The organism is Phreatobacter oligotrophus, assembly GCF_003046185.1.
Taxonomy (GTDB): Bacteria; Pseudomonadota; Alphaproteobacteria; order Rhizobiales; family Phreatobacteraceae; genus Phreatobacter; species Phreatobacter oligotrophus.
Window position 1 is genome coordinate 110741 of record NZ_PZZL01000004.1, and the last position, 416388, is coordinate 527128.

Genomic DNA, 416388 nt, shown 5'->3' on the forward strand with positions numbered 1-416388 from the left:
GCATGGCTCAGCCCCTGCCCGCAGCCGGCAGGGCGGCGAGGAAGGCGTCAGCCTCGGCGCGCGCGGTGAAGGTGACCAGCCGCTGCCCCTCGCCAAGTCCGGCGAACCAGGTGAGGAGCCGCGGCCGCTGCGCCGCGCGATAGGTCCAGACATAGCGGTAGAAGGCGAGGTCGAAGCGCTCCGGACAACCCGGCGCCATCTCCGGCCGCACCTGGCCGCGTGAGCGCAGCGTCCGGCCGATCACGCCGGCGAGGCACGTGACCATGGGCAGGTCGAACCAGCACACCGTGTCGGCACGGGCGCGGCGGATGTCGCAGCCGTGGCTGATGTAGTTGCCGTCGATCACCCAGGCCTCGCCCTCTGCCGCCTCAACCACCCGGGCGGCAAACTCGGCCTTGTCGGGCTCCACCCAGCCGGGCTGCCAGAACAGGCCGTCGAGCGACAGGTAGGGCACACCGAGCCTTGCGGCCAGTGCCATGGCGAAGGTCGACTTGCCCGCGCCGGAACAGCCCATCACCAGCACCCGGCGCATGAGTCCGGATCGATCAGTGACCGAGGCGGGCAAGACGCGCCGACTTCAGCTTGGCGAAGTCGTCGCCGGCATGGTGCGAGGAGCGGGTCAGCGGGCTTGACGAGACCAGGAGGAAGCCCTTGGCCATGGCGATCGTCTCGTAGCCCTTGAACTCGTCGGGCGTGACGAAGCGCACGACCTCGTGGTGCTTGCGGGTCGGCTGCAGGTACTGGCCGATCGTCATGAAGTCGACGTCGGCGGAGCGCAGATCGTCCATCAGTTGCAGCACCTCGTTCCGCTCCTCGCCGAGGCCGACCATGATGCCGGACTTGGTGAAGATGGTGGGATCGAGCTCCTTCACCCGCTGCAGCAGGCGGATGGAGTGGAAGTAGCGCGCGCCGGGCCGCACCTTCAGGTACTTCGACGGCACGGTCTCGAGATTGTGGTTGAACACGTCGGGACGCGCCGCGACGACGATCTCCAGCGCGCCGTCCTTGCGCAAGAAGTCGGGGGTCAGCACCTCGATCGTCGTCTTCGGCGAGCGGCGGCGGATGGCGTTGATGACGTCGGCGAAATGCTGGGCGCCGCCATCGGCGAGGTCGTCACGGTCGACCGAGGTGATGACCACGTGCTCGAGGCCAAGCTTCTCCACGGCGATGGCGGTGTGCTCGGGCTCGTTGGGATCGAGGGCGCCCGGCATGCCCGTCTTGACGTTGCAGAAGGAGCAGGCGCGCGTGCAGGTGTCGCCCATGATCATGAAGGTCGCGTGCTTCTTCTCCCAGCACTCGCCGATATTCGGGCAGCCCGCCTCCTCGCAGACGGTAACGAGGCCGTTCTCCTTCACGATGCGGTGAGTTTCGCTCCATTTGGGCGAACCCGGCGCCTTCACGCGAATCCACTCCGGCTTGCGCTGGATCGGCTGGTCAGGCCGATGCGCCTTTTCCGGGTGCCGCGGGCGGTTGTCGCGCTTCAGCGTGTCGATGAGTGTCGCCATGCCCCTCATTAGGCAAGCGATGGCCCGGTTAGCAAGAGGATGGGGGCCTCAGGCGGCTGGAAGCAGCCAGATGCCCCAGCGATCCTCGACCTTGCGGCCTCCGGCCTCCACCACCAGCCGACCGATGGCCTCCTTCTGGCGGGCGCCGAAATGTTGGAAGACCACGGCCTTACGGGCATGGCGCCGCAGCGCCGCGAGGAAGGCGAGCTTGCGATCGCGGCAGATCCACGGGCGCCGCCAGGCAAGGTCGCCGAACGGACCCACATAGTAGAGGCACTCGCAGACGAGGAGCACATCCACCTGCGGGAGCGGCAGCGTCGAGGTCGGGTCCTGGTAGAGGCGGTTGAGGTCGTAGGGCACGAACGTGCCCGCGAGCTCGGCGCGGGCCCGGTCGAGCGCCACCTGGGAGAGGTCGCAGCCCGACAGGTCGCTCACGCCCAGCCGGGCCGCCACGCGCCCCAGCGTGTAGCCTTCGTAGACACTCACATCCCCAAGGCTGGCGCAGGAACCGACCTCGTCGCGGATCACGTCGGCGACGGCATCCATTCGCTCGTCGCCATAGTCCCGCATCCGGTAGAAATCAGGGCAGGCCGCGAAGACCCGGTCCAACACGCAGGCTTTGGGCCGGCCCAGGATCGTCCCGATCGCATAGCCGGCGCGCGCGCGCGCCACGCCCCAGGCAGACAGATCCGCCATGTGTCCCCCGCCCCTCCGCCCCCCTTCAGAGCGGTATGACGGTGGGGTATGGAGACGCGGGGTCCGGACGGAAATGCGTCAAGATGACGCTAGGTCATGCGGCTCGGGCCGGCGGCCGGAAATCCTCAATGAAGCGGATGAGGGTAGCGACGGCCGCGCCCATGTCCGGTGCAGTCGCCGATTCGAGCGGATTGTGGCTGATCCCGCCCTTGCAGCGGACGAAGAGCATGGCGAAGTCGGTGAGCCGCGCCATGGCCTGCCCGTCATGGCCGGCGCCGGAGACAAGACGTGGCGGGTTCAAACCCAGGCTCCCAGCGCCCGCCGCCAGCTGGTCCTGCAGCCAGGGGGCACAGGCTGCCGTCGGGCAGTCGTGATAGGTCTCGAAGGCCACGGCGCAGCCCCGCGCGGCGGCGAGCGCCTCGGCCTTGCGCAGGAACTGGTCGAGCGCCTTGTGGCGTGGCGCATCGGCAGCAGCCCGCAGGTCGAGCACGAACTCGACACGGTCGGGGATGACGTTGATCGCGCCGGGCTTCACGCCGATCTGGCCGACGGTCGCGACCATGGAGGCCTCTGGGTGGGCCTTCGCGATGGCCTCGGCCGCCAGCATCATCTCCGAGGCAGCCAGGAGGGCGTCCTGCCGGAGCCCCATCGGCACCGTGCCGGCATGGCCCGCCATGCCGGTGATGGTGACGCGGGTGCGGAACTGCCCGGCAATCGACGTGACGACGCCGAGGGGCACATCGGCATGTTCGAGGACCGGCCCCTGCTCGATATGCACCTCCACATAGGCGAGCGCCTCGTCGCGGCTCATCGCGGCAGCCGGAATCCCGGCCGGGTCGAGGCCATAGGCCTGCATGGCATCGCGCAGGCTGACGCCGTCGCGATCCCGGCCGTCGAGCCAGGACGGCTCGAAAGCGCCGGCAACCGCCGCGGACGACGACAGAACGGTGGGAAAGCGCACGCCCTCCTCGTCGCCGAAGGCCAGCACGTCGATGGCGAAGGGCATCCTCCGGCCGAGATCGCGGAAATGCTCGACGGCGAGGATGCCGCAGACGACGCCGAGCATGCCGTCGTACTTGCCGGCATTGATGACCGTGTCGATATGCGAGCCGATCAGCAGGCGCGGCACGGAATTGGCGCCGGCCTCCTCGCCGGCCATGGCGTAGTGCCCGCGCACCGTGCCGAGCGCGTCCTCGGCCGTCGTCATCCCGGCTTCCGCCATCCATTGCGCGACAAGATGGGCGGCCCGCTTGTGTTCCGGCGTGAGGAAGCGCCGCGTGAGGCGATCCGGCTCTTCCGAAATGGCGGCCAGTTCGTCGAGCATGGCCTCGGCGCGGCGGCCGAGGCGGTCGATATCGAGGGATGTCATCGGATATTCGCGAGATAGGCGCCGAGCGCGGCGCGATCCTGATCGGTCATGTTGGTAGCGTTGCCGAGCGGCATGGCCTTGGACTGGACGGACTGCTGTGCCACCCCGGCGGCAAAGCGTTTCAGGTCGGCGGCCGTCTCCAGCACCACGTTCTTCGGCGGCTCCTTGAAGCTCTCATGGGTCGGACGGCGGGCGTGGCAGGCGACGCAGTGGGTCGAGACGATCTGCAGCGCCTGCGCCTCCGTGACCTGCCCGGCGCCCGCGAGATTGAGCTGGGGCCGCTGCGACGTCACGAAGATCGCCAGCAGCAGCGACACCGCCGCCACCGGCACGGCCCAGCCATAGCTCTGCCAGGGGTCATGCGCCTCGTGGCGGTTCAGCGTGTGCTGCACCAGAGCGCCGGTGACGAGGATGAAGGCGACGACCAGCCAGGAATGGGGATGGGCGTAGAGCATCGGATAATGGTTCGAGACCATCATCAACAGGACGGGCAGCGTCAGGTAATTGTTGTGGGTCGAGCGGGTCTTGCCGATCTTCCCGTATTTCGGATCGGGCTTGCGGCCGGCGATGAGGTCGGCGACCACGATCCGCTGGTTGGGGATGATCACCAGGAAGACGTTCGCCGCCATGATCGTGCCGACGAAGACGCCGACATGGATGAAGGCGCCGCGGCCCGAAAAGACTTGGCTGAAGGCCCAGGCCGCCCCGACCACCATGAGGAAGACGATCAGCGCCAGCACCGGCGGATGGTTGGCCAGCGGCGACTTGCAGAGCGTGTCGTAGACGAGCCAGCCGATGACGATGGAAGCGAGCGAGAGCCCGATGGCCTGGGCCGGCGAGATGTCGGCCACCGCCGGATCGATGAGGAAACCGCGGGCGTTGAGATAGTACTGGGCGACGAGCAGCACGAAGCCGGAGACCCAGGTCAGATAGGCGGCCCAGCGGTGCCAGAGCAGGTCCGCCGGCAGGTTGTCGGGCGCCACCAGGTACTTCTGCACGTGGTAGAAGCCGCCCCCGTGCACCTCCCAGGCGACACCGTCGGCGCCCGCCGTCCCCGGTTGCTTCGCCTTCAGGCTGAAATCCAGCGACATGAAATAGAAGCTGGTGCCGATCCAGGTGATGCCGGCGGTGATGTGGAACCAGCGCGACAGCAGGTTGAACCAGTCGGTGGCGAGGGCGAGATCCATGGGCTTCCGGCGGGTGGCTTCAGGCGCTGGTCCGCCGGGCGGCGGCCTTGCTGTTGATGGAGCGGCCTTCGGCCAAGATCAAGCATTCCGCGACGACGGAGGCCGCGATCACCGCCGGCTCCTTGCCGGCAAGGCCCGGGATGCCGATCGGGCAGCGCAGCGACTGCCGCCTCTCGGACGATAGACCCATGTCGGACAGGCGGCTCATGAAGCGCGCCCGCTTGGTCGCCGAACCGATCACCCCGACATGCGGAAAGCGCCCTGATCTGAGCGCCGCCGCGACGAGCGCGAGGTCCAGCGCATGGCTATGGGTCATGACGAGGATCTGCGCCCCGTCGGCCAGCGAGGCGAGAGCCTCCTCGGCGCCCCCGGAGAGGCAGGTCACCGCACCGGGAATGGCGGACGGGAAGGCGCCGGGGCGCTCGTCATGCCAGACGACCCGGAAGGGCAGCGGCGCCAGCGCCAGGACGAGGGCGCGGCCGACATGGCCGGCGCCGAACAGGCCGATCTGCGGCAGGGCCTGCCCGAAGGTCTCGACGATCCCGCCGCGCGGTATCTCGGCCCCAGCGTCGAGAATGACGCGGCCGAACCCGTCCGCTCCGGGCGTGGTGAGCGTGCGGAACGGCCCCTGCCGCTCGGCCGCGGCAAGAGTGGCCACGTCGCCGGCATGGGCTGCGGTGAAGAGTTCGAAGCCGAGGGTGACATGCCCGCCGCAGCACTGGCCGAGATTGGGCCCCAGCGCCTGGTCGCGGGTCGCAGCCATCCGGTCGCGGCGGGCCAGCATGCGCTGCGCTTCGGCCAGCGCCTGCCATTCCAGCGTACCGCCGCCGATCGTCCCGTGAAACCGGCCATCGGGCCGGACGATCATCCGCGCACCCGCTTCCCGCGGCACCGACCCGCGCGTCGACAGCACGGTGACGAGGACGCAGGCGCCCTCCTCCGCCACCATGCCGGCGATGCGCGGCCAGACCTCCATCAGCCGGCGCTCCCTGTCTGCGCCATGCAGGCCCTGAGGATCGCTTCTGGTGTCGCCGGCGCATCCAGCGCGACGGCCTTGCCCGGCGCCAGCGCATGGACCGCGTCGGCAATGGCGCACCAGACCGAATTGGCCAGCATCAGGGGCGGCTCACCGATCGCCTTGGAGCGGTGGACCGTGTCCTCGCGGTTGGGATTGTCGAAGAAGGCGACGCGGAAGTCGGCGGGAACGTCGCGCGCGGTCGGGATCTTGTAGGTCGAGGGTGCATGAGTGCGCAGGCGCCCCTTCGCGTCGAAGACCAACTCCTCCATCGTCAGCCAGCCCAGTCCCTGGACGAAGCCGCCCTCGATCTGGCCGATGTCGATGGCCGGGTTCAGCGACCGGCCGGCGTCATGGAGGATGTCGACCCGGTCGAGGGTGAACTCGCCGGTCAGCGTGTCGATCGTCACCTCCGAGCAGGAGGCGCCATAGGCGAAGTAGAAGAATGGCCGGCCGGTCGCCTTCGGCCTGTCCCAGGTGATCTTCGGCGTCGCGTAGAAGCCCGCGGCCGAGAGATGGGTGCGGGCGAGATAGGCCTTCTTCACCACCTCTGGGAAGGACAGGCTCATCTCGCCCGACGAGACCCGGTCGTCGCGGAAGACGATGCTCGCCACCGGCACCTGCCAGTCACGGGCGATGAACTCCGCCAGCCGCTCGCGGATCTCGGCGGCCGCTTTCTTGGCCGCCATGCCGTTCATGTCGGTGCCCGACGAGGCGGCTGTCGGCGAGGTGTTCGGCACCTTGCCGGTATGGGTGGCGGTGATGCGGACGCGGTCGAGGCCGATGCCGAACTCGTCGGCGACGATCTGCGCCACCTTGACGAAGAGCCCCTGCCCCATCTCGGTGCCGCCATGGTTCAGGTGGACGGACCCGTCCTGATAGACATGGACCAGCGCGCCGGCCTGGTTGAGGAAGGTGGTGGTGAAGGAGATGCCAAACTTCACCGGCGTGAGGCTGAGACCTTTCTTGAGGAACCGCGAACCGGCATTGAAGGCGGTGATCTCCTGCCGGCGGGCGCGGTAGTCGGACGAGGCCTCAAGCTGGCGCATCAGCGCCTCCGCGACATTGTCCTCCACCGTCATGCCGTAGGGAGTGATGTTCCTCTCGCTCGTGCCGTAGAGATTGGCGTAGCGGATATCGAGTGGATCGCGGCCTGTCGCCCAGGCGATGTCGTCCATCAGCCGCTCGGCAAAGACCATGCCCTGCGGCCCGCCGAAGCCGCGGAACGCGGTGTTGGAGACCGTGTGGGTCTTCAGCCGCCGCGAGGCGATGTGCACCTGCGGATAGAAATAGGCATTGTCGGCGTGGAACATCGTCCGGTCGTTGATCGACGACGACAGGTCGTGGCTGTAGCCGCAGCGCCCCGCGAAGGCGACATCCACCGCCTCGATCCGGCCATCGGCGTCATGGGCGGCGCGATAAGTCACGAGGAAGTCGTGGCGCTTGCCGGTCATGGCAAAATCATCGTCGCGGTCGAGGCGCACCTTCGCCGGCCGGCCGGTGACCTTCGCCGCCAGCGCCGCCATGGCAGCCCAACCGCTGGCCTGGCTCTCCTTGCCGCCGAAGCCGCCGCCCATGCGGCGCACCACCACCTCCACCGCCGCGTCGGCAAGGCCGAGGACGCGGGCGACGACGTGCTGCACCTCGCTGGGGTGCTGGGTGGAGGAATGGATCGTGAGCGTCCCGTCCTCGCCGGGAACGGCGAGCGCCACCTGGCCCTCGAGGTAGAAATGCTCCTGGCCACCGATGCGCAGGGTGCCGGCAACCGTCGCAGGCGCGGCGGCGATCACTGCCTCGGGCTCGCCCCGGCGGAAGGCATAGGGCGGCATGATGTCGGCATCGGCCTTCAGGGCATCGGCGACATCGACCAGCGGCTTGTCCTCGGCCGTCTCGATGACTGCGCGCCGCACGGCACGCCGGGCCGCATCGCGCGTCTCGGCGACGACCGCAAAGACCGGCTGGCCGTGAAATTCGATGGAGGTCTCCACGAAAAGCGGATCGTCACCGGCGACCGGGCTGACGTCGTTCTTCGCCGGAATGTCGCTCACCGTCAGGACCGCGACGACGCCCGGTGCGGCGCGGACAGCCGACAGGTCGAGCCGCGTGATCCGGCCATGGGCAACGGGCGCGCCGCCAGGGACGACATGGAGCGTGCCCTCGGGCTCGAGGATGTCGTCGATATAGGGCGCATTGCCCTGAACGTGCCGGTCCGCCGCATCATGGCGGATCGGCTTGCGGACATGGCGCAGCATCTCCGTTTCGGGGTCAGGCCGCATGGGCGCCTCCCCTCAGCGGCGCGATCCGCGTGGACGACCGCTCACCCGCGGCGATCTCGGCAAGGGCCTTGCGGATGAGATTGCCGGCGACCGTCAGGCGATAGGCCGCCGAGGCGCGGTGGTCGTCGAGGGGTGTGAAATCCTCCGCCAGACGCGCAACGGCGGTTGCCACGGCGGCTTCGTCGGCGGGGGCGGCACCAACCAGCGCCGCCTCGACGGCCGTGGCGCGCTTCGGGATCCCCGCCATGCCGCCGAAGGCGATGCGGGCCGATGCGATACGACCGCCCTCCAGCGTCACCGCCAGCGCCACCATCACCGAGGAAATGTCCTGGTCGAAGCGCTTGGCGATCTTGAAGACCCGCAGATGCAGGCCCGCCGCCCGCTTCGGCACGATGATCCGCGTCAGCACCTCGCTGGGCTGACGATCCTGCCGGCCGTAGGCCAAGAAGAACCTTTCAATCGGCAACTGCCGGACAACGCCGGCCTTCTGCAGCTCGACCGTCGCGCCGAGCGCGATGAGGAGCGGCGGGGTATCGCCGATCGGCGAGCCGTTGGCCACGTTGCCGCCGATCGTGCCGGCGGCGCGCACCTGCGCCGAGCCGAGACGCTCCAGCAGCAGGGCGACGTCGGGATCGAAGGCGGACAGGGCCTGCCTCGCCTCCGCATAGGTCACGGCGGCGCCGATGGACAGGCTGTCGCCGTCATCAGCGAGCCGCCTCAGCTCCGTCACGCGGCCGGTATGGAGGATTTTCGGCAGGGTCCGGAGCTGCTTGGTAATCCAAAGGCCCACATCGGTGGCACCGCCGAGCAGTGTCGCATCGGGATGGGCCTCGGCCAGGGCGCAGAGCGCATCGAGGCTGGCGGGCGCGGCAAAGAACCCCTCGCCATCGGCCACGAACAGGTCCTTGTCGTCGCGCAGCCGCGCCAGCTGCGCCACGGTTTCGGCGGCGCGCGCCCTGAACCTGTCATTGGGCACGGCCAGGGCCGCCTCGGCCGCATCGACGATCGGCCGATAGCCAGTGCAGCGGCAGAGATTGCCGGAGATGCGCGAGAGCACGGCCTCGCGATCCGCGCCACCACCCTCCTGATGGAGCGTGAAGAGGCTCATCACGAAGCCGGGCGTGCAGAAGCCGCATTGCGAGCCGTGGTGGTCCACCAGCGCCTGCTGGACCGGATGGAGGCGGCCGCCGACTGCAAGATCCTCCACCGTCACCAGTTCGGCGCCATCGAGCTGGCCGAGCAGCAGGATGCAGGCATTGGCGGGCTCGTAGATCAGCCGCCCGCCCTTCACCCGGCCGAGCGCCACGGTGCAGGCGCCGCAATCGCCCTCGCCGCAGCCTTCCTTGGTGCCGGTGAGACGCTTCTGCAGCCTCAGCCAGTCGAGGACCGTCGTCATGGGCGGGACGGTGGCGATCTCAACCACCTGTCCGCGATGCAGGAAGCGGAGCGGACGCGTCGTCATGAGCCGCGATAGGTCGTGTAGCCGTAGGGCGAGAGCAGCAGCGGGATATGGTAGTGCTGGTCCAGCGCCGAGACGTTGAAGCGCAGCGTCACCACATCGAGGAAAGGCGGATCGGTCAGGGTGAAGCCCTTGGTACGGTGATAGGCCGCCACGTCATATTCGAGGCTGTAGGGGCCGGGACGGATCGTCGCCGGGGTCAGCAGCGGCGCCGGGGCGCGCCCGTCGGCATTGGTCTCGCCTTCAGCGACCAGGCGCCGTGCCTCGCCATCGATCTGGTAGAGCCGGTAGCGAATGCCCGCGGCGGGGCGGCCGGCAGCGGTGTCGAGCACATGGGTGGACAGGTGTCCGGGCATGGAAACTCCTCTCGTCCCTTTATTTTCAGCATGAAGAGCGCCGCTTTGCACCGCAAAAGAATGGCTGATGCGCAGCGCCGCATCGTATTTTTCCGGACGCTGTGTCGCAGGCGCGCCGCCTAGCATCGCTCACCCCCGCAGAGTCGCAGCATGACCAGCCTCACGCAGCCTCAGGCGTCCTTCGCGGACCTGTTCACCCCCAAACTCGTGACGGTCCTGAAAGAGGGCTATGGCGGCCGCGACCTGCGCACCGACGCGGTCGCCGGCCTCACCGTCGCCATCGTCGCCCTGCCGCTCTCCATGGCCATCGCCATCGCCTCCGGCGCGACGCCGGACAAGGGGCTCATCACCGCGATCGTCGGCGGCTTCCTGATCTCGGCGCTCGGCGGCTCGCGCTTCCAGATCGGCGGCCCGGCCGGGGCCTTCATCCCCCTCGTCGCCTCGACGATCGCCATCCACGGCTATGACGGACTGGTCATCGCCACCTTCATGGCCGGCATGATGCTCGTCGCCGTCGGCTTCCTCAGGCTTGGCACCTACATTAAATACATCCCCTACCCCGTCACGGTCGGCTTCACCGCCGGAATCGCCGTCATCATCGGCGTCAGCCAGATTCGCGACCTCCTCGGCCTCCGGCTCGGCGCTCCGGAGCCCGCGGAAATGCTCCACAAGCTGCCTGTCCTCTGGCAGGCCCTGCCGAGCTTCAACCCCGCGGCCCTGGCGCTCGCCGGCCTCTCCATCGCGGCCCTCGTCGCCCTCAAGCGCTGGCGGCCAACCTTGCCGGGCATGCTCATCGTCGTGGTGGCGGGCTCGGGCGCGGCGCTGCTCCTCAGCCTGCCGGTCGAGACGATCGGCTCGCGCTTCGGAACCCTGGCCTCCGGCATCGGCTACCAGGGCCTGCCCGGCGTCTCGCTCGCGCGCATCCGCGAGCTCATCGTGCCGGCCATCGCCATCGCCATGCTGGGCGGCATCGAATCGCTGCTCTCGGCAGTGGTCGCCGACGGCATGACCGGCCGGCGCCACCGGTCGAACTGCGAACTGGTGGCGCAAGGCGTCGCCAACATGGCCTCGGCCCTGTGCGGCGGCATTCCCGTCACCGGAACGATCGCCCGCACCGCGACCAATGTCCGCGCCGGCGCACGTGGACCGGTTGCCGGCATCTTCCACGCCCTGTTCCTGCTGGCCTTCCTGTCGGTCGCGGGCGGCCTCATGGCCTATGTGCCGCTGGCGGTGCTCGCGGCGGTCCTCGCCATCGTCGCCTGGAACATGGCGGAGAAGCGGGAATTCGCCTCGCTGCTGCGCGCCTCGCCGGGCGACGCGCTGGTGCTTCTCGCCGCCTTCCTGCTTACCGTCTTCGTGGACCTGACAGCCGGCATCGGCGTTGGCATTGTCCTCGGCTCGCTGCTCTTCATGCACCGCATGGCCGAGGCCATGGCGGTGGAGAGCAAGGTGCGCCTGCTCGACGAGGACATTGCCGATCGCGATGCCCCGGCTCCCGCCGATGCCGGCCGCGGCCGCGACCGCCGGATCGTCACCTACCGGCTGAGCGGCGCCTTCTTCTTCGGCGCGGCGGCGACCGTAGCATCGGTCTTCGACCGTATCGGCCAGCCGCCGGCGGTCTTCATCCTCGACGTCACCGACGTGCCCTTCCTCGACACGACCGGCGCCTACACGCTGGAGACCTTCGTTCACAAGCTGGAGCGCGCCGGCACCCATGTCGTCATCGCCGGGGCGCGCAACAGTGTGGCGAATGCCCTCGCCCATTTCGACCTGAAAGAACCGCGGCTGACCCTCGCGCGTAACCTTGATGCGGCAACCGCAGCGGCGGAGGCGCGCCTCGCCTTCTCGGGCGTCCCCTGAGGCTCCCCGGGATGCGAGGGCTCCGCCGCCATGCTAGGACGCCGGAAGCCACGGGACGGACGCCATGACCGAAACAGAGAGCCGCACCACCGAGACCATGAGCGCCGACGTCATCGTCGTCGGGGCCGGTCCCGCGGGCCTCTTCGCGGCGCTGGCGCTTCACAACGAGGGTTTCCGCCCCGTCGTTGTAGGACCGCTCCCCGAAGGCCGGCGCGACCACCGCACCTCGGCGCTGCTCGATGGCTCCGTGCTGGCCCTGAAGCGTCTCGGCGTCTGGCCGCATCTCGAGAGCAAGGCCGCGCCGCTCCGCGTCATGCGCCTGATCGACGCGACCGGCAGTCTCATCCGCGCGCCGATCTTCGAGGGCCGCGCCGGCGAGATCGGACTTGAGGCCTTCGGCTTCAACATCGCCAACGATGACATCACCGCGGCGCTTCTGGCGACCGTGCGCGAGCGCGGCATTGCCGTGATCGCCGAGCCGGTCACGGCGGTGACGATCGATGGCGGGGCCACCGTCACCACCGCCTCCGGTCGCCTCCTCTCGGCCCCGCTGGTGGCCGGCGCCGATGGCCGGCAGTCGCTCGTGCGCCAGAGCGCCGGGATCGATGCGGTCGCCTCGCGCTATCCGCAGACGGCGGTGACCGCCACCTTCGGCCATTCAAGGCCCCACGACGACGTGTCGACCGAGTTCCACACGCCGACCGGTCCCTTCACGCTGGTGCCCCTGCCGGGCGACCGGTCGAGCCTCGTCTGCGTCGTGACGCCCCGCGAGGCGGATCATCTGCTCGCCCTCGACGATGCCGCCTTCGCCCGCGAGATCGAGCGGCGGTCGGAGGCCATCCTCGGCAAGGTGACGCTGGAGCCCGGCCGCGGCCGCTACGACCTCTCCAGCATGACCCCGAAGAGCTTCGGCCTGCCCCATGCCGCGCTCATCGGCGAGGCAGCCCATGTCGTGCCGCCCATCGGCGCGCAGGGCCTGAACCTCGGCCTGCGCGACGGCGCAGCCCTCGCCGAATGCCTCGCCGCGGCCCGTCTGCGCGGCGAGCCCATCGGCAGCGCCAGCGCCATGGCGGATTACGACCGGGCGCGGCGCGCCGACATTGTCGGCCGGACGCTCGCCATCGACGTGCTGAACCGCTCGCTGCTGTCGTCGCTCATGCCCGTCCATGTCGCCCGCGGCGCCGGCCTCTGGGCCCTCGACCGCATCGGGCCGCTGCGCCGCGCCTTCATGCGCGAGGGACTGCAGCCGCAGGGCGCGCCGCGCCTGATGCGCGCCGATGACCGCGACGCCGCTTAAGGCGCGAAGAGGTTGATCGGCAGCAGGCCGTTCTTCACGAGATAGAGCACGCTGGTCAGCGTGCCGACCGAGACCAGCGTGCCGAGCAGGACGGCGTTCGAGGCCTGCTCGACATAGGTGTCATATTGCCGCGCGATGATGAAGACGTTGAGGGCCGGCGGCAGGCAGGCCATGAGCGCTGCGGCATAGACCCAGGACGGCTCGAAGGTCCCGAGGAAGGACAGGATCACCACCGCCAGCACCGGGTGGATGATCAGTTTGAGCGCGAGGACAGGTGAAATCGCCGCCGCCACCCGGCCGAGCGCCCGGAAGCTTTCCATGCGCAGGGCGACCGTCACGCCGAGCGTGAACAGCGCCACGGGTGCCGCCGCGTTCTGCAGGAAGCCGAGGAACCGGTCGAGCATCTCCGGCGGCTTGAACTGCAGGAAGGCGGCGATGACGCCGGCGACCGTCGCCAGAATGAAGGGGTGGGTGACGATCTTCACCACCACCTCGCCGATCACCGCCAGGATCGACCGCCGCTCCGTGCCGCCGAGCGCCATGAGCATCGGCACCAGCGAGAACAGCAGGATGTTGTCGAAGCAGAAGATCAGCGCGACGGGGGCGGCAGCATCCGCCCCGATGGTCGAGAAGGCGAGGCCAGGCCCCATATAGCCGATATTGCCATAGGCCGCGGCGACCCCGGCGACCGTCGCATGGCCGGTGTGTCCGCCCGAGCGCCAGGCCACATAGGCGAAGCCGAGCACGAAGACGGTGAAGGTGGCGAAGGTCGTGCCCACCACGAAGGGCACGTTGTTCAGCTTCTCGAGCGGCGTCTGCGCGAGGATGCGGAAGAACAGCGCCGGCAGCGCGATGTAGATGAGGAAGAAGTTCATCCAGCCGAGCCCGGCCTCGGGAATCGGCGTGCCTTTCCAGGCCTTGTAGCGCGCGGTGAAAAAACCGAGCGCGATCAGGCCGAAGAACGGCATGGCGAGATTGAGGACTTGCAGCATGATCGGGCCGGACCGCGGGACGGGCGACCGCTAAAGCGCGCGGCCCGTCAGGTCAACGTCCGCCGGAGCGATGCTCAGTGCAGGCCGCTGCGCTTGACGCGGTAATTGCCCTCGCCGTCCTTGTCGAAGACCTCGTCCACCTGCGGATGGCGGATCGGATCGCCACTCGTGTCCGGCAGCAGGTTCTGCTCCGACACATAGGCGATGTACTCGGTCACCTCGTTCTCGGCGAAGAGGTGGTAGAACGGCTGGTCCTTGGCCGGGCGCATCTCCACAGGGATCGATTCGTACCACTCGTCCGTGTTCGAGAAGGTCGGATCGACGTCGAAGATCACGCCCCGGAACGGATGGATCCGGTGCCGGACGACCTGTCCGATCTTGAACTTGGCTTGCCGGGGCTTGTCGATCACGCCGGTTGGCATCCCTTCGTGCGGTTGGGGCGCGGGACAAAAGCCCCAAGCGGCGGCCCTGTCAACGTCCTGTCACGAAGTCTTTACGGCCGGTCGCGCCGGTCAGATCGCATAGCGCGTGGCGTAGTCGGGATCCTTGGCGGCGACGATCCGGGCGAGATCGACGATGACCTTGGCCTGTTTCCAGGTCGCGTCGTCCTGCATCTTGCCGTCGATCATCACCGCGCCAGACCCGTCCGGCATGGCCGCGAGGATCTTGGCGGCGAAGGCCACTTCGTTCGGATCGGGGGAGAAGACCCGCTTGGCGATGTCGATCTGGCTCGGATGCAGCGTCCAGGCGCCGGCACAGCCCATGAGGAAGGCGTTGCGGAACTGCGTCTCGCAGGCGACCGGATCGGAGAAGTCGCCGAAGGGGCCGTAGAAGGCCTTGAGCCCGTTGGCGGCGCAGGCATCCACCATCTTGGCGATCGTGTAGTGCCAGAGGTCCTGCTGGAAGGCGGCGCGCGGCCCCTCCCCGCCCATGTCGGCCACCACCTTGTACTCAGGATGGCCGCCGCCGACGCGAGTCGTCTTCATCGCGCGCGAGGCCGCGAGATCCGCAGGTCCCAGGCTCATGCCGTGCATGCGCGGCGAGGCGCTGGCAATGGCCTCGACGTTCTTCACGCCCTCGGCCGTCTCCAGGATGGCATGGATCAGGATCGGCTTGGCCACCCGGTGCTTCGCCTCCAGCTGGGCGAGCAACTGGTCCAGGTAGTGGATGTCCCAGGGCCCCTCGACCTTCGGCAGCATGACCACGTCGAGCTTGTCGCCGATGGCGGCGACGATCTCGGTGAGGTCATCGAGGATCCACGGCGAGTTCAGCGCATTGACACGGGTCCAGACCCCGGTCGTCCCGAAGTCCGTCGCCTTCACCATCTCGATGAAGCCGGCGCGCGCGGCCTCCTTGGCGTCGAGCGGAATCGCGTCTTCCAGATTGCCGAGCACCACGTCGACGGTGCGCGCGAGGTCCGGCACCTTGGCGCGCACCTTTTCCAGATGCGGCGGTACGAAGTGGATCATCCGCTCCAGCCGCACGGGGAGCTCGCGATAGGGCTCCGGAGCGCCGATGGCGAGCGGCTTGTAGATGTTGCGCGGCAGCTTCATGGGATCACTCCTCGGCCGCCAGCGCTACAGGACATGGTTGCACCGCACAATTCCGTGGAACGGCGGATGGCCTGGATGAAAACAAAAAGGCGCGGGACAGGCCCGCGCCTTCGTCTTCTGCGAAGAGGCTGGATCAGCGCTGCGGCGGGGCCAGCGGCGCCATGCCGGCGGGAGCGCCGGGGATCGGGACGCCGGCCGGCGCGCCACCCGGGGCACCGCCCTGCTGGCGCTGCTGCTGCTCCTGAAGACGGCGCTGGGCCTCCTCGCCGCGACGCTGCAGCTCGGCGGCCAGACGGCGCTGCTGCTCCTCATAGGCCTTCGGGTCGACCGGCTCGCCGTCATAGGAGGCCTGGAAGCCCTGCAGCGACATGCCGAGCGAGATCGCCCGGTTGTTCATGTTCACCACCTGGATGCTCAGCTGGTTCGAGCGCTTCATGCGGTTGAGGAAATCCGGCTGGATCTCCATCTGGGCGAAGCAGGCATTGGGCAGGCAGACCTCGTAGCGCATGGCCTGCGGCTGGGGCTGGCCCTGGCCGCCCTCGAGCACGACGCGGATGCCCGGCTGCAGCGACATGCCCACCGGCACGGCGATGATGAGGCGCGGCTTCTCGCCCTCGAGGTCGCGGATCTGCACCGAGGCCAGCATCTGGCCGTTCTCGGCGCGGGTCTCCTGCACGACCATGCAGAGCTTCTTGGTGGTCGGCGGGGTGCGCTCGTCGACAGGCACCTGGTCGCAGAGCTTCACCCAGGGGGTCTGGACCGCCGCGAGGTTCTCAGCCGAATTGGCCGGGGCCTGGGCGGGAGCCTGGGCCGGCTGCTGCGCCGGCTGGGCGGGACGCTGCTGCTGCGCCGGCTGGGCCGGGCGCTGCTGCGGCTGCTGTTGCTGGGCGAAGGCCACCGCAGGCGCCATGAGCAGCGCGAGGCCTGCTCCGAGACGAACCGCGGACTTGGCGGAGAACGACATGAAAGGTCCTTTCGATCGTGTCCGGAGCGCGCGCCTGCAGCGGGTCGGACCTTGATGAGTCGGAGCGGTCGCGCTCTTTCGCCGTGGAACGTGGCGACATGGTGGCGCGGTCCTCGGAGGCGGTTGATAGCGGCTCGCCCTTGCGTTGAAAAGCCGGAATCACCATGCCGCATGCTAGGCTGCCGCGCAGTCTTCGCAGACGGGACCCATGCTGCATCGCCTCCTTGCCCTCGCCGCTCTCCTCCTCGTGCCGGCAACCGCCGCCGGCGCAGGCGACTTCGCGCGGCTGCCGGTGCGCGAGGCCATCGCCATGCATGGCGAGCCGGCGGGCCCCGCCGCCCTCGCCCATCGCCGCTACGTCAATCCCGATGCGCCGAAGGGCGGCCGCCTCGTCCTGGGGATCCAGGGCACCTTCGATACGCTGAACCCCTTCGTGGTGCGCGGCCTGCCGGTGCCGGGCGCGCGCTCCTATGTCTGGGAGACGCTGATGCAGCGCTCCTATGACGAGCCTTTCACGCTCTATCCGCAGGTCGCCGCCGGCCTGGAATTGCCGGATGACCGCGCCTGGGTGATCTTCCATATCGACCGCCGCGCCCGCTTCTCCGACGGCCGCCCCGTCACCGCCGAGGACGTGCGCTTCTCCTATGAGCTCCTGCGCGAGCGCGGCCGCCCGAACCACCGCACCTATTTCCGCAAAGTGACCCGGGTCGACCTGATCGACAGCCACACGATCCGCTTCGACCTTGCAGGGGCCGCCGACCGCGAGCTGCCGATGATCCTCGGGCTCATGCCGGTCCTGCCGCGCCACGCCGTCGATCCCGAGACCTTCGAGGAGACGACGCTGACGCCCCCGGTCGGCTCCGGCCCCTACACGATCGCCGAGGTGCGCGCCGGCGAGAGCGTGACGTTCCGCCGCGACCCCTCATGGTGGGGCGCCGACCTTCCCATCAACCGCGGCCTGCACAATGTCGACGAGGTCCGCTTCGACTTCTACCGGGACGGCAACACCCTGTTCGAAGCCTTCAAGAAGGGCCTCGTCGACGTCCGCGTCGAGACAGATCCCGGCCGCTGGGCCTCCGGCTACGATTTTCCGGCGGTGCGCGACGGACGCGTCGTCCGCGACACGATCCGCCAGGGCACGCCGAAGGGCATCCGCGGCCTCGTCATGAACACCCGCCGCGCCGTCTTCGAGGATGTGCGGGTGCGCGAGGCCCTCGGCCTGCTCTTCGACTTCGAATGGACCGACCGGACGCTCTATGCCGACGGTTTCGAGCGCAGCCAGTCGCTGTTCGAAGGCTCGGAGCTCTCGGCGCGCGGGCGACCGGCCGACGAGGCGGAACGGCGGCTGCTCGCCTCCGTTGGCGCGAGCATCCGCCCCGATATCCTCGAGGGGACCTATGAAGTGCCCGTCTCGGATGGCACGGGCGCCGACCGCGCCAGGCTGCGGCAGGCGCTGACCCTTCTCGGGCAGGTGGGCTACCGGCTCGACGGCGGCGTGCTGAAAGGCCGCGATGGCCAGCCGCTCGCCTTCGAGTTCCTCGTCGCCACCCGCGACCAGGAGCGCCTTGCCCTCACCTTCCAGCGATTCCTGCAGCGCGCGGGCATCCGCATGAGCGTCCGCAATGTCGACGCCGTGCAATATGACCGCCGCCTGCGCGACTTCGACTTCGACATGGTCGACTACCGCTGGTGGAATACCTCGCTCTCGCCGGGCAACGAACAAGCCTTCTATTGGGGCGTTTCCGCCGCTGCGACGCCGGGCAGCCGCAACCTGCCGGGCATCGCCGACCCGGCCGTCGACAGGCTCGTTGCCGCCATTGTCGAGGCCCGCACCCGCGGCGACCTGGTGACCGCTGCCCGCGCCCTCGACCGTGTCGTGACCGGGGGCTTCTACTGGGTGCCGCTCTTCCATCAGCCGGCGCAGTGGATCGCCCGCTGGAACCATGTGGGGACGCCTGCCGAATCATCTCTTTTCGGCTATCTCGTAGAGACATGGTGGCGTCGTGACGCCGGGGGGGCTGTCGGTCGGTGATACTGGGCAAGGGGCGCAAGGACGGGACGGCCGGGGTGGCGGGCCACGCCACGCTCGACGCCTTGTTGCGCCGCGCCGCCGAGATCCGCCCCCAGTCCCGCGCGCTCGCCGATGCCCCGAACCGCCCGCACCTGATCGGCGGCGAGTCGCGTCACTATTCATGGAGCGAGCTCGACGGCCTGGTCGATGCGCTGGCCGGCCGGCTGCGGCAGATGGGCCTGCCGACTGATGCGGTGGTCGCCACCCAGTTCGCCATGTCCTGCGACGCCGTGATCGCGCTGCTCGCTGTGCTGCGCGCCGGCTGCATCGCCGCCCCCCTGCCGCTCGGCTGGGGCCGCCGCGAGGTCTCGGCCCATCTCCAGCGCCTCGGCGCCCGCGCCGTCCTGACCGCTGGCCGCATCGGCCCGGTCGAGTCGGCCGACATCATGCGCTACGCTGCGGCCGAAACCTTCTCGGTGCGCTTCGTCATGTCGCTCGGCGGCCCCGTCCTCGACGGTGTGATCCCGCTCGACGACGTCATGATAGATCCGACCGTGGCCGACCGCGTCGAGATCGAGCGCTCCGGCAATCCGGCCGATCACGTCGCCATCGTCACGGCCGATGCCGTGGCCGAGGGGCACATCGCCGTCGCCCGCAGCCACAACGAGGTCGTGGCCGGTGGGCTCGCGGCCTATGTGGCCGGCGTGCCCGATGAGCATTCGGTCTTCGCTGGTGCCCTCGCCCCCGACGGCTTTGCCGGCATCGCCCTGCAGATCGTGCCCTGGCTGATGGCGGGCGGCACGCTTGTCGCCCATCCGCCGCTGGCCCCCCGCATCATCCGCGACCGCCTCGCGCCCGATGGCGTCACCCATGCGGTCCTGCCCGTCGCGCTCGGCGAATACGTTGTCGCCGCGCCGCTGGCCGAACGGCCGCAGCTGCGGCACCTCGCCTTGCTGGCGCGCCGGCCGGTCTCGGCAGAGAGCTTCGCCGCCGCAGCCGAGGATGGCCTTGCGGTCGATGTGTTCTACGGCATCGGCGAGACGGCGGTCGCCCGCGGGCTGCGCGGCGCCGGCGGCGCCATCACCCTCGGCCACGACACGCACACATCCGGCAGCGGCCAGTCGCCCGTGCTCATCGAGACGCGCGTCGGTCCGGATGGCGAACTTGCCCTGCGCGGCGCCATGGTGCCGGTCCATGCCTTCCCGCCGGGCGCCGAGAACGGCCAGCCGCCCTTCTGGTCCACCGACGCGTCAGGCTTCCGCGCCACAGGCATGCCCGCTGCCGCTGACAAGGCGACCCGCAGCATCGCCATCGGATCACGCGAGGCCGGTGTCGTCTCCATCGGCGGACGCCGTTTCGCCGAATCCGCCATTCGCGGCGCCTATGCCGAGGCGGGCGGCGAGATTGCTCCCGTGATCCGCCCGGATCGGTTGCTCGGCGAGCGTGTCGCCGGGATCGTCGGCGATGGCCGCGCCATTGTCGGGCTCGCGGCGCGGCTGGTGGAAAGCGGGCTCACGCCCCTCGCCATTCCCGGCGGCACACGCCAGACCGGACAGCTCCCCTTCGAGGACACCCGGCCCAAGGAGACCGCCATCAAGGATCCCGAGGGCATCCTCGATCCGCTCGGCGACGCGCATTCCGCGCTGGCGCAACTCTTGAGCGTGGCGCGGGCCGCCGCGGGGTACTAAACTGGCGGCTTTCCTCCGGGAGCCCGCCCATGGACGCCACCCCTGCCCCCACCCTGACGATCGATGTCGTATCGGACGTCGTCTGCCCCTGGTGCTTCGTCGGCAAGCGGCGGCTCGAAAAGGCGCTGGAACTGGTTCCGGACATTGCGGTCGACATCCGCTGGCGGCCCTACCAGCTGGCGCCCGACCTGCCCGCCGAGGGTGAGCCGCGCAAGGCCTATATGCTCAAGAAGTTCGGCGATCCCGAGCGCATCCGGCAGATCCACGAGCGGCTGACCGGCATCGGCGCCGATGAGGGCATCGCCTTCGACTTCGACGCCATCGAGGTGGCCCCCAACACGCTGAACGCCCATCGCATGATCCTCTGGGCCCGCGCCGGCGGCGCGCAGGGCGCGGTGGTCGAGGCGCTGTTCAAGGGATTCTTCGTCGAGGGGCGCAATCTCTCCGATCCCGCCGTGCTCGCCGAGATCGGCGCTGACGCCGGCCTCGACCCGGCGCTTCTTGCCGAGCTCTTCGCCAGCGATGCCGATATCGAGCGGACCGAGCGCGACATCGCCTCGGCGCAGAAGATCGGCATCACCGGCGTTCCCTTCTTCATCGTCGGCGGTCGCTATGGCATTGCCGGGGCCGAGGATCCGCAGACGATCGCCGGCGCGATCCGGCAGGCCGCCGCCGAGCAGGCACAGCCCGCGGCCGCGAGCTGAACAACCCGCCGCGCGGCCCGTTGCGGCGCGCCGCGCCAGCGGCTAAGGGCAGGTCATGGCACAGGGAACGACGCTCACTCATCTGGACGCCAGCGGCCAGGCCAACATGGTCGATGTCTCGGCAAAGCCGGCGACGGACCGGACCGCCGTGGCGACCGGCCGCGTGGTGATGAAGCCCGAGACCCTCGCCATCGTGCGGGCCGGCGATGCCAAGAAGGGCGACGTGCTCGGCACGGCCCGCCTCGCCGGCATCATGGCGGCGAAGCGCACTCATGAACTCATCCCGCTCTGCCACCCCCTGCTGCTGACCAAGGTCGCCGTGGACGTGGTGCTGGATGAATCCCTCCCCGGTGTCCACGTGACCGCAACGGTGAAGGTCTCCGGCCAGACCGGCGTCGAGATGGAGGCGCTGACCGCCGTCTCCGTCGCCTGCCTCACCGTCTACGACATGGTGAAGGCCGTCGACCGCGGCATGCGGATCGAGGCGGTGCAGCTTCTCGAAAAGACAGGCGGCGCCTCCGGCACGTTCCGGGCGGAGTGACCATGGCCGGCCTCCTCCCCGTCGAAGAGGCCCTGGCGCGCGTTCTCGACGGCGCATCACCCCTTCCCGAGGAATGGATCCCGGTGGGCGATTGCGACGGCCGCGTGCTGACCCGCGATCTCCTGGCGTCCCGCAGCCAGCCGCCGGACGACATGTCCGCCATGGACGGCTATGCCCTCCGCGCATCCGACCTGCCCGGCCGCCTGACGGTGATCGGCGAGGCCGCGGCTGGGCGGGCCTTCGGCGGCGAGGTCGGGACGGGACAAGCGGTGCGCATCTTCACCGGTGCACCGATTCCGCCCGGCGCCGACGCGGTCATCATGCAGGAGGACACCGCACGCGACGGCGACGCTGTGATCATCGACCGCACGGCACGACCCGGCCAGTTCATCCGCCGCCGCGGCCTCGACTTCACCGCAGGGGTCAGCGTCCTGCCCGCGGGCACTGTCATGAACCCGCGCAGCCTCGCCCTCGCCGCCGCCATGAACCACGCATCCGTGCCGGTCCACCGTCGGCCGCGGGTCGCGATCCTCTCGACCGGCGACGAACTGGTGGAGCCCGGCACCGCGCCGGGCCCGAACCAGATCGTCTCGTCCAATGCCCTTGCCATTGCCGCGATGGCGCGCCGTGCAGGCGCGGACGTGACCCATCTCGGCATTGCCCCCGACCGGCTCGATGCAACCCTCGCCCGGGTGCGCCTTGCCCGCAGCGAGGGCCATGACATCCTCGTCACCTCCGGCGGGGCATCGGTCGGCGAGTACGACCTCATGCGGGACGTGATCCGCCACGAGGGCGGGGAGCTCGGCTTCTGGAAGATCGCCATGCGCCCCGGCAAGCCGCTGATGATGGCCGATCTCGGCGAAACGCGGCTGCTCGGCCTGCCCGGCAACCCTGTCGCCTCCTTCGTCTGCGCGATGTTGTTCCTCGAACCGCTCATTGCCCGCCTCGCGGGACGTGCCGTCGACGGACCGGCGACCGAGGCCGCGATTCTCGGTTCTGACGTCCCAGCCAATGACCTGCGCGCCGATCACCTGCGTGCCCGCTTGACCACATCGGCGGACGGCCTCGTCGCCACGCCCTTCCCGGTCCAGGACTCCTCGATGATCCGCGTCCTCGCCGAAGCCGACGCGCTGATCCTGCGCCCGCCCCATGCGCCGGCGGCCCGCGCGGGCGAGCCCTGCCGCGTCGTCCGCCTGCCGCGCTAGGCCTTCACGAAATCTCAACGGTTGCAGAACACACATAGAACAGATAGTGATTGTTCATGGTCTGTTCGTTCGATTCGGGCCGGTGACACTCAGGGGCGGTATCCGATGCTGACGCGCAAGCAACACGAGCTTCTTCGCTTCATCCAGGAGCGGCTGAAGGAGACCGGGGTGCCCCCCTCCTTCGACGAGATGAAGGAAGCCCTCGACCTGAAGTCCAAATCCGGCATCCACCGGCTCATCACGGCGCTAGAGGAGCGCGGCTTCATTCGCCGCCTGCCGAACCGCGCCCGCGCCCTCGAGATCATCCGCCAGCCCGAGCAGTCGGCCGGTCCCGCCACCGCCCGCGGCAAGTTCTCGCCGAGCGTCATCGAAGGCTCGCTCGGCCGCTCCCGGCCGCAACCGGTTGATGACGACACGGTCATGCCGGTCGCCGTGCCGCTGATGGGCCGCATCGCCGCCGGCGTGCCGCGCGAGGCGGTGGAGCAGCGCATCTCGACGGTCTCGGTGCCGCCGGAGCTCATCTCCCGCGGCGAGCATTACGCCCTGGAGGTGCGGGGCGATTCGATGATCGAGGCCGGCATCCTCGAAGGGGACATCGCCCTGATCCGCAAGGGCGACACGGCCGAGACCGGCGACATCATCGTGGCGCTGATCGATGACGAGGAAGCGACGCTGAAGCGGCTGCGCAAGCGCGGCACCTCCATCGCCCTCGAAGCCGCCAATCCAGCCTACGAGACCCGCGTTCTCGGTCCCGACCGGGTGCGCATCCAGGGCAAGCTCGTCGGCCTCATCCGCCGCTACTGACGGCTCAGCGCGGCGGCTCTGCGTCGCCCTCCTCGGGCATGTCGGCCGCCGGAGGCGGTGCAGGCGCTTGGGGTAACGCCGCATGGGGCCCTTGCAGCACCGGCGGCATCGCTCCCTTGGGCGGCGCCCGGTGCCAGGGTCGCGTCCCGTATGTGAGGCGTGCTGTCTCCACCTGCCATGATCCGGCCTCGTGGCGCAGCCGAAGGGCGCCGGTCGAGGGGATCGCCGAAAGGTTCAGCACCACGGCGCCGCACCCGTGCGGAACCGCGAAGCGCGTCACCACCAGCCGCGCCTCGCGGCAATCATCGGCCAGTGCATCGGGATGAAGCGGCACGGCGATGCGGCCGCCGCCCGCCAGCGGCATGGCGCAGCCGAGGCCGTCGCACCGCACCCCCTGTTGCAGGCTCTCCTCCGCCGCATTGCGCCGGTCGCCCTCCGCCAGCAGCCAGCGCTGGACGGCGAACCGGCTGCCGCGCCGCGAGACGACCCGGAGCGTTCCGTCCGGCGCGCGGGCGGCGACCGTCGTGCCGTCGCCGTCGACAAGCGCGAGCGGCGGCTTGCCATGGGGAGCGGCCGCGAGGCCGGCCAGCACCAGCGGCGCCCCGATCCAGCGCAGCGGCGTCGACAGCGCCGCGACCAGCACCAGCCCCAGCGACAGGACCAGCAGCGCGGACGGCCGGGTCTCCGGCACGATCACCTTGCCGCCCGGCCAGGAGGCGACCCATTCGACGATCCGCACGAAGAGGTCGACGCCCAGCCCCGCCAGGGCCCAGACCGGCTTGTCCCAGCCGAAGGGCCAGAGCATCAGCGCCAGGATCTCCAGCGGCATGACGAAGAACTCGATGACCGGGGCGCCGAGGAGGTTCCCGGCAACGCCGTAGAGATGCACCGTGTTGAAGTGGTGCGCCGCGTAAGGGGTCGTCGCGAGTGAGGCGACGAAGGAACTGGTCGCAAGGCCCGCGACCCCATTCGTGACCATGAGCAGCATGCGGCCGATGCCGGCTGGGGCATCGGCATGCGCCTCGGCGAAGGGCCGCAGCGACACATAGCCGGCAATGAGCGCCAGCGTTGCGGCGAAGGACATCTGGAAGCTCGGGCCGAGAAGGCTTTCGGGCGCGACGAGCAGCACGGCGAGCGCGGCGATGGCGAGCGTGCGCAGCGTCAGCGCGCCGCGGTCGAGCATGACGCCGAGAAGGACCACGGCGATCATGATCCACGAGCGCTGCGTCGCGACTTCGGCGCCGGAAATCACGAGATAGATGGTCGCCACCACCAGGGCGACGAAGGCGGCCCAGGCCTTGGCGCGGTGCCGCAGGGCGATGGACGGCACGAGGGCGAGGCCACCGCGCACGATGCCGAAGATGAGGGCCGCCACCAGCGCCATGTGAAAGCCGGAGATCGACAGGATGTGATAGGTGCCGGCCGCGCGCATGGCCTCGTTCAGGCCTTCCGGGATGCCGTCGCGCTTACCCGTCACCAGAGCATCGGCAATGGCGCCGGACGCGCCGGGGATGGCCGAGCGGATGCGGTCGCTGATCGCCTGGCGCACCGCGTCGAGCCTTGCCCGGAGCATGACGCCGGAGGGCATCTCGCCCACCTCCCCCGCCCGGACCTGGCCGATGATGAACCCGGTGGCGCCGTAGCCGGCGAACCAGGCATCACGGCTGAAGTCATACTGGCCGGGGGCGGCGGGATCGGCCGGCGGGCGCAGCCGCACCGTCAACACCACCGCCTGACCGGTGGTGACCCCGGTCGCAGTCCGGCTGGTGACGCGGATGCGGTCCGGCGCCGGATCGGGCGCTGGCGTCAGGCTGCGGACCCGCAGCGTGAGCCGGTCGCCATTCTCCCGCCGCTCCACCGCCTCCACCCAGGCCGAGACGGTCAGCGACTGGGTCTCGGTTCGCAGCACGGGGTGGGCGACCCACGCAGTCCGTGTCGCCGCTGCCGCGAAACCGAGAGCGACCGCCGCAATCGCGGTCATGGCCAGCGCGGGCCCGTGATGCCGCCGCAGGACGATCGCCGCCGACGCTGTGGCGATAGCGAGCAGGATCGCCGCCGCAAGCGAGGGTTCATCGGGCGCGGCGAAGTACAACAGTATGCCAACGCTCATCGCCACGGGCAGGAACAGGAAGGCCCGCCCGCGCTCCAGCTCCAGCGCCCACCATCCCGACAGCCGCGCGCCGATCGCCTCAAGGCCGAGCCCGTGACGCGTGCCAGCCGCGGCACGCATGCCGGCGGCAATGGCGAGTGCCCTCGCGCGCGGCCTCACCGCCCACCTCCCGGCAGGGCGCTCACCGACGGGCCGGACGACGCGTGGCCGCTCACCACAGGGCGCTCCCCATTCCCGTGCCGGCATGCTAAGCCGACGCGCTTTCCGGCCAGAAGCCTAGTCGCGCCCGGCCCGCCCTGTCCTCTTCGGAAGAATCATGACCGTCGTCTCCCGTTTCGCCCCCTCCCCGACGGGCTTCCTGCACATCGGCGGTGCCCGCACCGCGCTGTTCAACTGGCTCTATGCCCGCAAGACCGGCGGCAAGATGCTGCTGCGCATCGAGGACACGGATCGCCAGCGCTCCACCACCGAAGCGATCGACGCCATCCTGGATGGCCTCGCCTGGCTCGGCCTTGCCTGGGACGACGAGACCATCTTCCAGTTCGCCCGCGCCGAGCGGCACGCCGAGGTCGCCCGCCAGCTCCTCGCCGCCGGCAAGGCCTATCATTGCTACGCGACCCCCGAGGAGCTCGAGGAGATGCGCGCCACCGCCATGAAGGAGGGCCGTCCGCCCCGCTATGACGGCCGCTGGCGCGACCGCGATCCCTCCGAGGCGCCGGCCGGCGTGAAGCCGGTGATCCGCCTGAAGGCCCGGCAGGATGGCGAGACGGTGGTCGAGGATCTCGTCCAGGGCCGCGTGGTGATCCCCAACAAGGACCTCGACGACCTCGTGCTGCTGCGCTCGGACGGCACGCCGACCTACATGCATGCCGTGGTCGTCGACGACCATGACATGGGCATCACCCACATCATCCGCGGCGTCGACCACCTCACCAATGCCGCCCGCCAGACCCAGATCTACGAGGCGCTCGGCTGGGTGGTGCCGGCCATGGCCCATATCCCGCTCATCCACGGGCCGGATGGCGCCAAGCTGTCGAAGCGCCACGGCGCCCTCGGCGTCGAGCAGTACCGGGCGCTCGGCTACCTGCCGGAGGCGCTGCGCAACTATCTCGTCCGCCTCGGCTGGAGCCATGGCGACCAGGAGATCTTCTCCACCGAGGAGATGGTCGAGGCCTTCGACCTCTCGTCCATCGGCCGCTCGCCGGCCCGCTTCGACTTCGCCAAGCTCGAGGCGATCAACGGCCACTACATCCGCCATGCCACCGACGACCGCCTGCTCGCCGCGATCGACGACATCCTGCCCCACATCGATGGCGGGCCGGCGCTGAAGGAGGCATTGACGCCCGCCCGGCGCGACCAGCTCCTCAAGGCCATGCCCGGCATCAAGGAGCGGGCGAAGACGGTGCTCGACCTCATCGACGGCGCCGGCTTCATCCTCGCCATGCGTCCGCTCACCGTCGACGACAAGGCGCGCGCCCTGCTCACCGACGACGCGCGCGGCCATCTCGCCGCGCTGCACACCCGCCTTGCCGCCTTGGCCGACTGGACGGCCGCGGCCGCCGATGCGGCGGTGCGGGCGGAGGCCGAGGCGCGCGGCGTGAAGCTCGGGGCCCTGGCCCAGCCGCTGCGGGCGGCGCTGACCGGCCGCACCACCTCCCCCGGCATCTTCGACGTGCTGGAGGTGCTGGGCCGCGAGGAAAGCCTTGCGCGCATCGCCGACCAGATGCGCGCCTGACCCCCGTCAGCGTGTCATTTCGTTATCCTACATAGGTCTGAGGGGCCGCCCTAAGGGTCCCCCCGCGCTTGCCGCGTTGCGGAAAAACGTCTATCCGGAACCAGGGGCGCGACGGGTGTTCCACACCTCGGGCGGGCGAATATAAAGAGTCTGGAAATTCAAGGGGTTGCCGATGTCCGCAAATGCCAAGACCGCGACATTGACCGTTGGGGACAAGACGGTCCAGCTGCCGGTCTCCGATGGAAGCGTCGGGCCGTCGACCGTCGACATCGGCAAGCTCTACGCCCAGACGGGCATGTTCACCTACGATCCCGGTTTCACCTCGACCGCGAGCTGCGAGAGCAAGATCACCTATATCGACGGTGACGAGGGCATCCTGCTTTATCGCGGCTTCCCGATCGAGCAGCTGGCCGAGCACGGTGACTTCCTCGAGACCTGCTACCTGCTGCTCTACGGGGACCTGCCGACCGCCGCCCAGAAGGCCGATTTCGACTACCGCGTCACGCACCACACCATGGTGCATGACCAGATGTCGCGCTTCTTCACCGGCTTCCGCCGCGACGCCCACCCGATGGCCGTCATGGTCGCCGCCGTCGGCGCGCTCTCGGCCTTCTACCACGACAGCATCGACATCGCTGACCCGCAGCAGCGGATGATCTCGTCGATCCGCCTCGTCGCGAAGCTCCCGACGCTCGCCGCCATGGCCTACAAGTACTCGATCGGCCAGCCCTTCGTGTACCCGCAGAACTCGCTCGACTACGCGTCGAACTTCCTGCGCATGTGCTTCTCCGTGCCGGCCGAGGAGTACAAGCCGAACCCGGTCCTCGCCCGCGCCATGGACCGCATCTTCATCCTGCACGCCGACCACGAGCAGAACGCCTCGACCTCGACGGTCCGCCTCGCTGGCTCGTCGGGCGCCAATCCCTTCGCCTGCATCGCCGCCGGCATCGCCTGCCTTTGGGGCCCCGCCCATGGCGGCGCCAACGAGGCGGCGCTGAAGATGCTCGGCGAGATCGGCCACGTCGAGAACATCCCGAAGTTCATCGCCAAGGCCAAGGACAAGAACGATCCTTTCCGCCTCATGGGCTTCGGCCACCGGGTCTACAAGAACTACGACCCGCGCGCGAAGATCATGCAGAAGACCTGCCACGAGGTCCTCGGCGAGCTCGGCATCAAGGACGACCCGCTGCTCGACGTCGCGGTGGAGCTGGAGCGCATCGCCCTGTCGGACAGCTACTTCGTCGAGAAGAAGCTCTACCCGAACATCGACTTCTATTCGGGCATCACCCTCAAGGCGATGGGCTTCCCGACCGACATGTTCACCGTCCTCTTCGCGCTCGCCCGCACCGTCGGCTGGATCGCGCAGTGGAAGGAGATGATCGAGGACCCGCAGCAGAAGATCGGCCGTCCGCGCCAGCTCTATACCGGCGAGACCCGCCGCGACTACGTGCCGATCTCGCGCCGCAAGTGAGATCGCCGCACGGCAAGGGTTTTGAAGGGGCGCTTCGGCGCCCCTTTTTCGTACGCGACCGGATGGATGAGGCGGTGCTGCAGCTCAGCCGCGGCGGGCGCGCCAGGTATCGAGCACGATGCGGGCGGCCTTCGTGCTCGGCTCCTCGCCGGCAAAGTCCATGACCGCGTCGAGGCGGGCGAAGGCATCGACCTGTGCCTGCCGCGCCGGCCCGTCCGGGATGATCCCCGCGAGAGCCGCCGCCACCACCTCCGGCGTGCCATGTTCCTGGATGAACTCCGGCACGACCTTCTCGGCCAGCACATGGTTCGCCAGCACCGCCGTATCGGTGGTGATGAGCCGGCGCGCGATCTGCGCCTCGAGCCAGCCGGTGCGATAGGTGACGACCTCCGGTACGCCGGAAACCGCCAGCTCCAGAGTCACCGTGCCGGAGCAGGCGAGCGCCGCCCGCGCCTGGCGGAAGGCGGCAAACTTCGCCGCCTCGCCATCGACGATGCGCGGCTTGACCGGCCAGCCCGCGACCTCCGCCGCGATCAGCGCGCGGTGATGGGGCACGGCCGGCAACACCCAGTCGATCGGGCCGAGCCTTGCCTCGACCCGCTGCAGCACATCGGCGAAGAGCGGCGAAAGCCGCGTGATCTCTCCCCTCCGGCTGCCCGGCAGCACCAGGACGAGCGGCGGCGGGGCCTCGCGGCGCGCCCGGTCGTCAGGCCCGGGGCGCAGATCGGTGAGGCGTTCGGAAATGGGATGGCCGACGAAGGTCGTCGTCGGGCCACCAAGACGCCGGTGCACCTCCGGCTCGAAGGGCAGCAGCGCAAGCAGATGGTCAACGAAGGGCCGCATCTCCGCCGCGCGCCCCGGCCGCCAGGCCCAGACGGTCGGGGAGACATAGAACACGATGGGAATCTCCGGGCGCTGCTTGCGCACCGCGCGCGCCACCCGGCGATTGAAGCCGGGGCAATCGACGAGGACCAGCACGTCGGGCGGCCGCGCCACGATCTCCGCCACGGTCTCGCGCACCCGGCGCAGGATGTTGGGGATGTGGGCGATGATCGAGGTGATGCCGAACAGGGCGATCTCGTTCATCGGAAAGCGCGAGACGAAGTCGCGCCGCTCCATGCGCGGGCCGCCGACGCCGCGAAAGCCGACCGGCCCACCATACTGGACCTTCAGCGCGTCCATGAGGTGAGCGCCGAGCTGGTCGCCCGATTCCTCGCCCGCGACGATGAACACGTCGAGCGGTCCGGTCGCCTCGCTCATGGCCCGGCCTCGGCACCGACGCCCAGCACGAAGACGCCGTGCCGGTCGGCGCGGCGCACCACCTCATCCATTTCCACGACCAGGGTGGAGCCGGCGACGACGGCGATCCCGCGCAGGCCCGCAGCGGCAGCCTTGTCGACGGTGGCAGGACCGATGGCCGGCATGTCGATGCGCCGGTCCTGCTGGGGCTTCGGCGCCTTCACGAGGATGCCGACGCCCTTGCCCCAGCGGATGCGGCCCGAGGCGACCATGGCGGCGCAGCGCTCCAGCATGCCGTCCGTTCCCTCGGCGCCCTCGACCGCCACGATGCGCCGCCGGCCGATGACGATGCCCTGCCCGACGTCATAGGGACCGAGCGCGGCAATGGCGGCGCGCGCCATGGCAATGTCGTCGCGGTCGTCCGCATCGGGCTCGGGCCCGGCGAGTCGCCCTTCCGGCATGACCAGCCCCGGCGCGACCTCATGGGCGCCGACCAGACGGAACCCCTCGCGCTCGAACAGGCGCGCGATGCCGCTCAGCAGGTGGTCGTCGCCTCCACGGTACAGGCGCAGCACCTCCGGCAGCGTCTTCAGAGCGCCGATATCGGGAAGCGTGGTCCAGAGATTCGGCCGCACCAGCGACCCGATGAGCACGAGATCCCGGCAGCCGGCGCGGCGGGCCTGTGCGCAGATCGCGCCGAACTGGCCGATGCCGACCCAGGCATGGGGATAGGCCTCGAGCTCCTTGCCGGCGATGCCCTTCAGCAGGATGGCGAAGACCGGCCGCCCCTGCGCCTCGGCCGCCCGCGCCAGGGCGAGCGGAAAGGCGCCTGCGCCGGCGATGATCCCGAGCGGCGTCGTCTCACTCATCGGCGGGCGCAGTGCCCGTGCCGGCGACGCGGGTCTTCTTCGGCGCTGCCATCATAATCGGCCGCTTCTCCTCCGCCGCGATGAAGGCGATGAGGCGGCCGGCAGCGGGATGGTCGGCATAGGCGGCGGTGGCATCGGCCACCCGCTCGGCAAAGGTCCCGGCCCCGTAGAACAGCGTCTCGTAACAGGCGCGCACCTGGCGGACATCGTCACGGCTGAGGCCGCGCCGCTTCATGCCGACAACGTTGAGGCCGATCAGCTCGCCCGACGTGCCATTGGCCCCGAAGGCCATGCCATAGGGAATGACGTCGTCCTTCACGCCGGTCACGCCCCCGACCATGGCGAAATCGCCGATGCGGGTGAACTGGTGGACGGCGCAGAGCCCGCCGAGGAAGACGAAATCGCCGACCTTCACATGGCCGCCAATGGTCGCGGCATTGGCGAAGATGACGTTGTTGCCGACCCGGCAGTCATGGGCGACATGGGCATAGGCCATGAGAAAGCAGCGGTCGCCGATCACCGTCGCGCCGCTCTTCGGCGTGCCGCGATTGACCGTCACGCTCTCGCGGATCACGCAATCCTCGCCGATGGCGGTCGTGGTCGGCTCGCCCATGTAGGAGAGGTCCTGCGGCGGCGTGCCGAGCGAGGCGAAGGGATGCACCACCGTGCGCGCGCCGATCGTGGTGATGCCGTCGATGTTGACGTGGCTGATGAGCTCGACGCCGTCACCGAGCGTCACATCGGCGCCGACCGTGCAAAAGGGACCGATCCGCACCCCCTGCCCCAGCCGGGAAGCGGGCGAGACATAGGCGAGCGGATGGACCTCGGTGGCGCGTGAGGACATCACGCGGCGTCCGCCAGCATGGCCGAGAGCTCGGCCTCGGCCACCAGCTTGCCGTCCACCATGGCCTCGCCCCGGTAGAACCAGATGTTCCGCTTCTTGGCGATCTTGGTCATGTGATACTCGATCCTGTCGCCGGGCGTGACGGGCTTGCGGAACTTCGCCTTGTCGATGGTCATGAAGAAGACCAGCTTGCCGGTGCCGCCCACCGAGGTCAGCGCCATGACGCCGCCGGTCTGGGCCATGCCCTCGATCATCAGGACGCCCGGCATGATCGGATTACCCGGGAAATGGCCCATGAACTGCGGCTCGTTGGCCGTCACGTTCTTGATGCCGATGCCGAACTCGTCGCCACGGATGTTGACGATCTTGTCGATGAGCAGGAACGGATAGCGGTGCGGCAGCACGCTGAGGATCTCGCGGATCCCGGCCGTATCGATGCTGGTCGTCGTCTCGGTCATCGGCTGGCTGCCTCCCCTCAGTCCTTCTCGCCGGTCCGTGCCCGGCCAAGCCGCTCCACCGCGGCGATCTCACGGAACCAGTCGCGCACCGGCTTGGCGGGCCTGCCGCCCCAGCGCGCGCCCTCCGGCACGTCGTCCTTGACGATGGAGGTCGCGGCGATCTGCGCCCCGCTGCCCACCGTCACATGGTTGTTCACGCCGACCTGACCGCCCAGCATGACGAAATCGCCGAGCCGCGCCGAACCGGACAGGCCCACCTGGCTGACGATGACGCAATGACGGCCGATCTCGACGTTGTGGGCGATCTGCACGAGATTGTCGATCTTGGTGCCCTCGCCGATCACCGTATCCAGCACATGGCCGCGGTCGACGGTCGAGTTGGCGCCGATCTCCACGTCGTCCTGGATGATGACCCGGCCGATCTGCGGCACCTTGGCGTGCTTCTGCCGGCCGAGCTCGAAGCCGAACCCGTCCTGGCCGACCCGCACGCCGGCGTGGAGGATGACCCGGTTGCCGAGCAGCGCATGGGTCAGCGACACATGCGGGCCAATGGCGCAGTCGCGACCGATGCGCACACCCGGTCCGATGACAGCCCCGGCGGCGAGCACCGTCCCGGAACCGATCTCCGCCTGGGGGCCGACGACCACGCCGGGATCGACCACGACGCCGCTTTCCAGCCGCGCGGTGGGATGGATCATGGCACCCGGCGAAATGCCTGTGGCGCCGAAGAGTGACTGTGGCTTCAGCGCCTGCGGATAGAGCCGCCGCGACACCGAGACGAAGGCGGCATGGGGGTGCGGCACGACGATCGCCGCGACCTCAGCCGGCACCAGATCGCGCTGGCGGGCATGCACGAGGCAGGCCGCCGACCGCGTCGTGGCGAGCTGTCCGGCATATTTCGGGTTGTCGAGGAAGGTCAGGCTGTCCGGTCCGGCATTGGACAGGGCCGCGACCGTGCGGATGACTCGCTCGCCGTCGCCGCCGACCCATTCGGCCTTCAGAAAAGCCGCGACCGAGGCGACGGTCATCGCCTCGGCCGGTATCAGGAACTGAGGTTCCGCCATGATGATCCCGCTCCGGGGACCGCAGCGCCCCGACAGACCGGGACGCCGACGGTCAGAAGCGCGTGCCGCCCGAGAAGCGGAAGGCCTGCGTCTGGTCGCCCCTCGCCTTGGACAGGACGAAGGAATAGTCGAAGCGGATCGGACCGAAGGGCGAGTTCCAGAGGAGGCCCATACCGACCGACGAGCGAACCTTGTGCTGGTCCGACCCCTGCAGGTTGACATCGAGGATGCCACCGCCGGTGTTGAAGGTGCGGATGCCGTTGTAGCCCCAGACCGAGCCGGCGTCGGCATAGAGAGCGCCGCGCATGCCGAAGTCCTTCGGCAGGAAGGTGATCGGGAAGGTCACCTCAGCCGAAGCACCCCAGTACATGGTGCCGCCGACCGCGTCAGGAATGCGGTTCAGACCGAGAGCAGCAGCAGCGGTGGACAGCGCGAAGTCGCGCGGACCGATGCCGGCCGTCTGGAAGCCGCGGACGAGCTCCGGACCCATGAAGAACTGGTCGATCGCGTCGAGGCGACCGCCGAGACCGCCGATATGGCCGGCCTGAACGCGCAGCATGCCGATCCAGTCGTTGGTCAGGTCGTGATAGTAGCGGCTCTCGAAGGTGGTGCGAACGAACTTCGCATCGCCACCGGCGCCCGCCACGTCCTGACGCAGCTCGGCATAGAGGCCCTGGCTCGGATTGATGGCGCGGTCGAGGTTCGAATAGACCAGCGAATAGCCGAACATCGAGATGAAGCGGTTCCGGCCGTTGATGGCGCGGATCGCCGAGGAAACTTCGCCATCATCCAAGCAGGTATAGGCGCGACCATTGCCCGTGGTGTTGATCGAGCCGTCAGCCGCCAGCGACGCCGGACCCACCAGGGTCAGGCCGGTCGCACGCGGATCACCCGCCTGATAGTAGGACACGTTGCCATTGGCATCCGTGTACTGGTTCATCTGGCCGAGGCCCGTGTAGCAGTTCACCTGGCTGTCAGCGACCGAGATGCGCTGAGCGATGGCGCTGTAGCGCAGCTGCACGGCGAACTGCTCGGTGATCGGGATGCCGAGGCGCAGGGTGCCGCCGTAGGAGCGCGACTCGTAGGGCTGCCAGCTCGACCGGTTGGTCTGGCGGTAGAACAGGTCAAAGCCGCCGGCGAGGCGGTAATCCATCAGGAAGGGCTCGGTGAACGAGAAGTTCACGCCCTTGGAGCGCTGGCCGAACGTGCCGCCGAGGCGGACGAACTGGCCGCGGCCGAGGAAGTTGCGCTCTTCCACCGAGGCCTCGGCGATGAAGCCGTCAGCGGTCGAGTAACCACCGGCGATGGAGAAGGCGCCCGTCGGCTGGTCCTGGACCTCGACGTTCACGATGACGCGGTCAGCCGCCGAGCCGGGCTCGGTGGTGATCTTCACGTCCTTGAAGTAGCCGAGGTTCTTCAGGCGTCGCTCGGCGCGGTCGACGAGCACGCGGTTGTAGGCATCGCCCTCCGCCATGTCGAACTCGCGGCGGATGACGCGGTCCTGGGTGCGGGTGTTGCCACGCACGTTGATGCGCTCGACGTAAACGCGCGGGCCCTCTTCCACCACGTAGACGAGGTTCACCGTCAGGGTCGAGGGGTCACGCTCGCCGCGCGGGCGGACGGACGCGAAGGCATAGCCGCGGCGGGCAACCTCGAGGGTCACATCCTCGAGCGACTTGTCGACCAGCTCGACATTGTAGACGGCGCCGGCCTGGGTCTTCACGGCGCCGCGCAGCGTGGCGCCGTCGACGTCGCGGATGTTGGACTGCACCTCGACCGAACCGACCCGGTACTGCGGGCCTTCCTCGATCTCGATGGTGATGGTGAAGGCGTTGGCGGCCTGGTCGAAATCGGCGCGGGCCGAGAGGACGCGCATGTCGACATAGCCGTTGCGCAGATACAGGCGGCGGATCGCCTCCTGGTCGGCATTGAGGCGGTCGGCGTCATAGACGTCGTTCGACTTCAGCCAGGAAAGGATGCCCGACTCGGCGGTCATCATCACGTCCAGCAGGCGCTGGCGGCCGAACGAGTTGTTGCCGACGAAATTGATGGCGCGGACGGAGGCCTTCTTGCCCTCGTTGATCTCGAAGACGAGATCGATGCGGCCGTTCGGCTGCTCGATGGTCTTCGGCGTGATCTCGACCTCGTAGCGGCCGGTGCGGCGATAGACGTCGTAGAGACGCTGGGTGTCGGACTGGACCGTGGCGCGCGAGAAGGTGCCGCGCGGCTTGGACTCGATCTCGCCCATGAGCTGGTCGGTCTTCAGGCGGCGGTTGCCCTCGAAGACGACGCGGTTGATGACCTCGTTCTCGGAGACCTGGACGACCAGGCGGCCGCCGGCGCGGCTCACGCGCACGTCACGGAACAGGCCCGTGGCGTACATCGCCTTGATGCCCTCGTCGACGCGCGCGGCGGTCAGCTCGCCGCCGGAGAAATAGGAGCGGATCGTGTCGGCCTCGATGCGGCGGTTACCCTGCACGACGATCGAGGCGGCAGACTGCGCATTCACTGCAGTGGAGAGGACGACACCGGAGGTCGCGGCCATCACCACGCCCACTGCGGTCATCGTTCCTGCGATCACGACCGTTCGGACCGTCCGAGCGAAAGAAGTCATGAATCACGCGCCTGTCTGTTGGGTATGTTGGTTTCACGCGAACGCGAACCACCCGTGGATCCCTCCCGGGCGGTTCGCTTGTAACCGGTTTGCCCAGAAGTGCAAACCGCCCCGGCGCCGCACCGCCGGTTTTTGAAAGTCCGTTGCCGGATCGCCACGCCCGCCCTCATCCGACGATGCCCCGGATGTCGTTCCAGGTGGCGAAGATCATCAGCATGAGGACCAGCGCCAAACCGAAGCGGAAAGCCATTTCCTGCGACTTTTCGCTCATCGGACGGCCGCGCACGGCCTCGATGGCGTAGAAGACCAGATGGCCGCCGTCGAGCATGGGAATCGGGAAGAGATTGAGCAGCCCGATGGAGACGGAGATGAGGGCAGCAAGACTCAGGAGCGCGACGAATCCGATCTGCGCCGCCTCGCCCGAAACCTGGGCGATTCTGATGGGGCCGCCGAGCTGATCGGCGCTCTGCGTGCCCATCACCACGCCGCCAAGATAGGCGAAGGTGCGGTCGATGACGAACCAGGTTTCCTTCACGCCCATCCAGGTGGCGGTGAAGGGATCGTAGTGGCGGATCTGGGTATCGCCGGGCTGGTTCGACCGGGAAATGCCGAGCCGGCCGATGCGGTGGGTGCCGCCGAACCGGTCCTTGAACTCGTAGATGGTCGGCACCGCCGTCAGCGTCTTGCGGTCGCCGCCGCGGTCGACAACGACGGCGAGCGAGGCGCCGGCGCTCGCCCCAACGATGCGCTGCATGTCGGAGAAGCTCTCGATTTCGCGGCCATTGATGGTCAGAACGAGGTCGCCGGGCTGGAAGCCGGCCTGTTCGGCGGCGCTGCCGGCGACGATCGTCTCGACACGCGGCGAGGTGATCGGCTTGCCGAAGATCGTGAAGACGCCGGCGAAAATGACGATGGCGAGGATGAAATTGGCGATGGGGCCGGCTGCGACAATGGCGGCACGCTGGCCGAGCGACTTGTGGAAGAAGCTCTGCGAGCGCTCATCCGCCGTCATGGCATTGGCGGTGTCGAAATCGGGCGTCGAGGCGGCGTCGGCGTCACCGTAGAACTTGACGTAGCCGCCGAGCGGAATGGCGCAGAGCTTCCAGCGGGTGCCGTGACGGTCGTTGAAGCCAACGAGTTCGCGGCCGAAACCGATCGAGAAGGCCTCGACCCTGACGCCGTTGCGCCGCGCCACCCAGAAATGGCCGAGTTCGTGGAAGAACACCACGATCGTCAGCACGAAGAGAAACGGAATGATGGTCCAGATCAGGGTCTGGCCCCATCCGCCGAGCGCGGCAGCAGCGTTCATCGATCTGTCCCATGGGCACGGGCCCGGATGCGTCCGGACTCATACCCTCCCGATTTTCAAGATGCCGCAGCGGGCGCGTTAAGCATAGTGGCGCGCGCCCGCTCTCTCGCGGCATGGTCAATCAACCATAAATCGTCCAATGTGGCCGGAGCGGGGCCGTCGCCCTCCGCCTCCAGAACCGCCTCCACTACCGCCGCAATGGCGCCGAAGCCGATGCGCCGGCTGAGGAAAGCCTCCACCGCCACCTCGTTGGCGGCGTTGAGCACCGTCGGCGCCCTTCCCCCCACCGTCATCGCCGCGATGGCGAGCCGAAGGCAGGGAAACCGCACAAGATCGGGCTCCTCGAAGGTCAGCGAGCCGATCTCCGCGAGGTTGAGCCGCTTCGAAGGGCCGTCGATCCGCTCGGGAAAACCGAGGCAATGGGCAATGGGCACCCGCATGTCGGCCGCGCCCAGCTGAGCGACAATCGACCCGTCGCGATAGGCGACCATGCCGTGAACGACCTGCTGGGGATGGACGACGGCCTTCAGCCGCTCGGCCGGCAGGCCGAACAGGTGGAATGCCTCGATGAGCTCGAGGCCCTTGTTCATGAGACCGGCCGAATCCACCGTCACCTTGGCGCCCATGGCGTAGTTCGGGTGCTTCAGTGCGTCCTCTGGCCGCGCCGCGGCGATGGCGGCGGCATTCCAGGTCCGGAACGGCCCGCCCGACGCGGTGATCCAGACCGTCTCGACATCCTCAAGACGGGAGCCGGCGAGGGCCTGGAAGACGGCGTTATGCTCGGAATCCATCGGCAGAATGGTGACGCCGCGGCGCTTAGCCGCGCCCATCACCATGTCACCGGCCGCCACCAGGCTCTCCTTGTTGGCGAGAGCGATCGCGGTCCCCTGCCCGATCGCCGCCAGGACCGGCTCGACGCCGGCCGCCCCGGTGATCGCGCCAACGACCAGATCGGCGGGACGCGCGGCCGCAGCAGCGACCGCGGCAGGCCCGGCCGCCGTCTCGATGCCGGAGCCGGCGAGCAGGTCCTTCAGACGGCCATAGGAGGCAGGATCGGCAACGACGGCGAGCCTTGCGCCATGCTCGCGGGCAATCGCCGCCAGCTTCTCGGCATCGCCATTGGCGGTCACCGCCTCGATGCGAAAGCGGTCGCGGTGGCGGTCGACAATGTCGAGCGTGCTGGTTCCGATGGAGCCGGTCGCCCCGAGCAACGTCAGAGCGCGCATGGACTTACCATAGCAGCAGGCCGGCGGCGGGATTGGCGGAGCCCCCGCGCGCAAGACCCAGCGCAGCTGCCGCAACCGCGGCGACGAGGAAGCCGTCGAGCCGGTCCATCACGCCGCCATGGCCGGGAATGATAGAGCCGGCATCCTTGGCGGCGAAGCGGCGCTTGACCGAGGATTCGAAGAGATCGCCGGCCTGGCTCAGGGCGGCAATGGCGAAGGTCGCCAGAGCAAGGCCGAGGGTCGGCTGGATACCGACGAAGCGCACCACCGCCAGCGCGATGGCCGTGCCGATGAGCGTGCCGCCGAGGAACCCGGACCAGGTCTTTTTCGGCGAAAGCTGCGGCCAGAGCTTCGGCCCGCCGATCGAGCGGCCGGCGAAATAGGCGGCGACATCCGTGCCCCAGACCACCGCGAAGAGCCACAAGATGGCGGCAAAGCCGAGGGCGTTGTCGTCGCGCAGGATCGTCGGGCCGAGGACCACCGCCGCGGCATAGACGAGCCCGGCGATCGCCCAGCGGCTGTGGCCGGCGGGACTGAGCCAGATGGCGACGAGCGTGCCCACCCCCAGCGCGATGAGCGCGAAGCCCGGATTGACGAAGGTCCGCTCGAAGGCAAGCGCCGCGACGAGGCAGGCTACCTCGCCCCAGTAAAGCGCCCGCGGCTGCTCCGGCAGGACCAGCCGGTTCCATTCGAGGAGCACGAGGCAGGCGCCGAGCAGCCAGAGCAGCGCGAAGGGCCAGTCGCCGAGCCAGGCGGTGAAGATGGCCACGGGAATGAGGATCAGCGCCGAGACGACGCGCTTCTTGAGATCCGGATCGGAGAAGGCCCCTGCGGGCTTCAGGTCTGGATCCATGTCAGCGGCCCGCGGCGAGGCCGCCATAGCGGCGCTCGCGGCGTCCATATTCGGCCAGCGCCTCCTCCAGCGCCTCCCGGCCGTAGTCGGGCCAGAGGACCGGCTGGAAGACGAGTTCGGCATAGGCTGCCTGCCACATCAGGAAGTTCGACAGGCGCATTTCGCCGGAGGTGCGGATGACGAGGTCGGGATCGGGGATGCCGGCGGTGTTGAGCCGCGCCTCGATGGCCTCGGGCGTGATGCTCTCCGGCGTGCGCTCGCCACGCGCGACCTCCTCGGCGAGCGCCCGGGCGGCGGCGGCGATTTCCTGGCGGGACCCGTAATTGAAGGCGACGATGAGCGTCTGGCCGAGGTTGCGGGCGGTGAGCGCCTCGGCCTCGACGAGAAGCGCACGAATGTCGGGATCGAGCGCCGTGCGGTCGCCGGCGATGCGCACGCGGACATTGGCCTCATGCAGTTCGGCGAGATCGTTGCGGATGAAGCGCTTGAGAAGGCCCATCAGGGCCGAGACCTCCGCCGGAGGCCGCGACCAGTTCTCCGAGGAGAAGGAATAGACCGTGACGATCTCGATGCCGATGTCGCGAGCCGCCTTCAGGGTGCGGCGCAGCGCCTCGACCCCGCGCCGATGACCCTCGACCCGCGGCAGGCCGCGCTGGGTCGCCCAGCGGCCGTTGCCGTCCATGATGATGGCGATATGGCGCGGCAGGGCGGCGGGCGCCGCTGCGGCCGCTACCCCGGTATCCTGCGCCAGTCCTTGTCGGTCCGCCATCGTCATGACCGGCCCGGGGCTCAAACCGTCATGATCTCTTTTTCCTTCTGGGCGACGAGCTGATCGACCTCGGCGATGTGCTTGTCGGTCTCCTTCTGGACCTGTTCGGAGGCGCGGACATGCTCGTCCTCGCTCATCGAATGGTCCTTCTCCTTCGCCTTCAGGATGTCCATGCCGTCGCGGCGGATGTGGCGGATCGCGATGCGGGCGCCCTCCGCATATTTGTGGGCGACCTTCACCATGTCCTTGCGGCGGTCCTGGGTCAGCTCCGGGATGCGCAGGCGGATGACCTGGCCCTCGGTTTGCGGGTTGAGGCCGAGGCTCGACTCGCGGATCGCCTTCTCGACAGGGCCCACCATGGACCGGTCCCAGACCTGCACCGACAGAAGGCGCGGCTCGGGCACGCTCACGGTCGCCACCTGGTTGATGTGCATGGTCTGGCCATAGGCCTCGACCTGGATCGGATCGAGCAGGTTCGGCGACGCGCGACCGGTGCGCAGCGTGCCGAGCTCGTGCTTGAACGACGCGATGGAGCTCTGCATCCGCCGCGTGATGTCGGCGAGGTCGAAAGTCGGGGACGCGGCCATGGGGTACGCCTCTTGGGTCTTGCGCGGGGTTCCGCGGGAAAGAAGGGTCGCCGTCAGGCGGTGACGAGGGTGCAGCGGGCGTCGCCGGCCAGCACCGAAGCCACGGCGCCAGGGGCGTCGAGGGAGAAGACGATTATCGGAAGTCGGTTCTCCCGGGCAAGCGCGAAGGCGGCCGTATCCATGACCTTGAGGTCGCGGGCGATGGCCTCGTCGGCGGTCAGCGCATCATAGCGCACGGCCGACGGATCCTTCTTGGGATCGGCGGAATAGATGCCGTCGACATTCGTGCCCTTGAGCACCACGTCGCAGCCGAGCTCGACGGCGCGCATGGTGGCGGTGGTGTCGGTGGTGAGCAGCGGTACGCCGATGCCGCCACCCAGGACGAGGATCCGCCCGGCGGCGATATGCGCCAGGGCATGGCGCACCGTGTAGACGTCGAGCGCCTCCGGCACCGGCTCGGCCGAAAGCGCCACGGCGGGATGGCCCAGCGCATTGATCTGGCCGGCAAGCGCGATCGCATTCATGACCGTCGCCAGACGGCCGATGGCGTCGGCATCGACACGGCCAAGGCCGATTCCGGCGATCTGCTTGCCGCGGAAGATGTTGCCGCCGCCGACCACCACGACGATCTCGGTGCCAGCCTTGGCCGCGGCGATGAGGTCCTCGGCCACGGCGCGGACGGTCTTCGGGTCGAAGCCGAACTCCTGGTCCCCCGCGAGCGCCTCGCCGGACACCTTGACCAGCGCGCGCCTGTAGCCTCGGCCGGCCATGGCGTCCTCCCGATTCGTTCAGCCCCGCGGGGCGGATGGTGGCAGCCCGTTTAGCGCAATGTCCCGGCGGCGCAAATGGCCGCCCCCGCTGGAGCGGTCGATGTCCCCTGCCCGTCCCCACCAATGGCCGATCTTGGCATCGTGCAGATACACGATCTACGCTTCGGTCCTGACGAGGAGGCCCGCATGACCACGACCCCTGCCACTGTCGCCATCGTCGGAGCCGGAGACTATATCGGCGCCGCCATCGCGAGGCGTTTCGCGGCGGGCGGCTACACGGTCGTCCTCGGCCGCCGCAATGGCGACAAGCTTGGCCCCCTGGTCGACCAGATTGCGGCAGCCGGCGGACGCGCCCTGGGGCGGTCGCTTGACGCCAGGCGCGAGGAGGAGGTCGCAGCCTTCCTCGATGCGGCCGATGCCGAGGCGCCGCTTGCCGCCTGCATCTTCAATGTCGGCGGCAATGTCCGCTTTCCCATCCGCGACACGACGGAGCGGGTCTTCCGCAAGGTCTGGGAGATGGCCTGCTATGCGGGCTTCCTCACCGGCCGTGAGGCCGCGCGCATCATGGTGCCGCGCGGATCCGGTTCGATCTTCTTCACCGGCGCGACCGCAAGCCTACGCGGCGGATCGGGCTTTGCCGCCTTCGCCAGCGCCAAGGCGGGCCTGCGCGCTGTCGCCCAGAGCATGGCGCGCGAGCTCGGACCCCAGAACATTCACGTGGCCCATCTCGTCATCGATGCCGGGGTCGATACCGCCTTCGTCCGTGATCTCCGCCGCCAGCGCGGCGGATCGGACGAGATCGCCCCGGACGAGCTGATGAACCCGGCTTCCATCGCCGAGACCTATTGGCAGCTTCACGCCCAGCCGCGCGATGCGTGGACCCACGAACTCGACATTCGGCCCTACAGGGAGACATGGTGATGCAGCCCATGACACAGGACGACGAGACCATGCCCCTGAGCGGCCCCAAGGTCGTCGAATTCCACTTCGATTTCGGCAGTCCGAACGCCTACTTCGCCCACAAGGTCCTGCCCGGCATCGTCGCGCGGACGGGGGCCAGCATCCGCTATGTGCCGGTGTTGCTGGGCGGGATCTTCAAGGCAACCAACAACCGCTCGCCCTTCGAGGCCTTCTCGGGCGTCAAGAACAAGCTCGCCTATGAGCGGCTGGAGATCGCCCGCTTCATCGCCAAGCACAAGCTCGACCGTTTCACGATGAACCCGTTCTTCCCCGTCAACACGCTGCTGCTGATGCGCGGCGCGGTGGCCATGGAGAAGGAGGGCAAGCTCGGCCCTTACGTTGAGGCCGGCTTCCACCACATGTGGGAGGAGCCGAAGAAGATGGACGACCCTGCGGTGTTCAAGGCAGCGCTCGACGCCTCGGGCTTCGACGGTGCCGCCATCCTCGAGGCGACGCAGGCGGCCGACGTGAAGGCGGGGCTCATGGCCAACACCGAGGCGTCGGTCGGCCGTGGCAGCTTCGGCGCGCCGACCTTCTTCGTCGGGCGCGAGATCTTCTTCGGCAAGGATCGGCTGCGCGACGTCGAGGACGCGCTCGCCGCCTGAGACACAAAAAAGGGGCGGTTGCCCGCCCCTTTTCCATCAATCGATGAGGTCCCGATCAGGACTTGAGGCCAGCCTGGGCGGCGACCTCGGCGGCGAAGTCGTTCTCCGCCTTCTCGATGCCCTCGCCCAGCGCGAAGCGGGTGAAGGCCGTGAGCTTGATCGGCGCGCCGACCTTGCCCTCGGCCTCCTTGAGGGCCTGGGCAACGGTCTTGCCGCCATCGTGGATGTAGAGCTGGTCGAGGAGGCAGACCTCCTTGGCGTAGGTCTTGATGCCCGACTCGACGATCTTGGCGATCACGTTCTCGGGCTTGCCGGCGTTCTTCTCGGCGAGAATCGCCTTCTCGCGGGCGACGACGGCCGGATCGAGGCCGGCGGCGTCGAGGGCGAGCGGGCTGGCGGCGGCGACATGCATCGCGACCATGCGGCCGAGGGCTGCGAGCTCGGCCTTGTCGCCGGTCGACTCGAGGGCGACCAGCACGCCGATCTTGCCGAGGCCCGGGTCGATGGCATTGTGGACGTAGCTGCCGACGACGCCGTCGGTGACCGACAGGACCGAGGCGCGGCGCAGCGACTGGTTCTCACCGATCGTGGCGATCGACGAGGCGATGGCATCGGCCACCGTGCCACCGGAGGTGGCGGGCGCGGCGAGGATCGCGTCGACATTGTCGCCGGTCTTCAGCGCCACATGGGCGATGAGCTTCACCAGGCCCTGGAAGTGGTCGTTGCGGGCGACGAAGTCGGTCTCCGAGTTGACCTCGACCACGGCGGCCTTGGTGCCCTCGGTGAAGATGCCGACGAGGCCCTCGGCGGCGACGCGGCCGGCCTTCTTGGCGGCCTTGGACAGGCCCTTCTTGCGCAGCAGGTCGACGGCCGCCTCGATGTCGCCGTTGGTCTCGTTCAGGGCCGACTTGCAGTCCATCATGCCTGCGCCGGTCATCTCGCGCAGTTCCTTGACCATCTGGGCGGTGATGTTCGCCATGGGTCCGTCCTCGAATTGAAAGTGGGGATGGGAAACGGCCGGTCCGCGGGAGCGAACCGGCCGGAACTCAAAAACCGATCCCTGCCCGACACGTCTTTCGTGTCAGGCAGATGACGGAATGGCCGATCAGGCGGCTTCGGCGTCGACCAGGGTCTTGGCCTGGTCGATCCAGCCCTGGACGCGGCCCGGCAGGCCGACGCTGTCGCCGATCTCGGCGGCGTCAGACGGCGTGAAGCCGGCGATCTGCCAGAAGTGGAAGATGCCGAGATCGTTGAGCTGCTTCTCGATGTCCGGCGACACGCCGGTCAGCTTGATGAGCTCGTCGGCCGGGCCACGCGGGCCGGCCAGACGCTCGACACCGGCGGGCGAGGCGGCCTGCGGCAGGTCCTCGATCATCGGCTTCTCGGAAGCGCCGAGGTCCATGCCCGACGAACCCTGGGCGCGGCCGATGCCGTCGATGGCGGCGCGGGCGATCAGGTCGCAGTAGAGGGTGATGGCGCGGCCGGCGTCGTCATTGCCCGGGATCGGATAGGTGATGCCGTCCGGATCGCAGTTGGTGTCGACGATGGCGACGACCGGGATGCCGAGGCGACGGGCCTCGAGGATGGCGATCGCTTCCTTGTTGGTGTCGATCACGAACATCAGGTCGGGAACGCCGCCCATGTCCTTGATGCCGCCGAGGGCGCGCTCGAGCTTGTCCTTCTCACGGGCGAGCGTGAGGGCTTCCTTCTTGGTGTAGCCGGCGCCGCCCGAGGCGAGGGCCTCGTCCAGCTTGCGCAGGCGCGAGATCGAGCCCGACACGGTCTTCCAGTTGGTCAGCGTGCCGCCGAGCCAGCGCGAGTTCACGTAGTACTGGGCGCACTGCTTGGCGCCGGCAGCGATCGACTCCTGCGCCTGGCGCTTGGTGCCGACGAAGAGGACGCGGCCGCCCTTGGCCACCGTGTCGGACACGGCGACGAGCGCGCGATGCAGCATCGGCACGGTCTGGGCGAGGTCGAGGATGTGGATGTTGTTGCGGACGCCGAAGATGTACTGGTTCATCTTCGGGTTCCAGCGATGGGCCTGATGGCCAAAGTGGCAGCCAGCTTCCAAAAGCTGACGCATGCTGAAATCGGGCAGCGCCATAAGTCTTCTCCGGTTGTGCCTCCGCGGACAATGGCCGACCCCGAACTGGGATCCGTCACCACCGGAGCGGCAAAGGACAATCGTCCTCAGCCGCGGGTCCGCGTGTGGAATGGCCGGGGCACTACACGATCAGGATGGGAAGCGCAAGCCGTGGGACGCGCTACGAGGTCTCACCAGCTTGCGCCCGAAGACTCCCCGGCCGAGCCTGCAAGGATGTATTGCCCGGTCGATCGCGCTCCGATGACCGACAGGAAAGCCCTGTGGACCGTCGAACGATCATGCGCCGCGTCACGAAAGTCTTGGGACTAGTGGCCGCGGGCCTGCTGGCGGCCGTAGGCGGGGCTGGCGCCTGGCTCTATCTCTTTCCCTCCGACGGCATTCTGTCCTCCACGTCGATCGCGGCCAAGATCGTCTGTTCCAACGTCTTCATGGCGCGACGCGATCCCGCGGACGTCATCGGCACAGATGTCGCGTTCATGCTGCCACGCGCGGCGCGCCACCTGACGATCCGGGTATCGACCTCTGAAAGCCGCGTCGATGCGACCTATCTCGGCCTGTTTGCCCGCCGGAGCGCGCTTCACGTGCCGGACCGCGGATGCACGCTTGCCGTTGACGGCAGAACGGCTCACAGCGCTCCTTTGCCGCCGTCGACCCCATCGGCAGCCCTCTGGCCGGCCGGCGACCGCGTCGAGCCGCCGACGAATGCCCGTCTGATGGCGGCTCTGAACGACACGGCGCTGCAGGGCCCAGGCATGCGCGCCATTGTCGTGGTGCATGAGGGACGCATCGTGGCGGAGACCTATGGCTCTGGGTTCGATGCGGGGACACCGCTGCTTGGCTGGTCGATGACGAAGACCGTCAATACGGTCCTTGCCGGGATGGCAATCGCCGACGGGCGCCTGTCGCTGGACCGACGGAACCTCTTCGCGAAGTGGTCCGGTGATGAGAGAGCGGACATTTCAGTTGCCGACCTTATGGCGATGACCACCGGTCTTGCGTGGAACGAAGACCAAGGGCCTGAACCGGATCCGGGCCTCATGGAATTCGTTGCGAAAGATGCCGCGGCATTCGCGCGGGATCGCAGGCTCGTCGCGCGCGCCGGCTCCCGTTTCAGTTACTCAAGTGGCGCATCCCTCCTCCTGTCGCGTGTCTGGCAGGACGCCGTTGGGTTGGAGGCATCCGATTACCCTCGCGCGAAACTGTTCCGTCCACTCGGCATGGCCAGTGCGGTTCTGGAGGCAGATCCAACCGGCACGTTCCTCGGCGATGCATTTCTCTATGCGACGGCGCGCGACTGGGCACGCTTCGCCGAGTTCTTGCGTCGCGGCGGCGAGTGGAACGGGCGCCAGCTCCTGCCGGCCGACTTCATCGACTACATGCGCTCGCCCGTTCTGCTCTCTGACGCGGGACGTGGCCCGGTCTATGGCCGCGGCAGTGTCTGGCTCGCGAGGGGACTGGGCTTTCGGCTGCCGGCGGACACCTATCTGATGCAGGGTCATCTGCGTCAGGTGATCGCGATCATCCCGTCTCGGAAGCTGGTCATCCTGCGCATGGGGCTGACCCGCGAGGATGTCGGCTACAGCACGGCCCGCCTGCTGACGGCCATCGTCGCGGCGCTTCCGGAAGCGCCCTGAGACGAGGAACGGCAACCGGGAATGCCGGCCAGCAGAGATGTGGCGCTCAGGCCACCTTCATCGCCTTGACCATCTCAGGCAGCGCCCCTGGCCGCTCGCACAGCACGCTCGCCCCGGCCTCTGTCAGTTCCTCCGCCCCGCCATAGCCCCAGGTGACGCCGATGGAGGCCATGCCGTGCCGGCGGGCTGCGAGGATGTCATGCTTGCGGTCGCCGATCATCACGCTGCGCGCCGGGTCGACGCCGCGCTCGGCGATGATCTTGGCGATGATGTCCGCCTTGTCGTCCAGGCTGCCGTCCAGCGCCGCGCCATAGATGCCGTCGAAGAAGCCGGCGAGACCGAAGCGCTCCAGGATCGGCACCGCATAGGGCTCGGGCTTGGCGGTGCAGACGAACATGCGCTCCGAAGCGCCGCGCAGGGCGCCGAGGGCCTCGATCATGCCGTCATAGACCGTGAGGTCATACATGCCGCCCGCCCCGTAATGAACACGGTAGCGGGCAAGAGCCGGCTCCGGATCGGCGCCCTCCCCCATCACCCGCGGAAAGGACAGGCGCAGCGCCGGGCCGATGATCCAGCCGAGGCTCTCGAAGGGCGGCGGCTCGTGGCCGAGGTCGACCAGCGCCTTGCGGAACGAGCCGATGATCCCCGGCGCGGGATCGGTCATGGTGCCGTCGAGGTCGATGAGCAGGGTCGGGCGCATCCGGCCGTCCTAGGGCGTCGCGCGGCCAGCGTCCACCCGCCCCGGCGCAGATGCGCCGCGCGGATCCCGGCGCGTGACAGCCTCCCCCGCCTCCGGCAGAAGGGCGGCAAGGGAGGATCTCCATGGCCCGCGTGATCTCCGTCAGCCTCGACCGCCGCCACCGCTTCTCCAAGGAGACGGTCGAGCGCATCCGCCTCATCGCCGGCGAGGGCGTCGAGGGCGACGCCCATCGCGGCGTCACGGTGAAGCACCGCTCCCGCGCCCGCTTCAACCCGACCCTGCCCAACCTGCGGCAGGTCCACCTCATCCATGCCGAACTCTTCGATGAACTGGCCGGCAAGGGCTTCACGGTGAAGCCCGGCGAGCTCGGCGAGAACGTCACGACCCGGGACATCGACCTGCTCGGCCTGCCGACCGGCGCGCGGCTCGCCATCGGCGGCACGCTGATCGAGCTCACCGGCCTGCGCAATCCCTGCATCCAGATGGACCGATTCCAGGACGGCCTGATGCAGGCGACGCTCGACCGCGACGCCGAAGGCAATCTCATCCGCTCGGCCGGTGTCATGGGGATCGTGCTGGAGGGCGGCGACATCGCCATCGGCGATTCCATCGCCGTGACGCTGCCCGAGGGCCCGCATCGTCCGCTGGAGAAGGTGTGAGCGCTGCTCCTCCCGCCCTCCCAAGGCCCGGCAATCTCGTCTAGAACGACGAACCATCCCATCAGCAGGAGAGCATCATGGGCGCACTCGACGGCAAGGTCGCCATCGTCACCGGCGCGGCGCGCGGCATCGGCAAGGCCATCGCCCAGCGCTTCGCGGCCGAGGGCGCCAGCGTGGTCCTCTCCGACATCGACGCCGTGGCCGGAAAGGCGACGGCCGACGAGATCGGCAAGACCGGCAAGACGGCCTTCGTGCCTTGCGATGTCGGCGATGCGGCCTCCGTCGCAGGCCTCGTCGAAGGCGCCCGCAAGGCCTTCGGCGGTGACATCGACGTGCTCATCAACAATGCCGGCATCGTCCATTCCTCCGATTTCCTCGACCTCGCCGAGGCCGATTTCGACAAGGTCCTGCGGGTGAACCTGAAGGGCTCCTTCCTCGTCGGCCAGGCCGTCGCGAAGCGCATGGTCGAGCAGGTGAAGGCCGGCAAGGCGCCGGGCACCATCGTCAACATGAGCTCGGTCAATGCCCGGCTCGCGATCATCAACCAGATCCCCTATTGCGTCTCGAAGGGCGGCGTCAGCCAACTGACCAATGTCATGGCCCTCGGCCTTTCCGAGCACGGCATCCGCGTCAATGCGATCGGCCCCGGCTCCATCGCCACCGAGATGCTGGCGAGCGTCAACACCGACAAGGCAGCCCGCCACCGGCTGTTCTCGCGCACGCCGCTGCGCCGCCTCGGCGATCCCGACGAGATCGCCAAGGTCGCGGTGTTCCTCGCCTCGGACGCTTCGAGCTACATCACCGGCCAGACCATCTATGCCGATGGCGGCCGCCTCGGCCTCAACTACACGGTGCCGGTGCAGGATTGAGCCCGGCCCTTCCGCCCGCCCTGCGCGCAGCTCTCGAGGACCTTGCCGGCCGCTTTCCGGGCAAGGACCTCGCGGCGGCCAGCCTGCGGCTGACGGAGGACTACAAGGCCGGCCGCGGCTCCCGCCTGCCCGCGCCGGTCGACGTGGCGGCTTATGCCATCGCCAGGATGCCGGCGACCTATGCCGCCTGCGCCAGCGCCCTCGCCGAGGCGCGGGAGCGCGTGGACGCGGCGCCGCGGACGCTGCTCGATATCGGCTGCGGTCCCGGCACGGCGGCCTGGGCGGTGACCGAGGCCTATCCGGACCTCGAGTCGGCCACTCTCGTCGACACGCATCCCGGCATGATGGCGCTCGGACGGGACCTTGCCCGCTCGGGTCCTCCGGCGCTCCTGGCCGCCGGCTGGCACCGCGGCGGCTTCGGCGAGGTCACCGCCGGGGCCGACATGGTGGTCGCGAGCTATGCCCTCAACGAGGTCGCGCCCGCCGAGGCGGCGCGGATCGCCAGGCGCCTCTTCAGCCTCGCCGGACAGGTGCTTATTCTCGTCGAACCGGGCACGCCGAAGGGCTTTTCCGGCCTCTCGGCGGCCCGGTCAGCCCTTGTCGACGCTGGCGCGCACATCGCCGCCCCCTGCCCCGGCGCAATCGCCTGCCCGGCCCTTGCCCCCGACTGGTGCCATTTTGCGGTGCGCCTGCCGCGGCTGCGCGCCCACAAGGCCGCCAAGGGCGCCGACGTGCCCTTCGAGGACGAGCCCTTCAGCTATCTCGTCGTGGCAAAGCCGGGCGTGACGATCATGCCGGCCCCGGCGCGCATCCTCAGGCCGCCGCGGGCCGACAAGGCCGGCACGGCCTTTTCCCTCTGCACCCCCACCGGCGCGCGGACAACAACCGTCCCGAGCCGCGATCGCGACGCCCATCGCTTGACGCGCAGGCTCGGCTGGGGTGATGCCTTCATGCTCAGCCCGGAGGATCCGCCATGATGCGCCTGCTCCCTGCCCTTCTCGCCCTCGCGGCCCTGTCCGCGCCCGCTCTCGCCCAGAACGAGAACCTCTCCTTCTCGCAGCGGATGAGCATCTACCGTGCCTGCAAGCCGGATCTCGATGCCAAGTGCCCCAATGCCGGAACCGATTCGGCGCGGGTCTCGGCCTGCCTGCGCACCAACCAGTCGCAGCTGTCGGAAGGCTGCGTCACCGCCATCCGCCAGGCTGGCGTGAGGTAGGGCCGGCACGAGCCGCCCGATCAGCACTGCCCTGCGCTGCCGGCAATTGACCCTGCGGGCGTCCCCGCCCCAATAGCGGGACACCGGGAGGGGACCGATGCTTGTGATGCCCTGGCTTTGGGCGGTCTTCACCGTCATCGCCGCCGCAGCCCAAACCGCGCGCAATGCCATGCAGCGCAGCCTGACCGAGCGCCTCGGCACGATCGGCGCGACCCATGTCCGCTTCCTCTACGGCCTGCCCTTCGCGCTGGTCTTCCTCGGCGTGGTGCACATGGCGGTCCCGGCGCCCGCACCGGCCGTCTCAGGCACCTTCCTTGTCTGGACCCTGTTCGGCGCGCTTTCCCAGATCGGCGCGACGGCGCTGATGCTGGCGGCGATGCGCGAGCGCTCCTTCGTCGTCACCACCGCCTACACCAAGACCGAACCGGTGCTCGTGGCGCTCTTCGGCGTCGTGCTGCTCGGCGACCATCTGAGCCTGACCGCCTGGCTCGCCATCCTCGTCGCCACATCGGGCATCCTGCTGATGTCGTGGAAACCGGGGACCGAGCAGTCGCTGCGCCCAGCCCTGCTTGGGCTCGTCTCGGCAGCGCTGTTCGGCATGGCGGCGGTCGGCTTTCGCGGCGGCATCCGCACGCTCGACACGCCGAGCTTCGTCATGGCCGCGACGACCACGCTCGCTGTCGGCCTCGCCATCCAGACGGCGGTGCTGACCGCCTATCTGGCGGTGACGGACAGGGCCGGGCTCCTGGCGATCCTCAAGGCCTGGCGCCCCTCGCTGGTCGCCGGCTTCCTCGGCGCCTTTGCCTCGCAGTTCTGGTTTCTCGCCTTCGCGCTGGAGACAGTGGCCAAGGTCCGCACCCTCGCCCTCGTCGAGGTGATCTTCGCCGGCCTCGTCTCGGGCGCGATCATCAAGCAGGCGACGAGCCCGCGCGACGGCCTCGCCATCGCGCTCATCGTGATCGGGGTGGCGATCCTGCTCAGCTTCGGCTGAGCGGGGACAGCCGCGTCAGGTGGCCCATCTTGCGGCCGTCGCGCTGGTCGCGCTTGCCGTAGAGGTGCAGCACCGCGCCCTCTTCCGCCGCGATCCGCCGCCAGTCCTCGACATCGGCGCCGATGAGATTGTGCATCACCGCGTCGGAATGGCGGAGCGTCGAGCCGAGCGGCAGGCCGGCAACCGCCCGCATGTGGTTCTCGAACTGCGAGCAATGACAGGCCGCTTCCGTCCAGTGGCCGGAATTGTGGACGCGCGGCGCCATCTCGTTGAGGAGCAGCCGGCCGTCCTCCGTCACGAAGAGCTCGACCGCCAGCACACCGACATAGTCGAGCTTCTGGGCGAGCACCGTGCCGACCAGCGCCGCCTTGGCGGCCAGCGACACGTCGATCAGGGCCGGCACTGTCGAGGTGCGCAGGATGCCGGCGCGATGGACGTTCTCCACCGGGTCGTAATGGCGGATCTCGCCGTCATGGCCGCGGACGATGAGGATCGAGATCTCGCGCTCGAAGGGCACGAAGGCCTCAAGAATGGCCGGCTGGTTGCCGATCGCTGCGAGCGCCTTGGCTGGATCGTCGCCCTCGCGCATCACCACCTGGCCCTTGCCGTCATAGCCGAAGCGGCGGGTCTTCAGCACCGCCGGCAGGCCGATCCGCTGCAGGGCCGCCTCGAGGTCCGCCACCGTGTCGATGGCGGCGAAATCCGGCACCTCGATGCCGCAATCGCGGGCGAAACTCTTCTCGATCACCCGGTCCTGCGACACGGTCAGCGCCATCGGACCGGGGCGAACCGGCAGCCGGCTCGACAGGAAGTCCGCGGCCTTGGCCGGCACGTTCTCGAACTCGTAGGTGACGATGTCGACGTCCTCGGCGAAGCGGGCGAGCGCCATCTCGTCGGAATAATCCGCCTCGGTGATGCGGCGGACCACGTCGAAGGCCGGGCTTTCCGGCTCCGGCGCATAGATCTGGCAGCGCAGGCCGAGCCGCGCGCCGGCAAGCGCCAGCATCCGCCCGAGCTGCCCGCCGCCGAGAATGCCGATGATCTGGTCGGGCCCGACCGAACGATCAGATGTCGTCACGGGGATGCTCCGCGATCGCCGCCGTCTGGCGGGCGCGATAGGCGTCGAGGCGTTCGGCGAGCGCCGGATCGTTCAGCGCCAGCACGGCGGCCGCCAGCAGCGCGGCATTGATCGCGCCGGGCTTGCCGATGGCGAGGGTGCCAACGGGAATGCCTCCGGGCATCTGGACAATGGAATGGAGCGAATCGACGCCCGACAGCGCCTTGCTCTCGACCGGCACGCCGAAGACCGGAAGAGGCGTGAGCGCCGCCGCCATGCCAGGCAGGTGGGCCGCGCCGCCGGCACCGGCGATGATGATCTTGAAGCCGTTGTCACGGGCCGACTTGGCGAAGCTGTAGAGCCGGTCAGGCGTGCGATGGGCCGAGACGATCCGCGCCTCGAAGCCGACGCCGAGCCCGTCGAGGATATCGGCGGCATGGCGCATGGTCGCCCAGTCGGACTGCGAACCCATGATGATGGCGACGGGCTTCATCCCGTTCGCGGCCGTTCCCGGCATCGACGCCTCCCCCGCGCGTCGGGGACCGACGGCATCCAGAAAGAAGCGCCGGAGAATAGGCAGAGCCGGTGCGGCGGGCAAGATGGCCCGGCTGCGACCTTGGTGGGGAGTTTTGAGCCCCTCGCGAACCCGCCTCAGGCGATGATGTCGGGGGTCAGGAGGTCTTCGAGATAGGCGATCCGGTCGCGAAGCACGAGCTTGCGCTTCTTCAGCCGCTGGATCTGCAGGCGGTCGGCCACCTGCATCCGCGCCAGGGCGTCGATGGCGGCGTCGAGATCGCGATGCTCCTGCCTCAGGCGATCCAGCTCGCTGAGGACTTCGCTCTCGTCGATTTCGCCGGATGCCATGATTGTGACCGCATGCTCTGCCGGCGGCCAGGGACCCTGTCGCCTCGCACCATTATGCCGCCCGGCAGCGTGGATCGGCAAGGCGGTGCCCGGCTCCGCCGGCCGTAACACAGCGTGATTTTACTTTGCCGTCGACAGGTCCACACTCCCCTCCCGTCCGATGCGTTTCGGACTTTTTCCGAGGCCGTCGGCGTTCTCTGTCAGAAGGAGGAGTGGATGAGCCTGCAGTCGCATCTCGCGGAACTCGTGAAGCGCCACGAAGCGCTCGACCGGGAACTGGCGGCCATTGTCGCCCGACCGTCGGCAGCGGATGAAGAAATTGCTGCGTTGAAGCGCCGGAAGCTGCTTCTCAAGGACCAGATCGAGCGTCTGAAGGGGTCCTCGGTCCACTGAGGCCAGCAGTCTGAAGAGGGAATTCGGATGGCGGGTCCGGCGCGTGTATCGCCGGGCCCGCCATTCTGTTTGGGCAGGCCGCTCAGCCCCACATGCGCCGGAACACGCCGTCCTTGATGACGACGAGGTGCATGAGCGCCGCGCCGATATGCACCAGCACCAGGGCGCTCATCAGCAACGCGCCGCCGAGATGGACCTTGTAGATCGCCGTGCAGGTCGCCTCCGCCCCCCGGAAGGGCAGCGTGACATCGATCGTCCAGAAAAGGTTGACCGGCCCGTAGCACATGGAGGTCGGCAGCCATCCGGTGAACGGAACGAGGAAGATCAGGAGGTAGAGCAGGTGGTGGACGGCGGCCGAGGCCGCGCGCTGGAACCGCGTCAGGCTCGCCTCGGGCGGCGGCGTCCCCTGCGAGACCTTGAGGGCCACGCGCGCGATCGCCAGCAGCAGCACGATGAGGCCGAAGGACTTGTGCCACTCGTAGAGGCTATCCTTCAGCGCGGGATTGGCGCCGGGATTGGGCGGATAGGGAATGCTCGCCATGAACAGCCCGACCGGCACGAGCCCGATGATGAGGGCCGCCGTGAGCCAGTGGACGATGCGATGCGGCGTGGAATAGACGTCTGACTGCGCCATGGCGACCTCCTGCCGGGGCCGCAATCATGGGCGGTTCGGAGGCGAAAGGGCAAGGGGCGAGGATCCCGACATCATCCGGTAACCTCCCAAGATCGGATGAGGAGACATCGGACCCAATTGCTGCCACGATGAAGTCAGACGATTTTTTAGGCTCGCCTGATCCAAAAGGGCGAGACGGTACATACATGGATCGTGTCGTCGGCCGAATGCACGGCCTGTCGCGAACCAGGGCATGAGAGGCCCAATCTGACAATGGTAACTTCCGGAATTCTCGGCAGCGACGCCGATATCGTCCGGGCCCAGGTCGAGCGGGCCATTTCCGAAATGCGGGCGAGCCGCCCCGTCGTCGTCCGGCGCGGTGACCGCGCGGTCATCGCCTTCGGCGTCGACGGTATCGACATCGCCTCTGCCGAAGCCGCTGCGGCGCTCGGCACGGCCATGCCGCATCTTCTGCTGCCCGCCGCCCGCCTGCGCCGCCTCGGCCTCGACCGCACCCAGCCGGCGCGCGTCGCCCTGCCGCAGATCGCCGCAGCGCGGATCGAAGCCCTCGCCCTGACGATCGAGTCGCGCATCGACGCGCCGGTCTCGCCCGTTGACGACATCGACGAGGCCGCCCTCGAGCTCGCGCGCCTCGCGCTGGTCGTGCCGGCCGTCGTCATGGTGCCCGTGCCGGCCGATGCCGTGCCCGCCCACGTGCTCTCCGTCGATGTTGACGGCGTGATGGCCTATCGCCGCCTCGAGGCGAAGGCGATCCGCATCGTCGGCCGCGCGCCGGTGCCGCTGGAAGGCGCGCCGGAGACCGAGTTCGTGGTGTTCCGCGGCGGCGAAGGCCTGCGCGATCAGGTCGCCATCGTCATCGGCAAGGTCGATCCGGCCAAGCCCGTGCCGGTGCGCCTGCACTCGGCCTGCCTCACCGGCGACCTCTTCGGCTCGCTGAAGTGCGATTGCGGCGACCAGCTGCGCGACACCGTGCAGTGGATGGCGCGCAATGGCGCCGGCATCCTGCTCTATCTCGATCAGGAAGGCCGCGGGAACGGCATCGCCAACAAGATGCGCGCCTATCGCCTGCAGTCGCAGGGCTGGGACACCTACGACGCCGACGAGGTCCTCGGCTTCGACCTCGACCAGCGCCGCTTCGACTTCGCTGCCGAGATGCTGAAGCAGCTCGGCATCCGCTCGATCGACGTGATGACCAACAATCCCGTCAAGATCGCCGCGATGACCGAGGCGGGCATCGAGGTCCATGCGGAGCGCCGCGTCATCGGCCGCGCCACCGACGAAAACGTGCGCTACCTGACCTCGAAGCGTGACCGCGCCGGCCACGCCATCGACGCCGACGCGCTGCTTGCGAGCCTGACCGCACGCAAGTGACCGTCGAGACCTGACGTCTCGAAGACTGGCGGCGCCGGGGAGGCTGGGCTAAGACCCTGTCTCACCCACCGGCGCCGTCCATGCCCCCTGCCCCGCCCGCGCCCTTCCGCCTCACCGCCGCCCTGCTGCTCTTCGCGGCCGGTTGGCTGGTCCTCGGCTGGCCCTGGCTCTCCGGCGCCGTGACGATCCCCTGGGACGCCAAGGCCCACTGGTACCCGCACCTCGTCTTCGCAGCTCGCGCCATCCATGGCGGCCTCGGCCTTGCCTGGACGCCCAACATCTTCGCGGGCTCGCCGGAAATCGCCGATCCGCAATCGGTACTGTTCATCGCGCCGTTGATTGCGGTCGCCGCGCTCCTGCCGCGCCCGGGCCTCCAGGCCATGGACATCGCCGTGTTCGCGATGCTCTTCGCCGGCGGCACGGGTGTCATCCTGCTCTTCCGCGACCGCGGCTGGCACTGGGGTGGCGCGGTCATTGCCGCACTCGCCTTCGCTTTCGGTGCGGCAGCGAGCTGGCGCATCCAGCATCTCAGCCAGGTTTTCTCGCTCTGCTGGTGGCCAATCGCCTGGTGGCTGCTGGGACGGGCGCTGGACCGCCGCTCCGTAACCTACGGGCTCGCGACCGGGCTTGTCGCCGGGCTCATGGTCCTCGGCCGCGACCAGGTGGCGATGCTCATTGCCTATCTCCTGGCCGCGACGGTGCTGGTCCACTGGCTCTCGGCCGAGCGCAAACTGCGAGCCTTCGCGGCGAGCCTGCCGCCGTTGATCGCCGCCACCCTGGTCGGCCTCGCGGTCGTCGCCATTCCCGTGCTCATGTCGGCCCTCTGGGGCGGAGAATCGAACCGCGTCGTCATCGACGAGATCGGCGCCGGCCGCGGCTCGCTCCACCCGGGATCGCTGCTCACCTGGGCCGTCGGCAATCTCTATGGCGCCGCCGGCCCGCTGGTGGAGCACTGGGGGCCGCCGAGCCCGACCTGGGGTGACACGGGCCTCTTCCTCGCCCGCAACATGGGCGTGCTCTATGCCGGCGCCTTGCCTCTGCTCCTCGTCCTCGGGCTTGTCCGCACCGGCGCCGCCTTCGACCGCGAGATCCGGTTCGTCACGATCGCGCTGGCGGTGATGCTCCTCTACGCCCTGGGCTGGTACACGCCGGCCTTTCGGGCCTTCTGGCACCTGCCCGGGGTCGATCTCTTCCGCCGTCCGGCCGATGCGGTCTTCGTCATCGGCGGCCTCTTTGCGATCCTCGCGGGCTATGGCGCGCACCGGCTCATCACCGGGTCGCTGGCGACCACCTGGCGGATCGAGGCCCTGCTGGCCGCCGCGCTCGTCACCGCCGCGAGCGGGCTCATCGTCGCCAAGGGCGCGCCGGCCTCGGCCTGGATGGCGCTCGCCATCGCCGCCGGCTCCATTGCCGCAAGCCTGCTTTTGCTGGGGCTCTCCCGCCGCCTTCCAGCGCTCGCGCTCGTCGCCCTGCTGGCGCTCGTCCTGACCGCGGACCTGCGCGTCACCAACGGCCCGAGCGAGTCCACGGCCCTGCCGCCTTCGAGCTACGCCAGTCTCACCCCCGGCGCGGACGATCCCGCGCTCGCGCTCATCCGTCGTCTCACCATCCGCGACGGCGAGCGGCGCGACCGCGTGGAGCTCATCGGGCTTGGCTATGAATGGCAGAACGCCGCGCTGTCGCACGACCTTGAGGATGTGCTTGGCTTCAATCCCGTACGGTCGGCGGCCTATGCCAATCTGGTCGGCGCCGAGGACATCGCGGCCCTGCCCGACCAGCGCCGCTTTCCCCCCGCCTTCCCGTCCTACCGGTCGGATCTCGCCAACATTCTCGGCCTGCGCTTCATCGTCACCCGCGGAGCCCTGAGCGCTGTCGACCGCCGCGCCAGGGAGGCCGATTTCCCGCTGGCCGGCACAGCGGGCGACATCTGCATCTACGAGAACCCGCGCGCCCTCCCCCGCGTCTGGATCGCGCCGACGGCCATGGAGACCCCTGCCGACCTCGCATCATCAGGCTTTCCGGCCGGCCTCGACCCGCGCCGCACCGTTCTGCTCGAAGGACCTGTGCCACGGGCCCGCTCCGCCGGCGGCACGGCGCGGATTCTCGCCTATGGCCATGACCGGGTGCAGATCGAGGCGCGGACCACCGAGGGCGGCATTCTCGTGCTCGCCGACGCCTGGCATCCCTGGTGGGTGGCGCGGATCAACGGCCGCGAGGCGCCGATCCGGCGCGCCTTCGGGCTGGTGCGCGCCGTGGAGGTGCCGGCGGGCCTCGCCGAGGTCACCTTCACCTTCGAGCCCCTGCAGGGACTTGTCCGGCAGATCCGCGAGCGCCTCGCCGCCCGCGGCCAGCCGCAGGCGCCGTAACGGCTCAGGCGCCGTAGACCTTCGCGCCCTTCGGCGTGACCAGCCCCTCGGCAAGGTCCTTCTCGACAGCCTTGCGGTCGCGCTTCACGGGATCGCCGATGCCGCCGCCGCCGGGCGTCATCACCACCAGACGGTCATCGGGCGGGATGAGCTGGAAGCCCTTGCCCTTCAGCACCTTGCCCGATTTCAGCGCCACCGCGCCGGCGGCGCCGTTCTTGCCGCCATCGCGGCCGCGCGGCGGATGGTCGATGCGGTCATAGGCCGCGAGCAGGTCGAAGGGCTTGCCGATGCGGCTGCCGACCTCGATGACCTGGCCGAGGCCGCCGCGGGTGGCGCCGGCGCCGCCGGAATCGACCCGGAACTCCTTGCGCCAGAAGATCAGCGGCGTGATGGACTCGGCGATCTCCACCGGCGTGCCCTTGACGCCTGAAGGGTAGGCGGTCGCCGACAGCCCGTCCTTCATCGGCCGCGCGCCGGTGCCGCCATTGGAGGTCACGGCCATCATGAACCCGTAATTGCCGAGGCCCGCCTCGTCTGTCTGGCCGCGCACGTTGAGGTTCCACAGGCATGACGTGCCCTCGGCCGGCACCCGCTCCGGGATCGCCTGGCGCAGCGCGCCGAACACGACGTCGGGCAGCATCTGGCCGATGATGTGGCGCGAGGCGACCGGCTTCGGCTTGAGCGCGTTGACGATCGTGTCCGGCGGCGCGGAGACCGTCAGCGGGCTCAGCGAGCCGGCATTGTTCGGGATCTCCTTGCCGACGATGCAGGCAAGGCCGAAGACAGTGTAGGCGGTGGTGTAGGCGAGCGGCACGTTGATGCCGCGCTTCGAGGCCGCACCCGTGCCGGTATAGTCCACATGGATGCCGGACTTGGTCACCTCGACGGTGCAGGCGAGCGTCACCGGCTCGTCGTAGCCGTCCACCGTCATGGTGTTGGACCACTTGCCCTTGGGCAGGCCGGCAATGGCCTCGAGCACCGCGGCCTTGGACCGCGACAGGATGTGCTTCGACAGCACGTCGAGGTCCTTCAGGCCGAACTCCTCCATCATCTCCGACAGGCGCTGGCAGCCGACATCGTTGCAGGCGGCCAGGGAATAGACGTCGCCCTCGGTGTCGATGGGCAGCCGCGTATTGGCGCGGATCATCGCCATCAGCGTCTCGTTGAGCTTGCCCTGGTCGGCGAGCTTCAGCAGCGGGATGTAGAGCCCCTCCATGAACACGTCCGTGCCGTCCGGCCCGAAGCCGATGCCGCCGATATCCATGATGTGGCTGGTGCAGGAGAAGAGGCCGACCAGCTTGCCGCGATGGAAGGCGGGCGTGGTCAGCACGAAGTCGTTGAGGTGACCGGTGCCCATCCACGGATCATTGGTCACGTAGATGTCGCCGGGCTTCATCGTCTCGACCGGGAAGGCCTTGATGAAGTGCTTGACGCTTTCGGCCATGGAATTGACGTGGCCGGGCGTGCCGGTCACCGCCTGGGCCAGCATGTTGCCCTCGCGGTCGAAGACGCCGGCGGAGAGGTCGCCTGCCTCGCGGACGATGGGCGAGAAGGCGGTGCGCAGCAGCACCTGCGCCTGTTCCTCGACCACCGCGATGAGGCGGTTCCACATGACCTGCAGTTCGATCTCGGTCAGCTTGGCCATGGGTCAGGCTCCCTTGGAGGGCGAGCGCTTGGCCGGGGCGGCCTTGCGGGCAGTGAGGACGAGGCCGAGACCGGCATCGATCGAGGCGTCGAAGCTCGCGGTGACGAAGGTGGACGTGCCGGCCTCGACGATGATGGCGGGGCCCTCGACGCTCGCGCCCGGCGCCATGGCGAGGCGGTCATACATCGGCACCTTCACGGTCTTGCGGGCTTTCGCGTCATAGACCGGCCGCGTGCCGATCGGCTTCGGCGCGGCGCGCTTCTTCGGTTTGGGCAGAACCGGCGGCCGAGCCGTGTCGGTGGTCACCAGCACGGCCCAGGACAGGATCTCGATGGCGGCGCCGGGAATATGGCGGGCGAAGAGCTGGCGATAGCCCGCCTCGAAGCTCTCGCGCATGGCCGCGAGGTCCTTCGTGGCCAGCGCCCGGTTGGGCAGCGACACGGCGATTTCGTGGCCCTGGCCGGCGTAGCGCATGAAGGCGGTGCGGGTCTCGGTCAGCTTGCGGGAGCCGGCGGCCGCCTTGGCGAGACCGGTTGCCTCGGCGCTCATCGACGCCAGCAGCGCATTCGCCTCCTTCAGGTCGAACCGGTCGAGCCGCATGAACTTCGAGTGGACAAGTTCATAGGCAGCCGGTGCGCGAAGGAACCCCACCGCCGAGCCGACGCCGGCATCGGCCGGCACGACGACGCGGGCGATGCCGAGCTTCTCGGCGAGGCGCGCGGCATGGAGCGGCGCGGCGCCGCCGAAGGCCACCATGGTGTGGTCGGCGACGACGACGCCGCGCTCCACCGAATGGACGCGGGCAGCGTTGGCCATGTTCTCGTCGACGATCTCGGCGACGCCATGGGCCGCCATGGCGGTGGAGAGTGAGAGCGGCTGGCCGACGCTGGCGTCAAGCGCCGCAACCGCCTTTTCCGGATAGAGCGTGATGGCGCCACCGGCGAAGCGCGCCGGCTCGATCTTGCCCAGCGCCACATCCGCATCCGTGACGGTCGGCAGCGCGCCGCCGCGGCCATAGCAGGCCGGGCCCGGCACCGAGGCCGCCGAATCCGGGCCGACCGTGATGCGCTTCAGGCTGTCGACGCGGGCGATGGAACCGCCGCCGGCGCCGATCTCCACCATCTCGATGACGGGAATGCGGACGGGCAGGCCCGAACCCTTCATGAAGCGCGACTGGCGGTCCACCTCGAAGGTGCGGGCCTTGTAGGGTGTCGCATCGTGGATCAGGCAGATCTTGGCGGTGGTGCCCCCCATGTCGAAGGAGAGAACCTTGGCCTCGCCCCGCTCGGCCGCGACGTGGGCGGCAAGGATCGCCCCGCCCGCCGGACCGGACTCGACGAGGCGGATGGGGAAGCGGGCGGCCGTCTCCAGCGTCGCCAGCGACCCGCCTGACGTCATGAGGTGGATGGGCTTCGCATAGCCCTCCGCCGCGAAGCGCGCCTTCAGCCGGCCGAGATAGCCGGCCATCAGCGGCTGGACATAGGCGTTCGCGACCGCCGTCGAGGTGCGCTCGTATTCGCGCATTTCCGGGCAGACCTCCGAGGACAGCGTCACGGCAATGCCAGGCGCTTCCTTCGCCAGGATCTCCCGCACCCGCTGCTCATGCGCGTCATTGGCATAGGAATGGATGAAGGCAACCGCGACCGCCTCGACCTTTTCGGCCTTCAGCTGCTTGGCGACCTTGGCGACGGCCGCCTCGTCGAGGTCGATCCAGACCTTGCCGGTCACGTCGATGCGCTCGGGAACGGTGTAGCGCAGCTGGCGCGGCACGAGCTGGCGCGGCTTGTCGATGAAGATGTCGTACTGGTCGTAGCGCCCCTCGTCGGCGATCTCGATCACGTCGCGAAAGCCGTCGGTCGCGATCAGCGCGGTCTTAGCGCCTTTGCGCTCGATCACCGCGTTGGTCGCGAGCGTCGTGCCGTGGACGAAGATGTCGAGGTCGGCGAAACCGATGCCGGCCTGCTTGAGCACGAGGCGCGTGCCCTCGACCACCGCCTCCTCCGGCGCATGCGGCGTCGTCAGGACCTTGGTGGTGAAGCGGGCCTCGCCACGCTCCAGCACAATGTCGGTGAAGGTGCCGCCGATGTCGGTTGCAAGGCGCGTGATGGTTCGCTGCTGGGCCATGGATGCCGGTCCGATCCCCTCTGCCGGCGGTCACAGCCCCGTTGCGTGACCGCCCTATCGACGCCGGAGTGCCGACGCCCTGGTTGTCGCATGGCACGGCACCTGCCGCGATCCCCAAGCGCGCCGGACCTGACATTCCGTGGGACTATTCCGCATGTCAACAATTCATCGACAATTCGTCTGCGAATTGGAGACATGCGTGCGCCGCACGGTCGGCGGGGATCGACCCGCGCGTGACCGGCTGTCACCATGGCCGGCGCAGAGGAGAGAGCCCATGGCCGCGACATCCACCCCGACCGTCGAATGGTCGAAGCTCACCGCGCCGGAACTGAAGGCCCTCGCCGCGCTGGAGGCGACCGTGCTCCTGCCGGTCGCCTCGACGGAACAGCACGGCCCCCATCTCGGCACCGGCGTCGACACGACGCTCTGCGGCGCGGTGTGCCGGATCGCTGCCGAGAAGGCGATGGCGCAACGGCCTGTGGTCGTCGCGCCGACGCTCTGGGTCGGCATGGCCGAGCACCACATGGCCCATGGCGGAACCTTCACCCTGGACATCCCGACCTATCGGGCCGTGCTGATCTGCCTCGTCCGCTCCGTCGCGCGTCATGGCTTCAAGCGGGTGCTGATCGTCAACGGCCATGGCGGCAACATGACCGCGCTCAATGCCTTCCTGCCCGACATCGAGCGCGAGACCGGGCTCGTGGTGGCGGCAACCACCTATTTCGAGCTGGCCCAGCCGGCCTTTGCGCCGATCCTCGAGGATCAGACAAGCGTCCTCCATGCCTGCGAGGCCGAGACGGCCATGATGATGGCGGTCGCGCCCGAGGCGGTGCGGGAGGACAAGCTCACCGAGGCCGTCGGACCGCATTTCGGCGATCCGCGGGCGGTGCTGGCGCCGCCCGCCCAGCGCTTCCGCTCGTTTGCCACCCTGACGGCCTCCGGCGTCCTCGGGGATGCCCGCAAGGCGACGCGCCAGAAGGGCGAGCGCCTGCTGGCTGCCGCCACCGACGCCCTCGCCGATCTCATCGCCCGCGGTGAACCCTGGGAGTGAGGCTCAGCGGATCTTCGCCAGCCACTTCTTGTCGAGCATGACATGGATGCCCTTGTTGCCGTTGACGACCTGCGTCACGCGCACATCGGCGACCAGCGACATCAGCGCGAAGGCCTCCTCGCGCTCCAGGCCCGACCGCGCGGACAGCAGGTCGATCATCGATCGCAGGGCGATCTGGACAGCCGTGTCGAGGTCGGGATCGAAGGCCATGGTGAGGACATGGGTCGGCGTCTCCGCCATCGGCCAGGCCAGGCTCATGTCGTCGCGGACGGTGAGCTTGAACGTGCCGATGAGGCCGGTCTCGACCGCGGTGATGCAGACCTCGCCATCGCCCTGGGCGCCATGGGCATCACCCACGGAGAAGTTCGCCCCGTCGACGAAGACCGGCAGGTAGAGCGTCGTGCCGGCCACGAGCTCCTTGTTGTCGAGATTGCCGCCGTTGCGGCGCGGCGGCAGCGTGTTGACGCGGCCCCATTCGGCCGGCGGGGCCACAGCCATCACGCCGAAGAACGGCCGGTCGAGCGACACTTCATGGCCCCAGGGGAGCTTCGCCACCTTCCGCGCGCGGTCGATGCGCGAGTGGAAGACGCGCTTCGCCTTGAAGTCGTCCGGCAGCGCGCCGACGAGGGGCGCCACGAAGGTGTAGCCCCAGTCGTAATGCAGTTCGATCGCCTCGATATCGACCTGCAGGACCTGGCCGGCCTTGGCCCCGGCGACCGCGACCGGACCGGTGCAGATATGGCCCGGCAGCGTCGGCCCGCCGAAACGGCGGTGGATGTCGAGGAGCCCTTGCGGATGGCCCCAGTCCGCCGGCGGCAGCATCTCCGGCCCGCCGGAGACGGTGGAGATGGTGATGCGCTCGCCTGAGGCGATGGTGGTGCGCGGGGCAAGCGTCGCGTCGAAATAGCCCCAATGGGCAGTGTCGGCGCCGGCGTCGAGGCGGTGGGTCATGGGCAAGGTCCTTCAGCTCCAAGCCTGAGTGTAGCGCGGCCGTGCCCCCTGCCTAGCCGCAGGCACTGCAGGACCCGCGATCAATTTCGCCGGCCCTGCATCCGATCGGGACGGTTTCGGCGTATGCTCGGTGAGAAGCGCAGGAGCCCCGCCATGCCGACCCGTCGCAGCCTCCTTTCCGCCGCAGCCGCCCTCCCCGTTCTCGCCAGCACGCGCCTTCCGGCCACCGCGCAGGGCGTCTCGACCGCCGCCAGCTCGTCCACGGCCTATGCCTTCTCACTCGAAGGCCTCGATGGGAAGACCATCCGCCTCTCCGACCATGCCGGCCGCGTGCTCATGGTGGTGAACACCGCGTCCTCCTGCGGCTTCACCCCCCAATTCGCCGATCTCCAGACGGTCTATGCGCGCTACCGCGAGCGCGGGCTCACCGTCATCGGCGTGCCCTCGGACGACTTCAACCAGGAACGCGGCACGGCCGCCGATATCGCGGCGGTCTGCCAGGGCATGTATGGCGTCGCCTTCCCGATGGCGGCCAAGCACCGGGTGACCGGCCGCGAGGCCCATCCGCTCTTTCGCTGGCTCGCCAGCCAGAAGCCGACGGACATTCCGACCTGGAACTTCCACAAGTTCATCATCGGCCGCTCCGGCCGCGTGGTCGGCGCCTTCCCGGCCCGCGTCCGCCCGACCGATCCGCGCATCATCGCGCTCATCGAGGCAGAGCTCGCAAGCGCCTGATATCTTTCGCAACGGCGCGAGACTCCTGTAAGGAGGATGGTGATGCTCATCACCACCTCCTCTGATCTCGCTGCCGTCTGCGCACGGCTCGCCAGGCACCCCTTCGTCACAGTCGACACGGAGTTCCTCCGCGAGACGACTTTCTGGCCGAAGCTCTGTGTCATCCAGCTCGCCAGCACCGACGAGGCCGTGGCGGTGGATGCGCTCGCGCCGGGCCTCGACCTCGGCCCCTTCTTCGACCTGATGATCGATCCGGCCGTGGTGAAGGTCTTCCACGCGGCGCGGCAGGACGTGGAAATCATCTGGCACCTGTCGAAGCGCATCCCGACGCCGCTCTTCGACAGCCAGGTCGCGGCCATGGTTCTCGGCTATGGCGACTCGATCTCCTACGACCAGCTTGTCCAGCGCACCAACGGAACGCAGCTCGACAAGACCAGCCGCTTCACCGACTGGTCGAAGCGTCCGCTGAGCACGGCGCAGATCGACTACGCCATCGCCGACGTCACCCATCTGCGCGACATCTACGTCAAGCTGACCGGGGAGCTCGAGAAGCGCGGCCGCACCGACTGGGTGGCCGAGGAAATGGGCGTGCTCACCTCGCCCGACACCTACCGGCAGGAGCCCGAGCGCGCCTGGGAGCGCTTCCGCAACCGCGTGCGCAAGCCGCGCGAGCTCGCCGTGCTGATGGAGGTTGCCGCCTGGCGCGAGCGCGAGGCCCAGGGCCGCAACGTGCCACGCTCGCGCGTGCTCAAGGACGATGCGCTCTTCGACATCGCGCTGACCGGGCCGAAAACGCCGGAAGCGCTCGGCGCCATGCGCTCGATCCCCAAGGGCTGGGAGCGCTCACGCGACGGCCTCGCCGTGGTCGAGGCGGTCAATGCCGGTCTTGCCCGCGATCCGCGCAGCCTGCCGCCCATCGAGAAGCACCGGCCGCAGACCCAGTCCCAGTCGGCGACGGTGGAACTGCTCAAGGTGCTGCTGAAGATGGTGGCGGAGAAGCACCATGTCGCCGCCAAGGTCGTCGCGACCTCCGACGACCTCGACCGTATCGCCGAGGACGACGAGGCCGATATCGGCGCCCTCAAGGGCTGGCGCCGGGAGATCTTCGGCGACAAGGCGCTCGCCCTGAAACACGGGCGCCTTGCGCTCGCCATCGAGCGCGGGCGGGTGACGACCGTCGAGCGCGCGCCCACCGTCGTCATCGCGGAGGCCTGAGCCGATGAGCCGTCAGGACCCTGCCCTCGCCAAGGCGCTGGATCTCCTCGACCGGTTCATCCTCTTCGACGGCCATAACGACCTGCCCTTCACCATCCGCCGCGCCGCGGATGGCGACGTGAAGGCCTATGGGCTCGATCGCGTCCACCAGGAGAGCGACACCGACATTCCCCGCCTGCGCGAGGGCCGCGTCGGCGCGCAGGTCTTCGCCGCCTTCGTCCCGACATCAGTGCCCGATCCCGGCCGCTTCACGCTGGAGCAGATCGCCATCGGTCTCGATATCGAGACCCTGCACCCCGATGTGTTCCGCCCCGCCCGCCGCGCCGCCGATATCGCGGCGGCCCGCCGCGCCGGCCGCATCGCCTCGGTCATCTCGGTGGAGAGCGCCGTCGGCCTTGGTGGCTCGCTATCGCCGCTCCGCGTCTGGTATGCCGCCGGCGTGCGCATCCTCACGCTCTGCCACAACGAGACCCTCGACTGGATCGATTCGGCCACCGACACGGCGCGCCACGGCGGCATCACCGCCTTCGGCCGCGCCGTCATCGCCGAGTGCAACCGCCTCGGCATGATCGTCGACCTCGCCCATGCCTCGCCCGCCGCCCAGAACGCCGTGCTCGACGTGACGACGGCCCCGGTCCTGTGGTCGCATTCCAATGCGGCGGCGCTCTGCCCGCATCCGCGCAATGTCACCGACGACGTGCTCGACCGGGTCAAGGCGAATGGCGGCGTGGTGATGGCGACCTTCGTGCCGAACTTCATCTCGCGGAAGAGCCACGAATGGATGTCGCCGCTGCAGGTGCACGGCAAGACGCCGCCCGGCGCCGACATCGATGCGGCCGTGGCGAAACGCGCGAACGAGGCGGGGCCCTGGCCGCGCGGGTCCATCGGCGAACTCTGCGACCACATCCAGTACATCGTCGGGCGCACCGGCCTCGCCCATATCGGCATCGGCTCGGATTTCTACGGCGGGCCGAATCCGCCTGACCTCGCCGACGCCTCGCGCTTCCCCCACCTCATCGCCGAACTGGTGCGGCGCGGCTGGTCGGACGCGGCGCTGAAGGGGCTGCTCTCCGGCAATGCGCTGCGTGTCTGGCGCAAGGTCGAGGCTGAGGCAAAGGCTCGGCGCAGCGGGGCGCCGGGGATCGCAAGGGTGGCCGCCGAGACGATCGGCCGGCCGCGCCGCAAGCCGGCGGGCTGACCCGCCGGCCCTGGGCCGCCCCGGTCAGTGCGCCATCAGCACCGGCACGGGCGAATACTGCAGCAGCGTCGTCGTCGTGCCGCCCAGCACCATCTGCCTCAAGCGAGAGTGGGCATAGGCACCCATGACGATCATCTGCGCACGGGTGTTCTGGGCGTGCTCGACGATCGTCTTGCCGACATTGCGGCTGTAGGGAAGGTTGGTCACCGTCACCTTCACCCCATGATGGGCCAGCATCGGAGCAAGGTCCGCGCCGGCCACAAGCTCATCGGCATGGCGGTCGCCGAGGACCGAGACGATCTCCACCTGCCCGGCCTTGTCGATGAAGTCCGAGGCCGAGCCGATGGCGCGGGCTGCGACCGCCGAGCCGTCCCAGGCGACGACGATGGAGTTCGAGGCGCGCGCCGGGTCGAAACCGTCGGGCGCGAGGATGGTGGGCCGTCCCGTCGAGAGCAGCAGGGTCTCGGCGAGTTCGGTGGCCCAGACATCGTCGGGGCGCGGGCGGCCGCAGACGCAGAAGTCGTGCAGCCGGCCGCGCTTGCCGATCCGCGCGAACAGCGGATCGATGGCGTCGGTGATGACCTCCACCGAGGCGGCGACGCCGGCCCGGGTGGCAGCACTGCGGACCTCCTGGCACACAGCGTCGGCCTTGTCGGTGCGGCCGTCATTCTCGTCGGCGACGATGGCCTGGACCTCGGCAACGCCGGAATAGACAACGACCGGCACCTTGATGGCGCCGACCACGACGGAGAGATGGGCGCCGTTCGAAGCCGCGAGCGAGACGGCGTAGTCGATCGCCCCCTGCGGCTTCGAGCCGTCACCGGCGATGAGAGCGAGCAGAACCGACTTGATCGACATGATGGGCTCCTTGTTCTGGACCGAACCGGCGAGACCTTCGCCCGTTCCCGATCATGCCGCCTTGAGGCGGATCAGACAAAGCCCCCTTGCGCCGGAGGGCGCGGCTCCCAACGGGAGCGGGCCCACCGGCATGGAGTCACCGCCTCACAGCGGGATGTTGTCGTGCTTCTTCCAGGGAATGTCGGCCGTCTTGTGCCGCAGCAGGGCGAGGGCCCGCGCGACGCGCCGCCGCGTCGAATGCGGCATGATCACCTCGTCGATATAGCCGCGCTCAGCCGCGACGAAGGGCGACAGGAAGCGCTCCTCGTATTCCTTGGTGCGTGCGGCGATCTTCTCAGGATCGTTCATATCGGCCCGGAAGATGATCTCCACCGCGCCCTTGGCGCCCATCACCGCGATCTGCGCCGTGGGCCAGGCATAGTTCACGTCGCCGCCGATATGCTTGGAGGCCATGACGTCATAGGCGCCGCCAAAGGCCTTGCGGGTGATGACGGTGACCAACGGCACGGTGCACTGGGTGAAGGCGAAGAGCAGCTTGGCGCCGTGCTTGATGAGGCCGCCATATTCCTGCGAGGTGCCGGGCAGGAAGCCCGGCACGTCGACAAAGGTGACGATCGGGATCGAGAAGGCGTCGCAGAACCGCACGAAGCGGGCCGCCTTGCGGCTGGCATCGCTGTCGAGCACGCCGGCCAGCACCATGGGCTGGTTGGCGACGATGCCGACGGTCCGGCCCTCCATGCGGGCAAAGCCGGTGATGATGTTCTGGGCGAACTTGCCCTGGATCTCGAAGAAGTCGCCCTCGTCGACGGTCTTCGCGATCAGCTCCTTCATGTCATAGGGCTTGTTCGGATTGTCCGGGACCAGCGTGTCCAGCGACATGTCGATGCGGTCGGGCTGGTCGAAGGACGGGATTTCCGGCACGCCCTCGGTGTTGTTGGACGGCAGGAAGTCGATCAGCCGGCGCATCTGCAGCAGCGCCTCGAGGTCGTTCTCGTAGGCCCCATCGGCGACCGACGACTTCACCGCATGGACAGAAGCGCCGCCCAGTTCCTCGGAGGTCACCACCTCGTTGGTGACCGTCTTCACGACGTCCGGACCGGTCACGAACATGTAGCTCGTGTCCTTGACCATGAAGATGAAGTCCGTCATCGCCGGCGAATAGACGTCGCCGCCGGCGCAGGGACCCATGATCAGCGAAATCTGCGGAATGACGCCCGAGGCGGTCACATTCCGCTTGAAGACTTCGCCATATCCACCGAGCGCATCGACACCTTCCTGGATTCGCGCGCCACCCGCATCGAACAGGCCGATGATCGGCGCACGCGCCTTCAGCGCCATGTCCTGGATCTTGGTCATCTTCGCGGCATGGGCGCCCGAGAGCGAGCCGCCGAACACCGTGAAGTCCTTGGAGAAGACGAAGACCGTGCGGCCGTTGACCGTGCCCCAGCCTGTGACGACGCCGTCGCCGGGGATGTGGCTCTTCTCCATGCCGAAATCCGCGCAGCGATGCTGCACGAACATGTCGAACTCCTCGAAGGAGCCCTTGTCGAGCAGCAGTTCGATGCGCTCGCGCGCCGTCAGCTTGCCGCGGGCATGCTGGGCGTCGATGCGCTTCTGACCGCCGCCGAGGCGGGCGTCGGCGCGACGCTGTTCCAGCTTCTCGAGCACGTCCTTCATGAACTCCCGGGGTGTGCCCCCGCCCCTCGCAGGCCTTGGTTGACCGCTGCGATAGCACGCAAGTTGTGCGCCAACCAATGAGACTGTCGGCGGATGCGGCGGCGCGTCAGGCGGCGATGGTGCGGCCCTGGTTGTATTTCCAGATGCCGACCGCGAGAGCCAGCGTCGTGACGCCGGCGACGAGGACGCTGAGCGGCGTCGCGCCGAGCTTCTCGAACCACTGGGTGTAGAAGTGGATGGCGCCGAAGACGGCGGCGAGGTTCAGCACCCAGGGCCGGTTCGCCCGCGCCGCCCAGATGCCGGCGCCGACGATGGCGACGAGCCAGGCAATGGAGAAGGTCCAGCTAGGAATGACCGGTGCCCAGCGCGACGTGGTCGACGGCTCGACGAACCAGGTCAGCCGGTCGCCCCAGAGCGAGCCGATCCAGAAACCGAAATTGACGAGCAGGAGCGCCGTGCGCGCCGCGACGATGGCGAGGCGCGACAGATCCGCCTTGAGCCACTTGGAGGCCTCGTAGGCGGCGATGGCGAGCCCTGAGAACAGCGCCACCGTCACCGCCGGCTGGCTGATCGCGAGGAAGTAGGTCGCGTGCATGTAGCCGGTCCTGGCCCCGATCGTCGCGGACAGCGCGAGAACGGCGAGGGCTATGAGCAGCCCCGAGCGCGCCACGACACCGGCGCCGACGAAGATCGCGGTCACCGCGAAGAGGGCCGGCACCGACCCCTTGGTGAGGAACATGACGCCGCCGGCGAGCAGCAGGGCGCCGGCCAGCAGCACGATCTGGGCGAGCACCGACCAGGCCTTCTCGCCCTTCAGCACGAAGCCGAGGCCGACGCTGCCGAGCAGCGCGCCGAGGACCACCGCCACCATGGGTTCCGGCACCAGCCCGAGCGCGCCGAGGGCAACGGCCACCACGCCGAAGCCGATCAGCATGTTCATGGCGAGGGAGCCGGTGCCTTCGGCCGCCAGTGCGATGAGGCGCTTGGCCTCATCGGGGGTGAGCCGCCCCTCCTCCACCAGCTTGCCGACGTCGAGCGTGATCTTCATGGCGCAACTCCCGGCCGGTCGGATGACCGGCGAGCATGGCGAAGGCATGGCGCCCCGCCGTTTCGCCGTCATGTCACAGACGGGCGAGCACCGTTGCCGCGGCGTCGAACTCGCGGCGGCGCTGGGCGCGGCGCTCGCTCGCCTCGGCGTCCTCGCCCCATTGCGAGATCTGGAAGTCCTCGTCGACATGGGCGGCCGTCCACACCGCATCACGGTCGCGGAAACCGTGGAGCAGCGCCAGGGCTAGGAGCGCCGAGCCCGTCAGGGTGGTCACGACATGCGTCGCGCCGATCCGCCAGCCGTCGCCGGCCGGAAGCGCCGCCGCAACGGCTGCAAGGGCGGGCGCGGGCTGCTCCACGAACATGACGCCCTGCGACAGGATCAGGCGGGCGCCGCGCTCGTCGCGGAACCAGGAGAGCACCGGGTCCCAGGCGGCCGCCTGCTGCTCGACGAGCCCCCGCGGCCCATCGGCGCGATAGCAGAGGAGATCCGAGCTCGCGAAGCGGATGATTTCGGTCGCAACCGGCGCCGGGTCAGGCAGGACGCCATCGATGATCGAATTGGCGATCCGGGTGATGGGCATGCGCAGCGGCTCGATGAACTCGTCCAGCGCGGCCCACTCGTCGGCGATGGCTTGGGCCAGTGGCTCGGTCGGAAAGGCGAGCGCGTTGCGGCCCGGCGTCTTCGCCGCGCGGCCATCGAGCAGCAGGCGGAAGCCCTCCTCCGACGGGCCGACCGACGCCTCCTTGTAGAAGCGCTTCGGATAGGTCGGCTTCATCGCCTGGCGCGCGGCCGCCACCGGGTCATAGGCGGCAGGATCCATGTCCCGCGCGAACCAGTCGTCGAAGATGCTCTTGCTCATGGGGGCGATGTAGAGGCTGGAGGCGGCGATTTCAAACCGGCGGCGCGACGAAGCGCAGGAAGACCTCGCGGGCATCGGGCATGGGGACGCCCCGCGGCTCGAAGACGTGGCGGGCGAGGAAAAAGCCGGTAAGGCGAAAGCCGGCCGCGACATCCCCGGGGCCGACATCCGTCTCGCCCCGCAGGAAGCCGGGCAGCGGCAGGAGCCGGTCCTTCCACGGCTCGCCCGCGGCGCGCGACACGGCGCGTCCCGATTTCGGCGAGACATAGACGAGGTCCTCGGTCGCACCGGTCGAGGCGCATTCCGACAGGTCGACGCCGAAACCGAGGAGCCGCAGCACCTCCAGCTCGAAGCGCACCAGCAGCGGCGCCGCCAGCTCGACCGCTGGCAGCGCGTCGGCGATGAGCTCGATCGCCTCATAGAGGCCCTCGTGGCCCTCCCGCTCCGGCATCAGCCGGGCAAGGGCAGCCAGGAGCGTGATCCCCGCGACACCCTCCCGGCTCTCCATCAGCCGCGCGGCGCGCGAGACCGAGGCCTCGATCGCATAGGTGCCGAGATGCTCGTCGAGCCGTGCAGACCACGCGGCATGGACGGTGTTGCCGGGCTGGATGACCGGCTGCTGGCGGCGGGAACGCCCGCCGCGCACGAGGCCGAGATGGCGGCCGTGATGGCGGGTGAAGAGTTCGAGGATGACGCTCGATTCCCCGTAGGAGCGGGCGCCGAGGACGATCCCGTCATCCACCCACTGCATCGGTCAGAAGTCGGAGAGCTTCAGGTCCGGCGAGTATTCCACGTCCTCGACCTCCTTGACGATGGCCTGGCCGCAGATGACCCGTCCCTGCGCCGCATCGAAGGTCAGGGTCGGATGACCGTAGAGCTGCCAGCCCTTGTTGATCGCCGCGGAGATGCGGTGACAGAAGGCGGAATCGTCAGGACCGGTGATGTAGCGATAGAGCGTGGTGGTCTTCTTCGGTCTCACGGACAGCATGGTTCACCTGCCTTTTGGATAGTCCAGCCCCATGCGCTCGTAGCGCTCGGGGTCGTCGCCCCAGTTCTCGCGCACCTTCACGAACAGGAACAGGTGCACCTTGGTCTCGAAGAGCTTGGAGAGCTCCTCGCGCGCGGCGGTCGAGATGCGCTTGATGCTGTCGCCGCCCTTGCCGAGCATGATCTTCCGCTGGCCCTCGCGCACCACGTAGATCGTCTGCTCGATGCGGATGGAGCCGTCCTTGCGCTCCTCGTAGGACTCGGTCTCCACCGTCGCGTCATAGGGCAACTCGTCGTGGAGCCGGTGATAGAGCTTCTCGCGGGTGATCTCGGCGGCGAGCATGCGCGCCGGCACGTCGGAAATCTCGTCTTCCGGGTAGTGCCAGGGTCCCGCGGGGAGCGCCGTGGCGAGATGGCGCTTCAGATCCATGACGCCGGAGCCGGTACTGGCCGAGATCATGAAGGTCTTCTCGAAGCGGGCGCGGCCATTGAGGTCGGTGGCAAGGTCGAGGAGCTTCGGCCGCTCGACAAGGTCGACCTTGTTGAGCACGAGGTCCTTGGGCTGGCGCACGTCGCCAAGCTTCTCCAGCATCGCCTCGACCGGCTCGTCGACGCCCTTCTTGGCATCCACCAGCACGATGACGCGGTCGGCATCCGCCGCCCCGCTCCAGGCGGCCGTGACCATGGCGCGGTCGAGCCGGCGGCGGGGCGCGAAGAGGCCGGGCGTGTCCACGAGGATGATCTGCGCGCCGCCTTCCATGGCGATGCCGCGCACCAGCGTCCGGGTCGTCTGCACCTTATGCGAGACGATGGTCACCTTGGCGCCGACGAGCGCATTCACCAGCGTCGACTTGCCGGCATTCGGGGCGCCGATGATGGCGACGAAGCCGCAGCGTGTGGTCTCGTCGGTCAAAGGCTGGCCTCCTCGTCGCGCGCGCCGCCCCAGACGCCCTCGCGCAGCAGCACGGCGGTCGCCGCGGCAATCTCGGCCTGGCGCTTCGCCGATCCCTCGCCGACACCGTCGGCAAGACCGGGAATGACGACAGCCATGGTGAAGACCGGCGCATGGTCCGGGCCGGTGCGGCTGAGGACCCGGTAGACCGGGGTGGCAAGGCCCCTGCCCTGCGCCCATTCCTGCAGCGCGCTCTTGGCGTCGCGGTGGTAGGCCGGCAGGGCGGTCAGCCGGTCGCTCCAGTTGCGGGCGACGAAGGCTTCCGCCGCCGGCCATCCCGCATCGAGATAGATCGCTCCGATCACCGCTTCGCAGAGATCGGCGAGAACGCCGCCGCGTTTCGCCACGGCCGTCTGGCTCTCGGAGGGCCCGACCTTCACGCCCTCGCCAAGCCCGAGGATCGCGGCGATCTCGGCGCAGGTCTCGGCTCGGACGAGGTCGGAGAGGCGGCGCGACAGCGCCCCCTCGTCCTCATCAGGCATGGCCCGGTAGAGCAGCGCCGCAACGGCGAGGCCGAGGACCCGGTCGCCGAGGAACTCGAGGCGCTGGTAGGAGCCGCTGCGCTTCTCGATCCCATTGACGGCGCTCGGATGGGTGAGCGCCCGGGCGAGCAGCGTGCGGTCGGCGAAGACGTGCCCGATCCGGGCCTCGATCTCCTCGAGGCTGGCGCGCTGTGCCTTCGCCTTGCGTCCCGGCGCCACCGTCGCGTTCACCTCACGAGGCTTCCGAAGCGGTTCCAGCGGATCGACCAGGGCCAGCGCCAGAAGGCCCAGGCGCGCTCGCCCTCCTCGATGGAGAAGAACAGGATCTGCGCCCGGCCGATCAGGTGGTCGAACGGGATCGGGCCGACCTGGCTGAGCACGCGGCTGTCGGTGGAATTGTCGCGGTTGTCGCCCATGACGAAGACATGGCCGGCCGGCACCTCATAGACGGGCGTGTTGTCGTAGAAGCCGTTCTCGTAGAGGTCGAGGGTCGTGTAGCTGACGCCGTTCGGGAGCGTCTCGCGGAAGCGGCGGGTGCGGACGGTGCGGCCGTCCTCGTTGTCCATGAAGTCCTCGATCCGCTCGCGCGGCACGGCGGTGCCGTTGATATGCACCTGGCCGTTGATCATCTGGATCCGATCGCCGGGAAGGCCGATGACGCGCTTGATGTAGTCGACGTCCGGTTCGCGCGGCAGGCGGAAGACGACGACGTCACCGCGGTTCGGCACCGACCCCATGATCCGGCCCTGGAAGAGGTCCGGCGAGAAGGGGAACGAGTATTTCGAATAGCCGTAGGAGAACTTCGAGACGAAGAGGTAGTCGCCGACGAGCAGCGTGTCCTTCATCGATCCCGAGGGGATGTTGAACGGCTGGAACAGGAACGTGCGGATCACGAAGGCGATGAGCAGTGCGTGGATCACCACGCGGACCGTCTCGCCCAGTCCGCCCTTGTTGTCATCGGCCACGCGCGTCGAACCTCATGTCGCAGGAGCCCGCCCTATAGCCCGCGGCGGGCCCCAAGCGCAACGACGACGGGGGTCAGCTGCAATTCGTGACCTGGTTGGCGCAGATGCCGCGCCACCAGCCGCGCTGCCCGCCGATCTCGACAAGCCCCCAGGAACCGGAGCAGGCAAGGAGCCGCTGGACGGGGTCGCCGGTCGAGATGGGGCTGTCCTGCCGCTGGACCGGCCGGGTGGCCGCCAGGGGGCTCGGCGCCTGGTGCAGGCGGCCCTCGGGCAGGCCGCCATTGGCCAGCGCCGCACCGACGAGCCGCGCCGACACCCAGCCCTCCCCGCGCGGGGCCTGAGGACGGCTGCGGGGATAGGGCTCGCCATAGGCAACGCCCGGCGCTGTCACGTCACGGACGAGGAACCAGCCGTTCTGGTAGCCCACGACCCTGAACTGGGAGCGGTACATCTCGACATCGGCGTCCGGGTTGGCGGGCTTCCAGGGCGGCGGAATCTTGCCGACCACCCGCGCCGTGCTGCTGGGCTCCGCCCGCATGTTCAGGCCCGACGGATCGGTGTCGATCGACCAGGCCCCGATCGAACAGGGCTCCGTGCCGGCGGGAAGCCGCGCCCGGGCAGCCTTGGCCTCATCGCTCTCCTGGACGAACTGTTCCCAGTCCTCGGAACTGCGGGCCAGCTGCGGCTCAACCATCCTGACCTCGCGGGCGGCGAGGCGGTCCCCCTCCAGCACCAGCGAGACCTCGACGCTGCGGCCGGGATCGAAGGCGCTGGCCGCGCGGGTGGGATCGTCAGCGCCGTCGCGGAAGAAGGTCATGGCGCCCCGCATGTCGAGGATCGACACCCGGCCCGGCGCGCCCGGCACCCATCCGGGACCAACGGCAGCGGCTGCCGCGGCAACCCAGGCATGGGCATCGATCCGCCGCGCGGCGTCGCCAGCGACGAGATAGGCGACGGGAACGCGCGGCCCGAGTTCGATCACCGTTCCCTCGTCACGGTCATAGACGAGGGTGTGAAAGGTCGGCTGGTCGCGATGCGCATCATAGCGCTCGAAGAAGCGGCCAAGGACCGTCGTGCCGGCAGCCGTCTGGCGGCTGACCTCGAACAGCACGACGTTCTGCTCGAGCTCGTCGCTGCCGCGCGTCTCGAACACCTTGGCCCGCGCGATCCGCAGGGTGCCCCCGGCAATGGGGAAGCTGGACTGGTCCACCGTCCGGCACACCAGCGGCCCAACCGGGCGGCCGGCATCGGCATGGTGGCGCCCGGCGATAAGGACGGGATCGGTGCGCCAGGCCGGTTCGGTCAGGGTGCAGGGCGGCAGGGGCCGCGCGTCCTGAGCCGCGGCCGGCAGGGAGGCCGTGGACAGCAGCGCGAGTGTCAGTGCGGCAGCGAAGCGGATGTGATGAACGGCACGGGCCATGGCGGTTTCCTCCCGCCCCGTCCTATCGGGCCGCCATGCTGCCCGCCGATCCCACCGCGATACCGGCTGTGTTTCAGTCCGTCAGAACTGGACTTCCTGCCGGTTGCGGATGGTCCGACCGGTTGTGTCCCGCAGCTCCGGCGCGATGATGGGCGGCGGCGTGCCGGGACCGGTCGGATCGCGCGCGACGTTGGAGCGCACCCGCGTCGGCTCACGGTTCCGGTCGACCGTCGTCGGGATGACGCCGGCCGACTGGCCGCTGACGATCGTGCCGCCCAAGGCATTGCCGCCGGTCGGGGCGCCGGTCGAGACGCGCGAGACATTGGTGAGGCTGGCGCTCTCCCGCGCCCCCGGCGCGGTGCGCATCCCCTCGGTCTCGAACCGGGTCGGCCCGGCGGTCGGCCGCACCGTGGTCCCCGGAGCCGGGGCTGCGGCAATGGCCGTCGTCCCGGTCGCCGGCAGCGGCGCCGACTGGACCTGCTGCACCGGAACCGGCTGGACAGCGGGAACCTGGGACGCCACGGGGGCGTCACCACCACCCATGCAGCCGGCCAGCGGGACGCTGGCGGCCAGCATGGCGACAAGGGCGAAACGGGAAATTCGGCGGGTCATGGATTGTCCGTCGGATCGCTCAGGCCGTGGGGGCGCTGGGCATCATGGCATAGGGCGGCTTCCAGCCCGGCAGCGCGGCGATCCGCTCGCGCCAGGCGTGGATGTTCGGATGCGAGGCGGCGAGGTCGTAGCCGGTTTCCTCGAGGGGATAGAACATGTAGCCGGCCAGCGACAGGTCGGCGATGGTCGGTGCGGACCCCACCATGAAGTCCCGTCCGGCAAGGTGCCGTTCGACGATGCCGAGAGCGCCGTCGACACGACCGCGGAAGAAGCCCAGCACCGCGGGATCAGCTGGCTTGCCGGACAGCGACAGCATGAAGCGGTGGGTGGCGAAATAGCTGGTGAACTTGTGATTGTCGAAGAGGATCCAGCGCAGGATCTCCAGTTCCTGGTCCTCGTCAGCCGGGCCGAACAGGCCGGTGCGCCGCGACAGATAGGTGAGGATCACGCCCGACTGGGTCAGGCGCTTGTCGCCATGTTCGAGGACCGGCACCTCACCCATCGGATTGACGTCCGAGCGCCAGGAGGGATCGCGCGTCGCTCCGCCGAAGAAGGGCACGAGCACCGGCTCCCAGTCCAGGCCGGCAGCCGACAGCATCAGGGCAACCTTGTAGGCATTGCCTGACTGGGCGAAGCAATGCAGGCGGTAGTCAGCCAAGGGATCCTCCGGAGGAGCGTTACGGCGCCGCATTCAACGGTGGCGCCGTGTCGAAAAGGAGGCGGCTCAGCGGTTGCGCTGGCGGCGTCCCTGCTGGCTCTCGCCCTGGTTCTGCGTCGCATGCGCGCCGAGGGCCGGATCCGGCGGAAGCGGCGGCGGCGTGGCATTGACCACGGGCGGCCCGGGGGGCGGCGGCGGCGCGGTCTGGGCGCAGGCGGCGAGGCCCACGGCTGCGGCGATGGTCAGGCCGCGGATGAACCAGGCGGTCATGGCTGTCTGTCTCCCTGCCAACGAAAGCCCTTTACCGGCGCGGGCGGGGTTTCGGCAAGTCGTCCGCAAAGCCGCAAGGCGGCGGCAACCTTAAGCAACTCTTAGGTGGCTGCCGTTACCATCCAGCACAGTTCGCGCGCATCGTCGGAGTGATTGATGGATATCGGCACAATCCTGGGGCTGGTTGGAGCCGTTGCCGTCATTGTCATCCTGATCATGATCGACGGCGGCAACTTCGCCCAGTACTACGACAAGCACGCGGTCATCGTGATTTTTGGCGGCGCCTTCGCCGCCACCCTGCTGCGCTATCCCCTCGGCGTGGTGATGCACGGCATCCCCATGGGCTTCAAGGCGGCGCTCGGCATGCGCTCGATCAGCCCGCGCCAGCTCGTCGAGGAGATCGCCAACATCGCCGACGTCGCCCGCAAGCAGGGCCCGACCGCGCTGGAAAAGCTCACCATCTCCGATCCGGTCCTTGCCCAGGGTGTCCGCTACATCGCCGATGGCTATGACGCCGACTTCATCCGCCAGACCATGGAGACCGACAAGGACAAGGTCTATGCGGAGCTCGACGAGGCGCAGAAGATCTATCGCTCCATCGGTGACTGCGCCCCGGCCTTCGGCATGATCGGCACGCTGCTGGGCATGGTGAACATGTTCGCCAACATGACCGACCCGTCCAAGCTCGGCCCCATCATGGCCATGGCGCTGATCGCGACCCTCTACGGCGCCGTCGTCGCCAACATGGTCTGCATGCCCATCGCCGACAAATGCCATCTCAAGATGGCCGAGGAGGATATCTGCCGGTCGATCATCATCGACGGCGTCATCCAGATCCGGAACCAGAAAAGTCCGCAGGTCGTGAAGGAGATGTTGCTCGCCTACCTGAACGAGCACGACCGCCACGAACTGGCCGAAGCGGCCTGAGGCGACCATGGCGAAGCGCAAGGCAGACGGTCACGCGGGTGGTCACGGCTGGTTCGTGACCTTCGCCGACCTCATGGGCCTGCTCATGTCTTTCTTCGTCGTGCTCGTCGCGACCTCGAACCAGGACGAGCGCAAGAAGCACATGATGACGGGCTCGTTTCGCGAGGCCTTCGGCACGACGAGCAACACCCAGCTCACCGGCATGATCGAGCTGCACGGCATCCCGACGCGGCCGTTCATCCAGAACCTCTCGGCCAATGCCGATTCGCCAACCGACCGTCCGGCCCCGCGCACCGACGAGCGCAACCCGGACGCGCTCTCGGCGCTCGCCGACCGCCGCATGGCGCTCGCTGCGGCCAGCCTCCGGCAGGCCCTTCAGGCCTTTCCCGAGATCGCCGAAATCTCCAAGAACATCATCATGGAAGAGCGCCCGGACGGTCTCGACCTGCAGATCGTCGACCAGGACGGCCGCGCCATGTTCCCGCCCGATGGCCGCGAGCCTTACGAGCGCACCCGCCGGCTGATCGCCGCCCTCGCGCCGGCGCTGCGCCAGCTGTCGAACCGCATCACCATCACCGGCCACACCTCGGGAAGCCGCGTGCTGGGTCGGCCCGGCTACGGTCCGTGGGACCTGACCGCCGACCGCGCCAATGCCGTGCGCATGGTGCTGGAGGACAATGGCTTGCCCTCCGATCGCATCTTCGCGGTCACCGGCAAGGGCGACACCGAGCCGATGTTCCCCGACGACCCCTATCTCGCGGCGAACCGGCGCGTTTCCATCCTCATCATGAAGGAATCGCCGGTCGCGCCGCGCTCCTTCCTCGGCAACTGATCAGCGCCAGCCGATCTCGCCGAGGAAGCCGTCGACCAGCGCGTTGAAGATCGCCGCGCGCTCGAAATAGACGGAATGGCCGGACACCGGCACCCGCACAAAGCGCCCCTTCGGGAAGGTGCCGGCAACGAGCTCGACGCCGCGCGGGCAGATCAGCAGGTCCTCCTCGCCACTGACGAACAGCACCGGACAGGTGATCCGCGCCGCATCCTCCGGCCGGCGCGTCCGCATGGCGCGGATGCGGTTGCCGATCTCCACCTTGTCGAGGCCGAGCGACAGCCGGTCGACCGCCTGGTAGAGCGCATGGAGGCCAGGCTGCTCCTCCGCCATGCGGGCACCCGCGGCGCGATGGATGCCGCGCTTGGCCAGCGCGTCGATGGCGGCGGGCGCGGCCTTGCGCCAGGCCGCGACACCCTCGTCGCCGAAATGGTCGTAGTCGAAGGAGCCTGACGTGCAGGCCATCACCAGACCCGCGACGCGGTCCGGGGCGGCGAGCGCCGTCTCGGCGCAGGTCCAGCCGCCCATCGACTGGCCGACGATCACCGCCTTGTCGATGCCGAGCTGGTCGAGCAGCGCCACGACATCGCCCGCATAGAGCTGCGGGTCAGGCACGCCCGAGGCGACCGTCGATGGCCAGAAACCGCGATGGGAGAAGGCGACGACACGGTGGCGCTCGGCAAAAACCGGCGCCGACTGCCACCAGCTCAGGTGATTGCCGCCAAGGCCATGGGCAAAGACCACCGCCGGTCCCTCCCCGCCCGTCTCGTAATGGATGACGGCGCCGTCGGGCCGCGTCAGGCGGCCGGCAGTGAGGGCGGGGATCGACGTGACCATGGCGGACTCCTTGGGGGTGCCAGAGCCTAGACCCGCCGCTTGACGAATTGGAAGCGCGGCCCGTGCAAGGCCACTCCCCCGCCCGCGCGCTAGGCGCGGGACGCGACGCAGGCCATGATCGCGCCAACGATAAAGGAGGATCCCATGGCTCTGGTCGATGCCGATCGGCTCAAGGCGCTCGTCGCCACCATCTTCGAGAAGGCGGGCTGCGATGCCGACGAGGCGCGGCGCATCGGCAACTACCTCACCGAGGCCAACCTGACCGGCCATGACAGCCACGGCGTCGCCCGCGTGCCGCGCTATGTGGACTGGCTGAAGGAGGGCCGGGTCGAGGCCGGCAAGAGCGTCACGGCGGTCGTCGACACGCCCGCCATCACCGTGCTCGACGGCCATTACGGATTCGGCCAGACGGTGGGCCCGCAGGCCGTGCGCATCGGCATCGAGAAGGCCAAGAAACATGGCCTCTCCGCCGTCGCCCTGCGCAAGGCCGGCCATCTCGGCCGCATCGGCGATTTCGCCGAAATGGCCGCGGCCGAGGGCCTCGTTTCCATCCATTTCGTCAATGTGGTCGGCTCGATCCTCGTCGCGCCCTATGGCGGCGTCGACAGGCGGCTTTCCACCGCGCCCTATTGTGTCGGCGTGCCGCGGCCGGGCGCCCCGCCGCTCCTGCTCGACTTCGCCACCTCGCTGGTGGCCGAGGGCAAGGTTCTCGTCGCCTCGCTCGGCGGCAAGCCGATCCCCGGCGATGCGCTGATCTCGCCGGACGGGACCAAGAGCAACGACCCCGCCGTGCTCTACGGGCCCTACCCCCAGGGCCCCGGCCCGCGCGACCCGATGAACGGGCCCGGCGCCATCCGCGCCTTCGGCGAGCACAAGGGCTCGGGCCTTGCCTTCATGTGCGAGATCCTCGGCGGCGCGCTGACCGGCGCCGGCGCCACGGGGCCGGACAAGCGTTTCTGCAACGGCATGATGTCCATCTACATCGACCCGAAGGTGGTCGATCCCGACGGCTTCTTCCCCGGCGAATGCGCGGACTACGTCGCCTATTACAAGAGCGCAAAGCCGGTGGAGCCCGGCGGCGAGGTGCTGGTGCCGGGCGAGGCGGAGACGCGCGCGCGGGCGAAGAAGCAGGCGGAGGGCGTGCCGCTCTCCGATGGCACCTGGGACGCCATCGCCGCCACCGCCGCGTCGCTGGGCATCGGCGACAACGTCATCAAGGCGGCGCTGCGCTGAGCCTCAGATCGCGCCGAAATCGCCACCGCGGCCCTTGCCGGACGCAAAGCGCCCGGCGCCTGCAATCCCCTCCTCCACCGCCATGGCGGCGGAGGTGCGCCATTCGTTCCGCAGAGCCTCCGGCATCGGCAGGTCCCACTGGGCGAGGGCGGACGAGCGGTCCGCCCTGAGGCACCCTTGCGGGAATCGCGCGATGTCATGGGCGAGCGCTTCCGCCGCCTCGCGCGACTGGCCATGCGGCACCACCCGGTCCGCCAATCCGATACGCAGGCACTCCTCCGCCTCGACCTTGCGGCCGGTGAGGATCAGGTCCATCGCCCTGCCCTGCCCGACGAGCCGCGGCAGGCGCACCGTGCCGCCGTCGATCAGCGGCACGCCCCAGCGCCGGCAGAAGACGCCCATATAGGCGTCCTCCTCCATCACCCTGAGGTCGCACCACAGGGCGATCTCCATGCCTCCTGCGACGGCCGGCCCGGCGATCGCGGCGATGACCGGCTTGGACAGGGAAAGGCGCGTCGGCCCCATGGGGCCTCGCGGCCAGTCGGCATCGCCCTCGGGAATGTCGAGGTCGCCGCCAAACGGCGTGCCGCCGGGAGCCTGGGCCGCGTGCTTGAGGTCGAACCCGGCGCAGAAGGCGCCGCCCGCGCCCCAGATGACACCGACGCTCGCCGTCTCATCCGCCTCGAAGGCGAGCAGCGCCTCGGTCAGCGCCACCGCCCCTTCCGGGTTCATGGCGTTGCGCGCGGCCGAGCGCGTGCGGATGAAGGTGACGACGGGGCCGGAGCGTTCGACGATCAGGTCGGTCATGACGGGGTCCTTCAGTCGACGATGCCGGGGCTGTCCACCACCATCATGGTGGCGGTCATCAGGGCGACGAGCTTCCGCTCGCCCTTGGTTTCGGCAAAGCACTCGCCGAGCGTCACCATGATCGTCTTGCCGGGACGAATGACCTTGCCGACGCCGAGGAACCGGTCGCCCTTGCCCGGCGACATCAGGTTCATCTTGAACTCCACCGTCAGCACGCCGGTGCCCTTCGGCATCAGGCTCATGGCGGCAAAGCCGCAGGCATTGTCGACGAGGGCGGTGAGCGCACCGGCATGGACGAAGCCGTGCTGCTGCAGGATATGCGGGGCGAAGGGCATGGCCATGGTAACCTCGCCGGGCGCCAGCGCCTCAAGTGTCACCCCGAGGGTCTGCATCAGCGGCTGCCGGGCGAAGCTGGCGCGTCCCCGCAACTCCCAGTCGGGATCGCGAGGCTGATGTGCGCTCCGGTGGGCAGCCATGCACAGGTCCTTCGTTACAAAGCCCTCGGACCATCGCAGACTGCGTCAAACCGCCACAAGCCATCCGGTCGGTTGAGGTCCCCCGTTGTTCCACCTGTATTTCCCCCGCTTCACCGAAGCCGCCTTCCGGGCCTCGGCCGTCTCCGCCACCACGGCGGTCGCCGCTTCCGTGACGATCGCCCACCGCATGATGCTGATGTCGGACCCGACGGCCTGGACGGCGGGAACCCACAGGGAAGCCCTGCGGATGGTGTCGGAGAAGCTCGACGCGATCACCGAGGGGAGCCTCGAGGCCGCCGCGGAGGCTGGCCGTCTGGCGCTGCGCGGCGCCACCGGCGCGCTCACCTCCGACGATGTTGCCCATGGCCTGCTCGCCATCGGCGTCGCCGCCACCAAGCCGGCAGTGCGCGCGGCCCGCGCCAATGCCACGCGGCTGAGCCGCCGCTGAGACTTTAGCTCAGGAGGTTCACCAGCCAGAGCGCCAGCGCCGGGAAGGCCACCACGAGGCCGAGCCGCAGCACGTCCGCCATCACGAAGGGGATGACGCCGCGATAGGTCGACAGGACCGGCACGTCACGGGCGATGGCGGAGATGACGAAGACGTTGAGCCCGATGGGCGGGGCGGTGAGGCCGATACCCACCACCATCAGCACGAGGATGCCGAACCAGATGGCGATGTCGTCGGGCATCATGCCGAGGTCGAGCGCCGTCACGATGGGGAAGAAGATCGGCAGCGTCAGAAGGATCATGGCGAGCTCGTCCATGACCCCGCCGAGGATGATGTAGAAGACCAAGAGGCCGACGATGACGCCATAGGGCGGCAGGCCGGACTGGGTGACAATCTCGGCGGCCAGCGTCGGCAGTTGCGACAGGGCGAGGAAGCCGTTGAACACCTCGGCGCCGAGCAGGATGATGAAGATCATCGCGGAGGTCTCGGCGGTCTGGATGAGCGACTCGCGGATCTCCGCCCAGCCGAGGCTGCGCTGCAAAATCCCCACCGCCAGCATGGCGATACAACCGACCGCAGCGCCTTCGGTCGGCGTGAAGATCCCGCCATAGATGCCACCGACGACGGTCACGGCGATGAGCATGACCGGCCAGACGCCCACCACCGCCCGCCAGCGCTCGGCCCAGCCGACCCGCTCCACGGCAGGGCCGGCCTTCGGATCGAGGCGGACCATGATGGCGATGACGATGCAGTAGAAGACGGCGGCCATCAGGCCGGGGATCAGCGCCGCCATGAACAGCTTGGCGATGTTCTGCTCGGTGGTGATGGCATAGACGACGAGGATGACCGAGGGCGGGATGAGGATGCCGAGCGTGCCGCCCACCGCGATCATGCCGGTGGCGAAGCCCTGGTCGTAGCCGTAGCGGCGGAACTCGGGGAGCGTCGCCCGCCCGAACGTGGCGGTGGTGGCGACCGACGAGCCGCAAATGGCGCCGAAGCCCGTGCAGGCGCCGATCAGCGCCATGCCGAGCCCGCCGCGACGATGGCCGAGGAAGCTCGCCGCCGCCCGGAACAGCGCCGTCGACAGGCCCGATTTCTCCGCCAGCGCCCCCATCAGCACGAAGAGCGGGATGACCGACAGCGTGTAGTTGGCGAAGAGGTGGTAGGGCGTCGTCTTCATGTAGTTGAGGAAGATCGGCACGCTGGTGAACCAGACATAGCCGAGCGACCCCGCCGTCAGCATGGCGAGCCCGATGGGCATGCGCAGGACGAGGAGGACCAGCATCCCGGCAAAGCCGAGAGCGGCGACGGCAGCTCCGCTCATGACGGCTCCTCCGACAGGCGCCTGGCCGAGACCAGGGTCACGCCCGCCAGCACGAAGGCCATGAGGCCGGTGGCGAGGATCGCCCAGCCGATGGGAATCGCGAGCACCATGGAACTGGTGCGCGAGGCGATGGCGTCGAGGCCGCCGACGATGAGCCGCCAGCCGATCAGCAGCGCGAAGGCGGCGTAAAGCACGTCCCAGAGCCGGTCGAGGCCGCGGTTGAACCATGCCGGCGTGCGCAGGGTGAAGGTGTCGACGAAGACATTGCCGCGCTTCAGCTGGCAGAGCGGCAGGAAGGCGAAGACCGCCACGGCGGTGGCGATCTGCACCATCTCGAAATCGCCCTTCACGCCGGACGTGAACAGCCAGCGCAACACGACGGAGGTGGTGACCATGGTGGCCGCCGCCAGCATGAACAGCCCGCCGAAAATGGCGAGCCCGCGCGCCACGCGATCGACCAGCGCGGGCGGCGGTGCCGCGCCGCCCGTCATGTCCCCGTCCCCCGCCACAGCGTCACGCCGCCATGTGCTTGGCGACGGCGGCGCGCACGTCGTCGACGATCTTCTGGCCGTCGAGGCCGCGATCCTTCACGGCGCGGATCCAGGCCTCCTCGACCGGCTTGGTCGCGGCCCGCCACTTGGCGGCCTCGTCCTCGGCGAGCACGGTGATGGTGTTGCGCGAGCGGCCCTTGACCATCTCGCTCACCGCCCGGCCGCGCTCGTCCCACATCTCGCCGGCCATGACGGCCGCGGGCATGCCGGAATTGTCGTCCATGACCTTCTTCAGGTCGGCGGGCAGGCCCTCGTACTTCGCCTTGTTCATCGCGAGGATGAAGGTCGCGGTGTAGAGGGTCGGCGATCCCGGGATCTCCGTGTGGTGGTTCACGAGCTCGTGCAGGCGGAGCGCCGGCACGACCTCCCACGGCACCACGGCGCCGTTGATGACGCCCTGCGCGAGAGCCTCCGGCACCTGCGGGATCGGCATGCCGATGGCGGTGGCGCCAAGCGCCCGCAGCGCCTCGCCCGCCTGGCGGGTCGGGAAGCGCAGCTTCAGGCCCTCGAGATCGGCCTGGGTGCGCACCTGCTTGTTGGAGTGGATGAGGCCGTGGTCATGCGCCCAGAGGCAGAGCGGCTGGACCTCGGAATATTCCTTGTAGAAATGCGTCGGCCCGAGCTCGGCCATGACCTTGGAATTGGTGACGCCGCGCTTGCCCCCGATGAAGGGCAGTTCCATGGCCTCGGTCGCCGGGAACCGGCCGGGCGTGTTGCCGGGAAGCGTCCAGACGATGTCGGCGACGCCGTCGCGGGCCTGGTCGAAGAGCTGGGGCGGCGCGCCGCCGAGCTGCATCGACGGGAAGATGTCGATCTTGATGCGGTTGCCCGAGGCCTCCTGCACCTTGCGCGACCAGGGCAGCAGAAAGCGCTGGTGGGCATTGGAGACCGGCGGCAGGAAGTGGTGCAGGCGCAGCGTCACCTGCGGGGCCTGGCCCCAGGCGACCCGCATCACAGCGGGGGTGGCGACAGCGGCGCCGATGGCGGTGAGGGCATGGCGACGCGTCAGCGTCAGGCGGCTGGATGTCATGGGCATTCCTCCTCAAATCGTCCCTGGAAGGCCTTGCGGCCGGCGCCTTGGCGGCGTCTTGGTCAATCAGTTGGGACGATAGCGACAGGCGTGCACCGCCCGCAACCGATTTGGTTGGATATCCAACTCAATCGGCCTTCGCAGGAATGCGGATGCCAGCGGGTCCGCCCTGGCCGTCACATGGTCGCGCCGATCTGCCACGGGACAAACTCGTTGTCGCCGTAGCCGAGCAGTTCCGACTTGGTCTTCTCGCCCGAGGCGGTCCTGAGGATCAGCTCGAAGATCGCCTGGCCCTTCTCCTCCAGCGACACGCCGTCGAGGACATCGCCGCAGTTGATGTCCATATCGTCGGTCATGCGGGCATAGATGTCGGAATTGGTGGCGAGCTTGATGGAGGGCGTCGGCTTGCAGCCATAGGCCGAGCCGCGGCCGGTGGTGAAGGTGAGCACGTTGCAGCCGCCGGCGACCTGCCCCGTCGCCGCGACGGGGTCGTAGCCGGGCGTGTCCATGTAGACAAAGCCATTGCGGTCGATCTTCTCGGCATAGTGATAGACGCCGCGCAGCGTCGTCGAACCGCCCTTGGCGGCAGCCCCCAGCGACTTCTCGAGGATGGTGGTGAGCCCGCCCGCCTTGTTGCCGGGCGAGGGATTGTTGTCCATCGAGCCCTCGTGCTTGGCGGTGTAGCCCTCCCACCAGTGGATGATGTCGACCAGCTTCTCGCCGACCGCCCGGCTTTCGGCCCGCCGCGTCAGCAGGTGCTCGGCGCCATAGATCTCCGGCGTCTCCGAGAGGACCGCCGTGCCGCCGTGGCGGACGAGAATGTCGACCGCCTTGCCGAGCGCCGGATTGGCGGTGATGCCCGAATAGCCGTCGGACCCGCCGCATTGCAGGGCGAGGCAGAGTTCGGAGGCCGGCAGCGTCTCGCGCTTGGCGGCATTGACCAGCGGCAGCATCTCGCGGATCCGCGCGACGCCGGCCTCGATGGTCTTCGCGGTGCCGCCGGTCTCCTGGATCGTCATGGTCTGGAAGCGCGGGCCGGGCGCGATGCCGTAGTCCTTCATCAGCCTCGGGATCTGGAAGACCTCGCAGCCAAGGCCGACCAGGAGCACCGCCGAGACATTGGGGTTGGTGGCATAGCCCCAGATGGTGCGCTCGAGGATCTCATAGCCAAGCCCCTCGCCCGCGAGGCCGCAGCCCGTGCCATGGACGAGCGGGATGACGCCGTCGACATTCGGGAATTCCGCCAGCATGCCCGACCGGTTCACCGCCTCCGCCATGAACCGCGCGACGGAGGCCGAGCAGTTCACCGAGGTGAGGATGGCGATGTAATTGCGCGTGCCGGCCCGGCCCTTTTCGCGCCGAAACCCCTGAAAGGTCGCGCGCTCGGCCAGCGGCAGCACATCCTCGGGGCGTGCATCCGCGGCAAAGGCGTAGTCGCGCTCGAAGGCGGCGAAGGCGCAGTTGTGGGTGTGGACCCAGTCGCCCGGCGCGATCGGCACCGAGGCAAAGCCGATGATCTGGCCATATTTGACGATGGGCTCGCCGACGGCGACGGGCTTCGTCGCCATCTTGTGGCCCTTCATGACCCGCGCCGCCGCCGTCACCCCGTCGACGCGCTTGCCGGCATCGATCATGTCGACCGCGACGACGACATTGTCCTCCGCGGCGAGGCGGATGAAGCGGGGTTGGGTGGTCATGGGGCGCTCCCGGCAGTGCGGCCCTTGGGGCCGTCATGGCCGGGGATCATGGCCTTTCAAAGGACCTAAGAAAAGGCCTGGACGCGCCGCCTCCCCTCACCGTTCAGCGGGAGCCAAGACCGCCCTTCTCGCGCACGAAGCGCGCCACCGCATCGACGCCGTCGCCGGTCTTGATGTTGGTGAAGACGAAGGGCCGCTGGCCCCGCATCTTCTTCGAGTCCCGGTCCATATTGTCGAGATTGGCGCCGACGAGCGGAGCAAGGTCCGTCTTGTTGATGACGAGGAGATCGGAACGGGTGATGCCCGGCCCGCCCTTGGACGGGATCTTCTCCCCCGCCGCCACGTCGATCACGTAGATGGTGATGTCGGCAAGCTCGGGCGAGAAGGTCGCCGCGAGGTTGTCGCCGCCCGATTCGATCAGGATCAGGTCGAGCTCAGGGAACTTCTGCCGCATCTCCGCCACCGCCGCGAGATTGATCGAGGCGTCCTCGCGGATGGCGGTGTGCGGGCAGCCGCCGGTCTCGACGCCCATGATGCGCTCGGTCGGAAGCGCGCCGGAGCGCATCAGATATTCGGCATCCCACTTGGTGTAGATGTCGTTGGTGATCGCAGCGATCTCGTAGTCCTGCCGCAGCGTCTTGCAGAGCGCATCCATCAGCGCCGTCTTGCCGGAGCCGACCGGTCCGCCAATGCCGACGCGAAGGGGGCCGTGGGGAGAGGGCATGGTCATGTCCTTGTTTGATGGCACGATCTGATCCGAAAACCGGTATCCACTTTTCGGGATCGTGCCTCAGCTCCTGAAAAGACGAGTGTACTGGGTTTCATGGCGCATGGACGCAAGGTCCGAGCGCAGCGCATGGCCGCCGATGGCATCGAGCGCGAGACTGCGGGCAACGCCCGCCGTTGCGCCGACGACAGGCTCCAGCGCCGCAAGCGCGCGCTGCCCGTCGGTCTGGCCGAGCGGCACGAGGCGAACGGCCGCGGAAATGAGATTGGCGGCCACTGCATGGAGAAAGGCATGCACGGCCGTCGCCTCGGCGATGCCATGGGCCGCAGTCGCGGCGCCGACGGCCACCGGATAGGCCACAGGCCCGTCCCAGGCGCCGCGGACGAGGGCGAGCGGCGCGGCCGGCCAGGCGGCTTCCGTTGCCGCCATGAAGGCATTGCCCTGCGCCGTGGTCTCCAGCCGCCGCTCCTTCGAGGGCTGGAAGGCGAGCGCCAGTTCCGCCACCGCGGCGAGGGCCGCAGCATCGCCCGCCGACACGGCGCGGTGGGCATGGGCGCAGAAGGTCGCGTCGGCCACGCCCGACCCCTCCTCCAGGACGACGGTGAGCCAGCCCACGAGGCTCTTGAGGTCGGTGATGTCGCCCGTCTCCACCGCCCATTCGAGGCCATGGGAATAGCTGAAGGCGCCCACCGGATAGGCGGGCGACATCCAGGCAAGCAGGCGATAGAGCGCCGCGGCGGCGGCCGTCTCAGCCATGCTTGTGGTCGTGGCCGTGGTGATGGCCATGACCATGGGCATGGTCGTGGTGGTCGTCGTGATGATGGTCATGGCCACAGCCGCAGGACTCGTCATGGACGTGGCCCGGGCTGGTCACCGCCAGCACGTCCCGCGGCTTGGGGGCATGGGAGTGCCCGTGATCGTGGGAATGACCATGATCGTGGGAATGGCCGTGATGATGATGGCCATGGGAATGGCCATGGTCATGCCCGTGGTCGTGCGCGTGCGAATGACCGTGACCGTGCGAATGACCATGGTCGTGGCCGGTCACCGGGCCGTAGCCATAGGCCCCGCCCTCCGGATCAAACGGCGCCTCGATGGCCACCACCCGCGCGCCGAGACCCCGCACCATGTCCTCGATCACGTGGTCGCGGCGGATCCTGAGGCGATTGCCCATGATCTGGGTGGGCAGGTGCCGGTTCCCGAGGTGCCAGGCGACGCGAACCATGTGGTTGGGATCGCTGGTGCGGATCTCTGCCAGCGGTTCGGCGGCGGCGACGACCAGCACGACGCGGCCGTCCTCGAGCTTCAGGCCGGCATCCGAGATAAGCGGTACGGCCTCGGCGAGGTCGAGCAGGAAGGCGGTGCCCTCGACGCCTTCCATCGCCATGCGGCGGCGATGGCGGTCGTCGTAATCGAGCACGACGCGGTCGATGACCGCGGTCTCGGGAAAGGATTTCGGCGGCAGGACGTCGGTGGCGCGGATCATGGCGCAGTTGTCCTGCATCCCGGCCGCCGTCGTCAACCATCCGGACTTGCGGCCAAAGCGCTGCAGGAGCAGCTTTCCACCGCGGGAGGATAGGCCATGCAGGACTTTCCCCAATCGATGAAGGCCTATGAGGCCTGGCTGAAGCAGGCGCTCGGCGGCGTGGTCGATCGTTCCGGCTTCACCCGCAAGCGCAAGAAGATGGCGGAGGGGCCCTTCCCCTTCCTGCGCGGCACCTATTGGCGCTACGCGGAGACCCTTCTCGTCGATTGCCCCGAGATCGCCAAAGCGCCGCCGATCCTCGCCGTCGGCGACATCCACGCGGAGAATTTCGGCACCTGGCGCGACGCCGAGGGTCGCCTCGTCTGGGGCGTCAACGATTTCGACGAGGCGGCGCGGATGCCCTATGCCGCCGATCTCGTGCGCCTCGCGACCAGCCTGGTCCTTGCCGGCCATGAGAGCACCCGCGGCGTGAAGACGGTCTGCCGTGCCCTGCTCGCGGGCTACCGCGAAGGCCTGGATGACCCGCAGCCCATCGTCATCGAGAGCGACTATGGCTGGCTGCGCAAGGCGGTGATGCGCAGGCGGGGCGAGCGCAAGGCCTTCTGGGAGAAGATTGCGGGGCTGCCTTCGGGCCGCCCGCCCGCCGGCTGGCGCGAGGCGCTCGCCGCCTCCATGCCCGAACCGCGCCTGCCCATGACAATCGGTCCGCGCCTTGCCGGAACCGGCAGCCTTGGCCGCCCGCGCTATGTGGCGGTTGCGACCTGGCGGGGTGGCCCGGTCGTCCGCGAGGCCAAGGCGCTCGTCCCCTCCGGCTGGTCCCTCGTCCACAAGCCGCGCGACACCACGCTGAATCTCAATACGATCGCCGGCGGCGCCTACCGGGCGCCCGACCCGCATTACGGCGAAACGAATGGCGTGCTGGTGCGCCGGCTCTCGCCCAACAACCGCAAGATCGAGGTGGAGACGGGCCTCGCGGTGATGCTCAGCCCGCGCCTCATCCACCTGATGGGGCGGGACCTCGCCGCCTGTCACGCGGGCGATACGGCCCGGACTGGCGCCGTTCGCAAACACGCGGCAACACTGGAGGTGGCGGTCCTCGCCGCCTGGGTCGAGGCGGCCAAGGCGCGGGTCATGGACGACCACGCCGCCTTCATGGCGGCGCTCGCCCGGCGTTCAAAGACGGCTCAGAAGAGGAAGTAGCGCTGCGCCATCGGCAATTCCTTTGCCGGCTCACAGGTCAGCAGCTCGCCGTCCGCCCGCACCTCGTAGGTCTCGGGATGGACCTCGATATGCGGCGTGGCGCTGTTGTGGATGAGGCTCTTCTTGGAGATGCCGCCGCGCACATTCTCGACGGGGAGCACGATGCGCTCCAGGCCGAGCTTCTCGTGCACGCCGCGCTCATAGGCCGCCTTGGAAACGAAGGTGACCGAGGAGGCCGTCATCGCCTTGCCGAAGGCACCGAACATCGGCCGGTAGTGCATGGGCTGCGGCGTCGGGATGGAGGCGTTCGGATCGCCCATGGGCGCCGCCGCAATCGTCCCACACTTGATGACCAGCGCCGGCTTCACGCCGAAGAACTTCGGCTCCCACAGGCAGAGATCGGCGAGCTTGCCGACCTCGATCGAGCCGATGTGCTTCGACAGGCCATGGGCGATGGCCGGGTTGATCGTGACCTTGGCGATGTAGCGCTTCACCCGGAAATTGTCGGCGCCGGTGCCGACATCCTCAGGCAGGGTGCCGCGCTGCACCTTCATCTTGTGGGCGGTCTGGAAGGTGCGGATGATCACCTCGCCGATGCGTCCCATGGCCTGGCTGTCGGACGCCATGATGGAGAGCGCGCCCATGTCGTGGAGGATGTCCTCCGCGGCGATCGTCTCCTTGCGGATGCGGCTCTCGGCGAAGGCGACGTCCTCGGGGATCGAGGGCGACAGGTGGTGGCAGACCATGAGCATGTCGAGGTGTTCCTCGATCGTGTTCACGGTGTAGGGCATGGTCGGATTGGTCGAGGACGGCAGCACGTTCTCGACCATGGCGACCTTGATGATGTCCGGCGCATGGCCGCCGCCCGCGCCCTCGGTGTGGAAGGCGTGGATGGTGCGGCCCTTCAGCGCCGCGATGGTGTCATCGACGAATCCGCTCTCGTTGAGCGTGTCGGTATGGATCATCACCTGGATGTCGTGGTCGTCGGCAACGCTCAGGCAATTGTCGATGGCCGCCGGCGTCGTGCCCCAGTCCTCGTGCAGCTTGAGGGCGCAGGCGCCCGCCTCGATCTGCTCGACGAGAGCATCGGGCAGCGCCGCATTGCCCTTGCCGGCAAAGGCGAGGTTCATCGGGAAGGCTTCCGCCGCCTGGAGCATCCGCGTGATGTGCCAGGGGCCGGGCGTGCAGGTGGTGGCCGTCGTGCCGGAGGCCGGGCCCGTGCCGCCGCCGAGCATGGTGGTGAGGCCCGCCATCAGCGCGTCGTCGATCTGCTGCGGGCAGATATAGTGGATGTGGGTGTCGATGCCGCCGGCGGTGAGGATCTTGCCCTCGCCGCCGATCGCCTCGGTGCCCGGCCCGATGATGATGTTGACGCCCGGCTGGACGTCGGGATTGCCGGCCTTGCCGATGGCGTGGATGCGGCCTTCCTTGAGGCCGACATCGGCCTTCACGATGCCCCAGTGGTCGATGATCAGGACATTGGTGATGACCGTGTCGACGGCCCCCGCCGCATTGGTGATCTGGCTCTGGCCCATGCCGTCGCGGATCACCTTGCCACCGCCGAACTTCACCTCCTCGCCATAGATCGTGAAGTCCTTCTCGACGGCGACGAAGAGCTCGGTATCGGCGAGGCGCACCCGGTCGCCGACCGTCGGCCCGAACATGTCGGCATAGGCGCCGCGGGTCATCCTGTAGGGCATGGAATTCTCCTGAAGGGACCGCTCAGAGCTTGCCCATGACGGATTGCCGGAAACCGTAGACGGTGCGCGCGCCCTGGTAGGGCACCAGCGTCACCTCACGGGTCTGGCCAGGTTCGAAGCGCACCGCCGTGCCCGGCGGGATGTCGAGGCGCATGCCCCTCGCCTTCTCGCGGTCGAAGGACAGGCCGGGGTTCGTCTCGAAGAAATGGTAGTGCGACCCGACCTGGACGGGCCGGTCGCCGGTGTTGGAGACGGTGAGGACGATCGAATTGAGCCCCTGGTTGAGCTCGATCGTGCCCTCGGCCGGGATGATCTCACCGGGTGTCATGGCGTAGCTCCGGCACAGCCCTGGGGCTTGAAGACGCGGGTGGTGGAGGCGGGAAAGCGGGCGAGCTTGGCGGCAGGCCGGATGGGCCGCCGCACCAGTTCCCCGCCACAGTTCGGGCAGGCCCCGCCGAGCTTCTGCGTCGCGCAATCGGCGCAGAAGGTGCACTCGAAGGTGCAGATCATCGCATGGGTCGTGTCCGGCGGCAGGTCGCGGTCACAACATTCGCAGTTCGGGCGAAGATCCAGCATGAGGGCCTCCCGGCGAGATCGCGTCAGAACAGGCGGACGGCGAGAACGACACCGGCGACGGCCGTCAGGCCGCCTGCCGCCCGCACCACCAGCGGCTGCGTCATCCGGCCGGCCATGACGGTGAGGCCGAGGCCCGCGCCGTGGAGCAGCACGGTCGCCAGCGTGAAGCCGCCGGCATAGGCAAGCCCCGAGGCCGCGGCCGGGATTTCCGTGCCATGGGCATGACCGTGGAACAGGCCGGCCAGCGCCGCGAGCCCCATGCCGACCGCAAGGCTCGGCCGCACCGCCAGGGCCGCGGCAAGACCGATGACGATGACCGAGGCGACGATCCCCTGCTCGACCAGCGGAATGGAAAGGCCCGCCATGCCGAGTGCGCCGCCCAGCACCATGGCGGCGACGAAGCTCGCCGGCCAAAGCCACATGGCGCGTCCACCGGCAAGGCCGGCCCACAGGCCGATGGCGACCATGGCCAGGAGGTGATCGAGGCCGCCGAGCGGATGCAGGAAGCCGGAGGCGAAGGCGTGGCTGTGCGGCAGGCCCGGATGGGCCTCCGCGACACCTGCGAAGGCGAGGACGGCGGGAAGTGCAAGAGCGATGGCGCGGCGCATGGCAGACCTCGTGGAGACAGGCATCAGCAGATAGGCATCAACGAATGGGATCATGGACGGTGACGAGCTTCGTCCCGTCCGGGAAGGTCGCCTCGACCTGGATGTCGTGGATCATCTCGGCGATGCCCGCCATCACCTGGTCGCGGCGCACCACATGGGCGCCGGCTTCCATGAGATCGGCGACCGAGCGGCCGTCGCGGGCGCCCTCGACGACGAAATCGGTGATCAGAGCGATGGCCTCGGGATAGTTGAGCTTGACGCCCCGCTCGAGCCGGCGGCGCGCCACCATGGCGGCCATGGCGACCAGCAGCTTGTCCTTTTCACGCGGCGAGAGATTCATCGGCCTTCCTCAGCAGGACCACACGCGCGGCAGGGGGCCGTGCAGGTGCTCCAGTATGTCCACAAGTCCGGTACGCATGGCAAAGGGGTCGCGGGCAAGCAGCCGCAGCGACAGCATGCCGTCGAAGCCGCTGACCCCCGCCTCCACGCCACGCTCGCAGAGAGCCTCGGTCCGTTCGCGCACGGTATCGACCCGCTGCTCCGCATCGGCAGCCACCAGAACGAGGCTCGCTGCGGCGATCGCGCCGGCGGCACAGGCCTTGGCATCGAGCCTCGCGGCGACCGCCCCGTCGAACCGGAGCCCCTCGGCATAGACGAGACGCCCGCCGCGGCGGATGCGCCAGCGGTCGAAGAGGCGGCCGGTGGCGACGCTCTCGCCGCGGGCGAGCCGTCCGAACACCACGCTCTCCACCGCGAGCACGGTTGAGTCGGCGGCCATGGTGATGTCGAGGCTGCGGTCGAGGGCCGAGCCGTCGAAGAGGATGGCCTCCTGCGGCAGCCAGGCCATAGAGGCGCCCTGCCCCACGCGGATCGCGGTCGAAAAGGTGCCGACGGCGCCGGAGGAGCGGTAGACCTTCTCGGCCGCCTGGCTGGTGACGACGGCGCGCGTGCCCTCGCCGGCATCGATGTCGAGCGTGAACCGGTCGCCGCCGGTGATGCCGCCCGCCGTGTTGATGACCACCGCCTCCAGCGGCGCTCCGGGCTCCACCCGCGGCATGCGGATGCGCAGGCCCGCCTCCTGGTAGCAGGTCATGACCGCTGTGCGGCCGTCACGCAGGGCGAAGCCGAGGCGACCCACGCCATGCGCCCGCTGCATCGTCGCGCCCGCGGACCGCCAGGCGAACACATCCCCCGCAGCCGCGGAGGCATGGTCGGCCAGCATCGACGGATCCCCCTTGGAGCACCGATCTTGAAGAGCGGCCCCGGCCCTCGCAAGCACAGAAAATGGGCAGATCGGGCATCGGCCTGAACAAAACTAAGGCCAGCCAGAATCACCGAAAAACAGCATGTTTTCTGTGGGAACTGGCAGGTGGTTACCGCGTATTAACCTCAGCCAGGGACGATCGTCGCGTCACGTGCATCGCATCCCCCCGGGAATCGTTTCCGTCCCGATGGCGCGGGTCCTCCCTCGCCGCGGCGGAAACCAGGAGACGACGATGATGCCACAGCCCGCCCTTGCCGATCCCGACCTCGCCCGCAGGCGAGCGGACATGGCCGATCCCATGGTGGCGGTCCTCGGGACCGATCGCGCCATCACTGATTCCGAAGCGCTGGCGTTGCTGCGCCGCCGCTACCCCCATGTCGCCCTGTGCGAGCGGGTCGCAGCCGTCGGCCGCTGGCGCCGCGGGTAAGGCTCAGGCCGGCGGCGGGGCCGAAGAGGCCTCTGCGGCGGACGCACGCTTCGCCTCTTCCTCCTCGCGGGCAAGGCGCCGGGCCTGCATCGCCACCGGCGCCAGCGAGACGAGATAGGCGATGGAGCCGACCGCCAGCACTTCCCAGGGATAGCTGAACAGCAGCGCCACCAGGGCGATGGCGATGACGAAGAGCGGCAGCACGCGTTCACGCGGGATTTGGGCGCCGAGCTTCTTGCCGGAAAAGACCGGGACCCGCGACACCATCAGCAGTGCGATGAGCACCGTATAGGCGGTCGCCACGATCGGCGGGCTGAGCAGGTTCGGCAGGCCGCTGCGCTCCAGATAGATCGGCAGCAGCAGCAGGATGGCCCCGGCCGGGATCGGCACGCCCGTGAAGTAGTTGGCCATCCAGGCCGGTGCGTTCGGATCCTCGATCTGCACATTGAAGCGGGCGAGGCGCAGGGCGCCGCAGATGGAGAAGACCAGCACCGCGATCCAGCCGATCGGGCCAGCCTGGTGCATGCCCCAGAGATAGAGGATCAGCGCCGGCCCTGCGCCGAAGCTGACGAAATCGGCGAGGCTGTCGAGCTCGGCGCCGAATTTTGACGTGCCCTTCATCAGCCGCGCGATCCGCCCGTCCATGGAATCGAGGATCGCCGCCAGCAGGACGAGATAGACCGCGAAGTCGAACTTCCCCTCCAGGGCCATGCGCATGGCGCTGAGGCCAGCGCACAGCGCCAGCAGCGTGATCAGGTTCGGGATCAGCAAGCGCAGCGGCACCGGCCGGAAGCGCCGGCGCGGCGGCTCGTTGTTGTCCGGGGTGAACGTCTGGAAAAGCGAGGCCATGCCGCCAGCCTAGTGCAAAGGGACCGCCGCGTCAGCCGATGCGGACGATGCGCTGCGGTTCGCTGGAGGTCATGTCGGCGAGCACGGTCTCGCCGGCAATGGCGCGCTGGCCTTCGGCGACCAACGGCTGCGCCCCTTCCGGGAAATAGACATCGACGCGCGAACCGAAGCGGATCATGCCGAAGCGCTCGCCGGTGGCGAGCGGCTGGCCCTCGCCAACCCACCAGACGATGCGGCGGGCGAGCAGGCCGGCGATCTGCACCACGCCGAACGTGCCATAGGCGGAGCGGATGACGACGCCGTTGCGCTCATTGTCCTCCGACGCCTTGTCGAGGTCGGCATTGATGAACTTGCCGGGGCGATAGGCGAGCTTCTCGATCGTGCCGCCGATCGGCGCGCGGTTCACGTGGCAGTCGAAGACCGACATGAAGATCGACACCCGCAGCATCGGTGCGGCCCCGAGGCCGAGCTCCGCCGGCGGAACGACGCGCTGGATCATCGAGACGCGGCCGTCGGCGGGCGAAATGACAAGGCCGTCACGCGCCGGCGTGACGCGCACGGGGTCGCGGAAGAAATAGATCACCCACACGGTCAGCGCGAGCATCGGCCAGGTGAGCCAAAGGCCCCACCAGGCGAAGACGAGCGTTGCCACGGCGGCGATGGCGATGAAGGGATAGCCCTCGCGATGGACGGGGACGAGAACCGTCGAACGGACGCTGTCGATGATGGACATGGGGTCTCCCCGGAACGGATATGCCGCCGCAGGGCGTCCCCGGCGGCGGCGAGAGGAATGGGTGTCGCGTCAGGCGGCCGGCGCTGAGGTGCTGCCGTCGTCCTCCGAGGCCGGATTCTCGGCGGCGCGCTTCTTCTCGATGCGGCCGACGATCAGGATGCCGATCTCGTAGAGCCCGATGAGCGGAATGGCCAGCGACAATTGGCTGATGACGTCCGGCGGCGTCAGGACCGCGGCGACGACGAAGGCAATGACGATGAAATAGCGACGCTTCTCGCGCAGAAATGTCGTGTCCACCACGCCGATCTGGCCCAATAGCGCGATGATCACCGGCAGCTGGAACGAGATGCCGAAGGCGAAGATCAGCGTCATGATGAGGCTGAGATAGTCCTCGACGCGGCCGAGATACTGGATGGCCGTAGCCGTATCGCTCGGCGCCTGCTGCATGCCGAGCGAGAAGAGCATCAGCGCCCGCATCACGAAGACCAGCACGAAGATGCCGCCGGTGAAGAAGCAGATCGGCGTCCAGATCAGATAGGGCCGGAACGCATCCTTCTCGTGGCTGTAGAGGCCGGGCGCGACAAACTTGTAGAACTGCACGGCGATCAGCGGGAAGGCGAGGAAAGCCCCGCCGAACATGCCGATCTTCAGCTGGGTGAAGAAATACTCCAGCGGCGCAGTGTAGATGAGCTTCACCTCGGTCCGCGGGATCTTCAGGTAATCGGCCGCCCATTCGTAGGGCAGCACGAGGATCTGGAAGATCTGCTTGGAGAAGATGAACGAGATGATGAAGCAGGCGATGAAGCCGAGCATGGCCTTGATCAGCCGCGAGCGCAGCTCGATCAGATGCTCGATGAGCGGCGCCTTGGAGGCCTCGATGGCCGCCTCGTCCGCCTTGATCCTGTCGTCGGACGTCGCGGTCATGCGTCGGTCTTCTTGGCGCCGGGCTCGCTGGCCGGCGGCGCGGGGGGCGTTGCAACGGCTTCAGCCGGCGCGGCGGGCGCCGGCATGGCCATGAAGCCGGACGGCGGGTCCACCGGCGCGGCGCCGATCACCGGCGATGCCGCCGGCGGTGCGGCCGAGGCGGGGGCCGGCGAGGCGAAAGCGGCAGGCGGGTCGGCAGGCTTGAACGCCGCCTGGATGGCGGCGGGATCGGCGGTGTAGCTCGGCGGCGCAGGGATGGCCTGCGCCAGCGGATCGGGCATGGTCGGTCCGATCGTGCCCGGTGCCGGCTGGCCCTTGAGCTCGTCGACGGTCGACTTGATCTGCTCGCGGGCATAGTCGATCGGGTTGAAGGTCGAGGTCGGCGTCGTGTTCACCGCCTCGGTGACGCTGTTGATCGACGACTTGACCTTGTCGACCTCGGCTTCCTGCAAAGCCTGGTTGAACTGGTACTGGAAGTCGGACGCCATGCGCCGCATCTTGGCGAGCGCCTGCCCGAGGCCACGAAGGACGCCGGGAAGCTCCTTCGGGCCGATGACGACCAGCGCCACCACGCCGATCAATGCGATTTCGCCCCAGCTCAGATCGAACATGGCCATTCACCGTGCGCGTGACGCGGGTTACCGGAACCGGTCCCCCGGCGCCGCGGACGCTGCTAAAGATGCGTCAGCCGACCTTCGGGGCCGGAGCCGGATTGTGGTCCGGAGCGGGGGCCGTCGGGGCAGGCTGCGGGGCGACGGGAGCCGGAGCAGGCTGCGGCGCGGTCGCCGGGGCAACCTGGTGGTCGATGGTCGAGGCAGGCGTCGTGACCGGCGGCGTCTCGGGCTTGTCCTCCTCGGCGAGGCCCTTCTTGAAGGCCTTGATGCCCTTGGCGGCGTCGCCCATGAACTCCGAGATCTTGCCGCGGCCGAACAGCAGCAGCACCACGATGGCGACCAGAATCCAGTGCCATGCGCTAAACGTACCCATCATCAACTCCTCAAGCCCTGTGGCGCCGACGTTTCCCCTGGGGTCCCGTGGCACTCAGCGTTCCGTGCGGCCCAGAACCGTCCGTTGGCTGCGAAACTATGCGCCGGGTGCGGCAAAAACAAGGACCTCAGCCGCGGTAACGTCGACACCAACGTCGCGCCCCGGGGCGAGCCCCTCGCCGGAGCGGACGCGCGCCTTGAGCGGCGCATCGAGCCCCTGCACCGCAATTTCGAGCAATTCCACCTCGCCGAGGAAGCGGCGAGAGACCAGACGGCCGGGAACGCACATGCCGGCGGGCTTCGGCGTGATCGATTGCGGCCGGATCGCGGCCACGGCGGAGGCCCCTTCCGCAAGTCCGGGCGCGGCGAAATATCCCACCGGCGTGACGAGCCGTCCGGCCCGCACGACGCCCGGGACCTCGTTGACGTCCGAGAAGAAGCGCGCCGTGTCGAGATCGGCCGGCGCGCGATACAGGTCGGAGGGCGTGCCGATCTGGGCGATGCGGCCGCTGCGGAGCAGCACGATCCGGTCGGCCATGCGCATGGCCTCTTCCGGATCATGGGTGACGACGATGCAGGTGGCGCGCGTCTCGCGCATCACCGCGAGCGTTTCGTCGCGGATCGCGTCGCGCAGGCGGCTGTCGAGCCCGGAAAAGGGCTCGTCCATCAGCAGGATGCCCGGCCGCGGCGCGATCGCGCGCGCGAGCGCCACGCGCTGCTGCTCGCCACCCGAGAGCGTGTGCGGATAGTCCTCGGCATGCTTGTCGAGCCCGACGCGGCTGAGCGCCAGGCGCGCCGCCTTCTCGGCCTCGGCCTTTGGCAGCGCCTTCAGGCCGAACATCACATTGGCGAGATTGGTGAGGTGGGGAAACAGCGCGAAATCCTGGAAGACCAGGCCGACCCCGCGCCGCTCCGGCGGAATGAACGCGTCGGGCCCCGCCACCTCGCGGCCGTCGATGGTGACCCGCCCCGACAAGGGCCTCTCGATGCCCGAGGCGATGCGCAGGAGCGTGGTCTTGCCGCATCCGGAGGGGCCGAGCAGGCAAACGACCTCGCCGGGCGCCACCGCCAGCGAGATGCCGTCCAACGCCCTCACCTTCCCATAGCCGTGCACCACGTCCTCGAAGGCGAGCGAGGCCGCGATCGACGTGCCGGCAGTGCCGCGGCGTCCCCACCGCGACACGGTCTCCATGAAGGAGTTGCTCATCGGCTCTCCTGGTCGGGGACCGGCGGCAGGCCGAAATCGAGCTCCGGCCCGTCGTCCGGCTCCTCATCGTCGCGCAGGCCGACATCATCGTTCGGAACCGGCACGCGGAAGTTCGGCGGCAGACGGCCGTCGAGCATGCCGGCGGCCTTGAGGTCGTCGAGGCCCGGCAGGTCGGCAATGGCGTCGAGGCCGAAATGGTCGAGGAAGGCGGGCGTGGTGCCGAAGGTCACGGGACGGCCGGGCACCTTGCGGCGGCCACGGATGCGCAGCCAGCCGGTCTCCAGCAGCAGGTCGATCGTACCCTTGGCGACCGTGACACCGCGGATCTCCTCGATCTCCGCCCGCGTCACCGGCTGGTGATAGGCGACGATGGCGAGGGTCTCGAGCGCGGCGCGCGACAGCTTGCGCTCCTCGGTCGTCTCCCGGTGCAGGAGGAAGGACAGGTCTTCGGCCGTGCGGAACGCCCATTTGCCGGCGACGCGCACCAGATTGACGCCGCGCGAGGCGTAGAAGGCCTGCAGCGTCATCAGGATGGATGTGAGATCGGCGCCGCGCGGCAGCCTTTCGGCGAGCGCCGCCTCATCCAGCGGCTCGGCGGCGGCGAAGAGCAAGGCCTCGACAATGCGCAACTGTTCGACCGGCCCGTCGACGATGCCGACGGGGGCCCCCAGTTTCAGCTGGGACGGTTCGGGACTGTCGCGCTCCTCGCCCATGGGCCGCTTCTATCACGTCCCCGGCGGGTTGGAAGGCGGCTCGCCGCGGCGCTTTCGCATCATCAGCGGGCCGAGCGGACGGTCCTGGTGGACCTCCAGCACGCCCTCGCGGACGAGTTCGAGGCTCGAGGCGAAACTCGAGGCGAGCACTGTCGCACGCTTGTCGGGGGTGACGAGGTAGTCGATCAGGAAGGCGTCGAGCGGCGTCCAGTCGAGTGTCGCGCCGATCAGCCGCTCGAGGATCTCGCGGGCCTCGGCGAGCGACCAGACCTTCCGGTGCTCCATCCGGACATGCGACAGCGCCGTCTTCTGCCGCTGCTGCGCATAGGCCGTGAGCAGGTCATAGAGCGTCGCGTCCCAACGCTTCGCCGCCAGCGCCACGATCGGCTCGGGATCGCCCCGGCCGAAGACGTCGCGGCCGAGCCTGTGGCGCGTCATCAGCTTGGAGGCCGCATCGCGCATGGCCTGGAGGCGCTGCAGGCGGAAGGCGAGAACCTCGGCGAGCTCCGTGCCGGTCGGCTCGTCGCCCTTGCCCGTCTCGGGGATCAGCAGGCGCGACTTGAGATAGGCGAGCCAGGCGGCCATGACGAGATAATCGGCCGCAAGCTCGAGGCGCATCTTCCGCGCCTCCTCGATGAAGCCGAGATACTGGTCGGCGAGCGCCAGGATGGAGATGCGCGACAGGTCGACCTTCTGGCTGCGCGCCAGCGCCAGCAACATGTCGAGCGGCCCCTCGAAACCGTCGACATCGACGACGAAGGCAGGCTCCGAGGCGCTGCGCTCCACCGCCCCCTCGAAGGGCAGGACATTGTCGCCGAAGCTCTGGGGAGGTCGCGCCATCACCTGATCCGCGCCGGCCCGGTGCCGGCTGGCCCCATCCTAGCCCAGGTCACACGCTCAGCGCATGGTCCGCGGCAAAAGCTGTGGACGACGCCGCGCTCGCGCGCGCGAGGACGTCGGTGAACCGCGCCAGCGCCTCGGCGCGGTCGAGAGGCTCCGGGGCGTGGCGGATCCTGGCGAGAGCGGCCCTGGCGCGGCGGGCGGCGAGCCCTGACAGCGCCCTCGCCTCCCCGGCGATGTCGCGCATCTCGTCGAGCTTGCCGTTGCAGTGGAGGACGACGTCGCAGCCGGCCCGGTACGAGGCGCGCGCCCGCTCGGCGAGGCTGCCCGCCAGCGCCTTCATCGACAGGTCGTCGGTCATGACAAGGCCGTCATAGCCGATGGCGCCGCGCACGATCTCGCGCATCACCCGGCGGGATGTCGTTGCCGGGCTCTTCGGATCGACGGCCGTGTAGACGACATGGGCCGTCATCGCGAGCGGCATGTCGGTGAGCGTCGCGAAGGGCAGGAAGTCGGAGGCGGCGAGCTCCTCGCGCAACGCCGTGACCACCGGCAGGTCGAAATGGCTGTCGGCCCCTGCCCGCCCATGCCCGGGAATGTGCTTCACCACCGGCAGCACACCGCCGGCGAGGAGCCCTTCGGCCATGGCGCGGCCGAACTGCGCCACGGCCGCCGGGTCGGTGGCGAAGGCGCGGTCGCCGATGACGTCATGGGCGCCGGCCACGGGCACGTCGAGAACCGGCGCGCAGTCCACCGTGATCCCGACATCCAGGAGATCGTGGGCCAGCAGCCGCCCGCCGAGCCGCGCCATCTCGCGGCCGACCAGCGGATCATTGGCGGCGATGCGGGAAAAGGCACGCGCGGCCGGGTATTTTGGCCAATGCGGGGCGGTGAGCCGCTGCACGCGCCCGCCCTCCTGGTCGACGAGCACCGGCGCATCGGCCCGGCCGACGGCCGTCCGGAAGTCGGAGGTCAGGCGGCGGATCTGGTCGGGGTCGGCGCAGTTGCGCCGGAAGAGGATCAGCCCCCAGGGATCGAGGTCACGAAAGAACGCGGCCTCTTCATGGGTCAGCTCCGTCCCGGCGCAGCCGAGGATGAGGGCCGTGGTGGCCATGCCCGGATCAGTTCAGGACGCAGGAACCACCGGAGCCGCGCAGCTGCTCGCAGAAGCTCTGCGCTTCGGACCGCGAGAAGGGACCGACGCGGACGCGATGCCAGGTGCCGCGACCGGGAATCTCCGCGGACCGGATATTGAGGCTCTGGCCCTGGAGCAGCGGGAAGCGGCGCTGGGCGGAGGCAAAGGCGGACCGCGCCTCGGCCTCGGACTGGTGCGAGGAAATCTGCACGAAGGTGCCTCCGGAGCCCGCAACGGCGGCCGGCGCCGGCGAAGCGGTGCTGGCGGCGCGGACCGAAGCGGTCTGCTGCGGCCCAAGGTCCAGCGGACGAGCGGCAACCGGCGCCGGCGGAGCGGCGCGGACCGGCTCGACCGAGGTGGTGGTGGTCGCGGCAGGCTCTGCCCGGGCGACGCGGATCGTCTGCACCGGACGCGGCGGCGGCATCGGCGTACCGGCCGAGGCGGGAGCGGCAGCCGGGCGGCTGTCGGCCGCGGCAAGGCGCGGCGGGGCGGCAGGCACGTTGGACACGGGAACGACCGAGAGCGAGGTCTCGGAGGGACGCGGCGCGGGCGCCGCCGACGGCGTCATGATGCTGCCATCCGGGCCGACCTGGACGGTGCGGACGCGGCGCGGCTCCTCGGCACGGGCCGCCGGAGCCGGGACCGGCGCAGGAGCGGCAACGGGAGCCGGCGCAGCGGCGACAGCCTGGCGGGCCGCCGCATCGGGCGACGGCACCAGCGGAATGATGCGGGCGGGAACCGGCGGCTCCTGCACCTGGGCGGCCTGCTCGCGGGCGCTGACCGGACGCTCCTCGCGCACAACGACGCGCTCGCCCTGGGCCACGCGGTCGGTCACCGGCTTGGGATCCTGGGCCTGCTGGGCCGCGACACGCACCGGCGACTGGTCGGCGCGGATGACGCGCGGTTCGCCACCGACGCCACCGCCGCCGGACATGGCGCGGTAGCCGTAGACACCGCCGCCGCCGAGAACGGCAAGACCAACGATCGCGGCGATGGCCGTGACGCCGGCGCGGCGGCGCCGCGGCGGAGCCTCGTCGACTTCGTCGGCATAGGCGTAGCGGCCATCGGAGGCAGCCGGCGCCGCCTGTGCGGGAGCAGCATAGGAGGACGGGGCGGCGGAGGCCTCCTGACGGGCGGCCTGCTGGCCCGGCCGCATCGCGTAGGCGGCAGCCCCGAGGGCGACAGCCGCACCGGCGCCGGCCGCCACATAGGCACCGGCGGGCATGCGCCCGTTCTCGTCCGACGCCGCGAAGGAGCGGCCGAATTCTTCGTGCAGGCGACGGTCGAGCTCGTCGTGGGCGGCCGCCTCGCCATGCCACAGCTCGTGCGAGCCGCGCAGCTCGTCGATGGGCTCCTCGGCATAGTCCTCGTCGGCCGCGGCCTCGCGATGCTTCGCCAGCTCCGCCTCGAGATCCTCCCAGTCGATGCCCTCTTCCGCCGCAACGCCGCGCAGCGGCATCGCCGGCAGGTCATAGGTCTCGTCAGCCTCGGCCTGCTCGTCGGCGGCCTCGGCCTCCGGCGCCTCAAAGACCGGCTCGGCGCGGGTCCGGGCGATCGACTTCAGGAGATCGGAATAGGTGTCGTCCTGCCCCATGATGCGGGCGAGGTCGGCAAGCGGATCACCGCCCTGACGGCCCACAGCGGCAGGCTCGCGATCGCGGGCGTCGCGGTCATAGGCGTCGTAATCGCGATAGCTACGCAGACTGGTCTCGTTGGCCATGGGCCCCGCCGTCGGTGGGCGCCGCTGGAACGCGCGGCGCGATCAACGCATTTCTTCGACGGCCTCGACACCGAGGATCGCAAGACCCGATCTGAGAACGGTCACGATACCCTGGACCAGCGCAAGGCGCGCCGCCGTCATTTGTCGATCATTTTCCATAATGAAGCGTAAATGCGACGAATCCTTCCCGCGATTCCACTGCGAATGGAAGTCGGACGCAAGCTCGTACAGGTAGAAGGCCACACGATGTGGCTCATGCGCCTGAGCCGCCGCCTCGATGAGCCGCGGATACTGGGCGATCCGCTGGATGATGGCGACTTCCCCCTGGTCGTCGAGGCGGTCCAGCGCCGCAGCCGAGAGCGCGGCGGCTCCGAGGTCCATGTCGGGCACCGCGGCCGCGGCGTTCCGCAGGATCGAGCGGCAGCGCGCATGGGCGTACTGGACGTAGAAGACCGGATTGTCCTTCGACTGCTCGACGACCTTGGCCAGGTCAAAATCGAGCGTCGCGTCGTTCTTGCGGTAGAGCATCATGAAGCGCACCGCATCGCGGCCGACCTCGTCCACCACCTCGCGCAGCGTGACGAAATCGCCCGAGCGCTTCGACATGCGCACCGGCTCGCCGTCGCGGAACAGCCGCACCAGCTGGACGAGCTTCACGTCGAGCGCCGCCTTGCCACCGGAGATCGCCTTCAGCGCCGCCTGCATGCGCTTCACATAGCCACCGTGGTCCGCACCCCAGACGTCGATCTGGTTGAGGAAGCCGCGATCGGCCTTGTCCTTGTGATAGGCGATGTCGGAGGCGAAATAGGTATAGGTGCCGTCCGACTTCATCAGCGGACGGTCGACATCGTCGCCAAAGGCGGTGGAGCGGAACAGGGTCTGCTCGCGCTCCTCCCAGTCGGCATCGTCGGCGCCCTTCGGCCGCTCCAGAACGCCCTCGTAGATGTTGCCCTGGGCGCGCAGCGCCTCGATGGAGGCGCGCACCTTGTCGACCGGCGCCTGCAGCGAGCGTTCCGAGAAGAACACGGAGTGGCTGACATTGAGGGCTTCGAGATCGCCGCGGATCTCCGACATCATCGCGTCGATGGCCGCATCGCGGCAGAGCGGCAGCCACTCGGCCTCCGGCGCCGTCATCAGGCGGTCGCCATAGGCGGCCTTCAGCGCCTCGCCGACCGGCTTCAGATAGTCGCCGGGATAGAGCCCCTCGGGAATGGTGATCGTCTCGCCATTGGCCTCGCGGTAGCGCAGATAGGCGGAGCGGCCGAGCACCTGCACCTGCGCGCCGGCATCGTTGATGTAATACTCGCGGGTGACGTCGTAGCCGGCGCGGTCGAGGAGATTGGCGAGCGCATCGCCGAACACCGCGCCGCGGCAATGGCCGACATGCATCGGGCCGGTCGGGTTCGCCGAGACATACTCGACATTGACCTTGGCGCCGCCGCCGATGGCGACCCGGCCGAAGGCCTCGCCCTGGGCCACGGCCGCGGACAGGATGCGCGGCCAGACCTCGGCCTTCACCGTGAGGTTGATGAAGCCGGGACCGGCAATGTCCACCTTGGCGACATCAGGCACGGCGGCGAGCCGCGCCGCGATCTTCTCGGCGAGGTCGCGCGGCTTCATGCCGGCGTCCTTCGACAGGACCATGGCCGCGTTGGTGGCGAGGTCGCCATGGGTCGGATCGCGCGGGGCTTCCACCACGACGCGGTCGAGCGCGGCTTCCGGCAGGACGATGCCGTCGGCGGCGAGCGCGGAGACCGCCGCACGCACGTGCTGGGTGAAGAGAGCGAAGATGTTCATGCCGATGACCTGATGGGAGGCGGTCGCCTCTAGCGCAGATCGGGGGTCTGGGCAAACAGGCGGCGATGTTCGTCGAGGGCATAGCGGTCGGTCATGCCGGCGATGTAGTCGGCGGCACGGCGGGCGCGACGGGCCTCATCGAGCAGTTCGACATCGGCAGACCATTGCGGCGGCATGGCGGTGGGGTGCTCGAAGAAGGCGGCGAAAAGGTCGCGCACCACGCCCGCCGCATCGCGCCGGATCGGCACGACCCGGGGGTGGCGGTAGACGTTGGCGAAGAGGAAGCGCTTGATCCCGTCATCATAGTCGCGGATCACCGACGAGAACTGCACCAGCGTGCGACCGGCGGCGCGGATGTCCTCCACCGAGGCCGGCGCCAGCGCGGCGATGGCCCGGCCCGCCTCGCCGATCACGTCCTCGACCAACCGGGTGATGACGCGCCGCGTCAGCTCGTTGATCTCGCGGCTCTTCTCGAGCATCGGATAGCGCCCGCGGATTTCGGCGAGGAACTCGGCGGCCAGCGGCACCTCCGCGGCAAGATCGTCGAGGGTGAAGAGCCCTGCCCTCAAGCCATCGTCGATATCGGCCGCGTCATAGGCGATGTCGTCGGCGATGGCGGCCGCCTGCGCCTCGGCGCTGGCGTGGGAGGCAAGGTCGAGCGGCTGGAGCGCGTCATATTCGAGGATCGCGACGGGAATGCCGTGTTTCGCGTAGCGCTCTGTCGGCTTGCCATCGGCGCCGATCAGCGGCCCGTTATGCTTGACCAGGCCCTCCAGCGTTTCCCAGCTGAGATTGAGCCCGTCGAAGCCGGCATAGCGGCGCTCCAGCCGCGTGACGATGCGGAGCGACTGGGCATTGTGGTCGAAGCCGCCATAGGGCCGCATGACCTCGTCGAGCGCGTCCTCGCCGGTATGGCCGAAGGGCGTGTGGCCGAGGTCGTGGGCCAGCGCCAGGGTCTCCGCGAGATCCTCGTCGAGACCGAGAGCACGGGCGAGCGAGCGGGCGATCTGCGCCACCTCGATCGTGTGGGTCAGGCGGGTGCGGTAATGGTCGCCTTCCGGAGCGACGAAGACCTGAGTCTTGTGCTTCAGACGGCGGAAGGCCGTGGCATGGACAATGCGGTCGCGGTCACGGTGGAATTCGGTGCGCGTCGGCGATGAGGGCTCGGCGACGAGCCGGCCTCGACTCCGCCGGGAATCGGAGGCGTAAGGGGCCAGCGGCGGATAAAAGTAGCTCGCGACGGCCATGCGGGTTCAGGTCCCCTGCCCGGCCTGCCCCAGCGCGTCATCGGCGGGTGATTGACCGGCACCAGGGGCGCACATACCTATGGGACAGGCGCGCCGCAAGGCTGCGCTTCCCTTCCATGTGTTTCCGGCCTTGAACCGGGGAGACATCTCATGACCACCGAGACGCTCGACACGCCCGTCACCGTCACTGACCGCGCCGCGGCGCGGATCACGAAAATCATGGCGACAGAGCCGCCCGGCACGATGCTGCGGATTTCCGTTGAAGGTGGCGGCTGCTCCGGCTTCCAGTACCGCTTCGACTTCACCACCGAGCGCAATGCCGACGACCTCGCCATCGAGAAGTCCGGCGCGACGGTCCTCGTGGACGAGGTGTCCCTGCCCTACATGGCCGGGACAGAGCTCGACTGGGTCGATGACCTCATCGGCTCGGCCTTCAAGCTCCGGAACCCCAATGCCGTCGCCAATTGCGGCTGCGGCACCAGCTTCTCGCTCTGATCGATCAGTAGAGCGTGGTGGCGACCCGGCCGGGCAGCGCCTGGTCATAGGCTTCCGCGTCGAAGCTCTCCTTGGCGCTCTTCAGCATCTGCCCCGGGCTCGGCAGCTCGCCGCGCGGCCGCTGCGCCGCCGGGTCCCACAGGCGCGAGCGGATCAGCGCGCGCGAACACTGGAAATAGACCGTCTCGATGCTGATCACGAGCCCGGAGACGGGAGCCTTGCCGTCGATGGCGGTGGGTCCGAGCAGCGCCGGATCGGTGGTGATGCGGCCGCGGCCATTGATCCGCAGCGTCTCGGCAACGCCCGGCACCATGACCAGCAACGCCACGCGCGGGTCACGCACGATGTTGAGCAGGCTGTCGATCCGGTTGTTCCCGCGCCGGTCGGGAATGAGGATCGTGCGCTCGTCGAGCACCCGGATGAAGCCCGGCGGATCGCCGCGCGGCGTCGCGTCGAGCCCTTCGGGGCCAGCGGTCGCCAGCACGCAGAAGGGCGAGGCCTTCACCAGCGCCCGGTAGGCGGGCGTCAGGTGGGGAACCTCCTTGGCGATCGAGGCTTCTCCCACCGGACCGTAGAGAGCCTTCAACGCCGCCTCGTCGTCGATCCACATGGCCCTCTCCGTCTCGCTGCTGCCGTCGCCGGGGGCGACCGCGGCCGAAGCTGGCGCTACAGTGCGCCGGCCGCAGAATCGCAGGACCCGTCATGATCGTCGCCACCTGGAACGTCAATTCGGTCAAGATCCGGGTGGAGAACACGCTCGCCTGGCTGAAGGAGCGCGATCCCGACATCGTTTGCCTGCAGGAGCTGAAATGCGTCGACGAGGCTTTCCCGCGGGAGGCCTTCGAGAGCGCCGGCTACAATGTCGCGACCCACGGCCAGAAGACCTATAACGGCGTCGCCATCCTCTCGAAGCTGCCGCTGGAGGATGTGACGCCCCGCCTGCCCGGCGACGAGGCCGACGAGCAGGCCCGCTACCTCGAGGCGGTCGTCTCGACGCCGAGCGGCGCGGTGCGCGTCGCCAGCCTCTACCTGCCCAACGGCAATCCGCTCGGCACCGAGAAGTTCAGCTACAAGCTCGCCTGGATGGACCGCCTCATCCGCCATGCCCGCGCGCGGCTGGCGCTGGAGGAGCCCTTCCTCCTCTGTGGCGACTACAACGTCATCCCCATGCCGGAGGACGCCAAGAACCCCAAGGACTGGGTGAATGACGCGCTGTTCCAGCCGGAATCGCGCGGCAAGCTGCGCGAACTCGCGGCCCTCGGCTTCACCGATGCGCTGCGCGCCTGTGACGATTCACCCGGCCTCTATTCGTTCTGGGACTATCAGGCCGGCGCCTGGCAGCGGAACAACGGCATCCGCATCGACCACCTGATGCTCTCGCCGCAGGCCACGGACCGGCTCGTCACCGCTGGCATCGACAAGCATGTGCGCGGCTGGGAAAAGCCGAGCGACCACGTGCCGGTCTGGTGCGAGATCCAGACCTAACGGCGCTCCACCCGCATCGGCATGCCACCCTCGGGACGCAGCGTCAGCCGCGTCGTCGGCATGGGCCTGTGGCCGGGAAGCGGCACGAAGCGCAAGGACCGGATGAGGGTCGCCAGGATCGCCACTGCCTCGATCTGGGCGAAGGCCGCGCCGATGCAGATGCGCGGGCCCGCGCCGAAGGGCAGATAGGCGCCGCGGTGGAGCTGTCGTGCCTTCTCGGGGGCAAAGCGGTCGGGATCGAAGGCCGCCGGATGGTCCCAGATGAGCTTGTGGCGGTGAACGGCGTAGACCGGAATGTAGACCGGCGTGCCCTTGGCGAGCTGCCTGTCGCCGAGCGTGACATCCTCCGCCGCGATGCGGGGAATGATCGGCGCCGGCGGATAGAGCCGCATGGCCTCCTGGATCACCTGCTTCGTATAGGCGAGCCCCTCGATATGGGCGGCCTCGACCGGCCCAGCCCCGACGACACGCTCCACCTCGTCGAGAAGCCGCGCCTCGACCGCCGGCGCGTGGCCGATGAGCCAGAGCGCCCAGGTCAGGGCCAACGCCGTGGTCTCGTGGCCGGCGACGACGAAGGTGAGGAGATTGTCCGCAAGCTCCGCATCGGTCATGGCGCGCCCGTCTTCCGGATCAGTCGCGGCGATCAGCGCGTCGAGAAGATCGGGGACGGGGCTCGGGGCGATTCGGCGCTCGGCGATCACCCGCGCCATCTCGGCGCGCAGGAAGCGGTTACCGGCCATGGCCCGCCGACGCCCCGGATAGGGCAGCCAGTCCGGCAGTCGCAGCGTCGTATAGGCGGCGATCCAGCCGACCGTGTCGAAATAGCGGGAGATTTCCTCGCCGAAACGCTTGGTGTCGAAGCGGGTGCGGCCTGACAGCATGGTCTCGACGATGACGTCGAAAGTCGTCTCCATCATCGCCTCGGCCATGTCGACCGTGTCGCCGGACGAGGCCCCGAGGCGGTCGACCGTGGTAATGGCGGAGGCGGTGAAGGCCGGCAGGAAGGACAGGATCGTTCCGTGCCGGAACGGCGGCGAGGCGGCGCGGCGCTGCCAGCGCCAGGCGGCGCCCTCGGCGGTGAAGATGGAGTCATCGCCCACCGCGGGGCCGATCGTGCGGCGGATGATCGGCGCCTTGGGGAAGGCGGCGGCTATGCCGACCAGCACCTCGTCGACCAGCGGCGGGTCCATGACGAAGAGCAGGCCACGCTTGCCGAAGGGCACTTCGAGGGTCTTCTCCTCGAACACTGCCTGAGGCCAGGTGGCGAGCGGATTGTCGACGAGGCGGCGCAGGAACCGGAGAAGCCCCAAGGGCTCCACCGGATGGCTCAGGACCTCGGGCGTGAACAGCGCGCCGTCCGCCGCCGTCATGCGCCCCCGCCCTTCATCGGCGAACGGTCTTGATCCAGGCCTCGACCATGCGCAAGGCCACGCCGCGCTCGTCGTCCGAGGCCTGACGCATGGCCTCCTCGTACATGTCGGCGATCCAGGTCTCGTTCTCGTTCGCCGATTCCTTGGCGAGCGTCAGGAACATGAGGCCACGCGGGGCGGCGCGCGGCACGTCGCGGCCGGTGAACAGCATGTGGCCGAGCACGGCCTGCGCCTGGTGGTGGCTCTTCTGCGCGGCGAGCTGCAGCCAGCGGGCGGCCTGGCGCGGATCGCGCTGGGTACCCTTGCCTTCCAGCATCATGCGGCCGAGCCGGAACTGGCCATCGGCATCGCCGAAGGTCGAGGCGGCATAGAAATAGAGCTCCACCGCCTTGGACGGGTCCGGACGCACATAGGTGTTCGGAATGCCCTCGACGAGGTAGTTGCCCATGGCCACGAAGGCCGAGGAAATGAAGCGCGCGTCGGGCGAGTTGGGACCCTCGTCGCGGCGGGTGATGGTGATCTGGCGGAAGGTCTCGAAGGCCTTGAGATCGGAGCGGGCGACGCCGTCGCCCTCCATGTACATGCGCCCCAGGCGCCAGGCGGAGGCGGCATGGCCGCCGCTCGCGGCATACTGGAGGGCCGATACGGCATCGTCGGTGCGGCCGTCGCGCAGCGCCCGGCCATAGGCGCGGAAGGCGTCGAGCGCCGAGCGCGCGTCGCCGGCCGGCTGGCCGTCGAAGGCAAGCGCCTGCGCCACCGGGAGAGCCCCGGTGAGCAGCGTCGCGGCAACGGCGACGCGCATCAGGCTGGAAAGCTCAGATATCCGCATAGACGTGCTTTTCCCCGGCACCGCCCGGATGGGTCACGGCACCGTCAACCGCAGGTCCGACCTGCTGGGCATATTTCCAGATGGCGCCCGCGCCGTACTCCGTCGGCTTCGGGCCAGTCCATTCCTTCTTACGCGCCCGCAATTCGGCGGCCGTAAGGCGAACCTTGAGCGTTCCCTTGACCGCATCGATCTCAATCATGTCACCGTCGCGCAAGAGCGCGATCGGGCCGCCGACCTGGGCCTCGGGGCCGACATGGCCGATGCAGAAACCGCGGGTGGCGCCGGAGAAGCGGCCATCGGTGATGAGGGCGACCTTGTCGCCCATGCCCTGGCCGTAGAGGGCCGCAGTCGTCGCCAGCATCTCGCGCATGCCGGGGCCACCCTTCGGGCCCTCGTAGCGGATGACGATGACCTCGCCCTCCCGGATGGTGCGGTCGGTGACGGCCTTGAAGCACTCCTCCTCGCGGTCGAAGCAGCGGGCCGGGCCCTTGAACTTCAGTTTCTTCATGCCCGCGACCTTCACGATCGCGCCCTCCGGGGCGAGGTTGCCCTTGAGGCCGACGACGCCGCCGGTCTTGGTGATGGGCTTGGAGGTCGGATAGACGACGTCCTGGTCGGGGTTCCAGCGCACCTTGGCGAGGTTCTCCGCCATGGTGCGGCCGGTGACGGTCATGCAGTCGCCATGCAGGAAGCCGCCGTCCAGCAGCGCCTTCATCAGCAGCGGGATGCCGCCGGCCTCGAACATGTCCTTGGCGACATACTTACCGCCCGGCTTCAGGTCGGCGATGTAGGGCGTGCGCTTGAAGATCTCGGCGACGTCGAACAGGTCGAACTTGATGCCGCATTCATGGGCCATGGCCGGCAGGTGGAGCGCGGCATTGGTCGAGCCGCCCGAGGCGGCGACAACGGTCGCGGCATTCTCCAGCGACTTGCGGGTGACGATGTCGCGCGGGCGGATGCCCCGGGCGATCAGCTCCATCACCTTCTCGCCGGCGGCGTAGCAGAAGGAATCGCGGATGTCGTAGGGAGCCGGGGCGCCGGCCGAGTAAGGCAGCGCGAGACCGATGGCCTCGGAGACGGTGGCCATGGTGTTGGCGGTGAACTGGGCGCCGCAGGCGCCGGCGGAGGGCGCGCCGACGCGCTCCAGTTCGTCGAGGTCCTCGTCGCTCATGGCGCCGACCGAGTGCTGACCGACGGCCTCGAAGAGATCCTGGACGGTGACCTGCTTGCCGCGGAACGTGCCGGGCAGGATCGAGCCGCCATAGATGAAGATCGACGGCACGTTGAGGCGGATCATCGCCATCATCATACCCGGCAGCGACTTGTCGCAGCCCGCAAGGCCGACCAGCGCGTCATAGGCGTGGCCGCGCATGGACAGTTCGACCGAGTCGGCGATGATCTCGCGGGAGGGGAGCGAGGACTTCATGCCGGCATGACCCATGGCGATGCCGTCGGTCACGGTGATGGTGCAGAACTCGCGGGGCGTGCCCTGGGCCGCCTCGACGCCCTTCTTCACCGCCTGCGCCTGGCGCATCAGCGCGATGTTGCAGGGCGCGGCCTCGTTCCAGCAGGTGGCCACGCCGACGAAGGGCTGGTGGATCTGCTTGGTGGTGAGACCCATCGCGTAGAGATAGGAGCGATGGGGAGCCCGGGACGGCCCCTCCGTCACGTGGCGGCTGGGCAGTTTGGACTTGTCGAACGTCATACCACTCACCGCGCCACCACCCCGAGGGACGACCGGCGACAGCGAGACGAACCATTCACGGCGAACGACCCGAAGACCATCAACACGGCGCCCAGAAAAACGTTCTCCATCGACGATGGAAAACAGACGTTTGTCCCGAAATTTCTGCGCTTCGGCCTGTGGCGGGATTGCGGCGAAAGATGGTGAACGACCCGTTCCGCTTCGAGCCGTTCCAGCCTGTTGCGGAAATGACACGAAAACACCGGCGGGCCATGGCCGCGCCGGTGCTCTCATGCGACAGGATATGGGACCGCCGGCTCAGCCCAGCGCGGTCAGCCGCAGCAAGGCCGTCTCGATGCTGGCCTTGCGCTCCACCGCCTCGGCGCGCTTCTCGTGCTGCTCGGCGATGACGTCTTCCGCCGCGCGGGCCATGAAGTTGGCGTTGTTCAGCTTGCCGTCGCAGCGCGCGATGTCGCCCTCGGCCTCCTTCAGCGCCTTGGCGAGGCGCGTCCGCTCGGCTGCGACGTCGATGAGGCCCGCCATGGGCAGGGCGAGGGTCTCGCCGCGCACCACCAGCTGGACCGAGCCGGCGGGCGCCTCACCGGCCGAGGAGATGCCGGAGAGCCTCGCAAGGCGGTTGAGCAAATCGCCATAACGGCCTGAGACAGCTGTCGTCTTGTCCGATGGCGCGATGAGCACAAGCGGCACCTGCGTCGCTGGAGCGACGTTCATCTCGGCCCGCACCGAGCGGATCGCGCTGATCGCATCCACCAGCCAGCCGATCTCGGCCTCCGCGTCCGGGTCGACGAGGCCATCGAGGGCCGGCCAGTCGGCGAGCGCCAGCACGCTCGCCCGCGCCGGGCCCGCCTCGCCCGTCACCGTCCAGAGCTCCTCGGTGATGAAGGGCATGAACGGGTGCAGGAGCTTCAGGATCTGGTCGAGCGTCCAGGCGGTCGCGGCGCGGACCTCGGCCTTGGCGGCCTCGTCCGTGCCGGTGAAGATGGGCTTGGCGAACTCCAGGAACCAGTCGCAGAAGATGTTCCAGACGAAGCGGTAGGCCGCGCCGGCCGCCTCGTTGTACTTGTAGGCCTCGATGGCCGCGGCGGTCTCGGCGACGGCCTTGGCCGTCTCGCCGACGATCCACTTGGCGAGCGTCGTCTTCACCGCCCTGGGGTCGAAGCCCTCGACACGGCGGCACTCGTTCATCTCGGCGAAGCGGGCGGCGTTCCACAGCTTGGTCGCGAAGTTGCGATAGCCCTCGACGCGCGAGCGGGCGAACTTCACGTCCGAGCCCTGGCTCGCCTGTGCCACGAGCGCGAAGCGCAGCGCATCGGCACCGAACTCGTCGATGAGGCCGAGCGGGTCGACGACATTGCCCAGCGTCTTCGACATCTTGCGGCCCTTGTCGTCGCGGACGAGGCCGTGGATGACCACGTCGGAGAAGGGCTTCTCCCCCATGAACTGGAGGCCCAGCATCATCATGCGGGCGACCCAGAAGAAGATGATGTCGAAGCCGGTGACGAGCGTCGCGGTCGGGTAGAAGCGCTTCAGCTCCGGCGTCTCATCCGGCCAGCCCAGCGTCGAGAAGGGCCACAGGCCCGAGGAGAACCAGGTGTCGAGCACGTCGGGGTCGCGGGTGAGCGGCACCCCTGCCCGGCCGAACTGCGCATCGGCCTGCGTCTGCGCCTCGGCCTCGCTGGCGGCAACGAAGATCGTGCCGTCTTCGGCATACCAGGCCGGGATCTGGTGGCCCCACCAGAGCTGGCGCGAGATGCACCAGGGCTGGATGTTCTCCAGCCAGCGGAAATAGTCGCCCGCGAAGCGCTCCGGCACGAAGCGCGTCTCGCCCTTGCGGACCGCCTCCAGCGCCGGCTTGGCCAGCGTTGCGGCATCCACATACCACTGCTCGGTCAGCCAGGGCTCGACCACCGCGCCGCCGCGCTGGGCATGCGGCACCATGTGGGTGTGCGGCTCGATCTTCTCGACGAGGCCGAGCGCCTCGAGGTCCGCGACGACCTTCTTGCGGGCCTCGAAACGCGGCAGGCCGCGATAGGCCTCCGGCGCGTTCTCGTTCACCACCGCCGAGGCGTCGAAGATGTTGATCAGCTCGAGGTTGTGGCGCTTGCCCACCTCGAAGTCGTTGAAGTCGTGGGCCGGGGTGATCTTCACCGCGCCCGACCCCTTCTCCGGATCGGAATAGGTGTCGCCGACAATGGGGATCTCGCGGCCGACCAGCGGCAGCACCACCATCTTGCCGATGAGGTGCTTGTAGCGCTCGTCGTCAGGATGCACGGCGACCGCCGTGTCGCCCAGCATGGTCTCGGGGCGCGTCGTCGCCACCGTGATGAACTGGGTCGGGTCGTCCTTCAGCGGATATTTGAAGTGCCAGAGGTTGCCCTTCACCTCGAGCGAATCCACCTCGAGGTCGGAGATCGCCGACTGGAACTCCGGATCCCAGTTCACCAGGCGCTTGTCGCGGTAGATGAGGCCCGCCTTGTGCAGGTCGACAAAGACCTTGATGACGGCCTTCGACAGGCCCTCGTCCATGGTGAAGCGCTCGCGCGACCAGTCGCAGGAGGCGCCCAGCCGCTTCAGCTGGTTGACGATGGTGCCGCCGCTCTCGGCCTTCCACTCCCAGACCTTCTCCAGGAACTTCTCGCGCCCGAGGTCGCGCATCTGGATCTGCTTCTCGGCGAGCTGCCGCGAGACGACGAGCTGCGTGGCGATGCCGGCATGGTCGGTGCCCGGTTGCCAGAGCACGTCGCGGCCGTTGAGGCGCCAGTAGCGGCACAGCACGTCCTGCAGCGTGTTGTTGAGCGCGTGGCCCATGTGCAGCGAGCCGGTGACGTTCGGCGGCGGGATGACGATGCAATAGGGATCGGCGCCGGCGCGATCCGGACGGCCGGCGCGGAAGGCCTCGGCGGCCTCCCAGGCGGCGGCGATGCGGGCCTCGATGTCCTTCGGCGAATAGGTCTTCTCGAGCATGGCGTCCGGCGGTCCGTGGCTGGGGAGCGCACCAAAGCCGCGCCGCGGCGCGGAAGTCAACATTTCTGCCATGCGAAGCCGTGACTTGCCGCAATGCGAAATCAGTCCACAAACACGGGGATGACGCCGGAAACCGCCGCCCCCGCTGCCGAAGACGCCATTCCGTGGCGCTCGCTCATGATCCTGGGGTCGGCGAGCTTCGCCTCGTCGGCGGCGTTGCGCTTCTGCGATCCCCTCCTGCCGAAGCTCGCCAACGCCTTCTCCACCACGCCGGGCGCGGCGGCGATCGTCGTGACGACCTATTCGGTGGCCTATGGCGGCTTCCAGCTCGTCACCGGCCCGCTCGGCGACCGCTACGGCAAGGTGCGCCTCGTCTCGCTCGGCGCCATTCTCTGCGGCCTTTTCACCATTGCCTGCGCCTTTGCCGTCAGCCTCGACCAGATCGCCATCCTGCGCCTGCTCGCCGGCCTCACCGGCGCAGCCATCATCCCCAACTGCCTCGCCTTCATCGGCGACACCATTCCGGCCTCCCAGCGGCAGGCGGTGCTGGCCCGCTACATGATCTTCATGAGCGCCGGGGCGGTGAGCGGCCAGGCCATCGGCGGCATCATCGCCGACGCCTTCGGCTGGCACGCGGTCTTCCTGATGGTCGGCGCCTTCCTGGTCATCGCCGGCACGGTGCTGACGCTGCAATTGCGCACCAATCCCGTCCTGTCGAAGCGCTCGGCCCTGCCGCAGGGCGGCCTTGCCGGCTCGTTCCGCCAGATCGCCGCCAGCGGCCGCACGCCAATGGGGCGGCTGGTGCTGGCCACCGTCTTCATGGAGGCGTGCTTCTACATCGGCGCCTTCACCTTCCTCGGCGCCTATCTGCGGTCCGAATTCGCGATCAGCTACACCGCCATCGGCGCGCTGACGGCGCTGAGCGCGCTGGGAGCCGTGATCTACTCCTCCGCCGCGCCGGCCCTGCTCGCCCGCTACACCCAGGCGACGCTCTTCGTCGGGGCCGCCCTCGCCTTCTCGGCCAGCTTCGCGCTTCTCGCCGTGGCGCCGGTCCTCGCTTTGGTGGCGATCGCCATCGTCATCGGCGGGGCGAGCTTCGCCCTCTTCCACAACGCCCTGCAGAATCTGGCGACGCAGATGAACCCGGAGGCGCGCGGAGCTTCCATCGCCACCTTCGCCTTCTGCTTCTTCGCGGGACAGACGGCCGGCGTCTTCGCCTCAAGCTTCGTCTACGACCACTGGGGTGCCGTTCCGCTCTTCGCGGGATCGGCGATCCTCATGCCCCTGCTGATCCTGTGGTTCCGCGGACGGCTGGCCGCCCTGCGATCGGCCTGACCGGCCTCAGCGGCCGGGGCCGCGCGACACGCGCTCGATCTCGGCCCGCACCAGCCGTTCCACCAGCTGCGGCAGGTTGTCGTCGAGCCAGGTCTTGAGCATCGGCCGGAGCATGTCCTTCAGCAGGTCCTCGATGGTGCGGTTCGACCCGACCATCATCGAGTTTGCGAGGGAGCCAAAGGCGGCACCGACAGCGGCATGGGCCTCGGCCGACAGCAGCGCAGGCGCCGGACCCGCCGGCGGCGCATAGCTCGGCGGGGGCGGCGGCGGAGCCGCATCGACGAAATCGAGATCAGCGCGCTGGGCGATCGGCTTGATCATGCCCATCCGCTCGGGAACGGCATCCGCCTTGCTGAGCTCGAGAATCTCGGGCTCCGGCGGCGGGGGCGGCGCGTCCTGTTTCGGCGGGGGCGGCGGCGGTGGCGGGGGAGCGGGCTCCTCCTCCATCGCGTCGAAGCCGGCGAGCAGAGCGTCGATGTCGTCTTGCGACTTCGGCGCTTCCTCGGCTGCGGGCGCGGGAGCGGGCGGCGGTGGAGGCGGCGGAGCGGCTGCCTTGGCGGCCGCCGGCTTGGCCGGTTCGTCATCGGCGATGATGCGGCGAATCGAAGCGAGGATCTCCTCCATCGACGGTTCGTTCGCCTTGGCCGTCTGTGACATCCCCGCCCTACCCTGACGTCGCACGCTCGGAAGCGAAGGGATCGGATCCGGCCATCGGCCGAATCGCTTCCGAATCAACTGTGACGACTATGCACTCTCGCACCCTGTGTGGCCAACCGAGAGGCCGGCGATCCACAGCAAACGCAGCCGCTTTTAGCGACCGTCCGGCGTGCGCAGACCGATCCACTGGTCGCGCACCTGGTTGTAGTGCTGGGTCGGGTCGAAGATCTCGGTCTGCAGCGCCAGACGCGGGGCATTGAGACGACCCATCGCCGAGAGCACCGAATAGGACAGCACGACCCGGTCCCGCTGGGCGCGGACGAGCGCCACGCGGGCCTCGGTGAGGTTCTGCTGGGCATTCAGCACGTCGATGATGGTGCGCTGGCCGACCTTGTACTCCTCGCGGATGCCGTTGACGGCGATCTCCTGCGAGCGAACCTGAACTTCGGCAGCCTGGATCTGCGCACGGGCGGCCTCGAGGGCGGCCCAGGACTGCATCACCGCCTGACGGACGCTGGCTGCGGCCGTCTCGATCTGGATGCGACGCTGGCCGTAGGTCTCCTTGGCCTGGCGGATCGTCGCAAAGTCGCGACCGCCATTGGCGAAGATCGGGATCGTCAGCGTGACGCCGAGCGAGGCGGTGAGCGACTGGCCGCTGGTCACGGCCTGTTCGGCGGCGCGGGTCACGGTGCCGCTGAGGCCGAGCGTCGGATAGAGCGCCGATTCCGCAATGCGGACCTGGAGCATCTGCGCATCCGCACCGTGGCGGGCGCCGATGATCGAGGGATGCTCGGTCTGTCCGGCGAGAATGGCCGAATCGAGCGTGCGCGGCAGCAGCCGCTCGACTGTGCGGGCCGGAACCAGGCGAGCGGGAAGCACACCCACCTGCTGCTGGTAGACGGCGCGGGCATTGGCGAGATCGGATTCGGCACCCGTCGCCGTGGCGATGGCCGCCTGGAGCGACGATTCGGCCAGCGCCACGTCGGTGCGGGTGACTTCGCCGACATTGAAGCGGTCACGGGTCGCGCGCAGCTGCTCCCGCAGGACCTCGACGTTGCGGCGGCGCAGTTCCAGCACCGCCTGTTCGCGCAGCACGTTCATGTGCGCGGTGGCGGCGGACAGCAGCACGGTCTGTTCGGTGTTGCGAAGGGTCTCCCGCGCCACCAGAACGTTCTGGTCGGCCTGGCGGACCGTGTTGGTGGTGCGATTGCCGTCATACAGCGTCTGCGTCACCGACAGGGTGGCCGCGCGGGGCTCCAGGCGCGACGTGCTCCGCGACCCGGCGACCGTCACCGGCACGCCGTTGGAATTGGTCCCGCGTGCACCCACGCTGGATTCCGAATACTGGCCTGCCGCGGTGATCGTCGCGCTGACCGACGGACGATAGCCCGACAGCGCGGCCGGCACGCCTTCATTGGCGACGCGAACGCCCGCACGGGCGGCATTGAGGTCGGGGTTGTTGCGATAGGTCTGGACGAGCGTCTGCTCGATGGACTGCGCCCGGGCGGGGGGAGCAGTCAGGGAAAGGGCGAGGATCGCGACGGAGACTGCCGCCGCGGAGCCGGCACGAGACCTCGTGGCTCCGGTCATGGACACACCTGCATTCTGGCGCCCCCCGGAGCGTCCGCCACGACTCCAGGGCAATTGATAACGTTGGTTAAAGGGATTGGGCGCGGGAGGGAACCCCCGCGGCGGCCTAGACCGACGTTACCCACCGTGGTGCAGCATGAAGGCCACACCCCTTGCGTCAGAAGACGAAACCGCGCGGCTTCTCGAAGCCCGGAAGCGGCGGGATGGCGGCATCGAAGGCCTGCCGGATGCTGATCTCGGCACCGATTCGGGTGTGGACGAGACACTTGGCCGCGCGGCCATGGCCGACCACCGCAACGAGGCGGCCGCCCTCGGCGAGCTGGTCGAGAAGGGCCGGCGGCACCTGCTCGACAGCGCCTTCCACCACGATCACGTCGAAGGGAGCCTTGGCGGCGGCGCCGCCGGTGAGCGGCCCTTCCACCACCGTGACATTGGCATCGCCGGCCAGCGTGCCGCGGGCGACGCCGACAAGCGCGCCGTCCTGTTCGAGAGCCACGACCTCGGCTGCGATTCGTCCCAGCACGGCGCTGGAATAACCGGTGGCAGCGCCGACATCGAGGACGCGGTCCTGCTCGCCGACAGCGGCGGTCTGGATCATGCGCGCCAGCACCATGGTCTCGATGAGATAGCGCGCGGGCTCACCGCCCAGCGAGATGTCGTCATCGAGATAGGCCAGGGCCTTCAGCGAGTCGGGGACAAAATCCTCGCGCGGCACGGCCATGAGCGCATTGACGATGCGCGTGTCGGTGACGTCGTTCACGCGGATCTGGGTATCGACCATGGTGCGGCGCGCGCGGGCGAAGTCCATCACGGGATCATCCTCGGATCGCGATCGGCACGGCGAGCCCGCCGCGCCAGTTCTGTTCCGTCTTTACCGGTTGCGACGCGAAAAAGGCAAGCTGTCGCACCGCCCGGCAACCGGCCCAGGCCGTCAACGCTATCCCGCTGCCGGGTTGCGCGCGGCGCGGTTGCGGGGTCGGTGGCTCCATGCTAGAGCCACCGCACTCCGCGCCGGCTCGTCCGGCGGACCCCCCGGATGGCCTCGTGGCGGAGTGGTTACGCAGAGGACTGCAAATCCTTGCACCCCGGTTCGATTCCGGGCGAGGCCTCCACCTTCCCCCTCCTTACGCGCGTTTCGGCGTCATCATCGCGTTGAGCTTCGGCCAGCGGCGGGCGATCGTGACCGTCATGCGGCGGCGCGACCGGCGCACGCGGGGGCTGTCGACCGACAGGATCACGAATCCCACCGGCAGCATCCAGATGCCGAGGACCGGCAGGACGCTGAACACGCCACCGGCCACGAAAGCCCAGCCGAGCGCCTGCCGGCGCAGCCGCGTGCGGGGCAAACGGTAGGAGCGCCCGAAGATCGTCGTGCGATACGGGGCTTTGGGCGAGGTCTCGGGAGAAGTCGCGGCGGTCATGGGCCAGTGATGGGGGCCAGCGGCCCGTCTTTCAACAGACCGTCGGTCGAAAAATGCGTTGCGCGACGATTGGCCCTTGGCAGGTGCGAAACACCTGTGCTATTCGCGCCGCTCTCACGACGAGCGTGATCCTCGGTAGCTCAGTGGTAGAGCAACCGGCTGTTAACCGGTTGGTCGCTGGTTCGAATCCGGCCCGGGGAGCCATTAACATCAAGGGGTTAGCCGAAACTGGCTAACCCCTTTTTGCTGTCCATCTGCGCGATATCTGCGAAGTCGGGGCTCGATACCGATTTGGCCGCCCCAGTGCCCCCTTCGAGAGAATCTCTCGCACAATGTCGGGCCGCGGATACGGCGTTTAGTCCGCGGACACTGCATAGGGTGGGATCGCAGCCCCGTCACCGGAACGAATGGACCGATGGCGGTCATTGAATCCGAACGCCGACGCCTTTCTCAAACGAGCGTGCTTGTCTTTCTTCAAGTCAGCTTCGATTACGCCGGTGCACCCGATAGCGCTGGCTTAGTGCACCCAATGGGCATTACCCATAATCCTTGGGCACTGATCTTTTCGGCCTCCGTGGCTTCCGGCCTAGGCCAGGGCTTTCGCCGCGCTGGCTCTTTTCGCTTGCTTGAGGCGGCTCTGATGGCGGCTTTTGCGGATCACTAACCGCCTCATGCAACGCGTCTTGGTCTCTCGAAATGGCCGCAGACACTTGGATGAAATTCATCGGCGTTGAGAGCAGGACCAGAAATGCCAACGCCGCAATGTTGGCAAGGACCACAAATAATGAGTAGGGTAAAAATGCCAACAGCGGCATGTTACCTGAAGACATGTAAATAGAAACCCCGATCGCCGAGTAGTGCATTAATAGAAAACTAAAAAATATTGCAAACATGAACGCCGAAACTAAAAAGAAAATCCGCCTCGCAGTTGGCGTTGTTTCAAAAAAATCATAGTTCCAGATGTTCATCTTTGAACGGAATATTTTGATAAAGAACTCGGAGAGACGGTCCGATGCCGTTGCGAATTCCGGGTCGCCACCGTGCGATCTTGCGTCCCGAATAGCATACTGATCCACAATGGCCGAATAGGCCTGCCAATTAACGAAGGAGATCGCAAAAAACACGAAAGAGACACTTGCCAATAAAGTTAACGCCTCCAAAGCAATGGGTATCTCGGAAATTTTCACGCCAAAAATTGGCGTCTGTAAGCGGCTTCCATTGATGAATAGCATTGCAAAAATGTCTAGCACGACGAACGATCGCATTAGATTGTCGCGTCGACGCTCCGCCTCAGAGAGGCGCAACAGAAACCTCTTGTACGCTTTCCTCGTCTTGAGGTCTGGATTGAGCGCAATTTCTCTCTCTACCGTAAACATAAATCGCACAATCGGCGATATTTTGATGGGCGACCTAACGAACGCGCCCGCCCCAGGCCCTTGGAACTCGCTGCCGGACATAGCCAATTTTCCGCTGATAAGTTGCGCGCATTCAGGCAGTATACCCTAGCGAGCAAGCAGGGGTAAAACTGTGCGCGCGATCTGCACAATTGTTCTCATGGCAATGGCAGCGTGGGGTAATCCGGGGTTTGCGCGAGACGCACCTTTGCCCGCTCCCGCGCATGACCACGGGCTCTGGCGCGTCCACCGCAGTTTTGATCGACTGACCGATACGGTCTCGTGCATGGTGATTCACGAGTTCAACGAGAACCTAGCTCTGACACGCAGAGGGCTGATCTTCTTCTACAGGCACAGGGGCGGCATCGCCGGTTATCGATATAGGTTGGACGAGGCGCCAGCGACCAATTTACGCATCCCTTCTCGGTTAGATCGACTGACCGATACACTGACATTTCAGGGCCGCAACTTGGATGCGATCCTAAGAGCCAAGCGACTGCGCGTGTCCGCGATCACTCTAGCCGGGGGTGAAAACTTCGACGACATTGACCTGAATGGATTGACCCGAGCCCGCGCCGATATGCTCAACGGTTGCAATGTGCGGTCGGGTATGCCGTTGCCAGAACCTAGGCCCGACGCCGTTGGTGGAAGTAACGAGCACCCGATCACTGAGATTTTTCGCGAAATATATGACATTCCCCTTCATGAAAGGCGATTTTGGCAGCCTAATAGCGTGCCGGTTGACGACGAACTTAGGGCGGTGCAATAGAATATCAAATCGATAGAGAATATTAACGAAGACTATTCTCTGGGCACCGGAACGCGAGCATATCTAATTCGCGACGAATTGGCTAAACCACCTTGTTGCGGTCGCCACTATTAACGATCTTGGTCGCGCAAGTCGAAATTCGCACCCCCGAAACGCAGACCGCGTTTCGAGGGTTTTGCTTTGGGCGGCCGTGGGGCACTCAACTCTGCCGAACCCGAACAATTTGCGGCCTGCGGTGAACCGGCCCTTCGCCCGCCCCGTAACCTCGCCATGCCGCAAGCGCCTGTCATCGTTTGGTTCCGCGACGACCTCCGCCTCTCCGACAATCCCGCCCTCTCGAAGGCCGCGGCGAGCGGTGGGCCGGTCATCTGCCTTTACATCCGCGAGGAGACCGGCACCGGCCAGCGCGCCATGGGGGCCGCCGCCGCATGGTGGCTCGCCCAGAGCCTCAGGGCGCTGGGGGCGGATCTGGAGAGGCTGGGGCAGCGGCTCATCCTGCGCAGCGGCAAGGCGGCCGAGGTCCTGGCCTCCGTGATCGCCGAGACCGGCGCGGGCTCGGTCGTCTGGAACCGCCGGTACGACGCCGGCGGAATCGCCACCGACAAGGCCATCAAGAGCGATCTGGCGGCCCGTGGAATCACCGCCGAGAGCTTCGGCGCCAATCTCCTGCGCGAGCCATGGGAGGTGAAATCGGCGGTCGGCGAGCCGATGAAGGTCTTCACCCCCTTCTGGCGGGCCCACCAGCGCCTCGGTCACATCCGCGCGCCGCTGCGGGTGCCGACGGCCCTCCCCGCCTTCGCCGGGCCCGTGGCCAGCGAGACCGTTGAGGAATGGGGGCTGGAGCCGACCCGGCCGAACTGGGCCGCGGGCTTCACCGATCACTGGACGCCGGGTGAAGCGGGTGCGCAGGCGCGCCTCAAGGCGTTCCTCGCGGGCAGTCTCGATGGCTATGCCGACGGCCGCGATCGGCCGGACCGCGCCTCGACCTCGCGGCTGTCGCCGCACCTGCGGTTCGGCGAGATCTCGCCGGTGCAGATCTGGCACCGGACCCACATGGTGGCCGGCATGGAGCCGGGCCGCGATGTCTCGAAGTTCCTCGCCGAAGTGGGCTGGCGCGAATTCGCCTACCACCTGCTCTTCCACTTCCCCCATCTGCCCGAAGCCAATTACCAGCACCGCTTCGATGCCTTCCCCTGGCGCGCTGATGCGCCGGCGCTGAAGGCCTGGCAGAAGGGGCTGACGGGCTATCCCATCGTCGATGCGGGCCTGCGCGAGCTCTGGCACACCGGCTGGATGCACAACCGCGTGCGCATGATCGTCGCATCCTTCCTGGTGAAGCACCTGCTCATCGACTGGCGCGCCGGCGAGGCCTGGTTCTGGGACACGCTGGTCGATGCGGATGTCGCCAACAATCCCGCGAGCTGGCAGTGGGTTGCCGGCTCAGGAGCTGACGCCGCCCCCTATTTCCGCATCTTCAATCCGATGCTGCAGGGCGAGAAGTTCGATCCGAAGGGCGACTATGTCCGCCGCTGGGTGCCGGAACTCGCCGGCCTCCCGGCCAAGGCGATCCACACGCCCTGGGAGGCGCCGCTCGCCATCTTGCACAAGGCCGGGGTGCGGCTGGGCGAGACCTATCCCAGGCCCATCGTGGACCACGACGCCGCGCGGGCGCGGGCGCTTGCCGCCTTCGCCACGATCCGCGAGCCGAGCGCCGCCTGACCTGCACATGTCCGGGAACCACCAGAGGCATTGATGGATTTCTCAACTCGCCTAGACTGCCACGAGCGCTGGAGGGTGACCTCGGCTCTGGAGCGTCACCCGGCGCGGCCCGGAACCGCAGGGACGGACCGCTCGGTCGCCGCGACCCCGAGCGCAATGTGGGGTCCGTCACACCCGGAGGCGCAGTCCCGATGAGCATCACCGACCAACGCCACTCCTTTGCCGACACGATCGAGGTCACGCGCGACACGCTGCGGCGAGCCACCGCCGGCCTGCCCTCGCTGCTGCGCCTCGCCCTCGGCTATCCCCTCGCGATCCGCTACGGCCAGCTCACCATGCGGCTGCCGGACGGGCGCCGCCTGCTCTTCCGCGGCACGGAGCCCGGTCCGCAGGCCGAGATGATCGTCAACGATTTCGGCTTCGCCCGCCGGCTCATCCTCGACGGCGACCTTGGTTTCGCCGAGGCCTTCATCCGCCGCGAATGGGATACGCCCGACCTGTCGGGCTTCCTCAATTTCTTCGCGGTCAACATGCACGCGGTGCGCAACCTCACGCGCTATAACCCGCTGGCGCGCCTGCTCCATCAGCTGCGGCACTGGCGCAACCGCAACACGCGCAGCCAGGCGCGGCGCAACATCGCCGCCCATTATGACCTCGGCAACGCCTTCTACCGGGCCTGGCTCGACCCGAGCATGACCTATTCCTCCGGGCTCTTCGTCACCGGAACGGAGACGCTGGAGGAGGCGCAGCTCGCCAAATATCGCCGTCTTGCCCGCGAGCTCGCGCTGAAGCCGGACGACCACGTGCTCGAAATCGGCTGCGGCTGGGGCGGCTTCGCCGAGGTCGCCGCCAGGGAGTTCGGCGCCAAGGTCACCGGCCTGACCCTGTCGCAGGAGCAGTTCGACTACGCCACCGAGCGCATGGCCCGTCTCGGCCTGTCCGACCGGGTCACCATCAAGCTGCAGGACTACCGCGACGAGACCGGCCGCTATGACGCCGTCGCCTCCATCGAGATGTTCGAGGCGGTGGGCAAGGAATTCTGGCCGACCTATTTCGACCGCATCGCCGCCTGCCTTGCCCCCGGCGGGCGGGCCGGCCTGCAGGTCATCACCATCGACGAGAGCTATTGGGAGGGCTACCAGCGCGAGATCGACTTCATCCGCGCCTATATCTTCCCCGGCGGGATGCTGCCGACGCCGACCCACATGCGCGACCTGCCGCGCGCCAGCGGGCTCACCCTCGACACCGACCTGTCCTTCGGCCGCGACTATGCCCGCACGCTCCACGACTGGGCCGACCGGTTCACTGCCTCCTGGCCGTCGCTGGCGCCGCTCGGCTTCGACGAGCGCTTCCAGCGCATGTGGCTCTACTACCTCTTCTATTGCGAGGCGGGCTTCAACACGGGCGGCATCGATGTGCGGCAGATGGTCTATCGCCGCACCTGACCGCGGGCATTGACGCTTGGCGGGGTTGAGCGCGGATCGGGCCTCGGATAGCGTCCGCGGTCCCATCCACGCGCACCCCGCCGCGAGCATGACCATTCATCCCAACGTCGTCGCTGCGATCGGCAACACGCCGCTCATCAAGCTTGAACGCGCCAGCGAGGCGACCGGCTGCACCATTCTCGGCAAGGCCGAGTTCATGAACCCGGGCCAGTCCGTGAAGGACCGGGCGGCGCTCTACCTCGTGCGCGACGCCATGGCCAAGGGCCTCGTCCGCTCCGGCGGCACGATCGTCGAGGGCACGGCGGGGAACACCGGAATCGGCCTTGCCATGGTCGGCCGCGCGCTCGGCCTCGATTGCATCATCGTCATCCCCGAGACCCAGTCGAAGGAGAAGAAGGACACGCTGCGCCAGCTCGGCGCGAGCCTCATCGAGGTTCCGGCGGCGCCCTATGCGAATCCGAACAATTTCGTCCGCGTCTCCGAACGCACGGCCGCGCGCCTCGCCGCCGAGAATCCGAACGGCGCCTTCTGGGCCAACCAGTTCGACAATGTCGCCAACCGCCAGTCCCATATCGAGACCACCGGCCCGGAGATCTGGCGGGATACCAATGGCAAGATCGATGGCTTCATCTGCGCCATCGGCTCAGGCGGCACGCTGGCCGGCATCGCCATGGCGCTGAAGGAGCGCTCGCAGGCCATCACCATCGGCCTTGCCGACCCGATGGGCGCGGCGATGTATTCCTGGTTCACCCACGGCAAGCTGGAGGCCAGCGGCTCCTCGATCACCGAGGGCATCGGCCAGGGCCGGGTGACGAAGAATATCGAGGGCGCCCCGGTCGACGTCGCCTTCCAGATCCCCGACGAGGAAGCCATTCCCGTCATGTTCGACCTGCTCGAGCACGAGGGGCTCTGCGTCGGACCGTCGAGCGGCATCAACGTGGCGGGCGCCATCCGCCTTGCCCGCCATCTCGGGCCTGGGCACACGGTCGTGACGATCCTCTGCGACTACGGCTTCCGCTACGCTTCGAAAATCTACGATCCGGCATTCCTGCGCAGCCGCGGCCTGCCGGTGCCCCATTGGCTGGAGCGCGCGCCCCAGCCGCTGATCGACCTCGTTCCGGTGAGCTGATGCCGACCCTCTTCCTGTTCCGCGACGACGCCTATCTCGTTGAATGCGAGGCGACCGTCACCGAGGTCACCGAGAAGGATGGCAACGTCGCCGTCGGCCTCGACCGGACCGTCTTCTATCCGACCGGCGGCGGCCAGCCCGGCGATGCCGGGATGATCCGGGTGGGCGATGTGGACATCCCCGTCGCGACGGCCGTCTATGGCGCGACGAAGAGCGACATCCTCCACGTCCTGGCGCCGGGCGCGACGCCGCCGGCCGTCGGCTCGACCGTGCTGGCGCGGATCGACTGGCCGACCCGCCACAAGCGGATGCGCATGCACACGGGCCTGCACCTTCTGTCCGTCGCCCTGCCCTATCCCGTGACGGGCGGCTCCATCGGCACGGACGAGAGCCGGCTCGACTTCGACATTCCCGAGGCCGGGCTCGACAAGGACGCGATCACGGCGAAGCTCAACGCGCTCATCGCCACCGACGCCGCCGTGACCGAGCGCTGGATCACCGATGCCGAGCTCGAAGCCAATCCGGGCCTGGTCAAGACCATGAGCGTCAAGCCGCCCATGGGCTCCGGCCGCGTGCGGCTGGTCGACATCGCCGGCCTCGACCTGCAGCCTTGCGGCGGCACGCATGTGCGCCGCACCGGCGAGATCGGCCCCATGGCGGTCTCGGCAATCGAGAAAAAAGGCAAGCAGAACCGGCGCGTGCGCGTCGTGTTCGCCTGAGGAGGACTGCCCGTGACCACCCTGCCCTCGCCCTGGCTGCGCTCCACCGACTGGCTGGCCGAGCATCTCGACTACCCCGACCTCGTCATCCTCGACGGCAGCTATTTCCTGCCGACCCAGAAGCGTGACGCCGATGCCGAGTTCCTCGAGGCGCACATTCCCGGCGCCCAGCGCTTCGACATCGATGTGGTCAAGGATCCCGATTCCGACCTGCCGCACATGATGCCGCCGGCAACGGTCTTCTCGGCCGCCTGCCGCAAGCTCGGCATCGGCGACGGCAAGTCGATCCTCATCTACGACGCACTCGGCCTGTTCTCGGCCCCCCGCGTCTGGTGGATGTTCCGGAGCTACGGCGCCGAACGCGTCTTCATCCTCGACGGTGGCCTGCCGAAGTGGATCGCCGAAGGCCGTCCCGTTGAGAGCGGCCCGGCGCGCAACCGCGAGCCCCGCCACTTCACGCCCCGCCGCAACCACGGCGCCGTCGCCGATCTCGGCGACGTCAAGAAGGCTCTCGCCGGCGGCAAGGTGCAGGTGGTCGACGCCCGGCCCGCCGACCGCTTCCGCGGTGAGGCGCCCGAGCCGCGCGCGGGCCTGCGCGGCGGCCACATGCCCGGCGCCCTCAACGTGCCCTCCTCGGCCCTCGTCGAGAACGGCCGGCTCGTCTCGCAGGAGCGCATCCGCGACGCCTTCACCTCCGCCGGCGTCGATCTCGACCGTCCCGTCATCACCAGCTGCGGCTCCGGCGTCTCGGCTGGCATCCTCTGGCTCGGCCTCGACGCCCTCGGCAAGCAGCCGGCGGGCCTCTATGACGGCTCCTGGAGCGAATGGGGCGGCCGCGAGGATTGCCCGGTGGTCACCGGGCCGGCCTGACCTCCACAGAACCTGTACCAACAAAAAAGGGCGCCGCGAGGCGCCCTTTCCGTATCCGGAGGACCAGAGGCCTCAGTGCAGGATCTGGCTGAGGAAGAGCTTGGTGCGCTCGTGCTGCGGGTTCGAGAAGAAGGCGTTCGGCTCGTTCATCTCGATGATCTGCCCGTAGTCCATGAAGATGACGCGGTTGGCGACCTGGCGGGCGAAGCCCATCTCGTGGGTGACGCAGAGCATGGTCATGCCCTCTTCGGCGAGGCCCACCATGGTGTCGAGCACCTCCTTGACCATTTCCGGATCGAGGGCCGAGGTCGGCTCGTCGAACAGCATGATCTTCGGGCTCATGCACAGCGCGCGGGCGATGGCGACGCGCTGCTGCTGGCCGCCCGAGAGCTGGCCGGGATACTTGTTGGCCTGCTCGGGGATGCGCACCCGCTTGAGGTAGTGCATCGCCACCTCCTCGGCCTCCTTCTTCGGCATCTTCTTCACCCAGATCGGGGCGAGCGTGCAATTCTCGAGGATGGTGAGGTGCGGGAAGAGGTTGAAGTGCTGGAACACCATGCCGACCTCGCGACGGATTTCGTCGATCTTCTTGAGGTCGTTGGTGAGCTCGATGCCGTCGACGACGATCTTGCCCTGCTGGTGCTCCTCCAGCCGGTTGATGCAGCGGATCATGGTCGACTTGCCGGAGCCCGACGGGCCGCAAATGACGATGCGCTCGCCGCGATGGACGGTCAGGTTGATGTCCTTCAGCACGTGGAACTCGCCGTACCACTTGTGCATGCCGGTGATGGACACCGCGACTTCGTTGGTGGTGGTCGGCATACGGGCCGCGGCCTGGCTGCTCATGCAGGACTCCTGTTGGAACGACGGAACGCGCGCTGTCAGCGGCGGCGACCGGTATTGAGACGATTTTCGACGAAGATCGAATAGCGTGACATGAAGTAGCAGAAGGCGAAGTAGATGATGCCGGCGAAGGCGAAGCCCGTGTAGAGGGTCACCGGGCTCGCCCATTGCGGGTCGGTGAAGCCGGCCCGCATGCCGCCGAGCAGGTCGAAGATCGCGACGATCGAGACCAGCGTCGTGTCCTTGAACAGGCCGATGAAGGCGTTGACGATGCCGGGAATGACCAGCTTCAGCGCCTGCGGCATGACGATGAGGCCCATCATCCGCGGATAGTTGAGGCCGAGCGCCATGGCACCCTCGAACTGGCCCTTGGGGATCGCCTGCAGGCCGCCGCGGATCGTCTCGGCCATGTAGGCGCCGGAGAAGATCGACACGCCGACCAGCACGCGCACCATGGCGTCGGGCGAGCGCTCCAGGAACAGCGGCAGCATGTAGGTGGCGAAGAACAGCACGGTGATGAGCGGCACGCCGCGCACCAGCTCGATGATTGCCACCGACAGGAAGCGGATGATCGGCATCTTCGAGCGACGGCCGAGCGCCAGGGCGACGCCGATGGGCAGCGCCGCCACGATGCCGACCGTGGCCACGACCAGTGTCACCAGGAGGCCGCCCCACTGGCGCGTCTCGACCACCGGCAGTTCCGGTACGGCGAACATGCCGGACCGCACGATCAGCAGCGCGGCCACGCCGGCCGCGAGAGCCCCGGCGCCATATTTCAACAGGAACTCGTTCGCCCCACCCTCGGCGCGGCTCATCAGGTAGGCGACGAGGAGGCTGATGCCGGCGAGAACAGCCAGCCAGCCCAGCACGACCAGCCAGGGATTGAGGATCGACCCGCCATAGAGAAGGTTGAACGCGAGGATCGGGAAGGCGCCGAAGAACAGCACCGCGTTCAGCGCCTTGTAGGGCACCGACGGGATCAGCAGCGGCGTAAGCAGCGCAATCGCGATGATGCCGGTGAGATCCACCCGCCAGCGATGCTCGACGGGATAGAACCCGTACATGAACTGGCCGAACTTCGCCCAGACGAAGGGCCAGCAGGCCCCGACCGACCGGCCGACCTTCTCGTCGAGGCAGGCGTCGCGGTCTGCGCCGGTCCACACCGCCCGGATGATCGTGAAATCGACGAAGGTCCAGACGAGCTTGTAGGCGATGTAGGCCCCGACCAGCGTCAGGAGCGCCTGGAGCGGGCTCGAAAGCAGGTTGGCGCGCACCCAGCCGATCGGGCCGACGAGGCTCGCCGGGGGCGGCAGCGGCTGGAGGATCTCGCCGCGGGTGAAGGAGGACGGGTTGGCGGTCGTGTTCTGCATCGTCATCGCGCGGACCTCAGCGTTCCACCAGCGCGATGCGCGAGTTGTACCAGTTCATGAAGACCGACGTGACGATGGAGATGGTGAGGTAGCAGGCCATCCACATGCCGATGATCTCCATCGCCTGGCCGGTCTGGTTGAGGATGGTACCGCCGACCGAGACCATGTCGGGATAGCCGATGCCCACCGCGAGCGAGGAGTTCTTGGTCAGGTTCAGGTACTGGCTTGTCAGCGGCGGGATGATCACCCGCAGCGCCTGCGGGATGACGATGAGATTGAGGATGCGGCCCTCGGCAAGGCCCAGCGAGCGGCCGGCCTCGGTCTGGCCATGGCTCACCGCCTGGATGCCGGCGCGGACGATCTCCCCGATGAAGGCCGCGGTATAGGCGACGAGAGCGAGCGTCAGGGCGACGAACTCGGGGATCAGGGTCATGCCGCCGGCGAGGTTGAAGCGGCCCTGCTGCGCGTAGTCGAAGGAAACCGGCATGCCCGCGGCGAGATAGGCCAGGATCGGCAGGCCGAGGATCAGGCCCGACATGGTCGCGAAGACCGGAAACTGCTGGCCGGTTTCGGCCTGGCGCTTCCTGGCCCAGCTGCGCACCAGGAAGGCGGCGATGATGCCGACGATCAGGGCGATGCCGATGACGCCGGATCCGGCCTCGAAGACCGGCTTCGGCACGGTGATTCCGCGCTGGTTGGCGAAGAACAGCCCAAAGAGCGAGTAGGAGTTGCGCGGGGTCGGCATGGCCGCGAGCACCGCGAGATACCAGAACAGGATCTGGAAGAGCAGCGGCAGGTTGCGGATGATCTCGACGTACCAGTAGGCGATCTTGGAAATCACCCAGTTCGGCGAGAGGCGCGCGACGCCCACGATGAAGCCGAGGATGGTGGCGAAGAAGATGCCGACGACGGCGACCAGCAGCGTGTTCAGCAGGCCGATGACGAAGGCCCGCCCGTAGGACATCGATTCCGCCCAGGGGATCAGGGTCTGCGAGATCCCGAAGCCAGCGGTCTTGTCGAGGAAGCCGAACCCGCCGGCAATGCGCTGGTTCGTCAGGTTCGTCACGGCATTGGACGCCGCCGAGTAGAACACGAACACCAGAAGGGCGAGCGCGATGCCCTGGAAGATGAGGCTCCGCACCTTTGGGTCGTTGAAGAACGCCACTTTGGGCGCACCGCCCCCGCGAGCCGGCAACGTGCCGTCCGTCATATCGCCATCCCCTGCTCTGGTCCGGTGCGTGCCCCCTCGATGGAGGGCGGTTGTCTGCACCGGGTGCCGTTCCGGATCGTGGACCCGGAACGGCGATGCTGTCCAGCGGTTATCGCTGATTATTTAGGCGCGCTCAACGGATGGGCGGAGCGTACTGCAGACCGCCCTTGTTCCACAGGGCGTTGAGGCCGCGCGAGATGCCGAGGCGGGTCGAGGGACCGATGTTGCGGTCGAAGACCTCGGCATAGTTGCCGACATGGCGGACGATGCGGACCACCCAGTCGCGGCTCAGGCCGAGGGCCTCGCCGAAATTGCCCTCGGTGCCGAGCGTGCGGCGGATCTCGGGGTTGGTGGACTGCAGCATCTGGTCGAGATTGGCCTTGGAGATGTTGAGCTCCTCGGCGGTGATCATCGCGTAGTGGGTCCACTTCACGATGTCGAACCACTGGTCGTCACCATGGCGAACGACCGGGCCGAGCGGCTCCTTCGAGATGATCTCGGGAAGCACCATGTGGTCGTCGGGCTTGGCGAGCTTCACGCGCTCGGCATAGAGGCCCGAAGCGTCGGTGGTGAACACGTCGCAGCGACCGGCATCATAGGCCTTGATGGTCTCGTCGGCGGTGGCGAACACGACCGGCTCGAACTTCAGGTTGTTGGTGCGGAAGAAGTCCGCGACGTTGAGCTCGGTGGTGGTGCCGGTCTGCACGCAGATCGAGGCGCCGGACAGCTCACGGGCGCTCTTCACGTTCAGCGACTTGCGGACCATGAAGCCCTGGCCGTCATAGTAGTTGATGCCAGCGAAGTTCAGGCCGAGCGCGGTGTCGCGCTGGATGGTCCAGGTCGAGTTGCGCGACAGCACGTCCACTTCGCCCGACTGCAGGGCGGTGAAGCGATCCTTCGCCGAGAGCGGCGAGAAGCGCACCTTGGTCGGGTCGTTGAAGATCGCCGCCGCGAGCGCGCGGCAGAAATCGACGTCGAGGCCGGTCCAGTTGCCGGCGCTGTCGGGCAGCGAGAAGCCGGCGAGGCCCTGGCTCACGCCACACTGGACGAAGCCCTTGTTCTGGATGTTGCGGAGAGTCGTCGACGGCGCCTGGGCCAGCGCGGCCGAGGCTCCGAGGCCCAGCGCGGCTCCGAGCGCGAGTGTCGATACGATTCGCTTCATGGTGACAGCCTTTCCCATTCTGGTTGTGGCTTGGTTTTTGTCCGTCGCGGGCCGCCCCCTCGGGCGCTGCCTCCCGGACCTGTTGCCCGGAAGACCCCGCATATCTGCATCACAGGCCATCTTGAAACGGGGGTCAAGGCCTTGACGAGCGAACGGAAGACCGCCGACAAGCCCGAGTCCCATCGCGAGGCGCAGCGCCGCCACGCTCCTTTCCTTCCCCAACGTCAGAGGCAGGCATGGCTGGCCCGTCCGATCCCAAGACCCTGTCCGAGCGCACCCGCCTGGTGCTCGGGGGCCGCCATCCCGCCGACCAGTATGGCTTCGTCAACACGCCGATCTATCGCGGTTCGACGGTGCTCTACCCGACCTACGAGGAGCTGAAGGCCCGCCGCCAGAAATACGTCTATGGCACCAAGGGCACGCCGACGACCAAGGCGCTGGAAGAAGCCTGGACCGACATTTCCGGCGCCGCGGGCACCGTGATCGTGCCGTCGGGCCTTGCCGCCATCGCCATCGCGCTGCAGTCCTGCCTCAAAGCCGGCGACCACATGCTGGTCACGGACTCGGTCTATCGCCCCACCCGCCAGTATGCCGACGGCGTGCTGAAGCGCTTCGGGGTGGAGACCACCTATTATGACCCGCTTATCGGCGCCGGCATCGCCGACCTGATCCGCCCCAACACCACGGTGGTCTTCACCGAGGCGCCGGGGTCCCAGTCCTTCGAGATGCAGGACATCCCGGCCATCGCGGAGGCCGCCCATGCCAAGGGCGCCCTGGTCGTGATGGACAATACCTGGGCGACGCCGCTCTATTTCCCGCCGCATGAGCGCGGCGTGGACATCGCCATCGAGGCCGGCACCAAATATCTCGGCGGCCATTCCGACCTGCTCATGGGCCTCGTCACCGCCAATGCGCGCGCCTATCCGGCCCTGCGCGAGACCTTCGACCTCACGGCGATCGGTGCTGGCCCCGAGGATTGCTTCCTCGCCCTGCGCGGCCTGCGCACCATGAAGCTGCGCCTCGATGAGGCCAACCGCCAGGGCATGGCCATGGCGGAGTGGCTCGCCGGCCGGCCCGAGGTGAAGACGGTCCTGCACCCGGCCTTCCCGTCCCATCCCGGCCACGCCATCTGGAAGCGCGACTTCAAGGGCGCCTCGGGCCTGTTCTCGGTGATCCTGCATCCCGCCAGCGAGAAGCAGCTCGCCGCCTTCCTCGACGGGCTGGAGCTCTTCGGCATGGGCTATTCCTGGGGCGGCTACGAGAGCCTCGTCGTGCCCTTCGACTGCGCGCCCTACCGCAGCGCCACGAGCTGGAACCCGGGCGGCCCGGCCCTGCGCTTCCAGATCGGCCTCGAGGATGTGAAGGACCTGCAGGCCGATCTCGCCGCCGGTTTCGAGCGGATGAAGGCCGCGGCCTGATCAGCCGCGCAGGCGCCGCCAGACCTGGGCGAGCGCCTGGCGCAGCCTGTGCCGGGGCATCGGCACGGGCGCCCGGTGCGGCAGGGGCGAGAAGACGAGACCGCGGCGCGCGAACCAGTCGCGCGTCATCACCGTGAACCACGCGCCCCACAGCGAACCGGCGACGATGTCGGTGAAATAGTGCGCATCCACCGCGACGCGGCTGAAGGCGACGATCACCGCCAGCACGATGAAGGTGTTGCGGAAGCGCGGGAACAGCGCGGCGAAGGACAGCGCGATGGCAAACGCCGTCTGCGAATGGCCCGAGGGGAAGCTCGCATAGGACGCCTGCCAGGTCGGAAACTGGAAGTGCAGCGCGCCGAACTCGTCGAAATAGCGCGGCCGCCCGCGGGCGATGATGCGCTTGACGATGGTGACGATCAGCCCCGAGCCGCCGACCGCGATGAAGACAAAGGCGAGCCGGGCGGCGAGCGCCAGCATGACCCTGTCGGCGAAGCGGCGCGCCGGCGTGACGACCGCCAGGATCACCAGCAGCAGAACGCCGCTCGGAATGAGCACCCAGGCGGACTTGCCGACATCGGTGACGAGCTCCCAGGCGAAGGCCCAGCCGCCGCGCGTCCAGGCCCGCACACCGATCACGACCGGGTCGATATAGACCATGCCCGCGATCACCAGCGCCAACCCGAGGGCCGCGGCGGCGAAACGCTCGGGCCAGCCGGGAAAGATCCGCAGCGCCGGCGAGGCGAGCGGGCGAACCGGGCGGAACAGGCGCTCCACCCCGGCCCGCAAAGCAAGGCCGAAATCGGTCAGGCGCTGACCGGCCGTCCGCGGCGGCTCCGCGGCACTTGGGTCGAAGGAAGTGGTCATGCCCCCTCCTCTAGGCCAAATCGCGCCGCCGGTCATCCGCACAGGACCAGACCTCTTGCCGCGGTGCACACATCGCGTGACCTCAGGCGCCGGACGGAGTATGGAGGCGCCTTTCCCGTTCCACCTCACGGCCAGCCATGCTCGGATATCTCGCCCTCGCCGGCTTCGTCGCCACCATTCCCGCCGCCAACTGGCTGATCGGCAATCTCGGCACGACCTGCGTGCCCAATGGCCCCTGCCTCATTCCCGTCGGCTTCGGCCTGATGGCGCCGAGCGGCGTGCTGATGATCGGCCTCGCCCTGGTGCTGCGCGACCTCGTCCAGCGCCGCCTCGGCCTCGTCTGGTCGCTCGCAGGCATCGTCGCCGGCGCAGCGCTGTCCTGGGCCGTCGCGGCCCCTGCCCTCGCCCTCGCCTCGGCCTGTGCCTTCCTGTTCTCGGAGCTCGCCGATACGGCGGTCTACACCCCGCTCGCCCGCAAGCGCCTCATTGCCGCCGTCTGGGCCTCGAGCCTCGTCGGCACGGTGATCGATTCCACGCTGTTCCTCTGGCTCGCCTTCGGATCGGTGCAGCTGCTCCCGGGCCTGGTCCTCGGCAAGATGTGGATGGTGGCGCTGGCGACCCTCGTCCTGTGGCTGATCCGCCGCCGCGAGACCTCCACGGCCACCGCGGCCTGAGCCCCTCCCTCCGTCGGCCCGGTTGACGGCCGGGCCACCGCGCCGGTCCCATGGCGGACAGGCGCCGGCAGCGCGCGACGGAGGACCGCCATGACCCAGATCTTTGACCTCTCCGGCCGTGTGGCCATCGTCACCGGCGGCAATGGCGGCATCGGGCTCGGGATGGCGGAGGCCCTGGTCGGTGCGGGATGCGCCGTCTCCATCTGGGGCCGCAACCGCGAGAAGACGGAAGCGGCGGTGTCGCGCCTGAAGGCGACCGGCGGCCAGGTCGAGGGCCGAACCTGCGATGTCACCGACCCCGCCTCCATCGAGGCGGCCTTCGCCGCGACCCTCGCCGCCCTCGGCCGGGTCGACGGCTTCTTCGCCAATGCCGGGGTCACCGGCGAGAGCAAGGGCCCCTTCGTCGATCGCGATTTCGGCGAATGGCAGCGGCTGATGACCGCCAATGTCGAGGGTGTCGCCCGCGGTTTCCAGCTCGCCGCCCGCCACATGGTGGCCCGTGCCAAGGCCGGTGATCCCTTTGGCCGCCTGGTCGCCACCTCCTCCGTCGCCTCCATCGAAGGCGCCGCCTACAACGAGCACTATGGCGCCTCGAAGGGCGCACTGAACGCCTTCGTGCGGGCCATTGCGGTCGAGCTCGCCCGCCACGGCATCACCGCCAACACCATCCTGCCGGGCTGGATCGAGACCGACATGACCGCCCGCGCCCTCGCCGACGAGAAATTCGTCAAGGCCGTCTCGCCGCGCATTCCGGTGCGGCGTTTCGGCACGCCGGCGGATTTCGGCGGCATGGCTGTCTTCCTGATGAGCCGGTCCTCGTCCTACATGACCGGGCAGACCCTCGTCATCGACGGCGGCTACAGCATCTTCTGACGGCAGGGCGGCGCGTCCCGCGGCGCGCATGGCCGCTGCTTGCTCGGGTGGGTTGCCAGGCCGGTGACGCGTGGTCACCTTTCGCCGGCCCGCAACCAGGACCCCCGCCATGGACGCAGCACATCCCGCCCCCCGCATCGACGAGGCCCGGCTCGACAAGCTCGCGGAAGTCGCCGTCAGGATCGGCCTTCGCCTGCGCAAGGGCCAGGATCTCCTGCTCACCGGCTCCGCCGCCTCGCTGCCGCTCGTCCGGCGCATCGCCCGCCATGCCTATGAGGCCGGCGCCAATCTGGTGACGCCCATCCTGTCCGACGAGGAACTGACCCTCACCCGCTTCCGCCACGCCCAGACCGAGAGCTTCGATCGCGCTCCCGAGTGGCTCTATCGCGGCATGGCCGAGGCTTTCGGCGACAACACCGCTAGGCTTGCCGTCGTCGGCGACAATCCGATGCTGCTGGCGAACGAGGACCCCGACAAGGTCGCCCGCGCCAACCGCGCGACCTCGCGCGCCTACCAGCCGGCGCTGGAGAAGATCGCGGGCTTCGACATCAACTGGAACATCGTCGCCTATCCCGGCACGGCCTGGGCCAAGCTCGTCTTTCCCGACCTCGACGAGGCGACGGCGGTGGCGCGGCTGGCGGATGCCATTTTCGCCGCCTCGCGCGTCGATCAGGACGATCCGGTCGCGGCGTGGGAAGCCCATAACGCGGCGCTCGCCCGCCGCACCGCCTGGCTCAACGACCGGCGCTTCGCCGCCCTGCATTTCACCGGCCCCGGCACCGATCTGACCGTCGGCCTCGCCGACGATCACCTCTGGGAAGGCGGCGCCTCCACCGCCAAGAACGGCATCACCTGCAATCCCAACATCCCGACGGAGGAGGTTTTCACCACGCCCCACGCGCGGAAGGTGAGCGGCCATGTTTCCAGCACCAAGCCGCTGTCCTACCAGGGCACGCTGATCGAGGAGATCCGGGTGAGGTTCGACGAAGGCAGGATCGTCGAGGCCCATGCGAGCCGCGGCGAGCAGGTCCTCGCCAAGGTGCTCGACACCGATGAGGGCGCCCGTCGCCTCGGCGAGGTGGCGCTGGTGCCGCATTCCTCGCCCATCTCGAAGAGCGGCATCCTCTTCTACAACACGCTCTTCGACGAAAATGCCTCCTGCCACATCGCGCTCGGCCAGTGCTACGCCAAATGCTTCGTCAACGGCACCAGCCTCACGCCCGATGAGATCGCCGCCAGGGGCGGCAATCGCTCGCTCATTCATATCGACTGGATGATCGGCTCGGGCGAGGTCGACATCGACGGCATCACGGCCAGCGGTGAGCGGGTTGCGGTGTTCCGTCGCGGCGAATGGGCCTGATCGGGCGGAACCATCCGGTCAACGGGTGGTTCGAGGGTCATTGCCGTCATGGCAACGAATCCTATTTGCCGTTAGAACCGGGGCACCCCCCGGACGAGGCCGATGGCGATGCCATCGCCGCCGGCCTCACCAGCCACTTTTCGTCAGGACCCGCATCATGCGCATCGTCGCCGCCACGGCACTGTCCGTCTCTCTCTTCGCCGCTGTCGCGGCATCGCCCCTCTTCGCCCAGTCCGCCGGCGACCCGGCTGCCGGCGAGCGCGTCTTCGCCCAGTGCCGCGCCTGCCATCAGGTCGGCGAGACCGCCCGCAACGGCGTCGGCCCCAACCTCAACGGCCTGTTCGGCCGCAAGGCCGGCTCGGTCGAGGGCTTCAACTATTCGCCGGCCTTCAAGACGCCTGCCGTGGCCGAGAAGGTCTGGTCGCCGGAGAACTTCGCCGTCTACATCCGCAATCCCCGCGAGGTGACGCCCGGCACCCGCATGGTCTTCGCCGGTATCCGCAGCGACAACCAGATCGCCGATCTGACCGCCTACCTCCGCCAGTTCGCGGCGGACGGCAAGCGCACCCAGTGATCGCGCCGGCGGGCGGGAGACCGCCTCGCCTCTGACATCGTCTCGCGGCGGCCCTCGGGCCGCCGCTGTCGTCTTCGCTTTGGAACCAGTTTCCCGCCACGTGGTTGATCCCGTTGGTTCGCAATGGTGAGCACGACATGGCCGCAATCGGGCTGGGCGCTTTCGAGGACGATGCACGCTTCCGCCTGCTCGTCTCGGCGATCACGGATTACGCCATCTACCTCCTCGAACCCGACGGCACGGTCGCCTCCTGGAACACCGGCGCCGAGCGGATGAAGGGCTATGCGGCCGATGACGTGATCGGCCGCCATTTCTCGCTGTTCTATAGTGCCGAGGACCGGGCAGCCGGCCTGCCGCAGGCAGCCCTCGCCACCGCTCTCTCCGAAGGCACCTTCACCGCCGAGGGCCTGCGACAGCGCCGGGACGGCACGCGCTTCCCCGTCCATGTCACGCTCCATCCGATCCGCGACGCCGACGGCGTGCATGTTGGCTTCGCCAAGATCACCCGCGACCTCACCCCACAGAGGCGCGCCGAGGAGGCCCTGCGCGAAAGCGAGCAGCAGTTCCGCCTGCTGGTCCAGGGCGTCGTCGACTACGCCATCTACCTGCTCGATCCGACGGGGCGCGTGGTCAACTGGAACGCCGGGGCCGAGCGCATCAAGGGCTACTCCGCCGACGAGATCGTCGGCCGGCACTTCTCCCTCTTCTATCCGCAGGACGACCGGCTTGCCGGCGCGCCGGACCGCAACCTGCGCCGGGCGCTGGACGAAGGCCGCTACGAGGAGGAAGGCTGGCGCGTCCGCAAGGACGGCTCGACCTTCTTCGCCGCCGTGGTCATCGACCCGATCCACGACTCGGCGGGCCGCCATATCGGCTTCGGCAAGGTGACCCGCGACATCACCGAGCGGCGCGAGAACCAGGCGCAGCTCGAGGCGGCCCGCGCCGACCTGTTCCAGGCTCAGAAGATGGAGGCCGTCGGCCAGCTCACCGGCGGGATGGCCCATGATTTCAACAATCTCCTCATGGTCATCAGCAGCAGCCTGGAGCTGCTCCGCCGCAGGCTCGACCCAGCGGACGCCGCCGCCGCTCGCCTTGTCGAGAACGCCTCGCGCGCCGCCGAGCGCGGCTCGTCCCTGACCTCCCGGATGCTGGCCTTCGCCCGCCGGCAGGACATGCAGCGCCGGCTGGTCGACCCCGGAACGCTGGTGCGTGGCATGGCCGAGCTCCTCAACCACTCGGTTGGCCCGAGCGTCACGGTGGAGATGCGCCTGCCGCTGCGCCTGCCCTCCATCATCGCCGACCCTCACCAGCTCGAATCCAGCATCCTCAACCTCGCGGTCAACGCACGCGACGCCATGCCCGCCGGCGGGACCATGGTCGTCTCGACCGAACCGCGCGTGCTGGAGGCCGGCAATGCCCATGGACTGCCGGCCGGCACCTATGTCGCCATGGCCGTCTCCGACACCGGCACAGGCATGGACGCGCAGACGCTCGCCCGGGCCGTGGACCCGTTCTTCACCACCAAGGGCGTCGGCAAGGGCTCCGGGCTCGGCCTCTCCATGGTCCATGGCTTTGCCGAACAGCTCGGCGGAATGCTGCTGCTTGCAAGCTCAACCGGCGCGGGCACGACAGCGACGATCCTGCTGCCGGTGGCCCAGGACACGCGGCTCGGCGGGAAGTCCCCACGCGGCGACCACGATGCACCTGCCGCCGCCAATGCCCTCAAGGTCCTCGCCGTCGATGATGACTATCTCGTGCTGATGAACGTCACGACCATGCTGGAGGATCTCGGCCACGAGGTGATCGAGGCGGGCTCTGCCGCCGACGCCCTCGCTGCCCTCGCCGACGGCAAGCCCATCGACCTCGTGATCACCGACCACGCCATGCCGAAGATGACCGGGGCGGAGATGATCGCCGCGCTGCGCGAGGACCATCCGGCCATGCCGATCATCCTCGCCTCCGGCTATGCCGACATTCCCGGCGGGCCCCCGCCCGGCGTCGTGCGGCTGTCCAAGCCCTTCAGCCAGGGCGCGCTCGCCGCCGCCATCAGCGAGGCCCTCGGCAAACAGGCGAGGGTTGAGTGGCGCTAGGCGGGTTGGAACCGGCCGTCGCGGGGCGGGTTGGCTCCGCACCGTGACCGGTCCATCCCGGACCGGCAGGCCCCAACAAGGAGGTCATGCCATGTTCGACAATCCCGGTGCCCTGCTGCCCATCTGGATCATCGGCGCCCCGCTGGTCGCCGCCACCATCGATCTCGCCAGGACGCCCCGCCCCTATCGCTGACGCGGTCAGGCCCTCGCGCGGGCGATCTCCGCCGCGAGGGTCTTGTCGGCGTTCCTGACGGCGGATGCCGGCATCCGCTGCACGTCGGTGACCTGCTGGCCATGGCCGCGGGCTTCCGTCACCAGCGTCCGGTCCTTCTGGACGAAACGGCCCCGCACCAGCGTGTGCACAGGAATGCCCGTCACGTCCTTGCCCTCGAAGGGCGTGACCTTGGCGCGCGAATGCAACGCGGCGGCGCGGATCGTCTCGGTGCGGGCGAGGTCCACCACCGCGATATCGGCATGGGCGCCGGCCGCGATGCGGCCCTTCACCGGCCAGAGGCCGAAGCGCTTCGCCGGGTTTTCGGCGGACCAGCGCACATAGTCCTCGACGCTCATGCGGCCCCTGGCCACCTCGTTGAGCATCAGCGGCATCTGCGTCTCGACGCCCGGGAAGCCGCAATCCGCCTCCCAGATCACCGCCTTGGTCTTCTCCTCCGGCGTATGCGGGGCATGGTCGGTCTCGACGAGGTCGACCGTCCCGTCCTTCAGCGCCGCCCAGATCGCCTCGGAATCGCTCGCCTCTCGCACCGGCGGATTGACCCGGATGACAGACCCGAGGGTCGCATAGTCGCGCGTGTCGAGGAGCAGGTAGCAGGGACAGGTGCCGCCGGTGATGTCGACGCCGCGGGCCTTGGCGTCCCGCAACGGCCCGAGTTCCAGGCCCGACGAGATGTGGAGCACGTGCAGCCGCGCGCCCGTCCATTCCGCCAGGATCGCCGCACGCGCCACCGCCTCGGCCGCGACGACCGCGGGCCGCGCCGCCACATGGGCGAGCGGGTCGTTGCGTCCCGCCTCCATCAGCCGCTTCTGGCGCCAGGCCATGATCGAGGCCGTCTCGGCATGGAGCGAGATGCGCAGGCCCGTGGGCGCGATGATCTCGAAGCCCTCGAGCATCGCCCCCGTCGAGGGCGACGGCAGGTTGCCGAAGGTGTTGCCCATGAAGCACTTGAAGGCGTTGACGCCGCCTTTGATCAGCCCCGGCAGCTCCGCGATGTTGTCCTCGGCGAGCAGGCCGTAGATGCCGTAGTCCACATAGGCCTTCTTCGCCGCGTCCTGCTTCTGCCGGAGCTCGACGATGGAGCGGGTCGGCGGATGGGTGTTCGGCATCTCGAAGACGGTGGTCGTGCCGCCCATGGCGGCGGCGGCCGTCCCGGTCTCCCAGTCTTCCTTGTGCGTGTAGCCCGGCTCGCGGAAATGGACATGGACGTCGATGGCGCCGGGAAGCACGTGCAGCCCGGTGGCATCGAGGCTCTCGCGGCCCGCCGGCAGGGTGCCGGGCGCGCCGACGGCCATGACCAGACCGTCCTTTACGGCGACATCGGCCTTCACCGAGGTTTCGCCGGAGACGACGGTGCCGCCATGGATGAGGAGATCGGGGGTGACGGTCATGGTCCGCTCCGTCACAGCATGGCCCAGCCGCCATCGACCGGCAGGTCGACGCCGGTGATCTGGCGGGCGGCATCCGAGGCGAGGAACAGGCAGGCATTGGCGACGTCGACATCGGTCGAGATGCGCCGCAGCGCATAGTCGGCCGCGTGGTGGGCCACCGCCTCCTCGTGGCTGATGCCGAGGCGCTTCGCCATTTCGGGGATGACCTTGGTGCGGAACCGGTCGCCCTCGATCATGCCGGGCGCGACGCAGTTGACGTTGATCCCATGCGGCCCGACCTCCAGCGCGAAGCTTTTGGTGATGCCACGCAGGCCCCACTTGGACGCGGAATAGGCCATGCGCCCTGCCCGCCCGCGCATGCCGAAGGTTCCGCCGACATTGACGATCTTGCCGTAGCGCTGGGCGATCATGATCGGCGTCACGGCGCGCATCGTGTTGAAGCAGCCGCGCATGTTGAGGTCGACGATCTCGTCGAACTCCTCCTCCGTCGTCTCCCAGCCGGTCTTGCCGACGGGCCCCGAGCCACCCGCCACATTGACGAGGATGTCGATGCGCCCGCCATAAGTGGACTGCGTCTTGGCGATCGCCGCATCGCAATCGGCCCCCTTGGTGATGTCGCAGGGGATGACGATGGCCTCGGCGCCCTTGGCCCTGACCTCGGCCGCCACCGGCTCGATGGCGGCGGTGTCGCGGCCAAGCAGGGCAAGGCGGCAGCCCTCGGCGGCGAAGAGCCGTGTGACCGCCGCGCCCATGCCCTTGGCCGGACCGGTGATGACCGCGACGCGGCCCGTCATGTTCATGTCCATGGAAGGCGCTTTCAGAGGATCTTGCGCAGGCGGGCGTCGGGTGCCGGCAGGAAGGCGTCGGTGAAGATCTCCTCCGGGCCGGGCTGGCGCGGCAGGGCATTGGCCTCGCGAACGATGCCGATGGAGCGGGCGAGCCGCTCGGGATCCGGCGCGCCATAGCCGAAGCGGGCGATCTCGGGATGGCCCATCTCGTCCTGCAGGGTGGCGATGAGGCGCTCCTTCTCGACGGCGCGATTGATCAGCGGCTCGCGCTTGGCGACCGAGGCGACCGCCGCGTCATAGTCCTTCAGCGTGTCGACGACGCCGCGGTCGAAGGCGGCGACGATGGCGCGCAGGGCGTCGGGCCGCTCGTTCACCAGCTTGCGGGAGACGATCAGGCAGTTGGAATAGAGGTCCATGCCGTGATCGCCGTAATTGATAAAGCGGAACTGCTTGTCCGGATCGATGCCGGCGGCCTTGGCGGAGAAGCGGATCGTGTTGACGAAGCCGAAGGCCCCGTCGACCTGGCCGCGCTGGAGCATCTGCTCGCGCAGGTTCGGCGCCATGTTGGTGATGGTCACCTTGGACGCGTCGATCCTGGTCAGGCGCGCGAAGGCCGGGAAGAGCTGCAGCGCGCCGTCATTGGCCGGACCGCCGATATTCTTGCCCTCGAGGTCCTTCGGCTCCTTGATCGGCCCATCCGCCTTCACCGCGATGGTGAAGGGCGGGCGGTTGAACATCATGTAGATGCCGATGGGCGTCGTCGGATCGGGGCCCGCCTTGCGGCCGGCGAGCGCGATGAGCGCGTTGATGTCGCCGAAGCCCATGTCATAGGTGCCGGAGCCCACCGCGCCGACCGCCGCGCCCGAGCCATTGCCCTGGTCGATGTCGATCTCGATGCCGGCCTGCCGGAGATAGCCGTTGTCCTGCGCGAGGAAGAACCAGCTCTGCGGCCCCTGGTAGCGCCAGTTCAGCACCATCCTGAGGCGGACCGGTGCGGTCTGGGCGATGGCCGGGGCGGCCGGCACGAAGGGAAGAAGGGTCGCGGCGGCAGCGCCACCGACGACGAACCTGCGGCTGAAGGTCTGGGACATGGCGGCCTCCGGGCTCGAAGCGGGATGGCGCACGCTAGTCACAGCCAGCGTTGCCGTCTTGTGCCGAGTTTTCTACAGTCCGCTGCCGAAACGGCATCGGTCAGCGCCAGGGGCACGACATGCGGCATCTCAAGGTCTGGCGCTATATCGACGAGGTCGCCCGCACCGGCTCCATCCGGCAAGCCGCAGAACGCCTCAACGTCACCGCCTCGGCCCTCAACCGCCGCCTCCAGGACGTGGAGAAGGAGCTCGGCACGCCGCTCTTCGACCGGTTGCCGCGCGGCGTGCGCCTCAATGCGGCCGGCGAACTCCTCATCCGCCATATCCGCGACCAGATCGCCGACACGAGCCGCGTCCGCTCGCAGATCGAGGACCTCTCGGGGTTTCGCCGCGGCAAGATCGCGCTGGCCTGCAGCCACGCCCTCGCCTACCGGCTGCTGCCCGAGGAAATCACCGCCTACCGCGCGGATTTCCCGCAGGTGCGCTTTGACGTGCGCATCCTCGGCCATGGCCAGGCGCTCGACGCGCTCACGGAGTTCGATGTCGACCTCGCCGTGGTCTTCCGGCCCTCGCCCTCGCCGGACTTTGCGGTCATCGCCGCGGCCGACCAGCCGCTGGTCGCGATCATGCGGCGCGACCACCCTCTGGCCGCGCGGCCCGTCCTGAGGCTGCGCGACTGCCTCGCCCACCCGCTGGCCCTGCCGGACGGCAATTATGGCGGCCGCCAGATGCTGGCTGAGGCCGCGGCCCGGCGGTCGCTGCCGGTGGAGCCGGCGATCGAATCCAATTCCTTCGAGTTCCTGCGCAACGTCGTGCTGCGCGAGGACGCCATCACCTTCCAGATCGCCGTCGGCGCGCCGCCGGCAGAGGGGGATGCCGACGGGCTGGTCTCGCGTCCCATCGACACCCGGGACGTGCCGCCGGGGCGCCTCGCCATCGGTCAGCTGCGCGGCCGGCCGCTCACCGTCGCCGCGGCCAAATTCGCGCAAAGGCTGGTGCAGCGGCTGGAAAGTGCAGCGCCTGCCGCGGCCCGCTGACCGTCAGGACCGGCCGCCATCCACCGACAGGATCTGCCCGCTGATCCAGGAGGCCTGGTCGCTGACCAGGAACAGTACGGCATGGGCAATGTCCTCTGGCGTGCCGAGGCGGCGGACATGGATGGATTCGACCAGCCGCTTCTGCCCATCCGGTCCATAGGCCTTCCACTGCCGTTCGGTAGCCGGGTTGGAGCGCACGAAGCCCGGCGCGACCGCGTTGCAGGTGATGCCGGAGGGACCGAGGTCCTGGCTGAGCTGCTTGGTGAGGCCGACCAGCGCGTGCTTCGCCGCCGTATAGGCCTGGATGCCGGTGAGGCTCGGGCGAAGGCCCGCGCCCGAGGCGATGTTGACGATGCGGCCATGGCCCGCCTTGGCCATGGGGCCGCTCGCCGCCTGCGCCAGCCAGAAGACACCGTCGACATTGGCCTCGAACAGGACGCGCCACTCGTCCTCGCTGACCTCGGCGATGGGCCGGCCCACCTGGCCGCGCACGCCGCCGGCGGCATTGACGAGAATGTCGATGCGGCCATGGGCGGCCACCACGTCGGCGATGGCGCGATGGGCGGCGGAGCGCTCCGAGACGTCAAGCACCCGCGCCGTGAACCCCTGCGACACCGCAAAGGCGCCGAGCCCGTCGCCATCCATGTCGGCCACGACGACCGTCGCCCCGGCGGCCCGCAACTCAAGGGCGATGGCCTTGCCGATCCCCTGCGCCGCCCCGGTGACGAAGGCGACGCGGCCGGTCAGGTCGATGCGCATGTGTCGATCAGCTTCTGGAAGGTCGAGAACGCCATGGGCTTCTCGCCGTCCTCGATGGCATGAATGAGGTCGACGAGCTTGGCGATGGCAGGCGTCGCGACACCGACCTCGGCCCCCAGCGTGGCGATCACGCCGATCTGCGGATCGACCTCGGTCTTGCGCTTCCGCACCGCGAGATCGCGCCAGATGCCCGAATGGGTCTTGGCGGTGTGGCGGTTGAACTCGGCGAGCGCGGCGATGGAGGCTGCTGAGCCCTCGGGCGGAGCGCCGGGCGCGAAAACCTCGGGGTCGAAGCCGTTGAAGCCGATGGGCACGACGCCCCGCGCCTTGGCGACCGCCATGACCTCGCGCCCCAGCCTGTCGAAGACGATGGTGCGCCTCGGATCCGCGAAATTCTCCGACATGGAGTCGTTGGTGAGCGCCGTGGCGAACAGCATCGCGCCATAGGCGAGCTTGCCCCAGAGATAGCCCCAGATGTTGTCGGTCAGCACGGCGTTCGGCTCGAAGATGGCAAGCCGCTGGTGCATCGCCCGGGTGCGCTCGCGGATCGAGCCGTCGATCTCGCCGACCACCACGGCGGCGCGGTTGCCGAACAGAATCTCGCCCGGCCCGTGCCAGTCCGCGCCAAAATTGACGAAGCAGCCCATGGTGCGGTCCTCGCCGACCGCGCGGGCGATGGTGAGCTCGTTGAGACCGTTCTGCGCCGAGAGCACATAGCCGTCGGCGGCAAGATGCGGTTTCAGCTGCGCGAGGGCCGCTTCCGTCGCCTGCGCCTTCACCGCCAGCACGATGATGTCGAAGGTCCCTCGCACCTCGGCCGGCGTCAGAGCCGGGACGACCTGCGTGAACTCCTCGACCGGACCGGTGATGGCGAGGCCGCGGGTCCGGCAGGCCTCGACATGCTCGGCCACCTGGTCGACCAGCACGACATCGAGCCCGGCGCGCTTCCAGTAGGCGCCGAGCGTGCCACCGATGGCGCCTGCGCCCCAGATCAGGATGGGTGATGCCGCCATCGGCCTTGTCCTCATGCGGAACGGCGGCGGCCCTGGAGCCGCCGCCGGATCAGGTCAGCGCGCCGGACGGATGTCCATGGCGAGCGTGTCCTCGTCGACGCGGGGGCTGAGCGTCACCTTGGCCTTGGCCATGGCCCAGGCGGAGGAGACCGCGACGATCGGCAGGCGCTGCTTGTCGGCATCGGCGGCCACTGCCGCATCCTCGAGCAGCTTGCGGCGCTTGGCCTCGTCCATCTCGATCGCCGCGTCCTGCAGCAGCTTGTCGACGGTCGGATTGGAATAGCCGAGCACGTTGAACGCACCCATGCGCCGCTCGCGGTCATTGGAATGGCTGAGCGAGGACAGGGTGTAATGCGCCTCGCCCGTCAGCGTGCCCCAGCCCGACATGGACATGGAGAGCTCGCCGCGGGTGCGGGCGGGGAAGAACACCGCCGCCGGCATGCCGTTCGGCTGGGCTTCGATGCCGACCGCCGCCAGCATCTGGGCGATGGCCGTGCCGACCTCGCGGTCACCGGGCAGGCGGTCGTTGGTGAAGGCGAAGGGCACGCGGAAACCGTTGGGATAGCCGGCCGCGGTGAGCAGGCGGCGCGCCTCGGCGGGATCGTGCCGCTGCGCCGGCATGGCCTTGTTGAAGCCGAAGATGGTCGAGGTGACCAGCTGGTTCACCGGCTTGCCGAGGCCTTCCATGGCGACCTCGGCGAGCGCCGGCCGGTCGATGGCAAGATCGATGGCCTGGCGGACCCGCAGGTCGCGCAGCGGATTGGCCGGCAGCGCCGAGCCGTCCTTGGCAGTGATGCCGTTGGCCCGCTCCCGCACGTCCATCTCGAGGTTGAACAGATAGACGGTGTCGACCGTCTGGACCGTCAGGCGGGCGTCACGGCGCAGCGTCGCCACGTCGGTCGCCGGAACGCGGGTGATGAGGTCGAGCTGGCCAGCCCGCAGCTGGGCGACGCGGGCGGCATCGTTCGGGATCTCGCGGCGGATGTGGCGCTCCCAGGGCTCCTTCTCGCCCCAGTATCCGTCGAAGCGGGCGAGAACCAGCTCGCCGCGCGGCTGCCACGACACATAGCGATAGGGGCCGGTGCCGACGGCAGCGCGCCCCGAGTTGAAGGCCTCGTTGGCGCTCTCGCGGGTGAGGCCCGCGGCGGCCTTCGACGAGACGATGAACAGGCGGATGAAATCGTTCGGCAGGTTCGGCGCCGGGCCGTCCGTGACGATATGGACGGTGTAGGGATCGATGATCCGCGTCTCCTTGACCCGGCGGACATAGATCGTCGTCGGGTTGGGGCCGGCCACCATCGGGATGCGCTCGATGGAGAACTTCACGTCATCGGCGGTGAAGTCCGAGCCGTCATGGAATTTCACGCCGCGGCGCAGCTTGAACTCCCAGGTGGTCGCGTCGATGGCGCGCCAGCTCTCGGCAAGGCGCGGCTCGAGCTCGAGGCCACGGCCGGACCAGACCAGCGTGTCAAAGACGTGCTTCAGCGCCTCGGCATGGGAGCCGGTGGCGGTGAAATGCGGGTCGATGGATTCGGGGCCGCTGCGGACGCCGATCGTCAGCGTCTGTGCGAGGGCCGCCGGCGTGCCGGCCGGCAGCACGGCGGCCATGCCCAGAAGGCCGAGCATGAGGGAACGGGTGAGAACACGCATGGGATCCTCCGGGTCAGGGCGCCCGCCCGGGCGGCCCGATGACGCCCATTCAAAAGGCGTGCACAGGAGCTAGTCAATACCTTGTGGAACCATCTTCTGCCGATATAATGGGCGTCACGGAGAAGGAAGTTCTACTTGGAACCATCTGCCGCCATCGACGCCATCGCCGAGCCGGAGGTCGCAGGGACGCAGCAGCGGCTCGACGCCTTCACCCATGCGCGCCTGTGGAAGAACCCCTGCGGTTTCGCCGCGCGCTTCAACTATCTGGCGTTGCGCTACAATCAGCCGCTCTACGGCTGGGTCGAGGAGCGCTTCGGCCTGGCCCGCCCGGAATTCGTCGTGCTGTACAGCCTCGGCATCATGGAGGGCGTCACGGCCTCCGAGATCGCCTCCTCCACCGCCTTCCCGAAGAACACGCTGAGCCGCGCGGTCAGCCGGCTCACGAAGCTCGGCCTCATCACCCGCGGCACCGACGCCTCCGACCGCCGCGCCCAGCCGCTGCAGCTGACGGCGGCCGGCCGCGCCCTGCTCGACGAGGCCATGCCGCGCTTCATCGCCTTCGAGGAGGCGATGCTGCAGCCCCTGTCGCTGATCGAGCGCGAGCAGCTCTCGACGCTCATGGCGAAGGTGGTGCTCGGCATGTTCCATGCAGGTGACGGGACGGAGTGAGGCTCGCCATGCGCATCGCCGAGATGAACTGGATGCAGGTCGAGGCCCATGTGCGGGGCGATGACCGCGCCGTGCTGCCCGTCGGCTCCACCGAGCAGCATGCGGGCCTGAGCCTTGCGGTGGACTCCATCCTCTCCGAGCGTGTGGCGGCGGAGGCGGCAGGCCCCCTCGCCGTCCCGGTCTTTCCCGTGGTGAGCTACGGCTTCACGCCGAGCTTCGTCGACTATCCCGGCACGGTGACGCTGCGCCTCTCGACCCTCTGCGCGCTCCTCACCGACATTCTCGACGGCATGGTGCGCTCCGGCTTCCGCCGCATCACCATCGTCAACGGCCATGGCGGCAATTCGCCGGCCCATGGCGCCATCCTCGAATGGCTCGACCGCAACCGCGGCTGCCAGGTGAAGTGGCACAATTGGTGGAACGCGCCCAAAACCTTCGCCAAGGTCCAGGCCATCGATCCCGTCGCCTCGCATGCCTCGTGGATGGAGAACTTCCCCTGGACGCGGCTGCCCAATGTGGCATCCCCCGCCCACCAGAAGCCGATGATGGACCTTGCTCGGTTCCAGCAGCTCGATCCCGGCGCCAAGAAGGCGCTGCTCGGCGACGGCAATTATGGCGGCCTCTACCAGCGCCCCGACGAGGACATGCTCGCCATCTGGGACGTAGCGGTGGAGGAGACCCGCGCCCTCATCGCCGACGGCTGGGCCTGACATGCTCGGCTATATCATCCAGCGCCTGTTGCAGGCCGTGGTGGTCATGCTGGTGATCTCGGCCCTGGTCTTCTGCGGCGTCTATGCGGTGGGCAATCCCATCGACGTGCTGCTCTCGCCCGATGCCACCCAGCAGATCCGCGAGGAAGCGATCCGCCTCTACGGTCTCGACCAGCCGCTCTGGCGGCAATATCTCGACTTCCTCGGACGGCTGATCCAGGGCGATTTCGGCCGCTCCTTCGTCTTCGGCTCGCCGGTCCTGCCGCTGATCCTATCGCGCCTGCCGGCGACGCTGGAACTGACCCTCGTCGCCGTCGTCGGCGCAACGCTGATCGGCGTGCCGCTTGGCATGTATGCCGGCTACAGGCCCGACAGCCTCGCCGCCCGCGCCATCATGGGCGTGTCGATCCTCGGCTTCTCCGTGCCGACCTTCTGGATCGGCCTCGTCCTCATCTTCGTCTTCGCGGTGCAGCTCGGCGTGCTGCCCGCCGGCCAGCGCGGCGAGACGCGCGAGCTCTTCGGCGTCTCCTGGAGCGTGCTCACCGCCAATGGCTGGCAGCACCTGTTCCTGCCCGCCCTCAATCTCGCCCTGTTCAAGTTCGCGATGATGGTGCGCCTCGCCCGCGCCGGCACCCGCGAGATCATGCTGACCGACACGGTGAAGTTCGCCCGCGCCGCCGGCGAGAGCGAGGCGACGATCCTGCGGCGCCACGTGCTGCGCCTCATCGCCATCCCCATCGTGACCGTCTTCGGCCTCGAATTCGGCTCGACCCTTGCCTTCGCCGTCGTCACCGAGACGATCTTCTCCTGGCCCGGGGTCGGCAAGCTCATCATCGATTCCATCAACACGCTCGATCGCCCGGTGATGGTCGCCTACCTCATGCTGGTCGCCTTCTTCTTCATCGTCATCAACCTGCTGATCGACATCGCCTATGTCGCGCTCGACCCGCGGCTGCGGCTGAGGAAGGCGTCATGAGCGCCTCCCCGCTCCGCCAGTTCTGGGACGAGTTCCGCGTCAACCGCGTCGCCGTGGTGGCGCTCGGCCTCGTCGTCGCGATCGTGCTGGTTTCGCTCATCGCCCCGTGGATCACGCCGCAGAACCCCTATGACATGGCGGGCCTGCGCCTATCCGACGCCCGCCGCCCGCCGGGCTATGTCAGCCCAGGCACCGGCATCACCCATTGGCTTGGGACGGACGGCCAGGGCCGCGACGTGCTCTCGGCCATCCTTTATGGCCTGCGCGTCTCCATCGAGATCGGCCTCTCCGCCGGCATCATCGCCTTCACGCTGGGGGCGACGCTCGGCACCTTCGCCGCTTATCTCGGCGGCCGTGTCGAGGCGCTGATCATGCGCTTCATCGACCTGCAGCTATCCTTCCCAGCCATCCTGCTGGCCCTGGTGCTGGCGGCTCTGCTCGGCCAGGGCAAATGGCAGCTCGTCGCAGCCCTGGTCACCGCGCAATACGCCTACTTTGCCCGCACCGCCCATGGCGCCGCCTCGGCCGAGCGGTCGAAGGAGTACGTGGAGGCCGCGCTCTCCACGCCGCTGAAGGCGCATGTGGTGGTGCTCCGCCACATCCTGCCGAACTGCCTGCCGCCGCTGATCGTGGTGGCCACCGTCCAGATCGCCAATTCCATCGCGCTGGAGGCGACGCTGTCCTTCCTCGGCCTCGGCCTACCCGTCAGCGAGCCATCCCTCGGCATGCTCATCGCCAACGGCTTCCAGTACCTGCTCTCCGGCCGCTACTGGATCTCCATCTATCCCGGCATCGCGCTCATCGTGCTCATCGCCTCCATCAACCTCGTCGGCGACCAGGTGCGCGACCAGCTGAACCCGAGGCTCCGGCGATGACCGAGCCGCTGCTCGCCGTCCGCGGCCTCACCACCGAATTCCCGACACGCGCCGGCGTCGTGGGCGCCGTGCGCGAGGTCTCCTTCGACGTCAATGCCGGCGAGATCGTCGGCCTCGTCGGCGAATCCGGCTCAGGAAAAAGTGTCACCGGCTTCTCCATCCTCGGCCTGATCGACCCGCCCGGCCGCATCGCCAGCGGCTCGGTGAAGCTCGCGGGGCGCGAGCTCGTGGGCATGGCCCCGCGGGATCTTCGGGCCGTGCGCGGCCGGGAGATCGCCATGGTCTTCCAGGACCCGGCGGCGACTCTCAACCCCGTCCTGCGCATCGGGGACCAGATGGCGCTGGCCATCCACGCCCATGAACGGGTCAGCGAAGCCGCGGCCCGCGCCCGCGTCGCGGAGGTCCTCACCCTCGTCGGCATTCCGGACGCCGCCCGCAGGCTCGACGCCTATCCGCACCAGTTCTCCGGCGGCATGCGCCAGCGCGTCGCCATCGCCACGGCCCTCCTCAACCGGCCGAAGCTCATCATCTGCGACGAGCCCACCACCGCGCTCGACGTCTCGGTGCAGGCGCAGATCCTCACCGAGATGCGCGCGCTCGCCCGCGACACCGGCACCGCCATGGTCTGGATCAGCCACGACCTCGCGACCGTCTCCGCCCTCGCCTCGCGCATCCTCGTCATGTATGCGGGCCGCGTCATCGAGCAGGGGCCGATCCGCTCGGTGCTGTCGGAGCCGCGCCATCCCTACACGGCCGGGCTCCTCGCCTCCCTGCCCGCAAGATCCGAGGCGGGCGCCGACCTGCCGCAGATCCCGGGCGCGCCGCCCTCCATGCTCGCCCTGCCCAAGGGCTGCGCCTTCGCCCCGCGCTGCGGCTTTGCCTCGCCCGCCTGCGAGGCCGATCCCGATCCGACGCTCGCCGCCGACCGGCTGTGGCGTTGCCATCATCCGCAGGGGATCGCGGCATGACCGGCCCCATCGTCCGCGTCGACAACGTCTCCCGCCGCTTCGCCCCGAGCCTCTCGCTCGGCGAGCGGATTGCCGGCTTCTTCGGCGCGCCCGTCGACGACCGCACCGTCCATGCCGTGGACTGCGTCTCGCTCGCCATCGCGCCGGGCGAGGTACTCGGCCTCGTCGGCGAATCCGGCTGCGGCAAGTCCACCCTCGGCCGCGTCATCGCCGGCATCCACCCGCCGAGCGAGGGTGAGTGCTACATCCACGACGCCCCCGTCATGGGCGGCGCCAAGCGGCGCGTGAAGACCACCACGCGGGTCCAGATGATCTTCCAGGACCCCTTCGGCTCGCTCGACCCGCGTGTCCGCGTCGGCGACACCATCGCCGAGGGGCCGATCGCCCATGGCTTCATCCGCCGCGCCGAGGCCAAGGCCGAGGTCGGCCGCTGGCTGACGGCCGTTGGTCTGCCGGCCGATGCGGCTGATCGCTTCCCCCACCAGTTCTCGGGCGGGCAGCGGCAGCGCATCGCCATCGCGCGCGCGCTCGCGATGCGCCCGGACATCCTCGTCTGCGACGAGCCGGTGGCCTCGCTCGACGTCTCGATCCAGGCGCAGATCGTCAACCTGTTCCTGAAGCTCCGCCGCGAGCTGAACCTGACCATGCTGTTCATCAGCCATGATCTCGGCGTCGTCCGGCACATCTGCGACCGCGTCGCCATCATGTATCTCGGCCGGATCGTCGAGGTCGGCCCGACCGCGGCCATCTACGACAATCCCGCCCATCCCTATACCCGGGCGCTGCTCGACAGCGTGCCGAAGCTCGTCACCGAGGGCGACGACCTCGTCGCCTTCCGGCCGATCGAGGGGGAATTGCCCTCGCCGCTCAGCCCGCCGCCCGGCTGCCATTTCCACCTGCGCTGCCCGCGCGCCGACGAGACCTGCCGCTCGGTCGTGCCGGCCCTACGCGACCTCGCCGACGGCCGCCGCACGGCCTGCCACCATCCGCTGACCCAGCCCGGGGAGAGTGCCTAATGACCGCGCAGCAAGAACCCTGGCAGTGGGACGAGGCCGAGTGGCGGCGCCGCGTGGCCCAAGTCCGCGCCGGACGCTTGCTGAAGCCGGCTGCGTGGCCCGGCGGGGCGCGCTGCGCCGTCGCCCTCTCCTTCGATTCCGACCACGAGACCAACGAACTGCGCGACGGCGGCAATTCCATCGGCCGGATGTCGTGGGGCCAATACGGCACCCGCAAGGGCGTGCCGCGCATCCTCTCGCTCCTGGCGAAGGAAAGCGTGCCGGCGACCTTCTTCGTGCCGGCGGTGACCGCCCTCCTCCACCCCGACGAGCAGCGCCGCGTCGTGGCCGAGGGCCATGAGATCGGCCTCCATGGCTGGATCCACGAGCTGAACTCGGTCCTGCCCGAACCCATCGAGCGCGACCTGCATTTCCGCGCCGCCGACGCGCTCGAAAAGATCACCGGCGTGCGGGCCGTCGGCATGCGCACACCGTCCTGGGACTTCTCGCCCGCGACGCTGAAGATCCAGCGCGAGCTCGGGCTCCTCTACGATTCCTCGCTGATGGCCGACGACGACCCCTATGAACTGGTCGAGGCGGGCGAACCCACCGGCATCGTCGAACTGCCCGTCGAATGGATCCGCGACGACGCGCCCTATTTCAACATGGACCGGTTCAAGGGGCTGCGGCCGCACACCCCGCCACCCGCCGTGCTCGAGATCTTCATCCGCGAGTTTGACCGGGCGCATGAGGAGGGTGGGCTCTTCCTCCTCACCATGCATCCGCATGTCATCGGCTATCGCTCCCGCATCTTCATCGTCGAGGAGCTGATCCGCCACATGAAGGCGAAGGGTGGCTGCTGGTTCGCCACGCATGCCGACGTGGCCCGCGCCTGCGCCGCGGGCCTCAAGGCCTGAGCGCGGGCCCTCAGCCCACCGGAACGGTGGCCTTCATCGACGGCCGCTCGGAGAAGCGGGCATACCAGTCGGCGAGCGCCGTATTGCCGTCGCGCCAGGCGATGTCGGGGAAGCGGAAGTCGAGATAACCGAGCGAGACCGCGACCGCGATCGTGCCGATGTCGACCTTGGCCTCGAGATGCGGCAGCCATGACGAGGAGAAATTGGCGACCGTCGTGCGGATCTTGGTGATCTGGCCGGCATGCCAGTCGGCCCAGCGCAGCGCCTCAGGGCGCGCGACGCTCTCGTAGCGGGCGAGCAGCGCCGCATCGAGCATTTCGTCGGCCGCCGACTGCAGCACCAGGGCCGGCCAGCGGGCAGCGCCGGCCGGGAACAGCGCCGGGGCCGAACCGATGGCGTCGAGATATTCGCAGATGACCCGGCTATCATAGATCGCCGCACCGTCATCGCCGATCAGCGTCGGCACCTTGCCGGTCGGGTTGTGCGCCTTGATCGTGGCGTCCTGGTTGATGGGATGGGCGGCGGCGGGAAGCTTGTCGATCTGCCCGTCGATGCCGCGCTCGATGGCGCAGACCATGACCTTGCGGACGAAAGGCGAGGCGGGGGAGAAGAACAGCTTCACGGCGCAGATCCCGGAGAGACGGCTGGGCGGCCCGACGGGACCGCGGGGGGCCAAGATGGCGCATCGCGGCGATGCCCGGAAGCCCGGGGCGCTGCAGGCCCCCTCCGCCGAAGGACGGGGGCGGCGGCCCGCCGTCAGGCCCCGCTCTTGCCTGTGATGGGCACAACCCACGTGGCTTTGCCTCCCGGCATCGCTGCGTCCATCATCGCGCGCCGCCCCTGCCCTCCGGATTCCCCATGCCCGCCTCGCTCATTCGCAGCCACACGCTCATGACCGGTGTCGCCGACCGCTTCACCTGCGAGACCATCGACGGCGGCGGGGTCCTGCAGGAGGACGGTGTGATCACCGCCATCGGCAGCTTCGCCGAGCTCTCCGCCCGTCACCCGACCGTGCCGGTCATCGGCACGGGGCGCGAGGTGGTGCTGCCGGGCTTCGTCAATGCCCACCACCATGTCGGCCTGACACCGGTCCAGCTCGGCTCGCCCGACATGCCGCTGGAGCTCTGGTTCATCACCCGCATGGTGATCCGCAACCTCGATCTCTACCTCGACACGCTCTACTCGGCCTTCGAGATGGTCGGCTCGGGCGTGACGACCGTCCAGCATATCCAGAGCCTTCTGCCCGGCACCGCAACGGAGGTCGAGGCCAAGATCGGCGAGGTCATCCGCGCCTACGAGGCCATCGGCATGCGGGTCTCCTATTGCTACGGCGTCCGCGACCAGAACCGGCTCGTCTACCAGGCGGATGCGGACCTCATCGCCAGCCTGCCGGCGGAGCTGCAGGACCCGATGAAGCGCTATTTCGACCGCTTCCGCATGAACCTCGACGAGACGATGGGCCTGTTCGAGAGCCTGCACGCCCGCCACCAGGGCAAGCGGCGGGTGAAGATCCAGCTGGCGCCGGCGAACCTCCACTGGTGCTCCGACACCGCATTAGGGCGGCTTGCGGAGACCTCGGAGCGCTTTGCCGCGCCGATGCACATGCACCTGGTCGAGACCGCCTACCAGAAGGAATATGCTGCTCGACGCGGCGGCGGCACGGCCGTCGACTACCTCGGCCGCTTCGGCCTGGTGAACGAGCGCCTGACCATCGGCCACGGCGTCTGGCTTTCCGAGCCCGACATCGACCGTCTCGCCGAGGCCGGCTCCTGCATCTGCCACAACTGCTCCTCGAATTTCCGCCTGCGCTCGGGCCTTGCCCCGCTCAACGCCTTCGAGGCCCGGGGTCTCACCACCGCCATCGGCATCGACGAGGCCGGCATCAACGACGACCGCGACATGCTGCAGGAGTTGCGCATGGTGCTGCGCGCCCACCGCGTTCCCGGCATGGTCGAGGCCGACGTCCCCACCATCCCGCAGGTCCTGCGCATGGCGACCGTGGGCGGCGCCGCGACGACGCCCTACGGCGAGACCATTGGCCGGCTGGAGGTCGGCAAGGCGGCCGATCTCGTCCTCCACGACCACCAGGCCATCGCCTGGCCCTATCTCGACGCGGAAACCTCGGCGGTGGATGCGCTGGTCCAGCGGGCCAAGCCCTCCGGCGTGAAGGCGGTGATGTGCGACGGGGAGATCCTCTATGCCGACGGCCGTTTCACCCGCGTCGACCGCGACGCGGCGCTGAAAGCGCTGCACGATGATCTGTCCAAGGCCCTGTCGCATGACGAGATGGAGCGGCGGCACCTCTCCAAGGCGCTGCTGCCGCATGTCCGGCGCTTCTATGCCGGCTATATCGACCCGGCCCGGCACGAGCCCTTCTATCGCGGCAGTTCGCGCGTCTGAGGGCCACGGCCTCGCCGCGCCGACCCCGCCGGTTGTGCAAGCCTCGCCCCTCTGGGGCTTGACCGACGAATTTCACTTGCAAGGCGTGGAGATTATCCGTCTCCCACCTCTCGACAAAGTGAAAGCCGCCCTCTCCGTTACGGGTTGTTTCGTAGGCCGCTCCACAGTGGAATCCTTCCAACGAAGAGGCCGTCACGGCCCGACGCGAACGAAGGGAGACGGCGGTGGCGAAACTCAACATCAATGGCCAGGTGGTCGAGGTCACGGCGGCGGATGACACGCCGCTGCTCTGGGCAATTCGGGACCATGTCGGGCTTACCGGTACCAAGTACGGCTGCGGCATCGCGGCCTGCGGCGCCTGCACGGTCCACATTGACGGCCAGGCGGTGCGCTCCTGCTCCATGCCGCTGAGCGCCGTCTCGCCCGACCAGAAGATCGTCACCATCGAGGGCCTGTCGCCCAACGGCATGCACCCGATCCAGGTCGCCTGGCGCGATCTCGACGTTCCCCAGTGCGGCTATTGCCAGTCCGGCATGATCATGGCCGCTGCCGCCCTTCTGGCGGAGAAGCCGAACCCGACGGACGAGGACATCGACAATGCGATGACCAACATCTGCCGGTGCGGCACCTACAACCGCGTGCGCGCCGGCATCAAGCAGGCCGCTGCGAACCGCCAGGGCTGAGGGAGGACGTCATGACGCTCATCGAGACCACCACGACCTCCCGTCGCGCCGTCCTCAAGGCCGCCGCCGGCCTCACCGTCGGCTTCTACCTGCCGACCGGCGCTATCGCCCAGCAGCCGGCACCCGCAGCGACGCCCGAAATCAACGCCTGGGTGGTCATTCGCCCGGATGACACCGTCGTTCTGCGCATGGCCCGCTCCGAGATGGGCCAGGGCACGCGCACCGGCCTCTGCCAGATGATCGCCGAGGAGCTGCACTGCGACTGGTCGAAGATAGTCACCGAATATGTGACGCCCGGCCAGTCGCTGGCACGCAACCGCGCCTGGGGCGCCTTCCTCACAGCCGGCAGCCAGGGCATCCGCCAGAGCCACGACTATGTCCGCCGCGGCGGCGCTGCCGCCCGCATCATGCTGATCCAGGCCGCGGCCGAGGCCTGGGGCGTGCCCGCAGCCGAGTGCACGGCCAAGGACAGCGTCATCACCCATGCCGCTTCCGGCCGCTCGGTGCGCTACGGCCAGGTGGCCGCCGCTGCCGCGCGTCTGACGCCGCCCGCCAACGTGACGCTGAAGGACCCCAAGGACTGGACGGTCATCGGCAAGTCGGTGAAGCGCCTCGACACCGCCGCCAAGACCACCGGCGCGCTCGTCTATGGCTCGGACCTGAAGATGCCGGGCATGCTGGTCGCGGTCCCCAAGGAATGCCCCGTCTTCGGCGGCAAGGTCGCCTCCTTCGATGCGTCGAAGGTCTCGTCCATGCCGGGCGTGCGCCATGTCCTGAAGGTCGCCGACACCGCCGTGGCGGTCGTTGCCGACACGTTCTGGCAGGCCAAGACCGCCCTGGACGCCCTGCCCGTCACCTGGGACTACGGCCCGAACCGCGCCGTCTCCTCCCAGACCATCGAGGCGCAGCTCCGCGAGGGTCTCGACGCCGCGGAAGCCTTCGTCGGCAACACCAATGGTGATGCCCGCGCGGCCATTGCCAGCGCCGCCCGCAAGGTGGAGGCGGTCTACGCCTATCCCTTCCAGAACCACGCGCCGATGGAGCCGATGAACGCCACGGTGCTTTGGACCCCCACGCGCTGCGACGTCTGGTGCCCGACCCAGAACGGCGAGGCGGCGCTGGCCGCCACCGCCCAGGCCGCGGGCCTGCCGCAGACCGCCTGCGACGTCCATCGCGTCGATCTCGGGGGCGGCTTCGGCCGGCGCACCACCCATGACTGGCTTATCCAGGCCGTCAACATCGCCAAGCAGGTTCCCGGCGTGCCGATCAAGACGCAGTGGACCCGCGAGGAGGACATGGTCCAGGGGCGCTATCACCCCGTGACCATGGCCAAGATGACCGGCGGCCTCGACGCGCAGGGCAACCTCGTCGGCCTGCACATGCGCATCTCCGGCCAGTCGATCCTGTCCTATGTCTTCCCCACCGCCCTGCAGAACGGCCGCGATCCCGTGCAGTTCCAGGGGCTCAATGCCGGCGGCAACGACAGCCAGATCGGCTATTCGTTCCCGAACCTGCTCATCGACCACGCCATGCGGAACACCCACGTGCCCCCGCATTTCTGGCGCGGCGTGAACCACAACCAGAACGCCATCTACCTTGAGTGCTTCCTCGACGAGCTCGCCCATGCGGCGGGCCAGGATCCCCTCGCCTTCCGCCGCAAGCTGATGGGCAACCATCCACGCCATCTCGCGGTGCTGAATGCGGTCGCCGAGAAGATCGGCTGGGACAAGCCCGCGCCGGCCGGTGTCCATCGCGGCATCGCCCAGCAGATGGGCTTCGGCAGCTATGTCGCCGCCGCCGCCGAGGTCTCGGTCGATGCCCAGGGCAAACTCAAGGTCCATCGCATCGTCGCGGCAACCGATTGCGGCGTCGCGGTCAATCCGCGGCAGATCGAGATGCAGGTCGAGGGATCCTTCGTCTATGGCCTCTCGGCGCTGCTCTACGGCGCCTGCACGGTGAAGGACGGCCAGATCGTCGAGACCAATTTCGACAGCTACAACGTGCTGCGCATGGACGAGATGCCACCGGTCGAGACCATCGTCATGCCCTCCGGCGGCTTCTGGGGTGGTGTCGGCGAGCCGACGATCATGGTGGCGGCGCCCGCCGTGCTGAACGGCATCTTCGCCGCCACCGGCAAGCGCATCCGCTCCGTGCCGCTGAAGGACCAGGACCTCCGGCGCGCGTGAGGCAGGCCCTCGCCGCGCTGCTGCTCGCCCTCGCCGCGGCTCCCGCTGCGGCGCAGGTCGCGCCCTTCGTTGTCACCGGCGACGCCGTCGAGGCACCGCTGGACGGCCTTGCGGGCGATGCCGGGCGCGGCGCGCGCATCGTCCGTAACCGGGAGACGGCCAATTGCCTGATCTGCCACACGATTCCGGACCCGCGCGAGACCTTCATGGGCGAGGTCGGCCCGCCACTGGCCGGCGTGGCCCTACGGCTGACACCCGGCCAGATGCGCCTCAGGCTCATCGACCCGACGCGGATCAACGGGGCGGCGGTCATGCCGGCCTATCACCGCACCGCCGACCTCCTGCGCGTCGATCCGCGCTTCGAGGGCCGGCCGGTCTTGACCGCGCAGGAGATCGAGGACGTCGTGGCCTATCTCGCGACGCTGAAGGAGTGATGGGATGACCCGACCCGATCGGCGATCCGGTCTCACGCGCCGCGCGGCCCTCGCCGCCAGCGCCGCCGCCCTTTTGCCGGCAACGACCACAGCGAGGGCCCAGACCGCACCGCGCGAGACCATGGCATCGGTCGAACGCGCCGTCCTCGCCGGCCGCACGCCGCTTGCCGCCGGCGTCACGCTGGACATGCCGACGCTGTCGGAAAACGGCAATTCCGTCGACCTGACGATCCGGATCGACAGCCCGATGAGCGGCGAGGACCATGTCACCGCCATCCATGTCCTGGCCGAGAAGAACCCGTTTCCGCGCGTTGCGACCTTCCGCATCGGCCTGCGGGCCGGCCGCGCCGAGGTCGGCACGCGCATCCGCCTCGCTGAGACCCAGACCATCGTCGTCCTCACCGAGACCAGCCGCGGCACGGTGCATCGCGGCGCCCGCGAGGTCATCGTCATCCTCGGCGCCTGCGTGGACGGAGGCTGAGCCATGGCCGGAGCCTCCATTCCCGCCCGTATCACCATGCCCGCCGAGGCCCGCCGCGGCGAGATCATCGAGATCCGCGTCCTCGTGCGCCACGCCATGGACCGCGCCATCGACGCGCCCGGCCTCACCCCCGTGCCGCGCAAGATCATCCACACGCTGCGCGTCACCTATGACGGCGCCGAGATCCTCCACATGGATCTCTCGCCGGGCATTGCCGCCAACCCCTATGTCGCCTTCACCACCGTCGCGACGACGACGGGCGAGGTCGTCTTCGAATGGCTGGAGGACGGCGGCGCGGTCTATGAGCGCCGGCAGATGCTGACGGTGACATGAGGCGCCTGGTCGTCCTTGGCCTCGCCTTGGCGGCGTCGGCGATCCCGGCGTTGGCCGGCGAGGTCCGCGCCCCCGCGAGCCTTCTCTCACCGGACCTCCGGGCGCTGCAGGACGATCCCTCGCGCCATCCCGGCTGGCTATGGGTCGATGGCGGCGAGGCGCTGTGGCGGGAAGCCCCCCGCTCCGGCCGCCCGTCCTGCCAGAGCTGCCACGGCCCGATCGACGGCATGCGCGGCGTCGCCGCCCGCTATCCGGCCGTCGCCAGCGACGGCGCGCTGCTCAACCTCGAAACCCGCATCGAGCGCTGCCGCACCGACAATCAGCAGGCCCCTGCCTTCGGCTACGAGAGCGAGGCGCTGCTCTCGCTCACCGCCGCCATCGCCCTGCGCTCGCGCGGGCTGCCGGTGGCTGTCGAGACGGACGGGGCTGCGGCGCCCCATGTTGAAGCCGGCCGGCGGTTCTACGAGACCCGGCAGGGCCAGCTCAATCTCTCCTGCGGCCAGTGCCACGACGAGAATGTCGGCCGGCGGCTGCGCGGTGACGTCATTTCCAGCGGGGTCGGCACCGGCTACCCGGCCTATCGCCTCGAATGGAACACGCTGGGCTCGCTCCACCGGCGACTGCGCGCCTGTTCCCTTGGCGTCCGGGCGACGCAGCTGCCCTATGGCGCCTATGACTATGTCGCGCTCGAGCTCTACCTCGCCGCCCGCGCCCGCGGTCTTCCCGTCGAGAGCCCCGGCATCCGCCGCTAGAGCGCGAGATCGAGGGCGTGGCCGTCGAAGATGCGGTCGCGCGAGCCCTTGAGGTGCAGCGCCATCAGCGCCCTCGCCCGCTCCGCGTCACGGCTGCGGATGGCGTCGTGGATCGCCGCATGTTCGGCATAGACCCCTTCGAGCGAGCCCTTCGGCCGGAACAGCGTGGTGCCATGCATCTTCATGCCGACGCTGATGTGGTCCTTCAGCGCCAGCAGCGAGGACACGTGGTAGTGGTTGTTGCTCGCCTCGGCGATCGCGAGATGGAAGGCGAAATCGGCATCCTCGCGGTGATGCTGGGCGCGCGTCGCGGATTTCATCGCCTCCAGCGCCTCGCCGATACGGCCGAGCGCCGCCGCGTTCCAGCGCAGCGCGGCCCAATAGGTGTGTTCCGGCTCCAGCGCCAGGCGAAACTCGTAGCAGCGCTGCACATCGGCAATGGTCGAGACCGGCGAGAAGGCGAGATTGGCGCCGGGCGCCTCGGCGGAAGCCGCCTGGGCGGTCACGAAAGTTCCGGAGCCGCGGCGCGACGAAACAAGGCCCGCCTCCCGCAGCAATCGCAACGCCTCGCGCACGATCGGTCGCGACACGACATAGGCCGCCGCGAGGTCGTTCTCGCTCGGCAAGCGGCCACCGGCGGGAAACTCACCGCCCGTGATCCGCGCCTGAAGCCCGGCGAACACGCGCTCGACCAGGGGCGTCGGAGCGGCAACCTGCGGCGAGTCATCAATGTCGGTCATGCAGCCCCCAAGATGGACAGGCAGCACCCTAGCGCAAAGCTGTAAAGTTGTAAAGTTGTCAGGCGTTCATCAATTCTCATAAACGAGAATTTCAATTTAACCTTCTGTTATTGCGACATTTTCTGGCGTGAAATCCAGCGATCAGCCAAGCCCTGTCAGGCCTGAAGTTGACACATTGAAACAAGTATGACTTCTACGGGCCTGACAAGCAGAGGCCGGCCAAGCAAGGTCGCGCCACGGGAGCAGCGCCCAGTCCGCGTGACGCCGGCCCGAGGGGTCCGGGCCGTGCCGCTCCGACGCACAGGAGGCGCATGCCATGACCGCCCAGCCCCGTCCGACCGGCCCCTTCGTCGCCATTGTCACGCCCTTCGACGCCCAGGAGGCAGTGGCGGAGGCGGCGCTGCGCCGTCAGGTCGCCCGGCAGGCCAAGGCGGGCAACGGCGTCTTCTGCGGCGGTACGAACGGCGAGTTCTACACCCTCTCCTTCGCCGAGAAGGTGCGGGTCGCCGAGATCTGCGTGGAGGCGGCTGCCGGAACGACGGGCGTGCTGGCCCATATCGGTGAGATCTCGACCCACCAGACGATCGCGCTGGGCAAGGCGATCCAGCGCCTCGGCGTCAAGGCCGTCTCGGCCATCACGCCCTCCTTCATCGCCTGCTCGCAAGACGAGCTCGAGGGCCATTACCGCCGTGTCGCCGATGCCCTCGACGTGCCGGTCTACCTCTACAACATCCCCGCGCGCACCGGGAACACGATCGCGCCCGAGACCGCGGCGCGCCTCGCCGGCCATCCGAATATCGTCGGCATCAAGGACAGCGAGGGCTCCAAGGCGAGCCTCGACGGTTTCCTCGCCGTCGCCGCAGGCCGCGACGATTTCGACGTGCTGGTCGGCCCGGATTCCCTGGTGCTCCATGGCCTGCAGAACGGCGCGGCGGGGAGCATTTCCGGCCTCGGCAATGTCGCGCCGCTGACCCTCAACGGCATCTGGACGGCCTTCACCGCGGGCGACCACGCAGCGGCCACGGCCCATCAGGAGCGGTTCAGCGCCCTTCGCGCGACGCTCTACGCCCACGGTTTCCCGCCGACCATGGTGAAATGCGCGCTGCGCGCCGTGATGCCCGATGTCGGCCCGAGCCGCGGCCCAGCCAGCGTGACGGCCGAGGTCGAGGCCAAGGTGGCCGAGATCGCCCGCTCCTTCGCCGAAGCGACGGCCTGACCCATGGCCGGACCGCGCCACGCCCTGGTCACCGGCACCAGTTCCGGCATCGGCGCGGCGGTCGCGGCGCGCCTGCTCGCCGAGGGCTGGAGGGTCACCGGCGTTGCACGGCGCCCCGTGACCATGGCCTCGCCGCACTATGCGCATGTCGCCTGCGACCTCTCGGATGCCGCCGCGCGGCGTGAGCTCGTCGCAAGCCTCCCGGCGGCCACGGCTTTCGTCCATGCGGCCGGCATCCTCGCGACCGGCGGCCTCGACGCCCTCGATGCCGAGCGCGGCCGCGCCATGTGGGACCTCCACGTCGCCGCGGCGGAAGAGATTGCCGGTGCCCTCGCACCCCGGATGCCCGAGGGCGGCCGCATCGTCCTGATCGGCAGCCGCACCTGGACCGGCTCGCCGCAACGCAGCCAGTATGCCGCGACCAAGGGGGCGCTGGTCGCCATGGCGCGGTCCTGGGCCGCCGAACTGGTGGCGCGCGGCATCACCGTCAATGTCGTCGCGCCCGCTGCGACCGAAACGCCCATGCTCGGCGATCCCGGCCGCAGCGGCGTGCCGCCGCGCGTGCCGCCGATGGGCCGCCTGATCCGCCCGGATGAGGTCGCTGCCGCCGTCACCTTCCTGATGTCGCGGGATGCCGACGCCATCACCGGACAGGTTCTGACCATCTGCGGCGGAGCCTCGCTGTGACGGCCCTCGCCCGCGATGCCGTGCCGGAACCCCGCGCCGCCTTTGCCGCGATCCGGATGATCGCCGATGACATGACCGGCGCGCTCGACACCGCCGCCGCCTTTGCCGGCCTGGCATCGCCCCTGCGCGTCGGAATTGCCGTGCAGGACAGCCGTTCGCTTGTTCTCGACATTGGCACCCGCGAGCGCGCCCGTAAGGACGCGGCGACCGCAGCGCAGGCCGCCGCGGCGCTGCTCGCCCCCGCCCCGGGCCGGCTTTCCTTCTTCAAGGTCGACAGCCTGCTGCGCGGCCATGCCGGTGCCGAGCTCGCCGCCGTCCTCGCAACGACCCGCTTCGACCGCGTCATCATCGCCCCGGCCCTTCCCGAACAGGGCCGCCGCACCCGTTCCGGTCGGCAGGTCTGGATCCAGGGCGGAACCTGGACGCCGACTGGCGAGGATCTGGGCGCAGCTCTCGCGGCAGCCGGACATCCCGTGGCGCGCCTCGGTTCCGCGAACCTGCCGGACCGCGGCATCAGCCTCTTCGATGCGGAAACGCCTGCACACCTCGACCGCATCGTCGCCAATGTCCTTGCCGCCGGCGGCAGCCTGCTCTGGGTCGGCTCGGCGGGCCTCGCGCGGGCTCTCGCCCGGACCGTGGTCGGCGCGCCCTGCCCCGATCTGCGGTGGGAGGGACCGCTCCTCGGGCTCATCGGCACCGATCATGCGGTCACAGCCGCCCAGCTCGAGGCCGTGGCGTCCCTCCGGCGGGAGGCCACCGATAGCGCCGGCATCATCGCGCTGCTCGCCCAGTCCGACGCGGCCTTCGTCACCACCGCCCTGCCCGCCGGCACGCCGCGCCCAGCCGCCCGCGCCACCATCGCCGCGCGGTTCGCCAGCCTGGTCGCCGCCGTGCCGCAGCCGGCCACGCTGCTCGTCAGCGGCGGCGAAACCCTGCGCGCGCTGCTGCCGGCGCTGGACGCCACCGGCCTCGATGTGCTCGGCGAGCTGCAGCCGGGCATCGCCCTCTCGCGCCTCACCGAGGGGCGCTGGCGGGGCACAACAGTCATCTCCAAATCCGGCGCCTTCGGCGAACCCGGCCTCTTCGCCGATCTCGCCGCCCGCGCCTCGTCCGCTCCGACATCCGCCGGAAAGATCCCGTCATGATACCCCATCTCGCGATCACCATGGGCGACCCCGCCGGCATCGGCCCGGAGATCATCGTGCGCGCCGTGCAGCTGCTGGCGCCCCGTCTCGCGGCCGGCGAGCTCAAGCTTCTCGTCACCGGTGACGTTCCGGCCCTGCGCAAGGCGGAGGCGCTTTTCGGCGCCGCCGCGATCCCCGAGGTCGCCGAGGGCGATGCCTGGCCGGCGGCCGCCATCCTCCAGGCCGGCGATCCCGGCGGGCCCATCGTCACCGGCGAGGTCGGCGCCCCCGGCGGGCGGATGGCCTATCTCGCCATCGAGAAGGCCGTGAGCCTCGCCATGGCCGGGCGGATCCAGGGTCTTGTCACCGCGCCGCTCAACAAGGAGGCGCTGAACCTTGCCGGCTATCATTATGCCGGCCACACCGAGCTGCTCGCCGAGCTCACAGGCGTGCGGGGCTCGGTCATGATGCTCGCCCATGGCACGATGAATGTCAGCCACGTCACCACCCACGTGGCGCTCGAGGACGTGCCGAAGCGCATCACGCCGGAGCGCATCCGCCGCGTCATCGATCTCACCAACGACGCCATGAAGCGGCTCGGCAAGGCGCGCCCGAAGATCGCCGTGGCCGCCCTGAACCCCCATGCCGGCGAAGGGGGCCTGTTCGGCCGGCAGGATATCGACATCTCCATGCCGACCATCGCCGCAGCGGTTGCCGACGGCCTCGACGTGGTGGGGCCCGTCCCCGGCGACACCGTCTTCGTGAAGCTGCGCGCCGGCCAGTACGACGCCGTCGTCGCCATGTATCACGATCAGGGGCATATCCCCGTCAAGCTGCTGGGATTCAAGGTCAATCCCGACACGGGCACATGGGAAGGCCTGTCAGGCGTCAACATCACGCTCGGCCTGCCGATCATCCGCACCTCGGTCGACCATGGCACCGCCTTCGACATCGCCGGTAAGGGCGTCGCCTCGGAGACGAGCCTGATCGAGGCCATCGAATATGCCGAACGGCTCGCAGCTGCGTGAGATCCCGATGAACACCTTCGCCACCCCCATCGACCTTGTTCGCCCGCCGCTGATCGCCTTCGGGGCCGGCACCGTCGCCCGCCTGGCGCAATGGGCGCGCGAGCAGGGCTATGCGCGGCCCTTCGTGCTCGCCTCGAGCTTCCATGCGAAGCGGCTGGAGGGGCTCGGCCTTGGCGAGGTCGCGGCCTTCACCGATGTGGTGGCGGAGCCCGACGTCCCGAACTTCGAGGCGGCGCTGGCCGCCGCCCAGCGCCATCGGCCGGACCTCGTCATCGGCTTCGGCGGCGGCAGCGTCATGGACGTGGCAAAGCTCGTCGCGGCCCTGCTCGGCGGCGAACAGGCGCTCGCCGACGTCGTCGGCCCGGACAAGGTGGCTGGCCGCAGCGTCGGGCTCGCCCAGGTCGCGACCACGGCCGGCACAGGCAGCGAGGTCGGCACGCGCGCCCTCGTCACCGATCCAGTCTCCCGCAACAAATGGGCGGTGCAGAGCCGCCACCTGCTCGCCGACATCGCCATCGTCGACCCGGCGCTGATGGTGACCGTGCCGGCCCAGGTGACCGCCGAGACCGGCATCGACGCCATGGCCCATTGCGTCGAGGCCTTCACCAACATCAAGGCCCATCCGATCATCGATGCCTATGCGATCGAGGGCACGCGGCTTGTCGGCCGCTATCTTGCCCGCGCCGTCGCCGATGGCGGTGACCTGGAGGCGCGCGGCGGCATGGCCCTGGCCTCGCTCTATGGCGGCATCTGCCTCGGCCCGGTCAACACCGCCGGCGGCCATGCCATCGCCTATCCGCTCGGCACGCGGCACCACATTCCCCACGGCGCGGCCAATGCGGTGATCTTCCCGCATGTCCTCGCCTACAACGCCCCGGCCGTGCCCGCGAAGACTGCGCTGGTGCTGGAAGCCCTCGGTCTGCCGGCCTCCGATGATCCGGCGACGGTACTCGCACACACCAGCGGCTTCTGCGCCCGGCTCGGCATCGAGATGCGCATGGGGCCGCGCGGCGTGCCGGAAAGCGATCTCCCGGCCATGGCGGAGGAGGCCTTCGCCATCAAGCGGCTCATCGACAACAATCCGCGGCCGCTCTCCAGCGAGGCCATCCTCGCCATGTACCGCGCAGCCTTCTGAGGAGCCGGCGATGACCCTGGAGACAACCCCCCTCGTCCTCGACGGCATCCTGAAGCCCCGCGACGGCCTTGACGGCCAGTCCGAGGCGTTCATCCCCTCGCCCTGCCCGCAGAACCACGCCGCGAACCTGCTGACGCTCGGCGACGGCAGCCTGGCCTGCGTCTGGTTCGGCGGCACCCAGGAGGGCATGGCCGACATTTCCGTCCACATGGCGCGGCTGGAGCCAGGCGCATCGCGCTGGAGCGAGGCGGTGAAGCTCGCCGACGACGCCACGCGGTCCGAGCAGAACCCGATCCTGTTCCAGGCGGCCTCCGGTGACCTCTGGCTACTCTACACGTCGCAGAAGTCGGGCAATCAGGACACGGCGGTCGTGCGCCGCCGCCGCTCCAGCGACGACGGGCGGACCTGGTCGGATCCCGAGACGATGATCGGTGATGCCGGCACCTTCGTGCGCCAGCCGCTGATGCGCCGCGCCGATGGCGCCATCCTCCTGCCGGCCTGGCTCTGTCGCACCGTGCCGGGCGTCAAATGGGTCGGCGATGACGATGTCAGCGTCGTGCGCATCTCCCGCGATGAGGGCAAGACTTGGTCGAGCACCGAGGTGCCGGGCAGCCTCGGCTGCGTCCATATGAGCATTGTCGAGGCGGGAGCCGGCGAGCTCCTCGCCCTCTACCGCTCACGCTGGGCGGACTTCATCCATGCCTCGCGCTCGACGGATGGCGGCGCGACCTGGTCGGCCCCGGTGCGGACGGAGCTGCCGAACAACAACTCGTCGATCCAGGCGAGCCGCCTCGCCGATGGCCGGATCGCCCTCGTCTACAATCATTCGAGCGCGGCGAACGCCGCCGAGCGCCGCCTCTCGCTCTATGACGAGATCGAGGACGAGGAGGACGGCGTCGCGCCCCCCGCCGACCACGTGCCGCCGGCCCGCACAGCCTTCTGGGGCGCGCCGCGCGCCCCGCTCATGCTCGCCATCTCATCGGATGGCGGCAGGACATGGCCGGATCGCCGCCTCATCGAGGACGGCGACGGCTATTGCATGACCAACAACTCCACCGACAAGCGCAACCGCGAACTGTCCTATCCCTCCGTCCACCAGTCCCCCGACGGGGCCATCCACGTCGCCTTCACCTACCACCGCCAGGCGATCAAGCATGTCCGGCTCGCCCCGCCCGTCTGAGGCGGGACAGGGCCGGCCAGACGCGACTTCAAAGACCTTAAGAGAAGCACCTAGGGAGCCCATCATGACCCTGCGCAGGCGCACCTTCCTCATGACATCCATGGCGGCGCTCGCCGCCCCGTCCCTCATCACCAATGCCGGCGCCCAGTCCGGCTGGCCGCAGCGCGGCCGGACCCTCAAGATGATCGTGCCCTGGCCGGCGGGCGCCGCCAACGATGCCCTCGGCCGCCTGATCGCCGATCGCCTGCAGCAGAAATTCGGTGTCGCCGCCGTTACCGAGAACCGCGTCGGCGGTGCGGGCCTTCTCGGCACCCGGGCGGTCGTCCAGGCCGATCCGGATGGCTACACGCTGCTGGCCAGCGCCTTCAACACCGCGGTCATGCCGCTGGTGCTCAAGGCAGCATCCGACTTCAATCCGGAGACGGATCTCGAGGTGCTCGGCCGCACGGCGGTCGCCCCGCTGGTCTGCGTGATGAGCGCGTCGCTGCCGCAGAAGACCCTGGCGGAGGTGATCGCCGCCGCCAAGGCCGAACCCTCCAAGTGGAACTTCGCCATCTCGTCGCTGGGATCGGCCGGCCACCTCGCCACCATCGACTTCCTGCGCCGCGCCGGCGTGAACATCCAGATGGTGCCCTATCGCGGCACCCAGCCCGCCCTGCAAGACATCATGGGCGGCAACGTCCAGCTGCTCATCGATCCGAGCTTCGCGCTCCTGCCCGCCGCGCTCGACGGCACCCGAGTCAGGGCGCTGGGCATCGCCACCAAGGAGCGCTCGGTGCTGGCGCCCTCGGTGCCGACCATGGCGGAGGCGGGCATGCCCGGCTTCGAGTTCCAGTCCTGGTATGGCATCTGGGCGCCGAAGAACCTGCCGGCCGACATCGCCGACCAGATCAGCGCCTTGATCCAGGAGACCATGTCCGATCCGGAGGTGGTGCAGCGGCTCCGCGCCACGCTGATCGAGCCGATCTCGGAAAGCCGCGAGGCGACGAAGGCCTTCATCCGCAGCGATATCGCCCGGGCGACGGAGCTGCTGCGTCTGGTGAACTTCCAGCCGAGCTGAGGCCGAGGCCTCATTACGCAGGGACGACCCGCGATGTCGTGATCGCGGCTCGTCCGCATTTGGCATCGGGCTTGCGGCGGGGGGCCACCTCCCCCGCCCAGAAAGCCCGTACCCATGGATCGACGCCTCTTCACCGCCGGATTGACGAGTTTCGCGGCAGCCGGACTGCCCAGCCTTGCGTCACCGCGCATCGCCTCCGCGCAGAGTCTGCAGGCCGGGCGGCCGATCAAGCTGGTGGTCCCCTTCCCCGCCGGCGGCTCCACCGACGTCATCGGCCGCATCATGGCCGAGGGGCTGGCGACGCGGCTGGCAACGCCCGTGGTCATCGAGAACAAGCCGGGCGCCGGCGGCACGATCGGCGCCGCCCAGGTCGCGAAGGCCGCGCCCGATGGCCATGAGCTTCTGATCGCCTCGGTGGCGATTTCGACCAACCACCACATCTTCCGCAACCTGTCCTTTGACCCGGTGAAGGACCTCGCGCCGGTGAGCTTCGTCGCGACGGTGCCCAACGCGCTCCTGGTCGGCCCGCACATGGCGGCGCGCTCGACTGCCGACCTCATCGCCGCGGCAAAGGCGGCGCCGGGCAAGATCACCTATGGCTCCGCCGGCATCGGCACCTCGGCCCATCTTGCGGCAGAGCTCTTCTGCCAGGCGACGGGCGTCACCATGACCCACGTGCCCTATCGCGGCACCGGGCCGGCGCTGAACGATCTCGTCGGCGGCCGGCTGGACGTGATGTTTGACATCCTCACGGCCGCCATCGCCCAGGTGAAGGCCGGCACGGTCCGCGCCCTGGGCGTGACGACGCTCCAGCCCAATCCGCTCCTGCCGGGCGTGCCGCCTGTCGCCGAAACCGTCGCCGGCTTCGAGGTCACGACCTGGAATGGCGTCTTCGCCCCGGCCGCGACGCCGCCTGCCACCATCGAGCGGATCTCGTCGGCCATCGCAGCCGTCATGGCCGAACCGGAGGTGAAGAACCGCCTGTCGGAGCTCTCGGTGGAGGCGCGCGGCACGCCGCCGGCCGACCTCGCGGCGCTGCTCGCCGCCGAATCCGAGAAATGGGGCCGGCTGGTGCGCGTCGCCAATATCCGCTCGGGCGACTAGCGGGAGCTCATCCACCTTCCCGAACGTGAAAGGCCGTTGCCTCCACCGCATTGGCCTTGCTAAGTCACGGCCAACGATCAACGCCCCGCATGAAGGGCGATCGAGGGAGGATGAGCCGATGATGACGATGTCGCGCGCCCGTGTTCTGGCGCTTGGGGCCGCCCTGGCCCTCACCGCGGCCCTGCCGGGATCGGCGCAGGAACGCGTCAAGCTGATCAACGTGGTCGAGCTGTCGGGCGCGGGCGCCACCGCCGGCACCCAGTGGCGCAACGGCATCGACCTTGCGGTCGCCGACATCAATGCGCGCGGCGGCATCCTCGGCCGGCAGATCGACATCGTCCATTACGATACCCAGACCAACCCCGGGAACACCCGCGCCGCCGTGCAGCGCGCCATCGACGAGGGCACCTACGCGGTCCTCGGCCCGGTCTTCTCCGGTCCGATCGGCGCCTCGATGCAGATCGCCCAGCGCGCCGAGATCGCGCAGATCGTCGGCGGCGAGGCCGCCGGCCTCACCCGCCAGGGCAACCCCTTCCTGTTCCGCACTTCGCTCAGCCAGGCCGCGGCCATGCCGAAGCTCGCGACCTATCTGAAGGACACGGTGAAGGCGAACCGGATCGCCATCGTCTGGGTCAACAACGACTTCGGCAAGGGCGGCCGCGACGCCATGCTGCCCGAGCTGCAGCGCCGCGGCATCCAGGTGGCGCTCGACGTCTCCACCGAGCAGGGCCAGGCCGATTTCACCGCTGACGCCATCCGCATCCGCAACGCCAATGTCGACGCCGTCTTCGTCTATCTGAACGAGGACGAGAGCGCCCGCTTCCTGCTCGCCGCCCGCCAGCAGAACGTCAACAAGCCGATGATCGGCGAGACCACCCTGCTCGGCGCCCGCGTCATCCAGCTCGCCGGCGAGGCGGCCAACGGCGCCCGCGGCCATGTCGGCCTGTCCATCGACGCGCCGGTGCCGGCCTTCCAGGATTTCGGCCGCCGCTACCAGGCGCGCTTCAACATCGCCTCCGACCATAACGGCCTGAAGGGCTACATGGCCGTCCACATGATCAAGTGGGCGACCGAGCGCATGGGCCGCTTCGACCGCAAGGGCGTCGCCGACACCCTGCGGGGGGCCACCATCACCCCGCAGATGGAGCCGGGCATCCTCATCACCACCAAGATCGAGGCGAACGGCGACCTGGACCGCGAGAGCTTCCTCGCCGAGGTCGAGAATGGCCAGCAGGTCATCAAGGCCACCCTGCCGATGATCAACCCCTGAGGCGCGCCGCACCGGCGCCCCTCTCGCAGAATCCAGGACGGACGCCGGCATGGCCGAACTCGTCGCATACATCGTGGCAGGGCTTGCCACCGGCGCCATCTATGCGCTGGCGGCGATCGGCTTCACGCTGGTCTGGCAGACCTCGCAGACCATCAACTTCGCCCAGGGCGAATATGTGATGCTGCCGGCCATCCTGATCCTCGCCGGCGTCGCGTTCCTCGGCCTGCCCATCTGGGCGGCCGCGGTCCTCGGCGCGGCTCTGTTCGTCGTGGTCTTCGGCCTCGGCTTCAAGCTGGCCGTGGTCGATCCGATGATCCGCCACGGCGTCCTGCCGCTCGCCATCGCGACCATGGCGCTCGCCATCATCATGAAGGAGAGCGCCAAGGACTTCTTCTCCTCCGAGGCCCAGACCTTCCCCTCGCCCTTCCCCGCGGGCGCGGTCGACGTGCTCGGCGTGTCGCTCTCGCTCCAGCACATCGCCATCATCGCCGTGGCCTTCGTCGCCATCGGCGCCCTTCAATGGTTCGTCACCGCGACGCGCACCGGCCGGCAGATGCAGGCGACCGCGCAGAACCCGGGCGTTGCGCTGATCCTTGGCATTCCGGTCGCGCGCATGGTCATGCTGACCTTCGCCATCAATGCTGGCCTTGCCGTCCTCGCCTCGGTGCTGATCTCGCCGATCTACCTCGCCAAGTTCTCGAACGGCGACGTCATCGGCCTCTTCGCCTTCATCGCCGCCATTGTCGGCGGCTTCAACCAGGTGCGCGGGGCGCTTGCCGGCGGGCTCATCGTGGGCGTCGTCGACAGCCTCGCGGCCGCCTACATCTCCTCCTCCTACCGGCTCGCCGTGCCGCTGGTGCTGCTGGTGGTGATCATCCTCGTGAAGCCGGAAGGCCTGTTCGGCCGCCGCGAGGAGCGCCGGGTATGAGCGAGACGGCAGCCCCCCCCGTGCCGGCCAAGGCGTCGGGCCTTGGCGGTGGCCTCCTCGGCCGTCTCGACGGCGTGCTCCTGACGCTGCTCGCCGGCGCGGCGGTCCTCTGGTTCCTCCCCGTCGGCATGGGCCGCTACGGCACCTATGTCCTGACGCTGTGGCTGGTCACCGCCATCGCCGTGATGGGCCTGAACCTCACCCTCGGCATTGCCGGGCTGAAATCGCTGGCGCAGGGCGCCTTCATGGGGATCGGCGCCTATATCACCGCCATTCTCGGCACGAAGCTCGGCATCGACTGGTACACCTGCTTCGCCCTCTCGGGCCTCGCCTGCTTCGCCCTCGGCCTGCTCCTCGGCTTTCCGGCACTCAGGGTGAAGGCCCATTACCTCGCCTTCGTCACCCTCGCCTTCTCGACGCTGGTCTGGCTGGTGCTGCGCAACGAGCAATGGCTGACCGGCGGCACCTTCGGCATCTCGAACATCGCCCGGCCGACCCTCTTCGGCCTGCGCACCGATGGGGCGCTGGCCTTCCACCGCTTCGTCGTGGTGGTGACGCTGATCCTCGCCCTCGCCCTCTGGTGGCTCGTCCGCAGCCCCTGGGGCCGCGCGTTCCTTGCGCTTCGCGAGAACCCGATCCGCGCGGCCTCCCTCGGCATCGACATCCGCGCCTACACCCTGCTCGCCTTCGCCATCGGCTCGGCCTATGGCGGCTTCGCCGGCGCGCTCTATGCCCCGCTGGTCGAGTTCATCGACCCGACGCCCTTCGCCCTCTCCGCCTCCTTCATGCTGCTGCTGATGGTGGTGGCCGGCGGCTCGGGCTACCAGCTCGGTCCCTTCCTCGGCGCGCTGCTTGCCGTGGCGCTGCCCGAATGGCTGCGCTTCACCGGCGGGCTCTATCTCATCGTCTTCGGCATCGTCGTGCTGCTGCTGCTCATCGTCTGCCCGACCGGCATCCTCGGACTCCTCGACCGCGGCTGGGCGAGCCTGAAGGCGCGGTTTGTCACCGCCGACGGGAGCCGCCCGTGACCCGCCCCGTCCTCGAGGTCTCCGGCCTCGCCAAGCATTTCGGCGGCGTCGTCGCCGTCGACGGCGTCTCCTTCACGGTGAACGAGGGCGAGATCCTCGGCATCATCGGGCCGAACGGCTGCGGCAAGTCCACGCTGTTCAACTGCATCCTCGGCCAGCTCACCCCCAGCGCCGGCACGGTGCGCCTCGACGGGACGGACGTGACAGGCGCCACGCCCGAGGCGATGAACCGGCGGGGCGTGTCGCGCACCTTCCAGCTGCTCCAGGTCTTCCCTGAACTCAGCGTGCGCGAGAACCTGATCCTCGCCGGACAGGAACATCGCGGCTCGATGGTCTCGCGGCTCTTCGGTCCGGGCGATGCCGGCCTCACCAATGAGGCTGACCGCATGGCGGAGGTCTTCCGCCTGGGACACCTGACCAGGGCCAAGGCCGGCGGCCTCTCCTATGGCCAGCAGAAGCTGCTGGACGCCGCCATGGCCTTCATGGCCGGGCCGCGCCTCGTCCTGCTGGACGAGCCGGCGGGCGGGGTGAACCTTACCATGCTCGCCGATCTCAAGGAGCGGCTGCGGGTCATGAATGCCGAGCACGGCGCGACCTTCGTCGTGATCGAGCACAACATGGACTTCGTCATGAGCCTGTGCACGCGGGTCATCGTGATGGTCGAGGGCAAGGTGCTGATGAGCGGCACGCCGGCCGAAGTGCGCGCCGACCCGGCCGTGCTCGACGCCTATCTCGGCCATTGAGGACGCGGCGATGAGCGACACGATCCTCGACCTTGACGGCGTTGTTGGCGGCTATGGCCGCATCACCATCCTCAACGGCTGCTCGTTCCAGGTCCGCCGCGGCACGCTGACGACCATCATCGGCCCGAACGGCGCCGGCAAGTCGACCGTGTTCAAGGCGATCTTCGGCCTGATCCGCCCGACCGCCGGCCGCATCCGCTTCGCCGGCACCGACATTACCGGCTGGACGCCGCGCCGCCTGATCGAGGCCGGCATCGTCTACGTGCCGCAGGGCCGCAACATTTTCCCCGAGCTCTCGGTGCGCCACAATCTCGAGCTCGGCGCGGTGGCCGCAGGCCCCGCCATCACCGACGTTCCCGCGCGCATCGAGCGCGCCCTCGACCGCTTTCCGATCCTGCGCCAGAAGGCCGACCAGCAGGCCTCGACCCTCTCCGGCGGCCAGCAGAAGCAGCTGGAGATCATGCGCGGGCTGCTTCTGGACCCCAAGCTGATCCTGATCGACGAGCCGTCCATCGGCCTCTCGCCGCTCATGGTGCAGGAGACCTTCGCCATCCTCACCGACCTGCGCGACAAGGGCGTCACCATCCTCATGGTCGAGCAGAACGCCCGCTCGGCGCTGCATATCTCGGACGAGGCGCTGGTGCTGGAACTCGGCCGCACGCGGATGCAGGGTCCGGCGGCCGAGATCCTCGCCGATCCCCGCGTCGGCCAGCTCTTCCTCGGTGGCGGCCTCGCGTACGACGCCGCCTGACCCCCGGCCGCCGCGACGGGCGAGCGCAACGGCTCAGAAGCTGAGCCGCGCCTGGCGGATCACCTCGGCCCAGGTTTCCGCCTCGCGCGCCATGAAGGCCTTGGCATCGAGGGTTGGCGAGGCCGCGACCGCCCCGATCGTCGTCAGCCGGTCGACCAGCGCCGTATCCGCCAGCACCTCGCCGAGTGCCTGCTGCAGCCGGGTCACGACCTCCGGCGGCGTGCGGGCGGGCGTCATGAGCACGATCCAGGCCGACACGTCGAAGGGCGCGACGCCCTGTTCCTGCACCGTGGGCACGTCCTTGAGCAGCGGCGCCCGCTCGGCCGTGGTCATACCGAGGGCCCGCAGCTGGCCACTCTCGATCTGGCCCGCCACCGCCGCGAGGGTCGCGAAGGTGAGGTCGAGCGAGCCGTTGAGCAGGTCGGTGATCGCCGGGCCCTCGCCGCGATAGGGCACGTGCTGCATCTTCGCCCCGGTCTTCAGGGCCAAGAGCTCGCCCGCGAGATGGGCCACCGTGCCGACGCCGCCGGAGGCATAGTTCAGGACGCCGCGGGAATGGCTGGCCGGCAGGAGATCGGCCATGCCCCGCAGCGGCGATTGCGGCCGGACGACCGCCACGAAGGGGAGCTTGGCCATGAGCCCCACCGGTACGAGGTCGCGCTGCCAGTCATAGGGCAAGGAGGGCCGCACGGCGGCGTTGATGACGAGCGTGGTCGGCGCCGCAAGCAGGGTATGCCCGTCGGGCGTCGCCGAGGTCACGGCCTGCGTGCCGAGCACCGTCCCGCCTCCACCGCGGTTTTCCACCACCATGCGGTCCTTCAGGGCCCGCCCCAGCGCGTCGGCGAAGAGCCGCGAGACGGTGTCCACCCCGCCGCCCGCGGCGAAGGTCACGACCAGGGTCACCGGACGGCTGGGATAGGCGGCCTGGCCGAAAGCCGGCGCGAGACCCGCTGCTGCGAGCGCGGCCGGGCCCGCGAGGGCGGCACGGCGGGTGAACGGAGCAGAGGTCATGGGCGACACCTTCACGGGCGCTGGGGAGCGGATCGATCGTCGCCGAGCCATATCCCCCCGGGGCCGCCGCGCAAAGAGGCCCGAACGGGGCCGGGCCTTATAGGATGGCCACTCAGCCGGCGCGTCGGTAGTGCATGGCGACGACGCCATTGCGGAACGGCCGCGAGGCGATCAGCTCCAACCGGCGGGTGCCGGGTAGCCCGCGCTCGTAGAGCCGCGGTCCGTGGCCGGCGATCCGGGGATGGACGAGGACCTGGTAGGCGTCGATGAGGTCCAGACGGTCGAGGGCGGCGGCCAGCTGGCCGCTGCCCAGCAGCACGCCCGCGGGCGTCGCATGCTTCAGCCGCTGCACACCGGACTGGAGGTCGGCGCCGACAGCGTGACTGTTGGTCCAGGGGAACGCCGTCCGCGTCCTCGACACGACGTATTTGGGCTTTGCCTCCAGCTTGACGGCCCAGTCGCGCATCGCCGGCACGGCGTCGACCTCGCCCCGGGCCACGGCAGGCCAATGGCTCTCCATCATCTCGTAGGTGACGCGGCCCCAGAGCATGGCGCCGGCCTCGTCCATGAGGCGCGTGAAAAAGGCGTGTGTCTCGTCATCCACGATGCCTTCGGTGTGGTCGACACATCCGTCGAGCGTGACATTGATGGCGAAGGTCAGGAGGCCCATGGTCGAAAGCCTAGGCCACTCGCGGGCAAGGGCGGAGGTATTCGCCCCCCTGCCCCGGACCGGCCAGAGCGGCTGGTGCGAGACCCACAGGCTGGGTAATCCTGTGGTCGGCCCCGGCGTCCGATCCTGTGCCCGCCTGCCATGGAGCAGCCCATGTCCGCCATCGCCCCGCCTCCGGCCGGCCGTTTCGCCCTCCTCGACCAGAAGGCTGTGGCTTGGGGCCAGTCGCTCGACGCGGCGCTCGCCGAGGAGATGCGCCAGCGCGGCACCCGCCGGCTCTTCATTGTGACCACCCGGTCGCTGGGCCAGCGCGCAGCGACCCTTGCCAAGGCGCAGCATGGCCTCGAGGCCGTCGAGATCGAGGATGCCATCCCCGCCCATACGCCCATGCCCTCGGTTTTCGCCCTGGCGCAGCGGCTGGCGTCCTTCCGCCCGGACCTCATCCTCGCCCTTGGCGGTGGAAGCGTGATCGATGCGGTAAAGATCGCCGGCCTCGTCCGGGCCGAAGGGATCGTCGACCGCGACGCGCTCATCGCCCGGTCCATGCAGAAGGGTGGCCTGCCCTCCACGGCCCGCGATCCACAACGCTACATCGCCGCGCCGACGACCCTGTCCGGGGCCGAATTCGGGACCATCGGCGGATCGGTGGATCCGCAGACGCGGATCAAGTTCGGCTTCGCCGCCCCGTGGTTTCCCGCCGAGACGGTGATCTTCGATCCGGCTCTCGGCCAGGCGACGCCCGAGGGGTTGTGGCTGTCCAGCGGCGTGCGGGCGGTCGACCATGCGGTCGAGGCCATCCTGTCGCCGGACGCCAACCCCTTTATCGACGGCTGCGCCCTGCATGCGCTGCGGCTGCTCGGCACGAGCCTCAGGGCCACCAAGGCCGACCCCGCTGATCTGCACGCCCGGCAGGAAGGCCAGTTCGGCGTCTGGCTCGCATCGCAAAGCGTCGGCCGCGTGCGCTATGGGGCGAGCCACGGGATCGGCCATCAGCTTGGCGCCGTCGCGGGCGTAGCCCATGGCCACACATCCTGCGTGATGCTGCCGGCGGTCATCGCCTGGAACGCCGGCCATGTCGGCGGCCGGGACCGGCTCGTCCATGAGGCGGTGGATGCGAGTGCCCCGGACGCCGCGACGGCCGTGGCGCGGCTGATTGCCGATGTCGGCCAGCCCCGGCGCCTTTCGGATGTGGGCGTCCACGAGGACCAGTTCGAGCGCATTGCGGAGCTAGCGATGAGCAATCCCTTCGTGAAGGCGAACCCCCGGCCGATCAGCTCCCCCGCGGATGTGGTGGCGATCCTGCGCCTCGCGGCCTGACGGCCCCCGCGGAAACGGCCGCCGACAACGATCGAACGCCGACGCTGCGATCCGCGGGCTGGGAAGTCCGGCCGCCACCTCCCGTCGTTCGTCCAGGAACGCTGCCCGCGTTCCACCCATACGGTAGCCCGGTAAGCCACGGAGACCCCGCGGCCGTCCGTTATTCACATCTAGATACTGCAAGTCTTGGCACGACCGGTTTTCACGGGCTAATGGGAGTCCTGAGCGGGTGATGATCGAATCAGTGCCGGGCGCTCCACAGACGTTCGCTCTCCTCTCTGCCAAGCACCCGGTGAGATCATGGCGCATGCTCCCCAACCGCCAGACGAGGAACGGCGGCTGAGCGCCCTGCGGGCCCTCGATGTTCTGGACACCCCCCCGGAGGCCGAGTTCGACGCCCTGGTGCAAGCCGCATCCATGGTGTGCGGCACCCCGATCTCGCTGGTCAGCCTGATCGACTCCGAGCGCCAGTGGATCAAGGCGAATGTTGGGCTGCCTGGCCTGACCGAAACACCGCGCGAGGTGGCGTTCTGTGCCCATGCGATCCTGCAGGACGACATCCTGGAAATCCGCGATGCGACGGCTGACGATCGCTTTGTCGACAATCCCCTGGTCACCTCGGACCCGAACATTCGCTTCTACGCCGGCGCGACGCTGAAGCTCAGCGACGGCACCCATGCCGGCACGCTCTGCGTCATCGATCGCAAGCCGGGCCGCCTGGACGACAGACAACGGCAGATCCTGTCGCATCTCGCCAAGGCCGCCGCGGTTCTCCTCGAGGGGCGCCGCGCCCTCCACGCGGAGCGCCGGTTGCGCGAGGAGTTCGCCCTGGCGACGCGCGACCTTGCGGTCAGCGAGGAGCGCTTCAGGACCCTGAGCGAGGCATCGCCCCTGGGCGTGTTTGCCACCGACCCTCACGGCCTGTGCCTCTACAACAACAGCCGCTGGCAAGAGATTTACGGCCTGAGCCTTGAGGAGAGCCTAGGGGATGGCTGGTCGTCGACGATCCATCCGGAGGACCGTGAGGCGGTCTTTTCGGAGTGGCAGCGGTCCGCAGAGGCCGGCCAAGACTTCGACATGGAGTTCCGCATCAAGCGACCGGCCGGCCCGGTGCGCTACGTGCGGGCCCAGTCACGCCCCAGCCGCGATCAGGACGGAACCATCACAGGCCATATCGGGTCCGTGGAGGATGTGACGGAGGCGCGCGCAACCCGGGAGCGCCTGGTCGCAGAACAGATCCGCCTGGCCAGCATCATCGAAGGCACGGGCGTCGGCACGTGGGAATGGAACGTCCAGACCGGTGAAGCACGCTTCAACGAACGCTGGGCGGAGATCGTCGGGTGGTCGCTCGCAGAACTGGGACCGACCTCAATCCAGACGTGGCTGGACCTCGGCCATCCTGAAGACCTGCAGAGGTCGGAGGAGCTGCTGGAGAGGCATTTCGCGGGCGAAAGCCCCCTCTATGAGTGCGAGGCGCGGATGCGCCACCGGGAGGGCCATTGGGTCTGGGTCCTCGACCGCGGTCGCGTGCTCACCCGCACACCTGACGGGCAGCCGGAATGGATGTTCGGCACCCACCTCGACATCACCGAGCGCAAGTGGCGGGACGAGGCCCTGCGCAAGAGCGAAGCCCTCCTGAACCGCACCGGCGAAGTGGCCGGCGTCGGGGGATGGGAGCTCGACCTCGAAACCGGCGGCTTGATGTGGACCGCCCAGACGCGCGCCATCCACGGTGTCGCGCCGGAGTATCAACCGACCCTCGATAGCGCGATCCACTTCTATGAGCCCGCTGCGCGCGCCGTCATCACGGCAGCCGTCGAGCGGGCGATCGCAACCGGTGACGGATGGGATCTGGAACTGCCCCTCGTGCGGGCCGACGGCCAACGGATCTGGGTGCGCGCTGTCGGCAATGCTGACTTTGCCGGCGACAAGCCGGTGAGGTTGTGGGGCGCCTTCCAGGACATCACCGCGCAGCACAGGCTCATCAGCGAGATGACCTACCACGCCCGTCATGACGCCCTGACCGGCCTCATCAATCGCAGCGAGTTCGAGGCGCGGCTCCGACAACTGGTCGACCGCACGCTCAACAGCGATCGCACCCACGCGCTGATGTATCTCGACCTCGATCAGTTCAAGCTGATCAACGATTCTTGTGGGCATTCGGTGGGCGACGAGGTCCTGAAGCAGGTCGGGCGGTTGCTCGGCGATTGCATCGGCAAGGACGACATCCTGGCGCGGCTGGGAGGTGACGAGTTCGGGATCGTCCTGACATCCCGCACGATCGACGAAGCCCAGCGCATCGCCGAGATGATTTGCCTGCGCATGGAGGACTTCCGCTTCGTCGACAAGGGACGCCGCTACCGGATCGGTGCCAGCATCGGCCTGGTGGCAATCGATGCCCGGTCCGGAACCATCGAAGCCCTGATGCAGGCCGCCGATCTCTCCTGCTACGCGGCGAAGGACGCCGGACGCAATCGCGTCCACGTCTGGTCCGACGCTGACGAACCCGTCCAGACGCGTCAGGGCGAAATGCAGTGGGCATCGAGGATCGAGCGGGCCCTTGATGAGGGGTGTTTCGTCCTCCATGCCCAGCGGATCTACCCCCTCGCAGCCGGCGAAAGCGGTTTGCGCGCCGAGGTTCTGCTGCGCATGCGGGCGGCCGATGGCAGCCTTGTCATGCCCGGGGCCTTCCTCCCGGCGGCCGAGCGCTATCACCTGGCATCGCGGATCGATGCCTGGGTGCTGAAGGCCGTGATCGCCGCTCTCCGGACAAGCGACCATCTCGCGGGCATTGCCAGCATCAGCGTCAACCTGTCAGGCCAGTCGGTCGGCGACAGGACATTCCATGGCCAGGCCATCAACCTGCTGATGGAGGCAGGGCCTGCGCTGTGCCGGCTGTTGTGCCTGGAAATCACCGAAACGGCCGCGGTGACCAACCTCACCGATGCCCGCGACTTCATCAGGCGGGCCAAGGAGCTCGGCGTCAGCGTCGCGCTCGATGATTTCGGCGCCGGCGCCTCGTCGTTCGGATACCTCAAGCGCTTGCCCGTGGACGTCATCAAGATCGACGGGCAGTTCATCCAGAACCTGGGAACCGAACCGCTGGACGAGGCCGCCGTGCGCTGCTTCATCGATGTTGCGCAGGTGATGGGGGTGCAAACGGTCGCGGAGTTCGTCGACGATGACCGTGTTGCAGCCATTGTCAGACAGATGGGCGTCGATTTTGCGCAAGGCTTCCACCTGCACAAACCTGAATGTTTGACGGCGCTGCTGAACGGCCTGGGTCATCCAGACCCGCGGTGAATCGGGGCGGCCCCGAGGATTTCTCCGCAGGGCCCGATCGGTCCGTTGCCGATCACTCCGCGAGTTGCACCTGCTTTCTGGCGACGCCGATCGAGCTGGGCAGCGGGACGTCGGCCGCATCATGGCGGCTGGTCTCTCGCATCGCCTCCTGCGGCAAGACATGCGTTCCCGCCGCGCTGTCGAGCCGTGAGGCCTCGCCGATGATCAGGATGACGGGGGCGCCCTCAGGCAAGGTCGCAAGCCTCTCCGCGATGGTAGCCGCCGTTCCGCTGATGCGGGCCTCGTTGTCGCGGGTCGCCCAGGCGACCGCAACAGCCGGCGTCTCGGGCGAGAGGCCGTTGACCATGGCAGCGTCAGTGAAGGCGCGCGCCGTCCGCCGCGGCATGTAGACGACGGTGGTGACGGTCGGATCGGCCACCGCGCACCAGCGGATGCTGGCCGGCAGCCGCCCGTCGCGGCCATGGCCGGTGATGAACTGCAGCCGCTGGGCATGGGCGCGGTCGGTCAGCGACAGGCCCAGCGAGGCGGCCGCTCCTTGGGCCGAGGTGATGCCAGGCACGATGGTGACGGGAATGCCGGCCTCGCGGCAGGCGGCGATCTCCTCGCCCGCGCGCCCGAAAATGCCGGGATCGCCGCTCTTGAGGCGCACCACCGTCTTGCCCTCGCGGGCGAGGCTCACCAGCAGGTCGTTGATGTCCTCCTGCAGCACGGACGGCCCGTGGCCGATCTTGCCGACGGCAACGCGGCGCACCTCGCGGCGGGCAAGTTCGAGGATGGCGGGGGCAACGAGATTGTCGTGGAGAATGACATCGGCCGATTGCAGCGCTCGCAGCGCCTTGAGCGTCAAGAGGTCCGGATCGCCCGGCCCGGCGCCGACCAGCAGCACGCGGCCGGCCGGCGGCGCGGCATCGAGTCGGTCGAGACCGGCGAGCAGCTCGTCGCGGTCGGCATCGGTCGGCGCCCGGCCAGCATCGGCGAGGGCCCGGTCGGTGAAGAGCTGCCAGAAAGCGCGGCGCACGGCAAAGCTCGCCTCGCGCGCCTGCACGGCGGGCCGCCAGTCACGCGCGGCCTCGGCCCAGGCCTTGAGGCTGCGCGGCAGGAGCGACTCGATCCGGGCGCGGATCGCCTGCCCGAAGACGGGCGCGGCACCATCGGTGGAGATGGCGACGATGAGCGGCGAGCGGTTCACCAGCGCGCCGAACTGGGCATCGCAATAGGCTGGCCGGTCGATGACGTTGACCACCGCGCCCGCGGCATGGCCGGCGGCGACGAAAGCCTCGGCCTCCTCGTCGCTCTCGGCCTCGGCAACCACGAGGGCTGCGCCCGTAAGATCCTCGGGCGTCCAGGCGCGCGCGTGCAGCGTGATCGCCAGATCGCCCCGCTCCGCCAGCGGCCGGAAGCGGCCGGCGGCATGGGGCGAGAAGACGTGAAGGTCAGCGCCGGTGGAGCCAAGCAGCTCGGCCTTCCAGACAGCCCCCTCCCCGTCGCCGGCGAGCACGACGCGGCGTCCTCCGAGCTTGTGAAAGAGCGGCAGGGTGGCGAGCGCGCCGATCCGCGGCGGCTCGGTGGGACGCGGAACGGCGGGCGTGCTCATGAGGGCCTCGCGGCTTCGATGCGGGCCGCCTCGGCGCGCGGCGGCGCCGGCTCGCGGCGGATGGGCACGAGCAGCCAGAGCGCGGCGAGCGCGACGAGCACGAGCTTGAAGATCGTGTCCGCGTGGCGCAGGACCAAGGGGCGCCGCTCCTCGCTCATATGCCGCCCCCGTTCTCGACCAACGGGTCGCGCCGACGGTTCCAGCGCCCCCAGAGGCTGCGATGCAGGTGGCGCAGGAGCGGACGGGCCAGCGCATCGGCGGCGGCGGCGGCCGCGGCATAGCCGGGATGGCCGGTCAGCACGCCGACGACGACGCCGAGCAGCAGGGCGCTGCCGAGCCGCCATGTGGTGGCAGGGACGAGATTGCGCCGCCAGTCGCCGCCATAGGTGCGCACCATCGCCTGTTCGAAGCTGTGGCTGACCAACTGGAGCCGCGGGCGCTGCGCCGAGGCCGCCTCGCCGAGCACCGTGCCCATGGCCGCGGTCTCATGGGTGACCTTGTCGACGAGGATGAAGGCGCCGAGGGCCGGCAGGGTCGCGTAAGGGGCGACCGCCAGCGGCCGGTCGAGGCGCAGGCGCACCACGGCGAGTTCGTTGGTCTCGACCTGGGAGCGCTCGCGCTCGGCATAGGTGGCGATGTCGATACCGTGGACGACCGTCTCCACCGTGGCATTGGCCGAGGCCGTGCCGAGGCGCAGGAGATAGGTGGCGCCAGGGGCCAGCGCCGCCTGGCCGGTGACGAGCACCTTGGCCTCGAGGCTGGTGCGCACCCGCACGGCCGGCTGCGCCGCGCCCGCCGCCACGATCACGTCGCCGCGGGAGACATCGATCTCGCGGTCGAGCACGAGGGTGACCGCTGTCCCAGCGCCGGCGCGCGGCAGGTCGCCGTCGAAGGTCACGATGCGGGTGACGTGGGCCGGCTGGCGCGCCGGCCAGACCTCGACCGCATCGCCGGGAGCCACGGTGCCGGCGGCGATGGTGCCGGAAAAGCCGCGGAAGGTGGCGTCGGGACGGTTCACCCACTGCACCGGCAGGGCGAGGCTGCGCGCGCGGCTGGCGCTGTCGACGCCGACGGCCTCCAGCCAGCCGATCAGCGTCGGGCCGTCATACCAGGGGGTGCGCGCCGACAGGGTCGCGACATTGTCGCCATCGCGGGCCGAGAGCGGGATCACCGTGATGCTGTCGAAGGCAAGGCCGGCGATGGCCGAGCGAAACGCCATCTCGATGGCGCGGATGCGACCCTCGTCGCACCCGACGAGGTCGATCTTGTTGATGGCGACGACGAGATGCCGGACGCCGACGAAAGCGGCGATGAGGGCGTGGCGGCGCGTCTGCGGCAGCACGCCCTTGCCCGCATCGATGAGGATGATGGCGAGATCGGCGGTCGAGGCGCCGGTCGCCATGTTGCGGGTGTACTGCTCGTGACCCGGCGTGTCGGCGACGATGAAGGCGCGCCGAGCGGTGGAGAAATAGCGATAGGCGACGTCGATGGTGATGCCCTGCTCGCGTTCGGCCTGCAGCCCGTCGAGCAGCAGCGAATAGTCGAGGCCGCGATCGGCCCGGCCGATGCGGGCGCTGTCGGCCTCGAGCGTCGCGATGACATCGTCGGGAATGGCGCCCGCCTCGTAGAGCAGGCGGCCAAGCAGGGTCGACTTGCCGTCATCGACCGAACCGCAGGTGATGAAGCGCAGCAGCGAACGGCTAGCGGGTGCGGCATCATTGGCCGCGGCCGGCAGCGGCGCGGCGGTTTCGGCAGCGAGGGCGCCCATCAGAAGTAACCCTCCTGCTTCTTCAGCTCCATAGAGCCCGCGCTGTCGAAGTCGATCAGGCGGCCCTGGCGCTCGGAGGAGCGCGAGGCGCGCATCTCCGCAATGATCTCGGGAACGGTGGTCGCGGTGCTCTCGACCGCGCCGGTCAGCGGGTAGCAGCCCAGCGTCCGGAAGCGGACCATGCGGTGCTGCACGACCTCACCGGGCAGCAGCGGCATGCGCTCGTCGTCGCGCATGATCCACGTGCCATCGCGCCAGAGCACCGGGCGCTCGGCGGCGAAATAGAGCGGCACGACGGGGATCTGCTCGCGTTCGATATAGGCCCAGACGTCAAGCTCGGTCCAATTGGAGAGCGGGAAGACGCGGAAGCTCTCGCCGGGCTTCTTCAGGGTGTTGAAGAGCTGCCAGGGCTCGGGCCGCTGGCTTTTCGGGTCCCAGCGGTGGTCGCGGGTGCGCACGGAGAAGACGCGCTCCTTGGCGCGGCTCTTCTCCTCGTCGCGGCGGGCGCCGCCGAAGGCGACATCATAGCGGCCGGCGTCGAGCGCCTGCTTGAGCGCCACGGTTTTCATCACGTCGGTATGGATGCGCGAACCGGAATCGATGGGGTTGACGCCGGCGGCGACGCCCTCGCGGTTCACATGCACGATGAGGTCGAGGTTGAGCCTCGCCGCGAGATCGTCGCGGAAGCGGCCCATCTCCTGGAATTCCCAGAGCGTGTCGACATGCAGCAGCGGAAACGGCAGCCGCCCCGGATAGACCGCCTTGCGGGCGAGGTGCAGGAGAACCGAGGAATCCTTGCCGATGGAATAGAGCAGCACCGGCCGTTCGCAGGTCGCGAGCGTCTCGCGGATGATGCCGATGGCCTCGGCCTCCAGCCGGTCGAGATGGGAGGGGCTGGTCATGCCGGGATCTCCTGGGCGGGTGCAGCGCGGACGAGACGGCCATCCGCCGTCACGTGCAGTCCGCATTCGCCGCCGGCTTCCGCCTCCCACCACCAGCGGCCTGCCCGCTCCGGCTCGCCGGGTGCGACGGCGCGGGTGCAGGGCGCACAGCCGATGGACAGAAAGCCCCGCGCATGGAGGGCATTGCGCGGAACATCGTGGCGATCGGCAAAGGCCACGGCCTCGGCGCGGCTCCAGGCGGCGAGCGGGCTCACCTTGAGGAGGCCGCGGGCCTCGTCGCGCGACCAGGGCGAGACCTCGGCGCGGGCACCGGACTGGTCGGCGCGCAGGCCCGTCACCCAGGCCGAGGCCCCGGCGAGCAGGCGGCCGAGGGGCAGGACCTTGCGCGTGTCGCAGCAGGCCTTGCGGGCGGCGACGCTCCCGTAGAAGCCATTGACGCCCTGGGCGGCGAGCAGTGCCGACAGGCCGTCGGCATCGGGATGGGCCGAGCGGATGCGCAGGCCATAGCGCGCCTCGGTGCGCGCCCAGACCTCGTAGGTCTCGGCGAAAAGCCGGCCCGTATCGATCGACGCGATGTCGATGGCGAGGCCCGCTTCGGCGATGAGGTGGGTGATCACCTGATCCTCGAGGCCGAAGCTCGTGGTGAAGACGATGCGGCCGTCGATGGCCGCGCGCGCCGCCGCGAGGATGGCAGCAGGGTCCCGCGGATCGACCTCGGGGAAGCGGTCGAGAAGAGCGGCGCTCATGACGCCGCCCCCTGCCCCGCCCGCAAGGCCCGGCGGCGCTCGAGGATGCTGGCACCGGCGCCATAGCCGGTCTGGTAGGTCGCGCCATAAGAGGCAAGCGCGGCACGCCACTGCGCCTCCGGCTGGCGGGCGGCGATGGCGTCCGGCACCTCGACCTCATCGAAGCCGCAGGCGACGAGATGGGTGAACTGGTCGGCGATGACCGGCCCGACCGCCCTCACCGCGCCCTTGAAGCCGGCCTCGCGCAGCTGGCGGGCGAGGCTGAAGGCCCGGCCGTCGTTAAAGGCCGGGAAGGCGATGGCGACGAGGTCCAACTGGCCGAGGAAGGCGCCGAGATCAGCCGCGCGCACCGTGTTCGCCACCTCGACGCCGATACGCTGGGCGTTGGAGCGGCTGGCGATCACGGCCGGGAGGTCGGCAAGGCCGACGAGAACGGCATCGCCGGTTGCCGGCTCACCGGCGGCGATGCGGATCCACGGGTCAGCGCGATAACCGTTGGCATCAAGCAGCGGCATGGGCGGCCTCCGCAGGCTGGGAGGCCAGGAAGCCCGCCTTGAAGGGCTCGATGCCGAGCCGGCGCACGGCTTCGGCGAAGGTCTCGCCGTCGTGCCGGTGGGCCAGATAGACCGCCACGAGCCGCTCGATGGCGTCGGGCACCTCGGCGGCGGTGATGCCGGGGCCGAGCAGCTGGCCAATGGCGGCGTTCTCGGTGGCATCGCCGCCGAGCGTCACCTGGTAGCTCTCCTGGCCGGACTTCTCGAGGCCGAGAATGCCGATATGGCCGACATGGTGATGGCCACAGGCATTAATGCAGCCGGAGATCTTGATGCCGAGCTCGCCGATCTCGCGCTGGCGATCCGCCGAACCGAAGCGGCGGGAAATGGCCTGTGCGATGGGGATGGAGCGGGCGGTGGCGAGCGCGCAGTAGTCGAGGCCCGGGCAGGCGATGATGTCGGTGATGAGACCGGCATTGGCCTCGGCAAGGCCGGCCGCGACGAGGCCCGTCCACAGGGCGTGGAGCTCGTCCTGGCGCACATGCGGCAGGATGAGGTTCTGGTGGTGGGAAACGCGGATCTCGCCGAAGGAATGGGCATCGGCGAGGTCGGCGACGGTGCGCATCTGGTCGCTCGTGGCATCACCCGGCACGCCGCCCACCGGCTTCAGCGACACCGTGACGGCCGCATAGCCGGGCTGGCGGTGCGGGAAGGTGTTGGTCTCGACCCAGCGGTCGAAGGCGGCATTGCGGGCGCGGTCGGCGGCGAGCCGCTGGCTCGTCTCCGGCAGCGACACGAAGGCCGGCGGGGCGAAATAGGCCTCGATGCGGGCGACCTCTTCCGGGTCGGCGGCGATCGCGGCGGGATCGAGCGCTGCGAACTCCGCCTCGACGCGGGCACGGAACTCCTCGATGCCGATCTCGTGGACGAGGATCTTGACCCGCGCCTTGTACTTGTTGTCGCGCCGTCCCTCGAGATTGTAGACGCGCATCAGCGACTGCAGATAGGCGAGCAGATGCGCCTTGGGCAGGAAGTCGCGCACCAGCTTGCCGATCATCGGGGTACGGCCAAGGCCACCGCCGACAAAGAGGCGGTAGCCCACCTCGCCGCTGACGGGATGGCGGACCACCTGGATGCCGATGTCATGGGCGCGGATGGCCGCGCGGTCGCGCGCAGCGCCGGTCACCGCGATCTTGAACTTGCGCGGCAGGTAATCGAACTCGGGATGCATGGTCGACCACTGCCGGATCAGCTCGGCGGTGGGACGGGGATCCTCCACCTCATCGGCTGCGGCGCCGGCGAAATGGTCGGCGGTAGTGTTGCGGATGCAATTGCCGGAGGTCTGGATGCAGTGCATCCCGACATCGGCCAGCAGGTCGAGGATGTCGGGGATGTCGCGCAGCTTCGGCCAGTTGAACTGCAGGTTCTGCCGCGTGGTGAAATGGCCATAGCCGCGGTCGTAGCGCTCGCCGATCAGCGCGAGCTGACGGAGCTGCACGGACGACAGCGTGCCGTAGGGAATGGCGATCCGCAGCATGTAGGCGTGGAGCTGCAGGTAGACGCCGTTCTTCAGGCGCAGCGGCTTGAACTCGTCCTCGGTCAGAGAACCGTCGATGCGGCGCGCGACCTGGCCGCGGAACTGGGCCACGCGCTCGCGAACGAAGGCCTCGTCGAACTGGTCGTAGCGGTACATCAGGCCCTCCCGCGCAGATGAGCGAAGGCGGCCTGCTTGCCGAGGTCGGGGCGGATGGACGGCCCGGCGATCTTGAACCGCTCGCGGAAATGGTTGGGGACAGGCAGGCCATCCTCGCGCAGCGCCACGTCGACCAGATAGGCGTCGACCACGGCCCCGCGCGCCAGCGCCTCCGCGGCGACCTGCTGCAGCCTTTCCGCCGCAGCCACGTCACGGGCGACGAGAGCCTGAGCCGGATCGATCGACCAGCCCTGCTCGGTCCAGAAGACCACATCGCCATCGAGCAGATCGTTGGCGAGCAGAATGGCGGGGAGGAGAATTTTTTGCTTTGCGGGGGCCATGGTCGGGTCTGCGGCGTGTCCGGGGCCTGGAACTACGCCTGAATGTCGATATGAGACAACGGCTTAGAAGATATGCGCGTGAAATAAGAACCAGCTTCGGCGAAGCCTGCGCGAGGGAGACTCTTCTTCCCTTCCAGCCGCGCCGCGGAGATGAGAATCCTCCTGCCGCGCGACGTCCGAACTGGCCCAAAGAGGGAGATTCTTCTCCGATTTGTCACGATTAGCCGCCCGTCGGGAACGGTTCATCCCCGTCGCGGCGCGGCGCGAGGCCGATCGAGGGCGCCCGGAGAGGCGATGAGGGAGAGTGGTTTGCCCCGCACGAGTGCGTGAGAGGAATTTTCCTTTACTACGGCCTTATCTGCGGAAACGCGGATCTTTTTTCTCTTTTCTGCCCAAATCCCGGTTGATCATGGGACCGCTTTGTCATGCTCTTGAAGGCAGAAACGTCATTCGGAGGCCCCATGACCCGCCACGTCCCCGCCCTGTCGCGACGAGCCCTCCTCGCCTATGGCGCCGGCGCTGCCGGCACCGCCGCCCTCATCGGCGCGTCGCGCCCGGTTCGCGCCCAGGCCCCCGTCACCCTCGTCAACGTCTCCTATGATCCGACGCGCGAACTCTACCGCTTCCTCAACGAGGCCTTCGCCAGGCACTGGCGCGAGAAGACCGGCCAGCAGGTGACGATCCGGACCTCGCATGGCGGTTCGGGACGCCAGGCGCGCTCGGTCATCGACGGGCTTGAGGCCGATGTCGTCACGCTGGCTCTCGGCGGCGACATCGACGCGATCGTGGAGAACGGCGGCAAGATCGCGCCGAACTGGCAGAGCCGCCTGCCGAACAACGCCTCGCCCTACACCTCGACCATCGTTCTGCTGGTGCGCAAGGGCAATCCGAAGCGCATCCGCGACTGGGACGACCTCGTCAAACCCGGCATCAGCGTCATCACGCCGAACCCCAAGACCTCCGGCGGCGCCCGCTGGAACTATCTGGCGGCCTGGGCCTACGAGCTCGCGCGCAGCAATGGCGACGCGGCGAAGGCCAAGGACTTCATCGCCGCCCTCTTCAAGAACGTCCCCGTCCTCGACACCGGCGCGCGCGGGGCCACCACCACCTTCGTCCAGCGCAATCTCGGCGACGTGCTGATCGCCTGGGAGAACGAGGCCTATTTGTCGGTGCAGGAATTTGGCGCCGACAAGTTCGACATCATCACGCCCTCGCTCTCCATCCTCGCCGAGCCGCCGGTGGCCGTGGTCGACCAGGTGGTCGACAAGCGCGGCACGCGCGCCGTGGCCCAGGCCTATCTCGAGTTCCTCTACACCCCCGAGGCGCAGAAGATCATCGCGCGGAACTTCTACCGGCCGATCAACCCCGAGGCGGCCGATCCGGCCGACATCGCGCGGTTCCCGCAGCTGAAGCTCGTCACCATCGACCAGCAGTTCGGCGGCTGGGGCAAGGCGCACAAGGAGCACTTCGCCGACGGGGCGAGCTTCGACCAGATCTACCGCCCCGGCGCCGCGACGCGATGACGGCCGCCGCCCTTCCTGCCCTGGGGCTGCCGCGACGCAGGCCGAGCGCCCTGCCCGGCTTCGGGCCGACGCTCGGCTTCGCGCTCGCCTATCTCTCGCTGATCGTGCTGATCCCGCTCTCCGTGCTGGTCTGGCGCGCCTCGGGGCTTGGCGTCAGCGGGCTGGTGGCCGTGGCCGCCTCGCCGCGGGTGCGCGCGGCGCTTGAGACGAGCTTCTACCTGTCGCTGGCGGCGGCCGCGCTGAACGCGGTCGCCGGCCTCGTCGTCGCCTGGGTCCTCACCCGCTACCGCTTTCCCGGGCGCGCCATCCTCGACGCCATGGTCGACCTGCCCTTCGCCCTGCCGACGGCGGTTGCCGGCATCGCGCTCGCCGCCATCTACGCCACCAATGGCTGGGTCGGCGCGCTGGTGAACGACCTCTTCGGCATCCGCATCGCCTTCACGCCCTCCGGCATCTTCGTGGCGCTGGTCTTCATCGGCCTGCCCTTCGTGGTGAGGACCGTGCAGCCGGTCCTGGCGGATCTCGACCGGGAGGTGGAGGAGGCTTCCGCGACGCTCGGGGCGAGCCGCGCCCAGACCATCCTCCGCGTGATCCTGCCGGCGCTGGTCCCGGCCGTGCTGACGGGCTTCGCCCTCGCCTTCGCCCGCGCGGTCGGCGAATATGGCTCGGTGATCTTCATCGCCGGCAACATGCCCTTCGTCTCGGAGATCGCGCCGCTGCTGATCATCGTGCAGCTGGAGGAGTTCAACTATGTCGGCGCCACCGCCATCGCCGTGGTGATGCTGGCCATCTCCTTCACCAGCCTCCTCGCCATCAATCTCGTGCAGGCCTGGTGCCTGAGGCGCTACGGCCATGTCTGACGCGCCCAACGCCGGCTTCCGGTCGCCGCTCCAGGAGCCCGCGCCCGTCCGCTGGCTGCTCATCCTCCTGGCGGTCGCTTTCCTCGCCCTCGTCGTGCTGCTGCCGCTGGCGGCGGTCTTCGCCGAGGCACTGCGCAAGGGTCCCCAGGCGGCGCTCGCCGCCTTCGATGATGAGGCCACCTGGTCGGCGGTGACGCTGACGCTCACCGTCGCGGCCATCACCGTGCCGGCCAATCTCGTCTTCGGCGTCGCCGCCGCCTGGGCCATCGCCAAGTTCGAGTTTCCGGGCAAGAGCCTGCTCATCACGCTCATCGACCTGCCCTTCTCGGTCTCTCCGGTGGTCTCGGGCCTGGTCTTCGTGCTGGTCTTCGGCAGCCACGGCCTGCTCGGACCGTATCTCTCGGCCTGGGACATCAAGATCATCTTCGCCCTGCCGGGCATCGTGCTGGCGACGACCTTCGTGACGCTGCCCTTCATTGCCCGCGAACTCATTCCGCTCATGCAGGAACAGGGCACGGCCGAGGAGGAAGCGGCGCTCACCCTTGGCGCCTCGGGGCTCAAGGCCTTCCTCACCGTGACGCTGCCGAACATCCGCTGGGCCCTGCTCTACGGGGTCCTGCTCTGCAACGCCCGCGCCATGGGCGAGTTCGGCGCCGTCGCCGTCGTCTCAGGCCATATCCGCGGCCTGACCAACACCATGCCGCTCCATGTGGAGATCCTCTACAATGAGTACAATTTCGTTGGCGCCTTCGCGGTTGCCACCCTCCTCGCCCTCCTCGCGCTGGTCACGCTCGGTGCAAAGTCCCTCCTCGAATGGCGATACGGCGACGCGCTCGCCGGCAAGGGCCGACACTGAGACGGCCGCCACGGCCATCGCCGTCCGCGGCGTCGCCAAGGATTTCGGCGGGTCGAAGGCGCTGGACGGCATCGACCTCGACATCCGCCCGGGCGAACTTCTGGCGCTGCTAGGACCCTCGGGTTCCGGCAAGACGACGCTGCTGCGGGCCATTGCGGGCCTCGAACCCCTGACCGCCGGCTCGGTCCATTTCGGCGGCGAGGACGCGACGGGCTTGCGCGTGCAGGACCGCAAGGTCGGCTTCGTCTTCCAACACTATGCCCTGTTCCGCCATATGAGCGTCGCCGACAACATCGCCTATGGCCTGACCGTCCGCCCGCGAGCCCTGCGTCCGCCGCGCGACGAGATCCGCCGGCGCGTCGAGGAGCTCCTCGAGCTCGTCCAGCTGCCCGGCATCGGCAAGCGCTTTCCCGGCCAGCTCTCCGGCGGCCAGCGCCAGCGCGTGGCGCTCGCCCGGGCCCTTGCCGTGGAGCCGCGGGTGCTGCTTCTCGACGAGCCCTTCGGCGCGCTCGACGCCCAGGTGCGCAAGGACCTCAGGCGCTGGCTGCGTGACATCCACCAGCGTACCGGCCACACCACGGTTTTCGTGACCCACGATCAGGAGGAGGCCGTCGAGCTTGCCGACCGCGTCGCCATCCTCAATCGCGGCCGTCTGGAACAGCTGGGATCACCCGACGACATCCTCGACCGCCCGGCCAATGCCTTCGTCGCCGGCTTCGTCGGCCAGGCCGTAAGGCTCGATGTGACGGTGGCGGACGGTTTCATCCGCGCCGGCGGGATCGCGCTCGGACCGGCCCCGGCCGGAGCGTCCGGCGGCCCGGCCGCGCTCTTCCTGCGCAGCAGCGACGTCGATGTGGTCGCCCCGGGAGCCGGGACGGCGACCGGCACGGTCACCGCCATCACCCGGGCCTCGGCCAGCCGCCGCCTGGAGATCCGGCTCGCCGACGATCTGCCGCCGGTCGAGGCCGATGTGGGACTGGACGTTCCCGTGGCGCGCGGCGACACCGTGGCGCTGAGGATCCGGACCGGGCGGCTGTTTGCGCTCCCCTCGACCTGACGGGAGCGCAGCGTTGGGCGCTCCCACCGGGAGCGCCCTCCGAGACTTGGGATCAGGCGCCGCGCTTGACGGTGTAGGTCGGCATTTCCATGCAGTCCTTGCCGCCCCATCCTGCGGCGCTGGCCTCGTCGAACACCGCAAGCGCAGCCCCGGCGACGGGCAGCTGGTATCCCTTGGAGCCGGCCTCGGCGATCATGGTGCGCAGGTCCTTGCGCATGCCGTCGCAATCGAAGAACCCGGGGCCGAGCGCCTTGCCGCCGAGCGCCTCGGCCACGGTCGCGCCCCGGGCCTTCAGGACATTCGGGGCACCCGAGGTCTCCTGGAAGATCTCGATCATCTTGGCACGGTCGATGGGGAGATGTTCACACAGGGCGAAGGCCTCCCCGAGCGCTTGCCAATAGACCGCGAGCGGCAGGTTGATGGCGAGCTTGAAGCTGGAGCCGGCGCCGACCTCGCCCACATGGTCGAAGCGGCGGCACAGCGCCTCGAGAACCGGCCGCGCCCGCTCGACCGCCGCGGCGTCACCGCCGGCAAAGCCGATGAGCTGGCCCTTGAGGGCAGGCCCGACCGTGCCGCCCACCGGGCATTCGACGAAGGCCGCACCGGCCGCGGCGACATCCCGCGCGAGGGCCTGCTCCGTCTGCGGGCGGACCGTGCTCATCTCGATGAAGAGCTTGCCCGCGACGGCGCCTGAGAGCAGGCCGTCGCGGCCGCGATAGACGGTCTCGATCGCCTCGGCATCGGTGAGGATCGTGATGATCACGTCGCAGAGGCTCGAAAGGGCTGCCGGCGATGCGGCCACCGTCGCACCCCGGACCCTCAGCGGCTCGCATTTCTCGGCGCTGCGATTCCACACCACCACGCTCGCGCCGGTCTCGATGAGGCGCTGCGCCATGGCGGCGCCCATCCGGCCAAGCCCGGCCACTCCGATCGTCGGCATTCATCCACCCTCGTATCCGGATGCCTTCCGCGGCCTTGCGGCCGCCGTCTGGCACCTCTGATTGTCCTGTCGCGCAAACCTGCGTCGGACGGCGCAGCCTGAGGCCGCGGCATCCGCGCTGATCTGTCCTGCCCAGTGTGCAAAAGACGCGGCTTCAAGACCAGCCGCTTTCGTGATTGGCTGGGGTCAAGCTCCGGGACAGGAGCTGAAAATCAGGGAGGATGCCATGCGCCTTGACCGGCGGAGCTTTGTCGCGAGTGCGTTGATGTCTGTGGCAGCGGCAGGGACCGCCGCCGGACAGACGAGCTACCCCAACCGCGCCGTGAGGGTGATCGTCCCCTTCCCCGCCGGTGGCACGACGGATCTTCTGGCGCGCCTGGTGAGCGAGCGGCTGCAATCCTACTGGGGCCAGCCCTTCGTCGTGGAGAATGTCGGCGGCGCCGGCGGATCGCTTGGCGCGGACCGCGTCGCCAAGGCGGCCCCCGACGGCTACACGCTGCTGTTCCACAACCTGACCTTCTCGACGACCAGCGTGTCGCTGGAGATCGCCGGGCGCGCGACCCACGACATGTTCCGCGATTTCCGTCCCGTGTCGCTCGCAGCACATGTGCCGATGATCGTGCTCGGCCGGGCCAACAGCCCTCCCGGCACCCTCGCCGACTTCGTGACCGCGGCCCGCCAGTCCGGCGACCCGGCGCTCTACGGGTCAACCGGCCCCGGCAGCGTCATGAATTTCGCCATGGAGGTGTTCAAGCGGGATTCCGGGCTGAAGCTGGACCACGTGCCCTTCCGCGGGGCAGCGCCACTCCTCCAGGAGCTCGTGGCCGGACGCCTGCACCTTGGCGGCGACCAGTTGTCCACCTCGCTGGAGTTCATCCGCTCGGGGGCCGTCCGGCCGCTGGCGACGCTCTCGACCACCCGGCCCACCGCGCTGCCGGATGTTCCGACCGTTCGCGAACTGGGCTTCCCCAACATGGAAATGCAGGGCTGGAACGGCTTCTTCGTGCCGGCCGCGACCCCGGACGACATCGTCGACAAGCTGGAGGCCGGCGTGAAGCGTGCGATGCAGGAACCGGACCTGCGTGCGCGCCTGCAGTCGCTCGGCGCGGACCCCATCGGCTCGACCCCGGCGGAGTTCCTGACGGTCCTGCGCCGCCAGGTCGACGGCGTCCGCCCGCTCATCGCGGAACTGAAGCTGGTGGTGCAGTAACCGCCGCCCCCGACCGGCCGCCGCGGCCGAGGACCGGCCGCGGACCTGCCACTGTCGATACCGTCAGAAGCTCTCGCCGGCATAGCGATCGACGAGGAAATCGATGAAGGTCAGGATCTTCGCCTGGGGCCGCGCCGCCGGCGCATAGACCGCGGAGATGGTCAGTTCGCGGGTCCGGTACTGGCCGAGCAGCCGCATCAGGCGGCCCGCCCGGATCTCCGGTGCGACGATGAAGGCCGGTTGCTGGATGATGCCCTGCCCCGCAATGGCGGCAGCAAGCAGCGCATCGCCGTTGTTGCAGACGAGGTTCCCCCGCGGCTCGACCTTCGTCACCACGCCCGCGGCATCGACCAGCGGCCAGGTGCTGGTCTCCGCGCTATAGGCGTAGCGCAGGCAGTTGTGCTGCCCGAGGTCCGCCGGGACCAGCGGCAGCCCATGGGCGGCGATATAGGAAGGCGCGGCGCAGATGATCGTCCGGGAGGTGGCAAGCCGCGTCGCCCGGACCGGCGAGCCGCCCTCGGCCGTGATGCGGATGGCGAGATCGAACCCTTCGTCGGCCAGGTGAACCTGCCGGTCGCTGAGCACGACGTCGAACAGCACGCGGGGATAGAGAGCGGCGAAGGCCGGCAGCAGCGGCATCACATGCCGCGAGCCGAAGGACACCGGCGCGCTGATCCGCAAGGTGCCGCTGATGCTGTCGCCCGGCGCCGACGAGGCACTCGTGAGGTCGCGATAGCGGTCGACCAGGCTGCGCGCCTCGGCGAGAAATCGGGCGCCCGCTTCCGTCAGCGTCTGCCGGCGGGTCGTCCGGTAGAGCAGCTGGGTTCCCACCCGCCCCTCGATCTGCCGGACAAGCCGGCTGACCGCCATGCGCGACAGGCCGAGAGCATCGGCTGCGGCGGCCTGGCTGCCGAGGTCCACGGTGCGCACGAAGGCTTCGAGTTCGGCCAGACGATCCATGCTAGATTGTATCTCATACGGATATAATTTATCAATCGGCTGTGGTTTGTGTCTCACAGCGTTTCGCAGGATATCGCCGGGACCATCCCACGGAGACGCCTCGTGACCCGCCCAACGCCCTCTGCCCCCGACCGCCGCCGCCTGCTCGGCTATGCCGTCAGCGCCCCCGTCCTCCTCGCTGCCGCGCGGCTGAAGGCGGATCCGGTGCCGCTGCGGCCCGCTCCCGATGTCGAGACCCGCAGCCTCGACGAGATCCACCGTGCGGCCCTCGCCGAGGGCGGCAAGCTCGTCGTCTATGCCGGCGGTGACATTCCCAATGCCTATGCCGGTGTCGAACGCGCCTTCATGGCCCGTTTCCCCGGCATGTCGATCAAGATCGTCACGGATCTGAGCAAGTATCACGATGCCCGCATCGACCTTCAGCTCGCCCGCGGGCGGCTGGAAGCCGACGTCGCCGTGCTGCAGACGCTGCAGGATTTCGACCGGTGGAAGGACGAGGGCCAGCTGCTGGCCTACAAGCCGCTCGATTGGGATGCGATCGCGCCCGGCTACAAGGACCCGGACGGCGCCTTTGCCGGCATCGGCGTCATCGCCTTCAGCAACAGCTACAATCCCGCGATGATCGGGGAGAACGAGGCGCCGCGCGATGCCGTCGATTATCTCGATCCCCGGCTCAAGGGCCGGATCGTGCTCACCTATCCCCATGACGATGACGCCGTGCTCTACCAGTTCGACCGCATCGTGCAGGCCCATGGCTGGGACTACATGGAACGGCTGATGCGCCAGGATGTGCTGTGGATCCGCGGCACGGTGCCGGCTCGCATCGCCGTCAACGAGGGCAAGCGCGCCGTCACCTTCACGGCCTCCGGCACCTTCGCACCGCCCGCCAATGCCCCGTCGCGGTTCATCCTGCCGCGCAACGACGTCTTCCTGTCCTGGCCGCAGACCGGTGCGATCTTCAGGGAAGCCCGCCACAAAGAGGCCGCGCGCCTCTATGTGAGCTGGATGGCCTCGCGTGACGCGACCGTCTCCCGCACGACCCAGTGGTCGGTGCGGCGCGACGTGCCGGCCGCCGGCAATGTCGGGCCGATCGGCAATTTCAACACCGACCCGCTGCGGTTCCGCGTCTTCATGAAGGACCGGACGCGCGTCGAGCGCCTCAAGACCCAGTTCGAGCACTTCATCGGACCGGCCGAGGGCCCGAACCCCACCGGCACCAAGGGTGTCTACGTCGCAGAGGCCTGATGGCCCTGGCGCCGGTTGCATCGCCGCGGACCAGACCTCACTCTGGACGCCCGCCATGCCGCCGGCGCATCGTGACCCCTTCCGCGCATCGATCACCGAGGACCCTGCGATGCTGTTCCGCAAGCCGCCATCCCTCCCGCTGCGCGCCGAGGCGGTCGACCCAAGCCGGCGGGATTTCCTCGCCATGGCCTGCGCCTGCTGCGCCATGGCGGCCCTGCCGGCGGATCCTGCCAAAGCCCAGTCGGCCGCCGTGCAGCGGCACCTCGCGGCGGCGCGGGCCGCGGCGGGCGATGATCTTCTTTCCTATCTGCGCCTGTCGGAGATCGTCGCTCCGACGCCCGGGGCCCGTCCGATGTCGCCGGATGAACTGATGCGCCTGCCGGCCCCGCCCCCCGGCAAGGCTTTCGACAACCTGTTCTTCGTCGGCAGCCGCTGGGTCAGCGCCTGGGCGCTCGTGACTTCCGACGGCATCATCCTCATCGATGCCATGGACAATGACGACGAGGCCGAACACATCATCGATGCCGGCATGCGGCGCCTGGGGCTCGACCCGGCCGCGATCAAGATGGTGATCGTCACTCATGGCCATGGCGACCATTATGGCGGCGTCGGCTATCTCAAGCGCCGCTACGCGCCGCGGATCGTCGCCTCATCCCTCGACTGGACCATGATGGAGACCCAGCTCGAGTTCGACCGGCCCGACTGGGGCCGGCCGCCGCAGCGCGACATGGCGGTCGAGGACGGCAGCGTCCTGCGCCTGGGCGACACCAGCGTCGCCGTCATCCTCACCCCCGGCCACACCATGGGCACCATCTCGCTGGCCTTCGACGTGCGCGATGGCGCCCGCACCCACCGCGCCCTGCTCTGGGGCGGCACCGCCTTCAACTTCGGCCGCCGCCCTGATCGCCTCGTCAGGCTCCAGGCCTATATCGACGGCACCGCGCGCGTGCGCGACCGCGCCGGGCGCGAGGGCATGGATGTCTTCATCTCGAACCATCCGATCTACGACGAGGCGGTCGACAAGCTGGGGCGCATGGGAGACGGCCGCCCCAACCCCTTCGTGATCGGCACGGCCGCGACGCAGAGGGCCCTCACGGTCATGCATGAATGCGCCCTCGCCACGATGGAAGTGTGGAAGGGCTGACGCTCCACGCCTCCCGATGGGCGCTGGCCGCCACGGCCGGATGCGCGCGTCCGGTCGCCTCTCGTGCTAGAGTTGCTCGATCCCGGACGCCCGGACGACGCGCTTCCAGCGCTCGATCTCGCCGACGACGAAGGCCTTCATGCCCTCCGGCGTCGAGCCCTCGGGCTTCACGCCGAGGAAACCGAGCTGCTCGCGCACCTGCGCCGACAGCAGCGCCTTGTTGATGGCGCCCTCGAGCCGGGCGATGACCGGTGCGGGGGTCGCGGCCGGCGCCGCGATGCCGATCCATGAGCGAACCTCGAAGCCCGGCAGCGTGGTTGCGATCGGCACCACCTCAGGCAGCGCCGGCCAGGGCTCGCGGCTGGTCACGCCGAGGCCGCGGATCGTCCCGGCCCGGATCGCCGCGCCGGTGACGGTGATGGAATCAACCATCAGGTCGATGCGGCCGGACATCAGGTCGCTGAGGGGCTGCATGCCGCCGCGATAGGGAACATGCGTCAGCTTGATGCCGGCCGTCTCGGCGAAGAGCTCACCGGCGAGGTGCTGCGTCGATCCGAATCCCACGGACGAGAAGGTCAGCTTGCCGGGCTCGCGCCTTGCCGCCTCCACAAGCTGGGCGATCGACTGGATCGGGCTGTCGGCCCGGGCTGCGATGACGAAGGGAAAGGTTGCCACCAGCGAGGCGAAGGCAAAATCATCGACCGGATTGAAGCGCAGGCTCTTGTAGAGGGCCGCCGAAACGGCATGGCCGCCGGTGAGCAGGATGATCGTGTGGCCATCGGGCGTGGCGCGGGCGACCTGCTCGGAGGCCAGATTGCCGCCGGCCCCCGGCTTGGCCTCGACCACCACCTGCTCGCCAAGATCCTGGGAGAGCGCGTTGGCGACGACGCGCGAGATGGAGTCGGCGTTACCGCCGGCGCCGAAACCGTGCATGAGCATCACGGGACGCCGCGGCCAGGCCTGGGCCGAGGCCATCCGGGGCAGGAGGCCGGTGGAGAGAAGGGCGGCCACGGCCGCGCGGCGTGTAGGCATCGGGGGCTCCTTGGATGCGTGACGGTCGGGAGCGTCTTGGCGCGCTCTCGTCTTGATGTGCGGCGCCCTGGCGCAGCGGAGTCTCAGGTCGGCGCGAAGGCGCGTTCGATCCGATCCCAGCAATCCGGATAGGCGCCGTCCATGAGGTCGAGGCTGGAGGCATAGGCGGTGGGGCTGAGCGGAAAGCGCGTCTCGAACATGAAGGCCATGGTCCCCGACAGCTTCTCCGGATGCAGCGGCTTGTTGGATGCCTTCTCGAAGGCCTCGGCATCGGGGCCGTGGGCGATCAGCGCATTGTGCAGGCTCATCCCCCCCGGCACGAAGCCACCGGGCTTGGCGTCATAGACGCCATAGATCAGGCCCATGAACTCGCTCATGACGTTCATGTGGTACCAGGGCGGGCGGAACGAGTTCTCCATCACGATCCAGCGTTCGGGAAAGATGACGAAGTCGACATTGGCCGTTCCCGGCGTGTCGGAGGCCGAGGTGAGGACGGTGTAGATCGACGGATCGGGATGGTCGAAGAGGATCGACCCCACCGGCGAGAAGCGGCGCAGATCGTACTTCACCGGTGCGAAATTGCCGTGCCACGCCACGACATCCAGCGGCGACTGCGGCAGGTCGGTCACGTAGAGCTTCCCCAGCGCCTTGACGAACATGCGACAGGGCCGCTCCTTGTCCTCGAAGGCAGCCACCGGAGCGAGGAAATCGCGGGGATTGGCGAGGCAATTGGCGCCGATCGGGCCGCGCTCGGGCAGGGTCAGGTAGGAGCCGTAATTCTCGCAGACATAGCCGCGCGCCGGGCCGTTGGGCAGGTCGACCTTGAACTTCATCCCCTTCGGAACGATGACGATCTCGCCGGGCGCCGCATCGAGAATGCCGCATTCGGTGAACACCCGGATGCTGTTCTCCTGCGGCACGAGCAGCATCTCGCCGTCGCAATTGTAGAAATAGTCGTCGCCCATGGACTGGTTGGCCACATAGACGTGGCTTGCCATGCCGGCCTGCATATGGACGTCGCCGCCGGTGCAGATGGTACGCAGGCCCGACAGGAAGGTGCAGGGCTCGCTGGGGATGGCGATGGGATGCCAGCGCATCTGGGCGATGGGCAGCGAACTCTCATCGCGGCAGGGCGCCGTGCGGATCAGGCCATGGTCGACCTGCCGGAAGCCGCGACCATGTTTCACCGAGGGCCGGATCCGGTAGAACCAGGTCCGCTTGTTGGCGTGGCGCGGAGCGGTGAAGGCCGAGCCGGACAATTGCTCCGCATAGAGGCCCTGCGGCGCCTTCTGCGGCGAGTTGCGCATGATCGGCAGGGCGCCCTCGACCGCCTCGGTGGCGAAGGAATTCTCGAAGCCGGTCATGTAGGCGATGGAGCCGTCGCGCGGCGACAGGACCGCCTCGCTCGGCGCGAAGGTGGGAACGGCGTTCACGGCTGTCTCTCCTCTGTCTGGGGCGGCGTCGGCGCTAGAGATGGCGCCCGTTGTCGACGACGATGGCGCTGCCGGTCGTCAGGCGCAGATGCGTGATGGCGGCGAGGATCGCGAGGGCGACGTCGTCGGCCTCCGTCACGATCTTCAGCGGCGTGCTGGCGGCCTGCTTCTCGACAGTCTCGCGGCCGCGGCCCGGCACGAAATCGGTCGCCACCGCCGCCGGCGCGACGGAGATGACCCGCGTTTCCGGGGCCAGAACACGGGCCAGGGACAGGCTCATCGTGTCGAGCGCGCCCTTGGAGGCGCAGTAGGCGATGGAACTGCCGAGCCCCGTCGTTCCCGACAGCGACGACACGTTGATCACGACGGAATCGCCGCTCGCCCGCAGCAGCGGGGCAAAGGCGCGGATCGTCGCGAAGGGGCCGCGGACATTGGTCAGCAGGATCCGGTCGAAGGTCGCATCGTCGAGGGCGTCGAGGTCGGCATGCGGGACGGCGCGGGTCACGCCGGCGGAATTGACCAGCACGTCGACCTTGCCGAAGGCCGCGCGCACGGCCTCGGCGGCGGCGACGATGGCGGCGCTGTCCTCCATCGGCAGATGCAGGGCGACATGGCCCTGGCCGGGCAGCTGGGCGATGAGCGCCTCGGCGCGCTGCTGGCCCGCATTGTAGCCGACCACGACCGTGGCCCCGGCCGCGGCGAGCCGCTGGACGGTGGCGGCCCCAATGCCGCTGCTGCCGCCGGTCACCACCGCGATCCGTCCGCGGAGCGGATATTCGCCCTGCCCGCCCTGTCGCAAGCTGCTCACTGCGTCTCTCCCTGATCGTTCCGGTGACCCGGCTTCGCGGCTCATGGCCCTTGTGGCGTCAGTCTACAGGTTTCGCCGGGATCCCTCTGTCCCAAGCGATGGGGACATGGTCGTCAGGTGCCGACCGGCAGCGCCGGTAGGACCGTGCCCCGACAGGTGCCGAAGCCGAGAGAGGCAAAGCCGGGCTTCTCGCATCGTCCCGTGAGGGACAGCTCGTCTCCATCCTCGAGGAAACGGCGGCTGTCGCCATTGGCCAGTGTTTTCGGCTCGCTGCCGCCCCGGGTGATCTCGAGCAGGCTGCCGAGGGAATCCGGACCATCGCCGGAAATGGTTCCGGTGCCATAGAGGTCGCCGGCCTCCAGGCTGCAGCCATTGCTCGTCTGGTGCGCGACCATCTGCGCCGGCGTCCAGTAGAGCCCCGCCGCGGAGGCCGTGCCGAGACGCTCGGCGGGATGGCCGGCGGCGGCCATGGCAGCCGTCCGCAGCCAGGCGGACAGGGTGATGTCGAGGCCCCCCATGGCCTGGTCCGCGGGGTCGAGCAGGTAGGGAAGCGGCGCCGGGTCATCCGCCGCCCTGGCGGCGGCCGGCACGCGAAACGGCTTCAGCGCCTCGGCTGTCACGATCCATGGCGACACCGAGGTCGCGAAGCTCTTGCCGAGAAACGGTCCGAGCGGCTGGTATTCCCACGCCTGGATGTCGCGGGCGGACCAGTCGTTAAGGAGGCAGAAGCCGAAAATATGCTGCCACGCCGCGTCGATGGTGACGGTCTCGCCGACCGCGGTGCCTCCGCCGAGGAAGATGCCGAGCTCCATCTCGTAGTCGAGCCGCAGGCTAGGGCCGAATGACGGCGTCTCCTCACCCTCCCGGCGCCTCTGACCATTCGGGCGGCGGATGTCGGCGCCATCCGCCCTGATGGTCGAGGCCCGCCCGTTATAGGCGATCGGCACGTGCTTGTAGTTCGGCAGGAGCGGCGCATTCGGCCGGAACAGGCGCCCCGCATTGGTCGCATGCTGGATCGAGGCGAAGAAGTCGATGAAGCCGCCGGGACGGACGGGCAGCCGCATCTCGGCATCGGCCATGCTGAACAGGAAGGGCTCGAGCGCGGACTGGTGCGGCGATCCCGCCTCCAGGCGTTGGACCAGAGCGCGGCGCAAAGCCCTCCACGCCGACGGCTGAAGCGCCATCAGCGGCCCGAGCGACGGCGCGGTCAGCACCGTGACGGCGGAATCGACCTCGTCGGCCAGCTGCGTCGCGATTGCCGCGAGATCCAGGATGCGGTCGCCGATGGCGACCCCGATGCGGAACTCGGCAGCGCCTTTCGGCCGGAACACGCCGAGGGGAAGGTTCTGCAGCGGGAAATCGGTCCGGGGATCATGGGCGGAGGCAACCCAGCTGCGGCGTTCGGGAGCATGGGTCTCATCAATGGGGCTGTCGGTCACGACGCTCTCGGGGTGCTTCGGAAACGCCCGGCAGTGTCGCACCGGAAGGCTCCCGGCGCTGTCACAGCGGCTGGGGACAAGGGCGGGGGCCAGCGCGTGGCGGCCGGCGGGCCATCACATCATCAGGCGGCGCATCAGCTCATTCTGCGAGGAGATGCCGAGCCGGGCATAGGCGCGCTTGCGATAGGTCAGGACGGTGTTCAGGCCAATACCGAGACGCAGCCCGATGCCCTCCGATGTCACCCCTTGCGCGATCAGGGCGCAGACCTGTCGCTCGCGCTCGGTCAGGCCCGGTTCGAGCCGTTGGATGCGCGCGTCGAGATTGTCATCAACGCCGCGCGAACCCTCGGCCGAGACCGCCTCGTCGTGCCGCCACAGCAAGGCCATCAGCAGATCGGCCATCTGCCCGAGCCGGGCGACGTCCTCCTGCCGGAAATCGTCATCCCGCGCGCGATAGACGCTGAGGCGCATCGTCCGGCCGTTGCGCTTCTCCGCGACCGACAGCCGGTGGTCGAGGTTGATCTCGGCGTAGCATTCCCGGCGATAGTCGCCCTTCTCCACATCGGCAGCGTCGATATCGACGATGATGCGGCCATCCCGCGCCGCGGGACCGGCCAGCAGCCGGGTGACGGGATCGTTGTTCCAGTGCCGGCGGATGTAGCGGTCGGCGACCGTCCGGGCCACGCGGCGGGGCCCAAGGTTCTCCGCCAGGACGGTCTGGATGGTCCCGCAGTGGGTCGTGGCGAAGGCGGTGACATGGTCCGTGCCGAGGGCCGACCGCGCGAAAGTCAGGAATTGCGACCCGAAATCGCTGTGGCCGATATGGGCGATGAGCCCGGCACATCCGGGATCCTGCGTGCCGAACCGTCCCCCGTCATAGACCTGCATCGGACATCTCCCGCCCCATGGCGCGTCGTCAACGAACGCTCCAAGCGTTTGCATTCTTGTTTGCATGCAAACTCGCATGCGTGTTACGGAGGTGTCAATGAAGGGAGATGTCCGAGGTGCGTTCGCTATCGGTCACGACGCCAGGCGCCGCCGCGCTGCCGCCGCAACGCCGGTCAGGAGAGGTGTTCGATCGCGTCCGGCAGGCGATCATTGCGGGCGAGTTGCGTCCCAATGAGCCGCTGATCGAGGCCGATATCGCCGAACGCCTCGGTGTCAGCCGTACGCCGGTGCGCGAGAGCCTGCAGAGGCTGGCGGCCGCCGGGTTGATCGTCCCGCGCAAGCGTGGCTGGGCGGTTCGGGAGTTCTCGCTTGAGGACCTCACCCTGAATGCGGAGGTTCGCGCCGCGCTGGAGGGCTTCGCCGCGGGATTGGCGGCCCAACGCGCCACGGCCGACGACCTCGCGCAGCTGTTCGCCATCCATGCGGAGCGTCTGGCGCTGGATCCGCAGGACGAGAAGGCCCGCGTGCGCACCAACCGGGCCTTCCACGACGCGGTCATCGCCGCGGCCCGCAATCCGAAGCTGGTCGACGCGATCGACGCGACGGGCCTGTTCTACTTCAACGGCGACGTGGTGCGCATGTCGTCGGCCGAGCAGATGGCGCAGGGCAATGCCGACCATGCCCTGATCCTCGAGGCCCTGGCGGCAAGGGACGCGACCGCGGCGGAGCGCCATATGCGGGCCCATATCGAACGGACGACGCGGATCATCCGCAGCCGCTGACGATCATGCGCTCGTCCCAGACCGGCGCCGACGCCAGGCTAGCGCGTCACATAGCCATGAGGGGCTGCCGCAGCCTCCACGGCATGGAGCAGCGCCCCGGCAAAGGACCGGTACACCGCGATCTCCACGGCCTCGGCTGCGTCGGCGCGCCAGACCAGCATCGACAGATGCGCCGCATAGGTGGCAGCCGCCGCGCCGGGACCAAACGCGCTCGGATGCAGGTCGATCGGCAGAACGGCCGAAAGAGCCTCACGCCAGGCCGGACCGGACACACGCAGAATGGCGCGCGATCCGGTAAGGTCGGTGACCGGACCATCCAAAGCCTGGAGATCCAGCATGGCGCCAGGGTCGCCGACCACCAGCGTCTGGTCCGGCTGGGTCGTGACATAGGTGGCGTTCCCCCGCCGGACCGCGCCGAAAGGCGCCGGGGCCGCGAGCACGACAGAGGCCAGTCCGCGCAGGGAGACGTCTTCGATCACCAATCCGCCCTGCCCCGGCCGGCCGTGGACACCCGGTGTGATCAGGGCAGCGAATGGACTGCGCGGCAGCAGCGGCGCGGAGGCTTCGACACTAACCACGGGCGCGCCCCCCTTCCGGATCGACAAAGACCGGGTGGACGACGTCGCACAGGACATCGCCGCCGCGGACAGGATCGAAGGCGCGGACCGTCTCGCCGATGCGCGTCCGCCCTCCCCTCATCAGCGCCAGCGCGATGGAGGAGGACAGCGTCGGCGAGAAGCAGGCGGAGGTGACATAGCCCTGGTCGGCCTCGATCGAGGGCGCCACGTCCGGCGGCAGCAGGTGCGAGCCAGCCCGCAGGGTCGCCGCCGGGTCCTTCGGCTTCAGTCCAACGAGGCCGGGCCGCATGGGATCGACCAACGCCGGGCGACCGGCAAGGGCCCGGCCGATGAAGTCCTTGCCCTTGGCCATCATGCCGCCAAGGCCCAGGTCACCGGCCGTCGTCTGCCCGTTGATCTCGCCGCCGCCCACATGGCCCTTCTCGATGCGCAGGACGCCGAGAGCCTCGGTGCCATAGGGGGTCAGGCCGAAGGGGGCCCCGGCCTCCATCAGCCGCTCCATGAAGGCATGGCCAAGATCGGCGGGAACGCCGATCTCGTAGGCGCGCTCGCCGGAAAAGGACATGCGGTAGAGCCGCACCGGGACCCCGAAGATCACCGTCTCCAGCATGCTCATATGCGGCATGGCCGCGTCCGAGACGTCGGTCCCCGGCGCGATGGACGCCAGGAGGTCACGCGAGCGCGGCCCGGCGATCGACATCTGCGCCCAGCGATCGGTGACCGACAGGAACGACACGTCGAGGTCCGGCCTGTGCACCTGGTGGCAGAATTCCAGATGCTGCATCACCTTGCCGGCATTGGCCGTCGTCGTGGTGATGAAGAACCTGTCCTCGGCAAGGCGCGCCACCACGCCATCATCCATCACGAAGCCGTCTTCGCGCAGCATCAGCCCATAGCGGAGGCGGCCAGGCTTCAGGCTCGACATCGTGTTGGCGTAGACGAAATCGAGCAGGGCGGCCGCGCCCGGCCCCACGGCCTCGATCTTGCCGAGGGTCGAGACATCGCAGACACCGACGCCAGCGCGCACGGCCAACGCTTCCCGGTCAACGGAATCGCGCCAGCCCTTCTCGCCAGGCCGCGCATACCATTCGGCGCGCAGCCAGGGGCCGACCTCCACGAAGCTCGCCCCGTTGGCGCAGGCCCAATCATGGAGCGGGGTCGTCCGCGTCGGGCGGAAATGCCGGCCCCGATGGCTGCCGGCGATGGCGCCGATCGCCACCGGCGTATAGGGCGGACGGAACACCGTCGTGCCGGTCTGGGCGATGGTGCGCGCGGTCGCCTCCGCCAGCACGGCGAGACCGGCGACGCTCGATGTCTTGCCCTGGTCCGTCGCCATGCCCATGGTCGTGTAGCGCTTGGCATGTTCGACCGACCGGAACCCCTCCCGCGCGGCGAGCGCCACATCGTCAGCCGTCACGTCGTGCTGGAAGTCGAGATAGGCCTTCTTGCCGGGAACCGCGAAGAAGGCGGCAAGCCCGCCCGCTTCGCGCTCGGTCTTCGGCAGCGGCAGATTGGGCGAGGGGTAACCGAGATCCCCCAGGGCGGCCGCAGCCGCCTCGGCGCCGGAGCTCAGGCATTCGCCGAGCGTGAAGGCGCCCCTCGCCGCACCGGCGGCGGACAGCCCCGGCGGCAGCGCATCGGGCACGAAGGCCGCCCTGCTCTCGTCCCAGCGCGGCTTGTGGCCGAGATGCGCCGTCAGATGGAGCGTCGGATTCCAGCCGCCCGATACGGCCAGCAGGTCGCAGTCGACGCGGTGGCTCTTTCCCGAGGCATCCACGAGGTCAGCCGCCTGGAGGCCGAGATAGCCATGGGTGCCGGTCACCCGGCCGCCGGCGAGGACGCGCGTGGAACCGGCCGGGATGAGCGCCCGGACGGCATCGGGCACATCGGGACGCACGTCGACCACGGCCTCAAGACTGATGCCCGCGGCCAGTGCATCGCGCGCCGTGCGCCAGCCGTCATCGGTGGCGGTGAACAGCACCATCCGCCGCCCCGGCGCCACCGCATAGCGATTGAGATAGACCCGCACCGCCGCCGCGGACATCACGCCCGGCCGGTCGTTGCCCGGAAAGGCGATCGGCCGCTCGATGGCGCCGGCCGCGAGGATCGTGCGCTTCGCCACGATCTGCCAATAGCGCTGGCGCGGCTCGAACGGGTCCGGCTCGGGCTTGTGGTCGGCCACCCGCTCAAGCGCGGAATGAACACCATGGTCGAACAGGCCGAACACGGTGGTGCGCGTGAGCAGGGTGACATTGTCGAGAGCCGCCAGTTCGTCGGCCATGCTCCGGACCCATTCGCTGCCGGGGCGCCCGTCGAGGCGCTCGGTCTCGCAGTTCAGCCGGCCGCCGAGGATTGGCTCCTCCTCGCAGAGCACGACCCGCGCTCCGGCCCGCCCCGCGGCCAGCGCCGCGATCAGGCCGGTGGCTCCACCGCCGACGATGAGGACATCGCAGAACAGCCGCCGCCGCTCGTAGCTGTCGGGATCCGGCGCCTCAGCCGCCCGCCCGAGGCCGGCGGCGCGGCGGATCAGCGGTTCATAGACCTTCTCCCAGAAGGAGGCGGGCCACATGAAGGTCTTGTAGTAGAAGCCGGCAGCGAAGACCGGCGACAGCAGCGAGTTCACCGCCATCGCGTCGAACTTGAGCGAAGGCCAGCGGTTCTGGCTCGCCGCCTCCAGCCCGTCGAACAGCTCGATCTGCGTCGCGCGCGTGTTGGGTTCGCGCCTTGCCCCTGTCCGCAATTCCATCAGGGCGTTCGGCTCTTCCGAGCCGGCGCCCCAGACGCCGCGGGGCCGGTGGTGCTTGAACGAGCGCCCCATCAGGCGCACGCCGCTTGCGAGAAGCGCGGAGGCGAGCGAGTCGCCCTGGAAGCCCTGGTAGCTACGCCCATCGAACCGGAAAGCGACGGGCCGCTCCCGGTCAATGAGGCCGCCGGCGGCCAGTCGATTGGGGGCGCCCGCGGTCATGGTGCGCTCCTGGCCGGTTCGGCGGCCGCGACGAGATGATTGCGGGTATCGCGCGTCACCACCAGCCAGCGGCGGCAGCCATAGACGTGCTGCCAATGCTCGCGCACCGTCCCGGCGGGGTTGTCCCGCAGGTGCTGGTAGTCAACGAAAGCGGATAGCGGTGCCTCGGCCGGCGGACGTGGCCCCGGCACGAGACCGACGGAGACGAACTCCTCCGAGCCGCGTTCGCCGCAGAAGGGACAAGGGATCCTCATCGCGTCCTCAATGCAGGTTCGCCTGGGCGCCGGCGCCCTTCTCGTCGATGACATGGCCGGTCGCGAAGCGGTCCAGCCGGAAGCCGGCATTCAGCGCATGCGGCTCGCCCTTGGCGATGGTCCAGGCGAAGCACCAGCCTGACGCCGGAGTGGCCTTGAACCCGCCATAGCACCAGCCGCAGTTGAGGAAGAGCCCGGATATCGGGGTCGTGCCGATGATCGGCGACCCGTCCATGGACATGTCCATCACGCCACCCCACTGCCGCAGGTAGCGCAGGCGCGAGAACGACGGGAACAGCGCCATGGCGCATTCCATGACGTCCTCGACGATCGGCAGCGACCCGCGCTGGGCGTAGGACGCATAGCCGTCGATATCGCCGCCGAAGACGAGGCCGCCCTTGTCGGACTGGCTGATGTAGAAGTGCCCGGCGCCGAAGGTCACGACCTGGTCCAGCACCGGCTTGACGCCTTCCGAGACGAAGGCCTGCAGCACATGGCTCTCAAGGGGCAGGCGCAGGCCGGCCATTTCCGCCACCCGCGAGGAATGCCCGGCCGCGGCCAGAGCCACCCGGCGCGCCCCGATGAAGCCCCGCGTCGTCTCCACGCCCTTGACGGCGCCGTTCTCGACGCGGATCCCGATCACCTCGCAGTTCTGGAGGAGATCCACGCCGCGCTGGTCGGCGGCACGGGCATAGCCCCAGGCGACCGCATCGTGGCGCACGGTGCCGCCGCGCCGCTGCAGAAGCCCGGCCTTCACGGGGAAGCGCGCATCGTCCATCGCCAGGAGCGGGACCATGGCCCGGATCTCCTCGCGGGTCAGGAGGTCGGCATCCGCCCCGGCGATCCGCATGGCGTTGCCGCGGCGGGCATAGGCGTCGCGCTGGGCGTCGGTATGGGCAAGGTTCAGCACGCCGCGCTGGCTCACCATGGCGTTGTAGTTGATGTCCTGCTCCAGCCCCTCCCACAGCTTCAGCGACCATTCGTAGAAGCGGGTGTTGTCGGGCAGCAGGTAGTTGGAGCGGATGATCGTCGTGTTGCGGCCGACATTGCCCGAGCCGAGATAGCCCTTCTCGACCACCGCGACGTCGGTGATCCCGTGCTCCTTGGCGAGGTAATAGGCCGTCGCCAGGCCATGACCGCCCCCGCCGACGACGATCGTGTCGTAATGGGCCTTGGGCTCCGGCTCTCGCCAGACCGGCTTCCAGCCCCGGTTGCCCGAGAGCGCGTTCTTCAGCAGCGCGAAAGCGGAATAGGACATCGGGCCGGTTGCTTTCCGGGCGTCGGTTGACTTGACCCGGACCTTGCCATGAGGATCGCTGCCGACATGTCCTCAGCCGACACGACCATGCCTAATCGCGACATCGTATCGGGCCCTCCCGATCCGCGAGCGGCCCCGCGCGCCGTGGTGCAAGGCCGCGTCCCGGTCCCCGCCGGCTCACGTGACACGCCGCGACGCATCGGCTTCCTGCTGGCGCCGGATTTCGCGATGATCGCCTATTCCTGCGCGATGGAACCCTACCGCGCCGCCAACGCCCTGGCGGGCCGCACGCTCTACACCTGGAAGCACGTCTCGCCCGACGGCCGCCCCGCCCTCGCCTCCAACGGCCTCGCCATCGTGCCGGACCAAGGGCTCGAGGGCCCGCTCGACGTGGACGACCTGTTCGTCTGCGCGGGCGGCAATCCGACCCTGTTCGACGATCAGGCAACGCTGGCGTGGCTGCGCGCCCAGGCCCATCGCGGCATCCGGATCGGCGGCGTCTCGGGCGGCCCCTACCTTCTCGCCCGCGCCGGGCTCCTTTCCGGCTACCGGTGCACCCTTCACTGGGAGTACGACCCGGCCCTGCGCGAGGAATTCCCGAACCTCGACATCACGCGCAACCTGTTCGAGATCGATCGGAACCGCTGCACCTCCTCGGGCGGGACGGCCGCACTCGACATGATGGCCGCGCTCATCGCGGCGGAATACGGGCGGCCGCTGGCGCGCGCCGTCAGCGAATGGTTCCTGCACACGACGATCCGCCAGTCCGCGGCGCCCCAGCGCATGAGCCTGCGCGAGCGCTACGACATCGCCAATCCCGCCGTGCTGGCGGCGCTCGAGCGGATGGAGGCGGCCCTCGAGGAGCCCCTCGCCCGCGAGGCGCTGGCCGAGACAGCCGGTGTCTCCTTGCGACAGCTCGAACGCCTGTTCCGCGCGCATCTCGGCCGCACCTTGCGCGAGCACTACCTCGACCTCCGGCTCGACCGGGCGCGCAACCTCGTCACCCAGACGGCCCTGCCGATCATCGAGGTGGCCTTCGCCTGCGGCTTCGTCTCGGCGCCGCATTTCTCGCGCGCCTATCGTGCGCGGTTCGGATTGCCACCCACGCGGGAGCGGCGGCGGGCGTGAAAGCCGTCGCGAGCCGCCTGTGCGGGACGGCGCATCGTGGGGAAGCAGCGACCCGTCGCCCCGGGACAAGAATAGGTCGCGCCTGAGCATGTCGCCGCCATCGACACGGCGATGATCGTGATGTGCGCGGCCCGCCTTCTGGCGCCCGCTCCTGCCAGCCGGGAGTTATCCGATGCGTCTCATCGCCGCCTCACGCCGCCTCGCCCTGGGCGCCCTTGTCTGTCTCGGCCTCGCCCTGCCCTCCAGCCTGCCAGCCGCGGCGCAAGGCGCGCCAGCCGGCGAGAGCACCCTCGCCAAGATCATGCGGGAGGGCGTTCTTCGCGTCGGGGTTCGCGCCGACTACCGCCCCTGGGGGTTCCGCAATCCGGCCGGCGAGTTCGTCGGGCTGGAGATCGAGATGGCGCGGGACGTCGCCCGCACGCTGGGCGTCCGCGCCGAGTTCACGCCGGTCATCGCCGCCAATCGCATGCAGTTCCTGGCCCAGGGCCAGATCGATCTGATGATTGCGACCATGTCCGACGTCGCCGACCGCCGCCGTGTCGTCGGCATCGTCCATCCGAACTACTACTCGTCGGGCTTCAACATCCTGATGCCGCGATCGGTCAACGTGACCGACTGGAACCAGCTGCGGGGCCGGCAGCTCTGCGCTATCCAGGGCGCCTGGTACAATCGCCCCGCCACCGAGCGCTTCGGCGTCGAGATCGTGGCGTTCACCGGCATCGCCGAAGTGGAGACGGCCCTGGAGCAGCGCCGCTGCCTCGGCTGGATCTATGACGACAACCTCATCGCCGTCATGCTCGCGAGCGACCGCTGGAAGGACTATCACCAGCCCCTCGCCTCGCAGAACGACACGCCCTGGGGCCTCGCCGTGCGGCTGGCCGACCTCGAAGGGCCCTTCGGCCGCTTCATGTCCGGCATGGTCGCTCACTGGCACCGCTCGGGCGCCCTCCTTCGCTGGGAGAAGGAGGCAGGTATCGCCCAGAGCCCGTTCCTGAAGCGGATGAACGAGGCCCTCAGGGACCATATCGCCAACTGAGCGGCGCCCGGATGCGGCGCCCCACGTGATGGACCTCGTCGCCGGCTTCTTCCGCGATCTGAATGCCACGACGGGGTGGAACTTCTCGATCTTCCACGACCCGTTCGACATGCGGCGGTTCGGGTCTGCCTTCCTCGTCACGGTCCAGCTCGCCGTCCTGTCGGTCGTCTTCTCGCTGGTCATCGGGATTGCCGGCGCCTTCGCCCAATCCCTGCGCTTCGCGCCGCTGCGCTGGCTGGTGAACGGCTACATCGCCTTCTTCCGCAACACCCCGCCGCTCGTGCAGATGTATTTCTTCTTCTTCGCGCTCGGCTCCATCACTCCGAGCGTGCGCGACGACATCGGCATGGAGACGCCCCTCGTCTCGAATTTCACCTGGGCCCTGGTCGCCCTCTCGTTCTTTGCCGGCGCCTTCAACGTCGAGATTTTTCGCTCGGGCATCGAGGCCATCCCGCGCTCCACCATCGAGGCGGCCGAAAGCCTCGGCTATTCGAAGGCGCGCGCCTATGTCCACATCGTGCTGCCGCTGGCCTTCCGCGTCTGCCTGCCCTCGCTGAACAACAACCTTGTCAACCTCATCAAGACGACGACGCTCGCCTACGCCATCGGCGTGCCGGAAATGCTCTATGTGGCCAACCAGATCTGGTCCGACACGCTCAATGTCGTGGAGATGATGAACGTCCTGCTGATCCTCTATATCGGCCTGGTCAGCCTGCTCGTCTTCATGATGCGGCGCTGGGAGGAGGCGATGCGCATGCCGGGCTACGGCTCATGAGGCGCCCCCTCGCCGACAACGCCGCCTTTCCGGTGCTGCTGCCGCCGGCGGCCCGCGTTGCCCGCCGCCTCGAGGAGGAGCGACGCTACGCCCTGCCGGTGGTCCGGCTGGACGGGCGGACCATGCTCGTCCTCGCCGCGCTCCTCTGCCTCTGGGCCGGCGTCGCGGAGGCGCAGGCGCTGGCGTCAGGCCAGGAGAGCGTCCTCGCCACTATCTTCAAATGGACGCCGCTCATCTCGCGCGGCTTCGCGCTCAATGTCGCCATCTCCCTGATCGCTATGGGGCTGGGCACGATGCTCGGCCTGTTCCTCGGCCTCGCGCAGATCTCGCTCCTGCCGCCGGTGCGCGCCGGGTCCTGGGCGCTGACGCAGTTCTTCCGCAACGCGCCCTGGCTGGTGCTGCTGTTCTACTGCATCTTCGTCCTGCCCTTCCGCGTCACCGTGTTCGGGCAGACCTTCGACGTGCCGAACTGGCTGCGCGCAACGATCGGGCTCACCCTGCCCGTCATGGCCAATGTCTCGGAAATCGTGCGTGGCGCGGTGCAGTCCATCCCGCGCGGCCAATGGGAGGCGGCGGAGAGCCTCGGCTACCGGCGCGGCCAGACGCTGCGCGAGATCATCCTGCCGCAATGCCTCAAGCGGATGGCGCCGCCCTGGATGAACCTCTACGCCATCCTCGTCATGTCGACGCCGCTGGCCTCGGTGGTCGGCGTCGAGGAGGCGATGACCCTGACGCGCGGCGCGCTCAATGCCGAGCGGCGCGGCGATCTGCTCATCCCCATGTACGGCGCGCTTCTCCTTGCCTTCTTCGTCTATTGCTGGCCGATCGCCCGCGCCACCCAGGCCCTCGAGCGCCGCTGGCAGGTGACCACATGACCGCGCCGCTCATCCGCATCGAGGGCCTGAGGAAGCGCTTCGGCGCCAACGAGGTGCTGAAGGGCGTCTCGTTCGAGGTCGCACGCGGCGAGGCCATCTGCATCATCGGACCGTCGGGGTCGGGCAAGTCGACCATCCTGCGCTGCATCAACGCGCTGGTGCCGTTCGAGGCCGGTTCGATCCATGTCGGGGAGACCGATGTCGGCGATCCCCGGCTCGACAAGATCGCCTTGCGCCGGCGTGTCGGCATGGTCTTCCAGCAGTACAATCTCTTCCCCCACCGCACCGCCCTGCAAAACGTCATGATGGCGCCGATCCAGGTGCTGAAGCAGGACCGCCGCGAGGTGGAGGCCCGCGCCCGCGCGCTGATGGCGAAGGTGCGGCTGGAGGGCAAGGAGGACGCGTATCCCGGCGAATTGTCCGGCGGCCAGCAGCAGCGCGTCGCCATCGCCCGCTCGCTGTGCATGCAGCCCGAGGTGATGCTTTTCGACGAGGTGACAGCCGCCCTCGACCCGGAGACGGTGAAGGAGGTCCTGGTCACCATCCGCGACCTCGTCGAGGAGGGCATGACCTGCCTGCTCGTCACCCATGAGATGGCCTTCGCGCGCGACGTCGCCGACCATGTCTATTTCACGGATTCCGGCGTCATCGTCGAACATGGCGCGCCGGACGCGCTGTTCACCGCCCCGCGCCACGAGCGCACCCGCGCCTTCCTGGAGCGGGTGCTGTAGCGCGGATCTTGGGCGGGCGGCGCGACGGCGCCGCCCTGCACGGGCTGTGAGACGTCAGCTCCGGCCCCAGCCCTGCGTCGAGTAGCGGAACTGGTCGAGGGTGTTCTCGGCGACGCGGAACCACAGGTTCTGGTCGTCGTGGAAGGTCTTCCAGGCCGTGTAGATGCGGGCGAAATCGGGGTTCTGCGTGGCCAGCTCGTCGCACTGGGCAACGGTCGCCCGATAGCAGGCCTCGAGCACCGGCCGCGGGAAGGCGCGCAGCTGCACGCCGGAGGCGACCAGTCGCTTCAGCGCGTCCGGATTGCGACGGTCATAGGTGGCCATCATCTGCATCACCTGCTCGTTGGCCGCGGCCTCGAAGGCGGCCTGGAACGGCTTCGGCAATTCGGCCCATTTGGCGGCATTCACGTAGGAGGTGATCTGCGCCGCCCCGTCGAACCAGCCCGGCGTGTAGTAGAAGCGCGCCACCCGGCCGAAGCCGAGCTTCTCGTCATCATAGGGGCCGATCCACTCCGCCGCGTCGATCGTGCCGCGCTCCAGCGAGGGATAGATGTCGCCCGCCGGGATCTGCTGCGGCACGGCGCCGAGACGGCGAAAGATCGAGCCGCCGAGTCCGCCGATGCGGATCTTCAGGCCCTGCAGATCCTCGACGGTGTTGATCTCCTTGCGATACCAGCCGCCCATCTGCACGCCGACATTGCCGACCGGGAAAGGCACGATGTTCGACTTGCCGAACAGCTCGCGCATCATCGCCGCGCCGCCGCCATCCACCATCCAGGCTTGCTGCTGCCGGGTGTTCAGGCCGAAGGGCAGCCCGCCATCGAAGGCGTAGGCCGAGTTCTTGCCGAAGAAATAGGACGACAGGGTATGGCCCATCTCTACCGTGCCGTTGCTCACCGCGTCGAACACGGCCAGGGGCGGCACGATCTCGCCGCCGGCGAAGACCTGGATCTGGAAACGGCCCTCGGTGATCTGGCTCACCCTTTCGCCGAGTGCGGCGGCCGATCCGTAGATCGTATCGAGGCTTTTCGGCCAGCTCGTCGCCATGCGCCAGCGCACCTGGGCCGTCTGGCCGAGGGCGGGAGCGGCGAGCGTTGCGGCGCCGGCGACGGCGGCGCCCTTCAGGAACATGCGACGTGACATTGGCTGGCTTCCCTTCGGGTTCTGGAAGAAGGCCCGCCCGGCGGGCGGACCCACGCAAGCGGCCAGGCTCAGCCCCGGCTCTCTTTCGTCATGCTCATGAAGCAATGGACGTAATCCATCGCATGACCGTCCGGCGTCGCGGCGACCTCCGCCTCATAGGCCCCGTAGAAGGCGTCGACGATCGCGGCGCGCTCCGGTGCAGGGCGGGCAGGGTCGAGCGCGCCGGCGAAGACCGTCTCCGACCAGGAGCGCAGCGTCGGCACATAGGCGCGCGCAAAGGCGGCCGCGTCGCCGTGGCGCTCGAAATCCTTCGCATAGGGGCAGCGGGTCACGTGGGTTGAGACGTGGTCGAGCCGGAGCCCCGCCTTGGCCGCCTGTGAGGCCGGGTTCTTCAGCGGCGCGGCGAATTCCTCGGCCGTCCGGTAGAACTGCTGGAAGGTGGCGGCACGATACTCCGCCTCCCCGATGCGGCCCGCGGTCCACAGGGCCCGCCAGTGCTTGGCGAAGGTGTCGAACATGTTCACGCCGCCGGTATTGCCGAGATAGCGGCCCTGCCCGTCGACACAGAAATTGGCGACCACCAGCTTGCCGCCGGGCTTCAGTTCACGGGCGCGCGCGGCGAGGATCGTCTCCCAGTCCTCGGCCGCCTGCGCTTGGAAGGCGACGCGCTCGGCGGCATTTGCCCCCACCGCCTGCACATGGTCGGCGATGGGGCCCGGCTTTTTCGACAGCCAGTGCATGGCGGTGGCGGAGAAACCGAGATCGAGCGTCGCATCAGGAAAGAGCTGGCGGTAGAAGCTGGTGCCGACGCCGGAAATGTAGAGTTCGGGGGTCGCGGCCAGCGGCGTCTTGGTCGCATCGCCAAGCAGCCCCTGGGTCAGGCGGAACAGCGCCGAAAAGTCGTTGTGCGGCAGGTCCGTGTAGCCGATGGCGATCTGCCGGTTTGGCGCCCTGCTCCGGACCAGCCCGACGACCCGCCGCATCAGGTCAAGCGAGGTGCCGCCGTCGGCTGCGCCGTAATCGGCCAGGGCAAAGGCGCCCGCACCCGTCTCGACCGGCAGGGCGGCGATCGCCTCGGCGACGAGGTCGCCGGCCTTGTCGATGACCGTCTTCGCGCCCGCTGTATTGGCGGAGTAGTAGCCGGCGCCACGCATCGAGATGGCAGAGGTGGCGCTGGACATGGTACTTCCCCTTCGTTGCGCTAGTCGTTGTCTTGGAGCCCCGCGCCGGCGCCCGCGAGGCGCGAGCGGTCGGATGGCGGAACGGCCGTGAGCCAGGCGAGGGCCTCGAGCTGGGCCAGCACGGCGGCATCCGGGAGACCTGGTTCGCGGGCCGGCATGAACCCGGCCAATGGTCCGGCAATGGGCTCGGCCAGCAGATCGACCGGTCCCTCATGGTCCAGGCTCGGGCCTGTCGCCATGGCGATCCGCCCGTCGGCAACGACCAGCTCGGCCTCAGGCCAGGAAAAGCGCAGCGGCCTGAAGGCCGCCGCCGCCATGGCTGCGACAAAGGCGGGAAAGCCGAGGCCCCGTTCCTGTACTGACCCGAGCGGTGGCGCATCCGCAAGCCGCGCGCCAGCAAGCGCAGGACGTGGATTGGTCGACAGTCCGACCACGGCGCTGGCCCAGGGACGGCCCGCCGCAGCGAGGCGGCGCGCCGCGCGTCCGACATCCTCTGCGAGGCCCCAGGACAGCCCTGCCCCCCTTGCGGCCTTCGCAGCGAGCGTTTCCACCTCGTTGAGCGAAAGCCCGTCCATCCCTACGATCCCGTCGCAAGTTCGTCGGGATGGGGATAGCCGGCAAACAGCGAGATGCGCAGCCAGCGGTCGGATCGCGGATCGAACCGCGAGGCGCCGAAGAAGGCGAGCTTGGCGCGCAGGAGATCGACCGGCCGCATGGCCGCGCTGACCAGGTTGTCGCGCACCTCGCTGTAGGGATGCACGGCTGCGATGAAGGCGCGCCGGGCGGCGTGGCGCCAATCGGGATGGCGCATCAGGAAATGGGCAAGGCTCTCGGCCGGATCGGCTTCGGCCAGGGCCCGGCGGAAGGCCACCATGTCGCGGGCGACCGCCAAGGGCTGCTCCAGCTCGGCCCCGTCCTCGTCCGCGCGCTCGCCGAGGCGCGGCTCAAGCTTTTCCTGCGACACGTACCAGAACCGTGCGGTTGCCTCGGGCGCGGCGAAATCGAACCGGTCGGTCCAGCCATAGGCTGCGTCGACGAGGGCGGCCATGGCGCCAAGGCTGATGGTCCCGTCGATCCGCCACGACGGCTCCTCCTCGGCGTCCATGGTCTCGGCAAGGTCGTCGATGAGATCGCCATGGGGCTCGAGAATGAGCGCGGCAAGGGCTTCCTGGCCCTCCAGGGTCAGTTCGCTTTCGCCGAACAGGAACAAGCGGTTCCAGGGATCATCGCCCGCCGCCAGCAGGTGCGGCGCGCGGGAGGCGACCAGCGCCAGTTCATCGGCGAGGACCGCCACCCGCGGCGCCTGGACCGGATCCTCGGTGCGCCAGCGACGGACATCCTCGCGCATCGCGGCCAAGGCTGAGAGGAAGCCGGCAACACGGTCTGCGGTCGTCCCACGAAGCGCGCGGACCCGCGCCAGCGCCGTCTCGCGTGCGAAGTGCCAGCGATGGACGAGGAGCGGATGGCGGACCAGGAAAGGCGCCATGCCGAGCCCGGTCGAATTGCCGACGCCCAGCGCCCGCCGCATCGTCGGGTCGAGCCTTGCGGCGCGGCCCGGCGCTCGCTGCTCGGCCACATGCTCCGCGAGCCGCACGGTGAAGGCCCGCGTCAGCCACACCGACAGCATCTCGGCACGAAACGGCCCGGCGAATTCCGGGCGCCCGGCGATCCTGTCGCGATCGGCAATGCCGAACTTGCCGTTGCCGTAGACGGCCGTGGTCCGCATCAGATAGCCGACGCTTTCCACGAGTTCCGGGTCCGGCTGGCGGCCCTCTGCGAGGCGCTCGACGACATGCTCGAACAGCCGGACGCTCTTGTTCGCCCGTGACAGGATGAGGTCTTTTGGCGTGAACCGCCCCGCCTCCTGGCGCGGAACATTCGCCTCCAGGCGGGCGATCTCGGCGCTGTCAGGTTCGCCGTCATAGAGCACGTAGCTCGTATCCCAGGCCGTGGCGATCACGCGGTCCGTGCGATCGGCATCGGCGAGCGGGGTGGAGAAGCAGACCTGCGTGTAGCGGCGCTCGGGCGTATCGATGGCGAGAAGAGCGCGCCCGTGCCCGGCGGCATCAAGGTCCCAGAGCGGAATGGAGAAGCGCCATTGCTCCCGCGAGGCCCGGCGCAACATCGCGCGCAGGAAGGACAGTCGGGTCGGATGGGCGGCGCCCAGCCGCTCGAGCCGCATCACCTGGTCAGGCGCGCGCAAGGCCAGCGCGTGGGACGCCGAGGCGGCGGGACTGTCCAACCCTGTGGCAGCCGTCCTCATGCGGCGGGCCCTTTCGCCAGCCGGTCGAGGGTCACCCTGAGGGCCGCATCGACCGCGATCCCCTCGGCATCATGCCGGGCCCGCGCGGCCTTCTTGCGGGCGCCCGGCAGCCTGCCTCCGGTCTCCGCGCCAAGCGCTTCCGCCAGCGCCACGATGCGGTCACCGAAGACGCCGCCGGAGGTCGCAGCCGGATCGATGGCGAAGAAGAACTGGCCGGTCGCGGGCGGCCCGCCGACGGGCCCGGAAAAGGGGCTCGCATCCTTGCCGAGGGTCGCCCCCGCAAGGCAGGCCGCGAAGACCTCGGTCAGCACGGCCGCGCCCACCCCCTTGTAGCCTCCGGACGGCGCCATCGTGCCTTTCAATGCCTCCGCAGCATCGGTGGTCGGCAGGCCCTGGGCGTCGAAGGCCCAGCCTTCCGGGATCGGCTCGCCGGCTTTGGCCCGCTTCACGACCTCGCTCTTCGCCACCACGCTGGCGCTCTGGTCGATGACGAACAGGGCGCCCCCTGCCCCGTCCGGAACGGCAAGCGCCCAGGGATTGGTGCCCACCACCGGCTTGCGCCCACCCGCCGGCGCGATCGAGGCCGGCGCATTGGTGAAGCCAAGGCCCACGAAGCCCGCAGCGGCGATGGCCTCCACGTGATGGCCGAGGATGCCGCAATTGTAGGAGCGCCGCACCGCCATGCCGGCGAGGCCAACCTCGCGCGCCGCGTCCAGAAGCACGGGCAAGCCCGCCGCAATGGCGGCATGGGCGAAGCCGTTGCCGGCATCGACCGTCACGCTCGCCGCCTTGGCCCGGGTGACGGTCGGCACGGCCGTGCCGATCACCTTGCCGCAGGTGAGATGCTCGCAATAGATCGGCAGGTACATGAGGCCGTGCGAGCGGATGCCGTCGCGTTCGGCGGCGGCAATCGCCGCGGCCAGCGGAATGGCCTGCTCGGCGCTCGCCCCATGCGCCCTCAGCGCAGCGACGGCCGCGGCCGTGATGGCATCCGGCGACAGGCGGTCGTCTGCGGAGAGCGTCGTCATCATGTCCTGCCAGGTGTGAGGGCCGCCTCGAGAAAGCGCCGCCAATTGCCGCCCATGATCCCCGCGACCTCGCCCTCCGCAAAACCGACCGCCGCCAGGGCTTCGGCGATCGCAGGAAAATCACGGTTGGAGGCAAACCAGGACAGCGGCCTTGGAAAGACCGGCGGGCCATTGGGGTTGGCGGCGGTCGTGAAGGTCCACCGCCCGTCGCGCATCCAGGCAACCGCCGCGTCGGGACGGCCCTGGCAGAGATCCGACCCAAGGCCGATCCGGGCCACGCCGATCTGCTCGGCAAGGCGGGCGACCATCGCGGCGAAATCCGCGATGCTGCAATCGGACCCATCCTTGACGTGATGGGGATAGAGCGACAGGCCGAGAAGCCCGTCATGGGCGCGCAGGGCGGCGATCACCCGGTCCGACGCGTTGCGGGCCGTGTCGCGGAACCATCGCGGATTGGCATGGCTGACCGTGACCGGCCGCTTGGAGGCTTCGATCGTCTCGACAGCTGTGCGCTCGCCGGCATGGGACAGGTCGATGGCCATGCCGACGCGGTTCATCTCCCGCACAACCTCGCGGCCGAAGCGCGTGAGACCGCTATCCTCGCTCTCCTGCCAGCCGGCGCCGAGCAGCGACTGGTTGTTGTAGGTGATCTGCATGAACGAGAGGCCGAGGTCCGACAGGGCCTCGACCAGCCCCAGGTCCGCCTCGATCACCGAGGGGTTCTGCGCCCCCAGAATGACCGCGACCTTTCCCGAGGCGACAGACGCCTCAAGATCGGCGGGCCGACGGGCTCTTGCGATCAGATCGCCATGCAGCGCAAACAGCCGGTTCCACTCGACGATCCGGTCGACGGTTTCACGGAAATTCTCGTGATATGCGATCGTTGCATGGACGCCCGATAGTCCACCGGTCCTCATGTCGAGGAAAATGTCACGCGACCAAGCGCAATACTGCGGCCCGTCAAACCAGTAAGGCCGAACATTGATCGACACCGGCCTGCGATCCTTTCCGGAAGGATATGGCGTCTCGCGGACTTCAGCTGCAAAATAGCCTGCGTCCTCAAACATCATCAGGGATAGGCTTTCGCCCTCATGCCGCCATGCGACCAAGGCTTGCCCTCACGCGACAGCGCGCCCGAAAGCGTCTGGTTCTCGGACTGGAGCGGGGGCGCAGAACGCCGCTCGACAGGCGCATGCTGCCGAACGCAGTGGATTTCGCGCTGGACCTTGATCCCACCCCGCCCCACCGCTTCATTCGCGAACCGGCACAGTTCATGCTGCATGTCTGGAGAAAGGCGGAGGGCGTTACGAGCCACACCGCCTTCATCGACGACCATCCGGCGCCTTGACGGGGCTGTGCGGCCCAGGGGAGACGGGACCATGAGGAGCCACGCGTGACGTTCCGCCAGACCATCGGCCAGCGGACCCATCTGTTCCGCGACCTGAAGGACCTCATGGCCAAGGCGACGCCGCTGCGCTCCGGCGACCAGCTCGCCGGCATTGCCGCGACCTCCGCCGAGGAAATGGTCGCGGCGCGCATGGTGCTCGCCGACCAGCCGCTGAAGCTGTTCCTGGCCGAGCCCCTCGTCCCCTATGAGACCGACGAGGTGACCCGCCTGATCCTCGATCGCCATGACGCAGCGGCCTTCGCACCCATCGCGCATCTCACCGTCGGCGGCTTTCGCGACTGGCTCCTCTCCGATGCGGCGACCACCGAGCGCCTCGCAGCGCTCGCCCCCGGCGTCACGCCGGAAATGGCGGCGGCCGTCTCCAAGGTCATGCGCAACCAGGACCTCATCGCGGTCGCGCGCAAGTGCCGGGTGGTGACGCGGTTCCGCAACACGATCGGCCTGCCCGGCACCATGGCGGTCCGGCTCCAGCCGAACCACCCGACCGATGATGCCCGCGGCATCGCCGCCTCCATCGCCGACGGCCTGCTGCACGGCGCGGGGGATGCCACCATCGGCATCAACCCGGCCTCGGACAGCCTGCCCGTGCTCGGCGACCTGTTGAAGCTGCTGGACGAGCTCATCGCCCGCTTCGACATCCCGACCCAAGGCTGCGTGCTGACCCACGTCACCTCCTCGATCCAGCTGATCGAGCGCGGCGCACCGGTGGACCTCGTGTTCCAGTCGATTGCCGGCACGCAGGACGCCAACACCTCCTTCGGCATCGACCTCGCCGTGCTGCAGGAGGGGCTGGAGGCCGGCCGTTCGCTGAAGCGCGGCACGCTCGGCGACAACGTCATGTATTTCGAGACCGGCCAGGGTTCGGCACTCTCGGCCGGCGCCCATCACGGCGTCGACCAGCAGACGCTGGAGGCCCGCGCCTACGCCGTCGCCCGCGCCTACCAGCCGCTGCTGGTCAACACCGTCGTCGGCTTCATCGGCCCGGAATATCTCTATGACGGCAAGCAGATCATCCGCGCCGGCCTCGAGGACCATTTTTGCGGCAAGCTCATGGGCGTGCCGCTCGGCTGCGACGTCTGCTACACCAACCATGCCGAGGCCGACCAGGACGACATGGACACGCTGCTGACGCTGCTCGGCGCGGCCGGCGTCAGCTACATCATGGGCGTGCCCGGCGCGGATGACGTGATGCTGAACTACCAGTCCACCTCGTTCCATGACCAGCTCTACATCCGCGACGTGCTCGGCCTGAAACGCGCCCCGGAATTCGAGGCCTGGCTGCAGGCGCAAGGCATTACCGGGCCGGACAGCCGCCTGCTGCCGCAGGGCGGCGCGCCGCTCCTCGCCCACCTGACGGGGCTTGCCGCATGAGCCGCGGAATCTGGCAGGAGCTTGCCGCCCTCACCCCGGCCCGCATCGGCCTCGGGCGGACCGGTTCGGCCCAGACGACGGCGGAGACGCTGCGCTTTGCCCTTGCGCACGCCACGGCGCGGGACGCGGTGCACACGCCCTTCGATGCCGACAAGGTCGCATCGGAGATCGCCGCCCTCGGCCTTGCGACGCTTGTCGCCGAGAGCGCTGCGGACAGTCGCCAGACCTATCTCCTCAGGCCGGACCTCGGCCGGCGGCTCTCCGCCGACAGCCGCGACCGCATCGTTGCCCTTGCCGCCGATCCCGTCGACCTCGCCCTGGTCGTCGGCGACGGCCTGTCGTCGAGCGCGGTGCATGCCCACGCTTGCGCGATGGTGGCGGCGCTCCTCCCGCATGTCCGTCGCGAGGGGTGGTCGCTCGCGCCAGTCGTGGTGGCGCGACAGGCGCGCGTGGCGCTCGGTGACGAGATCGGCGAGATCCTCGGCGCGAGGCTGGTGCTGATGCTGATCGGCGAGCGGCCCGGGCTCTCCACTCCCGACAGCCTCGGGATCTACCTCACCCATGCGCCGCGCATCGGCCGCAACGACGGCGAGCGCAACTGCATCTCCAACATCCATGGCGCGGGCCTTTCTCCGGACATCGCCGCCTTCAAGGCCGCCTGGCTGATGCGGGAGGCCCTCGCCCGCCGCCTCACCGGCGTCGCCCTGAAGGACGAGAGCGACGGCGCCCTAAACCACACCGCGCGCGGCGCAATAGGCTGAGGCAGGACGGCAGCCGAGGAGCGGCCGGGCAAGACCGTCAATGTCCGCTGAAAGCCGGTCGTCGCGGGTCGCTATTGCGGCGCGAAGCGGACGCGTCCCCAAGGATCGCCTGCCGGCAAGGCCACGACGCCGGCGACGTCGGCCGGCCTCAGCCGCCTCCCCGCACGATGTGACCAGAGATGCGAGAGATGCGACACACCGGCCCGCATGGCGGCGGGCCGGTGTTCTATCTTCCGCTCTCAGCCCCGCGGACGCAGCAGCGGGCACTGGCTCTGGGCGGCGGGCACGAAGGCCTGCTCGCCGGGCACGCGCGAGACGATCTTCAGGAGATCATCCGGCCCCTGCATCTCGCCCGGCGCCTTGGCCACGGCGAAGAGCACCTCGCGCATGAGGCGGCCATCGGCACGGATGCGGGCACCGCGGGTGAAGACGTCCTCCACCGGCATCTCCCGCATCTTGGCGAGCACTGCCGCCGTGTCGGTCGTTCCCGCCGCCTGCACGGCGCGAAGGAAGTGGCGCACCGCGCTGTAGACATTGGCTTGCGGGTCGGTCGGCATCCGGCCGCCCGCCTGCTGGCGGAAGCGGTCAGCGAAGGCGCGGGTCTGGTCGTTCTCGCCCCAGTAGTAGGAGAGCACGACCGGCATGCCCTGCGTCGCCTGGCTGCCCACCGCCTGGATATCCACCGTCGTCATGGAGAAGGGCACGTAGCGCTGGCCCCCGGCGCGGATGCCGAACTCATCGGCCTGCTTGACGGAGTTGATCATGTCGGAGCCGCCACCGATGAAGCCGATGTTCTTGGCGCCCGAGGCCTGCGCGCGCAACAGGAAGGAGGAGAAGTCGGCCGTGCCGAGCGGGAAACGCACCGCACCCAGCACCTTGCCGCCTGCCGCCTCGATCATCCGCGACGCATCGGCCTCGATGCTGTGGCCGGCAGCATAGTCCACGGTCAGGAAGTACCAGGAATTGCCGCCGGTCTCGTGCGACCCCTTCACCGTGAGGTTGGAGACCACATAGCCGTCATTGGCCCATTGCATGCCGTGGGTGGAACACTGGGCGCCGCCAATGAGGCCTGAGGAGGCCATGGAGACGACGAGCAGTCGGTCCTTGTCCTGCGCCACCTTCTGCACGGCGAGCGCGACGCCGGACGAATAGATGTCGAAGATCGCCCGGACGTTCTGCACGTCGTACCATTCGCGGGCGATGGAGGAGCCGAGGTCCGGCTTGTGCTGGTGGTCGGCCGACAGCACCTCGACCGGGCGACCGAGGATCGTGCCGCCGAGCTCCTGCACCGCCATGCGCGCGGCAGCGACCGAGCCGGTGCCGGTGATGGACGAGTATGGCCCGCCCTGGTCGTTGAGGATGCCGATACGGATGGGCCCCGTGTCCTGGGCCAGAGCCGGACCGACTGAGAGGGCCGCAAGCGCGAGCGCTGCGAAGGCGCCGGACCGCCAGCAGCGGGCCTTGCGATGGGATGGGCTGGTGATGCGGCTGCTCATGTTTCCTCCTCGCCGGTCCTCGCCGGCCCTTCGTGATGTGGGACGCCGGCTTATCCGCCGGTCGCATGTCAGGGTCAGAGCAGCGCCTTGAGCTGCTCCTTCTTCACCTTGCCGGTCTCCGTCATGGGCAGGCCGTCGACGAAACGCAGTTCGGGGCGCTTGTAGGAGGACATCATCGTCTCCACCCAGGCGCGGAAGGCCTGCTGGCCCGCGCTGTCCCGCTGCTCCTCAGGCAACCAGACGAAGGCCACCGGCACCTCGCCCTTGGCCTCGTCCGGCCGGCCGATGACGCCCGAGCCCAGGATGCCGGGATACTGGCCGAGGATCGCCTCGAGTTCCCCGGGGAAGACGCTCATCCCGTTGACCTTGAGCATTTCCTTGCGGCGACCGAGGAAGTGCAGGATGCCGTCCTCGTCGTAGACGCCGATGTCGCCGGTATGGAACCATCCGTTGCGGAACACCTCGGCGTTGGTGTCGGGCCGGTTCCAGTAGCCCTTGAACAAAGAGGGCGAGCGGATGCAGATCTCGCCCTCCTCGCCGAGGGCTTTGAGCGCACCCGTCTCGAAGTCGCAGATCTTGAACTCCGTGCCCGGCACGGGAAAGCCGACGAAGACCGGCTGCGAGTTGAGGTCGAAATCGTCGGCGTCGAGGCCGTAATTCATCGTGTCGCAGGTGTGGGTCTCGGTCATGCCCCAGGCGACCTCGCGGATGGTCGAGCCGGTGACCTCCCGCCAGCGCCGGCGCAGGTCCGGATTGAGCTTCTTCACGAAGGAGATGCCGCCGGTGCGCTCGAGGCTCGTGAGGTCGTAGCGGGGCCGGTCCGGATGGTCGAGGATCTCCACGGCCCCATCGACGAGGAAGCTCGCATGGGTGACCCTGTAGCGGTCGATCGCCGCCATGGCGGCCACCGGGTCCCAGCGGTTGAGGAGCACGCAGGTGCAGCCGGCGAAGATCGGGAAGATGACGCCGAACACCTCGCCCGCCACCCAGAAGACCGGCAGGTAGCACAGATAGCTCGAGTCCTTGGTCGTCCCCAGCGAGAACGGCACCGTGGTCGCGGCCGTGTAGACCATGTCGCCCTGGGTATGGATGCAGCCCTTGGGCATGCCGGTCGTGCCGCCGGTATAGTTGAGCGCGGCGACGTCGTCGGGCGTGACAGGCTCGGGGGCGGTGAACGGGCCCGCAAAGGCGGCCAGCGCCGGCATGAGGTCGATGGTGCCGGCCGGCACCCGCTTCGGCACGGACAGGGAGGCCGGGGCGGGAATACCGGGTGAGGCGGGCGCCGCCTCGATCAGCGAGGTGACGATGACGTGCTTCACGCTCGTCTTCGGCAGCACCTCGGCCACCGTCTCGTAGAGCTGGTCGAGGGCGACGATGACGGTCGCGCCGGTGTCGTTGAGCTCGTAGAGCAGCTCGGGCGCCTTGAACATCGGGTTCACCGGCACGTGGACGGCGCCCAGCTTCAGGATCCCGTAGAAGACGATGAGGAATTGCGGGCAGTTCGACAGGAAGACCGCGACACGGTCGCCTTTGCCGACGCCGAGCGACCGGAGATGGTGGGCGAAGGCGTCGCTCCGGGCGTGAAGCTCGGCGAAGCTCGTCATGGCGCCATAGAAGTTGATGGCTGTCTTGTCCGGCTGGATCGCCGCCCAGCGCGCCAGATGGTCCGTCAGTAGCACAGGTCCGAAGGGATAGAGCGGCTCACGTGGCAGCTCCGCCGGCCATCGCCGCCTTTGCACGGCAGCCACCATGGCGAGGTAATCGCGCTCCTCCACGCCCATCCTCCCTGACATCGTTCTTGTCGTTGAGGATCAGGCTGACGCCGCGGGAGGCGAAAATCAATAAGTTTATCGATTGTTGGACGGCGACTGGCATCGGCCACCCGGGGGATGGCGATGCGAGGCGTCACGCCTCGACCGGCACCCGTGCCGCAGGGCGGGCCAGGAGGCCGGCGAAGATCACGTCGACGATCGTATCGGCGAAGGAGCGCACACGCTCGGGATCGGTCAGGTCGACGCCATAGAGGTCCTCTACCACCGCGTGCAGGGCGAAGCTCAGCGAGGCGGCGGAGGTGATGGCGTTGGTGACGTCATGGATCGGCCGTCGCGGGATCGCGCCGGCATCCATGGCCTCGCGCAGCGCCTGGTCGAAGACGCCGAAGCCGGGCCTGAGATAGGTCTCGACCAACCATTTCAGCCGCGGCGTCGGCGTCGTTCCCTCCTGGACGACGATGCGGACATAGTCGGGGTTCTCGGCATTGGCCTCGACGAGGCGGCGGATGAGGGCTTTCAGTTTCTCGACCGGATCGAGCCCGATGAGGTCGCGCGCCTGCGCCCGGAACAACCGTCCGCGGCGGTGCATGAGCCGCGCCATGGCCTCTTCCCATAGCTTCGACTTGGAGCCGAAATGGTAGTGGACCATGGACTGGGTGACGCCGGCAGCTTCCGCGATCTGGCCCGTGGTCACCGCGTCGAACCCATGGCGGGCGAAGAGCACGATGCTGGCGTCGAGCAGTTGCTCGCGCGTCTGGTCACGGCTCTCCCGTTCGACATTCTTCGGCCGGCCCGGTGCGCGGCGCCGCGCCTGTATCGCCGTTTGCGTGCCGTCCTTCACCCTGGCCTTCATCGCCTGATCACCGCCCGCGCCATCGTGCGCCCTTGCCCGTCATGCTATCAGCCGGACGGCAGAGCTCAATAATTATTTGGTCTATTGATTTCATTGCCTGCCCCGTCATGATGACCCCTGCCCCGCCCCTGGCGGAGAAGCGAAACGCGCCCCTCGACGGGCCGGTGGGAGGAAGCGACCATGACGGCGGGCCGGGTTCCCGATCGCGACACCTGCGTGCTGCGCAACCTCGTCGACCGCCACGCGGCGGCGACGCCGGACAAGCCTTTCGCCGTGACGCCCGAAGGCGCCACCATCACCTATGCGGGCTTGCGGGCCCGCGTCCGCGCCATGGCCGGCGCGCTCCAGCGGCTCGGCGTGGCGCAAGGCGACCACGTCCTCGTCTGGCTGCCGAATGGCCTCGATGGCCTCGTGACCTGGTTCGCCATCAACTATGCCGGCGCGGTCTATGTGCCGATCAACACCGCCTATCGCGGCGGGATCCTCGAACATGTCGTGCGCAATTCCGGCGCCCGGCTGATGATCGCCCACGGCCAGCTTGCCGGCCGCCTCGCCGAGATCGCGACCGCAGCGCTCACCCGCGTCGTCGTCGCGGCAGGCGACAGGCCAGCGCTCCCCGGCCTTGAGGTTCTCGGCGCCGAGGCTCTCGCGGGCGACGGCGCGGTCGCCGACCTCGACCGGCCGGTCGAGCCCTGGGACACCCAGTCGATCATCTACACCTCGGGCACGACCGGTCCGTCCAAGGGCGTGCTCTCGTCCTATGCCCATCTCCACGCCATGGGCACGTCGCTGGCGGCCGACCGCGAGGGCCGCTCCTTCATCGGTCCCGACGACCGCTTCATGGTCAACCTGCCGATGTTCCATGTCGGCGGCACCGCGCCGACCTATGCGATGCTGGTCGCGGGCGGCTCCATCGCGCTGCTCGAGGCCTTCGACACCGCCAGCTTCTGGCGGACCGTGGAGGCGACGCAGACCACCGTCGTGATCCTTCTCGGCGTCATGGCCTCGTTCCTCGTGAAGGAGCCTGTGCGCCCGGGCGAGCGCCAGACGCCGCTGCGCAACGCCATCGTCATCCCCTTCGCGGCGGAGGGCATCACCTTCCGCGAGCGCTTCGGCGTCACGACCCGCACCCTCTTCAACATGAGCGAAGTGTCCTGCCCGCTCATCGCCGATGAGAACCCGACTGTCGTCGCCACCTGCGGTAAGCCGCGCCGGGGCGTGCAGCTCCGCCTCGTCGATGCCCACGATGTCGAGGTGGCGCAGGGCGAGATCGGCGAGCTTGTCATCCGCACCGACCAGCCCTGGGCGCTGAACCATGGCTACAACGGCAACCCGGAAGCCACCGCCAGCGCCTGGCGCAACGGCTGGTTCCACACGGGCGATGCCTTCCGCGTCGATGGCGACGGCAATTACTTCTTCGTCGACCGGTTCAAGGACGCCATCCGCCGGCGGGGCGAGAATGTCTCCTCCTTCGAGGTGGAGCTGGAGGTCTGCGCCCATCCTGCGGTTCGCGAGGCGGCGGCCGTCGCCGTCCCCAGCGAATTCGGCGAGGACGAGATCCTCGTCGCCCTGTCGCTCGCCGAGGGGCACACGCTCGATCCCGCCGACCTCATCGCGTTCCTGCGGCCCCGCATGGCGCATTTCATGGTGCCGCGCTACGTGCGCATCCTCGACGACCTGCCGAAGACGCCGACGCGCAAGGTCGAGAAATATCTCGTCCGCCAATCCGGCATCACGCCCGACACCTGGGACCGCGAGAAGGCCGGCATCGCCGTCCGCCGCGAGAAACTCTCGGGCTGAATGCCCTCCCCGTCATGGGAAACCCGCCGATGTTCAAACATGTCCTCATCGCCAACCGCGGCGAAGTCGCGATCCGCATTGCCAGGGCCCTTGCCGAACTCGGCGTTGCGTCGCTTGCGGTCCATGGCGCGGACGATGCTGACTGCCTGCACGTGACGCGGGCCGATGCCGCGGTCGCACTGCCCGGCCGTGGCGCGGCGGCCTATCTCGACGGCGATGCGATCATCGCCGTGGCGAAGGCAGAGGGCTGCGACGCCATCCATCCGGGCTACGGCTTCCTGTCCGAGAATGCCGGTTTCGCGAGGGCCTGCGCCGCCGCGGGCCTCACCTTCATCGGCCCGAAGCCCGAGACCCTCGCGCTGTTCGGCGACAAGGCGGCGGCGCGTCGCCTCGCGGCCGAGGTCGGCGTACCGCTCGCCGCCGGCACCACCGGCATCACCACCCTGGCCGAGGCCGAGGCCTTCATGGCGGGGCTCGGCGGCCGCCCAGTCATGGTCAAGGCGCTCGCCGGCGGCGGCGGGCGCGGCATGCGGGTCGTCGAGCATCGTGAGGCGCTGGCCGAGGCTTTCGCCCGCGCGGCGTCGGAGGCCATGGCGAGCTTCGGCGCCGACGGTCTCTATGTCGAGGAACTCATCCGCCCGGCCCGCCATGTCGAGGTGCAGATCCTCGGCGATGTCGCGGGCGCCGTGCGCCATCTCCACGAGCGCGAATGCAGCCTCCAGCGCCGCCACCAGAAGCTCGTCGAGATCGCTCCCGCACCGGGCCTCGATCCATCCCTGCGCGACCGCATCCTCGACGCGGCCGTGACGTTGGCCCGCGCCGGCGGCGTCACCACGCTGACCACCATGGAATTCCTCATCGACGAGGCGGCGGACCGCTTCGTCTTCATGGAGGCCAATCCGCGCCTGCAGGTCGAGCACACCGTCACCGAAGAGGTGACCGGCATCGACCTGGTGAAGACGCAGGTTCGCCTCGCCGCCGGCGCGACGCTTGCCGACCTCGGCCTTGCCGGCGCGCCCCCTGCCCCGCGCGGCACCGCCGTACAGGTGCGCGTCAACATGGAGCGGATGGCGGCGGACGGCAGCGCCACGCCGACCGGCGGAACGCTCCTCGCCTTCGACCCGCCGGGCGGTCCCGGCATCCGCGTCGAGACCTATGGGCGCAGCGGCTACCGCACCTCCACCGGCTACGATTCCCTTCTGGCCAAGGTGATTACCCATGCGCCGGACGGCGGCTGGCCGGAGGCTGCCGCGCGCTGCGCCCGGGCGCTGAGCGAGTTCCGCATCGACGGCGTCGAGACCAACATCGCGGTGCTCCAGGCGCTCCTCGCCGATCCGGAGGTTCTCGCCGGGCGCGCCGATACCACCTTCGTCGAGCGCCATGCCGCAAGCCTCGTCGCCGCGCCGCGCGTCACCCGCTTCGCCGCCGCCTCCACCAGCGCCATGGCCGCCAGGGCCGTGGCCACCGGTCCTGCCGGAACCGAACCGGTCATTGCGCCGATGAGTGGCCGCATCGTCTCCGTCGACGTCGCCGAGGGCGAGGCGGTTGCCGTCGGCCGGCAGGTCGCCGTCATCGAGGCGATGAAGATGGAGCATGTGGTGCTGGCTGACCGCGCCGGTTTCGTGCGTGGTCTTGGCCTGGCCGCGGGTGATCAGGCCGATGCCGGCGATCCGCTCCTCTTCATCGAACCTGCTGACATCGCCACGGAAGGCCTCGGCGACGCGGGTGTGGAACAGGCCGGCACGATCCGCGCCGACCTCGCCGAGGTCCTCGACCTCCACGACGCGCTCCAGGACCACCGTAGGCCCAAGGCCGTCGCCCGCCGCCGCAAGACCGGCCAGCGCACGGCGCGCGAGAACATCGCCGACCTCTGCGACCCCGGCAGCTTCATCGAATATGGCGCCCTCGCCCTCGCCGCGCAGCGCCGCCGCCGCAGCCTGGAGGAATTGCGCGAGATGAGCCCCGCCGACGGCCTCATCTGCGGCCTCGGCACGGTCAATGCCGGCCTGTTCGGCGAGGAAGGCGGGCGCTGCATGGCGATGACCTACGACTACACGGTCTTCGCGGGCACCCAGGGCTTCATGAACCACAAGAAGATGGACCGCATGTTCCGCCTCGCCGAGGAACAGCGCCTGCCCATCTTGGTCTTCGCCGAAGGCGGCGGCGGACGGCCCGGCGAGACGGACTATATGGGCGTCGCCGGTCTCGACGTGCCGACGTTCCGGATGCTCGCCGGCCATAGCGGCCGGGCCCCGACCGTCGCCATTGTCTCGGGCCGTTGCTTCGCCGGCAATGCGGCGGTCGCCGGCTGCTGCGACGTCATCATCGCGACGGAAAACGCCAATCTCGGCATGGGCGGTCCGGCCATGATCGAGGGCGGCGGCCTCGGCGTGTTTTCGCCCGAGGAGGTCGGCCCGGTCGGCGTCCAGGAGCCGAACGGCGTCATCGACATCCTTGTCGCCGACGAGGCTGAGGCGGTCGCGGCCGCCAAGCGCTACCTTGCCTATTTCCAGGGGCCGCTGACGGAGTGGTCCGCGGCCGACCAGGAGCGCCTGCGCCGCACCATCCCGGAGAACCGCCTGCGCGCCTATGACGTGCGCGCGGTGATCGATCTCCTCTGCGACGAAGGCTCGGTGCTGGAACTGCGCCCCCGCCACGGCATCGGCATGATCACCGCGCTGGTGCGCATCGCCGGCAAGCCGATGGGCCTCATCGCCAACAATCCCCGCCATCTCGGCGGCGCCATCGATGCGGAGGCCGCAGAGAAGGGCGCGCGGTTCATGGATCTCTGCGAGACCTATGGCCTGCCGATCCTCTCCCTCTGCGACACGCCGGGCTTCATGGTTGGCCCGCCGGCCGAGGAGACGGCGCTGGTGCGCCGCGTCTCCCGCATGTTCCTCTCCGGCGCGGCGCTCACGGTGCCGCTGATGACCGTGGTCCTGCGCAAGGGTTATGGCCTCGGAGCCCAAGCCATGGCGGCGGGCTCCTTCCAGGCGCCGGTCTTCATCGTCTCCTGGCCGACCGGCGAGTTCGGCGGCATGGGCCTCGAAGGCGCCGTGCGCCTCGCCTACCGCAACGAATTGGCCGCCATCGCGGACCCCGCCGAGCGCGAGGCGACCTATCGCCGGCACGTCGATGCGCTCTACGAGAAGGGCAAGGCCACCAGCATGGCCGCCTTCCTCGAAATCGACGCCGTCATCGACCCAGCCGAGACCCGCCACTGGATCCTCAGGGCGCTGGCCTCGGCCGCGCCCGCGGCCCGGCCGGAGGGGAAGCGCCGCCCCTTCGTGCCGCCGCGGTGAACGGGAGGGTCCAGCGCGATCCCGGATTTCGCCTGTCACCATCCACCGCCATGACGCGGGGTCGGTATCAGGCGATCAGCCACGCGGGTCGATGAAACGCGCCAGAACCGGCCTTGTTGCGGAGTGCGGACGACGATCCGTTTGCGCTTGCCAGAGTGACGTGTCCCGGGCACGGGACCTCTGGTGCGTCCGAAGGGGTCGATCGATCTTGGGCGTCGGTCGCAGTCCCAGGACGATCACCGCCTGCCGGCCGCGCCGGACGTTGGTCAGAATCGTCCGGTCCATCGGCCGCCACCGTCAGCGCCCGTTGACTCCTCCCCTAAGCCCACGTCTGTACCGGCGCTGGGTCAGCGTCGGGCGCAACCCGATCCGCGAACGGCTCAAGTATTTGGCTTTCTTGGAAGAAAGATCTGGCGCTCCCTACGGGATTCGAACCCGTGTACCCAACGTGAAAGGCTGGTGTCCTAGGCCTCTAGACGAAGGGAGCGAACCGCTCGGCGGCGGGGCGGGTTATAGGGGCGTTCCCCGCCGCCATCAAGCGCCTCGCCGATAATTCAGCTCGGCTTGATCTGGTTGTCGCGGACGACCTCACCCCAGATCCGCATCTGGCTCTCGAAGAAGGCCCTGAACTCCGCCGGACCGGTGGTCATCAGCTTCACCTGCTGGGTCTCGGTCAGCTGCTTTTCCGCCGCCGGGTCGCGGAAGGCGGCGGTCAGGGCGGCATGGAATCGCTGGACCACCGGGGCGGGGGTGCCGGCCGGCGCGAAGACACCCCACCAGGCATCCGCCTCGAAGCCGGGAAAGCCGCTCTCGGCAACGGTCGGCACGTTGGCGAGCGCCGTGGCGCGCTGCGCGCCGGTCTGCGCCAGCGGGCGCAGGGTGCCGGCCTGAAGATGGGTCGCCAGCAAGGCCACCGAGCCGATGGCGATCGGCACGTGGCCGCCAATGGCATCGTTGATGAGCGGCCCGCCGCCCCGATAGGGGATATGGGCGAAATTGGTGCCAGCGCGCTTGGCCAGCAGGGTCATCGCGAGATGGCCGAGGCTGCCATTGCCGATCGTGCCATAGGGCACGCCCCCTGCCCGGTCCTTGCCGGACTGGATGATGTCGGCGAGGCTGCGGAACGGCTGTTGCGGATGGGTCGCGACCACCATCGGCGCGGTGCCGATGAGCATGACCGGGTCCAGGTCCTTCTGCGAATCGAAGGGCATGGAGGGCAGCAGCGACGGGTTCACCGCATGGGTGTCGAAGACGAAGAGCCAGGTCAGGCCGTCGGGGGCCGCCTTGGCCACCGCATTGGCGCCGACGCTGCCGCCCGCACCCGGCCTGTTCTCGATGATGACGGTCTGGCCGAGCCCACGCTCCAGCAGCGGCTGGGCGAGGCGGGCAAGGGCATCCGCGGAGCCCCCGGGCGGAAATGGCACAACGATGCGCACAGTGCCCGTGGCGGTCTGGGCGCGCACAAGGCCCGGCGCGGCGGGCACCGCAAGGGCTGCGGCGCTACCCGCGGCCAGAAGGCCGCGGCGGCTGATGACGATCATGGCGTTCTCCCGGTCGGCGGCAGGAGCGTCGGGGCCCCTGCCCTTCGGGAAGTATAGGGCACCCTCAGGGAATGCGAAGGACCCAGCCGGGCTGGATGAGGTCCGGATTGACGATCGGCGGGTTGTTCGCCGCGACGATCTTCGGATAGTCGGCGCCCTTGCCGTAATGCTGCTCGGCGATCTTCCAGAGCGTGTCGCCCTTCTTCACTGTGTACATCTTGGCCGGCGGGGTCTCGGCGGTGACGATCAGCTTGCTGGTGTCGACCTGCTCCACGCCCACCGTGTTGCCAAGGGCGAGGATGATGCGCTCGGCCTCCTCCTGCGACTTCACCTCGCCCGCGAGCTGGACCGTGTTGCCGCTGGAATCGATCTGGATCTTGGACGTGTCGAAGCCGTGGCTCGCCACCTCCTGGGTCAGCGCCGGGGCCGGCGCCGCCTGCGCCTCGCTGCCGCCCATCAGCTTCTTGCCGACGCCCTTCACGAAATCGAAGAATCCCATGGTCCGCTCCTCCTGCCGCACGGCGCTCTCGTCGCCGGGAAACCCCAGCCTAGACGCGTGACTTGCACATGACCAGCCGCCACCTGCCGCAACGTCACATCCCCTGCCCATCGCAGCGCACCATGACAGGCTGTGGACAACTCGGTGGCGGCCTCCACATCCCCGTTGCCGGCAACGCATCCTCACGTTGCAATCATCGCAGTCGGCACCGCCGATTCCTCGTCTCCAGTTGCGTCATGGGTTCGCCATCATGGGTTTGGCGTCTGCGGATTTCGCCGCATCGGACGGTCATGCGCAGAACGAAGGGCTGGTGGCCCTCGTCCTCTGGCGGCTGCGCGATCCGGCATGGCGGCCCTCGTTCCGCGACCTGATGGAGGACGCGCGAACCTGCATCGGTCCGTCCATGGAACCGGCCAGCGTTCTTGGCGCATTGCGGGAAGCGCTTGCCGTTGATGGCAGTCTTGCGACGCGGGCGACGACGCTGGCCCTCGAGGCGCGCGAGATCATGGCCCGCGACATGGCGGACAGGCCTGCTCTCAACCGGCGCGGGGCGACGCGGCCCACCGGCCGCCGGTCCAGCTGGCATAGCTTTGCGCCGCTGTTCCTGGGCACCTGACCTCAGACGGTCGGCGGCACCGCCGCGTCGAGAATGCGGAACTGCACCCGCTCCTGGCCCTGCCAGCGGTTGATCGAGGCCGTCCCGGCAAGGTGCAAAGGCTTGCCGCGATGGGCGGTGAGCATGGCGCCGAGCGGCTGGCCGGCCGCGCGGAAGGCCATGGCCTCGACCTGCCGCCCGTCGCCGCTGCGCAACCGCGCCCGCATATGGGTGCCCGACAGCTCGTCGACATGGGCGATGACATGGGCCGGCAGCGCCAGCACCGGCTCGGGATTGCCGCTGCCGAAGGGTCCGGCGCGGTCGATGGTCGCCACGAGGTCGTGGGTCAGGGCACCGGCGGTGGTCGCGGCATCGACCAGCAGTGCCTCGTCGCGCCGCGCCTTCTCGACGGCGTTGCCCAGCGTCTCTTCGAGATAGGCCCGGAATTCGGCGAGCTGCCCGCGCTCCACCGTAATGCCGGCAGCCATGGCGTGGCCGCCGCCCTTGGCGAGGATGCCCGCCGCCACGGCCTTGCGCACGGCCGCGCCGAGGTCGACGCCGGCGATCGAGCGCCCGGAGCCGGTTCCGGTATCGCCCGTGAAGGCCACCGCAAAGGCCGGACGCTTGAAGCGCTCCTTCAGCCGCGAGGCGACGAGGCCGACAACGCCGGCATGCCAGCCATTGCCGGCCGTGACGATGACGGAGGCGCCCTCCTCATCAGGACCGAGCGAGGCCAGGGCCTCGGCCTCGGCTTCGGCGACGGTGCCCATCTCGACCACCTGCCGCTCGCGGTTGAGCCGGTCGAGATCGGCGGCGATGCGCCCGGCCTCCAGCGTGTCGTCGGTGATGAGCAGGCGCAGGCCCAGCGCCGCATCGCCGATGCGGCCGCCCGCATTGATGCGGGGACCGAGCAGGAAGCCGAGATGATAGGGCGCGGGCGGCCCATCGAGCCGCGCGACGTCCATGAGGGCACGCAGGCCGGCATTCTCCCGCCGGCGCATCACGGCGAGGCCGCGCGCGACGAAAGCCCGGTTGAGGCCGGTGAGTGGCACCACGTCGGCCACCGTCCCGAGCGCCACCAGATCGACGTACCGCATGAGGTCCGGCTCGGGGCGGGCGGTCGTCCAGAAGCCCTTGCCGCGCAGGTGCCGGTTGAGCGCCACGACCAGCATGAAGGTGACGCCCGCCGCACAGAGCTGCCCAAGCCCCGAGAGGTCGTCGAGCCGGTTGGGGTTCACCACCGCCTCCACCGAGGGCAGCACCTCGTCGGCCTGGTGGTGGTCGCAGACCACGACATCGAGGCCGAGGCGCGCGGCCTCGCCCAGCACCTGATGACTGGTGGTGCCGCAGTCGAGGGTCACGAGCAGCGTGGCGCCGCGCCCGGCGAGCGTCTTCAGCGCCTCGGTATTGGGGCCATAGCCCTCGAAGATGCGGTCGGGAATATGGACGAAGGGGTCGAGGCCCGCGGCCCGCAGGAACAGCGTCAGCACGGCCGAGGAGGTCGCGCCATCGACGTCATAGTCGCCGAAGATCGCCACCTGCTCGCCGTCGATGACCGCCTTGGCGAGGCGCTCCACCGCCCGGTCCATGTCGGTGAGGACCGACGGGTCGGGCATGGCCTCGCGGATGGTCGGCTCGAGGAAGGCATCCACCGTCTCGGGCGCGACGCCTCGCCCTGCGAGGATGCGCGAGAGGATGTCGGGCAAGCCGTGCTGCTGCGTGATGGCAAGGGCCTGGGCCCGCGCCACGTCGTCGAGGCGATCGCGCCAGGCGCGGCCAAGGGCCGACCGTTCAACTCCGAGGAACAGCCGGCGCCTCTCCATGGCGTCAGTCGAGGTGGAACTTCTCGAGCTGCCGGTGCTCGCCGAGAATGCGGCGCACAGTGCCGGTGGTCGAGCGATAGACGATGGTCTCGGTGGTGATCATGTCGGGGCCGAAGAAGACGCCCTTCAGGAGCGCGCCGTCGGTGACGCCAGTCGCCGCGACGATGACGTCGCCGGAGGCCATCTCCTCCATGGCGTACTTCTTGTTCGGATCCTTCACGCCCATCTTGCGGGCGCGCTCCACCTTGGCCTCGGTGTCGAGGATCAGGCGGCCCTGCATCTGGCCGCCGACGCAGCGCAGCGCCGCCGCGGCGAGCACGCCCTCGGGGGCGCCGCCGATGCCGAGATAGATGTCGATGCCGGTCTCGGCGACGCTCGCCGTGTGGATGACGCCGGCCACGTCACCATCGGTGATGAGGCGGATGGCGGCGCCGGTCGAGCGCACGGCCTCGATCAGCTTGGCGTGGCGCGGCCGGTCCATGATCAGCGCGGTGATCTCGTTGGGCTTCACGCCCTTGGCCTTGGCGATGGCGTGGATGTTGTCGACCGGCGAGGCGTCGAGATCGACGACGCCCTTGGGATAGCCCGGGCCGACGGCGATCTTGTCCATGTAGACGTCGGGGGCGTTCAGCAGCGAGCCGTGCTCGGCCATGGCGATGACGGCGATGGAGCCGGGCATGTCCTTGGCGCAGAGGGTGGTGCCCTCCAGCGGGTCCAGGGCGATGTCAACCTTCGGGCCCTTCTTGGTGCCGACTTCCTCGCCGATATAGAGCATCGGCGCCTCGTCGCGCTCGCCCTCGCCGATCACCACCGTGCCGTCGATGGGCAGCTTGTTCAGCTCGCGGCGCATGGCGTCCACGGCGGCCTGGTCAGCGGCCTTCTCGTTGCCGCGGCCGCGCAGCCGGGCCGAGGCCACGGCGGCACGCTCGGTGACGCGGACGAGCTCCATCGAGAGAACGCGCTCGATGATGAGGTTTTTCGGAATGGAAAGCCCGTGCTCGGCCATATGACGTCCCCGTGAGAGTCTTTTCTATTGACTGCGGAAGCGCGGGTTCAGTCGCGCTCGATGCGGATAACCTGCGGCGCGCCGATCAGGATACCATCGGAATCCATGGCCTTGAGGGCCCGCCGCACAGCGGCTTCGGTCGTCGCATAGGTGATGAGGACCACCGGCGCCGGCGCGGCGGCGGCGGCCGGGTCGGTGCCGCCGCGCACCGGTCCGGTGCGACGCTGCACGATCGATTCCAGCGAGATGTTGTTCTGCGCCATCCGCGAGGCGATCCGCGCGGCAGTGCCGGGGCGATCGACCACCTCGAGGCGGATGTAGTAGCCGCCCTCGTGGCGGGTCATCGGCGCGCGGCTCGGCTTGGTCAGGGCCGCGACCGGGCGGATGAAGGGCGCGGTGCGATGGCCGCGGGCGACATCGACGATATCGGCAATGACGGCCGACGCAGTGGCGTCGCCACCGGCACCGGGGCCGACCAGGGTCAGATCCACGGCATCGGCATCGATCGCGACGGCATTGAGCACGCCGTTCACCTGGGCGATGGCGGCATCCTTCGGCACGAAGGTCGGGTGGACGCGCTGCTCGACGCCGTCGGCCGTGCGCTGGGCGACACCCAGCAGCTTGACCCGGTAGCCGAGTTCCTCGGCCATGCGCAGGTCCACCGGCTTGATCGACCGGATGCCCTCGATGGAGATGCCCTTGGTGTCGACCAGCGTGCCGAAGGCGAGGCTGGTGAGCAGCGAGAGCTTGTGGGCGGTATCGAAGCCGTCGACGTCGAAAGTCGGGTCGGCTTCGGCATAGCCGAGCTTCTGCGCATCCTTCAGGCAGTCCTCGAAGGCGATGCCCTCCTCCGCCATGCGGGTGAGGATGTAGTTGCAGGTGCCGTTGAGGATGCCGTAGACGCGCTCGATCGTATTGCCGAGCAGGCTCTCGCGCAGCGTCTTGATGACGGGGATGCCGCCGGCGACGGCCGCCTCGAAATTGAGGGCAACGCCCTTGGCCTCGGCCTTGCGGGCCAGCGCCGGGCCATGGGCGGCAAGCAGGGCCTTGTTGGCGGTGACCACGGCCTTGCCCTTGGACAAGGCCATCTCGACGGCCTCCCGCGCCGGACCCTCGGCGCCGCCCACCAGTTCGACAAAGACATCAATGTCCGGATCCGCGGCGAGGCTCACCGGGTCGGCGGCCCAGCGCACGCCCGACAGGTCGATGCCGCGGTCCTTGCGCCTCGAGCGGGCGGTGACGGCCGTGACGCGGATCGGGCGGCCGGCAGCCTCCGCCAACCGGTTGTCGCGCTTGGCGATGAGCCGGACCACCGAGGCCCCGACCGTGCCGAGGCCGGCAATGCCGACTTTCAAGACGTCCTGCATGGGTGATCGATCCGCAATGCCGCGACGAGAGCGCCGCGCCGGGCTTGTGCCCGATTTGACCGGTCAAGGCAAGGAATGGCGGCTCATCGCCGGCGGGATCACGGTGGACGAGCGGGATCCCGTCAGTCGACGGTCGCACCGATGCTGCGGGCGACCACATAGAGCCCGACGACGACGATCACGCCTGCGAGCACGGTGCCGAGGGCGCCCTTGCGGCCGGCGAGCAAGCGACCCAAGGCGCCGCCGCCCATCCCGCCCAGGACGCCCCCGAGGACGAAGATGCCCGCGATACGCCAGTCGATCAGGCCGGACATGGCATAGCTGGTGGCGGTCGCGGCGCCGAAGGCGGTCACGGCAATGAGCGAGGTGCCGATGGCGAAGGGCAGCGACATGCCGGTCGCCACCATCAGGGCCGGCACGATGAGGAAGCCTCCACCGATCCCGAAGAAGCCGCTGAGCAGCCCGACGCCGAGGCCGCCCGCGATGAGGGCCGGCAGGAGGTGCCGCGCCGAGGCCCGGTTAAGCCGCACCGCCGGATCGCCCTCGGCCTTGCGCTTCAGGAACATGGCGATACCGACCATGATCATCAGCGCGCCGAACAGCGCCAGAAGCTGGGCGCCATCGACCGCCTTGGCCGCCATCGAACCCGCGAAAGCGCCGACGACACCGGCGGCGGCAAAGGTCAGGCCGCAGCGCCATTTCACCGTGCCGGCACGCCAGTGCCCCATGAGATTGGCCAGGGCGCTCGCGGCAACCGCGAGCGCGCTGGTGCCGATGGCGACATGGGTCGAGGAGACGCCGACGCCATAGACGAGCAGCGGCACGGCCAGCACCGATCCCCCACCACCGACGAGGCCGAGGATCGCGCCGACGAGGGCCCCGGACAGGCCCGAGAGCAGATCGTTCGGCATGAGCGGCCCCTTCGGTTGGCGGCTGGATCTCAGGCGCTGGCCGAGGTCAGGGCCGGGCGATTCCAGGGGGCGAGCGAGAGAATGCGGGCCATGGCGCAGGTTCCCGTCACACCGGCGAAGGCAAGGCCCGCCCCGACAAAGCCTGGAACGGCGAGGAAACCGGGATGGATGAGAACGCCAAGCGCCGTGCCAACGGCCACCAGCGTTCCCGCCACGATCTGCACCTGGCGCATGATCTCGATGGGCTGCTTCACGTCCCTGACAATGGGAAGCCCCGCGTCGCGCCAGGCCTCGATACCGCCGTCGAGCACATAGACCTTCGCCCCCGGCACGGTGGCCGCGAGACGCTGGGCATTGACACTCGTCCGGTTGCCGCTGCGGCAGTGGAAGATGACGGCGCCGCTCGCCTTCGGCGGATCACGCTCGATGGCGGACAGCGCATGGTGGCTGGCCAGCGGAACATGCTCGCGGCGCCATTCATCCATCTCGCGGATATCGACCAGGATCGCGCCGTGGGACAGCATGGCGAAGGCTTCGGCGGGGGCAATGTGCTTGATGGTCATGGGAATGGTCCTCGGCGTAGGGGGTCAGGCCTTTTGGCAGTGCAGGCGATAGAGTTCGGCCATGAGCTCGCGGATGCGGGGATCGACGATGCGGTACCAGAGCGTCTGGCTCTCCCGGCGAAAGGCGAGGATGCCCTCGTCGCGCATCTTGGCGAGGTGCTGGGACAGCGCGGACTGGCTGATGCCGATCCGGCTGACGAGCGTCCCGACATTGGTTTCCTCCCGCTCCATCAGGACGCAGAGGATCTGCAGGCGCCGCTCATTGGCGAGGGCGCGCAGGACATCGGCGACTTCCAGCGCATTGGCTTCGAAAGCCGCGGGATCGACCGCTTCAAGACCCGAGTTCATTGGTCATCTCTAATTTAGCTGTTGCTTATTTAGATGTTCCGAATATATCTGTCAACAGCGACACGCTGAACGGAGCACGCCATGCCGTCCGACCGCACGCCCCACATTCACTCGTTCTTCGACGAGGCAACCTTCACGGTCAGCCACCTGGTGGCCGATCCGGTGACCCGCGAGGCCGCCGTGATCGATCCGGTGCTCGACTACGATCAGAACGCGGGCGAGGTCGACACCCGCTCGGTCGATGCGATCCTCGGCAAGGCCGCCGCCGAGGGCTACCGGATCGTCTGGACGCTCGAGACCCACGCCCATGCCGACCATCTGTCCGGTTCGCCCCTCATCAAGGCGAAGACCGGCGCGAAGATCGGGATCGGCGAGCACATCAAGGATGTGCAGCGCATCTTCCGCCCTGTCTTCAACGCCACGGACCTGAAGACGGACGGCAGTGATTTCGATCACCTGTTCAGGGATGGCGAGACCTTCGCCATCGGCGAGCTCACGGGATCGATCCTGCACACGCCAGGCCACACGCCGGCCGACATCGTCTACCGGATCGAGGACGCAGCCTTCGTCGGCGACACCCTGTTCATGCCGGACTTCGGCACCGCCCGTGCCGACTTCCCCGGCGGTGATGCCCGCACCCTCTATCGGTCGATCCAGAAGGTGCTGTCGCTGCCGCCCGAGACTCGCCTGTTCCTCTGCCACGACTACAAGGCGCCGGGTCGCGACCACTATGCCTGGGAGACGACGGTGGCCGAACAGCGCGCGGCCAATGTCCATGTCCGGGACGGAACGGATGAGGGCGAATTTGTCGCCATGCGCGAGGCGCGCGACGCCAAGCTGGCCGTGCCGCGCCTTCTGCTGCCCTCGATCCAGGTCAACATCCGGGCCGGCCGCTTCCCTCAGGCGGAGGCCAATGGCGTTCGCTACCTGCTGATCCCGGTGAAGGTCAGGACCAAGGACGCTGAAGCGGCCACGGCGGCGTGACAGACGGCCGTAGCGGCCTTCCGGTCAGTCCAGGAGATGGTCGATGCCGCGCACAAGGCCGGTGATCTCGCCGACCTTGCGCGCCGCCAGCAGCGTGCCGCCGACGTAAGGAGCGGCTGACGAGCCGGCATCGTGGCGGATGGTGAGCCGCTCGTCCGGCAGGCCGAAGATCGCCTCGGCCGACAGGACGAAGGACGGCATCCGCACCGAATGGACCTGCACGGCGATGCCGCCGGCATTGACGGCGCCGCCGCGCGTCTCGCGGATGCCGCCCAGCTCATCGACCGGCTTGGAGGTCGGCGCGAGGCGGACCTTCGACAGGATCTCGCCGAGCTCGCGGCCCGTCCCTGAGGGCGTGTCGGGCTTCTTGGCGGAGGCGTAGTCGATGATCTCGACATCGGGCACGTGGCGCGCCGCCATGGTGGCGAAGCGCTTCAGCAGCGAGGCGGTGATCGAGAAATTGCCCGCGGCAATGACGCCCCGGCCCGCCGCCTTCGCGGCGGCGTCGATCTCCGCATAGTCGTCGGCGCCAAGGCCGGAGGTGCCGACGACCACGTGGCGACCGGCCGCGAGGGCCTCGAGGGCATGGCCCTTCACCACATGCGGCTTGGTATAGTCGATGACGACATCGCTCGGCACCGCGAGCGCCTCGGCGAGCGAGGCGGAGACCGCGACGCCGAGGGCCGGCACACCGGCAACCTCCCCCGCATCCCGGCCTGCGGCGGAGCGGGAAACCGCCCCTGCCAGCGCGAGATCGGGGGCTGCGGCGACGGCCTTGATCAGTTCACGGCCAACCCAGCCGGAGGCGCCGGCGACGACGATGCGCAGCATGGCGCTCTCCCTATGCTTCGAAGTCAGCTGAGCGAGGTCAGCGCCCTGCGGCGGCGATGGGGATGACGTTGTGCAGCGTCGTGGAGGCCCCATCGAAGAAACGCTTCACGTTGCGCGCCGCCTGGCGAATGCGCTGCTCGTTCTCGACGACGGCGATGCGCACATAATCGTCGCCATGCTCGCCGAAGCCGATGCCGGGCGCCACAGCGACTTCGGCCTTCTCGACCAGGAGCTTGGCGAATTCGAGCGAGCCAAGCGGCTTGAACGGCTCCGGGATCGGCACCCAGGCGAACATGGATGCCTCGGGCGCCGGGATCTCCCAGCCGGCATTGCGGAAGCTCTCGACGAGGGCGTCGCGGCGCTTGCGATAGGTGGCGCGCATCTCGCGGATGCAGTCATCCGGGCCGTTGAGCGCCGCGGTGGCCGCGACCTGCACCGGCGTATAGGCGCCATAGTCGAGATAGCTCTTCACCCGGGCGAGCGCCGCGCAGAGCCGCTCGTTGCCGACCGCAAAGCCCATGCGCCAGCCGGCCATGGAGAAGGTCTTGGACATGGAGGTGAACTCCACCGCCACGTCGAAGGCGCCCGGCACCTGCAGGATCGACGGCGGCGGCTTGGCCTCGTCGAAATAGACCTCGGCATAGGCGAGGTCGGACAGGACGATGAGGTCGTGCTTCTTCGCGAAGCGGACGAGCTCGGCATAGAAGTCGAGATCGGCGACCTGCGCGGTCGGGTTGGACGGATAGCAGGTCACCACCGCAATCGGCTTGGGGATGGAGTGCTGCATCGCGCGCTCCATGGCCCGGAAATACTCCTCGTCCGCCGTCGCCGGCACCGAGCGGATGACGCCGCCGGCCATCAGGAAGCCGAAGGCATGGATCGGATAGCTCGGATTGGGGCAAAGCACGACATCGCCCGGCGCGGTGATCGCCTGGGCCATGTTGGCGAAGCCCTCCTTCGAGCCCAGCGTCGCGATGACCTGGGTGTCCGGATCGAGCTTCACGCCGAAACGGCGCTCGTAATAGGCGGCCTGGGCGCGGCGCAGGCCGGGAATGCCCTTGGAGGCGGAATAACGATCGGTGCGCGGCTTGCCGATCGTCTCCTTCAGCTTCTCGATCACGTGATCGGGAGCCGGAAGATCGGGATTGCCCATGCCGAGGTCGATGATGTCGACGCCCTTGGCCCGGGCGGCGGCCTTCACCTTGTTCACCTGCTCGAAGACGTAAGGCGGCAGCCGGCGGATGCGGTGGAACTGGCTCTGGGTCATCGTCGTCGCTCGTGCGGCGGGCCTGCCGCAGGGGATCAGCCTCGTATCACATTGCAATACGGCAAGGGAACGGGAGGTGGTGGACCCGCCTCCCCTCTTTCGTCCTAGTCCTCGCTGCCGCGCTCGGCCGGGTCGATGGCCGGGCGGGCACCGGTGCCGGGACCGCGCACGCGGCCCTGGCTGCGGATGCGCTCCTCCATGGCGGAGGCGGCCCCGCCGCGGGCGGCCTCCAGCTGGCGGCGGCGCTCGGCCGCCTGGGCGGGGGTGAGGAGTTCGGGCGTCTCAGAGGAGCGGGCCGGCGGCGCGACCGTCGGCGGCGGCGGCAGGCGGTTGATCAGCGTGGCGGCGCCATAGCCGCTGGTGCGGATCGGCGCCGGCGACCACAAGCCGCCACCGGCGACCGGCGGCAGGGGCGTTGCCCGCGACGGTCCGTAGGGCGAGGGATAGCCGTCATTGCCGTGCTGGCAGCCGGCAAGCCCGAGGGCCGCTGCAGCGAGCACCAGCGCGGCGGACAGCCGGCGCCGGGCGCGCGGGAGATCACGGGCCGGCCGCTTGGCCTGATCCATCACTGCCTGTTCGGTGAATGCCATGTCCGTCTCCGGGTGGGGCCACACATCTTTCGCTTGGCGGCCTCCGCTTCGCCTTCCTAATATGCTCTCATCAAAAAGTGGACCGATTTCGTCACGGCGAAACGGCGTGGGTCGGAGGGACGGTCATGGCGAGACGCGATTCGGACAAGCCGGCCGCCGCGAAGGCCCCCGCCAAGGCGCGGACCAGCAGTGGAAAAGCCGCCGCGAAAGAGCTGAAACGGGAGAAAAAGGCTGCGGCGAAGGCAGCTGACGCCCCGAAGCCCGTCGCCAAGCGCTCTGCCAAAAGCCCTGCCAAGATCGCTGTGACGGCGCCGCCGAGGGCGGTCGCCACTCCGCCGGCCAAGGCGGCTTCGACGAAAGCGGCCAAGCCTGCCGCGAAAACCTCAGCCAAGCCTCCTGTGACGTCGACGGCCAAGTCCAAGGCCAAGTCCGTATCCAAGTCGGCGCCCAAGCCCTCCGCCAAGGTCGCCAGTCAGCCGGCCGCCAAGGCCGCGGTGAAGGAGGCGACGAAAGCCGCGCCCCCCAAACCGACGCCTCCCAAGCCCGTGCCCGGCAAACCGCCGATCCTCCGGGTGGTGGCGTCGGCCACGCCCTCGCCGGCCAGCAAGCCCAAGGCCCCTGCCCGCGCGCCGCTCTCCGTCCAGTTGGCCGAAGACCGCACCCCGCCCGAGGCCCCCAAGCCGGCGCCCCTCATGCCGCCGCCGGTGATGATGAACCCGCCGGTCGCGAAGATCGCCGCGCCCAAACCCGCGGACGCCAAACCTGCGGACGCCAAGCCTGCGGAGAGCAAGGCAGGCCCCGCCTCCGATACCGCCGATGATCCCTTCAAGCTGCAGGCCCTGGATGTCGAGCGGCTGGCCGGGAACATTGCCCGCATGGTGGAGCTCGGCGGCAAGGCCCTGGCCGCCTATCTCAAGCCGCGCGAAACCGGAGAGCACCCGACGGATTCGCCCGAGGGGGTCGCCGAGGTCACCAAGACCCTCGGCCATGTCGCGGAATTCTGGCTCAAGGACCCGTCCCGCGCCGTCGCCGCGCAGACCGAGATCGTCACCCGCTACATGGACCTCTGGTCGAAGTCGCTGAAGGCCATGGCTGGCGAGCCGGTGGAGCCCGCGGTGAAGCCCGACCCGCGGGACGCCCGGTTCAAGGACCCGCAATGGGAGAAGAACCCGTTCTTCGACTTCCTGAAGCAGTTCTACCTCGTCACGACCAGCCTCGCCGACAAGTTCGTCAACGAGGCCGAGCTCGACGAGCACCTCAAGCACAAGGCGGCCTTCTACGCCAAGCAGATCGCCAACGCGCTGTCGCCCTCCAACTTCGTCGTCACCAATCCCGAACTGCTGCGCGAGACGATCTCGTCCAATGCCGAGAACCTGGTGCGCGGCATGAAGATGTTCGCCGAGGATATCGAGCGCGGCGGCGGCGACCTGAAGATCCGCCAGTCCGACGACAGCCAGTTTGCGCTGGGCGTCAACCTCGCCATGACGCCCGGCAAGGTGGTCTTCGAGAACGACCTGATCCAGCTGATCCAGTACGAGCCGACCACGCCGAGCGTCGGCAAGATCCCGCTGGTCATCGTGCCGCCCTGGATCAACAAGTTCTACATCCTCGACCTCACCCAGGAGAAAAGCTTCATCCGCTGGGCGGTGTCGCAAGGCCTCACGGTCTTCGTGGTCTCCTGGGTCAATCCGGACCAGCGCCACGCCCACAAGAGCTTCGACGACTACATGCTGGAGGGCCCGCTCGCCGCCTTCCGCGTCGCCGGCGAGATCACCGGCGAGGAGAAGGTCCACGCCATCGGCTACTGCGTCGGTGGCACGCTGCTCGCCGTCGCCCTCGCCTACATGGCGGCGCGCGACATCGACCTCGTGGAGACCGCGACCTTCTTCACCACCCAGGTCGACTTCACCTATGCCGGCGACCTCAAGGTCTTCGTCGACGAGGAGCAGATCCAGACGCTTGAGAAGCGCATGGCCCAGACCGGCTATCTTGAGGGCAAGCAGATGGCCAACGCCTTCAACATGCTGCGCTCGAACGACCTGATCTGGAGCTATTTCGTCAACAACTACATGAAGGGCAAGCAGCCGATGCCCTTCGACCTGCTCTACTGGAACGCCGATTCCCCGCGCATGCCGGCGGCGAACCATTCCTTCTACCTGCGCCACTGCTACCTGCAGAACGACCTCAGCCAGGGCCGCATGGTGGTCGCCGGCGAGACGCTGGACCTCAAGAAGGTGACCGTGCCGGTCTACAATCTCGCCGCGCGCGAGGACCACATCGCGCCCGCCCGCTCGGTCTTCCTCGGCTCGCAGAGCTTCGGGGGTCCGGTCGATTATGTCATGGCGGGGTCGGGCCACATTGCGGGCGTCGTTAATCCGCCAGAGAAGAAGAAATATCAGTTCTGGACAGGCGGCCGCCCCGAGGGCGCCTTCGAGGACTGGGTGGCCAAGGCCGAGGAGCACCCCGGCTCCTGGTGGCCGCACTGGCGCGAATGGATCCGCAGCCATGACGGCGAGGAGGTCCCCGCCCGCCGCCCCGGCTCCAATGCCCATCCGCCCATCGAGGACGCGCCCGGGCGCTATGTGAAAGTGAAGGACTGACAGTGCGTATTCCCGTCGACGAGCGCGCCCCGCTCGCCTCCTACCCCTTCCTCACCGTGCATCCCGTCCGCTACGGCGACCTCGACCCCAACAACCACGTCAACAACGCGGTGATCGGCACCTATCTGGAGATCGGCCGCACCGAGTTCTTCGATCGCGAGGGCATCCGGCTGACCGCGGAAGGGCGCGGCATCTCGCTGGTGCATGTGGAGATCGAGTTCCACCGGGAGATCCTCTATCCCGGCTCGGTGCAGATCGTTTCCGGCATCCGCCGCGTTGGTGCGTCGTCGCTCACCTTCGACCAGGCGGTCTTCGTCGACGGCGTGCGCCACGTCTCCGGCTCCTCGACCACCGCGCAGGTGGACAAGACGACCGGGCGCTCGACGCCCTGGAACGACGTCCAGCGCGCCAAGTTCGCCCGGCTGATGATGCCCTGACGGTGGTGGGCCGGCCTTGCCGCCGGCCCACGTCGCTTACGGGAACAGCGCGATCTGCTCGAGCCCCATCGTCTCGGGGAAGCCGAGGACGAGGTTCATGTTCTGCAGCGCCTGGCCAGCGGAGCCCTTCACCAGGTTGTCCAGCGTCGAGATGATGATGGCCCTGCCGGGAATGCGGTCGGGGAAGACGCCGATCTGCACATAGTTCGAGCCGCGGACATTCTGCGTCTGCGGCACCACGCCCTTCGGCGCCACATGGACGAAGGGCTCGTCCTTGTAGGCATCGGCGAGCGCCTGGCGCAGGTCATCGGCGGTGGCGCCGTTCAGCTTCACATAGGAGGTGCAGAGCTCGCCGCGCGCCATCGGGATGAGGTGGGGCGTGAAGTTGATGGTGACCTTGCCCCCGACGGCGACGCCGATCTCCTGCTCGATCTCCGGAGCGTGGCGATGCTTGCCGATGGAATAGGGCGACAGCCCCTCCCCGGCCTCCGAGAACAGCGTGTTCTGCTTGAGCCCGCGCCCGGCCCCCGTCACGCCCGACTTGGCATCGACGATGATGTCATCGGCGTGGATGAGGCCGGCCTTGGCCACCGGCACCAGCGCGAGCAGGGTCGCGGTCGGGTAGCAGCCCGGGCAGGCCACGAGCCGCGCCTTGGTGATGTCGTCGCGGTAGAGCTCGGTGAGGCCGTAGACCGCCTCCTTCTGCAGCTCCGGCGCCTGATGCTCGTGGCCATACCACTCGGCATAGGTCGCCCCGTCGCGCAGCCGGAAATCGGCGGACATGTCGAGGATCTTGATCTTGGGATTGGCCTTCAGCACCGCTGCGGTGATCTCCTGCGTCGTGCCGTGCGGCAAGCCGCAGAACACCGCATCGAGGCCGCTCCAGTCGACGCTCTCCCAGGTCACTAGCTTCGGCAGGTCCAGCATGAAGAAATGCGGGAAGACGTCGGCCATGGACTTGCCGGCATGGGTGTTGGCGGTCAGCGCGGTGATCTCGACATGCGGATGGCGCGCGGCGAGGCGGACGGCGTCGGCGCCGGTGTAACCGGACGCGCCGAGGATCGCGATTTTGGCCTTGGTCGCCATGGCAGTCTCCGCAGGGTGCGAGAAGTCGGGTCAGGATGTCGGATACAAAAAAGCCGCGCTGGGAGCGCGGCGATCGGGTCGATCAGCAAGCCACACGGCCGCACGCGCTCATCGCTGGATGAGGATACGGCGTCGGCGGGTGGTCACGGTGCTGAACATGCGCAGCTAAATGCTATCGGCGCATGACGCTGTCAAGACATGGGGGCTCTACCGGTTCTTGCCCGGCACCCACAGGACATCCGCCTTGCCCTTGTTGTTGAGATAGCGGGCGGCGACGAAGAGGAAGTCCGACAGGCGGTTCACATATTCCAGCGCCGGCCGTGACACCTCCTCGCCCGGGCGGCGGACGAGGTCGACCATGATGCGCTCGGCGCGCCGGGCCATGGTGCGGGCGAGGTGCAGATAGGCCGAGGCCGGGCTGCCGCCGGGCAGGATGAAGCTCTTCAGCGGATCGAGCTCGGCATTAAGCTGGTCGATCTCGGCCTCGATGCGCTTCACCTGCGCCTCGACGATGCGCAGCGGCTCATAGCCCAGGTCCTCGCCGAGATCGGGCGTGGCGAGGTCCGCACCGAGGTCGAACATGTCGTTCTGGATGCGCATGAGCATGGCGTCCACGACCGGGTCGGTGGCCGTGTGCAGACGGGCAATCCCGATGGCGGAATTGGCCTCGTCGATGCAGCCATAGGCCTCGACCCGCAGGTCCGACTTCAGGCGCCGCGGGCCGGCCGCGAGGCCCGTCGTGCCGTCGTCGCCGGTCTTGGTGTAGATCTTGTTGAGCTTGACCATGGATCGCTGTTCCGACGGCGGTCAGCCGCCATTGGCCTTCACATAGATGGCGATCACGATCACGACAATGGCCACGAATTGCAGCCCGACGCGCCAGCGCATCAGCTTCTGGGATGTGTTGGGGCTGCCGCCGCGCATCATGTTGATGAGGCCCATGACGAGGACGATGGCGACCGCCCCGACGGCGACGGGCACGAGCAGGTTGATCGGCATGGATGGCCCTTCCGTCAGCTGTTGAGGCGCCAGATGGCGATGTTCAGCACCGTCGCGAAACTCACCCAGGCAAGATAGGGGATCAGCAGCAGGGACGCCACGCGATCCTTGCTCCAGGCGAAGACGATGTTGCCGAGGATGGCGAGCCACATGGCGACGATGACGATCGCCGCGGCGCCCATCGCCTGGCCGTAGAAGAACACCCAGGACCACGCCGCGTTGAGCGCGAGTTGAACGCCGTAGAGCGCGATGGCTGGCTCCTTGTCCTCGGCAGGGGACAGGACGAGCCGGGCGCCGGACACCGCGATCATGATGTAGAGCACCGTCCAGACCGGCCCGAAGAGCCAGTTCGGCGGATTGAACGACGGCTTGACCAGGGTCGGGTACCAGCCGGACAGGCCGTAGGAATTGGCGATGCCGCCGGTGGCCGCCACGGCGAAGCAGAGCACCAGGAAGGCTCCGTAGACGGCCACGGTGCCGGCGACCGATCGGGACATGTTCACGCTGCTTGTTCCTGTCATGGCTTGCCTGTACGGACGAGGAACGCGATGAGATCAATGCCGTTCCGGTCCCTGCAGGGCCTACCTGCATGACGGCATGGCATTTCCGGGACGGCAGGCATAGACCCCTGTCGGCGTTTCCGTTCCGTTCGCGTCCATCGCGCCCTGTGCCATGATGGCGAAACTGATTCGCGGCCGCCCGGCGGCCCGGGAGATTCCACCACGATGGACAATTCCAGCGACCTGTTCGGAGGACCGAAGGCCCCCGCCGAGACGCCGCCCAAGGCGGCCGCTCCGCGCGCCCGTCCCGAACCCGCGCGCCAGAAGGCCGCCGGCACGCCCGGCGAACAGGGCTATTCCGCCTCCGACATCGAGGTCCTCGAGGGCCTCGAGCCGGTGCGCCGCCGCCCCGGCATGTATATTGGCGGCACCGACGAGAAGGCCCTGCATCACCTGTTCGCCGAGGTGATCGACAATTCCATGGACGAGGCGGTGGCCGGCCACGCCACCTGGATCGAGGTCGAGCTCTTTGCCGACGGCTCGCTCGCCGTGACCGACAATGGCCGCGGCATCCCCGTCGACCCGCACCCGAAATTCCCCGGCAAGTCGGCCCTCGAAGTGATCATGTGCACGCTCCATGCGGGCGGCAAGTTCGACTCCAAGGTCTACGAGACCTCGGGCGGCCTGCACGGCGTCGGCGTCTCGGTGGTCAACGCCCTCTCCGTCTCGCTGGAGGTGGAGGTCGCGCGCGGCCAGATGCTCTACCGCCAGCGCTTCTCGCGCGGCATCCCGCAGACGGGCCTCGAAGAGCTCGGCCGCATCAACAACCGCCGCGGCACCAAGGTGCGGTTCTCCCCCGATCCCGAGATCTTCAAGGAGACCCACACGTTCAAGCCGGCGCGCCTGTTCAAGATGGCGCGCTCCAAGGCCTATCTCTTCGGCGGCGTGGAGATCCGCTGGTCCTGCGATCCCGAGCTGGTGAAGGGCACGGACACGCCGGAAAAGGCCGTGCTGCGCTTTCCCGGTGGCCTCAAGGACTATCTCGGCGCGACGCTGGAGGGCGCGACGCGCGTCCATCCCGACATTTTCGGCGGCAAGCTCGACAAGCAGGGCCACGGATCGGTGGAATGGGCAATCGGCTGGGTCGGCGACCAGGACGGCTTCGTCTCCTCCTACTGCAACACGATCCCGACCCCCGAGGGCGGCACGCACGAGCAGGGCCTGCGCTTTGCCCTGCTGCGCGGCCTGAAGGACCATGCCGAGCGCACTGGCAACAAGCGCGCGGCGCAGGTCACCGCCGATGACGTGCTGGCCGGCTGCTGCGTCATGCTGTCGGTCTTCATCCGCGAGCCGGAATTCCAGGGCCAGACCAAGGACAAGCTGGCCACGACCGAAGCCTCGCGCATCGTCGAGAACGCCATCCGCGATCCCTTCGACCACTGGCTCGCCGGCAACCCCAACCAGGCCAACCGGCTGCTGGAATGGGTGGTGGAGCGGGCCGAGGAGCGCCTGCGCCGCCGCGCCGAGAAGGACGTCAGCCGCAAGACCGCCGTTCGCAAGCTCCGCCTGCCCGGCAAGCTCTCCGACTGCTCCAACACCTCGGCCGCGGGCTCGGAGATCTTCATCGTCGAGGGCGACTCGGCCGGCGGCTCCGCCAAGCAGGCCCGCGACCGCCAGACCCAGGCGGTGCTGCCGCTGCGCGGCAAGATCCTCAACGTCGCCTCGGCCGGACGCGACAAGCTCGCCCAGAACCAGCAGCTGTCCGACCTGATCCAGGCGCTCGGCTGCGGCACGGGCACACACTACCGCGACGACGACCTGCGCTACGAGCGGGTCATCATCATGACCGATGCCGACGTCGACGGCGCCCATATCGCCAGCCTGCTCATCACCTTCTTCTACCGGCAGATGCCGCGGCTGATCGACAATGGCCACCTCTACCTCGCGGTGCCGCCGCTCTATCGCCTGACCCAGGGCGGCAAGACGCTCTATGCCCGCGACGATGCCCACAAGGACGAACTCCTGCGCAGCGCCTTTAAGGGCAACCAGAAGGTCGAGATCGGCCGCTTCAAGGGCCTCGGCGAGATGATGCCGCAGCAGTTGAAGGAAACGACCATGGACAAGAAGGTCCGCACCCTTCTCAGGGTGCAGGTCGTGCCCGAGGAGCGCCCGGAGACCTCCGACAGCGTCGAGCGGCTCATGGGCGTGAAGGCCGAGCCGCGTTTCGCCTTCATCCAGGAGCGGGCGGAATTCGCCGAGGAGCTGGACATCTGATGCGGTGCCTCGCGCCGGTCAGCCGGCGGTTCGCAGGCATCGCGCTGGTGCTGGCGGCGCTGGCCGCGCCCGCCCTCGCCCAGTCGGATGCCGGCCGCGCCCTGTCCTCGCTCTCGCCCGACGTGCTCTTCGTCCGCGCCACCGGACCATGGGTCTCCGGCGAGCGGCAGGGCACCTCGCGGATCGTGCTGCTGCGCACCCCCTCCCCCGACGGCGCGCAGCGCCTCTATGTGCAGTGGCTGGCGGTGGTCGATCCCTCGACGGGCCGCACCGGCACGGTCGCAACGGAAGAAATCCCCGAGGTCTTCGACTGGCGCGTCGGCATGGAGGATTACCGGGTCGAACCGGACGGCGCCGGATCCCGCGTTCAGATCGACGGTCGGGTTCTCGGCTCAGGCCAGCCGCGGCGCTACCTGCTGACCATCGGCCCGCCGGGCGAGGTCACCTTCGGCGCACTGCGCTAGGGCGAGCCCGTCACGCCGCGAGCCAGCGCTCCAGCGCGGCATTCACCGCCTCCGGCCGCTCCAGCGTCGAGAGATGGCCGCAATCCGGCACGACCACGAGCTCGGAGCCGCGAATGGCCTCGGCCATGTCCTCGGACATGAAGCGGGGGGTGAGCGCATCGTCTTCGCCGACCAGGATCAACGTCGGGCAGCGGATGGCGCTAAGGCTCGCCTCGTAGGACGGCCGCGCCATGATCGCCTTCTGCTGCCGGATGAAGCGGGCGGGCCCGGTCTTGTCCGACATGGTCCTCACGATCGCCTCCAGCGCCGTGTCGCCGAGCCGCCGGATATGGACGATGCGCGGCCAGAGCACGTTGTGGATGTCGTCGAAACGGCCGGTCTGGGCCATCTTGATGGCGGCCTCGCGGATCTCGGTATCGCCGAGGACATCCTGGCTGGCGCGGGTGTCGAGAAGGGCGAGCTTGGCCACGCGCTGCGGCGCCTGGCGCATCACCTCCAGCGCCACATAGCCGCCCATCGACAGGCCGATCAGCGCGAATTTCGGCGGGGCGCTGGCCAGCAGCCGGTGGGCGATCTCGGCAATGGTCTCGTCGCTGGCGTGGTCGGCGACCGTCACCGGATGCGCATCGCGGAAATGGGCGATCTGCGGCGCGAAGAGATCGGCGGTGCAGTTGAGGCCGGGAACGAAGACCAGCGGCAGGCCACGGGGCGCGTCAGGCGAGGCAGCAATCGGCATGGTCCCATCCTTCACCATGCGCACCGAATCCCGCCAATCCCATGCGCGCCATGCGTTTGGCACAGGGTCCTTTCGTTGACAATCGGCCAATCGGGACTATGTTGCAGCGCATCGACCCGGGCAGGAATCCGCCGCCCGCTTCGATCATTCGTCCGTTCGGCCTCGTGGGTTCTAGGGGCCGTCATGCGCGAAGACGCTTCGCGCCGAACGCCTCGAGACACAGTCGCAAGACCCCACCAGCCAACAAGGACACTCCCTTTCCATGCCCTTTTCCGAACTCGGCCTGAGCGCCAAGGTGCAAGCCGCCGTGGCCTCGGCCGGCTATACCGAACCCACCCCGATCCAGGCCCAGGCCATCCCCCATGTCCTGGCCCGCCGCGATGTCCTCGGCATCGCCCAGACCGGCACCGGCAAGACCGCCGCCTTCACCCTGCCGATGCTGACCATGCTGGAGGAAGGCCGCGCCCGCGCCCGCATGCCGCGCACGCTCATCCTGGAGCCGACGCGCGAGCTCGCCGCCCAGGTCGAGGACAACTTCGTCAAGTATGGCGTCAACCACAAGCTGAGCGTCGCCCTGCTCATCGGCGGCGTCTCCTTCGGTGACCAGGACGCCAAGCTCACCCGCGGCGTCGACGTGCTGATCGCCACCCCCGGCCGCCTGCTCGACCATTTCGAGCGCGGACGCCTGCTGCTCACCGGCGTCGAGCTCCTCGTCATCGACGAGGCCGACCGCATGCTCGACATGGGCTTCATCCCGGACATCGAGCGCATCTGCAAGATGGTGCCCTTCACCCGCCAGACGCTGTTCTTCACGGCGACCATGCCGCCGGAAATCCAGCGCATCACCGAGCAGTTCCTGCACAACCCCATCAAGATCGAGGTCGCCCGCCAGAACTCCACGGCGACCACCATCACCCAGCGCCTCGTGCGGTCCGGCAAGAAGGACTTCGAGAAGCGCGAGACCCTGCGCAGCCTCGTCCGCGGCGCGGAGAACCTGAAGAACGCCATCATCTTCTGCAATCGCAAGAGCGAGGTGGCGACCCTCTACAAGTCGCTGCAGAAGCACGAATTCTCGGTCGCCGCCCTGCATGGCGACATGGACCAGAGCGCGCGCACGGCAGCGCTTGCCGCCTTCCGCGACGGCCGGATCCAGCTTCTCGTCGCCTCCGACGTCGCCGCCCGCGGCCTCGATATCCCCGACGTCAGCCACGTCTTCAACTACGACACGCCGCACCATGCGGAGGATTATGTCCATCGCATCGGCCGCACCGGCCGCGCCGGACGCCTCGGCACCGCCATCACCATCGTGACGCCCGAGGACGGCAAGCTCGTCAGCGCCATCGAGAAGCTGATCGGCCAGTCGATCGAATGGGGCTCCGACCCGGTCACCGAGGAGGAGGCCAGCGAGGCCCGCCGGGAGCGGCGCGCCGGCGGCGGTCGTGGCGAGCGGTCGGGCCGCGGTGGCCGTGGTGGCGAGGAGCGCGGCGGCCGGAAGGGCCGCGGTGACCGTTCCGAGCCGCGCGAGGCCCGCGAGCCGCGCGAGGCACGCGAGCCCCGTGAAGCACGCGAGCCGCGCGAGATCCGCGAATCGCGCGAGCCCGCGCCGCGCGTCGAGCGCCCTGCCCGTTCGGCCGAAGCGCCCCGCGCGCGCGGCTCCGAACGCCCGGCTGGCCGCCCCCCGGCTCACGAGGAGGCGGATATGTCCCACCTCCCGCAATTCCTGCTGCGGCCCGTCACCTATCGCGCGAAATGACGCTGCGTAAGGTAGAATTTTTACGTGCCATAAAGCATTAACGGTCTAGCCTCCGGACGACTGACACGCGCGGCCTTCACCGGCCGCGCTGGCCACGCCCAGGATCGGCAGCCTGATGGACAATCGCGACGACATCGAACGCAGTTACGCCTTCGGCGATCTTGCCTTCTCGCAGATCAAGGGACGCGGTTTGGCCGCGGTCCCGCGGAACTACGAGGTCTGGTACTGCTACGCCTCGGGCTATCACACCGAACTCTCGGATGCGGTGAACGCCGTCCTGTCCCAGAACGGCAGCATCTCCCAGGACCACCTCGACTCAATCTTCGAGAACTATCTCTCGCAGGCGCGGATGGGCGAGAAGATCGACGTGGTCGGTGGCCGCGTGCTCGATGAGATCGAGCACGTCATGACGATGATCGACTCAGCTGCCGGCCAGGCCAACGCCTATGGCAACGATCTCGCCGGCGCCTCGGCGCGCCTTGCCTCCATGGGCTCGCCGGAAGGCGTCAGGACCATTATCGAGAACCTCGTCCGCTCGACCCGCGAGATCGAGGCGAACAACAAGGCGCTGGAGCAGCGCCTCAAGGCCTCCCGCAGCGAGATCAAGCTGCTGCAGGAGAACCTCGACGCGGTGCGGACGGAATCGCTGACCGATCCCCTCACCTCGCTCGGCAATCGCAAGTACTACGACCAGTCGATCGCCAAGGCAGTGGCCCTCGCCAACAAGGCCGAGACGCCGCTGAGCCTGCTGGTCAGCGACATCGACCATTTCAAGAAGTTCAACGACACGTTCGGCCACCTCACCGGCGACCAGGTGCTGCGTCTCGTCGCGCTGTCGGTGAAGCAGAACGTCAAGGGCCAGGATCTCGCCTGCCGCTATGGCGGCGAGGAATTCGCCATCATCCTCCCCGACACGACGCTGCGCGCCGCCGTCACGGTCGCCGAGCATATCCGCCGGGCCGTCATGACCAAGGAGCTCATCAAGCGCTCCACCAACGAGAATCTCGGCCGCATCACCATCTCGCTGGGGGTCGCGACCTTCCGGCCCGGCGACACGGTGGCGAGCCTCTACGACCGCGCCGATCGCTGCCTTTATGCGGCCAAGCGCAACGGCCGCAATCGCGTCGTCTGCGAGACCGATCCGGAAGCCGAACTCAAGGTGGCGTGAGCGCCTTCCGGCGTCGCGCCGGTTTCGGCCTGGCCTCGCTCCGCAGCGCCGCGGCGAAGGCGATGCCCGCCCAGTGGCGCAGCTCATCCTCGTCGTCGAAACAGGCCTCCGGCATGCGCCGGTAGCTGCTGACCGTCGTCTCGCCGCGCTTGGTCGCGTAGGTGAAGGGCTTGGCGCCGGCCGCGTCGAAGAGCGGCGCGCTGGTGGCATCCGATTTCAGGTACAGGCCGTCGCGGATGGCCAGCGCAAAGACCACGCCGTCGCGATAGATGCCGTGGCCGGAAAACATCCGCCTCAGGGTGACGCGGGCAAAGGGAGCGAAGAGATCGACCAGGTAATCCGGGTCGAAGGCGCTCATCTCAGGCCGTGCCCAGCGCCTCGGGACGCGCCGGGGTCAGCGCGATGGATTCGCCGCAGCCGCAGGCCGAGGTCTGGTTCGGATTGTTGAAGACGAAGCGCGCGGACAGCTTGTCGGTGACGTAGTCCATCTCGGTGCCGAGGAGATAGAGCACCGCCTTGGCATCGATGAAGACGCGCACGCCGCGATCCTCGACGATCTCGTCGAACTTTCCGGGCTCGTCGACGAATTCCATCGTGTACTCCATGCCGGCACAGCCACCCTTGGTGACCCCGACGCGGAGACCCGCACTGTCCTTGCCGGACGCGAGGACAAGATCCCTCACCCGGTCGGCGGCGGCTTCAGTGAGCCGCATGGCCTGCATCTTCGGCATCTGCATCTCCGAAACCGCGCGGATTCAAGGTCCGGCGTTCAAAGCATCGCTTACAGATATAGAGACTGCGACGAACGGGTTAAAGCCCCGTCACACCGCGGCCCGTCACCACATGTTGAGGGCGACACGGGCCTCGTCCGACATGCGGCTCTGGTCCCAGGGCGGGTCGAAGGTAAGAGTGACCTTCACCTCCGAAATGCCCGGCACGCTCGCCACCGCATTCTCCACCATGCCCGGCAGTTCGGCAGCCGAGGGGCAGGACGGCGAGGTCAGCGTCATGTCGATCGCGACCTTGCGGGAATCGTCGATGTCGACGCGGTAGATCAGTCCGAGCTCGTAGATGTCGGACGGGATCTCGGGGTCATAGACCGACTTCATGGCCGCGACGATGTCGTCGGTCAGGCGGTCCAGTTCCTCCGGCGGGATGGCGGCAGTGTCGCCACCGACGGTGGTGTTGAGGGGCTGGCTCTCGTCCATCGGGTTCAAGGTCCGTGGCATCGGGGGCGAGGCGGAACCGCCTCACCCGAACAGAGATTGGGCCTTGAGAAGGGCTTCCGCAAGGCGGTCGACCTCTTCGGTGGTGTTGTAGAGGCCGAAGGAGGCACGACAGGTGGAGGTCACACCATATCGCTGGAGAAGCGGCTGGGCGCAATGGGTCCCGGCGCGCACCGCCACCCCATAGCGGTCGACGACCGTGGCGACGTCATGGGCATGGGCTCCCTTCATCTCGAAGGAGACGATGGCGCCCTTGTCCCGCGCATGGCCGAAGATCTTGAGCGAGTTGATGGCGCCGAGCCGCTCATGCGCGTAGCGGACGAGGCTGTCCTCATGCGCGCGGATCGCCGGGCGCCCGATGGACTGCATGTAGTCCAGCGCCGCGCCGAGGCCGATGGCCTGGACGATGGCGGGGGTGCCCGCCTCGAAACGGTGCGGCGGATCGTTGTAGGTGACGCCCTCGGTGGTGACGACCGAGATCATCTCGCCGCCGCCATTATAGGGCGGCATGCGCTCGAGATGCTCGCGCTTGCCATAGAGCACGCCGATGCCGGTCGGCCCGTAGACCTTGTGGCCGGTGAAGACATAGAAGTCCGCGTCGATGTCCTGGACGTCCACGTCCATGTGGACGGCGGCCTGCGAGCCGTCGACCAGCACCGGAATGCCGCGGGCATGGGCCAGGCGGATGCATTCCTTGATCGGCACGACGGTGCCGAGGGCGTTGGACATGTGGGTCAGCGCCACCATCTTCACGCGCGGCCCGAGCAGCTTCTCGAACTCCTCGATGAGGAAATTGCCGTCCTCGTCGATCGGCGCCCAGACGAGCTTCGCCCCGCGCCGCTCCCGATGGAAATGCCAGGGCACGATGTTGGAGTGGTGCTCCATGATCGAGAGCACGATCTCGTCGCCCTCCCCGATCACCAGTCCGCCGAAGGAGGCTGCCGCGAGGTTGATCGCCTCCGAGGCATTGCGGGTGAAGATGATCTGATCGACCGAAGGGGCGTTGAGGAAGGCGCGCACGCTCTCGCGCGCCGCCTCATAGGCCTCGGTGGCGGCATTGGCGAGGTAATGCAGCCCGCGATGGACGTTGGCGTATTCGCTCTCATAGGCCCGGGTGATCCGGTCGATCACCTGCCGCGGCTTCTGGGCCGAGGCGGCATTGTCGAGGAAGACGAGGTCCTTGCCGTAGGGCTTCAGGCTCAGCGCCGGGAAGTCCTTGCGGATAACGTCAACGTCATAGCCGCCGCCGGCGACAGCCGGGTGGGTACCAGCGGGGCTCATGTCCGGGCTCATGCGTCAGGTCCTCGCCAGCATCCAGTCGGTGACCGAGGCGAAGAGGGCCGCGCGCAGCTCCTCCACCGCCTCGCCGAGACCCTCGTCGCCGAAATCCTCGATCGCCTCGCGGGCGAAGGCCTCGACCAGCAGCGCCTCGGCTTCCTTGGCGGGAATGCCGCGGGCGTTCAGGTAGAACATCAGGTCCTCGTCGAGCCGGCCGCAGGTGCAGCCATGGGCGCAGGCCACGTCGTCGGCGAAGATCTCCAGCTCCGGCTTGTTGTCCATGGCCGGCCCCTCGGCCAGCATGATGGTCTGGCTCATCATCCGGCCATCGGTCTTCTGCGCGATGGGCTGGACGATGATCTTGCCCTGGAACACGCCATGGGCCTCGCCGTCGAGCACGTGCTTGAAGGTCTCGCGGCTCTCGCAGTTCGGCACGGCATGGTCCATGACCAGCGTCGTGTCGGCATGCTGGCGCCCCTTGAGCAGCGTCACGCCGCGCAGTGTGGCGCGGGCATGTTCGCCGGAGAAGCGCACGAAGAGCTGGTTGCGCGCGACGGAGGCGCCCGAGGTCAGGGTCAGCGTGTCGAAATGCGCCTCGGCGCCGATGTCGGCTTCAAGGGTCGAGAGGTGCAGCGCGTCCGCGCCCTCGAGCTGGCGGCGGCCATGCTCCAGCCGCGCACCGTCGCGGATGATCGCCTGGACGACCACGTTCTTCTGGTACTCGGTGCCGGCAGGGCCGACATGAGTCTCGACGAGGCCGGCCGTGGCGCCGGCGCCGACGATCACCACGACGCGGGCATTGGTCAGCTTCGCCGCGCCATCCGAGGTCAGGAAGACCAGATCCAGCGCATGGCCGACCGTGGTGCCCGGCGCGATCTCGATGAGGAGACCGTCGGTGAGGAAGGCGTTGTTGAGCGCGAAGGCGGTGTTCTCGCGCGTCGCCGGCTGGCCGGCGAGCAGCGTCTGCAGCTCGGACCGGCGGACCAGGGCCTCGGCAAGGCCGGAGACGGTGACGCCCTCGGGGAGCGGGCCGCCATCGGCGAGGTCGGGGGCGTAATGGCCGTCGACGAGGACGATCCGGCTGCCGCCGACGCGCGGCAGGCGGCCAACGGCGACCTTCGCGGCGAGCAGCGCCGAGGCGTCAGGGGCGCCTGCGAGCGGCTTCGCCTCGCGCATCATCGTGCGCAGGTCAGTGTACTTCCAGGCCTCGACGCGGCGATGCGGCAGGCCGGTCGCCTCGAAACGGGCGAAACCGTCGATGCGCAGGCTCTCCAGCGCGGCAGCGGCGGGGCCGGCGTCGCGCAGGGCGCCGAACGCGCCGATCAGCGCCTGTTCGGCCGGGGTTCGGATAGGGGTCACGGCGTTCATGTCGGCCTCACGCGGCCTTGCCGACGATGTCGGCATAGCCCTTGGCCTCGAGCTCAAGGGCGAGCTCCGGGCCACCGGTGGTGATGATACGACCGCCCGAGAGGACATGGACCACGTCCGGCTTGATGTAGTCGAGCAGGCGCTGGTAGTGCGTGATGACCACGAAGGAGCGGTCGGGCGAGCGCATGGCGTTGACGCCGTCGGCGACGATCTTCAGCGCGTCGATGTCGAGGCCGGAATCGGTCTCGTCGAGGATGGCGACCTTCGGCTGGAGCAGCGCCATCTGCAGGATCTCGTTGCGCTTCTTCTCGCCGCCCGAGAAGCCGACATTGACCGAGCGCTTCAGCATGTCCGGCGAGATGCCGAGCTCCTTGGCCTTGCCGTTGACCAGCTTGATGAACTCCGGCGTGGAGATCTCATCGAGGCCGTTCTTCTTGCGCTGGGCGTTGATGGCGGCCTTGAGGAAGGTCATCTGGCCGACGCCGGGGATCTCGATCGGATACTGGAAGGCCAGGAACAGGCCCTTGGCGGCGCGCTCGTCGGCGGCCAGCTCCAGGATGTTCTCGCCGTCCAGCAGCGCCTCGCCGCCGGTCACCTCATAGTCCTCGCGCCCGGCGAGGACATAGGACAGCGTCGACTTGCCCGAGCCGTTCGGGCCCATGATGGCGGCGACCTGGCCCTTCTCGATGGTGAGGTTCAGGCCATTGAGGATCTGCTTGTCCTCGTCGGCGAGCTTGGCGGTGAGGTTCTTGATCTCGAGCAGCGACATGACGTGTGGTCCTAAAGGTCAGGGGCCGCGCCGGGCGCGGCGGAATGGGGATGGGGGCGGCCGGCGGATCAGCCGACCGAGCCTTCCAGCGAAATGGCAATGAGCTTCTGGGCCTCCACCATGAACTCCATCGGGAGCTGCTGGAGGACGTCCTTGACGAAGCCGTTGACGATGAGGGCGATGGCCTCTTCCTGCGTCAGCCCGCGCTGCATGCAGTAGAACATCTGGTCCTCGGAGACCTTCGAGGTGGTGGCCTCGTGCTCGAAGACCGCCGAGGCCGTCTTGCTCTCGATATAGGGCACGGTGTGCGCGCCGCACTTGTCGCCGATGAGCAGCGAGTCGCAGTTGGTGAAGTTCTTGGCGTTGGTCGCCCGGCGATGGGCCGAGACGAGGCCGCGATAGGTGTTCTGCGAACGGCCGGCCGAGATGCCCTTCGAGATGATGCGCGACCGGGTGTTCTTGCCCAGATGGATCATCTTGGTGCCGGAATCGACCTGCTGGGCCCCGTTCGACACGGCGATCGAGTAGAACTCGCCCTGGCTCTCGTCGCCGCGCAGAATGCAGCTCGGATATTTCCAGGTGATGGCCGAGCCGGTCTCGACCTGCGTCCAGGAGATTTTCGAGCGGGCGCCGCGGCAGTCGCCGCGCTTGGTGACGAAGTTGTAGATGCCGCCCTTGCCCTCGGAATCGCCGGGGTACCAGTTCTGGACGGTCGAGTACTTGATCTCCGCGTCGTCGAGGGCGACGAGCTCGACCACGGCAGCGTGGAGCTGGTTCTCGTCGCGCATCGGCGCGGTGCAGCCTTCGAGGTAGCTCACATAGGAGCCCTTGTCGGCGATGATCAGCGTGCGCTCGAACTGGCCGGTCTTCTGCTCGTTGATGCGGAAATAGGTCGACAGCTCCATCGGGCAGCGCACGCCCGGCGGGATGTAGACGAACGAGCCATCCGAGAAGACGGCCGAATTGAGCGTGGCGTAGTAGTTGTCGGTGGTCGGGACGACCGAGCCGATATACTGCTTCACCAGATCCGGGTGCTCGTGCAGGGCCTCGGAGATCGAGCAGAAGATGACGCCCGACTTGCGCAGCTCCTCCTTGAAGGTGGTCACCACCGACACGGAATCGAAGACGGCGTCGACGGCGATCCGCTTCTCCGGGGCGATGCCCGCCAGAATCTCCTGCTCGCGCAGGGGGATGCCGAGCTTCTTGTAGGTCTCCAGGATCGCCGGATCGATCTCGTCGAGCGAGTTCGGCGCCGGGTTCGATTTCGGCGCGGCGTAATAATACATGTCCTGGAAGTCGATCTGCGGATAGTCGACCCGCGCCCAGTCGGGCTCGCGCATGGTCAGCCAGCGCCGATAGGCGTCGAGGCGCCATTCCAGCATCCAGGCCGGCTCGTTCTTGCGCGCCGAGATGTAGCGGACGATGTCCTCGGACAGCCCCTTGGGCGCCAGCTCCATCTCGATGTCGGTGCTGAAGCCGTACTTGTACTGGTCGACGTCGATCGCTTTGACCTGATCGACGGTCTCCTGAACCGCAGGCATCCTCTTCTCCTTGTCCTCGCGGCTTCAAGGGCCGCAGGTTGGTTGGGGTCAGGCGGCGCGCGCCGCCCCGGTCTTCACATGGGCGGCATAGGCCGCAAGAAAACGGTCGATGTCGGCCGGTGTCGTGGTCCAGCCGAGGCTGATGCGCAAGGCCGAACGGGCCTCGCGCGGCGAAATGCCCATCGCTGCCAGCACGTGGCTGGGCGCCACCTTGCCGGAGGAACAGGCCGAACCGGTGGACACGGCGATGCCGGCAAGGTCGAGCGCGATGGTCAGCGTTTCTCCCTCGCGGCCGGGATGAAGGGTGAGGCTGGTGTTCGGCAGGCGGTCAGCGCCCGCGCCGATCACGCGGATGTCGGCAACAACAGCGGCAAGGCCGGCCTCCAGACGGTCGCGCAGGGCGCCAAGGCGGGCGCCCTCCCCGGCTTCCGTTGCAACCGCCCGTGCCGCCGCACCGAAGCCGGCGATTCCGGCGAGGTTCTCGGTGCCGGCGCGCCGCCGGCCCTCCTGGCCGCCTCCCCGCACCAGTGGCGCAAACGCGACGGCTTCGGACGCCGTGACGATGGCGCCGACACCCGCGGGGCCACCGATCTTGTGGGCGGAGACGAAGAGGGCGTCGCAGCCGATGTCCGCCATCGACAGCGGGATCTTGCCGAGAGCCTGGACCGCATCAACCACCAGCGCCGCGCCATGGGCGCGACAGAGCGCGGCAACCTCGGCCAGGGGCTGGATGACGCCGGTCTCGTTGTTGGCCGCCATCAGCGCGACAAGCGCCGGACCGCCCTCGGCGAGAAGCGCACCGAGCCGGGCGAGGTCGGCGACACCCGCTTCGGTCACTGGGCACACCGTCACCGACTCGGGCGCGAAGCGGCCACCGGCCAGCACGCAGGAATGTTCAATGGCCGAGACGATGAGGCGCGCGAAGGGCCCCTTGGCAGTAACGCCGGACAAGTCAGGAGACAGCACCGTCGCCGCTGCCTCGCTGCCGCCGGAGGTGAAGGTGACGCAGCGCGGGTCGGCGCCGACGAGGGCCGCGACCGACTGCCGCGCCTCCTCGATCAGGCGCCGGGCGGCCCGCCCCTCGGCATGGACCGCCGAGGCATTGCCCCCCGCCGTCATGGCCGCGACCATAGCCGTGCGCGCTTCCGGACGAAGCGGCGTCGTGGCATTATGGTCGAGGTAGACGCGGGTCATCGGGGAAATTGGCCCTGTCGGAAAGTCTTGGCATCGCAAGCCGGGTTCGTGCTATAGGCGCGGCCCGACGTCGCTTTCGCCGTCCCGCTGCGGAGCCGGCAAGCACGTTTAGAATAATTCTAAAATCTAGAGCCGCCTCGCCGCCCTGTCAAGGACGGGACCATCATCAAAGTGACTTTTTACCGTCAAGTTTGATGTCGTGAAGGGGGCCATGACGAGGATTTCCGATGCCTGAAGTTATCTTCAACGGTCCGGCAGGCCGGATCGAGGGTCGATATCATCCCGCCAAGGTCCGTTCCGCCCCCATTGGCATCGTGCTTCATCCGCACCCGCAGTTCGGCGGGACGATGAACAACCAGATCGTCTACAACTGCTACTATCAGTTCGTGAACCGTGGCTTCTCGGTGCTGCGCTTCAATTTCCGCGGCGTCGGCCGCAGCCAGGGCGCGTTCGACCATGGCGTGGGCGAACTCTCCGATGCCGCCGCGGCGCTCGACTATGCCCAGGCCATCAATCCGGAAGCGCGCACCTGCTGGATCGCCGGCTTCTCTTTCGGCGCCTGGATCGGCATGCAGCTTCTCATGCGCCGTCCCGAGGTCGAGGGCTTCATCTCCATCGCCCCGCCCGCCAACCTCTACGACTTCTCGTTCCTCGCCCCCTGCCCCTCCTCCGGTCTCATCGTCCATGGCGACAAGGACGCGGTGGTGCCGCTGACCTCGGTCCAGGGCCTGGTCGAGAAGCTGAAGACCCAGAAGGGCATCGTCATCGAGCAGCAGGTCGTGCCCGGTGCGAACCACTTCTTCGAGAACGCCATCGACCCGCTGATGGAGGTCGTCGGCAACTATCTCGACAAGCGCCTGGGGAAACAGGACGCTGCGGAGTGACGCGGCGCTTGCGGGGTCGTCCGACTCCGCTTAAAGCCCGGGGCTTATGACGCAAGACCCTTCGTCCTTCGTGCTGAAGCGCCGGCACCTGCTCGGGATCGAGGGGCTTTCCCCCCAGGAAATCACCGGCCTTCTCGATCTCGCCGAGGAATTCGTCACCCTCAACCGGCAGATCGAGAAGAAGCGCACCAGCCTTCGCGGCCGCACCCAGATCAACCTCTTCTTCGAGGCCTCGACACGGACCCAGTCCTCGTTCGAGCTCGCCGGCAAGCGCCTCGGCGCCGACGTCATGAACATGTCGGTCGCCCAGTCCTCCATCAAGAAGGGCGAGACGCTGATCGACACGGCGCTGACCCTCAACGCCATGCACCCGGATATCCTGGTGATGCGCCATGCCGCCTCCGGCGCGGTCGAGCTCCTGTCGAAGAAGGTCGACTGCTCGGTCGTCAATGCCGGCGACGGCACCCATGAGCACCCGACCCAGGCTTTGCTCGACGCGCTGACCATCCGCCGCAACAAGGGCCGCATCGAGCGCCTGACGGTCGCCATCTGTGGCGACATCCTGCATTCGCGCGTCGCCCGGTCGAACATCATCCTGCTCAACCAGATGCAGGCACGGGTGCGCGCCATCGGCCCCTCGACGCTGCTGCCCGCCGCTGCCGAGCGCCTCGGCGTCGAGGTCTTCCGCGACATGAAGGAAGGCCTCAAGGACGTTGATATCGTCATGATGCTGCGCCTCCAGCGCGAGCGCATGAACGGCTCCTTCGTGCCCTCGGTGCAGGAGTACTTCCATTATTACGGGCTCGACGAGGCCAAGCTGCGCTACGCCAAGCCTGACGCGCTGGTGATGCATCCCGGCCCGATGAACCGCGGCGTCGAGATCTCGACGGCGGTGGCGGACGGCGCCCAGTCGCTCATCCGCGAGCAGGTCGAGATGGGCGTCGCCGTGCGCATGGCGGTGCTCGAGGCGCTCGCCCGCAACCTGCCGCACGCGTGAGGGCCGCCATGACCACGAGTTCGCGCCCCCTCCTCCTCGCCGACGCCCTGCTCGTCGATCCGGCCGCCGGCACCGAGACCCGCGGCGGGCTGCTGATCCGCGACGGGGTCATCGCCGACACCGGCCCCCACCTGACCGCTGCCAGCGTCGGCCCGGACGTCGAGGTCCTCGCCTGCGGCGGCAAGGTGCTGGCCCCAGGCCTCGTCGACATGCGCTGCTTCGTCGGCGAGCCCGGCTACGAGTATCGCGAGACCATCGCCTCCGGCACCGCTGCGGCTGCGGCGGGCGGCGTCACCACCATCGTCTGCCAGCCGGCGACCGATCCGGTCATGGACGATCCCGCCATCGTCGACTTCCTGCTGCGCCGCGCCCGCGACACCGGCATCGTCCACGTCCATCCCATGGCGGCGATCACCAAGAAGCTCGCCGGGCGCGAGATGACCGAGTTCGGCCTCTTGCAGGAGGCCGGCGCGGTCGCCTTCACCGACGGCGCCCGCTCGGTCACCGACGCGCTCGTCATGCGCCGCGCCATGACCTATGCGCGCGATTTCGACGCGCTCATCGTCCATCACACCGAGGATCCGGCCCTGGTCGGCGAAGGCGTGATGAACGAGGGCGAGTTCTCCTCCCGCCTCGGGCTCGGCGGCATCCCGGTCGAGGCCGAGACCATCATGCTCGAGCGCGACATGCGCCTGGTGAAGCTCACCGGCGCCCGCTACCACGCTGCCTCCATCACCTGCCGCGACAGCCTCGCCATCATAGCCCGGGCGAAGACGGAAGGCCTGCCGGTGACCGCCTCGGTGACGATCAACCACCTGACGCTCAACGAGAACGACATCGGCAGCTATCGCACCTTCTGCAAGATGTCGCCGCCGCTGCGCACCGAGGATGATCGCCTGGCGCTGGCCGATGCGGTGGCCGACGGCACCATCGACTGCATCGTCTCCGACCACGATCCGCAGGACGTCGAGACCAAGCGCCTGCCCTTCGCCGAGGCCCATCCCGGCGCCGTCGGCGTCGAGACGATGCTGCCGGCGGCCCTGCGCCTCGTCCATGCGGGCCTCGTTTCCCTCCCCGCCCTGTTCCGCGCGCTGTCGACCGCGCCCGCGGCGCTGCTTGGCCTGCCCGGCGGGTCGCTGGCGGTGGGCGAGCCGGCCGACCTTGTCCTCGTCGAGATCGACGAACCCTGGGTCCTCAACCGCGACACGCTGCGCTCTAAGTGCAAGAACTCGCCCTTCGACGAGGCGCGGCTCACCGGGCGCGTGGCTGCCACCTTCGTCGCGGGACGGAAGGTCTTTTCGCTGTCCGCCTGACGGCGGATGCAATTTCTGGCTGCAACCCATGGCCATTTCGCGCTGACCTTTGCTAGCGTGATGGCCGATCCGCGGTGACGACCATGCTCGAAACGGCCCCGCTCGTTCTCATCGGCGCCCTCGCCCTCGGCTACCTGCTGGGCTCGATCCCCTTCGGCCTGGTGCTGACGCGCAGCGCCGGGCTCGGCGACATCCGCGCCATCGGCTCCGGCAATATCGGCGCGACCAATGTCCTGCGCACCGGCAACAAGAAGCTGGCGGCCGCGACCCTGCTCCTCGATGGCCTCAAGGGCACGGTCGCCGTGCTGCTGGCGGCCTGGTTCGGCCCGGTTGCGGCGCTCGCCGCCGGCATCGGCGCCTTCATCGGCCATGTCTTCCCGATCTGGCTCGGCTTCAAGGGCGGCAAGGGCGTCGCCACCTTCCTCGGCGTGCTGCTCGCCATCCACTGGCCGGCCTTCCTCGTATTTGCCGGCCTCTGGCTCGCCGTCGCCTATGCCTTCCGCTATTCCTCGCTCGCGGCCCTCGTGGCGAGTGCCGCAACGCCCGTCGTGCTGCTGCTCATGGGCCGCGGCTGGCCGACCGTCATCGTCTTCGCCGGCCTTGCCGCCCTGCTCATCGCCAAGCACCACCAGAACATCGCCAAGCTCCTCGCCGGCACGGAGAGCCGGATCGGGGAGAAGAGCGCGGCGCCGCCTGCATGATGGGAGGGGGCGACGATCTCTTCGCCCGCCCCACCGCGGCGATCCGCCTGACGGACCGCCAGCGACTCGACTGGCTTCGCCTCTCCCGCTCCGACAATGTCGGACCGCGCACCTTCCGCGAGCTGTTGAACCTCTACGGCAGCGCCGCCGCTGCGCTGGACGCCCTGCCGGAACTTGCCCAGCGCGGCGGCAGCCGCTCCATCCGCATCGCGACCCTCGCCGAAGCCGAGCGCGAGATGGAGCGGGCCCGGGCCTTCGGCGTCAGCTTCGTCGCCCTTGGCGAGCGTGACTATCCCGACCGATTGCGCCGGACGGCCTCTGCCCCGCCGCTGGTGGCGCTGCGCGGCGACCTCGCCTGCCTGCAGCGGCCGATGGTCGCCATCGTCGGCTCGCGCAACGCTTCCATCGCCGGGATCAAGATAGCCGCGATCCTCGCCCGTGGCCTCGGTGAAGCTGGCATGACCGTCGTCTCCGGACTGGCCCGCGGCATCGATGCCGCAGCCCACGAGGCCTCCGCCGCGACCGGCACCGTCGCCGTGCTCGCCGGCGGCCACGACCAGATCTACCCGCCAGAGAACGAACCGCTGCTCGACCTGTTGCTCCCGGCCGGCGCCGCGATCAGCGAGATGCCCATGGGACATGAGCCCCGCGCCCGCGACTTTCCCCGCCGGAACCGCATCATCGCCGGGCTGTCGCTGGGGGTCGTGGTGGTGGAAGCGGCCGAGAAGTCCGGCTCGCTCATCACCGCGCGCATGGCGCTGGAAGAAAACCGCGAGGTCTTCGCGGTCCCCGGCTCGCCGCTCGATCCACGCGCCGGCGGCACCAACCGGCTGCTGAAGCAAGGGGCGACGCTGGTCTCCGAGGTCGATGACATCCTCGCCGTCATCCAGCCCATCCTGTCGCGGCCACCGCCGGAGGACTCCCTCGAGGAAGAGGAGGAAGCCATGGACGGTGCCGACCCCGGCGACAACGGCCGCAGCCGCATCCTCTCGCTGCTCGGCCCTGTCCCTGTCACCCTCGACGATATCGTCCGCGCCTCGGGGCTGCCGGTGGCCGCGGTCCGGGTTGCCCTGCTGGAACTCGACCTTGCCGGGCGGCTGCATCGCGACCCGGCCGGTCGCATCAGCCTGCGCTAGGCGGGACCCTCCCCGTCCGGCGGCGCAGCAGGCGCGCCTGCTCCTCCGCCTCCATGCGGGCCATGTCGGCGAGATAGGCGAGCGTCCTGAACTCGCCGAGCCGGGCGAGCTCGACCATGTCACCGGCGAGACGGGCGATCTGCAAGGCGAGGTCGGCACGGCCTTCGCCAGGCGGCCGCCCCGCAAGGCGCGGTCGTCGTGCAGTTTTCGAAGGCTCACGCCGCGCTGCGCCCACCACATCCTCTCCCCTGCCGGCCGAGGGCGCCGACAACGCAACAACGGTATGTATAAACTTATGGTTGTGTCAACGCATGATGCAAGTTAAACGTGCCAAAGGGCGGCATTTGACTTGCAGCGGCCTTGTGCCCATGTTCCGGCCGGCTTTCGGCAGCGCATCATCGCAGCGCCGACATCATCCAAAGGGCACTGCCGCGTGGGCGTGAACGTCGTCATCGTCGAGTCGCCAGCCAAGGCCAAGACGATCAACAAATATCTGGGGTCGGGCTACGAGGTCGTGGCCTCCTTCGGCCATGTTCGCGACCTGCCGCCGAAAGACGGTTCGGTGGACCCCGATGCCGACTTCGCCATGCTGTGGGAATCTGACGGCCGCGGCGCCAAGCGCATCGCCGAGATCGCCAAGCTGGTGAAGGGCGCGGACAAGCTCATCCTTGCCACCGACCCCGACCGCGAGGGCGAAGCCATTTCCTGGCACCTGCTGGAGGCCCTGCGCGACAAGCGCGTGCTGAAGGACATGCCGGTCGAGCGCGTCACCTTCAACGCCATCACCAAGCAGGCGGTGCAGCAGGCCATGGCGCAGCCGCGCCAGATCGATTCCGCGCTGGTCGAGGCCTATCTCGCCCGCCGCGCCCTCGACTATCTCGTCGGCTTCCGCCTTTCGCCGGTGCTGTGGCGCAAGCTGCCGGGCGCCCGCTCGGCCGGCCGCGTCCAGTCGGTGGCCCTGCGCCTCGTCTGCGAGCGCGAGTCCGAGATCGAGCGCTTCCGCAAGAAGGAATACTGGTCCCTCGTCGCGACGCTGGCGACGCCGCGCGGCGAGACCTTCGAGGCCCGCCTCGTCGGCGCCGATGGCCAGAAGATCCAGCGCCTCGATGTCGGCACCGAGGCCGAGGCCCGCGCCTTCGAGAAGGCGCTCGCCGAGGCCCATTTCGCCGTCACCTCGGTGGAGGCGAAGCCCGCCCGCCGCCACCCCTACGCGCCCTTCACCACCTCGACCCTGCAGCAGGAGGCGAGCCGCAAGCTCGGCTTCGCGCCGAACCGCACCATGCAGGTGGCCCAGCGCCTCTATGAAGGCGTCGATATCGGCGGCGAGACGGTCGGCCTCATCACCTATATGCGAACCGACGGCGTCGATGTGGCGCCTGAGGCGGTCTCGGCCATCCGCGACCTCATCGGCAAGGATTACGGCGCCCGCTACGTGCCGGGCGCGCCGCGCAAATACACCGCCAAGCAGAAGAACGCCCAGGAGGCCCACGAGGCCATCCGCCCGACCGATGTCCGCCGCCACCCGCGCGACGTCGCCAAGGTCCTGGAGCCCGAACAGGCCCGCCTCTACGATCTCATCTGGAAGCGCACCGTCGCCTCGCAGATGGAGAGCGCCGAACTGGAGCGCACCACGGTCGACATCGACGCCACCGTCGGCGGCCTCGGCGCGTCGCTCGGCCGCCGGCTGGAGCTGCGCGCCACCGGCCAGGTCGTGAAGTTCGACGGCTTCCTCGCCCTCTATACCGAGGACCGCGACGACGACGGCGAGGACGAGGACGGCAAGCGCCTGCCCGCCATGACGGTCGGCGAGAAGCTCGCCCGCAAGTCCATCGCCACGACCCAGCACTTCACAGAGCCGCCGCCGCGCTATTCCGAGGCGAGCCTCGTCAAGCGCATGGAAGAGCTCGGCATCGGCCGCCCGTCCACCTATGCCGCGACGCTGCAGACCCTGCAGGACCGCGAATATGTGCGCATCGAGAAGAAGCGCCTCGTCCCCGAGGACAAGGGCCGCCTTGTCATCGCCTTCCTGGAGAACTTCTTCGAGCGCTATGTCGAGTACGGCTTCACCGCGGCGCTGGAGGAGCGGCTCGACCTCGTCTCCAACCACGAACTCGACTGGAAGGCGCTGCTGCGCGACTTCTGGCGCGATTTCGCCGCGGCTCTCGACGAGACCAAGGAACTGCGCGTCTCCGACGTGCTGGCCGCGCTGAACGACAGCCTTGGCCCCCACATCTTCCCCGACAAGGGCGATGGCTCGAACCCGCGAGTCTGCCCGAGCTGTGGCTCCGGCATGCTGTCGCTGAAGCTCGGCAAGTTCGGCGCCTTCATCGGCTGCTCCAACTATCCAGAATGCCGCTTCACCCGCCAGCTCTCCGCTCCGTCCGGCGACGGCGAGACGGACGGCCCGGCGGGCGCCGGCGCCGACGGCACGCGCCGCCTCGGCACCGATCCGGCGACCGGCCTCGAAGTCACCGTCCGCGACGGCCGCTTCGGTCCCTATGTCCAGCTTGGCGAGGGCGAGAAGCCGAAACGCACCTCGCTGCCCAAGGGCATGTCGCCCGGAGGCCTCGACCTCGACCGGGCCGTGGCCCTGCTCGAACTGCCGAAGGAAGTGGCCAAGCACCCCGAGAGCGGCGAGGCGATCCTGGTCGGCATCGGCCGCTATGGCCCCTACGTCCAGCATGGCCGCACCTATGCGAACCTCGAGAAGGACGACGACGTGCTGGCGATCGGCGCCAACCGCGCCATCGACCTCGTCATCGCCAAGGAAAGCGGCGCGAAGTCGCGCTTCGGCCGCGGCGCAGCCCCCGCTGGCCGCGAGATCGGCGAGCATCCGACCCTCGGCGGCCCCGTGACCGTCATGGCCGGCCGCTATGGGCCCTACGTGAAGCACGGCTCGGTCAACGCCACCCTGCCGAAGGGCAAGGATCCCGCCGGCCTGACCATGGAAGAGGCCGTGGCGCTGATCGCCGCCCGCGCCGAGACCGCCGGGTCGGGCAAGAAGCCGGTCCGCGGCAAGGCCGCACCGAAGGCGAAGGCAGCCGCCAAGGAGAAGGCTCCCGCCAAGGCCAAGGCCGCCGGCAAGGCCAAGGCGGCTGCAAAGCCCAAGGCGGCCAAGCCCAAGGATTGAGGGTGCTTCCGCCGCCACGGGCGTTCCGTCCCGGCGGCGGATCGGCTAGTCTGACGCACCGGTGTGACCGCGCCGGCCAGACCCGGATGCCCTTTGCCCCGCCGATCCAAGACTGACGCCCCGCCCCGCATGCCCTCCCGCGAGGAGGTCCTGGCCTTCATCGCCAGCCAGACAGGCCGGGTCGGAAAACGCGAGATTTCCCGCCATTTCGGCCTCCACGGCGCCGACAAGGTGGCGCTGAAGCACCTCCTCAAGGACATCGTCGACGAGGGCCTGGTGGCCAAGGGCCGCGGCAAGCTGGTCAAGCACGGCGCCCTGCCCCAGGTCGTGGTGGTCGACGTCATCACCCGCGATGCCGATGGCGACCTCGTCGGCACGCCGGCGGAATGGGACGAGGAGGAGCACGGTCCGGCGCCCTCCATCCTCATCGCCCTGCCCCACCGGCCCCGCCCCGGCGATCCCATTCCCGGCCTCGGCGACCGCGCCCTGGTTCGTCTGTCCGATGGCGGCGGGCCGAGCGACGATCCCCGCCCCGTCGGGCGGGTGATGAAGATCCTCGACCGCGGCCGCGCCCGCACCATCGGTGTCTTCCGCGCCGTCCCCGGCCATGGCGGCCGGCTGCTGCCCATCGACAAGAAGAATGTCGGCCGCGAACTCGCCATCCCCGAGGAAGCCATCGGCGAGGCCCGCGATGGCGACCTGGTTGCCGTCGACATCGTCCGCACCTCCCGCTTCGGCCCGCCGGTGGCGCGGGTGCGCGAGCGGCTGGGCAACCTCAAGTCGGAACGGGCGGTCTCGCTCATCGCGCTGGAGGTCCACGGCATCCCGCACGTCTTCCGTGCGGACACGCTGGCCGAGGCCGAGCGCGCCGAGCCGGTCGGCCTTGGCCGCCGCGAGGACTGGCGCAAGCTCCCCCTCGTCACCATCGATCCGCCGGACGCCAAGGACCACGACGACGCCGTCCATGCCGAGCCGGACACCTCCGGCGACAATCCCGGCGGCTTCATCCTCACCATCGCCATCGCCGACGTCGCGGCTTACGTGCGGCCGGGCACGGCGCTGGACCGCGAGGCGGCGGTGCGTGGCAATTCCGTCTATTTCCCCGACCGCGTCGTGCCGATGCTGCCCGAGCGCATCTCCAACGACCTGTGCTCGCTGCGCCCGCGCGAGGACCGGCCGGCCATGGCCTGCCGCGTCGTGATCCGCGCCGATGGGCGGCGGAAGTCGCATTCCTTCCACCGCATCATGATGCGGTCCGCCGCCAAGCTCGCCTATGCGCAGGCCCAGGCCGCCATCGACGGGCACACCGACGAGACGACAGAGATGCTGCTGGAGCCGGTGCTGAAGCCGCTCTGGGAGGCCTATGCGGCGCTGAAGCGCGCCCGCGACGACCGCGAGCCGCTCGACCTCGACCTGCCAGAGCGCAAGATTCTCCTGAAACCCGACGGCACGGTGGACCGCGTGGTGGTGCCGCAGCGGCTCGATGCCCACCGGCTGATCGAGGAGATGATGATCCTCGCCAATGTCTGCGCCGCCGAGACGCTGGAGAAGCACCGCACGCCCTGCATGTACCGGATCCATGACGCGCCGAGCATGGAAAAGCTCATGACGCTCAAGGAGTTCCTGAAGAGCGTTGACATCTCCCTGCCCAAGGCGGCGCTGCTGCGGCCCTCCCATTTCAACCAGATCCTCTCCCGCGCCGCGGAGGGCGACAGTGCGGCGGTGGTGAACCAGGTCGTGCTGCGCTCGCAGTCCCAGGCCGAATATTCGCCGGAGAATATCGGCCATTTCGGCCTCGCTCTGCGCCGCTACGCCCATTTCACCTCGCCGATCCGCCGCTATGCCGACCTCATCGTCCATCGCGGCCTGATCAAGGCCCTCGGCCTCGGCCAGGACGGCCTGACGGACGGACAGGCATCCGCCCTGGCCGAGATCGGCGCCGAGATTTCCGCAGCCGAGCGCCGCGCCATGGCGGCCGAGCGGGAGACCATCGACCGGCTGATCGCCGCGCACCTTTCCGAGCGCGTAGGCGACATCTTCGCCGGCCGCATCGCCGGCCTCACCCGCTCCGGCCTCTTCGTGAAGCTCGACGAGACCGGCGCCGACGGATTCGTGCCGGCGGCCACCATCGGCGGTGACTACTACCGTTTCGACGAGGGCCTCCAGGCCCTTGTCGGCACCCGCACCGGCGAGAGCTGGCGCCTTGGCGATCCCGTCACGGTGCGCCTCGTCGAGGCGGCGCCGGTGGCCGGAGCCCTGCGTTTCGAACTGATGAGCGATGGCCGCAGCGATCTTGTGGGATCGCGTCCATCGGCGCACAAGGGCCGCCGGCGCGACGACGGCTTCACCAATGGCCGCCGCGCCCGTCCAGGCGACAAGCCCGCCAAGCCCCCGTGGAAGAAGAAAGGACGCCGATGACCGTCCAGATCCTCACCGCCCCGCCGGCCGTCGAACCGGCCCGTCCCACCCGCGACCTGTGGACCGCCGTGCGCCGCGGCCTGATGTGCCGCTGCCCAGCCTGCGGCGAGGGCCGTCTCTTCACCTCCTACCTGAAGGTCGCGCCCTCCTGCGAGCGCTGCGGCGAGGAAATGCACCATCACCGCGCCGACGACGCGCCGCCCTACCTGACCATCATGGTGGTCGGCCATGTCATCGTGCCGATGCTGATGTGGCTGGAGCTCGCCTATGAGCCGGCGCTGTGGATCCACTTCGTCCTCTGGCTGCCGCTCACCCTCGCCATGTCCCTCCTTTTGCTGCCTCCCCTCAAGGGCGTCGTCGTGGGATACCAGTGGGCCATGCGCATGCATGGCTTCGACGAACTGAGCGACGAATACCAGCAGGGACGGACGACGTGACAGACAAGGGGACCGCTCTCGCCGAGCGCCTGACCAAGACCGAGCGCGAGCAGCGCTGGGCCAACCAGAAGCCGGTGGACGCGGCGACGCTGATCCTCATCGACCGTTCGGGCAAGAAGCCCAAGGTGCTGATGGGCAAGCGCCGCGACGACCTGAAGTTCATGCCCGGCAAGTTCGTCTTCCCCGGCGGCCGCCGCGATCCCGACGACCGCGCCATGCCGGTCTTCGGCGCCCTCAGCGATCTCATCCAGGCGCGCCTGATGGCCAGGGTCCAGCGTCCGTCCATGTCGCGCGCCCGCTCCCTGGCGCTTACCGCCATCCGCGAGACCTGCGAGGAAACGGGACTCATGCTCGGCACCCGCGAGGCCGGCAAGCCGGAGACCGTGCCGAAGGGCTGGGAAGCCTTTGCCGAGCACGGCATCTTCCCGAACCTCGAATCCCTGCATTTCGTCGCCCGGGCCATCACCCCTCCGCGGCGGCCTAAGCGTTTCGACACCCGCTTCTTCGCCTGCGATGCCGACCATGTCATGCACAAGATCGAAGGCGTCGTCGGCCCCCATGCCGAGCTGACCGAGCTCAAGTGGCTGACCCTCGAGGAGGCCCTGCACGAGGACCTGCCGACCATCACCACCGTGGTGCTCGAGGAGCTCGGCGACCGCATCGCCAAGGGCTTCTCGCCGCTCCTGCCGGTGCCCTTCTATTTCATGGTCCGGAAGGAATTCCGCCGCGAGATCATCGATTGAGCGTCACCGGCTCGTGATTTGAGGCAGGCCAAAGCGGCAGCCTAGAAGGTTCGACAGGGAAGAGCGGCCCATTGCCGCGACGGGGACTTCTCATGATCAAGCCTTGGCTGCTGCGCCTCCATCGCTGGCTGACGCTCGCCTTCGCCGTGCCGCTGGCGGCGATCGTCCTGTCCGGCCTCGTGCTGTCGGTCGAGCCGGCGGCGCAGGTGGTGGCGGCCCAGCCGGGCAGCCTGACGGCGGACAGGGTCATTGCCCTCCTCGCCCAGCACGATCCCGAGGGCAAGGCGCGGTCCCTCTCCTACCGCGCCTATGAGAACCGCCTGTCCATCGGCGGCGTGCGCCCCGACGATACGATCGATGTCGACACGGTCACCGGCCGCGAGCTGACCGAGGACGGCACGCTCTCGAACCTCTTCTATTATTCCCGCGTCCTCCACGAGGCGCTGCTTCTGGACCTCGGCTGGCTCGTCCAGCTCTCGACCGGCGCCATGATCGTGCTGATGCTCCTCGGCATCGCCATGGGCTGGCCCCGCTTCGCCAACACCGTGTCCGGCTGGCACAAGGGCGTCGCCTGGGTCCTGCTGCCCCTCCTCGTCCTCAGCCCCCTCACCGGCCTGTTCCTCGCCTGGGGGATCAGCTTCACCAGCCCGCCGCCTGCGGGCCCCCGCGGGGCTCCGGTTCCCATGGTCGAGGCGGTCCGCAAGCTCGGCGAGGCCCATGACCTGTCGAACCTCGTCTGGATCCGCGGCCGCGGCGGGCGGCTCCTCGCCCGCATCGTCGAGGGCGGTGAGTTCCGCGTCTATGCCGTCGGCGAGCAAGGCCTCACCGCAACCTCGCGCAACTGGGTGCGGCTCTTCCACGAGGGCAATTTCGCCGGCATCTGGTCGGCGCTGATGAATGTCGTCATCTCGCTGGCTCTGGCCGGCCTGATGGTGACCGGGCTGGTCATCTGGGCGCGCCGGCGCTTCCGCAAGCGCCGTCCGAGACCGGCGCGGACGATGGCACCGGCGGTCACAACGGGCTGATCACCAGCCTGCGCGCTTGTCATCGGGGCGTCTTCCCTCCATGGGAGGCGTCCCCTCGAAAGCGCCCCATGAGCATCGCCCAGCCCCACGCCGACCAGTTCTCCCGCCCGCAGGTCCTGTCGCTCGCCGCGGCGATCTCCTGCGTGGTGACGGTTGGCATCGGCCTGTCGCTGTCCATCCCGCTCTTGTCCTTCGCCCTCGACGCCAAGGGCGCCTCCCGCACCCTCATCGGCCTCAACACCGCCATGCCCGGCGCGGCGACCCTGGTCTGTGCGCCGTTCATCTCCGGCTGGGCCCGCCGCTTCGGCATGGCGCAGACGCTGGCCGCAGCGATCCTGGTGGCGGCGGTGAGCCTGCTTGCCTTCAATGCCGTGACGCCGATCTGGGCCTGGTTTCCCATCCGCTTCGCCCTCGGGGCGGCGCTGACGGTCCTCTTCGTCCTCTCGGAATACTGGATCAACGCGGCCGCGCCCGAGAAGCGCCGCGGCCTCGTCCTCGGGGTCTATGCCACCGCCCTCTCGCTCGGCTTCGCTCTCGGCCCGCTGGTCCTCGGCCTGCTCGGCACCACCGGCTGGGCGCCCTATCTGGCGGGGGCTGCGATCCTGCTCCTGTCCGGCATCCCCATCGCGATCGCCGGCGGCCGCGCCCCACCGATCGAGGACAAGCCCAGCGCCGGGTTCCTGTCCTTCTTCTGGCTCGTGCCCTCGGCGACCCTCGCCGCCCTCGTCTTTGGCGCGGCGGAGACCTCGTCCATCGCGCTGCTGCCGCTCTACGGCACGGCGATCGGGCTTGAGACCTCGGCGGCCATCGGCCTGGTCTCCGCCTTCGTGCTCGGCAACGTGCTCTTCCAGATCCCGATGGGGATCATCGCCGACCGCACGGACCGCCGCCTCGTCCTGCTCTTCTGCGGCATGTCCGGCGTCATCGGCATGGGCGCCCTAACCCTCTGCACCCTGCCGCCCGCCGGCATCTACATCCTGCTGATGATCCTCGGCGGCCTCGTCGCCGGCCTCTACACGGTCGGCCTTGCCCATCTCGGCAGCCGCTTCCGGGGCGCTGATCTTGCGCAGGCCAACGCCGCATTCGTCGTCTTCTATTCGGTCGGGCTCATCATCGGCCCGCCGCTCGGCGGGGCCGGCATGGACCTCTGGCCGCCGCATGGCCTGCCAGCGACGCTGGCGGCCATGTTCTTGATCTATGTCGCCGTCGTCACTGCGCGCATGGCCCGCCGCGGCTGACACAAGGTCGCGGGCGGCCGTCAGGCGGCGTGGGCGAGGTCGCGCTCCTCCGCCGCCAGATGGGCTTCCACCCGCGCGATGAAGGCGTCGAGGCCCTCGGGCTTGACGAGCTCGGCTGCCGGGCGCGCGGCCAGAGCGGCGATGCCGGCATGGCCGAGATTGCCCGCCGACCCCTTGAGCTGGTGCAGGAGGCCGCCCAGCGCGGCGACGTCGCCGGCAGCTCCCGCGAGGCGGATATCGGCGAGTTGCCGGCGCGATTCCGCAACGAACAGGGCGATCAGCTCGCGCGATGCCTCGGGGCCGATCTCGTCGAACAGGGCCCGCCGCGCCGAATGATCGATGCCGCCGGAGGTCGAGGCCGTCGCGGCTGCCGCAGGGGTAGGCCGGGCGAGATCGCCGAAGGCCCGCTCCAGCTTCTCGCGCGTCACCGGCTTGGCCAGGAACTCGTCCATGCCGGCATCGAGGCAGGCCTGGCGGTCCGAGGCGAAGGCGTTGGCGGTTAGGCCGATGATGGCCGTGTCGCGGTTGGGGCCGTTGCCGGCGCGCAGCGCCCGCGTCGTCTGGGTTCCGTCCATCACCGGCATCTGCATGTCCATGACGATGACGTCGAAGGGCGTGCGGGCGCAGAGGTCCAGCGCGATGCCGCCATGTTCGGCAACCGTCACGTCGTGGCCCATGGCGGTGAGCAGCAGGGTCGCCACCTGCTGGTTCACCGGGTTGTCCTCGACGATGAGGACCTTCAGGCGCGAGGGAAGCTGGCTGCGCGTCGCGCGCTCCACCGCGGGGGCGGCCTCGGCAACCTCGCGGGCCGGCACGTCGAACCAGAAGATGGACCCCTTGCCGAGGTCGCTCTCCACGCCGATCTCGCCGCCCATGGCCTCCACAATGCGCTTGCAGATGGCGAGGCCGAGGCCCGTGCCGCCAAACCGCCGGGTGATCGAGGCATCGACCTGCGAGAATTCCTTGAACAGCCGGTCGCGGGTGTCCTGCGAGATGCCGATGCCGGAGTCGACAACCGAGAAACGCAGTGCCGGCCGGCCGCTGGCCATGAGGCGCGTCGCGACCGAGACCACCACGCCGCCGGTGAGCGTGAACTTCACGGCATTGCCGACGAGGTTGATGAGCACCTGTCGGATGCGCGTGCCGTCCGCCTCGATATGGTCGGGCACGTCATCGGCGACCACGAGGTCGACGCTGAGCCCCTTCTCCGTCGCGCGCGGGCCGAGCATCTCCTTCACCGAGGTGGCGAGGCCGCGCACATCCACCGCCGAGCGCTCTAGCGTGACAGCGCCGGAATCCAACTTGGAATAGTCCAGCACGTCGTTGACGATATCGAGCAGCGCCTCGCCGCAGCCGGTAATGGTCTTCAAGTAGCCCCGCTGCTCGGCCGAGAGTTCGGTGGCATCGAGGATCGAGGACATGCCGATGATGCCGTTGAGCGGCGTGCGGATCTCGTGGCTCATGGTGGCGAGGAAGGCGGTGCGGACCTGCGAGGCCTTCTCGGCCGTGTCGCGGGCATCGCGCAGGGCCTGCTCGGACCGCCGGCGCTCCGTGACGTCGGTGTAGGTCTGGACGAAACCGCCACCGGGCAGGTGCCGGGTGCAGATCTCCAGCACGACGCCGTCACGGCGCCGGTGCTCGCGCACGGACAGGAGGTCCGGATCGGCCTCCACACCACCGTGGATGTCGACGACGATCTCTTCTCCCACCCGCTTCTCGTGGGCGAGCAACTGCGTCAGCTGGAAGCCGGCCCGGGTGAAGGTCTCCGGCAGGCCGAGAAGGGTCAGGGCGTTCTGGTTGACGACCGCGACCTGGCCCTGGGCGTCCACCATGAGGATGCCCTGGGCCATGTTGTTGAGCGTGAGGTCCAGTTCGCGCGTCGCGGCCTTGGCGGCAGCCCGGCTGCGCGTCAGCTGCGCCAGGGCCTCGCCGAAGCGCCGCCAATAGGCGATGCCCAGCAGGATGACCGCGAGCACGCCGACCGACAGGCCCGTGGCCAGCAGGCGCGTCTGGGCCTTGAGTTCAAGCCGCCGGGTCCGGGCATCGATGTCGTCGACGCGCACCACGACGATCAGCGGCCAGTCCGACACGGCCCGATAGGCGGTGACCCGGTCCGTCTCGGCGCCCTCGCCGTTCTCCGTCCATTGGTCGCGCGACAGGGCACGGCGCAGGCCCGTCATGTCACCGAACGGCGCGCCGAGCGTCTCCCGCGACAGGCCGGCCATGGCGCGCACCGCTCCGTCGCGTCCGACGACGGTGATGCCGCCGCCCTTGCCGAGGTCGATCTGTTCGTAGAAGCGCGAGAGATAGTAGGGGTCGAGCGAGGCGACGAGCACGCCGCGGAACGTGCCGTTCTCGTCGGTGATGCGGCGCGTCAGCTGGATCGACCAGCGCCCCGAGGCCCGGCCGAGGACCGGCTTGCTGATGAACAGCGTGTCGCTGGTGGAATCGACATGGACGCGGAAATGCTCGCGGTCGCTGAGGTCGACCCGCGGCGTCGCGCCGGCGGTGGTGGTCGATTCCATCCGCCCATCGGGGCCGATGATGGTGAACTGCAGCGCCAGGTCCTTGAAGCTGTACTGGTTCTTCACCCAGGCGCCGAGGTCGAAGCGAGCGGGATCGCGCAGGTAATCCTGGCGGATGAACTTGATAGTGTTGTCGGTTTCGGTGATCGCGCCGCGGATATGCTCCTGGAACAGACGCGCATAGTTCTGGGCGGTCTGCGTCGCGATGCGCTGGGCAAAGGCCCGCTCCTGCCGGATGTCGGCTTCGACGGCCGTCCAGATCAGCGCGATGACGGCGAGACCAAGGAAGGTGGCCAGCAGGATGATGTGGCGCACCGAGCGTTGGGCGCTGACCTGGAAATGTGCCATGGCGGGAAGATCCTGTAGCCGATGTCCCGCGGACGCTCTCACGCGCCCCCTTCCGATGCGTAAATTTTGCGCGCATCTGGCCGCATCTTGCTGATGGCACTAACGAACTCTTGTCAGCCCCCCACCTCCTGCAGCGGCATTGGATGAGCACTTCGTTCACTCGGGCCGTTTAGTCTGCTTGTGCTGGAGGCTCGTCGGCCGCATGGTTGGACGGCAACGTGGAATCGCGCCCATGACCGTGATGATCGTCGACGATGCGGAGACGAACCTGCTCGTCGTCAAATCCCTGGTCGATGCCTGCGGAATTGCCGGGGCGACGACCTTCAAGAGCCCGATCGAGGCCCTCGACCAACTCGACACCCTCAAGCCAGCGCTCATCCTCGTCGACTACATGATGCCGGAGCTCGACGGCATCGCCTTCATCCGCGAGGTCCGGGCCCGCTCCCATTTCAACGACACGCCGGTGGTCATGGTGACGACCAGCGACCAGCGTTCGGTGCGCCTGGAAGCGCTCTATGCCGGGGCGACCGATTTCATCCTCAAGCCCATCGATCCCGCCGAGTTCAAGGCCCGCGTGCGCAATCTCATGCAGCTCGCCGAGGCGCAGACCAAGCTGAAGGACCAGGCCGCCTGGCTGTCGCAGGAGGTCCACAAGGCGCTCGAGGTCGCGCGCGGACGCGAGGCCGAAATCGTCACCCGCCTCCCCCGCGCCGCCGAATTGCGCGATCCCGAGACGGGCCAGCACCTCGAGCGCATGTCCCGCTATTCCGAGAAGATCGCCCGCGCCATGGGCCTCGACAACGAGTTCTGCGAGCGGCTGCGCATTGCCGCGCCCATGCACGACATCGGCAAGATCGGCATTCCCGACTCCATCCTGCTGAAGGAAGGACCGCTCACGCCCGCCGAGCGGCAGGAGATGCAGAAGCACGCCCAGCGCGGCGGCGAGATCCTCGAACGCTCGACCTCCGAGCTGATCCGCCTCGCCGGCGAGATCGCCATCTCCCACCATGAGCGCTGGGACGGCTCGGGCTATCCGTTTCGGCTGTCCGGCGAGGAGATCCCGCTGGCCGGCCGCATCACCGCCCTGGCCGACGTCTTCGATGCCCTGACCTCGGTGCGCCCCTACAAGGCCGCGTGGACGCCGGACGAGGCGCGGTCCTATATCCTCGCCGAGCGCGGCCGCCATTTCGACCCGGCCTGCGTCGACGCCATGATGACGGCCTGGGACGACATCCTCGCCATCCACGCCGAACGCGCCGACCTGGTGCTGGCCGACTGAGATCTGCTGACAACCTGCTGACACGATCTGGCAACAAGATGGCTACAGTGGCGGCATGGAGGATGACCCATGGCCCAGTCTGCAGCATCGACATTGATCGCCATCGACGAGGAAGTGGAAGCCGTGCTCGCGGAGTTCGACGGTGACCCGCGCCGCGCCATCCGTGCCCTGCTCGACGACATCGCCGCGCTGGCGGAGGACCAGCCCGCGCCGCTCTTCGACATGATCGGCTTCGGCGCTTCGGCCGACACCACCGACCGCGATTGAGGCGTCAGGCTGGCCCCGCCCGTGTCGATCCATCCGACAGGGCGGGTGGCGCGGCCGGCGCCTCCTCGGTGCCCGGATCGGCGCGGTCCCTGATGGTGTCGAGCGGGATCTGCCGCTCGTCGTGCTGGCCGGGCGGCGGCAAGCCGTGGTCGACATCGGCCTGAGCCGGGCCAGGAGCCTCGTCGGCACCGGGCTGGCCGGGACGCCGGGCCGGATCCTCCGGCTCGCCGGTGCTTCGAGTTGAGAGCGACGTCACCGCTCGCCCTCGGGCTTGTCGGCCCAGTCCTTGCCGAGGTCCTCGGGCGCCTCGGGCGCTGGCATGTCGGGCCGCGGCGTCAGCGGCACGGCCTCCGCCGGCCCACCGGGCGCGGCCTCGGGCGCGTCACGGACGGCCTCGACCGTGCCGTCAGACGCCACCAGGAAATTGATCTCTGCGGGGTCTACAAGGGCCATGGCGGCACCTCCTCACGGAGGCAACGCCATCGATGGCCGCGCTGTTCCCGGGCGAGCCGCCGCGGCGGCCGCCCTCACTCCACCGTGACGCTCTTGGCGAGGTTGCGCGGCTGGTCCACGTCCGTGCCCATCTCCACCGCCGTGTGATAGGCGATGAGCTGGATCGGCACCGAATAGACGATCGGCGCAATGGTCGCCGGCACGTCCGGCATGACGATGGTGGCCACCGTCTCGACCTCGGCATGCTCGGCGCCCTTCTCGTCGGTGACGAGGATGATCTGGCCGCCGCGCGCCGCCACTTCCTGCATGTTCGAGACGGTCTTCTCGTACACCTTGTCGAAGGGCGCGATGACGATGACCGGCATGGTCTCGTCGATGAGCGCAATGGGCCCGTGCTTCAGCTCGCCAGCCGCATAGCCCTCGGCATGGATGTAGGAGAGCTCCTTGAGCTTCAGCGCGCCTTCCATGGCGATGGGATAGGAGGTGCCGCGGCCGAGATAGAGCACGTCGCGCGCCTTCGACAGGCCCTTGGCGATGCTGGCAATGTGGTCTTCCTGCTTCAGCGCCTCGTTCATGTAGCGCGGCGCCTCCATCATGGCGCGGACCAGCGCATCCTCGTCGGCCCCCGAGATGAAGCCGCGGGCCTTGCCGGCAGCGATGGCGAGCGAGGCCAGGACGGCAAGCTGGCAGGTAAAGGCCTTGGTCGAGGCGACGCCGATCTCAGGGCCCGCCAGCGTCGGCATGACGATGTGGCTCTCACGGGCGATGGTCGAGGTCGGCACGTTGACGACCGCGAGGACGTGCTGGCCGTTCTCCTTGGCGTAGCGGAGCGAGGCGAGCGTATCGGCCGTCTCGCCGGACTGGGAGACAACGATCATCAGTCCGCCCGGCACCATCGGCGTCTCGCGGTAGCGGAACTCCGAGGCGATATCGATGTCGACCTGGATGCGGGCGAAGCGCTCGAACCAGTATTTGGCGGTGAGGCCCGCGAGATAGGCGGTGCCGCAGGCTGCAATCGAGATGCGCGGCAGCGCCGCCCAGTCGAACGGAAGCTCGGCCGGCAGGCGCACCTTGCCATTGGCCATGTCGAGATAATGAGCGGTCGTCCGGGCGACGACCTCCGGCTGCTCGTAGATTTCCTTGAGCATGAAGTGCTTGTGGTTGCCCTTGTCGACCAGGAAGGCGGTGGCCGACGAGCGGATCACCGGCCGCTGCACCACATGGCCGGCCTCGTCGCGGATCTCCACGGAGTTGCGGTCGAGGATCGCCCAGTCGCCCTCTTCGAGATAGGCGACAGCGGAGGTGAAGGGGGCGAGCGCGATGGCGTCGGAGCCGAGATACATCTCGCCATCGCCATAGCCGACGGCCAGCGGCGAGCCCTTGCGGGCGCCGATCAGGAGGTTGTCATTGCCCTCGAAGACGAAGGCGAGCGCGAAGGCGCCGCGCAGCCGCGGCAGCGCCGCGCCGACCGCCTCGACCGGGCTCTTGCCGGCCTTCATCTCCTGGCCGACGAGGTGGGCGACGGTCTCGCTGTCGGTCTGGGTCGAGAAGACGACACCCTTGGCCTCGAGCTCATGCCGCAGCTCGCGGAAATTCTCGATGATGCCGTTGTGCACGACGGCGACGCCGTCCGAGGCATGCGGATGGGCGTTGGTCTCGGTCGGGGCGCCATGCGTCGCCCAGCGGGTATGGCCGATGCCGATCGTGCCGTGGAGCGGCGCCTTGGCGAGGGCCGCCTCGAGGTTCTTCAGCTTGCCCTCGGCGCGGCAGCGGGTGAGCACGCCATTTTCCAGCGTCGCGACACCGGCGGAGTCATAGCCGCGATATTCGAGACGCTTGAGGCTGTCGACGAGCTGGCCCGCGACGGGCTCCTTGCCGAGAATGCCGATGATCCCGCACATGAAGGTCTGCTCCAAATCGGTCGTGGCGGGCACAGGTCCCGTCCGAATCCGGCCCTTGATAGGCCGAAACACCCCAAGGCGGGTTTAACGGCGGCGGCATCGCAGTGCGAAATGAATTGCTGTGACGTTGTGAGACAGGGTGGCGGGAGGCGACCCTCCGCCCGTCGACGCGGGCCGGTCGGTCTGCAGAGCCTCCGCCGTCATGCCCGCCCTTGTGGCGGGCATCCACGACTTGACCACTGACCTTCGAGGAATTCGTGGATGCCCGGGCCAGGCCCGGGCATGACGGACAGGGCGGAGATTGCCCGACGGCGACGTGTCGAACGCTGCCGCCATGATGAGGGGGATGTGCGTGGCGGGAAGACGTCAGCGGGACCACTTCGCGTCTTCCCCCGAGGTGCAGGTCTCTCCCTCCCTCATCCTGAGGTGCGAGCGACAGCGAGCCTCGAAGGACGCACTTGGGTCGTGCAACCCACGGCCCTCACCCCTTCCCCTTTTCCTTCGCCTTGCGGGCCGCGCGGCGCTCCTTGTTCAGGCGGATGCGCTCCGCCCCTCGCCCGGGAAGGGCTGCCTGCTTCGCCCGGCCGAAGACCAGCGCCCCGTCCTTGGCGTCGAGCGTGATGGTCGAGCCTGCCGCGACCAGCACTTCGTCGCCGATGGTCAGCGGCGCGACGAGCGTCGAATTCGACCCGACGAACACGTCCCGGCCGATGACGGTCGGATGCTTGTCCGCCCCATCGAAATTGCAGGTAATCGTGCCGGCGCCAATGTTCGTGCCCTCGCCGATGGTGGCATCGCCAAGATAGGCGAGGTGGTTGGCCTCGGCCTTCGCAGCGATGGTCGTGCGGTTCACCTCGACGAAATTGCCGATATGGACCTTCTCGCCGATGCGGCTCTTCGGCCGGATGCGCGCGAATGGGCCGATGATCGCGCCCGGGGCGACCGCGCAGCCCGCCAGATGCGAATAGGCGCGGATCGTCACGTCGTCGGCGATGGTGACGCCGGGCCCGAAGACCACATGCGGCTCCAGCATCACGTCACGGCCGAGCACCGTGTCATAGGCGAGGAAGACCGTCTCGGGCGCGACCATGGTGACGCCGCCGCGCATCGCCGCGACCCGCAGGCGCCCCTGGGCGATGGCCTCGACCTCGGCGAGCTGGACCCGGTCATTGACCCCCCTCACCTCCTCCTCGGGCGCCAGCACCACGGCCGTCGCAAGGCCCGCGGCGCGGGCCAGCGCCACGGCGTCGGTGAGGTAGTACTCGCCCTTGGCATTGGCATTGCCGATGCGCTCCAGCAGCGCGAGCGCCCCGGCGCCGCGCAGCGCCATCAGGCCACCGTTGCAGAGCGTGATGGCGCGCTGGGCCTCGCTCGCATCCTTCTCCTCGACGATGGCGGCGAGCGCGCCGCCTTCCATCACGAGCCGGCCATAGCCGAAGGCATCGGCGGCCTCGAAGCCGAGGACGGCGACCGCCGCACCATCGGCCAGCGCCGCCCGGAGGCGCGCGAAGGTCGCGGGCGTCACCAGCGGCGTATCGCCGAAGGCGACGATGACGTCATCGAAGCCGCGGGCGATGACCTCGCGGGCGTGGAGCACCGCATGGGCGGTGCCGAGCCGGTCGCGCTGCACGTGGATCGAGGCGTCGGGAACATGCCGGCGCACCTCGGCGGCGACATCCTCACGGTCCGGACCCATGATGACGGAGGCTGCCGTGCCGCCGGCGGCGGCAACGGCGCGCAGCACGTGGCCGACCATGGACAGGCCGGCAATCTCGTGCAGGACCTTCGGCCGGGCCGACTTCATCCGCGTGCCCTCGCCGGCGGCAAGGACGATGGAGAGGCAGGTGCGCTCGGTCATGGGTCGGGTCCGATTCGGGCAGGCAGCGACAGTCTAGCCGATGCCGGCGGCGGGCCTCAGCCGAGACCCTTGGCCAGCCGGTCGAAGGCGATGAGGGTCTTGAGCAGGCCCTCCATCTGCTTCAGCGGCACCATGTTGGGGCCGTCGGAAGGCGCCTTGTCGGGATCAGGATGGGTCTCGATGAAGAGGCCGGCAACGCCGACCGCCACCGCCGCGCGGGCGAGCACGGGGACGAATTCGCGCTGGCCGCCCGAGGAGGAGCCCTTGCCGCCGGGCTGCTGCACCGAATGGGTGGCGTCGAAGATGACCGGCGCGCCGGTGGTCTCGGCCATGATCGGCAGCGCCCGCATGTCGGAGACGAGCGTGTTGTAGCCGAAGGAGACGCCGCGCTCGGTGACCATGACGCCGGGATTGCCGGCCTCGCGGATCTTCGCGGCGACATTGGCCATGTCCCAGGGCGCCAGGAACTGGCCCTTCTTGACGTTGACGGCGCGGCCGGTCTTGGCCGCGGCGACGAGCAGGTCGGTCTGGCGGCAGAGGAAGGCCGGGATCTGCAGCACGTCGACGACTTCCGCCACCGGCGCGCAATGCTCGATCTCGTGGATGTCGGTGATGACGGGCAGGCCGAGCCGCTCCTTCACCTCGGCGAAGACCGGCATGGCGGCCTTCAGGCCGATGCCGCGCGACGACTTGCCGGAGGTGCGGTTCGCCTTGTCGAAGGAGGACTTGTAGACGAGGCCGATGCCGAGCCGCGCCGTGATCTCCTTCAGCGCGCTCGCCACTTCGAGGGCATGGTCGCGGCTTTCCATGGCGCAGGGGCCGGCGATCAGCGCGAGCGGCAGCCGGTTGCCGAAGCGCACGCCGCCGACCTCGACGGTCGCCTGTTCGAGAGCTGCCATCACGGGCCTGATCCTTCGCTGAGCCGCCGGGGCGGCCGGGCCGCGGTTCTCGCAGACGCCGGGCCTGCGATCAACCCGTGAGCCCTAGCCGACAATGGCGTGGGGCACGAAGGCCGAGCGGTTGCCGGTGACGAGGCCCTTGTCCTCGCGGATGCCGATGCCGGCGGGCTCGGTATCGACGATCCAGGAGCCGATGACGGGGCGCATGCCGTCGAAGACGACCTCGGGGGCCAGCGCCTGCACGACCCGCGGCAGGTCGGCGTAAGGGCCTTCCGGAGCCGAGACCGTCACGCCGCCGCGGCGGATCTCTACATTCGCGCCCTCGCGCGACAGGATGGGCTTGGCCACATAGTCTCGGCCGAGGCGCGAGGCGTCCGGATCATCCTCGAAATAGGCTTCGAGCAGGTTGGGATGGCCGGGCGCGAGCTTCCACAGTTCGGGCAGGATGGCCTTGGTCGAGAGCAGCATCTTCCACGGCGGCTCGACCCAGAGCGTCGTCGACCGCGGTAGGTTGGCGCCGAACTGCTCACGGACCAGCCATTCCCATGGATAGAGCTTGAAGATGGCCGCGATGGTCCGGTCCTGCTCGTCGACGAAGCGCCCGTCGCCGTCGAGGCCGATATCGGCGATGTCGATGAGCTGCACCGCCTGCCCGGCCTCGGCCGCGCATTCCGCGAGATACTCGACGGTCTTGCGATCCTCGGTCTCGCTGGAGAAGGCGGTCATGTGCAGCGTGCCCATCCGCTTCATGGCGCGGAAGCGGGCGATGATCTTGTCGTGCAGGCTGTTGAACTGGTCGGCATCGGCGGGGAGCGCGCCCGCCTTGATGCGGTCCTCCAGCCAGAGCCACTGGAACACCGCCGCCTCGTAGAGCGCGGTGGGCGTATCGGCGTTGAACTCCAGCAGCTTGGCCGGCCCGGTCCCACCATAGATGAAATCGAAGCGGCCATAGAGGCTCGGATCGCTGCGCGCCCAGCTGTCGGCGATCCACTGCCAGTGGGTCGAGGGGATGCCGAGGCGCTTGAGATAGGCCTCGTCGCGCACCGCGCGGCCCACGAGCTCGCCGCAAAGCGCGACGACCTCGGAGGTCGCCTCCTCGACATCGTTCTCGATCTCGGCGAGGGTGAACTGATAGGCCGCGCGCTCGTCCCAATAGCGTTCGCCATCGGGATGGGCGTAGTCGAAGCCATATTCGGTGGCGAGGTCGCGCCAGTGCGGGCGCTCCTGCATGGCGACGCGGCGCATCGTCAGCTCCCCCGGCTCGACATGCTGCTGGCGGTCGTGCCGAAACCGCCGCGCGACACCGAGGTCTGCGATGCCGTCGAACTTGGCGTCGAGGAGGATGAACCGCCGCCCCAGTAGAAGCCCGATCGCGACGAGGACGACGAGGACGACGAGCGCGCAGGGCATGCATTGGGCTGGAACGGCAGGCCGCCCATCACCTGGTAGCCGCCGCCGGTCATCTCGCGCAGCGGCTGGATGCGCCAGCTGCTGGTCTCGTTGACGCGGCTGAGGCCGACGACGCTCGCCCCGCCGGCAAAGGCGGCGATGCAATTGGCGCCCGGCGCCAGCGCCTGGCACTGGGCCACGCTGGTCGCGACATGCTGCGTGGTGCAGGGCCGGTTGGCGAGGCCGAAGCCGTTGGTGGCGGCAAAGGTGCCGGTGCCGAGGAGCGCCATGGTGCCGATGCCGACCGGCGTCAGCAGGACCGAGCGCTTGCGGGTGGAGGTGTCGTCCTCGCTCATGGCGCGCCTCAGGTCGACATGGCCGCCGCGGCGATCTGGCCGGCGGCGATGCTCAGCGCGGCGAAGATAATGGCGGGACCGACCTCGCCATTGCTGATGCGGTCGTTGAGGTTGGGGAAGACCAGCTTGATGAGCAGGTAGACGGCGATCTGGATGACCAGCGACACCATCGCCCAGAGCGCATTGTCGACGATGGAGAGCGAATGCTCGACCGAGCTCGCCAGCGGCTGGGCGAAGCCGAGGATGCTGCCCCCCAGCGCGATGGCGGCGGCGATGTTGCCGGCGCGGATGAGCTTCAGCTCATCATGGCGCGTGACGGCGGTGTAGATGGCGATGTAGGCGACGAGATAGCCGATCGCGAGGACGAAATGCGCGATGAAGGCGGGGAAGCCGGACAGATAGTCGGCGATGCTCATCGACACGCGTCCCCTCCCCTCGAGACATCGGCGCTAGCGGCCGAAGACCGGCACCAGACGCTCCGGCGGGCCGGCCTTCAGGCAAAAGCCCGTGGCGCGCGGCACGAATCCCGTGGCGCCTGCCGCCCGTTGGCAGGAACCATAGCGGTCCTCGCATTGCTCGCGCATGTCGAAGACCGGTCCGGATTGTAACAATTGGCGATCGGCCTCGGCGAGGAGCGAGGCGCAACGCTGCCGCGGCAGGCCGGCGGCGATACAGGCGTCAACGCTGCGATGGACGGTCGCCCCGGCGCATTCGCCGCCGGTGAGCACCACCCAGCCGATGAGCCCGGCAGCGGCCGCGAAGACCAGGGTCCCGGCTACCGCGACCAGCCGCATCACACCAGCCGCGACTGCGCCTTGGCCGCCTCGATGAAGGAGCGGAACAGCGGATGCGGCTCGAAGGGCCGGCTCTTCAGCTCGGGGTGATACTGCACACCGATGAACCAGGGATGGTCGGGATATTCGATCGTCTCGGGCAGGACGCCGTCCGGCGACAGGCCGGTAAAGACCAGGCCCTTGTCCTCGAGCCGCTTGCGGTAGTCGAGATTGACCTCGTAGCGGTGGCGGTGGCGCTCGGAGATGATGTCGGAGCGGTAGATCGAGGCGATCTTCGAATCCGGCTTCAGATGGGCGGTATAGGCGCCAAGCCGCATCGTGCCGCCGAGATCGCTCGCCGCCGTGCGCTTCTGCAGCTCGTTGCCCTTCAGCCATTCGGTGAGGAGGCCCACCACCGGCTCGGGCGTCGGGCCGAATTCCGTCGAATTGGCATTGGGGACGCCGGCGAGGTTCCGCGCCGCCTCGATCACCGCCATCTGCATGCCGAAGCAGATGCCGAAATAGGGCACCTTGCGCTCGCGGGCGAAGCGCGCCGCGCGGATCTTGCCCTCCGCACCGCGCTGGCCGAAGCCGCCGGGCACGAGGATGCCGTGGACGTCCTGGAGATAGGGCGAAGGATCCTCGTGCTCGAAGACCTCGCTCTCGATCCATTCGAGATTGACCTTGACCTTGTTGGCCATGCCGCCATGGGCCAGCGCCTCGATCAGCGACTTGTAGGCGTCCTTCAGGCCCGTGTACTTGCCGACAATGGCGATGTTGACCTCGCCCTCGGGGTTGTGGACGCGGGAGGAGACATCCGCCCAGCGGCGCATGTCGGGCTCGCCCTTCGCCTCGATGCCGAAGGCGCGCAGCACCTCATCGTCGAGCCCGGCCTGGTGATAGGCCATGGGAACGTCGTAGATGGAACCGGCATCGCGCGCCTCGACCACGGCGGAGGGGCGCACGTTGCAGAACAGCGCGAGCTTCTTGCGCTCGCCTTCGGGGATCGGCCGGTCGCAGCGGCAGAGCAGGATGTCCGGCGCGATGCCGATGGAGCGCAGCTCCTGCACCGAGTGCTGCGTCGGCTTGGTCTTCAGTTCCCCCGCCGAGGCGATGTAGGGCAGCAGCGTCAGGTGGACGAAGATGCTGTCGCCCTTCGGCAGTTCGTTGCCGAGCTGGCGGATGGCCTCGAAGAAGGGCAGGCCCTCGATGTCGCCGACCGTGCCGCCGATCTCGACCAGGACGAAGTCGTATCCCTCGTTGCCGGTGCGGACGAAGTCCTTGATGGCGTCGGTGACGTGGGGGATGACCTGGATCGTCGCGCCGAGATAGTCGCCGCGCCGCTCCTTGGTGATGATGTCGAGATAGATGCGCCCGGTCGTGATGTTGTCGGCGCGCGAGCAGGGCCTGCCGGTGAAGCGCTCGTAATGGCCGAGGTCGAGGTCGGTCTCGGCGCCGTCGTCGGTGACGAAAACCTCGCCGTGCTGGGTCGGGCTCATCGTGCCCGGATCGACGTTGAGATAGGGATCGAGCTTGCGCAGGCGGACCGTGTAGCCGCGCGCCTGCAGGAGCGCTCCGAGGGCGGCAGAAGCCAGGCCCTTGCCGAGGGACGAGACCACGCCGCCGGTGATGAAGATGTACCGCGTCATGGGACCCCTTCCTTAAGGCGCGCCGGGCGATTCGGGTAGCGAGGTCCGCGGCGCCCGGACACTGTCCCCACAAAAAGACGAGGGCCGGTCGCCCGGCCCTCCTGGATGCCCGTGATTGGAGGGGTCCCGCCGCCTTGGCAAGGACCTCGACCCCTGACGGAAAAGTCGTCCCCGGTTTTCTGATCGCTCAGGGGCGCGGGGCGGGAGCGGCCGGCGAGGCGGGAGCCGCGGGCGGCTGCGACAGGCCGCGAAGGCCCTCGAGCATGCCGGTGCCACCCTGGCCGCCGGACTGCGGCACGGAGGGAGCGGCCGGCGAGGCCGGGGCTGCGGGAACCGCAGGAGCGGCCGGGGCCGAGGTCGCCGGGCGATCGAGCAGCGAGCGGGGCCCGCGGGCCTGCGTCGCCAGCAGGGCCAGCACGATGGAGGTGAAGAAGAAGGCCGCGGCGAGGATGGCCGTGGCGCGCGTCAGCACGTTGGCCGTGCCGCGCGACGACATGAAGTTGCCGCCGCCGCCCATCCCGAGGCCGCCGCCCTCCGATCGCTGGAGCAGGACCACGACGATCAGCGCAAGCACGATCATCAGATGAATGACGAGGATGACGGACTGCATGGCCGCGGAACGGTCCCTGGCTCGAAAGAATGGGGGTCTCTACACGATCGGGCGGGCCTTGCCTACCCCGCGCCCCGCCGCAGCATATGGGGGTGCGACGGCGCGTCAGCCAGCCTCGTCGTCGTCGGGATGCGGGGCGCCCGCCATGACGCCCGGTCCGAGCTGCCAGAAGATCGTCGCCGAGAGGCAGGTGATGAGGCCGATGGTGAGGAAGGTGGCCCGGAAGGCGGTGAGCGCGCCGGCGGGAACGATCGGCCCGAAATGCGCGGTATAGGCGCCAAGCAGCGCGCCGGCGACCGTCACGCCAAGGCTCATGGAGAGCATCTGCACCATCGAGAACAGGCTGTTGCCGCTCCCCGCCCCTGCCCGGTCGAGGTCGCGTAGGGTGACGGTGTTCATGGCGGTGAACTGGAAGGAATTGACGGCGCCGTAGCAGCCGAGCAGCAGCAGCATGGCCGGCAGCGGCAGGCTCGGCGTCGCGGCGAAGGTGGCCTGCAGCGCGCCGAGGACCAGCGTGTTGGTGACCAGGAAGCGGCGGTAGCCGTAGCGGGTGATGAGCCGCGTCACCACGCGCTTTGCCGTCATCGCCATGGCGGCGACCGGCAGCATCATCATGCCGGCCTCGGCGGGGGTGCGGCCAAGGCCGACCTGCAGCAGCAGCGGGATGAGGAAGGGCATGGCGCCCGAGCCGATGCGGGCGAAGAGATTGCCGAGCAGCCCGACCGTGTAGGTGTGGATCTGGAACAGCGACAGGGGAAAGAGCGGCGCGGGATGGCGGCGCGCATGCAGCCCGTATCCGGTGATGAGCGCAAAGGCGACGAGGAGGAGGACCAGCACCGTCGCCCGCTCGAAGCCGAGATCGGTCACCCCGTCGAGCGAGAAGGACAGTGCCACCATGCCGACCGAGAGCATGAGATAGCCGACCATGTCAAAGCGGCCGATGGCGGGGTCGCGGCTGTCGGGCAGGAACATCAGGGTGGCGATCACCCCGGCGATTCCGACAGGGAGGTTGATGAGGAAGATCCAGTGCCAGGAGGCCGCCTGGACCAGCCAGCCACCCAGCGTCGGGCCGATCAGCGGGCCGATGAGGCCGGGGATGGCGACGAAGCTCATGGCGGGTAGGAACTGGTCGCGCGACACGCTCTTCAGCACCACCAGCCGGCCGACGGGCAGCAGCATGGCACCGCCCGCCCCCTGGACGATGCGGGAGACGATGAGCTGCGACAGCGTGGTGGAGAAGGCGCAGGCGACCGAGCCGGCGGTGAAGAGCACGATGGCGGCGAGGAACACCTGCCGCGTGCCGAAGCGGTCGGCGAGCCAGCCCGAGGCCGGGATCAGCATGGCCATGGTGAGCGAATAGGCGATCACCACGGAGTGCATGCTCAGGGGGCTCTCGCCCAGCGCCTTCGCCATGGACGGCAGCGCCGTGTTGACGATGGTCGAGTCGAGCGTCTGCATGAAGAAGCCGACGGCAACGATCCAGAGCAGGATCCTGAACCGCCGATCGCCGCCGGCCTCACTCATGCGATATCCCTCACTTGTAGGCCGCGGCGATGGCGAGGAAGTCCGCCGCCTTGAGGCTCGCGCCGCCGACCAGTGCGCCGTCGACGTTCGGCACGCTCATCAGCTCCTTGGCGTTCGAGGGCTTCACCGAGCCGCCATAGAGAATGCGGATGCCGGCGGCCTGCTTGCCATGGCGGGAGACGAGCTTCCTGCGGATGAGGGCATGGACCTCCGCCACATCGGCGGTGGTCGGCGTCAGGCCCGTGCCGATGGCCCAGACCGGCTCATAGGCGACGACCACGGTCTCGGGCGTCGCGCCCTCGGGAATCGAGCGGGCGACCTGCCGGCCGACCACGGCGAGGGTCTTGCCGGCCTCGCGCTCGGCCTGAGTCTCGCCGACGCAGATGATGGCGACGAGCCCGGCGCGATGCGCGGCGGCGGCCTTCTCGGCGACGAGCGCATCTGTCTCGCGGAAATATTGCCGGCGCTCGGAATGGCCGAGGATGACGGCGGTCGCGCCGGCATCCGCCAGCATCTCGGCGGAAATTTCGCCCGTATAGGCGCCGGAGGCGGCGGTATGGCAATCCTGCCCGCCGATGGCGATGCGGCTGCCGAGGGCCGCGGCGGCGGCGGTGAACAGCAGCGGCGCGGGCGGGCAGATCATCAGGTCGACCTTGGCCCGGAGGGCGGCGTCATAGCCCTCCCCCATCGCGACCAGCTCCTTCAGGGCGGAGCGGGTGCCGTTCATCTTCCAGTTGCCGGCGACGAGCGGGCGCAGGGCCATGGAAATCTCCTTGCGTGGGGCCAAGATGGTTCGGCCCGCCCCCTAGCAGAACCGCTACGCGCGTGCCACCAGCCATGCTTGCCGGGCAGGTGCGCCATCACTATGCTCCGCCGACTTTTTTAGGCCCCTCGCGGCACCGCGCCGCCCGTTGGAGATCCGCCCGGCATGCTGACCGGCCTTCGCACCGCCTTCGAGAAGGGTATCCTTCGCATCGTCCTCATCGTGCTGATGGGCGTCCTCGTGCTGTCCTTCGCCGTCTGGGGCATCGGCGACATCTTCCGCGGGGGCACGCAGACGACGGTCGCGAGCGTCGGCGGCACGCAGATCTCGGTCCAGACCTTCCAGACCGCCTACAATCGCGAGGTGCAGAATCTCGGCCGCATGATCGGCCGCGGCATCACGCCAGACCAGGCGCGCCAGTTCGGCATCGACCAGCGCGTGCTCAACCAGCTCGTCACCGAGGCGACCCTCGACGAGCGCGGCCGCCAGCTCGGCCTCGGCATCGACGACGACACGATCCGCAACCGCATCGTCACCACCCCCGCCTTCCGCGGCCCGACCGGCCAGTTCGACCGCAACGCCTTCGCCGAGGCGCTGCGCCAGAGCGGCTTCACCGAGCAGACCTATGTCGACGCCGAGCGCCGCGTCGCCCTGCGCCAGCAGATCGCCGGCGCCGTCTCCGACAAGATGACCTCGCCGCAGATCCTCATCGACGCGATGACGCGCTACCAGAACGAGACGCGCCAGGCGCAGTTCGTCGTCATCGGCGCGCGCGAGGCCGGCGACGTGCCGGCCCCGGACGCGGCGGCGCTCCAGTCCTATTTCGACGCCAACAAGCAGCTCTTCCGCGCCCCCGAATACCGCAAGCTCGTGGTGGTGACGCTGTCGCCCCAGGACCAGATCGGCTTCATGCAGGTGCCGGAAGCGCAGATCGCCGAGGAGGTCGCCCGCCTGCGCGAGACCGCGGAGAAGCGCACCATCCAGCAGCTGACCTTCCCCTCCGTCGAGGAGGCCGAGGCCGCGGCCAAGCGTGTCGCCGAGGGCCTTTCCTTCGAGGACCTCGCCAAGGAGCGCGGCGTCTCCGAGGCCGACCTGACGCTCGGCAGTCTCGCCCGCAACAACATTGCCGACCCGGCCGTGCGCGACGCCGCCTTCGCCCTTGCCGAGGGCGCGGTCTCCGCCCCGGTCCGCGGCCGCTTCGGCATCGTCCTCCTGCGCGCCGCCAAGGTCGAGCCCTTCAACGCGGCCCAGGCCGCGGAACAGGCGCGGATGACCATCGCCACGACCATGGCCCGCAATGCCGTCAACGACCTGCATGACCGCATCGAGAAGGAGCGCTCCAGCGGCCTTCCCCTCGCCGACATCGCCGCCAAGGTCGGCGTGCCGGTGACCACGGTCGATGCCGTCGACCAGCAGGGCCGCGATCCCCAGGAGGTCCAGCTGAACCTCCCCGGCGCCTCGGACTTCCTCGCGCCCGCCTTCCGCGCCGAGGTCGGTCTCGAGAACGAGCCGGTCAACAACCGCGAGACGGGCCTGTGGGCCTGGTTCGAGGTCTCCTCGGTCACGCCGGCCCGCGACCGCACCCTCGACGAGGTGCGCCCGCAGGTCGAGGCGCGCTGGCGCGAGGATGAGGTGAAGGTCCGCATCGGCCGGGCCGCCGACCAGATGGCGACCGCCATCCGCGGCGGCAAGACGCTGGCCGAGGTCGCCCAGCCGCTGAACCTCGAGGTCCGCACCACGCCGGTGCTCAAGCGCTCGTCCACCGACGGCGTCTGGGGCTCGGCCGCCGTGCAGATGCTCTTCGTCACGGGCAAGGGGCAGGCCGGCACCGTCACCGCCGCCGATGGCCTCGACCGCCTCGTCTTCGTAACGACGGAGATCGTCCTGCCGCCGGATGCGACGCTCGACACCCGCACCCGCGACCAGCTCTCCCAGTCCATCGAGGACGACGTCCTCGGCCAGTACATCGCCCGCCTGCAGCGCGATTTCGGCTCCACCGTCAACCGCACGCTCCTCAACCGGGCGGTCGGCGGCACCACCGAGACCCGCTGAAGGTCGCCGGAGGCCGTCATGCAGATCGAGCCGGCCTTCGAGGCCTTCGCCCCCCTCCACGATGCGGGCAAGCCGCAGGTGGTGTGGACGACGCTCGTCTCCGATCTCGAGACGCCGGTCTCCGCCTATCTGAAGATCGCCGGGGCCAAGACCAACGCCTTCCTGCTCGAATCCGTCGAGGGCGGCGCCATCAAGGGCCGCTATTCCGTGCTCGGCATGGAGCCGGACCTCATCTGGCGCTGCCGCGACGGCGTCGCCGAGGTGAACCGCCGACCCGGGGCCGATCGCAACGCCTTTGCCCCCCTGCCCGCCGCCCCGCTCGACGAGCTGCGCCAGCTCCTCGCCGACAGCCGCATCGACATGCCGGAAAGCCTGCCGCCCATGGCTGCCGGCGTCTTCGGCTATCTCGGCTACGACATGGTCCGGCAGATGGAGCAGCTGCCCCATGTCGGCCCCGACCCGCTCGGGCTTCCCGATGCGCTGTTCATCCGCCCGACCGTCGTCCTTGTCTTCGATGCGGTAAAGGACCAGATCACGGTGGTGACGCCGGTCCGCCCTCAGGCCGGCACCTCCGCCAAGCAGGCCTATGACCGCGCGGTGAACCGGCTCGGCACCGTCATCGACGCGCTCGACAGCCCGCTCGACAAGCAGACGCCCCTGCCCGACCACGCCGAGATCATGGCTGGCCTCGTGTCCAACACTTCGCCGGCCGATTACTCCGCGATGGTGGACCGGGCGAAGGACTACATCGCCGCCGGCGACATCTTCCAGGTCGTGCTGTCGCAGCGCTTCTCGACGCCCTTCACCCTGCCGCCCTTCTCGCTCTACCGCGCGCTGCGCCGGGTGAACCCCTCGCCGTTCCTCTATTATCTCGCCTTCGAGGGCTTCTCGGTCGCCGGTTCCTCGCCGGAGATCCTGGTGCGGGTCCGGGACGGCAAGGTGACGATTCGCCCGATCGCCGGCACCCGGCCGCGCGGCGCGACGCCCGCCGAGGACAAGCGCCTCGGCGAGGAACTGCTCGCCGACCCCAAGGAGCTCTCCGAGCACCTCATGCTGCTCGACCTCGGCCGCAACGATGTCGGCCGCGTTGCCAAGATCGGCACGGTCTCGGTCACCGACCGCTTCTTCCTCGAGCACTATTCCCACGTCATGCACATCGTCTCGAATGTCGAGGGCGAGCTCGATCCGAAGCACGACCTGATCGATGCGATGATGGCGGGCTTTCCCGCCGGCACGGTCTCCGGCGCGCCGAAGGTTCGGGCCATGCAGATCATCGACGAGCTCGAGAAGGAAAAGCGCGGCCTCTATGCCGGCTGCGTCGGCTATTTCTCCGCCACCGGCGCCATGGACACCTGCATCGTGCTGCGCACGGCGGTGGTCAAGGACGGGCAGATGTTCGTCCAGGCCGGCGCCGGCATCGTCGCCGACAGCGTCAACGCCTCGGAACAGGCCGAGTGCGTCAACAAGGCCAAGGCGCTGGTCCATGCCGCCGACGTGGCGGTGAAGACCGCGCGGGTCGGGAGGGGCCAGTGAAGATCACCCTCATCGACAATTACGACAGCTTCACCTGGAACCTCGTCCACTATATCGGCGGCCAGGACCTCGGCGGCGGCCAGCGCCCGGAGGTCGAGGTCATCCGCAACGACAAGACGACGGCCGATGCGGTGATCGCCGGAGATCCCGACGCCATCGTGCTCTCGCCCGGCCCCTGCTCGCCCAACGAGGCCGGCATCTGCCTCGAGCTCATCGACAAGGCCTCGGCCACCATCCCCATCTTCGGCGTCTGCCTCGGCCACCAGGCCATGGGCCAGGCCTTCGGCGGCCAGGTGGTGCGTGCGCCCAAGCCCATGCACGGCAAGATGTCGACCATCGCCCACAAGGGCCGCAGCGTCTTCCGCGGCATCAACGGGCCGTTCCAGGCGACGCGCTATCACTCGCTCACCGTCGACCGCGACACCTGGCCGACCGACCTCGAGATCACCGCCGAATCCGAGGACGGCGTCATCCAGGGCCTGATGCACCGGACGCGGCCCGTCCATGGCGTGCAGTTCCACCCCGAGAGCATCGCCTCGGAGCACGGCCATCGCATGATCGCCACCTTTCTCGACCTCGCGGCCGCATGGAACCGCAGCCAGGGACGCCGCTGATGGACAGTTTCAAGACCCTGATCGCCAAGGTCGGCACCGGCGCGGCGCTTTCCCGCGACGAGGCGACCTCGGCCTTCGACCAGATCATGTCGGGCAATGCCACGCCCTCGCAGATCGGCGGCTTCCTCATGGCCCTGCGCGTGCGCGGCGAGACCGTCGACGAGATCACCGCGGCGGTCGCCACCATGCGCGCCAAGATGGTGCGGGTGGATGCCCCCGCCGATGCGGTGGACGTGGTGGGCACCGGCGGCGATGCCTCCCACTCCCTCAACATTTCCACCTGCGCCGCCTTCATCGTGGCGGGCGCCGGCGTGCCGGTGGCCAAGCACGGCAACCGCGCCCTCTCCTCGCGGTCCGGCGCTGCCGACTGCCTGATGGCGCTCGGCGTGAAGATCGACCTTGCCCCCGAGGGCATCTCCCGCTGCATCCGCGAAGCCGGCATCGGCTTCATGTTCGCCCCCGCCCACCATCCCGCCATGAAGCATGTCGGTCCCACCCGCGTGGAGCTCGGCACCCGCACCATCTTCAACCTGCTCGGGCCGCTGTCGAACCCGGCCGGCGTCAAGCGCCAGATGGTCGGCGTCTTCGCAGGGCAATGGGTGGAGCCGCTTGCCGCCGTGCTCGCCAATCTCGGCTCGTCCCACGCCTGGGTGGTCCATGGCTCCGACGGCCTCGACGAGGTGACCGGCACCGGCCCCAGCGCCGTCGCCGAGCTGAAGGGCGGCGAGATCCGCACCTTCACCGTTCGCCCGGAGGATGTCGGCCTCGGCCTCTGCCGGCCCGAGGACCTGAAGGGCGGCGATGCCGCCCACAACGCCATGCAGCTGCGCGCGGTGCTGACCGGCGCCCGCAACGCCTATCGCGACGTGGCCGCCCTTAACGCTGCCGCAGCCTTGGTGGTGAGCGGCAAGGCCGCGACCCTGCCCGAGGGCTATGCCATGGCCACCGCTGCCATCGACAGCGGCGCCGCCGCCAGGCGCCTCGACCAGCTCGTCGCCGTCTCCGCCGCCGCCTGAGGACCCCGCCATGGCCGACATCCTCAAGGCGATCGAGACCTACAAGCGCGAGGAGATCGCCGCCGCGAAGCTCCTCAAGCCCTTCTGGGTGGTGGATGCCGAGGCGCGCTCGGCCGATCCGGTGCGCCCCTTCGCCGGCGCCATCGCCGCCGCCCATGCGGCCGGCCGCACCGCGCTGATCGCCGAGATCAAGAAGGCGAGCCCGTCGAAGGGCCTGATCCGCCCGGATTTCGATCCGCCCGCCCTGGCGAAGGCCTATGAGGCCGGCGGCGCCACCTGCCTGTCCGTCCTCACCGATGGCCCGTCCTTCCAGGGGGCTCCCGAATTCCTCACTGCCGCCCGCCAGGCCTGCGCGCTCCCGGCCCTGCGCAAGGACTTCATGCACGACCCCTATCAGGTGGCCGAGGCCCGCGCCTGGGGCGCCGACTGCATCCTCGTCATCATGGCCTCCGTCGATGACGTGCTGGCCGGCGAACTCGTCTCCGCCGCCACCGACTACGGCATGGACGCGCTGATCGAGGTCCACGACGATGCCGAACTGGACCGGGCGCTCGCCCTGCCCTCCCGCCTCATCGGCATCAACAACCGCGACCTGCGCAGCTTCGAGGTCTCGCTCGCGACCTCCGAGCGCCTTGCCCCGCGCATCCCGTCCGACCGCGTCGTCGTCGGCGAAAGCGGTATCTTCACACCCGCCGATGTCGCCCGTCTCGCGGCCGTGGGCATCCGGACTCTGCTCGTCGGCGAGAGCCTGATGCGCCAGGATGACGTTTCGTCAGCAACGCGGGCCCTTCTGACGTAACGCAAGGTTTCCGCAGCCGAGGTTCCCCAGCGCCTGCGAGAGAAAACGGGGGCGACAGGGTTAAGGCCCGGTAACCCGCTCGGGCCAAACACTTGAACAATTGATTCGCGTGCGATTCCGAATGCTTATGCGATGACCCCCTAGGTTACCCCCGGTCGCAGATCAGGGGTCGCCCCATGTGGAACATCATCTCTCGCTTCAGGCGTGATCGACGCGGCGCCCTCGCGGTGGTCTTCGCGGTGGCGCTCTATCCCGTCGTCATGATGATCTGTGCGGCGGTCGATCTCAGCCGCATGAGCCAGCAGCAGGCGCGCCTGCAGGCAGCCCTCGACGCCGCCGCCCTCTTCGTCGCGCGCCTCGTCGCCGACGGCAAGGCGCCGAGCGACCTGTCCGCCGCGGCCCGTCAGTTCGTGCTCGGCAACATCAATCCGTCCGAGCTGCTCAACGTCCAGATCGTCGCCACCAAGGACGACACCAATGTGCGCGTCAGCGGCACCGGCAATCTCAACGCCATGATCCCGGGCCTGTTGACCCAGTCCGACCTGACCATCAAGGGCACGGCGGGCGCGACCTGGCGCACCAAGAAGATCGACATGGTCCTGGTGCTCGACAACACCGGCTCCATGGGCAGTTCCGGCAAGATGACGGCGCTGAAGACGGCCGCCAAGAACCTCATCGACACCATGTCCACCGTGTCGAACCGGCCGGATGCCGTCCGCATCGGCATCGTCCCCTTCGACACCCAGGTGCGCATCGGCACGGGCTACCGGAACGAGAGCTGGCTCACCTATGCCGGCACCAGCATCACCGCCAGCACCTGGACGGGCTGCGTCACCGACCGCGACCAGAGCCACGATGTCGCCGACACGACGCCGACCACGGCCGATGCGGCGACGCTGTTCCGCGCGCGCAACTGCACGACCTCGACGCTCGCCGCTCTGATGCCGCTGACCACCGACTGGACGGCGCTGAAGACCCGCATCGACGCGATGCAGCCCTCTGGCAACACCAACGTCACGATCGGCCTTGTCTGGGGGTTCCACATGCTGACCCCCAACCTGCCGCTCACCGAGGCGCGCACACTCGCCACCGAGCCGGACCTCGAGCGGATCATCATCCTGCTCACCGACGGCGACAACACGCAGAACCGCTGGACGACGACCGGCTCGTCCATCGATGCGCGCACCGATCTTGCCTGCGCCAACACCAAGGCGAACGGCATCCGCCTCTACACGGTCCGCGTCATCGACGGCAACGAGGCCCTGCTGCGCCGCTGCGCCTCCGCCACGACGATGTACTACAACGTCTCGACCGCGGCCGAGCTCGTGCCGGTCTTCCAACGCATCGCCGCCGAGATCGGCCAGCTGCGCCTGACCCAGTAAGGCCGGCGCCGCCCCCACCCGCCTGGCGGCAAACAAAAAGGCCCGGTGCGCGCACCGGGCCTTCGCATCTCCGACAGGGTCGGAACAGTCACTTCGCCGGGGCGAACTTGCCGAAAGCGGCCTCGTAGGGCTTGAAGACCTCCTTCATGAGGTCCTGGTAGAGTTCGCCGATCTTGGTGGCGCGGGCCACGGCAGCCTCGTAGCTGGCCTTGGCATAGTCCGACTGGACCTCGATCGCCTTGTCGAGCGACTTCACGGCGGCGATCTTCTCGATCGTGGCCGAACCGTCCTCGAAGGCCTTCTTCGAGTAGTCGACCATCTCGGCGGCGATCGCCTGGTAGCCCTTGGTGAGAGCGGTCATGGCCTTCACGGCATTGTCGACGCCGTCCTTGCCGAGCTTCTGCACGTCTTCGAAATTCTGGGCCATGGCCGTTCTCCTCGCGTGGGATGAGGTGGAAGAGCGCCACGGGGGGCGTCGCCGTCCGACCTGCACGGTATCTAGGCATTATGTTGCACTGCGTCAATTAACTCTTTTGCACCGCACCATCATCCTTTGGACGGATCAGCGGCCCCCGCCGGCATGCATCACCGCCGGAGCGAATCGCCGCTTAACTTCCTGGCAACCCCAAACGCTTACCGTGTTTGTCAACGGCCGCCGGGTCCCGGTGGTCGCAGTGCCGAGTTCGGCTGCGTATCGCCGCGTGTGGTGTCGCGTAGCCGGCGGTCCTTCGGGACCGCCGGTCCGTGAAATCCGGTCGGAAGCAGCCCATCCCGGCACGAGGGACGGCGGCGACCGGATGCCAGAAGGCCCCGGAACCGCAAGCAGGCGAGTTCAGGGGTGGCGTAATGGCGACGATCAACGGCGCCGGCCAGGCGGTGAAGAACCGTTCGGCCATGGGTCTGGTGGCAGGGTTCGCGGCAGCGGTCGCGGTCCTGGCGATGACACTGGCGGCACCGACCAGCGCCGAGGCGCGCCAGCGCCGCTATGCCGGCTACGCACCGGCCTATTCCGCCATCGTCATCGATGCCAAGACCGGCCAGACGCTGCATGCCGAGGCGCCCGACGCCCATCGTTTCCCGGCTTCCGTCACCAAGGTGATGACCCTCTATCTGCTGTTCGAGCAGATCGAGGCCGGCCGCTTCACCCTGCAATCGCCGCTGCGCGTCTCGGCCGAGGCCGCGGCCCAGCCGCCGTCCAAGATCGGCGTGCGCGCCGGCTCGACCATCACCGTCGAGGAGGCGATCCGCGCCCTCGTCACCAAGTCGGCCAACGACGTCGCGGTGGTGATCGCCGAGAACATTTCCGGCACCGAGGAGGCCTTCGGCCAGCTCATGACCAGGCGCGCCCGCGCCATCGGCATGAGCCGCACCACCTTTCGCAACGCCTCCGGCCTGCCCGACGCCGAGCAGATGACCACGGCCCGCGACCTCGCCACCCTCGGCCGCGCCATCCAGGATCACTTCCCGCGCTACTGGCGCTACTTCCAGACCTATTCCTTCGCCTATCGCGGCGTGAACCACCGCAACCACAACCGCCTGCTCGGCCGCGTCGAGGGCGTGGACGGCATCAAGACCGGCTACACCCGCGCCTCCGGCTTCAACCTGCTGACCTCGGCCCGCCGCGGCGACCGCCAGATCGTCGCCGTCGTGATGGGCGGCCGCACCGGCGGCGCCCGCGACGCCCGCATGCGCCAGCTGGTCGAGACCGTCTTCCCGCGCGCCTATGCCGGCGCCCGCACCGCCCCGGTCATCGCCCGCGCCGCCGATCCAGCGCCGCGCCAGCCGCAGCGCATCGCGGTGGCGGCCCAGGTCGCCGTCCCCGGCCGCGGCCAGCCGGTCGCCGCCCCTGCCCCGATCACCCCGATGGCGGCTGCCGTCATCACCGCCGGCCAGACCCGCGGTGGCGCCTCCACCGGCGCCTCGGCCGCAGCCCCGGTCACCGCCAGCGCCCAGCCGCATCGCCAGGTCATCCAGGCCGAGACCGCTCCGCCGCCGGCCGCCGCCGCCATGCTCGCCACCGCCGCATCGCGTCCCGCGCCTGCCCCGGCGCCGGCTCCGGCGGTCGCGCCCGGCAATCCGAACCCGCGCCCCGGCGTCCTCGGCACCATCAGCAATTCGCAGCTCACCACCGCCTCGGTCTCGCCGCGTCCGGTGCAGATGGCCTCGCCCGGCACCGCCCCGGTGGCCGAAGCCGCCCCGCGCCGCCGCGGCGAATGGTCGATCCAGCTCGGCGCCTTCCCCACCGAAAGCGCCGCCCAGGAGACGCTGCAGGAGGCCCGCGAGGCCACCGGCCGCCAGCTCGGCTCGGCTGATCCCTACACCGAGAAGGTCGAGGCCCGCGGCATGACGCTGGTGCGCGCCCGCTTCGCCGGCTTCGACCGGTCCGCGGCGGACGCCGCCTGCCGCGCCCTGAAGTCGAAGGACTTCGACTGCATCCCCGTCCGTAACTGACGGTCCGTCCCTCAACCCGGTTGTGTTCTGCGTATCAGGAGGTCCGGCGATGGCGATCCAGGAGGGTGTCCTTGGCCTGGTTGACGCGGGAGGCGAGCCACGTCGATCCGCCCTGGTCGGGGTGCAGCTTCTTCATCAGCGCGCGATGGGCGCCGCGGATGGCCTCCTCGTTCGCCCCGGGCTGAAGGCCAAGGATCTGGTAGGCCTCCTCCTCGGTCATCGCGCTCGAAGCCGCAGGGCCGCCCTGCCGCGGACCCGCATCGCCCTGAGCGTGTTCACGCCAGCGGGGCTCCCGGCGGTCAAGATAAGCCTCGAGTAGCTGCGCGCTCTCCCCGTCGATCTCGGCGAAGGCCTGGATCAGCCTGGGGATGGGAATCTGCTCCAGCGGCTGGCCAGCGAGCGACCCGGCGATGAAGCGACCGGTCATCTGCCCCGTGTCGATATCGAGCTCCATGTCGATGAAGCGCGAGCGCACCGACGAGGTCTGCCGCGGCGTCTTCTGCCCCGCCTGCCCCCAGCCGCCGAGCATCCCCTGCCCCGGGATGTAGCCGAGGAGCGAGGCGCCCGCGAGGAAGGCCGGCAGGGCCAGCTCCCACTGGCCGCGGGTGAGCAGGAACAGGCCGAAGGCGATGACGGCCGCACCGCCCACCTTCTTCATCTGCGCCGACAGCCATTTCGGATTGGCGCCGAGGATCTGGTTCAGCGCGCCGGAAAAAACGATGAGGGCGATGACCCCTGCGATGAAATAGGTCATGCGTCGTCAGCTCATCTGGCCGAGAAGGAGCTGCGCGCCGCGCGAGCCCTTGGCGGCATCGGCGAGCGCCAGCCGCCCGCCCGAGGCAAAGGCCGCGACCGCCCGCAAGAGCTCGGCGAGCTGGGCCGCCGCGCCGGGATCGAAGCGGGCGAAAGCGCCGCGCGTCAACCGTGCGATCTCGCGATAGGCCCGCTCGGCGACCGGATCGCCACCCTCGAGGAAGAGGAAGACCGGGACATTGGCCATGGCGAGCCGCCCGGCCTTGGCGCAGAGGTCGTCGAGGCTCTCCTCCATGGCATCGCCGACATAGACGACGGCATGGATGCGCCGCTCGGCGGCCTCGTCGGCGGCATGGGACAGCACCCGGCCGATCTGCGTCTGGCCGCCGATGCAGGTGACCTTGCCCATCAGCGACTTGAGCTTGGCGGCATCCGCCACCCAGCCGGAGGAGCGGCATTCGCCCATGCCGCGGAAGAACACGAGCTGGATGTCGAGCGTGCCGACGCGGGCGGCTTCGGTGAACATCTGGCCCTGGATTTCCTGCGCCATGCCCCAGGTCGGCTCGCGGCTCGCGGTGGCGTCGAGCGCGAAGATGAGGCGTCCGCGCTCGCCCGCGACCTTCGGCGGTCCGACGGCCGCAGCCGTCTTGAGGAAGGCGGAGATCGCGGCGCTGCCCGAACTGGACACGGCGCCACCGGCGCCCGTTCGCGCCACACTGCCCGTGGTTCCCTGAGGATTCTTCGTGGTCATGGCGCTGAATGTGGCTGACACGGCGTCGATTGCAAGCCGCAGCGCAGCCGGCCTAGGCCAGTGCGGCCATTGCCCCTGCCGAAGGCTGCGCTACCTTGCGGAAGCTTCAGGGAGAATGCCATGTCCGGGATCGATCGCCGCCTCATGCTGTCCGGGGGGCTCGTCGCCCTCACCGGCCCCGCCCTTGCCCAGAACCCCCATGCCGGACATGCCGGCCACGCGCCCCACCAGCCCCATCGCGACGGCCAGTTCGAGCGGCTGAACGCGCCGGGCCGCGTCGACATTCCCGACATCCATCACCAGCAGGCCTATACGACCAGCCCCGCGCCCATGGCTGCCAATCCCGGCCGCTGGACGCCGCGGGCGCCGCTCCCCATTCCGCGCACCGAGATGGCCTGGGCAGTCGGCCGCGAGGGGCGCATGCATCTCGTCGGCGGCTATGCCGAGCAGCGCGTCGACCGGCCCTACCATCACATCTACGACCCCGCCTCCAATGCCTGGATCACCGCCGCCGAGGTGCCGCGCGGGGCGAACCATGTCGGCGTCGCCGTCTCCGGGCAGCGGCTCTACGCCATTGGCGGCTTCATCGAGCAGAACCGCACGCCCCATGCCGAGTGCTTCGTCTGGGGCGCCGAGGGGGACCGCTGGACCGCCATCCGTCCCCTGCCCGAGGCCTGCGGCGCCATCGCCTGCATCAATGTCGGCGACCGCATCCATGCCATCGGCGGCGCCATCGGCAATACGTTCGAGACGCGCAAGTCCATCGACTGGCACCTGGTCTACGACCCGAAGGATGAACGCTGGACGAAGCTCGCGCCCATGCCGCTCGGCCGCGACCATGTCGGCATCGTCAACGTCAACGGCACGATCCACATCATCGGCGGGCGCGTCGATAGCTTCCACACCAACTCGGTGCTCCACCACACCTACGACGCGGCGGCCGACAAATGGACCGCGCGCAACCACATGCCAACCCCGCGCTCCGGCCACGGCGCGGTGCTCTATCGTGGCAAGATCTTCTGCATGGGCGGCGAGGGCTGGAACCGCGTCTACGGCCAGAACGAGGCCTATGATCCGGTCGCCGACCGCTGGGAGGCCTATGCGCCGATGCTCACGCCGCGCCACGGCATGGGCGCGGTCGCCATCGGCGATGCGATCTATGTCGCCGGCGGCGGCCCGCAGATGGGCGGCGGCGTGAAGAGCGCCATCCATGAGGCGTTTTCACTGGCGTGAGGTGGGCTGGAGGCACGGATCACGCCTCCGTCAGTCCCCCGCACAATGCCCTCTCCGCGTCATGCCCGGCCTTGTGCCGGGCATCCACGACTTGAACGCCGCCGATGGAAGGGAAGTCGTGGATGCCCGGGCTGAACCCGGGCATGACGGCAGAGGAAACGGAACAAGCGCGTTTTCCCCGCACCTTCAGAGACTTGTCGCCTCATCCGGACTCATTTTCACAACGGGGCCAGACAGCGCCTTCCTGCTGAATCAGTCTCTGAAGAACCGGAATCACCGTCTCAGCAGCGCCGCCCAACCGATTCATCCGACTCGCTATTCCGGCGACAGAACCTTCAGGCCGACGATCCCCGCGACGATGAGGCCGATACAGGCGAGCCGCAGCGCGCTGGCGCTGTCGCCGAGCAGCACGATGCCGAGCACGACCGTCCCGACGGTCCCGATTCCCGTCCAGACCGCATAGGCCGTGCCGACCGGCAGGGTATTGAGGGACAGGCCCAGGAGGCCGATGGAGATGACGAGGCTGAGCAGCGTGAAGGCCGTGGGCAGAGGCTTCGTGAAGCCCTCTGTGTACTTGAGGCCGATGGCCCAGCCGACCTCGAACAGGCCGGCGACAACCAGGTAGATCCAGGCCATGGCGGCCCTCCGTCATGGCGAGGTCGTCCTCGCGAAAGTCTGGGATGAGCGGGGTCGTCCCCGCGGTCCTCATGTGGGAGCGGTGGCGACCCGAGGCAAGGCTTGGTCCGAAGAGCCGGGCGATGTCCCTCGGGACAGAACGCAGCGCCGCCTCACCTCTCCCCGGCGGGGAGAGGTCGACGAGCGCAGCGAGGCGGGAGAGGGGGAGCCTTCGCGGAAACGAACAGCCCCCTCTCCCGGCCTTCGGCCGACCTCTCCCCGCCGGGGAGAGGTGGAGCGCGGCGGGTCACTCGACCATCAACGCGCCGGGAACCATCCTCTTCGCGTCATGGCCGGGCTTGTCCCGGCTATCGACGACTTGACCAGGCGGCTTCGGAGAAGAATGCGCAGACCCCCTGCACAACACCCGGCATGACGGATGGGGTTACAGAAGCGCCAGTCGGCGCCCCCTGCCCCCTCACATCCCCGCGATGCGCGCCACCGCATCCGCCGGGCTGAGCAGCTCGCGCTCGCCGGTCGACCGGAACTTCAGCTCCACCTTGCCCTCGGCAAGGCCACGCGGGCCGACCATCACCTGATAGGGAATGCCGATCAGGTCGGCCGTGGCGAACTTGGCGCCCGGCCGGTCGTCGCGATCGTCATAGAGCACGTCGATGCCGCGGGTGGCGAAGGCGCGGTAAAGCTCCTCGCAGGCCGCGTCGCAGGTGCTGTCGCCCTGCTTGAGGTTCATCAGCGATACGGTGAAGGGCGCGACCGCCGCCGGCCAGCGGATGCCGGCCTCGTCGTGGCAAGCCTCGATGATCGCCGCGACCACGCGGGTCGGGCCGATGCCGTAGGAGCCCATATGCACCGGCACCGGCTTGCCATCGGGGCCCTGCACAGTCGCCGCCATGGGGTCGGAATACTTGGTGCCGAAATAGAAGATGTGGCCGACCTCGATGCCGCGGGCCGAGACGCGCGAGGCCTCGGGGATGGCCTCGTAGGCCGCCGTCTCGTGCATCTCGTCGGTGGCGGCATAGAGCGAGGTCCACTTCGCGACCGTCGCCTTCATGCCCTCGACATCGTCGAAATCGGTGTCGGCCGGCGGCACCGCGAAGTCGAGATAGTCCTTGTGGCAATAGACCTGGCTCTCGCCGGTGTCGGCGAGGATGATGAACTCGTGGGAGAGATCGCCGCCGATCGGGCCGGTATCGGCGCGCATCGGGATCGACTTGAGGCCGAGCCGGTCGAAGGTGCGCAGATAGGCGACGAACATCTTGTTGTAGGCGTGGACCGCGCCAGCCTTGTCGAGATCGAAGGAATAGGCGTCCTTCATCAGGAATTCGCGCGAGCGCATGGTGCCGAAGCGCGGCCGCACCTCATCGCGGAACTTCCATTGCAGGTGATAGAGGTTCAGCGGCAGGTCCTTGTAGCTCTTCACATAGGCCCGGAAGATCTCGGTGATCATCTCCTCGTTGGTCGGGCCGAAGAGCATCTCGCGATCGTGCCGATCCTTGATGCGCAGCATCTCTTTGCCATAGGCGTCATAGCGGCCGCTCTCGCGCCACAGGTCCGCAGACTGGATGGTCGGCATGAGCAGCTCGATGGCGCCGGAGCGGTTCTGCTCCTCGCGGATGACCTGCTGCACCTTGTTGAGGACGCGAAGGCCCAGCGGCAGCCAGGCATAGATGCCGGCGCTCTCCTGGCGGACCATGCCGGCGCGCAGCATGAGGCGGTGGGAGACGATTTCGGCTTCCTTCGGCGTCTCGCGCAGGATCGGCAGGAAATAGCGGGACAGACGCATCGAAGACCTCGAAGGCGGATGAAGGGCGGCGCCGGAGCGGGGCCGGCGCGGGAGGCGGGAATTGACCCTCTTTTGCGCCGGGACGCAAGCCGGGACGGGCCGCCGGGCCACCTTCCCTCGCGTTCGTTCGCCGGAAAAAGGAAAGGCGGGATCGATGATCCCGCCTCTACCAGGGTATTCTAGTGAGGATCGGCGTCGCGTTCGATCGCGCCTGCCGTCCCCTTTTTATATCCCGTGACGTCGGTTCTCCCGAACCTTCGCCCCGGGGGGTCTTCCTCCCAAGACCTGAGCCGTTAGACCTTCGAGCGTTGAAACGCAGAGGCCTCTTTCTTGCAGCCAAGGGAGGCTAGAACACGAAAATTGGTTTGTCACCAAGTTGTGCATGCCATGGCGAAAAAAAGTGCATGGCGGATCATCCGGGAGAATACGGATCTCCCCTTGCGCAGCGCCGCGCGCCGCTCCGTCACATCGGCGTCAGTTGAGGAAAGCCCGCGGGATCAGCGGGATATCGTCCAGCGTGATGAGGCCGAGCGTGTAGTTCGCGTAGTAGAGGGCGAAGACGATCGAGGCGACGACCGTGGTCATGATGACCTTGTTGAGCATCGCCGTGCGCTGCGGCGCGCCAGGATCGCTCCCCGGCACCACATCGCCCGCCTCGTGCTGCGATCGGACCCCGAAGGGCAGCACGGCGAAGAGCACGAGCCACCAGATGATGAAATAGATGGCGGCGGCGGCGGCGATGCTCATGCCTGCTCGAGCTCCACGAGGGTGCCGTTGAAGTCCTTGGGGTGGAGGAAGAGCACCGGCTTGTCATGGGCGCCGATCTTCGGCTCGCCATCGCCCAGGATTCGGGCGCCCTGAGCCTTCAGGTGGTCGCGGGCGGCGATGATGTCGTCGACCTCGTAGCAGACGTGGTGGATGCCGCCGTCCGGGTTCTTGTCGAGGAACTTAGCGATCGGGCTGTCGGCCCCGAGCGGCTGCAGGAACTCGATCTTGGTGTTCGGCAGCTCGACGAAGACGACGGTGACGCCATGGGCCGGCTGCGCCACCGGCGCGGTGACCTTGGCCCCCAGCGTGTCGCGATAGAGGGCGCTCGCCTTCTCAAGGTCACGGACGGCAATGGCGACGTGGTTCAGGCGTCCGATCATCGAAAAGCTCCTTCGCGGCAGCGACGGATCCCGGCTCCCGTCGCCCCGGTTCTATACCGTCACCACCAGCACGTGGCACGTCGGCTTTTTGCCCCACCGTCCGTTCAGCGTGCCGCGGATGGCGCGGGTGACGCTTTCGGCGACGGCGTCGGGATCGCGCCGGCGGGCCTTGGGCAGGCCCTCCACGCAGTCGATCACCGTCTCCTCGACGAGCTCGCCGAGATCGTCGCCCATGGCGTCCTTCTCCGGTACGCCCGCCATGTCCAACTGGATGTCGCCGACGACCTGGCCACGCTCATCCATGGCGATGGCGACCGAGACGATGCCGGCGAAGGCCAGCCGCCGCCGCTCCGGCACGGTGCGCGCCGCCTCTTCCTCAAGGATCGTGCCGTCCTTGAACAGGCGCTGCGCCGTCACTGTGTCCACCACGTCGGGTTCGCCGGGCGCGAGGCGGATGACGTCGCCGTCATTGGCGAGCAGCACCTCCTTCACGCCCATGCGCCGGGCGAGCGCCGCATGCTCGGCCATGTGATAGGGCTCGCCATGGACGGGGATGGCGATCTGCGGCCGCACCCAGTTGTACATCTGCTCCATCTCGCCGCGGCGGGGATGGCCGGAGACATGCACCAGCGCGTCGCGGTCGGTGATGATCTTCACGCCCTGCTTCACCAGCGCGTTGATGATGCCGCCCACCGCCTTCTCGTTGCCGGGAATGGTGCGCGAGGAGAAGATGACGGTGTCGCCGGGGGTGAGCGTCACCTCCGGATGGTCGTCATTGGCGATGCGGGCGAGCGCGGCCCGCGGCTCGCCCTGGCTGCCGGTGAGCACCGCCACGACCTTGTCGCGCGGCAGGTAGCCATAGGATTCGACGCTGACGAAAGGCGGGATGCCGTCGAGCATCCCCTGCTCGCGGGCGATCGACATGACGCGCTCCATGGCGCGGCCGACCAGCACGACCTGGCGGTCGCAGCGCATCGCGGCCTCCGCCACCGAGCGGACGCGGGCGGCATTGGAGGCGAAGGTGGTCACCGCCACCCTGCCCTTCGCGCCGCGGATGATCTGCTCGAGCTCCGCCGCAACCTCCCGCTCCGACGGCGAGACGCCATCGCGAATGGCATTGGTGGAATCGCCGATCATGGCGAGCACGCCCTCATCGCCGAGCGCCCGGAACCGCGCCTCGTCGGTCTTGTCGCCAAGGACCGGGGTCGGGTCGATCTTCCAGTCGCCGGTATGGACGACGAGGCCGAGCGGCGAGCGGATGGCGAGCGAGGTGGATTCGGGGATGGAATGGGCCACCGCGATCATCTCGAAGGAGAACGGCCCCACCTCGATCACCTGGCCCGGACCGATGATGTGGATCGGCATCTTCGGTGCGCCGGGCTCGTTCAGCTTCTTCGCCTCGAGCATCGCCGCGGCGAAGGGCGTCAGGTAGACGGGACAGCCGAGCCGCGGCCAGAGATCCGCCACCGCGCCGATATGGTCCTCGTGGGCGTGGGTGATGATGAGCGCGCGCAGGCGCTTGTTCTCCCGCGCGATGAAGCCGGGATCCGGCATCACGAGGTCGATGCCCGGCAGGTCGGGCCCGGCGAAGGCGACACCGCAATCGACGGCGATCCAGTCCTTCTTGGCCGGCGAGCCGAAGCCGTAGAGCGAGAAGTTCATGCCGATCTCGCCGACGCCCCCGAGGGGGCAGAAGACGAACTCCTCGGCGGGTCCGGTGGTGGAGCGCTTGGCCATGGTCAGTGCATCAGTCCGGCGAGGGCGGGAGAGACGTCGCCGACGGTGATCGTCTCGCGGCCGTCCGGCGTGTCGAGGAGGAGGCGTCCGTCGCGGTCGAGGCCGACGAATACGCCTTCGATGCGGCGCTCGTCGGTCTTCACCACCAGCGGGCCACCGAGATTGTGGGCGCGGGCGAGCCAGCCGGCGCGGATGGCGTCGAACCCGTCGCCGCGCCGCCAGATGGCGAGCGCCGTCACCATGGAGCGGGAGAGCGCCGCAAAGACCTGGTCACGGCCGACGGCGATGCCGGCGCTGGCCAGGCTCGTCGTCGGATAGGGCGTGTCGGTGGGGTGATGGGCGACGTTGACGCCGATGCCGATGGCGACCTGCGTCGTCGTCCCGCGCGTGGTCGCCTCGATCAGCGTTCCCGAGACCTTGGCGCCGTCGAGCAGCGCGTCGTTCGGCCATTTCACCTTGAAGCGATATTCGAGGTCCGGCGCGAGGTTCAGGAGGGCGTCGTCCAGAGCGAGCGCCGCGACGAAGCAGAGCTGGGCGATCCGCTGGGTCGGCGCCGGGTCGGTCAGCAGCAGGGTCGCGAAGAGATTGCCCTCGAAGCCCGTCCAGGAGCGGCCGAGACGCCCCTTCCCCGCCACCTGCCGGTCGGCGACATACCAGGTGGGCCCAAGGTCACCGGCCGCGCCGCGCGCCAGCGCCTCGGCATTGGTGGAACCGATCTCGGCGAGATGAACAAGACGGAAGCCGGCCGCCGTGGCGGTGTCGGAGAGTGTTGGCAATGTGATCCTGCGTCGGTGGGGCGAACGAAGCGTCCGCAATGCGGCGGGGCAATCTGGCACCCGGCGGTATCAGGCAGTCCTATAAGCGGCGAAAGGCCGGGACAAGCCCGGCCTTTGCGATACGTGGCACCAGCGCGGCCGGATCGCCCGGCGCGGGGTCTCAGAACAGCGACCGCGCCGCGGCCGCCGCGGCCGCGACGAGCGGCGCCGGATAGAAGACGAAGAGCAGGTTGAACAGCGCCGAGGCGACGAGAACCGCCTTCAGCTCGACGCGCATGGGGGCGAAGGCCGGGGCCGGCTCGTCGAAATACATGATCTTGACGATGCGCAGGTAGTAGAAGCACCCGACCACGCTCGACAGCACGCCGATCACCGCAAGGACGTAGAGCTTGGCCTCGATGGCGGCCGAGAAGACGTACCACTTGGCGAAGAAGCCGGCGAGCGGCGGGATGCCGGCGAGCGAGAACAGGAGCGCCGCCAGCGCCGCCGCCATCAGCGGATTGGTGCGGGAGAGGCCCGCGAGATCCTCGATCGTCTCCACCGGCTCGTCGCCGCGCCGCATGGCGATGATGCAGGCGAAGGTGCCGAGCGTCATGATCATGTAGATGGCGATATAGGCGGCAACGCCCTGCACGCCCGCCGCCGTGCCCGCCGAGAGGCCGACAAGCGCGAAGCCCATATGGCCGATGGAGGAGTAGGCCATCAGGCGCTTGATGTTGCTCTGGCCGATGGCGGCGAAGGCGCCGAGGATCATCGAGCCGACCGAGACGAAGACGACGATCTGCTGCCACTGGTGCGTCGCACCGGGAAAGCCGGTGGTCAGCGCCCGCGCGAAGATGGCGATGGCGGCGACCTTCGGGGCGGCGGCGAAGAAGGCCGTCACCGGCGAGGGCGCGCCCTCATAGACGTCCGGCGTCCACATGTGGAACGGCACCGCCGAGACCTTGAAGGCCATGCCGGCAATGAGGAAGACGAGGCCGAAGACGAGGCCGAGGCCGATCGGGCCGCCCTTCAGCGCGGCAGCGATGCCGGTGAAGGAGACCGTGCCGGTGAAGCCGTAGATCAGCGAGCAGCCATAGAGCAGCATGCCGGAGGAGAGCGCGCCGAGGACGAAGTACTTGAGGCCGGCTTCCGTCGAGCGGGCATTGTCGCGGTGGATCGAGGCGATGACGTAGAGCGCCAGCGACATGAGCTCGAGGCCCATATAGAGCGCGATCAGGTCGCCGGCCGAGATCAGCACGCCCATGCCGGTGGTCGACAGGAGGATGAGGATCGGGAACTCGAACTTCTCGATCTTCTCGCGGGCGAGGAAATCCTGCGACAGGATGAGGGCCACCGCCGCGCCGAGGAAGGCCAGGACCTTCATGAAGCGGGCGAAGGCGTCGAGCACGAAGGAGCCGTTGAAGGCGGTGCGCGGCGCGGAGCCCAGCGCCAGCACGGCGATGGCGGCGGCGACCAGCAGCACGACCGCGCCCCAGGTGACGGTGCGGGCCGAGCGGTCGCCGGTGAAGACGCCGTACATCAGGAGGGCCATGGCGCCGAGCGCCAGGATCAGCTCGGGGATGAGCGGCGCGAGGGTGAGGACCGGAGCGTTCATGATCGCTGTTCCCTCAGCGCGACTGCGCGGCGACCGCACGGCCGGCCGTCGCATTCGCCTGTTTGTAGGATTCGACGAGCGCGTTCACCGCCACCTCGGAGGTGGCGAGGATCGGCCGCGGATAGACGCCGAAGAAGATGGTGAGCACCACCAGCGGCACGAGGATGGTCAGCTCGCGCTTGTCGACGTCGGTGATGGTCTTGAGCGAGGGCTTGGTCATCTCGCCCCAGATCACCTGGCGGTAGAGCCAGAGCGCATAGCCCGCCGAGAGGATGACGCCGGTGGCGGCAAGGAAGGTCACCGTTGTCGAGGCCTTGAAGGTCCCCATGAGGGTGAGGAACTCGCCGACGAAGCCCGATGTGCCGGGCAGGCCGACATTGGCCATGGTGAAGACCATGAAGATGACCGCGTAGATCGGCATCCGGTTCACCAGGCCGCCATAGGCCGCGATCTCGCGGGTGTGCATGCGGTCATAGACGACGCCGACGCAGAGGAAGAGCGCGCCAGAGACGATGCCGTGAGAGATCATCTGGAAGACGGCGCCCTGGATGCCCTCGGCATTGCCGGCGAAGATGCCCATGGTCACGAAGCCCATATGGGCGACGGAGGAATAGGCGATCAGCTTCTTGATGTCCTCCTGCATCATCGCCACCAGCGAGGTGTAGATGATGGCGACCACCGACAGGGCGAAGACGATCGGCGCGAAGAAGGCGCTCGCCTCCGGGAACATCGGCAGCGAGAAGCGCAGGAAGCCGTAGCCGCCCATCTTCAGGAGCACGCCCGCGAGGATCACGGAGCCGGCGGTCGGCGCCTCGACGTGGGCATCGGGAAGCCAGGTGTGCACCGGCCACATCGGCATCTTCACAGCGAAGGAGGCGAAGAAGGCGAGCCATAGCCAGAACTGCATGTCGCGCGAGAACAGCTTCGGCCCGGTCTTCAGCAGCTCGGCAATGTCCGAGGTCCCGGCCGTCCAGATCATCGCCATGATGGCGAGGAGCATGAGCAGCGAACCGGCGAGCGTGTAGAGGAAGAACTTGAACGAGGCGTAGATGCGGCGCTTGCCGCCCCAGATGCCGATGATGAGGAACATCGGGATCAGGCCGGCCTCGAAGAACAGGTAGAAGAGGACGATGTCGAGGGCGCAGAAGACGCCGATCATCAGCGTCTCGAGCACCAGGAAGGCCACCATGTACTCCTTCACCCGCTTCTCGATGGAGACCCACGAGGCGAGGATGCAGAAGGGCATGAGGAAGGTCGTCAGGATGACGAGCGGCAGAGAGATGCCGTCGACGCCCATGCGGTAGCTGATGACGCCGCCGAGCCAGGCCGCCTTCTCGACGAACTGGAACTCGGCCGTGGCCGGATTGAACTGCCAGACCGGGATCAGCGACAGGCCGAAGGTCACGATGGTCGCGAAGAGTGCGATCATCCGGATGTTGCGGCGGGCATTCTCGTCGTCGCCGCGCACCATGAGGACCAGCGCCGCACCGAGCAGCGGCAGGAAGGTGATGATGGAGAGGATCGGGGCGTTGGACATCAGTGCGCTCCTCCGACGCCGCCGGAGAACATGAACCAGGTGGCGAGGGCCGCGACCCCGATCAGCATGGCGAAGGCATAGTGGTAGAGGTAGCCGGTCTGCAGGCGCACCACCCCGCGGGTGATGTCGACGACGCGGGCGGCGATGCCGTCGGGGCCGAAGCCGTCGATGAGCCAGCCGTCACCCTTCTTCCAGAAGAAGCGGCCGAGCCAACGGGCGGGCCGGACGAAGATCCGGTCGTAGAGCTCGTCGAAGTACCACTTGTTGAGCAGGAACTGGTAGAGCCCCTGGTGCTCGCGGGCGAGCTGCACCGGCACGTCGGGCCGCTTGATGTACATGTACCAGGCGAGCGCGAAGCCCAGCGCCATCATCACGAAGGGCGTCCAGGGCACCCAGCCCGGCACGTCGTGGAAGGCGTGGATGATGTGGTTCTCCGGCCGCATGAAGATGGAGTCGCGGAAGAAGCCCTTGATGCCGTCCTCGTAGGTGAACTTCTTGGCGAAGACGACGCCGGAGAAGACCGCGCCGACGGCGAGCGCGCCGAGCGGGATCAGCATGACCAGCGGGCTCTCATGCGGCTGGTGGGCATGGCCGTGGCCATGGTCGTCATGGGCGTGGTCATCATGCGCCGCGTGGGCGGCATGATCGTCATGGGCATGACCGTGATCGGCATGGGCCCAGCGCGGCTCGCCATGGAAGGTCTTGAAGATGAGGCGCCAGGAATAGAACGAGGTCATCAGCGCCGCGATCACCGTCATGAAGAAGGCATAGGGCCCCATGGCGCCGTGGGCGGCATAGGCGACCTCGATGATCGCGTCCTTCGAGTGATAGCCGGCGAAGCCGATATGGAGGAACGGCAGGCCGAAGCCGGTCAGCGCCAGCGTGCCGATGACCATCATCGCATAGGTGAACTTGATGTGGCCGGCGAGGCCGCCCATGCGGCGGATGTCCTGCTCGTGGTGCATCGCGTGGATGACCGAGCCGGCGCCGAGGAACAGGAGCGCCTTGAAGAAGGCGTGGGTGAAGAGGTGGAAGATGCCGACCGAATAGGCCCCTGCCCCCAGCGCCACGAACATGTAGCCGAGCTGCGAGCAGGTCGAATAGGCAATGACGCGCTTGATGTCGTTCTGGACGAGGCCGACGGTCGCGGCGAAGAAGGCGGTCGTCGCGCCGAAGAACATGACCACCTGCAGGGCGATCGGGGCATATTCGAAGACCGGCGACAGGCGCGCCACCATGAAGACGCCGGCGGTGACCATGGTCGCCGCGTGGATGAGGGCGGAGACCGGCGTCGGGCCCTCCATGGCGTCAGGCAGCCAGGTGTGGAGCAGGAACTGCGCCGACTTGCCCATGGCGCCCATGAAGAGCAGCAGGCAGACGACGGTGAGCGCGTCGACCTTGTAGCCGAGGAACTCCATGGTCTTGCCGGCAAGGCCCTGGGCCGCGCCGAACACCGCCTCGAAGCCGATCGAGCCGGTCAGCGTGTAGAGGCCAAAAATGCCGAGCAGGAAGCCGAAGTCACCGACGCGGTTGACGATGAAGGCCTTCATCGCCGCGGCATTGGCCGAGGGCTTCTTGTACCAGAAGCCGATCAGCAGATAGGAGGCGACGCCCACGCCCTCCCAGCCGAAGAACATCTGCAGCAGGTCGTTCGCCGTCACCAGCATGAGCATGGCGAAGGTGAAGAGCGACAGATAGGCGAAGAAGCGCGGCCGATCCGGATCCTCGTGCATGTAGCCGATGGAATAGAGGTGCACGAGGAAGGAGACCGAGTTCACCACCACCAGCATGACGGCGGTGAGCGTGTCGATGCGCAGCGTCCAGTTGACGTTGAGCGAGCCGGCCGAGATCCAGCGGAACAGCTCGATGGTCGTGGACTGGCCGGCATAGCCGACCTGGTAGAAGGCGACCCAGGACAGCAGCGCGGCGATGCCGAGCAGGCCCGTGGTGACGATCTCGGAGGCGCGCGAGCCGATGGCGCGGCCGAAGAGCCCGGCGATCAGGAAGCCCGCGAGGGGAAGGAAGACGATGGCCTGATACATGGACCTGTCAGCCCTTCATCATGTTGACGTCTTCGACCGCGATCGAGCCGCGGTTGCGGAAGAAGACGACGAGGATCGCAAGGCCGATGGCGGCTTCCGCCGCCGCCACGGTCAGCACCAAGAGCGCGAAGACCTGGCCGACGAGATCGCCCATATGGGTGGAGAAGGCCACGAGGTTGATGTTCACCGCGAGCAGGATGAGCTCGACCGACATCAGGATGACGATGATGTTCTTCCGGTTGAGGAAGATGCCGAGCATCCCCAGCGTGAACAGGATCGCCGCCACCGAGAGGTAGTGGGAAAGGCCGATGGTCGCCATGGATCAGACCCCCTCGCCCGTCTTCACCTTGACGACGGCGATGGCCGTCTCAGGCGTGCGGGCCGCCTGGGCGCCCGGGTCCTGCCGCTTCACGCCGGCCTTGTGGCTGAGCGTGAGGACGATGGCGCCGATCATGGCGACCAGCAGGACGAGGCCCGAAAGCTGGAAGAAATAGACGTACTTTGTGTAGAGCACCTGCCCCAGCGCCTCGGCATTGGTGATGCCGCCGGGGATGGGCGCGGTGATGGTCTTCGGCGCCGACCCGCCGATGGTCCAGGCGCCGATGACCATGAAGAGCTCGGCGAGCACGACGAGGCCGATGAGCACGCCGACGGGCAGGTACTGCAGGAAGCCCTGGCGGAGCTCGACGAAGTCGACGTCGAGCATCATCACCACGAAGAGGAAGAGCACCGCGACCGCGCCGACATAGACGACGACCAGGATCATCGCCAGGAACTCCGCCCCCATCAGCACGAAGAGGCCGGAGGCGTTGACGAAGGCGAGGATCAGGAACAGCACGGAGTGCACGGGATTGCGCGCCGCGATGACCATGAAGGCCGACGCCACCAGAACGGCGGCGAAGAGGTAGAAGAAGAGACCGGCGAGCATCTGCCCCTGTGCCCCGTTCGTTGCGAGGGCGCGCTTGTTGAAGACTCGGGGGAGCCCTGCGCGCGCCTCTCTTAAAGTCCTGTTTGGAGGGCGTCCAGACGGCGAACCGCCTGCCCGTCCCCCGCTGGCGTCACCTGTAGGGCGCGTCCTTCTTGAGGCTGTCGGCGATCTCGCGTTCCCAGCGGTCGCCATTGGCCAGAAGCCGTGCCTTGTCGTAGTAGAGCTCCTCGCGGGTCTCCACCGAGAATTCGAAATTCGGGCCTTCCACGATGGCGTCCACCGGGCAGGCCTCCTGGCAGAAGCCGCAATAGATGCACTTCACCATGTCGATGTCGTAGCGGGTGGTGCGGCGCGTGCCGTCGTTGCGGCGCGGGCCGGCCTCGATGGTGATGGCCTGGGCCGGGCAGATCGCCTCGCAGAGCTTGCAGGCGATGCAGCGCTCCTCGCCGTTGGGATAGCGGCGCAGCGCGTGCTCGCCCCGGAAGCGCGGCGAGATCTGGCCCTTCTCGAAGGGATAGTTGATCGTCGCCTTCGGCTTGAAGAAATAGCGCATCGACAGGAAGAACGCCGAGACGAACTCCGTCAGGAACAGGGCTTTGGCCGCGCGGTCGAGCTTGAACGTCGACGCCATGGACCTCTTCTCCTCAAATGCCCCAGCCGCTGAGCGTGCGGCCGAGCCAGTAACCCAGGCCCGCAAAGGCGGGCACGATGACGACCATCAGGATCCGCTGCGCCAGCACGATCCGGCGCTCGTAGTCCTGGTGCTCGGCGGGTGTCGCCGAGCGGTTGGTTTCCCTCAGCTTCCGGACCAACAGACCCGAGACGATCCGGTAGTCCACCCAGCCGATAGCGGCGCCCACCAGGGCACCGAGGAGCGCGGCAGGATTGGCCAGCCCCTCCATGGCGGGCCCCTTACGGCGCCCAGCCGGTGAGCTGCAGCACGCTCGCGACCACCACGACCATCACCAGCGAGATCGGCAGGAACACCTTCCAGCCCAGCCGCATGAGCTGGTCGTAGCGGTAGCGGGGCACGAAGGCCTTCACCATCGCGAACATGAAGAAGACGAGGCTGACCTTGAGCACGAACCAGATCACGCCCGGCACCCAGGTGAAGGGCGCGAAGGGGAACGGCGGCAGCCAGCCCCCGAGGAACAGGATCACGGTGAGCGAGCACATGGTCATGATCGCCACGTACTCGGCCAGCATGAACATCATGTAGGGGGTGGAGGAATACTCCACCATGAAGCCGGCCACGAGCTCCGACTCCGCTTCCGGGAGGTCGAAGGGCGGACGGTTCGTCTCGGCGAGCGCCGAGATGAAGAAGATGACGAAGACCGGGAACAGCGGCAGCCAGAACCAGCCGAACAGGCCGATGCCCTTGTCCTGCGCCTTGACAATGTCGGAGAGGTTCAGCGAGCCGACGCAGAGCAGCACGCAGATGATGACGAAGCCGATGGAGACCTCATAGGACACCATCTGCGCCGCCGAGCGCAGGGCGCCGAGGAACGGGTACTTCGAGTTCGACGCCCAGCCGCCCATGATCACGCCATAGACGCCCAGCGACGACACCGCGAAGATGAAGAGGATGCCGACATTGAGGTCGGCCACCGCCCAGCCATCGGCGATCGGGATGACCGCCCAGGCGGCAAGCGCCAGGATCACCGAGACGAAGGGGGCGAGCAGGAAGACGCCCTTGTTGGCGCCGGCCGGCACCACCGGCTCCTTGAAGACGAACTTCAGGAGGTCGGCGAAGCTCTGCAGCAGGCCGAAGGGTCCGACGACGTTCGGGCCGCGGCGCAGCTGCACCGCCGCCCAGATCTTGCGATCGGCGAGCAGGATGAAGGCGACGAAGACAAGGAGGCCCATCATCAGAGCCAGGCTCTGGATGGCGATGATGATGAGCGGCCAGATGAAGGTCCAGAATTCGGTCATGGCCGTGCCTTACTCCGCCGCCTGCTGATGCGCGCCCTTGGCGATGGCCGAGCATTCGGCCAGCGTCGCCGAGGCACGGGCGATCGGGTTGGTCATGTAGAAATCCGCGATTGCCGAGGTGAAGGGCTGCGCCTCCACCTTGCCGCCGCGGGCCGCCAGCGCGCCGATGGCCGCGCTATCCGCCGCCGGCAGGGAGCCGACACGCAGCGTGTGGGGGAAGTCCTTGGCCATGGCGGCGCGCAGCTGGGCGAGCGAGTCATAGGGCAGCTTGACGCCGAGCACGTCGGACAGGGCGCGCAGGATGGCCCAGTCCTCCTTGGCATCGCCCGGCGGGAAGCCGGCGCGGTTGACCACCTGGATGCGGCCTTCCGTGTTGGCGGTGAGGCCGGCCTTCTCGGTGTAGGTCGCGGCCGGCAGGATGACGTCGGCGCGGTGCGCGCCGCGGTCGCCATGGGTGCCGATGTAGACGACGAAGGGACCGTCCGAGATGGCGATCTCGTCGGCGCCGAGGCTGAACAGCACGTCCACGCCGCCGGCCGCCATGGCCGCGGCATCGAGGCCGCCCTCGCCCGGCACGAGGCCAAGATCGAGCGCGCCGACGCGGGAGGCGGCGGTGTGCAGCACGGCAAAGCCGTTCCAGCCCTCGGCGATGCCGCCGAAGGCGGTCGCGGCATGGGCGGCGAGCGACAGGATGGCCGCGCCGTCGGCACGGGTCAGAGCCCCCTGCCCAACGATGACCAGCGGCTTCTTGGCGCCCTTCAGCACCTCGGCGAAGGAATGCTTGCCGGCGACGACGTCTGAGAGCGTCTCCGGACCGGCGCCGAGATAGTCATAGGTGTAGGTGAGGTCGACGACCTCGCCGATGACGCCGATCTTGAGGCCGCCCATGCGCCAGCGCTTGCGGATGCGCGCATTGACGATCGGCGCCTCGCGGCGGGGATTGGTGCCGACGAGAAGGATGGCATCGGCCTCCTCGATGGCGGCGATGCCGGGATTGAAGAGGTAGGAAGAGCGGCCGAGCGCCGGATCGAGCTTCGCCCCATCCTGCCGTCCGTCGATGCTCGTGGAGCCGAGGGCGGTGACGAGGCCCTTCAGCGCGTACATTTCCTCGAGCGTGGCGAGATCGCCGGCGATGGCGCCGATCTTGGCCGGGGCCGTCGCCTTCACCTTGGCGGCGATGGCATTGAAGGCCTCGGGCCAGGTGGCGGGCTTGAGGCGGCCATTCTCGCGGATATAGGGCTGGTCGAGGCGCTGGGTGCGCAGGCCATCGGCGACGTGGCGGGTCTTGTCGGAGATCCACTCCTCGTTGACCGCCTCGTTGAGGCGGGGAAGCACGCGCATGACCTCGCGGCCGCGGGTGTCGACGCGGATCGCCGAGCCGACCGCGTCCATCATGTCGGTGGATTCGGTCTTCAGCAGTTCCCAGGGCCGGGCGTTGAAGGCGAAGGGCTTGGAGGTCAGCGCGCCGACCGGGCAGAGGTCGACCACGTTGCCCTGCAGCTCCGAGGTCATGGCCTGCTCGAGATAGGTGGTGATCTCGGCATCCTCGCCGCGGCCGATGAGGCCGAGCTCGGAAATGCCGGCGACCTCAGTGGTGAAGCGGACGCAGCGCGTGCAGTGGATGCAGCGCGTCATCACGGTCTTCACCAGCGGGCCGATATACTTGTCCTCGACCGCGCGCTTGTTCTCGGCATAGCGCGACTTGTCGACGCCATAGGCCATGGCCTGGTCCTGCAGGTCGCACTCGCCGCCCTGGTCGCAGATCGGGCAATCCAGCGGGTGGTTGATGAGCAGGAACTCCATCACACCCTCGCGCGCCTTCTTCACCAGCGGCGTCTTGGTGTTGATGACCGGCGGCTCGCCATTCGGGCCGGGACGCAGGTCACGGACGTTCTGGGCGCAAGAGGCGATCGGCTTCGGCGAGCCCTTCACCTCGACGAGGCACATGCGGCAATTGCCGGCGATCGACAGCCGCTCGTGGTAGCAGAAGCGCGGAATCTCGGCGCCCGCCGCCTCGCACGCCTGCATCAGCGTGTACTCGGCCGGTACCTCGATCTCCTGCCCGTCGACGATCACCTTCGCCATCGGCTCATTCCATCCGGTCTTCGCCGGAACAGCCCCTTGGGGCGCCCCGGCATCGTCTCGCGGCGGCTCGCGCCGCCTGGGGTTCGGCCGCCGGACCCAAGGGCCCGGCGGAATGGGTCAGTCCTTGCCGGTCTTGCCGTCCGGCTTGTCCTGGATCGACAGCTTGGGCAGGGAAATGCCCTTGGCCGTCGACGTGCTCTTGATTGTCATCGGTTTGGCCGCGCTGGGGACAACTTTCGTCGTCTTCGCGGCGGGAGCCGAGGCCTTGACCTTTGAAGCCGCGGGGCTTTTCGCCTTCGCGGCCGGCGCGGTGGCCGTCTCGGTTGTCACCGCCTTGGACGTCGCGACCTTGGGCGTCGCAGCCTTGGACGCGGGCTTCGGCGCGGCCACCACAGGCTTCTCGTCGACGGGCGGCTTCACGGCGCCAGCCTTCGGCAGCGGCGCGACATCCTTCGGCGACACGGCCTTGGCCGATTTCGGCTTCGGCGGGGAACCGCCGGGGGTGGACGGCTTCGGCGGAATGCCGGTCGGCTTCGCGGGGGCGGGCTTCGCCGCCTCGACCGGCTCCGGATTGGACACGACGAGGCGCGGCGCCGGAGCCTTGGTGCGGGCCGCACCGGCCACGGCTTCGTTGGCCGAGACCGAGAAGGCCCGGGCGAAGGCCATGCCAAGGCCCCAGGCCGCGACGAAGCCGCTCATCATCACCGTCGTCGGCAGAACCATGGCCGCCATGGCAGGCCCGGCGAGAGCCTCCAGCCCGGCCTTGTCCTGCGATGCACTCACATCCTTGGCGGCAGCGCTCATGGCCGGCCCTCCATCATGGTTGCGACGATGCACTGGGCCTTGTCCGGACGGGGTCCCCGGGTCTGGGTGTGAAGCTTGTCCGCCCGGCCGTACGCCAGCCGGCCGCCAGGGGCAGCCGGAGCGTCACAGCGATGGGCGGGGCGGAAGGTCATGGCGTCAGCGACCCGCCAGCTGCGTCTCGGCCTGGGCCTTCAGCTCGGCGAGCGAGCGATTGCCGGCGGCGACGTCATCGGGGGTGAGCAGCACCGGGCAGCGCGGGCCGCCGCGGTCGAGCAGGAAGCGACGCTCGGTGACGACGGTGCGCGGGCCGGCGCGGTCGGTGGTCAGCACCACCTGCACCCGGCGACCCGGCTTGTGCGGACCGCAGACGGCGGCGAGCGCCGGGGTGGTCTCGGGGATCTCGCGCTCCAGCACGATGGTGCGGGCATTGGGCGAGGTGCCGGCCGTGCCGCGGGCGGCGGCGCGGGCGATGATGGCCTGGCGGACATAGTCCGGCGACGTGTTGATCGTCACCCGCAGCTCCGCCGTGCCGGTGGGCTGGGGTGGCGGCGCCGCCGTGACGCAGCCACCGAGGGCAAGACCTGCGAGGACGAGGAGGCCGGACCGGGTCATGGTGTCACTCCGCCGCGATGCGCACGGGCTCGCCGTGCGGGTTGGCCGAATAGGCGTCGATCTTCTTCTCGATCTCATGACGGAAGTGCCGGATGAGACCCTGGACCGGCCAGGCCGCGGCATCGCCGAGCGCGCAGATCGTGTGGCCTTCCACCTGCCCCGCCACTTCGAGGAGCATGTCGATCTCCTTCTTCTGGGCGCGGCCCTCCGACATGCGCGACAGCACGCGCCACATCCACCCCGTGCCCTCGCGGCACGGCGTGCACTGGCCGCAGCTCTCGTGCTTGTAGAAGTAGGAAATGCGGGTGATGGCCTTCACCACGTCCGTCGACTTGTCGAGGACGATGACGGCCGCCGTGCCGAGGCCGGACTTCAGGCCGCGCAGCGTGTCGAAATCCATCGCCGCGTCCCAGATCTGCTCGGCCGGCACCAGCGGCACCGAGGAGCCGCCGGGGATCACGGCAAGGAGGTTGTCCTTGCCGCCGCGGATGCCACCGCAATGCTTCTCGACGAGCTCGGAGAACGGCACCGACATGGCCTCCTCGAAGGTCGCCGGCTTGTTCACATGGCCGGAGACGCAGAAGAGCTTGGTGCCGACATTGTTGGGCTTGCCGAAGGACGAGAACCAGGCGGCGCCGCGCCGCAGGATGGTCGGCGTCACCGCGATCGACTCGACGTTGTTGACCGTCGTCGGGCAGCCATAGAGGCCCATGTTCGCCGGGAACGGCGGCTTCAGCCGCGGCTGGCCCTTCTTGCCCTCGAGGCTTTCGAGCAGCGCCGTCTCCTCGCCGCAGATATAGGCGCCGGCGCCGTGGTGGACGTAGAGGTCGAAGTCCCAGCCGTTCTTGTTGCCCTTGCCGAGCAGGCCGGCGTCATAGCACTCGTCGATGGCGCGCTGCAGCGCCTCGCGCTCGCGGATGAACTCGCCGCGCACATAGATGTAGCCGACATGCGCGCCCATGGCGCAGCCGGCGATCAGGCAGCCCTCGACGAGGGTGTGCGGGTCGTTGCGCAGGATCTCGCGATCCTTGCAGGTGCCCGGCTCCGACTCGTCGGCATTGACGACGAGGTAGTGCGGACGGCCGTCCGACTGCTTCGGCATGAACGACCATTTCAGGCCGGTCGGGAAGCCGGCGCCGCCGCGGCCGCGCAGCCCCGAATCCTTGATCTGTTGGATGATCCAGTCGCGGCCTTGGTCGATGAAGCCTTTGGTCCCGTCCCAGTGCCCGCGCGCCATGGCGCCTTTCAGGCTCTTGTCGTGGAAGCCGTAGATGTTGGTGAAGATGCGGTCCTTGTCGGCGAGCATCAGATCACTCCTTGGCCGACGGCCCACCGGCCGCCAGTGACTTCGCCTGCGCCGTCCATTCCTCGCGGTCGATCCGGCCGGGGAAGGCGAGATAGGTGCCCACCCAGCGGATTTCCTCGCGCGTCCATGCGGCGATCTGGTCGAAATGGAAGATGCCGAGGGCGTGGAGCTTGCCCTCGTTCACCGGGCCGATGCCCTTGATGCGCTGCAGCTTGTCGGCGGCGTTCGCGCGGGCGCTGGCGAGGCCCTGCGGACGGGTGCCGACCGCATCGGCCTTCTGCTCAGGCGTCGCGTCGGCGGCGAGCGTCGCGAGTTTCGCCTTGATCTCGGCCTCTTCCTTGGCGGCCAGGGCAAGGGCCTCGGCGGAGGGTCCGGCCTCGACGGGGGCCGGAGCCGGCGCCGCCTTGGGCTTCTCGGCCAAAGCCGTGCCGGCGGGGCCGGCGGCATTGAACGGCAGGTCGCGCAGGGTCAGCGCCCCGCCCTCGGGCTCGGAGCCATGCCGGCCGTTCTGGGGGCCGGGCGGCGGCGTCTCGCCACGGGCGAATGCGTCGAGGATCTTCTCCAGCGATTCCGGCGTCAGATCCTCATAGGTGTCGGAGAAGACCTGGATCATCGGCGCATTCACGCAGGCGCCGGCGCATTCGACCTCTTCCCACGAGAAGTCGCCATCCTCGGAGAGATGGAAGGGCTCGTGATGGATGCGGCTCTTGCAGACCTTGATGAGCGCCTCGGCGCCGCGGAGCATGCAGGGCGTGGTGCCGCAAACCTGGATATGCGCCTTCTTCCCAACGGGTTGCAGCTGGAACATCGTGTAGAAGGTCGCGACCTCGAACACCCGGATGTAGGGCATGTCCAGCATGTCGGCGATGTACTCGATGGCCGCCTTGGGCAGCCAGTAGGCATGCTGCTCCTGCGCCCGCCACAGGAGCGGGATCACGGCCGAAGCTTTTCGCTCCGCCGGGTACTTGGCGATGGTCTGCTGCGCCCAGGCCAGGTTCTCGGCCGTGAAGGCGAAGGAGGCCGGCTGGACCTCGTCTGGCGCCAGTCTGCGAACGCTCACCGGTCAACCTCTCCGAACACGATGTCGATGGAGCCGAGGATGGCGGAGACGTCCGCCAGCATGTGGCCCTTGCACAGGAAGTCCATGGCCTGGAGATGCGCGAAGCCTGGAGCGCGGATCTTGCAGCGATAGGGCTTGTTGGTGCCGTCGGCGACGAGATAGACGCCGAACTCGCCCTTCGGCGCCTCGACAGCCGCATAGACCTCGCCGGCCGGCACGTGGAAGCCTTCCGTGTAGAGCTTGAAGTGGTGGATGAGCGCCTCCATCGAGCGCTTCATCTCGCCCCGCTTCGGCGGCACCACCTTGTTGTCCTTGGTCGAGACCGGACCCGGCGTCTCGCGCAGCAGCTTGCAGCACTGCCGCATGATCTTCACGGACTGGCGCATCTCCTCCATGCGGATGAGATAGCGGTCGTAGCAGTCCCCGTTCTTGCCGATCGGAATGTCGAAATCGAGCTCGGCATAGCACTCGTAGGGCTGCGACTTGCGCAGGTCCCACGGCGCGCCGGAGCCGCGCACCATCACGCCCGAGAAGCCCCAGGCCCAGCACTCGTCCAGGGTGACGACGCCGATATCGACGTTGCGCTGCTTGAAGATGCGGTTCGGGGTCAGCAGCGCGTCGAGGTCGTCGACTACCTTGAGGAAGGGGTCGCACCAGGCCTCGATGTCGTTGATGAGCTCGGGCGGCAGGTCCTGGTGGACGCCGCCGACGCGGAAATAGGCCGCGTGCATGCGCGAGCCCGAGGCGCGCTCATAGAACATCATCAGCTTCTCGCGCTCCTCGAACCCCCACAGCGGCGGGGTCAGCGCGCCGACGTCCATGGCCTGGGTCGTCACGTTGAGGAGGTGGGAGAGGATGCGGCCGATCTCGCAGTAGAGCACGCGAATGAGCTGGCCGCGGCGCGGCACCTCGATGCCGAGCAGGCGCTCGGCGGCGAGGCAGAAGGCGTGCTCCTGGTTCATCGGCGCGACATAGTCGAGCCGGTCGAAATAGGGGATCGCCTGGAGATAGGTCTTGGTCTCGATCAGCTTCTCGGTGCCGCGATGCAGGAGGCCGATATGCGGATCGCAGCGCTCGACCACCTCGCCGTCGAGTTCCATGACGAGGCGGAGCACGCCGTGGGCCGCCGGATGCTGCGGGCCCCAGTTGAAGGTGAAATTGCGGATCTCGGCTTCGGCCATGGTCAGTTCGCCTTGGCTTTCTCGTCACCGGGCAGCACGTAGTCCGTGCCTTCCCAGGGGGAGAGGAAATCGAACTGCCGGAACTCCTGCGCCAGGCGCACCGGCTCGTAGACGACGCGCTTCTCGGCATCGTCGTAGCGGACCTCGACGAAACCGGAGGTCGGGAAGTCCTTGCGCAGCGGATGGCCGTCGAAACCGTAATCGGTCAGCAGGCGGCGCAGGTCGGGATGGCCGGTGAAGAGCACGCCGTAGAGGTCGTAGGTCTCGCGCTCGAACCACAGCGCGCCCGGGAACACATCAGTGGCGGAGGCGACCGGCGTCTTCTCGTCCGTCTGGATCTTGATGCGGATGCGGCGGTTCATCTTCGGCGACATCAGGTGGTAGACCACGTCGAAGCGCTTGGCGCGCCCCGGATAATCCACGCCGCAGATGTCGATGATGTTGCGGAACAGGCAGCCCGCATCATCCCTGAGGTGCGTGAGGATGCGGATGATCTCGCCCGCTTCCGCCTCCAGCGTCAGTTCGCCATAGGCGACGGCCGCGCTGGTGACGGCGCCGGGCAGCGCCGCCTTGATCGTTTCGCCGAGCTCTTCAAGCGACATGATGTCCCCTCACCGCTCGATCGTGCCGGTGCGCCGGATCTTCTTCTGCAGCAGCAGCACGCCGTAGAGCAGCGCCTCGGCCGTGGGCGGGCAGCCCGGCACGTAGATGTCGACCGGGACCACCCGGTCGCAGCCGCGCACCACCGCATAGGAATAGTGGTAGTAGCCGCCGCCATTGGCGCAGGAGCCCATGGAGATGACGTAGCGCGGCTCCGGCATCTGGTCGTAGACCTTGCGCAGGGCCGGGGCCATCTTGTTGGTCAGCGTGCCGGCGACGATCATCACGTCGGACTGGCGCGGCGAGGCGCGCGGGGCGAAGCCGAAGCGCTCGACGTCATAACGCGGCATGGAGAGCTGCATCATCTCGACCGCGCAGCAGGCGAGGCCGAAGGTCATCCACATCAGCGAGCCGGTGCGCGCCCAGTTGATGAGATCGTCCGTCGCCGTGACGATGAAGCCCTTGTCGGCGAGTTCGTTGTTGATGCCGGTGAAGAACGGATCGGCGGCGCCCAGCGGGCGGCCGTCGGCACCGACGAGGCCCTTGGGGGCCGGAGCGACGAGCGGATCGCCGCGATCGAGAGCGGTGGCCATGGTCAGAACCTCAATCCCACTCCAGGGCGCCCTTCTTCCATTCGTAGACGAAACCGATCGTCAGCACGCCGAGGAAGGCCATCATGGACCAGAAGCCGAAGACACCGACCTCTCGGAACGCCACCGCCCAGGGGAACAGGAAGGCGACCTCGAGGTCGAAGATGATGAACAGGATCGCGACGAGATAGAACCGCACGTCGAACTTCATGCGGGCATCGTCGAAGGCGTTGAAGCCGCACTCATAGGCCGACAGCTTCTCGGTGTCGGGCCGCGAGAAGGCGACGAGGAAGGGCGCGACGAGGAGACCGATGCCGATGACGCCGGCCAGGGCGATGAAGATCACCAACGGCAAATAGTCGCTCAGGAGAGCGTGGGTCGCAGCCTGCATTGCAGGGCCTCCTTCGTGGCCGACCCCGGGCCTTGAGTCCCCGCCGGAGCCGACATCGAGGATGCCTTACTCCCTCCCCTGTTGCGGTGCAAGCAGCGGGCAGACCTTCGAGAGTCGCATTCCCTGGAAACGTTATGAAAATGGGTTCGGGCGACGGAGATTCACTGCCGTCGCCCGATCACATAAGGACTTTTGCTGGTGTTTGGCGCCTGATTCGCCGGCTGCCGCCTTTTGGCGGACAGCCCCTTCGCGCATCCGTGCCCGTCAGTAGCGGGCGACGACGGCGGCCGTCTCGCCACCGAACTTCCAGGACAGGCCAAGCCGCGCCCGGCCGCTCTCCACCCGGTAGCGCAGCGGCGCGATGACGTCGCGCGTCGTGCCGAAGCTGTGGATGTATTCGGCGCGCAGGCTGAGGTTCGGGGTGAGCAGGGTCTCGACGCCGCCACCGAGCTGGAAGCCGTGGGTGACGTCGCTGGCGTTGAACACCGGCGAGCTCAGCTTCACGTGGGTGAAGCCGTAGCCGGCCGAGACATAGGGCATGACCGAGCCGCCAAGCACGTAGCCGAGGCGGGCCCGCACGCCGACATCCCAGTCGCCAGCCAGCGAGGCGTTGAACAGGCCGGTGTTCAGCGACGTCTTCGCCGCCGACAGGCTCGCATCGGCCTCGACGCCGAGCACCACTGAGGTGCCGGCGAACTGGTGGTCATAGCCGGCGAGGATTCCCCCGAAGAGGCCCTGGGCGCCAAGGCCGCGCAGGCTGAACAGGCCCGGCACGCTCAGGGTCGTGTTGGCGAGGGCGTAGCCGCCCTGGACGCCGATGTGGAAACCGCTCCAATTGCCCCGCCGCGGCGCCGCGAAGGCAGCCTGCTGCGAGCCGCCGAGACCAAAGCGATAGGTCACGCCCGCCCGCGCCGTGCCGACCTGCGGGCGCAGCGAGAGGCCGGGAATGGGGTTCAGGGCATTGGTGAAGGTGTGGACATATTCGGCATGGGCGAACCAGTTGCCGGCGATCCGCGTCTCGACGCCGCCGCCGACCTGCCAGCCATTGGTGGTGAGGCCGAGCGAATTGCCCGCGACGGAGACGCTCGCATGGCCCTGGCTCCAGCCGGCGGTCGCATAGACCATCGTCTCCGGCGTCAGCAGGTAGCCCGCACGCCCCCTCACCGCCCAGCGGCGGTCGGCTGAAATCTTGGCGGTCTGGCCGAGGAGACCGAGGGTCGTGTCGATCCGCGACAGGTCGCCCTCGATGAGCGCGCCGATGACGAAGCGCTGGGCCACCTGCCAATCTGCGCCGATCTTGCCGCCGATCAGCCAGCCATTGGCGCCGACGCCAGAGAAGCTGGCGAAGCCAGGGACCGAGATGGTCGTGTTGGAGAAGCCGTGGCCGGCATGCAGGCCGCCATAGAGCGCGGTCCAGGAGAAGCCTTCGGCCACGACGGTGGCGGCAACCGGTGAACGCGGCATGCCGAGATCGGCGGCCTGGACCTGCCCAAGGGCAAGCATGGAACATAGGACCGAAGAGGCGGTGACGAAACGCATGATACACCCATCCCTGAGTATTCTTATTGGTGCCGACAGCACTGTTGCGGCCGGCAATACACCACAGGGATGCCTGAGAATCCATGGGATTCCCACAGCATAGTTACGTGACGCAATGTTGCTGCATATGGCGCCCGATTTACGTCATCTGAATACCGTAGGACGCTGCGTCATCCACAGTGGTGTGACATTGTTGACGCAAGGGCAGCCCGAACCACAGCCAGTCCCGGGGACTTGATGGCGAGCAGACGCAAGGCCCGAGGGGACCCAACGCTGATGGCGATGTGGAGAAGGGGCGCTCCCGACGGAGCGAATGGCGCGGGCGACGGGGCTCGAACCCGCGACCTCCGGCGTGACAGGCCGGCACTCTAACCAACTGAGCTACGCCCGCGCGCTGCTCGGCGCGCTGTGACGTGCGCCGGTCGAGGCCGCGGGAATTACGGGACCCTCACCGGCCTGTCAAGGCGCTTTGTGGAGATGGTCCAAAACCCCTCCCCGGTGGCTCCATGCCAGCCTCTCCCGCATAGCCCCCAAGCCCATAAGGCACGGGCCATTGCAGCCTTTGTTAACTCTCAACGCGTGTACTGGGGGCGGGATACAAGGCGCGCCAATGCGCCGGACGGGAATGACGCTCAATGACTTTCAAATCTCTCTTTCAGCTGCGCAGCATCGGCGCGAAACTCACCCTGTCGGTCACCGCGACGGCTCTCGTGGCGGCAGGCGTTGTCGGCGCTGCCAGCTACTTCCAGCAGGACGCCCTCTCCGATCAGGCGATCGAATCGGCTCTGGTGCAGCGTTACGAGGCCGTGGTCGCCGCGATGGCCGAACAGGGGCAGCGCGCAGAGGCCGCCTCCCGCGCCCTCGCCAATGACCCTCGCGTCACCGCAGCCTTCGCCAGCGGGGATCGCCAGGCTCTTCTGACAGCGATGAAGGACCTCGGCGAACCCTTCCGCACCGGCCTCGGCCTTGGCCTGATCTCCTTCCAGAGGGCTGATGGCACCGCCTTCGCCCGCGTGCATGCGCCGGATGCCTTCGGCGACAACGTGCTCGCCCGCCGCAACACCATCCGCAGCGCCGTCTCCTCCGGCTCGGTGGTGACCGGCATCGAGCCCGGCCGCGACAATGTCTCGATCTTCGCCGTGACGCCGGTGCGCGCCGGCGGCCAGATCGTCGGCGTGACCGATGTCGGCGCAGCGCTCGGTGTCCCCTTCCTCAACGACCTGAAGCGCCGCTTCAAGGTCGATATCGCCATGCACCTTGTTCAGGACGGCAAGCTGAACTCGCTTGGCGCCACCTTCGCCGAGAAGACGCTGCTGGATGTCGCTGTCCACCAGGGCGCCATGCAGCGCACCAGCCAGTGGGCCGAATCCACCATCGGCGGGCGCCCTGTCGCCGTCCTCGCTGGCCCGCTGCGCAATTTCTCCGGCCAGCCCATCGGCACGCTAGAGGTCGCCGTCGACACCACCGCCTTCGTCGGCGCCCGCAACACCGCCATGCTGATCCTGCTGGGCGTGCTGATCGCTGTCGCCGCCGCCGGCACGCTGATCGCGATGCTGCTGACCCGCCACCTCGGCAAGCCCATCCGTGAGCTCAACGACACCATGACCGCGCTGGCGAGCGGCACCCATGACGTCGCGGTTCCCTCGACCGCCCGCCAGGACGAGATCGGCGACATGGCCCGCTCGGTCGAGGTCTTCCGCGAGAATGCCGTCGCCCGCGCCCGCCTCGAAAGCGAGACCGAGGCCGAGGCCCGCGCCCGCCAGGAACGCCAGGCCCGCATCGACGCGCTGATCCGCGACTTCTCCGGGTCGATCGGCGAGGTTCTCGCCGGCGTCGGCGACAATGCCGGCCGCATGGAGGAGACCGCCCGCACCCTCACCGGGATCGCCGCCGCCGCCTCGCAGCAGGCGGGCCAGGCCTCCGGCGCCTCGCGCCAGGCCTCCGACAATGTGCAGTCGGTGGCCGCCGCCTCAGAGGAACTCTCCGCCTCGATCAACGAGATCGCGAGCCAGATCGGCCAGACCAACACCGTGGTCGAGCGCGCGAGCACGGAGGCGCAAGGGGCGAGCCAGCGTGTCCGCGTCCTCGCCGACGCTGCCGGCCGCATTGGCGAGGTCCTGAACCTCATCCGCGCCATCGCCGAACAGACAAACCTCCTCGCCCTCAACGCAACCATCGAGGCGGCTCGTGCCGGCGAGGCCGGACGCGGCTTCGCCGTCGTCGCCTCCGAGGTGAAGTCGCTGGCCGGCCAGACCGCCAAGGCGACGGAGGAGATCGCCGCCCAGATCGGCGCGGTGCAGGAGGAGACGGCGACCGCGGTCACCTCGATCGAAGCCATCGCCGAGACCATGCAGGAGGTGGCGCGCTATGCCTCCGCGGTAGCCGCCGCCATCGAGCAGCAGCGCTCGGCCACCGGCGAGATCTCGCAGAACGTCCAGGCGGCCGCGACCGGCACGGCCCATGTCGTCGACAACATCACCGGCGTGACGGAAGCCTCGGCAGAGACCAATGTTTCGGCGACGGCGGTGCTGGATGCGGCGCGCAGCCTCTCCGGGCAGTCGCAGGCGCTCTCCCGCTCCATCGAGACCTTCCTGTCGGCGGTCCGCGCCGCCTGACGCCCCGACGCGACCGAACACGACGAGGCCCGCCCACCGGCGGGCCTTTGTCGTTCAGACGGTTCGTCATTCAGGAGGGCGGCCGTGCCGGCATCAGCCAGGCGAAGGTCATGGGCGCCGCGATCATCGTCAGGAAGACGCGGATGATGTGGAAGGCGGCGACGAAAGCGACCTCGGCATGAAGCGCGACGGCGATGAGCGCCATCTCCGTCAGGCCGCCGGGTGAATAGGCGAGCAGCAGGGTGACCGCGGGAAAGCCTGAGAGTTGCGACACGACGAGCGCGAAGGCCGTCATCCAGGCCATCAGGATGAGCGTCGAGCCGACCGACAGCGCCAGGACCCGCCAGACCACATGGCTCGCCGTGCCGGCGAATCGGCAGCCGACGGCGACGCCGAGCACCAGCTGGGCGGCATTGACGATCTCGAAGGGCGGCTTGAAGTCCGACAGGCCGGTGACGTGGATCGCCGCGCTGACGATCATGCAGCCGAGCAGGGTCTTGGCCGGCAGCCGCAGCACATGCCCGAGGAAGGCCCCGGCGAAGCCGCAGACGACGAGCAGCGCCTCGGCCGCCAGCGGGGCATCGAACATCGACACGCCCGTCACCGGCCGGTCCAGGCGGATCCCTTGCGTGAACTGGATGATGAAGGGCAGCGTCATCACCACCATGAGGATGCGCGCCGAATGGACGAGGGCGATGATGCGGGCATCCCCTCCCCGCTCCTCGCCATAGATCACCATCTCGACGAGGCCGCCGGGCATGCCGCAGAAGAAGGCGGTGACGCGGTCATAGCCGCCGACGCGCCGATAGTACCAGACGACCGAGGTGCCGCAGGCCGTCATGAACAGGACGAGGCCGGCGAGCGGCACGATCCATTGCGGCACTTGGCCGATGATGGCGGGGGAGAACCCGGAGCCCAGCATGACGCCGATGATCGCCGACATGGGCGAGCGGATGACGCCGGGCGCGGCGACCGGCACCCGCACGAGCGCGGCGATGGTGCAGAAGGTCATGGCCCCGAGCATCCAGGGCAGCGGCAGCCTGAGCTTGTAGAAGAGCGCGCCGCCAATGATGCCGAGCGCCAGCGCGAGGGCGAAGCGGCGATAGGGGAAGACCGAAGGCGCGAACTGGGCGATCCCGCTGCGCAATTCGGCAAGCCAACTCGTCACGTCACGCCACCCCCTCGCCTCGTCCGGCCCAGCCGCGCATAGCATGGCCGCCGATCGGCGAAAGGCGCAAAAATACGGTGTCAGGGCAAGGATGCGGCAGGCGCGGGGCGGATGGGCCTGCAGGCCGGGCGATGGTGGGCAGTGACGGGCTCGAACCGCCGACATCCTGCGTGTAAAGCAGGCGCTCTACCAACTGAGCTAACCGCCCTCGCCGTGTCCGCATGTAGACCGCCATCGGCCGTCAAACAAGGGTCGGACGCGGCGGTGCTGTGAAAGCGAAAGCGCCGCCGGACCCATGTCCGACGGCGCTTTGCATGAAAGCGTCACTCCAATCAGGAGTTGACGGCGTCCTTCAGGCCCTTGCCGGCCGAAAACTTCGGGGCCTTCGAGGCCTTGATCTGCACGGGCTTGCCGGTGCGCGGGTCGCGGCCCTCGCGGGCAGCGCGCTTGGTCACCGAGAAGGCGCCGAAACCGACCAGCTTCACGTCGCCGCCGGCCTTCAGCGTGGCGGTGATCGCGTCGAACGTGGCATCCACTGCAGCACCCGCCTGCGCCTTGGTGAGGCTGGCGGCTTCGGCGACCGCGGCGATCAGTTCGTTCTTGGTCACGGGCTGTTCTCCTTCAGTTTGCGCCGATCCGGGAATACGCGATTCCGTCGCCGACGGGCGTCTCGTTTGCCGCGCCACAAGCGCGAAAGCAAGGAAAATGCTGGCTTTGCGCGCCCGGTGTGGACGATTTTGGGGCCTTTCAACAGAAAACCCCGGGCAACAAGGCCCGGGGTTTGGAATGGTTCCAGAAAAAGGCGTCAGTGAGCGACGACGGCCGCCGGATCCTCGTCGGCCCTGCGGGCGGCGAGAGGCTCGGCCTCCTCGTCCCACTGGACCGGTTCCGGCTGGCGGATGAGGGCGTGCTTGAGCACCTCGTCCATCCGCGAGACCGGCACGATTTCCAGACCGTTCTTCACGTTGTCCGGAATCTCCGCGAGGTCCTTGGCGTTCTCCTCGGGGATGAGGACCTTCTTGAGGCCGCCGCGCAGTGCCGCGAGCAGCTTCTCCTTCAGGCCGCCGATGGGCAGAACCCGGCCGCGCAGGGTGACCTCGCCGGTCATGGCGATGTCCTTGCGGATCGGGATCCCGGTCATCACCGACACCATGGCGGTGGCCATGGCGATGCCGGCGGAGGGACCGTCCTTCGGGGTGGCGCCCTCCGGCACGTGAACGTGCACGTCGCGCTTGTCGAAGAGCGGCGGCTTGATGCCGAAATCGAGGGCCCGCGACCGCACATAGGAGGCGGCGGCCGAGATCGATTCCTTCATCACGTCCTTGAGGTTGCCGGTGACGGTCATGCGGCCCTTGCCGGGCATCATGACGGCCTCGATGGTGAGCAGCTCGCCGCCGACCTCGGTCCAGGCGAGGCCCGTGACGGCGCCGACCTGGTCCTCGGTCTCCGCCATGCCATAGCGATAGCGCGGCACGCCGAGATATTCCTCGACCACCTTCGGGGTCACCTTGATGGTCTTCTTCTTGGTCAGCGTCAGGTCCTTCACGCCCTTGCGGACGAGGTTGGAGACCTCGCGCTCGAGGTTGCGGACGCCGGCCTCCCGCGTGTAGCGGCGGACCACCAGCATCAGCGCCTCGTCGGTGATCGACCAGTCCTTCGCCGTCAGGCCATGCTTGGCAATGGCATTCGGGATCAGGTGGTTCTTGGCGATCTCGCGCTTCTCGTCCTCGGTGTAGCCGGCGATGCGGATCGTCTCCATGCGGTCGAGCAGCGCCGGCGGGATGTTGAGCGTGTTCGCCGTCGTCACGAACATCACGTTCGACAGGTCGAAATCGACCTCGAGGTAATGGTCGTTGAACGTCGTGTTCTGCTCGGGATCCAGCACCTCGAGGAGCGCCGCGGAGGGATCGCCGCGGAAGTCCTGGCCCATCTTGTCGATCTCATCGAGCAGGAAGAGCGGGTTGGCCGTCTTCGCCTTCTTCATCGACTGGATGATCTTACCCGGCATGGAGCCGATATAGGTGCGCCGGTGGCCGCGGATCTCGGCCTCGTCACGCACGCCGCCGAGCGAGATGCGCACGAACTCGCGCCCCGTCGCCTTGGCGATGGACTTGCCGAGCGAGGTCTTGCCGACGCCGGGCGGGCCGACGAGGCAGAGGATCGGGCCGGTGAGCTTGTTGGCGCGCTGCTGCACCGCCAGGTACTCGACGATGCGGTCCTTGACCTTGCCGAGGCCGAAATGGTCGGCATCGAGGATCGCCTGGGCGCCGGGCAGGTCCTTCTTGATCTTCGACTTCTTGCCCCAGGGCAGGGACAGCAGCCAGTCGAGATAGTTGCGGACCACCGTGGCCTCGGCCGACATCGGCGACATCTGGCGCAGCTTCTTCAGCTCGTGATTGGCCTTGTCGCGGGCCTCCTTCGAGAGCTTGGTGCGCTTGATCTTCTCCTCGAGCTCGGCGAGTTCGTCCCGTCCGTCCTCGTCGCCGAGTTCCTTCTGGATCGCCTTCATCTGCTCGTTGAGGTAGTACTCGCGCTGGGTCTTCTCCATCTGCCGCTTGACGCGGGTGCGGATCTTCTTCTCGACCTGCAGCACCGAGATCTCGCTCTCCATCAGGCCGAGCGCCTTCTCGAGGCGCTTGGCGACGTCGATCGTCTCCAGCACCGCCTGCTTGTCGGAAATCTTCACCGCCAGATGCGATGCCACTGTATCGGCGAGCTTCGAGGGCTCCTCGATCTGGCTGACCACCGAGACGATCTCGGGCGAGACCTTCTTGTTGAGCTTCACATAACCTTCGAACTCGGTGACCACCGAGCGGGCAAGCGCCTGGACCTGCACCTTGTCGCCGATCTCGTCGGCAACGGCGCTGGCCTCGGCCTCATAGAACTCCTCGCGGCCGGAATAGGCGCCGATACGGGCGCGCGACACGCCCTCGACCAGCACCTTCACGGTGCCGTCGGGCAGCTTCAGGAGCTGCAGCACCGAGGCGAGCGTGCCGATCTCGTAGATCGCGTCCGGCTCCGGATCATCGTCCTGCGCCTTCTTCTGGGTGGCGAGCAGGATGTGCGTCTCGGCGCGCATGACCTCTTCCAGCGCGCGGATGGACTTCTCGCGGCCGACGAAGAGCGGGACGATCATGTGGGGGAAGACCACGATGTCGCGGAGCGGCAGAACGGGGAAGGTTTTCACCTCGCCGGGGTTGAGGGGCGGACGCTTCTTGGCATCGCTCATGATTCACTCGTCCTTTCGTCGACACGCCGCGAAGCGGCCCGTGAAGGCCCGCGCCGACGGCGGCGCTCGGATGATCCGGGAAAGGGGTCACGCAACGGAGGCGCGGGGGCGGCGGCGGGATTGAGGCCCGCCCGGAAGCTCTGGCGGCTTCCTTCGGAGGTCTCGAGGCGCTTGGCCGACCTCGGGCGGAACTCCTGCCCCGGGGTCTGTCGGTCACCATTAGGTGGCGGTGCACACCCCGGGTGTCAAGGAGCGCCGGGGATAGGTCGGACGGCGGGCGGAACCATCGGCAGGAATGCCACATTCGCTGGTGGCGCGGCCTTGCCGCAATGCAAAAGGGCGGGCCGAAGCCCGCCCCTCAAATGCTGCGCGAGGACGAGAATCAGGCGCTCTGCGCCTTCTCCTTCTCGGCATAGATGTAGAGCGGCCGGGCCTTGCCCTGCACGACCTCCTCGGAGATGACCACCTCCTCGACGCCTTCGAGGCCCGGCAGGTCATACATCGTGTCGAGCAGGATGCCCTCCATGATGGAGCGCAGGCCGCGCGCGCCGGTCTTGCGCTCGATGGCCTTGCGGGACACCGCGCCGAGCGCGTCCTCGTGGAAGGTCAGGTCGACGTTCTCCATCTCGAACAGGCGCTGGTACTGCTTCACGAGCGCGTTCTTCGGCTCGGTGAGGATCTTCTTCAGCGCGGTCTCGTCGAGGTCCTCAAGCGTCGCCAGCACAGGCAGACGGCCGACGAACTCGGGGATGAGGCCGTACTTCAGCAGGTCCTCGGGCTCCACCTCGCGGAAGATCTCGCCGGTGCGGCGCTCTTCCGGGGCGCGAACCTTGGCGCCGAAGCCGATCGAGGTCCCCTGCCCCTTCTGCGAGATGATCTTCTCGAGGCCGGCAAAGGCGCCGCCGCAGATAAAGAGGATGTTGGAGGTGTCGACCTGCAGGAACTCCTGCTGGGGATGCTTGCGGCCGCCCTGCGGCGGCACGGAGGCGACCGTGCCCTCCATGATCTTCAGCAGGGCCTGCTGCACGCCCTCGCCCGACACGTCGCGGGTGATGGACGGGTTGTCGGACTTGCGGGAGATCTTGTCGATCTCGTCGATGTAGACGATGCCGCGCTGCGCCCGCTCGACATTGTAGTCGGAGGCCTGGAGCAGCTTGAGGATGATGTTCTCGACGTCCTCGCCGACATAGCCGGCCTCGGTGAGGGTCGTCGCGTCGGCCATGGTGAAGGGCACGTCGAGGATGCGGGCCAGCGTCTGGGCGAGCAGCGTCTTGCCGGAACCGGTCGGGCCGATCAGCAGGATGTTCGACTTCGACAGCTCGACGTCGTTGTGCTTCGTCGCGTGGTTGAGCCGCTTGTAGTGGTTATGGACGGCCACGGAGAGGACGCGCTTGGCGTGGAACTGGCCGATGACATAGTCGTCCAGGACCTTGCAGATCTCCTTCGGCGTCGGGATGCCGTCCTTGGACTTGACCAGCGAGGACTTCGATTCCTCGCGGATGATGTCCATGCACAGCTCGACGCATTCGTCGCAGATGAACACGGTGGGTCCGGCGATCAGCTTGCGGACCTCGTGCTGGCTCTTGCCGCAGAACGAACAATAGAGCGTGTTCTTCGCGTCGGTGCCGGCCTTGCTCATCATCTCTCTCCAACGCGACCCTGACCTTGCGACCCGGATCGTCTGACGCGAGGCCCCTTGCGGACCCTCTCGATGTCTCGGCCCCCCGGCTCGCCGATTGGCTCTTAGCCAAACATGGTGCGACCCACGGGATCAAGAAAGGATTAACGCTATTTCGTCACGTGCGTTTCATCTAGGGCCCGCACGTGCCCGTGGATCAGTCTATGCAAGGCCCGGGCCGCCGATGGTGTCCCAAAAGCGACACCGGGCCATCAGGCGCCGGTCACCCGGCGCGCCGCGGCAAGGCTCACGCCTTGGCCTCGGCCTCCTCGGAACGCTTCTCGATGACCTCGTCGATGAGGCCGAACTCCTTGGCCTTCTCGGCGGACATGAAGTTGTCGCGCTCGAGCGCCTCCTCGATCTCCTTCAGCGTCCGGCCGGTGTGCCGCACGTAGACCTCGTTGAGGCGACGCTTCAGCTCCTTGACCTCTTCCGCATGGATGAGGATGTCGGTGACCTGGCCGCGATAGCCGCCCGAGGGCTGGTGCACCATGATGCGCGAATGCGGCAGGGCAAAGCGGTTGCCCTTGGCGCCGGCGGTGAGCAGCAGCGAGCCCATCGAGGCGGCCTGGCCCATGCAGAGCGTGGTGACCGGCGGCTTGATGAACTGCATCGTGTCGTAGATCGACATGCCCGCCGTGACGACGCCGCCCGGCGAGTTGATGTACATGTTGATCTCCTTCTTCGGGTTCTCCGACTCGAGGAACAGGAGCTGGGCGACGATCAGCGTCGCCATGCCGTCCTCGACGGGGCCCGAGAGGAAGATGATGCGCTCCTTCAGGAGGCGCGAATAGATGTCGTAGGAACGCTCGCCCCGGTTGGTCTGTTCGACCACCATGGGGACCAGGTAGTTCATCAGCGTGTCGTGCGGGTCTCTCATCGTCTCTGGTCCTTTGGGGTCGCGAGCGGGGCGCAGCTTTCCCCGAATCTCTTTGACGACATCCTAACGGCAATGCGCATTCGCCGTGAAACCGCGACCCTCGTGATGAAGATGGCGGAAACGAGAAGGGCCGCACGCGGCGGCCCTCCCCTCACAGGAACGTGTCCGTCGCAGCCCGTCAGGCGGCGTCCTCGTCGTCGTTGTCCTTGAAGAGCTCGTCCTTGGAGACGGTCTTCTCGGTGACGTCGGCGAGTTCGAGAATGTAGTCCACGACCTTCTCCTCGAAGATCGGAGCGCGGAGCGAGGCAAGCGCCTGGGGGGTCTTGCGGTAGTAGTCCCAGACCTGCTGCTCCTGACCGGGGAACTGGCGCGCCCGCTCGACCACGGCGCGCGAGACTTCCTCGTCGCTGACCTTGATCTGGGCCTTCTCACCGATTTCCGCAAGGACCAGGCCGAGGCGCACGCGGCGCTCGGCAATGGCGCGATACTCGGCCTTCGCCTTCTCCTCGGTGGTGTCCTCGTCGGCAAAGGTCTTGCCGCGGGACTCCAGGTCCTGCGTGACCTGGCGCCACACGCTGTCGAACTCCTGGTCGACCAGCGTCTGCGGCAGGTCGAAGGAATGACGCTCGTCCAGCGCATCGAGGAGCGAGCGCTTCAGCTTGCGGCGCGAGGCGGCGGTGTACTCGCTCTTCAGGCGGTCGGAGACGGCCGCCTTCAGCTTGGCGAGATCCTCGAAGCCCACCATCTTGGCGAACTCCTCGTCGATCGCCCGCTCGCCGGGCTTCTCGATGGTCTTCACCGTGACGGCGAACTCGGCGTCCTTGCCCGCGAGATTGGCGGCCATGTAGTTGGTCGGGAACTTCACCTTGACCAGCTTCTCCTCGCCGACCTTGACGCCGACCAGCTGGTCCTCGAAGCCGGGGATGAAGGAGTTGGAGCCGAGCTCCAGCGGAATCTCGTCGGCCGAGCCGCCCTCGAACTTCTCGCCGTCGATCGTGCCGACGAAGCCGATGGTGAGGCGGTCGCCGTTCTCGGCGGCAGCGCCCTCGGCCTTCGGCTCGTAGGGGCGGTTCTGCTTGGCCATTGTCTCCAGCATGTCCTGGATGTCGGCCTCGGCCGGCTCGACGACCGGCTTCTCGACCTTGATGCCCTTGAAATCGGCGAGCTGGATGGTCGGCAGCACCTCGAAGGCGACGGTGTAGTCGAGATCGGCCTTGCCCTCGAAGACGGCCTGCGCCTCCTCCTGGGCCTCCGGCAGCTTCACCGCCGGCTCCTGGGCCAGCTTGAAGCTGTTGTCGTTGATGATCTTCTGGTTGGCCTCGCCGACGACGGCCTCGATGGTCTCGGCCAGCACGGCGCGGCCATAGAGCTTCTTGAGGTGGGCGGTCGGCACCTTGCCGGGGCGGAAGCCGTTGATGCTGACGCGGCCCTTCAGGTCGTCGAGACGGGCATCGGCCCGGGCGGCGAGGTCGGCAACCGGAACCACGACGCGAAATTCGCGCTTGAGACCTTCGGACAGGGTGGCGGTCACCTGCATGGCGTCGTTTCTTTCGTGTTCGTGATCGGCGCGGCCGGCAAGATGGTGCGGGCGGAGGGACTTGAACCCCCACGACTTTCGCCACGGGAACCTAAATCCCGCGTGTCTACCAATTCCACCACGCCCGCCGAGGGCCGCTCGAAAAATGTTCCTCGTCCCGCCGGATGCTGGGCACCCGCCAGGCGCGGCTGCATAGCATCGGCTTCCGGCGATTGCATCAAGAAAATGACGGTGGGCACGCGGGCGGCCTGTGCCACGGCACGCGGCTGAAACGGCGGCCGGCGAGGCTAAGCGGGAACGGGCCGCCGATCGGGCAGCCCGGTTCGCGCCGCGCGGTCTGCCCGCGGGTCCGGTCCGGCTTGGCAGCCCGGCCGTGCCGTGTCATGCCGCCCGTCGGCCATCCCCCGAAGGAGCACCAATGTCCGCATCCCGCCTGTCCCGCCGCCGTTTCGGCGCGCTCGGCCTTGCCGGGCTCGGTGCGGCAGCCCTTGGCGCGGCGGGACAGGGGGCCGGTCCGTTCGGATCGGGGCGGGTCCTCGCCAACACCGCTCCGGTGAGGCTTCCCCTCCTGCGGCTCACCGCCGCAGCGGGCCATGTGAGCCTTGCGGCCGACCAGCCGGCGACGCCGATCCTCGGCTATGACGGCGCCGTGCCCGGCCCGGTCCTGCGGCTGCGCCGCGGCGAGACGGCCGACATTGTTCTCCGCAACGATCTCGCCGAGCCGACAGGGCTGCACCTGGCGGGGTGGCGGATGCCGCGTGAGCCCGCGCCGCTCGCGCCGGGCGCCGAGCGCAGCGAAAGGTTCGCCTTCCCCGAGGCCGGCACCCTGCTCTATCGCCCCCTGCTCCTCAGCGGCGAGGCGCAGCTGCGCCAGGGCCTTGCCGGGCTTCTCCTCGTCGACGAGGCGACCCCGCCGCTCCATGATCGTGAAGTGCCGCTCGTCCTCGCCGAAGCCCCCGGTGGCATCATGCTGGTCAACGGCCGCGGCGGGCCGGACCTCACCGTCCGACCCGGCGAAAGGCTCTGGCTGCGGATCGCCAATGCCACCGCCAACCGCGTGCTCCGGTTCGCGCTGCCTGACCAGACCCTCACCCTGATCGCCCTCGACAGCCAGCCCTGCGAGCCCTTCCCGCTCGACGGCGGCCGGCTCGTCCTCGGGCCGGGCCAGCGTGCCGAGCTGATCTGGGACGTCACAGGGGCCGGACCGGTCCTGCCGCTGCAGATCGCCCGGTTCGGCGGGCCGACGCTCTCGGCCGACATTCCGCTCGCGGGCCCGCCGCTCCGCGACGCGCCCTTGCCACCGCCACGCCCCCTGCCCCCCAACGCGGTGCCGCAGGCCATGGACTTCCGCCGGGCCCTGCGCTGGGACTGGACGATCGGCGGCACCGCCGAGGTCCCGACGCTTGCCGGCCGGGAGGACCGCGCGGTGCCCGCGACGCCCGCCTTCCGCGCCCGCATCGGCAGCGTCGTCGTCGTAACCATCCGCAACGATGCGCCGGTGCTGCACGCGCTCCACCTGCAGGGCCAGGCGGCGCGCCTGCTCGATGGGCTCGACGACGGCTGGAAGCCCTACTTCCTCGATACGGTGCTGGTCGCGCCCGGCATGACGGTCCGCCTCGCCTTCGTCACCGAACAGACCGGGCGGCTACTGGTCACCAGCCAGCCGATCAATGCCGACGGTGGCCCCGTCGCCATCGCTTATGACGTGACCTGAGCCGCAACGACCCGATCATTCCTCATCGTCCGGTGGCGCCGAGAGTGCCGCGACGAGGGGCGGAAGGACGCGCGGCAAGGCCTCGGGCAGATCCTCGGCGATCAGGCCCATCCCGGCCTGGTTCCCCGCGTCCCCATGCAGCCAGACCGCTGCGCTGGCCGCCTCGAAGGCCGGCATCCCCTGGGCGAGCAGACCCGTCACCATGCCGGCGAGCACGTCGCCGGAGCCGGCTGTGGCGAGCCAGGGCGGGGCATTGGCGGCGATGGAGGCGAGGCCGTCCGGCGTCGCAACGATCGTGTCGGGCCCTTTCAGGATGACGATGGCGCCGGATCGCTGCGCCGCGGACCGGGCGGCCGCGAGCCGTACCCCCTCCTCCACCGCACCGAAAAGCCGGCCGAACTCGCCGGCATGGGGGGTGAGGACCACAGGCCGTTCCGGCCAGGCGCGGATGCCGGCGAAGAGCGCATCCGGCGCCTCGGCGAAGGCGGTGAGCCCGTCGGCATCGATGACCGTGGCGGCGCCGCACGCCAGCGCCTCGGCGACGAGCGCCCGCGTCGCCTCGCCGGTGCCGAGCGCCGGTCCGAGGCAGACCGCATTGCGCCGCCGGTCGGCGAGGATGCTCGCGAGGCCGGCAGGCCCCTCCATCCGCTCCAGCATGATGGCGGTGAGATGCGCGGCGTTGACGGCGAGCGCCTCGGGGGGCGAGGCCAGCGTCACCAGCCCCGCTCCCGCCCGGAGCGCCCCCCGCGCGGCCAGTCGGGCCGCACCCGTGCGCGTCATGCCACCAGAGACGACCACCGCATGGCCGCGGTGATACTTGTGCCCATCAAGTTGCGGCATGGGAAAAGCATCGCCCCAGAGCGCCGGCTCATTGGCGAAATCGGTCGGCCGGATCCTGTCCAGCACCGCAGCGTCGATGCCGATATCCGCAACCCGCAGCGTCCCACACAGCGTCCGGCCGGGCATGAGCAGGTGCCCCGGTTTGCGGCGAAAGAAGGTGACGGTCTCGTCGGCGCGGATCGCCGCGCCCCGCACCGCGCCGGTCGCCCCGTCGACGCCCGAGGGAATGTCGGCGGCGATGACCCGGCACGGATGGGCGTTGACGGCGGCGATGACCTCCGCGGTCAACCGGTCGATCGGGCGCGACAGGCCGGCGCCATAGAGTGCGTCGATGACAACGGCGACGCGGCCATGATCCCAGCGCGCCAGCGGCACTGGCGCCCGCCCCCAGGCCTCGGCGGCCTCGACCGCATCAGCGGCGCGCGGGTCTGGCGGGCTGTCGGCCGCAACCGTGATCCGGAACCCGCGGTCGCGTAGGACGCGCGCGGCAACATAGCCGTCGCCGCCATTGTTACCGGGGCCGCAGAGCACCACCACCGCCGCGCCGAGCGGCGTGGTCCGCGCCACCGCATCGGCGATGGCGATGCCGGCCCGCTGCATCAGCACCCGCCCCGCCGTGCCTCCGGCGATGGTGAGCCGGTCGGCCTCGGCCATCGCGGCGGGTGACAGGAGGGCGGCGTGGTGACGCATGGGCTCCACTGTCGGCAGAGGAACGGCGCGGGTCAATTGCGCGCGCCGGACCGGGGGCAGGCCGCATTGCTTATTTTTTCATCATCGATAGGGAGTGACGCTCCTCCCGATCAGGACCTTCCGCGCCGCGATTGCCTTTTGGATGTGCAACATGCACAACCATTCGCCAGACTGGCGATCGACCACCCGGCCAACGCGTGACCATCTCGCGGCTTCGCGTTGATTTCGCGGGAAAATCACCGGATCGGCACTCTGGCACGTCTCCTGCTAGCCCGCGAAACGGTCCGGGGCGGGAGCCACAATCCGGCCGTCGGACCACAGGAGCAGGATCGGAATGAAGAAGATCGAGGCGATCATCAAGCCATTCAAGCTCGACGAAGTGAAGGAAGCGCTGCAGGAAGTGGGTCTTCAGGGCATCACGGTCACCGAGGCGAAGGGCTTCGGCCGCCAGAAGGGTCACACCGAGCTCTACCGGGGCGCCGAGTACGTCGTCGATTTCCTTCCCAAGGTGAAGATTGAGATCGTCATGCCGGACGACATGGTGGAGAAGGCGATCGACGCCATCCGCCGCGCCGCCCAGACCGGCCGCATCGGCGACGGCAAGATATTCGTGTCGACCATCGAGGAAGCCATCCGCATCCGCACGGGTGAGTCCGGCCTCGACGCCATCTGAGTTTGAATTCGGCGGGTGGCACCCGCCGCATGCCAACGTGCAAACCAAGAGGAAGCACAATGACGACTGCCAAGGATGTCCTGAAAATGATCAAGGAGAACGACGTGAAGTACGTCGATCTCCGCTTCACCGACCCGCGTGGCAAGTGGCAGCACGTCACCTTCGACATCACCATGATCGACGAGGACATCTTCGCCGAGGGCACGATGTTCGACGGTTCGTCCATCGCCGGCTGGAAGGCGATCAACGAGTCGGACATGCTCCTGATGCTCGACCCGTCGACCGCGCAGATCGATCCGTTCTTCGCCGAGACGACCATGTCGATCGTCTGCGACATTCTCGAGCCCTCGACCGGCGAGCCCTACAACCGCGATCCGCGCGGCATCGCCAAGAAGGCCGAGGCCTATCTGAAGTCGACCAAGATCGGTGACACCATCTTCGTCGGCCCCGAGGCCGAGTTCTTCGTGTTCGACGACGTGAAGTTCGCCGCCGAGCCCTACCACACCGGCTTCAAGGTCGACTCCTCGGAGCTGCCGACCAACTCCTACACCGACTACGAGGGCGGCAATCTCGGCCACCGCGTTCGCGTGAAGGGCGGCTACTTCCCCGTTCCCCCGATCGACAGCCTGCAGGACATGCGCGGCGAGATGCTCGCCTCCATGGCCAAGATGGGCGTGAAGGTCGAGAAGCATCACCATGAGGTCGCTTCCGCCCAGCACGAGCTCGGCATGAAGTTCGACACGCTGACGCACATGGCCGACCAGATGCAGATCTACAAGTACTGCATCCATCAGGTCGCCAACATCTACGGCAAGACCGCCACCTTCATGCCGAAGCCGGTCTATGGCGACAACGGCTCGGGCATGCACGTGCACCAGTCGATCTGGAAGGGCGGCAAGCCGCTGTTCGCCGGCAACAAGTATGCCGACCTCAGCCAGGAGTGCCTCTGGTACATCGGCGGCATCATCAAGCACGCCAAGGCGCTGAACGCCTTCACCAACCCGTCGACCAATTCCTACAAGCGTCTGGTCCCGGGCTACGAGGCTCCGGTTCTGCTGGCCTATTCCGCCCGCAACCGCTCGGCGTCCTGCCGTATTCCGTGGACGGCCAACCCGAAGGCCAAGCGCGTCGAGGTTCGCTTCCCCGACCCGACCGCCAACCCGTACCTGGCCTTCGCCGCCATGCTGATGGCCGGCCTCGACGGCATCACCAACAAGATCGATCCGGGCGCTGCCATGGACAAGGATCTCTATGACCTCCCGCCGAAGGAGCTCAAGAAGATCCCGACCGTCTGCGGCTCGCTGCGCGAGGCTCTCCAGGCCCTCGACAAGGACCGCGCCTTCCTCAAGGCCGGCGGCGTCTTCAACGACGACTTCATCGACAGCTACATCGAACTGAAGATGGGCGAGGTCATGCGCTTCGAGATGACCCCGCACCCGGTCGAGTACGACATGTACTACTCGGTCTGATCCGGTCGGGCGGGCCTTGCGCCCGCCCCTCCCCGGCTTCCCTCGCGAAGCCCGATCAGCCGATCACGATCTTCCTCCCACCGCGCGCTGATGCGCGGTCACCTTCCCAACGGGCGCCCTCGGGCGCCCGTTTTCTTTTAGCAGCGCGCCCGCGACAACCACAGGCAGGGGAAGGGAACACGCCCCCGGACGCGAAGCCATACCAGGGTAGTGCCATAATGTCGCAACACGGGAAGTGATTTTTTCTACAACCATTATCAGTTCATTAGGCCACACGGTGCCTTCTGGTCGCGCATTGATAGGAGAATTCACCAAGCCGCGCGCCTGAGAGGTCTGATGTCACTGGGTTCCTTCCGCATCACCACCAAGATCCTGACCATTGCGATCGCTCTCAACATGGCCCTGGTCGGGGTTGGCGCGATCGGCGTGATGTCGCTGCGCCAGTTGTCGGCCGACAGTGCCGCCGCCGCCGATATCGTCCGCGTCGTGGTCGCCTCTCCGCGCATCAACCAGAACCTCGTTGCGATCAACCGCGCCGAATTCGCAATCGCCGCCAACCCCTCCCCCGACTTCATCCGCGAGGTCGCCGGAGAGATCGCGCGCGAGGCCGATCAGGCACGTGAGCGCTTTGGCGTGATCCGCACTCTGCCGGTTCCCGCCATCCAGGAGGCCGTCCGCAAGGCCGAGGAGGCCTTCGCTGCCGCAAAGGCCCGCAGCGACGCGACCATCGCCTTCGCCAGCACGGTGCGCGGCGCAGCGACCCTTGAGCAGCGCGAGCGGCTGGCGGCCCTGGCGCTCGCCAGCAAGGAGAGCTCCAGCACGGCGCGCAGCCTGCTCGTCGAGACCACCAACATGATCCTCGCCCATTCCCAGGGCATTGTCGGCGAGGTCCGCGCAACAGCCGATGCCCGCACGACGCTCCTTGCCATCATCATCGCCGCCGCGATCGTCGCCGGCATCGCCCTGGCGCTGCTGATCGGCCAGGTCGGGATTTCCCGCCCCATCGGCCGCCTCAACGCCGTTCTCGGCGAATTGGCCAAGGGCAATTATCAGGTCGCCGCCTATGGCGCCGACCGCAAGGACGAGGTCGGCGACATCGCCCGCGCGGCCGAGACCTTCCGCGCCAACGGCATGGAAACCGAGCGTCTGCGCGCCGAGCAGGAGGCTGCCAAGGCCGCCGAGGCGGAGAAGCAGAGGGCGATGATGCACGAGCTCGCCGACCGCTTCGAGACCGCCGTCGGCGGCATCGTCGACATGGTCTCGGCCGCCGCGACCGAGATGCAGGCGACGGCCACCCAGCTCTCCGCCTCCGCCCAGGAGGCCTCCGCCCAGTCGACCTCGGTGGCGAGCGCGGCGGAGGAAGCCGGCGCCAACGTCACCGCGGTGGCAGGCTCGGCCGAGGAGCTTGGCGCGTCCGTCCAGGAGATCGGCCGCCAGGTCGAACAATCCGCCGGGCTCGCCCGCAGCGCTGTCGACGAGGCCGATGCCACCCGTTCCATCGTGGCGGAGCTGACGGACGGCGCCGCCCGCATTGGCGCCATCGTCGAGATGATCTCGACCATCGCCGCGCAGACCAACCTCCTCGCCCTCAACGCCACCATCGAGGCGGCCAGGGCCGGCGAAGCCGGCAAGGGCTTCGCGGTGGTTGCCGCGGAGGTGAAGGGTCTTGCCTCGCAGACCGCCAAGGCCACCAGCGAAATCGGCGCCCAGATCGTCGCCATCCAGCAAACGACCGGCAAGGCCGTCCAGGCCATTGCCGGGATCACCGCGAGCATCGGCTCCATCCACCAGGCGACCTCCTCCATCGCCTCGGCGGTGGAACAGCAGGGCTCGGCCACCCGCGAGATCGTCGCCTCGGTCAGCCAGGCCTCCACCGGCACGAACGAGGTCTCTGCGGCGATCACCTCGGTGGCGCAGGCGGCCGCAGAGACCGGTCACGGCGCAAGCCAGGTGCTCACCGCCTCGTCAGACCTCGCACGCCAGGCCGAGCGCCTGTCCGCCGAGGTCCGGCAGTTCCTGGCGACCGTCCGGGCGGCCTGACGCGTCTTCCAAAATCGGCGGGGGCCGCCTCGGGCGTCCTCGCCGGCCCGGCGAGCGACCATCGCCAAAGAGCGACAGTGAGCTGGGCCGAATCTTGCCTGCGGAACCGGGTGCACCGAAAGTCCGCAGACGAGTCCGCCATGCATGCTCTTCATCGCCTTGCCGCCTGCCTCCTTTGCCTAGCCCCGACATGGGCCAGCGCCGACAGCCTGGTCATTGAACGGCAGATCCCCCTGTCCGCGGCGCTCACCGGCGCCCGCGCCGCCATCGAGACATGCCTTGGCCAGAACTACCGGATCGCCGTGACCATCGCCGACCGCGCGGGCAATGTCCGCGTCACGCTCCGGGCGGATGGCGCCAACCCCCATCTCCTCGAAGGCGCCGCCCGCAAGGCCTATACGGCGGCCATGCTGCGCATCCCGACCACCCAGATGGGCCAGGTCATCGCCCGCAATCCCGGCGCTGCCGCCCTGATGGATTTCGATCGCATGACGCCGCTGGGCGGCGGCCTGCCCATCCGGATGGGCGATGACGTGGTCGGTGGGATCGGCGTTGCCGGCGTGCCCGTTGGCGGGGCGGGCGGCGCTGGCGATGAGGGCTGCGCCCAGGCCGGGCTCGCGGCCCTTGCCGCAGCGATCACGCCGTGATGCCCGCGGCTCGGCCGGCCGCCATGGGCTGATGACGGCGGGTGAGGCTTCACGCCCAGCCTGTTGTCAGAGGATGAGGAAGGCTCCGGCCAGCGCCATGGTGACGGCCCAGGCGCCGATCCGCCCCAGTGTCCAGGCAGAATCGGTCTCGTCACCGGGCAGGACGAGGCTCGTCTCCTCCGGATCGATGCAACCGAGGGCGAGGCCCGCGCGCTCGGCGGCGCGCATCAGCTTCGCCATGTCCTGTTCGATCGTGACCAGTCCCAATACGCGGTCCATGACGCAACTCCGGAACGCCTCGCTCTACGCCGGCACGACCATGGACCCGCAGATGTAAACGAGGCCTTTGCGCGGGACGGGCCGCCCCCCATGCGCGCGGCGCATTGCACGCAGCTGTGACTTTTGGGTCGCAGGTGACGTAGGGTCGTGTCACCGGACGGTCACATGGGCGCGCTTCAACTCGCCCACGCCGAAGGAGACAGCCATGAGCCAGGACATCCGCAACACATCCCAGCGCGCCGAAGACGCCGAGGACCGCGGCAGCAGCCCGGCGACCGGCCCGACCCTCGGCGACATCGTCGCCGCCCGCTTCGGCCGGCGCGACCTGATGAAGGGCCTGCTCGGCGTCGGCGCCATCTCGGCGACGCTCGGACCGGCGGCCCTGGCCTCCGGCACCGCCGCGGCCCAGGGCGCGGCATCCGCCTTTGCCTTCCGCGAGCTCGACTCGACCCCGACCGACCGCGCCGAGGTCGCCGAGGGCTACAATGCCGAGGTGCTGATCCGCTGGGGCGATGCCGTCCTCGCCGATGCGCCGGCCTTCGCGCCGACCACCCAGACCGCCGCCGCCCAGGCGCGCCAGTTCGGCTATAACAACGACTATCTCGGCTATTTTCCCGTGCCGGGCGCGGCGAACCCCTCGGCCCACGGCCTGCTCTGCGTCAATCACGAATATACCAACGAGGAGCTGATGTTCCCCGGCCTCGGCCGCCAGGACGCCGGGGGCCCGCTCGGCCGCGAGAAGGCCTTCGCCGGGATGACGAAGGAGCTCGCCGCGGTCGAGATGATGGCCCATGGCGGCTCGGTCCTGGAGGTCCGCCGCACGGGCGAGCGCTGGCAGGTGGTCGCCGGCTCGCGCTATGCCCGCCGCATCACCGCCGAGACGCCGATGGAGATCACCGGACCCGCCGCCGGCCATTCGCGCCTGCAGACGAGCGCTGACCCGACGGGCCGCCGGGTCCTCGGCATGCTCAACAACTGCGCCGGCGGCCGCACGCCCTGGGGCACCTGGCTGTCCTGCGAGGAGAACATCAACGGCTACTTCTCCGGCCGCCTCGCCGAGGGCCATGCCGAGACTGCCAACTACCGCCGCATGGGCATTCCCGGCCGGTGGATGAACTGGGGCGACTACGAGCCCCGCTTCGACCTGTCCAAGGAGCCGAACGAGCCGAACCGCTTCGGCTGGGTGGTCGAGATCGATCCCTTCGACCCGACGTCGACGCCGAAGAAGCGCACGGCGCTTGGCCGCTTCAAGCACGAGGGCGCCGCCGGCATCACATCCCGGGATGGGCGCTACGTCCTCTATTCCGGCGACGACGAACGCTACGACTACGTCTATCGCTTCGTCACCGAGGGCCGCGTCTCCGGCGATCGCGCCCGTGACATGAACCTCCTCGATTCCGGCACGCTGTCGGTCGCCCGCTACAATGCCGACGGCACGGGCGACTGGCTGCCGCTGGTCTTCGGCGAGGGGCCCCTCATCCCCGCGAACGGCTTCCACTCGCAGGCCGACGTGGTGATCGAGGCGCGCCGCGCCTCGGACCTGCTCGGCGCCACCCGCATGGACCGTCCGGAGGATGTCGAGGCCAATCCGCGGACCGACAAGGTCTATGTCATGCTCACCAACAACAACCGCCGCAAGGCGGACGAGGTGAACCCGGCCAATCCCCGCGCGGACAACCGCTTCGGCCACATCGTCGAGATGCTGCCCGATGGACGCGACCACGCCGCCCCGCGCTTCACCTGGGACATCCTGGTGCGCTGCGGCGACCCCTCCATCGCGACCGTCGGTTCAACCTTCAACAGCCGCACGACCAAGGACGGCTGGTTCGGCATGCCCGACAACTGCGCCATCGACGCCGACGGGCGCCTGTGGGTCGCCACCGACGGCAACTTCCCCAACCGCACCGGCCGCAACGACGGCGTTTGGGCGATGGAAACGGAGGGCGAGCGTCGCGGCACCTCCAAGCTCTTCTTCAAGTGCCCCTTCGGCGCCGAGCTCTGCGGGCCAGAGTTCACCCCCGATGGCGAGACCTTCTTCGTGGCGCTCCAGCATCCCGGCGAGACCGACCCGGAAGATCCGAACGCCGCGCCGGCCACCTACGAGAACCCGGCGACCCGCTGGCCGGACTTCTCGCCCGACATGCCGCCGCGTCCCGCGATCGTCGCCATCACCCGCAAGGGCGGCGGCAAGATCGGCAGCTGAGGATCACGGCGCGAGGTCGAGGAGCATCCGCGTCAGGATGCCCTCGGGATCGCGCATCGTGTCGAGGATGGAGAAATGGTCGGCGCCAGCCGCGGGCACCAGCGGTCCCGGTGCCCCGGCCCTCTGGCGGCTCGCATGGAAGGCGTGGGAATTCGCCACCAGCGCCGGCAGTTCCCGGTCGCCATAGGTGATGCCGAGAGGCTTCATCACGGACGGCCGGCGCAGCGGCGACAGGTCCGAGATCTCGTCGGCTGTGAGGCGCAGGTTCTCGTTGAGATAGGTGCCGGCGAGCGGCGCCAGTTCGAATATCCCTGAGATGGCAAGGCCCGCCGTCACCGCCTCGTGGCTCAGCGCTATGGCCGCGAGATGGCCGCCGGCCGACCAGCCCGCGACGATCAGCGGCCCGGCAATGCCGTGGCGCGCGCCGTCCGCGGCCAGCAGGTCCAGCGCCGCGCTGCATTCGGCGACGATGCTCGCAAGGCTCGCCTCCGGCGCCAGCGTGTAGCCGGGCATGGCGACCGACCAGCCATGGGCCATGACGCCCTCGCCGAGGACGGCGAACATCTCGCGGCGGTTCCGCATCCAGTAGCCGCCGTGGAAATAGACGAGGCAGGGCGCGCCCGCCTCGCGCGCGGGATAGAGGTCCACCTTCTGCCGCTCCCCCGGACCGAAGGGCACGTCCATGGTCGCGGCAAAGCGCTCGCGGATGACGGCGGATTCGGCCGTCCAGCGGGTGAAGGTGTCAGACCAGCTCGGCACCGCCTGGCCGTTGTTGTAGGCGGCATCGCGCAGAGCCTGGGGAACGGGACTGACGTCGATCGGCATGGCAGATCTCCTCGGGGCCATCACTGTGCCATGCTAGTCCCTCAGCACCAGCCTCGCGGGCGCGGGTCATCCCCGCAGCGCTGCGCTGACGCTATAACGAAAAAGCCGGGCGCGAGGCCCGGCTTTTCCTGTGTCTTTCGATCGCTCCGAAACGGATCAGCGCTTCGAGAACTGGAAGGAGCGGCGAGCCTTGGCCCGGCCGTACTTCTTGCGCTCGACCACGCGGCTGTCGCGGGTGAGGAAGCCTTCCTTCTTCAGGGCGCCGCGCAGCTCCGGCTCGTAGTAGGTGAGCGCCTTGGAGATGCCATGGCGCACCGCGCCGGCCTGGCCGGAGAGGCCGCCGCCGGCCACCGTGACGACGATGTCGTACTGGGTGTCACGGCCGACGAGCACCAGCGGCTGCTTCAGCAGCATGCGCAGCACCGGGCGGGCGAAATAGACGTCGAGGGCACGATCGTTGACCGTGATCTTGCCCGAGCCGGGCTTCACCCAGACGCGGGCGACCGCGTCCTTGCGCTTGCCGGTGGCATAGGCGCGGCCCTGCTTGTCGAGCTTCTGGACGTGACGCGGGGCTTCCGAGCCACCGGTCTTCAGGGCGCTGAGGCCCTCGAGGGACGAAACGGTCTCAGCCATTGTCAGGCCCTCACGTTCTTCGAGTTCATCGCGCCGACATCGAGGGCGACGGGCGTCTGGGCCTCGTGCGGGTGCTTGTCACCGCCATAGACGCGCAGGTTCGACATCTGCTTGCGGCCGAGCGGACCGCGCGGGATCATGCGCTCCACGGCCTTCTCGACGATGCGCTCCGGGAAACGGCCGTCGCGGATGGTCTTGGCCATGCGCTCCTTGATGCCGCCCGGATAGCCGGTGTGATGGTAGTAGGCCTTCTGGTCCCACTTGCGGCCGGTGAAAACCACCTTGTCCGCATTGATGACGATGACATTGTCGCCGCAATCGACATGGGGGGTGTAGGTGGCCTTGTGCTTGCCGCGCAGGCGCATCGCCACGATCGTCGCAAGGCGGCCCACAACCAGGCCCTTCGCGTCGATCAGAACCCACTTCTTGTCGACCTCGGCGGGCTTCGCCACATAGGTCTTCATGATCGTGTCTTCCGGAAAAGAGAAATCGGAAGCGGCGAGCGGCAGGCCGTTCGACGCGTCGGCAGGGCTATAGAAGAGCGCCCCGCCGCCGTCAATGTCATGATGCCACAAAAACAGTCTAAAAATCAGGGGCTTATAAAATAGGTATTTTGATACCTGTATTTTCGCCGCTGTTTTTCAATCACTTGGGCGTCGCGCGCACCTCACGGCCGCTTCGGGATCTCCAGGCCGCGCTGCACCGCCGGACGGGCAAGGCAGCGCTCCAGCCAGGCCGGCACCGCCTTGAGCTCGCCATAGGCGACGAGATCGCCCGCGCCGTAGAAGCCGACGAGGTTGCGCACCCAGCCCAGCAGCGACATGTCGGCGATCGTGTAGTCATCGCCCATGATGAAGGCGCGGTCGGCAAGGCGCGTCTCCAGCACGCGGATGAGGCGGTGGGATTCGGCGCGGTAGCGCTCCAGCGGCCGCTTGTCCTCCCATTCGCGGCCCGCGAATTTGTGGAAGAAGCCGAGCTGGCCGAACATCGGGCCGACCGCCGCCATCTGGAAGAAGACCCACTGGATGGTCTCGATACGGGCGACCGGATCGGCGGGCAGGAACTTCCCCGTCTTCTCGGCGAGGTAGAGGAGGATCGCGCCGCTCTCGAACAGCCCGATCGGCTTGCCGCCGGGCCCGTTGGGATCGATGATCGCGGGGATTTTGCCGTTGGGGTTGAGCGACAGGAATTCCGGCCCCCAGGTCTCGTTCTGGCCGATATTGATCGTGTGCGGCTCGTAAGCGAGCCCGGTCTCCTCCAGCATGATCGACACTTTCACGCCGTTCGGAGTGGGGAGCGAATAGAGCTGGATGCGGTCGGGATGGGCCGCCGGCCAGCGGCGGGTGATGGGGAAGGCGGACAGATCGGACATGAGGGCTCCTCGGCGCCGTCAACGTGACGGCTCGCCACAGATGGGCGGTGAACCTCGCCGATCAACCGCGTCCTGCCAAGCGGCCCGTGACGCTCCCGGCGATGTGATGGCGCGCCGATCGGCCGCTCGGCCCAGTTGAGCCCTTGCGCAGGCCGGCGCAGGCTGACCGTCAGAGCCGGGCAAACCGGCCGATCGTCCCGAGGAAACGCCCCAAGGATGCCACCAATGCCCATGGTGACCCCGCCCACCGGCCATGTCGGCCCCTTTGCCGGCCTCGATGTGCCCTGGCTCCTCGCCATGCGGGCCGAACGGCGGGGAGACCACCCCTTCATCGTCTGGACCCCGTTCGAGCGGCCGGCTGTCACCCTCACCTACCGGGCCTTCCACGGCCGCGTCGGGGCGCTGGCCGCCGGCCTCGCCCGCCGCGGGATCAAGCCGGGTGAGTTCGTGCTGATCCACCTCGACAATTGCCTGGAGGCGCTGCTCGCCTGGTATGCCTGCGTCGAGTTGGGCGCCATCGCGGTCACCACCAACACCCGTTCCGCCGGGCCGGAGATCGCCTATTTCGCGGAGCATTGCGGGGCGGTCGCCGCCATCACCCAGCCGGCCTATGCCGATAGCGTCGCCGCCAACTGCCAGGCCCTGCGTTGGCTCGCGGTGACCGACAATGACAGCGGCGAGCCGGCCCTGGGCGCCCGGGTCCCGGAGAAGGCCGAGCGCTTCGACGCCCTCTTCGCCGACGCGGCAGACCGGCCGGTGCGCCCGCGCGATCCCCTCTGGCCCTGCTCGGTCCAGTACACGTCCGGCACGACGGCGCGGCCGAAGGCGGTGCTCTGGACCCATGCCAACGCGCTCTGGGGCGCCAAGGTCAACGCGGCCCACGAGGACCTGAGGCCGGAGGACGTGCACCTCGTCCACCTGCCGCTCTTCCACACCAATGCGCTGGCCTATTCCGTTCTGGCGAGCCTCTGGGTGGGAGCGACAGCCGTCATCATGCCGCGCTTCTCGGCGAGCCGCTTCTGGGCGATTGCCGCCGAGCACCGCTGCACCTGGACCTCCGTCGTGCCCTTCTGCACCCGCGCCCTGATGGAGCGCGACATCCCGAAGAGCCACACGTTCCGGCTCTGGGGCAGCGCCGTCTGCGAGCCGCCGACCGACGCCATCTTCGGCGTGAAGACCATCGGCTGGTGGGGCATGACCGAGACCATCACCCACGGCATCATCGGCGAGGTCACCCAGCCGAACATCCCCATGGCCATCGGCCGCGCCGCGCCGGAATACGAGATCCGCGTACTGGACGACGACGGCCGCGCCACCCAGGTCGGCGGCACGGGCCACCTGCGCATCCGCGGCATTCCCGGCCTGACGCTCTTCAAGGAATATCTCTTCAACGCCAAGGCCATGGCCGAGAGTTTTGATTCAGACGGTTATTTCATCACCGGCGACCGGGTGAAGCTGCTGGAGAACGGCTTCATCCGCTTCGGCGACCGCGACAAGGACATGCTGAAGGTCGGCGGCGAGAATGTCGCGGCCTCCGAGATCGAGCAGGTCATCGTGCAGGTCCAGGGCGTCCGCGAGGTGGCGGTGGTGGCGAAGAAGCACCCGATGCTGGACGAGGTGCCCGTCGTCTTCGTCATTCCGCAGGCGGATGCCGCGCCCGACCTTCCCGACCGCATCATCACCGCCTGCCGGTCAGCCCTCGCCGACTTCAAGGTGCCGCGCGAGGTGCATCTGGTGGACGACATGCCGCGCTCGACGCTGGAGAAGATTGCCAAGGCGGAGCTGAGGAAGCGGCTCGAGGCGTGAGGCCGGCTGGTTCGTCGTCCGTCAATGCCCCACCCGCACCCTCCCCGCGCTCCGCGCAGGGAGGGGACTTCGACGTCCTGCCAAACGGCCACGGTTGTGCCTGGCCCAACCGAGACGCGACTGGCGCGAGGTCATGGTCCCCCTCCCCGCGTCAGCGGGGAGGGTAAGGGTGGGGCATCGGACTCACTGCGCCCGCCGCTCACCGCTCCGGCGGGATCGAATAGGTGCCGGTGGCATGGGCGACGAGATCGTCCCCCTCGCGCTCCGACCAGATCGCGACCTCGCCCACGGCCAGCCGCTTGCCGAGCTTGATCAGCCGGCATTCGGCGACGAGGTCGCGCTGCGCGGGTTTCTTCAGGAAGTTGATGTTGAGGTTGGTCGTGACCGCGAGCGCGACCGGCCCGATCGAGGCAAGGATCGCCACATAGAGCCCGGTATCGGCCAGCGTCATCATGGTCGGTCCCGAGATCGTGCCGCCCGGACGCAACTGGCGGGGATCGTACCGGCAGCGCATCCGCGCGAATTTCGGCCCCACCGCTTCGACCATGAAGGTCTTGCCCGGCCCGAAGACCTGCGGGAACTCGGTGGCGAGAAAGGCCTCCATCTCGGTCACGGTCATGCGGGCGGCGGCGTGGCTGGACATGGCGGGCTGAAGCGCTTCCGGGGGACGGACCGCCCTTCGGCGGCCTTGCGGGTGCGACGATAGCGGGCCAAGGTCGCGCCCGCTCCTCTTGCAAAAGGCGGATGCCGCTTGTCTGACGCTCCCTCGCCCGCCCCCACCATCGCCGCGCCGATCCTCCGTCGCGCGGATGCGAACGGCATCGCCACGCTGACCCTCGATGACCCGTCGAGCCGCAACGCCCTGTCCGAGCGGATGCTGGCGAGCCTCTCCGACACCCTCGCCGCCATCGCCGCGGACCGCAGCATCCGCGCCGTCGTGCTCACCGCTGTCGGCCCCTGCTTCTCTTCCGGCCATCACCTCAAGGAGATGAGCGCCCGAAGAGCCGATCCCGACCGGGGCCGCGCCTATTTCGCCGACATCCTCGGCCGCTGCTCCGCCATGATGCAGCAGATCGTCGCCCTGCCGCAGCCCGTCATCGCCGCGGTCCAGGGCCTTGCCACCGCTGCCGGCTGCCAGCTCGTCGCCACCTGCGACCTCGCCGTCGCCTCATCCGAGGCGCGGTTCTGCACGCCCGGCGTCCATATCGGCCTGTTCTGCTCGACGCCGATGGTGGCGCTGTCGCGCAACCTCAGCCGCAAGCATGCCATGGAGATGCTGCTGCTGGGCGACGCCATCCCCGCCGACGAGGCTTTCCGCATGGGCCTCGTCAACCGCGTCGTGCCGGCCGGCACCGAGCTTGCCGAGGCGACGGCGCTGGCCGCCCGCATCGCCGCCAAGTCGACGCTGACGGTGAAGGTCGGCAAGCGCGCCTTCTCCGAGCAGCTGGAAATGGGCCTTTCCGACGCCTATGCGCATGCCAGCGCCGTGATGGTTGAGAACATGCTCGCCCGCGACGCCGAGGAGGGCATTGCCGCCACCCTCGAGAAGCGCCAGCCGCGATGGGAAGACCGGTGAACCACGACAGCTATTCCGACGCCACGATCCGCACCATCCTGTCGGACGTGAAGATCATCGCCATGGTCGGCGCCTCCGCCAATGCGGTGCGCCCCTCCTATTTCGTGCTGAAATACCTTCTCGACCGCGGCTACCGCGTCCACCCCGTCAATCCCGGCCTTGCCGGCCAGGAGATCCTCGGCTGCCGCGTGTACGCGAACCTCGCCGACATCCCCGAGCCCGTGGACATGGTCGACATCTTCCGCAATGCCGAGGCCGCCGCGGCCATCGTCGAGGAGGCCATCGCCCTCCCGCAGCGCCCGAAGGTCATCTGGATGCAGCTCGGCGTGCGCAACGATGCTGCCGCGGCCCGCGCGGAGGAGGCCGGCATGACCGTGGTGATGAACCGCTGCCCCAAGATCGAGCTCGGGCGTCTGTCCTCCGAGATCGCCTGGATGGGGGTCAATTCCCGCACCATCTCGGCGAAGCGCGCCCCGCAGCTGAAGGCCGGCAAGTTCCAGAAGCTCGGGCTCCGGACCACCTTCCAGCGCGACTGAAGCGGGCTGACGCGGCGCGCGGCGCCGACGGAACAGGGCCGCTGTCACGGCCCCGAAATAGAAAATCCTGTTTCATTGACCCGTCAGATGGCGGCGCGATAGACAGAAATTCTACGAAATGCCGGCGAATGGCCGGTCAGGAGGAAACATCATGGCTGATCGCGCCCCCGGCTTTGCCACCCTCGCCGTCCATGCCGGCGCCCAGCCCGATCCGACCACCGGCGCGCGGGCGACGCCGATCTACCAGACGACCTCCTTCGTCTTCGACGATGTCGACCATGCCGCCTCGCTCTTCGGCCTGCAGGCCTTCGGCAACATCTACACCCGTATCGGCAACCCCACGAACGCGGTGCTCGAGGAACGCGTCGCGGCGCTCGAGGGCGGCACGGCGGCGCTCGGCGTTGCCTCCGGCCATGCGGCCGAATTCCTCGTCTTCCACGCCCTGCTGCAGCCCGGCGACGAGTTCGTCGCCTCGAAGAAGCTCTATGGCGGCTCGATCAACCAGTTCAACCACTCCTACAAGAGCTTCGACTGGCGCGTCGTCTGGGCCGATCAGGACGACCTCGCGGCCTTCGAGGCGGCGGTGACGCCGAAGACCAAGGCGATCTTCATCGAGAGCATCGCCAACCCCGCCGGCAACATCACGGACATCGCCGGCATCTCGGCCATCGCCAAGCGCCACGGCATCCCGCTGATCGTCGACAACACGCTGGCGACGCCCTACCTCATCCGCCCCTTCGAGCACGGCGCCGACATCGTCGTGCATTCCGCCACCAAGTTCCTCGGCGGCCACGGCAATTCCATCGGCGGCGTGATCGTTGATGGCGGCTCCTTCGACTGGGTGAAGTCCGGCCGCTATCCCTTCCTGACCTCGCCCCGCCCCGAATATGGCGGCATCGTCCTGGCCGAGACCTTCGGCAATTTCGCCTTCGCCATCGCCGTGCGCGTCCTGGGCCTGCGTGACCTCGGGCCGGCGCTCTCGCCCTTCAACGCCTTCCAGATCCTCACCGGCATCGAGACCCTGCCGCTGCGCATGGAGCGGCACTCGGCCAATGCGCTGAAGGTGGCGGAATTCCTCTCCACCCACCCGAAGGTCGCCTGGGTCTCCTATCCGGGCCTTCCCGGTGACAAGGGCCATGCGCTCGCCAAGAAGTACACGCCGAAAGGCGCCGGCGCGGTCTTCACCTTCGGACTCAAGGGCGGCTACGAGGCAGGCGTGAAGCTGGTCTCGGAAGTGGCGCTCTTCTCCCACCTCGCCAATGTCGGCGACACCCGCTCGCTCATCATCCACCCGGCTTCGACCACCCACCGCCAGCTCTCCGACGAGCAGAAGACGGTGGCAGGTGCAGGACCGGAGGTGGTGCGCCTCTCGGTCGGCATCGAGGATGTCGCGGACATCATCGCCGATCTGGAAAAGGCGCTGGCGGCGGTCTGAGGCCGTCTGGCCCCCTGACGCGCCATCGCGGCATGGTCATGCCCGCCCTTGTGGCGGGCATCCACGACTTGACCACCGACGTCTGAGAAGTCGTGGATGCCCGGGCCAAGCCCGGGCATGACGGAGAGGTGAATGCTGTCCGATAGCGGTGGGCCCGAGCCCCGCCCTACTCCGCCGGAACGGCCCGCCCGGCCGGCACGGCCTCGATCCGCGGCGCGCGGGTCAGCGCGAAAACATGCGACAGCGCATGCCCCAGCACCAGCACGGCGAAGCCCTGGTGCAGGAGGCCGGCCCAGAGCGGCACGACGAGCACCAGCGTCACCACGCCGATCACCGCCTGCGCCGTCACCAGGCCCAGCAGCACCGTCGCGCCCTTGGCATAGGCCGTGCCGCGCGCCGAGAGCATGTGCCAGACCGCCAGCGCCAGCAAGCCATAGGCGACCAGGCGGTGGTTGAACTGCACGAGGGCGAGCGAGTCGATGAAGGCCTCGCCGATGGTCGCCTTGTCGAACAGAACGGCCATGGGCGGGATCAGCGCGCCATCCATCAGCGGCCAGTCGTTGAAGCGCATGCCCGCTTTGTTGCCGGCGACCAGCGCGCCGAGGGCGATCTGGAGGGCCAGCACGCAGAGCACGGCGATGCCGCCGCGCCGCACGATGTCGGGCACCGGTTCGCGCCGCCGCTCCGGCATGAGCCTCAGCGCCGTCCAGACGAGCAGCGCGAAGATCAGGCAGGCCAGCGACAGGTGGAACATCAGCTTCAGCGGCGCGACATAGACCATGCCTGGCTTGAGGCCCGAGGCCACCATCAGCCAGCCGACGAAGCCCTGAAGCGCCATGAGCAGGCCGATGCCGAAGGTGCCGGCGGCGAGCCGCGCCGACATGAAGCCGCGCGCCGCGAAGAAGATCCACGGCAGCAGCATGGCCGCACCGACCAGGCGACCAAGGAAACGATGGCCCCATTCCCACCAGTAGATGAACTGGAAGTCGCCGAGGCTCATGCCCTTGTTGATGGCCTGGTATTGAGGGCTCGCCCGGTACTTGTCGAATTCCAGCGCCCAGTCGGCCGCCGACAGCGGCGGGATGGAGCCCGTCACCGGCTTCCATTCGGTGATCGACAGACCGGAATCGGTCAGCCGCGTCGCGCCGCCCACCACCACCATGCAGAAGACCAGCGCGGCCACGCAGAGCAGCCAGATGCGCACGGCGCGGTGCGTGTCGGGAGCGGTCGAAACGGTCGCGGGCGCCGTCATGCGGCGATCCTCCGGCTTGTGATCCTTCGTAAGGGCGAGATATAGCCCTGCCCCACCGCCCGGCAAGGCGGCAACCGGACCCGGTCATCACGCATGCGTCAGCGCACCCGCAAGCTCTTCGGCACGATCCTCCTCCTGGTCTGGGTGACCTTCTACGCCCTGATCGTGATGGCGATCATGCACAATGCCGTCCGCCGCTTCGGCCCCATCGGCGAGCCACTCTTCTATGCCGCGGCCGGAATCGCCTGGATCCCGGTGGCCATGCTGGTCATCTGGTGGATGGGTCGTCCCGACCCCGAGGAGGATGAGGCCTGATGGCCCGCCCGCAGGTCGTCCGCACCGTCGCGGACCTGCGCACCCTCGTCGCCGGCTGGCGCGCCGAGGGTCTGCGCGTCGGCCTGGTGCCCACCATGGGCGCGCTCCATGCCGGCCATGTCTCGCTGGTCGAGACGGCCCGGCGCTCCGCCGACCGCGTCATCGTGTCGATCTTCGTCAATCCGACGCAGTTCGCACCCAATGAGGATTTCGCAAAATATCCCCGTACTTTCCAGTATGATCTTGATGTCCTGTCTGAAGTCGGGACGGAGGCTGTCTATGCGCCCGAGGTCCCGACCATGTACCCGCCGGGCGCCGCCACGACCGTCAGCCTGACCGGACCGGCGACGGCGGGCCTCGAGGATGTCTCCCGCCCCTTCCACTTCCCGGGGGTCGCGACCATCGTCGCCAAGCTGCTGATCCAGGCGGGGCCGGATGTCGCGGTCTTCGGCGAGAAGGATTTCCAGCAGCTCGCCGTCATCCGCCGCATGGCGGCGGACCTCGACCTGCCGGTGGAAATCATCGGCGGCGCGACGGTGCGCGATGCCGACGGCCTCGCCCTCTCCTCCCGCAACCGCTACCTCTCGGCGGAGGAGCGCACTACGGCCCCGGTCCTGCACCGGACCATGCTCGGCGTAGCGAAGGCGCTGGGAGACGGCCTGTCGCCCGCTGAAGCGCTCGCCGAGGGCCGCGCCGCCATCACCGCCGCCGGCTTCGACCTCGACTATCTGGAGCTCAGGGCCGCCGACGACCTCGGGGACCCGCGTCCCGGCGTGCCCTGGCGGTTGCTGGTGGCAGCAAGGCTCGGCGCGACGCGGCTCATCGACAATATCGCGGTCTGAGGGTCAGAGCAGGCCGAGCTCGGCCAGTTCCTTCGCGAGTTCGGGCGGCAGGTCCTTGGTCGCGCCCGACGACAGGTCGGCCGGCGCGTCCTTCGGATCGAGATAGCGCCAGCCCTGGAACGGACCCTTGCGGCGAGGCTGTACCCGGTGGATCACCGGCTCAAGGACCAGGTCACAGCGGGAAACCCCTTCCCCGTCTGTGAAAGGGCGAATCTCGATGAGCCGTTGGCGGCACTGGATGACCCCCTTGATCACCCAGTAGAGCGACCCCTCGCCGACGATCTCGTCGCCGCGCTTCGGCTGCATCCGCGTCGTGTGGATCTGCTCGCCGAAGGTCTTGATGCGCCAGTCCACCCATTCCTGGAGGTCTTCGACCGAGTCGGCGCCGACGCAGAGCTTGATGAGGTGGAGGGTCATGCCCCCCTATCTAGCGCGGCCACCCGCCGCCCCCAAGGGCCGAACCCTTAGCGGTTGGGGACAAGCGGTGCCGGACGCAGGCCGAGCGCCATGCAGAGGTCCGTGCGCCAGAACGGCCCGTCCCGGCGGGCCGCGATGACGACGCGCTGGGTGACCTGCAGGGGAATGCCGCAGGCGGCGGAGCTGGCGGGGGTCAGCAGGGTCAGCGAGGTGACGTCCGGGCCCTTTTCGAGGCGGGTGACGTCGATGGTGGCCTGCAACTGGCCGCGGGCGAGCGTGACCACGGCCACCGTGCCCTCGAAGACGATGTCGGCGCGCTGGACGATCTCGGCCCGGGAGAAATTGAAGCACTGGCAGGCGGCGGCCGGGGTGGCGGCGAGGAGGGTCAGCGCCAGGGCGAGCAGCCGCAGTCCACCCCTCCCCGGCGGGGAGAGGTCGATGCGAGCCCTGGCGAGCATCGGGAAAGGGGGAGATGAGTGAGGGTGATGGGCCCCCTCTCCCGGCGCTGCGCGCCGACCTCTCCCCGCCGGGGAGAGGTGGAAGGAAGCGCCTGCGAGAAAGGCCCTCACGCCGCCTGGTCCTGCGCCGCCTCGATGGCCGCGACGGGCGCGCCCTCGGCGACCTGCTCGCCAGCCGTGACCGAGACCGAGGTCACGACGCCGTCGCTCGGCGCCAGCAACGTGTGCTCCATCTTCATCGCCTCGATGACCGCGACCCGGTCGCCCTTGGCGACCTGCTGGCCCGGCTCGACGAAGACCTGCACGACCTTGCCATGCATCGGGGCTTTCACCGACCCGCCGCCGTCGAGATGGTCGAGATCGACGTCGAGCGGGTCGAAGGCGCGAACTTCGGTCTGCCGGCCGTTGCGGATGACGAAGATGGCATCGGCAGAGGGCACCAACGCTACGTCGCGAGGATAGTTTCGCAGGTCGTTATCAAGCAGAAATGTCTCCAGAAAGCCTAGGTATCCCTTATACCAAGGCGACATTTCGGCCGTCTGCCCGGCGACCTCGGCGACTGGAAAGCCTCTTGGAAACGTTAGTCGAGCAGAGTGAAGCTCCCCATCAACTACGACCGGGACGTTCTGATGGCGCGGGGAATCAGACAGGCGAAAGGCGTCCGCTGACATAACGCTCCACGGTGAATAGCCGTCTCGGTGCTGCTGTTCGGCCCTCCAGGCATGCTTCATCTGGCGCTGAACAATACCCAACACCCCCACCGCCGCCGCTTTCGCATCCATCGGCTGCGGGACGGCCCCCAGCACCTCGACATTCCGGTCGATGAACCCCGTGTCGAAATCGCCGGCCCGGAACCCCTCGGCCTCGGTCAGCGCCGTGAGGAACGTCACGTTGGTCCGCGGACCCGCCACCACCGTCCCCGCCAGCGCCTGACCCAGCCGATCCAGCGCCTCGTCGCGCGTCGCGCCACGGGCGATCACCTTGGCGATCATCGGGTCGTAATAGGGCGAGACCTCCGCCCCCTCCTCGACGCCGGTGTCGATGCGCACGCCCTCCGCGGCCCCGAATTCCAGCGCATGGAGCGTGCCGGTCGAGGGCAGGAAGCCCTTTTCCGGGTCCTCGGCATAGAGCCGCGCCTCGACCGCGTGGCCGTGGATGGCAAGGTTCTCTTGGGAGAGCGGCAGCGGCTCGCCGGCGGCGACCCTCAGCTGCCATTCCACGAGGTCCTGCCCCGTGATCGCCTCGGTCACGGGATGCTCGACCTGCAGGCGGGTGTTCATCTCCATGAACCAGAACTTGGTGGGATCGAGGCCGTTGGACCCGTCGGCGATGAACTCCACCGTTCCCGCGCCGACATAGCCGACCGCCCTCGCCGCCTCGACCGCGGCGCGGCCCATGGCCTCGCGCATGGCGGCGGGCATGCCCGGGGCCGGGGCTTCCTCGATCACCTTCTGGTGGCGGCGCTGCAGCGAGCAGTCACGCTCGAACAGGTGGACGACGTTGCCCTGCGTGTCGCCGAAGACCTGGATCTCGATATGCCGGGGCGAGAGCACGTATTTCTCGATCAGCACCCGCGGATCGCCGAAGGCGCCCTGCGCCTCGCGCTGCGCCGAGGCCAGCGCCTCGTCGAAATCCATGGCCTTGTCGACGCGCTTCATGCCCTTGCCGCCGCCGCCGGCGACCGCCTTGATGAGCACGGGATAGCCGACCTCGTAGGCCTTCTCCTTCAGGAATTTCGGGTCCTGGTTGGCGCCGTGATAGCCGGGCACGACCGGCACGCCGGCCTTCTGCATCAGGGCTTTCGCGCCATCCTTGAGGCCCATGGCGCGGATGGCGGTGGCCGGGGGCCCGACGAAGACGATGCCGGCCTCGGCGCAGGCCTCGGCGAATTCGGCGCGCTCGGACAGGAAGCCGTAGCCGGGATGGATGGCCTCCGCCCCCGACTGCTTCGCCACCGCGATGATCTTGTCGATGACGAGATAGCTCTCGCGCGCCGCGGCAGGCCCGATCGGATAGGCCTCGTCCGCCATGCGCACATGCATTGCCCCGGCATCCGCCTCGGAATAGACGGCGATGGTGCGCAGCCCCAGCCGCTTGGCGGTCTTCATGACGCGGACGGCGATCTCGCCGCGATTGGCGATGAGGACGGAGGAGAACATGCACGCCTCGGCTGGACTGCGGGGTGCCGACTTTACCCTGTTCGCCCATCGATTCCAGCGGTCCGAAGGGGCGAGCGCCGCGCATGGCCTCCCTTCCCCGTCCCGCCTTGCACCTGCCACCAAGCGGCGTGACAAGGGTTGCGCCCCTGCCGGAGCCGCATGCCATGACCGACCTCGCCGACCTCTCCGCCGCCGCCCTCTCCCGCGCCTTCCGGGCGAAGCGGCTCTCGCCGGTGGAGGTGACCCGCGCCGTCCTCGCCCGCATCGAGGCCTCGGAGCCCGCCCTCAACGCCATGTACATCGTCTCGGCCGAGAGCGCCCTGAAGGCAGCGAAGGCCGCCGAGCGTCGCTGGGCCAAGGGCAAGCCCCTTTCCCGCCTCGACGGCGTGCCGGTGACGGTGAAGGAGAATATCGGCACGGCCGGCGACCCCGCCCCCATCGGCGTGCCCATTGCCGACATGACGCCGCGGGCGGAGGACACGCCCGTCCCCGCACGCCTGCGCGAGGCCGGCTGCGTCATCCTCGGCAAGACCACCATGCCGGACTACGGCATGATGTCCTCGGGCCTCTCCTCGCTCCACGGCGTCACCCGCAACCCCTGGGACCTCACGAAGAACCCCGCTGGCTCGTCGTCCGGCGCCGGCGCGGCGGCCGCTGCCGGCTACGGCCCGCTCCATATCGGCACCGATATCGGCGGCTCGATCCGCCTGCCCGCCGCCCATTGCGGCCTGTTCGGGCTGAAACCCTCCTATGGCCGGGTGCCGATCCACCCGCCCTACCCCGGCCGCGTCGCCGGCCCGATGACCCGCACGGTCGAGGACGGCGCGCTGCTGATGGAGGTCATCGCCCGGCCCGATCCGCGCGATTTTGCGAGCCTGCCCCCCGGCCCGGCCGACTTTGCCCGGGGCCTGAAAGGCCTGCCGCTCAAGGGCCTGCGCATCGGCGTCTTCACGGCCATGCAGGCGGGCCTGCCCGCCGATCCCGCCATCATCCGGGCGGTGAAGGCGGCGGCCAAGGCGCTCGCCGCCGAGGGCGCCGTCGTCACGCCCATCGAGGGTTATCTCACCCACGACATGCTGGACGGCATCTGCCGCTTCTTCGAGGCCCGCTCCTATGGGGACGTCGCCAAGCTCAAGGCGGCCGAGAAGAAGCAGATCCTGCCCTACATCGTGGAATGGGCGACCTGGCGCGCCCGCAAGTTTACCGGCGAGGATGTGATGAGCGGCTTCCTCGCCATGCAGGCCATGCGCGAGGCGGCGACCAGAGCCATCCAGCCCTTCGATTTCCTGCTCTCGCCCTGCACCTGCCCAGTGAACTATGCCGCCGAGGCCCATTCGCCCACCGACGATCCGCACCGCGCGCTGGACCACATCCCCTTCACCGTGGCCCAGAACTTCTCCGAGCAGCCGGCGGCGAGCGTCAACTGGGGCTATGACCGCAAGGGCTTCCCCATCGGCGTGCAGGTGACCGGCCATCGTTTCGATGACCGCGGGGTGATGCGGCTCTGCGCGGCGCTGGAGGGGCTGCGTCCGGAGCAGCGGGCCTGGCCGGTGGTGGGGTGAGCGGGGGATCGGCGCCTCAGATCATGCGCCACCCTTGGTCGTCATGCCCGGGCCTGTCCCGGGCATCCACGACTTGACCACGGCCCATCGGTGAAGTCGTGGATGCCCGGCACAAGGCCGGGCATGACCCGAAGAGGGCGGTATCCGTCCGCAGCGCGCTCAAATCGGCGCCACGCCCACCGTCATCCCGCCGCAGACATACAGCACCTGCCCGGTCACGAAGCCCGCGCCATCCGACAGGAAGAAATCGGCGGCATGGGCGATGTCCTCGGGCTGGCCGAGCCGCTGGACCGGCACGCCGCGGATGATCGCCTGGGTGCGCGGCGAATTGTGCGGGTTCGCGCTCTTGAACAGCTCTGTCTCGATAGGCCCCGGCCCGATGGCGTTCACGGTGATGCCGTGGGGGGCGAGCTCCAGCGCCCAGGTGCGGGTGAGGCCGATCACCCCCGCCTTGGTGGCCGAATAGGCGGTGCGCAGCTCCTTACCGAGCGCGGCGCGGCTGGAAATGGTGACGATCCGCCCCCTGCCCGCTCCCCTCATTGCCGGCAGCACCGCTTGCGCGGCGAGGATGCAGGCGCGCAGGTTGATCGCCACCACCTTGTCGAAATCCTCCATCGTCGTCTCCTCCAGCGAGGCGGGAGCGGCGATGCCGGCATTGTTGACGAGCCAGAGGATGGCGTTCTCGGCGGTGATGGCGGCAAGCGCGGCCTGCGTCGCGGGAAGGTCGGTCAGGTCGCAGGCGACGTGACGGGCGGGCGAACCGGCCGCGGGCGGCTCGCGATCAAGGCTGACGACAGGAATGCCGCGCGCGGCGAGCCGCTGGACGATGGCCGCGCCGATGCCGCGCGAGCCGCCGGTCACCAGGGCGGCGGGAGGAAGGGTATCGGTCATGCGTTTCATCCCCGTGATCGGCCGTTAGCGGCGCTTATCGGGGTGAGACTAGACGGGTCGGAGCGCATCAGGCGAGCGGTTGGACTGCATGACGCAAGTGCGTCCTTCGAGGCTCGCTAAAGCTCGCACCTCAGGATGAGGGAGGTGGAGCGTGGCATCAGCCTCCCTTCGCGACGAGTCGTTCGCGCGCGTCTCCCTTGATGCAGGTCTCTCCCCTCCTCATCCTGAGGTGCTCGCCTGAAGGGCGAGCCTCGAAGGACGCAGTTGCGTCGTGCAAGGATCTGCCGAACCGCAGCAATTACATCCTAAACACGCCGAACTTCGTCTCTGGCACCGGCGCATTGAGACACGCGCTCAGCGCCAGCGACAGCACCCGCCGTGTCTCGCTCGGCAGGATGATGCCGTCGTCCCAGAGCCGGGCCGTCGCGTAATAGGGATGGCCCTCGGCCTCGTAATTCGCCCGGATCGGGGCCTTGAAGGCCTCTTCCTCCTCGGCGCTCCAGTCCCTCCCCTCGGCCTCGAAATTCTCGCGCTTCACCGTCGCCAGCACGCTCGCCGCCTGCTCGCCGCCCATCACCGAAATGCGCGAATTCGGCCAGGTGAAGAGGAAGCGCGGCGAATAGGCCCGCCCGCACATGCCGTAATTGCCGGCGCCATAGCTGCCGCCCACCAGCAGGGTGATCTTCGGTACCTGCGCGCAGGCGACCGCGGTGACGAGCTTGGCGCCATCCTTGGCGATGCCGCCGGCCTCGAACTGCCGGCCCACCATGAACCCCGTGATGTTCTGCAGGAACAGGAGCGGGATGCGCCGCTGGCAGCACAGCTCGATGAAATGCGCGCCCTTCATGGCGCTTTCCGAGAACAGGATGCCATTGTTGGCGATGATGCCGACGGGCATGCCGTGCAGCCGCGCAAAGCCCGTCACCAGCGTCGTGCCGTAGAGCGCCTTGAACTCGTCGAACTCGGACCCGTCCACCAGCCGGGCGATGACCTCGCGGATATCATACTGGGTCTTGAGATTGGTCGGGACCAGCGCCTCGAGTTCGGCCGGGTCGTGCTTCGGCTCGCGCGGCTCGGCCAGCGCGATGTCGACGGTCTTCACCGAGTTGACGTTGGCGACGATGCGCCGGGCAATGGCCAGCGCATGGGTGTCGTCAACGGCATAGTGATCGGCAACGCCGGACTGCCGCGCATGGACGTCGGCGCCGCCGAGATCCTCCGCCGTGACGATCTCGCCGGTCGCGGCGCGCACAAGCGGCGGGCCGCCGAGGAAGATCGTGCCCTGGCGGCGGACGATCACCGTCTCGTCCGACATGGCCGGCACATAGGCGCCGCCCGCCGTGCAGGAGCCCATGACCACCGCGATCTGCGGGATGCGCGCGGCGGAGAGATTGGCCTGGTTGTAGAAGATGCGGCCGAAATGCTCGCGGTCGGGGAAGACCTCGGTCTGGTGCGGCAGGTTGGCGCCGCCGGAATCGACGAGATAGACGCAGGGCAGCCGGTTCTGCAGCGCGATTTCCTGGGCGCGCAGATGCTTCTTCACCGTCATCGGGTAGTAGGTGCCGCCCTTGATGGTGGAATCATTGGCGACGATCATCACCTCGCGGCCCTCGACCCGGCCGATGCCGGTGATGACGCCAGCCCCATGGATGGGCTCGCCATACATGCCGTTCGCGGCGAGCTGGGAGAGTTCGAGGAAGGGCGAGCCGGGGTCGAGGAGGCCCATCACCCGGTCGCGCGGCAGGAGCTTGCCGCGGGCGACGTGGCGCTGCCGGCTCTTCTCATTGCCGCCGAGGGCGGCTTCCGCGCGCTTCGCCTGGAGGTCCTCGGCGAGAGCCCGCCAGGCCTCGGCATTGGCGCGGGCCTCGGGGGCGGCGGGATTGAAGGCACTCTTCAGGATGGCCAAGGCTGAAACGCTCCGGCGGATCTGTCGGGGCGCCTTGGTTAGCGCGGCAGGGCCTGCCTGTCATCCGGGCGGAGCGGCGGAGGCACCGCCGCAGCTCAGGGGCCGACGGGCTCCATATGCGCGGCACGGATGAGCGCCGCCGCCTCAGGGCTGCGCATCAGCGCCAGGAAGGCCCGCGCCGCCTCGCCCTCGCGCGCCGTGGCCGACAGGCCGGCCGAATAGGTCGTGGTCAGCTGGATCTCGGCGGGGAGCGACCCGATCATGCGTACGCCGGGCACCGGCATGATCTCGCTGATCTGGTGGAAGACCACGTCCGCCTCGCCCCGAACCACGCGCTCGGCGACGTAACCGCCCATTTGCGGCCGGGCCCGCGCCGCCAGTTCGTCCTTCAGGCCGAGGCGCTCGGCCAGTTGGACGAAATAGGTGCCGCTGGTGCCGCCGCTGGCCGGATCGACATAGGCGATGCCCTTGGAAGCGAGGATCAGACGGCGAATGTCGTCGACGGTGGCGATGGGCGGCACAGGCGCGCCCTCCTTGATGCCGATGCCGATGCCGGTGCGCGCCAGGTCATAGCGCGTTCCCGGCACGACCTTGCCGCCCGTCACGAGCGCGTCGATGACGACCGGCGTCGCGACGATGACGTCCGCCGCCTCCCCCGCCTCGACGCGGCGGCGCACGCCACCCGCCGTGTCGGCGACGAGGGTGATGCGATGGCCGCTGCGGGCCTGGAACAGGTCAGCAATCCGCTGCGACACCTCCTTCGAGGCGCCGGTCACCATGACCGTGAGGTCGGCGGCCATGGCGCTGGCCGGCAGGAGGCCGAGACAGGCGCTGGCGGCGATGGCCAGGATGGTGCGGCGGATGGTGAAACGGTGCGACATGGCGGGGCTCCCTGTCCTCATCATGGAACCGCGAGCGGCGGCGACAAGATAGGGGAATGCGGGGGCCACCGCCGCTCAGGTCACGTCGTCGCTGTCGGCGAGGCGCCAGGGCTCGATGAGGCCTGCCTCCATCCAGTCCTTCCAGGCGGGAAGAGCCATGATCGCGTCCATGTAGGCGCGCGCCTCCGGCGGCACCGGCACCGCATAGCAATGGAAGCGCGAGACGACCGGCGCATACATGGCATCGGCTCCCGAAAAGGCGCCGTAGAGGAACGGGCCGCCGGCCCCGAAACGCGCCCGCGCCTCCGTCCAGCCGGCGACGATCCGGGCGACATTGGCCTCGACCTCGGGGCCGAGGACGATCGGATGCGGCACCCGCCGGACATTCATCGGGCAGCGGTTGCGCAGGGCCTGGAAGCCCGAATGCATCTCGCTGGCGATGGAGCGGGAATGGGCGCGGGCGGCGGGATCGGCCGGCCAGACGCCGCGATCCGGGAAACGATCGGCGATGTATTCGATGATCGACAGGCTCTCCCAGACGACGATATCGCCGTCGATCAGCGCCGGCACCTTGCCGCCCGGCGAGAGCTTCCGAATGGCCTCGGCCGATCCCTCCCGGTAGAGCGGGATCAGCTCCTCATCGAACGGGATGCCGAGGACCTTCAACAGGATCCACGGCCGGAACGACCACGACGAATAGGCCTTGTTGCCGATGACGAGCTTCATGACGGGCCTCCCGGGGAAGAGAGGCCATCATGGAAGGCCAGCGAGGATCGATCCAGCCAAGCTTCGTGATCGTCTCATGCGCGGCGCTGATGAATCGATCAGGCCTTCGGCTTCGGCGCCCACTCCTCCACCGGCCCGCCGGTCTTCTTCCAGGCGCCGAACCCGCCCTCCACATGGGCGACAGGCTTCAGGCCCATGTCCTGGGCCGTCTTGGCCGCGAGCGCCGAGCGCAGGCCGCCGGCGCAGAAGAACACGAAGGTCTTGTCTTCCTGGAAGACCGGCTTGGCATAGGGGCTTTCCGGGTCGATCCAGAACTCCAGCATGCCGCGCGTGCAGTGGAAGGCGCCGGGCACCTTGCCGTCGCGCTCCAGCTCGCGCGGGTCGCGAATGTCGACGAACACCACGTCGTCGCGGCCATGGAGGGCCTTGGCCTCCTCGATGGTCAGCGTCTTCACCTCGGCATTGGCCTGGTCGATGAGCGCCTTGTAGCCCCGCGTGATGGTCTGCGGCATGCGATCCTCCTGTAGCGGGTCGAGCCTAGCACCATCCGCCGCCTCTTCGACACCCGCCGGACGGCGGACGACTCGACGCCGCCCCGCCCGCCTTGCTACGCCTGTCCCATGCTTGATCTCACGCTCTTCGACGCTTTCGCCTTCGCCTATTTCGTCGCGGCCTGGGGCACCTATGCCTGGCTGGTGGAAATCTGGAGCGGCGGCAGGACCGGCCTCACCGCCTCCATGGCCATCTACCGGAAGCGCTGGATGGAGGAGATGACGGTGCGCCCGAACCGCATCGTCGACACCCAGATCAACATGACGCTGCAGCAGGGCTCATCCTTCTTCGCCTCGACCTCGCTGCTCGCGGTTGGCGCCTGCCTCGGCCTGCTCAACGCCTCGGACCGGGCGGTGGAGGTGGTGCAGACCCTGTCCTTCGGCCATGCCGGCACGCGCCAGCTCTGGGAGATCAAGCTCGCGGGCCTCACCGTCGTCTTCGTCTATGCCTTCTTCAAGTTTGGCTGGGCCTACCGGCTGTTCAACTACTGCGCCATCCTGATCGGTGCGACGCCCGAGGGCGACCGCCGCACCTCCGACGAGGCCAAAGCCATGGCCGAGCGCGCGGCGAGGATGAACACCATCGCCGCCGCCCATTTCAATCGCGGGCAGCGCGCCTTCTTCTTCGCGCTCGGCTATCTCGGCTGGTTCGCGGGGCCGGTGGTCTTCATCGTCGCGACGACGGCCGTCTTCGCCGTGCTCTATCGCCGGCAGTTCCACTCCGAGAGCCGGCAAGCGGTGATCTAGCGCATCACCCCGCCAAGTGGGTCCCGGTTGGCGGACCCGGATGATGCGCCCACATCAGCGCTAGCTCCTGCGCCGCGGATCCGGGTGCCCGTCGAGGCGCATCTGGAAGAGGAAATAGGTCGGCGAGCAATAGCCGAGCCCGGCGACGCGGCCGACATCGGGCAGGTCCGACGGCAAGGCCTGGCACATGAAGTCCTCGCGGCAGAGGCGCTCGGCCGAGCAGGTCGCGCGCATGCCGCGGACGATGGAGCCGCCGAGGCAGCTGGCGAAATCGTTGGTGGCGACGCAGATGTCGAAGGCGCGGCCGCCGGCAAAGCCGCAGATCTCGTTCGGCGGCGTCTGGCCCGGCCGGAAACCCACGAAGCGCCGGTCATTCTCGTCACACTGGCGATAGGCGAGGCCCGCCGGCGCACCGCCCACCGGCGGCCGGCAGGTATGGTCGCGCGCATTGATGCGGGTGGCTCGGCTGTTCACCTGCCCCGTGACGGCGAAGCGGTCGAGCCAGGGACGGATCGGATCCGTGGCGATCCGCCCGGTGAGGCAAGCCTGGCCGGAGAACTCGTCGCGCTTGTCGTTGAGCACGCACTGGCCAAAGGACACGCCCAGCGCCGCATTCTCCGCGAGCTCCTGGCAGGTGGCGCGGCCCTCGCAGGTAAAGCCCGCCGCCACATGGCGGCGCTGGCTGTCCGGCAAGCAGGCCTGGCCGAGCCCTGCCCGCTGGAAGGCGGGCACGCCCTCCCCGCCCCAGCGCGCCAGCGGGCTGAGCGGCAGGGGCCGGTAGCGGTTCGGCTGGTGATCGGCGGCGACCGCCTCTGCATAGGCGGCGCGGCGCGCCCGCTCGGCATGGAGATGCGGCGAGTAGCCGACGAGGACGCGGTTCACCGGCGACGCATCGGGGGCATCCTCGCCGATGAGATGGAAGCCGGCCGTGGCGCCGGACTGGTGGCAGCCCTGACAGGTCCCGGCATCGAGGCGCTCGATGAAGCCCGCGGGGCTCGCCGCCGTCGTCATGCCGGCGAAGGCAAGGCCTGAGAAGGCGGCGCCATCCCGCCCGAACACCTGCGAGAACGGTCGGTTGGCGAGCCGGGCCGAGCCATAGGTCGAGAAGGAGATGGCCTTGGTGGCAAGGAACCGTTCGGGCACCAGCACCACGCCGCGGTCGACCTCACCCGCCCGCTCGCCGAGGAACCGGGCGAGGTCGTCGCGCAGGGCCGCGTCGGCCTTGAGCCGCGCCGCGTCGGGCGTGTTTTCGAGCGGTTTTTCGGTGACGCCCGTGTCGGTGACGCCGAAGACGCGCATCAGATAGGCCGCCTGGCCACCGAAGGTCGTCTCCTGGCCTGAGGGGAAGCGGACCACCTGCGCATTGATCTCGACCTGCTTCGGCCGGCCGGTCGCGCCCGCCAGCACGGTGGTGGCGAGCCAGGTGGCGCGGGCCTCCGGCGTTGCAAGATCGGCCGGGACCAGCGTCGCGCGGGCAAGGGCCGCGCAGCCCCCATCGCCCGGCCTGAGGTCATGGACGACATTGACCGAGAAGGGCATGCGCGAGGCATAGGTGCGGCCGGCCCGCTGGAAGCGGTAACCGAGCCGATAGACGAGCCGCACCTCGCCGCAGGTCTCCGCCTGCCGGGAGGGTTCGGCGAAATCGCGCCGGTCGAGCCGCAGGACCACGCCGACGAGCCCGAACCGCGCCGTCGGAGCGCTCATCCAGGCGGTTTCGAAGATGCGGCCGACATTGCCGTCGGTGATCTCGTAGAGCTTGCGCCCGCTCGCCTCCATGTCGCGGCGGAGCCCGGCGACATCGGCGATGACGGTGGCGGTAAGCTGGCGATAGGACGCGCTGGCGCCGTGCAGCGCCTCGTTGCTCGCGGCATCGGGCCTGCCGAAGGCGGCGCCGAAGCCGAAGCCGCGCCGCTCCAGAAGGCCGAGGGTCGCCGGCTCCAGCGTGTCGAGGAAGGGCCGCCCGGCCGTCATGCCGGCGCCGCCGGCAGCGGCTGCAGCCGGGGTGGAGACGGCAAGGCTCGGGGCGGCCATGGCCATGGCGAGGACGACGGCGGAAAGCGGGCGCAGAATCGGCATGGCGGCAGGATGCCCATGACAGGTTTCCGCCGCGTGGCGGCTGTGCCTCGACGGCGTTGCCGCGCTGGTGCATGAGAGGGCCATGAGCGCCCCCGATTCAGACCTCGAAGCCGCCATCCTGACGCTCGCCGCGGCGCGCGGGCCGGACAAATCCATCTGCCCGTCGGAAGCGGCGAAACAGGTGGGCACCGATCGCGGCATCGACTGGCACAGCCTGATGCAGCCGGTCCGCCGCACCGCCGTGCGGCTGGCCATGGAGGGACGGCTCATCATCCTGCGCAAGGGCAAGCCAGTGGACCCCGCCGACTTTCGCGGCGTCTATCGCCTCACCGTTCCCCGCCAGGACTGATGCCTCAAGGGCTAGGAAACAGCGCGTCCGTGCGCCCGCCGACCCGATAGGCGAGCAGGCCGACCCACTCGCGCGCCATGCGATCGGTGAGGTCGAGACCGCGGCTCATCGGCAGGATCGGGCGGGTGAGCTCGCGATCCGTGCCGCGCGTCTCGAAATCGGTGGGATAGGCGATGACCGGCCAGCCGGCCTGCCGGAAGATGCCGACCGAGCGCGGCATGTGCCAGGCGGAGGTGACGAGCAGCCAGCGTTCACCCGGTTGCGGCTTCACCAGGGCCTTGGAGAGCACGGCATTCTCGTAGGTGTTGCGGCTCTCCCGCTCCAGCGTCAGGCGCTCCGGCGCAAGGCCGAGCTGGCGGAACAGGGCAAGGGCCGCACCGGCCTCGTCCAGGCCGCTGGTGCGGAAGACTTCCGCCGATCCGCCGGTAAAGACGATCCGCGCGTCGGGGAAGCGACGGGCGAGCGCGACGGCCTCGGTCATCCGTCCCGGCGCGGCGCCGATCGTCGGCTGTCCCCGCGCGGCAGTGGTGAGCTGGTCCATGGAGCCGCCGAGCACGATGATGCCGGTCGGCGCCGCCATGTCCGCGGGCGGCGAGGGGAAGCGATCCTCCAGGGGCCGGGCGAGCCACAAACCAAGCGGAGCGATACCGCAGAGAAGGAGCCCCAGCGCACCGAGGACAACCAGCCGGCGCCCTCCCCGCGACCATCGGGTGAAGAGCAGCAGCGCGCCGACGACGAGGATGGCGGTGAGCAGGTTCGACGGCGCCGCGAACCACCAGAGCAACTTCGACAGGTAGAAGAAGAGGTGGTTCGCCAGGCTCATGCCGTCTTCTGGAACAGCTCGCGGCCGATCAGCATGCGGCGGATCTCAGATGTGCCCGCGCCGATCTCGTAGAGCTTGGCGTCGCGCAGCAGGCGGCCGGTGGGATAGTCGTTGATGTAGCCGTTGCCGCCGAGCAGCTGGATCGCGTCCAGCGCCATCTTCGTGGCGTTCTCCGCGGCATAGAGGATGGCGCCGGCGGCATCCTCGCGGGTGGTCTGGCCGCGGTCGCAGGCCTTGGCCACGGCATAGACATAGGCGCGGGCGGCATTCATCGACACATACATGTCGGCGAGCTTGCCCTGGACGAGCTGGAACTCGCCGATGGCCTGACCGAACTGCTTGCGCTCGTGGACATAGGGCATGACCACGTCCATGCAGGCCTGCATGATGCCGAGCGGGCCGGCCGCCAGCACGGCGCGCTCGTAGTCGAGGCCGCTCATCAGCACGTTGACGCCGCGGCCGACCTCGCCGAGCACGTTCTCCTCCGGCACCTCGCAATCCTCGAAGACGAGCTCGCCGGTGTGGGAACCGCGCATGCCAAGCTTGTCGAGCTTCTGGGCGCAGGAGAACCCCTTGAAGCCCTTCTCGATGAGGAAGGCGGTCATGCCGCGGGCGCCCGCCGCCGGATCGGTCTTGGCATAGACGACGAGCACGTCGGCATCGGGACCATTGGTGATCCACATCTTCGTGCCGTTGAGCACGTAGCGGTCACCCTTCTTCTCCGCCCGCAGCTTCATCGAGACGACGTCAGAGCCGGCGCCGGGCTCGGACATGGCGAGCGCGCCGACATGCTGGCCGCTGATCAGCTTCGGCAGGTAGCGCCGCTTCTGCGCCTCCGAGCCGTTCTTGCGGATCTGGTTGACGCAGAGGTTCGAATGGGCGCCGTAGGACAGGCCGACCGAGGCCGAGGCGCGCGAGATCTCCTCCACCGCGATGCAGTGCTCAAGATAGCCAAGGCCCGACCCACCATAGTCCTCCTCCACCGTGATGCCGAGCAGGCCGAGCCCGCCCATCTTCTCCCAGAGGTCCATCGGGAACTGGTCGGTGCGGTCGATCTCCGCGGCGCGCGGGGCGATCTCCTCCTGCGAGAAGGCGAAAACCGTGTCGCGCAGCATGTCGGCGGTCTCGCCGAGATCGAAGTCGAAGGGGCGCGGCGCGTTCCTCAGCATGGGGGCATCCTTCAGGTGCGGCCCTTCGTCCGGGGCCGGGCCATGGTTATAGAAGCGGCCGGAACCCATGTCATGATCGCCGAGAGGCAGGGTGAAGCGATGACGCAGCAGAACGGGGCGAGCGACTATGCCGAGCGGCCGAACCGCTGGCCGCTTCCGCCGGTCATTTTCGGCCTGTCGCTGGCCCTCGGCTTCGGGCTCGACAGCCTGGCGCGGGTGGCGCTGCCCGCCCCCGGCATCGCCAAGCTCCTCGGCGCGCTGGCGCTCGGCGCCGGGCTGGCGCTCGTGCTGTGGTCGACCTCGACGCTGTCGCGCGCCCGCACGGCGATCCTGCCGCATCACCCCGCGACGCGGCTGGTGACATCAGGCCCCTTCGCCTGGAGCCGCAACCCCATCTATCTCGGCGAACTCTGCCTCATCGCCGGCTTCGGCGGGGTGGAGGGATCGCTCGCCTATCTCATCGCCGCAGCCGTCTTCGTGATGGCCATGACCCATTTCGCCATCCGTCGCGAGGAGGCCCACCTCGCCGCGCGGTTCGGGGCTGAGTGGGAGGCTTACGCGGCGCGCGTGAGGCGATGGGTGTAAGGCGGTTGGTGCATCGCTTGCGATCTGGCAGGTGAACCGCAGTCCGTCATGCCCGGGCTTGGCCCGGGCATCCACGACTTGAACACGACGCTTGAGGGCCAGAATTCGTGGATGCCCGGCACAAGGCCGGGCATGACGGGCTCAGGGTCCCGCGGCAGGACCATTCGGGCTTCTTGTCTCGGATGACTGTCAGAACCGCGGCCGGGAGGCCGGCACGGGCGCGCTGGTCATGGCCGGTGTCTCGGCGGTCGGGACGGCCGCCGCCGGAACGTTGGTCGTCGCGGCCGGAACCTGCTGGGCTTGCGTCTCCGCCGCCGCCACCGTCACGGCCGGCGCAGCCGGAGCCTGGGGCGCGGGAGCCGAGGCCACCGCCGTCGCACCATGGTGGTGATGCCGATGGCGGAAGCCGGTCTGGGCCAGCTGCTGCCACTGGTGGTGCGAGCCGGCGAAGACGTTGCGGTCCACCGGCGTGGAAATGCCGGCGACACGGCCGGTGGCGGTGATCTGCCAGAAGGCCCAGCGGCGGCCGGGATAGCGCTCGTGCGGCACGGCCGCGACCGATCTCACCCAGAACGGGTATTCGGCGAACTCGCCGTTGGCGAGCACCTCGCGATGGAACTTGATGTCGGCATAGATGATCGGCTTTTTGCCGTAATGGCGTTCCATGGCGTGCAGGAATTCCCGCATCTTCGCCTGGGCCAGCGGCACCGGAACGCGGCGCGGGCAGGTCGGCGACTGGAAATTCCATTCCACGTCGAGCACCGGGGGCAGCGCATCCGGCTCCACCGGCACATTGCGCTTGAACCACTCGATCTGCTCGGCCATGGGCCGGCACCAATAGGTGAAATGGTAGGCGCCGCGCGGGATGCCCGCCCGGCGCGCGCCTTCCCAATTCTCGCGGAAACGGCTGTCGAGCAGGTCGCCGCCTTCCGTCGCCTTGATGAAGGCGAAGGACACGCCGGCCGCCCTCACCTGCTGCCAGTCGATCGTGCCCTGGTACTTCGACACGTCGATGCCATGCACGGGATGGGCGTGATGGCCCACCGTATGCGTGATGGTCGGGAAGGGATGGTCGCCCGTCGCCGCAGCCGAGACCTCGGCCGTCGGCACGCTGCCGCAGCCGGCGAGCTGGAGCCCCAGCAGGGTCACGGCGGCGATGAAAAGCGGGCGTCGCGTCATGGTTACGGCTCTGGCGGGAAAATGCGGCCGCGCTGCGGCGGCCGCCTCAGGACCCTTATGCTTTACGGCCGGTTTCTTTTTCGTAGCGCGCCTTGGTCTCGGCATTCGGCGGATAAAGGCCCGGCAGCGGCAGGCCCTTCTCGACCTCGCCCATCAGCCAGCCCTCGAGGTGCTCCTGCGCCTCGGCGGCCTCCAGCACGGCATCCACCATGTCCTGGGGAATGAGGACGGCGCCGTCGCCATCGCAGACCACGATGTCATTCGGGAAGACGGCGACGCCGCCGCAGCCGATCGGCTCCTGCCAGTTGATGAAGGTGAGCGCCGCGACCGAGGCCGGGGCGGCCGCGCCCGAGCACCAGACCGGCAGGCCGGTGCCGCGCACGCCGTCGGCGTCACGGACGACGCCGTCCGTCACCAGCGCCGCAACGCCGCGCTTCGCCATGCGGGCGCAGAGGATGTCGCCGAAAATGCCGGCATCCTTCGAGCCCATGGCATCGACCACGGCGATCACGCCCTCGGGCATGGCCTCGATGGCGCCGCGGGTGGAGATCGGGTTCGACCAGCTCGCGGGGGTGGCGAGATCCTCGCGCGCGGGGACGAAGCGCAGGGTGAAGGCGCGGCCGACCGTGCGCTTGCCGGCATGGGAGAAGGGCGCGGTGCCCGCCATCCAGATCTTCCGGAGACCCTTCTTGAGGAGCACCGTCGTCAGGGTCGCGGTGGTGATGGTCTCGAGCTTGGCCTTGACGGCGGGATCGAGCGGCAGGACGGCGGTCATGGAGGGTCTCTGGGGTGAGGGTTCGAGGGCACGGAAACTGCCCCACCCCGGCCCGCCTGTCGAGCGTCGCGGCCATGCGTTCGTGAGCCACGACACATTCGCTGCGCCGGCAGGCCGACGAGCGGCCCTGGCCTCAGCCCGCAGCGGCCAGATCACGCGGCGGCGCAGCGGCCGCGGCATAGCGCCGCTCGAACTCAGCCACTGTCATCGGGCGCGCCAGATGATAACCCTGCATGAGCCCGCAACCGGCAGCGCGCAGGAAACGCGCCTGTTCGGCGGTCTCGACGCCCTCGGCGACGACCTTCAGCCCGAGGGCCCGTCCCAGATTGACGACGCAGTGGAGAATGGTCGCCGCCTCGACGCCGCTATCGAGGTCGGCAACAAAGCTGCGGTCGACCTTGAGGGCGTCGAGGTTGAAGCGCCGGAGATAGCTGAGCGAGGAAAAGCCCGTGCCGAAATCGTCGAGGGCGATCTTCACCCCGAGTGCGCGCAACTCGTGCGTCACGGCGCGGGCATGCTCGGCGTCCTCGATCATGACGCTCTCGGTGATCTCCAGCACGAGGCGGTCCGCCGGCAAGCCGCTGTCGGCCAGCGCAGCCTTCACCTGGGCGACGAAATCACCGCGCCGGAACTGGATCGGCGAGACGTTGACCGAGACGAACAGCTCCTCCCAGCGCGCCGCAGCCCGGCAAGCAAGGCCCAGGATGTTCGCCCCCAGGCGGTGGATCAGGCCGCAGCTCTCCGCCAGGGCCACGAATTCAGCCGGCCCCACCCGGCCGCGATAGGGATGGTTCCAGCGGGCCAGCGCCTCGACGCCCTTCATGGTGACGCCGTCGGACCCGAAGATCGGCTGCAGGTCGATGTCGATCTCGCCATTGATCAGCGCGCCGCGCAGCTCCCGTTCCTGATAGCGGCGCTGGGATTCGTCGCGGTCCATGTCGGGGTGGAACGCCACGGCGCAGTTCTTGCCGCGCGCCTTGGCGAGATAGAGCGCCCGGTCGGCGCGCCGCATCATGTCGTCACGCACCGTGCCGCGCTCCTGCGTGGCGCAAAAGCCGATGGAGGCCCCGACCGACAGGGTGTGTCCATCGAGGGCGATGGGCTTGCGGACCTCGGTGATGATCAGCCGGCAGGCGGCCGCGATGTCGGTGGCCTCCGGCGCCCCCTCGATCAGCACGGCGAATTCGTCGCCGCCAAGCCGCCCGATGGCGACGTCCGGCCCGCAGACGAAGCGCAGGCGCCGCGCCACCTCCGCCAGCACCGCGTCACCGGCGTGATGCCCGTAGGTGTCGTTGATCTCCTTGAACAGGTCGAGATCGAGCAGCAGCAGCGTCACGCCGCCGCGGCGCTCGATGCTATCGAGCGAGGTCTCGAAGGTGCGGCAGAAGGCAGCGCGATCGGCGAGGCCGGTGAGGGCATCGATGCCCATGGGCAGGAGGAACCGGGAACCGGCGATGACATCGCGCTGGGACAGCCGCAGCCGCAGCAGCAGCCCGAGCGTGAGGAGGGTGCCTGCGACCACCCAGGCGCTGATCTGACCAACCCAGGAGCCATGGGATCCCATCACCAGCCGGACGGGCGTCCAGGCATGGACGGCGAGCATCAGAGCAGCCGCGGCGATCGAAACGACGCCAAATCCGACCGCCCAGACTTGACCGCTCAAGGCGGCATCGGCGCGGCGCTTGACTGACAATGACATTCCGGATCCCCGGCGGGCACGCAATACACTGGCGGCCAACCTATACGGGCAAGCTTTAATATTGTGTTGGCACGCCCCGGCGCCCGTTTTGCCACATGAATTGCATGTAGAAAAACGATGAGCCGGCTCTTTTTACGTACCGTAATGCAACCTACAACTTAAACCACCAGGTTGCGATGGTGAGAAAACTCAGGAAACCCGTCACGTCCGTGACAGTCGTGACGAAGGGCCCCGATGAAATCGCCGGATCGACGCGCAACCGGTCGAGCAGCAGCGGGATGAGCACGCCGCCGAGCGAGCCCGCGACGAGGTTGCAGACGAGAGCCAGGCCGATCACCACGCCGATATTGGCGTTGGTGAACCAGAAGCTGGCCACCGTGCCGGTGATGATGGCGAAGGCGATGCCGTTGATGAAGCCGACGGAGACCTCGCGCCGGACGATGCGCCAGGCGTTACGGGGACCGAGTTCGCGCGTGGCGAGGGCGCGCACCGCGACCGTCATGGTCTGGGTGGCGGCATTGCCGCCCTGGCTCGCCACGATCGGCGCGAGGACGGCGAGCGCCACCATCTCCGCCAGCTGGACCTCAAAGGATTTCAGCACGGTCGTCGCCAGGAAGGCGGTGATCAGGTTGATGAACAGCCAGCGGAAGCGGCCCTTGGCCGTGGTCCAGACGCTGTCGGAGATTTCCTCGTCCGCCTTGACGCCGCCGAGCTGCTTGATGTCGGCATCCGCCTCCTCCTCGATGACGTCGACGATGTCGTCGACGGTCAGGACGCCGACGAGGCGATTGCCCTCGTCCACCACCGGGGCGGAGAGCAGGTTGTAGCGTTCGAACATGAACGCCACGTCCTCCTGGTCCTCGCTCGCCGTGACCGTGCGCGTCTCCTCCTCGAGGATGTCGGTGACCGCCACGGGGCGCTGGGTGCGCAGGAGCCGGTCGAGGCGGACATGGCCCTGGAGGTGATAGCCGGGATCCACCACGAAGATTTCGGTGAAGTCGTCCGGCAGATCCGCGGACTCCCGCAGATGGTCGATCACCTGCCCCACCGTCCAGAAGGGCGGGACGGCGATGAACTCGTCCTTCATGCGCCGGCCGGCCGAGCCCTCCGGATAGTCGAAGGCGCGGCGCAGCGCGAAGCGGTCGCTGGCCGGCAGCTTGTCGAGGATCTCGCTCCGCTCCTCCTCGTCGAGATCCTCGAGGATCGCGACGGCGTCGTCGGTCTCGAGCTCGGCGATGCCCTCGGCGACCTGCTCGGGCTCCATCTCCTCGAGGATCTCGACGCGGATGGTCTCGTCGACCTCGGTCAGTGCGGTGAAATCGAAATCCGCCCCGAGCAACTCGACGAGGCGATTGCGGTCGTCCGGGTCGAGCTGGGCGAGCAGCGCGCCGACATCGGCCTCGTGGGCATCGGAAACAAGCGTCTTCAGGCTCTCGGCATCGGCCTCGCCGAGCATGCCGCAGACGATGTCGACGACCTCGGGCAGCAGCTCCCCATCGTCATCGCGCCAGTCGCGGTCGCGCCATTCGAGTGCACGGGCGAGAGGCGGCTGGGTCTCGACCATGGCGGGCCTCCCGGCGATGCGCGACGAACCATAAGGGAACGAACGTTCTTGGATGCGGCGCAGCGATTTGGCAAGCCGGTGCGGGCTAGCATGGCGCCGCCTGAATCACCGGGATACCAGCCCACATGACCCTCCTCCGGCCCTCACGCCGCCTGATCCTCGGCTCGGCCCTCGCGACGGCCCTGCCCGCCCTCGCCCGGGCGGCCTGCGGCCCGGATGTGCTTGGAACGGCCCGGGTGTTGCCGGTGCGGACCACCGGCGCGCTGAGGGTCGGTCGCAAGAGCTATCCCGCGACCCTGCCGCTCGCGCCGGGCGAGGTCGTCCTGACCTTCGATGACGGCCCCCATCCCGGCACGACCGAGCCGATCCTCGACACCCTTGCCCGCGAATGCGTCAAGGCGACCTTCTTCATGATCGGACGCCAGGCGGAAGCCCACCCTGCCCTCGCCCGCCGCGTGCTGGCGGCCGGGCACACGGTCGGCCACCATTCCAACACCCATCCGATGACGCTGGCGCAGCTGCCGCAGGCCGCGGCCGAGGCGGATATCGAGGCCGGCTTCCGCGCCGTCGACACGGCGCTCTATGGCTCCTATGCGGGCCGGCCGCGCACCCCCTTCTTCCGCTTTCCGGGCTTCGGCGACTCCGCCGCCCTCAACCAGGGCCTTGCCGCCCGCGACATCGGCATTTTCGGCGCCGACCTCTGGGCCAGCGACTGGAACGAGATGGCGCCCGACCAGCAGCTCGGCCTGGTCATGCGCCGCCTCGCCCAGAGCCGCGGCGGCATCCTGCTCTTCCATGACACCCGTCCGCAGACCGCGGCCATGCTGCCGGCCTGCCTGAGGGCCATGAAGGCCGCTGGCTACCGGATCGTCCACATCGTGCCCGCCTGATGCGAAAAGCCCCGGCGCGGTGGCCGGGGCTTCGCTGATGTCGAAGGGTTCAGGCGGCTCAGCCCTTGCGCTCGATGTTCCACATGACGGGGAAGCCGAAGTCGATCACCCCGGCAAGCTCGCTGCGCCACACGGCCGGGCTCTGGAACTGGCCGGCAATGGGGAAGGTCGCATTTTCCAGCGCGAACTTCTGCAGCTGCTCGGCCAGCGCCCGGCGCTTGGCCGGATCGCTCTCGGCCTCGAACTGCTCGATCACCGGCTTCATCGGATCGACGCAATAGCCCCAGGGCTGGTTGCCGGTGCAGTTGAAGCCAACGCCGAGATTGGACAGCGGGTCGGACATGTCGAAGCCGGTATAGACCACCGGGATGACGCTCCAGCCGCCCTGGTCCAGCGGGTTCTTCTGCACCCAGCGCTGGGCGATGGCCGACCATTCCAGCCCCTGGACGTCGAGGTTGAAGCCGGCCTGCTTCATCCGGTCGATGAGCACGCTGCCGAAGGGGTTCAGCAGCGGGCTGTCGAGCGGATGCAGGAGGACGATCTTCTCGTTCTTGTAGCCGCCCTCGGCGAGCAGCGCCTTGGCCTTGGCGATGCTGGTCTGGGCGATCTCGGCGCTGCCCCCGGTGTTCTCGTAAGGGGCGCCGCACATGAACATGGAGGTGCAGTCCGGCTTGCCGAGTTCGCCGCCGAAGCCGGCGCCGGCCAGCACCTCGCCGCGATCAAGGCACTGCTGGATGGCCCGGCGGACGAAGACATTGTCCATCGGCGCCTGGAAGTGGTTGATCGACACCGCATACATGAGGTTCGCGCGGCCGGTCGCCTGGGCGAAGGTGAGGTTGCGGTCCCGGCGCATCCGCGGGATCAGGTCCACCGGCGCATATTCGAGATAGTCCACCTCGCCGCGGGTGAGTGCCGCATAGCGCAGCGCAATGTCCGGCATGGTCAGCATCTCGACACGGGCGATCTTCGCCACCTTGCCGCCGGCGAGGCCATCGGCCGGCTCGTTGCGCGGCACATACTGGTCGAACTTGCGGAAGGTGGCGCGGTCACCCGGCACCCATTCGCTGCGCTGGAAGACGTAGGGGCCGGAGCCGACGATCTCGGAGACCTGCTGGGTCGGCGGCGTCGCATTGGCGATGCGGGCCGGCATGATCATCGGCACGTGGACCGAGGGCTTGCCGAGCGCGTCGAGCACGCCGCCGAAGGGCCGCTTCAGCTTCAGGGTGAAGCCATCCTCGCCATTGGCGACGAGCTCGCCGGTGGCCGCCATCAGACGGCGGCCGATGGAGTCGCGGTTGCCCCAGCGCTTCAGCGAGGCGATGACGTCCTCGGAGGTGACCTTGGCGCCGTCGTGGAAGCGCAGGCCCGCACGCAGCTTGAAGGTCCAGGTGAGCCGGTCGGCGCTGATCTCCCAGCCCTCCAGCATCTGCGGCTTGTACTCACCCTTCCCATCGAGCGAGACGAGCGTGTCGAAGACCATGTAGCCGAAATTGCGCGTCACGAAGGACGGGCTGGCGATCGGGTCGAGGTTCTGCAGGCCGACATTGACGACGAAGCGCAGCGGCCTCTCGGCGCCCTGGCCGAAGCCGATGCGGGGGGCGGCGATGAGCGCGGCGGCAGCGGCAAGGCCCTGGCGGCGGGTGATGCGCATGGGAGGCTCCTCGGCGGTCGGCGGCGGATGACGGTGCCGGCGCGGGCCGACAGTCCTGCCCCGACAGGACGAGAGTAGGAAAAACCATTCCCTTGAGGCATGCGAAGTTGGAAAGACCGATGCGCGTTTGCGAACCGGCCGCATTGGCTGGCAATACGGTTAGCTCAACCGCTAGACGCGGCCGGCAGGACCGGAGTGTCGCGATGGTTGTGTGTCAGGCCGCCTGGCCGTTGAGGCTTTCCAGCGTCTCGGCGAGAACCCCGATGCGCTCCCGGCTGGTGCCGAGCAGCGCGGAGATCTCGGACGAGGAGGTGGCCGAGCGCGAGGCGAGCGTCTTCACCTCCTGCGCCACCACGGCGAAGCCCTTGCCCGCCTCCCCGGCCCGCGCCGCCTCGATGGTGGCGTTGAGCGCGAGGAGGTTCGTCTGCTTGGCGATGGCCTCGATGGCGACCGTGATCGCGCCGATCTGGTCGGCCGAGGCCAGAACTTCCGCCAGCGCCTGGTTGGTCTGCTCCATGGCGCGCCGGCGGTTGGTGATGTCGCTGGCGCACATCAGCACCCGCTCCGGGCGCCCCTCGATGTCGTTGAGCACCGAGAAGACCGCGTCGAGCCAGAGCATGTCGGGGCCGCGACCCGGCCAGCCCATGTCGCGCCGGACCGTCTCGCCCGCCAGCAGCCGCTGGCGGTCCCCCTCGGCGAGAAGGTTGCGCAACTCGACCGCGGCTCCCGTGGTGACGCCGCGTCCCTCCAGGAAACGGTTGGCGAGCGTCAGTCGCCCGTCCGCCACGGACCATTCGGCGATGGCATTGGTGGTGCTGATGGAGTCGATCTGGGCGGTCTTGGCCAGCGCGGCCTGCTTGGTGGCCGTGATGTCGGCCTGGATGGAGACGTAGCGCTCGAGAACGCCCGAGGCCGAGAAGACCGGGTTGATGGCAAGCGAGATCCAATAGGGACGCTTGTCCTTGTGATAGTTCAGGATCTCGCAATAGAACGGCTCTCGCCGGCCCAGGTGTTCGCCGATGGCGGCCCTGGTCGCCGGATCCGTGCCCGGTCCCTGCAAGAAGTCGCCGGGCTTCCGGCCCTTCACCTCCGCCGCCGTGAAACCGGTGGTGCGCACAAAACCGGGATTCACATATTCGATCCGGCCATTGGCGTCGGTGATGATGACGGAATTGGCGGTCTCGTTGGCCACCAGCGACAGGGTGGCGAAGGCCTCGCGGCGCTCGACCTCGGCGGTGATGTCGGAGGCGAACTTGACCACCTTCACCGGCTTGCCATCGGGGCCGAAGACCGGATTGTAGGTTGCCTGCAGCCAGATGCGCTGGCCATCGCGGCCACGCCGGCCGAACTCGCCGGACCGGAATTCTCCACGGCCCAGCGCCGCCCAGAACGCGGCGTACTCCGCACTTGCCGCCTCGTCCGGGTCGACGAACAGGCGGTGGTGGCGGCCGACGATGTCGTCGAGGCGATAGCCGACACAGGCGAGGAAATTGGCGTTGGCGTTGAGGATCGTGCCGTCGGGCGCGAACTCGATGACCGCCTGCGACCGGTCGATGGCCTTCAGCTTGCCGGCGGCATCGGCGCCCCGCATCTTGTCGGCGGTGATGTCGGAGGCGAACTTGACGATCTTCAGCGGCCGTCCGGCCGGGTCGAGGATCGGATTGTAGGTCGCCTGCAGCCAGATTTCACGACCGCCCTTGGCGACGCGCTGGAACTCGCCGGCGCGATATTCGCCGCGGCCGAGCGCCTGCCAGAAGGCGCGATAATCGGCGCCTTCGGCGATGGCGGGCGGCACGAACATGCGGTGGTGGCGGCCGATGAACTCCTCCGGCGCATAGCCAACGGTCGCCGCGAAATTGGCGTTGGCGGCGAGGATGGTGCCGTCGAGGGCGAATTCGATCACCGCCTGCGAGCGGTCGAGAGCGATGATCTTGCCGGTATCGTCGGCCCGGGCGAGCTTCTGGGCGGTAATATCGGAGGCGAACTTGACGACGCGCACCACCTTGCCGCGCCAGTTGCGGATGGGCGTGTAGGTCGCCTGGATCCAGACGTCGCGGCCGTCCTTGGCGATCCTGCGGAACTCCGCCTGCTGAAACGTGCCGGCGGCAAGGCTCGCCCAGAAGCTGCGATAGGCCTCGGTGCCGCGCTCGGCGGGATCCACGAAGATCTGATGGTGCTGACCACGGATGTCCGCGAGCCGATAGCCCATCACCGAGAGGAAATTGGCATTGGCGTCAAGGATCGTCCCGTCCGGACGGAAGACGATCACGGCCTGGGACTTGTCGATCGCCCCCAGCCAGGCGCGACGCGTGGAAAAGAACATACGGCACTCCCGCGACTGTCCGGCAGCGACTTTCCCAAGCGTCAGTTGTGGATTGGTAAAGTGGTCGGTTCAGAGGCCGAGGCAGAATGTCGCAAAAGCGGCTGCGTCAATGCAGCGCGCGGACCGCGAGATAGCCGGGGGCCAGCCAGACGAGCGCCCAGAGCAGCGAGGAGAACCAGTTGGCCACCTGGAACCGCACGGGGCCCATGGCCATGACGCCCGCCATCATCGGCACGATACCGCGCAGGGGGCCGATGAACTTCGCCGCGAAAAGGCCGAGCGCGCCCCAGGCGTGCACGAAGCGCTGGCCGCGCGCCACCAGGTCGGGATAGCGACCGAGGGGCCAGAGCTGCGTCGCCCGGTCCTTGAATACGTAGCCGACCGCATAGGACGCCCATTCGCCGAGCGCGGCACCGATCGTCGCCGCGGCCACCACCGCCCAGGGGTTGGCGTCGCCAAGGCCGACCAGCGCCCCGATGCCCATGAGGATCACCGAGGCCGGGATGAACAGCGACAGGAAGACGATCGACTCCGCGAAGGAGATGAGGCCCACCACCGGTACGATCAGGATGGCGTGCTGGCGGGTGAGAGCCTCGAGGTCGGCGATAAACGTCGAAAGGGCCAAGTCCGCGACTCCGGAGTAAAGGCTGCCGGGGCCGACAGCGGGCCGGGTCGAGCGGTTTGGGCACCCGCCTCGGCCGACCTCAGGTGAAAGCCTGACCGAAGCCCATGTCATCCGCAAGGCGAACGATCGTCGTCCACTGCGGTCTAGCGCCGCACCACCGTACCACGGCAGCCCCCGATAGGATCGAGCGCCCCATCGGGGGCAGGCTTGGGGCCGTCGCAGCGGATCAGGCGCTCGCCTTCACCGCTCCGACGACGCGCGCCCGCACCCGCAGGGCGTTGCCCGGCAGGTAGGCGATGGGCATGTCCTCGACATCGATGGTCTCGATCGTGGCGCGGTCGGCGCCGGCGGCCACCGCCCGGTCGGCGGCAATGACCTGCGCGGAGCGGATCGCCTCGTCGCGGGCGAGGTCGCGGAAAATCTGGTCGCATTCGCCGGAGACCTGGGCGATCGCCGCTCCCACCGCATTGGCGCAATCGCCGTGCTTCACCCGGATGACCTGCGACACGCCCTCGATCTGGTCCGGGATCAGGAAGGCCCCTCCCCCCACCGCGATGAGCGGCACGTCGCCAGCTTCCGTCTTCATCCGGTCGACGGATTCGGCGACCATCCGGGCGGCCTCGGCGAAGACGCGCGCGCAGGTCCCGGCGTCGAGATGGGCGACCCTGGCGCGGTCGCCGATGGGAAGGATGCCGGCCGCGATGGCAATGTCGCTCGTCGTGAGCTGCGCGCCGCCGAAGGCGATGGCGTCCTGCGGCAGGCGGTAGCCGACCGATACCGGGCCGATGCCGAGCGGGTCGAGCCTGACATGGCTGCCGCCGCCAAGGCCGAAGGAGAAGAGATCCGGCATGCGGAAGAGCGTGCGCACGCCGCCGACCTCGACCACCGAATTGGCCTCGCGCGGGAAGCCGGCGCGCAACTGGCCGATATCCGTGGTGGTGCCGCCGACATCGGCGACCATCGCGTCATCGATGCCCGAGAGATAGGCCGCCCCGCGCATGGAATTGGTCGCGCCCGAGGCGAAGGAATAGACCGGCAGCTTCATGGCGAGGTGCGCCTCGGCCACCGTGCCGTCGTTCTGGGTGATGAAGAGCGGCGCGGCGATGCCGCTCTCGCGGATCGCCTGCTCGAAGGCGGCGATCGTGTCGCGCGCAAGATCGGTCAGGGCGGCATTGAGGAGCCCGGCATTCTCGCGTTCGAGGAGGCCGATGCGGCCGAGGTCCGACGAGATGGTGATGACCGCTTGCGGGTGCTCGGCGGCGATGATGCCGGCCGCCTCCTTCTCATGCGAGGGGTCCAGCGGCGAGAAGACGGAGGAAATGGCCACCGCAATGATGCCCTTGGCGCGCATCTCGCGGGCCGCGGCAGCCACCGCCGCGCGGTCGAGCGGCATGAAGGGCCGACCGTCATATTCATGGCCGCCCTCGACCATCCAGACACCGCCACGCACCAGCTCGGCGAGGTCGGCCGGCCAGTCGCAGAAGGGCGGCAGCGAGGCGCCCGACGGCAGGCCGAGCCGCAGCGCGCCGACGCGCGACAGGTGGCGGCGCTGGACGACGGCGTTGATGAAATGGGTCGTGCCGATCATCACCGCGTCGATGCGCTTGCCGGCAAGGACGCCCGTCGCGGCAAGGCGCGACAGGGCCTCCAGGATGCCGCCGGTCACGTCGGCGCTGGTCGGCGCCTTGACGGCGCCCGCCACCGCGCCGTCCTCGATCAGGACGGCATCCGTATTGGTGCCGCCGACGTCGATGCCGATCCGTCTCATGCGAAAACACTCTTGAAGTCGATGTCGTAGTTGAAGGCGCGCGGGCCGACATGCTGGAGGCCCTTCGGCGTCAGGAAGACCTCCGCCGTCGGCAGGGCGATGACCGTGACGCGCTGGCCGTAGCGGATGGTCTCGGTGCCGATGGCCTCGCCCGTGACCGTGTCGAGCACGCAGATGAGGTCGGGCGACATGGCGAGCGGCTCGCCGTCCTGCCAGGCGACGATCCACTCGTTCTGGAAGGCGACCTCGAGTTGGCTGCCCTTCCAGCCATCGACGCCGTCGAACCGGGTGCGGCCGCGCAGGAAGCCTTCCGTGGCGCGGCGCTCCACGTCCATGACCTTGCCGCGATAGAGCACCTTGCCGGGTTCGACCGAAAGGATGGCCTCGATCGGGTCCTCGTGGCGGCGCTGCGCCTCGCGCACAGCGCTGCCGATGGCGATGGCCTTGGTGGTGGTGCGAGGGATGCACCACTGCTTCACCTCGGCGCCGGTGCGCGGCGCCTTGCAGGTCGATGCGATGGAGCCGTATTCGACGCAGATCTTGCGGCTGACCCGCTCCATCCACTTCCAGGTCGGCACGGTCTGGACGACGGCTTCGAGGCCGCGGCAGTCCACGGTCGAGAGCGGATAGGGCTTGAGGTCGCCGACGGCGACCGAGGTCATCTGCGCCTCCGGATAGGCGCGGCCCATCATGTCGGCGTCGATCACCGGGCGGCCGAGATGGGCGGCGGCCATGAGCGGCTGGATGGAGTTCCCGCCGCCGATCTCCAAGGCCATGATGCCGCGGAAGCGGATGCCGGTATGGTCCTCCATCAGGCTGACGGCGCGGGCGATGGTCCGGCTGTCGGTGAGCCGCTCCTGGCCAACCAGCGGCGCGCCCATGTTGGAGACCGCTGCGACCCAGTCGTCGTCGGCGAGGTCGCCGGGCTGCATGAGCTGCACGCGGAAGCCCTCGGCATAGAGCCGCCGCATGTTGAGCAGGCCCAGATAGGGGCTGCCGCCGCCTCCCGTGCCAAGGATCCAGGCGCCGACGGCGAGGGACTCGATGTCGTCGAGAGTGATGTCGCGAAGCTCTGTCATGGGATCAACGGCAGGGAACGGTGGGCCAGGACGGCGAAAAAGGGCTCATGCCAGCATCTCGTTCATGACGCGGGCGGTGGCGGTGATGCCGAGGAGGGTCGGAACGCCGAGGATGGGCTTCACGGCGGCCTTCAGCGCCTCGTCGTAGCTCATGCAGTCCATGGCCACGAGGTCGGGGGCCTGGGCCTTCAGCCGGCGGGCCGCCTCGGCAGCCTCGGCCGGTGTCGCGCTCGGGCGCAGCGCCTCGCCGACCACCTCGAGGCCCGGCCGGCGCCATTTGGCGGTGAGCTTCTCGACCTGCTCGGGCAGCGGCACCAGCAGGCCGAGCCGGCCCTGCGGCAGGAGGGCGGCGGACAGGCCGTTGAGCACGCGCGAGGGGAAGATGACGCCCTCGTCCCCGGCAAGGGGCGGAAAGTCGCCGGTGCAGGCGAAGACGATGGTGTCGCAGCCGTCCTCGCGCAGCAGCCGGAGCGTCTCCGGCGCGCGCTCGATCACATGGGCCTTGGAGATGCGGACATCCGTGCCGCCGCGCAGGCGCGTGTAGAGCGTGTCGGCCCCGCTGAGCGGTGGACGCGCCGCGATGGCCTCGTCCGGCAGTCCGTCGAGGCAGCCGCGCAGCACCACCTCGGCGCCCTGCGGCGCGTAACGGGCGAAGAGCGCGGCGATGTCATCGCGCGGGGCCTGGCCGATGGTGGCGATGCCGATGCGGCGCGCCATGGATGCTCTCCCTGCCCCGGTGGTCATGCGTCCAGCACCACGGCGTCCGCGGCGTCCCAGCCGAGCGACAGGCGCTCGCCAATGGTGCGCGGCGGGCGTCCCGCGGGATTGTTCTCCTTGGCCAGCAGGCTCCGGCCATCGTCCAGCGCGATGCGGTAGAGCGTCTGCCCGCCGAGGAAGCTCGCGGTCTCGATCTTTCCCGCGAGCGGCCCCTCCCCCAGGCGGATCCGCTCCGGCCGGAGAGCGAGGGCGCGGCCGTCGGGCTGGTCGATGAGATTGATGTCGCCGATGAAGTCGGCGACGAAGCGGGTCCGCGGGCGGTCATAGATGTCGCCGGGCGTGCCGACCTGCTCGATCCGCCCCTCGTTCATCACCGCGATCCGGTCGCTCATGGCGAGCGCCTCCTCCTGGTCGTGGGTGACGAAGACGAGGGTGACGCCGAGCTCCTTCTGCAGCTGCTTCAGCTCGACCTGCATCTGGTGGCGCAGCTTGCGGTCGAGGGCGCCGAGCGGCTCGTCGCAAAGCAGGACCGGCGGGCGGATGACGATGGCGCGCGCCAGCGCCACCCGCTGCTGCTGCCCGCCCGAGAGCTGGCCGGGGCGGCGATCCTCGAAACCGGTCAGCGCCACCATGGCGAGCGCCGCCCTCACCCGCTCCTCGATCTCGGCGCGCGGCACCTTCCGCATCCTGAGGCCGAAGGCGACGTTCTCGGCAACGGTCCGGTGGGGGAAGAGCGCGTAGGACTGAAAGACCATGCCCATGTTGCGCTTGTGGACCGCAAGATCCGTGACGTCGGTGTCGCCGACGACGATGCGGCCCTCGTCGGCCGTCTCGAAGCCGGCGATCATGCGCAGCGTGGTGGTCTTGCCGCAGCCCGAAGGGCCGAGCAGCGAGAAGAACTCGCCGGGCTTCACGTCCAGCGCAATCGCATCCACCGCGCGATGGCGGCCGTCATAGCTCTTGGTGAGACCTTCGAGCCGGACGGCCGCGGGATTGGAGGCCGAAGCGATCATCGGCCCCTCAGGATGCGCTGCACGCGGGTGTCGATGTCATCCTTGCGGGCGTTGTACCACTTCCAGTCCATCTGGATGAGCTGGGCCACCTTGGCGGGGGTGTTGAAGAGCTTGGCGTCATACTTGGCGTCGAGCTGCACCTTGGTGTTGGAGGGCGAGTACCAGACCGCCTCGGCAAGCTTCTTCTGCACGTCCGGGCGCAGCATGTAGTCGACATAGGCATAGGCGAGCTCCTTCACCCGCGAGCCCGGCGTCACCGCCAGCACCTGTTCGAGCGCGGGCACGCCCTCGGAGGGGATGGCGAAGTCCACCGGCTCGTTGGAGCCGTCGTAGCGGTAGACGCCGCTGTCATGGATGACGCCCATGGAGACCTCGGCGGAGAGGAGCGCCTTCTCCATCTGGCCGGTGAAGTCGAAGAGCTTGATCGGCCTCAGCGCCTCCAGCGCCTTGTAGGCGGCGTCGAGGTCGTCATAGCCGCGACCATAGATCTTGCCGAGCAGCATGAGATGCGCCTGGCCGAGGCTATTGACCGGGATGAGGTAGCCGCCGCGCTGGCCGGCGAGCTTCGGATCGGCGAGGTCCTTCCACGAGGTCGGCCTGGCGAGGCCCTTGTCGGTGCGGAAGCCGAGGCCGATGGCGGAGGTGAAGATCGAGACGCCGACCATCTTGTCGCTGATGGCGTAAGGGTAGACGTCCTTGAGGTTGGGGACGTTGCGCACGTCCATCTTCGGCTCGACGAGGCCCTCCTCCAGCGCCTTCCACTGCTCGTTCGAATTGGCGTGGAGCACGTCGTAGATCGGATTGTTGCGCGGGCTCGCCTGCAGCTTCGGCAGGAAGGGGAAGGCCTGGTCGGCCTGGACCGAGCACTTGAACTCGCGCTCGAAGGCCGGGAGCAGGTCGCCCTTCATGATCTCGCCCCACTTGCCGCCCCAGGTCGTGATCTTGAGCGTCGGGGTCTGCGCGCGAAGGACGGTCGGGCTCGCCAGGGCCGCCACGGCGCCGGCCTGGAGGAGGATGCGTCGGCTCACTGTCATCGTCATCGGACACCTCTGGTGGTTGGCCCTCTTGTGGCGGGGCTTGGATCGGATCGGCTGCGTTTCAGAGCTTCACGTAAGTCTTGAGGCCGATGGTCTTCTCCAGGAGGACCACGACCAGGATGGCCATGAGGATCGAGACCATCGAGGCGGCCGCAATGGCGCCGTCGAGGTCGAATTTCATGTAGTTGAACAGCACGACCGGCAGCGTCTCCCCCTTGGGCAGGACGAGAAAGAGCGAGATCGGGAACTGGTCGAAGGAGACGATGAAGGCGAAGATGCCGCCGGCGACGACGCCCGGCTGGATGAGCGGCAGCGTCACCTCGAAGAAGACGCGCAAGGGGCCCGCGCCATGGACGGCGGCCGCCTCCTCGATGCGCCGGTCGAAATTGTGCAGGACGGCGAGCGTCGTGCGCAGCACATAGGGCACGGCGACCAGGGTGTGCCCCATGATGAGGCCCCAGACCGGCCGGCCGATGTCGAGCAGCAGGTAGAGCTGGAAGAGGGCGAGGCCGGTGAGGATCGCCGGCAGCATCAGCGGCGACATGAAACAGGCGGTGAGGATGCGGGCGCCGGGAATGTTGCCGCGGGCGAGGCCCAGCGCGCAGAGGCCGCCGATCAGCATGGACAGGATGAGCACCGCCACCGCGACCTGCAGGCTCAGCCACAGCGCATTCATGAATTCCGGGCTGGTGAAGAACTTGTCGAACCAGCGCAGCGTCACGCCCACCGGCGGGAAGGAGATGTAGGGCGTCGGGTTGAGCGCGAAGACGCCGATGATGGCGATGGGCGTAAGCAGGAAGGCGACGATGGCGCCGTTGAGCGTCAGGTAGGCGGCCCGGCCGGGATCGAAGCGGCGGCGGCTCATGCCATCTTCTCCCCTCCGGCGAAGCGCCCCAGCACGTTGTTGTAGGCCACCACGATGACCAGCGAGACGGCGAGCAGGACCACGCCGAGGGCTCCCGCGAAGCCCAGATTGAAGCTCGCGCCGACCTGTTGGTAGATCAGCATGGGCAGGGTCAGGACGTCCGTGCCGCCCATCAGGAAGGGCGTGACATAGGCGCTGATCGACAGCGCGAAGACCAGCAGCGAGCCGGCGAGGATGCCGGGCAAGGACAGCGGCAGCGTGACTTCGAGGAAGGCCTGGAAACGGTTGGCGCCGAGATTGCGGGCAGCCTGTTCGAGCCGCTCGTCGATGCGGCCGATGACGCCGGTGAGCGTCAGCACCATGAAGGGCACGTAGATGTGCACCAGCGCGAGAATGGTGCCGAACTCGTTGTACATGAGCGGCAGCGGCTCGCTGATGACGCCCCAGCCCATGAGGGTGGCGTTGATGACCCCGCGATCCTGCAGCAGCGTCATCCAGGCGAAGGTCCGCACGACGATTCCGGTGAGCATCGGCGCGATCACCGCCATCAGCAGCAGGGCGTGGCCGACCCGCGAGTGGATGCGCGCCATCAGATGGGCCAGCGGATAGCCGAGCAGCAGGGCGGCCAGCGTGGTGATGGCGCCGATCCTCAGCGTTGCAACCAGCGCCTCGAAATAGAGGGAATCCCCGATGAGCCGCTCGTAATGGCGCGTGGTGAAGCTGACATTGGGGTTGTTGGCGGGATTGCCCGACAGGAACGACAGCAGCGCCATGGTGGCGAAGGGGATGACGAAGAAGACGACGAAGAGCAGCACGGCCGGCCCGATCGCCCAGGCGACCGGAGACATGGCGGGACGGCGGCGCGGGCTAGCCAAGGGCGGCCTCCTTCGACGACCGCTCACGGTGCAAGGGGAATGCCTGGAGGCCACCCGGCGAGAGAGAGGCGGCCATGTCCTGGAGCATGGCCGCAAGGCGCGCCCGCCCGCCCTTGTCCACCTGCGCCACGGCGAAGGCGATGTAGGGCGCCAGCGCCGGGCGCCCGTCCCGGCCGGGAATGGCGATCGACACGCCGGCAAGGCCCGGCAGGGCCTCGTCGCTCGACTCCTCCCAGCCCCGGAGACGCGCCCTGTCCACGCGCGCCATGAGCTCCTCGAGGGAGGGCGGCGCATTGGGGCGGAGCCCTGACGGATAGGGCGTGAAGCGGCGCTCCACCTCCTCGCGCGGCAGGAGGCCGAGCAGCATCCGGCCGGTCGAATTGGCCGCCGCGGGACCGCGCGTACCGGGCGGCGTCACCACCCGCAGCGGATGGGTGCCGGGCCGGCTGCGCAGGACCACGATGTCGGCCCCGTCGAGGATGGAAATGCCGGTGGAGAAGCCCGTCTCGCGGGTGATCTCCTGCAGCGCCTGGTCCACCGCCTCGAGCATCGGATCGCCGGAAGCGAAGGAGCGGCCGAGCTCGAGCATGAGAAGGCCGACCCGGTAGCGGCGCGTCGGCTCGTCCCGCTCGAGCAGGCCATGCCCCGCCATGTCCTTGAGAAGCCGCGACGTCGTGCTCTTCGGCCAGCCCATGGCAGCGGACAGTTCACCCACCGCGGCGCTGGCATGGCCACGCTTGAACCAGTGGAGGACTCGGGCGGCGTTGGCGAGGCTCACGGAAGTTCCACTATTTGGAACACTGTCTTGCTATCACGAACAGTAGGTGACGAGGCTCCGACCCTGTCAAGCCTGCGCATCCTGAAGCCGGCGCATGGGCGCACTCCCGTCCGTGCAAGGGTCATTTCGCAGGCAGAATCCCGATCGCCCCGCGCGCGCGATTCCTGATCTCCAACAGGTCGCGCCCGCGCATTCGCGACCATCCTGCCTCGGGAACGCACCGGATTGCCCAATCAATGGGCTTGCCCAAAGAATGGGGGATTGCAGGATCGGAGCCTCATCGGGCGAAGCCGGTCGGCCGCGGGGCCGTCCCGGCATCCCGATCGCGATGCGAGGTCGTCATGTTCAGCGTGCTGCGGACCGCGGCTGGCCCGACCGGGCCCCTTGGGTGGGCCCGCATGCGCCGCGCTGGGACAGGGCCCGCGGCATGAGCGCCCCCGCAAGCCCGGCCGCCCTTCCCGACATTTCCGGCTACACGCTGGTGGCGGAGCGCCACTGGGGCCGCTGGGTGGCGGTGGCCATCATCGTCCTGCTGCTCGCCGCCCTCGCCCGCGCCTTCGCGGTCGGCCAGATCGAGTGGACCTTCGTCGGCCAGTTCCTCACCGCGAAGTCCATCCTCGACGGCCTCGTCAACACCATCCTCATGACCATCGGCGCCATGACGCTGGGCATCACGCTCGGCATCGTCACGGCGGTGATGCGCATGTCGCCGAACCCGGTGCTGAAGGGCGTCGCCATGGGCTACGCCTGGCTCTTCCGCGGCACGCCGGTGATCCTGCAGCTGCTGCTCTGGTTCAACCTGGCGCTGATCTTCCCGACGCTCGGCATTCCCGGGCTCTTCTCGGTGCGCACCGTCGACGTGATGACGCCGGCCGTCGCGGCCCTCCTCGGCCTCGGCATCAACCAGGGCGCCTATACCTCCGAGGTGATGCGCGCCGGCATGCTCTCCGTCGATGTCGGCCAGTACGAGGCGGCGAAATCCATCGGCATGACGCGCCTCCTGGCGCTCCGCCGCATCGTCTTCCCGCAGGCCATGCGGGTCATCATCCCGCCGCTCGGTAACGAGTTCATCGGCATGGTGAAGCTGACCTCGCTGGCGAGCGTCATCCAGTTCTCCGAGATCCTGCACAACGCCCAGAACATCTACTACGCCAACTCGCGGGTCATCGAGCTGCTGATTGTCGCCGCCGTCTGGTATCTGGTCGTGGTCTCGGTGCTCACGCCCATCCAGATGCTGCTGGAGCGCCATTTCGGCCGCGGCGCGGGGACGGGACGATGACGCGCGACATCTCCATCCGTCCCATTGTCTCGATCGTCGACGTCCACAAGAGCTTCGGCACCTTCAAGGCGGTGGACGGCGTCTCCCTCGACGTCTTCCCCGGCGAGGTCGTCTGCATCATCGGCGCCTCGGGCTCGGGCAAGACGACGCTGCTCCGCTGCATCAACCAGCTCGTGCAGGTGGACAGCGGCGCCATCTGGGTCGACGGCGAACTTGCCGGCCTTCGCATCGACGGCACCCGCCTCCACCGGCTGCCGGAGGCCGAGATCGCCCGCCAGCGCCTCGCCACCGGCATGGTGTTCCAGCGCTTCAACCTGTTCCCGCATCTGACTGCGCTCGAGAACATCATAGAGGGTCCGGTCCAGGTGCTCGGCCGCCCCCGCCGCGAGGCGATCGCCGAGGCCGAGGCCCTCCTGAAGCGGGTCGGTCTGGCGGAAAAGGCGGGGGCCTATCCGACGAACCTGTCGGGCGGCCAGCAGCAGCGCGTCGCCATCGCCCGCGCTCTCGCGATGAAGCCGAAGCTTATGCTCTTCGACGAGCCGACCTCGGCGCTCGATCCGGAACTGGTCGGCGAGGTCCTCGCGGTGATGCGCGAGCTCGCCGCCAGCGGCATGACCATGATCGTCGTCACCCACGAACTCGGCTTTGCCCGCGAGGTCGCCGACCGCGTCGTCTTCATGGACCACGGCGCCATCGTCGAGATGGGCCCGCCCGACCAGGTGCTCGGCCAGCCGAGGGAAGCGCGCACCAGCGCCTTCATCGCGGCGGTGCTGGCATGAGCGCCGCCACTCGCCCCTTTTCGCCGCCCGCAGCCGGAGCCCGCCCATGCTGAAACGCCTGATGCTCACCGCCGCGCTCTGCCTCGCCGCCGGCACGGCGATCGCCCAGGAGCTCCCCGCCGCCATCAAGCAGCGCGGGACGCTGATCGCCGCCGTCATCCCGAACTACCCGCCGCTGGAGATGAAGAACCCGCAGACGGGCGAGCTGACCGGCTTCGACATCGAGCTCGGCAATGCCATCGCCGCGAAGCTCGGCATCCGGATGCAGTGGCAGGAGACGAGCTTCGAGCAGATGCTCTCCGCCGTCCGCACCGGCCGCGTCGACATCATCCTCTCCGGCATGAGCGACCTGCCCTCGCGCCACGAGACCGCGACCTTCATCAACTACATCCGGTCCGGCACGCAGTTCTTCACCCAGCATTCCCGCGCCGCGGAGTTCCCGACCCGCGAGTCGCTCTGCGGCAAGGCGGTCGGCGCCTCGCGCCGCACCTCGCTCCCCACCGAGATCAAGGCCTTCTCGGATGCCGAATGCGTCGCGAAAGGCCGGCCCGAGATCCGCATCGTCGGCACCGAGGGTTCGGCCGATGCCCGCACCCAGCTCCGCCAGGGCCGCATCGACGCCGCCATGCAGGGCTCGGAAACCCTGCCCTACATCATGGGCCTCGAGCCCAACACCTACGCCCTGATCGGCGAGCCCACCCGCTACACGCTCATGGGCATCGCCACGGCGCGCGAGGCCGAGGACCTGCGCCAGGCCATTGTCGGCGCGCTCAAGGGCCTTATCGCCGACGGCACCTACCGGCAGCTTCTCGTGAAATGGCAGCTGCAGCCGTCCGAACTCACGGAGATCACCATCAATGCCGGTCGCTAGCCTCGACGCCCTGCCGCTCCTGCCCGCCAACCGGGCGCCGCTCTCGCCGGTCTATCCCTGGCCGAACGGCAACAAGGCGGCGGTCTTCCTGTCCTTCGACGTCGATGCCGAATCCGCCTGGACCGCGAAGGACCCGAACCATTACGAGCGCCTCGTCACCATGTCCTATGGCGGCTTCGAGGCCCGCGTCGGCATCCCGAAGCTCCTGGAAATGCTGCGCCAGCAGGAGCTGAAGGCAACCTTCTTCATCACCGGCTGGGCCATCGAGGCGCACACCGCCGCCTGCGAGGCGATCCTCAAGGACGGCCATGAGATCGGCCATCACGGCTTCCACCACCTGATGCCCGACCCCGGCGCGCCGCATATCGTCGAGGAGATGGACAAGGGCCTCGACAGCCTGAAGCGGCGCCTCGGCGTGGTGCCGGTCGGCTACCGCGCGCCGCTCGGCGAAAGCTGCGAGGAACTCCGCGTGCTTCTGAAGAAGCACGGCTTTCTCTATTCGTCATCCTGGCGCGACGACGTCCGTCCCTATCGCCAGGTCCTCGCCGACGGCACGCCGGGCGTCATCGAGCTGCCGGCGACAATGACCTTCGACGACTGGATGTACGGCCTCACCCACCGCTACTCGCCGCGGCCGCTCTTTCCCCGCGAGCACGTCCTGTCGATCTGGAACGACGAGCTGGCGGAGACCCGCGAATGGGGCGGCCTCATCACCACCGTCCTCCATCCGCAGGTCTCGGGCCGGCCGATGCGACTCAAGCTGCTTCGCGAGTTCCTCGAACACGTGAAGAGCTATGGCGACGTATGGATCGCCACCGGCGCCGAGATCGCCGGCCATTTCGCCGCCTGCGAGGCGGCCGACGCCAAGGCGGCGTGAGCGAACGGGAAGCGGGCCGCGTCGCTGCGACCGGCCCGCATGCAGTCGTCAACACCGGGGGACCCGAGCCATGAGCATCCGCACCAGCCTTCTCGCCGCCGGCCTGGCGCTGGCGGCCACCGCGGCCGCCGCCCAGCAGCCGATCCCCCTCCCCGATGCCATCAGGTCGGCCGGCGTCGTCCGCATCGGCATCGAGGCCACCTATCCGCCCATGGCCTACAAGGACCCGGCCACCAACGAGCGGCGGGGCTTCAATGTCGACCTCGTCACGGAGATCGCCCGGGTGCTGGGCCTGCGGATCCAGTGGGAGGAGATGGCCTTCGCGCAGCTGATCCCGGCGCTCACCACCAACCGGATCGACTTCTCGGGCTCGTCCATGACCGACCTGCCCTCGCGGCGCGACCGGCTGTCCTTCGTCGACTATGTCTCCACCGGCCCGCAGATCTTCGCCATGACCGCCCAGTCAGGTGACATCAACCAGCCGACCGACCTCTGCGGCAAGGCCATCGCGACCCCGCGGACGACGGCCTATTTCCCGACCCTCCAGGCCTGGAGCCAGGCGAACTGCGTGGCGCAGGGCCGGCCCGCCATCACCGTGGTGGGGACCGAGGGCGCCACCGCGACCCGCACCGACCTGCGGCAGAACCGCGTCCAGGCGGCGGTCCTCGGCGCGGAATATGTCGTCTATCTCGGCCAGCAGGAGCCCGGCGCCATCAAGGCCATCGGCACACCCATCGGCCGCAACCTGTCCGGCCTCGCCTTTCCGAAAGAGTCGACCGTGCTGCGCGATGCGGTGGCCGCCGCCCTCGACCGGCTCATCGCCGACGGCACCTACATGGCGCTCCTGAAGAAGCACGGCCTGGAGGCCCAGGCCCTCGCCCGCGCCGAGATCGACGCCGGCCAGCCCTGATCGCCCGCGCGCTGAACACACGCCTAGGGCGTTGCCGCAAACCCCGCCTCCAGGGTCGTTCGGGCGGCCCGGCGGGGTGTCCGCTGCAGCGCCTCCGCCTCCCCGGCGAGGATGGCGAGCAAGGTGCGCTCGGCGGCGGTGAGACGAGGCGCGAGGTCGGCGGAGTGCCGCATTCGCCCGCCGCGGCGGAACAGCAATCCCGCCTCGTGGGCGGATAGGACCTTCGGATGCACATAGGAGGCGCGGCAGACGGCCGGCGTATTGCCGAGCCGCTGCGCCACGGCCCGCACGGCGCTCGCCTGCTGGCGGCGACGGTGGCGCTCGTTGTCCGCCGGGGGCGCCAGCGACAGCGCGAGCGTGCACAGGACGCTTCCGCCCCACGTGCGGAACTCCTTGGCGCTCACCGGCTCGCCCGCGACCTCCCGGAGATAGGCATTCACGTCCTCCGAGGAGATGGTCCGCGGCACGCCATCGGCATCGCGATACTGGAAGAGGTGCTGGCCCGGCAGGTCCTGGCAGCGCTTCACCACCTGTCCGACCCGCCTGTCGGCAACAGCGAGGCTCCAGTCCTTGCCGCTCTTGCCGGTGAAGGTGAAGCGCACCGTCTCGCCCCGCACGCACACGTGGCGGCTGCGCAGGGTGGACAGCCCGAAGCTGCCATTGGTCCGCGCATATGTCTCGTTGCCGATGCGGATGAGCGTGCGGTCGAGCAAATAGACCACCGTCGCCAGCACCTTCTCGCGGGTCAGGCCGGGACGGTCGAGGTCGCGCAGGATCTGGCGGCGCAGGCGCGGCAGTACCTTGGCGAAGGCGGTCAGCCGATCGAACTTCTCGGCCTCGCGATGGGCGCGAAAATCCGCGTGGTAGATGTATTGGCGCCGGCCCTTCTCGTCGCGGCCGACGGCCTGGATGTGGCCGCGCGGATCGGGCGCGATCCACACGTCCCGCCAGGCCGGCGGGATGACCAGAGCTCGGATGCGCTCCAGCATGGCGGGATCGGTGAGGCGGCGACCCCTGGCGTCCCGATAGGCGAAGCCGCGGCCATGGCGCTGGCGGGAGAAACCCGGCGCAGCCGTGTCGGCGAAAACAATATGGCTCATGGAGAAAGGTCCCGCAGCGGGTGTCGCGCCTTGCAGCGGAAAGAACCGGCTGCCGTTGCGGCGGGTTCCGCGGAACGGCCCCCGTCCCTGTGATGGAACGGCCCGGAGCGGCGCCGCGTTTCTGCTGCGACCAATCCACAGCCGAGGAACGACCATGGACGCACGCGACAGGCTCATCATCGCTCTCGCCGCCCAGCTCCGCGCCGAGCGGGAGACGCGGCGCACCTTCGCCGACGCGGTGCGCGGCGGGCTCTCCCGCGAGGTGCTGACGGCCATCCTCGAGGACCCGGTGCCGGCCATCACCCAGATCGACCTTGCGGCGGCGGATGCGGCCGCGGCCGCCTCGCGGCCAACCATCTTCCGCGCCGCCTGATGGCGAGGGCGGGCGCTGCGGGTAAGCTCGCGCCCTACAGGGCGAAGCGCGACTTTGCGAAGACGGCGGAGCCCTCCGGCACCAAGGCGGGCAAGGCACCGAAAACGGCACAGGGCGGAGTTTTCGTCGTCCACAAGCACGCCGCCCGCCGCCTCCACTACGACCTGCGGCTGGAGCATGACGGCGTGCTGTGGAGCTGGGCGGTGACGCGAGGGCCCAGCCTCGACCCCGACGACAAGCGCCTCGCCGTCCATGTCGAGGATCACCCGCTGGATTATGGACACTTCGAGGGGACGATCCCGAAGGGCGAATATGGTGCCGGTTCCGTCATCGTCTGGGACCGGGGCACGTGGAGACCCGATGGCGATCCCGCCCGCGGCATGGCAAAGGGCCATCTGTCCTTCGCGCTGGACGGCGCGAAGCTGAAGGGCGCCTGGCACCTCGTGCGCCTCAAACGCAGGCCGGGCGATGCCAAGGACAACTGGCTGCTGATCAAGGTGAAGGACGGCGAGGCCTCCGACCGCGACATCCTCGCGGAGGAACCAGCCTCGGTCGATAGCGGCCGGACCATCGAGGACATCGAAAAGGGCGTCGTGCCGAAGCGCCCGGCGGCATCGCCCGCCAAGGCCAGACCCGCAAGATCCGCACGCAAGACGAGGTCGGCCAAGGCAGCCCCACTGGCGTTCATCCCGCCCTGCCTCGCCTCGCTGCGCGCCGAGCCGCCCGAAGGCGCGGACTGGGTCCACGAGGTGAAGTTCGACGGCTACCGCGTCCAGGCCCTGGTGGAGGGCGGCACCGCCCGCCTCCTGACCCGCACCGGGCTCGACTGGACGGCGCGGTTCGGCACCACGCTCGCCAAGGCCGTGGCCGCCCTGCCCTACGACGACGCCATCATCGACGGCGAGATCGTCGCGCTGGACGCGTCCGGCGTCTCCTCCTTCGCCGCGTTGCAGGAGGCCCTGTCGGAGGGCAAGCGGCAGGATCTCGTGCTCTACGCCTTCGACCTCCTGCGCCTCGACGGCGAGGACCTCGCCGCAGAGCCGCTGCTCGCCCGCAAGGAGCGGCTCCATCACCTGATCGGTGACAGCACCGGCGGGCCCTTGCGCTACAGCGAGCATTTCGAGGCGGCCGGCGACATCATGCTCGCCCATGCCTGCCGCATGGGGCTCGAAGGCGTCATCTCCAAGCGCGCCGACGCGCCCTATCGCAGCGGGCGCAGCGGCGACTGGCTGAAGGCCAAATGCACCCGCTCGCAGGAATTCGCCATTCTCGGCTACCTGCCCTCGACCGCCCGGCGCGACGGCATCGGCTCGCTCGTCGTCGGCTTTCGCGAGGGCGGCGAATGGCGTCATGCCGGCCGGGTCGGCACCGGCTACACCGCGGCCATCGCCCGCGACCTCAAGCGCAAGCTCGATCCGCTGAAGGCCAAGCATGCCCCCTTCACCGGCAAGGCGGCGCGGGACCGGCAGGTGGTCTGGGTCGAGCCGGTGCTCGCCGCCGAGGTGGAGTATCGCACCTGGACGGCGGACGGCCTGCTGCGCCAGGCTGCGTTCAAGGGGCTGCGTGAGGACAAGCCTGCCACCGAGATCGTGCGGGAGGTGCCTGTGGCCAAGGCGGGCAAGCCGAAGGACCGGAGCACCAGGGCGCCCCCCAGCCCCAGGATCGCGCGCTCCAGCCTTTCGCTCTCCAATCCCGACAAGGTGCTCTGGCCTGATGCAGGCCTCACCAAGGCCGGCCTCCTCGCCCATTACGAGAGCGTCTTCCACCGCATGGCGCCGCTGGTCCTGAACCGGCCGCTGAGCCTCCTGCGCGCCCCCGACGGCATCGCCCGTCACAGCTTCTTCCAGAAGAACGCCTCGCCCGGCATGGGCGAAGCTGTCCACGTGCTGAAAGCGCGCAAGAGCGAGGGCCTGCTCTTTGTCGAGGACATCGACGGCATTGCCGCGCTCGTCCAGCTCGGGGTGGTGGAGATCCACACCTGGGGATCGACCATCGACGCCGTCGAGACACCCGACCAAGTGATCTTCGACCTGGATCCCGGTGAGGGCGTCGGGCTGGAGGCGGTGCGGCGCGGCGCCCTCGCGGTGCGCGACCATCTCGCCGCAATCGGCCTGGCGAGCTTCCCGAAACTCTCCGGCGGCAAGGGCTTCCACGTCACCGTGCCGCTGGTGCCGAAGGCCGGATGGGACGAGGTGAAGACCTTCGCCCGCGACTTCGCCCGCGCCATGGCGGCGACAGAACCCAAGGCCTACACGGCGACGCTCGCCAAGAAGGCGCGGCGCGGCAAGATCTTCATTGACTATCTGCGCAATGGGCGTGGCGCGACAGCAGTCTGCGCCTACTCGACCAGAGCCCGCACAGGCGCGCCGTTCGCGGCGCCCGTCTCCTGGGCGGATGTCGAGGACGGGATCGCCCCCAACGCCTTCACGGTCGGGATGGCATTGCCGGCCACGGACCCCTGGACCGGCTTCAGGGACGCCGCGCAGCCGCTCAAAACCGGCTGAGCTAGCTCTTCTTGCCCTTGGCCGGCGACCTCGCCTTGGCACCGCCTCTCGTCTTGGCCCCGCCTTTCGCCTTGGACCGTGCGCGGGGCTTGGGCGTGTCCGTGGCGCGGGCTGTCCTGGCCCCTCCCCTTGCCGAGGGCCCCTCATCCGGCGATCCCGACTTCGACGATCCGCCGGAGGAGCCGAGGCTCTTCCTCAAGGCGGCGAAGAGATCGACGACGTTGTCGCCGCCCTTCTCCTCGGCCGCAGCGCTCTTCTTCGTCCGCCGCGCCTTCTTGGAGGCGATGAGCTTGAGAAGCTCGTTCTGCACCGGGTCCTGGACGAGCTTAGGGCTCCATTTGCGCGTCCGGTCGTCGATCATGGCCCTGGCATGGGCAAGCACCTTCGCGGCGGGCTTCACAGCCGCGATCCCCTCGAAATAGGCGTCCTTGCCGCGCACCTCGTCGCCATAGCGCAGCGTCCAGACGATGATGCCCTTGCCCCGCGGCTCCAGCATCACCGCGCGCTCGCGGCGATAGAGCACGAGGCGCGAGATGCCGACGACCTTCGAGGCGGCCATGGCCTCGCGGATGACCACGAAAGCCTCCTCTCCCACCGTATCGTTCGGCACGAGGAAATGCGGCTTGTCGAGATAGATCCAGGGGATGGTCCGCCGCGGCACGAAACGGTCGATGTCGATGGTGCGGGTGGTGTCGAGTGCGACATCGTCCAGCTCCTCGTCCTCGAGGATCACGACCTTGTCTTCGCCCTGGGCATAGCCCCGCGCCTGATCGTCATCCGCCACGGGCTTGCCGGTCTCGGCATCGACATAGCGGCTCTCGACGCGGTTGCCGGTCGCCCGGTTGACGGTGTGGAAGCGCAACTTCTCGCTCGCCGTCGTCGCCGGGCTCATCGCCACCGGGCAAGTGACGAGCGACAGCTTCAGATAGCCCTTCCAGAACGACCTGTCGGCCATGGCGCCCTCCTCCAAACCCTCGCCATCAATGCGGGGCGCGACACCAGGGTTCCGGAACAGCGCGGCATGCCCTGCGTTCCCCGGCTTTGGAGGACTGGCGATGGCGGGCGCGCGGGCGAACTGGAAGGGCTTCCTGACCATCGGCGAGATCGCCTGTCCCGTGGCGCTCTATACGGCCGCCTCGACCAGCGAGCGCATCGCCTTTCACATGATCAACCGGAAAACCGGCAACCGCGTCCATCGCATCTTTGTCGATCCCCAGACGGGAAAGGAGGTGGACCGGGCCGACCAGGTGAAGGGCTATGCGCTCGACGACAGCCGCTTCGTGATGCTGGAGCCGGACGAGATCGCCAAGGCGGTCCCGGACAGCGACAAGCGGCTGGCCGTGGACGGCTTCATCCCCTGCGACCAGGTCGACACGCTCTATTTCGACCGGCCCTACTACCTCACCCCCGCCGACAAGGGCGGCCTCGAGGCCTTTTCGGTGATCCGCGATGCCATGCAGGCCGCCTCCGTCGCGGCGCTCGCCCGCGCCGTGCTGTTCCGCCGGGTGCGATCGCTGCTGATCCGGCCGGACGCGCGGGGCCTCATCGCCCACACGCTGAACTACGACTACGAGGTGCGCGCCGCGGGCGAGGCCTTCGAGGACCTGCCCGACATCCGGATCCAGAAGAACATGCTGGAGCTCGCGAGGCACATCGTCGAGACCAAGAAGGGCGAATTCGACCCCGCTGGCTTCGACGATCGCTACGAGGCGGCCGTGGCGGACCTCGTCCGGGCGAAGCTTGCCGGCAAGCCGCTGAAGCGCGCGGCGAAGAAGGCTCCTGCCCCCGTCATCGATCTCATGGCGGCACTGCGGGAAAGCGCCGGGCTCGTGGCGGGAACGGGCACCGCCGGGCCGAAGCGCAAGACTGCGCCGCGCAAGTCCGGCACGAAACGGGCGGCCTGACAGATAGGAACGGGGCTTCCGGCCCCGGGTTCTTCAGGTCCTTTCACACGGAGGACCATCCATGAAGATCCCGCTCGTTCTGGCGGCCCTGACGCTCGGTGCCGCATCGGCGCTGGCCCAGACCACCCCGGCCCAGACCCCTGCGCAGACTGCACCCGCTCCGACCGCGCCCGCGCAGAACGCCCCCTCCGCCACCAATCCGGCAAACCGCAACGGCCAGACCGGCAATGCCGAGACCCGCCGCGCGGTGAATTCCGCGGCGCTGGAGAACGGCGCCAACAGCTTCACCGAGGGCCAGGCGACCGAACGGCTGCGCGAGGCAGGCATCTCCAACGTCACCGGCCTCACCAAGGACGACAACGGCATCTGGCGTGGCCGTGGCCAGTGGCAGGGCCGATCGGTGGAGGTCGGTCTCGACTTCCGCGGCAACATCCAGGCGCGCTGAAGGAGCTGATCGCCATGACCCATTCCGTCACCGCCATTTTCGACACCTATGAGGCGGCCTCCCGTGCCGTCGAACGCGTCCGCCGCGAAGGCATCCAGGATCGCGACATCTCCGTCATGTCCAACGACACCACCGCCGACCGCTCGCGCTACGGCGACTATGCCCACGAGAGCGAAGGCGCCAGCGGCGCCGCCACCGGCGCCGGCATGGGCGCGATCGCCGGCGGCGCAGCCGGCCTTCTCGCCGGCGCGGGCCTTCTCGCCATTCCGGGCCTTGGCCCGGTGGTCGCGGCCGGCTGGCTGGCTGCGACGCTGGTCGGCGCTGGCGCCGGCACGGCGGCAGGCGGCCTGGTCGGCGCCCTGGTCGGGGCCGGCCTGCCCGAGGACGAGGCCCATGGCTATGCCGAGGGCCTGCGCCGCGGCGGCACGGTCGTGACCGTCCGTGTCGAGGACCGCGATGCCGCCAATGTCCGCCGGGCGCTCAACGAGGGCTCCTACGACGTTGCCGCCCGGTCCCAGGCCTGGCGCAACGAAGGCTGGGAAGGCCGCACCTCGTTCTGACGCTTGAACCATGCATGGCGCCCGCCGGACGGCTCACGCCCTCCGGCGGGCCTTGTCGTTGGGGAGAGAGGGTGTCCGAGACGTCAGCTGGTCGGCTCGAAGGAGGCGGAGGCGAACAGCTCCGCGTCGAATTCGGCGAAGCGCATGAGCGCCGGCAGGTCGGGCAGCACCATCTGGCCCTTTTGCCAGCTGATCAGCCGCAGCGCCCGCAATCCCTGCACCGCCCGGTTGGCGTGGACGGCGGAGATGCCGAGGATGTCGGCCAGTTCGTACTGGACGATGGGGAAATCGAAACCCTTGTCGTCGGCAAGCCCGACCGCCCGCAGCCGCACCGTCAGTTCGCAGATGAGATGGGCGAGGCGCCGCGAGGCCGATCGGCGCCCCATCGACACGATCCAGGCCCGCTGCAACAGGCCTTCCATCGCCAGCGTGTACCAGATGTGCCGGTTGACCACGGCGAAGCGCTCGGCGGCATCGGCGAGCGCGGCATGGGGGATATAGGCGACACGGCAATAGGTGAGCGCGACGATGTCCTGGTCGGGGCGCGGCAGCGCCATGCCATAGACATCCATGATGTCGCCCGGCACGCGCACGCTGGTATATTGCCGCCCGGCATGGGTGAACTGCGAGCCGGCGGCGAAGCCCTCCACCAGAAGGGCGCAATGGCTGGGATGATCCTGCTGTTCGATGATCGGCTTGCCGCGCTCGAACCTGCGCGTCGCCGAGGGCAGCGCCAGAATGGCGCGCTGCGCCGCCTCGCTCAGCGGCCCGTTGCGCGCGATCGCGGTCAGCAGGATGTCATCCCGCTTGGCTTCGATGTGTTTCCTCGTCTCCACGGTGTTGCGCCCCGCAACCGGTTCTTGGGTGCCCCTCCAACGTCGCGGCCATGTCGCAGTTCCCGCCTGTCCTTGCGGAACGCTCGGGCCGAGGGGGCGGCATCATGACGGTACTGGCGGAAGGCGACCTGATGGGGGACGCAGTGGCCGTGGCGGCGCGGCTCATCGGGGCTTTGTTCAGCCTCGACGGCGTCGGCGGCATCATCGTCGAGACCGAAGCCTATTGTCGGGACGATCCGGCATCCCACAGCTTCCGCGGACCGGGCAGGTCCAACGCGACCATGTTCGGCCCGGCCGGCGCCATCTACGTCTACCGCTCCTACGGCCTGCACTGGTGCGCCAACATCGTGACGGAGCCGGGCGCCGCGGTGCTCATCCGCGCCCTGGAGCCGACGATGGGTATGACCGTCATGGCGGAGCGGCGACGCACCGGTGAGCCTCGCCTTCTGTGTTCCGGCCCCGGTCGCCTCACCGAGGCTCTCGGCATCACCGGTGCGCATGACGGCGCGAGCATCCTCGCCCCTCCGTTCCGGCTCGACCTCCCGCAGGCGCGCGCGACGATCCAGACCGGACCGCGCATCGGCATCAGCCGCGCCGTCGATCGGCCCTGGCGCTTCGGCCTTGCCGGAAGCCGCTTCCTCAGCCGCCCCTTTCCCCGTGAAAGGAACTGAAGGCCGGCGCCGGGATTGTCGGGCTGTGGGGTGGCGGCAGCCGGACATCCGCGCGCGGCGCCAAAATGCGCGAATCAGATGACGCCATGAACTCGCAGGGTCAACAGTACCGATGGCCCGGCATCGCTACGCTTTGGAGCGTGATAAAGGTCCACGCCCCATGCATTCGTGGCTCATGCGTCCAAAATAATTTCGCCTTCTAACTCTTGTTATTGTGGACGACGTCGGACCTGCGACGGTCGCGCCATGACCCGTACAACAACACGACATGATTGGCTTGGTACGTTGCTGGTCGGACGAGATCCCGCACCCAAGCTGCAAGTCGGCGAGTGGGTTCAGGTTCGGTCGGGCGGAAAGCCGATGCGGCTGATGCGGATCGAGGAGAACGGCGATGCCGTCTGCCAGCTCGGCGAGCGAATCTTCACGATCCCAGAGCCGCTCTTGCGCCCCTTGGGGGAAAAGCCCCTGCGGCGCGGGCGCAAGCCCGGCGTCAGCCCGCAGAAGCGCAGCAACGACGCGCCATCCGACCGGGACTGACCCCGCACAATCTGTTTCATCAGCGGCCGCGTGACGCCCATCGTGGCGGGCAACGCCTGAGCTGTATCCTGTTTGGGCTCGGCCTTGGCGGTGGTCCACGGTGACCGCGAGCACCGTTGATCCGCGGCCAGCGCCATGAGCCCTGCAAAACCCGAAAATACTGGGAATCTTCAGGTGGGATGGTGGGGGAAGCAGGAGTGCGAATATCGCAGCTTGCCAATGGCTTATGTCGATGGTGCGAGCGTTAAAGTACCTTTGAACCGCTTGAAGAACTTTTTCTGACGCTCTTACCGCGGCCCCCGGCCATCGGACTGTTCAGGGTGGCTGGGCAACCAGATGCCGGCTGTCCAACACACCCTTTTTTGCCGAGCCAACTCAAACGTGAATGCTGCTTCGGCGACACGAAACGAGTTCATCTAGCCCAATCGTTCGACGTCACGTTCTGGGCCGAGGCTGTGTGGAAACCCGCGCTGTGATATCCTTTGACAGCTGGTTCGGAGGTGCCGGATGGGACGTTTTGTCGAGGCGTCTGATCGCCACCAGCCTTCGCTTCTACCTCCATGCCTCGAAGATTATGTCGGCCCGGACAATCCGGTTCGGGTGATCGACGCCTTCGTGGATGAGCTTGATCTGGGAGCGCTAGGCTTCACGCGCGTCCATCCTGCGGCGACGGGACGGCCGGGTTACGCGCCCGGCATGATGCTGAAGCTCTACATCTATGGCTACGTGCACCAACTGACGTCGAGCCGGAAACTGGAGCGGGAAGCGGGCCGCAATGTCGAGCTGATGTGGCTGACGGGGAAGCTGGCTCCCGACTTCAAAACGATCGCGGACTTCCGGCACAACAATGCGCTCGCGATCAAGCAGGCGTGCCAGAGGTTCATCGCGGTCTGTCGAGCACTTGGCCTTGTCGGCGGCAGTGTCGTTGCAATCGATGGGTCGAAGTTCCGGGCTGTGAACACCCATGAGAGGAACTTCACAAAGGCTAAGCTCGCCCGCCGCAAGGCGCATGTGGAAGAGAGCATCGAGCAATACATGGCGGACCTCGATGCTGCGGATCGGGCAGATGCGGCTCCGCCTGCTGCCAAGATGGAGCGCCTGAAGGAGCGGCTCGCCTTGCTGCGCGGTCGCCTCGTTGAACTGGAGGAGATCGGCCGGCAGCTTGAGACCGCTCCTGACGGCCAGCTCTCACTCACCGACGCGGACGCCCGTGCCATGGCGACGGCCAACGATCGCCGCGGTGTGGTGGGGTACAACATGCAAACGGCCGTGGACGCCCGGCATCATCTGGTGGTCGCACATGAACTGACCAACAAGGGGAGCGACCGCTCGCAGTTGCTGCCGATGGCCACTGCGGCCAAGATCGAGACAGAGGCTGAAAGCCTAACGGTGCTCGCCGACCGCGGTTACTACGAGGGCTGGCAACTACGCGCCTGCGACGAGGCAGGCATCACGGCACTGGTGCCGAAACCTGACACCTCACCAGCTCGCGCCCGCGGGCTGTGGGCGAAGGACGACTTCACCTACCGGCCCGATACCGACACGTATCGTTGCCCTATGGGCGAGGAGTTGCCGAACCGCTTCTCCCGGGAAGAGGACGGGAAGATCTTGCACTTCTACTTCAACCAAAAAGCCTGCCAAGGCTGCTCATC

Annotated in this window: 394 protein-coding genes and 6 tRNA genes (1 of these 400 running past the window's edge); 154 read left to right on the top strand and 246 right to left on the bottom strand. The window is 68.7% G+C overall.

What is annotated here, in order from left to right:
* From C8P69_RS10315 to uraH, 10 genes are all read right to left on the bottom strand, one after another.
* Positions 1–4, bottom strand: partial view of a type II toxin-antitoxin system RatA family toxin gene (locus C8P69_RS10315; protein WP_108176787.1) — the 5' end (the start) only. Its footprint begins 470 nt before the window's first position; only the first 4 of its 474 coding nucleotides appear in the window; its start codon is at positions 2–4; the stop codon falls past the left edge of the window.
* Between the two features lie 3 nt (positions 5–7).
* Complete coding sequence (locus tag C8P69_RS10320) at positions 8–532, bottom strand: P-loop NTPase family protein (RefSeq protein ID WP_108176789.1); 525 nt, start codon at positions 530–532, stop codon at positions 8–10.
* Positions 533–545: 13 nt separating this feature from the next.
* The gene (lipA, locus tag C8P69_RS10325; protein ID WP_108176791.1) at positions 546–1505 is read right to left on the bottom strand and encodes a lipoyl synthase; all 960 of its coding nucleotides are present in this window, start codon (positions 1503–1505) and stop codon (positions 546–548) included.
* A gap of 48 nt (positions 1506–1553) precedes the next feature.
* Positions 1554–2201: a class I SAM-dependent methyltransferase gene (locus tag C8P69_RS10330; RefSeq protein ID WP_108176793.1), complete on the bottom strand. Its 648-nt coding sequence runs from the start codon at positions 2199–2201 to the stop codon at positions 1554–1556.
* A gap of 94 nt (positions 2202–2295) precedes the next feature.
* Positions 2296–3570, bottom strand: a complete 1275-nt coding sequence (locus tag C8P69_RS10335) for an allantoate amidohydrolase (RefSeq protein WP_108176795.1) — start codon at positions 3568–3570, stop codon at positions 2296–2298.
* Positions 3567–4757 (bottom strand): urate hydroxylase PuuD, encoded by a 1191-nt coding sequence (locus C8P69_RS10340; RefSeq protein WP_108176797.1) that lies wholly within the window; start codon positions 4755–4757, stop codon positions 3567–3569. Before C8P69_RS10340 ends, C8P69_RS10335 begins: the two co-directional genes overlap by 4 nt.
* Positions 4758–4776: 19 nt before the next feature.
* Positions 4777–5733: a xanthine dehydrogenase accessory protein XdhC gene (gene xdhC / locus C8P69_RS10345; RefSeq protein WP_108176799.1), complete on the bottom strand. Its 957-nt coding sequence runs from the start codon at positions 5731–5733 to the stop codon at positions 4777–4779.
* Positions 5733–8048 (bottom strand): xanthine dehydrogenase molybdopterin binding subunit, encoded by a 2316-nt coding sequence (gene xdhB, locus C8P69_RS10350; RefSeq protein ID WP_108176801.1) that lies wholly within the window; start codon positions 8046–8048, stop codon positions 5733–5735. The genes xdhC and xdhB overlap by 1 nt, the downstream gene beginning before the upstream one ends.
* The gene (xdhA, locus tag C8P69_RS10355) at positions 8038–9510 is read right to left on the bottom strand and encodes a xanthine dehydrogenase small subunit (RefSeq protein ID WP_108176803.1); all 1473 of its coding nucleotides are present in this window, start codon (positions 9508–9510) and stop codon (positions 8038–8040) included. The genes xdhB and xdhA overlap by 11 nt, the downstream gene beginning before the upstream one ends.
* Positions 9507–9863 (bottom strand): hydroxyisourate hydrolase, encoded by a 357-nt coding sequence (uraH, locus tag C8P69_RS10360; RefSeq protein ID WP_108176805.1) that lies wholly within the window; start codon positions 9861–9863, stop codon positions 9507–9509. Before uraH ends, xdhA begins: the two co-directional genes overlap by 4 nt.
* Before the next feature lie 150 nt (positions 9864–10013).
* Between uraH and C8P69_RS10365 the strand changes: the two genes are divergently transcribed.
* Both C8P69_RS10365 and C8P69_RS10370 read left to right on the top strand, forming a co-directional pair.
* Complete coding sequence (locus C8P69_RS10365; protein ID WP_108176807.1) at positions 10014–11723, top strand: SulP family inorganic anion transporter; 1710 nt, start codon at positions 10014–10016, stop codon at positions 11721–11723.
* A gap of 64 nt (positions 11724–11787) precedes the next feature.
* Positions 11788–13020 carry a UbiH/UbiF family hydroxylase gene (locus tag C8P69_RS10370; protein ID WP_108176809.1) on the top strand — a complete coding sequence of 411 codons (1233 nt, stop codon included), beginning with the start codon at positions 11788–11790 and terminating at the stop codon, positions 13018–13020.
* Here the strand turns inward: C8P69_RS10370 and C8P69_RS10375 are convergent.
* The 4 genes from C8P69_RS10375 to C8P69_RS10390 form a co-directional block, all read right to left on the bottom strand.
* On the bottom strand, positions 13017–14012 hold the full coding sequence (locus C8P69_RS10375) for an AEC family transporter (protein WP_108176811.1): 996 nt from the start codon (positions 14010–14012) through the stop codon (positions 13017–13019). The genes C8P69_RS10370 and C8P69_RS10375 overlap by 4 nt on opposite strands.
* 74 nt (positions 14013–14086) lie before the next feature.
* On the bottom strand, positions 14087–14422 hold the full coding sequence (hspQ, locus tag C8P69_RS10380) for a heat shock protein HspQ (RefSeq protein WP_245901977.1): 336 nt from the start codon (positions 14420–14422) through the stop codon (positions 14087–14089).
* Between the two features lie 102 nt (positions 14423–14524).
* On the bottom strand, positions 14525–15565 hold the full coding sequence (locus C8P69_RS10385; protein WP_108176815.1) for an HpcH/HpaI aldolase/citrate lyase family protein: 1041 nt from the start codon (positions 15563–15565) through the stop codon (positions 14525–14527).
* Positions 15566–15698: 133 nt separating this feature from the next.
* A complete protein-coding gene (locus C8P69_RS10390) occupies positions 15699–16529 on the bottom strand; it encodes an invasion associated locus B family protein (protein WP_108176817.1) in 831 nt (276 codons plus the stop codon).
* 208 nt (positions 16530–16737) lie between these two features.
* On the opposite strand from C8P69_RS10390, the gene C8P69_RS10395 reads away from it, so the two are divergent.
* From C8P69_RS10395 to lexA, 6 genes are all read left to right on the top strand, one after another.
* Positions 16738–18561 (top strand): extracellular solute-binding protein, encoded by a 1824-nt coding sequence (locus C8P69_RS10395; protein ID WP_108176819.1) that lies wholly within the window; start codon positions 16738–16740, stop codon positions 18559–18561.
* Positions 18562–18596: 35 nt separating this feature from the next.
* The gene (locus C8P69_RS10400; RefSeq protein WP_170118203.1) at positions 18597–20228 is read left to right on the top strand and encodes an AMP-binding protein; all 1632 of its coding nucleotides are present in this window, start codon (positions 18597–18599) and stop codon (positions 20226–20228) included.
* A gap of 29 nt (positions 20229–20257) precedes the next feature.
* Positions 20258–20932, top strand: coding sequence for a DsbA family oxidoreductase (locus C8P69_RS10405; protein ID WP_108176823.1), 675 nt, complete (start codon positions 20258–20260; stop codon positions 20930–20932).
* Positions 20933–20987: 55 nt separating this feature from the next.
* Positions 20988–21473, top strand: coding sequence for a cyclic pyranopterin monophosphate synthase MoaC (gene moaC, locus C8P69_RS10410; RefSeq protein WP_108176825.1), 486 nt, complete (start codon positions 20988–20990; stop codon positions 21471–21473).
* 2 nt (positions 21474–21475) lie between these two features.
* Complete coding sequence (locus C8P69_RS10415; RefSeq protein WP_108176827.1) at positions 21476–22678, top strand: molybdopterin molybdotransferase MoeA; 1203 nt, start codon at positions 21476–21478, stop codon at positions 22676–22678.
* A 105-nt stretch (positions 22679–22783) separates the two neighbouring features.
* Entirely contained in the window at positions 22784–23482 is a 699-nt protein-coding gene (lexA, locus tag C8P69_RS10420; RefSeq protein WP_108176829.1) for a transcriptional repressor LexA, read from the top strand.
* Between the two features lie 4 nt (positions 23483–23486).
* On the opposite strand, the gene C8P69_RS10425 is transcribed toward lexA, so the two are convergent.
* Positions 23487–25751: a ComEC/Rec2 family competence protein gene (locus tag C8P69_RS10425; RefSeq protein WP_170118204.1), complete on the bottom strand. Its 2265-nt coding sequence runs from the start codon at positions 25749–25751 to the stop codon at positions 23487–23489.
* Between the two features lie 157 nt (positions 25752–25908).
* Between C8P69_RS10425 and gltX the strand changes: the two genes are divergently transcribed.
* Together gltX and gltA are read left to right on the top strand one after the other, a co-directional pair.
* Positions 25909–27327, top strand: a complete 1419-nt coding sequence (gene gltX / locus C8P69_RS10430) for a glutamate--tRNA ligase (RefSeq protein WP_108176833.1) — start codon at positions 25909–25911, stop codon at positions 27325–27327.
* 172 nt (positions 27328–27499) lie between these two features.
* Positions 27500–28798: a citrate synthase gene (gene gltA, locus C8P69_RS10435; protein WP_108176835.1), complete on the top strand. Its 1299-nt coding sequence runs from the start codon at positions 27500–27502 to the stop codon at positions 28796–28798.
* 84 nt (positions 28799–28882) lie between these two features.
* Here gltA and lpxB read toward each other — a convergent pair whose 3' ends face one another.
* From lpxB to pyrH, 12 genes are all read right to left on the bottom strand, one after another.
* Positions 28883–30058, bottom strand: a complete 1176-nt coding sequence (lpxB, locus tag C8P69_RS10440) for a lipid-A-disaccharide synthase (protein ID WP_108176837.1) — start codon at positions 30056–30058, stop codon at positions 28883–28885.
* Positions 30055–30906 carry an LpxI family protein gene (locus tag C8P69_RS10445; RefSeq protein ID WP_108176839.1) on the bottom strand — a complete coding sequence of 284 codons (852 nt, stop codon included), beginning with the start codon at positions 30904–30906 and terminating at the stop codon, positions 30055–30057. Before C8P69_RS10445 ends, lpxB begins: the two co-directional genes overlap by 4 nt.
* Positions 30899–31750 (bottom strand): acyl-ACP--UDP-N-acetylglucosamine O-acyltransferase, encoded by an 852-nt coding sequence (gene lpxA, locus C8P69_RS10450; protein ID WP_108176841.1) that lies wholly within the window; start codon positions 31748–31750, stop codon positions 30899–30901. The genes C8P69_RS10445 and lpxA overlap by 8 nt, the downstream gene beginning before the upstream one ends.
* The gene (fabZ, locus tag C8P69_RS10455; protein ID WP_108176843.1) at positions 31750–32208 is read right to left on the bottom strand and encodes a 3-hydroxyacyl-ACP dehydratase FabZ; all 459 of its coding nucleotides are present in this window, start codon (positions 32206–32208) and stop codon (positions 31750–31752) included. Before fabZ ends, lpxA begins: the two co-directional genes overlap by 1 nt.
* Positions 32209–32225: 17 nt before the next feature.
* Positions 32226–33272 (bottom strand): UDP-3-O-(3-hydroxymyristoyl)glucosamine N-acyltransferase, encoded by a 1047-nt coding sequence (gene lpxD, locus C8P69_RS10460; RefSeq protein ID WP_108176845.1) that lies wholly within the window; start codon positions 33270–33272, stop codon positions 32226–32228.
* Between the two features lie 52 nt (positions 33273–33324).
* Positions 33325–35838, bottom strand: coding sequence for an outer membrane protein assembly factor BamA (bamA, locus tag C8P69_RS10465; RefSeq protein ID WP_245901978.1), 2514 nt, complete (start codon positions 35836–35838; stop codon positions 33325–33327).
* 214 nt (positions 35839–36052) lie between these two features.
* Positions 36053–37195, bottom strand: coding sequence for an RIP metalloprotease RseP (rseP, locus tag C8P69_RS10470; protein WP_108176849.1), 1143 nt, complete (start codon positions 37193–37195; stop codon positions 36053–36055).
* 56 nt (positions 37196–37251) lie between these two features.
* Positions 37252–38421, bottom strand: a complete 1170-nt coding sequence (gene dxr / locus C8P69_RS10475; protein ID WP_108176851.1) for a 1-deoxy-D-xylulose-5-phosphate reductoisomerase — start codon at positions 38419–38421, stop codon at positions 37252–37254.
* Positions 38422–38425: 4 nt separating this feature from the next.
* Positions 38426–39274, bottom strand: a complete 849-nt coding sequence (locus C8P69_RS10480; protein ID WP_170118205.1) for a phosphatidate cytidylyltransferase — start codon at positions 39272–39274, stop codon at positions 38426–38428.
* A gap of 1 nt (position 39275) precedes the next feature.
* Positions 39276–40043 carry an isoprenyl transferase gene (locus tag C8P69_RS10485; protein ID WP_273510731.1) on the bottom strand — a complete coding sequence of 256 codons (768 nt, stop codon included), beginning with the start codon at positions 40041–40043 and terminating at the stop codon, positions 39276–39278.
* A 20-nt stretch (positions 40044–40063) separates the two neighbouring features.
* Positions 40064–40630, bottom strand: coding sequence for a ribosome recycling factor (gene frr, locus C8P69_RS10490; protein ID WP_108176857.1), 567 nt, complete (start codon positions 40628–40630; stop codon positions 40064–40066).
* Between the two features lie 53 nt (positions 40631–40683).
* The gene (gene pyrH / locus C8P69_RS10495) at positions 40684–41400 is read right to left on the bottom strand and encodes a UMP kinase (protein WP_108176859.1); all 717 of its coding nucleotides are present in this window, start codon (positions 41398–41400) and stop codon (positions 40684–40686) included.
* 186 nt (positions 41401–41586) lie between these two features.
* Between pyrH and C8P69_RS10500 the strand changes: the two genes are divergently transcribed.
* Positions 41587–42321 carry an SDR family NAD(P)-dependent oxidoreductase gene (locus C8P69_RS10500; RefSeq protein ID WP_108177487.1) on the top strand — a complete coding sequence of 245 codons (735 nt, stop codon included), beginning with the start codon at positions 41587–41589 and terminating at the stop codon, positions 42319–42321.
* Positions 42321–42965: a 2-hydroxychromene-2-carboxylate isomerase gene (locus C8P69_RS10505; protein WP_245901979.1), complete on the top strand. Its 645-nt coding sequence runs from the start codon at positions 42321–42323 to the stop codon at positions 42963–42965. The genes C8P69_RS10500 and C8P69_RS10505 overlap by 1 nt, the downstream gene beginning before the upstream one ends.
* Before the next feature lie 55 nt (positions 42966–43020).
* Here the strand turns inward: C8P69_RS10505 and tsf are convergent, their stop codons facing one another.
* Complete coding sequence (gene tsf, locus C8P69_RS10510) at positions 43021–43944, bottom strand: translation elongation factor Ts (RefSeq protein WP_108176861.1); 924 nt, start codon at positions 43942–43944, stop codon at positions 43021–43023.
* Between the two features lie 126 nt (positions 43945–44070).
* A complete protein-coding gene (locus tag C8P69_RS10515; RefSeq protein WP_108176863.1) occupies positions 44071–45069 on the bottom strand; it encodes a 30S ribosomal protein S2 in 999 nt (332 codons plus the stop codon).
* 278 nt (positions 45070–45347) lie between these two features.
* On the opposite strand from C8P69_RS10515, the gene C8P69_RS10520 reads away from it, so the two are divergent.
* Entirely contained in the window at positions 45348–46703 is a 1356-nt protein-coding gene (locus C8P69_RS10520; protein ID WP_170118206.1) for a serine hydrolase domain-containing protein, read from the top strand.
* Between the two features lie 46 nt (positions 46704–46749).
* On the opposite strand, the gene C8P69_RS10525 is transcribed toward C8P69_RS10520, so the two are convergent.
* A complete protein-coding gene (locus C8P69_RS10525; protein WP_108176867.1) occupies positions 46750–47403 on the bottom strand; it encodes an HAD hydrolase-like protein in 654 nt (217 codons plus the stop codon).
* Between the two features lie 122 nt (positions 47404–47525).
* Between C8P69_RS10525 and C8P69_RS10530 the strand changes: the two genes are divergently transcribed.
* From C8P69_RS10530 to C8P69_RS10550, 5 genes are all read left to right on the top strand, one after another.
* Positions 47526–48062, top strand: coding sequence for an MOSC domain-containing protein (locus C8P69_RS10530; RefSeq protein ID WP_108176869.1), 537 nt, complete (start codon positions 47526–47528; stop codon positions 48060–48062).
* Positions 48063–48139: 77 nt separating this feature from the next.
* Positions 48140–48931 carry an SDR family NAD(P)-dependent oxidoreductase gene (locus tag C8P69_RS10535; protein WP_108176871.1) on the top strand — a complete coding sequence of 264 codons (792 nt, stop codon included), beginning with the start codon at positions 48140–48142 and terminating at the stop codon, positions 48929–48931.
* Positions 48928–49908, top strand: coding sequence for a small ribosomal subunit Rsm22 family protein (locus tag C8P69_RS10540; protein ID WP_108176872.1), 981 nt, complete (start codon positions 48928–48930; stop codon positions 49906–49908). Before C8P69_RS10535 ends, C8P69_RS10540 begins: the two co-directional genes overlap by 4 nt.
* Positions 49905–50147: a cysteine rich repeat-containing protein gene (locus C8P69_RS10545; RefSeq protein ID WP_108176874.1), complete on the top strand. Its 243-nt coding sequence runs from the start codon at positions 49905–49907 to the stop codon at positions 50145–50147. Before C8P69_RS10540 ends, C8P69_RS10545 begins: the two co-directional genes overlap by 4 nt.
* 97 nt (positions 50148–50244) lie before the next feature.
* Positions 50245–51138 carry a DMT family transporter gene (locus tag C8P69_RS10550; RefSeq protein ID WP_108176876.1) on the top strand — a complete coding sequence of 298 codons (894 nt, stop codon included), beginning with the start codon at positions 50245–50247 and terminating at the stop codon, positions 51136–51138.
* On the opposite strand, the gene C8P69_RS10555 is transcribed toward C8P69_RS10550, so the two are convergent.
* The 3 genes from C8P69_RS10555 to C8P69_RS10565 form a co-directional block, all read right to left on the bottom strand.
* On the bottom strand, positions 51125–52216 hold the full coding sequence (locus C8P69_RS10555; RefSeq protein ID WP_108176878.1) for a 5-(carboxyamino)imidazole ribonucleotide synthase: 1092 nt from the start codon (positions 52214–52216) through the stop codon (positions 51125–51127). The two genes, C8P69_RS10550 and C8P69_RS10555, sit on opposite strands and share 14 nt — an antisense overlap.
* The gene (gene purE, locus C8P69_RS10560; RefSeq protein ID WP_245901980.1) at positions 52203–52712 is read right to left on the bottom strand and encodes a 5-(carboxyamino)imidazole ribonucleotide mutase; all 510 of its coding nucleotides are present in this window, start codon (positions 52710–52712) and stop codon (positions 52203–52205) included. The genes C8P69_RS10555 and purE overlap by 14 nt, the downstream gene beginning before the upstream one ends.
* Positions 52713–52846: 134 nt before the next feature.
* Positions 52847–53059 (bottom strand): YdcH family protein, encoded by a 213-nt coding sequence (locus C8P69_RS10565; RefSeq protein ID WP_108176880.1) that lies wholly within the window; start codon positions 53057–53059, stop codon positions 52847–52849.
* Between the two features lie 216 nt (positions 53060–53275).
* On the opposite strand from C8P69_RS10565, the gene C8P69_RS10570 reads away from it, so the two are divergent.
* On the top strand, positions 53276–53452 hold the full coding sequence (locus tag C8P69_RS10570; protein WP_108176882.1) for a YdcH family protein: 177 nt from the start codon (positions 53276–53278) through the stop codon (positions 53450–53452).
* Positions 53453–53534: 82 nt separating this feature from the next.
* Here C8P69_RS10570 and C8P69_RS10575 read toward each other — a convergent pair whose 3' ends face one another.
* Positions 53535–54086, bottom strand: coding sequence for a cytochrome b (locus tag C8P69_RS10575; RefSeq protein ID WP_108176884.1), 552 nt, complete (start codon positions 54084–54086; stop codon positions 53535–53537).
* Positions 54087–54338: 252 nt separating this feature from the next.
* On the opposite strand from C8P69_RS10575, the gene ribA reads away from it, so the two are divergent.
* Entirely contained in the window at positions 54339–55457 is a 1119-nt protein-coding gene (ribA, locus tag C8P69_RS10580) for a GTP cyclohydrolase II RibA (protein WP_108176886.1), read from the top strand.
* An 80-nt stretch (positions 55458–55537) separates the two neighbouring features.
* Positions 55538–57823, top strand: a complete 2286-nt coding sequence (locus C8P69_RS10585) for a hypothetical protein (RefSeq protein ID WP_108176888.1) — start codon at positions 55538–55540, stop codon at positions 57821–57823.
* 4 nt (positions 57824–57827) lie between these two features.
* Here C8P69_RS10585 and C8P69_RS10590 read toward each other — a convergent pair whose 3' ends face one another.
* Both C8P69_RS10590 and C8P69_RS10595 read right to left on the bottom strand, forming a co-directional pair.
* Positions 57828–59468, bottom strand: a complete 1641-nt coding sequence (locus tag C8P69_RS10590; protein WP_108176890.1) for a hydantoinase B/oxoprolinase family protein — start codon at positions 59466–59468, stop codon at positions 57828–57830.
* A gap of 3 nt (positions 59469–59471) precedes the next feature.
* Positions 59472–61592: a hydantoinase/oxoprolinase family protein gene (locus tag C8P69_RS10595; RefSeq protein WP_108176892.1), complete on the bottom strand. Its 2121-nt coding sequence runs from the start codon at positions 61590–61592 to the stop codon at positions 59472–59474.
* Positions 61593–61866: 274 nt separating this feature from the next.
* On the opposite strand from C8P69_RS10595, the gene C8P69_RS10600 reads away from it, so the two are divergent.
* Positions 61867–62643, top strand: coding sequence for a creatininase family protein (locus C8P69_RS10600; RefSeq protein WP_108176894.1), 777 nt, complete (start codon positions 61867–61869; stop codon positions 62641–62643).
* A 3-nt stretch (positions 62644–62646) separates the two neighbouring features.
* On the opposite strand, the gene C8P69_RS10605 is transcribed toward C8P69_RS10600, so the two are convergent.
* Entirely contained in the window at positions 62647–63594 is a 948-nt protein-coding gene (locus tag C8P69_RS10605; protein WP_108176896.1) for an acetamidase/formamidase family protein, read from the bottom strand.
* A gap of 153 nt (positions 63595–63747) precedes the next feature.
* On the opposite strand from C8P69_RS10605, the gene C8P69_RS10610 reads away from it, so the two are divergent.
* The 3 genes from C8P69_RS10610 to C8P69_RS10620 are packed head-to-tail and all read left to right on the top strand — an operon-like array spanning position 63748 to position 66742.
* Entirely contained in the window at positions 63748–64329 is a 582-nt protein-coding gene (locus C8P69_RS10610) for a glutathione peroxidase (protein WP_108176898.1), read from the top strand.
* A gap of 42 nt (positions 64330–64371) precedes the next feature.
* On the top strand, positions 64372–65544 hold the full coding sequence (rnd, locus tag C8P69_RS10615; RefSeq protein ID WP_425440755.1) for a ribonuclease D: 1173 nt from the start codon (positions 64372–64374) through the stop codon (positions 65542–65544).
* 4 nt (positions 65545–65548) lie between these two features.
* Positions 65549–66742 (top strand): dipeptidase, encoded by a 1194-nt coding sequence (locus C8P69_RS10620; RefSeq protein ID WP_108176900.1) that lies wholly within the window; start codon positions 65549–65551, stop codon positions 66740–66742.
* Positions 66743–66766: 24 nt separating this feature from the next.
* On the opposite strand, the gene C8P69_RS10625 is transcribed toward C8P69_RS10620, so the two are convergent.
* From C8P69_RS10625 to C8P69_RS10685, 13 genes are all read right to left on the bottom strand, one after another.
* Complete coding sequence (locus tag C8P69_RS10625; protein WP_108176902.1) at positions 66767–67600, bottom strand: universal stress protein; 834 nt, start codon at positions 67598–67600, stop codon at positions 66767–66769.
* Between the two features lie 144 nt (positions 67601–67744).
* Positions 67745–69277, bottom strand: a complete 1533-nt coding sequence (locus tag C8P69_RS10630) for an acyl-CoA carboxylase subunit beta (protein WP_108176904.1) — start codon at positions 69275–69277, stop codon at positions 67745–67747.
* Positions 69278–69383: 106 nt separating this feature from the next.
* Positions 69384–70325 (bottom strand): hypothetical protein, encoded by a 942-nt coding sequence (locus C8P69_RS10635; protein ID WP_108176906.1) that lies wholly within the window; start codon positions 70323–70325, stop codon positions 69384–69386.
* A gap of 73 nt (positions 70326–70398) precedes the next feature.
* On the bottom strand, positions 70399–71187 hold the full coding sequence (locus C8P69_RS10640; protein WP_245901981.1) for an ATP12 family chaperone protein: 789 nt from the start codon (positions 71185–71187) through the stop codon (positions 70399–70401).
* Positions 71188–71218: 31 nt separating this feature from the next.
* On the bottom strand, positions 71219–71938 hold the full coding sequence (gene recO / locus C8P69_RS10645) for a DNA repair protein RecO (protein WP_108176908.1): 720 nt from the start codon (positions 71936–71938) through the stop codon (positions 71219–71221).
* Between the two features lie 3 nt (positions 71939–71941).
* Positions 71942–72175, bottom strand: a complete 234-nt coding sequence (locus C8P69_RS10650; RefSeq protein ID WP_108176910.1) for a DUF1737 domain-containing protein — start codon at positions 72173–72175, stop codon at positions 71942–71944.
* A 3-nt stretch (positions 72176–72178) separates the two neighbouring features.
* Entirely contained in the window at positions 72179–73087 is a 909-nt protein-coding gene (era, locus tag C8P69_RS10655; RefSeq protein ID WP_245901982.1) for a GTPase Era, read from the bottom strand.
* On the bottom strand, positions 73084–73839 hold the full coding sequence (gene rnc / locus C8P69_RS10660) for a ribonuclease III (protein WP_245901983.1): 756 nt from the start codon (positions 73837–73839) through the stop codon (positions 73084–73086). Before rnc ends, era begins: the two co-directional genes overlap by 4 nt.
* Positions 73836–74573 carry a signal peptidase I gene (gene lepB, locus C8P69_RS10665; protein WP_108176912.1) on the bottom strand — a complete coding sequence of 246 codons (738 nt, stop codon included), beginning with the start codon at positions 74571–74573 and terminating at the stop codon, positions 73836–73838. The genes rnc and lepB overlap by 4 nt, the downstream gene beginning before the upstream one ends.
* A 73-nt stretch (positions 74574–74646) precedes the next feature.
* On the bottom strand, positions 74647–75993 hold the full coding sequence (locus C8P69_RS10670) for an SH3 domain-containing protein (protein ID WP_108176914.1): 1347 nt from the start codon (positions 75991–75993) through the stop codon (positions 74647–74649).
* An 81-nt stretch (positions 75994–76074) separates the two neighbouring features.
* Positions 76075–76605 (bottom strand): hypothetical protein, encoded by a 531-nt coding sequence (locus C8P69_RS10675; protein WP_108176916.1) that lies wholly within the window; start codon positions 76603–76605, stop codon positions 76075–76077.
* A gap of 19 nt (positions 76606–76624) precedes the next feature.
* On the bottom strand, positions 76625–77263 hold the full coding sequence (locus tag C8P69_RS10680) for a glutathione S-transferase family protein (protein WP_108176918.1): 639 nt from the start codon (positions 77261–77263) through the stop codon (positions 76625–76627).
* 66 nt (positions 77264–77329) lie between these two features.
* Positions 77330–77533 (bottom strand): hypothetical protein, encoded by a 204-nt coding sequence (locus C8P69_RS10685; RefSeq protein ID WP_108176920.1) that lies wholly within the window; start codon positions 77531–77533, stop codon positions 77330–77332.
* Between the two features lie 156 nt (positions 77534–77689).
* On the opposite strand from C8P69_RS10685, the gene C8P69_RS10690 reads away from it, so the two are divergent.
* Complete coding sequence (locus C8P69_RS10690) at positions 77690–78460, top strand: motility protein A (RefSeq protein ID WP_108176922.1); 771 nt, start codon at positions 77690–77692, stop codon at positions 78458–78460.
* Positions 78461–78467: 7 nt separating this feature from the next.
* Positions 78468–79292, top strand: coding sequence for an OmpA/MotB family protein (locus C8P69_RS10695; protein ID WP_108176924.1), 825 nt, complete (start codon positions 78468–78470; stop codon positions 79290–79292).
* On the opposite strand, the gene C8P69_RS10700 is transcribed toward C8P69_RS10695, so the two are convergent.
* Complete coding sequence (locus C8P69_RS10700) at positions 79293–80126, bottom strand: alpha/beta fold hydrolase (protein WP_108176926.1); 834 nt, start codon at positions 80124–80126, stop codon at positions 79293–79295. It lies immediately after the preceding gene.
* 144 nt (positions 80127–80270) lie between these two features.
* Between C8P69_RS10700 and C8P69_RS10705 the strand changes: the two genes are divergently transcribed.
* Positions 80271–81359 carry a malate/lactate/ureidoglycolate dehydrogenase gene (locus C8P69_RS10705; protein WP_108176928.1) on the top strand — a complete coding sequence of 363 codons (1089 nt, stop codon included), beginning with the start codon at positions 80271–80273 and terminating at the stop codon, positions 81357–81359.
* 3 nt (positions 81360–81362) lie between these two features.
* On the opposite strand, the gene C8P69_RS10710 is transcribed toward C8P69_RS10705, so the two are convergent.
* Both C8P69_RS10710 and C8P69_RS10715 read right to left on the bottom strand, forming a co-directional pair.
* Positions 81363–82166 (bottom strand): crotonase/enoyl-CoA hydratase family protein, encoded by an 804-nt coding sequence (locus C8P69_RS10710; protein ID WP_108176929.1) that lies wholly within the window; start codon positions 82164–82166, stop codon positions 81363–81365.
* A gap of 11 nt (positions 82167–82177) precedes the next feature.
* Complete coding sequence (locus C8P69_RS10715; protein WP_108176931.1) at positions 82178–82642, bottom strand: PaaI family thioesterase; 465 nt, start codon at positions 82640–82642, stop codon at positions 82178–82180.
* Positions 82643–82727: 85 nt separating this feature from the next.
* On the opposite strand from C8P69_RS10715, the gene C8P69_RS10720 reads away from it, so the two are divergent.
* Positions 82728–83090 (top strand): hypothetical protein, encoded by a 363-nt coding sequence (locus C8P69_RS10720; RefSeq protein ID WP_108176933.1) that lies wholly within the window; start codon positions 82728–82730, stop codon positions 83088–83090.
* A gap of 4 nt (positions 83091–83094) precedes the next feature.
* Here the strand turns inward: C8P69_RS10720 and C8P69_RS10725 are convergent, their stop codons facing one another.
* The 7 genes from C8P69_RS10725 to C8P69_RS10755 all read right to left on the bottom strand — a co-directional run bounded on the left by C8P69_RS10725 (position 83095) and on the right by C8P69_RS10755 (position 89905).
* Positions 83095–84414, bottom strand: coding sequence for a TRAP transporter large permease (locus C8P69_RS10725; protein ID WP_108176935.1), 1320 nt, complete (start codon positions 84412–84414; stop codon positions 83095–83097).
* Entirely contained in the window at positions 84411–84905 is a 495-nt protein-coding gene (locus C8P69_RS10730) for a TRAP transporter small permease (RefSeq protein WP_108176937.1), read from the bottom strand. Before C8P69_RS10730 ends, C8P69_RS10725 begins: the two co-directional genes overlap by 4 nt.
* Positions 84906–84927: 22 nt before the next feature.
* Entirely contained in the window at positions 84928–85995 is a 1068-nt protein-coding gene (locus C8P69_RS10735; RefSeq protein WP_108176939.1) for a TRAP transporter substrate-binding protein, read from the bottom strand.
* A gap of 176 nt (positions 85996–86171) precedes the next feature.
* Positions 86172–87692: a UxaA family hydrolase gene (locus tag C8P69_RS10740; RefSeq protein ID WP_108176941.1), complete on the bottom strand. Its 1521-nt coding sequence runs from the start codon at positions 87690–87692 to the stop codon at positions 86172–86174.
* A gap of 103 nt (positions 87693–87795) precedes the next feature.
* On the bottom strand, positions 87796–88416 hold the full coding sequence (gene ureG / locus C8P69_RS10745; protein WP_108176943.1) for an urease accessory protein UreG: 621 nt from the start codon (positions 88414–88416) through the stop codon (positions 87796–87798).
* Positions 88417–88482: 66 nt separating this feature from the next.
* Complete coding sequence (locus C8P69_RS10750; protein ID WP_245901984.1) at positions 88483–89247, bottom strand: urease accessory protein UreF; 765 nt, start codon at positions 89245–89247, stop codon at positions 88483–88485.
* Positions 89168–89905: an urease accessory protein UreE gene (locus tag C8P69_RS10755; protein ID WP_108177501.1), complete on the bottom strand. Its 738-nt coding sequence runs from the start codon at positions 89903–89905 to the stop codon at positions 89168–89170. Before C8P69_RS10755 ends, C8P69_RS10750 begins: the two co-directional genes overlap by 80 nt.
* A gap of 96 nt (positions 89906–90001) precedes the next feature.
* Here C8P69_RS10755 and C8P69_RS10760 point away from each other — a divergent pair, with 96 nt between their 5' ends.
* Positions 90002–91105 carry a DUF2252 family protein gene (locus C8P69_RS10760; RefSeq protein WP_108176945.1) on the top strand — a complete coding sequence of 368 codons (1104 nt, stop codon included), beginning with the start codon at positions 90002–90004 and terminating at the stop codon, positions 91103–91105.
* Here C8P69_RS10760 and ureC read toward each other — a convergent pair.
* From ureC to C8P69_RS10790, 6 genes are read right to left on the bottom strand one after another with little or no spacing between them, the layout of a single operon-like run.
* On the bottom strand, positions 91090–92805 hold the full coding sequence (gene ureC / locus C8P69_RS10765) for an urease subunit alpha (protein ID WP_108176946.1): 1716 nt from the start codon (positions 92803–92805) through the stop codon (positions 91090–91092). The genes C8P69_RS10760 and ureC overlap by 16 nt on opposite strands.
* Positions 92806–92827: 22 nt before the next feature.
* Positions 92828–93133: an urease subunit beta gene (locus tag C8P69_RS10770; RefSeq protein ID WP_108176948.1), complete on the bottom strand. Its 306-nt coding sequence runs from the start codon at positions 93131–93133 to the stop codon at positions 92828–92830.
* On the bottom strand, positions 93130–93381 hold the full coding sequence (locus C8P69_RS10775) for a DUF1272 domain-containing protein (RefSeq protein WP_108176950.1): 252 nt from the start codon (positions 93379–93381) through the stop codon (positions 93130–93132). Before C8P69_RS10775 ends, C8P69_RS10770 begins: the two co-directional genes overlap by 4 nt.
* Positions 93382–93404: 23 nt before the next feature.
* Positions 93405–93989: a HupE/UreJ family protein gene (locus C8P69_RS10780; RefSeq protein ID WP_108176952.1), complete on the bottom strand. Its 585-nt coding sequence runs from the start codon at positions 93987–93989 to the stop codon at positions 93405–93407.
* Between the two features lie 37 nt (positions 93990–94026).
* Positions 94027–94329, bottom strand: coding sequence for an urease subunit gamma (locus C8P69_RS10785; RefSeq protein WP_108176954.1), 303 nt, complete (start codon positions 94327–94329; stop codon positions 94027–94029).
* A gap of 9 nt (positions 94330–94338) precedes the next feature.
* A complete protein-coding gene (locus tag C8P69_RS10790) occupies positions 94339–95211 on the bottom strand; it encodes an urease accessory protein UreD (RefSeq protein ID WP_245901985.1) in 873 nt (290 codons plus the stop codon).
* A 274-nt stretch (positions 95212–95485) separates the two neighbouring features.
* On the opposite strand from C8P69_RS10790, the gene C8P69_RS10795 reads away from it, so the two are divergent.
* Positions 95486–95680 carry a hypothetical protein gene (locus C8P69_RS10795; RefSeq protein ID WP_108176955.1) on the top strand — a complete coding sequence of 65 codons (195 nt, stop codon included), beginning with the start codon at positions 95486–95488 and terminating at the stop codon, positions 95678–95680.
* Between the two features lie 3 nt (positions 95681–95683).
* On the opposite strand, the gene pssA is transcribed toward C8P69_RS10795, so the two are convergent.
* The 12 genes from pssA to C8P69_RS10855 all read right to left on the bottom strand — a co-directional run bounded on the left by pssA (position 95684) and on the right by C8P69_RS10855 (position 107831).
* Entirely contained in the window at positions 95684–96529 is an 846-nt protein-coding gene (pssA, locus tag C8P69_RS10800) for a CDP-diacylglycerol--serine O-phosphatidyltransferase (protein WP_108176957.1), read from the bottom strand.
* 31 nt (positions 96530–96560) lie between these two features.
* Positions 96561–97262 (bottom strand): phosphatidylserine decarboxylase, encoded by a 702-nt coding sequence (locus C8P69_RS10805; RefSeq protein WP_108176959.1) that lies wholly within the window; start codon positions 97260–97262, stop codon positions 96561–96563.
* A 69-nt stretch (positions 97263–97331) separates the two neighbouring features.
* Positions 97332–98186: a twin-arginine translocase subunit TatC gene (gene tatC, locus C8P69_RS10810; protein ID WP_108176961.1), complete on the bottom strand. Its 855-nt coding sequence runs from the start codon at positions 98184–98186 to the stop codon at positions 97332–97334.
* Positions 98183–98797: a Sec-independent protein translocase protein TatB gene (gene tatB, locus C8P69_RS10815; RefSeq protein ID WP_170118207.1), complete on the bottom strand. Its 615-nt coding sequence runs from the start codon at positions 98795–98797 to the stop codon at positions 98183–98185. The genes tatC and tatB overlap by 4 nt, the downstream gene beginning before the upstream one ends.
* Before the next feature lie 73 nt (positions 98798–98870).
* Complete coding sequence (locus tag C8P69_RS10820) at positions 98871–99173, bottom strand: twin-arginine translocase TatA/TatE family subunit (RefSeq protein WP_108176965.1); 303 nt, start codon at positions 99171–99173, stop codon at positions 98871–98873.
* 96 nt (positions 99174–99269) lie between these two features.
* Positions 99270–100379 (bottom strand): ABC transporter ATP-binding protein, encoded by a 1110-nt coding sequence (locus C8P69_RS10825; RefSeq protein WP_108176967.1) that lies wholly within the window; start codon positions 100377–100379, stop codon positions 99270–99272.
* Positions 100376–101092 (bottom strand): SMC-Scp complex subunit ScpB, encoded by a 717-nt coding sequence (gene scpB / locus C8P69_RS10830; protein ID WP_108176969.1) that lies wholly within the window; start codon positions 101090–101092, stop codon positions 100376–100378. The genes C8P69_RS10825 and scpB overlap by 4 nt, the downstream gene beginning before the upstream one ends.
* Positions 101093–101104: 12 nt before the next feature.
* A complete protein-coding gene (locus C8P69_RS10835; protein ID WP_108176971.1) occupies positions 101105–101932 on the bottom strand; it encodes a segregation and condensation protein A in 828 nt (275 codons plus the stop codon).
* Between the two features lie 49 nt (positions 101933–101981).
* On the bottom strand, positions 101982–103046 hold the full coding sequence (gene nagZ / locus C8P69_RS10840; protein WP_108176973.1) for a beta-N-acetylhexosaminidase: 1065 nt from the start codon (positions 103044–103046) through the stop codon (positions 101982–101984).
* 7 nt (positions 103047–103053) lie between these two features.
* Positions 103054–104787, bottom strand: coding sequence for an SPOR domain-containing protein (locus C8P69_RS10845; protein ID WP_108176976.1), 1734 nt, complete (start codon positions 104785–104787; stop codon positions 103054–103056).
* Positions 104788–104829: 42 nt separating this feature from the next.
* A complete protein-coding gene (argS, locus tag C8P69_RS10850) occupies positions 104830–106584 on the bottom strand; it encodes an arginine--tRNA ligase (RefSeq protein WP_108176978.1) in 1755 nt (584 codons plus the stop codon).
* 29 nt (positions 106585–106613) lie between these two features.
* A complete protein-coding gene (locus C8P69_RS10855; RefSeq protein WP_108176980.1) occupies positions 106614–107831 on the bottom strand; it encodes a deoxyguanosinetriphosphate triphosphohydrolase in 1218 nt (405 codons plus the stop codon).
* Between the two features lie 150 nt (positions 107832–107981).
* Here C8P69_RS10855 and erpA point away from each other — a divergent pair, with 150 nt between their 5' ends.
* Complete coding sequence (gene erpA / locus C8P69_RS10860; protein WP_108176982.1) at positions 107982–108326, top strand: iron-sulfur cluster insertion protein ErpA; 345 nt, start codon at positions 107982–107984, stop codon at positions 108324–108326.
* Between the two features lie 4 nt (positions 108327–108330).
* Here erpA and C8P69_RS10865 read toward each other — a convergent pair whose 3' ends face one another.
* Complete coding sequence (locus tag C8P69_RS10865) at positions 108331–108936, bottom strand: pyridoxamine 5'-phosphate oxidase family protein (protein WP_108176984.1); 606 nt, start codon at positions 108934–108936, stop codon at positions 108331–108333.
* Positions 108937–109028: 92 nt separating this feature from the next.
* Here C8P69_RS10865 and xth point away from each other — a divergent pair, with 92 nt between their 5' ends.
* Complete coding sequence (gene xth, locus C8P69_RS10870; RefSeq protein ID WP_108176986.1) at positions 109029–109811, top strand: exodeoxyribonuclease III; 783 nt, start codon at positions 109029–109031, stop codon at positions 109809–109811.
* Here the strand turns inward: xth and C8P69_RS10875 are convergent.
* From C8P69_RS10875 to C8P69_RS10890, 4 genes are all read right to left on the bottom strand, one after another.
* Positions 109808–111181 (bottom strand): cytochrome P450, encoded by a 1374-nt coding sequence (locus C8P69_RS10875; protein ID WP_108176988.1) that lies wholly within the window; start codon positions 111179–111181, stop codon positions 109808–109810. The genes xth and C8P69_RS10875 overlap by 4 nt on opposite strands.
* A 13-nt stretch (positions 111182–111194) precedes the next feature.
* Complete coding sequence (locus C8P69_RS10880; protein WP_245901986.1) at positions 111195–111983, bottom strand: tetratricopeptide repeat protein; 789 nt, start codon at positions 111981–111983, stop codon at positions 111195–111197.
* Positions 111984–111996: 13 nt separating this feature from the next.
* Positions 111997–113715, bottom strand: coding sequence for a dihydroxy-acid dehydratase (ilvD, locus tag C8P69_RS10885; protein WP_108176992.1), 1719 nt, complete (start codon positions 113713–113715; stop codon positions 111997–111999).
* 297 nt (positions 113716–114012) lie between these two features.
* Entirely contained in the window at positions 114013–116679 is a 2667-nt protein-coding gene (locus C8P69_RS10890; RefSeq protein ID WP_108176994.1) for a valine--tRNA ligase, read from the bottom strand.
* A 120-nt stretch (positions 116680–116799) separates the two neighbouring features.
* Here C8P69_RS10890 and C8P69_RS10895 point away from each other — a divergent pair, with 120 nt between their 5' ends.
* Entirely contained in the window at positions 116800–118014 is a 1215-nt protein-coding gene (locus C8P69_RS10895) for an MFS transporter (protein ID WP_170118208.1), read from the top strand.
* A 6-nt stretch (positions 118015–118020) separates the two neighbouring features.
* Here the strand turns inward: C8P69_RS10895 and C8P69_RS10900 are convergent, their stop codons facing one another.
* The 3 genes from C8P69_RS10900 to C8P69_RS10910 all read right to left on the bottom strand — a co-directional run bounded on the left by C8P69_RS10900 (position 118021) and on the right by C8P69_RS10910 (position 121069).
* Positions 118021–118671: a PopZ family protein gene (locus tag C8P69_RS10900; RefSeq protein WP_108176998.1), complete on the bottom strand. Its 651-nt coding sequence runs from the start codon at positions 118669–118671 to the stop codon at positions 118021–118023.
* Between the two features lie 153 nt (positions 118672–118824).
* Entirely contained in the window at positions 118825–120261 is a 1437-nt protein-coding gene (locus C8P69_RS10905; RefSeq protein ID WP_108177000.1) for a TolC family outer membrane protein, read from the bottom strand.
* Between the two features lie 157 nt (positions 120262–120418).
* Complete coding sequence (locus C8P69_RS10910; protein ID WP_108177002.1) at positions 120419–121069, bottom strand: protein-L-isoaspartate O-methyltransferase family protein; 651 nt, start codon at positions 121067–121069, stop codon at positions 120419–120421.
* Between the two features lie 230 nt (positions 121070–121299).
* Between C8P69_RS10910 and C8P69_RS10915 the strand changes: the two genes are divergently transcribed.
* A tRNA-Cys gene (locus C8P69_RS10915) sits at positions 121300–121373 on the top strand.
* 12 nt (positions 121374–121385) lie between these two features.
* On the opposite strand, the gene C8P69_RS10920 is transcribed toward C8P69_RS10915, so the two are convergent.
* Positions 121386–121682 carry a hypothetical protein gene (locus C8P69_RS10920; RefSeq protein ID WP_245901987.1) on the bottom strand — a complete coding sequence of 99 codons (297 nt, stop codon included), beginning with the start codon at positions 121680–121682 and terminating at the stop codon, positions 121386–121388.
* A gap of 129 nt (positions 121683–121811) precedes the next feature.
* On the opposite strand from C8P69_RS10920, the gene C8P69_RS10925 reads away from it, so the two are divergent.
* Positions 121812–121886, top strand: a tRNA-Asn gene (locus C8P69_RS10925).
* A gap of 332 nt (positions 121887–122218) precedes the next feature.
* On the opposite strand, the gene C8P69_RS10930 is transcribed toward C8P69_RS10925, so the two are convergent.
* A complete protein-coding gene (locus C8P69_RS10930) occupies positions 122219–123139 on the bottom strand; it encodes a hypothetical protein (RefSeq protein ID WP_108177004.1) in 921 nt (306 codons plus the stop codon).
* Between the two features lie 976 nt (positions 123140–124115).
* Between C8P69_RS10930 and C8P69_RS10935 the strand changes: the two genes are divergently transcribed.
* The 5 genes from C8P69_RS10935 (at position 124116) to sseA (ending at position 129727) form a co-directional block, all read left to right on the top strand.
* Positions 124116–125564, top strand: coding sequence for a cryptochrome/photolyase family protein (locus C8P69_RS10935; RefSeq protein WP_108177006.1), 1449 nt, complete (start codon positions 124116–124118; stop codon positions 125562–125564).
* Positions 125565–125755: 191 nt separating this feature from the next.
* Positions 125756–127009 carry an SAM-dependent methyltransferase gene (locus C8P69_RS10940; protein WP_108177008.1) on the top strand — a complete coding sequence of 418 codons (1254 nt, stop codon included), beginning with the start codon at positions 125756–125758 and terminating at the stop codon, positions 127007–127009.
* A gap of 88 nt (positions 127010–127097) precedes the next feature.
* On the top strand, positions 127098–128138 hold the full coding sequence (locus tag C8P69_RS10945; protein WP_108177010.1) for a cysteine synthase A: 1041 nt from the start codon (positions 127098–127100) through the stop codon (positions 128136–128138).
* Complete coding sequence (locus C8P69_RS10950; protein ID WP_108177012.1) at positions 128138–128857, top strand: alanyl-tRNA editing protein; 720 nt, start codon at positions 128138–128140, stop codon at positions 128855–128857. The genes C8P69_RS10945 and C8P69_RS10950 overlap by 1 nt, the downstream gene beginning before the upstream one ends.
* Before the next feature lie 6 nt (positions 128858–128863).
* Positions 128864–129727: a 3-mercaptopyruvate sulfurtransferase gene (gene sseA, locus C8P69_RS10955; protein WP_425440758.1), complete on the top strand. Its 864-nt coding sequence runs from the start codon at positions 128864–128866 to the stop codon at positions 129725–129727.
* Positions 129728–129799: 72 nt separating this feature from the next.
* Here sseA and C8P69_RS10960 read toward each other — a convergent pair whose 3' ends face one another.
* From C8P69_RS10960 to C8P69_RS10975, 4 genes are all read right to left on the bottom strand, one after another.
* Complete coding sequence (locus C8P69_RS10960) at positions 129800–130573, bottom strand: amino acid ABC transporter ATP-binding protein (RefSeq protein WP_108177016.1); 774 nt, start codon at positions 130571–130573, stop codon at positions 129800–129802.
* A gap of 35 nt (positions 130574–130608) precedes the next feature.
* Positions 130609–131940 carry an amino acid ABC transporter permease gene (locus C8P69_RS10965; RefSeq protein WP_108177506.1) on the bottom strand — a complete coding sequence of 444 codons (1332 nt, stop codon included), beginning with the start codon at positions 131938–131940 and terminating at the stop codon, positions 130609–130611.
* A gap of 16 nt (positions 131941–131956) precedes the next feature.
* A complete protein-coding gene (locus tag C8P69_RS10970) occupies positions 131957–133150 on the bottom strand; it encodes an amino acid ABC transporter permease (protein ID WP_108177018.1) in 1194 nt (397 codons plus the stop codon).
* A 133-nt stretch (positions 133151–133283) separates the two neighbouring features.
* On the bottom strand, positions 133284–134312 hold the full coding sequence (locus tag C8P69_RS10975) for an amino acid ABC transporter substrate-binding protein (RefSeq protein ID WP_108177020.1): 1029 nt from the start codon (positions 134310–134312) through the stop codon (positions 133284–133286).
* 236 nt (positions 134313–134548) lie between these two features.
* On the opposite strand from C8P69_RS10975, the gene metC reads away from it, so the two are divergent.
* Positions 134549–135730, top strand: a complete 1182-nt coding sequence (gene metC, locus C8P69_RS10980) for a cystathionine beta-lyase (protein ID WP_108177022.1) — start codon at positions 134549–134551, stop codon at positions 135728–135730.
* Here metC and C8P69_RS10985 read toward each other — a convergent pair whose 3' ends face one another.
* Positions 135731–136597 carry a phosphatase PAP2 family protein gene (locus C8P69_RS10985; protein WP_170118209.1) on the bottom strand — a complete coding sequence of 289 codons (867 nt, stop codon included), beginning with the start codon at positions 136595–136597 and terminating at the stop codon, positions 135731–135733. It lies immediately after the preceding gene.
* Between the two features lie 137 nt (positions 136598–136734).
* On the opposite strand from C8P69_RS10985, the gene C8P69_RS10990 reads away from it, so the two are divergent.
* The 5 genes from C8P69_RS10990 to C8P69_RS11010 all read left to right on the top strand — a co-directional run bounded on the left by C8P69_RS10990 (position 136735) and on the right by C8P69_RS11010 (position 142168).
* Positions 136735–137271, top strand: coding sequence for a VUT family protein (locus tag C8P69_RS10990; protein WP_108177026.1), 537 nt, complete (start codon positions 136735–136737; stop codon positions 137269–137271).
* Between the two features lie 90 nt (positions 137272–137361).
* Positions 137362–138144: an SDR family NAD(P)-dependent oxidoreductase gene (locus tag C8P69_RS10995; protein ID WP_108177028.1), complete on the top strand. Its 783-nt coding sequence runs from the start codon at positions 137362–137364 to the stop codon at positions 138142–138144.
* A gap of 109 nt (positions 138145–138253) precedes the next feature.
* A complete protein-coding gene (locus tag C8P69_RS11000) occupies positions 138254–139504 on the top strand; it encodes an aminopeptidase (RefSeq protein ID WP_108177030.1) in 1251 nt (416 codons plus the stop codon).
* 157 nt (positions 139505–139661) lie between these two features.
* Positions 139662–140078 carry a c-type cytochrome gene (locus tag C8P69_RS11005; protein ID WP_108177032.1) on the top strand — a complete coding sequence of 139 codons (417 nt, stop codon included), beginning with the start codon at positions 139662–139664 and terminating at the stop codon, positions 140076–140078.
* A gap of 137 nt (positions 140079–140215) precedes the next feature.
* Positions 140216–142168, top strand: coding sequence for a hybrid sensor histidine kinase/response regulator (locus C8P69_RS11010; RefSeq protein ID WP_108177034.1), 1953 nt, complete (start codon positions 140216–140218; stop codon positions 142166–142168).
* A 198-nt stretch (positions 142169–142366) separates the two neighbouring features.
* Here C8P69_RS11010 and C8P69_RS11015 read toward each other — a convergent pair whose 3' ends face one another.
* The 3 genes from C8P69_RS11015 to C8P69_RS11025 are packed head-to-tail and all read right to left on the bottom strand — an operon-like array spanning position 142367 to position 145670.
* A complete protein-coding gene (locus C8P69_RS11015) occupies positions 142367–143791 on the bottom strand; it encodes a dihydroorotase (protein WP_108177036.1) in 1425 nt (474 codons plus the stop codon).
* Positions 143792–143802: 11 nt separating this feature from the next.
* Positions 143803–144585, bottom strand: a complete 783-nt coding sequence (locus C8P69_RS11020) for an SDR family NAD(P)-dependent oxidoreductase (protein ID WP_245901988.1) — start codon at positions 144583–144585, stop codon at positions 143803–143805.
* Positions 144586–144608: 23 nt separating this feature from the next.
* A complete protein-coding gene (locus C8P69_RS11025) occupies positions 144609–145670 on the bottom strand; it encodes an ABC transporter substrate-binding protein (protein ID WP_108177040.1) in 1062 nt (353 codons plus the stop codon).
* A gap of 119 nt (positions 145671–145789) precedes the next feature.
* Between C8P69_RS11025 and C8P69_RS11030 the strand changes: the two genes are divergently transcribed.
* A complete protein-coding gene (locus tag C8P69_RS11030) occupies positions 145790–146707 on the top strand; it encodes a LysR family transcriptional regulator (RefSeq protein WP_108177042.1) in 918 nt (305 codons plus the stop codon).
* Between the two features lie 3 nt (positions 146708–146710).
* Here C8P69_RS11030 and C8P69_RS11035 read toward each other — a convergent pair whose 3' ends face one another.
* From C8P69_RS11035 to C8P69_RS11045, 3 genes are read right to left on the bottom strand one after another with little or no spacing between them, the layout of a single operon-like run.
* Positions 146711–147466 carry an SDR family NAD(P)-dependent oxidoreductase gene (locus C8P69_RS11035; protein WP_108177044.1) on the bottom strand — a complete coding sequence of 252 codons (756 nt, stop codon included), beginning with the start codon at positions 147464–147466 and terminating at the stop codon, positions 146711–146713.
* A complete protein-coding gene (locus tag C8P69_RS11040; RefSeq protein ID WP_108177046.1) occupies positions 147451–148479 on the bottom strand; it encodes a ketopantoate reductase family protein in 1029 nt (342 codons plus the stop codon). The genes C8P69_RS11035 and C8P69_RS11040 overlap by 16 nt, the downstream gene beginning before the upstream one ends.
* Before the next feature lie 54 nt (positions 148480–148533).
* A complete protein-coding gene (locus tag C8P69_RS11045) occupies positions 148534–150129 on the bottom strand; it encodes an ABC transporter substrate-binding protein (protein ID WP_108177048.1) in 1596 nt (531 codons plus the stop codon).
* Between the two features lie 135 nt (positions 150130–150264).
* On the opposite strand from C8P69_RS11045, the gene C8P69_RS11050 reads away from it, so the two are divergent.
* From C8P69_RS11050 to C8P69_RS11080, 7 genes are read left to right on the top strand one after another with little or no spacing between them, the layout of a single operon-like run.
* Complete coding sequence (locus C8P69_RS11050; protein ID WP_245901989.1) at positions 150265–150798, top strand: MarR family winged helix-turn-helix transcriptional regulator; 534 nt, start codon at positions 150265–150267, stop codon at positions 150796–150798.
* A gap of 8 nt (positions 150799–150806) precedes the next feature.
* A complete protein-coding gene (locus C8P69_RS11055) occupies positions 150807–151508 on the top strand; it encodes a creatininase family protein (protein WP_108177050.1) in 702 nt (233 codons plus the stop codon).
* 1 nt (position 151509) lies between these two features.
* Positions 151510–152484 (top strand): ABC transporter permease, encoded by a 975-nt coding sequence (locus C8P69_RS11060; protein ID WP_108177052.1) that lies wholly within the window; start codon positions 151510–151512, stop codon positions 152482–152484.
* Positions 152481–153359: an ABC transporter permease gene (locus tag C8P69_RS11065; protein ID WP_108177054.1), complete on the top strand. Its 879-nt coding sequence runs from the start codon at positions 152481–152483 to the stop codon at positions 153357–153359. Before C8P69_RS11060 ends, C8P69_RS11065 begins: the two co-directional genes overlap by 4 nt.
* The gene (locus C8P69_RS11070; RefSeq protein WP_108177056.1) at positions 153356–154327 is read left to right on the top strand and encodes an ABC transporter ATP-binding protein; all 972 of its coding nucleotides are present in this window, start codon (positions 153356–153358) and stop codon (positions 154325–154327) included. Before C8P69_RS11065 ends, C8P69_RS11070 begins: the two co-directional genes overlap by 4 nt.
* On the top strand, positions 154324–155343 hold the full coding sequence (locus C8P69_RS11075; RefSeq protein WP_108177058.1) for an ABC transporter ATP-binding protein: 1020 nt from the start codon (positions 154324–154326) through the stop codon (positions 155341–155343). The genes C8P69_RS11070 and C8P69_RS11075 overlap by 4 nt, the downstream gene beginning before the upstream one ends.
* Complete coding sequence (locus C8P69_RS11080) at positions 155343–156239, top strand: polysaccharide deacetylase family protein (RefSeq protein WP_108177060.1); 897 nt, start codon at positions 155343–155345, stop codon at positions 156237–156239. Before C8P69_RS11075 ends, C8P69_RS11080 begins: the two co-directional genes overlap by 1 nt.
* Positions 156240–156249: 10 nt before the next feature.
* Here C8P69_RS11080 and C8P69_RS11085 read toward each other — a convergent pair whose 3' ends face one another.
* The gene (locus tag C8P69_RS11085; protein WP_108177062.1) at positions 156250–156861 is read right to left on the bottom strand and encodes a glutathione S-transferase; all 612 of its coding nucleotides are present in this window, start codon (positions 156859–156861) and stop codon (positions 156250–156252) included.
* Positions 156862–157097: 236 nt separating this feature from the next.
* On the opposite strand from C8P69_RS11085, the gene C8P69_RS11090 reads away from it, so the two are divergent.
* From C8P69_RS11090 to soxA, 7 genes are all read left to right on the top strand, one after another.
* Positions 157098–158639: an amidohydrolase family protein gene (locus C8P69_RS11090; protein ID WP_108177064.1), complete on the top strand. Its 1542-nt coding sequence runs from the start codon at positions 157098–157100 to the stop codon at positions 158637–158639.
* A gap of 224 nt (positions 158640–158863) precedes the next feature.
* Complete coding sequence (locus C8P69_RS11095) at positions 158864–159322, top strand: (2Fe-2S)-binding protein (RefSeq protein WP_108177065.1); 459 nt, start codon at positions 158864–158866, stop codon at positions 159320–159322.
* 11 nt (positions 159323–159333) lie between these two features.
* On the top strand, positions 159334–161508 hold the full coding sequence (locus tag C8P69_RS11100; protein ID WP_108177067.1) for a xanthine dehydrogenase family protein molybdopterin-binding subunit: 2175 nt from the start codon (positions 159334–159336) through the stop codon (positions 161506–161508).
* On the top strand, positions 161505–161942 hold the full coding sequence (gene soxX, locus C8P69_RS11105) for a sulfur oxidation c-type cytochrome SoxX (RefSeq protein WP_108177069.1): 438 nt from the start codon (positions 161505–161507) through the stop codon (positions 161940–161942). The genes C8P69_RS11100 and soxX overlap by 4 nt, the downstream gene beginning before the upstream one ends.
* Before the next feature lie 4 nt (positions 161943–161946).
* A complete protein-coding gene (locus tag C8P69_RS11110) occupies positions 161947–162423 on the top strand; it encodes a thiosulfate oxidation carrier protein SoxY (protein ID WP_108177071.1) in 477 nt (158 codons plus the stop codon).
* Between the two features lie 3 nt (positions 162424–162426).
* Complete coding sequence (locus tag C8P69_RS11115) at positions 162427–162756, top strand: thiosulfate oxidation carrier complex protein SoxZ (protein ID WP_108177073.1); 330 nt, start codon at positions 162427–162429, stop codon at positions 162754–162756.
* Complete coding sequence (gene soxA / locus C8P69_RS11120; RefSeq protein WP_108177075.1) at positions 162753–163508, top strand: sulfur oxidation c-type cytochrome SoxA; 756 nt, start codon at positions 162753–162755, stop codon at positions 163506–163508. The genes C8P69_RS11115 and soxA overlap by 4 nt, the downstream gene beginning before the upstream one ends.
* Here the strand turns inward: soxA and C8P69_RS11125 are convergent.
* Entirely contained in the window at positions 163505–164248 is a 744-nt protein-coding gene (locus C8P69_RS11125) for a FadR/GntR family transcriptional regulator (RefSeq protein ID WP_108177077.1), read from the bottom strand. The genes soxA and C8P69_RS11125 overlap by 4 nt on opposite strands.
* Positions 164249–164564: 316 nt before the next feature.
* On the opposite strand from C8P69_RS11125, the gene C8P69_RS11130 reads away from it, so the two are divergent.
* The 13 genes from C8P69_RS11130 to C8P69_RS11190 all read left to right on the top strand — a co-directional run bounded on the left by C8P69_RS11130 (position 164565) and on the right by C8P69_RS11190 (position 177502).
* Positions 164565–165464 (top strand): dihydrodipicolinate synthase family protein, encoded by a 900-nt coding sequence (locus tag C8P69_RS11130; RefSeq protein WP_108177079.1) that lies wholly within the window; start codon positions 164565–164567, stop codon positions 165462–165464.
* A gap of 3 nt (positions 165465–165467) precedes the next feature.
* Positions 165468–166151: an SDR family NAD(P)-dependent oxidoreductase gene (locus tag C8P69_RS11135; RefSeq protein ID WP_108177081.1), complete on the top strand. Its 684-nt coding sequence runs from the start codon at positions 165468–165470 to the stop codon at positions 166149–166151.
* Positions 166148–167296, top strand: coding sequence for a four-carbon acid sugar kinase family protein (locus tag C8P69_RS11140; RefSeq protein ID WP_108177083.1), 1149 nt, complete (start codon positions 166148–166150; stop codon positions 167294–167296). Before C8P69_RS11135 ends, C8P69_RS11140 begins: the two co-directional genes overlap by 4 nt.
* Positions 167293–168303 (top strand): 4-hydroxythreonine-4-phosphate dehydrogenase PdxA, encoded by a 1011-nt coding sequence (gene pdxA, locus C8P69_RS11145; protein ID WP_108177085.1) that lies wholly within the window; start codon positions 167293–167295, stop codon positions 168301–168303. The genes C8P69_RS11140 and pdxA overlap by 4 nt, the downstream gene beginning before the upstream one ends.
* Positions 168304–168310: 7 nt before the next feature.
* Positions 168311–169438, top strand: coding sequence for an iron-containing alcohol dehydrogenase (locus C8P69_RS11150; protein ID WP_108177510.1), 1128 nt, complete (start codon positions 168311–168313; stop codon positions 169436–169438).
* A 10-nt stretch (positions 169439–169448) separates the two neighbouring features.
* Complete coding sequence (locus tag C8P69_RS11155; RefSeq protein ID WP_108177087.1) at positions 169449–170618, top strand: sialidase family protein; 1170 nt, start codon at positions 169449–169451, stop codon at positions 170616–170618.
* A 64-nt stretch (positions 170619–170682) separates the two neighbouring features.
* Positions 170683–171678 (top strand): Bug family tripartite tricarboxylate transporter substrate binding protein, encoded by a 996-nt coding sequence (locus C8P69_RS11160; protein WP_245901990.1) that lies wholly within the window; start codon positions 170683–170685, stop codon positions 171676–171678.
* A gap of 114 nt (positions 171679–171792) precedes the next feature.
* Positions 171793–172782 carry a Bug family tripartite tricarboxylate transporter substrate binding protein gene (locus C8P69_RS11165; protein WP_108177089.1) on the top strand — a complete coding sequence of 330 codons (990 nt, stop codon included), beginning with the start codon at positions 171793–171795 and terminating at the stop codon, positions 172780–172782.
* 118 nt (positions 172783–172900) lie between these two features.
* Positions 172901–174052 (top strand): ABC transporter substrate-binding protein, encoded by a 1152-nt coding sequence (locus C8P69_RS11170; protein ID WP_425440756.1) that lies wholly within the window; start codon positions 172901–172903, stop codon positions 174050–174052.
* Positions 174053–174101: 49 nt separating this feature from the next.
* Entirely contained in the window at positions 174102–174980 is an 879-nt protein-coding gene (locus tag C8P69_RS11175) for a branched-chain amino acid ABC transporter permease (protein WP_108177091.1), read from the top strand.
* Entirely contained in the window at positions 174977–176008 is a 1032-nt protein-coding gene (locus C8P69_RS11180; protein WP_108177093.1) for a branched-chain amino acid ABC transporter permease, read from the top strand. Before C8P69_RS11175 ends, C8P69_RS11180 begins: the two co-directional genes overlap by 4 nt.
* On the top strand, positions 176005–176751 hold the full coding sequence (locus tag C8P69_RS11185; RefSeq protein WP_108177095.1) for an ABC transporter ATP-binding protein: 747 nt from the start codon (positions 176005–176007) through the stop codon (positions 176749–176751). Before C8P69_RS11180 ends, C8P69_RS11185 begins: the two co-directional genes overlap by 4 nt.
* Before the next feature lie 10 nt (positions 176752–176761).
* Complete coding sequence (locus tag C8P69_RS11190) at positions 176762–177502, top strand: ABC transporter ATP-binding protein (protein WP_108177097.1); 741 nt, start codon at positions 176762–176764, stop codon at positions 177500–177502.
* Between the two features lie 33 nt (positions 177503–177535).
* Here the strand turns inward: C8P69_RS11190 and C8P69_RS11195 are convergent, their stop codons facing one another.
* Together C8P69_RS11195 and C8P69_RS11200 are read right to left on the bottom strand one after the other, a co-directional pair.
* A complete protein-coding gene (locus C8P69_RS11195) occupies positions 177536–178513 on the bottom strand; it encodes a Bug family tripartite tricarboxylate transporter substrate binding protein (RefSeq protein ID WP_108177099.1) in 978 nt (325 codons plus the stop codon).
* A 112-nt stretch (positions 178514–178625) separates the two neighbouring features.
* On the bottom strand, positions 178626–179183 hold the full coding sequence (locus C8P69_RS11200) for a dihydrofolate reductase family protein (RefSeq protein ID WP_108177101.1): 558 nt from the start codon (positions 179181–179183) through the stop codon (positions 178626–178628).
* Between the two features lie 153 nt (positions 179184–179336).
* On the opposite strand from C8P69_RS11200, the gene C8P69_RS11205 reads away from it, so the two are divergent.
* Together C8P69_RS11205 and C8P69_RS11210 are read left to right on the top strand one after the other, a co-directional pair.
* Positions 179337–180500, top strand: coding sequence for an iron-containing alcohol dehydrogenase (locus C8P69_RS11205; protein WP_170118210.1), 1164 nt, complete (start codon positions 179337–179339; stop codon positions 180498–180500).
* A 300-nt stretch (positions 180501–180800) separates the two neighbouring features.
* Complete coding sequence (locus C8P69_RS11210) at positions 180801–183803, top strand: EAL domain-containing protein (RefSeq protein ID WP_108177105.1); 3003 nt, start codon at positions 180801–180803, stop codon at positions 183801–183803.
* Between the two features lie 52 nt (positions 183804–183855).
* Here the strand turns inward: C8P69_RS11210 and cysG are convergent, their stop codons facing one another.
* Genes cysG through C8P69_RS11245 form a run of 8 tightly spaced genes read right to left on the bottom strand, consistent with a single transcriptional unit; the run spans position 183856 to position 191341 of the window.
* Positions 183856–185397 (bottom strand): siroheme synthase CysG, encoded by a 1542-nt coding sequence (gene cysG / locus C8P69_RS11215; protein WP_108177107.1) that lies wholly within the window; start codon positions 185395–185397, stop codon positions 183856–183858.
* Positions 185394–185534, bottom strand: a complete 141-nt coding sequence (locus C8P69_RS23865; protein WP_170118211.1) for a hypothetical protein — start codon at positions 185532–185534, stop codon at positions 185394–185396. The genes cysG and C8P69_RS23865 overlap by 4 nt, the downstream gene beginning before the upstream one ends.
* Positions 185535–185551: 17 nt before the next feature.
* Positions 185552–187165, bottom strand: coding sequence for a sulfate adenylyltransferase subunit 1 (locus tag C8P69_RS11220; RefSeq protein ID WP_108177109.1), 1614 nt, complete (start codon positions 187163–187165; stop codon positions 185552–185554).
* Positions 187165–188067, bottom strand: coding sequence for a sulfate adenylyltransferase subunit CysD (cysD, locus tag C8P69_RS11225; protein WP_108177111.1), 903 nt, complete (start codon positions 188065–188067; stop codon positions 187165–187167). The genes C8P69_RS11220 and cysD overlap by 1 nt, the downstream gene beginning before the upstream one ends.
* A complete protein-coding gene (locus tag C8P69_RS11230; RefSeq protein WP_108177113.1) occupies positions 188064–188813 on the bottom strand; it encodes a phosphoadenylyl-sulfate reductase in 750 nt (249 codons plus the stop codon). The genes cysD and C8P69_RS11230 overlap by 4 nt, the downstream gene beginning before the upstream one ends.
* A complete protein-coding gene (locus tag C8P69_RS11235; RefSeq protein ID WP_108177115.1) occupies positions 188810–189328 on the bottom strand; it encodes a DUF934 domain-containing protein in 519 nt (172 codons plus the stop codon). The genes C8P69_RS11230 and C8P69_RS11235 overlap by 4 nt, the downstream gene beginning before the upstream one ends.
* Entirely contained in the window at positions 189315–191000 is a 1686-nt protein-coding gene (locus C8P69_RS11240; RefSeq protein WP_108177117.1) for a nitrite/sulfite reductase, read from the bottom strand. The genes C8P69_RS11235 and C8P69_RS11240 overlap by 14 nt, the downstream gene beginning before the upstream one ends.
* A complete protein-coding gene (locus tag C8P69_RS11245; protein ID WP_108177119.1) occupies positions 191000–191341 on the bottom strand; it encodes a DUF2849 domain-containing protein in 342 nt (113 codons plus the stop codon). Before C8P69_RS11245 ends, C8P69_RS11240 begins: the two co-directional genes overlap by 1 nt.
* Before the next feature lie 461 nt (positions 191342–191802).
* Between C8P69_RS11245 and C8P69_RS11250 the strand changes: the two genes are divergently transcribed.
* The 4 genes from C8P69_RS11250 to C8P69_RS11265 are packed head-to-tail and all read left to right on the top strand — an operon-like array spanning position 191803 to position 195637.
* A complete protein-coding gene (locus C8P69_RS11250) occupies positions 191803–192864 on the top strand; it encodes a sulfate ABC transporter substrate-binding protein (protein ID WP_108177121.1) in 1062 nt (353 codons plus the stop codon).
* On the top strand, positions 192861–193724 hold the full coding sequence (gene cysT, locus C8P69_RS11255) for a sulfate ABC transporter permease subunit CysT (RefSeq protein ID WP_108177123.1): 864 nt from the start codon (positions 192861–192863) through the stop codon (positions 193722–193724). Before C8P69_RS11250 ends, cysT begins: the two co-directional genes overlap by 4 nt.
* Positions 193717–194580: a sulfate ABC transporter permease subunit CysW gene (gene cysW, locus C8P69_RS11260; RefSeq protein ID WP_108177125.1), complete on the top strand. Its 864-nt coding sequence runs from the start codon at positions 193717–193719 to the stop codon at positions 194578–194580. The genes cysT and cysW overlap by 8 nt, the downstream gene beginning before the upstream one ends.
* Entirely contained in the window at positions 194519–195637 is a 1119-nt protein-coding gene (locus C8P69_RS11265; protein ID WP_425440757.1) for a sulfate/molybdate ABC transporter ATP-binding protein, read from the top strand. Before cysW ends, C8P69_RS11265 begins: the two co-directional genes overlap by 62 nt.
* A 52-nt stretch (positions 195638–195689) precedes the next feature.
* Here the strand turns inward: C8P69_RS11265 and C8P69_RS11270 are convergent, their stop codons facing one another.
* Entirely contained in the window at positions 195690–196577 is an 888-nt protein-coding gene (locus C8P69_RS11270; protein WP_108177127.1) for an NAD(P)-dependent oxidoreductase, read from the bottom strand.
* A 265-nt stretch (positions 196578–196842) separates the two neighbouring features.
* On the opposite strand from C8P69_RS11270, the gene C8P69_RS11275 reads away from it, so the two are divergent.
* Positions 196843–197787, top strand: coding sequence for a Bug family tripartite tricarboxylate transporter substrate binding protein (locus C8P69_RS11275; RefSeq protein WP_245901991.1), 945 nt, complete (start codon positions 196843–196845; stop codon positions 197785–197787).
* 63 nt (positions 197788–197850) lie between these two features.
* Here C8P69_RS11275 and C8P69_RS11280 read toward each other — a convergent pair whose 3' ends face one another.
* Positions 197851–198747 (bottom strand): LysR family transcriptional regulator, encoded by an 897-nt coding sequence (locus C8P69_RS11280; protein WP_108177131.1) that lies wholly within the window; start codon positions 198745–198747, stop codon positions 197851–197853.
* Positions 198748–198849: 102 nt separating this feature from the next.
* Here C8P69_RS11280 and C8P69_RS11285 point away from each other — a divergent pair, with 102 nt between their 5' ends.
* The gene (locus C8P69_RS11285) at positions 198850–199992 is read left to right on the top strand and encodes an ABC transporter substrate-binding protein (protein WP_170118212.1); all 1143 of its coding nucleotides are present in this window, start codon (positions 198850–198852) and stop codon (positions 199990–199992) included.
* A 55-nt stretch (positions 199993–200047) separates the two neighbouring features.
* Positions 200048–201136, top strand: a complete 1089-nt coding sequence (locus C8P69_RS11290) for an MBL fold metallo-hydrolase (protein WP_245901992.1) — start codon at positions 200048–200050, stop codon at positions 201134–201136.
* Between the two features lie 66 nt (positions 201137–201202).
* On the opposite strand, the gene C8P69_RS11295 is transcribed toward C8P69_RS11290, so the two are convergent.
* The 5 genes from C8P69_RS11295 to C8P69_RS11315 all read right to left on the bottom strand — a co-directional run bounded on the left by C8P69_RS11295 (position 201203) and on the right by C8P69_RS11315 (position 206736).
* Positions 201203–202168: a Bug family tripartite tricarboxylate transporter substrate binding protein gene (locus C8P69_RS11295; protein WP_108177135.1), complete on the bottom strand. Its 966-nt coding sequence runs from the start codon at positions 202166–202168 to the stop codon at positions 201203–201205.
* An 83-nt stretch (positions 202169–202251) separates the two neighbouring features.
* Entirely contained in the window at positions 202252–203562 is a 1311-nt protein-coding gene (gene hmgA, locus C8P69_RS11300) for a homogentisate 1,2-dioxygenase (protein ID WP_245902013.1), read from the bottom strand.
* Between the two features lie 73 nt (positions 203563–203635).
* Positions 203636–204409, bottom strand: a complete 774-nt coding sequence (locus tag C8P69_RS11305; protein ID WP_245901993.1) for an SDR family NAD(P)-dependent oxidoreductase — start codon at positions 204407–204409, stop codon at positions 203636–203638.
* Positions 204410–204522: 113 nt separating this feature from the next.
* Positions 204523–205848 (bottom strand): fumarylacetoacetase, encoded by a 1326-nt coding sequence (gene fahA, locus C8P69_RS11310; RefSeq protein ID WP_245901994.1) that lies wholly within the window; start codon positions 205846–205848, stop codon positions 204523–204525.
* A 114-nt stretch (positions 205849–205962) separates the two neighbouring features.
* Positions 205963–206736: a helix-turn-helix transcriptional regulator gene (locus C8P69_RS11315; protein WP_170118213.1), complete on the bottom strand. Its 774-nt coding sequence runs from the start codon at positions 206734–206736 to the stop codon at positions 205963–205965.
* 182 nt (positions 206737–206918) lie between these two features.
* On the opposite strand from C8P69_RS11315, the gene C8P69_RS11320 reads away from it, so the two are divergent.
* Positions 206919–207518 carry a GntR family transcriptional regulator gene (locus C8P69_RS11320; RefSeq protein WP_170118214.1) on the top strand — a complete coding sequence of 200 codons (600 nt, stop codon included), beginning with the start codon at positions 206919–206921 and terminating at the stop codon, positions 207516–207518.
* A 38-nt stretch (positions 207519–207556) separates the two neighbouring features.
* Here C8P69_RS11320 and C8P69_RS11325 read toward each other — a convergent pair whose 3' ends face one another.
* The 4 genes from C8P69_RS11325 to C8P69_RS11340 all read right to left on the bottom strand — a co-directional run bounded on the left by C8P69_RS11325 (position 207557) and on the right by C8P69_RS11340 (position 212573).
* Entirely contained in the window at positions 207557–207997 is a 441-nt protein-coding gene (locus C8P69_RS11325) for a sarcosine oxidase subunit gamma family protein (protein WP_170118215.1), read from the bottom strand.
* Positions 207998–208088: 91 nt separating this feature from the next.
* Positions 208089–211061, bottom strand: a complete 2973-nt coding sequence (locus C8P69_RS11330) for a sarcosine oxidase subunit alpha family protein (RefSeq protein WP_108177145.1) — start codon at positions 211059–211061, stop codon at positions 208089–208091.
* A complete protein-coding gene (locus C8P69_RS11335; RefSeq protein ID WP_108177147.1) occupies positions 211058–211315 on the bottom strand; it encodes a sarcosine oxidase subunit delta in 258 nt (85 codons plus the stop codon). Before C8P69_RS11335 ends, C8P69_RS11330 begins: the two co-directional genes overlap by 4 nt.
* A gap of 7 nt (positions 211316–211322) precedes the next feature.
* Positions 211323–212573, bottom strand: coding sequence for a sarcosine oxidase subunit beta family protein (locus tag C8P69_RS11340; RefSeq protein WP_108177149.1), 1251 nt, complete (start codon positions 212571–212573; stop codon positions 211323–211325).
* Positions 212574–212621: 48 nt separating this feature from the next.
* On the opposite strand from C8P69_RS11340, the gene C8P69_RS11345 reads away from it, so the two are divergent.
* From C8P69_RS11345 to C8P69_RS11365, 5 genes are all read left to right on the top strand, one after another.
* Entirely contained in the window at positions 212622–213701 is a 1080-nt protein-coding gene (locus C8P69_RS11345) for a GlxA family transcriptional regulator (RefSeq protein WP_245901995.1), read from the top strand.
* A gap of 172 nt (positions 213702–213873) precedes the next feature.
* Entirely contained in the window at positions 213874–214737 is an 864-nt protein-coding gene (locus C8P69_RS11350) for a transporter substrate-binding domain-containing protein (RefSeq protein ID WP_108177151.1), read from the top strand.
* A gap of 28 nt (positions 214738–214765) precedes the next feature.
* Positions 214766–215512 (top strand): amino acid ABC transporter permease, encoded by a 747-nt coding sequence (locus C8P69_RS11355; protein WP_108177153.1) that lies wholly within the window; start codon positions 214766–214768, stop codon positions 215510–215512.
* Positions 215509–216387: an amino acid ABC transporter permease gene (locus C8P69_RS11360; RefSeq protein ID WP_108177155.1), complete on the top strand. Its 879-nt coding sequence runs from the start codon at positions 215509–215511 to the stop codon at positions 216385–216387. Before C8P69_RS11355 ends, C8P69_RS11360 begins: the two co-directional genes overlap by 4 nt.
* Positions 216384–217118: an amino acid ABC transporter ATP-binding protein gene (locus C8P69_RS11365; RefSeq protein WP_108177156.1), complete on the top strand. Its 735-nt coding sequence runs from the start codon at positions 216384–216386 to the stop codon at positions 217116–217118. The genes C8P69_RS11360 and C8P69_RS11365 overlap by 4 nt, the downstream gene beginning before the upstream one ends.
* A gap of 54 nt (positions 217119–217172) precedes the next feature.
* Here the strand turns inward: C8P69_RS11365 and C8P69_RS11370 are convergent, their stop codons facing one another.
* The 6 genes from C8P69_RS11370 to C8P69_RS11395 form a co-directional block, all read right to left on the bottom strand.
* On the bottom strand, positions 217173–218261 hold the full coding sequence (locus C8P69_RS11370) for a TRAP transporter substrate-binding protein (RefSeq protein ID WP_108177158.1): 1089 nt from the start codon (positions 218259–218261) through the stop codon (positions 217173–217175).
* 68 nt (positions 218262–218329) lie between these two features.
* Positions 218330–219442 carry a class I SAM-dependent methyltransferase gene (locus tag C8P69_RS11375; protein WP_108177160.1) on the bottom strand — a complete coding sequence of 371 codons (1113 nt, stop codon included), beginning with the start codon at positions 219440–219442 and terminating at the stop codon, positions 218330–218332.
* A 20-nt stretch (positions 219443–219462) separates the two neighbouring features.
* Positions 219463–220017, bottom strand: a complete 555-nt coding sequence (locus C8P69_RS11380) for a DUF3726 domain-containing protein (RefSeq protein ID WP_108177162.1) — start codon at positions 220015–220017, stop codon at positions 219463–219465.
* Between the two features lie 2 nt (positions 220018–220019).
* A complete protein-coding gene (locus C8P69_RS11385; protein ID WP_245901996.1) occupies positions 220020–221705 on the bottom strand; it encodes a hypothetical protein in 1686 nt (561 codons plus the stop codon).
* Positions 221702–222733, bottom strand: coding sequence for an Ldh family oxidoreductase (locus C8P69_RS11390; protein WP_108177165.1), 1032 nt, complete (start codon positions 222731–222733; stop codon positions 221702–221704). The genes C8P69_RS11385 and C8P69_RS11390 overlap by 4 nt, the downstream gene beginning before the upstream one ends.
* Positions 222733–223725 (bottom strand): membrane dipeptidase, encoded by a 993-nt coding sequence (locus C8P69_RS11395; RefSeq protein WP_245901997.1) that lies wholly within the window; start codon positions 223723–223725, stop codon positions 222733–222735. Before C8P69_RS11395 ends, C8P69_RS11390 begins: the two co-directional genes overlap by 1 nt.
* Positions 223726–223925: 200 nt before the next feature.
* Between C8P69_RS11395 and C8P69_RS23870 the strand changes: the two genes are divergently transcribed.
* From C8P69_RS23870 to eutC, 3 genes are read left to right on the top strand one after another with little or no spacing between them, the layout of a single operon-like run.
* Complete coding sequence (locus C8P69_RS23870) at positions 223926–224081, top strand: hypothetical protein (RefSeq protein WP_170118216.1); 156 nt, start codon at positions 223926–223928, stop codon at positions 224079–224081.
* A gap of 45 nt (positions 224082–224126) precedes the next feature.
* The gene (locus tag C8P69_RS11400; RefSeq protein ID WP_108177168.1) at positions 224127–225512 is read left to right on the top strand and encodes an ethanolamine ammonia-lyase subunit EutB; all 1386 of its coding nucleotides are present in this window, start codon (positions 224127–224129) and stop codon (positions 225510–225512) included.
* The gene (eutC, locus tag C8P69_RS11405) at positions 225509–226273 is read left to right on the top strand and encodes an ethanolamine ammonia-lyase subunit EutC (protein WP_108177170.1); all 765 of its coding nucleotides are present in this window, start codon (positions 225509–225511) and stop codon (positions 226271–226273) included. The genes C8P69_RS11400 and eutC overlap by 4 nt, the downstream gene beginning before the upstream one ends.
* A 239-nt stretch (positions 226274–226512) precedes the next feature.
* Here eutC and C8P69_RS11410 read toward each other — a convergent pair whose 3' ends face one another.
* The 3 genes from C8P69_RS11410 to C8P69_RS11420 all read right to left on the bottom strand — a co-directional run bounded on the left by C8P69_RS11410 (position 226513) and on the right by C8P69_RS11420 (position 230394).
* Complete coding sequence (locus C8P69_RS11410) at positions 226513–227769, bottom strand: ABC transporter substrate-binding protein (protein ID WP_108177172.1); 1257 nt, start codon at positions 227767–227769, stop codon at positions 226513–226515.
* 74 nt (positions 227770–227843) lie between these two features.
* Positions 227844–229550: an AMP-binding protein gene (locus C8P69_RS11415; protein WP_245902014.1), complete on the bottom strand. Its 1707-nt coding sequence runs from the start codon at positions 229548–229550 to the stop codon at positions 227844–227846.
* A gap of 124 nt (positions 229551–229674) precedes the next feature.
* A complete protein-coding gene (locus tag C8P69_RS11420) occupies positions 229675–230394 on the bottom strand; it encodes a TetR/AcrR family transcriptional regulator (protein WP_108177176.1) in 720 nt (239 codons plus the stop codon).
* A gap of 180 nt (positions 230395–230574) precedes the next feature.
* Between C8P69_RS11420 and C8P69_RS11425 the strand changes: the two genes are divergently transcribed.
* The gene (locus C8P69_RS11425) at positions 230575–232194 is read left to right on the top strand and encodes an AMP-binding protein (protein WP_108177178.1); all 1620 of its coding nucleotides are present in this window, start codon (positions 230575–230577) and stop codon (positions 232192–232194) included.
* A gap of 29 nt (positions 232195–232223) precedes the next feature.
* On the top strand, positions 232224–235496 hold the full coding sequence (locus tag C8P69_RS11430; RefSeq protein ID WP_108177180.1) for an acetyl-CoA carboxylase family protein: 3273 nt from the start codon (positions 232224–232226) through the stop codon (positions 235494–235496).
* 411 nt (positions 235497–235907) lie between these two features.
* On the opposite strand, the gene C8P69_RS11435 is transcribed toward C8P69_RS11430, so the two are convergent.
* The 3 genes from C8P69_RS11435 to lysM all read right to left on the bottom strand — a co-directional run bounded on the left by C8P69_RS11435 (position 235908) and on the right by lysM (position 237536).
* A tRNA-Glu gene (locus C8P69_RS11435) sits at positions 235908–235983 on the bottom strand.
* A gap of 67 nt (positions 235984–236050) precedes the next feature.
* Positions 236051–237037 (bottom strand): tripartite tricarboxylate transporter substrate binding protein, encoded by a 987-nt coding sequence (locus C8P69_RS11440; RefSeq protein ID WP_245901998.1) that lies wholly within the window; start codon positions 237035–237037, stop codon positions 236051–236053.
* Between the two features lie 64 nt (positions 237038–237101).
* The gene (gene lysM, locus C8P69_RS11445; RefSeq protein WP_108177182.1) at positions 237102–237536 is read right to left on the bottom strand and encodes a peptidoglycan-binding protein LysM; all 435 of its coding nucleotides are present in this window, start codon (positions 237534–237536) and stop codon (positions 237102–237104) included.
* A gap of 310 nt (positions 237537–237846) precedes the next feature.
* Here lysM and C8P69_RS11450 point away from each other — a divergent pair, with 310 nt between their 5' ends.
* On the top strand, positions 237847–238152 hold the full coding sequence (locus C8P69_RS11450; protein WP_146167319.1) for a hypothetical protein: 306 nt from the start codon (positions 237847–237849) through the stop codon (positions 238150–238152).
* 2 nt (positions 238153–238154) lie between these two features.
* On the opposite strand, the gene recJ is transcribed toward C8P69_RS11450, so the two are convergent.
* The 6 genes from recJ to C8P69_RS11480 form a co-directional block, all read right to left on the bottom strand.
* Positions 238155–239954, bottom strand: a complete 1800-nt coding sequence (gene recJ / locus C8P69_RS11455; RefSeq protein WP_108177186.1) for a single-stranded-DNA-specific exonuclease RecJ — start codon at positions 239952–239954, stop codon at positions 238155–238157.
* 4 nt (positions 239955–239958) lie between these two features.
* Complete coding sequence (gene glpX / locus C8P69_RS11460) at positions 239959–240960, bottom strand: class II fructose-bisphosphatase (RefSeq protein ID WP_108177188.1); 1002 nt, start codon at positions 240958–240960, stop codon at positions 239959–239961.
* A gap of 47 nt (positions 240961–241007) precedes the next feature.
* Positions 241008–242327 (bottom strand): homoserine dehydrogenase, encoded by a 1320-nt coding sequence (locus C8P69_RS11465; RefSeq protein WP_108177190.1) that lies wholly within the window; start codon positions 242325–242327, stop codon positions 241008–241010.
* Positions 242328–242449: 122 nt separating this feature from the next.
* Entirely contained in the window at positions 242450–243238 is a 789-nt protein-coding gene (locus C8P69_RS11470) for a sulfite exporter TauE/SafE family protein (RefSeq protein ID WP_108177192.1), read from the bottom strand.
* 29 nt (positions 243239–243267) lie between these two features.
* Entirely contained in the window at positions 243268–243801 is a 534-nt protein-coding gene (locus C8P69_RS11475; RefSeq protein WP_108177194.1) for a rhodanese family protein, read from the bottom strand.
* Between the two features lie 24 nt (positions 243802–243825).
* Positions 243826–244149 (bottom strand): ArsR/SmtB family transcription factor, encoded by a 324-nt coding sequence (locus tag C8P69_RS11480; protein WP_108177195.1) that lies wholly within the window; start codon positions 244147–244149, stop codon positions 243826–243828.
* 81 nt (positions 244150–244230) lie between these two features.
* On the opposite strand from C8P69_RS11480, the gene C8P69_RS11485 reads away from it, so the two are divergent.
* Positions 244231–245133 (top strand): MBL fold metallo-hydrolase, encoded by a 903-nt coding sequence (locus C8P69_RS11485; protein WP_108177197.1) that lies wholly within the window; start codon positions 244231–244233, stop codon positions 245131–245133.
* Positions 245134–245157: 24 nt separating this feature from the next.
* Here C8P69_RS11485 and dapB read toward each other — a convergent pair whose 3' ends face one another.
* The 4 genes from dapB to C8P69_RS24220 form a co-directional block, all read right to left on the bottom strand.
* Complete coding sequence (gene dapB / locus C8P69_RS11490; protein ID WP_108177199.1) at positions 245158–245964, bottom strand: 4-hydroxy-tetrahydrodipicolinate reductase; 807 nt, start codon at positions 245962–245964, stop codon at positions 245158–245160.
* Positions 245965–246001: 37 nt separating this feature from the next.
* Entirely contained in the window at positions 246002–247231 is a 1230-nt protein-coding gene (locus C8P69_RS11495; RefSeq protein ID WP_108177201.1) for an LL-diaminopimelate aminotransferase, read from the bottom strand.
* 104 nt (positions 247232–247335) lie between these two features.
* Entirely contained in the window at positions 247336–247821 is a 486-nt protein-coding gene (locus C8P69_RS11500; protein WP_108177203.1) for a hypothetical protein, read from the bottom strand.
* A 91-nt stretch (positions 247822–247912) separates the two neighbouring features.
* Complete coding sequence (locus tag C8P69_RS24220) at positions 247913–248236, bottom strand: hypothetical protein (RefSeq protein ID WP_245901999.1); 324 nt, start codon at positions 248234–248236, stop codon at positions 247913–247915.
* Here C8P69_RS24220 and phaC point away from each other — a divergent pair.
* Together phaC and C8P69_RS11510 are read left to right on the top strand one after the other, a co-directional pair.
* Positions 248220–250421, top strand: a complete 2202-nt coding sequence (gene phaC, locus C8P69_RS11505) for a class I poly(R)-hydroxyalkanoic acid synthase (protein WP_245902000.1) — start codon at positions 248220–248222, stop codon at positions 250419–250421. The genes C8P69_RS24220 and phaC overlap by 17 nt on opposite strands.
* Positions 250422–250423: 2 nt before the next feature.
* Positions 250424–250858: an acyl-CoA thioesterase gene (locus tag C8P69_RS11510; protein WP_170118217.1), complete on the top strand. Its 435-nt coding sequence runs from the start codon at positions 250424–250426 to the stop codon at positions 250856–250858.
* A 36-nt stretch (positions 250859–250894) separates the two neighbouring features.
* On the opposite strand, the gene argC is transcribed toward C8P69_RS11510, so the two are convergent.
* The 4 genes from argC to C8P69_RS11530 form a co-directional block, all read right to left on the bottom strand.
* Positions 250895–251944 (bottom strand): N-acetyl-gamma-glutamyl-phosphate reductase, encoded by a 1050-nt coding sequence (gene argC, locus C8P69_RS11515; protein WP_108177209.1) that lies wholly within the window; start codon positions 251942–251944, stop codon positions 250895–250897.
* Positions 251945–252151: 207 nt separating this feature from the next.
* The gene (locus C8P69_RS11520; protein WP_108177211.1) at positions 252152–252730 is read right to left on the bottom strand and encodes a cob(I)yrinic acid a,c-diamide adenosyltransferase; all 579 of its coding nucleotides are present in this window, start codon (positions 252728–252730) and stop codon (positions 252152–252154) included.
* A gap of 21 nt (positions 252731–252751) precedes the next feature.
* Positions 252752–252943: a twin transmembrane helix small protein gene (locus C8P69_RS11525; protein ID WP_108177213.1), complete on the bottom strand. Its 192-nt coding sequence runs from the start codon at positions 252941–252943 to the stop codon at positions 252752–252754.
* Between the two features lie 14 nt (positions 252944–252957).
* Positions 252958–253440 carry a TspO/MBR family protein gene (locus C8P69_RS11530; protein WP_108177529.1) on the bottom strand — a complete coding sequence of 161 codons (483 nt, stop codon included), beginning with the start codon at positions 253438–253440 and terminating at the stop codon, positions 252958–252960.
* Between the two features lie 228 nt (positions 253441–253668).
* Here C8P69_RS11530 and parE point away from each other — a divergent pair, with 228 nt between their 5' ends.
* Together parE and C8P69_RS11540 are read left to right on the top strand one after the other, a co-directional pair.
* A complete protein-coding gene (parE, locus tag C8P69_RS11535; protein ID WP_108177215.1) occupies positions 253669–255717 on the top strand; it encodes a DNA topoisomerase IV subunit B in 2049 nt (682 codons plus the stop codon).
* Positions 255717–256181, top strand: coding sequence for a hypothetical protein (locus C8P69_RS11540; protein WP_108177216.1), 465 nt, complete (start codon positions 255717–255719; stop codon positions 256179–256181). Before parE ends, C8P69_RS11540 begins: the two co-directional genes overlap by 1 nt.
* A gap of 10 nt (positions 256182–256191) precedes the next feature.
* Here the strand turns inward: C8P69_RS11540 and C8P69_RS11545 are convergent, their stop codons facing one another.
* Positions 256192–256917, bottom strand: coding sequence for an alpha/beta fold hydrolase (locus C8P69_RS11545; protein WP_108177531.1), 726 nt, complete (start codon positions 256915–256917; stop codon positions 256192–256194).
* A gap of 262 nt (positions 256918–257179) precedes the next feature.
* On the opposite strand from C8P69_RS11545, the gene C8P69_RS11550 reads away from it, so the two are divergent.
* Positions 257180–258670, top strand: a complete 1491-nt coding sequence (locus tag C8P69_RS11550; RefSeq protein ID WP_108177218.1) for a DEAD/DEAH box helicase — start codon at positions 257180–257182, stop codon at positions 258668–258670.
* A 115-nt stretch (positions 258671–258785) separates the two neighbouring features.
* A complete protein-coding gene (locus tag C8P69_RS11555; RefSeq protein WP_420541414.1) occupies positions 258786–259838 on the top strand; it encodes a GGDEF domain-containing protein in 1053 nt (350 codons plus the stop codon).
* Here the strand turns inward: C8P69_RS11555 and C8P69_RS11560 are convergent.
* The 8 genes from C8P69_RS11560 to C8P69_RS11595 all read right to left on the bottom strand — a co-directional run bounded on the left by C8P69_RS11560 (position 259825) and on the right by C8P69_RS11595 (position 267214).
* The gene (locus C8P69_RS11560; protein ID WP_108177222.1) at positions 259825–260196 is read right to left on the bottom strand and encodes a TfoX/Sxy family protein; all 372 of its coding nucleotides are present in this window, start codon (positions 260194–260196) and stop codon (positions 259825–259827) included. The two genes, C8P69_RS11555 and C8P69_RS11560, sit on opposite strands and share 14 nt — an antisense overlap.
* 1 nt (position 260197) lies before the next feature.
* Positions 260198–260575, bottom strand: a complete 378-nt coding sequence (gene sufA, locus C8P69_RS11565; protein WP_420541416.1) for a Fe-S cluster assembly scaffold SufA — start codon at positions 260573–260575, stop codon at positions 260198–260200.
* A gap of 99 nt (positions 260576–260674) precedes the next feature.
* On the bottom strand, positions 260675–261046 hold the full coding sequence (locus C8P69_RS11570) for an SUF system Fe-S cluster assembly protein (protein ID WP_108177224.1): 372 nt from the start codon (positions 261044–261046) through the stop codon (positions 260675–260677).
* Positions 261047–261088: 42 nt separating this feature from the next.
* The gene (locus tag C8P69_RS11575) at positions 261089–262345 is read right to left on the bottom strand and encodes a cysteine desulfurase (RefSeq protein ID WP_108177535.1); all 1257 of its coding nucleotides are present in this window, start codon (positions 262343–262345) and stop codon (positions 261089–261091) included.
* A gap of 15 nt (positions 262346–262360) precedes the next feature.
* Complete coding sequence (gene sufD / locus C8P69_RS11580; protein ID WP_108177226.1) at positions 262361–263710, bottom strand: Fe-S cluster assembly protein SufD; 1350 nt, start codon at positions 263708–263710, stop codon at positions 262361–262363.
* A gap of 7 nt (positions 263711–263717) precedes the next feature.
* Positions 263718–264473: a Fe-S cluster assembly ATPase SufC gene (gene sufC, locus C8P69_RS11585; RefSeq protein WP_108177537.1), complete on the bottom strand. Its 756-nt coding sequence runs from the start codon at positions 264471–264473 to the stop codon at positions 263718–263720.
* A 74-nt stretch (positions 264474–264547) separates the two neighbouring features.
* Positions 264548–266020 (bottom strand): Fe-S cluster assembly protein SufB, encoded by a 1473-nt coding sequence (sufB, locus tag C8P69_RS11590; protein WP_108177228.1) that lies wholly within the window; start codon positions 266018–266020, stop codon positions 264548–264550.
* A gap of 48 nt (positions 266021–266068) precedes the next feature.
* Complete coding sequence (locus C8P69_RS11595) at positions 266069–267214, bottom strand: cysteine desulfurase family protein (protein WP_108177230.1); 1146 nt, start codon at positions 267212–267214, stop codon at positions 266069–266071.
* Between the two features lie 227 nt (positions 267215–267441).
* Here C8P69_RS11595 and C8P69_RS11600 point away from each other — a divergent pair, with 227 nt between their 5' ends.
* From C8P69_RS11600 to dprA, 5 genes are all read left to right on the top strand, one after another.
* Entirely contained in the window at positions 267442–268098 is a 657-nt protein-coding gene (locus C8P69_RS11600) for an alpha/beta hydrolase (protein ID WP_108177232.1), read from the top strand.
* Positions 268099–268144: 46 nt separating this feature from the next.
* Positions 268145–269095 carry an aspartate carbamoyltransferase catalytic subunit gene (locus C8P69_RS11605; protein ID WP_108177234.1) on the top strand — a complete coding sequence of 317 codons (951 nt, stop codon included), beginning with the start codon at positions 268145–268147 and terminating at the stop codon, positions 269093–269095.
* Between the two features lie 8 nt (positions 269096–269103).
* A complete protein-coding gene (locus C8P69_RS11610; RefSeq protein ID WP_108177236.1) occupies positions 269104–270408 on the top strand; it encodes a dihydroorotase in 1305 nt (434 codons plus the stop codon).
* A gap of 83 nt (positions 270409–270491) precedes the next feature.
* The gene (gene plsY / locus C8P69_RS11615; protein WP_211353815.1) at positions 270492–271109 is read left to right on the top strand and encodes a glycerol-3-phosphate 1-O-acyltransferase PlsY; all 618 of its coding nucleotides are present in this window, start codon (positions 270492–270494) and stop codon (positions 271107–271109) included.
* Positions 271106–272245, top strand: coding sequence for a DNA-processing protein DprA (gene dprA / locus C8P69_RS11620; protein ID WP_211353816.1), 1140 nt, complete (start codon positions 271106–271108; stop codon positions 272243–272245). Before plsY ends, dprA begins: the two co-directional genes overlap by 4 nt.
* On the opposite strand, the gene C8P69_RS23875 is transcribed toward dprA, so the two are convergent.
* Complete coding sequence (locus tag C8P69_RS23875) at positions 272232–272390, bottom strand: hypothetical protein (protein WP_170118218.1); 159 nt, start codon at positions 272388–272390, stop codon at positions 272232–272234. The genes dprA and C8P69_RS23875 overlap by 14 nt on opposite strands.
* Before the next feature lie 294 nt (positions 272391–272684).
* Here C8P69_RS23875 and topA point away from each other — a divergent pair, with 294 nt between their 5' ends.
* The 6 genes from topA to C8P69_RS11650 all read left to right on the top strand — a co-directional run bounded on the left by topA (position 272685) and on the right by C8P69_RS11650 (position 281236).
* The gene (topA, locus tag C8P69_RS11625; RefSeq protein WP_108177539.1) at positions 272685–275375 is read left to right on the top strand and encodes a type I DNA topoisomerase; all 2691 of its coding nucleotides are present in this window, start codon (positions 272685–272687) and stop codon (positions 275373–275375) included.
* Between the two features lie 129 nt (positions 275376–275504).
* Positions 275505–277793, top strand: coding sequence for a ribonuclease R (gene rnr, locus C8P69_RS11630; RefSeq protein ID WP_108177242.1), 2289 nt, complete (start codon positions 275505–275507; stop codon positions 277791–277793).
* The gene (locus C8P69_RS11635; protein ID WP_108177244.1) at positions 277790–278230 is read left to right on the top strand and encodes a DUF983 domain-containing protein; all 441 of its coding nucleotides are present in this window, start codon (positions 277790–277792) and stop codon (positions 278228–278230) included. Before rnr ends, C8P69_RS11635 begins: the two co-directional genes overlap by 4 nt.
* Positions 278227–278973 carry an NUDIX hydrolase gene (locus C8P69_RS11640; RefSeq protein ID WP_108177246.1) on the top strand — a complete coding sequence of 249 codons (747 nt, stop codon included), beginning with the start codon at positions 278227–278229 and terminating at the stop codon, positions 278971–278973. Before C8P69_RS11635 ends, C8P69_RS11640 begins: the two co-directional genes overlap by 4 nt.
* A gap of 92 nt (positions 278974–279065) precedes the next feature.
* Entirely contained in the window at positions 279066–279998 is a 933-nt protein-coding gene (locus tag C8P69_RS11645) for a PepSY-associated TM helix domain-containing protein (RefSeq protein WP_108177248.1), read from the top strand.
* A 68-nt stretch (positions 279999–280066) separates the two neighbouring features.
* Positions 280067–281236, top strand: coding sequence for an MFS transporter (locus tag C8P69_RS11650; protein ID WP_108177250.1), 1170 nt, complete (start codon positions 280067–280069; stop codon positions 281234–281236).
* A gap of 20 nt (positions 281237–281256) precedes the next feature.
* Here C8P69_RS11650 and C8P69_RS11655 read toward each other — a convergent pair whose 3' ends face one another.
* Complete coding sequence (locus tag C8P69_RS11655) at positions 281257–284109, bottom strand: ATP-binding protein (RefSeq protein ID WP_108177252.1); 2853 nt, start codon at positions 284107–284109, stop codon at positions 281257–281259.
* 232 nt (positions 284110–284341) lie between these two features.
* On the opposite strand from C8P69_RS11655, the gene C8P69_RS11660 reads away from it, so the two are divergent.
* Complete coding sequence (locus tag C8P69_RS11660) at positions 284342–285388, top strand: HD domain-containing phosphohydrolase (RefSeq protein ID WP_108177254.1); 1047 nt, start codon at positions 284342–284344, stop codon at positions 285386–285388.
* Between the two features lie 69 nt (positions 285389–285457).
* On the top strand, positions 285458–285655 hold the full coding sequence (locus C8P69_RS23485; RefSeq protein WP_146167320.1) for a hypothetical protein: 198 nt from the start codon (positions 285458–285460) through the stop codon (positions 285653–285655).
* Between the two features lie 4 nt (positions 285656–285659).
* Here C8P69_RS23485 and C8P69_RS23490 read toward each other — a convergent pair whose 3' ends face one another.
* The 13 genes from C8P69_RS23490 to tpiA form a co-directional block, all read right to left on the bottom strand.
* Positions 285660–285911 (bottom strand): hypothetical protein, encoded by a 252-nt coding sequence (locus C8P69_RS23490; protein WP_146167321.1) that lies wholly within the window; start codon positions 285909–285911, stop codon positions 285660–285662.
* The gene (locus C8P69_RS11665; RefSeq protein ID WP_108177256.1) at positions 285908–286108 is read right to left on the bottom strand and encodes a hypothetical protein; all 201 of its coding nucleotides are present in this window, start codon (positions 286106–286108) and stop codon (positions 285908–285910) included. Before C8P69_RS11665 ends, C8P69_RS23490 begins: the two co-directional genes overlap by 4 nt.
* Before the next feature lie 74 nt (positions 286109–286182).
* On the bottom strand, positions 286183–288009 hold the full coding sequence (glmS, locus tag C8P69_RS11670; RefSeq protein ID WP_108177541.1) for a glutamine--fructose-6-phosphate transaminase (isomerizing): 1827 nt from the start codon (positions 288007–288009) through the stop codon (positions 286183–286185).
* Between the two features lie 481 nt (positions 288010–288490).
* The gene (glmU, locus tag C8P69_RS11675) at positions 288491–289867 is read right to left on the bottom strand and encodes a bifunctional UDP-N-acetylglucosamine diphosphorylase/glucosamine-1-phosphate N-acetyltransferase GlmU (protein ID WP_108177258.1); all 1377 of its coding nucleotides are present in this window, start codon (positions 289865–289867) and stop codon (positions 288491–288493) included.
* 56 nt (positions 289868–289923) lie between these two features.
* A complete protein-coding gene (gene kdsA, locus C8P69_RS11680; protein ID WP_108177260.1) occupies positions 289924–290766 on the bottom strand; it encodes a 3-deoxy-8-phosphooctulonate synthase in 843 nt (280 codons plus the stop codon).
* Between the two features lie 84 nt (positions 290767–290850).
* Positions 290851–292011, bottom strand: coding sequence for a glutathionylspermidine synthase family protein (locus C8P69_RS11685; RefSeq protein WP_108177262.1), 1161 nt, complete (start codon positions 292009–292011; stop codon positions 290851–290853).
* A gap of 2 nt (positions 292012–292013) precedes the next feature.
* Complete coding sequence (locus tag C8P69_RS11690) at positions 292014–292511, bottom strand: hypothetical protein (RefSeq protein ID WP_108177264.1); 498 nt, start codon at positions 292509–292511, stop codon at positions 292014–292016.
* 8 nt (positions 292512–292519) lie between these two features.
* A complete protein-coding gene (locus tag C8P69_RS11695) occupies positions 292520–292927 on the bottom strand; it encodes a DUF350 domain-containing protein (protein ID WP_108177266.1) in 408 nt (135 codons plus the stop codon).
* Positions 292928–292960: 33 nt separating this feature from the next.
* Positions 292961–293305 carry a DUF1190 domain-containing protein gene (locus C8P69_RS11700; RefSeq protein WP_108177267.1) on the bottom strand — a complete coding sequence of 115 codons (345 nt, stop codon included), beginning with the start codon at positions 293303–293305 and terminating at the stop codon, positions 292961–292963.
* Entirely contained in the window at positions 293305–294933 is a 1629-nt protein-coding gene (locus C8P69_RS11705) for a CTP synthase (protein WP_108177269.1), read from the bottom strand. The genes C8P69_RS11700 and C8P69_RS11705 overlap by 1 nt, the downstream gene beginning before the upstream one ends.
* A gap of 187 nt (positions 294934–295120) precedes the next feature.
* Positions 295121–295543 (bottom strand): preprotein translocase subunit SecG, encoded by a 423-nt coding sequence (gene secG, locus C8P69_RS11710; protein ID WP_108177271.1) that lies wholly within the window; start codon positions 295541–295543, stop codon positions 295121–295123.
* A 105-nt stretch (positions 295544–295648) separates the two neighbouring features.
* Entirely contained in the window at positions 295649–297067 is a 1419-nt protein-coding gene (mdtD, locus tag C8P69_RS11715; RefSeq protein ID WP_108177272.1) for a multidrug transporter subunit MdtD, read from the bottom strand.
* Between the two features lie 10 nt (positions 297068–297077).
* Positions 297078–297830 (bottom strand): triose-phosphate isomerase, encoded by a 753-nt coding sequence (gene tpiA / locus C8P69_RS11720; protein WP_108177274.1) that lies wholly within the window; start codon positions 297828–297830, stop codon positions 297078–297080.
* 165 nt (positions 297831–297995) lie between these two features.
* Here tpiA and C8P69_RS11725 point away from each other — a divergent pair, with 165 nt between their 5' ends.
* The 6 genes from C8P69_RS11725 (at position 297996) to C8P69_RS11750 (ending at position 305226) form a co-directional block, all read left to right on the top strand.
* Complete coding sequence (locus C8P69_RS11725) at positions 297996–299882, top strand: peptidylprolyl isomerase (RefSeq protein WP_108177276.1); 1887 nt, start codon at positions 297996–297998, stop codon at positions 299880–299882.
* 18 nt (positions 299883–299900) lie between these two features.
* On the top strand, positions 299901–301415 hold the full coding sequence (gene trpE, locus C8P69_RS11730; protein ID WP_108177278.1) for an anthranilate synthase component I: 1515 nt from the start codon (positions 299901–299903) through the stop codon (positions 301413–301415).
* The gene (locus C8P69_RS11735) at positions 301412–302029 is read left to right on the top strand and encodes an anthranilate synthase component II (RefSeq protein ID WP_108177280.1); all 618 of its coding nucleotides are present in this window, start codon (positions 301412–301414) and stop codon (positions 302027–302029) included. Before trpE ends, C8P69_RS11735 begins: the two co-directional genes overlap by 4 nt.
* Positions 302029–303045, top strand: a complete 1017-nt coding sequence (gene trpD / locus C8P69_RS11740; RefSeq protein ID WP_108177282.1) for an anthranilate phosphoribosyltransferase — start codon at positions 302029–302031, stop codon at positions 303043–303045. The genes C8P69_RS11735 and trpD overlap by 1 nt, the downstream gene beginning before the upstream one ends.
* A 10-nt stretch (positions 303046–303055) precedes the next feature.
* Positions 303056–303844 carry an indole-3-glycerol phosphate synthase TrpC gene (gene trpC, locus C8P69_RS11745; protein WP_108177284.1) on the top strand — a complete coding sequence of 263 codons (789 nt, stop codon included), beginning with the start codon at positions 303056–303058 and terminating at the stop codon, positions 303842–303844.
* Positions 303845–304020: 176 nt separating this feature from the next.
* Positions 304021–305226 carry a vWA domain-containing protein gene (locus C8P69_RS11750; protein ID WP_108177286.1) on the top strand — a complete coding sequence of 402 codons (1206 nt, stop codon included), beginning with the start codon at positions 304021–304023 and terminating at the stop codon, positions 305224–305226.
* An 88-nt stretch (positions 305227–305314) separates the two neighbouring features.
* Here C8P69_RS11750 and C8P69_RS11755 read toward each other — a convergent pair whose 3' ends face one another.
* Positions 305315–305653, bottom strand: coding sequence for a phasin family protein (locus tag C8P69_RS11755; protein ID WP_108177289.1), 339 nt, complete (start codon positions 305651–305653; stop codon positions 305315–305317).
* Between the two features lie 419 nt (positions 305654–306072).
* Here C8P69_RS11755 and C8P69_RS11760 point away from each other — a divergent pair, with 419 nt between their 5' ends.
* The gene (locus C8P69_RS11760) at positions 306073–307677 is read left to right on the top strand and encodes a D-alanyl-D-alanine carboxypeptidase (RefSeq protein WP_108177291.1); all 1605 of its coding nucleotides are present in this window, start codon (positions 306073–306075) and stop codon (positions 307675–307677) included.
* A gap of 34 nt (positions 307678–307711) precedes the next feature.
* Here C8P69_RS11760 and C8P69_RS11765 read toward each other — a convergent pair whose 3' ends face one another.
* Together C8P69_RS11765 and C8P69_RS11770 are read right to left on the bottom strand one after the other, a co-directional pair.
* Entirely contained in the window at positions 307712–308431 is a 720-nt protein-coding gene (locus tag C8P69_RS11765) for a DnaJ domain-containing protein (protein WP_108177293.1), read from the bottom strand.
* Positions 308432–308437: 6 nt separating this feature from the next.
* On the bottom strand, positions 308438–309181 hold the full coding sequence (locus C8P69_RS11770; RefSeq protein WP_108177295.1) for a hypothetical protein: 744 nt from the start codon (positions 309179–309181) through the stop codon (positions 308438–308440).
* A gap of 120 nt (positions 309182–309301) precedes the next feature.
* Between C8P69_RS11770 and C8P69_RS11775 the strand changes: the two genes are divergently transcribed.
* A complete protein-coding gene (locus tag C8P69_RS11775; RefSeq protein ID WP_108177297.1) occupies positions 309302–310414 on the top strand; it encodes a Kelch repeat-containing protein in 1113 nt (370 codons plus the stop codon).
* 315 nt (positions 310415–310729) lie between these two features.
* On the opposite strand, the gene sugE is transcribed toward C8P69_RS11775, so the two are convergent.
* The 25 genes from sugE to C8P69_RS11905 form a co-directional block, all read right to left on the bottom strand.
* A complete protein-coding gene (sugE, locus tag C8P69_RS11785; protein ID WP_108177298.1) occupies positions 310730–311050 on the bottom strand; it encodes a quaternary ammonium compound efflux SMR transporter SugE in 321 nt (106 codons plus the stop codon).
* 457 nt (positions 311051–311507) lie between these two features.
* Positions 311508–312833: a proline--tRNA ligase gene (gene proS, locus C8P69_RS11790; protein ID WP_108177300.1), complete on the bottom strand. Its 1326-nt coding sequence runs from the start codon at positions 312831–312833 to the stop codon at positions 311508–311510.
* A gap of 474 nt (positions 312834–313307) precedes the next feature.
* Positions 313308–313580, bottom strand: a complete 273-nt coding sequence (locus C8P69_RS11795) for a DUF1467 family protein (protein WP_108177302.1) — start codon at positions 313578–313580, stop codon at positions 313308–313310.
* Positions 313577–313981 carry a methylmalonyl-CoA epimerase gene (mce, locus tag C8P69_RS11800; protein ID WP_108177304.1) on the bottom strand — a complete coding sequence of 135 codons (405 nt, stop codon included), beginning with the start codon at positions 313979–313981 and terminating at the stop codon, positions 313577–313579. Before mce ends, C8P69_RS11795 begins: the two co-directional genes overlap by 4 nt.
* Before the next feature lie 51 nt (positions 313982–314032).
* Positions 314033–315718: a ribonuclease J gene (locus tag C8P69_RS11805; RefSeq protein WP_108177306.1), complete on the bottom strand. Its 1686-nt coding sequence runs from the start codon at positions 315716–315718 to the stop codon at positions 314033–314035.
* Between the two features lie 2 nt (positions 315719–315720).
* On the bottom strand, positions 315721–316494 hold the full coding sequence (locus C8P69_RS11810) for a biotin--[acetyl-CoA-carboxylase] ligase (RefSeq protein ID WP_245902002.1): 774 nt from the start codon (positions 316492–316494) through the stop codon (positions 315721–315723).
* Between the two features lie 160 nt (positions 316495–316654).
* Entirely contained in the window at positions 316655–318091 is a 1437-nt protein-coding gene (gene nuoN / locus C8P69_RS11815) for an NADH-quinone oxidoreductase subunit NuoN (RefSeq protein WP_108177308.1), read from the bottom strand.
* 13 nt (positions 318092–318104) lie between these two features.
* The gene (locus C8P69_RS11820; protein ID WP_108177310.1) at positions 318105–319628 is read right to left on the bottom strand and encodes an NADH-quinone oxidoreductase subunit M; all 1524 of its coding nucleotides are present in this window, start codon (positions 319626–319628) and stop codon (positions 318105–318107) included.
* Positions 319628–321670 (bottom strand): NADH-quinone oxidoreductase subunit L, encoded by a 2043-nt coding sequence (nuoL, locus tag C8P69_RS11825; protein WP_108177312.1) that lies wholly within the window; start codon positions 321668–321670, stop codon positions 319628–319630. The genes C8P69_RS11820 and nuoL overlap by 1 nt, the downstream gene beginning before the upstream one ends.
* 7 nt (positions 321671–321677) lie before the next feature.
* Positions 321678–321989, bottom strand: coding sequence for an NADH-quinone oxidoreductase subunit NuoK (gene nuoK, locus C8P69_RS11830; protein ID WP_108177314.1), 312 nt, complete (start codon positions 321987–321989; stop codon positions 321678–321680).
* Between the two features lie 3 nt (positions 321990–321992).
* Positions 321993–322598 (bottom strand): NADH-quinone oxidoreductase subunit J, encoded by a 606-nt coding sequence (locus tag C8P69_RS11835; protein WP_108177316.1) that lies wholly within the window; start codon positions 322596–322598, stop codon positions 321993–321995.
* A 130-nt stretch (positions 322599–322728) separates the two neighbouring features.
* A complete protein-coding gene (gene nuoI, locus C8P69_RS11840) occupies positions 322729–323229 on the bottom strand; it encodes an NADH-quinone oxidoreductase subunit NuoI (protein ID WP_108177318.1) in 501 nt (166 codons plus the stop codon).
* Positions 323230–323242: 13 nt separating this feature from the next.
* On the bottom strand, positions 323243–323500 hold the full coding sequence (locus C8P69_RS11845) for a hypothetical protein (RefSeq protein ID WP_108177320.1): 258 nt from the start codon (positions 323498–323500) through the stop codon (positions 323243–323245).
* A 10-nt stretch (positions 323501–323510) separates the two neighbouring features.
* Positions 323511–324530, bottom strand: a complete 1020-nt coding sequence (gene nuoH / locus C8P69_RS11850; RefSeq protein WP_108177322.1) for an NADH-quinone oxidoreductase subunit NuoH — start codon at positions 324528–324530, stop codon at positions 323511–323513.
* Positions 324531–324539: 9 nt separating this feature from the next.
* Positions 324540–326615: an NADH-quinone oxidoreductase subunit NuoG gene (gene nuoG, locus C8P69_RS11855; protein ID WP_108177324.1), complete on the bottom strand. Its 2076-nt coding sequence runs from the start codon at positions 326613–326615 to the stop codon at positions 324540–324542.
* Between the two features lie 117 nt (positions 326616–326732).
* Positions 326733–327419, bottom strand: coding sequence for a hypothetical protein (locus tag C8P69_RS11860; protein ID WP_108177326.1), 687 nt, complete (start codon positions 327417–327419; stop codon positions 326733–326735).
* 156 nt (positions 327420–327575) lie between these two features.
* Positions 327576–328031: a hypothetical protein gene (locus C8P69_RS11865; RefSeq protein ID WP_108177328.1), complete on the bottom strand. Its 456-nt coding sequence runs from the start codon at positions 328029–328031 to the stop codon at positions 327576–327578.
* A 4-nt stretch (positions 328032–328035) separates the two neighbouring features.
* Positions 328036–329337: an NADH-quinone oxidoreductase subunit NuoF gene (gene nuoF, locus C8P69_RS11870; RefSeq protein ID WP_108177330.1), complete on the bottom strand. Its 1302-nt coding sequence runs from the start codon at positions 329335–329337 to the stop codon at positions 328036–328038.
* 4 nt (positions 329338–329341) lie between these two features.
* Positions 329342–330397 (bottom strand): NADH-quinone oxidoreductase subunit NuoE, encoded by a 1056-nt coding sequence (gene nuoE, locus C8P69_RS11875; RefSeq protein ID WP_108177332.1) that lies wholly within the window; start codon positions 330395–330397, stop codon positions 329342–329344.
* Positions 330394–331578: an NADH-quinone oxidoreductase subunit D gene (locus C8P69_RS11880; protein WP_108177334.1), complete on the bottom strand. Its 1185-nt coding sequence runs from the start codon at positions 331576–331578 to the stop codon at positions 330394–330396. Before C8P69_RS11880 ends, nuoE begins: the two co-directional genes overlap by 4 nt.
* A gap of 2 nt (positions 331579–331580) precedes the next feature.
* The gene (locus tag C8P69_RS11885) at positions 331581–332180 is read right to left on the bottom strand and encodes an NADH-quinone oxidoreductase subunit C (RefSeq protein WP_108177336.1); all 600 of its coding nucleotides are present in this window, start codon (positions 332178–332180) and stop codon (positions 331581–331583) included.
* A gap of 9 nt (positions 332181–332189) precedes the next feature.
* Positions 332190–332771, bottom strand: a complete 582-nt coding sequence (locus C8P69_RS11890) for a NuoB/complex I 20 kDa subunit family protein (protein ID WP_108177338.1) — start codon at positions 332769–332771, stop codon at positions 332190–332192.
* Positions 332772–332781: 10 nt separating this feature from the next.
* Entirely contained in the window at positions 332782–333159 is a 378-nt protein-coding gene (locus C8P69_RS11895; protein ID WP_108177340.1) for an NADH-quinone oxidoreductase subunit A, read from the bottom strand.
* A 264-nt stretch (positions 333160–333423) separates the two neighbouring features.
* Entirely contained in the window at positions 333424–334662 is a 1239-nt protein-coding gene (locus tag C8P69_RS11900; protein WP_170118219.1) for an outer membrane protein, read from the bottom strand.
* A gap of 350 nt (positions 334663–335012) precedes the next feature.
* Positions 335013–335089: transfer RNA gene (locus C8P69_RS11905), tRNA-Asp, on the bottom strand.
* A 244-nt stretch (positions 335090–335333) separates the two neighbouring features.
* Here C8P69_RS11905 and C8P69_RS11910 point away from each other — a divergent pair.
* Entirely contained in the window at positions 335334–337313 is a 1980-nt protein-coding gene (locus tag C8P69_RS11910) for a methyl-accepting chemotaxis protein (protein ID WP_108177344.1), read from the top strand.
* Positions 337314–337383: 70 nt separating this feature from the next.
* On the opposite strand, the gene C8P69_RS11915 is transcribed toward C8P69_RS11910, so the two are convergent.
* The 8 genes from C8P69_RS11915 to C8P69_RS11950 all read right to left on the bottom strand — a co-directional run bounded on the left by C8P69_RS11915 (position 337384) and on the right by C8P69_RS11950 (position 345933).
* Positions 337384–338481: an AbrB family transcriptional regulator gene (locus C8P69_RS11915; RefSeq protein WP_245902003.1), complete on the bottom strand. Its 1098-nt coding sequence runs from the start codon at positions 338479–338481 to the stop codon at positions 337384–337386.
* 132 nt (positions 338482–338613) lie between these two features.
* A tRNA-Val gene (locus C8P69_RS11920) sits at positions 338614–338689 on the bottom strand.
* Positions 338690–338813: 124 nt separating this feature from the next.
* Positions 338814–339125, bottom strand: a complete 312-nt coding sequence (locus C8P69_RS11925) for an HU family DNA-binding protein (protein ID WP_170118223.1) — start codon at positions 339123–339125, stop codon at positions 338814–338816.
* Between the two features lie 161 nt (positions 339126–339286).
* A complete protein-coding gene (lon, locus tag C8P69_RS11930; protein WP_108177350.1) occupies positions 339287–341710 on the bottom strand; it encodes an endopeptidase La in 2424 nt (807 codons plus the stop codon).
* A gap of 382 nt (positions 341711–342092) precedes the next feature.
* The gene (clpX, locus tag C8P69_RS11935) at positions 342093–343349 is read right to left on the bottom strand and encodes an ATP-dependent Clp protease ATP-binding subunit ClpX (protein ID WP_108177352.1); all 1257 of its coding nucleotides are present in this window, start codon (positions 343347–343349) and stop codon (positions 342093–342095) included.
* A 286-nt stretch (positions 343350–343635) separates the two neighbouring features.
* Positions 343636–344268, bottom strand: coding sequence for an ATP-dependent Clp endopeptidase proteolytic subunit ClpP (gene clpP, locus C8P69_RS11940; RefSeq protein WP_108177354.1), 633 nt, complete (start codon positions 344266–344268; stop codon positions 343636–343638).
* 178 nt (positions 344269–344446) lie between these two features.
* A complete protein-coding gene (tig, locus tag C8P69_RS11945; RefSeq protein WP_108177356.1) occupies positions 344447–345805 on the bottom strand; it encodes a trigger factor in 1359 nt (452 codons plus the stop codon).
* 43 nt (positions 345806–345848) lie between these two features.
* Positions 345849–345933 (bottom strand) — tRNA-Leu (locus tag C8P69_RS11950).
* A 290-nt stretch (positions 345934–346223) separates the two neighbouring features.
* Between C8P69_RS11950 and C8P69_RS11955 the strand changes: the two genes are divergently transcribed.
* Positions 346224–347519, top strand: coding sequence for a multicopper oxidase family protein (locus C8P69_RS11955; RefSeq protein WP_108177358.1), 1296 nt, complete (start codon positions 346224–346226; stop codon positions 347517–347519).
* Between the two features lie 15 nt (positions 347520–347534).
* Here C8P69_RS11955 and C8P69_RS11960 read toward each other — a convergent pair whose 3' ends face one another.
* Positions 347535–349049, bottom strand: a complete 1515-nt coding sequence (locus tag C8P69_RS11960) for an NAD(P)H-hydrate dehydratase (protein ID WP_245902004.1) — start codon at positions 349047–349049, stop codon at positions 347535–347537.
* A 334-nt stretch (positions 349050–349383) separates the two neighbouring features.
* On the opposite strand from C8P69_RS11960, the gene C8P69_RS11965 reads away from it, so the two are divergent.
* From C8P69_RS11965 to C8P69_RS11980, 4 genes are all read left to right on the top strand, one after another.
* A complete protein-coding gene (locus C8P69_RS11965; RefSeq protein ID WP_106748590.1) occupies positions 349384–349722 on the top strand; it encodes a P-II family nitrogen regulator in 339 nt (112 codons plus the stop codon).
* A 59-nt stretch (positions 349723–349781) separates the two neighbouring features.
* Positions 349782–351191, top strand: a complete 1410-nt coding sequence (glnA, locus tag C8P69_RS11970) for a type I glutamate--ammonia ligase (protein WP_108177360.1) — start codon at positions 349782–349784, stop codon at positions 351189–351191.
* 336 nt (positions 351192–351527) lie between these two features.
* Entirely contained in the window at positions 351528–353231 is a 1704-nt protein-coding gene (locus tag C8P69_RS11975; RefSeq protein ID WP_245902005.1) for a methyl-accepting chemotaxis protein, read from the top strand.
* A gap of 140 nt (positions 353232–353371) precedes the next feature.
* Complete coding sequence (locus C8P69_RS11980) at positions 353372–353878, top strand: GlcG/HbpS family heme-binding protein (protein WP_108177362.1); 507 nt, start codon at positions 353372–353374, stop codon at positions 353876–353878.
* A 66-nt stretch (positions 353879–353944) separates the two neighbouring features.
* On the opposite strand, the gene C8P69_RS11985 is transcribed toward C8P69_RS11980, so the two are convergent.
* Positions 353945–354157, bottom strand: a complete 213-nt coding sequence (locus C8P69_RS11985) for a hypothetical protein (RefSeq protein WP_108177363.1) — start codon at positions 354155–354157, stop codon at positions 353945–353947.
* Positions 354158–354362: 205 nt separating this feature from the next.
* Here C8P69_RS11985 and C8P69_RS11990 point away from each other — a divergent pair, with 205 nt between their 5' ends.
* On the top strand, positions 354363–356360 hold the full coding sequence (locus C8P69_RS11990) for a PhoX family protein (RefSeq protein ID WP_108177365.1): 1998 nt from the start codon (positions 354363–354365) through the stop codon (positions 356358–356360).
* 3 nt (positions 356361–356363) lie between these two features.
* On the opposite strand, the gene C8P69_RS11995 is transcribed toward C8P69_RS11990, so the two are convergent.
* The 4 genes from C8P69_RS11995 to C8P69_RS12010 form a co-directional block, all read right to left on the bottom strand.
* The gene (locus tag C8P69_RS11995; protein ID WP_245902006.1) at positions 356364–357185 is read right to left on the bottom strand and encodes an alpha/beta hydrolase; all 822 of its coding nucleotides are present in this window, start codon (positions 357183–357185) and stop codon (positions 356364–356366) included.
* A gap of 156 nt (positions 357186–357341) precedes the next feature.
* Positions 357342–357818 carry a 30S ribosomal protein S9 gene (gene rpsI / locus C8P69_RS12000; RefSeq protein ID WP_108177369.1) on the bottom strand — a complete coding sequence of 159 codons (477 nt, stop codon included), beginning with the start codon at positions 357816–357818 and terminating at the stop codon, positions 357342–357344.
* Between the two features lie 2 nt (positions 357819–357820).
* Positions 357821–358282 (bottom strand): 50S ribosomal protein L13, encoded by a 462-nt coding sequence (gene rplM, locus C8P69_RS12005; protein ID WP_108177550.1) that lies wholly within the window; start codon positions 358280–358282, stop codon positions 357821–357823.
* A 203-nt stretch (positions 358283–358485) separates the two neighbouring features.
* Positions 358486–359190 carry a glutathione S-transferase N-terminal domain-containing protein gene (locus C8P69_RS12010; RefSeq protein ID WP_108177371.1) on the bottom strand — a complete coding sequence of 235 codons (705 nt, stop codon included), beginning with the start codon at positions 359188–359190 and terminating at the stop codon, positions 358486–358488.
* Positions 359191–359415: 225 nt separating this feature from the next.
* On the opposite strand from C8P69_RS12010, the gene C8P69_RS12015 reads away from it, so the two are divergent.
* A complete protein-coding gene (locus C8P69_RS12015) occupies positions 359416–360996 on the top strand; it encodes an AMP-binding protein (protein ID WP_108177373.1) in 1581 nt (526 codons plus the stop codon).
* Positions 360997–361195: 199 nt separating this feature from the next.
* Here the strand turns inward: C8P69_RS12015 and C8P69_RS12020 are convergent, their stop codons facing one another.
* On the bottom strand, positions 361196–361639 hold the full coding sequence (locus tag C8P69_RS12020; protein ID WP_108177375.1) for a PaaI family thioesterase: 444 nt from the start codon (positions 361637–361639) through the stop codon (positions 361196–361198).
* A 108-nt stretch (positions 361640–361747) separates the two neighbouring features.
* Here C8P69_RS12020 and C8P69_RS12025 point away from each other — a divergent pair, with 108 nt between their 5' ends.
* From C8P69_RS12025 to C8P69_RS12035, 3 genes are all read left to right on the top strand, one after another.
* Complete coding sequence (locus tag C8P69_RS12025; RefSeq protein WP_108177377.1) at positions 361748–362572, top strand: enoyl-CoA hydratase; 825 nt, start codon at positions 361748–361750, stop codon at positions 362570–362572.
* Positions 362569–363108 (top strand): CoA-binding protein, encoded by a 540-nt coding sequence (locus tag C8P69_RS12030; protein ID WP_245902007.1) that lies wholly within the window; start codon positions 362569–362571, stop codon positions 363106–363108. The genes C8P69_RS12025 and C8P69_RS12030 overlap by 4 nt, the downstream gene beginning before the upstream one ends.
* A gap of 151 nt (positions 363109–363259) precedes the next feature.
* Positions 363260–364543: an O-acetylhomoserine aminocarboxypropyltransferase gene (locus C8P69_RS12035; protein WP_108177381.1), complete on the top strand. Its 1284-nt coding sequence runs from the start codon at positions 363260–363262 to the stop codon at positions 364541–364543.
* A 166-nt stretch (positions 364544–364709) separates the two neighbouring features.
* On the opposite strand, the gene C8P69_RS12040 is transcribed toward C8P69_RS12035, so the two are convergent.
* Complete coding sequence (locus C8P69_RS12040) at positions 364710–365795, bottom strand: COX15/CtaA family protein (RefSeq protein WP_108177383.1); 1086 nt, start codon at positions 365793–365795, stop codon at positions 364710–364712.
* Between the two features lie 93 nt (positions 365796–365888).
* On the opposite strand from C8P69_RS12040, the gene C8P69_RS12045 reads away from it, so the two are divergent.
* Entirely contained in the window at positions 365889–366110 is a 222-nt protein-coding gene (locus tag C8P69_RS12045) for a DUF2842 domain-containing protein (RefSeq protein WP_108177385.1), read from the top strand.
* Entirely contained in the window at positions 366110–366952 is an 843-nt protein-coding gene (gene panC / locus C8P69_RS12050) for a pantoate--beta-alanine ligase (RefSeq protein WP_108177387.1), read from the top strand. Before C8P69_RS12045 ends, panC begins: the two co-directional genes overlap by 1 nt.
* A gap of 3 nt (positions 366953–366955) precedes the next feature.
* Here panC and C8P69_RS12055 read toward each other — a convergent pair whose 3' ends face one another.
* From C8P69_RS12055 to C8P69_RS12065, 3 genes are all read right to left on the bottom strand, one after another.
* On the bottom strand, positions 366956–367369 hold the full coding sequence (locus C8P69_RS12055) for a DUF1489 family protein (protein ID WP_108177389.1): 414 nt from the start codon (positions 367367–367369) through the stop codon (positions 366956–366958).
* Positions 367370–367416: 47 nt separating this feature from the next.
* The gene (locus tag C8P69_RS12060) at positions 367417–367827 is read right to left on the bottom strand and encodes a hypothetical protein (protein ID WP_108177391.1); all 411 of its coding nucleotides are present in this window, start codon (positions 367825–367827) and stop codon (positions 367417–367419) included.
* A 107-nt stretch (positions 367828–367934) separates the two neighbouring features.
* Positions 367935–369986, bottom strand: a complete 2052-nt coding sequence (locus tag C8P69_RS12065; RefSeq protein WP_108177393.1) for an acetyl/propionyl/methylcrotonyl-CoA carboxylase subunit alpha — start codon at positions 369984–369986, stop codon at positions 367935–367937.
* 164 nt (positions 369987–370150) lie between these two features.
* Here C8P69_RS12065 and C8P69_RS12070 point away from each other — a divergent pair, with 164 nt between their 5' ends.
* Entirely contained in the window at positions 370151–371548 is a 1398-nt protein-coding gene (locus tag C8P69_RS12070; RefSeq protein WP_108177395.1) for an amidase, read from the top strand.
* Between the two features lie 159 nt (positions 371549–371707).
* On the opposite strand, the gene C8P69_RS12075 is transcribed toward C8P69_RS12070, so the two are convergent.
* The 5 genes from C8P69_RS12075 to C8P69_RS12095 all read right to left on the bottom strand — a co-directional run bounded on the left by C8P69_RS12075 (position 371708) and on the right by C8P69_RS12095 (position 376464).
* Positions 371708–372439, bottom strand: coding sequence for an SDR family NAD(P)-dependent oxidoreductase (locus C8P69_RS12075; RefSeq protein ID WP_108177397.1), 732 nt, complete (start codon positions 372437–372439; stop codon positions 371708–371710).
* 298 nt (positions 372440–372737) lie between these two features.
* Positions 372738–374345 carry a carboxyl transferase domain-containing protein gene (locus C8P69_RS12080; protein WP_108177398.1) on the bottom strand — a complete coding sequence of 536 codons (1608 nt, stop codon included), beginning with the start codon at positions 374343–374345 and terminating at the stop codon, positions 372738–372740.
* Between the two features lie 95 nt (positions 374346–374440).
* Positions 374441–375226, bottom strand: coding sequence for a molybdate ABC transporter substrate-binding protein (locus tag C8P69_RS12085; protein WP_170118220.1), 786 nt, complete (start codon positions 375224–375226; stop codon positions 374441–374443).
* A 75-nt stretch (positions 375227–375301) separates the two neighbouring features.
* Entirely contained in the window at positions 375302–375952 is a 651-nt protein-coding gene (locus tag C8P69_RS12090) for a glutathione S-transferase family protein (protein ID WP_108177402.1), read from the bottom strand.
* A 98-nt stretch (positions 375953–376050) separates the two neighbouring features.
* On the bottom strand, positions 376051–376464 hold the full coding sequence (locus C8P69_RS12095; RefSeq protein WP_108177404.1) for a rhodanese-like domain-containing protein: 414 nt from the start codon (positions 376462–376464) through the stop codon (positions 376051–376053).
* A 108-nt stretch (positions 376465–376572) separates the two neighbouring features.
* Here C8P69_RS12095 and C8P69_RS12100 point away from each other — a divergent pair, with 108 nt between their 5' ends.
* Positions 376573–377250 (top strand): DUF599 domain-containing protein, encoded by a 678-nt coding sequence (locus C8P69_RS12100; protein ID WP_108177406.1) that lies wholly within the window; start codon positions 376573–376575, stop codon positions 377248–377250.
* Between the two features lie 60 nt (positions 377251–377310).
* Here C8P69_RS12100 and C8P69_RS12105 read toward each other — a convergent pair whose 3' ends face one another.
* Positions 377311–379326: a hypothetical protein gene (locus C8P69_RS12105; protein ID WP_108177408.1), complete on the bottom strand. Its 2016-nt coding sequence runs from the start codon at positions 379324–379326 to the stop codon at positions 377311–377313.
* Positions 379327–379408: 82 nt separating this feature from the next.
* On the opposite strand from C8P69_RS12105, the gene C8P69_RS12110 reads away from it, so the two are divergent.
* On the top strand, positions 379409–379675 hold the full coding sequence (locus C8P69_RS12110) for a DUF3253 domain-containing protein (RefSeq protein ID WP_108177410.1): 267 nt from the start codon (positions 379409–379411) through the stop codon (positions 379673–379675).
* Between the two features lie 4 nt (positions 379676–379679).
* On the opposite strand, the gene C8P69_RS12115 is transcribed toward C8P69_RS12110, so the two are convergent.
* Together C8P69_RS12115 and C8P69_RS12120 are read right to left on the bottom strand one after the other, a co-directional pair.
* Positions 379680–380498 (bottom strand): YdcF family protein, encoded by an 819-nt coding sequence (locus C8P69_RS12115; RefSeq protein ID WP_108177412.1) that lies wholly within the window; start codon positions 380496–380498, stop codon positions 379680–379682.
* Positions 380495–381667 (bottom strand): isovaleryl-CoA dehydrogenase, encoded by a 1173-nt coding sequence (locus tag C8P69_RS12120; protein WP_108177552.1) that lies wholly within the window; start codon positions 381665–381667, stop codon positions 380495–380497. Before C8P69_RS12120 ends, C8P69_RS12115 begins: the two co-directional genes overlap by 4 nt.
* 72 nt (positions 381668–381739) lie before the next feature.
* Here C8P69_RS12120 and C8P69_RS12125 point away from each other — a divergent pair, with 72 nt between their 5' ends.
* Positions 381740–382252: a methyltransferase family protein gene (locus C8P69_RS12125; RefSeq protein WP_245902008.1), complete on the top strand. Its 513-nt coding sequence runs from the start codon at positions 381740–381742 to the stop codon at positions 382250–382252.
* Between the two features lie 189 nt (positions 382253–382441).
* On the opposite strand, the gene C8P69_RS12130 is transcribed toward C8P69_RS12125, so the two are convergent.
* From C8P69_RS12130 to mgtE, 4 genes are all read right to left on the bottom strand, one after another.
* The gene (locus C8P69_RS12130) at positions 382442–383431 is read right to left on the bottom strand and encodes a glycoside hydrolase family 25 protein (protein WP_108177414.1); all 990 of its coding nucleotides are present in this window, start codon (positions 383429–383431) and stop codon (positions 382442–382444) included.
* A gap of 55 nt (positions 383432–383486) precedes the next feature.
* On the bottom strand, positions 383487–384206 hold the full coding sequence (locus C8P69_RS12135) for a ribonuclease activity regulator RraA (protein ID WP_108177416.1): 720 nt from the start codon (positions 384204–384206) through the stop codon (positions 383487–383489).
* 133 nt (positions 384207–384339) lie between these two features.
* Entirely contained in the window at positions 384340–385905 is a 1566-nt protein-coding gene (locus C8P69_RS12140) for a putative bifunctional diguanylate cyclase/phosphodiesterase (protein ID WP_108177418.1), read from the bottom strand.
* 151 nt (positions 385906–386056) lie between these two features.
* Positions 386057–387469: a magnesium transporter gene (gene mgtE / locus C8P69_RS12145; protein WP_108177420.1), complete on the bottom strand. Its 1413-nt coding sequence runs from the start codon at positions 387467–387469 to the stop codon at positions 386057–386059.
* A 125-nt stretch (positions 387470–387594) separates the two neighbouring features.
* Between mgtE and C8P69_RS12150 the strand changes: the two genes are divergently transcribed.
* Complete coding sequence (locus C8P69_RS12150; RefSeq protein WP_108177422.1) at positions 387595–388359, top strand: polysaccharide deacetylase family protein; 765 nt, start codon at positions 387595–387597, stop codon at positions 388357–388359.
* A gap of 58 nt (positions 388360–388417) precedes the next feature.
* Here the strand turns inward: C8P69_RS12150 and C8P69_RS12155 are convergent, their stop codons facing one another.
* From C8P69_RS12155 to C8P69_RS12205, 11 genes are all read right to left on the bottom strand, one after another.
* Positions 388418–390010 carry an ABC transporter substrate-binding protein gene (locus C8P69_RS12155; protein WP_108177424.1) on the bottom strand — a complete coding sequence of 531 codons (1593 nt, stop codon included), beginning with the start codon at positions 390008–390010 and terminating at the stop codon, positions 388418–388420.
* Between the two features lie 214 nt (positions 390011–390224).
* On the bottom strand, positions 390225–392333 hold the full coding sequence (locus tag C8P69_RS24230; RefSeq protein ID WP_108177426.1) for a PAS domain S-box protein: 2109 nt from the start codon (positions 392331–392333) through the stop codon (positions 390225–390227).
* Positions 392334–392439: 106 nt separating this feature from the next.
* Complete coding sequence (locus C8P69_RS12165; RefSeq protein ID WP_245902009.1) at positions 392440–392958, bottom strand: DedA family protein; 519 nt, start codon at positions 392956–392958, stop codon at positions 392440–392442.
* A gap of 226 nt (positions 392959–393184) precedes the next feature.
* Positions 393185–394726: a hydantoinase/oxoprolinase N-terminal domain-containing protein gene (locus C8P69_RS12170; protein ID WP_108177430.1), complete on the bottom strand. Its 1542-nt coding sequence runs from the start codon at positions 394724–394726 to the stop codon at positions 393185–393187.
* Positions 394723–395805 (bottom strand): S-methyl thiohydantoin desulfurase family protein, encoded by a 1083-nt coding sequence (locus C8P69_RS12175; RefSeq protein ID WP_108177432.1) that lies wholly within the window; start codon positions 395803–395805, stop codon positions 394723–394725. The genes C8P69_RS12170 and C8P69_RS12175 overlap by 4 nt, the downstream gene beginning before the upstream one ends.
* A 45-nt stretch (positions 395806–395850) precedes the next feature.
* Complete coding sequence (locus tag C8P69_RS12180; RefSeq protein ID WP_170118221.1) at positions 395851–396522, bottom strand: AroM family protein; 672 nt, start codon at positions 396520–396522, stop codon at positions 395851–395853.
* A 23-nt stretch (positions 396523–396545) separates the two neighbouring features.
* Positions 396546–397535, bottom strand: coding sequence for an ABC transporter ATP-binding protein (locus C8P69_RS12185; protein WP_108177436.1), 990 nt, complete (start codon positions 397533–397535; stop codon positions 396546–396548).
* Positions 397532–398575, bottom strand: coding sequence for an ABC transporter substrate-binding protein (locus C8P69_RS12190; RefSeq protein ID WP_108177438.1), 1044 nt, complete (start codon positions 398573–398575; stop codon positions 397532–397534). The genes C8P69_RS12185 and C8P69_RS12190 overlap by 4 nt, the downstream gene beginning before the upstream one ends.
* A 58-nt stretch (positions 398576–398633) precedes the next feature.
* A complete protein-coding gene (locus C8P69_RS12195; protein ID WP_108177440.1) occupies positions 398634–399437 on the bottom strand; it encodes an ABC transporter permease in 804 nt (267 codons plus the stop codon).
* Complete coding sequence (locus tag C8P69_RS12200; RefSeq protein WP_108177442.1) at positions 399434–400285, bottom strand: ABC transporter permease; 852 nt, start codon at positions 400283–400285, stop codon at positions 399434–399436. The genes C8P69_RS12195 and C8P69_RS12200 overlap by 4 nt, the downstream gene beginning before the upstream one ends.
* A 19-nt stretch (positions 400286–400304) precedes the next feature.
* Positions 400305–401090 (bottom strand): IclR family transcriptional regulator, encoded by a 786-nt coding sequence (locus C8P69_RS12205; RefSeq protein WP_108177444.1) that lies wholly within the window; start codon positions 401088–401090, stop codon positions 400305–400307.
* A 427-nt stretch (positions 401091–401517) separates the two neighbouring features.
* On the opposite strand from C8P69_RS12205, the gene C8P69_RS12210 reads away from it, so the two are divergent.
* The 5 genes from C8P69_RS12210 (at position 401518) to C8P69_RS12230 (ending at position 405806) form a co-directional block, all read left to right on the top strand.
* Positions 401518–402369 carry an amino acid ABC transporter permease gene (locus C8P69_RS12210; protein WP_108177446.1) on the top strand — a complete coding sequence of 284 codons (852 nt, stop codon included), beginning with the start codon at positions 401518–401520 and terminating at the stop codon, positions 402367–402369.
* Positions 402366–403148 (top strand): amino acid ABC transporter ATP-binding protein, encoded by a 783-nt coding sequence (locus tag C8P69_RS12215; protein WP_108177448.1) that lies wholly within the window; start codon positions 402366–402368, stop codon positions 403146–403148. Before C8P69_RS12210 ends, C8P69_RS12215 begins: the two co-directional genes overlap by 4 nt.
* A gap of 46 nt (positions 403149–403194) precedes the next feature.
* Complete coding sequence (locus C8P69_RS12220) at positions 403195–404019, top strand: ABC transporter substrate-binding protein (RefSeq protein WP_108177450.1); 825 nt, start codon at positions 403195–403197, stop codon at positions 404017–404019.
* Positions 404006–404896 carry a polysaccharide deacetylase family protein gene (locus tag C8P69_RS12225; RefSeq protein ID WP_108177452.1) on the top strand — a complete coding sequence of 297 codons (891 nt, stop codon included), beginning with the start codon at positions 404006–404008 and terminating at the stop codon, positions 404894–404896. The genes C8P69_RS12220 and C8P69_RS12225 overlap by 14 nt, the downstream gene beginning before the upstream one ends.
* A 70-nt stretch (positions 404897–404966) precedes the next feature.
* Positions 404967–405806 (top strand): ABC transporter substrate-binding protein, encoded by an 840-nt coding sequence (locus C8P69_RS12230; protein WP_108177454.1) that lies wholly within the window; start codon positions 404967–404969, stop codon positions 405804–405806.
* Between the two features lie 23 nt (positions 405807–405829).
* Here C8P69_RS12230 and C8P69_RS12235 read toward each other — a convergent pair whose 3' ends face one another.
* Positions 405830–406906 (bottom strand): DNA topoisomerase IB, encoded by a 1077-nt coding sequence (locus C8P69_RS12235; RefSeq protein ID WP_170118222.1) that lies wholly within the window; start codon positions 406904–406906, stop codon positions 405830–405832.
* A gap of 154 nt (positions 406907–407060) precedes the next feature.
* Here C8P69_RS12235 and C8P69_RS23510 point away from each other — a divergent pair, with 154 nt between their 5' ends.
* The gene (locus C8P69_RS23510) at positions 407061–407279 is read left to right on the top strand and encodes a hypothetical protein (protein ID WP_146167324.1); all 219 of its coding nucleotides are present in this window, start codon (positions 407061–407063) and stop codon (positions 407277–407279) included.
* Positions 407279–409783, top strand: coding sequence for a DNA ligase D (gene ligD / locus C8P69_RS12240; RefSeq protein ID WP_108177458.1), 2505 nt, complete (start codon positions 407279–407281; stop codon positions 409781–409783). The genes C8P69_RS23510 and ligD overlap by 1 nt, the downstream gene beginning before the upstream one ends.
* A gap of 1 nt (position 409784) precedes the next feature.
* On the opposite strand, the gene ku (C8P69_RS12245) is transcribed toward ligD, so the two are convergent.
* Positions 409785–410738, bottom strand: a complete 954-nt coding sequence (gene ku, locus C8P69_RS12245; RefSeq protein ID WP_108177459.1) for a non-homologous end joining protein Ku — start codon at positions 410736–410738, stop codon at positions 409785–409787.
* A 100-nt stretch (positions 410739–410838) separates the two neighbouring features.
* Between ku (C8P69_RS12245) and ku (C8P69_RS12250) the strand changes: the two genes are divergently transcribed.
* From ku (C8P69_RS12250) to C8P69_RS12260, 3 genes are all read left to right on the top strand, one after another.
* Positions 410839–411687 carry a non-homologous end joining protein Ku gene (gene ku, locus C8P69_RS12250; protein ID WP_108177461.1) on the top strand — a complete coding sequence of 283 codons (849 nt, stop codon included), beginning with the start codon at positions 410839–410841 and terminating at the stop codon, positions 411685–411687.
* A 61-nt stretch (positions 411688–411748) separates the two neighbouring features.
* Positions 411749–412132 carry a hypothetical protein gene (locus C8P69_RS12255; RefSeq protein WP_108177463.1) on the top strand — a complete coding sequence of 128 codons (384 nt, stop codon included), beginning with the start codon at positions 411749–411751 and terminating at the stop codon, positions 412130–412132.
* A 14-nt stretch (positions 412133–412146) separates the two neighbouring features.
* A complete protein-coding gene (locus tag C8P69_RS12260; RefSeq protein WP_108177465.1) occupies positions 412147–412692 on the top strand; it encodes a general stress protein in 546 nt (181 codons plus the stop codon).
* A gap of 83 nt (positions 412693–412775) precedes the next feature.
* Here the strand turns inward: C8P69_RS12260 and C8P69_RS12265 are convergent, their stop codons facing one another.
* Complete coding sequence (locus C8P69_RS12265) at positions 412776–413528, bottom strand: Crp/Fnr family transcriptional regulator (RefSeq protein WP_108177467.1); 753 nt, start codon at positions 413526–413528, stop codon at positions 412776–412778.
* A 104-nt stretch (positions 413529–413632) separates the two neighbouring features.
* Between C8P69_RS12265 and C8P69_RS12270 the strand changes: the two genes are divergently transcribed.
* Positions 413633–414199 (top strand): DNA-3-methyladenine glycosylase, encoded by a 567-nt coding sequence (locus C8P69_RS12270; RefSeq protein WP_211353817.1) that lies wholly within the window; start codon positions 413633–413635, stop codon positions 414197–414199.
* A 335-nt stretch (positions 414200–414534) separates the two neighbouring features.
* On the opposite strand, the gene C8P69_RS23515 is transcribed toward C8P69_RS12270, so the two are convergent.
* The gene (locus tag C8P69_RS23515; RefSeq protein WP_146167325.1) at positions 414535–414873 is read right to left on the bottom strand and encodes a hypothetical protein; all 339 of its coding nucleotides are present in this window, start codon (positions 414871–414873) and stop codon (positions 414535–414537) included.
* 370 nt (positions 414874–415243) lie between these two features.
* Between C8P69_RS23515 and C8P69_RS12275 the strand changes: the two genes are divergently transcribed.
* Positions 415244–416388, top strand: a 1145-nt coding sequence (locus C8P69_RS12275; protein ID WP_146167326.1) for an IS1182 family transposase, incomplete at its 3' end; no start/stop codon positions are given.

Coding starts and splice junctions, on each gene's coding strand:
- C8P69_RS10320 (WP_108176789.1), bottom strand. CDS start 532: ATGCGCCGGGTGCTGGTGATGGGCTGTTCCGGCGCGGGCAAGTCGACC.
- lipA (WP_108176791.1), bottom strand. CDS start 1,505: ATGGCGACACTCATCGACACGCTGAAGCGCGACAACCGCCCGCGGCAC.
- C8P69_RS10330 (WP_108176793.1), bottom strand. CDS start 2,201: ATGGCGGATCTGTCTGCCTGGGGCGTGGCGCGCGCGCGCGCCGGCTAT.
- C8P69_RS10335 (WP_108176795.1), bottom strand. CDS start 3,570: ATGACATCCCTCGATATCGACCGCCTCGGCCGCCGCGCCGAGGCCATG.
- C8P69_RS10340 (WP_108176797.1), bottom strand. CDS start 4,757: ATGGATCTCGCCCTCGCCACCGACTGGTTCAACCTGCTGTCGCGCTGG.
- xdhC (WP_108176799.1), bottom strand. CDS start 5,733: ATGGAGGTCTGGCCGCGCATCGCCGGCATGGTGGCGGAGGAGGGCGCC.
- xdhB (WP_108176801.1), bottom strand. CDS start 8,048: ATGCGGCCTGACCCCGAAACGGAGATGCTGCGCCATGTCCGCAAGCCG.
- xdhA (WP_108176803.1), bottom strand. CDS start 9,510: ATGACGACGCGTCCGCTCCGCTTCCTGCATCGCGGACAGGTGGTTGAG.
- uraH (WP_108176805.1), bottom strand. CDS start 9,863: ATGCCCGGACACCTGTCCACCCATGTGCTCGACACCGCTGCCGGCCGC.
- C8P69_RS10365 (WP_108176807.1), top strand. CDS start 10,014: ATGACCAGCCTCACGCAGCCTCAGGCGTCCTTCGCGGACCTGTTCACC.
- C8P69_RS10370 (WP_108176809.1), top strand. CDS start 11,788: ATGACCGAAACAGAGAGCCGCACCACCGAGACCATGAGCGCCGACGTC.
- C8P69_RS10375 (WP_108176811.1), bottom strand. CDS start 14,012: ATGCTGCAAGTCCTCAATCTCGCCATGCCGTTCTTCGGCCTGATCGCG.
- C8P69_RS10385 (WP_108176815.1), bottom strand. CDS start 15,565: ATGAAGCTGCCGCGCAACATCTACAAGCCGCTCGCCATCGGCGCTCCG.
- C8P69_RS10390 (WP_108176817.1), bottom strand. CDS start 16,529: ATGTCGTTCTCCGCCAAGTCCGCGGTTCGTCTCGGAGCAGGCCTCGCG.
- C8P69_RS10395 (WP_108176819.1), top strand. CDS start 16,738: ATGCTGCATCGCCTCCTTGCCCTCGCCGCTCTCCTCCTCGTGCCGGCA.
- C8P69_RS10405 (WP_108176823.1), top strand. CDS start 20,258: ATGGACGCCACCCCTGCCCCCACCCTGACGATCGATGTCGTATCGGAC.
- moaC (WP_108176825.1), top strand. CDS start 20,988: ATGGCACAGGGAACGACGCTCACTCATCTGGACGCCAGCGGCCAGGCC.
- C8P69_RS10415 (WP_108176827.1), top strand. CDS start 21,476: ATGGCCGGCCTCCTCCCCGTCGAAGAGGCCCTGGCGCGCGTTCTCGAC.
- lexA (WP_108176829.1), top strand. CDS start 22,784: ATGCTGACGCGCAAGCAACACGAGCTTCTTCGCTTCATCCAGGAGCGG.
- gltX (WP_108176833.1), top strand. CDS start 25,909: ATGACCGTCGTCTCCCGTTTCGCCCCCTCCCCGACGGGCTTCCTGCAC.
- gltA (WP_108176835.1), top strand. CDS start 27,500: ATGTCCGCAAATGCCAAGACCGCGACATTGACCGTTGGGGACAAGACG.
- lpxB (WP_108176837.1), bottom strand. CDS start 30,058: ATGAGCGAGGCGACCGGACCGCTCGACGTGTTCATCGTCGCGGGCGAG.
- C8P69_RS10445 (WP_108176839.1), bottom strand. CDS start 30,906: ATGAGTGAGACGACGCCGCTCGGGATCATCGCCGGCGCAGGCGCCTTT.
- lpxA (WP_108176841.1), bottom strand. CDS start 31,750: ATGTCCTCACGCGCCACCGAGGTCCATCCGCTCGCCTATGTCTCGCCC.
- fabZ (WP_108176843.1), bottom strand. CDS start 32,208: ATGACCGAGACGACGACCAGCATCGATACGGCCGGGATCCGCGAGATC.
- lpxD (WP_108176845.1), bottom strand. CDS start 33,272: ATGGCGGAACCTCAGTTCCTGATACCGGCCGAGGCGATGACCGTCGCC.
- bamA (WP_245901978.1), bottom strand. CDS start 35,838: ATGACCGCAGTGGGCGTGGTGATGGCCGCGACCTCCGGTGTCGTCCTC.
- rseP (WP_108176849.1), bottom strand. CDS start 37,195: ATGAACGCTGCTGCCGCGCTCGGCGGATGGGGCCAGACCCTGATCTGG.
- dxr (WP_108176851.1), bottom strand. CDS start 38,421: ATGCGCGCTCTGACGTTGCTCGGGGCGACCGGCTCCATCGGAACCAGC.
- C8P69_RS10480 (WP_170118205.1), bottom strand. CDS start 39,274: ATGGATCCAGACCTGAAGCCCGCAGGGGCCTTCTCCGATCCGGATCTC.
- C8P69_RS10485 (WP_273510731.1), bottom strand. CDS start 40,043: ATGGCGGACCGACAAGGACTGGCGCAGGATACCGGGGTAGCGGCCGCA.
- frr (WP_108176857.1), bottom strand. CDS start 40,630: ATGGCCGCGTCCCCGACTTTCGACCTCGCCGACATCACGCGGCGGATG.
- pyrH (WP_108176859.1), bottom strand. CDS start 41,400: ATGGCCGGCCGAGGCTACAGGCGCGCGCTGGTCAAGGTGTCCGGCGAG.
- C8P69_RS10500 (WP_108177487.1), top strand. CDS start 41,587: ATGACCACGACCCCTGCCACTGTCGCCATCGTCGGAGCCGGAGACTAT.
- C8P69_RS10505 (WP_245901979.1), top strand. CDS start 42,321: ATGCAGCCCATGACACAGGACGACGAGACCATGCCCCTGAGCGGCCCC.
- tsf (WP_108176861.1), bottom strand. CDS start 43,944: ATGGCGAACATCACCGCCCAGATGGTCAAGGAACTGCGCGAGATGACC.
- C8P69_RS10515 (WP_108176863.1), bottom strand. CDS start 45,069: ATGGCGCTGCCCGATTTCAGCATGCGTCAGCTTTTGGAAGCTGGCTGC.
- C8P69_RS10520 (WP_170118206.1), top strand. CDS start 45,348: ATGCGCCGCGTCACGAAAGTCTTGGGACTAGTGGCCGCGGGCCTGCTG.
- C8P69_RS10525 (WP_108176867.1), bottom strand. CDS start 47,403: ATGCGCCCGACCCTGCTCATCGACCTCGACGGCACCATGACCGATCCC.
- C8P69_RS10530 (WP_108176869.1), top strand. CDS start 47,526: ATGGCCCGCGTGATCTCCGTCAGCCTCGACCGCCGCCACCGCTTCTCC.
- C8P69_RS10535 (WP_108176871.1), top strand. CDS start 48,140: ATGGGCGCACTCGACGGCAAGGTCGCCATCGTCACCGGCGCGGCGCGC.
- C8P69_RS10545 (WP_108176874.1), top strand. CDS start 49,905: ATGATGCGCCTGCTCCCTGCCCTTCTCGCCCTCGCGGCCCTGTCCGCG.
- C8P69_RS10550 (WP_108176876.1), top strand. CDS start 50,245: ATGCTTGTGATGCCCTGGCTTTGGGCGGTCTTCACCGTCATCGCCGCC.
- purE (WP_245901980.1), bottom strand. CDS start 52,712: ATGCCGGGAACGGCCGCGAACGGGATGAAGCCCGTCGCCATCATCATG.
- C8P69_RS10565 (WP_108176880.1), bottom strand. CDS start 53,059: ATGGCATCCGGCGAAATCGACGAGAGCGAAGTCCTCAGCGAGCTGGAT.
- C8P69_RS10570 (WP_108176882.1), top strand. CDS start 53,276: ATGAGCCTGCAGTCGCATCTCGCGGAACTCGTGAAGCGCCACGAAGCG.
- C8P69_RS10575 (WP_108176884.1), bottom strand. CDS start 54,086: ATGGCGCAGTCAGACGTCTATTCCACGCCGCATCGCATCGTCCACTGG.
- ribA (WP_108176886.1), top strand. CDS start 54,339: ATGGTAACTTCCGGAATTCTCGGCAGCGACGCCGATATCGTCCGGGCC.
- C8P69_RS10585 (WP_108176888.1), top strand. CDS start 55,538: ATGCCCCCTGCCCCGCCCGCGCCCTTCCGCCTCACCGCCGCCCTGCTG.
- C8P69_RS10590 (WP_108176890.1), bottom strand. CDS start 59,468: ATGGCCAAGCTGACCGAGATCGAACTGCAGGTCATGTGGAACCGCCTC.
- C8P69_RS10595 (WP_108176892.1), bottom strand. CDS start 61,592: ATGGCCCAGCAGCGAACCATCACGCGCCTTGCAACCGACATCGGCGGC.
- C8P69_RS10600 (WP_108176894.1), top strand. CDS start 61,867: ATGGCCGCGACATCCACCCCGACCGTCGAATGGTCGAAGCTCACCGCG.
- C8P69_RS10605 (WP_108176896.1), bottom strand. CDS start 63,594: ATGACCCACCGCCTCGACGCCGGCGCCGACACTGCCCATTGGGGCTAT.
- C8P69_RS10610 (WP_108176898.1), top strand. CDS start 63,748: ATGCCGACCCGTCGCAGCCTCCTTTCCGCCGCAGCCGCCCTCCCCGTT.
- rnd (WP_425440755.1), top strand. CDS start 64,372: ATGCTCATCACCACCTCCTCTGATCTCGCTGCCGTCTGCGCACGGCTC.
- C8P69_RS10620 (WP_108176900.1), top strand. CDS start 65,549: ATGAGCCGTCAGGACCCTGCCCTCGCCAAGGCGCTGGATCTCCTCGAC.
- C8P69_RS10625 (WP_108176902.1), bottom strand. CDS start 67,600: ATGTCGATCAAGTCGGTTCTGCTCGCTCTCATCGCCGGTGACGGCTCG.
- C8P69_RS10630 (WP_108176904.1), bottom strand. CDS start 69,277: ATGAAGGACGTGCTCGAGAAGCTGGAACAGCGTCGCGCCGACGCCCGC.
- C8P69_RS10635 (WP_108176906.1), bottom strand. CDS start 70,325: ATGAAGATCACGCTCGACGTCGGCAAGCTGGTGGAGGAGGGGCGGCTC.
- C8P69_RS10640 (WP_245901981.1), bottom strand. CDS start 71,187: ATGAGCAAGAGCATCTTCGACGACTGGTTCGCGCGGGACATGGATCCT.
- recO (WP_108176908.1), bottom strand. CDS start 71,938: ATGCAGTGGGTGGATGACGGGATCGTCCTCGGCGCCCGCTCCTACGGG.
- C8P69_RS10650 (WP_108176910.1), bottom strand. CDS start 72,175: ATGCTGTCCGTGAGACCGAAGAAGACCACCACGCTCTATCGCTACATC.
- C8P69_RS10670 (WP_108176914.1), bottom strand. CDS start 75,993: ATGGCCCGTGCCGTTCATCACATCCGCTTCGCTGCCGCACTGACACTC.
- C8P69_RS10675 (WP_108176916.1), bottom strand. CDS start 76,605: ATGACCCGCCGAATTTCCCGTTTCGCCCTTGTCGCCATGCTGGCCGCC.
- C8P69_RS10685 (WP_108176920.1), bottom strand. CDS start 77,533: ATGACCGCCTGGTTCATCCGCGGCCTGACCATCGCCGCAGCCGTGGGC.
- C8P69_RS10690 (WP_108176922.1), top strand. CDS start 77,690: ATGGATATCGGCACAATCCTGGGGCTGGTTGGAGCCGTTGCCGTCATT.
- C8P69_RS10695 (WP_108176924.1), top strand. CDS start 78,468: ATGGCGAAGCGCAAGGCAGACGGTCACGCGGGTGGTCACGGCTGGTTC.
- C8P69_RS10700 (WP_108176926.1), bottom strand. CDS start 80,126: ATGGTCACGTCGATCCCCGCCCTCACTGCCGGCCGCCTGACGCGGCCC.
- C8P69_RS10705 (WP_108176928.1), top strand. CDS start 80,271: ATGGCTCTGGTCGATGCCGATCGGCTCAAGGCGCTCGTCGCCACCATC.
- C8P69_RS10710 (WP_108176929.1), bottom strand. CDS start 82,166: ATGACCGACCTGATCGTCGAACGCTCCGGCCCCGTCGTCACCTTCATC.
- C8P69_RS10715 (WP_108176931.1), bottom strand. CDS start 82,642: ATGGCTGCCCACCGGAGCGCACATCAGCCTCGCGATCCCGACTGGGAG.
- C8P69_RS10725 (WP_108176935.1), bottom strand. CDS start 84,414: ATGAGCGGAGCTGCCGTCGCCGCTCTCGGCTTTGCCGGGATGCTGGTC.
- C8P69_RS10730 (WP_108176937.1), bottom strand. CDS start 84,905: ATGACGGGCGGCGCGGCACCGCCGCCCGCGCTGGTCGATCGCGTGGCG.
- C8P69_RS10735 (WP_108176939.1), bottom strand. CDS start 85,995: ATGACATCCAGCCGCCTGACGCTGACGCGTCGCCATGCCCTCACCGCC.
- C8P69_RS10740 (WP_108176941.1), bottom strand. CDS start 87,692: ATGACCACCCAACCCCGCTTCATCCGCCTCGCCGCGGAGGACAATGTC.
- ureG (WP_108176943.1), bottom strand. CDS start 88,416: ATGCCCTCTCCCCACGGCCCCCTTCGCGTCGGCATTGGCGGACCGGTC.
- C8P69_RS10750 (WP_245901984.1), bottom strand. CDS start 89,247: ATGACCATCATCACGACGACCACCACGACCATGCCCATGGTCATGGCC.
- C8P69_RS10755 (WP_108177501.1), bottom strand. CDS start 89,905: ATGATCCGCGCCACCGACGTCCTGCCGCCGAAATCCTTTCCCGAGACC.
- C8P69_RS10760 (WP_108176945.1), top strand. CDS start 90,002: ATGCAGGACTTTCCCCAATCGATGAAGGCCTATGAGGCCTGGCTGAAG.
- ureC (WP_108176946.1), bottom strand. CDS start 92,805: ATGCCCTACAGGATGACCCGCGGCGCCTATGCCGACATGTTCGGGCCG.
- C8P69_RS10770 (WP_108176948.1), bottom strand. CDS start 93,133: ATGACACCCGGTGAGATCATCCCGGCCGAGGGCACGATCGAGCTCAAC.
- C8P69_RS10775 (WP_108176950.1), bottom strand. CDS start 93,381: ATGCTGGATCTTCGCCCGAACTGCGAATGTTGTGACCGCGACCTGCCG.
- C8P69_RS10780 (WP_108176952.1), bottom strand. CDS start 93,989: ATGCGCCGCGCCATCGCTCTTGCACTTCCCGCCGTCCTCGCCTTCGCA.
- C8P69_RS10785 (WP_108176954.1), bottom strand. CDS start 94,329: ATGAATCTCTCGCCGCGTGAAAAGGACAAGCTGCTGGTCGCCATGGCC.
- C8P69_RS10790 (WP_245901985.1), bottom strand. CDS start 95,211: ATGCTGGCCGACCATGCCTCCGCGGCTGCGGGGGATGTGTTCGCCTGG.
- C8P69_RS10795 (WP_108176955.1), top strand. CDS start 95,486: ATGATGCCACAGCCCGCCCTTGCCGATCCCGACCTCGCCCGCAGGCGA.
- pssA (WP_108176957.1), bottom strand. CDS start 96,529: ATGGCCTCGCTTTTCCAGACGTTCACCCCGGACAACAACGAGCCGCCG.
- C8P69_RS10805 (WP_108176959.1), bottom strand. CDS start 97,262: ATGTCCATCATCGACAGCGTCCGTTCGACGGTTCTCGTCCCCGTCCAT.
- tatC (WP_108176961.1), bottom strand. CDS start 98,186: ATGACCGCGACGTCCGACGACAGGATCAAGGCGGACGAGGCGGCCATC.
- tatB (WP_170118207.1), bottom strand. CDS start 98,797: ATGTTCGATCTGAGCTGGGGCGAAATCGCATTGATCGGCGTGGTGGCG.
- C8P69_RS10820 (WP_108176965.1), bottom strand. CDS start 99,173: ATGGGTACGTTTAGCGCATGGCACTGGATTCTGGTCGCCATCGTGGTG.
- C8P69_RS10825 (WP_108176967.1), bottom strand. CDS start 100,379: ATGAGCAACTCCTTCATGGAGACCGTGTCGCGGTGGGGACGCCGCGGC.
- scpB (WP_108176969.1), bottom strand. CDS start 101,092: ATGGGCGAGGAGCGCGACAGTCCCGAACCGTCCCAGCTGAAACTGGGG.
- C8P69_RS10835 (WP_108176971.1), bottom strand. CDS start 101,932: ATGGCGCGACCTCCCCAGAGCTTCGGCGACAATGTCCTGCCCTTCGAG.
- nagZ (WP_108176973.1), bottom strand. CDS start 103,046: ATGGCCACCACGGCCCTCATCCTCGGCTGCGCCGGGACGGAGCTGACC.
- C8P69_RS10845 (WP_108176976.1), bottom strand. CDS start 104,787: ATGGCCAACGAGACCAGTCTGCGTAGCTATCGCGATTACGACGCCTAT.
- argS (WP_108176978.1), bottom strand. CDS start 106,584: ATGAACATCTTCGCTCTCTTCACCCAGCACGTGCGTGCGGCGGTCTCC.
- C8P69_RS10855 (WP_108176980.1), bottom strand. CDS start 107,831: ATGGCCGTCGCGAGCTACTTTTATCCGCCGCTGGCCCCTTACGCCTCC.
- erpA (WP_108176982.1), top strand. CDS start 107,982: ATGACCACCGAGACGCTCGACACGCCCGTCACCGTCACTGACCGCGCC.
- C8P69_RS10865 (WP_108176984.1), bottom strand. CDS start 108,936: ATGTGGATCGACGACGAGGCGGCGTTGAAGGCTCTCTACGGTCCGGTG.
- xth (WP_108176986.1), top strand. CDS start 109,029: ATGATCGTCGCCACCTGGAACGTCAATTCGGTCAAGATCCGGGTGGAG.
- C8P69_RS10875 (WP_108176988.1), bottom strand. CDS start 111,181: ATGACGGCGGCGGACGGCGCGCTGTTCACGCCCGAGGTCCTGAGCCAT.
- C8P69_RS10880 (WP_245901986.1), bottom strand. CDS start 111,983: ATGCGCGTCGCCGTTGCCGCGACGCTGCTCACCGGGGCTCTCCCGGTG.
- ilvD (WP_108176992.1), bottom strand. CDS start 113,715: ATGACGTTCGACAAGTCCAAACTGCCCAGCCGCCACGTGACGGAGGGG.
- C8P69_RS10890 (WP_108176994.1), bottom strand. CDS start 116,679: ATGCTCGAGAAGACCTATTCGCCGAAGGACATCGAGGCCCGCATCGCC.
- C8P69_RS10895 (WP_170118208.1), top strand. CDS start 116,800: ATGACGCCGGAAACCGCCGCCCCCGCTGCCGAAGACGCCATTCCGTGG.
- C8P69_RS10900 (WP_108176998.1), bottom strand. CDS start 118,671: ATGTCACAGACGGCCAAGGCGAACGAACCGTCGATGGAGGAGATCCTC.
- C8P69_RS10905 (WP_108177000.1), bottom strand. CDS start 120,261: ATGACCGGAGCCACGAGGTCTCGTGCCGGCTCCGCGGCGGCAGTCTCC.
- C8P69_RS10910 (WP_108177002.1), bottom strand. CDS start 121,069: ATGGACTTCGCCCGCGCGCGCCGCACCATGGTCGATACCCAGATCCGC.
- C8P69_RS10920 (WP_245901987.1), bottom strand. CDS start 121,682: ATGACCGCCGCGACTTCTCCCGAGACCTCGCCCAAAGCCCCGTATCGC.
- C8P69_RS10930 (WP_108177004.1), bottom strand. CDS start 123,139: ATGTCCGGCAGCGAGTTCCAAGGGCCTGGGGCGGGCGCGTTCGTTAGG.
- C8P69_RS10935 (WP_108177006.1), top strand. CDS start 124,116: ATGCCGCAAGCGCCTGTCATCGTTTGGTTCCGCGACGACCTCCGCCTC.
- C8P69_RS10940 (WP_108177008.1), top strand. CDS start 125,756: ATGAGCATCACCGACCAACGCCACTCCTTTGCCGACACGATCGAGGTC.
- C8P69_RS10945 (WP_108177010.1), top strand. CDS start 127,098: ATGACCATTCATCCCAACGTCGTCGCTGCGATCGGCAACACGCCGCTC.
- C8P69_RS10950 (WP_108177012.1), top strand. CDS start 128,138: ATGCCGACCCTCTTCCTGTTCCGCGACGACGCCTATCTCGTTGAATGC.
- C8P69_RS10960 (WP_108177016.1), bottom strand. CDS start 130,573: ATGAGCAGCCAGGCCGCGGCCCGTATGCCGACCACCACCAACGAAGTC.
- C8P69_RS10965 (WP_108177506.1), bottom strand. CDS start 131,940: ATGCAGAACACGACCGCCAACCCGTCCTCCTTCACCCGCGGCGAGATC.
- C8P69_RS10970 (WP_108177018.1), bottom strand. CDS start 133,150: ATGACGGACGGCACGTTGCCGGCTCGCGGGGGCGGTGCGCCCAAAGTG.
- C8P69_RS10975 (WP_108177020.1), bottom strand. CDS start 134,312: ATGAAGCGAATCGTATCGACACTCGCGCTCGGAGCCGCGCTGGGCCTC.
- metC (WP_108177022.1), top strand. CDS start 134,549: ATGGCTGGCCCGTCCGATCCCAAGACCCTGTCCGAGCGCACCCGCCTG.
- C8P69_RS10985 (WP_170118209.1), bottom strand. CDS start 136,597: ATGACCACTTCCTTCGACCCAAGTGCCGCGGAGCCGCCGCGGACGGCC.
- C8P69_RS10990 (WP_108177026.1), top strand. CDS start 136,735: ATGCTCGGATATCTCGCCCTCGCCGGCTTCGTCGCCACCATTCCCGCC.
- C8P69_RS10995 (WP_108177028.1), top strand. CDS start 137,362: ATGACCCAGATCTTTGACCTCTCCGGCCGTGTGGCCATCGTCACCGGC.
- C8P69_RS11000 (WP_108177030.1), top strand. CDS start 138,254: ATGGACGCAGCACATCCCGCCCCCCGCATCGACGAGGCCCGGCTCGAC.
- C8P69_RS11005 (WP_108177032.1), top strand. CDS start 139,662: ATGCGCATCGTCGCCGCCACGGCACTGTCCGTCTCTCTCTTCGCCGCT.
- C8P69_RS11010 (WP_108177034.1), top strand. CDS start 140,216: ATGGCCGCAATCGGGCTGGGCGCTTTCGAGGACGATGCACGCTTCCGC.
- C8P69_RS11015 (WP_108177036.1), bottom strand. CDS start 143,791: ATGACCGTCACCCCCGATCTCCTCATCCATGGCGGCACCGTCGTCTCC.
- C8P69_RS11020 (WP_245901988.1), bottom strand. CDS start 144,585: ATGACGGGCCGCGTCGCGGTCATCACCGGTCCGGCCAAGGGCATGGGC.
- C8P69_RS11025 (WP_108177040.1), bottom strand. CDS start 145,670: ATGTCCCAGACCTTCAGCCGCAGGTTCGTCGTCGGTGGCGCTGCCGCC.
- C8P69_RS11030 (WP_108177042.1), top strand. CDS start 145,790: ATGCGGCATCTCAAGGTCTGGCGCTATATCGACGAGGTCGCCCGCACC.
- C8P69_RS11035 (WP_108177044.1), bottom strand. CDS start 147,466: ATGCGCATCGACCTGACCGGCCGCGTCGCCTTCGTCACCGGGGCGGCG.
- C8P69_RS11040 (WP_108177046.1), bottom strand. CDS start 148,479: ATGGCGGCATCACCCATCCTGATCTGGGGCGCAGGCGCCATCGGTGGC.
- C8P69_RS11045 (WP_108177048.1), bottom strand. CDS start 150,129: ATGCGTGTTCTCACCCGTTCCCTCATGCTCGGCCTTCTGGGCATGGCC.
- C8P69_RS11055 (WP_108177050.1), top strand. CDS start 150,807: ATGCGCATCGCCGAGATGAACTGGATGCAGGTCGAGGCCCATGTGCGG.
- C8P69_RS11060 (WP_108177052.1), top strand. CDS start 151,510: ATGCTCGGCTATATCATCCAGCGCCTGTTGCAGGCCGTGGTGGTCATG.
- C8P69_RS11065 (WP_108177054.1), top strand. CDS start 152,481: ATGAGCGCCTCCCCGCTCCGCCAGTTCTGGGACGAGTTCCGCGTCAAC.
- C8P69_RS11070 (WP_108177056.1), top strand. CDS start 153,356: ATGACCGAGCCGCTGCTCGCCGTCCGCGGCCTCACCACCGAATTCCCG.
- C8P69_RS11075 (WP_108177058.1), top strand. CDS start 154,324: ATGACCGGCCCCATCGTCCGCGTCGACAACGTCTCCCGCCGCTTCGCC.
- C8P69_RS11080 (WP_108177060.1), top strand. CDS start 155,343: ATGACCGCGCAGCAAGAACCCTGGCAGTGGGACGAGGCCGAGTGGCGG.
- C8P69_RS11090 (WP_108177064.1), top strand. CDS start 157,098: ATGCCCGCCTCGCTCATTCGCAGCCACACGCTCATGACCGGTGTCGCC.
- C8P69_RS11100 (WP_108177067.1), top strand. CDS start 159,334: ATGACGCTCATCGAGACCACCACGACCTCCCGTCGCGCCGTCCTCAAG.
- C8P69_RS11110 (WP_108177071.1), top strand. CDS start 161,947: ATGACCCGACCCGATCGGCGATCCGGTCTCACGCGCCGCGCGGCCCTC.
- C8P69_RS11115 (WP_108177073.1), top strand. CDS start 162,427: ATGGCCGGAGCCTCCATTCCCGCCCGTATCACCATGCCCGCCGAGGCC.
- soxA (WP_108177075.1), top strand. CDS start 162,753: ATGAGGCGCCTGGTCGTCCTTGGCCTCGCCTTGGCGGCGTCGGCGATC.
- C8P69_RS11125 (WP_108177077.1), bottom strand. CDS start 164,248: ATGACCGACATTGATGACTCGCCGCAGGTTGCCGCTCCGACGCCCCTG.
- C8P69_RS11130 (WP_108177079.1), top strand. CDS start 164,565: ATGACCGCCCAGCCCCGTCCGACCGGCCCCTTCGTCGCCATTGTCACG.
- C8P69_RS11135 (WP_108177081.1), top strand. CDS start 165,468: ATGGCCGGACCGCGCCACGCCCTGGTCACCGGCACCAGTTCCGGCATC.
- pdxA (WP_108177085.1), top strand. CDS start 167,293: ATGATACCCCATCTCGCGATCACCATGGGCGACCCCGCCGGCATCGGC.
- C8P69_RS11150 (WP_108177510.1), top strand. CDS start 168,311: ATGAACACCTTCGCCACCCCCATCGACCTTGTTCGCCCGCCGCTGATC.
- C8P69_RS11155 (WP_108177087.1), top strand. CDS start 169,449: ATGACCCTGGAGACAACCCCCCTCGTCCTCGACGGCATCCTGAAGCCC.
- C8P69_RS11160 (WP_245901990.1), top strand. CDS start 170,683: ATGACCCTGCGCAGGCGCACCTTCCTCATGACATCCATGGCGGCGCTC.
- C8P69_RS11165 (WP_108177089.1), top strand. CDS start 171,793: ATGGATCGACGCCTCTTCACCGCCGGATTGACGAGTTTCGCGGCAGCC.
- C8P69_RS11170 (WP_425440756.1), top strand. CDS start 172,901: ATGATGACGATGTCGCGCGCCCGTGTTCTGGCGCTTGGGGCCGCCCTG.
- C8P69_RS11175 (WP_108177091.1), top strand. CDS start 174,102: ATGGCCGAACTCGTCGCATACATCGTGGCAGGGCTTGCCACCGGCGCC.
- C8P69_RS11180 (WP_108177093.1), top strand. CDS start 174,977: ATGAGCGAGACGGCAGCCCCCCCCGTGCCGGCCAAGGCGTCGGGCCTT.
- C8P69_RS11190 (WP_108177097.1), top strand. CDS start 176,762: ATGAGCGACACGATCCTCGACCTTGACGGCGTTGTTGGCGGCTATGGC.
- C8P69_RS11195 (WP_108177099.1), bottom strand. CDS start 178,513: ATGACCTCTGCTCCGTTCACCCGCCGTGCCGCCCTCGCGGGCCCGGCC.
- C8P69_RS11200 (WP_108177101.1), bottom strand. CDS start 179,183: ATGGGCCTCCTGACCTTCGCCATCAATGTCACGCTCGACGGATGTGTC.
- C8P69_RS11205 (WP_170118210.1), top strand. CDS start 179,337: ATGTCCGCCATCGCCCCGCCTCCGGCCGGCCGTTTCGCCCTCCTCGAC.
- C8P69_RS11210 (WP_108177105.1), top strand. CDS start 180,801: ATGGCGCATGCTCCCCAACCGCCAGACGAGGAACGGCGGCTGAGCGCC.
- cysG (WP_108177107.1), bottom strand. CDS start 185,397: ATGAGCACGCCCGCCGTTCCGCGTCCCACCGAGCCGCCGCGGATCGGC.
- C8P69_RS11220 (WP_108177109.1), bottom strand. CDS start 187,165: ATGGGCGCCCTCGCTGCCGAAACCGCCGCGCCGCTGCCGGCCGCGGCC.
- cysD (WP_108177111.1), bottom strand. CDS start 188,067: ATGACCAGCCCCTCCCATCTCGACCGGCTGGAGGCCGAGGCCATCGGC.
- C8P69_RS11230 (WP_108177113.1), bottom strand. CDS start 188,813: ATGAGCGCCGCTCTTCTCGACCGCTTCCCCGAGGTCGATCCGCGGGAC.
- C8P69_RS11235 (WP_108177115.1), bottom strand. CDS start 189,328: ATGCCGCTGCTTGATGCCAACGGTTATCGCGCTGACCCGTGGATCCGC.
- C8P69_RS11240 (WP_108177117.1), bottom strand. CDS start 191,000: ATGTACCGCTACGACCAGTTCGACGAGGCCTTCGTTCGCGAGCGCGTG.
- C8P69_RS11245 (WP_108177119.1), bottom strand. CDS start 191,341: ATGGCCCCCGCAAAGCAAAAAATTCTCCTCCCCGCCATTCTGCTCGCC.
- C8P69_RS11250 (WP_108177121.1), top strand. CDS start 191,803: ATGACCCGCCACGTCCCCGCCCTGTCGCGACGAGCCCTCCTCGCCTAT.
- cysT (WP_108177123.1), top strand. CDS start 192,861: ATGACGGCCGCCGCCCTTCCTGCCCTGGGGCTGCCGCGACGCAGGCCG.
- cysW (WP_108177125.1), top strand. CDS start 193,717: ATGTCTGACGCGCCCAACGCCGGCTTCCGGTCGCCGCTCCAGGAGCCC.
- C8P69_RS11270 (WP_108177127.1), bottom strand. CDS start 196,577: ATGCCGACGATCGGAGTGGCCGGGCTTGGCCGGATGGGCGCCGCCATG.
- C8P69_RS11275 (WP_245901991.1), top strand. CDS start 196,843: ATGTCTGTGGCAGCGGCAGGGACCGCCGCCGGACAGACGAGCTACCCC.
- C8P69_RS11280 (WP_108177131.1), bottom strand. CDS start 198,747: ATGGATCGTCTGGCCGAACTCGAAGCCTTCGTGCGCACCGTGGACCTC.
- C8P69_RS11290 (WP_245901992.1), top strand. CDS start 200,048: ATGCCGCCGGCGCATCGTGACCCCTTCCGCGCATCGATCACCGAGGAC.
- C8P69_RS11295 (WP_108177135.1), bottom strand. CDS start 202,168: ATGCCTACACGCCGCGCGGCCGTGGCCGCCCTTCTCTCCACCGGCCTC.
- C8P69_RS11315 (WP_170118213.1), bottom strand. CDS start 206,736: ATGCAGGTCTATGACGGGGGACGGTTCGGCACGCAGGATCCCGGATGT.
- C8P69_RS11330 (WP_108177145.1), bottom strand. CDS start 211,061: ATGACCGCGGGCGCCCCCAATCGACTGGCCGCCGGCGGCCTCATTGAC.
- C8P69_RS11335 (WP_108177147.1), bottom strand. CDS start 211,315: ATGAGGATCCCTTGTCCCTTCTGCGGCGAACGCGGCTCGGAGGAGTTC.
- C8P69_RS11340 (WP_108177149.1), bottom strand. CDS start 212,573: ATGTCCTATTCCGCTTTCGCGCTGCTGAAGAACGCGCTCTCGGGCAAC.
- C8P69_RS11345 (WP_245901995.1), top strand. CDS start 212,622: ATGAGGATCGCTGCCGACATGTCCTCAGCCGACACGACCATGCCTAAT.
- C8P69_RS11350 (WP_108177151.1), top strand. CDS start 213,874: ATGCGTCTCATCGCCGCCTCACGCCGCCTCGCCCTGGGCGCCCTTGTC.
- C8P69_RS11355 (WP_108177153.1), top strand. CDS start 214,766: ATGGACCTCGTCGCCGGCTTCTTCCGCGATCTGAATGCCACGACGGGG.
- C8P69_RS11360 (WP_108177155.1), top strand. CDS start 215,509: ATGAGGCGCCCCCTCGCCGACAACGCCGCCTTTCCGGTGCTGCTGCCG.
- C8P69_RS11365 (WP_108177156.1), top strand. CDS start 216,384: ATGACCGCGCCGCTCATCCGCATCGAGGGCCTGAGGAAGCGCTTCGGC.
- C8P69_RS11370 (WP_108177158.1), bottom strand. CDS start 218,261: ATGTCACGTCGCATGTTCCTGAAGGGCGCCGCCGTCGCCGGCGCCGCA.
- C8P69_RS11375 (WP_108177160.1), bottom strand. CDS start 219,442: ATGTCCAGCGCCACCTCTGCCATCTCGATGCGTGGCGCCGGCTACTAC.
- C8P69_RS11380 (WP_108177162.1), bottom strand. CDS start 220,017: ATGGACGGGCTTTCGCTCAACGAGGTGGAAACGCTCGCTGCGAAGGCC.
- C8P69_RS11385 (WP_245901996.1), bottom strand. CDS start 221,705: ATGAGGACGGCTGCCACAGGGTTGGACAGTCCCGCCGCCTCGGCGTCC.
- C8P69_RS11390 (WP_108177165.1), bottom strand. CDS start 222,733: ATGACGACGCTCTCCGCAGACGACCGCCTGTCGCCGGATGCCATCACG.
- C8P69_RS23870 (WP_170118216.1), top strand. CDS start 223,926: ATGCTGCCGAACGCAGTGGATTTCGCGCTGGACCTTGATCCCACCCCG.
- eutC (WP_108177170.1), top strand. CDS start 225,509: ATGAGCCGCGGAATCTGGCAGGAGCTTGCCGCCCTCACCCCGGCCCGC.
- C8P69_RS11410 (WP_108177172.1), bottom strand. CDS start 227,769: ATGAGCAGCCGCATCACCAGCCCATCCCATCGCAAGGCCCGCTGCTGG.
- C8P69_RS11415 (WP_245902014.1), bottom strand. CDS start 229,550: ATGGGCGTGGAGGAGCGCGATTACCTCGCCATGGTGGCTGCCGTGCAA.
- C8P69_RS11420 (WP_108177176.1), bottom strand. CDS start 230,394: ATGAAGGCCAGGGTGAAGGACGGCACGCAAACGGCGATACAGGCGCGG.
- C8P69_RS11425 (WP_108177178.1), top strand. CDS start 230,575: ATGACGGCGGGCCGGGTTCCCGATCGCGACACCTGCGTGCTGCGCAAC.
- C8P69_RS11430 (WP_108177180.1), top strand. CDS start 232,224: ATGTTCAAACATGTCCTCATCGCCAACCGCGGCGAAGTCGCGATCCGC.
- C8P69_RS11440 (WP_245901998.1), bottom strand. CDS start 237,037: ATGATCGTCATCAGCCGCCGCGGCCTTCTGGCCGCGGGTAGCGCCGCA.
- lysM (WP_108177182.1), bottom strand. CDS start 237,536: ATGGGATTCTTCGATTTCGTGAAGGGCGTCGGCAAGAAGCTGATGGGC.
- recJ (WP_108177186.1), bottom strand. CDS start 239,954: ATGGAGAGGCGCCGGCTGTTCCTCGGAGTTGAACGGTCGGCCCTTGGC.
- glpX (WP_108177188.1), bottom strand. CDS start 240,960: ATGGCCGAGCACGGGCTTTCCATTCCGAAAAACCTCATCATCGAGCGC.
- C8P69_RS11465 (WP_108177190.1), bottom strand. CDS start 242,327: ATGCAGGACGTCTTGAAAGTCGGCATTGCCGGCCTCGGCACGGTCGGG.
- C8P69_RS11470 (WP_108177192.1), bottom strand. CDS start 243,238: ATGCCGAACGATCTGCTCTCGGGCCTGTCCGGGGCCCTCGTCGGCGCG.
- C8P69_RS11475 (WP_108177194.1), bottom strand. CDS start 243,801: ATGACCATCAAGCACATTGCCCCCGCCGAAGCCTTCGCCATGCTGTCC.
- C8P69_RS11480 (WP_108177195.1), bottom strand. CDS start 244,149: ATGAACTCGGGTCTTGAAGCGGTCGATCCCGCGGCTTTCGAAGCCAAT.
- C8P69_RS11485 (WP_108177197.1), top strand. CDS start 244,231: ATGCCGTCCGACCGCACGCCCCACATTCACTCGTTCTTCGACGAGGCA.
- dapB (WP_108177199.1), bottom strand. CDS start 245,964: ATGCTGCGCATCGTCGTCGCCGGCGCCTCCGGCTGGGTTGGCCGTGAA.
- C8P69_RS11495 (WP_108177201.1), bottom strand. CDS start 247,231: ATGACCCAGAGCCAGTTCCACCGCATCCGCCGGCTGCCGCCTTACGTC.
- C8P69_RS11500 (WP_108177203.1), bottom strand. CDS start 247,821: ATGGCATTCACCGAACAGGCAGTGATGGATCAGGCCAAGCGGCCGGCC.
- argC (WP_108177209.1), bottom strand. CDS start 251,944: ATGGCGACCAAGGCCAAAATCGCGATCCTCGGCGCGTCCGGTTACACC.
- C8P69_RS11520 (WP_108177211.1), bottom strand. CDS start 252,730: ATGGTCAAGCTCAACAAGATCTACACCAAGACCGGCGACGACGGCACG.
- C8P69_RS11525 (WP_108177213.1), bottom strand. CDS start 252,943: ATGCCGATCAACCTGCTCGTGCCCGTCGCCGTCGGGGCGGTCGCCATC.
- C8P69_RS11530 (WP_108177529.1), bottom strand. CDS start 253,440: ATGTCCCGATCGGTCGCCGGCACCGTGGCCGTCTACGGAGCCTTCCTG.
- parE (WP_108177215.1), top strand. CDS start 253,669: ATGGACAATTCCAGCGACCTGTTCGGAGGACCGAAGGCCCCCGCCGAG.
- C8P69_RS11540 (WP_108177216.1), top strand. CDS start 255,717: ATGCGGTGCCTCGCGCCGGTCAGCCGGCGGTTCGCAGGCATCGCGCTG.
- C8P69_RS11545 (WP_108177531.1), bottom strand. CDS start 256,917: ATGCCGATTGCTGCCTCGCCTGACGCGCCCCGTGGCCTGCCGCTGGTC.
- C8P69_RS11550 (WP_108177218.1), top strand. CDS start 257,180: ATGCCCTTTTCCGAACTCGGCCTGAGCGCCAAGGTGCAAGCCGCCGTG.
- C8P69_RS11555 (WP_420541414.1), top strand. CDS start 258,786: ATGGACAATCGCGACGACATCGAACGCAGTTACGCCTTCGGCGATCTT.
- C8P69_RS11560 (WP_108177222.1), bottom strand. CDS start 260,196: ATGAGCGCCTTCGACCCGGATTACCTGGTCGATCTCTTCGCTCCCTTT.
- sufA (WP_420541416.1), bottom strand. CDS start 260,575: ATGCAGATGCCGAAGATGCAGGCCATGCGGCTCACTGAAGCCGCCGCC.
- C8P69_RS11570 (WP_108177224.1), bottom strand. CDS start 261,046: ATGGACGAGAGCCAGCCCCTCAACACCACCGTCGGTGGCGACACTGCC.
- C8P69_RS11575 (WP_108177535.1), bottom strand. CDS start 262,345: ATGAGCCCCGCTGGTACCCACCCGGCTGTCGCCGGCGGCGGCTATGAC.
- sufD (WP_108177226.1), bottom strand. CDS start 263,710: ATGAACGCCGTGACCCCTATCCGAACCCCGGCCGAACAGGCGCTGATC.
- sufB (WP_108177228.1), bottom strand. CDS start 266,020: ATGCCTGCGGTTCAGGAGACCGTCGATCAGGTCAAAGCGATCGACGTC.
- C8P69_RS11595 (WP_108177230.1), bottom strand. CDS start 267,214: ATGACCCGCGTCTACCTCGACCATAATGCCACGACGCCGCTTCGTCCG.
- C8P69_RS11600 (WP_108177232.1), top strand. CDS start 267,442: ATGCCTGAAGTTATCTTCAACGGTCCGGCAGGCCGGATCGAGGGTCGA.
- C8P69_RS11605 (WP_108177234.1), top strand. CDS start 268,145: ATGACGCAAGACCCTTCGTCCTTCGTGCTGAAGCGCCGGCACCTGCTC.
- C8P69_RS11610 (WP_108177236.1), top strand. CDS start 269,104: ATGACCACGAGTTCGCGCCCCCTCCTCCTCGCCGACGCCCTGCTCGTC.
- plsY (WP_211353815.1), top strand. CDS start 270,492: ATGCTCGAAACGGCCCCGCTCGTTCTCATCGGCGCCCTCGCCCTCGGC.
- dprA (WP_211353816.1), top strand. CDS start 271,106: ATGATGGGAGGGGGCGACGATCTCTTCGCCCGCCCCACCGCGGCGATC.
- rnr (WP_108177242.1), top strand. CDS start 275,505: ATGCCCTCCCGCGAGGAGGTCCTGGCCTTCATCGCCAGCCAGACAGGC.
- C8P69_RS11635 (WP_108177244.1), top strand. CDS start 277,790: ATGACCGTCCAGATCCTCACCGCCCCGCCGGCCGTCGAACCGGCCCGT.
- C8P69_RS11645 (WP_108177248.1), top strand. CDS start 279,066: ATGATCAAGCCTTGGCTGCTGCGCCTCCATCGCTGGCTGACGCTCGCC.
- C8P69_RS11650 (WP_108177250.1), top strand. CDS start 280,067: ATGAGCATCGCCCAGCCCCACGCCGACCAGTTCTCCCGCCCGCAGGTC.
- C8P69_RS11655 (WP_108177252.1), bottom strand. CDS start 284,109: ATGGCACATTTCCAGGTCAGCGCCCAACGCTCGGTGCGCCACATCATC.
- C8P69_RS11660 (WP_108177254.1), top strand. CDS start 284,342: ATGACCGTGATGATCGTCGACGATGCGGAGACGAACCTGCTCGTCGTC.
- C8P69_RS23485 (WP_146167320.1), top strand. CDS start 285,458: ATGGCCCAGTCTGCAGCATCGACATTGATCGCCATCGACGAGGAAGTG.
- C8P69_RS11665 (WP_108177256.1), bottom strand. CDS start 286,108: ATGGCCCTTGTAGACCCCGCAGAGATCAATTTCCTGGTGGCGTCTGAC.
- glmS (WP_108177541.1), bottom strand. CDS start 288,009: ATGTGCGGGATCATCGGCATTCTCGGCAAGGAGCCCGTCGCGGGCCAG.
- glmU (WP_108177258.1), bottom strand. CDS start 289,867: ATGACCGAGCGCACCTGCCTCTCCATCGTCCTTGCCGCCGGCGAGGGC.
- kdsA (WP_108177260.1), bottom strand. CDS start 290,766: ATGGCAGCTCTCGAACAGGCGACCGTCGAGGTCGGCGGCGTGCGCTTC.
- C8P69_RS11685 (WP_108177262.1), bottom strand. CDS start 292,011: ATGCGCCGCGTCGCCATGCAGGAGCGCCCGCACTGGCGCGACCTCGCC.
- C8P69_RS11690 (WP_108177264.1), bottom strand. CDS start 292,511: ATGAGCGAGGACGACACCTCCACCCGCAAGCGCTCGGTCCTGCTGACG.
- C8P69_RS11695 (WP_108177266.1), bottom strand. CDS start 292,927: ATGAGCATCGCCGACTATCTGTCCGGCTTCCCCGCCTTCATCGCGCAT.
- C8P69_RS11700 (WP_108177267.1), bottom strand. CDS start 293,305: ATGCGGCTGGTCGCGGTAGCCGGGACCCTGGTCTTCGCGGCCGCTGCC.
- C8P69_RS11705 (WP_108177269.1), bottom strand. CDS start 294,933: ATGACGCGGTACATCTTCATCACCGGCGGCGTGGTCTCGTCCCTCGGC.
- secG (WP_108177271.1), bottom strand. CDS start 295,543: ATGCAGTCCGTCATCCTCGTCATTCATCTGATGATCGTGCTTGCGCTG.
- mdtD (WP_108177272.1), bottom strand. CDS start 297,067: ATGAGTGAGGCCGGCGGCGATCGGCGGTTCAGGATCCTGCTCTGGATC.
- tpiA (WP_108177274.1), bottom strand. CDS start 297,830: ATGGCCCTGCGCCCGCTCGTCGCCGGCAACTGGAAGATGAACGGCACC.
- C8P69_RS11725 (WP_108177276.1), top strand. CDS start 297,996: ATGCTGACCGGCCTTCGCACCGCCTTCGAGAAGGGTATCCTTCGCATC.
- trpE (WP_108177278.1), top strand. CDS start 299,901: ATGCAGATCGAGCCGGCCTTCGAGGCCTTCGCCCCCCTCCACGATGCG.
- trpD (WP_108177282.1), top strand. CDS start 302,029: ATGGACAGTTTCAAGACCCTGATCGCCAAGGTCGGCACCGGCGCGGCG.
- trpC (WP_108177284.1), top strand. CDS start 303,056: ATGGCCGACATCCTCAAGGCGATCGAGACCTACAAGCGCGAGGAGATC.
- C8P69_RS11750 (WP_108177286.1), top strand. CDS start 304,021: ATGTGGAACATCATCTCTCGCTTCAGGCGTGATCGACGCGGCGCCCTC.
- C8P69_RS11755 (WP_108177289.1), bottom strand. CDS start 305,653: ATGGCCCAGAATTTCGAAGACGTGCAGAAGCTCGGCAAGGACGGCGTC.
- C8P69_RS11760 (WP_108177291.1), top strand. CDS start 306,073: ATGGCGACGATCAACGGCGCCGGCCAGGCGGTGAAGAACCGTTCGGCC.
- C8P69_RS11765 (WP_108177293.1), bottom strand. CDS start 308,431: ATGACCTATTTCATCGCAGGGGTCATCGCCCTCATCGTTTTTTCCGGC.
- C8P69_RS11770 (WP_108177295.1), bottom strand. CDS start 309,181: ATGACCACGAAGAATCCTCAGGGAACCACGGGCAGTGTGGCGCGAACG.
- C8P69_RS11775 (WP_108177297.1), top strand. CDS start 309,302: ATGTCCGGGATCGATCGCCGCCTCATGCTGTCCGGGGGGCTCGTCGCC.
- sugE (WP_108177298.1), bottom strand. CDS start 311,050: ATGGCCTGGATCTACCTGGTTGTCGCCGGCCTGTTCGAGGTCGGCTGG.
- proS (WP_108177300.1), bottom strand. CDS start 312,833: ATGCGTCTGTCCCGCTATTTCCTGCCGATCCTGCGCGAGACGCCGAAG.
- C8P69_RS11795 (WP_108177302.1), bottom strand. CDS start 313,580: ATGAGCATCGCCGCCGCCGCCGCCATCTATTTCATCATCTGGTGGCTC.
- mce (WP_108177304.1), bottom strand. CDS start 313,981: ATGATCGGACGCCTGAACCACGTCGCCATTGCCGTCCGTGACCTTGAG.
- C8P69_RS11805 (WP_108177306.1), bottom strand. CDS start 315,718: ATGGCCAAGCGCTCCACCACCGGACCCGCCGAGGAGTTCGTCTTCTGC.
- nuoN (WP_108177308.1), bottom strand. CDS start 318,091: ATGAACGCTCCGGTCCTCACCCTCGCGCCGCTCATCCCCGAGCTGATC.
- C8P69_RS11820 (WP_108177310.1), bottom strand. CDS start 319,628: ATGTCCAACGCCCCGATCCTCTCCATCATCACCTTCCTGCCGCTGCTC.
- nuoL (WP_108177312.1), bottom strand. CDS start 321,670: ATGTATCAGGCCATCGTCTTCCTTCCCCTCGCGGGCTTCCTGATCGCC.
- nuoK (WP_108177314.1), bottom strand. CDS start 321,989: ATGGCGACCATCGGCCTTTCCCACTACCTCTCGGTGGCGGCGATCCTG.
- C8P69_RS11835 (WP_108177316.1), bottom strand. CDS start 322,598: ATGCTCGCCGGTCTCTTCTTCTACCTCTTCGCCGCCGTTCTGGTGGCG.
- nuoI (WP_108177318.1), bottom strand. CDS start 323,229: ATGGCGTCGACGTTCAAGCTCGACCGCGCGGCCAAAGCCCTGTTCCTG.
- C8P69_RS11845 (WP_108177320.1), bottom strand. CDS start 323,500: ATGGAGGGGCTGGCCAATCCTGCCGCGCTCCTCGGTGCCCTGGTGGGC.
- nuoH (WP_108177322.1), bottom strand. CDS start 324,530: ATGACCGAATTCTGGACCTTCATCTGGCCGCTCATCATCATCGCCATC.
- nuoG (WP_108177324.1), bottom strand. CDS start 326,615: ATGGCGAAGGTGATCGTCGACGGGCAGGAGATCGAGGTACCGGCCGAG.
- C8P69_RS11860 (WP_108177326.1), bottom strand. CDS start 327,419: ATGAGCGCTGCCGCCAAGGATGTGAGTGCATCGCAGGACAAGGCCGGG.
- C8P69_RS11865 (WP_108177328.1), bottom strand. CDS start 328,031: ATGACCCGGTCCGGCCTCCTCGTCCTCGCAGGTCTTGCCCTCGGTGGC.
- nuoF (WP_108177330.1), bottom strand. CDS start 329,337: ATGCTCGCCGACAAGGACCGCATCTTCACCAACATCTACGGCTTCCAC.
- C8P69_RS11880 (WP_108177334.1), bottom strand. CDS start 331,578: ATGGCCGAAGCCGAGATCCGCAATTTCACCTTCAACTGGGGCCCGCAG.
- C8P69_RS11885 (WP_108177336.1), bottom strand. CDS start 332,180: ATGTCGCTTGAAGAGCTCGGCGAAACGATCAAGGCGGCGCTGCCCGGC.
- C8P69_RS11890 (WP_108177338.1), bottom strand. CDS start 332,771: ATGGCCACCGCTCTCGATCGCGGCGATCCGCTCGTCGCTCCGGCCCCC.
- C8P69_RS11895 (WP_108177340.1), bottom strand. CDS start 333,159: ATGCAGGCTGCGACCCACGCTCTCCTGAGCGACTATTTGCCGTTGGTG.
- C8P69_RS11900 (WP_170118219.1), bottom strand. CDS start 334,662: ATGCTTGCCCTTGGGCAGGTCCAGGCCGCCGATCTCGGCATGCCGCGT.
- C8P69_RS11910 (WP_108177344.1), top strand. CDS start 335,334: ATGACTTTCAAATCTCTCTTTCAGCTGCGCAGCATCGGCGCGAAACTC.
- lon (WP_108177350.1), bottom strand. CDS start 341,710: ATGAGCGATGCCAAGAAGCGTCCGCCCCTCAACCCCGGCGAGGTGAAA.
- clpX (WP_108177352.1), bottom strand. CDS start 343,349: ATGAGCAAGGCCGGCACCGACGCGAAGAACACGCTCTATTGTTCGTTC.
- clpP (WP_108177354.1), bottom strand. CDS start 344,268: ATGAGAGACCCGCACGACACGCTGATGAACTACCTGGTCCCCATGGTG.
- tig (WP_108177356.1), bottom strand. CDS start 345,805: ATGCAGGTGACCGCCACCCTGTCCGAAGGTCTCAAGCGCGAATTTCGC.
- C8P69_RS11955 (WP_108177358.1), top strand. CDS start 346,224: ATGTCCGCATCCCGCCTGTCCCGCCGCCGTTTCGGCGCGCTCGGCCTT.
- C8P69_RS11960 (WP_245902004.1), bottom strand. CDS start 349,049: ATGCGTCACCACGCCGCCCTCCTGTCACCCGCCGCGATGGCCGAGGCC.
- C8P69_RS11965 (WP_106748590.1), top strand. CDS start 349,384: ATGAAGAAGATCGAGGCGATCATCAAGCCATTCAAGCTCGACGAAGTG.
- glnA (WP_108177360.1), top strand. CDS start 349,782: ATGACGACTGCCAAGGATGTCCTGAAAATGATCAAGGAGAACGACGTG.
- C8P69_RS11975 (WP_245902005.1), top strand. CDS start 351,528: ATGTCACTGGGTTCCTTCCGCATCACCACCAAGATCCTGACCATTGCG.
- C8P69_RS11980 (WP_108177362.1), top strand. CDS start 353,372: ATGCATGCTCTTCATCGCCTTGCCGCCTGCCTCCTTTGCCTAGCCCCG.
- C8P69_RS11985 (WP_108177363.1), bottom strand. CDS start 354,157: ATGGACCGCGTATTGGGACTGGTCACGATCGAACAGGACATGGCGAAG.
- C8P69_RS11990 (WP_108177365.1), top strand. CDS start 354,363: ATGAGCCAGGACATCCGCAACACATCCCAGCGCGCCGAAGACGCCGAG.
- C8P69_RS11995 (WP_245902006.1), bottom strand. CDS start 357,185: ATGCCGATCGACGTCAGTCCCGTTCCCCAGGCTCTGCGCGATGCCGCC.
- rpsI (WP_108177369.1), bottom strand. CDS start 357,818: ATGGCTGAGACCGTTTCGTCCCTCGAGGGCCTCAGCGCCCTGAAGACC.
- rplM (WP_108177550.1), bottom strand. CDS start 358,282: ATGAAGACCTATGTGGCGAAGCCCGCCGAGGTCGACAAGAAGTGGGTT.
- C8P69_RS12010 (WP_108177371.1), bottom strand. CDS start 359,190: ATGTCCGATCTGTCCGCCTTCCCCATCACCCGCCGCTGGCCGGCGGCC.
- C8P69_RS12015 (WP_108177373.1), top strand. CDS start 359,416: ATGCCCATGGTGACCCCGCCCACCGGCCATGTCGGCCCCTTTGCCGGC.
- C8P69_RS12020 (WP_108177375.1), bottom strand. CDS start 361,639: ATGTCCAGCCACGCCGCCGCCCGCATGACCGTGACCGAGATGGAGGCC.
- C8P69_RS12035 (WP_108177381.1), top strand. CDS start 363,260: ATGGCTGATCGCGCCCCCGGCTTTGCCACCCTCGCCGTCCATGCCGGC.
- C8P69_RS12040 (WP_108177383.1), bottom strand. CDS start 365,795: ATGACGGCGCCCGCGACCGTTTCGACCGCTCCCGACACGCACCGCGCC.
- C8P69_RS12045 (WP_108177385.1), top strand. CDS start 365,889: ATGCGTCAGCGCACCCGCAAGCTCTTCGGCACGATCCTCCTCCTGGTC.
- panC (WP_108177387.1), top strand. CDS start 366,110: ATGGCCCGCCCGCAGGTCGTCCGCACCGTCGCGGACCTGCGCACCCTC.
- C8P69_RS12055 (WP_108177389.1), bottom strand. CDS start 367,369: ATGACCCTCCACCTCATCAAGCTCTGCGTCGGCGCCGACTCGGTCGAA.
- C8P69_RS12060 (WP_108177391.1), bottom strand. CDS start 367,827: ATGCTCGCCAGGGCTCGCATCGACCTCTCCCCGCCGGGGAGGGGTGGA.
- C8P69_RS12065 (WP_108177393.1), bottom strand. CDS start 369,986: ATGTTCTCCTCCGTCCTCATCGCCAATCGCGGCGAGATCGCCGTCCGC.
- C8P69_RS12070 (WP_108177395.1), top strand. CDS start 370,151: ATGACCGACCTCGCCGACCTCTCCGCCGCCGCCCTCTCCCGCGCCTTC.
- C8P69_RS12075 (WP_108177397.1), bottom strand. CDS start 372,439: ATGACCGATACCCTTCCTCCCGCCGCCCTGGTGACCGGCGGCTCGCGC.
- C8P69_RS12085 (WP_170118220.1), bottom strand. CDS start 375,226: ATGTCGCACCGTTTCACCATCCGCCGCACCATCCTGGCCATCGCCGCC.
- C8P69_RS12090 (WP_108177402.1), bottom strand. CDS start 375,952: ATGAAGCTCGTCATCGGCAACAAGGCCTATTCGTCGTGGTCGTTCCGG.
- C8P69_RS12095 (WP_108177404.1), bottom strand. CDS start 376,464: ATGCCGCAGACCATCACGCGGGGCTACAAGGCGCTCATCGACCAGGCC.
- C8P69_RS12100 (WP_108177406.1), top strand. CDS start 376,573: ATGCTTGATCTCACGCTCTTCGACGCTTTCGCCTTCGCCTATTTCGTC.
- C8P69_RS12105 (WP_108177408.1), bottom strand. CDS start 379,326: ATGCCGATTCTGCGCCCGCTTTCCGCCGTCGTCCTCGCCATGGCCATG.
- C8P69_RS12110 (WP_108177410.1), top strand. CDS start 379,409: ATGAGCGCCCCCGATTCAGACCTCGAAGCCGCCATCCTGACGCTCGCC.
- C8P69_RS12115 (WP_108177412.1), bottom strand. CDS start 380,498: ATGAGCCTGGCGAACCACCTCTTCTTCTACCTGTCGAAGTTGCTCTGG.
- C8P69_RS12120 (WP_108177552.1), bottom strand. CDS start 381,667: ATGCTGAGGAACGCGCCGCGCCCCTTCGACTTCGATCTCGGCGAGACC.
- C8P69_RS12125 (WP_245902008.1), top strand. CDS start 381,740: ATGATCGCCGAGAGGCAGGGTGAAGCGATGACGCAGCAGAACGGGGCG.
- C8P69_RS12130 (WP_108177414.1), bottom strand. CDS start 383,431: ATGACGCGACGCCCGCTTTTCATCGCCGCCGTGACCCTGCTGGGGCTC.
- C8P69_RS12135 (WP_108177416.1), bottom strand. CDS start 384,206: ATGACCGCCGTCCTGCCGCTCGATCCCGCCGTCAAGGCCAAGCTCGAG.
- C8P69_RS12140 (WP_108177418.1), bottom strand. CDS start 385,905: ATGTCATTGTCAGTCAAGCGCCGCGCCGATGCCGCCTTGAGCGGTCAA.
- mgtE (WP_108177420.1), bottom strand. CDS start 387,469: ATGGTCGAGACCCAGCCGCCTCTCGCCCGTGCACTCGAATGGCGCGAC.
- C8P69_RS12150 (WP_108177422.1), top strand. CDS start 387,595: ATGACCCTCCTCCGGCCCTCACGCCGCCTGATCCTCGGCTCGGCCCTC.
- C8P69_RS12155 (WP_108177424.1), bottom strand. CDS start 390,010: ATGCGCATCACCCGCCGCCAGGGCCTTGCCGCTGCCGCCGCGCTCATC.
- C8P69_RS24230 (WP_108177426.1), bottom strand. CDS start 392,333: ATGTTCTTTTCCACGCGTCGCGCCTGGCTGGGGGCGATCGACAAGTCC.
- C8P69_RS12170 (WP_108177430.1), bottom strand. CDS start 394,726: ATGAGACGGATCGGCATCGACGTCGGCGGCACCAATACGGATGCCGTC.
- C8P69_RS12175 (WP_108177432.1), bottom strand. CDS start 395,805: ATGACAGAGCTTCGCGACATCACTCTCGACGACATCGAGTCCCTCGCC.
- C8P69_RS12180 (WP_170118221.1), bottom strand. CDS start 396,522: ATGGCGCGCCGCATCGGCATCGCCACCATCGGCCAGGCCCCGCGCGAT.
- C8P69_RS12185 (WP_108177436.1), bottom strand. CDS start 397,535: ATGATCGCTTCGGCCTCCAATCCCGCGGCCGTCCGGCTCGAAGGTCTC.
- C8P69_RS12190 (WP_108177438.1), bottom strand. CDS start 398,575: ATGACGATGACAGTGAGCCGACGCATCCTCCTCCAGGCCGGCGCCGTG.
- C8P69_RS12195 (WP_108177440.1), bottom strand. CDS start 399,437: ATGAGCCGCCGCCGCTTCGATCCCGGCCGGGCCGCCTACCTGACGCTC.
- C8P69_RS12200 (WP_108177442.1), bottom strand. CDS start 400,285: ATGTCTCCGGTCGCCTGGGCGATCGGGCCGGCCGTGCTGCTCTTCGTC.
- C8P69_RS12210 (WP_108177446.1), top strand. CDS start 401,518: ATGAGCGCCCCCGCAAGCCCGGCCGCCCTTCCCGACATTTCCGGCTAC.
- C8P69_RS12215 (WP_108177448.1), top strand. CDS start 402,366: ATGACGCGCGACATCTCCATCCGTCCCATTGTCTCGATCGTCGACGTC.
- C8P69_RS12220 (WP_108177450.1), top strand. CDS start 403,195: ATGCTGAAACGCCTGATGCTCACCGCCGCGCTCTGCCTCGCCGCCGGC.
- C8P69_RS12225 (WP_108177452.1), top strand. CDS start 404,006: ATGCCGGTCGCTAGCCTCGACGCCCTGCCGCTCCTGCCCGCCAACCGG.
- C8P69_RS12230 (WP_108177454.1), top strand. CDS start 404,967: ATGAGCATCCGCACCAGCCTTCTCGCCGCCGGCCTGGCGCTGGCGGCC.
- C8P69_RS12235 (WP_170118222.1), bottom strand. CDS start 406,906: ATGAGCCATATTGTTTTCGCCGACACGGCTGCGCCGGGTTTCTCCCGC.
- C8P69_RS23510 (WP_146167324.1), top strand. CDS start 407,061: ATGGACGCACGCGACAGGCTCATCATCGCTCTCGCCGCCCAGCTCCGC.
- ligD (WP_108177458.1), top strand. CDS start 407,279: ATGGCGAGGGCGGGCGCTGCGGGTAAGCTCGCGCCCTACAGGGCGAAG.
- ku (WP_108177459.1), bottom strand. CDS start 410,738: ATGGCCGACAGGTCGTTCTGGAAGGGCTATCTGAAGCTGTCGCTCGTC.
- ku (WP_108177461.1), top strand. CDS start 410,839: ATGGCGGGCGCGCGGGCGAACTGGAAGGGCTTCCTGACCATCGGCGAG.
- C8P69_RS12255 (WP_108177463.1), top strand. CDS start 411,749: ATGAAGATCCCGCTCGTTCTGGCGGCCCTGACGCTCGGTGCCGCATCG.
- C8P69_RS12260 (WP_108177465.1), top strand. CDS start 412,147: ATGACCCATTCCGTCACCGCCATTTTCGACACCTATGAGGCGGCCTCC.
- C8P69_RS12270 (WP_211353817.1), top strand. CDS start 413,633: ATGACGGTACTGGCGGAAGGCGACCTGATGGGGGACGCAGTGGCCGTG.
- C8P69_RS23515 (WP_146167325.1), bottom strand. CDS start 414,873: ATGGCGCTGGCCGCGGATCAACGGTGCTCGCGGTCACCGTGGACCACC.